Annotated in this window: 424 protein-coding genes and 22 tRNA genes (2 of these 446 only partly in view); 192 read left to right on the forward strand and 254 right to left on the reverse strand. The window is 36.9% G+C overall.

The window, feature by feature from the left end; genetic code table 11:
- The 7 genes from JNG87_RS07430 to JNG87_RS07460 all read right to left on the reverse strand — a co-directional run.
- A protein-coding gene (locus JNG87_RS07430) for a hypothetical protein (RefSeq protein WP_202842960.1) crosses the window boundary here: on the reverse strand, positions 1 to 212 show its 5' end (the start). The gene continues 265 nt to the left of window position 1, outside the view; 212 of the gene's 477 nt are visible here — the first part of the coding sequence; the start codon lies at positions 210 to 212; the stop codon falls past the left edge of the window.
- A gap of 52 nt (positions 213 to 264) precedes the next feature.
- Positions 265 to 855 carry an SMI1/KNR4 family protein gene (locus JNG87_RS07435; RefSeq protein ID WP_202842963.1) on the reverse strand — a complete coding sequence of 197 codons (591 nt, stop codon included), beginning with the start codon at positions 853 to 855 and terminating at the stop codon, positions 265 to 267.
- A gap of 17 nt (positions 856 to 872) precedes the next feature.
- Positions 873 to 5,612 carry an RHS repeat-associated core domain-containing protein gene (locus tag JNG87_RS07440; protein WP_238349689.1) on the reverse strand — a complete coding sequence of 1,580 codons (4,740 nt, stop codon included), beginning with the start codon at positions 5,610 to 5,612 and terminating at the stop codon, positions 873 to 875.
- 18 nt (positions 5,613 to 5,630) lie between these two features.
- Positions 5,631 to 6,890, reverse strand: coding sequence for a tetratricopeptide repeat protein (locus JNG87_RS07445; protein ID WP_202842965.1), 1,260 nt, complete (start codon positions 6,888 to 6,890; stop codon positions 5,631 to 5,633).
- A complete protein-coding gene (locus JNG87_RS07450) occupies positions 6,890 to 9,052 on the reverse strand; it encodes a type VI secretion system Vgr family protein (RefSeq protein WP_202842967.1) in 2,163 nt (720 codons plus the stop codon). Before JNG87_RS07450 ends, JNG87_RS07445 begins: the two co-directional genes overlap by 1 nt.
- Before the next feature lie 533 nt (positions 9,053 to 9,585).
- Positions 9,586 to 11,352 (reverse strand): S41 family peptidase, encoded by a 1,767-nt coding sequence (locus JNG87_RS07455; protein WP_202842969.1) that lies wholly within the window; start codon positions 11,350 to 11,352, stop codon positions 9,586 to 9,588.
- Between the two features lie 76 nt (positions 11,353 to 11,428).
- Positions 11,429 to 11,932 (reverse strand): DinB family protein, encoded by a 504-nt coding sequence (locus JNG87_RS07460; protein ID WP_202842970.1) that lies wholly within the window; start codon positions 11,930 to 11,932, stop codon positions 11,429 to 11,431.
- 147 nt (positions 11,933 to 12,079) lie between these two features.
- On the opposite strand from JNG87_RS07460, the gene JNG87_RS07465 reads away from it, so the two are divergent.
- Together JNG87_RS07465 and JNG87_RS07470 are read left to right on the forward strand one after the other, a co-directional pair.
- Positions 12,080 to 13,216 (forward strand): tetratricopeptide repeat protein, encoded by a 1,137-nt coding sequence (locus JNG87_RS07465; RefSeq protein ID WP_202842972.1) that lies wholly within the window; start codon positions 12,080 to 12,082, stop codon positions 13,214 to 13,216.
- A 77-nt stretch (positions 13,217 to 13,293) separates the two neighbouring features.
- Positions 13,294 to 13,632, forward strand: coding sequence for a nuclear transport factor 2 family protein (locus JNG87_RS07470; protein WP_202842974.1), 339 nt, complete (start codon positions 13,294 to 13,296; stop codon positions 13,630 to 13,632).
- Here the strand turns inward: JNG87_RS07470 and JNG87_RS07475 are convergent.
- The 4 genes from JNG87_RS07475 to JNG87_RS07490 form a co-directional block, all read right to left on the reverse strand.
- Positions 13,629 to 14,192 carry a DUF6624 domain-containing protein gene (locus tag JNG87_RS07475; RefSeq protein ID WP_202842976.1) on the reverse strand — a complete coding sequence of 188 codons (564 nt, stop codon included), beginning with the start codon at positions 14,190 to 14,192 and terminating at the stop codon, positions 13,629 to 13,631. The two genes, JNG87_RS07470 and JNG87_RS07475, sit on opposite strands and share 4 nt — an antisense overlap.
- Positions 14,193 to 14,244: 52 nt before the next feature.
- Positions 14,245 to 14,796, reverse strand: a complete 552-nt coding sequence (locus tag JNG87_RS07480) for an AAA family ATPase (RefSeq protein ID WP_202842978.1) — start codon at positions 14,794 to 14,796, stop codon at positions 14,245 to 14,247.
- Positions 14,797 to 14,852: 56 nt separating this feature from the next.
- The gene (locus JNG87_RS07485) at positions 14,853 to 15,848 is read right to left on the reverse strand and encodes an MsnO8 family LLM class oxidoreductase (protein WP_202842980.1); all 996 of its coding nucleotides are present in this window, start codon (positions 15,846 to 15,848) and stop codon (positions 14,853 to 14,855) included.
- A gap of 65 nt (positions 15,849 to 15,913) precedes the next feature.
- Positions 15,914 to 16,270, reverse strand: a complete 357-nt coding sequence (locus tag JNG87_RS07490; RefSeq protein ID WP_110009755.1) for a winged helix-turn-helix transcriptional regulator — start codon at positions 16,268 to 16,270, stop codon at positions 15,914 to 15,916.
- A gap of 108 nt (positions 16,271 to 16,378) precedes the next feature.
- Here JNG87_RS07490 and JNG87_RS07495 point away from each other — a divergent pair, with 108 nt between their 5' ends.
- Entirely contained in the window at positions 16,379 to 17,512 is a 1,134-nt protein-coding gene (locus JNG87_RS07495) for an MFS transporter (RefSeq protein ID WP_238349690.1), read from the forward strand.
- A 56-nt stretch (positions 17,513 to 17,568) separates the two neighbouring features.
- On the opposite strand, the gene JNG87_RS07500 is transcribed toward JNG87_RS07495, so the two are convergent.
- The 3 genes from JNG87_RS07500 to JNG87_RS07510 all read right to left on the reverse strand — a co-directional run bounded on the left by JNG87_RS07500 (position 17,569) and on the right by JNG87_RS07510 (position 20,974).
- Positions 17,569 to 17,733 carry a bacteriocin-like protein gene (locus JNG87_RS07500; protein ID WP_202842984.1) on the reverse strand — a complete coding sequence of 55 codons (165 nt, stop codon included), beginning with the start codon at positions 17,731 to 17,733 and terminating at the stop codon, positions 17,569 to 17,571.
- A gap of 194 nt (positions 17,734 to 17,927) precedes the next feature.
- Entirely contained in the window at positions 17,928 to 19,424 is a 1,497-nt protein-coding gene (gene putP, locus JNG87_RS07505; protein WP_202842987.1) for a sodium/proline symporter PutP, read from the reverse strand.
- 254 nt (positions 19,425 to 19,678) lie between these two features.
- Positions 19,679 to 20,974: an Ig-like domain-containing protein gene (locus JNG87_RS07510; protein ID WP_202842989.1), complete on the reverse strand. Its 1,296-nt coding sequence runs from the start codon at positions 20,972 to 20,974 to the stop codon at positions 19,679 to 19,681.
- 234 nt (positions 20,975 to 21,208) lie between these two features.
- Here JNG87_RS07510 and JNG87_RS07515 point away from each other — a divergent pair, with 234 nt between their 5' ends.
- The 8 genes from JNG87_RS07515 (at position 21,209) to JNG87_RS07550 (ending at position 29,736) form a co-directional block, all read left to right on the forward strand.
- Positions 21,209 to 22,090, forward strand: a complete 882-nt coding sequence (locus JNG87_RS07515) for a cupin-like domain-containing protein (protein ID WP_202842991.1) — start codon at positions 21,209 to 21,211, stop codon at positions 22,088 to 22,090.
- A 112-nt stretch (positions 22,091 to 22,202) separates the two neighbouring features.
- Positions 22,203 to 22,916, forward strand: a complete 714-nt coding sequence (locus JNG87_RS07520; RefSeq protein WP_202842993.1) for a hypothetical protein — start codon at positions 22,203 to 22,205, stop codon at positions 22,914 to 22,916.
- A gap of 64 nt (positions 22,917 to 22,980) precedes the next feature.
- The gene (locus JNG87_RS07525; protein WP_202842995.1) at positions 22,981 to 23,517 is read left to right on the forward strand and encodes a TetR/AcrR family transcriptional regulator; all 537 of its coding nucleotides are present in this window, start codon (positions 22,981 to 22,983) and stop codon (positions 23,515 to 23,517) included.
- A gap of 10 nt (positions 23,518 to 23,527) precedes the next feature.
- Positions 23,528 to 24,061 (forward strand): Crp/Fnr family transcriptional regulator, encoded by a 534-nt coding sequence (locus tag JNG87_RS07530; RefSeq protein ID WP_202842997.1) that lies wholly within the window; start codon positions 23,528 to 23,530, stop codon positions 24,059 to 24,061.
- 67 nt (positions 24,062 to 24,128) lie between these two features.
- Positions 24,129 to 24,512 carry a hypothetical protein gene (locus JNG87_RS07535; RefSeq protein WP_202842999.1) on the forward strand — a complete coding sequence of 128 codons (384 nt, stop codon included), beginning with the start codon at positions 24,129 to 24,131 and terminating at the stop codon, positions 24,510 to 24,512.
- A gap of 93 nt (positions 24,513 to 24,605) precedes the next feature.
- Complete coding sequence (locus JNG87_RS07540; protein WP_202843001.1) at positions 24,606 to 25,742, forward strand: DUF4236 domain-containing protein; 1,137 nt, start codon at positions 24,606 to 24,608, stop codon at positions 25,740 to 25,742.
- A gap of 141 nt (positions 25,743 to 25,883) precedes the next feature.
- Positions 25,884 to 28,694, forward strand: a complete 2,811-nt coding sequence (locus tag JNG87_RS07545; RefSeq protein ID WP_202843002.1) for a TonB-dependent receptor — start codon at positions 25,884 to 25,886, stop codon at positions 28,692 to 28,694.
- Between the two features lie 7 nt (positions 28,695 to 28,701).
- Complete coding sequence (locus tag JNG87_RS07550) at positions 28,702 to 29,736, forward strand: phytase (RefSeq protein ID WP_202843008.1); 1,035 nt, start codon at positions 28,702 to 28,704, stop codon at positions 29,734 to 29,736.
- A 123-nt stretch (positions 29,737 to 29,859) separates the two neighbouring features.
- Here JNG87_RS07550 and JNG87_RS07555 read toward each other — a convergent pair whose 3' ends face one another.
- Positions 29,860 to 32,109 (reverse strand): ATP-binding cassette domain-containing protein, encoded by a 2,250-nt coding sequence (locus tag JNG87_RS07555; protein WP_202843010.1) that lies wholly within the window; start codon positions 32,107 to 32,109, stop codon positions 29,860 to 29,862.
- A gap of 51 nt (positions 32,110 to 32,160) precedes the next feature.
- Between JNG87_RS07555 and JNG87_RS07560 the strand changes: the two genes are divergently transcribed.
- A complete protein-coding gene (locus JNG87_RS07560) occupies positions 32,161 to 32,583 on the forward strand; it encodes a MarR family winged helix-turn-helix transcriptional regulator (RefSeq protein WP_062670438.1) in 423 nt (140 codons plus the stop codon).
- Positions 32,584 to 32,592: 9 nt separating this feature from the next.
- Here JNG87_RS07560 and JNG87_RS07565 read toward each other — a convergent pair whose 3' ends face one another.
- The 9 genes from JNG87_RS07565 to JNG87_RS07605 all read right to left on the reverse strand — a co-directional run bounded on the left by JNG87_RS07565 (position 32,593) and on the right by JNG87_RS07605 (position 42,900).
- Positions 32,593 to 33,387, reverse strand: a complete 795-nt coding sequence (locus JNG87_RS07565) for a sterol desaturase family protein (protein ID WP_238349691.1) — start codon at positions 33,385 to 33,387, stop codon at positions 32,593 to 32,595.
- An 8-nt stretch (positions 33,388 to 33,395) separates the two neighbouring features.
- Entirely contained in the window at positions 33,396 to 33,665 is a 270-nt protein-coding gene (locus tag JNG87_RS07570; protein ID WP_202843012.1) for a hypothetical protein, read from the reverse strand.
- 81 nt (positions 33,666 to 33,746) lie between these two features.
- The gene (locus JNG87_RS07575; protein WP_202843014.1) at positions 33,747 to 35,087 is read right to left on the reverse strand and encodes a S41 family peptidase; all 1,341 of its coding nucleotides are present in this window, start codon (positions 35,085 to 35,087) and stop codon (positions 33,747 to 33,749) included.
- A 7-nt stretch (positions 35,088 to 35,094) separates the two neighbouring features.
- On the reverse strand, positions 35,095 to 35,838 hold the full coding sequence (locus tag JNG87_RS07580) for a hypothetical protein (RefSeq protein WP_238349692.1): 744 nt from the start codon (positions 35,836 to 35,838) through the stop codon (positions 35,095 to 35,097).
- 176 nt (positions 35,839 to 36,014) lie between these two features.
- The gene (locus tag JNG87_RS07585) at positions 36,015 to 36,938 is read right to left on the reverse strand and encodes a T9SS-dependent choice-of-anchor J family protein (RefSeq protein WP_202843016.1); all 924 of its coding nucleotides are present in this window, start codon (positions 36,936 to 36,938) and stop codon (positions 36,015 to 36,017) included.
- Between the two features lie 75 nt (positions 36,939 to 37,013).
- Positions 37,014 to 38,306 carry a hypothetical protein gene (locus tag JNG87_RS07590; RefSeq protein ID WP_202843018.1) on the reverse strand — a complete coding sequence of 431 codons (1,293 nt, stop codon included), beginning with the start codon at positions 38,304 to 38,306 and terminating at the stop codon, positions 37,014 to 37,016.
- A gap of 53 nt (positions 38,307 to 38,359) precedes the next feature.
- The gene (locus tag JNG87_RS07595) at positions 38,360 to 38,518 is read right to left on the reverse strand and encodes a hypothetical protein (protein ID WP_202843020.1); all 159 of its coding nucleotides are present in this window, start codon (positions 38,516 to 38,518) and stop codon (positions 38,360 to 38,362) included.
- A gap of 90 nt (positions 38,519 to 38,608) precedes the next feature.
- Positions 38,609 to 41,896 carry a TonB-dependent receptor gene (locus JNG87_RS07600; RefSeq protein ID WP_202843026.1) on the reverse strand — a complete coding sequence of 1,096 codons (3,288 nt, stop codon included), beginning with the start codon at positions 41,894 to 41,896 and terminating at the stop codon, positions 38,609 to 38,611.
- A 47-nt stretch (positions 41,897 to 41,943) separates the two neighbouring features.
- Positions 41,944 to 42,900 carry a FecR family protein gene (locus JNG87_RS07605; protein ID WP_202843028.1) on the reverse strand — a complete coding sequence of 319 codons (957 nt, stop codon included), beginning with the start codon at positions 42,898 to 42,900 and terminating at the stop codon, positions 41,944 to 41,946.
- A gap of 241 nt (positions 42,901 to 43,141) precedes the next feature.
- Here JNG87_RS07605 and JNG87_RS07610 point away from each other — a divergent pair, with 241 nt between their 5' ends.
- Positions 43,142 to 43,768: an RNA polymerase sigma factor gene (locus JNG87_RS07610; protein ID WP_202843030.1), complete on the forward strand. Its 627-nt coding sequence runs from the start codon at positions 43,142 to 43,144 to the stop codon at positions 43,766 to 43,768.
- Positions 43,769 to 43,904: 136 nt separating this feature from the next.
- Here JNG87_RS07610 and hxpB read toward each other — a convergent pair whose 3' ends face one another.
- Together hxpB and JNG87_RS07620 are read right to left on the reverse strand one after the other, a co-directional pair.
- Positions 43,905 to 44,552, reverse strand: coding sequence for a hexitol phosphatase HxpB (gene hxpB / locus JNG87_RS07615; RefSeq protein ID WP_202843036.1), 648 nt, complete (start codon positions 44,550 to 44,552; stop codon positions 43,905 to 43,907).
- Positions 44,553 to 44,586: 34 nt separating this feature from the next.
- A complete protein-coding gene (locus tag JNG87_RS07620) occupies positions 44,587 to 45,207 on the reverse strand; it encodes a helix-turn-helix transcriptional regulator (RefSeq protein ID WP_202843038.1) in 621 nt (206 codons plus the stop codon).
- Between the two features lie 195 nt (positions 45,208 to 45,402).
- Between JNG87_RS07620 and JNG87_RS07625 the strand changes: the two genes are divergently transcribed.
- From JNG87_RS07625 to JNG87_RS07640, 4 genes are all read left to right on the forward strand, one after another.
- Positions 45,403 to 46,029 carry a superoxide dismutase gene (locus JNG87_RS07625; protein WP_202843040.1) on the forward strand — a complete coding sequence of 209 codons (627 nt, stop codon included), beginning with the start codon at positions 45,403 to 45,405 and terminating at the stop codon, positions 46,027 to 46,029.
- A gap of 23 nt (positions 46,030 to 46,052) precedes the next feature.
- Positions 46,053 to 46,553, forward strand: coding sequence for a DUF2480 family protein (locus tag JNG87_RS07630; RefSeq protein WP_202843042.1), 501 nt, complete (start codon positions 46,053 to 46,055; stop codon positions 46,551 to 46,553).
- Positions 46,554 to 46,557: 4 nt separating this feature from the next.
- The gene (locus tag JNG87_RS07635; protein ID WP_202843044.1) at positions 46,558 to 47,115 is read left to right on the forward strand and encodes an NADPH-dependent FMN reductase; all 558 of its coding nucleotides are present in this window, start codon (positions 46,558 to 46,560) and stop codon (positions 47,113 to 47,115) included.
- A 170-nt stretch (positions 47,116 to 47,285) separates the two neighbouring features.
- Complete coding sequence (locus JNG87_RS07640; RefSeq protein ID WP_202843045.1) at positions 47,286 to 47,636, forward strand: 4Fe-4S dicluster domain-containing protein; 351 nt, start codon at positions 47,286 to 47,288, stop codon at positions 47,634 to 47,636.
- A gap of 123 nt (positions 47,637 to 47,759) precedes the next feature.
- On the opposite strand, the gene JNG87_RS07645 is transcribed toward JNG87_RS07640, so the two are convergent.
- Complete coding sequence (locus tag JNG87_RS07645) at positions 47,760 to 48,713, reverse strand: ketopantoate reductase family protein (RefSeq protein ID WP_202843051.1); 954 nt, start codon at positions 48,711 to 48,713, stop codon at positions 47,760 to 47,762.
- A gap of 64 nt (positions 48,714 to 48,777) precedes the next feature.
- Positions 48,778 to 49,359, reverse strand: coding sequence for a Crp/Fnr family transcriptional regulator (locus JNG87_RS07650; protein ID WP_202843053.1), 582 nt, complete (start codon positions 49,357 to 49,359; stop codon positions 48,778 to 48,780).
- Between the two features lie 142 nt (positions 49,360 to 49,501).
- Between JNG87_RS07650 and JNG87_RS07655 the strand changes: the two genes are divergently transcribed.
- A complete protein-coding gene (locus tag JNG87_RS07655) occupies positions 49,502 to 50,257 on the forward strand; it encodes a helix-turn-helix domain-containing protein (RefSeq protein ID WP_202843055.1) in 756 nt (251 codons plus the stop codon).
- Between the two features lie 27 nt (positions 50,258 to 50,284).
- A complete protein-coding gene (locus tag JNG87_RS07660) occupies positions 50,285 to 51,448 on the forward strand; it encodes an FAD-dependent oxidoreductase (protein ID WP_202843058.1) in 1,164 nt (387 codons plus the stop codon).
- Positions 51,449 to 51,547: 99 nt separating this feature from the next.
- On the opposite strand, the gene JNG87_RS07665 is transcribed toward JNG87_RS07660, so the two are convergent.
- The 3 genes from JNG87_RS07665 to JNG87_RS07675 all read right to left on the reverse strand — a co-directional run bounded on the left by JNG87_RS07665 (position 51,548) and on the right by JNG87_RS07675 (position 58,286).
- A complete protein-coding gene (locus JNG87_RS07665) occupies positions 51,548 to 54,550 on the reverse strand; it encodes a reprolysin-like metallopeptidase (protein ID WP_202843064.1) in 3,003 nt (1,000 codons plus the stop codon).
- A 646-nt stretch (positions 54,551 to 55,196) separates the two neighbouring features.
- Entirely contained in the window at positions 55,197 to 56,621 is a 1,425-nt protein-coding gene (locus JNG87_RS07670) for a tetratricopeptide repeat protein (RefSeq protein ID WP_202843066.1), read from the reverse strand.
- A 171-nt stretch (positions 56,622 to 56,792) separates the two neighbouring features.
- Positions 56,793 to 58,286, reverse strand: coding sequence for a tetratricopeptide repeat protein (locus JNG87_RS07675; RefSeq protein WP_202843068.1), 1,494 nt, complete (start codon positions 58,284 to 58,286; stop codon positions 56,793 to 56,795).
- Between the two features lie 378 nt (positions 58,287 to 58,664).
- Between JNG87_RS07675 and JNG87_RS07680 the strand changes: the two genes are divergently transcribed.
- Positions 58,665 to 59,171, forward strand: a complete 507-nt coding sequence (locus JNG87_RS07680; protein WP_238349693.1) for a GNAT family N-acetyltransferase — start codon at positions 58,665 to 58,667, stop codon at positions 59,169 to 59,171.
- A 151-nt stretch (positions 59,172 to 59,322) separates the two neighbouring features.
- A complete protein-coding gene (locus tag JNG87_RS07685; protein WP_202843070.1) occupies positions 59,323 to 60,189 on the forward strand; it encodes an alpha/beta fold hydrolase in 867 nt (288 codons plus the stop codon).
- A gap of 5 nt (positions 60,190 to 60,194) precedes the next feature.
- Here the strand turns inward: JNG87_RS07685 and JNG87_RS07690 are convergent, their stop codons facing one another.
- The 3 genes from JNG87_RS07690 to JNG87_RS07700 form a co-directional block, all read right to left on the reverse strand.
- Positions 60,195 to 60,881 (reverse strand): MBL fold metallo-hydrolase, encoded by a 687-nt coding sequence (locus JNG87_RS07690; RefSeq protein WP_202843072.1) that lies wholly within the window; start codon positions 60,879 to 60,881, stop codon positions 60,195 to 60,197.
- A 54-nt stretch (positions 60,882 to 60,935) separates the two neighbouring features.
- Entirely contained in the window at positions 60,936 to 61,523 is a 588-nt protein-coding gene (locus JNG87_RS07695; RefSeq protein ID WP_202843074.1) for a Crp/Fnr family transcriptional regulator, read from the reverse strand.
- Between the two features lie 108 nt (positions 61,524 to 61,631).
- Positions 61,632 to 62,309 (reverse strand): MarR family winged helix-turn-helix transcriptional regulator, encoded by a 678-nt coding sequence (locus JNG87_RS07700; RefSeq protein ID WP_202843076.1) that lies wholly within the window; start codon positions 62,307 to 62,309, stop codon positions 61,632 to 61,634.
- A gap of 261 nt (positions 62,310 to 62,570) precedes the next feature.
- Between JNG87_RS07700 and JNG87_RS07705 the strand changes: the two genes are divergently transcribed.
- Positions 62,571 to 62,858, forward strand: a complete 288-nt coding sequence (locus tag JNG87_RS07705; RefSeq protein WP_202843078.1) for a hypothetical protein — start codon at positions 62,571 to 62,573, stop codon at positions 62,856 to 62,858.
- A gap of 50 nt (positions 62,859 to 62,908) precedes the next feature.
- On the opposite strand, the gene JNG87_RS07710 is transcribed toward JNG87_RS07705, so the two are convergent.
- The 6 genes from JNG87_RS07710 to JNG87_RS07735 are packed head-to-tail and all read right to left on the reverse strand — an operon-like array spanning position 62,909 to position 70,182.
- Positions 62,909 to 63,280 carry a PleD family two-component system response regulator gene (locus JNG87_RS07710; protein WP_202843080.1) on the reverse strand — a complete coding sequence of 124 codons (372 nt, stop codon included), beginning with the start codon at positions 63,278 to 63,280 and terminating at the stop codon, positions 62,909 to 62,911.
- A 28-nt stretch (positions 63,281 to 63,308) separates the two neighbouring features.
- Positions 63,309 to 63,887, reverse strand: coding sequence for a chemotaxis protein CheB (locus tag JNG87_RS07715; RefSeq protein ID WP_202843082.1), 579 nt, complete (start codon positions 63,885 to 63,887; stop codon positions 63,309 to 63,311).
- Between the two features lie 2 nt (positions 63,888 to 63,889).
- On the reverse strand, positions 63,890 to 64,720 hold the full coding sequence (locus JNG87_RS07720) for a CheR family methyltransferase (protein WP_110009717.1): 831 nt from the start codon (positions 64,718 to 64,720) through the stop codon (positions 63,890 to 63,892).
- A complete protein-coding gene (locus JNG87_RS07725; RefSeq protein ID WP_202843084.1) occupies positions 64,721 to 65,086 on the reverse strand; it encodes a response regulator in 366 nt (121 codons plus the stop codon).
- 15 nt (positions 65,087 to 65,101) lie between these two features.
- Positions 65,102 to 68,704, reverse strand: coding sequence for a response regulator (locus JNG87_RS07730; RefSeq protein WP_202843086.1), 3,603 nt, complete (start codon positions 68,702 to 68,704; stop codon positions 65,102 to 65,104).
- Positions 68,705 to 68,709: 5 nt separating this feature from the next.
- The gene (locus JNG87_RS07735) at positions 68,710 to 70,182 is read right to left on the reverse strand and encodes a response regulator (RefSeq protein ID WP_202843091.1); all 1,473 of its coding nucleotides are present in this window, start codon (positions 70,180 to 70,182) and stop codon (positions 68,710 to 68,712) included.
- Positions 70,183 to 70,380: 198 nt separating this feature from the next.
- Here JNG87_RS07735 and JNG87_RS07740 point away from each other — a divergent pair, with 198 nt between their 5' ends.
- Complete coding sequence (locus JNG87_RS07740) at positions 70,381 to 70,998, forward strand: Crp/Fnr family transcriptional regulator (protein WP_228406490.1); 618 nt, start codon at positions 70,381 to 70,383, stop codon at positions 70,996 to 70,998.
- A 122-nt stretch (positions 70,999 to 71,120) separates the two neighbouring features.
- Here JNG87_RS07740 and JNG87_RS07745 read toward each other — a convergent pair whose 3' ends face one another.
- From JNG87_RS07745 to JNG87_RS07790, 10 genes are all read right to left on the reverse strand, one after another.
- The gene (locus JNG87_RS07745) at positions 71,121 to 71,420 is read right to left on the reverse strand and encodes a hypothetical protein (protein ID WP_202843093.1); all 300 of its coding nucleotides are present in this window, start codon (positions 71,418 to 71,420) and stop codon (positions 71,121 to 71,123) included.
- A gap of 82 nt (positions 71,421 to 71,502) precedes the next feature.
- A complete protein-coding gene (locus tag JNG87_RS07750; RefSeq protein WP_202843095.1) occupies positions 71,503 to 72,942 on the reverse strand; it encodes an SDR family oxidoreductase in 1,440 nt (479 codons plus the stop codon).
- A 48-nt stretch (positions 72,943 to 72,990) separates the two neighbouring features.
- Entirely contained in the window at positions 72,991 to 73,581 is a 591-nt protein-coding gene (gene ribA, locus JNG87_RS07755; protein ID WP_202843097.1) for a GTP cyclohydrolase II, read from the reverse strand.
- Positions 73,582 to 73,610: 29 nt separating this feature from the next.
- Positions 73,611 to 74,159, reverse strand: a complete 549-nt coding sequence (locus JNG87_RS07760; protein WP_202843099.1) for a lipocalin family protein — start codon at positions 74,157 to 74,159, stop codon at positions 73,611 to 73,613.
- Positions 74,149 to 74,838: a lycopene cyclase domain-containing protein gene (locus JNG87_RS07765; protein ID WP_202843101.1), complete on the reverse strand. Its 690-nt coding sequence runs from the start codon at positions 74,836 to 74,838 to the stop codon at positions 74,149 to 74,151. Before JNG87_RS07765 ends, JNG87_RS07760 begins: the two co-directional genes overlap by 11 nt.
- Positions 74,835 to 75,287 (reverse strand): sterol desaturase family protein, encoded by a 453-nt coding sequence (locus tag JNG87_RS07770; protein ID WP_202843109.1) that lies wholly within the window; start codon positions 75,285 to 75,287, stop codon positions 74,835 to 74,837. The genes JNG87_RS07765 and JNG87_RS07770 overlap by 4 nt, the downstream gene beginning before the upstream one ends.
- Position 75,288: 1 nt before the next feature.
- Complete coding sequence (locus JNG87_RS07775; RefSeq protein WP_202843111.1) at positions 75,289 to 75,753, reverse strand: SRPBCC family protein; 465 nt, start codon at positions 75,751 to 75,753, stop codon at positions 75,289 to 75,291.
- Positions 75,754 to 75,808: 55 nt separating this feature from the next.
- Positions 75,809 to 76,645: a phytoene/squalene synthase family protein gene (locus JNG87_RS07780; RefSeq protein WP_202843113.1), complete on the reverse strand. Its 837-nt coding sequence runs from the start codon at positions 76,643 to 76,645 to the stop codon at positions 75,809 to 75,811.
- A 6-nt stretch (positions 76,646 to 76,651) separates the two neighbouring features.
- Positions 76,652 to 78,136: a phytoene desaturase family protein gene (locus JNG87_RS07785; RefSeq protein ID WP_202843115.1), complete on the reverse strand. Its 1,485-nt coding sequence runs from the start codon at positions 78,134 to 78,136 to the stop codon at positions 76,652 to 76,654.
- A 44-nt stretch (positions 78,137 to 78,180) separates the two neighbouring features.
- Positions 78,181 to 78,834: a MarR family winged helix-turn-helix transcriptional regulator gene (locus JNG87_RS07790; RefSeq protein WP_202843117.1), complete on the reverse strand. Its 654-nt coding sequence runs from the start codon at positions 78,832 to 78,834 to the stop codon at positions 78,181 to 78,183.
- A gap of 219 nt (positions 78,835 to 79,053) precedes the next feature.
- On the opposite strand from JNG87_RS07790, the gene JNG87_RS07795 reads away from it, so the two are divergent.
- Positions 79,054 to 79,365: a hypothetical protein gene (locus JNG87_RS07795; RefSeq protein WP_202843118.1), complete on the forward strand. Its 312-nt coding sequence runs from the start codon at positions 79,054 to 79,056 to the stop codon at positions 79,363 to 79,365.
- A 205-nt stretch (positions 79,366 to 79,570) separates the two neighbouring features.
- On the opposite strand, the gene JNG87_RS07800 is transcribed toward JNG87_RS07795, so the two are convergent.
- Positions 79,571 to 79,643: transfer RNA gene (locus JNG87_RS07800), tRNA-Lys, on the reverse strand.
- Positions 79,644 to 79,970: 327 nt separating this feature from the next.
- Here JNG87_RS07800 and JNG87_RS07805 point away from each other — a divergent pair.
- Positions 79,971 to 80,132, forward strand: coding sequence for a hypothetical protein (locus JNG87_RS07805; protein ID WP_171006229.1), 162 nt, complete (start codon positions 79,971 to 79,973; stop codon positions 80,130 to 80,132).
- Between the two features lie 180 nt (positions 80,133 to 80,312).
- On the opposite strand, the gene JNG87_RS07810 is transcribed toward JNG87_RS07805, so the two are convergent.
- Positions 80,313 to 80,385: transfer RNA gene (locus JNG87_RS07810), tRNA-Lys, on the reverse strand.
- Positions 80,386 to 80,668: 283 nt separating this feature from the next.
- On the opposite strand from JNG87_RS07810, the gene JNG87_RS07815 reads away from it, so the two are divergent.
- Together JNG87_RS07815 and JNG87_RS07820 are read left to right on the forward strand one after the other, a co-directional pair.
- Positions 80,669 to 81,124, forward strand: coding sequence for a MarR family winged helix-turn-helix transcriptional regulator (locus JNG87_RS07815; RefSeq protein WP_202843120.1), 456 nt, complete (start codon positions 80,669 to 80,671; stop codon positions 81,122 to 81,124).
- Between the two features lie 14 nt (positions 81,125 to 81,138).
- Complete coding sequence (locus tag JNG87_RS07820; protein WP_202843122.1) at positions 81,139 to 81,642, forward strand: transposase; 504 nt, start codon at positions 81,139 to 81,141, stop codon at positions 81,640 to 81,642.
- 68 nt (positions 81,643 to 81,710) lie between these two features.
- Here the strand turns inward: JNG87_RS07820 and JNG87_RS07825 are convergent, their stop codons facing one another.
- The 5 genes from JNG87_RS07825 to JNG87_RS07845 form a co-directional block, all read right to left on the reverse strand.
- Positions 81,711 to 82,349 (reverse strand): DJ-1/PfpI family protein, encoded by a 639-nt coding sequence (locus JNG87_RS07825; RefSeq protein WP_202843123.1) that lies wholly within the window; start codon positions 82,347 to 82,349, stop codon positions 81,711 to 81,713.
- Between the two features lie 102 nt (positions 82,350 to 82,451).
- The gene (locus tag JNG87_RS07830) at positions 82,452 to 83,450 is read right to left on the reverse strand and encodes a GlxA family transcriptional regulator (RefSeq protein ID WP_202843125.1); all 999 of its coding nucleotides are present in this window, start codon (positions 83,448 to 83,450) and stop codon (positions 82,452 to 82,454) included.
- Positions 83,451 to 83,644: 194 nt separating this feature from the next.
- Complete coding sequence (locus JNG87_RS07835) at positions 83,645 to 85,237, reverse strand: beta-carotene 15,15'-monooxygenase (RefSeq protein WP_238349694.1); 1,593 nt, start codon at positions 85,235 to 85,237, stop codon at positions 83,645 to 83,647.
- Positions 85,230 to 86,294, reverse strand: a complete 1,065-nt coding sequence (locus JNG87_RS07840) for an HlyD family secretion protein (protein WP_202843129.1) — start codon at positions 86,292 to 86,294, stop codon at positions 85,230 to 85,232. Before JNG87_RS07840 ends, JNG87_RS07835 begins: the two co-directional genes overlap by 8 nt.
- 4 nt (positions 86,295 to 86,298) lie before the next feature.
- Positions 86,299 to 87,621, reverse strand: a complete 1,323-nt coding sequence (locus JNG87_RS07845; protein WP_202843131.1) for a TolC family protein — start codon at positions 87,619 to 87,621, stop codon at positions 86,299 to 86,301.
- A gap of 130 nt (positions 87,622 to 87,751) precedes the next feature.
- Between JNG87_RS07845 and JNG87_RS07850 the strand changes: the two genes are divergently transcribed.
- Positions 87,752 to 88,564 (forward strand): helix-turn-helix transcriptional regulator, encoded by an 813-nt coding sequence (locus JNG87_RS07850; protein WP_202843134.1) that lies wholly within the window; start codon positions 87,752 to 87,754, stop codon positions 88,562 to 88,564.
- Positions 88,565 to 88,626: 62 nt separating this feature from the next.
- On the opposite strand, the gene JNG87_RS07855 is transcribed toward JNG87_RS07850, so the two are convergent.
- The 7 genes from JNG87_RS07855 to JNG87_RS07885 form a co-directional block, all read right to left on the reverse strand.
- On the reverse strand, positions 88,627 to 92,112 hold the full coding sequence (locus JNG87_RS07855; protein ID WP_202843135.1) for a DUF2723 domain-containing protein: 3,486 nt from the start codon (positions 92,110 to 92,112) through the stop codon (positions 88,627 to 88,629).
- A gap of 276 nt (positions 92,113 to 92,388) precedes the next feature.
- Positions 92,389 to 93,177, reverse strand: coding sequence for an SDR family oxidoreductase (locus JNG87_RS07860; RefSeq protein ID WP_202843137.1), 789 nt, complete (start codon positions 93,175 to 93,177; stop codon positions 92,389 to 92,391).
- A 93-nt stretch (positions 93,178 to 93,270) separates the two neighbouring features.
- Entirely contained in the window at positions 93,271 to 93,660 is a 390-nt protein-coding gene (locus JNG87_RS07865) for a RidA family protein (RefSeq protein WP_110009693.1), read from the reverse strand.
- Positions 93,661 to 93,760: 100 nt separating this feature from the next.
- Positions 93,761 to 94,324, reverse strand: a complete 564-nt coding sequence (locus JNG87_RS07870) for a Crp/Fnr family transcriptional regulator (protein ID WP_110009809.1) — start codon at positions 94,322 to 94,324, stop codon at positions 93,761 to 93,763.
- A gap of 71 nt (positions 94,325 to 94,395) precedes the next feature.
- Positions 94,396 to 94,887, reverse strand: coding sequence for an SMI1/KNR4 family protein (locus JNG87_RS07875; protein WP_202843139.1), 492 nt, complete (start codon positions 94,885 to 94,887; stop codon positions 94,396 to 94,398).
- Positions 94,888 to 94,896: 9 nt separating this feature from the next.
- A complete protein-coding gene (locus tag JNG87_RS07880) occupies positions 94,897 to 95,499 on the reverse strand; it encodes a TlpA family protein disulfide reductase (RefSeq protein ID WP_202843141.1) in 603 nt (200 codons plus the stop codon).
- 157 nt (positions 95,500 to 95,656) lie between these two features.
- Positions 95,657 to 96,376 (reverse strand): DUF6796 family protein, encoded by a 720-nt coding sequence (locus JNG87_RS07885; RefSeq protein WP_202843143.1) that lies wholly within the window; start codon positions 96,374 to 96,376, stop codon positions 95,657 to 95,659.
- Positions 96,377 to 96,572: 196 nt separating this feature from the next.
- Between JNG87_RS07885 and JNG87_RS07890 the strand changes: the two genes are divergently transcribed.
- The 3 genes from JNG87_RS07890 to JNG87_RS07900 all read left to right on the forward strand — a co-directional run bounded on the left by JNG87_RS07890 (position 96,573) and on the right by JNG87_RS07900 (position 101,029).
- The gene (locus JNG87_RS07890) at positions 96,573 to 97,556 is read left to right on the forward strand and encodes a helix-turn-helix transcriptional regulator (protein ID WP_202843145.1); all 984 of its coding nucleotides are present in this window, start codon (positions 96,573 to 96,575) and stop codon (positions 97,554 to 97,556) included.
- A 323-nt stretch (positions 97,557 to 97,879) separates the two neighbouring features.
- Positions 97,880 to 100,210, forward strand: a complete 2,331-nt coding sequence (locus JNG87_RS07895; RefSeq protein WP_202843147.1) for a TonB-dependent receptor — start codon at positions 97,880 to 97,882, stop codon at positions 100,208 to 100,210.
- Positions 100,211 to 100,213: 3 nt separating this feature from the next.
- Positions 100,214 to 101,029, forward strand: coding sequence for a DUF4249 domain-containing protein (locus tag JNG87_RS07900; RefSeq protein WP_202843149.1), 816 nt, complete (start codon positions 100,214 to 100,216; stop codon positions 101,027 to 101,029).
- A 49-nt stretch (positions 101,030 to 101,078) separates the two neighbouring features.
- Here JNG87_RS07900 and JNG87_RS07905 read toward each other — a convergent pair whose 3' ends face one another.
- Entirely contained in the window at positions 101,079 to 101,804 is a 726-nt protein-coding gene (locus JNG87_RS07905) for a YoaK family protein (RefSeq protein ID WP_202843151.1), read from the reverse strand.
- 365 nt (positions 101,805 to 102,169) lie between these two features.
- Between JNG87_RS07905 and JNG87_RS07910 the strand changes: the two genes are divergently transcribed.
- Together JNG87_RS07910 and JNG87_RS07915 are read left to right on the forward strand one after the other, a co-directional pair.
- Complete coding sequence (locus JNG87_RS07910) at positions 102,170 to 102,856, forward strand: Crp/Fnr family transcriptional regulator (protein WP_202843153.1); 687 nt, start codon at positions 102,170 to 102,172, stop codon at positions 102,854 to 102,856.
- A gap of 98 nt (positions 102,857 to 102,954) precedes the next feature.
- Complete coding sequence (locus JNG87_RS07915; RefSeq protein WP_202843155.1) at positions 102,955 to 103,350, forward strand: VOC family protein; 396 nt, start codon at positions 102,955 to 102,957, stop codon at positions 103,348 to 103,350.
- A 72-nt stretch (positions 103,351 to 103,422) separates the two neighbouring features.
- On the opposite strand, the gene JNG87_RS07920 is transcribed toward JNG87_RS07915, so the two are convergent.
- The 4 genes from JNG87_RS07920 to JNG87_RS07935 form a co-directional block, all read right to left on the reverse strand.
- A complete protein-coding gene (locus JNG87_RS07920; protein ID WP_202843162.1) occupies positions 103,423 to 104,370 on the reverse strand; it encodes an alpha/beta fold hydrolase in 948 nt (315 codons plus the stop codon).
- A 141-nt stretch (positions 104,371 to 104,511) separates the two neighbouring features.
- Entirely contained in the window at positions 104,512 to 104,919 is a 408-nt protein-coding gene (locus tag JNG87_RS07925; RefSeq protein ID WP_202843164.1) for an ACT domain-containing protein, read from the reverse strand.
- Positions 104,920 to 105,392: 473 nt separating this feature from the next.
- Positions 105,393 to 106,046: a response regulator transcription factor gene (locus tag JNG87_RS07930; RefSeq protein WP_202843166.1), complete on the reverse strand. Its 654-nt coding sequence runs from the start codon at positions 106,044 to 106,046 to the stop codon at positions 105,393 to 105,395.
- Entirely contained in the window at positions 106,024 to 107,757 is a 1,734-nt protein-coding gene (locus JNG87_RS07935; protein ID WP_202843168.1) for a sensor histidine kinase, read from the reverse strand. The genes JNG87_RS07930 and JNG87_RS07935 overlap by 23 nt, the downstream gene beginning before the upstream one ends.
- 575 nt (positions 107,758 to 108,332) lie before the next feature.
- On the opposite strand from JNG87_RS07935, the gene JNG87_RS07940 reads away from it, so the two are divergent.
- From JNG87_RS07940 to JNG87_RS07950, 3 genes are all read left to right on the forward strand, one after another.
- A complete protein-coding gene (locus JNG87_RS07940) occupies positions 108,333 to 109,472 on the forward strand; it encodes a vWA domain-containing protein (RefSeq protein ID WP_202843170.1) in 1,140 nt (379 codons plus the stop codon).
- Positions 109,473 to 109,531: 59 nt separating this feature from the next.
- Positions 109,532 to 110,986, forward strand: coding sequence for a sigma 54-interacting transcriptional regulator (locus tag JNG87_RS07945; RefSeq protein WP_202843175.1), 1,455 nt, complete (start codon positions 109,532 to 109,534; stop codon positions 110,984 to 110,986).
- 989 nt (positions 110,987 to 111,975) lie between these two features.
- A complete protein-coding gene (locus JNG87_RS07950; RefSeq protein WP_202843177.1) occupies positions 111,976 to 114,843 on the forward strand; it encodes a M16 family metallopeptidase in 2,868 nt (955 codons plus the stop codon).
- 115 nt (positions 114,844 to 114,958) lie between these two features.
- Here the strand turns inward: JNG87_RS07950 and JNG87_RS07955 are convergent, their stop codons facing one another.
- The 3 genes from JNG87_RS07955 to JNG87_RS07965 form a co-directional block, all read right to left on the reverse strand.
- Positions 114,959 to 116,035, reverse strand: a complete 1,077-nt coding sequence (locus JNG87_RS07955; protein WP_202843179.1) for a GNAT family N-acetyltransferase — start codon at positions 116,033 to 116,035, stop codon at positions 114,959 to 114,961.
- Entirely contained in the window at positions 116,032 to 117,030 is a 999-nt protein-coding gene (locus JNG87_RS07960; protein WP_202843184.1) for a polysaccharide deacetylase family protein, read from the reverse strand. The genes JNG87_RS07955 and JNG87_RS07960 overlap by 4 nt, the downstream gene beginning before the upstream one ends.
- Before the next feature lie 70 nt (positions 117,031 to 117,100).
- Positions 117,101 to 119,239: a S46 family peptidase gene (locus JNG87_RS07965; protein WP_202843186.1), complete on the reverse strand. Its 2,139-nt coding sequence runs from the start codon at positions 119,237 to 119,239 to the stop codon at positions 117,101 to 117,103.
- A gap of 293 nt (positions 119,240 to 119,532) precedes the next feature.
- Between JNG87_RS07965 and JNG87_RS07970 the strand changes: the two genes are divergently transcribed.
- Positions 119,533 to 120,018, forward strand: a complete 486-nt coding sequence (locus JNG87_RS07970) for a copper resistance protein NlpE (protein ID WP_238349695.1) — start codon at positions 119,533 to 119,535, stop codon at positions 120,016 to 120,018.
- 41 nt (positions 120,019 to 120,059) lie between these two features.
- On the opposite strand, the gene JNG87_RS07975 is transcribed toward JNG87_RS07970, so the two are convergent.
- Positions 120,060 to 120,707: an MgtC/SapB family protein gene (locus tag JNG87_RS07975; protein WP_202843188.1), complete on the reverse strand. Its 648-nt coding sequence runs from the start codon at positions 120,705 to 120,707 to the stop codon at positions 120,060 to 120,062.
- Between the two features lie 220 nt (positions 120,708 to 120,927).
- Between JNG87_RS07975 and JNG87_RS07980 the strand changes: the two genes are divergently transcribed.
- The 4 genes from JNG87_RS07980 to JNG87_RS07995 all read left to right on the forward strand — a co-directional run bounded on the left by JNG87_RS07980 (position 120,928) and on the right by JNG87_RS07995 (position 123,394).
- Positions 120,928 to 121,326, forward strand: coding sequence for an immunity 22 family protein (locus JNG87_RS07980; protein WP_202843190.1), 399 nt, complete (start codon positions 120,928 to 120,930; stop codon positions 121,324 to 121,326).
- 137 nt (positions 121,327 to 121,463) lie between these two features.
- A complete protein-coding gene (locus tag JNG87_RS07985) occupies positions 121,464 to 122,198 on the forward strand; it encodes a protein phosphatase 2C domain-containing protein (RefSeq protein WP_202843192.1) in 735 nt (244 codons plus the stop codon).
- A gap of 18 nt (positions 122,199 to 122,216) precedes the next feature.
- Positions 122,217 to 122,672, forward strand: coding sequence for a hypothetical protein (locus JNG87_RS07990; RefSeq protein ID WP_202843194.1), 456 nt, complete (start codon positions 122,217 to 122,219; stop codon positions 122,670 to 122,672).
- Positions 122,673 to 122,683: 11 nt separating this feature from the next.
- The gene (locus JNG87_RS07995; protein ID WP_202843196.1) at positions 122,684 to 123,394 is read left to right on the forward strand and encodes a hypothetical protein; all 711 of its coding nucleotides are present in this window, start codon (positions 122,684 to 122,686) and stop codon (positions 123,392 to 123,394) included.
- Positions 123,395 to 123,472: 78 nt separating this feature from the next.
- Here the strand turns inward: JNG87_RS07995 and polA are convergent, their stop codons facing one another.
- From polA to tssO, 21 genes are all read right to left on the reverse strand, one after another.
- Positions 123,473 to 126,307: a DNA polymerase I gene (gene polA / locus JNG87_RS08000; protein ID WP_202843198.1), complete on the reverse strand. Its 2,835-nt coding sequence runs from the start codon at positions 126,305 to 126,307 to the stop codon at positions 123,473 to 123,475.
- Positions 126,308 to 126,465: 158 nt separating this feature from the next.
- Positions 126,466 to 126,879 carry a type VI secretion system tube protein TssD gene (gene tssD / locus JNG87_RS08005; protein WP_062675327.1) on the reverse strand — a complete coding sequence of 138 codons (414 nt, stop codon included), beginning with the start codon at positions 126,877 to 126,879 and terminating at the stop codon, positions 126,466 to 126,468.
- A gap of 365 nt (positions 126,880 to 127,244) precedes the next feature.
- Positions 127,245 to 127,658 carry a type VI secretion system tube protein TssD gene (gene tssD, locus JNG87_RS08010; protein ID WP_053328223.1) on the reverse strand — a complete coding sequence of 138 codons (414 nt, stop codon included), beginning with the start codon at positions 127,656 to 127,658 and terminating at the stop codon, positions 127,245 to 127,247.
- 272 nt (positions 127,659 to 127,930) lie between these two features.
- Positions 127,931 to 128,848 carry an ankyrin repeat domain-containing protein gene (locus JNG87_RS08015; RefSeq protein ID WP_227943607.1) on the reverse strand — a complete coding sequence of 306 codons (918 nt, stop codon included), beginning with the start codon at positions 128,846 to 128,848 and terminating at the stop codon, positions 127,931 to 127,933.
- A gap of 1 nt (position 128,849) precedes the next feature.
- Positions 128,850 to 130,100, reverse strand: coding sequence for a PAAR-like protein (locus JNG87_RS08020; RefSeq protein ID WP_202843200.1), 1,251 nt, complete (start codon positions 130,098 to 130,100; stop codon positions 128,850 to 128,852).
- Between the two features lie 17 nt (positions 130,101 to 130,117).
- Positions 130,118 to 130,975 (reverse strand): hypothetical protein, encoded by an 858-nt coding sequence (locus tag JNG87_RS08025; protein WP_202843202.1) that lies wholly within the window; start codon positions 130,973 to 130,975, stop codon positions 130,118 to 130,120.
- A gap of 32 nt (positions 130,976 to 131,007) precedes the next feature.
- The gene (locus tag JNG87_RS08030) at positions 131,008 to 133,194 is read right to left on the reverse strand and encodes a type VI secretion system Vgr family protein (protein WP_202843208.1); all 2,187 of its coding nucleotides are present in this window, start codon (positions 133,192 to 133,194) and stop codon (positions 131,008 to 131,010) included.
- A gap of 193 nt (positions 133,195 to 133,387) precedes the next feature.
- Complete coding sequence (tssD, locus tag JNG87_RS08035; RefSeq protein ID WP_053328223.1) at positions 133,388 to 133,801, reverse strand: type VI secretion system tube protein TssD; 414 nt, start codon at positions 133,799 to 133,801, stop codon at positions 133,388 to 133,390.
- A 343-nt stretch (positions 133,802 to 134,144) separates the two neighbouring features.
- Positions 134,145 to 135,008 carry a lytic transglycosylase domain-containing protein gene (locus JNG87_RS08040; RefSeq protein WP_110011671.1) on the reverse strand — a complete coding sequence of 288 codons (864 nt, stop codon included), beginning with the start codon at positions 135,006 to 135,008 and terminating at the stop codon, positions 134,145 to 134,147.
- Positions 135,009 to 135,068: 60 nt separating this feature from the next.
- Positions 135,069 to 137,567 carry an ATP-dependent Clp protease ATP-binding subunit gene (locus JNG87_RS08045; RefSeq protein WP_202843210.1) on the reverse strand — a complete coding sequence of 833 codons (2,499 nt, stop codon included), beginning with the start codon at positions 137,565 to 137,567 and terminating at the stop codon, positions 135,069 to 135,071.
- 265 nt (positions 137,568 to 137,832) lie between these two features.
- A complete protein-coding gene (locus JNG87_RS08050; RefSeq protein ID WP_202843212.1) occupies positions 137,833 to 138,234 on the reverse strand; it encodes a hypothetical protein in 402 nt (133 codons plus the stop codon).
- Positions 138,235 to 138,577: 343 nt separating this feature from the next.
- Positions 138,578 to 139,213 (reverse strand): PepSY domain-containing protein, encoded by a 636-nt coding sequence (locus JNG87_RS08055; RefSeq protein ID WP_202843214.1) that lies wholly within the window; start codon positions 139,211 to 139,213, stop codon positions 138,578 to 138,580.
- A gap of 88 nt (positions 139,214 to 139,301) precedes the next feature.
- A complete protein-coding gene (locus JNG87_RS08060; RefSeq protein ID WP_123278824.1) occupies positions 139,302 to 139,838 on the reverse strand; it encodes a hypothetical protein in 537 nt (178 codons plus the stop codon).
- A 119-nt stretch (positions 139,839 to 139,957) separates the two neighbouring features.
- Entirely contained in the window at positions 139,958 to 140,566 is a 609-nt protein-coding gene (locus JNG87_RS08065; RefSeq protein WP_238349696.1) for a hypothetical protein, read from the reverse strand.
- 6 nt (positions 140,567 to 140,572) lie between these two features.
- On the reverse strand, positions 140,573 to 141,901 hold the full coding sequence (locus JNG87_RS08070) for a hypothetical protein (protein WP_238349697.1): 1,329 nt from the start codon (positions 141,899 to 141,901) through the stop codon (positions 140,573 to 140,575).
- A gap of 62 nt (positions 141,902 to 141,963) precedes the next feature.
- On the reverse strand, positions 141,964 to 143,895 hold the full coding sequence (locus JNG87_RS08075; RefSeq protein WP_202843219.1) for a type VI secretion system Vgr family protein: 1,932 nt from the start codon (positions 143,893 to 143,895) through the stop codon (positions 141,964 to 141,966).
- 174 nt (positions 143,896 to 144,069) lie between these two features.
- On the reverse strand, positions 144,070 to 144,477 hold the full coding sequence (gene tssD, locus JNG87_RS08080; RefSeq protein ID WP_062675339.1) for a type VI secretion system tube protein TssD: 408 nt from the start codon (positions 144,475 to 144,477) through the stop codon (positions 144,070 to 144,072).
- Positions 144,478 to 144,834: 357 nt separating this feature from the next.
- Entirely contained in the window at positions 144,835 to 147,240 is a 2,406-nt protein-coding gene (gene tssR, locus JNG87_RS08085) for a type VI secretion system protein TssR domain-containing protein (protein ID WP_202843221.1), read from the reverse strand.
- 47 nt (positions 147,241 to 147,287) lie between these two features.
- The gene (locus tag JNG87_RS08090) at positions 147,288 to 148,199 is read right to left on the reverse strand and encodes a PKD domain-containing protein (RefSeq protein ID WP_110011661.1); all 912 of its coding nucleotides are present in this window, start codon (positions 148,197 to 148,199) and stop codon (positions 147,288 to 147,290) included.
- Positions 148,200 to 148,247: 48 nt separating this feature from the next.
- The gene (locus JNG87_RS08095) at positions 148,248 to 148,772 is read right to left on the reverse strand and encodes a type VI secretion system transmembrane protein TssO (protein WP_110011660.1); all 525 of its coding nucleotides are present in this window, start codon (positions 148,770 to 148,772) and stop codon (positions 148,248 to 148,250) included.
- An 11-nt stretch (positions 148,773 to 148,783) separates the two neighbouring features.
- Positions 148,784 to 149,320, reverse strand: coding sequence for a type VI secretion system TssO (gene tssO, locus JNG87_RS08100; protein WP_202843222.1), 537 nt, complete (start codon positions 149,318 to 149,320; stop codon positions 148,784 to 148,786).
- 179 nt (positions 149,321 to 149,499) lie between these two features.
- On the opposite strand from tssO, the gene JNG87_RS08105 reads away from it, so the two are divergent.
- The 8 genes from JNG87_RS08105 to JNG87_RS08140 all read left to right on the forward strand — a co-directional run bounded on the left by JNG87_RS08105 (position 149,500) and on the right by JNG87_RS08140 (position 156,721).
- The gene (locus tag JNG87_RS08105; RefSeq protein ID WP_047429454.1) at positions 149,500 to 150,171 is read left to right on the forward strand and encodes a response regulator transcription factor; all 672 of its coding nucleotides are present in this window, start codon (positions 149,500 to 149,502) and stop codon (positions 150,169 to 150,171) included.
- A gap of 318 nt (positions 150,172 to 150,489) precedes the next feature.
- Positions 150,490 to 150,780, forward strand: coding sequence for an HU family DNA-binding protein (locus JNG87_RS08110; protein WP_002984212.1), 291 nt, complete (start codon positions 150,490 to 150,492; stop codon positions 150,778 to 150,780).
- Between the two features lie 368 nt (positions 150,781 to 151,148).
- Positions 151,149 to 152,708 carry a ribonuclease E/G gene (locus JNG87_RS08115; protein WP_110011658.1) on the forward strand — a complete coding sequence of 520 codons (1,560 nt, stop codon included), beginning with the start codon at positions 151,149 to 151,151 and terminating at the stop codon, positions 152,706 to 152,708.
- 179 nt (positions 152,709 to 152,887) lie between these two features.
- Complete coding sequence (locus JNG87_RS08120; protein ID WP_202843224.1) at positions 152,888 to 153,355, forward strand: OsmC family protein; 468 nt, start codon at positions 152,888 to 152,890, stop codon at positions 153,353 to 153,355.
- 104 nt (positions 153,356 to 153,459) lie between these two features.
- Positions 153,460 to 154,089: an NUDIX hydrolase gene (locus JNG87_RS08125; RefSeq protein ID WP_110011656.1), complete on the forward strand. Its 630-nt coding sequence runs from the start codon at positions 153,460 to 153,462 to the stop codon at positions 154,087 to 154,089.
- Positions 154,090 to 154,116: 27 nt separating this feature from the next.
- Complete coding sequence (locus JNG87_RS08130) at positions 154,117 to 154,923, forward strand: lysophospholipid acyltransferase family protein (RefSeq protein ID WP_062675350.1); 807 nt, start codon at positions 154,117 to 154,119, stop codon at positions 154,921 to 154,923.
- Between the two features lie 16 nt (positions 154,924 to 154,939).
- The gene (locus JNG87_RS08135; RefSeq protein ID WP_202843226.1) at positions 154,940 to 155,377 is read left to right on the forward strand and encodes a hypothetical protein; all 438 of its coding nucleotides are present in this window, start codon (positions 154,940 to 154,942) and stop codon (positions 155,375 to 155,377) included.
- 6 nt (positions 155,378 to 155,383) lie between these two features.
- Positions 155,384 to 156,721, forward strand: a complete 1,338-nt coding sequence (locus JNG87_RS08140) for a UDP-N-acetylmuramate--L-alanine ligase (RefSeq protein ID WP_202843228.1) — start codon at positions 155,384 to 155,386, stop codon at positions 156,719 to 156,721.
- 46 nt (positions 156,722 to 156,767) lie between these two features.
- Here JNG87_RS08140 and JNG87_RS08145 read toward each other — a convergent pair whose 3' ends face one another.
- The 3 genes from JNG87_RS08145 to JNG87_RS08155 all read right to left on the reverse strand — a co-directional run bounded on the left by JNG87_RS08145 (position 156,768) and on the right by JNG87_RS08155 (position 159,560).
- Positions 156,768 to 157,382, reverse strand: coding sequence for a hypothetical protein (locus tag JNG87_RS08145; RefSeq protein WP_202843230.1), 615 nt, complete (start codon positions 157,380 to 157,382; stop codon positions 156,768 to 156,770).
- A 74-nt stretch (positions 157,383 to 157,456) separates the two neighbouring features.
- The gene (locus tag JNG87_RS08150) at positions 157,457 to 158,515 is read right to left on the reverse strand and encodes an NAD(P)H-dependent flavin oxidoreductase (protein ID WP_202843232.1); all 1,059 of its coding nucleotides are present in this window, start codon (positions 158,513 to 158,515) and stop codon (positions 157,457 to 157,459) included.
- A gap of 169 nt (positions 158,516 to 158,684) precedes the next feature.
- Positions 158,685 to 159,560 carry an aldo/keto reductase gene (locus JNG87_RS08155; protein WP_202843234.1) on the reverse strand — a complete coding sequence of 292 codons (876 nt, stop codon included), beginning with the start codon at positions 159,558 to 159,560 and terminating at the stop codon, positions 158,685 to 158,687.
- A gap of 327 nt (positions 159,561 to 159,887) precedes the next feature.
- On the opposite strand from JNG87_RS08155, the gene JNG87_RS08160 reads away from it, so the two are divergent.
- The gene (locus JNG87_RS08160; protein ID WP_202843236.1) at positions 159,888 to 160,322 is read left to right on the forward strand and encodes a GNAT family N-acetyltransferase; all 435 of its coding nucleotides are present in this window, start codon (positions 159,888 to 159,890) and stop codon (positions 160,320 to 160,322) included.
- On the forward strand, positions 160,322 to 160,789 hold the full coding sequence (locus JNG87_RS08165) for a GNAT family N-acetyltransferase (RefSeq protein ID WP_202843238.1): 468 nt from the start codon (positions 160,322 to 160,324) through the stop codon (positions 160,787 to 160,789). The genes JNG87_RS08160 and JNG87_RS08165 overlap by 1 nt, the downstream gene beginning before the upstream one ends.
- On the opposite strand, the gene JNG87_RS08170 is transcribed toward JNG87_RS08165, so the two are convergent.
- Together JNG87_RS08170 and JNG87_RS08175 are read right to left on the reverse strand one after the other, a co-directional pair.
- Positions 160,766 to 161,662: a LysR family transcriptional regulator gene (locus JNG87_RS08170; protein ID WP_202843240.1), complete on the reverse strand. Its 897-nt coding sequence runs from the start codon at positions 161,660 to 161,662 to the stop codon at positions 160,766 to 160,768. The genes JNG87_RS08165 and JNG87_RS08170 overlap by 24 nt on opposite strands.
- Before the next feature lie 40 nt (positions 161,663 to 161,702).
- Positions 161,703 to 162,449, reverse strand: coding sequence for a metallophosphoesterase family protein (locus JNG87_RS08175; protein WP_202843242.1), 747 nt, complete (start codon positions 162,447 to 162,449; stop codon positions 161,703 to 161,705).
- Between the two features lie 370 nt (positions 162,450 to 162,819).
- Between JNG87_RS08175 and JNG87_RS08180 the strand changes: the two genes are divergently transcribed.
- The 6 genes from JNG87_RS08180 (at position 162,820) to JNG87_RS08205 (ending at position 167,738) form a co-directional block, all read left to right on the forward strand.
- Positions 162,820 to 163,437, forward strand: a complete 618-nt coding sequence (locus JNG87_RS08180; RefSeq protein WP_202843244.1) for an NAD(P)H-dependent oxidoreductase — start codon at positions 162,820 to 162,822, stop codon at positions 163,435 to 163,437.
- Complete coding sequence (locus JNG87_RS08185) at positions 163,434 to 164,318, forward strand: NAD-dependent epimerase/dehydratase family protein (RefSeq protein WP_202843246.1); 885 nt, start codon at positions 163,434 to 163,436, stop codon at positions 164,316 to 164,318. Before JNG87_RS08180 ends, JNG87_RS08185 begins: the two co-directional genes overlap by 4 nt.
- Before the next feature lie 2 nt (positions 164,319 to 164,320).
- Positions 164,321 to 164,608, forward strand: coding sequence for a putative quinol monooxygenase (locus JNG87_RS08190; RefSeq protein WP_110010915.1), 288 nt, complete (start codon positions 164,321 to 164,323; stop codon positions 164,606 to 164,608).
- A gap of 2 nt (positions 164,609 to 164,610) precedes the next feature.
- Entirely contained in the window at positions 164,611 to 165,363 is a 753-nt protein-coding gene (locus JNG87_RS08195; RefSeq protein ID WP_202843248.1) for a type 1 glutamine amidotransferase domain-containing protein, read from the forward strand.
- Positions 165,364 to 165,591: 228 nt separating this feature from the next.
- The gene (locus JNG87_RS08200; RefSeq protein WP_202843250.1) at positions 165,592 to 166,575 is read left to right on the forward strand and encodes an aldo/keto reductase; all 984 of its coding nucleotides are present in this window, start codon (positions 165,592 to 165,594) and stop codon (positions 166,573 to 166,575) included.
- A gap of 194 nt (positions 166,576 to 166,769) precedes the next feature.
- Positions 166,770 to 167,738, forward strand: coding sequence for a cyclase family protein (locus tag JNG87_RS08205; RefSeq protein ID WP_202843252.1), 969 nt, complete (start codon positions 166,770 to 166,772; stop codon positions 167,736 to 167,738).
- A 470-nt stretch (positions 167,739 to 168,208) separates the two neighbouring features.
- On the opposite strand, the gene JNG87_RS08210 is transcribed toward JNG87_RS08205, so the two are convergent.
- From JNG87_RS08210 to JNG87_RS08220, 3 genes are all read right to left on the reverse strand, one after another.
- Entirely contained in the window at positions 168,209 to 168,652 is a 444-nt protein-coding gene (locus JNG87_RS08210; RefSeq protein WP_202843254.1) for a carboxymuconolactone decarboxylase family protein, read from the reverse strand.
- Positions 168,653 to 168,660: 8 nt separating this feature from the next.
- Entirely contained in the window at positions 168,661 to 169,092 is a 432-nt protein-coding gene (locus tag JNG87_RS08215; RefSeq protein WP_202843256.1) for a DoxX family protein, read from the reverse strand.
- Between the two features lie 63 nt (positions 169,093 to 169,155).
- Entirely contained in the window at positions 169,156 to 169,728 is a 573-nt protein-coding gene (locus JNG87_RS08220) for a Crp/Fnr family transcriptional regulator (protein ID WP_202843258.1), read from the reverse strand.
- A 65-nt stretch (positions 169,729 to 169,793) separates the two neighbouring features.
- Between JNG87_RS08220 and JNG87_RS08225 the strand changes: the two genes are divergently transcribed.
- The 4 genes from JNG87_RS08225 (at position 169,794) to JNG87_RS08240 (ending at position 173,624) form a co-directional block, all read left to right on the forward strand.
- Entirely contained in the window at positions 169,794 to 170,159 is a 366-nt protein-coding gene (locus JNG87_RS08225) for a DUF1304 domain-containing protein (protein ID WP_047429381.1), read from the forward strand.
- Between the two features lie 529 nt (positions 170,160 to 170,688).
- Positions 170,689 to 171,939: a glycine betaine/L-proline ABC transporter ATP-binding protein gene (locus JNG87_RS08230; protein WP_202843260.1), complete on the forward strand. Its 1,251-nt coding sequence runs from the start codon at positions 170,689 to 170,691 to the stop codon at positions 171,937 to 171,939.
- 1 nt (position 171,940) lies between these two features.
- Entirely contained in the window at positions 171,941 to 172,768 is an 828-nt protein-coding gene (locus tag JNG87_RS08235) for an ABC transporter permease (protein ID WP_202843262.1), read from the forward strand.
- 1 nt (position 172,769) lies between these two features.
- Positions 172,770 to 173,624 (forward strand): glycine betaine ABC transporter substrate-binding protein, encoded by an 855-nt coding sequence (locus tag JNG87_RS08240; RefSeq protein ID WP_202843264.1) that lies wholly within the window; start codon positions 172,770 to 172,772, stop codon positions 173,622 to 173,624.
- Between the two features lie 284 nt (positions 173,625 to 173,908).
- On the opposite strand, the gene JNG87_RS08245 is transcribed toward JNG87_RS08240, so the two are convergent.
- Positions 173,909 to 174,292 (reverse strand): winged helix-turn-helix transcriptional regulator, encoded by a 384-nt coding sequence (locus tag JNG87_RS08245; RefSeq protein ID WP_202843266.1) that lies wholly within the window; start codon positions 174,290 to 174,292, stop codon positions 173,909 to 173,911.
- Between the two features lie 92 nt (positions 174,293 to 174,384).
- On the opposite strand from JNG87_RS08245, the gene JNG87_RS08250 reads away from it, so the two are divergent.
- Both JNG87_RS08250 and JNG87_RS08255 read left to right on the forward strand, forming a co-directional pair.
- A complete protein-coding gene (locus JNG87_RS08250) occupies positions 174,385 to 175,374 on the forward strand; it encodes an NADP-dependent oxidoreductase (RefSeq protein WP_202843268.1) in 990 nt (329 codons plus the stop codon).
- A gap of 3 nt (positions 175,375 to 175,377) precedes the next feature.
- Positions 175,378 to 175,848 carry a cupin domain-containing protein gene (locus tag JNG87_RS08255; protein WP_202843270.1) on the forward strand — a complete coding sequence of 157 codons (471 nt, stop codon included), beginning with the start codon at positions 175,378 to 175,380 and terminating at the stop codon, positions 175,846 to 175,848.
- 202 nt (positions 175,849 to 176,050) lie between these two features.
- Here JNG87_RS08255 and JNG87_RS08260 read toward each other — a convergent pair whose 3' ends face one another.
- Together JNG87_RS08260 and JNG87_RS08265 are read right to left on the reverse strand one after the other, a co-directional pair.
- Positions 176,051 to 176,512, reverse strand: coding sequence for a redoxin domain-containing protein (locus JNG87_RS08260; RefSeq protein ID WP_202843273.1), 462 nt, complete (start codon positions 176,510 to 176,512; stop codon positions 176,051 to 176,053).
- Positions 176,509 to 178,578 carry a TonB-dependent receptor plug domain-containing protein gene (locus JNG87_RS08265; RefSeq protein WP_202843278.1) on the reverse strand — a complete coding sequence of 690 codons (2,070 nt, stop codon included), beginning with the start codon at positions 178,576 to 178,578 and terminating at the stop codon, positions 176,509 to 176,511. The genes JNG87_RS08260 and JNG87_RS08265 overlap by 4 nt, the downstream gene beginning before the upstream one ends.
- A gap of 123 nt (positions 178,579 to 178,701) precedes the next feature.
- Here JNG87_RS08265 and JNG87_RS08270 point away from each other — a divergent pair, with 123 nt between their 5' ends.
- The 9 genes from JNG87_RS08270 to JNG87_RS08310 all read left to right on the forward strand — a co-directional run bounded on the left by JNG87_RS08270 (position 178,702) and on the right by JNG87_RS08310 (position 188,739).
- Positions 178,702 to 179,853, forward strand: a complete 1,152-nt coding sequence (locus tag JNG87_RS08270) for a homogentisate 1,2-dioxygenase (RefSeq protein WP_202843284.1) — start codon at positions 178,702 to 178,704, stop codon at positions 179,851 to 179,853.
- 425 nt (positions 179,854 to 180,278) lie between these two features.
- Positions 180,279 to 181,790: a succinate CoA transferase gene (locus JNG87_RS08275; protein WP_202843290.1), complete on the forward strand. Its 1,512-nt coding sequence runs from the start codon at positions 180,279 to 180,281 to the stop codon at positions 181,788 to 181,790.
- Positions 181,791 to 182,010: 220 nt separating this feature from the next.
- Positions 182,011 to 183,285: an acetyl-CoA hydrolase/transferase family protein gene (locus JNG87_RS08280; RefSeq protein ID WP_202843292.1), complete on the forward strand. Its 1,275-nt coding sequence runs from the start codon at positions 182,011 to 182,013 to the stop codon at positions 183,283 to 183,285.
- Positions 183,286 to 183,422: 137 nt separating this feature from the next.
- Positions 183,423 to 184,214, forward strand: a complete 792-nt coding sequence (locus JNG87_RS08285; RefSeq protein ID WP_202843295.1) for a hypothetical protein — start codon at positions 183,423 to 183,425, stop codon at positions 184,212 to 184,214.
- Between the two features lie 237 nt (positions 184,215 to 184,451).
- Positions 184,452 to 185,582 carry a 4-hydroxyphenylpyruvate dioxygenase gene (hppD, locus tag JNG87_RS08290; RefSeq protein ID WP_202843296.1) on the forward strand — a complete coding sequence of 377 codons (1,131 nt, stop codon included), beginning with the start codon at positions 184,452 to 184,454 and terminating at the stop codon, positions 185,580 to 185,582.
- A 69-nt stretch (positions 185,583 to 185,651) separates the two neighbouring features.
- Positions 185,652 to 186,113 (forward strand): hypothetical protein, encoded by a 462-nt coding sequence (locus JNG87_RS08295; protein WP_202843298.1) that lies wholly within the window; start codon positions 185,652 to 185,654, stop codon positions 186,111 to 186,113.
- Positions 186,114 to 186,165: 52 nt separating this feature from the next.
- Positions 186,166 to 187,413, forward strand: coding sequence for a fumarylacetoacetase (gene fahA / locus JNG87_RS08300; RefSeq protein ID WP_202843300.1), 1,248 nt, complete (start codon positions 186,166 to 186,168; stop codon positions 187,411 to 187,413).
- Between the two features lie 33 nt (positions 187,414 to 187,446).
- A complete protein-coding gene (locus tag JNG87_RS08305; RefSeq protein WP_202843302.1) occupies positions 187,447 to 187,854 on the forward strand; it encodes a GxxExxY protein in 408 nt (135 codons plus the stop codon).
- Between the two features lie 60 nt (positions 187,855 to 187,914).
- A complete protein-coding gene (locus JNG87_RS08310) occupies positions 187,915 to 188,739 on the forward strand; it encodes a flavin reductase family protein (RefSeq protein ID WP_202843304.1) in 825 nt (274 codons plus the stop codon).
- 173 nt (positions 188,740 to 188,912) lie between these two features.
- Here the strand turns inward: JNG87_RS08310 and JNG87_RS08315 are convergent, their stop codons facing one another.
- Together JNG87_RS08315 and JNG87_RS08320 are read right to left on the reverse strand one after the other, a co-directional pair.
- A complete protein-coding gene (locus JNG87_RS08315) occupies positions 188,913 to 189,422 on the reverse strand; it encodes a hypothetical protein (protein WP_202843306.1) in 510 nt (169 codons plus the stop codon).
- A gap of 49 nt (positions 189,423 to 189,471) precedes the next feature.
- Positions 189,472 to 190,314: an alpha/beta hydrolase family protein gene (locus tag JNG87_RS08320; RefSeq protein WP_202843313.1), complete on the reverse strand. Its 843-nt coding sequence runs from the start codon at positions 190,312 to 190,314 to the stop codon at positions 189,472 to 189,474.
- A 61-nt stretch (positions 190,315 to 190,375) separates the two neighbouring features.
- Here JNG87_RS08320 and JNG87_RS08325 point away from each other — a divergent pair, with 61 nt between their 5' ends.
- The 5 genes from JNG87_RS08325 (at position 190,376) to JNG87_RS08345 (ending at position 195,883) form a co-directional block, all read left to right on the forward strand.
- Positions 190,376 to 191,632: a PKD domain-containing protein gene (locus JNG87_RS08325; RefSeq protein WP_202843317.1), complete on the forward strand. Its 1,257-nt coding sequence runs from the start codon at positions 190,376 to 190,378 to the stop codon at positions 191,630 to 191,632.
- A gap of 15 nt (positions 191,633 to 191,647) precedes the next feature.
- Positions 191,648 to 192,421: a HipA family kinase gene (locus JNG87_RS08330; protein WP_202843319.1), complete on the forward strand. Its 774-nt coding sequence runs from the start codon at positions 191,648 to 191,650 to the stop codon at positions 192,419 to 192,421.
- Positions 192,408 to 192,791, forward strand: coding sequence for a DUF3037 domain-containing protein (locus JNG87_RS08335; RefSeq protein WP_202843321.1), 384 nt, complete (start codon positions 192,408 to 192,410; stop codon positions 192,789 to 192,791). The genes JNG87_RS08330 and JNG87_RS08335 overlap by 14 nt, the downstream gene beginning before the upstream one ends.
- A gap of 19 nt (positions 192,792 to 192,810) precedes the next feature.
- Positions 192,811 to 193,845: an alpha/beta hydrolase gene (locus JNG87_RS08340; protein WP_202843323.1), complete on the forward strand. Its 1,035-nt coding sequence runs from the start codon at positions 192,811 to 192,813 to the stop codon at positions 193,843 to 193,845.
- Between the two features lie 196 nt (positions 193,846 to 194,041).
- Complete coding sequence (locus JNG87_RS08345; protein ID WP_202843325.1) at positions 194,042 to 195,883, forward strand: carbon starvation protein A; 1,842 nt, start codon at positions 194,042 to 194,044, stop codon at positions 195,881 to 195,883.
- 73 nt (positions 195,884 to 195,956) lie between these two features.
- On the opposite strand, the gene JNG87_RS08350 is transcribed toward JNG87_RS08345, so the two are convergent.
- Both JNG87_RS08350 and JNG87_RS08355 read right to left on the reverse strand, forming a co-directional pair.
- Complete coding sequence (locus JNG87_RS08350; RefSeq protein ID WP_202843327.1) at positions 195,957 to 198,737, reverse strand: TonB-dependent receptor plug domain-containing protein; 2,781 nt, start codon at positions 198,735 to 198,737, stop codon at positions 195,957 to 195,959.
- A gap of 418 nt (positions 198,738 to 199,155) precedes the next feature.
- The gene (locus tag JNG87_RS08355; protein WP_202843329.1) at positions 199,156 to 201,486 is read right to left on the reverse strand and encodes an ATP-dependent helicase; all 2,331 of its coding nucleotides are present in this window, start codon (positions 201,484 to 201,486) and stop codon (positions 199,156 to 199,158) included.
- A gap of 303 nt (positions 201,487 to 201,789) precedes the next feature.
- Here JNG87_RS08355 and JNG87_RS08360 point away from each other — a divergent pair, with 303 nt between their 5' ends.
- The 3 genes from JNG87_RS08360 (at position 201,790) to secG (ending at position 205,683) form a co-directional block, all read left to right on the forward strand.
- The gene (locus tag JNG87_RS08360) at positions 201,790 to 203,103 is read left to right on the forward strand and encodes a M16 family metallopeptidase (protein ID WP_047429324.1); all 1,314 of its coding nucleotides are present in this window, start codon (positions 201,790 to 201,792) and stop codon (positions 203,101 to 203,103) included.
- Between the two features lie 53 nt (positions 203,104 to 203,156).
- The gene (locus tag JNG87_RS08365) at positions 203,157 to 205,202 is read left to right on the forward strand and encodes a M16 family metallopeptidase (RefSeq protein WP_202843331.1); all 2,046 of its coding nucleotides are present in this window, start codon (positions 203,157 to 203,159) and stop codon (positions 205,200 to 205,202) included.
- Between the two features lie 133 nt (positions 205,203 to 205,335).
- Positions 205,336 to 205,683 carry a preprotein translocase subunit SecG gene (secG, locus tag JNG87_RS08370; protein WP_110010885.1) on the forward strand — a complete coding sequence of 116 codons (348 nt, stop codon included), beginning with the start codon at positions 205,336 to 205,338 and terminating at the stop codon, positions 205,681 to 205,683.
- Positions 205,684 to 205,734: 51 nt separating this feature from the next.
- On the opposite strand, the gene JNG87_RS08375 is transcribed toward secG, so the two are convergent.
- Together JNG87_RS08375 and recR are read right to left on the reverse strand one after the other, a co-directional pair.
- Positions 205,735 to 206,574: a glycosyltransferase family 2 protein gene (locus tag JNG87_RS08375; protein ID WP_202844259.1), complete on the reverse strand. Its 840-nt coding sequence runs from the start codon at positions 206,572 to 206,574 to the stop codon at positions 205,735 to 205,737.
- A complete protein-coding gene (recR, locus tag JNG87_RS08380) occupies positions 206,570 to 207,181 on the reverse strand; it encodes a recombination mediator RecR (protein WP_202843333.1) in 612 nt (203 codons plus the stop codon). The genes JNG87_RS08375 and recR overlap by 5 nt, the downstream gene beginning before the upstream one ends.
- Positions 207,182 to 207,417: 236 nt before the next feature.
- Between recR and JNG87_RS08385 the strand changes: the two genes are divergently transcribed.
- From JNG87_RS08385 to JNG87_RS08410, 6 genes are all read left to right on the forward strand, one after another.
- Positions 207,418 to 208,023 carry a hypothetical protein gene (locus JNG87_RS08385; RefSeq protein ID WP_202843335.1) on the forward strand — a complete coding sequence of 202 codons (606 nt, stop codon included), beginning with the start codon at positions 207,418 to 207,420 and terminating at the stop codon, positions 208,021 to 208,023.
- A 23-nt stretch (positions 208,024 to 208,046) separates the two neighbouring features.
- Positions 208,047 to 208,538 carry a hypothetical protein gene (locus JNG87_RS08390; RefSeq protein ID WP_202843337.1) on the forward strand — a complete coding sequence of 164 codons (492 nt, stop codon included), beginning with the start codon at positions 208,047 to 208,049 and terminating at the stop codon, positions 208,536 to 208,538.
- 80 nt (positions 208,539 to 208,618) lie between these two features.
- Positions 208,619 to 210,061 (forward strand): aminoacyl-histidine dipeptidase, encoded by a 1,443-nt coding sequence (locus JNG87_RS08395; protein WP_202843339.1) that lies wholly within the window; start codon positions 208,619 to 208,621, stop codon positions 210,059 to 210,061.
- A 66-nt stretch (positions 210,062 to 210,127) separates the two neighbouring features.
- Positions 210,128 to 211,096 (forward strand): hypothetical protein, encoded by a 969-nt coding sequence (locus tag JNG87_RS08400; RefSeq protein WP_142018736.1) that lies wholly within the window; start codon positions 210,128 to 210,130, stop codon positions 211,094 to 211,096.
- 1 nt (position 211,097) lies between these two features.
- Positions 211,098 to 211,679 (forward strand): TIGR00730 family Rossman fold protein, encoded by a 582-nt coding sequence (locus tag JNG87_RS08405; RefSeq protein ID WP_202843341.1) that lies wholly within the window; start codon positions 211,098 to 211,100, stop codon positions 211,677 to 211,679.
- Between the two features lie 17 nt (positions 211,680 to 211,696).
- Complete coding sequence (locus tag JNG87_RS08410) at positions 211,697 to 212,065, forward strand: hypothetical protein (RefSeq protein ID WP_202843343.1); 369 nt, start codon at positions 211,697 to 211,699, stop codon at positions 212,063 to 212,065.
- Between the two features lie 64 nt (positions 212,066 to 212,129).
- Here the strand turns inward: JNG87_RS08410 and JNG87_RS08415 are convergent, their stop codons facing one another.
- Together JNG87_RS08415 and JNG87_RS08420 are read right to left on the reverse strand one after the other, a co-directional pair.
- Positions 212,130 to 212,459 carry a 2Fe-2S iron-sulfur cluster-binding protein gene (locus JNG87_RS08415; protein WP_034697026.1) on the reverse strand — a complete coding sequence of 110 codons (330 nt, stop codon included), beginning with the start codon at positions 212,457 to 212,459 and terminating at the stop codon, positions 212,130 to 212,132.
- Positions 212,460 to 212,471: 12 nt separating this feature from the next.
- Complete coding sequence (locus JNG87_RS08420) at positions 212,472 to 213,527, reverse strand: NAD(P)/FAD-dependent oxidoreductase (protein WP_062675398.1); 1,056 nt, start codon at positions 213,525 to 213,527, stop codon at positions 212,472 to 212,474.
- Positions 213,528 to 213,680: 153 nt separating this feature from the next.
- Between JNG87_RS08420 and JNG87_RS08425 the strand changes: the two genes are divergently transcribed.
- Positions 213,681 to 214,451 (forward strand): DUF3108 domain-containing protein, encoded by a 771-nt coding sequence (locus tag JNG87_RS08425; protein ID WP_202843345.1) that lies wholly within the window; start codon positions 213,681 to 213,683, stop codon positions 214,449 to 214,451.
- Between the two features lie 408 nt (positions 214,452 to 214,859).
- On the opposite strand, the gene pheS is transcribed toward JNG87_RS08425, so the two are convergent.
- Both pheS and JNG87_RS08435 read right to left on the reverse strand, forming a co-directional pair.
- Positions 214,860 to 215,870 (reverse strand): phenylalanine--tRNA ligase subunit alpha, encoded by a 1,011-nt coding sequence (gene pheS, locus JNG87_RS08430; protein ID WP_110010876.1) that lies wholly within the window; start codon positions 215,868 to 215,870, stop codon positions 214,860 to 214,862.
- A 126-nt stretch (positions 215,871 to 215,996) separates the two neighbouring features.
- Positions 215,997 to 216,656, reverse strand: a complete 660-nt coding sequence (locus tag JNG87_RS08435) for a YceI family protein (RefSeq protein ID WP_202843347.1) — start codon at positions 216,654 to 216,656, stop codon at positions 215,997 to 215,999.
- Between the two features lie 75 nt (positions 216,657 to 216,731).
- On the opposite strand from JNG87_RS08435, the gene JNG87_RS08440 reads away from it, so the two are divergent.
- The gene (locus JNG87_RS08440) at positions 216,732 to 217,667 is read left to right on the forward strand and encodes a sulfate/molybdate ABC transporter ATP-binding protein (protein ID WP_202843349.1); all 936 of its coding nucleotides are present in this window, start codon (positions 216,732 to 216,734) and stop codon (positions 217,665 to 217,667) included.
- A gap of 303 nt (positions 217,668 to 217,970) precedes the next feature.
- Here JNG87_RS08440 and JNG87_RS08445 read toward each other — a convergent pair whose 3' ends face one another.
- A complete protein-coding gene (locus tag JNG87_RS08445) occupies positions 217,971 to 218,315 on the reverse strand; it encodes a zinc ribbon domain-containing protein YjdM (RefSeq protein WP_062675403.1) in 345 nt (114 codons plus the stop codon).
- 583 nt (positions 218,316 to 218,898) lie between these two features.
- Here JNG87_RS08445 and JNG87_RS08450 point away from each other — a divergent pair.
- From JNG87_RS08450 to JNG87_RS08515, 14 genes are all read left to right on the forward strand, one after another.
- On the forward strand, positions 218,899 to 220,104 hold the full coding sequence (locus tag JNG87_RS08450) for an RsmB/NOP family class I SAM-dependent RNA methyltransferase (protein ID WP_062675404.1): 1,206 nt from the start codon (positions 218,899 to 218,901) through the stop codon (positions 220,102 to 220,104).
- Positions 220,105 to 220,291: 187 nt separating this feature from the next.
- The gene (locus JNG87_RS08455; RefSeq protein WP_202843351.1) at positions 220,292 to 221,959 is read left to right on the forward strand and encodes a GLPGLI family protein; all 1,668 of its coding nucleotides are present in this window, start codon (positions 220,292 to 220,294) and stop codon (positions 221,957 to 221,959) included.
- Between the two features lie 321 nt (positions 221,960 to 222,280).
- Positions 222,281 to 223,948: an asparagine synthase B gene (asnB, locus tag JNG87_RS08460; RefSeq protein ID WP_202843353.1), complete on the forward strand. Its 1,668-nt coding sequence runs from the start codon at positions 222,281 to 222,283 to the stop codon at positions 223,946 to 223,948.
- A 262-nt stretch (positions 223,949 to 224,210) separates the two neighbouring features.
- Positions 224,211 to 225,053: a hypothetical protein gene (locus tag JNG87_RS08465; RefSeq protein ID WP_227944262.1), complete on the forward strand. Its 843-nt coding sequence runs from the start codon at positions 224,211 to 224,213 to the stop codon at positions 225,051 to 225,053.
- A 138-nt stretch (positions 225,054 to 225,191) separates the two neighbouring features.
- Complete coding sequence (locus JNG87_RS08470; RefSeq protein ID WP_202843355.1) at positions 225,192 to 226,595, forward strand: MFS transporter; 1,404 nt, start codon at positions 225,192 to 225,194, stop codon at positions 226,593 to 226,595.
- A gap of 101 nt (positions 226,596 to 226,696) precedes the next feature.
- The gene (locus JNG87_RS08475; protein ID WP_202843357.1) at positions 226,697 to 227,572 is read left to right on the forward strand and encodes a pirin family protein; all 876 of its coding nucleotides are present in this window, start codon (positions 226,697 to 226,699) and stop codon (positions 227,570 to 227,572) included.
- 154 nt (positions 227,573 to 227,726) lie between these two features.
- Positions 227,727 to 228,038: a GNAT family N-acetyltransferase gene (locus tag JNG87_RS08480; RefSeq protein WP_110010867.1), complete on the forward strand. Its 312-nt coding sequence runs from the start codon at positions 227,727 to 227,729 to the stop codon at positions 228,036 to 228,038.
- A 58-nt stretch (positions 228,039 to 228,096) separates the two neighbouring features.
- On the forward strand, positions 228,097 to 228,996 hold the full coding sequence (locus JNG87_RS08485) for a pirin family protein (protein WP_202843359.1): 900 nt from the start codon (positions 228,097 to 228,099) through the stop codon (positions 228,994 to 228,996).
- A 21-nt stretch (positions 228,997 to 229,017) separates the two neighbouring features.
- On the forward strand, positions 229,018 to 229,548 hold the full coding sequence (locus JNG87_RS08490) for an NADPH-dependent FMN reductase (protein WP_202843361.1): 531 nt from the start codon (positions 229,018 to 229,020) through the stop codon (positions 229,546 to 229,548).
- Positions 229,549 to 230,127: a TMEM175 family protein gene (locus tag JNG87_RS08495; RefSeq protein WP_202843363.1), complete on the forward strand. Its 579-nt coding sequence runs from the start codon at positions 229,549 to 229,551 to the stop codon at positions 230,125 to 230,127. It abuts the gene before it with no gap.
- A 1-nt stretch (position 230,128) separates the two neighbouring features.
- The gene (locus JNG87_RS08500; protein ID WP_110010863.1) at positions 230,129 to 230,347 is read left to right on the forward strand and encodes a (4Fe-4S)-binding protein; all 219 of its coding nucleotides are present in this window, start codon (positions 230,129 to 230,131) and stop codon (positions 230,345 to 230,347) included.
- Positions 230,347 to 230,742 (forward strand): OsmC family protein, encoded by a 396-nt coding sequence (locus JNG87_RS08505; RefSeq protein ID WP_202843365.1) that lies wholly within the window; start codon positions 230,347 to 230,349, stop codon positions 230,740 to 230,742. Before JNG87_RS08500 ends, JNG87_RS08505 begins: the two co-directional genes overlap by 1 nt.
- A 1-nt stretch (position 230,743) precedes the next feature.
- Complete coding sequence (locus JNG87_RS08510) at positions 230,744 to 231,031, forward strand: GNAT family N-acetyltransferase (protein ID WP_171006298.1); 288 nt, start codon at positions 230,744 to 230,746, stop codon at positions 231,029 to 231,031.
- 183 nt (positions 231,032 to 231,214) lie between these two features.
- Positions 231,215 to 232,774, forward strand: coding sequence for a sodium:solute symporter (locus JNG87_RS08515; RefSeq protein WP_202843367.1), 1,560 nt, complete (start codon positions 231,215 to 231,217; stop codon positions 232,772 to 232,774).
- A gap of 75 nt (positions 232,775 to 232,849) precedes the next feature.
- Here JNG87_RS08515 and JNG87_RS08520 read toward each other — a convergent pair whose 3' ends face one another.
- Entirely contained in the window at positions 232,850 to 235,084 is a 2,235-nt protein-coding gene (locus JNG87_RS08520; protein WP_202843369.1) for a reprolysin-like metallopeptidase, read from the reverse strand.
- Between the two features lie 322 nt (positions 235,085 to 235,406).
- On the opposite strand from JNG87_RS08520, the gene JNG87_RS08525 reads away from it, so the two are divergent.
- The 3 genes from JNG87_RS08525 to JNG87_RS08535 all read left to right on the forward strand — a co-directional run bounded on the left by JNG87_RS08525 (position 235,407) and on the right by JNG87_RS08535 (position 237,931).
- A complete protein-coding gene (locus JNG87_RS08525) occupies positions 235,407 to 235,925 on the forward strand; it encodes a hypothetical protein (RefSeq protein ID WP_110010859.1) in 519 nt (172 codons plus the stop codon).
- 77 nt (positions 235,926 to 236,002) lie between these two features.
- Entirely contained in the window at positions 236,003 to 236,887 is an 885-nt protein-coding gene (locus tag JNG87_RS08530; protein ID WP_262896835.1) for a transketolase, read from the forward strand.
- A 99-nt stretch (positions 236,888 to 236,986) separates the two neighbouring features.
- The gene (locus JNG87_RS08535) at positions 236,987 to 237,931 is read left to right on the forward strand and encodes a transketolase family protein (protein WP_110010857.1); all 945 of its coding nucleotides are present in this window, start codon (positions 236,987 to 236,989) and stop codon (positions 237,929 to 237,931) included.
- Positions 237,932 to 238,126: 195 nt separating this feature from the next.
- On the opposite strand, the gene JNG87_RS08540 is transcribed toward JNG87_RS08535, so the two are convergent.
- The 4 genes from JNG87_RS08540 to JNG87_RS08555 all read right to left on the reverse strand — a co-directional run bounded on the left by JNG87_RS08540 (position 238,127) and on the right by JNG87_RS08555 (position 240,278).
- On the reverse strand, positions 238,127 to 238,645 hold the full coding sequence (locus JNG87_RS08540) for a hypothetical protein (RefSeq protein WP_238349698.1): 519 nt from the start codon (positions 238,643 to 238,645) through the stop codon (positions 238,127 to 238,129).
- The gene (locus JNG87_RS08545; protein ID WP_202843373.1) at positions 238,623 to 239,102 is read right to left on the reverse strand and encodes a hypothetical protein; all 480 of its coding nucleotides are present in this window, start codon (positions 239,100 to 239,102) and stop codon (positions 238,623 to 238,625) included. The genes JNG87_RS08540 and JNG87_RS08545 overlap by 23 nt, the downstream gene beginning before the upstream one ends.
- A 143-nt stretch (positions 239,103 to 239,245) precedes the next feature.
- A complete protein-coding gene (locus tag JNG87_RS08550; protein WP_202843375.1) occupies positions 239,246 to 239,779 on the reverse strand; it encodes a DUF4303 domain-containing protein in 534 nt (177 codons plus the stop codon).
- Between the two features lie 178 nt (positions 239,780 to 239,957).
- Positions 239,958 to 240,278 (reverse strand): DUF4870 domain-containing protein, encoded by a 321-nt coding sequence (locus JNG87_RS08555; RefSeq protein ID WP_202843377.1) that lies wholly within the window; start codon positions 240,276 to 240,278, stop codon positions 239,958 to 239,960.
- A gap of 238 nt (positions 240,279 to 240,516) precedes the next feature.
- Here JNG87_RS08555 and JNG87_RS08560 point away from each other — a divergent pair, with 238 nt between their 5' ends.
- The 5 genes from JNG87_RS08560 (at position 240,517) to gwsS (ending at position 246,303) form a co-directional block, all read left to right on the forward strand.
- A complete protein-coding gene (locus tag JNG87_RS08560) occupies positions 240,517 to 242,367 on the forward strand; it encodes a helix-turn-helix transcriptional regulator (protein WP_202843379.1) in 1,851 nt (616 codons plus the stop codon).
- 617 nt (positions 242,368 to 242,984) lie between these two features.
- Positions 242,985 to 243,185 (forward strand): TIGR04139 family peptide modification target, encoded by a 201-nt coding sequence (locus tag JNG87_RS08565; RefSeq protein ID WP_202843381.1) that lies wholly within the window; start codon positions 242,985 to 242,987, stop codon positions 243,183 to 243,185.
- A gap of 67 nt (positions 243,186 to 243,252) precedes the next feature.
- The gene (locus JNG87_RS08570) at positions 243,253 to 244,158 is read left to right on the forward strand and encodes a hypothetical protein (RefSeq protein ID WP_202843383.1); all 906 of its coding nucleotides are present in this window, start codon (positions 243,253 to 243,255) and stop codon (positions 244,156 to 244,158) included.
- The gene (gwsG, locus tag JNG87_RS08575; RefSeq protein ID WP_202843388.1) at positions 244,155 to 245,057 is read left to right on the forward strand and encodes a grasp-with-spasm system ATP-grasp peptide maturase; all 903 of its coding nucleotides are present in this window, start codon (positions 244,155 to 244,157) and stop codon (positions 245,055 to 245,057) included. The genes JNG87_RS08570 and gwsG overlap by 4 nt, the downstream gene beginning before the upstream one ends.
- A 175-nt stretch (positions 245,058 to 245,232) precedes the next feature.
- Positions 245,233 to 246,303, forward strand: coding sequence for a grasp-with-spasm system SPASM domain peptide maturase (gwsS, locus tag JNG87_RS08580; protein WP_202843390.1), 1,071 nt, complete (start codon positions 245,233 to 245,235; stop codon positions 246,301 to 246,303).
- Between the two features lie 85 nt (positions 246,304 to 246,388).
- Here the strand turns inward: gwsS and JNG87_RS08585 are convergent, their stop codons facing one another.
- The 3 genes from JNG87_RS08585 to JNG87_RS08595 form a co-directional block, all read right to left on the reverse strand.
- Positions 246,389 to 246,766 carry a hypothetical protein gene (locus tag JNG87_RS08585; protein WP_202843392.1) on the reverse strand — a complete coding sequence of 126 codons (378 nt, stop codon included), beginning with the start codon at positions 246,764 to 246,766 and terminating at the stop codon, positions 246,389 to 246,391.
- A gap of 69 nt (positions 246,767 to 246,835) precedes the next feature.
- Positions 246,836 to 247,306, reverse strand: a complete 471-nt coding sequence (locus JNG87_RS08590; RefSeq protein WP_002984446.1) for an Lrp/AsnC family transcriptional regulator — start codon at positions 247,304 to 247,306, stop codon at positions 246,836 to 246,838.
- A gap of 134 nt (positions 247,307 to 247,440) precedes the next feature.
- Positions 247,441 to 252,231, reverse strand: a complete 4,791-nt coding sequence (locus tag JNG87_RS08595; protein ID WP_202843394.1) for a translocation/assembly module TamB — start codon at positions 252,229 to 252,231, stop codon at positions 247,441 to 247,443.
- A 4-nt stretch (positions 252,232 to 252,235) separates the two neighbouring features.
- On the opposite strand from JNG87_RS08595, the gene tsaD reads away from it, so the two are divergent.
- From tsaD to JNG87_RS08610, 3 genes are read left to right on the forward strand one after another with little or no spacing between them, the layout of a single operon-like run.
- A complete protein-coding gene (gene tsaD / locus JNG87_RS08600; protein ID WP_202843402.1) occupies positions 252,236 to 253,252 on the forward strand; it encodes a tRNA (adenosine(37)-N6)-threonylcarbamoyltransferase complex transferase subunit TsaD in 1,017 nt (338 codons plus the stop codon).
- Positions 253,249 to 253,644, forward strand: coding sequence for a hypothetical protein (locus JNG87_RS08605; RefSeq protein ID WP_110010837.1), 396 nt, complete (start codon positions 253,249 to 253,251; stop codon positions 253,642 to 253,644). Before tsaD ends, JNG87_RS08605 begins: the two co-directional genes overlap by 4 nt.
- The gene (locus JNG87_RS08610) at positions 253,641 to 254,336 is read left to right on the forward strand and encodes an RsmE family RNA methyltransferase (RefSeq protein WP_202843404.1); all 696 of its coding nucleotides are present in this window, start codon (positions 253,641 to 253,643) and stop codon (positions 254,334 to 254,336) included. Before JNG87_RS08605 ends, JNG87_RS08610 begins: the two co-directional genes overlap by 4 nt.
- Positions 254,337 to 254,383: 47 nt before the next feature.
- On the opposite strand, the gene JNG87_RS08615 is transcribed toward JNG87_RS08610, so the two are convergent.
- Positions 254,384 to 255,064, reverse strand: a complete 681-nt coding sequence (locus JNG87_RS08615; RefSeq protein WP_202843407.1) for a TrmH family RNA methyltransferase — start codon at positions 255,062 to 255,064, stop codon at positions 254,384 to 254,386.
- Positions 255,065 to 255,223: 159 nt separating this feature from the next.
- On the opposite strand from JNG87_RS08615, the gene JNG87_RS08620 reads away from it, so the two are divergent.
- The 4 genes from JNG87_RS08620 (at position 255,224) to JNG87_RS08635 (ending at position 258,184) form a co-directional block, all read left to right on the forward strand.
- Complete coding sequence (locus tag JNG87_RS08620; protein ID WP_202843409.1) at positions 255,224 to 256,240, forward strand: asparaginase; 1,017 nt, start codon at positions 255,224 to 255,226, stop codon at positions 256,238 to 256,240.
- A 55-nt stretch (positions 256,241 to 256,295) separates the two neighbouring features.
- Positions 256,296 to 256,382 (forward strand) — tRNA-Ser (locus JNG87_RS08625).
- A 186-nt stretch (positions 256,383 to 256,568) separates the two neighbouring features.
- Positions 256,569 to 256,985, forward strand: a complete 417-nt coding sequence (locus tag JNG87_RS08630; RefSeq protein ID WP_034696971.1) for a hypothetical protein — start codon at positions 256,569 to 256,571, stop codon at positions 256,983 to 256,985.
- A gap of 404 nt (positions 256,986 to 257,389) precedes the next feature.
- Positions 257,390 to 258,184 (forward strand): DUF2490 domain-containing protein, encoded by a 795-nt coding sequence (locus tag JNG87_RS08635; RefSeq protein WP_202843411.1) that lies wholly within the window; start codon positions 257,390 to 257,392, stop codon positions 258,182 to 258,184.
- Between the two features lie 121 nt (positions 258,185 to 258,305).
- Here JNG87_RS08635 and JNG87_RS08640 read toward each other — a convergent pair whose 3' ends face one another.
- From JNG87_RS08640 to JNG87_RS08670, 7 genes are all read right to left on the reverse strand, one after another.
- On the reverse strand, positions 258,306 to 259,001 hold the full coding sequence (locus JNG87_RS08640) for a hypothetical protein (RefSeq protein WP_202843413.1): 696 nt from the start codon (positions 258,999 to 259,001) through the stop codon (positions 258,306 to 258,308).
- Between the two features lie 603 nt (positions 259,002 to 259,604).
- Positions 259,605 to 261,137 carry a M20/M25/M40 family metallo-hydrolase gene (locus tag JNG87_RS08645; protein WP_202843419.1) on the reverse strand — a complete coding sequence of 511 codons (1,533 nt, stop codon included), beginning with the start codon at positions 261,135 to 261,137 and terminating at the stop codon, positions 259,605 to 259,607.
- A 321-nt stretch (positions 261,138 to 261,458) separates the two neighbouring features.
- Positions 261,459 to 262,223 (reverse strand): type I methionyl aminopeptidase, encoded by a 765-nt coding sequence (gene map, locus JNG87_RS08650; protein WP_202843427.1) that lies wholly within the window; start codon positions 262,221 to 262,223, stop codon positions 261,459 to 261,461.
- Positions 262,224 to 262,424: 201 nt separating this feature from the next.
- Entirely contained in the window at positions 262,425 to 263,882 is a 1,458-nt protein-coding gene (locus JNG87_RS08655; RefSeq protein ID WP_202843429.1) for a TolC family protein, read from the reverse strand.
- Complete coding sequence (locus JNG87_RS08660; RefSeq protein ID WP_202843431.1) at positions 263,854 to 267,045, reverse strand: efflux RND transporter permease subunit; 3,192 nt, start codon at positions 267,043 to 267,045, stop codon at positions 263,854 to 263,856. The genes JNG87_RS08655 and JNG87_RS08660 overlap by 29 nt, the downstream gene beginning before the upstream one ends.
- A 21-nt stretch (positions 267,046 to 267,066) precedes the next feature.
- Positions 267,067 to 268,149, reverse strand: a complete 1,083-nt coding sequence (locus tag JNG87_RS08665; protein ID WP_410668096.1) for an efflux RND transporter periplasmic adaptor subunit — start codon at positions 268,147 to 268,149, stop codon at positions 267,067 to 267,069.
- 146 nt (positions 268,150 to 268,295) lie between these two features.
- Positions 268,296 to 268,682 carry a hypothetical protein gene (locus JNG87_RS08670; protein WP_110009503.1) on the reverse strand — a complete coding sequence of 129 codons (387 nt, stop codon included), beginning with the start codon at positions 268,680 to 268,682 and terminating at the stop codon, positions 268,296 to 268,298.
- A 639-nt stretch (positions 268,683 to 269,321) separates the two neighbouring features.
- On the opposite strand from JNG87_RS08670, the gene JNG87_RS08675 reads away from it, so the two are divergent.
- Positions 269,322 to 269,714 carry a multicopper oxidase domain-containing protein gene (locus JNG87_RS08675; protein WP_120233455.1) on the forward strand — a complete coding sequence of 131 codons (393 nt, stop codon included), beginning with the start codon at positions 269,322 to 269,324 and terminating at the stop codon, positions 269,712 to 269,714.
- Positions 269,715 to 269,752: 38 nt separating this feature from the next.
- On the forward strand, positions 269,753 to 270,187 hold the full coding sequence (locus JNG87_RS08680; protein ID WP_202843434.1) for an META domain-containing protein: 435 nt from the start codon (positions 269,753 to 269,755) through the stop codon (positions 270,185 to 270,187).
- 53 nt (positions 270,188 to 270,240) lie between these two features.
- Here the strand turns inward: JNG87_RS08680 and JNG87_RS08685 are convergent, their stop codons facing one another.
- From JNG87_RS08685 to JNG87_RS08725, 9 genes are all read right to left on the reverse strand, one after another.
- Positions 270,241 to 270,501: a SemiSWEET transporter gene (locus tag JNG87_RS08685; RefSeq protein WP_202843436.1), complete on the reverse strand. Its 261-nt coding sequence runs from the start codon at positions 270,499 to 270,501 to the stop codon at positions 270,241 to 270,243.
- A 34-nt stretch (positions 270,502 to 270,535) separates the two neighbouring features.
- Positions 270,536 to 271,570 (reverse strand): NAD(P)/FAD-dependent oxidoreductase, encoded by a 1,035-nt coding sequence (locus JNG87_RS08690; RefSeq protein ID WP_202843438.1) that lies wholly within the window; start codon positions 271,568 to 271,570, stop codon positions 270,536 to 270,538.
- Positions 271,571 to 271,708: 138 nt separating this feature from the next.
- Positions 271,709 to 272,647, reverse strand: coding sequence for a gliding motility protein GldN (gene gldN / locus JNG87_RS08695; RefSeq protein WP_110009508.1), 939 nt, complete (start codon positions 272,645 to 272,647; stop codon positions 271,709 to 271,711).
- Between the two features lie 22 nt (positions 272,648 to 272,669).
- Positions 272,670 to 274,262: a GldM family protein gene (locus tag JNG87_RS08700; protein ID WP_202843440.1), complete on the reverse strand. Its 1,593-nt coding sequence runs from the start codon at positions 274,260 to 274,262 to the stop codon at positions 272,670 to 272,672.
- Between the two features lie 51 nt (positions 274,263 to 274,313).
- The gene (gldL, locus tag JNG87_RS08705; protein ID WP_110009510.1) at positions 274,314 to 275,006 is read right to left on the reverse strand and encodes a gliding motility protein GldL; all 693 of its coding nucleotides are present in this window, start codon (positions 275,004 to 275,006) and stop codon (positions 274,314 to 274,316) included.
- 56 nt (positions 275,007 to 275,062) lie between these two features.
- Positions 275,063 to 276,484, reverse strand: coding sequence for a gliding motility lipoprotein GldK (gene gldK / locus JNG87_RS08710; RefSeq protein WP_110009511.1), 1,422 nt, complete (start codon positions 276,482 to 276,484; stop codon positions 275,063 to 275,065).
- Positions 276,485 to 276,592: 108 nt separating this feature from the next.
- The gene (gene glmS / locus JNG87_RS08715) at positions 276,593 to 278,446 is read right to left on the reverse strand and encodes a glutamine--fructose-6-phosphate transaminase (isomerizing) (protein WP_110009512.1); all 1,854 of its coding nucleotides are present in this window, start codon (positions 278,444 to 278,446) and stop codon (positions 276,593 to 276,595) included.
- A 30-nt stretch (positions 278,447 to 278,476) separates the two neighbouring features.
- Positions 278,477 to 280,126 (reverse strand): DUF4270 family protein, encoded by a 1,650-nt coding sequence (locus tag JNG87_RS08720; RefSeq protein WP_202843442.1) that lies wholly within the window; start codon positions 280,124 to 280,126, stop codon positions 278,477 to 278,479.
- Positions 280,127 to 280,140: 14 nt separating this feature from the next.
- Positions 280,141 to 280,911 (reverse strand): glycogen/starch synthase, encoded by a 771-nt coding sequence (locus JNG87_RS08725; protein ID WP_110009514.1) that lies wholly within the window; start codon positions 280,909 to 280,911, stop codon positions 280,141 to 280,143.
- A 170-nt stretch (positions 280,912 to 281,081) separates the two neighbouring features.
- Between JNG87_RS08725 and panC the strand changes: the two genes are divergently transcribed.
- Entirely contained in the window at positions 281,082 to 281,930 is an 849-nt protein-coding gene (gene panC / locus JNG87_RS08730; RefSeq protein ID WP_202843444.1) for a pantoate--beta-alanine ligase, read from the forward strand.
- A gap of 188 nt (positions 281,931 to 282,118) precedes the next feature.
- Here the strand turns inward: panC and JNG87_RS08735 are convergent.
- The 3 genes from JNG87_RS08735 to JNG87_RS08745 all read right to left on the reverse strand — a co-directional run bounded on the left by JNG87_RS08735 (position 282,119) and on the right by JNG87_RS08745 (position 282,437).
- Positions 282,119 to 282,191, reverse strand: a tRNA-Lys gene (locus tag JNG87_RS08735).
- Positions 282,192 to 282,246: 55 nt separating this feature from the next.
- Positions 282,247 to 282,329, reverse strand: a tRNA-Leu gene (locus JNG87_RS08740).
- A 35-nt stretch (positions 282,330 to 282,364) separates the two neighbouring features.
- Positions 282,365 to 282,437: transfer RNA gene (locus tag JNG87_RS08745), tRNA-Lys, on the reverse strand.
- Positions 282,438 to 282,552: 115 nt separating this feature from the next.
- Here JNG87_RS08745 and JNG87_RS08750 point away from each other — a divergent pair.
- Complete coding sequence (locus JNG87_RS08750) at positions 282,553 to 283,068, forward strand: shikimate kinase (RefSeq protein ID WP_202843446.1); 516 nt, start codon at positions 282,553 to 282,555, stop codon at positions 283,066 to 283,068.
- Positions 283,069 to 283,087: 19 nt separating this feature from the next.
- Here the strand turns inward: JNG87_RS08750 and JNG87_RS08755 are convergent, their stop codons facing one another.
- Complete coding sequence (locus tag JNG87_RS08755) at positions 283,088 to 283,525, reverse strand: RNA-binding S4 domain-containing protein (protein WP_202843448.1); 438 nt, start codon at positions 283,523 to 283,525, stop codon at positions 283,088 to 283,090.
- 55 nt (positions 283,526 to 283,580) lie between these two features.
- On the opposite strand from JNG87_RS08755, the gene JNG87_RS08760 reads away from it, so the two are divergent.
- A complete protein-coding gene (locus JNG87_RS08760) occupies positions 283,581 to 284,348 on the forward strand; it encodes a hypothetical protein (RefSeq protein ID WP_202843451.1) in 768 nt (255 codons plus the stop codon).
- 64 nt (positions 284,349 to 284,412) lie between these two features.
- On the opposite strand, the gene JNG87_RS08765 is transcribed toward JNG87_RS08760, so the two are convergent.
- The 5 genes from JNG87_RS08765 to JNG87_RS08785 all read right to left on the reverse strand — a co-directional run bounded on the left by JNG87_RS08765 (position 284,413) and on the right by JNG87_RS08785 (position 291,166).
- Positions 284,413 to 285,930 (reverse strand): FMN-binding glutamate synthase family protein, encoded by a 1,518-nt coding sequence (locus tag JNG87_RS08765; protein WP_202843453.1) that lies wholly within the window; start codon positions 285,928 to 285,930, stop codon positions 284,413 to 284,415.
- Positions 285,931 to 285,984: 54 nt separating this feature from the next.
- Positions 285,985 to 287,331: a tRNA (N(6)-L-threonylcarbamoyladenosine(37)-C(2))-methylthiotransferase MtaB gene (gene mtaB / locus JNG87_RS08770; protein ID WP_202843462.1), complete on the reverse strand. Its 1,347-nt coding sequence runs from the start codon at positions 287,329 to 287,331 to the stop codon at positions 285,985 to 285,987.
- Between the two features lie 66 nt (positions 287,332 to 287,397).
- Entirely contained in the window at positions 287,398 to 287,988 is a 591-nt protein-coding gene (locus JNG87_RS08775; RefSeq protein WP_202843464.1) for a DUF1572 family protein, read from the reverse strand.
- Between the two features lie 84 nt (positions 287,989 to 288,072).
- Positions 288,073 to 290,175: a T9SS type B sorting domain-containing protein gene (locus JNG87_RS08780; RefSeq protein WP_202843466.1), complete on the reverse strand. Its 2,103-nt coding sequence runs from the start codon at positions 290,173 to 290,175 to the stop codon at positions 288,073 to 288,075.
- A gap of 193 nt (positions 290,176 to 290,368) precedes the next feature.
- A complete protein-coding gene (locus tag JNG87_RS08785) occupies positions 290,369 to 291,166 on the reverse strand; it encodes a hypothetical protein (protein ID WP_202843467.1) in 798 nt (265 codons plus the stop codon).
- A gap of 204 nt (positions 291,167 to 291,370) precedes the next feature.
- Here JNG87_RS08785 and glgP point away from each other — a divergent pair, with 204 nt between their 5' ends.
- Entirely contained in the window at positions 291,371 to 293,035 is a 1,665-nt protein-coding gene (gene glgP, locus JNG87_RS08790; RefSeq protein ID WP_202843469.1) for an alpha-glucan family phosphorylase, read from the forward strand.
- 2 nt (positions 293,036 to 293,037) lie between these two features.
- Here glgP and JNG87_RS08795 read toward each other — a convergent pair whose 3' ends face one another.
- From JNG87_RS08795 to JNG87_RS08815, 5 genes are all read right to left on the reverse strand, one after another.
- Entirely contained in the window at positions 293,038 to 294,135 is a 1,098-nt protein-coding gene (locus tag JNG87_RS08795; protein WP_238349700.1) for a formylglycine-generating enzyme family protein, read from the reverse strand.
- Positions 294,136 to 294,177: 42 nt separating this feature from the next.
- Positions 294,178 to 295,788, reverse strand: a complete 1,611-nt coding sequence (locus JNG87_RS08800; protein ID WP_202843473.1) for a sulfatase — start codon at positions 295,786 to 295,788, stop codon at positions 294,178 to 294,180.
- Between the two features lie 16 nt (positions 295,789 to 295,804).
- A complete protein-coding gene (locus JNG87_RS08805) occupies positions 295,805 to 297,400 on the reverse strand; it encodes a sulfatase (RefSeq protein WP_202843475.1) in 1,596 nt (531 codons plus the stop codon).
- Positions 297,401 to 297,828: 428 nt separating this feature from the next.
- On the reverse strand, positions 297,829 to 298,017 hold the full coding sequence (locus JNG87_RS08810) for a DUF6496 domain-containing protein (RefSeq protein WP_202843477.1): 189 nt from the start codon (positions 298,015 to 298,017) through the stop codon (positions 297,829 to 297,831).
- Positions 298,018 to 298,032: 15 nt separating this feature from the next.
- Positions 298,033 to 298,506, reverse strand: coding sequence for a hypothetical protein (locus JNG87_RS08815; RefSeq protein WP_062675487.1), 474 nt, complete (start codon positions 298,504 to 298,506; stop codon positions 298,033 to 298,035).
- Between the two features lie 120 nt (positions 298,507 to 298,626).
- Between JNG87_RS08815 and JNG87_RS08820 the strand changes: the two genes are divergently transcribed.
- Complete coding sequence (locus tag JNG87_RS08820; RefSeq protein WP_202843484.1) at positions 298,627 to 300,756, forward strand: S9 family peptidase; 2,130 nt, start codon at positions 298,627 to 298,629, stop codon at positions 300,754 to 300,756.
- Between the two features lie 56 nt (positions 300,757 to 300,812).
- Here JNG87_RS08820 and JNG87_RS08825 read toward each other — a convergent pair whose 3' ends face one another.
- The 3 genes from JNG87_RS08825 to JNG87_RS08835 form a co-directional block, all read right to left on the reverse strand.
- On the reverse strand, positions 300,813 to 301,640 hold the full coding sequence (locus JNG87_RS08825) for a GLPGLI family protein (protein ID WP_202843486.1): 828 nt from the start codon (positions 301,638 to 301,640) through the stop codon (positions 300,813 to 300,815).
- A 6-nt stretch (positions 301,641 to 301,646) separates the two neighbouring features.
- Positions 301,647 to 303,206 (reverse strand): vitamin K epoxide reductase family protein, encoded by a 1,560-nt coding sequence (locus JNG87_RS08830; RefSeq protein WP_202843488.1) that lies wholly within the window; start codon positions 303,204 to 303,206, stop codon positions 301,647 to 301,649.
- Positions 303,207 to 303,278: 72 nt separating this feature from the next.
- Positions 303,279 to 303,467, reverse strand: a complete 189-nt coding sequence (locus JNG87_RS08835) for a hypothetical protein (protein WP_120233440.1) — start codon at positions 303,465 to 303,467, stop codon at positions 303,279 to 303,281.
- Between the two features lie 262 nt (positions 303,468 to 303,729).
- Between JNG87_RS08835 and JNG87_RS08840 the strand changes: the two genes are divergently transcribed.
- The 6 genes from JNG87_RS08840 (at position 303,730) to recG (ending at position 312,690) form a co-directional block, all read left to right on the forward strand.
- Positions 303,730 to 305,385 carry a peptide MFS transporter gene (locus JNG87_RS08840; protein WP_202843490.1) on the forward strand — a complete coding sequence of 552 codons (1,656 nt, stop codon included), beginning with the start codon at positions 303,730 to 303,732 and terminating at the stop codon, positions 305,383 to 305,385.
- A 134-nt stretch (positions 305,386 to 305,519) separates the two neighbouring features.
- Positions 305,520 to 307,274, forward strand: coding sequence for a peptide MFS transporter (locus JNG87_RS08845; RefSeq protein WP_202843492.1), 1,755 nt, complete (start codon positions 305,520 to 305,522; stop codon positions 307,272 to 307,274).
- A 58-nt stretch (positions 307,275 to 307,332) separates the two neighbouring features.
- Positions 307,333 to 308,325 carry a YhcG family protein gene (locus JNG87_RS08850; protein WP_202843498.1) on the forward strand — a complete coding sequence of 331 codons (993 nt, stop codon included), beginning with the start codon at positions 307,333 to 307,335 and terminating at the stop codon, positions 308,323 to 308,325.
- Positions 308,326 to 308,348: 23 nt separating this feature from the next.
- On the forward strand, positions 308,349 to 309,860 hold the full coding sequence (locus JNG87_RS08855; protein ID WP_202843500.1) for a peptide MFS transporter: 1,512 nt from the start codon (positions 308,349 to 308,351) through the stop codon (positions 309,858 to 309,860).
- A 41-nt stretch (positions 309,861 to 309,901) separates the two neighbouring features.
- A complete protein-coding gene (locus JNG87_RS08860; protein ID WP_202843502.1) occupies positions 309,902 to 310,435 on the forward strand; it encodes a thioredoxin family protein in 534 nt (177 codons plus the stop codon).
- A 167-nt stretch (positions 310,436 to 310,602) separates the two neighbouring features.
- On the forward strand, positions 310,603 to 312,690 hold the full coding sequence (gene recG / locus JNG87_RS08865) for an ATP-dependent DNA helicase RecG (RefSeq protein WP_202843505.1): 2,088 nt from the start codon (positions 310,603 to 310,605) through the stop codon (positions 312,688 to 312,690).
- Between the two features lie 614 nt (positions 312,691 to 313,304).
- On the opposite strand, the gene JNG87_RS08870 is transcribed toward recG, so the two are convergent.
- The 4 genes from JNG87_RS08870 to dapA all read right to left on the reverse strand — a co-directional run bounded on the left by JNG87_RS08870 (position 313,305) and on the right by dapA (position 316,112).
- On the reverse strand, positions 313,305 to 313,751 hold the full coding sequence (locus tag JNG87_RS08870) for a response regulator (RefSeq protein WP_202843507.1): 447 nt from the start codon (positions 313,749 to 313,751) through the stop codon (positions 313,305 to 313,307).
- Positions 313,744 to 314,325 carry a helix-turn-helix domain-containing protein gene (locus JNG87_RS08875; RefSeq protein ID WP_110009546.1) on the reverse strand — a complete coding sequence of 194 codons (582 nt, stop codon included), beginning with the start codon at positions 314,323 to 314,325 and terminating at the stop codon, positions 313,744 to 313,746. Before JNG87_RS08875 ends, JNG87_RS08870 begins: the two co-directional genes overlap by 8 nt.
- A 293-nt stretch (positions 314,326 to 314,618) precedes the next feature.
- Positions 314,619 to 315,122 carry a GNAT family N-acetyltransferase gene (locus JNG87_RS08880; protein ID WP_110009547.1) on the reverse strand — a complete coding sequence of 168 codons (504 nt, stop codon included), beginning with the start codon at positions 315,120 to 315,122 and terminating at the stop codon, positions 314,619 to 314,621.
- 117 nt (positions 315,123 to 315,239) lie between these two features.
- The gene (gene dapA, locus JNG87_RS08885) at positions 315,240 to 316,112 is read right to left on the reverse strand and encodes a 4-hydroxy-tetrahydrodipicolinate synthase (protein WP_202843509.1); all 873 of its coding nucleotides are present in this window, start codon (positions 316,110 to 316,112) and stop codon (positions 315,240 to 315,242) included.
- Between the two features lie 107 nt (positions 316,113 to 316,219).
- Between dapA and JNG87_RS08890 the strand changes: the two genes are divergently transcribed.
- Genes JNG87_RS08890 through recO form a run of 4 tightly spaced genes read left to right on the forward strand, consistent with a single transcriptional unit; the run spans position 316,220 to position 320,868 of the window.
- A complete protein-coding gene (locus tag JNG87_RS08890; RefSeq protein ID WP_202843511.1) occupies positions 316,220 to 316,975 on the forward strand; it encodes a 5'-nucleotidase C-terminal domain-containing protein in 756 nt (251 codons plus the stop codon).
- A gap of 2 nt (positions 316,976 to 316,977) precedes the next feature.
- Positions 316,978 to 317,928, forward strand: a complete 951-nt coding sequence (locus JNG87_RS08895; RefSeq protein ID WP_202843513.1) for a bifunctional metallophosphatase/5'-nucleotidase — start codon at positions 316,978 to 316,980, stop codon at positions 317,926 to 317,928.
- Between the two features lies 1 nt (position 317,929).
- Positions 317,930 to 320,182, forward strand: coding sequence for a T9SS type A sorting domain-containing protein (locus JNG87_RS08900; RefSeq protein WP_202843518.1), 2,253 nt, complete (start codon positions 317,930 to 317,932; stop codon positions 320,180 to 320,182).
- Positions 320,182 to 320,868 carry a DNA repair protein RecO gene (gene recO, locus JNG87_RS08905; RefSeq protein WP_202843520.1) on the forward strand — a complete coding sequence of 229 codons (687 nt, stop codon included), beginning with the start codon at positions 320,182 to 320,184 and terminating at the stop codon, positions 320,866 to 320,868. Before JNG87_RS08900 ends, recO begins: the two co-directional genes overlap by 1 nt.
- A gap of 6 nt (positions 320,869 to 320,874) precedes the next feature.
- Here the strand turns inward: recO and JNG87_RS08910 are convergent, their stop codons facing one another.
- The 4 genes from JNG87_RS08910 to JNG87_RS08925 form a co-directional block, all read right to left on the reverse strand.
- Positions 320,875 to 323,535, reverse strand: coding sequence for an MGH1-like glycoside hydrolase domain-containing protein (locus tag JNG87_RS08910; protein ID WP_202843522.1), 2,661 nt, complete (start codon positions 323,533 to 323,535; stop codon positions 320,875 to 320,877).
- 120 nt (positions 323,536 to 323,655) lie between these two features.
- The gene (locus JNG87_RS08915; protein WP_202843524.1) at positions 323,656 to 324,465 is read right to left on the reverse strand and encodes a glucose 1-dehydrogenase; all 810 of its coding nucleotides are present in this window, start codon (positions 324,463 to 324,465) and stop codon (positions 323,656 to 323,658) included.
- A 73-nt stretch (positions 324,466 to 324,538) separates the two neighbouring features.
- Positions 324,539 to 325,012, reverse strand: a complete 474-nt coding sequence (locus tag JNG87_RS08920; RefSeq protein ID WP_238349701.1) for a GNAT family N-acetyltransferase — start codon at positions 325,010 to 325,012, stop codon at positions 324,539 to 324,541.
- 4 nt (positions 325,013 to 325,016) lie between these two features.
- A complete protein-coding gene (locus tag JNG87_RS08925; protein ID WP_202843528.1) occupies positions 325,017 to 325,634 on the reverse strand; it encodes a DUF1684 domain-containing protein in 618 nt (205 codons plus the stop codon).
- 130 nt (positions 325,635 to 325,764) lie between these two features.
- Between JNG87_RS08925 and JNG87_RS08930 the strand changes: the two genes are divergently transcribed.
- On the forward strand, positions 325,765 to 327,345 hold the full coding sequence (locus tag JNG87_RS08930; RefSeq protein WP_202843529.1) for a GMC family oxidoreductase N-terminal domain-containing protein: 1,581 nt from the start codon (positions 325,765 to 325,767) through the stop codon (positions 327,343 to 327,345).
- 2 nt (positions 327,346 to 327,347) lie between these two features.
- On the opposite strand, the gene JNG87_RS08935 is transcribed toward JNG87_RS08930, so the two are convergent.
- The 4 genes from JNG87_RS08935 to JNG87_RS08950 all read right to left on the reverse strand — a co-directional run bounded on the left by JNG87_RS08935 (position 327,348) and on the right by JNG87_RS08950 (position 331,488).
- Entirely contained in the window at positions 327,348 to 328,214 is an 867-nt protein-coding gene (locus JNG87_RS08935; RefSeq protein ID WP_202843531.1) for an AadS family aminoglycoside 6-adenylyltransferase, read from the reverse strand.
- Positions 328,215 to 328,220: 6 nt separating this feature from the next.
- Entirely contained in the window at positions 328,221 to 328,622 is a 402-nt protein-coding gene (locus JNG87_RS08940; protein WP_114820683.1) for a hypothetical protein, read from the reverse strand.
- 63 nt (positions 328,623 to 328,685) lie between these two features.
- The gene (gene mqo, locus JNG87_RS08945; protein WP_137904875.1) at positions 328,686 to 330,191 is read right to left on the reverse strand and encodes a malate dehydrogenase (quinone); all 1,506 of its coding nucleotides are present in this window, start codon (positions 330,189 to 330,191) and stop codon (positions 328,686 to 328,688) included.
- A 256-nt stretch (positions 330,192 to 330,447) separates the two neighbouring features.
- Entirely contained in the window at positions 330,448 to 331,488 is a 1,041-nt protein-coding gene (locus JNG87_RS08950; RefSeq protein WP_110009564.1) for an NAD(P)H-dependent glycerol-3-phosphate dehydrogenase, read from the reverse strand.
- 225 nt (positions 331,489 to 331,713) lie between these two features.
- Between JNG87_RS08950 and JNG87_RS08955 the strand changes: the two genes are divergently transcribed.
- A complete protein-coding gene (locus JNG87_RS08955) occupies positions 331,714 to 332,739 on the forward strand; it encodes a M23 family metallopeptidase (RefSeq protein ID WP_202843533.1) in 1,026 nt (341 codons plus the stop codon).
- Positions 332,740 to 333,041: 302 nt separating this feature from the next.
- On the opposite strand, the gene JNG87_RS08960 is transcribed toward JNG87_RS08955, so the two are convergent.
- From JNG87_RS08960 to JNG87_RS08980, 5 genes are all read right to left on the reverse strand, one after another.
- Positions 333,042 to 334,214, reverse strand: coding sequence for an MBL fold metallo-hydrolase (locus tag JNG87_RS08960; RefSeq protein ID WP_202843535.1), 1,173 nt, complete (start codon positions 334,212 to 334,214; stop codon positions 333,042 to 333,044).
- A 17-nt stretch (positions 334,215 to 334,231) separates the two neighbouring features.
- Positions 334,232 to 334,885 (reverse strand): NAD(P)-dependent oxidoreductase, encoded by a 654-nt coding sequence (locus JNG87_RS08965; protein ID WP_202843538.1) that lies wholly within the window; start codon positions 334,883 to 334,885, stop codon positions 334,232 to 334,234.
- Positions 334,886 to 334,944: 59 nt separating this feature from the next.
- Positions 334,945 to 335,355 (reverse strand): Rrf2 family transcriptional regulator, encoded by a 411-nt coding sequence (locus JNG87_RS08970; RefSeq protein ID WP_202843540.1) that lies wholly within the window; start codon positions 335,353 to 335,355, stop codon positions 334,945 to 334,947.
- Positions 335,356 to 335,420: 65 nt separating this feature from the next.
- Positions 335,421 to 336,371 carry a hypothetical protein gene (locus JNG87_RS08975; RefSeq protein WP_202843542.1) on the reverse strand — a complete coding sequence of 317 codons (951 nt, stop codon included), beginning with the start codon at positions 336,369 to 336,371 and terminating at the stop codon, positions 335,421 to 335,423.
- Positions 336,372 to 336,505: 134 nt separating this feature from the next.
- The gene (locus tag JNG87_RS08980) at positions 336,506 to 336,940 is read right to left on the reverse strand and encodes an FKBP-type peptidyl-prolyl cis-trans isomerase (RefSeq protein ID WP_202843544.1); all 435 of its coding nucleotides are present in this window, start codon (positions 336,938 to 336,940) and stop codon (positions 336,506 to 336,508) included.
- Positions 336,941 to 337,236: 296 nt separating this feature from the next.
- On the opposite strand from JNG87_RS08980, the gene JNG87_RS08985 reads away from it, so the two are divergent.
- Positions 337,237 to 338,244, forward strand: a complete 1,008-nt coding sequence (locus tag JNG87_RS08985) for a catalase (protein WP_202843546.1) — start codon at positions 337,237 to 337,239, stop codon at positions 338,242 to 338,244.
- Between the two features lie 99 nt (positions 338,245 to 338,343).
- Here the strand turns inward: JNG87_RS08985 and JNG87_RS08990 are convergent, their stop codons facing one another.
- From JNG87_RS08990 to JNG87_RS09030, 9 genes are all read right to left on the reverse strand, one after another.
- A complete protein-coding gene (locus tag JNG87_RS08990; protein ID WP_202843548.1) occupies positions 338,344 to 338,757 on the reverse strand; it encodes a DUF1348 family protein in 414 nt (137 codons plus the stop codon).
- A gap of 3 nt (positions 338,758 to 338,760) precedes the next feature.
- Positions 338,761 to 339,288 (reverse strand): TetR/AcrR family transcriptional regulator, encoded by a 528-nt coding sequence (locus JNG87_RS08995; protein WP_202843550.1) that lies wholly within the window; start codon positions 339,286 to 339,288, stop codon positions 338,761 to 338,763.
- Between the two features lie 362 nt (positions 339,289 to 339,650).
- Positions 339,651 to 340,691: a TerC/Alx family metal homeostasis membrane protein gene (locus JNG87_RS09000; protein ID WP_202843558.1), complete on the reverse strand. Its 1,041-nt coding sequence runs from the start codon at positions 340,689 to 340,691 to the stop codon at positions 339,651 to 339,653.
- An 85-nt stretch (positions 340,692 to 340,776) separates the two neighbouring features.
- Positions 340,777 to 341,385, reverse strand: coding sequence for a TerD family protein (locus JNG87_RS09005; RefSeq protein WP_047428248.1), 609 nt, complete (start codon positions 341,383 to 341,385; stop codon positions 340,777 to 340,779).
- 69 nt (positions 341,386 to 341,454) lie between these two features.
- Entirely contained in the window at positions 341,455 to 342,402 is a 948-nt protein-coding gene (locus JNG87_RS09010; RefSeq protein WP_202843560.1) for a hypothetical protein, read from the reverse strand.
- A gap of 16 nt (positions 342,403 to 342,418) precedes the next feature.
- Positions 342,419 to 343,594, reverse strand: a complete 1,176-nt coding sequence (locus tag JNG87_RS09015; RefSeq protein WP_202843562.1) for a toxic anion resistance protein — start codon at positions 343,592 to 343,594, stop codon at positions 342,419 to 342,421.
- Positions 343,595 to 343,596: 2 nt separating this feature from the next.
- On the reverse strand, positions 343,597 to 344,154 hold the full coding sequence (locus tag JNG87_RS09020; protein ID WP_202843564.1) for a TerD family protein: 558 nt from the start codon (positions 344,152 to 344,154) through the stop codon (positions 343,597 to 343,599).
- Positions 344,144 to 344,968 carry a phosphoribosyltransferase family protein gene (locus JNG87_RS09025; RefSeq protein ID WP_202843566.1) on the reverse strand — a complete coding sequence of 275 codons (825 nt, stop codon included), beginning with the start codon at positions 344,966 to 344,968 and terminating at the stop codon, positions 344,144 to 344,146. The genes JNG87_RS09020 and JNG87_RS09025 overlap by 11 nt, the downstream gene beginning before the upstream one ends.
- Positions 344,969 to 344,975: 7 nt before the next feature.
- Positions 344,976 to 345,644, reverse strand: coding sequence for an HAD family hydrolase (locus JNG87_RS09030; protein ID WP_202843568.1), 669 nt, complete (start codon positions 345,642 to 345,644; stop codon positions 344,976 to 344,978).
- 615 nt (positions 345,645 to 346,259) lie between these two features.
- Between JNG87_RS09030 and fusA the strand changes: the two genes are divergently transcribed.
- On the forward strand, positions 346,260 to 348,320 hold the full coding sequence (gene fusA / locus JNG87_RS09035) for an elongation factor G (protein ID WP_238349702.1): 2,061 nt from the start codon (positions 346,260 to 346,262) through the stop codon (positions 348,318 to 348,320).
- Positions 348,321 to 348,465: 145 nt separating this feature from the next.
- Here fusA and JNG87_RS09040 read toward each other — a convergent pair whose 3' ends face one another.
- Positions 348,466 to 350,004, reverse strand: a complete 1,539-nt coding sequence (locus tag JNG87_RS09040) for a SulP family inorganic anion transporter (RefSeq protein ID WP_202843572.1) — start codon at positions 350,002 to 350,004, stop codon at positions 348,466 to 348,468.
- A 619-nt stretch (positions 350,005 to 350,623) separates the two neighbouring features.
- Between JNG87_RS09040 and JNG87_RS09045 the strand changes: the two genes are divergently transcribed.
- Positions 350,624 to 351,049, forward strand: a complete 426-nt coding sequence (locus JNG87_RS09045) for a transposase (RefSeq protein ID WP_110009579.1) — start codon at positions 350,624 to 350,626, stop codon at positions 351,047 to 351,049.
- Positions 351,050 to 351,063: 14 nt separating this feature from the next.
- Positions 351,064 to 351,402, forward strand: a complete 339-nt coding sequence (locus JNG87_RS09050) for a hypothetical protein (RefSeq protein ID WP_110009580.1) — start codon at positions 351,064 to 351,066, stop codon at positions 351,400 to 351,402.
- Positions 351,403 to 351,830: 428 nt separating this feature from the next.
- Here the strand turns inward: JNG87_RS09050 and JNG87_RS09055 are convergent, their stop codons facing one another.
- Both JNG87_RS09055 and JNG87_RS09060 read right to left on the reverse strand, forming a co-directional pair.
- Positions 351,831 to 352,670, reverse strand: a complete 840-nt coding sequence (locus JNG87_RS09055; RefSeq protein ID WP_202843575.1) for a hypothetical protein — start codon at positions 352,668 to 352,670, stop codon at positions 351,831 to 351,833.
- A gap of 599 nt (positions 352,671 to 353,269) precedes the next feature.
- Complete coding sequence (locus tag JNG87_RS09060; protein ID WP_202843577.1) at positions 353,270 to 354,787, reverse strand: TROVE domain-containing protein; 1,518 nt, start codon at positions 354,785 to 354,787, stop codon at positions 353,270 to 353,272.
- A gap of 396 nt (positions 354,788 to 355,183) precedes the next feature.
- Here JNG87_RS09060 and JNG87_RS09065 point away from each other — a divergent pair, with 396 nt between their 5' ends.
- Positions 355,184 to 355,636 carry a VOC family protein gene (locus tag JNG87_RS09065; RefSeq protein ID WP_202843579.1) on the forward strand — a complete coding sequence of 151 codons (453 nt, stop codon included), beginning with the start codon at positions 355,184 to 355,186 and terminating at the stop codon, positions 355,634 to 355,636.
- Positions 355,637 to 355,719: 83 nt separating this feature from the next.
- Here JNG87_RS09065 and JNG87_RS09070 read toward each other — a convergent pair whose 3' ends face one another.
- The 3 genes from JNG87_RS09070 to JNG87_RS09080 are packed head-to-tail and all read right to left on the reverse strand — an operon-like array spanning position 355,720 to position 360,089.
- Complete coding sequence (locus JNG87_RS09070) at positions 355,720 to 357,063, reverse strand: SWIM zinc finger family protein (protein WP_202843581.1); 1,344 nt, start codon at positions 357,061 to 357,063, stop codon at positions 355,720 to 355,722.
- A gap of 3 nt (positions 357,064 to 357,066) precedes the next feature.
- The gene (locus JNG87_RS09075) at positions 357,067 to 359,763 is read right to left on the reverse strand and encodes a DUF6493 family protein (protein WP_202843583.1); all 2,697 of its coding nucleotides are present in this window, start codon (positions 359,761 to 359,763) and stop codon (positions 357,067 to 357,069) included.
- Between the two features lie 5 nt (positions 359,764 to 359,768).
- On the reverse strand, positions 359,769 to 360,089 hold the full coding sequence (locus JNG87_RS09080) for a hypothetical protein (protein WP_202843585.1): 321 nt from the start codon (positions 360,087 to 360,089) through the stop codon (positions 359,769 to 359,771).
- A gap of 680 nt (positions 360,090 to 360,769) precedes the next feature.
- Between JNG87_RS09080 and JNG87_RS09085 the strand changes: the two genes are divergently transcribed.
- From JNG87_RS09085 to JNG87_RS09100, 4 genes are read left to right on the forward strand one after another with little or no spacing between them, the layout of a single operon-like run.
- The gene (locus JNG87_RS09085) at positions 360,770 to 361,195 is read left to right on the forward strand and encodes a MarR family winged helix-turn-helix transcriptional regulator (RefSeq protein ID WP_202843587.1); all 426 of its coding nucleotides are present in this window, start codon (positions 360,770 to 360,772) and stop codon (positions 361,193 to 361,195) included.
- A 7-nt stretch (positions 361,196 to 361,202) separates the two neighbouring features.
- Entirely contained in the window at positions 361,203 to 361,541 is a 339-nt protein-coding gene (locus JNG87_RS09090; RefSeq protein WP_202843589.1) for a GIY-YIG nuclease family protein, read from the forward strand.
- A 4-nt stretch (positions 361,542 to 361,545) separates the two neighbouring features.
- Entirely contained in the window at positions 361,546 to 361,983 is a 438-nt protein-coding gene (locus JNG87_RS09095) for a DUF1330 domain-containing protein (RefSeq protein WP_202843591.1), read from the forward strand.
- Positions 361,984 to 362,868, forward strand: coding sequence for an alpha/beta fold hydrolase (locus JNG87_RS09100; protein ID WP_202843593.1), 885 nt, complete (start codon positions 361,984 to 361,986; stop codon positions 362,866 to 362,868).
- 65 nt (positions 362,869 to 362,933) lie between these two features.
- Here the strand turns inward: JNG87_RS09100 and JNG87_RS09105 are convergent, their stop codons facing one another.
- The 31 genes from JNG87_RS09105 to JNG87_RS09255 form a co-directional block, all read right to left on the reverse strand.
- Entirely contained in the window at positions 362,934 to 363,485 is a 552-nt protein-coding gene (locus JNG87_RS09105; protein ID WP_202843595.1) for a 3'-5' exonuclease, read from the reverse strand.
- Positions 363,486 to 363,598: 113 nt separating this feature from the next.
- Positions 363,599 to 364,141 (reverse strand): 3'-5' exonuclease, encoded by a 543-nt coding sequence (locus tag JNG87_RS09110; protein WP_202843597.1) that lies wholly within the window; start codon positions 364,139 to 364,141, stop codon positions 363,599 to 363,601.
- 98 nt (positions 364,142 to 364,239) lie between these two features.
- Entirely contained in the window at positions 364,240 to 364,803 is a 564-nt protein-coding gene (locus JNG87_RS09115; protein ID WP_202843599.1) for a metallophosphoesterase family protein, read from the reverse strand.
- A 192-nt stretch (positions 364,804 to 364,995) separates the two neighbouring features.
- Complete coding sequence (locus JNG87_RS09120; protein ID WP_202843602.1) at positions 364,996 to 366,012, reverse strand: RNA ligase, Rnl2 family; 1,017 nt, start codon at positions 366,010 to 366,012, stop codon at positions 364,996 to 364,998.
- Between the two features lie 6 nt (positions 366,013 to 366,018).
- A complete protein-coding gene (locus tag JNG87_RS09125; RefSeq protein ID WP_202843604.1) occupies positions 366,019 to 366,582 on the reverse strand; it encodes a DinB family protein in 564 nt (187 codons plus the stop codon).
- Positions 366,582 to 366,953: a cyclic-phosphate processing receiver domain-containing protein gene (locus JNG87_RS09130; RefSeq protein WP_120233401.1), complete on the reverse strand. Its 372-nt coding sequence runs from the start codon at positions 366,951 to 366,953 to the stop codon at positions 366,582 to 366,584. Before JNG87_RS09130 ends, JNG87_RS09125 begins: the two co-directional genes overlap by 1 nt.
- A gap of 58 nt (positions 366,954 to 367,011) precedes the next feature.
- On the reverse strand, positions 367,012 to 367,497 hold the full coding sequence (locus JNG87_RS09135; protein WP_202843605.1) for a ribonuclease H-like YkuK family protein: 486 nt from the start codon (positions 367,495 to 367,497) through the stop codon (positions 367,012 to 367,014).
- Positions 367,498 to 367,622: 125 nt separating this feature from the next.
- Positions 367,623 to 367,693 (reverse strand) — tRNA-Trp (locus JNG87_RS09140).
- A gap of 7 nt (positions 367,694 to 367,700) precedes the next feature.
- Positions 367,701 to 367,771: transfer RNA gene (locus JNG87_RS09145), tRNA-Gln, on the reverse strand.
- An 85-nt stretch (positions 367,772 to 367,856) separates the two neighbouring features.
- Positions 367,857 to 367,929, reverse strand: a tRNA-Leu gene (locus JNG87_RS09150).
- Between the two features lie 76 nt (positions 367,930 to 368,005).
- Positions 368,006 to 368,079, reverse strand: a tRNA-Leu gene (locus tag JNG87_RS09155).
- Between the two features lie 359 nt (positions 368,080 to 368,438).
- Positions 368,439 to 368,510: transfer RNA gene (locus JNG87_RS09160), tRNA-Glu, on the reverse strand.
- Positions 368,511 to 368,587: 77 nt separating this feature from the next.
- Positions 368,588 to 368,674, reverse strand: a tRNA-Tyr gene (locus tag JNG87_RS09165).
- 206 nt (positions 368,675 to 368,880) lie between these two features.
- A tRNA-Cys gene (locus JNG87_RS09170) sits at positions 368,881 to 368,962 on the reverse strand.
- A gap of 216 nt (positions 368,963 to 369,178) precedes the next feature.
- Positions 369,179 to 369,250, reverse strand: a tRNA-Asn gene (locus JNG87_RS09175).
- Positions 369,251 to 369,254: 4 nt separating this feature from the next.
- A tRNA-Ile gene (locus JNG87_RS09180) sits at positions 369,255 to 369,328 on the reverse strand.
- A 5-nt stretch (positions 369,329 to 369,333) separates the two neighbouring features.
- Positions 369,334 to 369,405, reverse strand: a tRNA-Glu gene (locus tag JNG87_RS09185).
- A 6-nt stretch (positions 369,406 to 369,411) separates the two neighbouring features.
- Positions 369,412 to 369,483 (reverse strand) — tRNA-Pro (locus tag JNG87_RS09190).
- Between the two features lie 64 nt (positions 369,484 to 369,547).
- A tRNA-Arg gene (locus JNG87_RS09195) sits at positions 369,548 to 369,624 on the reverse strand.
- Positions 369,625 to 369,632: 8 nt separating this feature from the next.
- Positions 369,633 to 369,706: transfer RNA gene (locus JNG87_RS09200), tRNA-Lys, on the reverse strand.
- Between the two features lie 68 nt (positions 369,707 to 369,774).
- Positions 369,775 to 369,848: transfer RNA gene (locus tag JNG87_RS09205), tRNA-Arg, on the reverse strand.
- Between the two features lie 8 nt (positions 369,849 to 369,856).
- Positions 369,857 to 369,924 (reverse strand) — tRNA-His (locus tag JNG87_RS09210).
- A gap of 575 nt (positions 369,925 to 370,499) precedes the next feature.
- The gene (locus tag JNG87_RS09215; protein WP_202843607.1) at positions 370,500 to 370,628 is read right to left on the reverse strand and encodes a penicillin-binding protein; all 129 of its coding nucleotides are present in this window, start codon (positions 370,626 to 370,628) and stop codon (positions 370,500 to 370,502) included.
- Between the two features lie 160 nt (positions 370,629 to 370,788).
- Positions 370,789 to 371,817: a soluble NSF attachment family protein gene (locus JNG87_RS09220; protein ID WP_238349703.1), complete on the reverse strand. Its 1,029-nt coding sequence runs from the start codon at positions 371,815 to 371,817 to the stop codon at positions 370,789 to 370,791.
- On the reverse strand, positions 371,804 to 373,501 hold the full coding sequence (locus tag JNG87_RS09225; protein WP_202843609.1) for an APC family permease: 1,698 nt from the start codon (positions 373,499 to 373,501) through the stop codon (positions 371,804 to 371,806). The genes JNG87_RS09220 and JNG87_RS09225 overlap by 14 nt, the downstream gene beginning before the upstream one ends.
- A complete protein-coding gene (locus tag JNG87_RS09230; protein WP_202843611.1) occupies positions 373,491 to 375,869 on the reverse strand; it encodes a hypothetical protein in 2,379 nt (792 codons plus the stop codon). The genes JNG87_RS09225 and JNG87_RS09230 overlap by 11 nt, the downstream gene beginning before the upstream one ends.
- The gene (locus JNG87_RS09235) at positions 375,860 to 376,600 is read right to left on the reverse strand and encodes a hypothetical protein (RefSeq protein ID WP_202843613.1); all 741 of its coding nucleotides are present in this window, start codon (positions 376,598 to 376,600) and stop codon (positions 375,860 to 375,862) included. Before JNG87_RS09235 ends, JNG87_RS09230 begins: the two co-directional genes overlap by 10 nt.
- Positions 376,573 to 377,706 carry an AAA family ATPase gene (locus tag JNG87_RS09240; RefSeq protein WP_202843620.1) on the reverse strand — a complete coding sequence of 378 codons (1,134 nt, stop codon included), beginning with the start codon at positions 377,704 to 377,706 and terminating at the stop codon, positions 376,573 to 376,575. The genes JNG87_RS09235 and JNG87_RS09240 overlap by 28 nt, the downstream gene beginning before the upstream one ends.
- Before the next feature lie 12 nt (positions 377,707 to 377,718).
- Entirely contained in the window at positions 377,719 to 378,300 is a 582-nt protein-coding gene (locus tag JNG87_RS09245; RefSeq protein WP_202843622.1) for a DUF4919 domain-containing protein, read from the reverse strand.
- The gene (locus tag JNG87_RS09250; protein ID WP_202843624.1) at positions 378,287 to 378,943 is read right to left on the reverse strand and encodes a hypothetical protein; all 657 of its coding nucleotides are present in this window, start codon (positions 378,941 to 378,943) and stop codon (positions 378,287 to 378,289) included. The genes JNG87_RS09245 and JNG87_RS09250 overlap by 14 nt, the downstream gene beginning before the upstream one ends.
- A gap of 242 nt (positions 378,944 to 379,185) precedes the next feature.
- The gene (locus tag JNG87_RS09255; protein ID WP_202843626.1) at positions 379,186 to 379,578 is read right to left on the reverse strand and encodes a VOC family protein; all 393 of its coding nucleotides are present in this window, start codon (positions 379,576 to 379,578) and stop codon (positions 379,186 to 379,188) included.
- Between the two features lie 262 nt (positions 379,579 to 379,840).
- Between JNG87_RS09255 and deoD the strand changes: the two genes are divergently transcribed.
- Entirely contained in the window at positions 379,841 to 380,551 is a 711-nt protein-coding gene (deoD, locus tag JNG87_RS09260; RefSeq protein WP_202843628.1) for a purine-nucleoside phosphorylase, read from the forward strand.
- Positions 380,552 to 380,602: 51 nt separating this feature from the next.
- On the opposite strand, the gene JNG87_RS09265 is transcribed toward deoD, so the two are convergent.
- The 3 genes from JNG87_RS09265 to JNG87_RS09275 all read right to left on the reverse strand — a co-directional run bounded on the left by JNG87_RS09265 (position 380,603) and on the right by JNG87_RS09275 (position 383,016).
- A complete protein-coding gene (locus tag JNG87_RS09265; protein ID WP_202843637.1) occupies positions 380,603 to 381,388 on the reverse strand; it encodes a TatD family hydrolase in 786 nt (261 codons plus the stop codon).
- Between the two features lie 264 nt (positions 381,389 to 381,652).
- Positions 381,653 to 382,300: a hypothetical protein gene (locus JNG87_RS09270; protein WP_202843639.1), complete on the reverse strand. Its 648-nt coding sequence runs from the start codon at positions 382,298 to 382,300 to the stop codon at positions 381,653 to 381,655.
- Positions 382,301 to 382,302: 2 nt separating this feature from the next.
- The gene (locus JNG87_RS09275) at positions 382,303 to 383,016 is read right to left on the reverse strand and encodes a DUF434 domain-containing protein (protein WP_202843641.1); all 714 of its coding nucleotides are present in this window, start codon (positions 383,014 to 383,016) and stop codon (positions 382,303 to 382,305) included.
- A 237-nt stretch (positions 383,017 to 383,253) separates the two neighbouring features.
- Between JNG87_RS09275 and JNG87_RS09280 the strand changes: the two genes are divergently transcribed.
- Positions 383,254 to 384,093, forward strand: a complete 840-nt coding sequence (locus JNG87_RS09280; protein ID WP_202843644.1) for a DUF4822 domain-containing protein — start codon at positions 383,254 to 383,256, stop codon at positions 384,091 to 384,093.
- A gap of 91 nt (positions 384,094 to 384,184) precedes the next feature.
- Here JNG87_RS09280 and JNG87_RS09285 read toward each other — a convergent pair whose 3' ends face one another.
- The 10 genes from JNG87_RS09285 to JNG87_RS09330 form a co-directional block, all read right to left on the reverse strand.
- A complete protein-coding gene (locus JNG87_RS09285; RefSeq protein WP_202843646.1) occupies positions 384,185 to 385,234 on the reverse strand; it encodes an MBL fold metallo-hydrolase in 1,050 nt (349 codons plus the stop codon).
- A gap of 158 nt (positions 385,235 to 385,392) precedes the next feature.
- The gene (locus JNG87_RS09290; protein WP_202843648.1) at positions 385,393 to 386,031 is read right to left on the reverse strand and encodes a hypothetical protein; all 639 of its coding nucleotides are present in this window, start codon (positions 386,029 to 386,031) and stop codon (positions 385,393 to 385,395) included.
- Positions 386,032 to 386,186: 155 nt separating this feature from the next.
- A complete protein-coding gene (locus JNG87_RS09295; protein WP_202843650.1) occupies positions 386,187 to 387,938 on the reverse strand; it encodes an alkaline phosphatase D family protein in 1,752 nt (583 codons plus the stop codon).
- 228 nt (positions 387,939 to 388,166) lie between these two features.
- A complete protein-coding gene (locus JNG87_RS09300; RefSeq protein WP_262896834.1) occupies positions 388,167 to 390,353 on the reverse strand; it encodes a peptidase domain-containing ABC transporter in 2,187 nt (728 codons plus the stop codon).
- Between the two features lie 9 nt (positions 390,354 to 390,362).
- On the reverse strand, positions 390,363 to 391,280 hold the full coding sequence (locus tag JNG87_RS09305) for a hypothetical protein (RefSeq protein WP_202843654.1): 918 nt from the start codon (positions 391,278 to 391,280) through the stop codon (positions 390,363 to 390,365).
- 10 nt (positions 391,281 to 391,290) lie between these two features.
- A complete protein-coding gene (locus JNG87_RS09310) occupies positions 391,291 to 392,646 on the reverse strand; it encodes a radical SAM/SPASM domain-containing protein (protein WP_002983497.1) in 1,356 nt (451 codons plus the stop codon).
- 348 nt (positions 392,647 to 392,994) lie between these two features.
- Positions 392,995 to 393,195: a hypothetical protein gene (locus JNG87_RS09315; protein WP_002983500.1), complete on the reverse strand. Its 201-nt coding sequence runs from the start codon at positions 393,193 to 393,195 to the stop codon at positions 392,995 to 392,997.
- 329 nt (positions 393,196 to 393,524) lie between these two features.
- Positions 393,525 to 393,731, reverse strand: coding sequence for an ecotin (locus JNG87_RS09320; RefSeq protein ID WP_202843656.1), 207 nt, complete (start codon positions 393,729 to 393,731; stop codon positions 393,525 to 393,527).
- Between the two features lie 69 nt (positions 393,732 to 393,800).
- Positions 393,801 to 393,992: an ecotin gene (locus JNG87_RS09325; RefSeq protein WP_202843658.1), complete on the reverse strand. Its 192-nt coding sequence runs from the start codon at positions 393,990 to 393,992 to the stop codon at positions 393,801 to 393,803.
- Between the two features lie 51 nt (positions 393,993 to 394,043).
- Positions 394,044 to 396,170, reverse strand: a complete 2,127-nt coding sequence (locus JNG87_RS09330; protein ID WP_202843660.1) for an outer membrane beta-barrel family protein — start codon at positions 396,168 to 396,170, stop codon at positions 394,044 to 394,046.
- Between the two features lie 210 nt (positions 396,171 to 396,380).
- On the opposite strand from JNG87_RS09330, the gene JNG87_RS09335 reads away from it, so the two are divergent.
- The 5 genes from JNG87_RS09335 to JNG87_RS09355 all read left to right on the forward strand — a co-directional run bounded on the left by JNG87_RS09335 (position 396,381) and on the right by JNG87_RS09355 (position 403,765).
- A complete protein-coding gene (locus JNG87_RS09335; protein ID WP_202843661.1) occupies positions 396,381 to 398,111 on the forward strand; it encodes a helix-turn-helix domain-containing protein in 1,731 nt (576 codons plus the stop codon).
- A gap of 148 nt (positions 398,112 to 398,259) precedes the next feature.
- On the forward strand, positions 398,260 to 398,430 hold the full coding sequence (locus JNG87_RS09340; protein WP_171006273.1) for a hypothetical protein: 171 nt from the start codon (positions 398,260 to 398,262) through the stop codon (positions 398,428 to 398,430).
- Positions 398,431 to 398,487: 57 nt separating this feature from the next.
- Positions 398,488 to 400,713 (forward strand): CocE/NonD family hydrolase, encoded by a 2,226-nt coding sequence (locus JNG87_RS09345; protein WP_202843663.1) that lies wholly within the window; start codon positions 398,488 to 398,490, stop codon positions 400,711 to 400,713.
- Entirely contained in the window at positions 400,713 to 402,908 is a 2,196-nt protein-coding gene (locus JNG87_RS09350) for a lantibiotic dehydratase family protein (RefSeq protein WP_202843665.1), read from the forward strand. Before JNG87_RS09345 ends, JNG87_RS09350 begins: the two co-directional genes overlap by 1 nt.
- A 5-nt stretch (positions 402,909 to 402,913) precedes the next feature.
- Positions 402,914 to 403,765: a thiopeptide-type bacteriocin biosynthesis protein gene (locus JNG87_RS09355; protein WP_202843667.1), complete on the forward strand. Its 852-nt coding sequence runs from the start codon at positions 402,914 to 402,916 to the stop codon at positions 403,763 to 403,765.
- A 58-nt stretch (positions 403,766 to 403,823) separates the two neighbouring features.
- On the opposite strand, the gene JNG87_RS09360 is transcribed toward JNG87_RS09355, so the two are convergent.
- Both JNG87_RS09360 and mce read right to left on the reverse strand, forming a co-directional pair.
- Positions 403,824 to 403,897: transfer RNA gene (locus JNG87_RS09360), tRNA-Ile, on the reverse strand.
- A gap of 62 nt (positions 403,898 to 403,959) precedes the next feature.
- On the reverse strand, positions 403,960 to 404,358 hold the full coding sequence (mce, locus tag JNG87_RS09365; RefSeq protein ID WP_110009625.1) for a methylmalonyl-CoA epimerase: 399 nt from the start codon (positions 404,356 to 404,358) through the stop codon (positions 403,960 to 403,962).
- A gap of 93 nt (positions 404,359 to 404,451) precedes the next feature.
- Between mce and rbfA the strand changes: the two genes are divergently transcribed.
- The 7 genes from rbfA to JNG87_RS09400 all read left to right on the forward strand — a co-directional run bounded on the left by rbfA (position 404,452) and on the right by JNG87_RS09400 (position 412,359).
- Positions 404,452 to 404,811, forward strand: a complete 360-nt coding sequence (rbfA, locus tag JNG87_RS09370; RefSeq protein ID WP_002983518.1) for a 30S ribosome-binding factor RbfA — start codon at positions 404,452 to 404,454, stop codon at positions 404,809 to 404,811.
- Positions 404,812 to 404,814: 3 nt separating this feature from the next.
- Entirely contained in the window at positions 404,815 to 406,020 is a 1,206-nt protein-coding gene (locus JNG87_RS09375) for an ABC transporter permease (RefSeq protein WP_202843668.1), read from the forward strand.
- Positions 406,021 to 406,099: 79 nt separating this feature from the next.
- Complete coding sequence (locus JNG87_RS09380; protein WP_202843671.1) at positions 406,100 to 407,893, forward strand: endonuclease; 1,794 nt, start codon at positions 406,100 to 406,102, stop codon at positions 407,891 to 407,893.
- Positions 407,894 to 407,956: 63 nt separating this feature from the next.
- Positions 407,957 to 408,694 (forward strand): shikimate dehydrogenase family protein, encoded by a 738-nt coding sequence (locus JNG87_RS09385; protein WP_202843673.1) that lies wholly within the window; start codon positions 407,957 to 407,959, stop codon positions 408,692 to 408,694.
- Between the two features lie 74 nt (positions 408,695 to 408,768).
- Positions 408,769 to 410,568 (forward strand): DUF349 domain-containing protein, encoded by a 1,800-nt coding sequence (locus JNG87_RS09390; protein WP_202843675.1) that lies wholly within the window; start codon positions 408,769 to 408,771, stop codon positions 410,566 to 410,568.
- Positions 410,569 to 410,632: 64 nt separating this feature from the next.
- A complete protein-coding gene (gene ribD / locus JNG87_RS09395) occupies positions 410,633 to 411,658 on the forward strand; it encodes a bifunctional diaminohydroxyphosphoribosylaminopyrimidine deaminase/5-amino-6-(5-phosphoribosylamino)uracil reductase RibD (protein WP_202843677.1) in 1,026 nt (341 codons plus the stop codon).
- Between the two features lie 95 nt (positions 411,659 to 411,753).
- Positions 411,754 to 412,359, forward strand: coding sequence for an IMPACT family protein (locus tag JNG87_RS09400; RefSeq protein WP_110009658.1), 606 nt, complete (start codon positions 411,754 to 411,756; stop codon positions 412,357 to 412,359).
- On the opposite strand, the gene JNG87_RS09405 is transcribed toward JNG87_RS09400, so the two are convergent.
- Positions 412,356 to 413,066 (reverse strand): zinc metallopeptidase, encoded by a 711-nt coding sequence (locus tag JNG87_RS09405; RefSeq protein ID WP_171006330.1) that lies wholly within the window; start codon positions 413,064 to 413,066, stop codon positions 412,356 to 412,358. The two genes, JNG87_RS09400 and JNG87_RS09405, sit on opposite strands and share 4 nt — an antisense overlap.
- A 104-nt stretch (positions 413,067 to 413,170) precedes the next feature.
- Between JNG87_RS09405 and JNG87_RS09410 the strand changes: the two genes are divergently transcribed.
- From JNG87_RS09410 to JNG87_RS09490, 17 genes are all read left to right on the forward strand, one after another.
- Positions 413,171 to 414,298 carry a GNAT family N-acetyltransferase gene (locus JNG87_RS09410; protein ID WP_202843679.1) on the forward strand — a complete coding sequence of 376 codons (1,128 nt, stop codon included), beginning with the start codon at positions 413,171 to 413,173 and terminating at the stop codon, positions 414,296 to 414,298.
- 490 nt (positions 414,299 to 414,788) lie between these two features.
- Complete coding sequence (locus tag JNG87_RS09415) at positions 414,789 to 415,160, forward strand: NADH-quinone oxidoreductase subunit A (protein ID WP_034693436.1); 372 nt, start codon at positions 414,789 to 414,791, stop codon at positions 415,158 to 415,160.
- A gap of 94 nt (positions 415,161 to 415,254) precedes the next feature.
- Entirely contained in the window at positions 415,255 to 415,815 is a 561-nt protein-coding gene (locus tag JNG87_RS09420; protein ID WP_002983540.1) for an NADH-quinone oxidoreductase subunit B, read from the forward strand.
- 6 nt (positions 415,816 to 415,821) lie between these two features.
- Positions 415,822 to 416,316, forward strand: a complete 495-nt coding sequence (locus JNG87_RS09425) for an NADH-quinone oxidoreductase subunit C (RefSeq protein WP_110009632.1) — start codon at positions 415,822 to 415,824, stop codon at positions 416,314 to 416,316.
- A gap of 62 nt (positions 416,317 to 416,378) precedes the next feature.
- Positions 416,379 to 417,602 carry an NADH dehydrogenase (quinone) subunit D gene (gene nuoD / locus JNG87_RS09430; protein WP_002983543.1) on the forward strand — a complete coding sequence of 408 codons (1,224 nt, stop codon included), beginning with the start codon at positions 416,379 to 416,381 and terminating at the stop codon, positions 417,600 to 417,602.
- A gap of 104 nt (positions 417,603 to 417,706) precedes the next feature.
- Positions 417,707 to 418,216 (forward strand): complex I 24 kDa subunit family protein, encoded by a 510-nt coding sequence (nuoE, locus tag JNG87_RS09435; RefSeq protein ID WP_062675585.1) that lies wholly within the window; start codon positions 417,707 to 417,709, stop codon positions 418,214 to 418,216.
- 107 nt (positions 418,217 to 418,323) lie between these two features.
- Positions 418,324 to 419,682 carry an NADH-quinone oxidoreductase subunit NuoF gene (nuoF, locus tag JNG87_RS09440; protein ID WP_089697000.1) on the forward strand — a complete coding sequence of 453 codons (1,359 nt, stop codon included), beginning with the start codon at positions 418,324 to 418,326 and terminating at the stop codon, positions 419,680 to 419,682.
- A 7-nt stretch (positions 419,683 to 419,689) separates the two neighbouring features.
- Entirely contained in the window at positions 419,690 to 420,601 is a 912-nt protein-coding gene (locus JNG87_RS09445) for a hypothetical protein (protein ID WP_110009633.1), read from the forward strand.
- Positions 420,602 to 420,642: 41 nt separating this feature from the next.
- Positions 420,643 to 421,641, forward strand: coding sequence for a 2Fe-2S iron-sulfur cluster-binding protein (locus tag JNG87_RS09450; protein WP_062675587.1), 999 nt, complete (start codon positions 420,643 to 420,645; stop codon positions 421,639 to 421,641).
- Between the two features lie 89 nt (positions 421,642 to 421,730).
- A complete protein-coding gene (gene nuoH, locus JNG87_RS09455) occupies positions 421,731 to 422,795 on the forward strand; it encodes an NADH-quinone oxidoreductase subunit NuoH (RefSeq protein ID WP_202843681.1) in 1,065 nt (354 codons plus the stop codon).
- A 124-nt stretch (positions 422,796 to 422,919) separates the two neighbouring features.
- Positions 422,920 to 423,477, forward strand: a complete 558-nt coding sequence (locus JNG87_RS09460) for a NuoI/complex I 23 kDa subunit family protein (protein WP_002983553.1) — start codon at positions 422,920 to 422,922, stop codon at positions 423,475 to 423,477.
- Positions 423,477 to 423,974 carry an NADH-quinone oxidoreductase subunit J gene (locus JNG87_RS09465; RefSeq protein WP_202843683.1) on the forward strand — a complete coding sequence of 166 codons (498 nt, stop codon included), beginning with the start codon at positions 423,477 to 423,479 and terminating at the stop codon, positions 423,972 to 423,974. Before JNG87_RS09460 ends, JNG87_RS09465 begins: the two co-directional genes overlap by 1 nt.
- Before the next feature lie 4 nt (positions 423,975 to 423,978).
- Entirely contained in the window at positions 423,979 to 424,308 is a 330-nt protein-coding gene (gene nuoK, locus JNG87_RS09470; RefSeq protein WP_002983557.1) for an NADH-quinone oxidoreductase subunit NuoK, read from the forward strand.
- 2 nt (positions 424,309 to 424,310) lie between these two features.
- Positions 424,311 to 426,224, forward strand: a complete 1,914-nt coding sequence (gene nuoL, locus JNG87_RS09475) for an NADH-quinone oxidoreductase subunit L (RefSeq protein ID WP_202843685.1) — start codon at positions 424,311 to 424,313, stop codon at positions 426,222 to 426,224.
- Positions 426,225 to 426,226: 2 nt separating this feature from the next.
- Positions 426,227 to 427,720 (forward strand): NuoM family protein, encoded by a 1,494-nt coding sequence (locus JNG87_RS09480; RefSeq protein WP_110009636.1) that lies wholly within the window; start codon positions 426,227 to 426,229, stop codon positions 427,718 to 427,720.
- Between the two features lie 16 nt (positions 427,721 to 427,736).
- Positions 427,737 to 429,116 (forward strand): NADH-quinone oxidoreductase subunit N, encoded by a 1,380-nt coding sequence (locus JNG87_RS09485; protein WP_202843686.1) that lies wholly within the window; start codon positions 427,737 to 427,739, stop codon positions 429,114 to 429,116.
- A 261-nt stretch (positions 429,117 to 429,377) separates the two neighbouring features.
- On the forward strand, positions 429,378 to 431,690 hold the full coding sequence (locus JNG87_RS09490; RefSeq protein ID WP_202843687.1) for a GAF domain-containing protein: 2,313 nt from the start codon (positions 429,378 to 429,380) through the stop codon (positions 431,688 to 431,690).
- A gap of 13 nt (positions 431,691 to 431,703) precedes the next feature.
- On the opposite strand, the gene JNG87_RS09495 is transcribed toward JNG87_RS09490, so the two are convergent.
- Together JNG87_RS09495 and JNG87_RS09500 are read right to left on the reverse strand one after the other, a co-directional pair.
- Entirely contained in the window at positions 431,704 to 432,627 is a 924-nt protein-coding gene (locus JNG87_RS09495) for a bestrophin family protein (protein ID WP_202843689.1), read from the reverse strand.
- A gap of 19 nt (positions 432,628 to 432,646) precedes the next feature.
- A complete protein-coding gene (locus JNG87_RS09500; protein WP_202843691.1) occupies positions 432,647 to 433,822 on the reverse strand; it encodes a Pycsar system effector family protein in 1,176 nt (391 codons plus the stop codon).
- 26 nt (positions 433,823 to 433,848) lie between these two features.
- On the opposite strand from JNG87_RS09500, the gene JNG87_RS09505 reads away from it, so the two are divergent.
- From JNG87_RS09505 to JNG87_RS09515, 3 genes are all read left to right on the forward strand, one after another.
- Positions 433,849 to 437,565: a metallophosphoesterase gene (locus JNG87_RS09505; protein ID WP_202843694.1), complete on the forward strand. Its 3,717-nt coding sequence runs from the start codon at positions 433,849 to 433,851 to the stop codon at positions 437,563 to 437,565.
- Positions 437,566 to 438,049: 484 nt separating this feature from the next.
- Positions 438,050 to 438,763 (forward strand): hypothetical protein, encoded by a 714-nt coding sequence (locus tag JNG87_RS09510; protein WP_202843695.1) that lies wholly within the window; start codon positions 438,050 to 438,052, stop codon positions 438,761 to 438,763.
- Positions 438,764 to 438,812: 49 nt separating this feature from the next.
- Positions 438,813 to 439,526 (forward strand): hypothetical protein, encoded by a 714-nt coding sequence (locus JNG87_RS09515; protein WP_202843697.1) that lies wholly within the window; start codon positions 438,813 to 438,815, stop codon positions 439,524 to 439,526.
- An 82-nt stretch (positions 439,527 to 439,608) separates the two neighbouring features.
- Here the strand turns inward: JNG87_RS09515 and JNG87_RS09520 are convergent, their stop codons facing one another.
- From JNG87_RS09520 to ruvX, 6 genes are all read right to left on the reverse strand, one after another.
- Positions 439,609 to 440,421, reverse strand: a complete 813-nt coding sequence (locus JNG87_RS09520; protein ID WP_202843699.1) for a hypothetical protein — start codon at positions 440,419 to 440,421, stop codon at positions 439,609 to 439,611.
- 29 nt (positions 440,422 to 440,450) lie between these two features.
- On the reverse strand, positions 440,451 to 441,323 hold the full coding sequence (locus JNG87_RS09525; protein WP_202843702.1) for an SdiA-regulated domain-containing protein: 873 nt from the start codon (positions 441,321 to 441,323) through the stop codon (positions 440,451 to 440,453).
- 57 nt (positions 441,324 to 441,380) lie between these two features.
- On the reverse strand, positions 441,381 to 442,148 hold the full coding sequence (mazG, locus tag JNG87_RS09530) for a nucleoside triphosphate pyrophosphohydrolase (RefSeq protein WP_202843707.1): 768 nt from the start codon (positions 442,146 to 442,148) through the stop codon (positions 441,381 to 441,383).
- A gap of 234 nt (positions 442,149 to 442,382) precedes the next feature.
- Entirely contained in the window at positions 442,383 to 442,937 is a 555-nt protein-coding gene (locus JNG87_RS09535) for a DUF5606 domain-containing protein (RefSeq protein ID WP_202843709.1), read from the reverse strand.
- Between the two features lie 75 nt (positions 442,938 to 443,012).
- Positions 443,013 to 443,585, reverse strand: coding sequence for a peptide deformylase (gene def / locus JNG87_RS09540; protein ID WP_110009647.1), 573 nt, complete (start codon positions 443,583 to 443,585; stop codon positions 443,013 to 443,015).
- Positions 443,582 to 443,998, reverse strand: coding sequence for a Holliday junction resolvase RuvX (gene ruvX / locus JNG87_RS09545; RefSeq protein ID WP_202843711.1), 417 nt, complete (start codon positions 443,996 to 443,998; stop codon positions 443,582 to 443,584). The genes def and ruvX overlap by 4 nt, the downstream gene beginning before the upstream one ends.
- A gap of 115 nt (positions 443,999 to 444,113) precedes the next feature.
- Here ruvX and JNG87_RS09550 point away from each other — a divergent pair, with 115 nt between their 5' ends.
- Both JNG87_RS09550 and JNG87_RS09555 read left to right on the forward strand, forming a co-directional pair.
- On the forward strand, positions 444,114 to 444,590 hold the full coding sequence (locus JNG87_RS09550) for a SixA phosphatase family protein (RefSeq protein WP_110009649.1): 477 nt from the start codon (positions 444,114 to 444,116) through the stop codon (positions 444,588 to 444,590).
- A complete protein-coding gene (locus JNG87_RS09555; protein WP_202843713.1) occupies positions 444,571 to 445,464 on the forward strand; it encodes an archaemetzincin in 894 nt (297 codons plus the stop codon). Before JNG87_RS09550 ends, JNG87_RS09555 begins: the two co-directional genes overlap by 20 nt.
- 323 nt (positions 445,465 to 445,787) lie before the next feature.
- Here the strand turns inward: JNG87_RS09555 and JNG87_RS09560 are convergent, their stop codons facing one another.
- Positions 445,788 to 447,332 (reverse strand): serine hydrolase, encoded by a 1,545-nt coding sequence (locus tag JNG87_RS09560; protein WP_202843715.1) that lies wholly within the window; start codon positions 447,330 to 447,332, stop codon positions 445,788 to 445,790.
- An 88-nt stretch (positions 447,333 to 447,420) separates the two neighbouring features.
- Here JNG87_RS09560 and JNG87_RS09565 point away from each other — a divergent pair, with 88 nt between their 5' ends.
- The 5 genes from JNG87_RS09565 to JNG87_RS09585 all read left to right on the forward strand — a co-directional run bounded on the left by JNG87_RS09565 (position 447,421) and on the right by JNG87_RS09585 (position 450,436).
- The gene (locus tag JNG87_RS09565) at positions 447,421 to 447,888 is read left to right on the forward strand and encodes a hypothetical protein (protein WP_202843717.1); all 468 of its coding nucleotides are present in this window, start codon (positions 447,421 to 447,423) and stop codon (positions 447,886 to 447,888) included.
- 58 nt (positions 447,889 to 447,946) lie between these two features.
- The gene (locus JNG87_RS09570; protein WP_202843720.1) at positions 447,947 to 448,444 is read left to right on the forward strand and encodes a metallophosphoesterase family protein; all 498 of its coding nucleotides are present in this window, start codon (positions 447,947 to 447,949) and stop codon (positions 448,442 to 448,444) included.
- A gap of 111 nt (positions 448,445 to 448,555) precedes the next feature.
- Positions 448,556 to 449,050, forward strand: a complete 495-nt coding sequence (locus JNG87_RS09575; protein ID WP_114820933.1) for a Smr/MutS family protein — start codon at positions 448,556 to 448,558, stop codon at positions 449,048 to 449,050.
- A gap of 18 nt (positions 449,051 to 449,068) precedes the next feature.
- Entirely contained in the window at positions 449,069 to 449,785 is a 717-nt protein-coding gene (locus tag JNG87_RS09580; RefSeq protein ID WP_110011729.1) for a DUF3822 family protein, read from the forward strand.
- Between the two features lie 78 nt (positions 449,786 to 449,863).
- Positions 449,864 to 450,436 carry an RsmD family RNA methyltransferase gene (locus JNG87_RS09585; RefSeq protein ID WP_062675611.1) on the forward strand — a complete coding sequence of 191 codons (573 nt, stop codon included), beginning with the start codon at positions 449,864 to 449,866 and terminating at the stop codon, positions 450,434 to 450,436.
- Here JNG87_RS09585 and JNG87_RS09590 read toward each other — a convergent pair.
- On the reverse strand, positions 450,433 to 450,780 hold the full coding sequence (locus tag JNG87_RS09590) for a winged helix-turn-helix transcriptional regulator (RefSeq protein ID WP_034693356.1): 348 nt from the start codon (positions 450,778 to 450,780) through the stop codon (positions 450,433 to 450,435). The genes JNG87_RS09585 and JNG87_RS09590 overlap by 4 nt on opposite strands.
- An 84-nt stretch (positions 450,781 to 450,864) precedes the next feature.
- Here JNG87_RS09590 and JNG87_RS09595 point away from each other — a divergent pair, with 84 nt between their 5' ends.
- Complete coding sequence (locus JNG87_RS09595) at positions 450,865 to 451,464, forward strand: nitroreductase family protein (protein ID WP_202843725.1); 600 nt, start codon at positions 450,865 to 450,867, stop codon at positions 451,462 to 451,464.
- 77 nt (positions 451,465 to 451,541) lie between these two features.
- On the opposite strand, the gene murI is transcribed toward JNG87_RS09595, so the two are convergent.
- From murI to JNG87_RS09620, 5 genes are all read right to left on the reverse strand, one after another.
- Positions 451,542 to 452,372: a glutamate racemase gene (gene murI / locus JNG87_RS09600; protein ID WP_137905466.1), complete on the reverse strand. Its 831-nt coding sequence runs from the start codon at positions 452,370 to 452,372 to the stop codon at positions 451,542 to 451,544.
- 60 nt (positions 452,373 to 452,432) lie between these two features.
- Positions 452,433 to 453,557: a radical SAM family heme chaperone HemW gene (hemW, locus tag JNG87_RS09605; RefSeq protein WP_202843729.1), complete on the reverse strand. Its 1,125-nt coding sequence runs from the start codon at positions 453,555 to 453,557 to the stop codon at positions 452,433 to 452,435.
- Positions 453,558 to 453,608: 51 nt separating this feature from the next.
- The gene (locus tag JNG87_RS09610; protein ID WP_110011724.1) at positions 453,609 to 454,559 is read right to left on the reverse strand and encodes a PorP/SprF family type IX secretion system membrane protein; all 951 of its coding nucleotides are present in this window, start codon (positions 454,557 to 454,559) and stop codon (positions 453,609 to 453,611) included.
- 51 nt (positions 454,560 to 454,610) lie between these two features.
- Positions 454,611 to 455,684 carry an RluA family pseudouridine synthase gene (locus JNG87_RS09615; RefSeq protein ID WP_171006329.1) on the reverse strand — a complete coding sequence of 358 codons (1,074 nt, stop codon included), beginning with the start codon at positions 455,682 to 455,684 and terminating at the stop codon, positions 454,611 to 454,613.
- 73 nt (positions 455,685 to 455,757) lie between these two features.
- On the reverse strand, positions 455,758 to 456,840 hold the full coding sequence (locus JNG87_RS09620; RefSeq protein WP_202843731.1) for a PASTA domain-containing protein: 1,083 nt from the start codon (positions 456,838 to 456,840) through the stop codon (positions 455,758 to 455,760).
- Positions 456,841 to 456,996: 156 nt separating this feature from the next.
- Here JNG87_RS09620 and JNG87_RS09625 point away from each other — a divergent pair, with 156 nt between their 5' ends.
- The 3 genes from JNG87_RS09625 to JNG87_RS09635 all read left to right on the forward strand — a co-directional run bounded on the left by JNG87_RS09625 (position 456,997) and on the right by JNG87_RS09635 (position 459,278).
- Positions 456,997 to 457,980 carry a D-alanine--D-alanine ligase gene (locus JNG87_RS09625; RefSeq protein ID WP_202843732.1) on the forward strand — a complete coding sequence of 328 codons (984 nt, stop codon included), beginning with the start codon at positions 456,997 to 456,999 and terminating at the stop codon, positions 457,978 to 457,980.
- 87 nt (positions 457,981 to 458,067) lie between these two features.
- Complete coding sequence (gene coaD, locus JNG87_RS09630; RefSeq protein ID WP_047428484.1) at positions 458,068 to 458,532, forward strand: pantetheine-phosphate adenylyltransferase; 465 nt, start codon at positions 458,068 to 458,070, stop codon at positions 458,530 to 458,532.
- Between the two features lie 110 nt (positions 458,533 to 458,642).
- On the forward strand, positions 458,643 to 459,278 hold the full coding sequence (locus tag JNG87_RS09635; RefSeq protein WP_047428487.1) for a trimeric intracellular cation channel family protein: 636 nt from the start codon (positions 458,643 to 458,645) through the stop codon (positions 459,276 to 459,278).
- Positions 459,279 to 459,360: 82 nt separating this feature from the next.
- Here the strand turns inward: JNG87_RS09635 and JNG87_RS09640 are convergent, their stop codons facing one another.
- Together JNG87_RS09640 and JNG87_RS09645 are read right to left on the reverse strand one after the other, a co-directional pair.
- Positions 459,361 to 459,930 carry a DUF2892 domain-containing protein gene (locus JNG87_RS09640; protein ID WP_202843733.1) on the reverse strand — a complete coding sequence of 190 codons (570 nt, stop codon included), beginning with the start codon at positions 459,928 to 459,930 and terminating at the stop codon, positions 459,361 to 459,363.
- 148 nt (positions 459,931 to 460,078) lie between these two features.
- Complete coding sequence (locus JNG87_RS09645) at positions 460,079 to 460,576, reverse strand: dihydrofolate reductase (RefSeq protein ID WP_202843734.1); 498 nt, start codon at positions 460,574 to 460,576, stop codon at positions 460,079 to 460,081.
- A 73-nt stretch (positions 460,577 to 460,649) separates the two neighbouring features.
- On the opposite strand from JNG87_RS09645, the gene JNG87_RS09650 reads away from it, so the two are divergent.
- Entirely contained in the window at positions 460,650 to 461,255 is a 606-nt protein-coding gene (locus JNG87_RS09650) for a LemA family protein (protein ID WP_034693337.1), read from the forward strand.
- 2 nt (positions 461,256 to 461,257) lie between these two features.
- Positions 461,258 to 461,373 carry the 5' end (the start) of a TPM domain-containing protein gene (locus JNG87_RS09655; protein ID WP_227942397.1) on the forward strand. It continues 313 nt past the right edge of the window, so only the first 116 of its 429 coding nucleotides appear in the window; it begins with the start codon at positions 461,258 to 461,260; its stop codon lies off the right edge, out of view.

A 461,373-nucleotide genomic window follows, 5' to 3' on the forward strand; every position in this document is an offset into this window, starting at 1 on the left:
GTTTTCGTAATCTTGTCTTTTATATGAATCGGAATTTCAGCAATTTCTAAAATTTTCGATGCTTCAGTACGGGCTAAATCATAATCTTCTTCATCTTGAATAATATGATCCAATAATTCCCATTTGGATGGCTCATCTTCAAATTCAATTTTCTTTAAAAATTCTACCCGATCCCAGTCATGTAAATTGAAGTACTCAGATTTGATTGACATTACTATAGTTTTTATTCAGTTTAATGCTCGATCTCGTTCAGCCTGCTTCACTTTAATCAATAACTTCCTCAAGCCAATCAAGATACCAACGTTCAAAAGATATTGCCAAGCCATCATCATCCAGTAAAGGATTTATGCCTCCATAATCAGCTCTGTCATCAGTCCAAATTTTTCCACGTTCACTTCCGTTTACAACCAAAAGATATGTACATCCATGCCCAATATGACAAATCTGTAAACATCCATTTATATGGCCAGTATCCATATATGGATTTAATTGGTCTTCATTTGGCCGCTCTCCACCATCCCAATCAATATCAAAAATCCAATCTTCATTCCAGCTTTCAGAATAAGGAAAAGGTATTGATAAATCAATCGCAGGTTTTGTTCTGAGCTTAAAGTCAATCATTGATTCCTGTAATGATAAAAGGCCATAATCAGGCCCAATGCAACCATTCCCTATTTTCGTAATAAAATCTCTGTAATCTTCAGGAAACTTAATTTTATTGTTATTTTCAATAGAAAAAACTTCTGATTCGGGGATAACAGGATTAAGAAAAAACTCTTTTGGTACTATTGTATTCAATTTCCCTGGATTGGCTTTAAGAAAATTTAATTTTTCTTTTATGTAATTTATGTTCATTATATACTATATAGTATTTATTTATATCCTTTAAATGTAACTTCACCACCTTCCCATTTATAAGATATATCCATTTCATGTTTATTTGCGAAAGCTTCAAGTCCCTTCAAACATCTATCGCAGGGAGGCAAAGTAGATAGCTGTCCTTTTCCTCCTTTTGTCATTTGTCCCATTGATATAATTTCCAAATTAGTTCCTTTTAAATTCCCTCCTTTAGTGCTTTCCAAATGTTCTAATAATTTTGCCTCACTATGTCCTCTAGCTCCAAAGCCATTAAAAGGAGCTTTTGATGACCCCGGAGTACTATACCATGAATAACCACCTTTAGGAGTTGTTACAGGAACTCCATCAAGGGAACCTATTACTTCATGTAAACCAAAAACATCAATCCAAGCATTTGTATCTTTCACATATCCATATAGTGTAGGATTATTTCCTAAAAGACCTATTGGATCTTTACTTATATAATTTCCGCTTTGAATATCATAGTATCTAAAACGATTATAATAAAGCCCATCTATTTCTACATCTTCATACTGCCCAAGCTGTCTAAAAGGAATAAAATATCTATTTCCTTTTAAGTTTTTAAGGTTTCCATAGGCATCATATTCTGTACTCCATACGGTTTGCTCTCCTTCATCAAAAGCCTGAACAGGTCTGCCTATATAGTCAGAAACAATGCAGTAACTTTCTCCATTGATAATTTTGGCACATGGTATATAGGAATATCGCTCATACACCCAGGTCACCACATTCTCCACAGGTTCTTTTCCAACGCTGACATTTCCGTCATCATCTACAACCGTTACAGGAACTTCTTCTGCATCATAGCTCCATTCATGCAGGAGAACGTTACCATCCCAAATATAACGAGTTATTTTCTTCAGACCAATTTTTGAGGTTCTTCTTCCGAGGGCATCATACTCAAAACTTACTTCTTTCCCGTCGGGGCGCTTTACTTTGGCCAGCATTCCGTTGGCATTCCAGGAATATGCCCAGTCTCCGGCAGACCATTCCGGGCTTTGAATTTCTGTTGGAGAGTCTTCGGTTACATTGGGTAAATCGGCTCCATCCGGCAGTTTCGGGCTATTCAGCCAATCTGAAGCAATGGTTTTATAATAAGGATGTGTATTCTCTTGTTCTTCTTTATGCTCCGGCTTGGCATCGTTGATTGGCCGTTTACTTTTTAACAATAAATTTCCTTCTTCATCGTAATGGTAGAACCAGTTTTTATCACGCATCAGCTTTCCTCCTTTGTCGTAGACGCGGTCAGTCTGCCGGGCGCTTTCATATAAACATCCCGTAGCATCCGGATTTTTGTACTGCACCTCTCCGTTCGAATATTCTGCAGCAACAAGGCTTCCGAAAGCATCGTAATCAAATCTTGTTCTTCCGCCCGTCACCCTGTCCAGGGTATGCAGCAACCGGTTTCCGGCTCCCCAGCTGTAGTCTTTATGGAAGGTAGTATTGGTTTTATTCACTGTTACTTTCTGACTTACCGGCATTCCGATATGGTCAAATTCAAAAATGCTTTCCACCCCGCCGGTCATTTCACGGGAATGCATCTGCCCATTCCGGCTGATCTCAAGATTCATCTGCCAGGGTGCATGCACTTCCGGAGTTGCGGCAGTTACCGTTTTAAGCTGTCCCAGATCATTATAAGAATAGTCTACTTCGGCTCCCAGACTGCTTTTCAAACCGATCAGATTTGCCTGACTGTCATATTCATATTGAATCGTATGCTCACCCTGTTTTTCACTGGTGACCTGTCCTAATTTATTTCTCTGAAAAGCGACACTGCTGTTTTCATTATCTGCTTTAACCAATAATCCTGAAGTGTCATACTGATAGGCTTCCCAGGTTCCGTCGGGATAATGGGTCTGTGTCAATCTTCCGCCCAGATCATATTCATGAAAAATATCTTTTCCCTGAGACGTCCTGGTTTGGGTAACCATTCCGTCTTTATCTCTTACAAAGAACTTTTTCTGGCCGTCAAACCCTATTTCACCAATGATATCATTATTATTATTTCTTTCAAAAGAATAGACTTCTCCTTTCTCATTGGTAATGCTCATTAAATTTTCATAAGCATCATACCCGAAAAACAATGTTTCTTCTTTTTTATGGGAAAGAGCATTCCTGCGGACCTGACGTTTTAGGCTTCCCATCGGCGTATAGCTCATGAGCCATTCTGCACGCCCGTCGGTAGCATACACCGGAAGATCATAGGCATCATAACGGAATTTTAACGGGAATTGCCCCTGCTCGCTCACTTCAACCACTCTTCCCATTTTATCCCTGTTCCAGAGGGTTCTGTTCAAAGGGCCCGGACTGAACACCGTCAGCCTTCCATACTCATCATATTTCCAGTACTGCTCGGCTCCGGCAGTGTTGGTGAGCTGAGTAAGCTGGCCTCTCTGGTTATATTTATAATAAGTAGCAATCTCTTCTCTGCTGCTTCTTTCAGGAATTCTTTCACCGTCTGCATATTCATAGTATACACTTTCTTCAGCAGGGTCGGTATAGCTGATCAGTTTTCCCTCTTCATCATAACTCCACGTTTCCGAAGCTCCCGAAGGAGAGAAACGGGCAATTACCTGTCCGAATTCATTGTATTGATAATGGTATTCTTCTCCATCCGGGGTATGGAAGATTTTAATATTTCCCATTTCATCATAGGTATATCCCTGAACTCTTCCTTCCGGGGACCCCGTCATTTTCAACTCGTTGTGGGCTGTATAATCGTACCAGGTTTCTCCACCTTCTCCATTTACTTTTTTGTAAACCAGAAAGTTTTCATCATAATGATATTCCTCGGTTTTATTGTTTTGCTTTGGATAGATAACTTCTGTGTAACCTTCCTCATCATGGTAATGAAGTCTTCCTTCCATATATCCATCCGTACCTTTGGTATGAACTACTCTTCCGTTTTTATCATATTCCCATTGATAGCTCATCCCGTTCCGGTTGGTTCTTTTCACAACATGGTTTTCTCCATCATAGTCAAACACAATGGCCTTTTTGTGAATATCCCAGACATGGGTAAGGTTGCCACGTTCATCATAGTCGTACCTAACCTGCAGATCTCTCTGGTTTTTATAACAATAGTAAACTTCTGTTACTTTTTTATATGTCGGGTGAATTACAGTTTCTATACTGCAGCCAGTTTTTACATCTTTTATACTTTTCAGTACAATGTTCCTGGCTTCATACTCATATTCCCTGATTGTTCCGTCACCATATTCAATACGGGTTACCTTATAAACAACTCCTTCCGAAATATGATGAAAACGTTTATATGTATAAACATCAGTTCCTTTACGAACAATCCAGATACTGCTATTGGGTCTGTACTGCCATATTTTCTGATCTCTGAAATAAGTCATTTCTTCTCCAATCTCCGGTGCAGGAATCAGCATTGCCATATTTTCGTCCGGATGCATCCAGCCTGCAAACTTATTATCTTCATCAGGAAGAATAAACAGATCATGATTATTGAAAACGCCATTTCCAAGAGGTCCGAAATCATAAGGCCGGTCGCTGTGCCAGATATTTTTCCAGCTTAAAGGTGTACTGCCCTGAATTATAAAATCATCCCATTCAAAAACCATGGCACCGGTTGCAAAATTTACAGGTTCAAGGCCGTAATGACATAATTTTTTGGATAATGCATTGGCTAATTTGAATTTATTGAAAGGTGCCTTTTTAAGAACACTGTTATTTAGCTTTTTTAAACCGTTAGCACCAAGTTTTCCTAATTTCTTGGTTAAACTTCTCATTAAAAACATTCCGGCAAGACGCATCACCATTTCTCCGGGTGTATAAACATGGGGTACAAAAGCGCCTCCTACCAATACAGGTCCACCCGTATTGATCTGAATATACATGCTTGAAAAGTTATTGTAGAAAGCAAAATAGGCCAGCGGATTTTTCTTCGGCTTATCAGGCATTGCGGGCAGCATTGTCATTCCGAAAGGAAATCCCATACAGGTTAATACCTGCTGAGGCTGGTTACCGCTCATTTTACTTCCCTGCGCCAGAACGGTCTGCGAACCGTAATACACTTCTCCTTCGTGTGGAGCTTCCTGAGGAAAAGGAATGATATACACCGGAATAAGCGATGTGACATGTCTGAACGGAATGACCACTCCCATCACACTGGTTGTGGTGGTTGCTTTGTGCCTTCCATGAACATATATAGAGCCACCCAGCAGAATATTTTCCGGAAGAGAAGGCATCAGATTTCTGGCAAATTGCGGAATCGGAATTTTAATGGTTATATAATCCATTATATCAAAAACAATCCCGATAAACGGATGAGGCAGCGGCAATGGAATAAACATGAATGAAGGAGGCGGCGGAATTAGAGTCCAGTGGATATCAATGGCCAGTACAATATCAAAATGTTTACTTGTATGCTGAATGGCTGTGGAAGGCATTGCAGGATTATTAACCTTAATCAGTTTCACTTTGCTTTCCGGAGCGGCCTTTTCTACTGTCACGGCACTGTCGCCACCTCCACCTCCGCCTCCACTGCTTTTTTCCGGCTGTCCGGCATCTCCTCCCACTATAGATTTGGCCATGGAAACGGGATTCAGGGAATCGAAATTATTTTTCATTCCGTTCTTCCATCCCTGTTTGGTTTTATCCCAGCTTACCGAAGTAACATCTGTATTTACCTTCCATGAGCGGTCTGGGTTCATGTCCGGTTTTGCTACTTTAATGGGTTTTACTGTTTTTTTATTCAGATCTGCCATGATTCTTTTAATTTGAGATTACCCTGCTTTTGGTTTTTCCACGCTCACCTTCCAGTCATCACCAAAATAAGTCTTCATTTCACTATCCAGTTTTGTTTTTTTATCAGTATCGCCTTCATATTTGAGAATAAGCATTGAGGCAACAAACCTCAGACTGCTCTGTTCTCTTGCTGAAGGATCCATCAGTTTTGCTATATCCAGACATTTTTCAAAATACCGGATCATTTTATCTTTTGTCAGCACCGTATCATTCAATGTAGCGATGATCCTGTAACACTCAATCGCCATTGCATATTCTCCTATTTTATGAGCCGTCTCTGCGGCTTTTTCAAATGCTTTTTCTGCCCTGGACTTTTTGGAGTTGCCTAATAAATGGCTGCCATAATTCATATACATCTGAACTTCCAGAGGAGTATCAGGTTCTACTTTTTCAAATATTGTCCGATAGGTATCTTCTGCCCTATCCTTCTTCCTGTCCGCTATATATGCCTGGGTAAGCATAAAATAGGCAGAAATTTCGCCCTGTTTATTTTTTTGTTCTCCGGCGAGCTTCACCGCCTTTTTCAATGCGTGCTCTGCTTCTTTGAATCTTTCTTTGCTTAAATGATTACTCGCTATAAGAATCTGCTGCTGGAAGTCTGTATCCGGGCTGTTCTTCTTACGGTTGGTATGAGCGGCAGTATTCTGCATTAACTGATGAATGTCTACCTCTATTCTGAAGCTATGGGCTGAAGAGATACCGGGCAGAGTCCTGTAATGGTGATGTTCCGCCCAAACCAGTTTAATATCTTTATTTCCCGTTGCTTCACAGATCCTGCACCATTCTTTCACCCATAAAGAAAGTTCTTCGGTATCATTAATCCTGAGCGGAGCAATGTAGATATAGATTTTAGAATCCTTAATATTCGGGAAGTTTTTCTTTAGTTCCAGCAAAGGGTAAAAAGCTTTGTAAGCATCTGTTTTAAAACTTTCATCCGGCTTTTCCAGATTCCAATGGGGAATATCTGCCTCGCTTTTCCTCAGCATTTCATAGAACTCAGTCCATTCATCCAATAAGGTTTGTCCGAAGGAGTTCATTCCGTTAAATTCCTGGTAATGGAGTAAAAAAACATCATCTCCTTCTTCATCTTCAGAAAGCTTCGATTTGATAAATCCATCAAAAAGATCGGTTTCATGTTTTTCTCCCAAACAGATCAGCATAGGCTTTTCTTCATTCTTTGAAACCACTTTCTGCCATTGTCTTTTTAATTTTACCAACTCCAAATCTACGGGATTCATTAATTCAGTTTTACAGTTCCACTTACAATATTCGTTTCGCTTCCTCCACCGACATTGATTTTTCCTCCACTGCTGAGATTGGCTTCAGTATCACCTCTCATGGAAAGCGTATTGGTTCCGATATCCAGTGTATCGGATTTGATTCCGACACCTGAAGTAGGTTCACCGTCTTCAGGCCCTACTCCAACTCCGATACTCGTTGTTCCGCCAACACCAATATTAACTCCCTGTATAAATATTTCTTTTCCTTTAATCTGAATATTTCCCTCTTTATCCATATAAATCGAGCTGCTTCCGCAATTCAGTGTAATGGAAATTTTGCTGTCTATGCTTATATTTCCTGCTCCATCCAGAAAAACAGAATTTTGATCTTTATCTTTTACGGTAATTCCACCGGCATCATCCAGACTCATGGTATGTCCGCTTTTACTGCTTAAGCTTTTAATATTATTTCCGGCACCGCCGCCACCGCCAACTCCGCCATGGAACATTCCTCCCATCACAAACGGACGGTCAGGATGCTGGTGTGCAAAATTGACCACTACCTGATCTCCTTCCTCCGGAATCGCCATAAATCCACGATTTTTACTCACTTTTTCGCTGCCTCCGCCATCAGGAGTCATCACTCTGATATATTCTGTTGTAGTAGAGCCATTCTGCCAGTCGAACTGCACTTTCACTCTTCCCTGGTTTAAAGGATCTGCATTGGAAATCACTTTGGCAAACTGGGCATCTGCTTTTGGAGTATGAAACTCCGGGCGGGGAATAAATCCGGTATCAGAAGCTATAGCCTCAAAAGTTCCGGTATAATATCCTCTGGCATCTACCTCATGATACATATCTGTAATCATTAATTTGGTAAAATAGGTTGTTTCGCTGCTTTCGGCTTTTCTCATTTCAATATCAGCGATACAGCCGGGATAAAGGAATGGTACTGTTGTAACTCCTGAAATAACAAAGACTTCAGCAGCTTTACTTCCGGCAGTTCCTTTCTGGGAAGTTTCCACATCCATGAAAGACACCGCTTTTATAGGAGCTACCCTCAGTGATGGAGTGGTAAATGTTTTTTCTGAAATTTCGTAGGCTCTCTTCGCAATATCTGAGGTATGATTAATCTTTGAGCTTCCTGCCGTTAATTTTTCATTTTTACTGCTGTTGTAACCGTAAAATGACGGATTCACGTGCTGTGCCTTCATTTTTATCTTGACATCACTCACACTGCTGCCATAGGTTAGCTTTACAGGTTTTTCCTGAGGTGGAAGTTTCCCGAAATGCAGTACTTCGCCATCGTAATAAAACTGTTCACCGTAGGCTTCCGCAATCCGGGCCAGATAGTTATAATGAGTTTCTTCATATTGTGAGCTGTAAGAAACATTTCCATGGGCCGCGTCTACTCTGAAATCGAACGTATTTTGTCCCAGACCTTCTTTGATCACCTGATCTGCGATACTGTTCAGACTGATTTCCTGGGCTCCGCCAAAACTTTGAATATGGGGTGCTGCATCTAAAAGAACCGTAGGGCTGGATCCTGTAAGAACGATATTTCCCAGGCTTCCTTTTTCCTGGCTGAAACCTACTTCTGTGATGACTCCAACGAAATTTCTTTCCGGCCCGTCTTCAACATCTTTATATCTGAAAATAACAGTAATTCTTTTTCCCAGAAAGTTCTGAGCTTCTTCCAGATTGTGGTTTTCGGAATTCCCCAGACTATCGTGAGCCAGCATCAGATCAAATTCATGATGCTTTACAGCACTTTGTTTTAACTGAAAATGCTTGAAATGTTTAATGACCTTTCCGTCAATTACGATTTCAAGTTTTACCACACGGTTAATTCCGGCTACCTGATTTCCAGGTATCGTACTGGCATTATAAATTCCTGAAGTTGGCTGTTTAGCCCATACTTTATCTTCTACCAGTGTGGGAGGGTTGGATTGTTTAACCTGGTTCATAAACATTTGAGACCCGTTTTGAGCCATCCCTGTATAGGCCTGGGCCTGAGCCATTTTTTCTGAAGCTTTTTTAATGGTTCCACTCGATTTTTCCTGTACTTCCTGAGCAGCTTTATGAACGGCCTCATCCGTCAATGTTTGTTTAACATTCTTTACAGCTGAAATTTTATCTTTGGAAACAGGCAATTTGGGTGAATGATCGTCCTGAAACATAATGGTAATATTTTGATTGATTGGGTGTCAGATTTTTTTAAGCTGAAAGTGATCCGAACCATAAAGTTCAGATCATTTCACTATCCGTGCTTCATCTGTAAAGAGGAATCCGGATATTGAGGTCGTAACAGGGTGTTAAAAGGAAAAGCACAACTATAAGTTTACTTTGTATCCCTGTTGAAATTCAGGATTTCACCTGATTTTATTGTCGTAATATGCAGATTGTAATCATTATTAATTTTTTGTCATTGGATTGGTGGTATTACAAAGATAAAGCGGTAATTGCTATTCAGGAAATTTTCAATGGATAATCTGAAATTTTGTCGTAGTTCTACGACTTTTCATCAATAATTCCAAAATAAATGATTAAAAAAAAGAAATAAATACCTCTATATCAAATAAATATTTAACATTTTTTAATAAATGAAAATGATAAATTTATCACTTAAAATAGAAATAATCTAAAATATTATTATAAAAAACCAGCTGCAAAAAATAAATTTACAGCTGGCTTTATACGTGTGAAAAACTTTTTATTGTTTTCTAAGTTCTGCTACTTTTTTCAGATAAACATCGGTCTGATGAAGAAATTCCTGATCGGTCTGCTGTATTGTCACGTGAGGAATAATCCCCTGCCCTCTCTTCTGATCAGGAAGATTTTGAGCATCCTGAATGACGTGAACAATAGAAAATCCTGTCTGGATTCCGGTATTGGGAAGTTCATACACCAAAGGAAGATGGCCATTATGTTCATAATAGCCTCCTACCGTTTCTTTTCCAATCACAACAGCATTGGTATAGGATTTAATAAGGGAAGCAAGGTGTGAAGCTGCAGAAGCTACCCTTTGATCAACAAGCAGATAAAGCTGTCCTTTAAAAGTTCTTTCATTAGGCAAAACGGATGGATTCTTGTCATCTGCCCAGTAATATTTTCCCTGAATACTTTTAGGGTAAAGCTGTTTCAGATAGGCATTAAGCCCGTGTTTATCCTGTACTCCGTTAGAGAGAAAAAGAGGAGTTATAATGAGTTTTTCCTCCAAAGGAACTTCATTGAATTGGGTGTAAGCATAGTGACTGTCACGGAAAGGTCTTTGTGTAAGATAAGAGAATACTTTTTCATAAAGAGCTCCTGTGCCTCCTGTATTTCCTCTGAGATCAATGATCAGATTCTGTATTTTTTCCTTTTCCAGAGTATCCATCATCTGATCAAGAAAAACACTGAATTTTTTATAGGCCGGATCTTCTTTTCCGGTGGCAAAATCAAATCCTCTCAAAGATAATCTGTAAATTCCTTCTCCTTCTTTGCTGAAGCTATATTTTTCAGACAGCAGTTTTTTGTCAAAGGCAAGCGAATATCTTGATTCCTGAAGTTTTTTGAAACTTTCCAATGGTATTCCTTCCAGAGAAACTTCTTTTACGGCACCATTCCATTTATATCGGATCACATAATTTTTATGGTTTCCGAATTCCATATAAAATTTATCCAGCATTCCTCTTTCAAAACCTGTTGTTTCCTTGTAAGGCATGGAATAGCCATCAGAAAAATAGTATTGAGAGAAACGGCTGATCATTTCTTTTGCAGGAACTCCGTTGATGGAAAGAATTTCGGCACCAAGAGGTATTACTGCCTCTTTTGAATCCTGAAGCAGGCGTCCGTCAATATTCTTCAGAGTGATGGGCAGATATTCAGGTTTCTGGGTGAGATAATAGGAGGCATGATTGGGTAAATCCGTATAATTATGGCAGCTTCCTTCAAATCCGGTAAGTCTGGCAATGATTTTATAGAAATCAAAAATATTTTTACTGTTTCTGGCTTCCGCTTCTGCCTGCTGGTAGATGCTGTCTATCTGCTTTTTACTTCTGTACACATAGAGTCCGGAATTTGCTTTTTCCCTGATCAGGCGGAATGTTCTGAGATCTTCCACAAACTGATCGGAACTGAACTGGCCGTTCAGAACAGGTACGCTTTTAGATTCAGCAATAGATACTTTTACGATTTTACTTTTTTCAAGATAAGATTTAGCCCAGATCTTTACTTCATATTTCTTTCCTTTTTCAGGAGTAAAATACAGGCGCTCGATACTTTTTATTCCTCTGGAATCATCCTGTTCTTTCAGTTTCTTTCCATCCATGAACAAAGCAATTCCCAGATTAGCATCAGCCGACTGTACCGAAATCCATGATGGTTTGTGGGCTTGTTGTGAATATTTCAGGGTGTCTCCCGGTTTAAGCTCCAGATGAGTCTGTGCATATGCACTGTTTAAGAATAGCAAAAGAGGAATGATAAGAGGTCTGGTCATTATTATTTTTTTGAATGGGCTAATATACAAATTAACCTCAACCGATTGAATATTCTTCGGCTATTCCCTTTCAGCACTATAGTTTCACACTCATATCCTGTACTTCTTCTGCAGAAAATCCATAGATCTGTGGTGTTTTTACATCCAGAAGGTTCAGATAGATATATAATTCTGCCCTGTGGTGGATTTCATGTTCTATCATAGCCCGGAGCCATTTCCACACAGAAATTTCATGATTGGCAGGAGTAAGGCATTTCCTGGTAAGATCCTCATCTGAAAGCCCTGTGATGATTTCAAGCGTCTGCCTATGCATTTCGTTAAAAAACTTAACGGTATCCCCATAGCCGTCGGCAAGGTCTTTACCACAACCCGGATAAGCACTTTTCCTTCCTGATATGGTTTCGCCGTACATATACCTTTCGATGGCTGCAATATGTCTTATCTGATCTCCAATGGTAAATTTTCCCGGTTTATAGGAAAAATCAATATGCTCAGGAGGAACAACTTCAATAATGCAGTTGGTTCTCTCTCTTATTTTTTCATAATAATCAATGAATGACTGTACAGTTTTTATTTCCATATCTTTTGCCTGATTTTTATATAAAGTGAATATAAGAAATCTGACTTAGTGTTTCATCATAAACCATTCAGAATAAAAAAATCCCCGATAAGTGAGACTAAAATTTGGATGCCTGGTAAATAACCTATATTTTAGTTAAAAATAACCATGATGAAAAGAGGAATCTGCTTGTGTATTATTCTATTAAGCTTTAAAAATCTTACTGCCCAGTCTGCAAAAATTGATACTGAAAAACTTCTTGAGTATTATGAAACACAACGTTATGCTGATGCAGCTACTTATCTTCAGAGTATATATCCCGGAGATACACAGGATATAAAAGCTCTGTCACAAATAGCCTATTGTAATATGATGGCCGGAAAACTACCGGAAGCAGAAAAAAATTATCTGAAGATCAACACCATTCAACCCGACAGTGTGCCCACCTTATTCAGTTTGGCCAGTATCAATTCCAGACGGGGAAATGTTTCCAATGCCAAAACGTATCTTCAACAAATTATACGGCTGGACAGTCTTAATTTCAGTGCTTATAAACAGCTTGCTGCTTATGCAGAAACTCCTGAATCCAGACTTTCTTACCTCAAAAAAGCCAATACCCTTAATTCTGCAGATCCCGATGTAGCTTATGATCTTTCTGCAACTTACATCAGCCTCAAACAATACCAATCTGCATATGATATATTGAAAACAGCCATTGCAGCCGATACTGAGAACTTTACTTTACTGCAGGCTCTACTGCCGGCTGCCAACCAACTCCACAAATATCCGGAAGTGATTGAAACAGGTGAAAAGCTCCTGAAAAACCATGCTGATGTCAATGTAATGAATGATCTCGGACAGGCCTATTTTTATGTAAAGGATTATCAGAAGTGTATCACGCTTTATAAAATACTGGAAGATATGGGAGTACAAAATGAAGGTACATTATATTTTATGGCCCTGAGCTATCGTGAACTGAAAGATTATAACAATGCTGCCCTCTATGCACAAAAGACTATTGACGAAGCTGTTTCAGACCACACCAACCTTTATTATGCTGCACTGGCAGGCATTTATGAAGCTAAAAACCAGTATAATGATGCTGTGACAGCTTATAAAAGAGGATTAACTTTTGGTACCAGCAATATTATTTATTACCGTTTGGGGCTTCTTTATGATCTCAATCTGAAGCAGTCTAAGAATGCCGCAACATATTATCAGATGTACCTTAAAAACAATCCTGACCAAGACAAGGAAAAAGAGCAGATTGCCTATGCAAAAGGAAGAATTCCTGCTTTAAAATAGATAAGCTTTTGTGATTATAGTCACAAGAAGAATCTCCGGTGATCCGTTAATTTTGTATAGACAATAAACAGAATATTATGGACAATACAACGCAAAACATAGCAGAACGATTTATCCAATATCTAAACGAAGAAAATTTTGATAAGGCAGAAAACTGTCTTGATCCTGATTTTAAATTTATAGGGGTAATGGGAAAGAGAGAAGGAGCCTCTGTTTACATCAAAGATATGAAGCAGATGAAGTTTAAGTATGAGATTCTTAAGACTTTTACTTCCGGTGAAGATGTTTGTTTCTGGTACAATATTGATATGGGAGAAAAAACAATAGAATCTTCGGGATGGTATCACGTAAAGGATGGAAAGATCCGTACTTTAAAAGTTCTGTTTGATCCGAGACCTTTATTAAAAGAGTCTTAAATCCATCCTGTTTTTTTCCTCCAGGCGGTATATTCAGCGTCTTTGCCATCAATTTCCGGAATGTCCTGGACCTCCGGGATTTTATTGATATCTGATTCGGAAAGGACCCGCAGATTTACCTTTTCGCGTTCTGTATTTAAGTTTTCTTTGTTTTCTACGGGATAAATTATTCCTTCAGAGGTCAGCTGGGTACCATACTTTTGAGGTTTACCCTGAAAAACCTGAATCCTGTCGTATAAATAGGCTTTATGGATAGGATTAATATCATTGCAATGCTTTTCCATCATAGCGTAGCTTGTTTTCATAAATTCGGGTTCGCCGATAGCATGCTGGATGATCAGCCATGCTGCATCATTAGCTTCCTCACCTACTTTTGAGATGGTAGGATAACCGATTTCTGCTATAATTTCCCGCAGCCGTTGTGCATTGGCTCTATGAATAGTTTCCATTTCGGGATGATAACCTCCGGAAAGCGCTCCTGATTTCAATAGTTTTTCTCTTATGGACAGGTCTTTGTCAGCAAGTTCAATCAGTTCTTTTTCAAAAGGAAGATGGTTCATACTTGATAATTGATAATCGATGAGTGATAATTAATAGGTGATGAAAAATACTTTATATGAGCCTGTCAAGGATAAAACGGGCTCTGTTTTCTACTGAAATTTTTGGGACTTCTATGATATTGTAACCATATTCCTGATAAATTTCGTTCATACATTCAAAGGTAAGCATAGATTTCTCGAAGGTTTGTTTTCTTTCAGGGTCATTTTCGTAAATCTCTTTCCATGGCGGCAGAATGAAAACATTGTTATGATAAATCATTTCTCTTGCTTTAACCTCCATAGATTCCGGAACAGCAATATTTTCAAGTTTCATATAACCAAGTGTATCCAGTATTCCACGGTCAAAGAAAACAGGTTTTGCAGAAGTTGTCTGACTTATTCCCAGGTAGGTTTTTACGGATTCTTCGAACATCAGTTCTGCAAAAAGTTCTTTGTTAAGCCATGGAAGCCCTTCTCCACCGGAATCCATCTGTTCTTTAATGATTCTCCTTCCTTCTTCAGGTACAGTTATCAGTTCACGGTGGCTTAATTCATCCAGCAACGTTGTTTTTCCTGCTCCCGGACCTCCGGTAATGATATAGAATGTTGAAATATTCTGTTTCATGGGTTTGAATTATAGTATAAAACTCCACCATACAGCAGAATTTCATACTGCGGAGTTTATCTGTTATTTTTAATGATACTTTTATACGTGTTGATGCGGTCTTCTTCCCGGTACATATTACACAATATCAGGAGATCATCGGTATTGTACTTTTGGGCAATTTCATCTAATCTCTGGTTAACAGATCCCGGTGTTTCTATAATAATTCTGTTTAAAACCGTATAGAATTCTTCTTCATCCTTGGTTCCCAGAATCTTCTGTTCCACCACTTCCGGAGAAAGAACCGCATCCGGACTTTCTAATTTCCGGGACTGTAAAAACTGATAGGCCATTCCGTACGCATTCCGTCTGGCATCTTCTATTGTATCTGCTACTGATACCGATACGGCAACCTGCAGAGAAGGCCGGGAAAAATATTGTGTTATGTCAAATTCTCTGAGATAAGTATCTGTATTTTCCTTTCCGTTCTCACTATTCATAAAAGCAGCGAATGAATATCCAACTCCATGCTTTGCAGCTTCCCGGGCGGAGGTCATTCCTGAGCCCAGCCACATAATTTCCGGAATATGCTGTACATGAGTCGGCTGTGCAATAAGTCCATCATAAACTCCTTCTTCGTCCTTTATGAATTGAATGATCTCTTCCAGCTTTGTTTCCATATTGGATAAAACTACCGGTTTATGATTGTTCAGTGCCATGACAGCATCTTTTAAACCTCCGGGAGCTTTTCCCAGGCCGAGAATAAAGCGTTCAGGATATAGTGTTGATAACATTTTAGTCCATTCTGCAATCTTATAGGCAGAATAGTTTCTCATCATGATTCCGGCAGTTCCTATTTTAATCCGGTTTGTTTTGCTGAGAGCAATTGCAGCTAAAAGCTCGGGACTGGAACTTCCATAAGCTTCTACTCCATGATGTTCGGAATACATGATGCTGTGAAACCCTGTTTCTTCAGCCATTACAGCAAGATTAAGACTGTTTTTCAATGCAGATGCCGCACTGCCGCCCATGGTAGCGGGTGACTGATCTAATATCCCTAATTTCAGCTTCATACTGTTGGATCAATTTTATGGTGAAGGTATAAAAAAAGCTTTATGTAACAGAAAATGAAGTGTTATCATTCTTTAGGCGGGAAGACAATTCCCTCATCCTTAATCAGATCGTAACCAAATTTCATGATAGTTTCAATAACCGGAATGGCTTTCTCTCCTTTCTTTGTAAGACTATACTCTACTTTTGGAGGAATTACGGGAAATACTTCCCTGTGAATCATCTCTTTAGCTTCCAGCTCACGCAGCTGACTGGTGAGCATTTTATCTGTAATATGAGGAATATCCTTTTTAAGCTCGCTAAAACGGAGTGGCTTCTCCTGCAGTCTCCACAAAATCGGCATCTTCCATGTTCCGCCGATATGGCTTAACGCAAATTCAATAGGGGTATAATACAGTCTTTTATCATGGAAAAATTCAGGCATAACAACGTTTTTTAGATTTACACTTTCAGAAAGGTAAGTATAGAACTAAAAGGTAAGTATATAGTTTTCTGATAGTCTATTCTGCAAATTTGCAAAAAAATAATGAATATGAACAGAAATCTTTATGTACTGGCACTAGGTGTTTTCGGAATTACCACTACAGAGTTCGGAGTGATTGGAGTATTACCCGAACTTGCTTCCGCATTCCGGGTTTCCATTGAAAAAGCGGGATGGCTGCTGAGTGCATTTGCATTGATCGTTGCTGTTTTCGGGCCGTTCATGCTTCTTATATTGTCTTCTTTCAAAAGGAAAAACTTATTGATTTTTTCTTTATCGGTTTTTGTTGCTGCCAATATCCTGTCTGCATTTATTACCAATTTTTATCTCCTTCTCATCGTTAGAATGATTCCTGCATTTTTTCATCCGTTATACTGGTCCATTGCTTTATCTGTCGCCGGGCAAACCTCAGATCCTGCAGAGAAATCCAGGGCTGTTAGTATTATTTTTTCCGGACTTACACTAGCAACGGTTTTAGGAGTGCCATTGGCAACATTTATGTCTGACCTGCTTTCCTGGCAATCCTCTTTTTTACTTACCGCTTCCATTAATGGAGTTGCTCTGGCGGGAGTATGGTTTTATCTGCCATCCATTCAGAATCCGGAAACATCTTCAGGTAAATTTCCCATTAAAATATTCCGGAATAAACATCTATGGAACGGGCTTTTTCTGGCATTCTTCATCATTGCAGCCATGTATTCAACTTATGGTTATATGGCAGATTTTTTAAAGAATGTCACCCAAATGAACGGGAAACAGATCAGTATACTATTTTTTCTGTTTGGAACCGCAGGAATTGCAGGAAACAGAATTGCAGGAAAATATATGAGCAGGTTTCCGTTTCAGACTACTTTTGTGTTCCTGATTTTATTATCCGGAATTCACCTTCTGGTTGGGCATTACGGAAGTTATTTTACACCGATGATTTTTATTGTAACTTTTTGGGGGCTTATTCATTCCGGAGGTTTTCTGATCAGCAATATCAATGTAACGTCTTCCTCATCAGAGACCTCTGAGTTCATCAACAGTATTTTTACTTCCTGCGGGAATTTTGCGGTTACTGCAGGTACTCTTTTGGGAGGTTTTTGGATTGACCGTTATGGTCTAGAAAATATAATGTGGTCAAGTATTGCCGGTCTTGTTCTTGCCATGATTGTACTGCTTGTTAAAAGGAACAGACATTAAGTTGTAATAAAAAGCAAAGCTTTCCATGAAATGGAAGGCTTTGTTTATAGAAATAATTATGCACATAAAATATTTCCACAGCCGCCACCGCCACCGTTTCCATTAAGATAATAACAGATGGTTGTTGGACAGCCACATGCTATACATTCACTGGCTGCGGCAGGACGGCCACCCGTAATTGTTTTTAAACTTCCTCTCGCGATTTTCTTTAAATTTTTCATAATAAATAAGTTATTGGTTTGAAAGGACAAAATAGTGAAAAAATAGCAAAGCACATTTAGCACAAACTGTTAAATAGTATTAAATTTTATAATGAATAATTTTCCCCCCATAAATCGTCTGAAAAATATTAAAACAATAACCCTCGCTGTTCAGCAAGGGTCTATTATTATTGTATCATTGAAAAGCTTCTATATTACTCCTGCATAATCTTTTGAACTTCATGAAATTCACTTTCAATCACAGGATCAGGGTTATAAGTCAATAAAGAAACGATCACATTAGTTAGTAAAGAAAGTACAAACCCAGGAATGATTTCGTACCAGTCTTTCAGCGGATGTTGCAGATAAACCCAGGCTAACACTGTAATTCCCCCTACCATCATCCCGGCAAAGCCTCCCTGCCATGTTGCCTTTTTCCATAAAAGCGACAGCAGGATCAGGGGCCCGAATGCAGAGCCAAAGCCTGCCCATGCATTTCCCACCAGATTAAGAATACTATCCTTAGGATTAAGAGATAAAAGTACCGCAATGACAGCTACCAGTAAAACAGAAAGCCTGCTTGCTATTAATAATTGCCTTGAAGTTGCTTTTTTATTCAGAAAAGCTTTGTAAATATCTTCTGTTAACGAGCTTGAAGTCACCAATAACTGGGAAGAAATCGTACTCATTACCGCAGCAAGAATGGCTGTAAGTAAAAATCCTGCAATAAACGGGTGGAATAATATACGGGAGAAATAGATGAAAATAGTTTCTGCTTCCGTCTTTGATCCGTCAAACTTCATCATGGTATTCATATCGAACTTTTGCAAATAAGCGATTCCTACCAATCCTATGGCCAGAGCTCCTGCAACAGTAAATATCATCCATGTAATCCCGATGCGTCTTGCTTTGATCAGATCTTTCGGTTTATCAATGGCCATAAAACGTACCAGAATATGCGGCTGGCCGCAGTATCCCAATCCCCATGCCAATAAAGAAACAATACTTACAGTCGTTGTTCCTCTGAACAGATCCAGATATTTTGGATTTTTTGCTTCAATCAGAGAAAACGTCTCTCCCACGCTTCCGATCTGGGTAATGGCTACAATCGGAACGATCACCAATGCAAGCACCATGATGGTGCCCTGCACAAAATCAGTAAGACTTACGGCCAGAAAACCACCTAAAAATGTATACAGCACTACTACCAGACTTGTCAGGAGTAAGCCTGCCGTATAATCCATTCCAAAAGCTGATTCGAATAATTTTCCTCCGGATACCATTCCCGCAGAAGTGTACAGGGTAAAAAATACCAGAATGAAAATAGACGATGTAATTTTCAGGAGCTGATTTTTATTTTTGAACCTGTTTTCAAAAAATACAGGTAACGTAATGGCATTCTGTGCCACCTCGGTATAAATTCTGAGTCTTGGTGCTACAATAATATAATTGAGATAAGCACCAATGGTTAATCCTATGGCAATCCACGAACTTGAAATTCCGGACAGATACATTGCTCCCGGAACCCCCATCAAAAGCCATCCGCTCATATCGGCTGCTCCTGCAGACAATGCTGTTACGGCAGCTCCCATTTTCCGGCCGCCAATTAAAAATTCTTCTGAATTACTTGTTGATTTTCTATAAGAATATATGCCTATACCTATCATTAATAACAGGTACAACCCCACAGAAATCCCTTCATATACTTGCATATCATTATTTTTACGAAGCCGAATATAATGATTTTCTAATGAATGGAATTACGCAAAGCAAACTAAGCTTTTACTATTGCAGCTTTTTTCGAACTCTGCCAAACAACAAATGATAATATAAAACCGAGCCCCATAAACAGAACAGGAATATATTTACCCCAAACTTTCTGTAATACTGAAAGATCCAATAACAATCAAAAAGCAAACTATTGAAACTGTATATAAAAGCTGGTTATCGCTCATTTGTAATCAAACTATTTTTCCCTCGTTTTAAATTTTATAACCAGGTTTTCATCTTTCAGAGGGTATCCTTCTTTAGACCTGAAACTTTTATTGGTAAGTATAAATTCATATTCTTTGCCGGGCTTTACATCTACTCCCAAGACCAACGTTTTATCATTATTTTCCATTCCTTTCACTTTGGTCATCGGCATATATTCTTTTCCTTTATCTGAAAGATTGAAAGAATAGTATCCGGGTACCATTTCCTGTGAAAAAGTAATTTTAAGTTCTTTTATATCAGTACTTACGCTCGCAGAGCCATTTTCAGGATCTATTTTTACAACATATGGCTGTTTCTTACGATATTCTTTCAAAAGATCAGCGGTTTTTTCCTTGAAAAACTTTGATTTGCCCAGGAAATCTTCAACAGCTTTATTATCATCATAATTCAGCTCAATAATATCTTTGATGGCCTGCTTTTTATCTTTTGCATTCTGGTAGTACATTTTACTGATCACATAGCCTACATAATATCCTAAATCCGCACCCTCTCCTTTTTGTCTTCCATTATAAAACCAGTTGGGAAGATTACCGCTAAACATTTCTTTTTTAAACTGAGCTTTAATTTCAGCTTCGTGAGCCATTCCGTATGAAATATATTTCCTTTTCAAAGGTTCATTCATCACAAGTTCGGCAATCAGATCACATGATCCTTCCTTTATAGCCTGGTTTAAAACCCTGTTTTGATTTCCGCTCTGCTGGGTATGGATATATTCATGAATATTCAGGGAAACGATATTATCCGGAGACTGATTGGCAAAAACACCCTTCAGCCATTCATCTTTAAATTCTGAGACCTCTGTTGCTTCTGTTCCGCTGGCAAGTTCTGCACCTACCAATACCATATTTCCGCTCACAGTTCCGCCAGAGTTAAGTGCCCCAATTGTAAAATACATTTCGGCATCTTTAAGTTCAGGATACAATTGCTTCAGCCTGACAACACCAGCTTCCAACTCTTTGGTCTTGGTTTTTATTATTAAGGTATTCGGCCTTACTGAATTCCAGAATTTAGGGTATTTTTCTATGACTTTTACATATACACTATCGTTATAATCTCTGGCATCCATAAAAGCTTTTAACCCTTTTGTTGCTTTATCAGTATAGAGTCGTTTGATAAGATCAAGCTTTCCGGAATAATCATTTGTTTTTTGAATGCTGTCATAAGCCATCCAAAAATTATCAATATCTGAAGTAAAAATCCTTGTTGATTTCTGTGAAAAAGCACTTGCAAATACAAGCAAAAGAAGAATAGTCGAAATACGCTTCATGGCTGTTTTTAATAAAACAATGATACATACAATTATTGTATTCTACAAATATCGTTTATCGTTTGCACACAATAGAATTAAAAGAATAACAGAAACATCCTCATCATAATAACTCCAAAAAAGTAAGGTGTAAATCTGCATTTTACTCTTTATTTATATTAATTCCAAATAATTTTAATTCTTTCCATCTTTTTATCACAAATATTTAATACTTTAGCTTAATAATTTGAACGAATGGGAATAATCCTTAAACCAATTGATATTGTAGATGACATTTCACAGGAAGATTTCCGTGAAAAATATCTAAAGCCATGTAAGCCGGTGGTAATCAGAAATATGGCAAGAAAGTGGCCCGCTTATCAGAAATGGACGATGGATTACATGAAAGAAGTAGTAGGCGATGTTGAAGTTCCCCTTTATGATAGTTCCAAAGCAGATCCTGCCGCTCCTATCAATACTCCGACGACGAAAATGCCTTTTCGTGATTATGTTGACCTTATTCAGAAAGAGCCTACTGATCTGAGAATTTTTTTCTTTGACCCTATAAAATTTGCTCCGAAACTGTTAGACGATTATGTTCCGCCAAAGAATCTTATGGGTGGATTTTTAGATAAATATCCCAGTATGTTTTTCGGAGGCAAAGGGTCTGTGACTTTCCTTCATTACGATATTGATATGCCGCATATTTTCCATACCCATTTCAATGGAAGAAAGCATGTTCTTCTGTTTGAATACAAATGGAAAACACGTCTGTATAAACTTCCTTATGCCACCTATGCACTGGAAGACTATGATATTGCCAATCCTGACTTTGAAAAGTTTCCTGCATTGGATGGTATTGAAGGTATTGAATGTTTTCTGGAACACGGAGATACCTTATTTATGCCAACAGGCTGGTGGCACTGGATGAAATATCTGGACGGATCTTTCTCTATTTCCCTGCGTGCCTGGGATAAAAGCTGGGCGGTAAAAGCACATTCTCTCTGGAATCTTGCTGTTCAGCGTAATTTTGATAACTTTATGAAAGCCCGATACAAAAAAAGGTATATGGACTGGAAAGAAGGAAAAGCAGTAGAAAAAGCTCATATTGCTTTGAAAAAAGGACTGCCAAAATAAAATAAAAGTGGATGATTCTGAACGAATCATCCACTTTTTTTATTCACTTTTGAGGTGTATTGCAAAAAATAATTAAATTGCAAACGTTCCCTAAATACAAAAATACACATACATGTTTGAAAAATTAATCGATAGCTTTGAGAAGCTGTGCCTTCAGATTATTATTGAAATTTTACTGGTTCCTGTAACGATCTTCAAATTGTTTCAGGATCCGCGACGCTGTTATGACCTGTCTGTTCATGAGATGGAAAAAGAAGAGGCTGAACGTTTTCACGACTACCTATCTCCTATCAAACTATCTGTATATACCTCCGTGATTGTCTCTGTAATTTTAATGGATTTTGGTGGTGAGCACAATATTATTTCAAAAATCAAAGGGCTCAGTATGGTAGAAAAAGCGCTCTTTATATTTTTGATGAATAATATTACTGCAGTCATATTCACTGTTGCTTTGTTATGGTACAAAAAAGAAAAAGTGAATACAGTCACCTTCCGGACGTTATTATTTTCTTTTATTTATACAACCGTCTACACCTCTACTCCTTTTTTTATATTAATCACCTCGGCTATGTTTCTGGGACAAACTTTGAATGTAGATGCTTATATACAAAACCTGGACAAGATAAATAATTATGGAACAAGAGAATATTTGTTCTTTCTGGTTTTTCTGGTTTTTATTATCATTGGAATTATCGGGATCTTCAAGCTTTTCAAAGCTTTACACTATATCCTGAAGAATAATTTCAGCTACCATCCTTATATCGTATGGTTTTTCACCGTATTATTCTTCGTTATTCAGCTTTATTATGCCAGAGGTTTTATTTAAAATTAATGCTCTTTTTCAAACATACCGGTCTGTTTATTTTCTACATTTGTAAAAATTTCACATTATGCCTAAACCTCGCGAAAGAATAGTAAGCACTGCTATGGTTCTCTTCCATAGACAAGGTTATAACAATACGGGCATCAATCAAATCATTGAGGAGTCTAAAGTATCCAAGGCAAGCTTTTACCAGCATTTTAAATCTAAAGATGATCTTTGTATAGAATTTCTCAATAAAAGATATGATTACTGGGTGTCCGAACTTGAAAAATTCACATCTGAAGCAGAAACACTGCAGGAAAAATTCCGTAAATCCTTTGATTTTCTGATCCATATGAATGAAAGAGAAGACTTCAGGGGATGCAGCTTTCTGAATATTTTGTCGGAAATTCCTGCAGATAAGGAAGATATCCACAAGGTAATCCGGGATCATAAAATTAAACTGAGAGAATCCTTCAATGAAGATATCCAAAACGATATGATTTCAGCCCATATCTATCTTCTTTTTGAAAGTTCAATACTGACCAGCCAGCTTTACAGATCGAATGAACTGATTGAAAAATCTAAAATAATCGTAGAGGATCTCCTGAACGACTCCCATTAATCCTTCGGCCATGCACATTCCGGATCTTCATTCTTTTTTGAAAGCTGACCTTCATTTATCCACTGAAGTTACTTATCCTGCTAAAACGATCCTGCTTGAAGAAGGAAAAATTTCTGATAAGATGTTCCTGGTAAAAAAAGGAGCATTGAGAGTATTCTTCTATCAGGACGGAAAAGAACTTACCCTGGAATTTATAACAGAAAACCAGGCTGTTTCATCGTTTGACAGCTTCCTGAATAGCAATCCCAGCGATTTTGTTATTGAAACTCTGGAATCAACCACTGTTTATGAATTACACGCTGAAACTTTTCACAGGCTCATGGAAAATGAGGAATTCCAGCACACTTTCCAGCCGCTTTTTTACAAACGTTTCAGTGAAATTAATAAACGGCTGATTTCTTTTATCAGAGATTCACCTCAGGAAAGGTATCAGCAGCTTCTCAAAAACAGACCGGAGCTTCTTCTACGCTTTCCACAGCATTATATTGCCTCTTATCTCGGAATCACAAGTGTTTCATTAAGCAGAATACGCAACCGTAGGTAATTTCTTTACAATTGTTATCGTTCAGTCATGAGTCAGTAAGGTAATTTTGCTTCAAAATAATAAAGTTATGAAGCATTTTATCCGGCAGTTATTCAACGATGTACTAGAAAATCCGGTATTTGACGAATTATTAATTGAGAAATATTTTTCAAAAGAATACATTCAGATTGTTGATCATTCTCAGCTTACTTATGATGAATTTGTTCTTCACATCAGAAAACTGAAAGAAAAAGTGGCTGAACAAAAGCTTGATATCATCAGTCACGCTGAAAATGGGAATATCATATTTACCCACCACATAGCAAAATCCACCCTAAAAGATGGAAGTAAGGTGGTACATAAAGTATTGGCAGAATTTACCATCCGGAACCATCAGATTATACGATGTAATGAATTGACTTTGCTCGTAGAGGGAAATGCTGTTGAGAGGAATTTAGGTTCTGAAAGATAGAGTTTTTAATTGATTATATGCCATTATGGAAAACCGTAAAAAGACTATCGTTTTACTGTTTAATTTTGACATGTAAACAATAAAACAATAATCATGGCTTGGAGCTATAGAAAAAGGATCAAGGTAATTCCCGGAGTACATCTTAATTTTAGTAAAAGAGGTATATCTACTACAATAGGTGTAAAAGGTGCCAGTATTAATTTCAACAAATCCGGTACAACATTAAGTACTTCTATCCTTGGCTTTTCTAGTCGACAAAAATTATCTACTCCTAAGTCAGCATCCAAAAGCAGTTCAAAATCCCAATATCAACCAGTTTCACAGTATCCGGAAAATCCTATCAACAATTTTTATTATGACGAAAATATTTTCAGTGCTGATATTCATGAAATCACAAGTCAGAATATGCAGGGAATTAAAGAATCTATCATTTTAGCTCATCAACAAAAAAAGGAATTAATTACTGATCTTAAAAAAACTTCAAGAACGCTCTTTTTAACAAAGACAAAAAAAATTTTGAGCTTTGTATTTCTTTATGGTTTTGTTAATAAGAATATTCCGCAAAATTCTGATAGAGATATAAAAGCTCAAAAGCAAGCTATTGAACAGATAAAAATGATGATTGAAAAATGTTATGTTAACCTTGAAATTGATTTTGATAATGAAATTAAAAAAAAATTTGAACTGGTGCATGAAGCTTTCAAGAAACTTACAACCTCTCACAAGATATGGGATATTACAAGTTCTCATTACCAAGACAGGGTGGCAATGCGCTCCTCAGCAAGTACAATAGTAAAGAGACGCGAAGTACATTTTGCATTGAAATCAATTCCTTATATCAAGTCAGATTACCAGGCATTATATCTGAAAAATGCAAATGGACCAGACTTTTATATCTATCCAACATTTATTGTTATGTATAACAATGAAAACAATTTTGCAATTATAGGGATTGACGAGCTTAATTTTCATCAAACCTATACGAGATTTACTGAAACATCAACTGTTCCCAGAGACTCCAAAATCATAGGCCAAACCTGGGCAAAAGTTAATAAAAATGGCAGCCGTGATAAAAGATTTAAAAGTAATTATCAAATTCCTGTCGTACGCTATGGAAACATTCGATTTTCCACTCAAACGGGTGTACTTGAAGAATATGAATTAAGCAATTATGAACTAACAGAAGAGTTTGGCAAAACTTTTAGAGAATTTCAAACCCTGTTCAGATAGCATTTTTTAAATTTAATAGATAAAATTTCGGATATCAGGATCTGTATATTAACAATTCTTAAGATATTCTTAATTTTCTCTTCAACGCATTTACCAAACAGGCGTTTAATTTTGCTGTTATTTTTATCTAAAATATTAAAAGTGAAGAAAATTTTTACGTCTGTTTTGTTTTGTGCCTCTATTTTTTTCTATGCACAAAACGGTTCTTTGTCCGGAAATATCAATGATGATTCAAAGATAGCCCTGCCTGGAGCCAAGATCTCACTAAGTCCGGGAAATATATATACCACTTCGGATGAGCACGGAAACTTTGTATTTCTGAATGTTCCTCCGGGAAGTTATACCATGAAAATCGACTACCTGGGTTATGGTGTGCATGAGTATACTGTAACGGTAGAACCTGAAAAAAACACCCGTCAGAATATTATTTTCGACAAGAAAGAGACATCCATTGCAGCCATTGTAGTTTCGGGAGCGACTCTGAAAAATCAGGCAAGAGCCTTGAATAAACAAAGAAATAACGCCAATATTACCAATGTGATTTCTTCTGATCAGATCGGACGTTTTCCGGATGCCAATATCGGAGATGCTTTGAAACGTGTCCCGGGAATTACGATACAAAATGATCAGGGTGAAGCCAGAAATCTTATTATCAGAGGACTTGCTCCCAATCTGAACTCCGTTACGCTGAATGGTGACAGGATTCCGTCTGCTGAAGGAGATAACCGTAATGTACAGATGGATCTGATTCCTTCTGATATGATTTCTACTATAGAAGTTAATAAGACTTTAACTCCGGATATGGATGCCGATGCCATCGGAGGTTCCGTAAACCTGATTACCAGGGCTTCCCCGAACGGACAGAGGATTTCCGCAACCGTTGCCGGAGGATACAATCCCATCCGTGAAAAAGGAAATTACACTGCCGGATTTGTGTACGGAAACCGTTTTCTGGATAAAAAATTAGGCGCGGTATTCAGTTTTTCCTATAACAACAACAATTTTGGTTCGGACAATATAGAACCCGTATGGAGCCAGGCCAATGATCTTGCCCAAACGGTTTATGTAAGCAAAATGGGAGTTCGCTATTATAATGAACACCGTATCAGACATAGTTTTGATCTCAACATGGATTATGAGTTCAATTCCAAAAATAAGATCTATGCTTCTGCGATGTACAACTTCAGGAATGATAAGGAAACCAGATTTGCTTTAGGATATAAAATAAAACCTGTTTATAATGCTGATGAAACTGAGATTACAGACTGGAAAGGAAGTATCACAAGACAAAACAAAGGAGGTGATGCCGATAATGACAATACCCGTCTGGAAAAACAAAAAGTTCAGAACTATGCTTTACGAGGAGAACATTTATTAGGTTCTAAAGTTGACCTCGACTGGGCTGTCAATTACGCCATCGCAAGTGAAGATAAGCCTCATCAGCGTTATATAGAGTTTGAAAACAGCAAAATGAACTTCGCTCCTGACCTTAGCAATCCTGAAAAACCAATGTTCAATCTTCTCGCAGCAGACAATCCGGGAAGCTATAAACTGAGTGATCTTTCGGATGCCAATAACTTTACTCAGGAAAAAGAATTAGGCGCAAAAGTAAATGTACGTTTTCCGTTTTCCGTGATTGATGGTCAGAAAGGAAGACTTCGTACCGGTTTCCGGATGCGTTTGAAGAAAAAGGAAAGAGAGAATGATTTCTACGCTTTTACACCTGTTAACAATATGGGAAGTCTTTTATCGGTGCCAACCATACACCTTAATGGTGAAAACTTCCAGCCGGGAAATTATGTTCCGGGAACATTTGTTGATCCTTCTTTCCTTGGCGGATTGGATTTATTCAATCCAACTTTATTTAACGGTAAGTTGAAACCTGAAAAGTATCTTTCCAGCAATTACAATGCAAAAGAGCAGATTTATGCAGGTTATATCCGCTGGGATCAGGATTTTAATGATAAACTATCGATGATCGTTGGAGCCCGTATTGAAACAACCCAGATTGATTACACCGGAAATTATGTCATGAATGAGAAGGATTTGGTAGGGCAAATCAATAATACCAATACATATACCAATGTCCTTCCGAATATTTCCTTCAAATATGTTCCGGTGCAGGATCTTGTCCTTCGTGCAGCATTTACTACCGCTCTTGCCCGCCCTAACTATTATTCTTTAGTTCCTTACCTGAATGTTATTTCAGAAGATGAAATTGTTGCAGCAGGAAATCCGAATCTGAAGGCAACCTATGCCTACAATTTTGATTTCATGGCAGAGAAATATTTCAAGTCTGTAGGGATTCTTTCCGGAGGTGTTTTCTATAAAAATCTTAACGATTTCATTTATACGTATTCCAAAAGAAATTATACCGCGAACGACTTTGCCAATGATTTTTGGGGACAAACCAACCCAATTCCGGCCGGAGAAAGCAACTGGAAATTTACCCAGCAGCGTAATGGTGACAATGTAGATATTTATGGGTTTGAAGTTGCTTTGCAAAGACAGCTTGATTTCATTCCCGGAGCTTTCTGGAAAGGACTTGGAGTGTATGTCAACTATACTTATACTAAATCCAAAGCAAAAGGAATTACCAATGAAGAAGGCATTGAAAGAACAGATGTAGGGTTTCCGGGATCTGCTCCTCATATGTTCAACGGATCTCTTTCATGGGAAAACAAACGTTTTTCAGCAAGAGTTTCCATGAACTATGCTTCTCATTATATTGATGAGCTTGGTGGCAAGGCATTTGATGACCGTTATTACGACAAACAGTTTTTCCTTGATGCTAATGCTTCCTACAAGATTACGACCCAGCTCAGAGTTTTTGCAGAAGCCAATAATCTGACGAACCAGCCGTTAAGATACTACCAGGGAATCCCAAGCAGAACCGCACAGGCTGAATATTACAGACCAAGGTTTACAATGGGAGTGAAATTTGATTTTTAAAATAAACATGAAAAACCTACATTATATACTGGCTCTTTCAGTTCTTCCTTTTGTGGTCAGCTGTACAGGGCAGAAAGAAGTTATAGAAAAATTAAAACCTACCGTTATTACAGAAACAGTGATTCATGATACAGATGATCCTGCCATATGGATCAATTCTCAGGATCCTTCAAAAAGTATTATCATCGGAACAGATAAAGATACAGATGGAGGTTTGTACGCCTTTGATCTTAACGGAAAAATCATCCATAAAGTATTAGGATTGAAGCGTCCCAACAATGTTGATCTTGAATATGGTTTTATTTTAAATGGAAAGAAAACAGACATCGCTGCCGTAACGGAAAGGGAAACGAACAAAGTAAAATTATATTCGCTTCCTGAACTGAAAGAAGTGGGAGAAATCTCAGTATTTGAAGGAGAAACAGAACGTGGTCCGATGGGAGTTTCCATGTATAAAAATCCGCAGACAGAAGAAATATTTGTCATTGTAGGAAGAAAATCTGGTCCTGCTGACGGCTACCTATGGCAATATAAGCTTACGGAGAAAAATGGCTCTATCACCGGAGAAGTTGTCCGTAAATTCGGAAAATACAGTGGCCTGAAAGAGATTGAAAGCATTGCTGTAGATGACGAAATGGGCTATATCTACTATTCTGATGAGCAGTTTGGAGTTCATAAATACTATGCTGATCCGGAAAAAGGTAATGAGGAATTAGCTGTTTTCGGAAAAGGTGATTTTAAATCTGATGTGGAAGGAATTTCCATCTATCCTACTGATAAAGGGAAAGGTTATATTCTGGTTTCGAATCAGCAGAATGATACCTTTAATGTCTACTTAAGAGAAGACCAATCAAAGGGGAGAATTGCAGAAATTCCGGTTTCTACATTAGAAAGTGATGGTTCTGAAGTGACCCATATTAACTTGGGTCCAAAATTCCCGAAAGGCGTTTTTGTTGCGATGAGCAATGGCAGAGTATTTCATTATTATGACTGGAGAGTGATTGAAAAAGCCATTAAATCAGCGATAAAGGCTGGAAAATAAAAGAATCTTGAACCATTAAGGCTGATAAGGTTTTAGGAGCATTAAGTTGAACTATACTGTCATTGCGAACCATAGGTGAAGCAATCTCATGGTTAAGTTCAACTTAATGCTTTTCTTTTGTTTTTATTGGATATGTTTTCTCAAAAACTCTGCAGTGAATGATTTTTTATTTTTCAAAAGATCCACCGGAGTTCCTTCAAACAATACTTCACCTCCAAATTTCCCTGCGCCCGGTCCCATATCAATAATCCAGTCTGCCTGGGAAATAATATCAAGATTGTGTTCGATAACAATCAGCGTATTATTCTGATCTGCAAGACCATTAAAAAACCTAAGAAGCTTTTGAGTATCACTTGGATGCAGTCCTGTGCTCGGTTCATCAAGAATAATGATCTGATTGGTATTTTTCAGTTCTCTTGTCAGCTTCAGGCGCTGTCTCTCGCCTCCGGAAAAGCTGTCCAGTCTTTGTCCCAATGTCAGATAATCAAGTCCTAATTGTATCAGGAGGTCAAAATTTCTGAGCACCAATTCTTCCTTAAAAAAATCAGAGGCCTCAGAAACTGTCATGCTCATGACTTCTGCAATTGTTTTTCCGCTGTAGGTATATTGCAGTACATCAGGATCAAATCCTGAACCTCCGCAAACCTCGCATGGCTGATCAATATCATCCATAAAAGCCAGGTCAATCTTTTCTATTCCCAAACCTTTACAGTTTTTGCAGGCTCCGTCACTGTTTCTGCTGAAGAGTTTATCTGAAACATGGTTAGATTGTGCAAAAAGCTTACGTACAATATCTGATATTCCGAGATAAGTAAGCAAATTGGAGCGGGCACTTGCAGCAAACAAAGATTGATCAATAATAGTTACATCCGGATAGAGTTCCGGGAGAATACGATTTATCAGGGTACTTTTGCCGGATCCTGCAACACCGGTTACGACTGTAATTACTCCTGTCGGAATATTTACCGTCACATTTTTAAGATTATATCTGTTGGCATTTTTAATTTCCAGATAGCCATCAGGTTTTCTGAATTCTTGTTTGATGGAAGGTTTTGTTGCGAAATAAGAACCTGTTTTACCTGCCGATTTTTTTAAATCTTTAAACGCCCCGTCAAAAATCACTTCTCCTCCGTTTCTTCCTGAACCGGGGCCAATATCAATCACCCTGTCCGCCATTTTGATCAGATCCGGATCATGCTCAACGATTAAAACAGAGTTTCCTTTGTCTCTGATCTGCTGAATGATAGTGATGATATTCTGCAGATCCTTCGGATGAAGTCCAATACTGGGTTCATCAAAAATATACAACAGATCTACCAGGCTGTTTCCCAAACTCCTCACCATTTTTATACGCTGAGATTCTCCTCCAGAAAGCGTGTTGGTACTTCTGTCAAGAGTCAGATACTGCAATCCTATCGTAATGATATTCTGTAGCTTTGCGGAAAGCTCTTTGATGACGACTTCATATGCTTTTGAATCCAGTGAGGTAATAAACTCAAGCAGTTCATCCACTGAAAGGGTCATACAATCTGCAATACTTTTACCTTCGATTTTACAGGACAGTATTTTTTCGTTCAGACGTTTTCCCTGGCAAGACGGACAGGTCTTGGTAATCACAATATTCTTCAGAGCATCTTTTCTTGTAATGTTTTCTTTAGAATCTTTTTTTAAAAATGCTTTTTCAATCCTTGGAACAATTCCTTCATATTTTACCGTTTTTCCCCATTCTTTATCAGGATGTTTCGGTTTGTGTTCCTGTGCATACAACAGGGTTTCCCATTCTTTATCGGTGAAATCCTTCAACTTTTTATCATTATCGAAATAACCGGACAAAGTATATCTTGTTAAACGCCATCCTCCAGGCTGAAATGTAGGGAAGCGAATGGCTCCTTCATGTAAGGATTTTTCACGATCAATCAAGGTATTCACATTCAAAGTTTGTACAAATCCTAATCCCTCACATTCAGGACACATTCCCTGCGGGTGATTGAATGAAAATACATTGGAATATCCTACAAACGGCTCTCCCATTCTGGAAAACAAAAGTCTTAAAGAAGCAGACACGTCCGCTGCCGTTCCTACCGTAGATCTGGCATTTCCGCCCAACCGTTTTTGATTGATAATGATTGGAACATTAAGGTTTTCAATTTTATCTACATCCGGAAGGCCATAATGCTGCAGGCGGTTTCTGATAAAGCTGTTCTGGGTCTCATTAATCTGTCTTTGTGCTTCAGCTCCAATCGTTTCAAAGACCAAAGATGATTTTCCGGATCCCGATACTCCCGTAAAAACCACGATCTTGTACTTTGGAATTTTTATGGAAATATTTTTGAGATTATTCTGACGAGCGTTCGTAATTTCTATATTTTCCATGATAAAAATGTTTAACTTTGTTAATATTTAACTAAGTTAAGCATATTTGTAATGAAACTCATTGAAAAAGAATTTTTTAACACATTTACTGATTTCCAATGTCTTATTCTGGCTCACATGAACCGGGGTGACATTAACGGAGTAACTGCTGCTCATTATAATATTATTGAATTTATTATGAGGAAAGGAACAGCAACAGGAAGGGAAATATCACTGGCTTTCAACATTAGCCAGGCAGCCATTTCAAAACAGCTGAAATTTCTGATCGGTCAAGATTTGATTGTCCGGGAACAAGAGAAAGCAGACCACAGGAAATTCAATCTTTCAGTAACGGATAAAGGAAGGTTTATTGTAGATAATTCTGAAACTTTCCGTAAGGCTATCACTCATCAGACGGCTTCCATACTTACCTCTGAAGAATTAAAAAATTTTAATTATCTGCTGGGTAAAGTTTTGAATAATATAAAACTGTAGTACCCATAGTTACTTATACGTCCCGAATAACCTGTCCCAGATCGAAGTATAAAACCCAAAGTTTTTACTTTCATCCAAATGGTGCTGGTTATGAAACCTCGTTGTTCCTACAAAAAAGCGGTCAAAAGACGCCGGAAAAAACTCTCTGTTCAAGTGTCCTATCGTTCCCCAGATGAGATTAAGCAAAAGATATATTGAAATCGAAATCACAGAAAAATCATGGCCTACAAGTAAAACCAGAATCATCAGTCCGAACCCTATGGTTTCCAAAGGATGCAGAACAAAAAGACTTAAAAAGTTGGTACTGATATGTTCATGGTGTTTTCCGTGTAGAACTTTATAGACCAAAGGTAAATGTGCTGCAAAATGAAATAAATACATCAGAAAATCCATTAAGAGGAGTAAAACAGCTACTTCCGCTATTATTCCAATTACTGATTCTGTCTGCCCCGGCACAATCCATCCTTTTTTCCATAAAAAAGCCCCCAAAAGCATAACAAAACTGTTACATCCTATGGTAAGCAGACTAAGATAAAAGTCAGATCGGGTAACAGGATGATTCTTCTCCTGCAACTGACTTTTACGGCAAGTCTTTTCGATAAAAATATACAACCCTATCGAAAACAGATATAGGAAAATATTAACGATCAGACTGAATATCAACCATTGTGGCCAGGAAAACTGCCAGAATACCTGTAAATAACCGGAAAGTTCTGTTGGGTTAAAATTCATAAGTTTTTCATCCTTCAGCTTAATGGTCATAAAGGTATAAATTTCACCGTAAAACCAACCGATAAAGTACATTCCGGGCTTTATTTCTGTCTATCCTTTCTTCTGAGCTCCCTAAGTCTTGACGTGAGCTTTTTTCTCAAATCGTTATGATAGGCACGGTAGTTTTTGATGCTGTTTTCCAAATTTTTCTTGTTAAGCAGATACTCTTCGTACAGATGTCCCAGTTCTGAAATCTGAGTAATAACCTCTGAAGGCTGGCTTTCAGGATCTTCTGCAGCTTCTATCAGCAGACGGTAATATTCAATACGGCTGGTCAGGTTCATGTGAAGTTTTGGTTCTATTCCCTGCATGATTTTATCATTTTAGTTATTTTGTGAATGGGTAAAGGATAAAGATATTTTTTATATTATTTTTTGTTTTTTGAATCCAGCTTATTTCTCCATCATAACCGGAGGCACGTCACTCTGAAATAAAATTTTGATATTTCCATTCTTTTCGTGGTCTGCTGATTTGAAATAACCTCCGTTAAGTGCAGAAGAAATAAGGGTTTCATTGGGATCTCCTAAAGGTAATAATGGCAGTCCGGCAAATTCATTAACATTGCTCTGCGGGGAAATTCCACTACTGTATTCTCCGGCTCCGCTGGCATTAAAGACTTTATAAATCACAGGATGAATCTGCCAGGAAATTTTTCTGGGTTTACGCTTGTCTTCCACTACAAATCCGGCCATATCTTTCCCCAGCGTAGTATCTCCTATCTGAATCACCTGCATATAAGGTTTGAGATTATTCACAACAATTTCAGCAGCTGATGCCGTACTGTTCGATGTGAGAATACATACTTTCTGTAATCCCAGCGCATTCGCACGCAACGTTGCAAAGTCCAGCGCTTTGGGATCATAGGCAATTTGCTGGGAAAATGTTCTTTTTACTTCACCTCCATTTTTATTTCCTTTAAAAATGATGAACGGCGAGGCGGATGATAGTCCTGAAGGAATCAGTGAACAAAGTGCAGCAGCAGATGACACCGAGCCTCCATAGTTATAACGGAGATCGAGAATCAGCTCCTGTACTCCTGCCATTTTGAATTCTCCAAACTTTTGATACAACGTCTGCGTCATTCCGTCAGGGAAATCATAGATGTACAGATAACCTACTTTTTTACCATTTTTCTCAAAAATTTTCGATAAAACCGGCTGCTCAAAAGAAAAACCATAATAAACGGTAATACTTTTTTCATCAGTTACCGATCCGTTTTGCCACTTTCCAACGGTAAGTTCTACAACGGTCTGATCTTTAATGGATGAAGCCATTGCTTCGGCATTTGCTGCTGTCATTGCTTTTCCATTCACTTTGGTAATGATCATTCCCCTTTCCAGCCCTGCATTGAAAGCCGGGGAATTTTGGAGCACCAGCTTCACTACAGTAACCACTTCATTATTAGCAAGCTGAACAATGGTATAATCAAAACCGTACATATTCCTTATCGAACGTGGATAAGAAGAAGAATCTTCCGTATTCACCATAAAAGAAAACCGATCTTTGGGAGACAGCAGACTTTTGAAAAAATCTTTTACAGGAAGCTGATAATCCGGTTTTGCAGGCATCTCATCTGCCCAGTAATAATACCGTTTCATACTGTCCTGAACCCATAGATTCACAAATTCTGTACTTCCCTCCGGAAAAACGGGTGCGCTTTCGTCATTATTATTGGTACACGAAATAAGAAAGACTGCGGCCGCAATACATTGAAGTTTTAAAAAGCTTTTCATATGCAAATCACAGATACTCTGCTATATCGATATCTCCTTTTACCCCCCATTCTCCATTTTCCATTTTTTCCTGAAGTACAATCATATTAGCGCCCGTATGTTGTTTTAATTTTACCTGAATCATTTTAGATCCCGCATAAGGCTCCGTTGTTCCCGGCTTGTATAATTCAAGATATATGGGAGCTGTTGAGCTGAAAAAACTATAGATTTTCACTGCCGTAAAGTTGTCTTTTCCAATATTATCAAACTCGGCAAGCACCACTCCGTTTTCTCTTTTCAAAATACCTTTTACCTCTTTCAGAGAGGTTCCGGAAAATTCACCCAGGTTGGGAAAAATAAACTCAAAACCTACTTTCCCCAGATTCACCTGGGGTTTTACGGCATAGGTCTGCAGATAGATTCCGGGAAGATTAAAAAAGTAGAGGTTTTTATAATCATTTATATTGTCATAGGTAATATTGTATTTTGCAATTTCAGCGCCTGTTTCATGATTATAGACAGACAATTTATTAGTTTCTTCCTGATCCAGAACAAACTGAAGCTGGGTTTCAATTTTATTGGTGTAAGATGCTTTTCCATCAATAGATACAGGTTGCCCGTTCAACCTCAACTGAAGGACATCAGGTTTGGAAAATCCTTTGATATTTACCTCTCCGGGTTTCTGCACTTTATCATACAGCTCCATCGTATTGCTGTCTGTACATGAAAAAAGTGCAGTGAAAAACAGTAGTAATGCGAAGATTTTATTCATCTTTCTTCAATTATTTCTTGTAAAACTTAAAAATATTGCCCGGCCCGTGGGCCGGGCAATATATAATTATAAAAAAACTAGTTGGATATGTTCCGGATAGCTTTTTCAAAGACTCTCCGTTATTTATTTAAAATTTCATGGTGTTCCTAAAATCAGATTCCAAGGGGATAGAATGATTATTTTTTAATAAACTTCAGCCTTTCCGTAGTCTTTCCATCTGTAATTTCTGCGATATACGCTCCTGATGTAAGCCCTTCTGTGTTGATCGCTTTAGAATACTGAGTGGTAAGAACTTTCTGTCCTGCTGCGCTGTAAATGTTAACTACGGTTGTATTTTCTTTCAACGCCGGATTAAGCTGCAGCTGTAAAGATTCTCTTACCGGATTTTCTGCTATTTGTGTTACAATTTTGTTTCTTTTTACATCCTTAGTTCCCAAAAATGAAGTAGCATAAATTCCGATTTCATCAATATTGATGTTCTGGACATTATTTCCGCTTGTTTTTCTGTTTGACCACATTCCGATATAGATCTTTTTTCCCGCAAAAGCAGAAAGATCTACAAGAGATTCTACAAACTGGGTAAGATCTGCCGGAAAAGGATTGGCTGAGTCACCTACCTGTATTTTATACATACTCTGAACATCATTTCCGTTTGCATCTACAGTCATCGCCTGGAAGTCCGATAATGTAGGAACCTCTTTCTGCGGTGTGCTTACATAGATAAAAAGTTCTCTGGCAACAATCGTGTGAGTAGATCTCTGTCTCCCGATATAGGCGGCCAACGTAATGCTTCCTGCAGTATTGGTAAGGTCAATCTGAGGAGAAATAATCCAGTCATTTTCTGTGGTAAATCCGTTAGCATTTCCATTTGGAACCAAATTGATAGAATGGCGTAGAACACCTGCAGTTCCATAGGCCAAGGTAGTTCCGTTGTGATAGATGTTTTCTCCCTGTACCCATCCGTTTCCATTGCTATTAAGGTCATGAAAAGTCCAGCCCTGAAGATCGGCAGGAGTATCAAACGAATTTCCCCATACCAGAGACTGTGCTGCAGCCAGGTGGGATAAAAACAGAACAGATGATAAAATTATTTTTTTCATAATGCTGATGATTAATGTTTTTGAAGTAAAAGCAAGGAAGCAGCATAAGCTGTTCCCTGCTTTTTAAAGTTTTTATTATTCTACAATAGAGAAATTGTATTTTGTCCAAAGTCCCTGGAAGTTTCCACAGTTTCTTGGAGATACATTCCAACCACCTTCGTTGAAGAAAGGCTGGCTCATACCCCATAGAGATGCAGGAGTACCAGTTAACAGATTAGCTGCAGGGATTCCTGCTGTACCTGTACCTGTAACTGAAGTAGTAAATCCGTGAACCTGGATGGTGCTGTATGCTGAAGCTGAAGAAAGTTCAGAACCTGTACCTTCTACTTTGATTCCAACAGGATATCCTGTAACGACAGCGTTATTTAATGTTAATCTTCCGTGTCTTCTGATGTGGATACCGTTTTCATATAAAGCACCTTTAGTAGAGTTCTTAGAACCAACGATAGTAAGGTTGTTGATCACCGGATGAGTCAACAATGTTGTAGAAGAACCTTCTGCGTTGTTATCAAGCTCGATACCGTTAGAATCCGGGCTTGATCCGCTAAGACTGTGTGTAGAGTTGTAATCTGCCAAAGCTAATGCACAAGTGATTGTTCCTGTATATCCGTTATCGAAGTCGAAGTTATCATCATCTGCAGCAAAAGAAACAAGGTTTGAAGCGTTTACAGTACCTCCGAAGAATTCAAAAGAGTCATCTTTCCCGAAAGAAACCTGAATATGATCCAAAGTAGTTCCGTTTCCTACTCCTCCTAACGTAAGACCGTTGATTTCGTTACCTGAATTCGGAGCTAAAAGATCATATCCTGCAAACTCGATACGAACATATTTTAATGTTCCTCCGTTATGGGAAGCATTGGTACCTCCGTAATAGAAATCAGGACCGGATAATCCTTCAATTGTTTTTGTGAATGGAGTGTTTGTAGGCGCATCACCTAATATAACAACACCTCCGAAGTCACCAGGAGCAGCAGTTGTATCTTCGTTTCCGTCTAACAATTTGTAGCTGGTGAAAATAATAGGCTGAGCCTCTGTACCCGCTGCATTGATTTTTCCTGTTTTAGCAATTACCAAAACTCCGGTAGCTGTATTGTTTGCGCTTGGCTTGGCTTTAATGAATGTACCCGGCTGGATTGTTAATGTAGCCCCATTTTTTACTGTTACAATTCCATCTAATTCAACTACTCCACTCCATGTAGTATTTGAAGTAATAGCACCACTTACGGTAGTTACCGGAAGAGCAGAAGCTGTAAGGTACTCAGCAGAAGTAGATTTCATTTCGAATGGAGAAGATGAATCTGCCAGTTGATCATTTTGACAAGCTGTAAGAGATAATGCTGCCACTGCAATTAGAGTTAGTCTTTTCATTGTTATAATTTTTAATAAATCCGGCTGTATTATTTTTATACCAGATCAGTTTTTTATTCAGGAATATCTTCCTCTCTATTCCTTCGATTTGTTTTTTGGTGTTCATCCCATCGCTGCAGGAGGAACTGCATTGCGGGCGTTCCCATGAGAATCGTTAATGCCTGGGAAAAGCTGTTAACGTCCGGTTTTTTCAGAACTGTACTGCTGTGCACATCATCAGTATTCTTCAGTTTTTGATCAGGTTCCCGAAACCTGTACGCTTCTATATTTAAGATATCTTTCTGTATCGCTGGTATACTTCTTTAAAAAGTATAATTCACACTCAGGCTGAACATTCTTCCACTGTATGCCCTGAACATGATCTTGTCAATATTTTTATCATATCTGTCTGTTGCTCCCGGAAGCAGATCCCAGGCTTCTCTTTCTGTCCCTACATTACTTCCTCCTCCATCTTTTGCAGCCAGATAAGAATTGAAATTGTTATAATATTCTTTTACCCTGTTAAAAATGTTTCTTACATTTAATTTTACTTCCAGATTTCTGTTACGAAGTAATTTATAAGAGATCTGAGCGTCTGCCACTGCATAAGGCCGCTGGATTTCTTCTCCTTTGTACGCATATCCTACTGTGATGTACTGGTCTCCTTTTGCGTTATACAAAAAACTCATCCCTAAACGGTTTCCATCATAGATCAGTCCAAGATTGTAAGCATAAGGAGTCTGTCCGTAAAGCGGGCGTTTCACTTCATAGGTTTCATCATTATCACCTGTTTTGTACAGATCTTTAAAAGCAACTACTTTGGTATGGTTATACGTAAAATTTCCGCTTATGAAAAGCTTTTCCAGAAAAGTTACGTCAGCAATAAAGCCTAAACTTTTTCTTACCTCAGCCTCTACTCCTATCAGTTTTGCATTTTTTGAATTTCCATTATACAGGAAAAGATTTCCCTCGCTGGAAATATGGCCTTCACGTTCGATAGGTCTGTCTATATTTTTATAATACAATCCTGCCGAAAATATTTCTCCCAATCCTGGAAACCATTCAAATTTGAAATCATAATTATTAATGACAGAAGAAGTCATTTCCGTATTGTAAATCAAACCGTTGGCCACCGGATCGAAATAAGGAAGTCCTGTTCTTTCATTGAACTGAGGGCGGATAACAGATCTGTTGTAAGCAAGCCTTAGATTAATTTTATTGGTAGGACTGTAGGTAAAGTTCGCTGAGGGCATCCATTGCCACGGTTTATCTTCAACGGCTGCTCTTTCCACATTCTTTGTATCATTTGGATCTAATTGTTGTGAGATAAGATCATATTTAAAGTACTCTGCACGAAGGCCCCAGACTAACCTTAATTTCTTCCAACGGTTATCAAACATGACAAAAACCGCATGTTGATTAACCTCTCCTTCATACTTGTCATTTTTATACAATGCTTTGGTTTCCCAGCCAATACCACCCGGAACATAATGGGAGCCATTAAACCAGTCAGCAAGTGAACCATACATCGTCAAATAGTTCTTCTCGCTGTTCGGAACGTCACGGTTTTCGTCAACACGAAGAAAAAACTTCTGTTGCTGGTTGGTATTGTTTTTTATAGCACCGGCATATCCTGTTTTAATGGTATTTTTAAAGCTTCCTGCATCCATATCCCACTTAACAGACGCACCGTAATTGTAATCTGTTTCTTTGTTTTCTATATATCCTCTGTAAAAATCGGCTCCGGAATTATAGATCTTATGAAATGTGAGAATTTCATTTCCGATAAAGTCGTACCTGGTAATATACTGTGTGTAGTCTTTAGTATCAGAAGCTACTCCTGTACGGGCCGCAAACCAACTGATCTCTGTATTTCCTATTTTATGGCTTCCTTCCAGTTTATTTTGTAAAAGGGTCTGAAAAATCGGGTAATTGGTATTATCGGTATAAGGCCTGTCTAAGTTTTTGATCTGAGCCGGATCATTATTGGGGATGACACCGTTATAAAAATAATTATAAGCTAATTCTGCATTGGATGCCATTCCACTACCCGTTGAGTATTCGTTCCAGCCTGTTACTCTTGTGAGCGTATTATCAAAAATATGGGTATATGAATTACGGAATGAGATTCTGTTTTTCCCAAGTTGCAATCCAAAATTAAGCATTCCTGCCAGTGTCGAATTGTAATTATAGGAGGCCCCACTGTTTTTGAAATTATAGAATGGAATCTCTCCGTTTGCATCAGGCATTCCAGTAGTATCCAGCCAGTTTCCTCTTCCCGTATGGTCAATATCCAGTTTATTCTGTTCATTTCTGATGACAAATGCTCCGGCAAATCCCCATTTATTATTGTTTTTAAGAGCATATGTCCTTCCTAATGCCAGCTGTATATTAGATCCCATATCACCTCTGGTTGTATAGGTGCTGAAATTGTCATTGGTAAACTGCCTGGACTGTTCAAAAAACCTTGGATCTGTCCAGTTCATCGGCTCCAGTCCTTTGGGAAAATCTCTTGTTCCGTCATCATATCCGAAATAATCGTACTTTCCTCGCTTGCGGGTCAGAAATTCTTTGAAGGCCGACTGATCGTTATATGAAGTTCCTAATGTAACGGTTGTAAAGTTTTCATTGGGAATATCCTTGGTTCTCACTTCTACGTAACCTCCTGCAAAGCTGGCATTCATATCAGGAGTGGCAGATTTGCTTACCACCACACTTTCTACCATTGCCGTAGGAATAATGTCAAATGAAAAGTTCTGATTATACGCTTCCGTGCTTGGCAGGTTAATTCCGTCCATGGCCGCGGTGTTCCAACGTTCTCCCATGGATCTTACCACTACATATTTATTATCAATGGTAGTAATTCCTGTTACCCTTTTCAAAGTTCCTCCTACATCGCTATCCGGTGTTTTGGAAATCTGTTCCGCTGAAATACCATCACTCATCTGGGCTGCTTTCTTCTGCTGGGCAAGAAGTCCCGCCTGAGTATCTGCTTTACGGGCTGCCGTAATCACAACTTCTTTGATATCTGTAATTTTATCAGAAGCTTTGTTTAAAGCAAATGAAACAGAACTGGTTTCGTTATTGATAACAGACAATTTTTCAACTCTCAGCGTATTATATTTAGGAGCTTTTATGGTCAGATTATAAGTTCCGGAAGGAAGATCTATGGTAAAATCTCCGTTATTGTCTGTTACCACAGTTTTCTGAGCAATATTAACTTCTGCTCCGGTAACGGGATTTCCCACCTCATCCACTATTTTACCGGAAATACGTCCCTTTCCCGGTACGGAAATATTTGAACTTTCATATTTTATCGAAATAAGATCACCATGCAGTCGGTATATAACGGGAAGCCCATTGGTAATGTCCTTCAGACAGTTGTTGACAGAAGTATTTTCACATTTCACTCCTTTTACCTTCAGCTCTTTAATGTCTACCTTGGAATATGCCAGTCTCATTCCCGTTTTTCCGGCAAATTCTTCCAAAACTTCAATCAACGGCCTGTTGGCAGGTACAGAAAATGTTACTTTCTGAACCAGCTCCTGAGCTTCTGCGGCTACAGTAAAAAATAAGGCTGCTATGGTAATCCCACATTTCAAACTTTTCATACTTAATAGTGTTCTCTTGATTATGATTATTTATTTTTTATAATGATTTATTTCTTAAGGATATAGGTATTTTCTTTTTTCTGTACTTCCAGTCCCAGGATGAAAGCCAGTGATTCAATATTTTCTCCGACCGTTCCTCCCGTAAAATCAGCAGTAATTTTTTTATCTTCAGCTTCCTTAGGATATTGAACCTTTGTATGATAATTGCTTTCCAGGACCGTCACTACTTCCTTTAAAGGAACATCGTTAAAACTCAGAGACAATATTGACGTAATTCTGCCTGCTGAATTTTTTACAGGTTTCAGGGAAATAACTGCTGTAGTATGAGCAACTCCGAAGTTGGTCCACTTCTGATTAGGCTTAAGGAAAGAAACCGGAACCCCGGGAGTGGATACAGCCACCTTTCCTTCGTAAAGAGCAACCGCTTTTTTCTCACCTGACTGTGAAATCTTAAATACCGTTCCCAATACTTTGGTACTAAAACCATCCGCACGAACGATGAATGGATGTTTTTTAGATTTTGCCACAGAGAATATTGCATCGCCTTTTAAATCCACGACTCTGGTGGACGCAGGAAAAGATTTCTCTACAGTCAGTACAGCGCCTGGTAAAAGAGTAACCACAGATCCGTCTTCAAGACGAACAATACTATTTCCGGATTTTGCAAGATAAACATCTGGCTTAATGAATAAGGAGTAGGTAAAAACTCCGCCCAATGTTAAAAGCAGAATAATAACCGCCGCAATTTTATAAAGATGTGTTCTAAAGCTTTTTGTTGACGGGATAGATACAATATCTTTTTGAGAAAAGTAATTTTCCAGTCCGGACAATACCCTTTCTCTGGATTCTTTAAGATGAACAATGTCCAGATCTTTTTCTGCAAGATTTTTCCACTGTTTTAAAAGTTCATTTTCTTTTTCGGAAATTGAGTCTTCCGAAACTTCCCGTTCCCAAAGTCTGAAAACAAAGGCTTCAATATTTTTATATGGTAAAAGTTTTTTCATAGGGGTCTTTCATGTATTCACAGATACTTCTATCTATAAGACAGTGAAAATGAAAAACTTCCCTGGGGCATTCTTAATGTTATATTCACATTAGAACCAAATTGTTAATAATTTTCGTCATATTTCACATTTACTCAACATTAACGTTCAATTTTCGGCCTGTTTTTCAGAAATATTTAATCTTATCACACCCAAAGTTCACAAAAAGTTAATTTTCCTTTAGGTAATTTTGTATCACAATATGAGCCCAACAGACTATATATTATTAAAGAAAATAAAATCAGGCGACCGCCCTGCATTTATGCTGCTGTATGACCGGTATTGGGATAGTCTGTATCGCTTTGTTTATGTACGGACACGGGATAAGGAAGTTTCTGAAGAAATCCTCCAGAACCTGTGGATGAAGATTCTTGAGAATACGGATGCCATACAAACCGATGATACAGAAAGTGCCAAAGGCTACCTTCTCCGTCATCTTCATTACCGGATTATTGATTTTTATAACAGCTACAAAAAAGCGCCTCCTACGCTGAGTATTGATGAGTTTGATATTGCGAATGAAATAGAAATTGCAGATTCCGAGTATTTCGAAATCCTTGAAGAAAATGAGATCAGTGCTTTATTGACTATGATTGATGAAGTAGTTTCCCAGCTTCCCTCAACGGAACAGCAGGTATACAATATGAGAATCAGGAAAAATATGTCTGTGAATGAAACAGCAGAAGCGCTGGGGCTCAGCAATAAAACAGTAAGTAATAAGCTAAGCAAAGCTTTGGGAGAAATCCGTGAACAGCTTAGTCCGGAGTATAAGTCGTCTAAAAAGCTGGTTTCTATTTTGTTGTTGATGGAGGTGTTGACGAAGTATTGATTTTGGGGTTCGGGATGCGAGATGCGAGGAAATGTCAATGGTCAATTTGCTGCGCAGTCAATAGTCCATTTTGTAACATCATTTAACATTCACAGCGGAGCGGATTCACTATTCACTATTCACTATTCACTATTCACTATTCAACAAATAACGGCAGAAAAACTGTATTAAAATTCAGGATTTTAAAATCGGCAAGGTTTGAATCTATATTTTCGTCATTATTGGTGAAAATTATAGTCTGCATTCCGGCTTCTTTTGCCGCTTTTAATCCTGACTGGCTGTCTTCAATAGCTATACAGTCTTCCGGAGAAACTCCCAAATTTTTTGCAGAAGTAAGATATACGGCAGGATGAGGTTTTCCCTGATTTTCAAACTCTGATGAGTGAATGGTATCAAACAGGTCATGAATCTGAAGCTTTTCAAGCACCGCATGTGCTACACGTAAAGGAGCATTGGTAGCCAGCCCTATTTTGTAGTCCTTGTTCTTAAGATTTTTAATAAACTTCTCTACACCAGACATAGTACAGTTTTCGGTCTGTATCATTTCGATTACTCTTGTAACCACTTTATTTTCCAGATCAGAGGCATCAAAATTTTCCCAGGGAAATCTTTTATACCAGAATTCGGTTACTTCCTGAGTCGTCATATATCTGGTTTGTGCCGCAAGATCATCCGTAACCTGCACTCCATAAGATGAAAATACATCCAGTTCTGCCTGGGTCCAGAATTTTTCTGAGTCTACCAGAACACCGTCCATATCAAATATTACTGCTTTTAAAGCCATTTTGAATGATAAATTATAAGCGATGAATGATTAATTATTGGCTGATTTTATACACACAACGCTGCCCTCCGGAAATAATATGATCTATTCTTTCCACTGTATACTCCTTTCCTATCAGGGATTGGAAATTGGATAGCTCTGCACGGCAGAAACCCTGGCATTCTGTTGCTGCAGCGCATATCGGACAATGATTTTCAATCAGATAATAGTCTTCCCCTTCTTTTTTCCATTCCGCCATATAGCCTTCATCACTACGTACTTTTGAAAGAGATTCGAGGCGCTGTTCCAGTGATTCTGCCTTTGAAAGTACTTTTTCATAACGCTCATGGGTATTTTTCTCCCGGTCGCTGATTAATAAATCCAATGCATTTTCACCCAAAAGATTTTTCACGGATTTCAAAATCTGAACTGTAACATCTGCATGGGTATCCGGAAATTGAGCCAGTCCTTTCTCTGTAAGAGTATAGTATGTAGATGGACGCCCAACCCCTTCGCTCTTCACCGAAGACCGGATCAATCCTTCCTGAGCAAGATTCAGTAAATGCTTTCTTGCCCCTTCTTTGGTGATCGACAATTCTTCAGCAATAAGAAGTGATGTAGCCTCACCTCTCATCTTTAAAAACATCAGAATACGATCCGCAGACGGCTTCTTCATTTGACAATATTTAGGTTGTTTTATTTTTCAACAACAAATATAGTCATTTTCTATAACCATATAAAATCAATGATAAAATAAAGATTTACAACATTTTACTTATATTCATCAGAAAATAAATAAAACAACCATAAAGTTGTTTTATTTAAATATATTTCTACCTTTGTGAGACATTAATCAAAAAAAATAAATACAATGACTCCATTTACATTACCACAGTTACCTTATGCTTACGATGCTTTGGCGCCTTTTATAGATAAAGAAACGATGACCATTCACCATCAGAAACATCATCAGGCTTATGTAGATAATCTGAATGCAGCACTGGCACAAACCAATGAAACCAATCCTGACCTTGATTCATTACTGCAAAGAATAAGTGAATACAGTCCTGCTGTCAGAAATAATGGTGGCGGCCACTATAACCATTCTTTATTCTGGGAAATTATTTCTCCACAACCCAAGCTGAATCCTGAAGGCATGCTTCATGACGATATCACAGCCACTTTCGGAAGCCTCGACAATCTAAAAGCAGAAATGAAGAAGACAGGTTTGTCGCAATTTGGTTCAGGATGGGTATGGCTTTTTGTAAAATTCAACGGCTCACTGGCCATCAGTTCTACTCCTAATCAGGATAATCCGATGATGGATATTCTCTCCACCAACAGAGGTTTTCCGATTCTTGGAATAGATGTCTGGGAACATGCCTATTATCTGAATTATCAAAATAAACGCGCAGATTATTTGGATGCTTTCTGGTCTGTACTGGATTGGTCTGCTGTTGAAAGAAAATATGAAGAAGCTTTGTCAAAAGTAAGATAAATAATACTGAAAGTAAACGAATTATGACTGAGGAAAATTTTATCAATAAAGCAAAGGCTTCAGGTATTATTGCTCTTGACCTTTCAGATTACAAACCGACTACGGAAATTGTAGAACTGGATATCAAAGAACATCTTTTTATGGGAATGATTGTTAAGGAGAAAGAATTTAAAGAATCAATTGCTGCGGTGGATTTTTCTGTTTACAATGAAAAAGCAGTAGCGATCATCTGTTCTACGGATGCTATTATTCCACCCTGGGCTTATATGCTGATTATGGAAAAATTGTCTCCTTACGCTTCTTATGCTGATTTAAACAATGCAGAAACTGTTCTGCTGGATCTATGGAAACGCCGTCTCATCTATGCTGATCTGAAACAGTATAAAAATCAGAAAGTGGTTGTCCGCGCAAGTACTCATCATGATCCTTCATTGTATTTATTAGCAGCAGGATTACTGAAACCGCTGGTGAAAACACTGATGTATGGTGAAATAGGTTTACCTAAAGTAATTTTTAAACAATAAAAAAATGAAAGCTATCATATTCAACGGATCACTGGAAAGAAGAACTTTATCTACTTCCGGACTGATTTCGGATTATTTTTCTGAGCGCCTGAAAATGTTGGGAATTCAGACTGATATTTTTACACTTGCTGACTCCGGCATTCCTCTATTCGATGTCACACTTACCAAAACTCCTTTGGCCGTAGAGCGTATGGCTCAAATGTTTACAGATGCTGATCTGCATATCTGGCTGGCTCCGCTTTACCACGGCAGCATTCCGGGAGTAATGAAAAACTGTCTGGACTGGCTTGAAGTAACCGCCAACTGGTACGAGCCCTATCTCACAGATAAAACTGTAGGGCTGGTATGCTGGGCTGATGGTCTCCAGGCCATGCAGGGAATTAACGCCATGGATTCTATAGCCAAATCATTGCGTGCCTGGCCATTGCCATTCAGTGTTCCGATTGTCAGGTCTTCATTATTTAAGGCAGAACAACCCTCTCAGATTTCGGATCTGTATTCCGGTAAGTTTGATAAGCTTATCAGCATTGCAGCTTCTAAAAAAATAACCATTATTGACTAAGTATCGGCAGAAATTACTGCATATTAATGATTTAAAATAAAAAATAGCACACTTTATGCTGCTTATTTTCAAAGAACAGTGTTGAACTGCTGTAATTAAGTTTAGCGGGGATTTCCGAACTGTTCAACGTTGACGAAATCCCTTTTTTAAACCCTTTAAATTCAAACAATATGGCTATAAAAATAACAGATGCCTGTATCAACTGTGGAGCCTGCGAACCGGAATGTCCCAACTCAGCCATTTACGAAGGTGCTATTGACTGGCGCTGGAAAGACAAAACCAAACTTTCAGGACATATCATATTTCCTGACGGTATGGAAGGTGATGCCGATGCTTATCATCAGGCAGTCTCGGATGAAGTGTATTATATAGTATCCGGAAAATGTACGGAGTGTAAAGGGTTTCATGAGGAGCCTCAATGTAAGGCGGTATGCCCTGTAGACTGCTGTGTAGATGATCCTGAACATCGGGAAACTGAAGAAATATTATTAAACCGGCAAAAATTTATGCACAGTGCCTAAGTACCCGATTGAGTCTTCTGATAAACGCTATGAAGCAAGAAAGCGACTAAAAAAGTTCTATCTTTTATATTTAATTTTCAATGGAGGCGGGCTTTAGCCCGCCTTCTTATATTTTCTTTCCCATCAACTTTCGCCTACACTTATTTTTTCTTTAATCTCGGTGTAAATTTTTTGAGTAAAAGGAGTTTCTACCCCTACTTCAGAACCATATTTCAATACAGCACCTGCAAACAATTCCAGCTCATTATCCTTTTTTCCGGAATTAATATCAAGCTGTAAGGAAGTTGGAGTCTCAAAAGGAAATGTTGAGGCTTTTTCAAATGTTTTAGCAATGATATCTTCCTGAAGATAGATTCCTTTCTTATCAGCGATCTGTTTGATTTCTTTCATAATTTCAGCCGCTTCTTTCTGCTGTTGTTCATCGGTACATACAGTTCCAATAGATGAATTATGCTTTGCTGTTACCAATCCGAAGCTGGCAATAAAAATAAATTTCGTCCAGATATCTGATAATGAATTATCTTTAAAATCAAAGTCGATTTTACTTTCACTCAATAGCTCTGTAATCCATTCTACCGGGGCAGAAAAATGCTCAGGATCTCTTCCCACAATCATTTTCCCGGCTTTTCCTTTATGTTCCACTACTCCTCTTTCTTTAATATGGGAAGCTACGTAGATACAGGTTGGAAGAATAGTGTGTTCCGGAATTATTTTACGGATTCTGTCATAAATATCTGCTCCGTTCATCATCGGAAGCAATACAGTATCTTTATTAATAACTTCCTGCAACTGCTTACAGACATTTTCAAGATCGTACTCTTTTACACAGATCAAAACCAGGTCAGGATTTTTGATCTCACTGATATTCTGCACGATATCATCAGGACGGGTCTGTGAATCAGAATGCTCGGGAGATAATAAAGTCAAGCCGTTTTCTTTCACTTTCTCATACGTTTCTCCACGGGCAACAAAAGAAATGGTATATTTTTCCGTGGTTTCATTATTCTGATTTATTTTAAATCCAAAATAACCGCCTACACCACCTAATCCTACTACAACAATATGTTTTTTGTTCATGAAATTATTTTTAAGCAAAGATGAGCGATGATTCCTGAACTATCACTTGACAAATGAAAAGAAATTACAATTTATAAATATCCCTTCTGATCCTGCTCAGGGAACTGTCCTTGATACCAAGGTAAGAAGCAATCACCTTCAAAGGAACATGTTGAAAAATATCCGGATCTTTTTTCATCAGGTTAAAATATCTCGTGGAAGCCTTCTGACTCGCCATTTCGATGAGCCGGTCATGGATCGTATAATAATTAAGAACAAAAAGAAGCCTGCTGAACTCTCTGAATTCAGGAATATTATGAAAATTATGCTGGACATTTTCCAATCCGGTCTCCCAAAAGACACATTCGGTGATCGTCTGATATATTTCTTTGGTAGGCTGCTGTCTGAAAAAGGACAGAAAATCATTAACGAAGCAGGGAGCTGTATAAATATTGGTGGTAATCTCCTCATTATCTTCATTCAGGATATAAGACCGCACATAGCCTTTTTCCAGGAAGTAGGTTTTGGTACTGATCGTATCTTTATCCAGCAAAACAGTATTTGCTTTTACCTCAAAATGACTGAATTTTTCAGTAATTTTTTCAACTACTTCAGCTTGGATACTGAATAAAGAATGGAAATAGGTGTTAAGTGATGATTTGTCCATAAAGTAAAAGCTGCAGCATATTTGTTTTTAAATCTCTCCTGACAAAAATAGCATTTATAACCTATTAAAATAAACTATATTCTTTTTTAATAGATCAGATGTATTTTGTAATTTTCTTCTTTAAAAAACACAAGGCATTACTATGGAGAATGACTTCACTTACGTTTTCATAGAACCTGATAAAGAGATTGCAGATTTCGTTGAAAATCTGGGCACTTTTCAGAATCTTTCGGATGAAGCTAAAGAGGTTGTGATTATTCCTGACGGAAGAATTGATTTATTTTTCTCACAGTCGGCTTCAGAATCTTTTCATATTACCCTTCTCGGATTGGAAACTTATCCTGAACAAAGATTTATTGCTCCGCATACGAACGCTTTTGTTGTAAGCTTCAAACCTCTTGCAGTTGAATACATTCTGAATACCTCCATTGCTGATTTATTGAATATCGGAAAAGAGCTTTCTCCTGATTTCTGGAATTTTAAAGCTGATGATATAAAGGATTTCAGCCATTGCTGTACGAAAGCAACCCAAAAAATAAAAGAACTGCTCCCACTGAAAGTAGATGAAAGAAAACGGAAACTTTTTGAGCTGGTATATACCTCAAAAGGAGAAATGAGCGTGCAGGAACTTTCTGAAAAAACAGGCTGGAGCAGCAGACAAATTAACCGGTACTTTACCAAACAACTTGGCCTGTCATTAAAAGCCTACTCTACTATTTTGCGTTTCAGAGCATCATTGGAACATATTGCCCAAGGGAGGCTTTTCCCGGAACTCAATTATACAGACCAGAACCATTTCATCAAAGAAGTAAAGAAGTTTTCCGGGGTTGCTCCCAAAGAATTATCCAAAAATGAAAACGACCGATTTGTACTATTATCCGTGTTGAAAGGAAGGTAAATTTGCCTTGTAAAATTTAAATCAACAATGCTGATAGACAATAAATCAATAGCAATCGTTGGTGGCGGTCCGGCAGGACTTACACTGGCAAGACTTTTACAATTGAAAGGCGCAGATGTAAAAGTATATGAAAGAGACTTCAACAAAAATGCACGCGTACAGGGTTCTCCACTCGATATGCATGAAGATTCAGGTTTGGCAGCCATCCGTAAAGCGGAACTTCTGGAAGAGTTTAAACAGGCTTTCCGTCCCGGCGCAGACAGAACGCTGATCATGAATGAAAAGGCAGAAATATTTTTTAATGATCACGAGACGAAACCTGAAGAGGATTTTGGTCATGAACATTTCCGCCCTGAAATAGACCGCGGCCCGTTACGAAATATGCTGTTAGAATCTTTGCATCCTGAAACGGTAATCTGGAACAGTCATTTTCTTTCTATGGAACGCCAGAATGAAGGATGGCTGCTGCATTTTAAAAACGGGAAATCAGTGTATGCTGATATTGTGATTGCTTCAGATGGTGCCAATTCTAAAATCCGTCCGTATCTCCATACCCATAAACCTGTTTACTCCGGAATCATTATGCTGGAAGGAAATGTTTCAAAAGAAAATGCACCTCAGATTGATGCATTGATTAAAGGTGGAAAAATAATGGCATTCGGAAATTCTCAAAATATTTTAATGGGGCAAAAAGGCAATGGGGATCTCGGATTTTATGCAAGCTTTAAAGCTGATGAAAACTGGCCTGCCACCAGCGGTCTTGATTTCTCTGATCAGGCACAGATGCTGAAATGGTTCAAAACAGAATATTCCGAATGGGCTTCTATCTGGGAAGAATTGTTTGAAAATGCAATGACTCCTTTTATTCCACGTCTGATTTACTCTATGCCCCTGGATCAGACCTGGGAAACACAGCCTAACCTGACTCTGATTGGTGACGCAGCACATGTGATGCCTCCTTTTGCAGGAGAAGGTGCCAATATGGCGATGCTGGATGCCCTGGAACTGAGCGAGCATTTAACAGGTAATAATTATACTACTGTAAAGGAAGCTATTTCCGCCTACGAACACCACATGCGTAAGAGAGCTGCCGCTACCACACAGGAATCCCTTGAAAACGGAGAACGGATGCATTCTGAAAAATCATTAACCACCATGCTTGATTTTTTTAACAGTCACCTGGCTTCATAAGTAAAACAAAAGGCTGCTCCAATCCAGAGACAGCCTTTTTAAGTTTAATAAACTCTTTTTCTCTCCGCTTTTAGATCCGGGTGCGGAGGTTCATATGTGTTATTTCTTGATCAATTTGGTATTATAAGTATTTTTATCTTCTTTTATTGTAATCACATACATTCCTTTGACCAGAGAAGCTACATTGATTTTTCCATCAATCTTACCTTCCTGAACCAGTCTTCCATCTGCACTGTAGATTTTATAGTCACCTTTACCTTTAAGGTTTTTCACTTCTACAAATGTATCTGCAGGATTAGGATAAACAGAAACCTCTGATGATTTTGTATCTACCGTTTCTCTCACAGCAAGTGTACTCGCAGTAATTTTCACAGGAAGATCCATAATACCTCCAGCCTGGCTTGCCAACTCACCACATACGCTATTCAAGGCACTCGTTGCGAATTTACCAACGACTCTCATTCTTAATGTCTTATCTCCGGAGTAAGTGGTAGCAGGAACGGTGAAGTTAAAACCTGATAATCCTATATTACCTGCATTTGCTGTCGCTGAAGTCTGTCCTACCCTTTCTGTAGATTCAAATACTCCGTTTCTATTGTAATCAATCCAGGCAGATACATTTACCGGAAGTCCGTTTTGCAACAAATTCCCTATTCTAGGTGTAAGCGTATAGCTACTGCCTTGTGTCAAGTTAACAATTTTAGTAAGATCTTCGCTTAAATCTTTATAGGATTTTGCTGTAAGATCACTATAATCAAGATTCGCAACGGTAACTTTTAAGATGGCTCCTACATAAGGTGAACCTGAATTTAAAAGGCAGTAATCAGCTCCTGTCTTTAATCCTTTTGTTTTAAATGTATAATTATTAGAGAAAGTTCCGGGAACTGAATTTACCACAGCTGCTACCTGAACTTCGTAATTGGTTTCATCTTCTAAATTATTCAGAACTACAGAATTTGCCTGGCTAGCAACATTAGACCAGCTGGCCGTTCCTGCTTTTCTGTAATTAACAGAGTAAGCAGCTCCGGGAACACTATTCCAGGATACCCTTGCTGTTGTTTTGAAAACCTCAGTATCTATCGTGGAAACTCCTGTAGGCGCTGATGCAGTCGAAGTAGGTGCACTTCCCACAGTAACAGCAGGAGACACTGCATAAAAGATATTCCCTATAGCTGACACTCTTAATTTTACTGCTCCGCTTATATTACCCGGCATTTGTACACTATAGCTTCCGATGTTTGGAGTTGAAGCTACAAGATTTGTCCAGGTTGCACCGTTATTTGTAGTATAATCTATTTTCACGCTCGCTGTATTATAAGGGGCTGCATTTGTATTGGCAACCTCCCAATAGATAGTGTTTAGTGCATCATTATACAATACTGAAGATGTGGTCAGTCCGTTGAATTTGAATGGCCCGTCATTCCCTACAGTCACTGTGGTTGTTGAGCTTGAAACCATAGGACGCTGAGCGTTCAGATCCCGTACCGTTACCGCATAGTTCAATGTGCGCGGGATATATGATACTGTTTCCCATCTCTGTTTGTCTGTCAGGATTCCATTCATCACACTTGCAAAGTTGGGAAAATACCTTCTTCCGTTTGCTGTTCCGGGAACTGATCTTGCCAAAGCTCCTTTTGGATTGTATCCCCATCCGCTGTCGCCGGAAATGGTAGAAAATTCATCTGTACTGTCATTCTGTTCCCAGGAATAGTTCACAGAATCATTTTCAGCATCTGTAGCTGAAGCTTCAAGATAATAAGCAGTTCCTTTAGGAATACTATAAGCAGCTAAAGGATTAATGGCTGGAGCAGTATTGTTGATAATATTTTGAGAGGCTCCGCAATTAACTTTACTTTCTAAATTAGTTAATACCTGATCAATGGATTTATAATGGAAGTATCCATCAGCGTTAGCCTGCACATTATCATAGGTAATTCCGGCATAGCCCATAATAGTAGTACCTCCTCCAGGCTCTACATTGGCTCCCTGATTGGCATCTGTGACAGAAGTATTTGAAAATGTGTGATTAGCTCCCAATTGATGTCCCATTTCATGAGCTGCAGTAAAGTCAAAAACTTCACCTACAGGAACAGGTCCCTGGGTATAAGCTGAACCTTTTTTTATTTCAGTATTAGTGGCCGGATCTACACAGACAATTCCGATTCCCCCTGCATTTCCGCTTCTTTCTGCATTTTGATTAAGAACATGCCCGATATCATAATTGGCATTTCCTACTACAGAAGTAAGGGTCTGTTGCAACTGTAAATTTAAATTATTAGAATAAGGATCTGTAGCCGGATCAAGATAGATGATATCCGGAAGATTCTGAACGGTCAGATGAGCTCCGAAATCACGTTCAAAAACTCCGTTTATGCGGGTCATCGTATTATTCATGGCGGCCAGTACAACACCTTTTTTTACGTCGTCGGTCGCATTGGCCGGAGTTCCTGCCGCTGTTAACTGATATTGGCTGTATTCTCCTGTAACGGACAATCCCATTCTAAAATCTCTGTATTTTGTATTGGTAGGTCTGCTGGCAATCCCCACTCCGGAAAGCATTTTTTTACCATTCTCTACCAATTTATTAATACTCTTAAAATCATGTTCTCCTGTATCACATTTAAAGCCGTGTTCTCCTTCATTCTTTGATTTATAGAATACACCGTAAGTCTGTTTATCAGCACTTATTGGTTCTATAAACTGAAATATACCATTTTTAATGATCATAGACTGCATATCATAGGGAGAGGTACTGAATCTCAAATATTTAGACGGATCATCTACGCCCACTCCTACATATGACCCAAGCTGATATCTTTCGGCCAGGGATTTATCAAGTACAGGATTGCTATAAACAGCAAACTTTTCAATCTTTCCTTCAACCGTGGGTAAAGAAATAATAACCGGCGTTGCTCCTTTCCCGGTTTCTTCAGCATTTTTCAGCATTTCGCGAAGAGATTTCAGATCCACTCTATAAGAATGTTGTACTTCTACTCCTTCTCTTATCTGTGAAGTTTTCTGAGAGACAGCTTCCCACCTCTGAGCATTGAAAACTGTAAAACAAGATGCTAATGCACAAACGAATAAAATTCTTTTTTTCATAGATTTATTTAAAATTACTTTGGTTGTATGATTCTAGGTAGCTCATTTTTTATCAAAAGATCATTTTGGATTCTGATAAATCCACTCAAGTATTATCATAAGTTCAACAAAATCAAATCAATGATGAAAAATTCACAACAAATCGCTTCACAAAACTTGTATATTCCCAATAAAAAACAAAAATAAATGATACTACTCGTATACAACAGCATTTACAATTAATTAATTATCAGCCAATTACATTTTACATTCAATTTTATCTTGCTAAATTCTGTTTTTATAAGTAAGGATGAATACAATTCCAAGCTAAAAAACGGATGAAAAAACATATTGAAAATCAACTAAAAAAGAAGAAGTAAAAAAGAGAAATAATCAGAAATACAGTATAAAAAAGGAGAAACGTCCAAAGAACTACTGCTATTTTTCATAAAAGGATTAACAAATTAAGAAAATATCATAATTATTTAAATATCAGATATTTAAAATCAAAATATAACATGTAGTATCCGTGTAGTATCGTATTTTTTCATGTTTCCGTCAAAAATTTTCATATTTGAGCACTGAGACCACTAAAAAAAGACCGGGTGGTGAAAAGAGAATATTTCGAGTACTGTCTGACCTGATGAATCAGACAGTTTTTTTTTGATTATTGTAAGGTGTCAAAGAAATGATAAATATCTGTTTCCCCGGGAATATTCAATTTTTTTCTGATCCTGTATTTTTTCTGCTGAATACTTCTATGCTGAACCATCGTATAGTTTGCTATTTCTTTAGAAGAAAAATGTAATTTAAGCATCGCACAGAAAACCAGTTCGGAATTTTCAAGGTTGGGGTTAATCATAAAAAGCTGAGCGATAAATTCAGGGTAAGTTTCTTTAAAACGATCCAGAAACTCAGGATCATTCTTTTTACCAAGTTCTATAATTTCCTCCTGCTTATTGTCATTCATTCTTATTTTCAGATTTTCAGCTTCCCGGGCAAGAATTTTTTTTCGTTTTCTCAAGGCAATACTAATTCTCCAGGCATATACCCCCAGCAGGCAAAGCCCCAAAAACGACAGGGAAACAATCCAGTATATTTTGCTTTTATGCTGATCCGCATCCTGTTGGCTGACTGTAATAAAAGACTCCATATCCTGATTAATGGTAGCCAGCAAAGAGGTGTTGGTTCTGTCGAAAGCCTCTGTATAGGCTTTCAAATAAAAATAGGCCTTCTCTTTATCTCCGGTACGTTCATATAACATTCTGAGATCGTTATAGATATACTTACCATAATAAACATAGATACGTTTTGTTTTATTATTGATTTTCAATGCTTTAATCAGAGCCTGTTCCGCCTTATCATATTGTTTATCATAAAGAAAATATTCCCCCAAAATGGTATTGGCATAGAGGGCTATTCCATCTTCTTTACCTCTTAGATTGGCTTTATTATAAGCAATGGTTATATACTTATATGCAGAATCTTTGTCTTTATGCATATAGACATAATCGCTTATTGCACAATCTGCAAGACCGGTATCGTCCAGCCGTTTTGCTTTATGGAAATACCCGAGTGCTTTTTGGTATTGCTTTTTTTGAACAAGATAAATAGCCTGTCTGAAATAAATACTGAAAAGGATATCGTCTTTAAGTGGGGAATGATCACTTTTCCTGATAAGACTCATTGCTTCATTATTATACTGAAAAGCTTTATCAAGCCTTCGGAGCTCTACATTGAAGCGGCCATACACGTTGTAAAATCTTGCTTTGTGCAGGTTGTCTTCCGAATCATCCAGAATTTCCTTTGCATTATCAAAAAGAATCTGCGCCTTCTGGAAGTTTTCAAGCGATATATTAAGTTCTGCCAGATTGATATAGCACAGTGCCTTCCCATCCGGATAATTCATTTTATCAGCCTGTTTGTAATATTTTTTATTAAGACTAATGAGTGAATCATATTCTCCACCAAGTCTGAACTTTTCATTCTGTTTCAATAAAGCAACGTCAAATTTCTTTTCAGCCTCTTTCTTTGAATGGGAATGGCACGAAACTAAAACAAAAAGTAACACAAAAAGAAAAATACGCATCATATGTCTCTCTAATTAAGCTAAATTCATGTATATATTATGATTAAATAATGATTTCTCCAGAGAAAAAACAGTCTGTATAATTTTAAAATTCTCAATGGTTATTTCTGCTGAGATCAACAATAAATCTTTTCATAAAACAGAATCATTCTGCTTTTATTGTGATGTATTTCTTTATTCTGCCAGGTTATCAAAAAAATCGTAAATATCTGTTTCTCCGGGAATATTCAGTCTTTTTCTGATCCTGTATTTCTTTTGTTGAACAGATTTATGCTGTACAAAAGTATAATCTGCAATCTCTTTGGATGAAAAACGTAATTTCAGCATTGCACAGAAAGCCAGTTCTGAATTTTCAAGATCCGGATTGATCGCCAGCAGCGATTTAATAAATTCAGGAAAGAGCTCTTTAAATTTCAGCAGGAAAGAAGAATCATTTCTTTTAGCAAGTTCAGTCACCTCCTGAAGCTGTTTTGTCTGAACGTGATTTTTAAGTGCGTCGGTTTGTTCTTTTAAAGTATTCTTCTTCTTTTGTAATCTGTTAATCATTTTCCGTACATATACTCCTGAAACAGTAAGTACTGTGATAGACAATGCAATAAACAACGGAAGATCGTTTTTATGCCAGTCCGATTCCTGCTTCATTTCCGAAATAAAATCTTCGGTAGCTTTATTCATGACGGCAAATCGTTCTGCATCAAATCTTCCCTCCTCCTCCATATATTTCTTCAGATAAAAATAGGCCTTCCCTCCGTCATTTTTTTTCTTATATAATTCTGCAAGTGATTTATAAACTTCTTTGATATGTGAAGAATAGGTCCGTCTTGTCTTAATATTGATTTCCAGTGCTTTTTTTAGTGCTTTTTCAGCCTGTTCGCTATTTTCAATTTCATTATAGTAGTATCCCATTGTATAATACACCCAAAGAGATTCCACATCTGTAGTTTTCTGACTGATCATTTTTTCATCTGCTTTGCTGATGTATATACCGGCAGAATCAGGTTTATGAGTAAATAAATAGTATTGTGCCACCATACAATTGGTGTACGCCGAATTTTCCAACACATTTGCTTTTGTAAAGCATTTCAGAGAAGTTCCCAGCCATCCTTTCCATGCATAATAAATTCCTTTGTTTACATAAAGTCTGGGTAGAAGTTTTTGGCTAAGCTTTGTTTTTCCAGCCTGTTTGAGATAATAAAATGCCTTGTTGTTGCATTCTATAGCCTTATCGTTTAATTTAAGATGAGAATAATAGAGACTGTAATCATCATAGAATACTGCTTTATGGTAAGCATTTCCTGAATTAATCAGATCTTTTTCTGCTTTATTGAAAAAAAAACGGGCTTTTTCATAATTTCCTGCAGAAACATTTACGCCTGCCATATTCAGATAGCAGAGACCTTTTCCTGCTGTATATTTTATTTTTGCCGCTTTCTTCAGGTATTCTTTATTAAGCTTAACAAAAGCCTCATATTCACCAGACAGCTGAAGCTCAGAGCTTTGGGTCAACAGGGATATATCAAAATTTTCCCGGTCTGTATTATCAGTTTCCTTATGACATGAAAACATAACCAGAAGCAGCCCCACGAAGATTGTAAAGGCTATTATCTCTTTGATAGCCTTTGAGCGGATCGTTTTATTTTTAAAAATGATTACATTAATTTTTCCCATCAGCACCACTTTTCCCTGTATATCTACATATCTACCTATTCACTTACTTAAAAATAAGTTGATAATTTTCTATCGTTATTCTAATATTATTCCCCAATCAGTGTTATAAATATACATAAATTATCATGTTCATTGTGAAATAAACAGGTTATTTCGCAAAAATGTAACATTCAGATAAAATATTGTAATATTTCTCATTTAAACAAACACTTTTTACCATTTAAAGACTGCTTTTATGAACTTTCTGTCAAAAAGTATATGCTTTATTTTAATAAGACTACCTGAAACGATATTTGTTACAAGCAGATAAGGTTGTTTTATAATTTTTGATAAATTATTTTGACAAACAAATTATCTCCATATTTGTATATTGATCATATGAAAAATCTTATCAGCATGAATAATATCAGCTATCGCAAACTTCTTCCTGAAGAAAGTAAGGCATATCGGGCAATCCGTCTGGAAAGTCTGGAACAGTTTCCTGGGTCATTTTGCGCAACCTATCAGGAAGCCCGGAAAATTGAAAAATTTCAGATGGAAAACGACATTGAAGAACAGACTTTTGGAAAATTTGTAGTGGGTGCATTCGCAGATGATCTGCTTATAGGAATCTGTGCTTTTGTTAAAAGTAACGAAAACTCAGGTACCCTTTACCAGATGTATGTAAAAAGAGTGTTCCAGGGAAAGAATATTGGTCAGGGATTGATTGAAGCTGTTATTCATGAAGCAGGCAGACAGTTTAATGATATTGAAATTTTCCTGGAAGTTACACCCGGAAATGACAAAGCGTACAATTTATACAGAAAAACAGGATTTTTGGAAGTAAAAAATACCTCTGCCAAAGATCCCAGTAATTATATTGTAATGAAATATACACCTGAATAAAAGCTGGATAACTTTCAAAATCATGATACAGAAACCTGGTACTGCATAGTTAAATATGATAAAGGAATCAGGGGATTTATTAAATTTAACAGAGAAAAGGGATACAGTTTAATTTATAACGTATCATTAATTTTTTAAGTTAAATTGAAACATGAAAACGGAAAATTTTGAAACAGTATGTGAAGACGGTGTAAAGCTTAAAGGCATTCTTCTTATTCCGGAGCATCCGAAGGCAGTGATCCAGTTTAACTGCGGCACCGCAACTAGAAAAGAATTTTATCTGTCTTTCCTCACCTATCTTGCTGAACATGATTTTCTGTGCTGTCTTTGGGACTACAGAGGAAGCGGAGATTCTTCTTCCTGCAATCTGAGATCCTGCGAGTTTACTTTTTCAGATTATGGAGTAAAAGATATGCCCGCCATCAAAAATTTTCTGAATAACAGATTTCCTGATCTTCCGTTTATGATTGTTGGGCACAGTGCCGGCGGACAGCAAATAGGATTTATGAAAAACCTGGAGAATGTAAAAGGAATGGTCAATTTTGCGGTATCAGCAGGTTATTACAGGAATATGCCGCCTTATTACAGGATGAAGGCTTATTTCTATTTTTACATTTTTGCGCCGATAAGTGTTTTCATGACTGGCTATGTGAAAGCCAAAACCTTTGGATTAATGGAAAACCTACCCAGGAATGTAGTGTTTGAATGGCGTACCTGGCTTGAAAAGAAAGATTATTTTTTCGATGCTCAATTTTATGGTACAAGTGTACCTGTAGGGCATTTCAAGAATTATACATTCCCCATTCATTTATTCTGGACTACCGATGATACTATTTCAAGCCAGAAAAACACAGAAACGTACTGGCAGCATATTGACAGTAAAAAAGAGATCACCTTCACAAAATTAGTTCCTTCGGAATTAGGATTGAAAAAAATTGATCATTTCGGTTTTTTCAAAAAAAATATGAAAGACAGGCTTTGGGCTAATGTGGTAGAAAAGTTAAACGGTTTTCTTTAAACCATTTAACCCTGATCATTTTTTAAAGTCTTTACAAATTTCTCAAACTGTCGATCTGTATTTCGTAAGACCGGTCCGTGGCCAAAGCAGATAGTAGCCGGATTCAATTCTGCCAGTTTCTGAAGCGATTTGATATTGCGCTGCTGATCTGTGGTGAACATATTGGGAGGAAGCCGAAGTCCCGGCACTGTCGTAAGCAGGTTCATATTGGTAGCGGCATCCCCAATGATCAGTAATCCATCCTGCTCACGGAACAAGGAAATATGACCTCCCGCATGTCCTGGGGTTTCTATTACCTGAAAATTTCCGATTTTATCGTTTTCAACGATGGTCTGCCCTACTTTATGTCCCTGACCTGCCCAGTATTTTTGCTGAAGCTTTGCCAGCCAATGCTGCGGAGCCGGATAGTCGTTGGTTACGAGACCTGTTTCAGTCCTGAAAACTTCATTGGGATGGCAGAGCAGGGGTATATTGAACTCTGCACATATATGATCACTGCAGCCCTGGTGGTCTGCATGGGCATGGGTTAGTACATGTTGATGGACGGGGAATTTCTGCAGGACTTTCTTTATGGTTGTGTACGAACTTCGTATTCCCGAGTCTACCAGAACACCTTCAATAATATAGCAATTGATACTGTTTCGCGGCATGAGTGGAATATGGAATACTTCAGGAGCAATTTGACGTAGCATAATTTTTTTCTGCAAATCTACATTGCCGATCAGTATGGTATAAGGACATTTGTCCTATAATATGCCGGGTCTGTGGATTTGTCCCTTCGCCCTGGTAAGCGATCGCTGTGTGATTCCAAGATATGAAGCCAGATCCTGTGTCGATATCCGTTTTACGAGCATCGGTTCATCAAATAAGACATGACGGTATTTGTCTACAGCGGATTTATTATTGTAATTCAGAAGATAACGTTCCTTTTGAATATACTCCTGTTCAATCACCGATTTTATAACTCCGTTCAGAGCAGCCACCTTTTCCAGCAGCTGCTGATAGTCTGGATAACTTATTCTATAGATTATGCTGTCTTCTAAAGCCCTGAAGCTTTTTCCGGATTTCTCCTGCGCTATAAACCCGGGAAATGAGGTGACAAATTCATTTTCAAACTTGAAGCAGGTTATATTTTCCTTACCTTCTTGATCGGTAGCATATGCTTTTACAGCGCCACTGGCAATAAATCCGATATAACGGCAGATTTCATCTTCATGAATAAAAAAATCACCTTTTTTTAAGTGAACCGGTTTGAAGAACTGTGAAGAAAAGTTGACTTCATCGGGTGATAACCCTCCTGTTGAGGACAGATAATTTTCAAATATATTAGTCATCCTGCAGTCTGTTTAGTCTTTATTTTCCTGCAAATCACACATCAGATCCGGTAATTTTGAAGGAATTAATTATAAAAATAAGGTTCGGTTAATTATCATTTTTAAATATTAAGAACCCTTAAATACATACTCATCATACACCGTATTGATCAGCTCATCAGGATTGATATTCCGTGAAAAAATAGGATAATGAAAGCGATCCAGTTTATTAAGAATACGGATCAGTTCCATCTTCTCGTAATGGTTGAGATTTCCGGCAACGATATTGGTAGCCTGCCTGATCTTTTCCATCTGGTTTTCCAGAACCTGTAATCCTCTTTCGGTAATACGGATTAATTTACTGCGTTTATCTAAATCAGAATCTGTCTGTTCTATAAGTCCCTGACGCAAAAGTCTTGCGATAATAAGCATTCCCACCGGCTTATCATGGATATTTTTTTTGATAAGCGCCATTTTTGACATTTCCCCAAAAGCTTTAAGATTAATCAGATAAATAAAATCTTCCTGAGTAGAAAATTCAGAATGTGAGATGGCAGACTTTGAATAGGTTTTTGCATACCGGTTAAGATGAACAAGTAATGTACTGATGGCACTCTCCGGCGTTCTTCCATTCTCCTTGCCTTCCCAGTAGGGCTCTTCAGGATGATGTGCTTCAATATTCCCTTTACCAGAAATCCATGCTTTAAAGCCCTGAATAGTCACCGGATAAGACTCCGGGCTATTACTGACTTCTGTTTCAAACTCTTCCAGCAGGTCTATATAATCTTTAATAAGCGTGTAATTCATTTCTATTAAATAGTTTACAAATATACTAAATCTACCTCATACATAAGCAAGATTAAAGCAAATAGAATAGATTCTGTGAACAATGGTGAACGGGTATTTCCTGTATAATACTTTGTTTTTTATCTTCTCCAAATCTGGAATAAAAAGAAATGATAATCTGATCATTTTGGTTATCAAAGTTTTCCAATCAATTGTTGTGTGGTATTACGATATAACACGGTATAATAATTGTTGGAAAATAGACAGGAGTAAAATAAGCGTATGGATCATATAGAAACCGAACCAATAGATTTGGTAAGAGATAAAGATTATGTTGATAAATACTTCAGTTTAACTATAAAAAAGGAATTGAATATAGACATCAATGTGAGCAGTGAGTATATTACTGCACAAAATATTGTTTCCCGAAAATTAATTCTGGTGAAAACATTTTCAGATGCTGTCATGGGAAATCCTGAGCTGTACCTTTTATTGGCTTCTCTCATTCATGATGTCAATACCCACTCTTTAACAAAGGGACAGATCATCAGAGCACTGGAAAAAGAATAAAGATCTCTCAAAAGCCTGAGAGATCTTTTATTTTTTAATGTAACCGGATATTATACCTGTTCTTTCAAATGTTTCGCAACCATTGCTTCCAGATCATCAAGATTAAAAGGTTTTGAAACATAATCATCAGCTTTTGCTTCTGAGGCCAAAGCAACAATATCATTATTGGCTGTAACATAAATGACCGGAATATGTTTAAATTCTTCGGTGCTTTTGAGAAGTTTTGTAGCTTCTACCCCTCCTATTTTAGGAATCCAGTTATCCATGAGAATAACATCCGGCTTGTAGTCTGCCACTTTCTCAAGGATATCGTGTGAAGTTTCTGAGATTCTGACATCATATCCGTTTTCTTCAAATATGATGGTGATCACTTCTAAGATAGTCGCTTCATCATCAAAAATTAAAATCTTCTTTTTACTCATATTATGTAGATTATTCTATTCTGAAATATTATAATTGTTTTATATAATCCGCTAAACCGGCGGGCGTGATAATTAAATCATATTCAATTTCTTCTATGGCATGTTTCGGCATAAATTCCACTTCTGCTGTTTCCGGATCCTGAATCCATACCTGCCCGTTATTTTTTTTAATATAACTTAAGCCTTCTACTCCATCGGCATTAGCTCCCGATAAAAGGATACCGATCAGATTTTCCCCATAAATTTCTGCTGCAGACCTGAAAGTAACATCTATAGAGGGACGGGAATAATTCATTTTTTCCGAGCTGTCCAATGACATCCATTGCATATTCTCAAACAACAAATGATAGTCTGCGGGAACAATATATATGGTGTTACCAGCAACCTCCGTTTTATCTTCAACCTCTATGACAGGTATTCTGGTAAACTGCTGCAGTAAAGTGCGCAGAATATCTCCCGATTGAGCTTTACGATGCATCACCAGTACAATGGGAGCAGGGATGGTATTACCCAGGTTTTTGATCATTTCTATGATGACCTGCAAACTTCCTGCTGATCCGCCGATAACGATTAATTCTGTATTGGTCTGTGATTTCATTCCGCTCATTACTAGTGGTGATCAATTTTTTTCCAGATTTTCTGATCTTCAACCTGATGGTAATTTTTGTCGATAGCAGAAAACCGAAGAGTTTCTTTTGCTCCCAATGCGAGAAAACCTAAATTTTCCAGGCTGTTATCAAAAAGTCTGAATACCCTTTCCTGAAGTTCTCTGTCGAAATAAATCAGTACATTCCTGCACACAATCAGCTGAAAACTATTGAAAGAGCTGTCTGACACAAGGTTATGTGTTGATAAAATCAGTTTTTCCTGTAAGCTTTTATCAAATCTTACACTATCATAATTGGCAGTATAATAATCCGAAAAGTCTTTTAATCCGCCTGAAAGCATGTAGTTTTCCGAATACAGTTTCATCTGCTGCAAAGGGAAAATACCTGCTCTGGCTGTTTCAAGAACAGCGGGGTTCAAATCGGTTCCATAAATCAGAGACTTACTGTAAAGACCGGCTTCTTTCAGCAGAATGGCTATAGAATATGCTTCTTCTCCTGTTGAACATCCTGCAATCCAGACCCTGATGAGCGGATAGGTTCCCAACTGAGGCAATATATTATCCCGCAGTGCTTTAAAAAAGGAAGGATCCCGGAACATTTCCGTAACATTTACTGTAACTTCTTCTACAAAACGTTTTAAATACTCTGTATCATTCATCACAGTGTATCTGAGCTCTGCAAAACTGGTAAACCTGTCTAAAAGACATATACGGTTAACTCTTCTTTTAAATGAAGCCCTGCTATAACCTGAAAAGTCATAGCCATACCTGTCATACACATCTCTGATGAGATATTCTACTTCTTCATCTTTTATGATACTTGGTTCCAGCATCTATGAAAGTTTTTCTATTGCCGTTATTAAAAGATCCACATCAATGGGTTTTGTTACGTAATCATCAGCTCCGGCTTCCAGACATTTCTGGCGATCTTCGGGCATTGCCTGTGCGGTGACAGCAATCACCGGAACATGTTTGATTTCCTGAGTATCCCTTATCATTTTTACAGCTTCATATCCGTCTATGCCAGGCATCATCATGTCCATAAGAACAACGGAAAACAGAGGATCAGACTTCATCATTTCCAGGGCATCCTGTGCCATTGTACATGATTCTACTGTGTATCCACGGGCTTTAAGAGTTAGTTTTAAAGCAAATATATTGCGTGGGTCATCATCCACGATTAAAATTTTCTTATTCATCAGAATTTTATCTGTTTAACTTTCATACAACCAAACACGAAGGAGTGATAATAGCTGATCTATATCGACAGGTTTTGAAATATAGTCTGAAGCTCCTGCTGTAATACATTTCTCCCTTTCTCCAATCATTGATTTAGCGGTAATAGCTATAATAGGCAGTCTTTTAAATGCCGGCATTTTTCTTATTTCCTTAATTGTTTCATAGCCATCCATTTCCGGCATCATCATATCCATCAGAATAACATCTACATCCGGATTGTGGCTGATTTGCTCCAAAGCATGTTTTCCATCCATCGCTACAATGACCTCAACTTTATATTTTTCCAGTGCTTTGGTTAAAGAAAAAATATTGCGGACATCATCATCAGTAATGAGTACTTTTTTACCACTCAGCACTTCTGTTAAAGAACCCAGCATTCTGCCTGTATTACCTTCGGCCGAACTGTTTTTTTCTTCCACCAAATGTAAGAATAAACCAACCTCATCTAAAACTCTTTGATAGGAATGTGCAGTTTTTACAACAATAGAATCTGCATATTGCTTTATTTTCAATTCTTCTTCCTTAGACAAATGATGCTCTGTAAAAATAATGATCGGTAGATTTTCCAGTCCCTCATAGCTTTTGATTGATTCTATGACGTGATAATCATTGGCTTTCGTGCTTCCGATATCCAGAATTACACAGTCGACAAGGTCTGAAGTAAGTGCTTTTACACTATCCTCCACATTATGTTCCACTGATAAGGAAATATTAAAATTACTCAGGAAATAAGACAATGCGCTGGCATGTTTGGCATTTTCTTCAACAATTAAAACTTTTTGAGGCCCTTTTTGTAATGCCTCTTCAATTTTCCTGAATACATCCGTCATTTTATCCAGAGCCACAGGCTTATTGATAAAGTCTACCGCTCCTTTCAACAGGCTTTCTTTTTTCACATGCAGCGCAGACATCATATGTACCGGAATATGTTTTACCTGAGGATCAGACTTCAACTCATCCATGACTTCCCAGCCATCTTTTACAGGAAGCTGAATATCCAGTAAAATGGCGTGAGGATGATATTTCTGAGCCGCCGAAAGACCATAATCTCCTCTTACGACCACTACCCCTTTATAGTTCTGTAAGCGGGCATATTTCAATAGAGCTTTTGCAAAATTGGTATCATCTTCAATGATAAGGATGATTTTGTCCCCTTCCTGAATATTCTCTCTGTCGTCCTCCACATCTTCAGGAATTTCCAATGTGTTCGTTTTAACAGTTTCTCCTTCATCAAGGATATTTTGAATTTCTTCAACATCTTCCCGTATAATTTCCACCAGATCCTGATCCGTTTCGGAATGAACAATTTCAGTTACCTGATGTACAGGAATAATAAAGCTGAATTCACTTCCTTTATTGAGTTCACTTTTCAGAACAAGTTCACCTCCTAAAAGTCTTGCAATTTCACGGCTTATTGAAAGTCCCAGACCTGTACCTCCAAATTTTCTTTTTGTAGATCCGTCAGCCTGCTGAAATGCTTCAAAGATAATTTTCTGCTTATCCTCAGCTATTCCGACACCGGTATCTTTTACTGAAAATATAATAAAATCAGGTTTTTCAGAATGTTTTTTAATCAATAAACTGATGCTTCCTTTTGTTGTAAACTTTAAAGCATTGGACAGCAGGTTCCTTAATACCTGATCTATTCTGAGACGGTCACTTTCAATAACACGCTGTACGTTTGAATCAATTTCTATATTGAAAGGAAGGGCTTTTTCCTGAAATACAGGATTAAACAGGCTCTTCAGATCTTTTACAATTTCTTCAATAACCACTTCCTGATATTCAAGAGTCATTTTACCGGATTCTATTTTGGCCAGGTCAAGAATTTCATCTATTAATGTTAATAAGCTTGTTCCTGAACTTTGAATAACTTTGGCAGATTCCACCTGGTCTTCGTTAAGGTTTTCATCCGGATTTTCAGCCATTAACCGCGATAACAGAAGGATTGAATTAAGCGGTGTACGCAGTTCATGAGACATATTGGCTAAAAACTCAGACTTGTATTTGGTGCTGAGTGCCAGTTCCTCTACTTTTTTCTGAATCTCATTATTACGTTCAGCAATCAAATGATTCTTTTCTTCGAGCAATCGTGAGCGTTCCTCCAATTCGGCATTGGCCTGCATCAGCTCTTCCTGCTGTACCTTCAATTCTTCTTCTGAAGCCTGAAGCTTCTGCGTTTGTGCTTCCAGTTCAGTATTGAGGTTTTCAAGCTCAGAATGCTGTACCTGTAATTCTTCAGACTGTGCCTGGGTTTCTTCCAGCAGCTGCTGTTCTTTTTCTCTTCCTTTTGCCGCATTCAGGGCTATTCCTATATTGATGCAGCACTCTTCAAAATAGCTGATTCTGTCTTCTTCAAAATTAGAGGTAGATCCTAATTCCAGGACTCCTATGGCATGGCCGTCTGAAAAAACAGGTATCAGAATAATGCCATAGATCTTAATGGTACTGCTGGCAAAGGTTACTACAAAATCATCTTCATGAAGATTATTGTACACCTGTGTTTTAGCATTCATAAAAGCCTGCCCCACCATTCCTTCACCCGGCTCAAAAGTCTGTTTCATATTGGCTTCCAGACCAAATGCTTTGTTGAGCTTCAGGACACCTTCGTCAAAAAGATATAATGAACCGTTGATACAGTTTCCGTATTCAATCAACTGATGTAAAGCCCTGCCGGCAACCTCTTTTACTGATTTATTTCCGACAAGGGACTCATTCAGTAAAGCAAGACCTTTCTGGCGCCAGTCGCTTTTATTAATTTTTTCAAAAGATGTTTTAAGAGATTCGGTCATGTGGTTCAATGATTCTACAAGATCTCCGAGATCATCCTCTGCATTATCCACAGCTTTCTCACTGTAATCACCATTGGCTACTCTGTTTGCAATTTTTTGAATGGCACTTACACGGCGCGTCATTTCCTGATCTTTATCCCTCAGCATTTTTTCCAGCTCATCTCTTCTGATGAGATCTGCCCTCATTTTAAAATAGAAAAATGTGGTCACAACTACCGCAGCCAGTGCAGAAAAAACAATAAAAAGAACGGTCGTTTCTGATGAGCGTGTTAAATCTTTGTTTTTGATTTCAACTTGGCTCTCTTCATACTGCACAAAATCTTTTACAATTTTACGGCACTCGTCCATATAAGCTTTACCGGTAACGATTTGCTGCTGGGTCATCACAATACCCTTCCGTCTGTTTTCCACCAGATTTTTCAGGTTATCCATCACCTGGCTCACCGCTACTTTTAATCCGGCAAGTCTTTCCTGTTGGTTTTTATCCTTCAATCCCAATGATTCTGCAAGCACCAGCGCTTTGGAGTATTCTCTTAATCCGCGTTTATAGGGTTCGAGAAAATCTTCTCTTCCGGTCAGCTGATAGCCCCTGTTTCCTGTTTCAGCATCCAGCAAGGCTACCAGAACATCCTTAACAGCTGTTACAGAACGCCTGCTTTTGGAAAGACTCTCACGGTGATTCATTTGATTTTGAATACTCCAGTATGAAGCTATCGAACTGGCTATCAATATCAAAAGCGAAAGACCTATTCCAAACTGGAGATTTCGTATAATTTTTTTCGGCATGAAAATTAATTTAATGGTAAGGTAAAATAAAACGTAGATCCTTCATCTACAATACTGGAAACACCAACACTTCCGTGGTGCTGTTTGATGATTTCAGAGCATATAAACAGACCGATTCCCATTCCCTGGAACTGCAGTGAAGATTCTTCCACACGATAGAACTTCTTGAATACGGCCTCCTGTTTAAAGTCAGGAATTCCGATTCCAAAATCTGTAACATTCACTCTCACCTCCTGAGCTTCTTCATCCACAAAGGTGGTTACAATCACCTGGTTATTATGAGGGGAATATTTGATCGCATTGGTCAGGAAATTAATCAGCACCTGCTCGATACGGATTTCATCCAGGGGAATTAAAATATCAGGTTTTACCCCATGGCGTTCAATTTTCACCTGCCGTTCATGGGTTTGTTTTATGGTTTCAATGGCATTACTGATCACATTTTCCAGATTCACCGGCTTTTTATTGATTTTCAGTTTTCCGTTTTCAATTTTTGAAACATCAAGAAGATCCGTGATGAGTGTATTCAGCTTTTCAATCTGGCTCTGGACTTTTGTAACAAATCCTGCTTCGGAGCTGTCTTTATCTAATTTCAGCTTTCTTTCCAATAGCTGAACATAGGCTTTAATACTGGTTAAAGGGGTTTTTAATTCGTGGCTTGCAATACTTAAGAATTCATCTTTTTCTTTTTCCACTTTTTTCTGATCGTCAATATCGGTAAATGTTCCTACCCAGTTTTTAATACGGTGTTCATCATATACAGGGGTTACCCTAAGCAAATGATAACGGTAATGGCCCGAAATAACATTTTTAATTCTGATCTCCAATTCAAGAGCTTTTCCTTTTTTTCTGCATCTTTCCAGTTCTTCGCTGATCTTATGATCATCAGGGTGTGTTTCCGGAAAATCCTGTTCATTGTCTGAATATTGGTACCACTTACCATTAACAAAATCAACTGCACCTTCTTCATTCAGAGTAAATGCAATCTGTGGAAGAGACTCCAGCATAAGATGAAAATGGTCTATCTGGGATTTCATGGTCACCTGAGATTCCCGTCTTCCTTTTACTTCCAGTTCCAGATTCTGCTGTGTTTTTTTCATAGCAATATTCTGCTCCTGGAGATTATAAAAAGTTTTCACTTTAAGCAGAAGAATTTCAGGATCCACGGGCTTGGTTACGTAATCTTTACCACCAGAAGCGTAACCTTGGGTAATGAATTTTTTATCGGTATTAACAGCGGATAAAAATATAATAGGAACATCTTTGGTTTTACTGTAGTCTGCAAGAGTTTCTGCAACTTCAAAGCCATCCATATCAGGCATCTGAACATCTAAAATAATTAAGGCATAGTCATTTTTCAATGCTTTGCCGAGAGCCTCTTCACCGGAGCTGGCCGTTTCAACCTGGAAATCTTTAGATTCAAGTAATTTTTGAAGCGAATAAAGATTACTTTGGTTGTCATCAACAATTAAAATCATAGAAGTTAAAATCAATAATTAGTTACGGATACTTTAGCTTCAAAAATACTCACAATATTTGAAAAAACAGTAATTTTTAAAGGTTTATGCATAAGGATTTCGTACCACATTTTTTAAGAAAAACAGCAATGGCATAATGATTGAAATTATTTACAATATTTTTAAAGATTCTCTCTAATTTTCAGAAAAACCATAATTATGAAAAAAACAATAAGCTGTATGAATATCGATCAGGAGATCCTTTACTCGTTCGGGGGTGAAAAAGTCATCTATAAGGCTAAAGAGTTTATTTTCAAAGAAGGTGATTATTCACAATATTATTTTCAGATTATCAGCGGAAAAGTAAAGCTGAACACCTTTACTGAAAATGGAAAAGAATTTATTCATAATATATTAGGTAAAAATCAAAGTTTTGGAGATCCGCTTCTTTTTATTGAAAAAGTATATCCTACCAATGCCATCAGCTTACAGATCACAGAAATTATAAGAATGCCTAAAGATAATTTTATGCAAATGCTTAAAAGTAATCCGGATATTTCCCTGGATATGAACATGTGTTTATCACAAAGACTGTATTATAATAATTTAATGGTCCGCAATCTGGCATTAGCAGATCCCATTCAACGGCTGAAAGGTGTAATGGATTATCTGAAAAGCTACCATGACGGAGACTGCCAGCACTGTTTTCCTATAGAACTTACCCGTCAGCAAATTGCTGATCTTACAGGGCTGAGAGTTGAAACCGTCATCAGAACGATAAAAAAAATGGTGAATAATAAAATAATAAAACTTGAGGGGCGCAGGATTTTATACTAACTGTATATTGATTGCATTATCATAAACTCATCTTATTTCTTTAAATATAGATTATAAATAAACCATAAAACAAAACAGATGGCCGGAATTTAAAAATTCTGGCCATCTGTTTTAAACTAACCTTAATTTGTTTTTTTCCTCCATTCTGCCTTCACATCTTCAGCGGCATCCTTCGTGCTTTCCCATGCTTCATCTGCCTTATCCTTGATATCTTCCCACGCATCTGAGACGTTTGATTTTACTCTGTCCAACCAGTCTTCCTGAGTTGCTTCCTGATCATTATTTCTTTTTTCATTGATATAATCTTTAGCTTTATCCGCTAATTCACTGATTTTCCATTTTGCATTATCAGCTGCATTTTTTAAAGAGTTTTCTGTTTGGTCTACTGCATTTTCTGCTTTGTTGTAATCTGAATTATTCATAATATAATATTTAGGTATTTGGTATATAAATAAACAATGTTCATGCCTAAAAAACAGACATTATGTTAAAATATTCTTAAAATTAAGATTTTTTCTTCCCGCTAAGGCTTCTGATCATTCCTTTGAAGATAAATCCATGAAATGGCAGCACCATGAACCAGTACAATCTTCCCCAAAGACCTTTTGGACGAAATACAGCTTTTTGCCAGATCTTATTTCTGTAAATTTTAAACATCAGCCAGGCTTCTCCGGGCAGTTTCATCTCAGCCAATAATATAAGCTTGCCTTCTTTACGGTCAGCATATAAAACCCGCCAGAAGTCTAATGCATCTCCATCTTTAAGGTCTGAAGGATGCCTGCGCCCTCTTCTCAGTCCAGGACCACCAACAAGTTTATCAAAAAGGCCTCTTATTTTCCAAAGATTCTGCCCATACCATCCATGCTCGCCTCCCAACTGAAAGACCCGGCTCATACAGGCTTCCCTGTCATCATACTCTTCACTCCGGAGGTCCGTAAAACAACCGTATTTCGGTACATCCTGGTATTCTTTCAAGGTTGAATCATGACGGCTGCTGATGAAACTGTCTTTCCAGCTGGAAATGATTTCATTGGCCTGAATTTTTGCAAGAGTTCTCTTCAGTGCTGTGTCATATGAAAACGGCTGCACACCGGTAATTAATTTGATCTCAGCAAGACTTTCGGGACGGCAGACCACCTCTACCTTCATGCTTCCAACCAAAGCTTTGGCCAGGTTATAAGAGGTTGAAGTAATAAAATAGAGCCAGTACGAAGACAGTCTGGGCGTCATTACAGGTAGTGTAAAAATCTTTCTTTTAAGGCCTCTTACTTGTGCAAACTGCAACAGCATGTCTTTGTAAGTCAGCACATCATCACATCCAATGTCAAAATTTTTCTGATAAGCAGCTTCTTTAAACAAAACAAAAATCAGGAAATCGAGCACGTTGGCAATTCCTATTGGCTGACATTGTGTATACAGCCATTTGGGAGCCACCATGACAGGCAGTTTTTCAACGAGATCCCTTATAATTTCAAATGATGCACTTCCTGACCCGATGATAATTCCTGCGCGAAGAACTGTCGCGGGAACCCTGCATTCCATCAGAATTTTTTCAACTTCGTACCTTGAATTCAAATGCTTTGACAGTTCTTTTTCATTCACCAGCCCCGAAAGATAGACAATATGTTTACATTGCGTCTTCTCAATATAATCAGAAAAGTTGGCGGCACATTTTTTTTCCGAGTCTTCATAATCAGCAGTATTGCTCATGGAATGCATCAGATAGTAAGCCCCTGCAATATCTTCGGGAATATTTTTAAGTGTTTCCGGCTTTAGAAAATCAACTTCAATAACTTCAATGAGCTGTTCGTCGATATCCATGTCTCTTGTAAAACGACCGGTATCCCTGCAGCAGCAAACGACTTTATATCCCTGCGCAGCAATCACACTGATCATTCTTTTACCGATATAGCCGGTTGCTCCTGTAAGCAGTATTTTTTCCATAATTATTGGATTAAACAGATCAATAAATATCCTGACGTCTGAAATCTATTATATTTTTTCTAAGAAATGGCCAAAATAGTCTTTCTTTTTAATAAGATAACCTGCATTGATCTCATTGGAATCAATTTCCAAAGGAATCCTGCTTTTGAGAATGATTCTGCTGTTCTCAACAGATTTAATCTTGTCAGGATTATTGGTTAACAGATTGATTTCTTTCACATCCAGCAGATTCAGCATTTCCACTGCCATATCAAAATTTCTTCCGTCAGCGGGCAAACCAAGTCTGAGATTAGCTTCAACAGTATCTAATCCTTGTTCCTGAAGTGCATATGCTTTCAGTTTATTGATGATTCCAATATTCCTTCCCTCCTGGCGGAGATAAACGATCATTCCTCCTTTTTCAGACATATATTTCATCGCTGCATCAAGCTGCTGACCGCATTCACATTTTTTAGAATGAAAAACTTCTCCGGTAATGCACTCAGAATGAAAGCGGACATTAACAGTCTTATCATAATCTGTATTTTCTGCTACCAGAACCAAATGCGGGCTCCAGTCTTTTTCATTTTCTGAGAATGCATATATAGTGAATAGTCCGTAATCTGTGGGTATTTTTGATTGCGCCTGTATTGTAAGCATACGTTTCGATTTTAATTAAATTTGAGAATTTATTTATCAAAAGGACTTTTCTTATCCTGCTTCACCCAGATGAGCTTAGAGGTATCATACCCTATTTCCTGCGCCTTGCTGATAAATTTCTGCTTTATATTTTCAGGAATAGTTTTTTCACGGGAAAGAATCCAGAGATAATCCAGATTTTTTCCTGCAATCAGTGCATATTTGTACTCTTCAAGAGCAACTACATTATACCCGGCATAAAAAGGTCCGAAAAAACTCACTTTCAGAGCTGCCACATTTTTTTCTCCTCTGAATTTAGCAGTACCATTGGCGGAAACCCATTTATCCTTTTTAAAATTATATCCGCTGTTGACTACGTTTACATTTCCGTCTTCAGTAAGGCTATACTGGGCGATTGCATTGTCAAGGTCTTTTTCAAAGCGATAATCAAATCTGGCAATCTCGTACCATGTCCCCAAATACCGGTTCACATCAAACTGATCAACAGGCTGCGCTTTTTCGGGCATGGAAGAACAGGAAGTCAAGCTGTTTAACAGCCCTAAGCTTAGTAATAATGTAAGAATGATTCTATTTTTCATTTTTAGTTATTTTTTTAAAGAAGTAAATATTGAGTAAAAACTGACTGTAACCATAGACAGCATCTTCAACAGGAATAGTCCCCATTCTGACGCCTAAAAAGTCACCAGGATTGTAGTTTACAACAGGTGACGGAATAAAAGATCCCGTCAGGATTCCATTCACTGCAAAAAATCCGGGCATCAAAACCAGATATACAAAACTTGCTTTACCGATCCATTCTTTTTTGGCAATAAAATGCAGGTAAGAAAGGGTAAGCACTGTTACAATAACGGTCAGCAAGGTATAGATTCTGTCGTAATAAAGAAGTCCCACAACACTGAGAACAATAACTGAGGTAAAAACAATCAGATTATTAAAGAGGTCTGCCCGATTGAATGTAAAAAATTTTTCCAGACAATAGTACGTAAAGACACAGGCAAAAGGAATACAGTAAAAGAACAGCCATTCTTCCAGGGGAAGGCCTGCCATTTTAAATCCTAATGTGTAACGGTAATCAAACCACCACACTCCTTTTGTGGTGAACCATATATCCCATAGGATAAAAGGAACTGCTACAATAGTGGACGACAGGAAAAACTTCAGGAAAAGCTTATTAAACTGTATCCTACGGTCAAAAGAAGCCAAAAAGCAGATGATGACGGTGAAAAAATTGATCAGTATGTAAGTGTATTGCATCATTTTTTATTGAAATACATTTTAAAATAAATCATAGGAACCCACAAAAATCCGAAGCACTCTCCTTTTTCTTTCCCCAAATGTTTGTGGTGCTGTTTATGGGCACGCCTGATGGCAAGAAAATACGGATTCTTTGTTTTGGTAAAAACTTTTGCTCTCTGATGAATAAAAATATCATGAACAAAGAAATAGGCCATCCCATAAAGGCTTATGCCTAAACCGACAAAAAACAGATAATTGAATTCCTGCCTTACTCCTGCATATAACAAAGCAATAGCAGGGCTGGCAAAAATGAAAAAGAACAGGTCATTTCTTTCAAGTTTCCCTTCGTTGCTATGATCATGATGATCCTTATGCAGATTCCACAGAAAACCGTGCATAATATACCTATGAATAAGCCATGTGGCTCCTTCCATGGAAATAAAAACGAGTAAAACGATCAGGAAATTCATGTTAATGATGTTTACGGTTAAAAAGATCATTCAGAACGCTGTATCTGAAATCGAAAATGTTTTTGAGCTTTTTTTTAACAAATAAACCATGAGCAGCCCTTCCAAGAACCCCCAACGGAAGTTCATAAAATACAGTATCTTTCATTAATACCCCGTTCTGATCAGGAATGAACTCATGAAAATGGTTCCAATGCTTATAAGGTCCTTCTTTCTGATAATCTGTAAAGCTTCTGCCTTCTTTTACCTGGCTGATAATCGTTTTCCATTTCATCGGGATTCCCAATACCGGAGAGACGGTATAATCTATTTCCATTCCTTCAAAAATAGATTCGTCCTGTATATCTGAAAGCACCACAAAATTCATGCTTTTTGGTGTTATTTCAGATAAATTATGAGGAGAGGAAAAGAATTTCCATGCGGTCTCGATATCACAATTCAAATGTTGTTCTCTATATAATCTGTACATCGTTATTTTTTTATTGATTTATAAATTCTAAAGAATCTTCCAAACAAATGAGTGATCAGAAATAAGCAGATTTATATCTTATATAGCTTTTAAATGCTACCAATAATTTCTGTGAATTAGCAATCCTGATTCTTTGCTGCAAAATATGCTGCGAACTTGTTTTCTTGATCTTTTCAAATAATGACAGATAGTACCTGTATGCGAGATACACTCCAAACTTAGAAGAACCCGGAAGTTTCCTGATACCCTGCAATGCTTCTTTAAATTCTTCTTCAATTTCTTTTTCGATCTGAGCTTTAACGGTATTATCAAAGACAGACATATTCAATGATGGAAAATAAGTTCTGCCCAAAATCTGGTAATCATCTTTCAGATCACGTAAAAAATTAACCTTTTGAAAAGCGGAACCCAGTTTCATAGCGAATGGTTTAAGTTTTTCAAATTGCTGCTTATCACCTCCTGTAAATATCTGCAGACACATGAGTCCCACTACTTCAGCAGAGCCGTAGATATATTCATTATAGAGATCTGAATTGTAGTCTATTTTCTGCAGATCCATTTCCATGCTGTGCAGGAACTGATCGATCAATTGAATATTGATATCATACTGACGCACGGTTTCCTGAAAAGAATGTAAAATAGGATTGAGTGATATTCCCTGCTGTAATGCATCATACGTTTCTGCTTTTAATCTTTTCAATAGCTTTTCTTTATCATATCCATGAAAGCTATCAACAATTTCATCCGCAAGGCGTACATACCCATAAACAGCATAAATGGCAGGTCTTATAGAAGGCTTCAGAGCCAATATCCCTAATGAAAAACTGGTACTGTATTTTTGAGTAGTGCACTTACTGACCTTGTAAGACAATTCATCAAACAACTTTTTCATATTATTTTATTTTAGTTTATTAACCTCTTGCGCTACTATCTTCCCGGAGATAACGGATGGAGGAACTCCGGGCCCCGGAACCGTTAACTGCCCGGTATAAAAAAGATTGCTTACCTTTTTGTTTCTTATTTTAGGTTTCAGAACAGCAGTCTGCGATAAAGTATTGGACAGTCCGTAGGCATTCCCCTGATAAGCATTATAATCCGAAATAAAATCACTCACACAGTAGCTTCTTTTGTATTCAATCCTGGAAATAAGGTCGGTTTCTCCTGTATGTTTTTCGATTCTTTCAAGCATTTCCTTCAGGTATTTTTCTCTTATAGCCTCTTCATCATGTATTCCAGGTGCAAGCGGCAGCAGTAAAAAGAGATTTTCACAGCCTTCCGGAGCTACATCGGGATCTGTTTTTGAAGGACAGCATGCATAAAAAAGAGGTCTGGAAGGCCATTTTTTATTAACATAAATACAGTCTATATGGTTATCAAGCTCATTTTCAAAGAATAGCGTATGGTGTTTTAAATGAGAGATTTTTCCTTTGATGCCGAGGTAATAAATCAGACATGAAGGTGCAAAGGTTTTTGTCTTCCAGTAGGCATCATTATAGTTTCTCAGAGATTTAGGAATTAATGTTTCCGTATGATGGTAATCTGATGAAGCAATAACTGCATCAAATTCATAGTCTTTATCCCCTACTGTTAAAGACATCACTTTCCCGTCTTCTGTATTCAGCTTCTGAACATCATGATTAAAATGAAAGGTCACTCCCTGCTTTTCGGCTACGTCCTTCATAGCCATAACAAGCTGATAAAAACCTCCCATAGGATATTTTGTTCCCAATACATATCCTCCATAATTCATAAGGCTGTAAAGTGCCGGAATATTACGGGGTGAAGCGCCCAGAAATATCACCGGAAATTCCATCAGCGATCTGAGTTTTGGATCAGAAAAATATCCTGAAACATATTTCCTGAAATTACTTAAAAGATCAAGCTTCAATGCACTGCCCGCTATTTTTAAAGAAGCAAATTCCAGCCAGCTGTAACAGGGTTTTGTCACAAAGTCTTTCATCCCGACCTCATACTTAAACTGAGCAGACTGCATAAATTGATCATACTTTTTACCTGATCCGGCCTCTGTATTTTCAAATAACTCACGGATGTCTTCATTTTTTTCAGGAACTGAAATCTTTTCTTCTGAAAAAACCATTTCAAACTGAGGGTCTAAGGATACCAGTTTAAAATAATCAGCTGCTTTACAGTCAAAATCATTGAAAAATCTTTCAATGATATCAGGCATCCAATACCAGCTCGGCCCCATATCAAACACATAGCCTTCTTCCGTTTTAAATTGCCTTGCACGTCCTCCCGGTTGATTATGTTTTTCAAAAACATGTACTTCATTTCCGGCCTTTGCCGCATAAGCAGCCGCAGAGAGCCCGGAGAACCCTGAACCTATTACCGCTATTCTCTTTCTTGAATTTTCAGTACTCATCGTCATTTTTTTAACAGTTGTTTAAAGACATTTTCACTACGCAATCAGTTTAACTTTTTATATACGGTGTTCAGCAGATCCCTTGTTTCCAGATTCATACGGTAAAAAGAATCATGAAATTCATCCAATTTGGAAAGCACTGCAATGAGGAGCATTTGTTCAGCATGGGTAAGATTTCCTACGACAGCCCTGGAAGCCCTGCGGATTTCCTCCATATGTTCATCCAGTATCGCCAGCCCTTTCTCTGTTATCTGTATATTTTTTATTCTTTTATCTTTTGGGGAAACTGCCTGTTCAATCCAGCCATTATGGAGCAGCCGGTTAATAATAAGTATACCTGAAGATTTCTCATGTACATTATGTTTTATCAGCTCCATTTTTGACATCGCTCCCATGTTCTTCAAACTGATAAGATAAATGAAGTCATCCTGGCTGGAAAAAACCGAACTGCCTACTGCTGATCTTGAATAAGACTTTGCATATCTGTTCATTCTGATCAGCAAAGTATTTATAATACTGTCTGAGCTTCTTCCTGATTCCTTCCCTATCCAGTCAGGATTTCCAAGATCCTGCTGATGAGCAGCATTGATCCATTCTGTAAAACCATGAAGATCATTGCTATATAGAGCCTTACCTTCATTTTGTTCCATAAATTGCTGAACGAGTTCTACCACTGATTTTATAAGTTCAAAATTCATATCAAACAAATTAGTACACAAATATACTTATATAAGTTTACAAATAAACTATTTTTTGTTTTTTATTTTAATTTTTACATTTTGAACAGCATTTAACGGTAATAAAAAACGACATTATTTCAGTAATACACCTTTAGATCTCCATTATGATTCTGCTCATATCACTGTCAGGGTTAAATACCGAAATTTGGCTTCACTCTATACACAAAACAAAATCCTATGAAAAAATTAGTTTTATCAATAGCAGCAGCCAGTTTTATGATTTTGGCCTGTAAAAAGAAGGACACAACAAGTAGTACCCCCGTTGCCGATTCAGTCAACATGCAAAGAAATTATTCTGATACAGCAGCATCTGCGGTCAGGGATACTCAAGACAATACAACAGGTAATGACAGTATTAATACAAAAAATCACGTTGGGGGAAGAAAAACGAGCAATAATAATACGGGTAATGGCACAGCCAATATCAATGCAGCAGTTTCAGACAGTGCGCACAATACGCAGGGAAGATCCGGCAATGTAAAAAAGTAGTTATTGGACCACAATAGCATTACAATATACAACCGATATAAAAACAAAAATTGCTATTTATATCTGTTGTATGATGTTCGTTATGGATGCTTTTATTATTAAAATATCGTGGAATAGCTTCGAATTGCAACATACATTTGGCAGACAACAAATAACGAAAAATAAAAAGGACAAACCATTCATAAAAATGATTTGTCCTGTTATGTGACCCGGCTGGGATTCGAACCCAGGACCCATACATTAAAAGTGTATTGCTCTACCAGCTGAGCTACCGAGTCGGCCCTTACTTTTTCAAGTAAATCCCTTTCTGTAAGGGACTGCAAAGATAGAAACTTTTTCTTTATTTACAATACTTTCCGGACATTTTATGCCTATGATTCCGCTAACTTTTACAATATCAGACACAAAAATTTCACACGCCTGAGGAGGTTCTGAATGTAAATTTCAAAAATGGACCAAAAAGGCTTCAATAAAAAATTGAGAAATGCAGTGAATCCCTTTGTTTCTCGTGGTCCGATTAACAAAACAATCTTATTTTCATAAAATTTGAAACAACTTTACTATCAATAATTTGTTTTTTTCAAATAAATTCACTATATTGATATATGAAAAAAAATGAACGTCAGGACAATATAACACACGCTGGCAAAGTTAACGAAAGAACAAAAGCATTGGAAGTCCTTGAAAAAGCAAAAAAAGTACAAGGAAAAATTACATTTCTCCGCCAGGGAGTCGGGAGAAATTTTAAACCCAAAAATGAAGAGTAAAGATATTGCTGACTTCAATGGCAATAGAACGAGAACAATCAAACGGATCAGTTAATTCAAATTTATAATAACCGGCCATTTGAAACATTATAGCAAAAACTATAAATAAAAAAACCTGCAAAAATAATTTGCAGGTTTTTTTGTATTTTTCTGATGCTTTATTTTTGCATCTTAATATTGTGACCCGGCTGGGATTCGAACCCAGGACCCATACATTAAAAGTGTATTGCTCTACCAGCTGAGCTACCGAGTCGGCTACTTACTTTTTCAAGTAAATCCCTTTGTTTAAGGGACTGCAAAGATAGGAAAACCCTCATTAAATCCAAATTATTTGAAGCTTTTTTATCATAAAATTTGCAACAAAAAAGTCAAACACCTGTTTATAAATTAATTACGCTGTTATTTTTTTTAATTCAAATTCCCAGCATTAATAGTAGCTGACGGATAATATCATTTTTTGAGCAAAAAATTTATTTTGATAAATCAAAAAACAATAATATCTTAGCAACTAAGATAATTATAAAATAATTTAATTAATGACTAAAAATAATATACAAAATTTCCGTGAAGCCAGCAGAGCCTATTCTGACGCTTCAATCTTTATGCATGAGGCCATTGCCAGAAAAGCAGGGCTTTCCAGCACAGATCATAAATATCTGGGACTTATTCTGCAGTACGAATCCATAACAGCAGGTGAAATATCTAAGCTGACAGGTCTTACAACCGGCGCTGTTACGGGTTTAATTGACCGGCTGGAGAAAAAAGAACTTCTTAAAAGACAGTTTATTAAAGAAGACCGCAGAAAAGTAATGATCATCCCGAATACAGAAAACAGCATGAAATTACTCGGTCCTATTTTTGAAGAGCTGCAGCAAAAAACCATGAAACTCGTTTCCACTTTTTCTAAAAAGGAAATAGAAACTATTGAACGTTATTTCAGGGAAGCCACAGTTCTTATGAAAGAAACAACATACCATTTAAATAACCCATAAATCAATACAATACCATGGAAAGTTTAACAGCAACCTATATAACCCGCGCAGAAATCTGGCTTTGCATCACAACATTACTTTATTTTCTTATGAACGGGGCACAGATTTTCGAAACCCTCCTCTTTGTACCAAAATGGGCTTCTTCCCCACCCGATACATTGAAGCTGCTTCAGGACGGAAATGGAGTAAGCCTGAAGTTTTTTTGGATCATCCTTCACTCTTTGCATGAAATAACCTTTATCCTTGCGATTGCTTTTTGCTGGAAAATTGATCCGGTAAGGAACTGGCTTTTGATTTTACTCATTATTCACGCAGCTGTAAGATTCTGGACATTAGCTTTTTTTGCTCCGAACATTATACAGTTTCAGAACCTAGCATCCGCCTCTTCTGTTTCACAGGAAATCATAAACAGAATTTCACTTTGGAAAACCCTTAACTATATTCGGGTTGCTGTTTATATTGCGGTATCAATTGGTTTCATTCCTCTTTGTATTAAAGTACTCAGTTTTCGTCAGTAGACCACAATCTAAAATATAAATTTCGCCGATCTCTGATCGGCGAAATTTGCAAATCAACAGATTCTCTTTTACGCTAAGTTTCCAGATTTTACATTCTGATATTCAAAAATCTCTATAATGGTGTTCATTGTTTTCTGTCCGAGATGTTTTCCAACCAGATAAAGAGCGGCATCTATCCCGGCTGTGATACCTGCCGTGGTTATCAGGCTGCCCTGGTCAATATATCGTATATTCCTGATTACATTGGTTTCCGGATTATGCTGTTCAAGGGCATCCAGTAACATATGATGCGTAGTAACATCATAATCAGCAAGCATTTCTGTCCCTGACAGAAGCATACTTCCGGTACATACTGTAAATACTATTGTTCCTGCATCATAATGATTTTCAACCCATTTCAGAACAGTTTCCCGAAAATCCCCGTCCTCAATATATTTCATAATGTATTCAGGATTTGCTCCCGGAACGACAATCATATCCGGTTGAGGGCATGTATGGATATCGTAGATAGGAATAAGAGCCATTGTGTCCGCCTCCATATTTACCGGATCTTTTGTTTTCCCTACTGTAAAGCAATTGTAGCTGCCGGGTTCCAGAACATTCGCTTTAACAAAAACATCTAAAGGGCCATTTAAATCAAGTGCTTCCACCTGATCATAGATTAAAAATGCAACATTCATTGTCTTGCTGTTTGGTACGTGATTCATAATTTTATTATTTAAGATTATTATTTTCAGATCATGGCACAGGTCTTCCCTGCTGACAATTGATGATTGCCAGTTTTATGTAAAATCAATAAGAAAAAGCTATTATCCTGTAGTCTTGAATGCCTTCCTGTACTGTGCCGGAGAGAGGGAAATGTTTTTAAGAAATAAGCGGCTGAGAGAAACAGCATTACTAAATCCGCATTTATCAGCTATCATATCGATGCTCATATCAGTATATTCCAGCATATTTTTAGCCTGATCCAGCCTCATTTTTTCGAGAAATCTGCCGGGAGTCATTCCTGACTCTTTTACAAATACCCTGGAAAAGTTACGGACACTCATGTTCAGGAACTCTGCCATATACTCCACCGTAATAGCTTCTCCAAGCTTATCTTTCAATAAATCACGGATTTGTTTTGTAAAAGGAGACATTATTTCATATTCCGGCAATGCATTTCCAAACTGAGACTGTGCTCCGGATCTTTTTAAATACAGGACGAGATGACGGGCAACTTCGGCCGCCAAAGGTTTTCCAAAGTCTTCTTCCAATAGAGCCAATGCAAGATCCATCCCTGAAGAAACACCTCCTGAAGTATAAATTGGCCTGTCACGGATAAAAAAAGGATTAATATTCACATCCAATTTTGGATAAGATTTCTGTAAAGTATCTGCGAACTTCCAGTGAGTCGTTACCTGTTTGCCATCCAACAGACCCGCTTTGGCAAGGATGAACGCTCCTACACAGACAGATCCCATTCGTCTCACGCCGGGAGCTATATTTTGAAGGTAGTGATAAATGTCCGGATTGACCTCATCCAGTACATTCAACGTGGTACCTGCCACCAGTAAAGTGTCTACAGGAAAATCAATATCATATATAGTATGGCTGCATGATAAAGGCATTCCTGAACCTGAATATATTATTTTTTCTGAAGTTCCTGATACCAGATACACATGATAACCGGAATCCTGTTTATCATTTAAAAAACGGTTTGCTGATGTAAAAACATCCCATGGTCCGGCAATATCAAGCAGCTGTACCTCCGGCAATGCTAAAAGCACTATATTTTTAATTCCTGTTTTTCGCCTTTCTTTCTTCATATCTCGTTCTGTATGAGTACAAATGTAGAAAGAAAGGATTTTGTCTGCAATGACAAAAAACATACAATTCCGGCCAGAAGTAATTACTATTCTTTATCAAAATAAAAGAGACTGCCTTATCAGACAGTCTCAGCACTCTACTATAAAATTAGCTACAAGCTATACTTTTTCGATGATTAGCATTAAAATTCTCTTTACGCAGGAGATAATCTGCGTGATTTTAAATAAAGAGCAGTGCGGTTAAGATATGGGAAAAGGAAAATCAATAACAGTGAGGCGGCAAGAAGCCATACCATCATTTCATAATAATCCATCGCAAAACGGACATGATCCTGAACATTCATTCTGCCAATCAATAGCTTATTGGCAGCTTTAACAGCCTTATCTTCCGGCATTCCGCGAGCAATAAGCTTAGCAGTCTGCTGATGGAGAAAGCTTTTAACTTCCGGATCGACAGCACTTAAATGATCCTGAAAGGCATTATAATGACGGCTTTTCTCAAACAGTTCAAAAAAATTGATCAGGGCAATACTGATACAAAATCCAAGATACCGTATTGCTAATGCTGTTGCCGCAGCAGAAGGGCCAATGGCTGCAGGAACTGACGAAATAATAAAGATAATCGTCGGAACCATAATCAATCCCACACCCAATCCCTGAATAAATAACGGGATATAATAATTAAACTCATCAGCCTGAACATCAAAGGAATAATACATGACCGCATGAAAAATGAGCAGCATTAAAAAACCCGGTCCCCAGATATACCGTATATTTTTCTTCTGCAAAACCATACAGCAGGCAATAATGACTCCCATAACCAACCCTGTAAGATTGAAAATATTAATATAGGAAATATGAAATGGGTCCAGATGCAGCTCCGATGCAAAATAGGTATTGACAATTCCTGAAGCAAAACGGCATATATACATCACAAAAAGAATCAGCAGACCTACTTTAAAATTCCGGTATCTGAAAACACGCAGATCAATATAAGGCCTTTTAATAGCCTGCTGGCGAAATACTGATATTCCACCCAGGACAATAATTCCAATGACACTTCCCAAAATCCTGTTATCCTCCAGCCAATAATATTCCTGCCCGAAAATGGTTATATATCCTATGAGCACCAGCATCGTACTGAACAGTCCAAAACTCTGCCAGTCGAGTTTATAGAGATGAAATCTTGCATGGGTTCTGTAATTGCTCATCGCCAGGGTGAGGAAAATAAGTCCCGGAAGATAGGAGAAGATGGCTGTTTTATAGACAATATTAAAATTATACGAATCTATGAGGTCGGCGGTTATAAGGTTATTAAATGGCAAAGCACAAATTAAGATCCCGAAAAACACTGAAAAGCTGATCTCCCGGCCCCTTTCACTGCTCAGCCGGGTGAAAATAAGGGTTAGTGACAGGTTTACATTCCCGGCAAACAACATTCCCTGCATAAAACGCACCGGAAACAGGATATAAATTTCACGGGTAGAATAGCATAGCAGACAGGCCAGAATTTGCAGTGTGGTAAAAAGAAGAAAATATTCTTTTGCAGCCAGAAAACTGAAAAATCGTCTTTCCAGGCTATAAAAACCTACATACCCGGCATAAAATAATGCTACCGAAAACTGAATGTCTGCCGGCTCACTTCCGTAATATCCTGCTGCTGCATTTATATTGGCTAAAGGGAGAAAAAAGATAATAATTCCAGGAAGTGTCATTGAAAAAAGAATGATTTTCACCAACCATTCCGGAGCCCATTTTTTGAAATAGGGCATTTGTCTTTTAGCCATTGGAATGCTTTTTATTAGCATAAACATTTACATTCATTCCCACTTTCAGAACATCAATCTGGCTTCTTTGCCCATCCAGTCTTATTCTCACAGGAATACGCTGTACAATCTTGACATAATTCCCGGTAGAGTTATCCGGTGGAAGCAAAGAAAAACTTGAACCTGTTGCAGGAGAAAGGGAAATAATCGTTCCCTGGAATTCTTTGTCCGGATAAGAATCAGCAACAATTTTCACATGATCGCCGATATGCATATCCCTGATCTGGGTTTCTTTATAATTAGCCACTACCCATTTATCAGTTTCATTATTGACAATGAATGCCAGCGTTTCTCCGGCATCAATCATCTGCCCTACTTCTACGGTTCGTCGTCCCATTCTTCCATCATAAGCAGCAGTAACAGCGGTATAGCTTACGTCTAGTTTGTGACGGTCCAGCAATGCTTCCAGTCTTGCAATTTCTGCCAGAACAACGGCTTTTTCTGCCCTTATATCATTAATCTTGGATACAGAAGCTGCATAATTATCCTGCGAAGATTTATAATCACTTTCGTTGACATCCAGTGTTGCTTTCACATCTTCAAGTCGCTGTCTGGTAGCAGATTCTTCATCATACAGCTTTTTATACCTGTTATAATCAAGCTGCTGTTTCCAGACTTTTGCTTTATTGGCATCCACCTGGGCCATCGCTGCGGCAGCTTCCTTTTCTGTAGTTCCTGTAGTACTTTCCAATACTCTCAGCTGGGCACGGGCTTTCTGAAGGGCTGCCTGAGTCTGTTTTTCCTGAAGGACATATTCACGGTTATCAATAATTAAAAGAGTATCGCCCTTTTTTACTTCCTGATTTTCTTCAAATTTCACGGCAACAATAAATCCTCCGGCTCTTGAAATAATAGGATTTACATATTCCTGAACCTGTGCATCATTGGTCTGCTCATAGGCATAATAATTTTTTAGGGTAAACCCGCCCCACACTGCAAGTGCAGCAACGATTACAACTGAAATCCATCCTGTGATCTTCGTGATCATTCTATCGGTGGGAGTGTATTTTTTTTTCATTGTTTTATAAAACGCCTGTAATATTTTGTAATAAATAATAATTGTTCTGTGCCATAATTTTAGCCGCTTCCAGTTCAAATTTTGTCTGAAGCAGCTGTATATCTGCATCCAGCAATTCTGTAATAAGAGAAGTCTGGCTGAAGTAAGTATTTTTGATAATACGTGCATTTTCCTTTGCCTGAGCTACATTGGCTTCTGCCACTTTTATCTGTTCCAAAGCTTCCTGATAACGCAGATAAGCTTCTTTCACCTGTTGTCTTACTTTATCTTCAGTATCCCTGTGCACTTCCTCTTCTTTTTCAAACTCCAACTGGGCGGCCTTTACTTTATGGGTGTTATGGTAAAGGGAAGAGATGGAAAATGATGCTTTAATTCCAACGATTCCCAGCGAATACCAATAAGGATTATAGGGATAAAGGAAAATCTGCGGATTGGCGTAATAAAATTCGCCATACATCCCTACCTTAGGTCTTACATTCGCTTTTACCTGTTTCAGTTTGATAATACTCAGCGCTGTCTGCTGTTCAGAAACATGGTAATCAAAAGAATGATCCAGTGCCAGTTTCAGGTATTCGTTGTACGTTGTATTCTCATTCCACTGATTAAACGGCGCTTCAGGAATAACAACCTGTTCATCCGGAATTCCAAGAATAATATTCAGTTTCTGCATGGCGATGAGGATATCATTTTCTATGGTCACCAGTGCCATTTTTCGTTTTGAAAGTTCAAGTTCAATCCTTAAAACATCACTTTTTAAAACCACTCCGTTTTTATAAAGAGTCTGTATTTCTTTTAATTGTGTTTTCTGATCATCAATATCCTGCTTGATAAGATCTCTGAAAATTAAGGTTTTCTGTAATTCCAGATAAAGTGATGCTGTTTTGTAGTGAATATCTGAAACGGACTGTTCTTTCCGGATATCCTTAATTTTCTGAAGCGTTTGATTTTCCTTAATCTTAAGATTCAGTTTGTTTCCGTTATAAATATTCAGATAAAAATCTGCTCCGGCTCTGTAAAGCGTATGGATAACTTCATGCTGGGTTGGTTTGGAAAAGATTCCGTTTTCATAGATAGGAATGTTGGAAGCTTTTTCTGCAGAACCTTTAATTTCTATTTCCGGGAGTCGCTCTCTTTTAGCGTCTTTTACTTCGGCTTCGGCAATGTCTACGTTGATTGTATTGATTCTGATATGGCGGCTGTTTTCCTCCGCTTTCTGCCATGCTTCCTTCAGGGAGAGTCGTATGGTATCCTTTGCTGGACTGCCGGTCTGCGCTGATACGATGGAGAAAACTCCAAACATCAGCAATCCGGCGACATAAATTTTCATTTGAATTTTTGAATTATTGCACTGCAAATTTATTGGCAATCCGGAAATTTTATTTATCTAAAATAGTCAACTTTTACATGATTCCGGCCAAATGATTATATTTGTATTCTTATTGGTATTTTAAATTTTTATGGGATTAATTGCTGCGCTTCCTGATATTGATAAAGACGATAAAAGTGTATTTGTCATGCACGAAAAATCTGAAAAACTGATTCCTTTTCACAAGCATACAAAAGGACAGCTGAGCTATGTGGAAGGCGGCATCGCCTATATAACGATTGATAACAGAACCTATGTGGTACCGGCAAGACACTTTTTCTGGATTCCGCAGGGAATGGAGCACATTTTAGAGATCGGACATACAGCCACAGTCCTGCGTTCCCTTTATTTTTATGCCCACGATGATTTTTCAGATCCTTTTTATAACAGATTAGGAATATACCCTGCATCCGAACTGCTGATTCAGATGATCAAATATTCTGAAATATGGGATGAAAAGCATGTAACTGCAAAAGATGAAAACTTTGAATTTCTGGTAGCATTAAAAAAGATCCTTCCCAAAACCCATCAACAGCCATTACCTATTATTCTTCCTGCCACTCATAACAAACAGATGATGAAAATCGTATCTTATCTGGAATGGAATATCGGAGAAAAACTGACTCTGGTTAATGTAAGCAGTAAATTTGGTTTGAGTGAACGCTCTTTGTCGCGTCTTTTCAAAGCGGATATGGACATTTCTTTTCTGCAGTACCTGAAAACATTAAGAATCATTAAAGCCATTGAACTGCTTTTAAATACCGATAAGCCTATCAATGAAATAGCGGATGACGTTGGATACAGCTCTATCAGTGCCTTTAGCGACACCTTCCATGAGTTTACCCAATCCAGACCTTCTGATTTAAGGAAGAGCAATAAAGCCATTCAGAATTTTACAGATTAAATTGGACCCTGAATTAAATAAAAGCCTTTAAACATTATGCTTAAAGGCTTTATCACTGATTATTACTGTGTCACTTTCATCATCACATTGGTAATCTCAATTTCTTTTTTCCTGGAATAGGTGGAATCAAAGGGCTCCATAACATTGAATAAATACTGATAAAAGGGAGCGATCTGGCGTATATTTTCAGCTTCTTTCCCTGCTCTTTCTTTGTCCATCTGCTGCAGACCTTTTATGAAGATATTGAATTTTTTGTCGATAGGCTCCATTGCTTTTAAAAGATACGCATGTGCTTTTTCATTTTGCCCAAGCTTTTTGTAGCCTTCAGTAACAGCAGAAACCACCAATGCATATTCCATCGGCTTGGACCTCATCTGTCTTTTCGCCATTGCTTTAAATGAAGGAGAAAGATTCTGGTAATAATCATATTCTTCAAATATTCCTTTTTTGAGCATTTCTGCAAGCTGAAGACCTTTTTGCTCCTGCCCTGCAACAATATATCCGGTAACCATGGCGCTCAGTGAACGTGGATCGTTGTATTTTTCAGCAGGAATTTCTTTTGCAGCAAGTTCCAGTAACTCGAGTGCTTTCGCTTTCTGCCCGCTTGCCACAAGTGCAGATACAGCTCTGCTCACCGACATTCTGTAGCCCAAAATATTTGACGTAGCTGTTTCATCATAATAAATACTCAGATCTTTAAAATTTCCCCATCTGAAATTTTTCACCAACTGATAAAGAGATTGGGCATCTACCCTTCCTTTATCTCCATCAGGTCCCTGAGGCGTATGAATGGGAACCAATCTGTAGCTGAAACCGTCAAACTGCAGATATTCATCCAGATAAAAAATATTTTCGCTTTCATACATTCCGCCTGAAGAGAAACTGATCGGGCGCTTCCAGTCGAAATTGGCCAGCATATCCAGCACTATCAGATTGCTTTTGTAAAGGGTATTCGCTTCATAATTGATCATGATCTGATCTACAGCATCCGGAAGATCGGACTGATTAATAATTCCTGCTTTTACGGCATTTTCTTTGTTGACGGGAAGGATAAATTTACTGACTGGAATAATATTGTATTTTTCATATTGTTTTTCGCCGAAGTACATTTTCAGCAGTTCATCTTTTTCAGACGATTGTAATTTCAGAAATTTTATAGCATCCTTCAGGATCATTGAATCCTGAGTCAGATATTTTCTGAACTCCTGGAAAGCCGTTTCCGGCGCTCCCTGTTCTTTCAGCATCTGGAAAAGTCCTTCCCAATCTTCTTTTTTCATCAGATACACCTGATCATTGACACCGTCTCTATATTCTTCATGGGTCAGCTCACCCGGAATTCCCATGGCATTGTAGGTTCTTCTTTTCACCTGATCAATATTCCATGGAGTGGCTAAAAGGGTAAAATTGACCGTTTTCACATCATCCCTGAATCTTTCTGTTTCCTGAATAGCCCACACCGGAAAAGTATCATTATCACCATAAATAAAAATGATATCATCTTTAGGCAATGACCGTAAAAATGAATAGGCATAATCGCGGGCTGCAGTTTTTTTGCTTCTGTCATGGGAAGTATAATTCTGGAATCCCATCATAAAAGGGATTCCCAGCAATACAACTCCCAGTATAATGTTGGCTGCATTGGATTTAATCTTGGACTGAATCAGCCAAAGGATGGCTCCGGCTCCCAGACCAATCCACACGGCAAAGGCATAGAATGAACCTACCATGGCATAGTCTCTTTCCCGCACTTCAAACGGTTTTACTCCGGTATAGAAAACAATTCCCACACTGGTCAGAATAAACAGTGAAAGTATGGCATAAAATCTTCCAAAATCTCTGTTCAGCTGGAAAAAGAAACCAATCAAACCCAGAATCAATGGTAAAAAGAAAAACTTTACGGTACTTTCATTTTTAAATTGAGCAGGCATATGATCCTGATCACCCAACAGAGCATTATCAATAAAAGAAAATCCTGAAATCCAGTTCCCGTTGGTATTTTCCATATGTCCCTGAAGATCGTTCTGTCTTCCAACAAAATTCCACATCAGGTATCGCACAAAATAATATCCGTTCTGGAAAGAAATAAAATAATCCATATTCTGAGCAAATGAAGGGCGCTGTACCTTAATCAGATCATAAGGTTTTACTTTCAGATAATCTTCTGCAGTGATAGAATCTCCTTCATATTTTGCTCTCAGTTCTTCAAAAATACGTTTAGCCTCAGGATTGTCTGCCACATCTTCATTATCGTAATTGAAGGTAAAATCAGGAGCTCCATACAATGAGATATAATTAGCCATCACTTCTTTATCTTCATTGAACATCCTTGGCATAAAACTTATGTGAGATTTATTAAAAACATAGTTGAATCTTTCTCCGGTTTTTCTGTAAGTTCCGGTTTTTTCATCTTTTTCATAAATATCTCCGGTGATGTCTCTTTTATAACTTCCGTCTTCCTCTTTTTCCAGCCCGTTTTTGTCGAGAAAAGCGGTATAATTCTGCCCGTAAATCGTAGGCCAGTCACCATATTGAACCCTGTTATAATAATCTCTCATTCCGATCGCGGTATCCGGATCATTAAGATTCATCGGTGGATTCGCATTGGCTCTGATGGGAATCACCAGCCAGCAGGAGAAACCAATGATCATGTAAACAAGGGATAAAACCACAGTCTGGTATACCTTCTTTTTTGTTTTTCCAGCATACTTAATTAAGAAATAACTTATTGCGGCCATAAAAACAAACGCCGCAATTGTCCCTGAATGGAAAGGAAGCCCTAAACCGTTCACAAAGAAAATTTCAAGCTGTCCAAAGAGGGTCATAATCAAGGGGAAAATAATCTTGAACACGAAGGCAAGAATTCCCAAAGTAACAAGATTCGCTATGATAAAACTTTTCCACGAAAAGGTATAATTCCGGGCGTAAAACACCAGACATATGGCCGGAAGAGCCAGCATACACATCATATGTACTCCTACGGAAAGACCTGTGATAAAGAAAATAAGGATGATCCATCTCTCACTGTCAATCGCTTTATATTCGTTTTCCCATTTTGTAATGAGCCATACCAGCAACGCAATAAACAGCGAAGCCATTGCATACACCTCACCTTCTACAGCCGAAAACCAAAAGGTATCTGAAAAGGTAAAGCATAAGGCCCCGATAGCTCCTGCAAAAAGGATAGAGATTTCCTGATGTTTTGTAATCTCTTCAAAGTCTCTATGCAAAAGCCGTCTTAAAAAATGGGTGATCGTCCAGAACAGCAACAGAATGGTAAATGCACTGAATAACGCTGACATGGCATTGATCACCACAGAATAATTTTCAGTATTTCCCAATGCAAAAATACTCGCTGCCGCTCCCACGATCTGGAATAAAGCGGCTCCCGGAGCATGAGTTACCTCCAGCTTTACAGCTGAAGAAATATATTCCCCGCAGTCCCAGAAACTCAAAGAATGTTCTATCGTTGAAAGATAAGTAATAAGCGCAATAGCGAAAAGGAACCATCCCAGTACGGTGTTCCATTTTTTAAAAGACCAGTTTTTCATATCATATTTTCCAATATGTATATGACAACTGGGGGAAAGGGTTTATTACATTTACCTTATTTTATTCTCAAACCACAAAAGTCATAAAAGTCTTAGCGTAGTTTAATTAAGTTAAAAAACAATGCTGCAAAAAGTTCATATAAGAAGAAGTAAAGCAAAGATTTCAAATAACTTAAGTGTACTTTAACACTCAAAATAGAAAGCTTAGAAACAAATTCAAAAACTTTTGTGACTTTTGCGGTTTAAAAGAATTTATATTTCCTAAATGGTAAAGTTTTAATACGTATTATTCAATCCTCCATCCAAAGGAATACTTGTTCCGGTAAGATAATTTGAATATTCAGAAGCCAGAAAAGCCACGAGATGTCCATATTCCTCAGGCTGTCCGAATCTTTTCATCGGAATCTTATTTTCCCTCGCCTTTTTTATTTCTTCTTCAGCATTGCCACTTTGCTGAGCTTCATGAGCTACCAGTTTCTGAATTCTTTCAGTATCAAAGTATCCTGTTAAGACATTATTTATCGTGATATTGTGTTGTGCAATTTCGTTGGAAAGCGTTTTGGCCCAAGCAATTACTGCTGAACGGATAGAATTGGACAAGGCCAGATTTCCGATCGGTTCTTTTACTGAAAGTGATGAAACATTAATAATACGCCCTTTTTTCTGTTGGATCATGTGAGGCAAAGCCAATAATGTTGTTTCGCAAACAGTTTTAAACAGCAAATCAAATGCTTTCTGATAATCATCGGCATTTTTATCCAGTGCTAAACCAGGTTCAGGACCATTGGTATTATTCACCAGAATATCTATCGAATGATCATAAAAAAATCCTCCTATAATTTTCTTATAACTTTCAAAATCTGAAAAATCTGCTACCAGATACCCATGTTTCTGATCAGTATTGATAACCGGCAGAGATGAAACAAAGTCTTTAAGTTTGGCTTCATTACGGGCCATAACGGTAACATTAGCACCGCATTTTGCCAGTTCAACAGCTATTCCGGCACCGATTCCCTGGGTTGCCCCTCCTACTAAAGCATTTTTTGAAAAAAGTTGGATATTCATAAGATTTTTGGATATTGTAATTGGTATAGATAAATGTAAGAAAAAACCTTCAGATTATATTTTGAAGGTTTAATTTTTAAGTTCAATGATCATTTATTTTACGACGGTAGCTTCAAGCTCCACTTTTAAAGTTTCAAACAAACCTTTCACTTCAAGCATCGTTACAGCCTGCTGAATTGCATGTGTGGCAATCCACTCCTGAAGAATAGGAAAATGTGGCCAAAGCTCTTCCGTAGAAGTTGTATAAATATTTAATCTTACAATACCGCCACATTCATATCCTGCAGTACTGATTACTTCTTCCAGATTGGCAATAGCCTGTTCCAGCTGCGATTTCATATCCTTATTACTGGATGTTCCATCGGGGTCAATAGCTGCCTGTCCCGAGCAATATAAAGTACTTTGCACATTTTTTACCTCTACCGCCTGTGAATAGCTTCTTTCATCCTGCCATTTCCAAGGATTAACCGTTTTTTTTTCCATTGTCTTGAATTTGTTATTTGTTACTGTACAAAATTGCAGAACAAATACAGCAAATTCCTGTGATACGGATCACGATTATAGTGTGAGTTTGATCACAGCGTTACAGAGGCAGACGGCTTAAGGTTTCTCTGGACACCCCTAAATAAGCAGCCAAAAGAGATTTCGGAACACGCTGAACAAGAGAAGGATATTTTTCCAAAAGCTGCTCATAGCGTTCTTTTATTCCTGTTGTCATCATGGAAATGGTACGCTGTTGAGCCGTAATAAATCCCATATATGCTTTTTCAAGGAAGAAATGCTCCAGCTTTGGAAGTTGAGCGCAAAGTTTTCTGTAATCGTCCAGCTTAATACACAGTACTTCCGTATCTTCAATACATTCCAGAGACATTGTTGCTGCCGTTTGCTGATAATAAGCGGGAAAATCTGTTTCCCACCAGTCTTCCATGGCAAATCCAACAATATGTTCTTTTCCGGTTTCGTCAGAATAAACCAGCTTCAGCAAGCCTTTCAGGACAAAATAATTATAGGGAACCGTTTCCCCTTCCTGTACCAGAAACTGATGTTTCTTATATTTTTTATAAGTAAAGCAGGATGATATGAATTCAAATTCATCATCATTAAGAGGAATTATTTTTTCAATATGGGTTCTTAGCTGATGCAGCATATTCTGTTTCTTATGGTAAAAGTATTCTTTTTTCACTTAGACATTTACATTCATTGCTGATAAAACCAGCGTTACAATGTAAACGGATACACATCACTTAATGTGGGATGAATCGTATTCAGGGTTTTATAGAACTCCAGACGAACCGGCTCAGTGATATGGTCATATTGATCAAAACATTGATCCAACTGACGGATAATGATTGCCATTTGCAGCCATTCTTCAAAATTAATATGCATCGGCTTCAGCTTCCCGTCATCATCATGATCATAGAAAAAAACCTTCTGATCCCTATCCAGAAACCATCGGTCACCTTGTCCGTTGCCAGCAAAACACCAGTACTCCGGCAAGTTAAATTCTTTATTTTCATTGACTGCATCCACTGAATTGTACAGAATGGTCTCAGAAGAGATTTCTGTTGTTTTTATTTGAGTAACCAGCGTTTTATAGCTTTCAGAGAAAGGAAATACTATAACCTTTGGAAAATTCTGCACGGTGCTTTTTTCTTTAAGGATTTCAGTTTCTATTTCTGCAAGAACAGGCAGTATAAAGAGAATCATCATTATTAAAAATTATGGCTTTTCGTTCAACAGTTCATCAATCTGTTTATAAAAGGAATCTTTGCTATAATCTGCCACTCCTGTATGCTGCATGCGGATTTTTCCTTTTTTATCCAGTACAACAGTGGTTGGTAAAGATCCGCTATACAATATATCAGGAATATTTCCAGCCGGTGTAAGAAAAGGAACCGTAAAGCCTTTCTCTTTTAAATAAGATTTTCCCAGACTGACATTATCATCCAGATTTACTGTAAGAAATACCATATCCGGATTATTTTTATACTGATCATACAGCTTCTGCACAGATGGAAATTCAGCCCTGCAGGGAGGGCACCATGACGCCCAGAAGTTAATAAAGACCACTTTATTCTGTAAAGCAGAAGTATCTACAATCTTTCCTTCTTCATTTTTCAGCATCAGCCCGGTATAGGAAACTTTGGCTGCATTATTCTGTTTTTTTTGTGGTTCTGATATGCTGGAATTGAGAATTCCGGTGGAAGCCACCTGCCTCATCAGCCATGCCTTTGCATCTTTATTCACCAAAACGATAATAAATAATACGGTAAGTACTGCCGTAGAAGCATTTTTTCTTAACCAAATTTTCAGATTTTCCATATTCTTCCGCTTAATTCCCAGCCAATATAAGGTTAATATTCCGATCAATATTCCCAAAAAGATAGTTTTTAATGTAAAAAAGCCTTTAAATTCTAAGATTTAAAAGACTTTCCTCTCCATTTATTTCAAGTTAAGATCATAGTCATATTTTTTATAGCTAAATCCTGTTCAGCAATTTCTTTCTGAAAAAGAAAAGTAGCGAACTGAAAAATGTCAGATAGGCAATATTGAATATGGCACCTCCTACCCATCCTGAAAAAGGAAGCGGTAAAAGATTTTTTATAGGAAAGATAAACAAAGTAAGGGCAAATGGTGTCAGCAGAGCCATCCACCCCGGCAACAGAGTTTTATTGAAAAGAATACAAACAGCAAAGGAAATCCATCCGACTGCCAGTACACCAATAGCTGTTCCCCAGGCAATGTTAAGCATTTTCATAAAACCTCTTCCCGTCTCCAGAAGATAAGGGTGAGAGGCAGAGTCTGTATGATAAACTGCTTTATAAATCTCCCCAACATAGAAGAATCCGGCATGTCCTAAAGGTGATAAAACCGCTCCTGCCAGTAAGACCCAATACACAAAGACTGCATACCATTTTTGAGTATCTTTGAAAAACTGATACACCAGCCACGTAGCAGGAAGCAGTAAAGGCCCCGTAAGAGCACCAATCAAAGCACCAAACATCAATCTCGGAGTGGAACCTTCCAGCATTAAAGTTGCAAATTCCAGATTTACCTGATCTGCATAGGTTTTTGAAAACAAAGGATAATCTGATGGATCCGGATCAAATCCGGCAACGTAAATATCACCAATAATCCAACATATTGACACTGCTATTGCTGCCGCAAAAGACCAGTTTATTTTACCTGAATATTTCATAATTTTTAATAATTAATTTGTATAAGATGCACATCGTTTCATTATTTCTTTCTTTTATTTAAAAGTAATTTAATTATTAAGAATGATTCTAAATAATTATTACCTTTGTGCAAACTTACTCTAAACATTCAACAGAAAGGGTCTGTAAAACGGAATAAAAAGTCCGTAAAAAGGAAATTCAAACAAACAAAAGGAAATGACAGTACGGCTATATGATGAAAACTTTGGAAACATGCTTATGGAGCGGGATTATCCTTCCTCTTATTTCTTAGATGATGGAGGCATCCAGGAATCCATTACCCAGCTGACTCCTCCTTATGGAAATGGTTTTTATCACGAAATAAGCTTTACCCATGTCCACATCAGTTTTGGGAATATTGTATTGAATAAACCGCTTCAATTGTACCTTGAGAGTGATTTTGATTCGGTAGAAATGCATTTTACCCTGAAAGGAAAAAGCAAAGCCATTTCGGGTAACTTTCAAAAAACAATAGTGTTTGATAACTACCAGCACAATATTATTTATGCCCATCATATGGAAGGCAGGATGGAATTCGAAGGTCCGGAAATGTATGTATTCGAAATCAATCTTGCTCCTGAGTTCTTTAAAAAATTTCTACCTGAGTATTCAGGACTGTTTGAAATATTCAGAAATTCGATTGATAAGCAGAATTCATCGCTCATACAGGCCGGGCATAACCGCATTACCCATGATATGTATCAGATTCTGAACGACATCATTCTCTGCAACAGAAAAGGGACTTTCAAACGAATTTATCTTGAAGCTAAAGTAAATGAACTTCTTCTGTTGCAGCTTGAACAGTTTGTTGACAGTGAATCCTCATCTTCTTCTCTCCAGAAAAAAGATATAGAGAAAATGTACGCTGTGAGGGATTATATTGTAAAGAACCTGAATGCAGATAGTTCCCTGAATGATCTTGCCCATCTGGTAGGAACCAACGAATTTACTTTAAAGAAAGGATTCAAAGAGCTCTTCGGGACTACCGTTTTCGGATTCTGGAATGATCTCAAAATGGAGCAGGCCAAAAAAATGCTTCTCGACAGCGACCTGAATATCAGTGAAATTTCTGACCATATCGGCTATAAAAATCCGAGACATTTTTCATCAGCATTTAAACGAAAATTCAATATCCTGCCAAGCCAGCTCAGAAGCAGATAGCATCGTGCAGTTTTATAAAAGCTCATTTGTGTCTTTTTTAATACCGTATAATAATAAAAATTAAATAACGGTCGTTAATAATTTGTTTTTCAATAAAATCTACCAAAAAACAACAATAAATTAATATCCAATGCATAATACTGCTTTTTATCTGACAGTCCTCTTTTATCCTTGCCATTATCATTTCCGGAAGTCTGCTTTTCCCATGGATTTATTTCATAATTAATTTGTTACCTGTAACAAATCCCCTATTCATCCAACTCATTGAACATCATCAAAACATTAACTCATAGACAAGAGATCTACTACTTTAAAATAAACTAATGCAAACATCCTTTCTAAAAATTACCGCTGCCACCGCTGCGCTCTGCTTCAGTACACTGGCAATGGCCCAACAAACGTATTCCGTAAGTGGAACCGTGAAAGACAAAAAAAACGGGGAATTGCTCATCGGAGTCTCTGTAAAAGTAAGCGAAGATCCCACCATCAATGTTGTTGCCAACGAATATGGATTTTATTCCCTTTCATTACCCGAAGGAAATTATACCCTGGTTATTTCCTACCCGGGATATCAGGATTTTGAGCAGAAGATCAATGTAGATCAGAATATAAAACTCGATCTTCCGCTGCTTCCATCAGAATCTGTAGAAAAAGCCATTGATGAGGTGGTGATAACGGGTATCAAAAAGGATAAAAACCTGACCTCAGCTCAAATGGGAGCAGAAACGTTAAGTATTAAAAATATAGAGAAACTTCCTGTACTTTTTGGTGAAAAAGATGTCATGAAAACCATACAGCTTTTACCCGGGATCAAAAGTAACGGTGAAGGAAGCAGCGGGTTCAGTGTAAGAGGAGGTGCTACCGACCAAAACCTGATCCTGCTGGATGAAGCTCCTGTTTATAATGCCTCTCACCTTCTTGGTTTTTTCAGTACATTCAACAGTGACGCCCTGAAAGATGCCAGCATTATCAAAGGAAACAGCCCCGCACAATACGGAGGACGTCTTTCTTCTGTATTGGATGTTAAAATGAAGGACGGAAACAACAAAGATTATAACGTTAACGGAGGAATCGGACTTATCAGCAGCAGGCTGAGTGTGGAAGGGCCTATTCAAAAGGAAAAATCATCATTCATTGTTTCGGGAAGAAGAACGTATGCGGATCTTTTTCTTAAAGCCAATAAAGATTATAAAGACAACAAATTATATTTTTACGATCTGAATCTGAAAGCCAATTATCAGATCAACGAAAATAACCGTATTTACCTGTCCGGGTATTTTGGAAGAGATGTTCTGGGATTGGGAGATACTTTCAATACAGACTGGGGAAATACGACGGCCACTTTGAGATGGAACAGCATCATCAGCAGTAAGCTATTCTCCAATACTTCATTTATTTACAGTAATTATGACTATAAGATCAGTCTGAAAAATGATGATACGGTATTTGATTTAAATTCAAAAATCCGTGACTGGAATCTTAAGCAGGATTTTACCTGGTTTGCCGGAAATAAGCATTCTGTACGTTTCGGTCTGCAGTCTATTTATCATACCCTTACTCCGAGCAGTGCTTCCGGTACCACCGTGAGCAGTTTTGCCAGAAATCCGAGATACTCGTGGGAAAATGCCGTTTACATTAATGATGATTATAAAGCAACGGAAAAACTGACCATCAATTATGGAGCAAGGCTTTCCATGTTCAGTGTACTGGGAGGTGACACATTCAATACTTATGAGAATGGCGTACTAACCGACAGTAAATTTTTAGAGAAAGGAAAATTCGGGAAGACCTATGTGAATATTGAACCGCGTATCAGCGCCAACTACCGCATCAACGAAGTGAGCAGTGTAAAAGCAGGTTATTCCAGGAACACTCAGAATCTTCACCTCTTAAGCAACAGCAACAGTGGAAATCCTACCGATCAGTGGATAGGAAGCAGCTATACGGTAAAACCGGAAATTGCAGATCAGATCAGTTTAGGATACAGCAGAAACTTCAACAACAATAATTACGAATTGAACGCTGAGGTCTATTATAAAGACATGAAAAACCAGATCGATTTCAAAAATGGTGCTCAGATTGGTTTTGACACAGGAGCTGATGTAGAAAGCGAGTTGCTGTTCGGAAAAGGAAGAGCCTACGGTCTGGAACTTATCGCCAAAAAGAAGAGCGGAAAACTGACAGGATGGATCTCCTATACCCTTTCTAAAACAGAAAGAAAGATCAACGGAATCAATAATAATGAATGGTATAACGCCAGAATGGATAAAACCCACGATTTATCCGTCGTTGCAACGTATCAGCTTAATCCGAAATGGAGTTTTTCAGGATTATTTGTATACAGTACCGGAAATGCAGTTACCTTCCCTACCGGAAAATATGAGCTGAACGGACAAACAGTCTTCCAGTACAGCAACAGAAATGCTGACAGAATGCCTGCATACCACAGAATGGATCTGAGCGCTACTTACGAACCAAGTTCCAATAAGCGGTTCCGCGGTTCATGGACCTTTGGTATTTACAACCTGTACGGCAGAGAAAATGCTTATACCATCAATTTTGAAGACAATCCTGACCGCCCGGGAACAACACGTGCCATGCAGACCTCTTTATTCCGATGGGTCCCTAATATCACTTATAATTTCAAATTCTAACTCATGAAAAATACTTTTTATATCATAGTTTCCCTCTTTGCATTAACCTCCTGTGAAAAGGAAATTAACCTGGATCTGAACGATCAGAGCGGGAATATTGTTATTGAAGGCAATGTAACCAATCAATCAGGGCCTTATACTGTAAAAATCACAAAGTCCGTTGGATTTTCAGAACCTAATCAGTATCCGGCAGTAACCGGAGCCCAGGTGGTTTTAAGCGATGATACAGGCCAGACTGAAACGCTTCACTATACAGGAAACGGAATGTATCAGACCACTACTTTTGTAGGTACGCCCGGAAAAACGTATACATTAAAAATACAGGCAGAAGGAAAACAATATACAGCTCAGAGTACAATGCCTGAGGTAGTATATTTTGACGGACTGCAACAGAGTTCTTTTAAATTTGGTGATAAGACCACCTACACTCTTTTACCACTCTTTACAGACCCGATGCCACTAGGAAACCGTTATCTTTTTAGTTTTACGATTAATGATTTGCCTAAAAAATACATGAATACTTTTTCAGACAATGTCAATAACGGCTTACCGAACCAACAGCCTCTGATTCTTCCCAATGACGATAACAAGGGCCGCGACCATGAAGTAGTGCCGGGAGACAAAATCCATGTGGAAATGCAGTCTATCGACACCAATGTGTTCACTTATTACAGTGCATTGCTTCAGATTTCGGGCGGCAACGGCGGAACTGCTACTCCAGCTAATCCTCCGAGTAATATCAGCAACGGAGCATTAGGCTATTTTTCAGCCCACACAACAGATACGGAAACTTTTGTGATCCAGCCTGTAACGCCATAAATTTAAAAAGGATATTCCCAACAACGGAATATCCTTCTTTTATTGTATTCTATCTGAATTTCCTTTTTAAAGCGTAATACCGGTACAGGAACTTATCATACCTGATTACGCCAAAGAGCAATCCCGCAGTTACAAGCAGCGTTTTAAGCTGAATCATGCTGTACACAAAACCGCCAATCATACATCCTGCAAAAAAGCAGGCGATAATCACCAGTTTCAGGGCGATATTTTTTTTAAGCTGCCTCTTTTCGTTTTCCCTTTCCTTAAAAAAAAGTTTTGAAAGCTCTATTCCCAGATCAGTAAATAACCCCGTAAGATGAGTAGTTCTTACCACAGATTGTGATACTCTTGTTACCAGTGAGTTCTGAACCCCCATTGCAAAAAGCAAAAGCCCGGCAATTGCATAATGAGATATTGAGATTTTCAATGTTTGGTCACCTGTTATTCCCACAAAACCTAAAATCAGAATTTCGGTGATCAAAGGAATGAGATGCGGACGGAACATTTTGTGTCCGGACGAAAACTCAACCATAAAACTGGATGAAAATGCTCCTCCCAGAAAACATATAATAAAGATAAAATAAGTGAGTGCCTTGTTGTAATGATCGATAAGAATTTCTTCAGAAAAGAAGGCAAAATGTCCGGTTATATTCGTAGTAAGCACTTTCACAGATAAAACACCTGCAATATTCACTATCCCTGCAACAAATGAAAGTACTGATGCAAGCTTAAGATTGTGAAAATAGGTTCTGTTTTTCCCTCTGTGTCTGAACATTTTAAATTTCTATAGGGGCTTCTCCTTCAGGAAAAGAACAACCGGATAAAATAAATAAGTAAAAAAAATAATTAGAAATGTCAGCGTCAAACTGTGAAAAACATGTCCGCTTAAATATTTATCCAGTGTTCTTTATAGGTCTACTATTTCCCCTTTAACGTAAAATCCTATTTTTTAGTAATAAATAATGATTCTGAAAAGGCTTCAAGGCCTCTGTGAGATCTTCTTTTTCTTATTTCAGAATCAATTTCATTACTTTTGTAAAAGTAATTCGTTCAGGAAAAAAATCTTGTGATTTAGATCGGTTTAAAATGTGATTTAAGTTAAAAACTGAACGTACACCCAATATCCTGTATAGAAAAATTATGATCTCAAAATTTATTTTTAACAATCAGTATCTTTTTGATGAACTCCCTGAGTATGATAAAAATCTTCTTACAGGAGCTATGAAAACCAGGAACTATCGTAAAAATGAACCCATATTTACTGACGGAACGAAACCCAATGGCGTTTACTACCTGAACGAAGGTAAAATAAAGAAATACAAGGTTGATAATGACGGAAGGGAGCAGATTATTTACATTTACAGTTCCGGTGAATTTTTCGGATATTCTGCTATTCTGAGCAATGAATCTTACGGAGATACGACCTCAACCCTTGAAAATTCTGTGATCTCATTTATTTCAAAAGACAGTTTTCTGGATATTCTGAGTCAGTCATCAGTGCTTTCGAGGCTGCTGCTGAAATCTTTAAGCCATGAATTCAGCGTAATGGCGAACCTTATTGCAGTTTTATCCCACCGTACAGTCCGTGAAAGAGCTGCTCTCAGTTTACTGATTCTTCATGATAAGTATACATCAAATGACACACCTGACCATGAAGTATTCATTACCCTTTCCCGTGTGGATCTTGCCAATATGGTGGGAACAGCAAGAGAAACCTTAGCCCGTATCATCAATGATTTCAAGCAGGAAAAACTGATCAGATCTGAAGGACGGAAAATACAAATTACTGATATTAAGCGATTAATTCATATCGCTAATTTTTATTAATCATATTTGAGATTAAAGAGCTCGATTTCTACTGACAAGCTGTTGTCATAAACACCTGTTACCTTTGTTTAAAATTAGTTTAAACAAATAGTATCCTTATGAAACTTACCTCATTAAGAATGATCAGCAAAGACATCAAAGCAACAGTAGCATTTTATGAACAGATTACCGGATTTTCTGCCACATGGTATACAGAAGATTTTGCAGAACTCTCTACTGATTCTATCACAATTGCTATCGGAAGTACCCGGACCATGCAAATGTTCTCAGAAGATCTTACAGATTTCGCAGGAACAAAATCAACTATTATTGAATTTATGGTTAAAAATGTTGACGAAGAATACGAAAGGATTAAAAGTATGACTTCCCGAATTATTCAGGAGCCGACAACGATGCCATGGGGAAACAGATCTTTCCTGTTCTGTGATCCGGATGGCAATATGATTAACTTTTTTACTCCGGTAAGTGAAGAGGCTGTGAAGAAATTCGGCTAAATCCTGATATCAATAAAAAAAGACTCGCTGTTCATCAGCGGGTCTTCTTGTTATAATTTTTTAAGAACATATTTATTTTCCAAGGAATTCTGTAGCTTTCGCAACAAATGTATCGTGATATTGATAAAAAGAAGCGTGTCCTGAATCCGGGAAGATCACCAGTTCTGCATGGTCTAAATGCTGAGCCATATTTTTTGCATTCTGAACAGATACCGGAAGATCATTTTCACCATGCACAATCAGTACGGGATTTTTAATCTTCTCTATTTCTGTAAGCGCATCAGCATCAGGCTGAGCCCAGCTCAATACTGCAGTAAACTGAGCACCGGAGGCAGCATCACTTAACGGAAGATCTCTGTCCGTCGTACGAAGCTGAACTCTTGCAAAAGAAGCTTTTCCTTCCGCAATACTCTGAGCAGATTCTGTAAAACCAAATTTCAGGTATGAAGCTTCAGGACTTAAGCCAGCGGTTCCGGCAATAATATTGGGAAGATTAGACAAGCCTATAGCTCCCTGAGGGCCTGTACCTGTTAAAATCACTTTATTAATCAGTGACGGATTGGTAAGCACTATTCGCTGTGCGACGAATCCTCCCATAGAAAATCCCATGATATTCACTTTGGTCAGGTTCAAAGCCTTAATAAAGTCTACCGCATCGTCGGCCATCGCCTGAACCGTGTTGGGAGTGGTTCCTTTGGAGGAAGAGACTCCTTTGTTATCAAATATAATGACTTTGTAGTTTTTAGCCAGTCCATCCGTCACTGCAGGATCCCAGTCATCCATTGAGCCGCCTAATCCCGGAAGGAGAACCAAAGGAATCCCGTCTTCTTTTCCTAAAACACGGTATGCGATGGCATTTCCTTTAACGGTTATGAATTGGGTTTTGGCAGTCTGGTGGTTTCTGTTTTGTATCTCCTGCGTCGTGGGAGGTTCATTTTCTTCAGTACAGGAAACTGTTACTACAGTAAAAAGAGTTAAACATAATAAGCTTAAGGCTGAGATTTTTCTGATTGTTTTCATTGTTGTTTATTTTTGTATGATTATGGTGCAAACATAAAACACAAAAACAGGCAGAACACTCAATTTCATTATCAAGAGGACATTTTAGCAACTCAAATAGACATTTTAAAAGGTGAAATAAAATTTCTCCAAAAAATTATTTTACAGCTTCTGAGCCGATCTCAATGCATAAAGGGCATCCATCGCTTTTTCAGCATCTTTTCGGGCTACAAATATATGATCATGGAAGTAAGCGGCAACGACATTACAGCTGATATTTTCCTTTTTCAGGGCATTGGCAAAAGCTGCAGTAAGCCCTACGGCTTCAAGAGAAGAGTGAATTGTAAGAGTAATCCATGAAGAAATATAGCTGTAATTCATATTCCATTCATCTGCTACTGCTTTTTCTACCACAATGGTAACGGCTTCATTTTCCCGGAAAAAAAACAGAACCTTTTCGAGGTCCGGTATTGCAGCTAAAGTTTCAACAGTACAAAATACATATTCTCCGGTATTCAATACTGGTTCCATATTCTGAATCAGTATGGCCAAGTCTTTTTCTCCTGACATCTTTTTTGATACAAAAATAAGAGATGGAGAGCCGTATTTTTTTATCATTTGATAAAAAACACAAAAGGAGGCTGTATGCCTCCTTTTTGTGTTTGTACTGTAACCTGTTAACTGAACCTCACTATATGTGTTTGTGTTTTTTTCTGATCATTTGGCTTTTTTAAGAAGTCCGTTTAAGGTTATTCATACACTTCTTTAATTTCATCAGTGTTTTTTAATTTTTCATCATTTGTGTTTCTAATAACCACCATTTATTGAGTTATCATCATTTGTTGTTTTTGCTTGTGAAACTTAAGAAGTTAAAAAACATTTCTCAGTTGTTTTTCATTACTTAAATTTTACACTACAAAGGAACAACATTTCCAAATAAAATTCTCTATAAATCCCATCGATACATGTCGATCGACTTATAGATATTTATCGATGAAATATAATACTCTGACAATAAGAAGTGGAGATCACCTTAAAAAACACTATAGTTTATGGTGGGTTTTGACAAGGTCCACAAGCTCAACCATATTTTCAATCTTGAGTTTTTCAAAGATATTTTTTTTGATTGTGCTTACTGTATTTTGTTTGATATTCAGACTGTTTGAAATTTCCAGGTTTCCATATCCTTCAGCATAAAGTTCTGCAATCTGCATTTCTCTTTTGGTTAAACTGTTGAGCGGGCTTATCAGATCCGGATTGTAAACAAACTGTACCAGCAGGTTTCTCAGAAGATCAGAGAAGTACTCTCCTTTTTCGATGAAGGTTGTAATTGCTTTTCTTACGTCTTCTTCCTCACTCAGTTTACTCAGGTAGCCATCAGCACCGGCTTTAATAAATTTAAGGCCGTGCAGCTCTTCTTCAAGTCCTGTAAAAATCAAAATTTTAATATCAGGATTTACGCTTTTCATCTGTGGCAAAATATGAAGACTGTTTCCGTCCGGGAAATGGGCATCAATAACAGCGATCTCGATTCCTTTCGATTCTATCAGTTCCAATACCTGATGTAAGGATGAAGTTTGATAAACTTTAGCGTTAGGAACAATATCGCTGATAACAATCTCCATTCCCTGGCGTACAATGCTGTGATCGTCTGCCAGAAGGAATATAATCTCTTTATTTTGTATTGGTGTTTCCATTATTATTAATATTTAAATTGATCCTGAATGTCACTTTAGTTCCTTTATGTAATTTGCTTTCAACCGATATATTACCGTCAAAAAGCTCTACAATTTCTTTTACAAGGTTAAGCCCAAGTCCTGCTCCCAGATTATCTACTTCATCAGAAACCATCCCCTGATAATAAGGATCAAAAATTTTACCAAGATCAGATTCTGATATTCCTACTCCCGTATCTGCTACTGTTGTGATCAGGCAAATTTTATTTTCTCCAAGGGATTCTGTAGCCAATACAAGATCAATCTGTCCGTTTTCTGTAAACTTGTTGGCATTCCCCAGAATATTCATAAAAATCTGATTGATTCTGATATTATCCGAATAGACCACCAGATTTTCAGGGATTCTGTCTGTCACAGCAAACCTGTTGTTTCTCGTTTCCAGATAAGGGGTAATGACCTTTACAATAGAGCTGATTTCATCTTTAAGATTGAAGACCGACTGTATAAGCTCTTTTTCAGCATTCTCGTTTTTGGTATATTCCAGAATCTGATTAGACTGCAGAAGCAAGGTACTGTTGGTGAACTTGATGGATTTAAGATAATCCTTTATCGTTTCATCTTCGGTGGTTCTGTGGATTTTGTCAATGAAAATATTGATGATTTTCAAAGGAGACCTCAGGTCATGACTTAACATTCCCAGAATCCTGTTTTTGAAATTAAGATTCTTTTTAATCTCTTTATTGGCAGCATCCAGTTTCTGTTCATAAATAAACGCCATTCTTGTAAAATACATAATCAGAATAGAAACAATAAACATCAGAATCATCAGTCCCAATACCAGATAGGTTCTTATCTTGTTATTATTAGAGCTTTGGTCGTTGTATTCTTTTTCCAGTTCAGATTGAAAATCCTTGATGGCATTTTCGTAAACCTCTATTAAGTTATTACTATATACCAGCAGCTTACTGAAATTGCTGTAAAACTGTAAATTATTCTTCTGACTAATGGCCGCAAGCAGCTGAACCTTTTTTACTTCGGCAGCGTAATGCTTGTCCATAGATTTTAGGGTATTGTCCATTTTGGATTTTACCTGAGAAATATCCAGAGTCTTGTTATTGGTCATTGTGATTACAGTACTCTCCTTCTGAACATCCACTTTCCCTGTTACCGCATCTTTCAGACGCCCGAAAAAGCCTTTCTTTTTAATGGTATCCGCATAAGTACGGGTCTGAATATTGAAATCTTCAAAATCGTTTTTATACTTGGCAGGTTCATATTGTTTGTCCTCAATTTTTGCCGGCGGATTGAGGGATGTCTGGTACACTGAATCTATTAACGTCTTCAGTTTTGCGGTCTTTAAGGTATCCTTACTACGAATAGCCAGATTTTTTTTCAATCTTGGACTTGTATTTTCGTATTCACCAATTTTATCAAAATTAGTTTTAAGTTTTCTCAGCGACTGGAAATAGAGCTGCAGATCATCATTATCCTGAGTAGCCATATATTTCTGAAGATGATCCTGTGCATCCATGAAATCTTTCCTGGAATTATCAGTTAATCCTCCCAGGGCACGGCTTTCTTCAAGCTGATCTTTTATAAACTTCAGCTTTTTCCCGTTGACAAATTCGTTGTAGAAAAATATGGCAATAATCACCTGTATCAGTAAAATACAAAGGATCAAGGAATAATGAACAAGTTTTCTCAATTTAAAATTTAAGAATTTATTTTTCATATTTGTTTATCAGTTAAATTAATTTCCTGACTACATAAGTCCATTAGATATTAGTCTTCAACAATATAGCATTATTTTCAACAATTTCATAATAGCCATATATTACCTAACTGGCAAAGTTAAAGTAATTTTTGTCTTCTTACTAATAATGAATATTTGATAAAACACAGAGAATTTAATTCTTTTTACAATTAAAACGGCTTGTCAACATTCAGTTTTATGTATGTAAATCTATTTTTTTAGATCAATAGCAAAAAAGTTGGCTTCCGGTAAAATGTTCTTTTTCTGTTTATTTCATTCCAAAAAACAATTCAAACATTTGAAAATAAACACATTAGAAACTCACAAAACTTTGATAAAGTTCAGATGTAAAATTCACAGTAAGCAAAAAAGCCCAGAATTATATTTCGATTCCATATTATAATCATTAGTATTTTCTATTTTTCTAAGGGAATCATGAGGTGATATTTTCCTAACTTTTCAGTTTGAAAGGAATTAAAGAATACTTCAGACCATTCACCGAATTCTCTGAAATGTTCAAAAGCAATTAACTGCAAAAACCGCTTTATCATCTTATGACAGATAAAAATTTTAATCCCGGAAAAGGCTTGATATTCAGCAAACATGTGCCGGAGGAATTATCACATTTTGAGCGTGTCTTTGATGTTTTCAAAGATCTGCTTACCCATACCTCCGGAGATATTGAAGAAGCCTTCGACTGGCTGGACATGCTTGATCAGGAATATGATATTTTCAATGATGAGTATACCCTTCAGGATTTTGAAGAGGATTTGAAAAAACGAGGTTATATCAGGGAAGAAGACCCTGAAAAAGGCAATACGGGAAGTGGAAAAGGTAAAAATATATTAACCCCTAAACTGGAAGCTGCCCTTCGTGAATATGCGTTGGATCAGATCTTTGGTAAACTGAAGAAAAACGGAGCCGGAAATCACCGTACCCATAAAACAGGAATCGGAGATGAACGTGATGGCGAAAACCGTTCTTTCCAATACGGGGATGATCTTGCTGCTGTGAACATGACCGAAAGTTTAAAGAATGCACAGATCAACAACGGAATCTCAGACCTTCGTCTCACAGAAGATGATCTGATCGTAGAGGAAACCAAGCATAAGGCACAGATGAGTACTGTTCTGATGATTGATATCAGCCATTCAATGATTTTATATGGTGAAGACAGGATTACTCCGGCCAAAAAAGTAGCCATGGCACTCGTGGAATTGATTAAAAGAAAATATCCTAAAGATTCCATTGATATTATTGTTTTTGGAAACGAGGCATGGCCCATTAAGATCAAAGACCTTCCCTATTTAAAAGTTGGTCCTTATCATACCAATACCGTAGCAGGTCTGGAACTCGCCATGGATATCCTTCGCAGAAAAAGAAATACCAACAAGCAGATTTTTATGATCACCGACGGAAAACCCAGCTGTATTCAGTTGCCCAGCGGTGAGTTTTATATGAATAGCTTTGGGCTGGATGAAAAAATTGTCAACCAGTGTTTCAACAGAGCAGCACAGGCAAGAAAACTGAAAATTCCTATCACGACTTTCATGATTGCCCAGGATCCTTATCTGCGTCAGTTTGTGGAAGAGTTTACAGCCCAGAATAAAGGAAAGGCCTTCCTGACCGGACTATCAGGATTAGGGCAGATGATTTTTGAAGATTACGAAAAAAACAGAATAAGAAGAATATAAAGATCAGATTTAAATGATTTAAAATAAAAACCTGATCTGATAAATAGTATTACAAGACAATGAAAAACGATATTACATTCAAAGAATTAAAAAAATCCGGCTATACTCATAAAACAATTAATGAGGAAATCCAGGCCAATCTGATTGCCAGAATTAAATCTAAAGAACCTGTATTTGAAGGGCTTTGGGGCTATGAAGACACTGTTGTTCCCCAACTGAAAAAGGCAATTCTTGCCGGACACCACATCAATTTACTGGGACTGCGCGGACAGGCAAAAACCAGGATTGCAAGAAGCATGGTAAATCTTCTTGATGAATATATACCTATCGTAAAAGGGTCTGAAATCAATGACAGCCCGTTTCAGCCCATTTCAAAATTTGCCAAAGACCTGATTGCTGAACTGGGTGATGAAACTCCGATTTCATGGGTACACCGTTCTCACCGTTTCTATGAAAAACTGGCCACTCCCGATGTAAATGTGGCTGACTTAATCGGTGACATTGATCCTATTAAAGCAGCAACCCTGAAACTTCCTTATTCCGACGAACGGGTCCTCCATTATGGAATGATTCCGCGTGCCAACCGTTCTATTTTTGTTTTAAATGAATTACCGGATCTGCAGGCAAGAATCCAGGTTTCTTTGTTTAATATTTTACAGGAAGGAGATATTCAGATCCGCGGATTCCAGCTGAGAATGCCGCTTGATATTCAGTTTGTCTTTACCGCCAATCCGGAAGATTATACGAACAGAGGAAGTATTGTAACGCCGCTGAAAGATAGAATAGGATCTCAGATCTTCACCCATTATCCCAAAACAATAGCACTTGCCAGACAGATTACAGAACAGGAAGCATTGATTTCTGCTGAAGATAAAGAACAGATCCTGATTCCTGATCTGGCAAAAGATCTTTTGGAAGAGGTTGCTTTTGCAGCCCGTATCAGCGAATATGTGGATGCAAAAAGCGGTGTCAGTGCCCGTTTGACCATCAGTGCCATGGAAAATTTAGTGGCAGCGGCGAAATTACGTTTAATTGAATCCGGAGCAGAAAGAACCACTGTACGTCTGCTTGATTTTATGTCAATTATACCATCCATCACAGGGAAAATTGAGCTGGTCTATGAAGGAGAACAGGAAGGAGCAGATTATGTGGCCAAAATATTAATTGACAAAGCCGTAATGACACAATTTGAAAGCCTGTTCCCACGTATTTCAAAACTGGAAAAAGAAGGCATCAAAACTCCATACACTGACCTGATCAGATGGTTTAACAAAAATCATTTAGAACTTAACTACAATGATACGGATGAAGAATTTTATGCTAAACTTGACAAGATAGAACCTTTGACAACTGTGGTGGAAGAAAATGCCTCTGAATTGAGCAGAGAAGATCAGAATTTCTGCAAAGAGCTTGTATTATGGGCATTAACCATCAGCAATAAAATTGATAAATCTGAAAATCAGAATGCTTTCACTTTCGATTCTCCCGGAATCGGCCAATTCTTACGCAACTAAAATCAGTAAAATAATATAAAAGTAAAACCTTCAGTTCTTCTGAAGGTTTTTTATTTGTTTGTCTCGTCCTGAAAAAGGTTGACTAAAAAACCATAAAATTAGTCACCCTTATGAATCTAAAAAAAACATCGTCCCCTGTCCAAGAATACAGTGAGGCATTCAAACGACAAGTTGTCTCTGAATGGTATATATTATATAGAGACCAAATTATATAAGAGAGCTGACTTTCTTCGACGAAGACTAAAGAGTATATTTATATATAATATAGAGCAATAAGATTTAACTCCTATACCTGTAATTAATTAAAATGTTTCGGCTCAGCTTAGGATGACATGCCTAATACTAACTGTTAAAAGGCCTTAGACATTATACTGGCATTTCACTTCCTTTCAGACTCTCGTAAAGAAGCTTGGATTCCTGCGGAATGACACAATGAGATAGAGATTTAGACTCACTAACCACCTTTCATAGAAATCAGAAATATTGAAAACGCAATACTAATGTTACTGCTCTACCCGGCAATCCGAAACCCGCGACACAATAACCTCAGCCCCTGTACCCTCTTACCCCAAAACCATCATTCATCATTCATCATTCATCATTAACGACTCCTACCCTAGCCCTGATAGTAATGGTTACCCCGCAGCTTGGGTTAGAGGGTGGGTGGGTTTTAGGTGTGGGGGCCTTCGGCTTCGCTCAGGGTGAGAGCGCTGGAATGCGCGGGCGCGAGGAGTATGAATGGATAGCAGGAAATAGCTCCTAATAAAGTTCGAGAGTTGGAGGGTTGGAGGGTTTGAGAGTGGAAAAGTTTGAGGGTTTGGAATGAAGAATTAAAAAACTTATTTCTTTCTGCATAGCTGATTCTTGCTTATAATTCACTTTTTCAACCGCAGTAATAGATGTAATAATGATAAAAAAGGATCAACATTTTTTTTGAATCCTTACATTTGTAGTCCATTCCGGTTTCTAAGGAATGAAATGAGTTTTATATGACAGACAGAAAATATAAGGAAACGGTACATACAGATAAAAACCAATACGAATATATTACGGTAGCCCATGACGAAAATAACGTCAGAATCTATACTTTGAACAATGGATTAAAGGTTTTTCTTGCTCAGAATTTTGATGCTCCGAGAATACAGACCTTCATTCCGGTAAGAACAGGAAGTAATAATGACCCGGCTGATAATACGGGGCTGGCTCATTATCTTGAGCATATGATGTTTAAAGGGACTTCAAAAATCGGAACTCAGAACTGGGAAAAGGAAAAAGAACTTCTTGATCAGATCTCGGCTTTATATGAAGAACATAAAGCGGAACAGAATCCTGAAAAGAAAAGGGAAATCTACAAGAAGATCGATGAAGTTTCCCAGGAAGCCAGCCAATATGCCATTGCCAATGAATATGATAAAGCGATTTCTTCTCTGGGAGCCAGTGGTACCAATGCGCATACCTGGTTTGATGAAACGGTTTACAAAAACAATATTCCGAATAACGAACTTGAAAAATGGCTGAAAATAGAGAAGGAAAGGTTCTCTGAAATTGTACTTCGCCTTTTCCATACTGAGCTGGAATCGGTGTATGAGGAGTTCAACAGGGCGCAGGACAATGACACAAGACTTGTGAGTTATGAACTTATGGATGCTCTTTTCCCGACTCATCCCAACGGGCAGCAAACCACGCTGGGAAAACCGGAACACCTGAAAAATCCATCGATGAAGGCTATTCACAAGTATTTTGATGAATATTATGTTCCCAATAATTATGCTATGGTATTGGTTGGGGATCTTGATTTCGATGAAACGATCCAATTAATTGATCAGTATTTTGGGACTTTACCTTATAAAGAGCTTCCTGCAAAAACACCCATTACTGAACAGCCTATTACAGAAGTTGTAGCCAGAACAGTAAAAAGCCCTACTACTCCACGTACTCAGCTTGCATGGAGAACAGATAGCTATGGAACAAGAGAAGCAATGCTGGCTGATATAGTTGCCAATATTCTCAGCAACAGAGGAGAAGCCGGATTATTGGATTTACACATTAACCAGACGCAGAAGATGCTTTGGGCTCAAGCCTTTTCTGTAGGACTAAGACAGTATGGATATTTCTCCATTGTTGCGGTTCCTAAGGAAACACAGACTCTGGAGGAAGCAAAGAATATGGTATTGGATGAAATTGAGCTGATCAAGAAAGGAGATTTTCCGGACTGGATGCTGCCAGCCATCATCAATGATTTCAAACTTCAGAGAATGAAAGGTCTTGAAACCGCCGAAGGCCTTGCCACCAATCTTTACGATTCTTATATAAAAGGAAGAACCTGGGAAGAGGAACTGAATGAAATGGATGAGTATGCCTCTTTCACCAAAGATGACGTAGTGAATTTTGCCAATGAGTTTTTCAAGGAAAACTATGTGGTTGTGAATAAAGAAAAAGGGGTAAACGACAAACTGATCAGAGTTGAGAATCCAGGTATCACTCCTGTTAAGATCAACCGTGATACGCAGTCAGAGTTTCTGAAAGAGATTTTAGCGGATAAAACTGAGGATATCAAGCCTGAATTTATTGATTATCAAAAAGAAATCGTTACAGATCAGCTTAACGGAAAGAAATTAAGTTTCGTAAAGAATAAATACAACGATATTGCTCAGGTACATTTCATTTTCTCTTTTGGAAGTGATCATGACAGAGATTTAGGGGTTTCAACTCAGCTTCTTCAGTATTTGGGAACTGATACCCTTTCGCCGGAGGATTTAAAAAAGGAATTTTTCAAAATCGGAATCAGCAATGATTTTAAAACAACGAACAATCAGCTGACCATCTCGCTGAGCGGACTGGAAGAGAATATAGAAAAAGGAATTGCCCTTCTGCAGCATTGGATGCGAGATGTACAGCCTGATCAGGAAATCTATAATCAGTTTGTGGGAACAGTACTGGAAAACCGTCAGGCCATGAAGAAAGATAAAAACCGGATTATAACAGCCCTGAACAATTATACAAAGCTGGGTAGCAACTCACGTTTTACGGATGTTATTTCTAAGGAAGAGCTTGAAAACAGCAGTGCTGAAGTTTTTACAGACAGAATGAAAAAGCTTTTCCAATATCCTTATCAGGTATTTTTCTATGGTAAAAATTTTGAAACCTTTACAAAATACATTGGTGAATACATAGAACCTGAAAGCCTTCAGATACCAGCTGCCAAACTGTATCCGGAACCGGCAACCGGAGGAAACGTGTATTTCATCAACTATGATATGGTTCAGATGGAAATGAGCAAGATTGGTAAAGGAAACAAGGTGAACCCGCTTCATTTTGGAAAAATCAATGTTTTCAATGAATATTTTGGAAGAGGGTTATCTTCCATTGTTTTCCAGGAGATGCGGGAAAGTAAAAGTCTTGCCTACTCTGCTTATGTTTCTTATGCCGCGAACTCGGAACTGAACCATCCCGATTATGTAACGACCTATATCGGAACCCAGCCTGACAAGCTTATGATCGCTGTAGATACCCTGAATGAACTGATGAACGAGCTTCCGGAAGTTCCTATTCAGTTTGAGAATGCCAGAAATGCAGCTTTGAAACAGATTGCTTCAACAAGGGTTACCCGAAACAATATATTCTTCAATACCTTAAGACTGCAGAAATTAAATATCTATCATGATTTCAGAAAAGATATTTATGAACAGATCCAGCACTTGGCATTTGAGGATATCAAGCATTTTTATCAGACAGAAGTCAAATCAATACATTTTAACACCGCTATTATCGGCAAAAAAGAGAATCTTGATATGGAAGCTGTCAACAAAATGGGGATATTTAAAGAAGTAAGTCTGAAAGATATTTTTGGACATTAAAAAACAAACCGCCTGATCATTCTATCGGGCGGTTTGTTTTTTTATAAGTAATGAATGATAATTGATCACGTGTAGCTCATCCTTCATCATTCATCATTCATCATTCATCATTCTATTACGTCATCATGCAATCTCCGTCACCATCCTGATAGTTTGGGTTAAAATGACCGGGAAGCAATTCCAAAAGATTTTTATGAAACAGGTACTCCCTTTTAAAATCACGTTCATAGATAGGGGAAAATACTTTTGACTGTTGTATTTCCCTGTTTAGTACGGTTTGATAAGAAGTAAAGCCTTTTACTTTATGACGCACGATGAAATACTGTAAAAACCGGATAACCTCATCGAAATTACCGTCCGTAAAAAGGTAAGGTATTTTAAGATAGCCATCACGGAGCTGCAGCAGAAAACAGGATGTAATCTTGTTATTTTTATTTAAAATTTTGATCCAGAAATATTTAAAGCTGTCGGCAAAACTTGAAAACAGGTATTTTTCATCTTTTTTGCCTTCCAAAACCCAGGGATTTTCTATAAAAGAATTGATTTCGTCTGCATTGCGCATCCCGGGAAACCTGTTCATAAAATCTGCACTTTCTTTGTCGATATGATCCAGAATTTCATATTTAAAATCTGGTTTTGGTGCGGCCAGGTTCTTTATTGAGATCACTCCATTGGCAGCGGCATCCAGAATTTGAAAAAGAGGTTTCAACGGTTGTGTTCCCGGTTTCTTTTCAGGAATCATTTTAGCGGCATCGGTTCTGAAGTAGTAGCGTTTGCCTTCTTTGGGAAAGACATATTCAAAAACACCCATAATATTGTAGAGTGCTTCTGCTTCTTTGGTAAATTCTGTAATGGCAATCCGGCCTTCGTATTGTTCAAAAACTTTTTTCAGCAATGCTTTCGCCGGTCTTTTTTTTCTGTATTCCGGGTTTACATACAGGGTACTGAGCCAGGCATAGCGGATTTCTTTTCCATCAATGATAAAACAATCCGGAAAACATCCCACATAACCGATCAGTTTATCTTCATAAAAAGCAAGAATAAGAAGTGCATCTTCGTCTGCTGCTTTTGGATTCTGAATATGAGACAGCGCACGGTGTCTGGTAACCGGAAGAAAATCATACTGCCGGAAAGCTCCGGAGGATATAAAATCTTCCAGTTCTTTTCTATTGAATGTTTTCAGCGTTATCATTTTCTCACAATCGTATTTTTATTCATCAGGCTTTTCAATCTGAAGTAAGCTGTTTCTTTTTTCAATATCTGTGCTCCGCTCTCTCCCATTTCCATTGGAATTCTTTGAAAGTTTCTCTTCACACTGTCCAGTTTTATACCGGCACACCCAAAGCTGCAGTAGATCTCTTCATTTTTATAAAGTTCATCAAAAAAATCTTTCTTTACTTCAAAATCGGTAAAAGGGAATGCAAAACTTTCGTACAAAAAACCATTTTCTTTTAAATAGGCAAAGGTTCTGTCGGTTGTTGTCATCTGTTCTTTCAAAGACAGATCGCCATATTTGGGATGATCCCAGCTGTGCGAAGAGATTCCGAAACCTTTACGGGTCAGTTCCTGTAATTCTTCTGTATTTAAGTAAGGTTGATATTCTTTTGAATAGGCTTTAAAATCTACCTCAAGTTTTTCACCAAGCTGATCCAGAATATCTTTTTCCTGATAATTTATGGATAAAATTTTCTTTTGTAAAACCCTTCTATCCATATTTTTCAACGACAGGATAAAATAAATTTCGGGATCTATGGTTTTTATTTTTTCAGCAGCATCGGCAAGAAGGCTCGCTTTGCACCTGAACATCATCTCTTTATTGTCTATGAAAGCCGGATTGATAAAATTACAGGCATATATTCCTTTTCGTTCCAGAATGGGAGCCGCAATATCGTAAAACTCTCTGAAACCATCATCAAAAGTTAAAAGGGCAATTTTTTTTGAAGGTTTAAAACTTCCGGCCCTATAATCCTTAAACTCCTGCCAGTTCACAAACTGAAAATTACTGGCCATGTGATCCAGATCGTCTTCAAACTGCTGAGTTGTTTTATAACGGATCACATGTTTTAAATGAGGAAGTTCTTTGTCGGAAACACTGTGATAAAGTGGCAAACAATAGTCCAGCGGAAATGATTTTCCGATATTCCCAGTTTCAAAAGCTGCCAAAACATTGATGATGCTGTCTTTCATCCTATTGTAAATAAAAAGAATCTATTCAAAATTAAATTCAAATAGATTCTTAAAGGTATAACTTTTAAAATTATTTTATGATCTTCATTTCATCAACAAGCCATCTTGAGTCTGCGAACTTATCAATGATGAAAAGGATATATTTTGTATCTACCATGATGTTTCTGCTGAAACGCGGATCATAGTTGATATCACTCATTGTTCCTTCCCACTGTCTGTCGAAATTCAATCCGACAAGGTTTCCGTTAGCATCAAGAGCCGGGCTTCCTGAGTTTCCTCCGGTTGTATGGTTGGTAGCAGTGAATCCTACAGGAACATCACCTGTTTTATCTTTATAGATTCCGAAATCTTTTTTGTTGTAAAGATCAATCAGTTTCTTTGGAACATCAAATTCGTAATCTCCGGGAACATACTTTTCCATTACTCCTGCAAGGTGAGTCTGGTATCCGTAAGAAACGGCATCTCTAGGAGTGGAACCTTTCACTTTACCGTAAGTTACACGAAGCGTTGAGTTGGCATCCGGGAAGAATTTTCTGTCTTTATCCGTCTTCATCTGCTGCGCCATGAATTTTTTCTGCAAAGCATCAATTTTTGCCTGCATTGAAGTGTATTGCGGATCTGCAGTTTTCATATAGGTTTCTTTCATCGAAACATATAATTGATAAATAGGGTCTTTCTTTAAAGTTCTGATCAGTTTATCCTGATTAGAAAATGCTTTATCAATATCAGCAGTTAAAGTTCCTCCGTTTACAGCAGTTCTTCCTGTAATGACAGAGTTTTTAGACATATCTTCTACAACAGGAATATTAGCGTTCTCATCTTTATATTTGCTGAATCCTGCCGGTAAAAACTGTGGTGCTGTTTTATTAACGTACAAAGCCAATAGTTTTGCAGTTACTTTTGCATCAAGCTCAGCACTGTAATCTTTATAGAAAGAAGTTAATTTCGTTTTCAGCTTTGATAGTTCTTTTTCATCCATTCTTCCTGCTTCTACAGACGCAACGAAATCATAATAATCACCAGCTAATTTCAAAGTCTCCGCATTTTTGATTACTTCTGTATAGTAAGCGTTGTTTAATGCATAAGGAGCCTGATCGTTGTACAGTTTATTCAGCTGATCCAAAGTAGTCTTGATCTCAGGATTTTTAGCGACCAAAGAACCTTCATACATTACTTTCTTTTCTACAGCATTGGATTTTTTCAATCCTTCTACTTCACCGATCCATTTTTTCCAGTAGTTGGCTACTGAAGCATATTTTGAAGCATATTTGATACGGGTTTCATTGTCAACACGCATTTTTTCGTCCAACGTTTTCAGAGCCACATCACGTACCGCAATTCTTGCAGGGTCAATATCTTTCATGATCTTCTCTACAGCGATTGCAGGAAGGTATTCTGTAGTTCTTCCCGGGAATCCGAAAACAAAAGTAAAATCGTTCTCGTTTTTATCTTTGATAGAAACCGGTAAATAGTGCTTTGGAACGTATGGTACATTGTCTTTTGAATATTCTGCAGGTTTGTTGTTCTTGTCTGCATAAATTCTGAACATCGAGAAATCTCCGGTGTGTCTCGGCCAAACCCAGTTGTCTGTGTCGCTTCCGAATTTACCGATGCTTTGAGGAGGAGCTCCTACAAGACGGATATCTTTATACGTTTCGATGGTATAAGCATAGTATTTGTTTCCATAATACATTGGTTTTACCATGATCGACTGGTAAGATTCAATTTTCTGAGAGTTTTTATACACCTCAATATTGTTGTTGATCTTTTTAGTAAGTTCAGGTTCTGTAAGATTGTCCGTACCTTCTAAAATAGGATCAGTAACTTCTTTTATATCTACAATAAAATCTACTTTTACTCCCGGATTAGGAAGTTCACCTTCTGTATTTTTTGCCCAAAATCCGTTTGAAAGAAGATCATTCTGAACGGTAGAGTGTGCCTGAATCTGCCCAAAACCACAGTGATGGTTCGTTAAAAGCAATCCTTTAGGCGAAATAATTTCTGCAGTACATCCGCCGTTAAACTGTACAACCGCATCTTTAATGCTTGGTTTCTGAGGATTGAAAATATCTTTTGCAGAAATCTTCATTCCTAAATCCTTCATTTCCTTTTCATTCAGCTCTGTAGGAATCCACATTCCTCCATATTGTTGCGCAAATGCCATTGCAGCTGGCAAAAGAAATACAGATAAAAGTATCTTTTTTGTCATAATCAAAATTTTGCCCCAATTTACAAAGAAAAATAGGAACAGGCTTTATAAAACGGGTGGAAAAGTTACTAAGAGTTCGTTTTTGGAAAATAGTGATGGTCAATAGTGAATCTTGCTTCACAAGTGAATAGTGAATTTTTATAATCAAACAGTAAGTAAATTCATTAAAAATTGACAAGCGGAGCGAAATTGACTATTCACCATTGCTCAATCTGCTGTTCAATGTTCTTCTGGCTCAATTTTTGTTGATTGGAAGTAACTTTATTATTAAAAACATCCTTAAATTAATTATTATGATGAAAAGTAAAATGCTCATGTTGGGAATGGCATCAGCTCTGTTCCTTGCTTCATGTTCTAAAAAAGAAACCACTGAAACAACAGCGACTACAGATTCTGCTACGGCTGTACAACCTGTTGCTGCAGACAGCATCACTAAAGCTACTCCTACAGCTGCTGGTGATACGTCTGAAAATGCTCTGGACTGGGCCGGAACTTATGAAGCAACAGTTCCTTGTGCAGACTGTCCGGGAATCAAGACTTCTTTAACATTGAATGATGATAAAACATTCAGTATCACGGAGGAATATCTTGAGAGGAATTCAAAAAATCAGGATAAAGGCACTTTTGAATGGGATGCTACAGGAAGCATGATTACTTTAAAAGGGAAAACAGCCCAATATAAATATAAAGTGGGTGAGAATATGTTGATCCAACTGGATATGGAAGGAAAAGAGATCGATGGCCCTAACAAAGATCTTTATGTATTCAAGAAAAAATAAAAATAAAGGCTCCGGCCTTTATTTTTTTGCTCTTTTACGGTCTAAAACTGATACGCTTTAATTTTCGGATCATCCACCAGACTGCTGATGACTTCCTCATGATGGCTATTTTTTCCGGTAAGCCTCCATATAACGGTAAAGCTTTCCTGGGAATATTGCTGTTTGAGCATCTGATATCTTAAATGATTTTCTTTAAATATATTTTCACAATATTTAATATCCTGCGAGTCTGTTACGGCAATTTTGTATTCCCTTACTTTATTATAATTATCAATAAAATTCTGGAGATAAGTCAGGGCACTTAAAATAAGTAATACCAACGTTGTCCCCAACAATGCAATATAAACATAGCCGGAACCTACAGCCATTCCAATAGAAGCAGTTGCCCAGATAGTGGTTGCTGTGGTAATCCCTTCAATTTTATTATCGCCTTTGAAAATGACTCCTGCGCCCAGAAATCCGATTCCTGTAATAATATTGGCGGCAAGACGATCCGGATTTTCCACACCTATTTTTATAGAAAGTATCGTAAAAAGGCAGGCACCGAAGCAAACGAGAATAAAGGTCCTGAGACCGGCCGACTTATTACGGTATTCACGTTCAGCACCAATAAACAGTCCTAGAATAACTGAAATAAGGATCAGCAGCAATTCATTTTTAATAATATAATGGTCCTGAAGAAAATCCATCTTTTATAATTTAAACAGAGAATAAATTTACAATAAATCCTATTAAGGAACTATCTTTGCTGAGGAGATTTTGCGTTGCTGCCCCAAAAATTTGTTTCACGAAAAACTTTTGTAATGTTACATTTTAATTGCGGAAATTTTCTTGTATAAAAGGGATATTCATCAACACGGGAAAATGTCACTTAAAAAAAATCAAAAAAAATAATACTTATATACAATTATGGATAAAGAAATTTCACACTTCTGGTTAGGATATTTCAAGAATGAAGAAGATTTTTATAGCTTCATAGAAGAGGATGAAAACTACTATATAGAGGAAGAAACTGATGATCAGTATGTTTCCAGGTTTGCAGAATCACAGAGCATCAAATGGTTTGATGATGATTTTATAGAATATGGTTTTGAGGATGAAAGCCTTAGTCTTTATGATAAGTTTGCAGAGTATTCTTATGCTGACCAATGGCTTCCGGTTCTGGAAAACAAATTAAACGAACTCAGTCTGGATACGCCCGTAAATGCTATTATTTTTGCGACAAGATTTGTGATTCCTAATCCGGTTTCTGTAGAAAATGATGATTTTTCACTGCATTATGTGGGAGAAATAGAATACGATATTTAATAACCAAAGCAAAACTGCTTTCTCAACACCGGCAACAAGTGATTTCATGAGACGTGTGATCACTTGTTGCTATTTTTATACCTATAATGAGGATGAAATAAGGTTACATTAAAAAAATAAATCTATTTTAGCATGTAATGAATTTATATTCTACTCTACAAATCGGAGATTATCATATTAATCATTGTGAAGATGATCTTCTCATCAAAAAAATCAGTTCTGATAAGATTTTGTGTGCTGTGATGGATGGATGCTCTACAGCTATGGACAGTCATTTTGCGTCAACACTTACTGGAAAGATTTTACGTAAAATCATTATTGAAAACGGTTACAAGGCTTTATATGAAAAAGGCAGCCAGCAGAGTCTGGAAGAAGAGCTCAAAAAAATCATAAAAGGTTTATTCAATGAACTCAAATTTGTAAAAAATCATCTGATGCTGGACGAAAAAGAGTTGTTATCTAGTCTTATAATCCTGGTTTACGACATCACAAAGGACGAAGGATTCATCCTAACCATTGGTGACGGAGTTGTCTGTATCAATGGAAATATCACAGAATTTGACCGTAATAATAGACCGGATTATTTAGCTTATCATCTTTATGAAGACTTTGAAGAATGGTATCCCCGTCAGTCTCAGAAATTATTTTTTGATTGTCTGGATGATGTTTCCATTGCTACTGATGGTATTTTGAGCTTTTCAAAAATTAAAAAAACGAATTCTGAAGAAATGATCAATTTTGCTGAATATTTAATGATAGACCGTCAGAATAGCGAAACTGAAGAAATGCTTAACAGGAAACTAAAGCAGTTGGAACATCAATACGGAGTAAAACCTACAGATGATTTAGCCATGATAAGAATGATAAAATAATCCAGATATTTGAACATCATGAAAGAATTCAAACTTAATCAGTTCTACTCTTTTCTGAAGAGGTGGCTCATTATTACCATCTTTATTTCAGTGGTTACATTCTTACAATTTTACTGGTCAATGGGAACCCTTTCAGAACGTGTTTCAAGCGGCTGTATAGACTGTTCATTTTTTGAAGATGCGGTGTATATATCCCTTATAGCCGGTGGGTTCTTATCAATTGTCTTTTCTCTGCTTTTCTTTGTTAAAAAGATTGTCTTCAAGGCTTCAGTCGAATTCCTGTTCCTGATCTTTGTCTGGTTATTTTGGAACTACACCCTATTTGTAGACAGGGAATCTTCCTGGAGTACTTACGACTTCAATTCAGAAATCCAATATACAGTTTCACTTTCCTTTCTTCCTGTTACCGTACTGGGATGTTTATGTGTCATAATTTTACATTATCAGGAAATAAAAGCTAGATTTGTATCTTAAAAAACAAACCATTGAAAAAAATCTTTTCTACTTTACTTTTTGCTTCTTTAATTGCTTATTCATGTAACAAAACCAAAACACAGACTCCGAAAAACTCTTCGGGCATTATAAAAAAGGATATGGCACCAGTTCAGAAGGAGCAGTTGACAGCAGGAAAACAAGTCTCAGATTTTGTATCCAGTCAATATGAAATTCAATACGAAACCGAAGGTGATCTCAACCAGGACGGACTTCCTGATAAAGCATTGATTCTTAGAAAAAAAGACGACACTTTAGCACAGAGAACCATGATAGTCCTTCTAAAGAATCCTGACAAAACATACCGGTTATTTAAAAGTTCTGAAACCGTTCTTCCCGATGAATACAATGAATCTGGCTATAAAATACACGATCCTGAAGACATCAGTATTGAAAAAGGAACATTGAATATCAATCTCTATGATATCGGACCTTATGGTAATCAGTTCAGTAAATTCAAATATGTGAATGACAACCTGATTCTTACCTATATTGAAACGTATAATATGGGTGCGGGTTCCCACTCTGCCCTCTATTATGAGCCTATGAAAGGTAAAGTAATACTGGAAACGGTAAATACCATGGAACAAGAAATGCCATCAGAAACTAAAAAAGTACAGGTAAAAAAAGAAAGATTTTTATTTGAAAATGTTTCTCCTGATGATGTTGTCACCAATGTTTACAATTCTGTAGAACAAGAGTAAGCTGTCCAGTTCTAACAAAATAAAACTTCCGCCTACAAGACGGAAGTTTTTTATTTAAAGTATGATTTACAGTATTGATTAATGTGCTTCTAACCAGTTATCTCCTACTCCAATTTCTACCAATAGCGGAACCTGTGTTTTTAAGGCACTTTCCATTTCAGTTTTGATTAGTTTTGAGGCTGTATCAATCTCATCTACCGGAGATTCGAACACCAATTCGTCATGTACCTGAAGCAGCATCTTTGTTTTAAGCTGTTGCTCTTCAAGTTCTCTGTCTATTTTAATCATGGCAAGCTTTACAACATCTGCTGCACTTCCCTGAACTGGTGCGTTTACAGCATTTCTTTCCGCATGACCTCTTACCACAAAATTATTGGAATTAATATCTTTCAAATGACGTTTTCTTCCTAAAATAGTTTCAACATATCCTACCTGGCGTGCTTTGTTCACCTGCTCAGCCATGTACTCCTTCAGTTTCGGATAGGTTTCAAAGTAAGCTTCGATCATCTGTTTGGCTTCTGTACGGGATAATCCGGTTTGTTCTGCCAAAGCAAAAGCTCCTTGTCCATAGATAATTCCAAAGTTTACGGTTTTAGCCTGACTTCTCTGAGTTTTGGATACCTCAGCCAAATGAATTTTAAAGAGTTTTGCGGCGGTAGAAGCGTGGATATCTTCTCCATCCTGAAAAGCTTTGATCATATTATCCTCTCCGGAAATCTCAGCAATCAAACGAAGTTCAATCTGTGAATAATCGGCAGAAATAATCTTCTTTCCTTCTCCGGAAACAAATGCTCCACGGATCTGCTGCCCTCTCACCGTTCGGATCGGAATATTCTGCAGGTTAGGGTTTACACTCGCCAAACGGCCTGTAGCAGCTGTAGTCTGTGAGAAGTTGGTATGTACTCTGTTATCTTTTTTCTCAATCTGTGAAGGCAATGCATCCACATAAGTTGATTTTAATTTCTGATAGGTTCTGTATTCCAGGATATGCTTGATAATTTCATGTTTTGAACTTAATTTTTGAAGCACATCTTCTGATGTTGCATATTGCCCTGTTTTTGTTTTCTTCGCTTTTGGATCGAGCTGTAATTTTTCAAACAGAATCTCTCCCAGCTGCTTCGGTGAATTCATATTGAATTCTTCTCCTGAAAGTTCAAAAATCTTTGTTTCAAGCTGTTTCAGATCATTCTCAAGGTCAACACTTTCCTGTGCCAACCATTTTTCATCCAAAGAAATCCCTGAAAGTTCCATTTTTGCAAGTACTTCCATCAGAGGCATTTCAATGTTAAAGAAAAGCTCTTCCAGGTTCTCCTTTTTCAGCTGTGGTGCGAATAGCTCATACAACTGGAAAGTTACATCTGCATCTTCTGCTGCATAATCTGTTTGTGTTCTCAGATCAGCATCTCTGAAATTCCCCTGTTTTTTCCCTTTTTTTCCGATAATGGTTTCAATGGATACCGGTTTATAGTTCAGATATACTTCTGAGAGATAATCCATCCCGTGTCTTCCGTCCGGGTTCAGGAGGTAGTGGGCAATCATGGTATCAAACATGGCGCCTTTCACGGTGATGTCGTATTGTTTTAAAACTTTGTAATCAAATTTAAGGTTGTGCGCTACTTTCAGCAGGTCTTCTTTTTCGAAAAACGGTCTGAAAATCTCCAGGGTCTGCAACACTTCTTCCTTGTTTTCAGAGAACGGAATATAGTAAGCAAGTCCTTTTTTATAAGAGAAGCTCATTCCTACCAGTTCTGCTTCAAGCTCGTTTAATGATGTCGTTTCCGTATCGAAACATACCACTTTCTGCTGCAGCAGATTGTCAACCAGTTTTTTCTGTGCTTTCGGGTTATTGATAAACTGATACAGATGATCATTATTCTCAATCGTAGACTTTGTAGAAGTTGCCTGATCCAGTTCCTCAAAATTGGCAAAAAGATCAAGCTGCATAACCTGTCCTTTTACTTCGGTTCCGGCCGGAGTCTGTTTTACTTCTACTTCACTTACAACCACTGTTTCTACAGCTGCAGGAGCGAAAGCCCTGTAAAGGTTTTCGTATAGTCTTCTGAATTCTATTTCGTCAAAGACCTCTTTTACTTTTTCAAAATCCGGAGTTTCCAGGTCGTATTGTTCCTGATGGAATTCTACAGGAGCATCACAGATGATAGTGGCTAATTTTTTAGACATAATACCACGTTCTGCGGAAGCTTCTACTTTTTCTTTCAGTTTTCCTTTCAGTTTATCCGTATTGGCTAATAAATTTTCAATGCTGCCGAATTCTTTCAGGAATTTCATAGCAGTTTTCTCTCCTACTCCTTCCAATCCAGGAATATTATCTACTGCATCTCCCATCATGGCAAGGAAATCAATCACCTGCTTAGGATCATCAATCTCATATTTTGCCTTTACTTCTTCTACTCCTAAAATTTCAATGTCACCGCCTTTTAAACCTGGCTTATAAATTTTAATTTTATCCGTAACCAGCTGTGCAAAATCTTTATCCGGTGTCACCATGAAGGTGGTGTATCCTTCTTTTTCGGCTTTGCATGCAATAGTCCCAATGACATCATCGGCTTCATATCCTTCTACCCCAAGAATCGGGATATGCATTGCTTCCAGAATTTTGTGGATATATGGAATCGCAATTTTGATTGCTTCGGGAGTTTCGCTTCTGTTGGCTTTATATTCTGAGAAATCATCAGTTCTTACACTGGCCTGTCCAACATCAAAAACTACTGCCAGGTGTGTTGGTTTTTCTCTTCTGATCAATTCGATGAGAGAATTGGTAAAACCGAAGATGGCAGAAGTATCCAGACCTTTGCTGGTGAGTCTCGGATTCCTGATTAATGCGTAATATCCTCTGAAAATCATCGCATAAGCATCGATGAGAAACAGCCTTTTATCTTGTGTTGCGTCCATATTTTGAATAATGAACAAATATAAGAAAATAGGAGTAAAAGTTGATAGTTTGAGGAAGGGTTTCGGGGTATCGGGATGCGAGGTTCGGGATGGGGTTAAAAAAACAAAACAGCATACCCGAAGGTACACTGTTCCTTTTTTTATTTAAGTTTATGGGATTATTTACCTGAAGAAGGCCATAGTCCTGCGTACTGAGAAGTACCGTAATCAATGGTTTCAGCACTTACTACGAAGCTGATCAGCATACTGTTGCTGTCTACTGCATCGAAATCTACTTCGTGCTGGATTACGTATCCGTTCTCCCATTTCAAAGTGATCAGTGTTCCTTCTTCGTGAGATTTGTTGAAAGTGATCTCTCCTACTGTCGGCTTGTATTTACCGTTTAGTAAGCTTTCAAGGATGTCTGACTTTTCAGTAGCTTCTACTGTCACCTTGATTAATGCATTGGAAGGATCTGATGCTACACGTCCTGAAACGTCTGTAGATCTTGATACACTGTAGTTCATTTTTAACAGTTTCTGCCCTTCACCGTTGTTGAATTTTAAGATTCCTCTTGAGTTTCTTTCTGCCATGATTGTAAATTTTAATCGTTAGTAATAAATTGTAATTCAATAATTATATAACAAAGATAAAGCCCCTGGTTTTGAAAAAAAAGCAATTGAAAGGAAATCTGAAAAAGTGTCGTAATTGTACGATTTGATGTCGTAGTTCTACGATTTATTGTCGTAATTCTACGACATTAGATTTAAAAACAGAATATAAATACCTTATAACAAATATATTAAGGGCATAAACAGAAATTTATTATTACACCTTAAAGAGATATATTACTTTGATATGATTTTAAAAATTCTGATCCTGCTAAATAAAAAACAGAACAGCGTCTCTTGTCCGCTGTTCTGTACCAATTTTATTTTTACTAAGATGATGAATAGGCTTATTTACCTGCTGAAGGCCATAGCCCTGCGTACTGGGAAGTACCGTAGTCGATGGTTTCAGCACTTACCACGAAGCTGATCAGCATACTGTTGCTGTCAATAGCATCGAAGTCTACTTCGTGTTGGATTACGTATCCGTTCTCCCATTTCAAAGTGATCAGTGTTCCTTCTTCGTGAGATTTGTTGAAAGTAATTTCTCCTACTGTCGGCTTGTATTTACCGTTCAGTAAGCTTTCAAGGATGTCTGATTTTTCAGTAGCTTCTACTGTAACTTTGATCAAAGCGTTGGAAGGATCTGATGCTACACGTCCTGAAACGTCTGTAGATCTTGATACGCTGTAGTTCATTTTTAACAGCTTCTGTCCTTCTCCGTTGTTGAATTTTAAGATTCCTCTTGAATTTCTTTCGGCCATGATTGTAAATTTTAATCGTTAATATTGTTATTCAGTGATTGTGTTAGCAAATATAGAAGCTCTTTACGGCTTAAAAAAAATTTTGAATATAAAACTGAAAAAGTGTCGTAATTCTACGATTTATTGTCGTAATTCTACGACAATGGATTTAAATACCAAATTAACACACTAGTTATAAACACGTTACATCAAAAACAGAAAATCTTTGAAATTAAAATATTTCATACGTCAAAGACAAAAAATCGTCCGGAATAATCATGTTATAAACACTGTCATTTTCCTTTAACTCTGTTTAAATCTTCCTGATAAAGATTTTCTCCGTAATTTTTTTTGAAATTCACGGATAGCTTATCTTTAGAACTTAAAGATTCATACTGTCTTATTCTAAGTTTTGCTTCTTCTATTGTGTCTTTTTTATACGGGAACGCTACATTATATTGATCAACCAGCTGTTTTTTAATTCCGAATAATTTTTGATAATAAGGAGAGTCTGGCAGATTACGGTCACTTTTCTGCTTTTCCTTATACTGAATATAATCTGCCATTGGGCAAAGGTCTGTTCCTTTTATTTTAGGCAATCCTCCTTTGGACAGAAAGTATTCTGCCATATCCAGATCATCCCTGGCTGCACTTTCCATAATGTTGCTTCCGTTATAAGAAACATTATTGATGTCAGCGCCATTCTGAAGTAAGTAATCAATCATTTTCTTTTCGGTACTTTCCTCACCTCCAAGGGTCATTGCATCAGATAACGGGGAATTCCCTACAGCTGGGTTAGGACTGGCTTTATATTTGAAAAGTAATTGCAGCATTTCGTAATTATTAAGTGCTACAGCATGATTCAGAGGAGACTCAAAACCTTCATGAGGTATTATAATATTGGGATCAGCTCCCAGCTCTAAAAGCTTTTCCATAGCTTTCAAATCTTCAATAATAGAAGCATACATCAGTAAGGTATACCCTGTGTTCTCCTGTAATTTATTGATATCAATATTTTTTTCCTTAATAATTTCTTCCATGCCTTTCAGATCTCCATCAAACATTTTCTGGGCAGCTGATAAACCGTCTCCTGTAAACATTCTTGAAGGAGGATATTGATTTCTATTTTCGTTTTTACGCGACCTAAGATTAAAATCTGAACAGGAAAAAAGTGTCATGATAGAAAGTATTATTAAAATAAATGGTTTCATATTATATATTATTAGCTACAACATCAGTATTTATAGTGGCCAGCATCGCCTGAAACGCATCGTTGTATGCGCTATGTCCGCTTCCAATGGTTTTTAGGCCAAGCCCTTCATTATCCTCAATGTACCCGAAGATTTCATTCTGTTCTCCCAGCGCTCTCGGAACACCTCCTGTAAGACCTCCGAAAATTGCAATTTTGTTGAGCCCCGGAATTCTGGATAAAGCCAATGTAGAGAGCAGACCTTCCCTGTTATTTTGCAGCCCGTTAAGAATATCATTACTTGTACTGTAATTGATAATTCCGGAAGTTGATTTTACGGCTCCTTTTTTATCGAGATAATCGAGTGTATTGCCATGTACTCCTCTTGCATTGAAGGTATATCCCGGAAGTCCTGTGTAATAGGAAGCCATGGCACTGTTTCCTCCTCCTAATGAGTGTCCGGTAAATTTCACTTTTCCTCCGGTCGCATTATCCATTTTTTCCGCAAGCATTCTCGTTTTTTCTATCTGAGGCGTTGCAAAACCAAGAGCCTGTCCTCCATCTTCGATGAACCAGTCATGATAAAACTGCATTCCTTTAGGTTCTGAACCTCTGAATGCCACAAAATAATCTCCTGTTTCTTTATTATAATACAAAGAGGAAAAGAAGCCGTTATCTTTATTGGTATTGAAATCTTTGCTGGTTAACACGCCCGGACCGAACAGCTTGTCCAGCTCAGCCTGATCATCTGTATTGATTCGTGTGTACCCATCAATACTGGTATTCTTCCCGTTATTATCCTCGTAAGAATCCTGGGCCATTCTACTGGCAATAGAGGCTTCCTGCAGCTGGGCAACAGGTAAATGAAAGGTGATTTTACCTCCTATGAAACAGTGTAGACTGGAATTTTGCAACAGAGGTTTTTTATTTTCAATTTTTACTTTTGGATGGGTATTTTGCCAGTCGCTTCCCTTGCATAGAAATGAACAGATATTGAGGCAGTCATCTATGAGGGCACTTCCTGCCCAGGCGGCTGCCGCTAAAACAAAAAGCCCACCGGAGAAAGCTGCCGCTACTGCTACCCCTGTTAATGCTCCTGCCATCATCATTTCAGGACAGATAAAATTGTCTTTAAAACGGTCCTTTTCCGTGGCCATCAGCTTAGCTCCTTTTTTCAATTTTACGGAAGACTGGGAACTGACTCCAATTCCTATAAGTCTTCGGCCTTTACTACAAGTAAGCGGAGTATCCTGTGCGATATATAATTGACTCATAGTGATCGTATTAATTGTTATTTTTCACTTAACCTTATATGGTACCTGCACACATAGATCATCTTTTCATTCAGTTCTTCTTTCACATGAAATATGACCTCTGACAATACAGAATCTTCATTATAAATATACTCTCCCTCAATGGCATACTTATATTCCAGAGCATTTCCGAGCGTTCTCTGATATTTATCTTTATAAATACTTTCAAAGCGGGACTGATTTCCTTTACTTTTTCCATCCAGTTTCACAGTGAAGCCTCCTTCTTTGTTTTTTAAAATTTTATACGAGGAACTATATTCAAGTTCTTCTCCCGGAAAAAGGGTTGACAAAGCTGTTCTTACAGGAATTTCATCTGTAAAACTTCCCCCGCTGAATGCCGGTAAAGGATAAAACATGATCTGATACAAAAAGTTTTGTCTGATATTACGATCTATATTGTTAAATTCTTTATCATAGATCTGAATAAATACCTTATAACTTTCTTTTACCAGCTCAAAAAAATGCAGATCCTTCTTTATCTCTTCCCACCTTCTTACAATTTCACCTTTATTGGTTACTTCGTGGATACTTTTATCCGTATTTAAAGATAATTCAACAACCTCAGTCGCTTTATTTATTTTTTCAAGAATTTCATAAAATGGCTGCATCTGCCCGTCTGCCTGAATATATCGCTGGGTAGAAGACTGTATGGTAATATGATTATATTCTCCCGGTATTACTACCCAGTCTTCTTCTATTTCCGTCTGGTTGGCTTTTCCTGTCCCTAAAGTAAGATAGGATTTTATATTGATATTATATTCTCTTTTTTTGTACCAGGCATATTTGAATCCTGCCAGCTGGTCATTTTTTTCAACTTTATTCGGTTCCAAAGTCATGTTTTAATACGTTTTAGAATATATTCGCGGCATCAGTTGATATCAACATTACTTCCGGTAATAAATATATCTCCTGTAGCATTCATTGAAGTGACTGCTTTACTGTGAATACTCAGGTTATCCTGTGTTACCAGTAATGCATTTTTTAATGAATTCAAATCCAGCATTCCTTCTTTTGCAGATATAGTAATCCCTTCTTTAGTGATTGTGATACTGTTTTCACCAACTCTTAATTCAATTTTTGTTTTTCCTTCCAGAGCAATATTTCCGGCTGCGTCCATTGTCAGGACTGAATTGGCTGCCCCGCCTTCTTTTCCTCCGACATTAATAGAATTTGTACTGCCGGCATTTACCGTATTATTATTTCCTACGTTAACCGTTTTATTGTTATTGGCATTCGTCTGGGCATTTCCAGCCCCGTCAAACTTCATGTTGGCCCCGCCCTGATCCGTCAGAAATACAGAGCCTTCACCATCATTTAATTCTAATTTATTTCCACTTCTGCTGCTCAGGCTTTTGATATTGTTACCGGCTCCGCCACCGCCACCTATTCCCCCATGGAACATTCCTCCCATCACAAACGGACGGTCCGGGTGCTGATGTACAAAATTGACAATAACCTGGTCTCCCACTTCCGGAACAGCCATAAATCCTCTGTTCTTATTTACTTTATCACTGCTTCCTGCATCCGGGGTCATTACGCGGACAAATTCAGTAGTATCAGGTCCGCTTTGCCAATCGAACTGCACACGTACTCTTCCCTGATTTAAAGGATCTGTATTTGAAATCACTTTTCCAAACTGGGCTTCTGCTTTGGGCATCTGAAATTCGGGACGAGGAATAAATCCTGTATCTGCTGCAATTGCTTCAAATTTGCCATCATAATAGCCTCTGGCATCCACTTCGTGAGAAACTTCAATAATCATCAGTTTTGTAAAATAAGAGGTTTCATTACTCTCTGTTTTACGCATTTCGATATCTGCGATACATCCCGGATATAAGAAAGGAACTGTTGTAGTTCCCGAAGTAACGAAAACTTCTGCAGCCTTGCTTCCTGCGGTTCCCTTCTGGGAAGCATTAATATCCATAAAGGAAGATGCTTTAATAGGCGCCACTCTCAAAGAAGGAGTGGTAAAAGTTTTTTCTGATATTTCGTAAGCACGTCTTGCAATATCTGAAGTATGGTTAATTTTCGAACTGCCAGCTGTCAGCTTCTCATTTTTACTGCTGTTATAACCATAAAAAGTAGGACTTACATGCTGGGCCTTCATTTTGATGGCAATATCACTTACACTGCTTCCATAAGTAAGCCTGACAGGTTTCTCCTGTGGCGGCAGCTTTCCAAAGTGCAGAACTTCTCCATCATAATAAAACTGCTCTCCATAAGCTTCTGCCATTCTTGCGAGATAATTATAATGGGTTTCTTCATACTGTGAGCTGTACGATATATTTCCATGCTGGGCATCTACTCTGAAATCAAATTTATGCTGTCCCAGCCCTTCTTTAATTACCTGATCAGCAATACTGTTCAAACTTACAGGCTGGCTTCCTCCAAAGCTCTGAATATGAGGGGCTGCATCCAAAAGTACAGTTGGGCTGTAGCCTTTGATGATAATATTTCCAAGGCTTCCTTTCTCCTGGCTGAAGCCTACTTCTGTAACCACTCCTACAAAATTACGTTCGGCTCCTTTCTCAATATCTTTATATTTGAAAACAACTGTGATTCTTTTTCCTAAAAACTTCTGAGCTTCTTCCAGATTGTGATTTTCCGGTTTACCCAAAGTATCATGAGCCAGTATCAGACTGAACTCATGGTGTCTGGTAGCACTCTGTACCAGCTTAAAATGCTTGAAATGATTAATGATCTCACCTTCTATGATTACATCAAGCTTGATAACCCGGTTGATTCCTGCTATATAGCTCTGAGAAATCGCTTCTACATTATGTATTTTTGAAGTAGGCTGTTTGGCCCATACTTTTGTCTCAACAACGGAAGGGTCGTTAGAAACCAGCGTTTGATTCAGAAACTTTCCTGTTTCCTGTGCTGAATTTAAATGCTGTGCCGCTTCTGCTGTCTTTTTTATTTTATTCCCTGCCTCGTTTACCTTTTCATCTGCTTTCGTAACCGCATTTTCCTGCGCAGTTTTTTTGATCGTCTCTGTATCCTGGCTGATAGATTGCTGAGAATTCTTTACTCTAATTTTATCATCTTGAAACATAGTGTTACGTGTTTTTAAGTTAATAAATGTTGAATTGATGCTGTAGGTATCATTACAGGCTTTGTAAATTCCAGATATTGGTTTCTGTAAGGATTATTTATCTGAAACTTATTGTAAAGCAGAAAACAGAACAGCAAACTTTTACAAGGGCTGTTCTGTACCAATTTTATTTTTACTAAGATGATGAATAGGCTTATTTACCTGCTGAAGGCCATAGTCCTGCGTACTGGGAAGTACCGTAGTCGATGGTTTCAGCGCTTACTACGAAGCTGATCAGCATACTGTTGCTGTCGATAGCATCGAAGTCTACTTCGTGCTGGATTACGTATCCGTTCTCCCATTTCAAAGTGATCAGTGTTCCTTCTTCGTGAGATTTGTTGAAAGTAATTTCTCCTACGGTCGGCTTGTATTTACCGTTCAGTAAGCTTTCAAGGATGTCTGACTTTTCAGTAGCTTCTACTGTAACTTTGATCAAAGCGTTGGAAGGATCTGATGCTACACGTCCTGAAACGTCTGTAGATCTTGATACGCTGTAGTTCATTTTTAACAGCTTTTGTCCTTCTCCGTTGTTGAATTTTAAGATTCCTCTTGAATTTCTTTCGGCCATGATTGTAAATTTTAATCGTTAATATTTTGTGATTCGGTGATTGTGTTAGCAAATATAGAGGCTCTTTTCCGCTAAACAAAGCATTTGAATGGAAATCTGAAAATTTGTAGTAATTCTACGATTTCTTGTCGTAATTCTACGACATTGGATTTAAAAAACCTACCACAAACCCTATTAACAAAGGATTTAACTCATTAAAAAGAAGTATAAAAAATCAATAATTTTCCACATCATTGAGAAATATTAAGATTTCATTAGTAAAAAATTGGTCTGTTTTTAACAGATTGTACAATAAAAAAAGCAATCAGTTTTGCTGATTGCTTTTTTATATCGTTGATATATTTTACTGCTGAATTTTTCCTCCTTCTTTTAGGGAGCGAACCAATATTTTATTTTTCCTTAGCAGAAAGTCCGGCATCAGATCCATCGGAAGATAGAATGGGCTTTCTCCTTTTTTCTGAAGCTCTTCCATAATTCCGGGATTCCAGGCAAGAATTTTATCCACTTCTACATTCAGTTCAGCGGCGACAATATTAAGGTTGAATCCTGCATTGATCTCCGTTTCTGAAAGCGCTGCAGCAGTCTCTTTCCGGTCTCCCTGAAAGAAAATCTTATTGATTCTTGCAGAGTTATAATTATTCAGTACACTCTGAAGTTCTCCTGTGGCATAGCATGCATTAAGATATTTCTTTACATGATTAATGGTTTCCCCCGGAAGGTATTTATAAAATTCATGGTATTGGGTAGAACCTGCAGCTTCCATCGCTTTGGCAATATTCCCTTCTCCGCAGTTGTAAGCAGCGACTACTGTCACCCAGTTATTGTACTTTTTATAAAGATTACTCAGTGAAATAGCAGCTGTTTTGGTACTTTTATAAATATCGGTACGTCCCTGCTCGGTAAGTCCGTATTGGTTGGCATGTGCTGTCATAAACTGCCAGATCCCTACTGCTCCGGCTCCTGAGGTAATATTTCTGTCAAAATGGGATTCAATCAGGGCCAGGTTTCTCAAATGTTTGGGAAGACCTTTCTGAAGGAGTAACTGTTCAATAAATTCTACAAGATCTTTATTGGCATTAATAATACCCTTATACTTCTTCACACTGCTTTCCGAGGTGTCGGAAGCAGCAAGAAACTGTCCGTTGATCATAATCACGGATCCTAATAATAGAAAACCTGTAAAGATATTTCTGACAATTGTTTTCATTTTAATTTTATTTATAAGCAAAAGGGTAAAAGCTGGCTGCAAATACCCTTTGCTTTATACTTAATCTACTTTCCAGCTTAGTTTTTCTTCGTCTTTATTCCAGTCTACATGAATAGTCTGGCCGGATTTTACTTCTTCTCTCACAATCATTTTAGAGATCGGTCTTGCAAGCTGTGCACGGATGACTCCAGAGATCTGTCTTGCTCCATATTTGCTGCTGAATCCTCCTAATGCAAGATTTTTAACCGCTTCATCAGTAATTTTTAAAGCAATTCCCAATCTTGTTAATGAAGTATGAAGTGACTTCAGCTGAATGTTAAAGATTCTTTCTGCAATGGATTCCGTGATCGGTGCAAAAGGAATGATTTCTGTAATTCTTGCCAGAAACTCAGGTCTGAATCGTCCGGAGTTTGACATAATCTGCATCAGTGAAGATGATTCCGGAATTTTTCCTTCTTCGAACTGTTTTACAATTTCTTCACTTCCGATATTAGAGGTAAACAGGATCAGTGCATTGCTGAAATCTCCTTCCTTACCTAATTTATCATGAACTTTTCCTTCATCCATAATCTGAAGGAATACATCAAAAACGGAATGGTGAGCTTTTTCAATCTCGTCAAATAACACAACGGTATAAGGCTGTTGTCTGATTTTGTTTACCAGCATACCACCCTCTTCGTATCCTACGTATCCCGGAGGCGCTCCGTATAGCAAAGCTGCGGAATGCTCTTCTTTAAATTCTGACATATCAAAGCGTACCATGGCTTTCTCGTCATTGAACAGTAATTCTGCCATTGATTTCGCCAGTTCTGTTTTACCGGTTCCGGTAGGTCCCAGAAGGAAGAAGGATCCGATAGGCTGTCCCGGTTTATTCAATCCGCTTCGGTTTTCAACAATAGCGTCGGAAAGGATTTTCAATGCATGGTCCTGTCCTACGACTCTGTTCAACAGAAGAGATTCCATATTCAGGAGTTTTTCTTTTTCCTGAGCCTGGATTTTTCCGATCGGAATATTGGTTTTGGCGGCCATTACAGCAGCAAGCTCCAGTCTGTCTACTTTTTCTCTTTTTTTGGCGGCATGCTGTAAAAGTTCTGCGTAAGTATCTTCAATAATCTTCTGGATCTGATCTACGGGCATAGAGTTGTCGATGGACGGCTGCTCACTCAGTGATCCCCAGAGAATCGGACTTATTTTGTCTCTCAGCAGGTTGTAAGTCCAGATCAGTTCATCCGCTTTATCTTTGCTGTCGGCATATTCTTCTGTTAAAATCGCATCATAACTTTCTTTCCAGCTTTCAAGTTCTTTTTCGGAAAGTTCATCAAGCATTTTGATGGCTGCCATTGTTCTGTCTAATAAGTCAATAGCGGCATCCGGTAATTTTTTACCTTTGGCATATCTTTTTGCCAGACGTACACATTCGGGAAGGGCAGTTTTTTCCACTTCAATACCATGGTGTTTTTTGTAGCCTTCCAATAGGACATCAATCATTTTGACACAGGTCTTCTCATCCGGTTCAAGAACGGTTAACACTTCAAAACGACGGTTGAAAGCCTGTTCCGGCTCTATAATTTTTCTGTATTCTTCCTGCGTTGTAGCTCCGATTACGGTAATTTCACCTCTCGCAAGTTCAGGCTTAAGGAGATTAGCAACATTTCCAATACTTCCTTTCGGGTCTAAAAGGGTGTGGATTTCATCAATAAAGAGAATGGCTTTTTCAATTTTCTTACATTCATTGATTACTTTTTTCAGGCGGTCTTCAATTTCACCTTTATAAGAAGTTCCCGCCAGTAATGCTCCGGTGTCCAGTTCTAAAAGGGTACCGTTTTTAAGCATTTCAGGAACATTTCCTTTAATAATTTCTGTAGCAAAACCTTCTACCAAAGCTGTTTTTCCTACTCCCGGCTCCCCGATGATGATCACATTCGGTTTGCTTCTTCGGCAAAGGATTTCCACCAGCATTCTGAGTTCTTTGTCCCTGCCGATGATATTTTCGATTTCTCCTTTTCTCGCCTGCGCCGTTCTGTCTACACAATAGCTTTTAATGGAAGGAAAGGAAGAGTCTGAATAATCTGCTGAACCATTTGAAAATAATGATGAAAAATCTCCTTCTTCTGAAACAGTAAACGGAGTATCTTTTCTGTACAGATTGAAGATCTCATGTTCTCTCAGCGGAAGTGATTTTAACTGTTGAAGAGAAAATACAACCTGTGGTTTTACAATGGCTGTCAGAATACAGATAGGAGTAATCTCATCCAGTCCAAGCTTTAAACGGATATCATCAGCTTCTTCAATAAGGGTATCTACCGCTTCATCCTGTCCTACTTCATCGGGAAGATGGCTGGTTTTCGGATATTCTTCGATACGAACATCTGCCCATTCATAGAAATAACCCGGATCTTTATCTATACTTTTCAGGAATTCATTAAGGCCGATATCTTTATGCATTAAAGCCTGCAGGATATGCGGGCCTCCATAAGTTCCATTATAGTTTTCCTTCGCTATCGACTGAGCAATATGAAATAGTTGCTTTACTGTTTCGTTGGTTACTAGTACTCCCATTTATAATTTTCTTATATTAATATATTTGCGTTCTGTTTATTATGCAGATTTGATGATTTTGATCTTTATTTTTCATTCATTTTACCAAGACATAAAAAATCGTTCTTTTTGTGATGCTAAAATTAATTATTTTATTCTAAACGATATAAAGATAGTTAATTCTTCAATTAGAGAAGTAACAACGGTGTTTTTTGTTTTAAGACTGATTTTGAAGGTCCATTTTTATGGCAAATTACCCCCCTACTTGAATAGTATGGTTAAGTTTTTATTGAAAATGATAGGATTCACCATTTTCAAGATAAGGTTTGTAAGCTCTTAACCATATTCCAGTTTCCATATATTTTGCAATCCCCGTTTTACTATCAACCCATATTCCACTTGTTGAAGCTTCTGGAACTTTCGGATGAAAATAAGAGGTAAAAACATAATTATTGTCTATTATAAAGAAGCTATAAGATTCAGGTTTCTTATTATTTTTTATAGCAAAAGCTGCTTGAATCTGTTTTGCTTCGTCAGGTTTTATGTTTGCAGTATTAATAAAATCTTCTGCTTCCTTAGTCTCATAAAGAATTACTTTATGATTATCCAAAAATTTTTGCTCTTTACTTTTGCATCCTAACAATGAAAATAAACTACATATTAATGCCATGTAAATTAATTTTTTCATAACTACCTAATTTATAAAAAGAATCTCCATGATAAATACTTATTCTGTATACAGCTTTAGAAGCAGAAAAGATTTCTTTTCTTTCCTATGGAGTTTCAATACATCTGTCATCATCTTTTTCTTAGAATTCTGTATAGTAATCTTTTCAAATTCATTAGTAATTTTTGGAATCATTGTCTTTTGTAATTCCTGCGATTGAAATTGAGTAAAAAAAACTAACCCAGCTAATATTATTATTTTATTCATAATATTCTTTTTGTACATTGATTGTTTTTCAATAATACAGTGTATATGTTAATGACATTCAAAATGTAATTCCCACTGTTAGTTCATAACTAAAAAATCAATTGTTTATAAATTCTGACTCTCTTCTTGAAATTACTTTACCGGAAATACCATCCAAAATTATATTTTCAACACGATTCGACTTCTTTAACCATTCTATTTCCCAAATAGGTTTTTCATTTTCTATTCTTCTTGAAATTATAGTATGAAAACCTGTACTTTGTAATACCGGACCTTTTGTAATGGGAATAGCTTCTTTTTCACAGAATTTTAAAATATCTTCAAATGTATATTTGTAAGGCTTATCATAATCAATCTCTTTAATCAGCTTTCCATTTTCATCAAAACCATACCAAATTCCTTTTTGAAAAGGAGCTCCCCAAGGAACATTAAACATGATACCTTTATCTTTTATATTTCCACTGGTGTAATAAGATTTAGATATCATAAAATAGGAATCTTTATATGATTCGGTATAATATTTACCAGAGTTTGCCATACTCATTTCAATATAGTTTCCATTGGGCAGAAACTCTCTTACAACATCAGTTTCTTTTTTTGTTGATTTACTAAATTTATCTATATCAAACTTTTCAAATTTGTTACTAATTTTAGGGATCATTGTCTTTTGTAATTCCTGAGATTGAAATTGAGTAAAAAGACCCAACCCAACTAATATTATTATTTTATTCACAATATTTTTTATAGGTTATTGTTTTTTTACATTGGGAAAAATAAAAGTATAACAGTAAAAAAAAACTTTTAATTTCATAATTTAAAAGCTACTTAACTTCATCAAAAAAAAGCTGGTTATACTTTTCTATCGTTTTATCATCTGAAATATTATTAGCTTTATAAAAATCGTTTTTTGGCATCAATGTTTTCATAAATCCATGATGCTTAACCACATCTGATTCTCTTCCGATATAAATAACATTTATACTATTATTTTCTTCATTCAAATAAATATGATTAATATGATCATTTGCATTTCTCATTACATTTTCAAATTTCAATATATTAACTAATGAATCTTTATAAGAAACATAAAGTTCATAGGTAGCACCTGCTTCCGTTTCTGCATTTATGTCATATTCTTTTCCTAAAAACAATAATGTATTTTCAGTTTTTGCTCCTCTATCATCTATCTTTATGATATTAATTTTAGTATTCTTCAATATATCTTCTTTTCCAAATACTTTAAATGTTTGTTCATTCATTTTTGTACAAGCTACAGTAGTTATTAATAATAATTGTAAGAAAACCTTAACGATGGTTGTTGAAAATCCCTTGATGTGTTGATTTAATAAGTTTTCCATTTTTATAGCAATTCATATTGTTAACTTTTAAATATCTTACCATACCAGCCGTTCTTTTTTCATCAAGGCTTCTTGCTAAATTAAATGCTCTAGTAATCTGTTCATAAAAGTATTAGCAATTATGGGTTATAAAAAGGTACTGTATTCTTTTGAAGCTCTTTTCCTGTTTTACCATCCAGAATGACTTCTTCTATTTTGTCGCCAGCAATTTGATGAGAAATCCGCCATACTTTTTTGCCTTCCAAATCTCGTTTTAGTACTCTTGTCTGATAACCTGAATCATGATAGCCTTTTGGGAGATTAATTTTATTTTTTTCGCAGTATGAAATAACATTTTCAGGTTTAAAATCGTAACCTTCATCCGTGTTTTCCTTCTTCACAAGTTTACCAGATTCATCATAGTAAAACCATATGCCTATTTCAGTACCATTATTGAACGTAATTCCTTTTTCCTTAATTTTCCCAGTCGGGTAATATAGGACGGTATGACAAAAAATATCATCTTTCTTGTATACCTGTTTTATAAATCCATATGATTGTTTATCCTCTAAGACAGTAGCATTATTAGACTTTAAAATCAAGGTTCCTCTTACAGAATTTTTTTGAAAATTTTCAATATCAAATTTTTCATACTTATTGTCAACAATTGGTATCATATACTTATCTATTTTTTGAGACTGGCATTGTATAAATATACTCAACCACATTAACATTATTATTTTATTCATAACTATCTATTTTATAGATGAATTGGCTTTTTTCCATTGCCAGTAATATAATGAACATCGCTTATTATCATTTCCTCCATGATGCGAATAGTCCAGTAAATTATCTGTCTTTTTATATTCATAAGTATATAACGCATGAGAAGACGCTTCTTTATTGGAAAATGTATGGGCTAAATTCATAGAATGAAGAAACTCATGGGCTGCAGTCTGATCATTTTTGCTTTTAAATACCACTACATAATCCGCTCCATAATTTGAATAGCCAGAGACATGTCCTCCTCCTGCATTGTAACCATGTTCTGCAAAATAAAAAGCTTTGAAATGCTTAGTATATTTCTTGGGATAGACTTTTTCCAATTGAACTTTCAAATAATCCTGCAATTCTTTTCCACTGCTCTTTTTATCAGAATCTACTTCTCCATTGGTTACAAAATCAACAAAATTTTTGTCTGTCGTTAAATCTAATTCAACAATATCAGAGTCATTAGATAACTTGATATATGCTTGCTCGAGATACTGATTAATCCTATTTTTCTCATCATTTATTGAGGGCTTTTCTTCTTTTTTTGAAGATATAGCGGGAGTTTTTATTTCCACAAATACAACATCTTTTTTCTTTTGTTTAGTATTATCATTTGCCCAGACATTTAGTTTTCCTACAATAGCCTCAATGGTTTTCCCATCTTCAGTTTTAAAAGCTTTTAACTCTATAGTTTGGTTACTTGTAAACTCCTTTATGCATTTGATTGTCACTTCATAATCATTCAAAGATATTTTCTTTTTCCCTTTTATCTCTATTTTATTTGGAGTAAAAGTAAAATAATCAGACTTTGTAAATTCCAAATAATCAGCCTCCTGTTGAATTTCTGCAAAAAAAGTGATCTTAACTTCTTTATCTTTTATAATGGACAACCATGGTATAAAATATTCTTCCGGAATATCTTTTCCAGTATTTTTATCTTTTTTCGTTTTCCATAAAATAGAGAAAGGATTATATTCTTTTTTAAGGTTATTAAACATTGTTTCATCAATCTTAAAATATCCCTTATATTTATTACCATCTTTTACTTTCGTAGTAAATTTAGCATCCTCATACTGATAAGCTATAATATCACTAAACTTTTGATCATTAAAAAGACTGGTATCACCTATTCTCATCCAATCAAACCCAAATTCTCCTTTCCATCCCTTATTAGGTCTGAACTGAACAATAAGTTGAATGGGCTGAGGAGCTAATGGAGGAGATTGTGGCGTATTATGACTCACTCCTTTATCATTACCCTTTTCAGAAATCCATTTCATGGCACGTGAAATAATACTCTCCTGAGAATACATATTATGATTTTCATGAGAGATTTTGTTGTAGGTGCCTTTTACAATTCTCGTTCTGCTCATAATTAATAGGCTTTAGATCTTTCTCCGCTGTTGTTTTGTACTTCTTGCTGGGCGTGTTTATTGATGGAAGCATTGGAGGTAATGTTAATTTCTTTTTCAGAAATTTCATTTCTTTCCTTCTTTGTTTCGCTGTATACATCTCCTTCAATAATTTCAGTAAGTTTACCCGTAATGAATGTACTTACATTTCCTATAACCGAAGTAAGTTTCATAGCGCCTACAGTCTCAGTATTATTTAATCCGATACTATCAGACTTATTCATTCCCACCGTCGTCGTCATATTCTCTCCTACATTAATATTCATATTCTTACAGTTCAGGGTCATGGTTTCCGGTGCCGTGATATTGATATTACTGCCCGTCGTATCCAGATGGATCTCATTGCCGCTTTTGTCTGTAATAATGATACTTTCATCTTCTGTGAAAACGATTCTGTGGCCGCTTCTTGTCTGAATAGATTTCACACGGTTTTCAGCTCCTCCACCAAGGCCTATTCCGCCATGAAACATTCCTCCCATTACAAATGGTCTGTCCGGATGACTGTGTACGAAATTAACCATCACCTGATCGCCTACCTCGGGAATAGCTACATAACCACGATTTTGAGTGATCTGATCGGTTCCTCCTGCATCGGGGCTCATTACTCTTACAAAGTGAGTGGTATCATTCATCTGCCAGTCGAATCTTACCTGAACTCTTCCCTGTCCTTCCGGATCAGTATTGGAAATTACCGTTGCAATCTGTGGCTGAGCAGCCGGTACCGTAAATTCCGGTTTGGGCAGAAAACCCGTGTCTGCTGCAATGGATTCGAAAGTTCCTGTGTAATGTCCGATCGTATCAATTTCATGAACGGCTTCTGTCACCATAACCTTCGTAAAATAAGATGTTTCACTGCTGTCCGGTTTTCTCATATGAATATCAGCAATACATCCGGGATGCAAAAAAGGAACGGTTGTAGATCCGGAAACCGAAAATACATTAACCGCTTCACTTCCTGACGCGCTTCTTTGAGAATGCTCCACATCCAGGTGTGTTGTTGCTTTAATAGGTGCAACCTGCAGTGCCGGAGTTTTATATATTTTATTGTTATGGCTATATGCTGTACGGGCCAGATCACTTAAATGGTCAACCGGAGTTTCCCCGGAAGTCAGTTTTTCATGTTTACTGCTGTTATAGCCATAATACTGAGGTTTTGTATGAACCGCTTTTAGTTCTACCCTGATATGATCCGCATTGCTCCCATATAATAATTTTATAGGTTTATTTTGTGGAGGAAGCTTTCCAAAATGCAAAACTTCGCCATCATAGTAAAATTGTTCTCCATAAGCTTCTGCCATTCTCGACAGATAATTATAATGGGTTTCGTTATACTGGCTGCTGTAAATGATCTGGGAATAATCATTGGTATCGACTCTTATATCAAACCGTTCTTTATCTATTCCCTGCTGTATTACTTCTTTGGCTATGATTCCCATATTAACGGGCTGGCTGCCGCCAAAGCTCTGGATATGCGGAGCACCGTCCAGCAGGATCGTCGGGCTGTATCCGGAAAGCACAATATTTCCCAGACTCATTTTTTCCTGACTGAATCCTACTTTGGTAATAACCCCAACAAAATTCCTTTCCGGACTTTTCTCAATATCTTTGTAGGAAATAACAGCTGTAAGACGTTTTCCCAGAAATTTATTGGCTTCCTCAAGGGTATGGCTCTGCCGGTCTCCCAATGCATCGTGAGCGAGAATAAGGTTGAATTCGTGATGGTGACCCGCTTTCTGTTTAAGAGTGAAATGCTTATAGTACTTAATAATTTTACCTTCTACAACCAGTGATAATTTGACCAGCCGGTTGATCCCTGCGTGATGATTCGCGGATATCCCGTCCGCATTCTGAGATGGACGGAAAGAAGATCCTTTGGTCTTTGATTCGGTTTTCATATGCTTTGTGTTTGTGTTTAGTATTAAAGATAACAATATTTTATATAACAGACATTATATAAACACGTTATAAAATAAAATTCTCAGGTTATAATTTTTCTTTCAGGCAAAAAAAGACCGTCTTAAATAGGGACAGTCTTTCTTCTTATGAATGTTGATAATGTGTGTCAGTATTTAGCTGGATGGCCATAGCCCAGCGTATTGAGAAGTACCATAGTCTATTGTTTCAGCACTGATTACGAAGCTGATCAGCATACTGTTGCTGTCGATGGCGTCGAAATCTACCTGATGCTGGATTACATATCCGTTCTGCCATTTCAGTGTAATCAATGTTCCTTCTTCGTGAGATTTGTTAAAAGTAATCTCTCCTACAGTCGGCTTATATTTACCGTTCAGCAAGCTTTCAAGGATATCTGATTTTTCAGTAGCTTCTACTGTAACCTTGATTAATGCGTTGGAAGGATCTGATGCTACACGTCCTGAAACATCTGTAGATCTGGAAACGCTGTAATTCATTTTTAACAGCTTTTGCCCTTCTCCATTATTGAATTTTAAGATTCCTCTTGAATTTCTTTCGGCCATGATTAGTAAATTTAATCGTTAGTAATATTTTGTGATTCGGTGATTGTGTTAGCAAATATAGAGGCTCTTTTCCGCTAAAAAAAACTTTTCCCTATAAATCTGAGATTTTGTAGTAGTTCTACGATTTCTTGTCGTAATTCTACGACAATGGATTTATCAACCTTACGATAACAACCATAAATACAGCGTTTTAAATTATTTCTCTTTTTTTAGATAAAAAATAATTTTACACATCAAAGAGAAATAACAAGGGTTCAAAGTTTAAAAATTTAAGATTTAAGGTTTGTTGATCTGTCTTTATACTACAAAAAAAGCAGAAGTATATACTCCTGCTTTTGATATCATAAAAAAATGTTTTTAATGCTTTGTGTATTCCGGTTGTTCTGTTGGAATTCTGGATGGAGTAAAGTACTCATTAAGCCAGTAGAAAGTTTGTCCGTTCTGCTGAATTTTTACAGCAGGGTTGTTTCTGTTGGCAAGCATTCTGTCCGCTAAGTTTTTATAGTGCTGGAAATAATTTTTTACCGTTTCACTAGGAACGACTTTTGATTTTTTCCAACCTTTCAGCTTATATTTAGCCATCAATTCTTCTTCAGAAAGATCAAATCCGGTACTCATTCCGATCGCATAAGACATTGGCAGCTCATAAAGCGCTCCTTTATCCAAGAATTTTATCGTAGGATTGTACTTCTTCAGTAATTTAACATATTCTTTAATGGCTCTTCCCTGATTAAAATCTGCACGATCTGCCTGAGTATTTCTGTATACTTCCGTGTAGAAAGCTTTTAAGTTATCATATTCCGATTCAGAAATAAGGATTCCCTTTTCTATTGCCGGAGTAAAATCTTTCAGATCTTTTGGAATATATCCTTTTACAAGGAATGGGCTTCCATAGTTGATCAGCTGTGCGGCAATTCCTGCAGAAACCGGATTGGTAAGTCCCGGATACAGGTATTTATATTTTAAATCCACATCTGTTCTACCTGCTCCTACGGATGAATGGAAATATTCATTAAGAGATTTATCAATAGTCTGATTATCCAGAGTAACCTGTGCAATAAGGCTGTCAACAGATTTTTTCAGGAATCCCGGAGTCGTAATGTCTCCTTTCTTAGGGAAAATAACGAATCCCTGAGACATACTCTGTTTAGGGTAAGCTAAAGAGAAGAATCCTGTATCTCCTTCCACAAGGCTGAAATTATTCTTGGTAAGCACATCATTTTGGTTGATGATCTTTTGTTTTTTAAGTTCAGCAATATTTTTGGCTGTATTGGTAACCACATTTTCCGCCATCAATACAAAATCATTGTAGGTATCTGATGATCTTGCACTGGTCTGGAACATGATCAGTCTTGCCTGAGCCTGGGTAAGAGAACTGATTACACTGTACATATTTCCGCTTTGGTTGGCAGAAGTTCCTACAGTAACAACGATATTGGTTTCATCAGGAACATTGGAAAGAAGGTTTCCTGCTGCCGTAAGAGCTTCTCCTACCGGCTGATAGCCGCTATTGCTGGCACAGTTCATTTCATTCGTTTTCTGATCAATAAATGATGAAATCTTACTGTAATCTGTACTTAAGCTGGAGACAGAAACATTATCTCCGCAAGGATTGTTCTTGTATAAAACCGCTCCATATTTAACATTGCTAAAATAAGAAGGTTTTTCAAACCTAAGCTGAAGATCCTGTAATAATGATTTTACAATAGGTGCATAAGGCGCATTACCGGCACTTACATCTAATGCAAAGACAATATTGATGTTTTTATCTTTTTCCGTGATCTCTCTGTAACGGTCGAAATAAATCGGTTCACCCAGTACATTGGATACGAAATTCTTGCTGTAATCTAAAATATTGGTGAAATATTTTGTCTTGGTATCAGGAGTCGGAGCTTCTTCTAAAGGAAGATTTACCGGAAAGATATTTTCCAGCTGTGTTCTCTTATTCACATCGGTAAGAAGAATAGCTGTTTTGTTGGACGCATCCGATGCTGATCCACCCGGATACCCTTCATGAATTCCCAGCGTTGTATCGGTAATTCCTGTTGTATTTTTAAGTCTGATAGCGGAACGTTCTCCCCAGGTGGAGATTACATTGGAGCTTACCCACCCGTAAAGTCCTTTATTGATACTGTCCATATCAACAGACGGTTTTTTACCTACCAGAAAACGTTTGTTATTTTCGGCCATCTTGTACACATATACAATTTGTCCGTTAGGAATTTTTACATTGGCTGTTTCAATAAGGCTTGGTGAGTTGAACACCATAATAGAGTCGTTTTTATAGTATCTTTCAGCATTTCTGATGACTTCGCTGTTATTAGGTACTACTGCCACTCTTACAGGATAACCTGTCTTTTCACTTTTTAAAGCGTTATTCCAGAGAAGGAGATCAGACTCCTGAATCCAGCCATATGTTTTGATCGATTTTGACGAAACTTTCTTCATTAAAGCATCCGGAACATATTCCGCTACTTTTACCATTCCGTCTCTATGTTTTAAAACCATTAAAGGTTCAAGGAATTTTACTTCTTTGTAAGACTTCTCATCATCTTTATCCAGATAAGCCGTATTTCTTGACCGGTCTGAAATAACGATCCATGGCACTGACTTTTTCGGATATCCGTTAACGACAGGGGATGCATCCACCTGCCCATACTGTGAAGGCTCCGGGGTTTTCTTTGACGGCAGTTTTACCTGACAACTCGTCAATAATACTGTTAACCCTATATAATATGCTGCTAGAGGAAATTTATTTTTCATCCTATTTAATCTTTTTATGATTGGTACATCCGTAAGACCGGATGAAATTATTTGCTTTGATTAATATCTACTTTAGTTACACAGTTCTGTGTGTCGTCCAGGTTTACTTTTACCGTCTGAATCACTGTATTCTTGTCAAACTGAAGGCCTGCACAATACATGTAGAAGTTATTCACTTTGCTGTCATTTACTTTTACCACTGTATTTTCATTGTTACACAGATAGGTTTTCAGCAGGTAATTGTAGTGCATATTGAAACTGTTTCCGTTGGCAATCTGCTGCAGGTGATATTTAAAATCATTATCTACTTTGGCATAAGAGTCTTCCACTGAAACTTCATCTTCAGCAAGAGCATCATAAGCAGGAAGAATTTTAATACGGTGATAAATAGGATCCTGGCTTTGTTCTGTGTAAAGAGTCACCAGATACTCTCCAGGTTTTTTATAGGAATAGATGGTAAATTTGTCCTTAGCATCTGTATTTCCGGACTCACCGAATTTCCATGCAAACTGTTTTGCATCAGAAATAGCACGGAAGGTCACATTTTCATTTTGCATTGCCTGACTTACGGCTTCGATAGTTGTTTTTGCCGTTGCAGTATCTTTTGGTTTCTGAACGCTTCTTGCGCTTACCATTACAGGGAAAGATTTCGTGTACTTGTTGTCGACGATCAAAATCACCTGATAATATCCCGGTTTATTATAGAAGTGAATACCACTGTTTTTATCTGAAGTTGTCCCATCTCCGAAATTCCATCTTTTGGTTTTGGCAAACTGGGTTTTATCTTCGAATAAAAGCGTGTCTCCTACCGCCAGTGAAGACGGATAAACCACCCCAACAATATCATCTGCTGAATGTATTACCTTTTTCTGCAGCCACAGAGCAACCAATGCTGCGATCAGCAAAGTTGCAATAACACCGATAATAATGTTTTTCTTGTTCTTTTGAAAATAATTCATAGTTAGTAATTGTGATGTGTTTTATGTATGTTCCTAGTATTTATTTGCTTACTGCATTCTTGCTTTCAGATCCTGCTCGCGCTGATAAAGCTTATTCTGCTTATCTTTAAATCCGATTCTGCATTCATCCACCTGTTTCTGGAAAATTTTAATGTCTTCAGAAGTTGTTGAAATGACTTTTTTGTCATCAAAATACATTTTATAGAATTTCGCGATCTGCGGATAGGCATCTTTACGGATATCCACAACATCGGTACTGTTGAAATAGCTGTTAAGGTCGTTAACGCCCAGCTGGATATTATTTTCGATAAAAGGCTGTGGTCCGTCATCAGTAAGCTTGGTGATCATGGTGTAGGTACTGTCCATGATAGGAAGAACAACTTTCTGGTGTTGTTCAAATTCGGCTTTCTGCTCAAGATTCTGAATACCTCTTACATCTTCATCAGAAAAAGGGGATTCAAATCCTTTCAGAAAGATCACTCCTAAAAATAACATGGCAGTCACCAGCATCAGTATTAAATAAAAAAACTGATAATGCCTCTCTTTCTTCGATAATGTGATTTGTCCTTGCATATCTTTTCTTTTTATCTTCTTCTTCTACTTCCTGTGAAATTTCTCGTAGGGTCTTTCCGAAGTTCGTTGTTGGTTACTTTAATCTTGCCCATGCATTCATCAAGATCCCGTAAAACGGTCTTTTTCTGATACTCTACTTCGATGATCTTTGCTTTTAAAGTCATCATCGGTACAATCTGCTTCATCAGTACGGCATAATGTTTAAAGCTCTGCACACTGTCTTTACCCATAATATTTTTGGCATCTCTCACATTATCCATAATACTGGTTCTCAGAAATACCTCATTCTCCACCTTATTGATGCTAAGCTGGTTCATTTTGTCGTAAATATCATCAATGTGATCCTTAAGCACGTCACTTCGAAGCATCAGTTCTTTATACGCTTCAGCTTCACGGCTGATTCCTTCCCGCTGTATATCATAACTCTTAAAGAAGAGAAATAAGCAAGCAAAAGATACAACCGACAAAACGACAAATGACATAATAAACTTCCAAATGCCCGTTCTGACGTCAGATTTGTTTAATTTTTTTTCCCTGTTAGAAGACATAATTTGCGATTTGTTTGGCCTGTGAAAATATAAAAAAAAAATTTTATGCACAATACGTAATTTCCCCAACCCTGTTTCGTGAAAACCCTGATTAAATTAATATTAATTTTCACTTTGATAAGTTTTTCATAAATTAGACCTCTGAATTTTAAATATCATTCGCCAAATCGATATTAAGAATGAGTAAAATATTATCTAATACCGTACGTTTTTCCATTGCTGACAGTGATTTTTATTTTAAAAAAATAATGATCAAAACACTTATGGAAAATCCTTTCTATATGCTTCTGAATGATTGTAACAATGGGCATGAGCTGGTAAACAGAATCTACAGAAGACAGGAAGATGTGTTCATTATTGAACTCTTTATGCCGGTATTAAGTGGAATTGAAGCTATTAAGTATATCAGAAAAAACAATACTGAAACCCCTATTATTACGTATTCCGGCACTTATCAGGAAGATATGGCGGAAATCCTTTCAAAGATTCCCAATATCTATTACTGTCAGAAAAAAAGCACCATTATAAAGGATATTATTAAAGGAAGTATTGCGTCTGACGACTTCGACTATCAGGCTTATTCCAAAGAATGGGAACAGCAGCCGCTTGCCGTACAGGAATATATGGACAGGCAGAAAAAAGGACAGGAAGAACTTTCCCCATCTGAAATACAGCTCATGAGGTTCTGCTATGAAGGATTCAGCAATAAAGAAATTGCAGAAAAGCTCAATCTCAGTACCAGAACAATCGATACCTATATCAACAGACTTACTGAAAAGCTGGGATTGAAAACCAAACTTCATCTTATCCGCTTCTGCGTAGAAAACGGATATTATAATTCCAGTTTATAAAAAATCTGATTTCAATTGAAAAATTCAATTCCAGGAGGCTCGATAAGGGCAGATAAAGAATCTCAAAAATAGTATACTAAGGACCATAAAGCGCTGCCAGACCTGTTATAACCAGCATTTATTAAATTTTGTTCATCAATTTTTTGTACCTTTATCCGGTTACATTATTTTATTGTTAAATTATCACTATCCTGCCTTAATATAGTGTATACATAAAAAGTCCAACTCTTTGAATAAAAATATTTTGCCACTAATTTGCTAGTATTCAATTTTTTTAACTAAATTTGCACACCTAAAATTTAAAATTAAAATAAGGAAATGACAAAGGCAGAATTGGTAAACACCATCTCAAATAAGTTGGGAACAGAAAAGAATGAAACACAGAAAGTTGTAGAAGCTTTTATGCAGGAGATCAGAACTTCTATGTATAATGGGGATAACGTTTATCTAAGAGGTTTTGGATCTTTTATCATTAAAACAAGAGCTGCTAAAACAGGAAGAAATATTTCTAAAAACACTGCAATTGAGATTCCTGCTCATAACATTCCTGCTTTCAAACCTTCAAAATCTTTTGTTGAGAAAGTAAAAACTAAAGTTGCAGTAAAATAAGAACATTAACTGAATATTAACTAGTTACTAAAAAATTAAAATTATGCCAAGCGGAAAGAAAAGAAAAAGACACAAGGTTGCGACTCACAAAAGAAAGAAAAGGAGAAGAGCAAACAGACATAAGAAAAAATAATCTCTTTTTCTCGAGATTTACAATATAATAATATAGTTGGTGGATTTAAATTTTTAAAGTTCACTAACTATATTTTTGTTTGCAACTATAAGATTCCGCGGAAAACGGAGGGTTTCAAATATTATTTTAATAAAAATATAATGGTTTTCATTCAAAATCCTTATATTTAATAGATGAATTAATCGATAAAAAACATCCACTTCCTATAATCTTAACAATTTTATCTTATTAAAAAATGAAGAAAGAACTAATAGTTTCGCATGAAGATGATCTTACAAAGATTGCGCTGCTGGAAGACGGAAGACTATGTGAACTTCATGAGCAAGAAGACAAAAGCGATTTTATAGTTGGAGATCTGTTTATAGGAAAAGTAAAAAAACTTGCCCCAAACCTGAATGCAGCATTCGTCAATATCGGATATGACAAAGATGCATTTCTGCATTATCAGGATCTGGGACCTCAGTATCTTACGTACAGAAAGTTTTTAAAAGATACTATTTCTAAAAAACAAAGCACTTCGAGCTTAAAAAATTTCGAGATACAACCCGAAATAGACAAAAACGGAACGGTAGACAAAGTAATTGCCAAGGACGATCTTGTTCTGTTACAAATTACCAAAGAACCTATTTCTACCAAAGGTCCAAGAATTTCTACCCAGATTTCATTAACAGGACGTTTCCTGGTTTTAATTCCTTTTGACAATAAAGTTTCTATTTCCAAAAAAATCAGAAGCTCTGAGGAAAAAGAAAGACTGAGAACCCTTATCGACAGTATTAAGCCTGAAGGATTCGGAGTGATCATCAGAACAGTGGCAGAAGGAAAAAAAGTAGCCGACCTGCATAATGACATGAACCAGCTGGTTCAGAAATGGGAAAGTACTTTCAAAAACATCCAGAGAAATAAAGTTCCGTCTAAAGTTTTAAGCGAAGAAGACAAAGCTTCAGCTATTTTAAGAGACAATTTTAATCAGGACTTCGTCAATATCATTTGCGATGATGAGCAAATGGTGAACGAAATGAAAAATTACATTGAAGTAATTGCCCCTGAAAAGAAAAATATTGTCCAGTTTTATGATTCCCATATTCCACTTCTGGAATATTACAATGTTGAAAAACAGCTTAAACAGAGCTTCGGAAAACACGTCAACATTCCGAGTTCCAAAGGAGCCTATCTTGTTATTGAGCACACAGAAGCACTTCACGTAGTGGACGTCAACTCCGGAAACAATATTACAACCGGAGCAGCTGTCAACAAAGAGCATGCACTGAAAGTGAACAAAATGGCTGCTACAGAAATCGCAAGACAACTTCGCCTCCGCGATATGGGAGGGATCATCGTTATCGATTTCATAGATATGCCGAATTCTGATCACAGAAGAGATCTTTACGAGCATCTTAAAGAGGAAATGAAGCGCGACAAAGCACGCCACAAAATCCTTCCTCCAAGTAAATTTGGTCTGATCCAGATCACCAGACAGAGAAACCGTCCGGAAAAACAGATCGACACCAAAGAAGAAAACCCGAACAAAGACGGAGAAATTGTAGCTCCTATTGTTATCGTAGAAAGAATGGGTGAAACCTTAAGAAATATCCTGCAGAAAGAAAAAGGAAAAATCTACCTGCACGTACACCCATTTGTGGAAGCCTACCTTACAAAAGGCATTAAAAGTATCCAGATGAAATGGTTTATCAAATACAAAAAGTGGGTAACCATTGTTCCAAGGGATTCTTTTAAATATTTAGAATACAAAATCTACAATGCCAAAAAAGAAGAATTGATAGAATTCTCTAATTAAAAAATTTAAAACCTTCAGTTTTCTGGAGGTTTTTTTATTACCTTTCTTGCTATAAGTTTCGGCTAAAGCCAATAGATGTTTTTTGTTTATGTAGGCGGGCTAAAGCCCACCCCTATTGAATTTTAACAGCAAGATCTTTTATCTTTTATCTTTTATCTTTTATCTTTTATCTTTAAAATATGAAAAATCACCATTACAAAATTACCATCCAGTGGACGGGAAACCAGGGAACAGGAACCAGCGGTTACAGAGATTACGGGAGAAGCCATACTATTTCAGCAGAGAATAAAGTTGTGATTGAAGGATCATCTGATCCGGCATTCCGTGGCGACCGGACGAAATATAATCCTGAAGAAATGTTTTTATCTTCACTTTCTTCCTGTCACATGCTTTGGTACCTTCATTTCTGTTCTGAAGCAGGCATTATTGTTACAGATTACACTGACGAAGCAACGGGCATCATGGCAGAGACAGCCGGTGGCAGCGGCCACTTCACAGAAGTAACTTTGCATCCTAAGGTAACTGTTGCAGCAGAATCCATGAAAGAAAAAGCAGAACAGCTTCATCATAAAGCCAACGAATATTGTTTCATTGCCAATTCCGTCAATTTTCCGGTACAACATCTCCCTGTTATTTCAGTTAAATAATTACCCTGTCAGATTAAGGGTTTAAAGCTTTAAATCCTGATATTTCACAGGTTAATTAATGTTAAGGCATTTATTTCTTCGAGATATATTGCTAAATTTGAGCTATGGAAAATTTTGGAAAAGATTTATTGAGAAAAATAAAAAGCGTGGAACTTCCCGGTGAACACGCCCATGGAGTATTTTCACCTCCCTACCGCCCCGTTTTTACGTATGATGAAGTATTGTCAAAGAATCCCAAATTTGCGGCGGTTAATATTGTTTTATATCTGAAAGACAACGAGTGGTATTTTCCATTGATCCAAAGGACGATTAATGAACACGACAGACACAGCGGACAGATATCTCTGCCCGGAGGAAAGCGTGAGGAAATGGACAGGGATTTTGCTGAAACGGCAGTTCGGGAAACCTCCGAAGAAATCGGAATAGATAAACATTATGTAAGAATCATCAGGGAAATGTCTCCGATTTATATTCCACCAAGCAATTTTTATGTCTATCCCTATATTTCTTATACAATAAAGAATCCTGCTTTCGTTCTTCAACAGACGGAAGCTGTGGAAACCATAGAATTTCCGATCACTTCCTTTTTAAACCTGTCGGACACCCCGGAAATCATGGCTTTGCCAAGTGCAGGCGGACATGAAGTGCCCGTGATTAATTTCAACGGATACATTATCTGGGGAGCTACAGCGATGATATTAAGTGAATTCAGTCAGTTGCTGAAAAAAATGTAACTTTGCACTACCGTGTTTAATTGAGAGATGGCGAAGAAAAATATTTTCACCGATGCATTCGGAACTCCTTATTTTTTGAAAAGGTTTATTATTTTTATTTTAGGAATTGTATCTTACAGAAGATTCAATGGCTTTAATAAGTTAAAAATAACCGGTACAGAACACCTTGTGGATCTTCCGGACTCTAACGTACTGTTTGTATCCAACCATCAGACCTATTTTGCAGATGTGGCGGCCATGTACCATGCCTTCTGTGCTGTGAACAACGGATATCTCAATACAATAAAAAACCCGATCTATCTTTTGAATCCGAAGATCGATTTTTACTATGTGGCAGCAGAGGAAACCATGAACAAAGGTATTCTTCCCAAAATTTTCAAAATTGCAGGAGCTGTAACGGTAAAAAGAACATGGAGATCTGAAGGGAAAAATGTCAACAGAATGGTAGACATGAGCGAGGTAGATAATATTATGAAAGCATTGGACAATGGCTGGGTAGCTACTTTCCCTCAAGGAACTACATCGGCTTTTGCACAGGGACGAAGAGGAACTGCCAAACTGGTAAAAAATCAGCGTCCTATTGTAATTCCAATCAAAATAAACGGATTCAGAAGAGCTTTTGATAAAAAAGGACTCCGCGTAAAGGTAACCGGTGTAAAACCTACGATGGAATTCAAAGCTCCTTTGGATATTGATTATGATAATGAAAAAGCACCGGAAATTTTATTGAAAATTATGACTGCCATTGAGCAGACAGAAGATTTCAATCTATTACACAGTTATGATGAAGAACTTAAAGCTAAAAAATTAGAACAAAAGGACTCAAATAATTAAAGTAAATAGAAAAATTATGAAAAAAATACTTGGAGTATTATTCGCAATCATAGTATTAGTTTCATGCAACAGCCAGAAAGTATATTCGGATTTTGATATCAGTTATTCGAAAAGCGGAGGCTTTGCTCCTGTATATGAAAATCTTCTGATCAAAGGGAATAATGTACACTACTCTTTTGAAGGCCAGGGAAAAAAATATAAACAGGATTTTAAAATTTCAGATGAAGATTTAAAGAAACTGGATCAGGTTCTTTCTCAGAATAATTTCAGAAGAATACAGGAAGACCGTAAAAAATTGTACGACAATATTTCAACGTCCATCAATGTCAAGAAAGGTCCCAATGAAGGCAGTAAATCGGATGCGAGTATGATCATTCCGAATTATCAGACCAATTGGAACAATATTCTTGAAGCTTTCCAGCAGATCATTAATATTAATGTTAAAAAACAGTAAATACAATTGAAAACCCACTTCATTGCCATTGGCGGAAGCGCCATGCATAATCTCGCCATCGCATTAAAAGACAAAGGATATCAGGTTACAGGTTCTGATGATGCTATTTTTGAGCCTTCAAAAACCCGTTTGGAAAAGAAAGGAATTCTGCCTCAGGAAATGGGCTGGTTCCCGGAAAAGATTACTCCGGATATTGATGCTGTTATTCTCGGGATGCATGCCCACCAGGATAATCCTGAGCTGGCAAGAGCAAAAGAACTGGGCCTGAAAATATATTCTTATCCTGAATTCCTGTACGAACAGTCTAAAAACAAGACAAGAGTTGTTATTGCAGGATCACATGGTAAAACAACCATTACGTCAATGATTCTCCACGTTTTGAATTTCCATCAGAAAGATGTGGACTTCATGGTAGGTGCGCAGCTTGAAGGTTTCGACTGTATGGTAAAACTGACTCAGGATAATGATTTCATGGTACTGGAAGGTGATGAATACCTTTCCTCTCCTATTGATCTACGTTCTAAGTTTTTACTGTATCAGCCGAATATTGCTTTAATGAGCGGCATTGCATGGGATCACATCAATGTATTCAAAACATTTGATGATTATATTGATCAGTTCAGAAAGTTTGTGGCAAGCATTACGGCAGGCGGAGTTCTTGTGTATAATGAAGAAGATCCGGAAGTAGTGAAAGTAGTGGAAAATGCAGAAAATTATTTCAGAAAAATCCCTTACAAAACTCCTGAATACGAAATCAATAATGGTAAAGTATATTTAAAAACTGAAATGGGAGATGTTCCGCTTTCTGTTTTTGGAGCACACAACCTGCTGAACCTTGAAGGAGCAAGACATATCTGCCAGCAGTTGGGAATTATGGATGAAGATTTCTATGAGGCGATCATGAGCTTCAAAGGAGCATCAAAACGTCTTGAAAAAGTGGAAAGAGAAGATAAGGGAATTCTTTACAAAGATTTTGCCCATGCACCAAGTAAGGTAAAGGCTGCGGTAAAAGCCTTTGCCGAGCAATTTAAAAATAATAAGAAATACGGATTCCTGGAGCTTCATACCTATTCCAGCTTAAATCCTGCTTTCCTTGAGCAGTATGACCACGCCATGGATGGTTTGGAGGAAGCCATTGTTTTCTATTCTGAAGATGCTTTGAAGATTAAAAGAATGGAACCTATATCTCCTGAATTCATCAAGCAAAAATTCAGAAATGACAATTTAAAGGTTTTCACCAATGCTGAAGATCTGCATGCTTACTGGAATACATTAGATAAAACAGATGGTGTTTATCTCATGATGAGCTCCGGAAATTTTGGTGGATTAGACTTAACAAAATAAATAAAAAGCTTCAGAAATTCAATCTGAAGCTTTTTTATTACGTATACTAATTATCATTCAATTTTTTGTTATTGGTCAGTTCGATACTTTTTATGGAACCTATCGGAGCTATTTTTATCGTTTTATTTCCTTTAGCAAGATAAATATAATACATACTGTTGGATCCTATCAGATGTACCTGATCAAAGCTTTCATCTCCATAGTTTAATTTATAGTCATATTTAAGCTTATTCTCCTTGATCTTCCTGGTGAGCCCAAGACCTTCCCCCCATCCTATTCCTACAAAGAAAGACAATAACATCATGGCAAGAAATCTCACAAACATATTGGTAAAATGATTCTCAATAGCTTCTTTACTCATGTTTTCATGTTCTTTAAGAGATGCCATTTGTAATGCCCAACGTTTATTTTTATTAGCTTGTTTCGATAAAAAAGAGGGAAAAGCAAATGAAAATACAACAACCCCAATCAGGGCAATCAATATAATAGGATGAGCTGTTAAAGTAGCAATCGGACTTATCAGAATGTCCATGATTGTTGAATACTTGAGAATATTGATATTGATCTGATAGTAGAATACACTTTCTTTTAGTATTCCCATTATGACGAGAAAAAGATATCCGAATGGAAGTGATCTCTGAATTCCTTCTGAATATTTCATGGATATATTGGCTGGTTTTAGTTTTTATATTTCACGAAAATAGAAAATTACCAGCAAATGGAAAACATATGGATCTACATTTCACATTCTTTGATCAGTTTCTTTAAAATTTCCTCTGTAGACTGTTCGCTGTACTGGTGAATAGACTGTCCCACCCAGATTCCTGCAAACTCTGGATTTTGCAGAGCTTTAGCTGCTTTTCGTAAGGCATTGGTCAGTTTGTTCTGATAAGGATATGGTAAAATATATTCTGAATTTTCAACCGTTTCTATAAATTTGTTTTTCACTCCTCTTGCATACCGCCCGGAAAAGCTCTTCGTGAGAACAATTTCTTCTTCTCTTACCCTTTTCAATCTTTCTTTTTCAAAAGGCAATAAAGCGCTTTCCTGAGAAGCCAGCAAAAGATTACCCACCTGAAAACCCTGGGCACCTAAGTCTTTAACGGCTTGTAATGTTTTTGCTCCATAAATTCCTCCCGCATAGATCAAAGGAACATTTACCTGATCGTAGATCTGTGACAATAAAGATAATCCTCCGATCTGAGGAATATTTTCAGATTCAAAACTACCTCTGTGGCCACCAGCTTCTATTCCCTGCACACAAATAATATCAATACCGGATTTTTCAAGCAACAAAGCTTCCTTCACAGAAGTACAGGTACCAATAAGAGTCACTCCGTTTTCATGTAATTTCTGAATACTTTTATCATCAAGATTTCCGAATGTAAAGCTTACAATTTTACATCCTTCTTCAATAATGGCATCAACCTGTTCATGATAGCTGTTGACACTGATTTCTTCGATGTCGGGAAGATTTACTTCTATATTATTTTCTCTGGCCAGCTCTTCAATAAACTGCTTGGTTTTGCTATATTTTTCTTTTAAATCGTCCGTCACTTCAGGAATGTGATGGACAAATATATTGGCAGCAAACGGCTTATCAGTCAGTTCTTTTGTTTCCCTGATCAATTCCACAGAATGATCTGCCGAAAGATCAGCCAGTGCCAGTGATCCCAGACAGCCTGCTTTTGCAGCGGCAACAGCCATTTGTACAGTACTTACCCCAAACATCGGAGCCTGAATGAGAGGATATTGTATTCCTAGTTTTTTACTGATTGTATCGGGCCAGAACATAAAAAATTATTTTAATTAAAAGGTACAAAAAATAAGAGCACCTCATTTTCAACAGGATATGATATTCCTCACCCTGAATGAAAATACAATTCCCACAGATCACACGAATGTCACAGATCGTAATCTGAACTAGTGAAAACTGCGGGAATATTTTGATTCTTTATTTTTATTAAATATCTGCTACAGAATTTAGCATTTTTTGTTCCCATTCAGGATCTTTAGGATCAAAGAACAATCTTTTTCCAGTATCTAAAGAACGGACAACATTCATTTCATCTTCTGTCAGCTCAAAATCAAATACGTTAAAGTTTTCTTCAATTCTTGATGGTGTCACAGATTTTGGAATCACAACGAAACCTTCCTGAAGGTGCCATCTCAAGATTACCTGAGCTACGGTTTTACCATATTTTTCGGCAATAGCTTTCAGTTCAGGATTGCTTAAAAGATTAGCGTTACCATTTCCCAGCGGGCTCCATGGCTGTGTTATGATATTATTTTCTCTGTCATACACCTGCAGTTCTTTCTGCTGAAATACAGGATGCAGCTCAATCTGATTGATAACCGGTAAAACAGTTGAATTTGCTTTTAATTCTTCAAGTTTTTCGACGGTAAAATTACATACTCCAATTGCTTTGATCTTCCCCTCCTGATAAAGCTCTTCCAAAGCTTTCCATGTTCCCAGAAAATCTCCATACGGCCAGTGGATAAGATACATATCAAGATAATCCATCTGTAATCTGTCCAATGTTCTCTGAAAAGCGCTTTTCGCCTTTTCGTATCCATGATCCTGAACCCATACTTTGGAGGTGATAAACAGTTCGTCTCTGTTTACACCACTATTTTTTACGGCTGTACCTACTGCAGTTTCATTCTGATAAATAGCAGCGGTATCGATCATTCTATATCCTGTCTGAATAGCTTTGATTACTGCATTTTCACATTCTTTCAGATCTTCCATCTGCCATACTCCAAATCCTAAGGCCGGAATATCCACACCGTTATTTAATGTTACCACAGGTTGTCCTGTATAGGTTTTCTTTTGCATAAATCTTTATTTTAATGATTAATATAAAGTGATAAACAAATTTGCAATAAAAAATTGAAAATTCTGCCTACCATTTTTACTGTTTCTGTTAAAAAATTCTTATTCATAAGGTTTAAGATGATGTATAAACTACCCGTCTTTTTGCTTCACAAAAATCCACCTCTTCAGAGAAGGGGAATGTCTGTAGTCGATAAAACCTACTATGTTAACTTCTAACTTCTAACTTCTAACTTCTAACTTCTAACTTCCAGCTTCCAGCCTCAAAATTCACCCTTCTCCTGGCATCTCACCTCTATTTTCCCTATTTTTGCTCAAAATTTAAAAATCATGTCACAACATATCAGATTGGCTACAGCAGAGGATTATCCGAGAATTATGGAAATATGGGAATCAGCAGTAAAAGCAACACACGATTTTCTTGCTGAGGAAGATTTCAATTATTTTAAAGAAGTCATTCCAAGAGACTATCTTCCTAATCTGGAAGTGTATTTAATTACTGAAGATCATGAAACTAAAGGATTTGCTTCCGTAGCAGAAGGCAACCTGGAAATGCTTTTCATCCACAACGATACACGTGGAAAAGGCTATGGTAAAACACTTTATCAGTTTATGAAAGAAAAAACCGGACTGACCAAAGTAGATGTCAATGAACAAAACCCTCAGGCTATCGGTTTTTATGAAAAAATGGGTTTCAAAAAAGTCGGAAGATCTGAAAAAGATGGTTCAGGAAAAGATTATCCACTTATTCATATGAGTCTGTAATGGAAGATTTCACTTTTCATCAATTAAATTCCGATTCGGAAATTCCCTATCATCTCCTGTTATTGGCTGATGAAACCAAGGAAGCGATTAATCAATATATTTTCAATTCCGATATTTATCTTTTGCATAACGGTACTGAAAACATTGCAGTGATGGCATTGTACAGAAAAAGTGATACTGAACTGGAAATTAAAAATGTTGCCGTCATTGAAAGCTACCGTAGCAAAGGAATCGGAAGTATCCTGATGAACAAGGCTAAAGAAATTGCCAAAGAAAACCACTATAAAATACTGACTGTCGGAACCTCGGATACGGGATTCCAACAGATCAGATTTTATGAGAAAAACGGATTCATCAGAAGTGGAATTCTGAAAGACTTTTTTATTAAAAATTATCCTGATCCAATCTATGAAAACGGTTTACAGATGCGCGATATGGTTGTCTTAAGCCATCACCTGGCGGAATAAACCTTTAATGTGTTCTATTTCAGCCTGGTAATTGGTTTTCTTACGACATCCGAAATACAGTGTGTTTTCCAGTTTCTTTTTTCCTTCCCAGATCAGCTGTACTTCACCGCTTTCGATATCATTCCTGCAAAGAAAATCAGGTACAACAGCTAATCCTGTTCCTCCCTTCAGACAGCGGATAATTGAATTCAGGTTGGGAACGATATAATTGGGGCGGAAATTCGGTTTATGACCAAAATTTAAGGTCCAGAACTGGAAAAGGTGTTCCATATCTCCGGTGGTTCCATACCATTTTTCATTCTTCAGCCACTCTTCAATCTGCTCTGCATCTTTTGTTTTCAACACTTTATTGAAAGCTGCTTTATCTACATCTTTCCCCCCAACCAGAATAATTTGTTCCGAAGAGAAGGCTTCATGCTCGATATTGGGTGAAGACCCTTTTTTAGGAGTGATGATCAGATCGAGAATTCCCTTATCCAATTGATCCAGCATTTCGGGGTATTCTCCAAAACTGATGATCAGATTAAAAGGTAATGAAGAAACATATTGCTCCAGAGTAGTCTGAAAAGTCTCAAAACACATCCCTACACTGATGGTAGGCGTATGTTTCTCTGTAGATTTCTGAAAATTCTTTTCTACATCTTCCAGCTTAGTGAGCGGTTCAGCAACTGCATTAAACAATACTTTACCACGCTCTGTCGGAATCATTTTCCTACCGGTCCTGTCAAACAGCTTGTAACCCACATAAGCTTCCAGAGAACTTAAGTGAAGGCTTACTCCCGGCTGTGATATGAATAAGGCATCAGCTGCACCTGTCAATGTCCCGGTTTTATAGATCGCCTTAAAAGTACGATACCATTCTAAATTAACCATGACTTAATTATTAATATTATAATGCAAAGTTACAAAATAATTATAATATTAATACATTTTCATTCTTCAGAAACGAAGCATAATAATCCGGAATCCCGCTTTCATGTATCTGGCGGATAGTTTCATCAATCGGATAAGATAACTGTACAATTTCAGGGGTGATTTTTTCTTCATCCAAAGTCAGTACCAGATAAGAAGCCAGTCTGTTTTCTTCTTTGGAGCGGCCTACAGAACCGCAATTAACGGCCCATGTATTATTTCCGAACTGTTTTTTAAATGATAAATGGGTATGTCCCATTACGATCAGATCGGCTTTTGCCCATTCCAGCATAGATGTAAAAACCTCATCATTTTCTGATTCATACAAATAAGTATCATTGCTTTCAAGACTGGAATGAACCAGCTGGATGTTCCAGTGCTTTTTACCTGTTTTGTAATTTAACTTTAAGTGAAAAGGCAACCCGGAAAGAAACTTTTTATTCGGTTCTGTAATATATTTTTTAGAATGATCTATAGCAATAAAGCGGGCAGTAGTTTCTTCTTCTGAATGCTTAGGCAAAGGAACAACAGGAATATCAAAAGCAATTCTTTCATCGTGATTTCCCATCAGACATGGAATGTTCAGACTCCTTATTTTTTCTATTACTTCATTTCCCCAGGGTGCAAAATCTACCAGATCTCCCAGGCAGAACTTCTGGCTTATTCCTCTCTGCTCAATATCCTTCAACACCACTTCCAGTGCAGGAAGATTTCCATGCACATCACTAAAAACAGCTATCTGTATCATTGTCCTTCAATTTGTTAGGCAAATTTACCTGTCGGAAAATAATTCCGGTTCAGGGATTATATGATATTTTACCATGAAAGGGGAAATTGTCAATCGTCAATTTTTGCTTCGCAAAGTCAATAGTGAATGATTAACTGCTGATTAGAAATACCTGTATATACAAACAAATCGGCTGCACTTAATCCAGGACCACGTACCCCAAAACTCGTAAAAAATTCACAAGCGAAGCGTATTGACCATTGACCATTCACATATATAACCTTACCTCCAAACTATAATTTAAATAATAATTCCCTATAATTTATATTATTTTTATTATACAATAATCTGATCTAACTTTGCAGAGTAAAATTTAAACAATCATAAAAAAATGAAAAAAGTACTAATCATCAACGGAGGACAGAATTTCGGACATTCCGGAGGAAAATATAATCAGACTATCGCAGACAATACATTAGCCGTTCTTAAAGAATTTGAAAATGTAGAAGTAAAGATAACGAATGTAAGTGAAAATTATGACAAACATGAAGAAGTGCAGAAGTTTGTCTGGGCAGATTACATCATTTACCACACTCCTATCTGGTGGTTCCAGCTTCCGAACGGATTGAAAAAATATATTGACGAAGTCTTCACGGCAGGTCATGCAAAAGGAATTTATATGAGCGACGGAAGAAAGGCTGAGAGTCCTGAAATCAACTATGGTACAGGAGGAATGCTTGGCGGGAGAAAATATATGTTAACAACAAGCTGGAATGCTCCTGCAACTGCTTTCACACTTCCCGGAGAATTCTTTAATGAAAAAAGCGTGGACGAAGGTCCTTTATTTGGATTCCACAGAATGAATGCCTTTGTTTCAATGGAAAAAATGGAAAGCTTCCACTTCCACGATGTGGAGAAAAACGCCAATATAGAACGCGATATGAAGCTTTACAAAGAACATGTGAGAAATGTTTTTGAAAAAGAATTAAGATCTGAACTGGTATCATGAAAAAAATACTGATCACAGGTATTACCGGCTATATAGGCGGAACTATCGCAAAAAAACTCCTCGACAGGAATTATGAAGTGACAGGACTAGTTCGTAATGAAACCCATGTGCAGGAACTGGAATCATTAGGAATCAAAACCATTGTGGGAAATATTCATGAGGAAGACCTCATCAGAACAGCGGTTTCTGATATTGATGCTGTGATCCATAATGCAGATTCAGCAGATGATGCGTATGCAGCAGATAACTTTATCAAAGCTCTGGAAGGAAGTCAGAAAACCTTTATATTCACTTCAGGCTCTGCCATTTTTGGTGGAAAAGAGAATGGTAAAAAAAGTGACTTTATATTCAGAGAAGATTTCCCTTTGCAGCCAAGACTGGAAATGGCATCAAGAGTATTGATCAACAATTACGTCCTGCAATCTGCCAGCAAAGGCATACGAAGTATTGTTATTGTTCCTACCATGGTTTACGGAGAAGGTTTAGGAATTAAAAAAGACAGCATTCAGATTCCGGCTCTTATCAACTTTTCTAAGGAGAAAGGGCATGGAGTTTATTTTGGTGAAGGTGAAAATATCTGGTCCAACTTACATATTGAAGATCTCGCAGATCTGTATGTACTCGCATTGGAAAAAGCAAAAGGAGGCTCTATCTATTATGCAGAAAACGGTTCATCTTCTCTGAAAAACATTGCAGAAAAGATCAGTAAAAAATATAACTTACAATCAGCTAAATCATTAAGCATACAGGATGCGGTTGACAAATTTGGTCCTGCAGGAGGTTATTTCGGTTTTGCATCCAACAGCAGATGCAGTTCAGATAAAGCTAAAGCAGAACTGGATTGGAAACCTATCTATAACTCTATTGAAAATTTTATTTAATTATGAAAATTCATCTTACAGCCATTATAAAATCCAAGGAAGAACATCAGGCAGAAGTACTGGAAGTTCTTCAGAATATGGTAAAAGAAACAAGAAAAGAAGAAGCTTGCGAGCTTTACAGCCTTCACCAGGGAATTGAAGACAAAAATGAATTTGTTTTCTACGAAATCTGGAAAAGTAAAGAAGGACTGGATCAGCACAATCAGCAGCCTTATATCCAGGCTTTCGGAGCTTTGGTTGAGGAGAAACTTCAGGAAAAACCACAGATTTATACCACCAATCTTATTTAACAATGAAAAAATTAGTGTTTTTAATGCTTGCGGTCTTTACGATAGGATTCGTACAGGCACAAACCAAAAAATCAAAGAATATGAAAAAGAAAATATTATTCGTCGTAACCAGTCATGACAAAAAAGGCAGTACAGGTGAAGATACAGGATATTATCTGGGTGAAGTTTCTCATCCGTGGGAAGTTCTTCACAAGGCAGGATATGAAATAGACTTTGTAAGTCCGAAAGGCGGAACTCCTCCGGTAGACGGCTTCGATTTGAAAGATCCTGTCAACAAAGAATTCTGGGAGAACAAGGAATATAAAAACAAAATTGATCACTCAATGACTCCGTCACAGGTCGATCCTAAAGAATATTCAACCATCTTTTATGCAGGAGGACACGGAGCAATGTGGGATTTTGCAGACAATAAGGAACTTTCAGATATCGCTTCCAAAATTTATGAAAACGGAGGTATTGTTGCCGGAGTATGTCATGGTCCCGCAGGTTTGGTGAATATCAAACTGAATAACGGGAAATATCTTGTAGACGGTAAAAAAATCAATGCTTTTACCAATGAAGAGGAATCTGAAGTAAAATTAACAAACGTTGTTCCATTCTTACTGGAAGATAAACTGAAAGAAAGAGGAGCAAAATTTGAAAAATCCGGGCTTTGGCAGAATCATGTGGTAACCGATCAGAGAGTGATCACAGGACAGAATCCACAGTCAGCAAAAAGCGTTGGAGAAGCTATCGTAAAGGAATTAAATAAGTAACAAACAATTTTTAACCACAAAAGTCACAACAGTTTTCAGTCACTTAAGTAAAAAAAGATGCTATTCAGAATACAGAGAAGAACACTTAAGTTCTTTTTAAATCCGAAAAGTTCTTAGAAGTGTCACTATTGAAACAGCGAGAATTCCCCTCCTCCGGAGGGGTGGCGAAAATTCAAAGAATTTTTGACGGGGTGGTTTAACACAACAACAATTTTTAAACAAACAAAAATGGAATATAGAAAATTAGGAAACACCGATTTAGAATTATCAGCAATCACACACGGAGCTTTTGCCATCGGTGGAAACATGTGGGGCGGTAATGAAAAACAGGATTCTATCAATTCTATTCACGCATCATTAGATCATGGTGTAACTTCTATCGACACGGCTCCATTCTATGGTTTCGGACTGAGTGAAGAAATGATCGGTGAAGCTATCAAAGGAAAAGACCGTTCAAAAATTCAGCTTTTAACAAAATTTGGATTGGTATGGGACGGAAGCAACAACGGAAAAGGAGAATTTTTCTTTGATGCAGAAGATGAAGGAAAAACACTTCCGGTTTATAAGCTGGCTTCAAAAGAAAACATCATCAAAGAAGTTGAAGAGAGTTTAAAAAGATTAGGTACAGATTATATTGACCTTTTACAGCTTCACTGGCCTGACAGCACAACGCCTATCTCTGAAACTATGGAAGCAATGGAACTATTGATCCAGCAGGGAAAAATCCGTGCTGCTGGAGTAAGCAACTACAGCGTGGCTCAGATGGAAGAAGCTAACAGGACTTTAAACCTTGCCAGCAACCAGGTTTCTTACAGTATGCTAAACCGTGCAATCGAAAATGATCTTGTTCCGTATTCTCTGGAAAACAATTCTGGAATTATCGTGTACAGCCCGATGGAAAGAGGTCTTTTAACCGGTAAATATTTCAAGGAAACCCAATTGAAAGATAACGACCACAGAAACGGATATTTCTCTCAGTTTGATCTGAATAAGGTAAAAACTTTCTTAGAAAAAATTGAGCCTATTGCACAGGAAAAAGGAGCCAGCCTTTCTCAACTGGTATTAAGATGGACTACGTTACAACCAGCTATTACAGTTGTATTGGCAGGAGCAAGAAATGCACACCAAGCCATCGAAAACGCAAAGGCAATGTCTATCGACCTTTCACAGGAAGAATTGAGCTACATCAATTCAGCTTTAAGCGAAATTTAATGTAAAGGCAGGAAGATGGAGGATGGAAGCTGGAAGCTATATTAGGTTTCTATTGCACTATTTTGCAGGTAACAAAAGAGATTCCTCCTAAGTCGGAATGACGATTGAAGTTAAATTGCATTGATTATCCGACGTCAATAACTTCCCTCTTCCAGCTTCCAGCTTCCTTTCTTTTAACCTCAATCCTTATAAAAATGAAAAATAATCTGATCAGAATGTTCGGGTTAGCTACACTATTGACTATCAACAGCATTAATTTAAAAGCTCAGACACTCGTCAATCCTGAAGATAAATCATGGTATCCTTCGGCTTACGGTACGAAAGATGAGATTGGAGCAGCCAATCTGTTAACACCGGAAGTTGTAAAACAAGCACTAGGACTGGTAAAACAAGGTAAAACGTTAGCACTTGCCGTTCCTATTGATAAAAACCTGCCTGCTTTCAGACACAGAAGTTTTAATTTATACAATATCCAACCCGGAGAACAGGGCGGAAAAAGCATAGGTCCTAATAAATTCACCTTCAATGATGAATTAGTAAACGGATGGACCGGAGTTGGAACACAACTGAACGGTATCGGACACATTGGTATTGACAACACTTACTATAACGGGAACAAGGCAACAGATTTCGTAACCGTAGAAGGCGTAAAAAAACTGGGTGTTGAAAAAGTACCTCCTTTCGTTACCCGAGGTGTAGTGCTTGATATGACTGCTCATTATGGAAAATCAATTGTGCCGGGAGGAACAGAATTTACGGTTGAAGACATTAAATCCGTTTTAAAGAAACAAGGACTTACTCTGCGAAAAGGTGATATCGTTCTTTTCAACACCGGATGGCTTGAATTGATCGGTAAAAACAACCAGCAATTTCTGGAAACAGAACCCGGAATAGGAATGGATGCCGCAAAATGGCTTGCCGACCAGGGAATCGTAGCTTTTGGTGGCGACACCTGGGCTTCTGAAGTCTATCCTAACCCAAAAAGTAAGGAAGAATTTCCCATCAATCAGTTTATGCTGGCTAAAAAAGGAATTTATAACCTGGAGCTGATAGACAGCCGTCCTTTGGTAAAACAAAAAGTCTGGGAATTTCTATTTGTGCTGGGACAGCCTTTGTATGTAGGTTCTACTCAGGTGAATGTAAATCCTGTGGCGATTTATTAATTTAAATGCTTACAGTAGGTTGTTTAAAATTTTATATTTATTATTTTAACCACAAAAGGCACAAAAGTTTTTTCAGAACCAAGCCTCATACGTAATAAGTACACCTTAGTTTTGTGAAAATCTCTGATTTTCATCTTGTGTGAACTTTTCTGCAGTATCATTTCAAACTTACTTAAGTGAACTCAAGTGTTTTAAAATGAACCCTTTTGTGACTTTTGTGGTTTGGTAAAATTCAAACAACTTTTATATCCGAGAAACGAAGAGACAATGTAGTTCTGTTTAAAAAAATAAAATTAACCTTAGAATTTATTTTTAGAATTAATACCCAAACTGTGTTACATTGTCAATTTGAATTTTACATTAAAACGGCCTTTCAAAAATTTGAAAGGCCGTTTTGATAAAAAGTAAACATCCGTAATTACGCAGACTTCATCAACTTCCATCTTCCATCACCCAACTTCCTGACTCCGTTATTTTGCAATCGGAATATGCGTGCTCACTGCAATTCTGTTCCAGGCATTGATGGTAATAATCGCCATAATAATCTGAGCGATCTGGTGATCATCAAAGAATTTTTTAGCCTTCTGGAAAGTTTCTTCTGATAATCCGTTTTGACTGATCAGTGTAATTTCCTCTGTCATTGCCAAAAGTACCTGCTCTTCTTCAGTGAAAAATTCTTTCGCTTCTGTCCATCCGTTCAGAATAAAGATTCTTTGAGGATTTTCACCGTATTTGATGGCATCTTTGGTGTGCATATCAAGGCAGAACGCACATTTATTGATCTGTGAAGCCCTGATTTTAATTAATTCCTTCTGAATATGGGTTAAAGAAGTGGTCTGTAAGTATGCTTCTAATCCCATCATTGCTTTGTAAGCTGCTGAATCTACTGTTGCAATATTTAATCTTGCGCTCATAATATGTATTATTTTTTGGTTAATTGATCTATACTTAAAGAATAATGCTGCTGTACCGCCAGTAAAAGAGCGGCTGCACTTCCCACCCATACAGAATAGTTTAGTGGGGCTTTGGAACCTGATGCAATGGTCATAGAGATGGCAAAAACGAGTAGCAGTGCACTGCTTCCATAGGCTGCAAACTTTGTTTTAAATCCAAAAATAAGCATCAAAGGAAAAAGAATTTCTAAAAAGGTTGCGGTATACGCTGAAACCGTACTCAAAGCTTCCGGAAGAAAAAAGGTAAGCTGTCTTGTGTATTCTTTAAAACGCTCCATGTTTCCCCATGAAGAATTTTCTTTGCTCCATAATCCGAACCTGTCTGCTACTGCAGAAAGCATCGTAACGGCGAGAGCCAGTCTTAAAAAAAGTTGCGGAAATTGATATTTTTGATCTGTCATTGCATTAACTTTTAATCACATGACAAATTTCCGTCTTCTGATCCGTAAAAAACTTAAACTGGTTTAAGATCGTAATTTTGCTCTGATTTCACTCAGATATTCCGGAGTAAGATTCAAAAAAGAAGCTATAAGATATTGAGGAATCCTTTGAATAAACCACGGATACAATGTACTGAAATGCATATAAAGTTCTTCTCTGGACATTTCATACAAATAACGGATCCTGCGTTCCGCAGCAGCATATGCCCGCTGGTAGATCATGCGGAAATACCTTTCCATAACAGGATGCTTTTGTAATAATTCTTCCTGACGGTCCAGATCAATCATCAAAACAGAAGAATGTTCCACCGCCTGTATCGAAAAGTTAGTTTGTATCTGCCTTTCGTAAGCAAACGTATCTGTAATCCACCAGTTTTCAATGGCAAATTCCGTTGTCTGCTCTACCCCTTTTTCATTGATAAAAAACTTTCTCAGACATCCTTTCACTACAAAATACATGGTCCGGCAGACTTCACCTTCCAGCACCAGATTTTGCTTCTTTTTCACATCCATTACCTCGAAAAATGATACAATAGAAGTATATTCCTCGTCAGTTACCGTAATAAATTTGTTTAAATGTGATTTGAATAAGTCCATGGTAAGAATTAATACTCAAACTTAACTTTATTTTTTTAGTTTTACAATGAGAAAAATATTGAATCATGGAAATCGTTGCTAAAATTCTGATCGCTGTCGTTGCACTGGAACACCTTTATATTCTTTGGATGGAAATGTTCGCATGGGAAACCAAAGGAAAAGAAGTTTTTAAAGCAGCTCTGCCTGCAGAAATGTTTAAACCAACGAAAGGACTTGCTGCCAACCAGGGACTTTACAATGGTTTCCTGGCTGCCGGACTGATCTGGTCATTCCTGATTAAAGATCCGCAATGGCAGACCAATGTGGCATTATTCTTTTTAGGATGTGTAGCCGTTGCAGGAATCTATGGAGCAATCTCTGCCACTAAAAAAATATTCTTCGTACAGGCACTGCCTGCCATTCTTGCTATTATTGCCGTTTTATTGAAATAATCTTACAGGTTATCTTTTAAAATAATTACCATATCCATCTGCTCTTACCTTTAATGATAAGAGAAAAATTCGTCATGAAATCACCTCTTTAAAACTATATTGAAAATCAACAATTTACATAAGTAAAAATCCATTTAATATAAAATTCGTAAATTTGCACCGTCATAAAAAATTGATATACAGTTTTTTGATGCTGGCAAGCATTTTGATGAAATGTAGCCATTCAAGTTGTTCAGTATACATATCTTTAATTACCTCATCAGTAATTTAATTGTAGAATCTATGTAAAAGATCAGTTTCTTTTTACATAATACACTCTTTTTCTAGAGTATAATCTATTGAAATATTTAAAATAAACATAAGGCCAGCAGGTCTTTATGCTATTATTTTTTTGTTTAAAGCTTTTATCACCAAAGGCTTGGCAATTTATTTTATCCTATTGCCAACAGCAGAACAACGAAAGCTAAATATATATAATGAATTGGTGTACAATTTTTTATATCAAATTATTAATTGAAAAATTCTGAATATGGAAAAAAATGAAAACACTCGAAAAGTAAAACTTAAAGTGGAAGACCTGACGATTATCTTTGGTAAAAACAAAGAAAAGGCACAGGAACTTCTGGACAAAGGTTTTTCCAAAAAGGAAATTCTTGAAAAAACAGGCTGCACCATAGGAATCAACAAAGCCAGTTTTGAAATCTATGAAGGAGAATTCTTTGTGATCATGGGACTTTCAGGAAGTGGAAAATCAACTTTACTGCGCTGTTTGAACAGACTGAATGAACCCACGTCAGGAAAAGTATTCATCAATGACGATGATATTACCGGGAAAAACAACAAAGAACTGCTGGAAGTAAGAAGAACAGAAATGAGTATGGTATTTCAGAAATTCGGATTACTGCCTCATCATACAATTCTCGACAATGCTGGTTTCGGGCTGGAAATAAGAGGAGAAGACAAAGCTTCACGCGATAAAAAAGCACAGAAAGCGCTGGATATCGTTGGATTAACTGGTTTTGAAAATCAATATCCTTCACAGCTTTCCGGAGGAATGCAGCAGAGAGTAGGATTGGCAAGAGCGTTGGCCAATGATCCTGAAGTTTTGCTTATGGATGAAGCATTCTCTGCACTGGATCCGCTGATAAAATCTGAAATGCAGGATCAGATGCTTGAACTGCAGAATACCTTACAAAAAACCATTGTCTTTATTACGCACGATCTGGATGAAGCCATTAAAATCGGAGACCGCATCGTCATCATGAAAGATGGTGTCATAGAACAGATAGGAACTGCTGAAGATATTCTAACCAATCCGGCAAGTGATTATGTAAAAGCGTTCGTAGAGAAAGTAGACCGTAAAACGATTATTACCGCCAGATCTTTAATGTTTGACAAAGCGACAGTTGTACGTTTCAGAAAAGACGGTCCTGAAGGAGCTTTAAGAAAAATGAGAGCTACGGGGCTGGAAAACTTACCTGTAGTAGATTTTCAAAATAAATTTCTGGGTTTTGTAACCCTTAATGATGTTGTCCGCATTGCCAAAAAGAAAGAACCTACGGTAGAATCCATTATCAACAGTAATGTTCCTTCGGTTTATCCTGAAGTAACGGTAGAGGAAATGCTGCCGCTGATCTCAGAAAATAAATCGTCCATTGCTGTTATTGATGAAGACAATAAATTTTTAGGTCTTGTCACCCAGTTATCTCTGGTCATAGAAGCGACCAAATTTAACGAAGAAGAGATTATTGAATTAAAAGAAATCGCAAACAACCAATAAGATGAATAAAACTATAGATATAGGTCAATATGTAGAAACTGCAATCAATTGGCTCACAGAAAACGGAAAACCTGTATTCGATGTTATAAAACACTTAGGAAATGCCTCTATTATGGGGATTGAATGGGTTTTAACAAACACACCTTTTTATGTAATCATTCTCTTTTTTACCCTGCTGGCGTTATGGAAAGCCGGAAAAGGCATTGCTGTAGTAACGGCTACCGGATTAAGTTTAATATTTTTAATGGGTCTATGGAAAGAAACCATGGAAACGCTGGCACTTATCTTTGTATCCACCATTACCGCTCTTATTCTTTCTATTCCTTTGGGAATTTTAGCAGCTAAAAGCAAAATAGCCGACAAAATCATTCGTCCTTTACTGGATCTGATGCAGACCATGCCCGCTTTTGTCTACCTGATCCCGGCTGTACTGTTTTTCAGTATCGGTAAAGTACCGGGTGCTTTTGCAACCATCATTTTCGCCATGCCGCCAGCAGTTCGATTAACGACATTGGGAATTGAAGCCGTTCCCAAAGATATTGTGGAAGCTGCCAGAGCTTTTGGAGCCACCAACCGTCAGATCCTGTTCAAAGTAGAGCTTCCTTTAGCGATGAAAACGATTTTAACGGGAATCAATCAGACAATCTTGTTATCATTATCCATGGTCGTTATTGCAGGAATGATTGCTGCAGGCGGTTTAGGAGAGAAAGTACTGGAGGGAATTAATAATCTGGATATCGGATTAGGATTTGAAAGTGGTTTATCCGTAGTGATATTGGCCATTATCCTCGACCGTATTACCCAGGGATTTGTAAAGAAAAAGCAATAAGATGAAACAATTTAAATATCTGTTTTTGCCCGTTTTAATGTTACTATTTACAGCATTAAGTTCGTGTGAAAACATAAAAAACTCAAAATACATTACCATAGGAATGGTAGATGGCTGGGCAGAAGATGTTGCGATGACGCATGTTGCAAAAGCCATTCTGGACGAGCAGGGATACCACGTTATTATTCAAAAAGCTTCTACGGATATGATCCTGGCTTCGATGAATAATGAAGATACAGACCTTTTCATGGGAGTCTGGCTTCCTTATACTCATGCTAAAAAACTGGCTAAATTTCCGGAATTAGTTCGTCTGGGAACCAATTACGACAATGGACGTATAGGACTGGTGGTTCCTGATTACGTTCCTGTTAACTCCATTGAGGAGCTCAATCAATATAAAAAACAGTTCAATCACAGAATTATTGGGATTGAAAAAGGAGCCGGGCTAACCACCGGAACGGATAAAGCTATTGTTGACTATAAACTGGATTACCAACAGATCAATTCCTCTACGATTGCCATGATCACCGAATTACAGAATGCTATTCAACGTAAAGAATGGATTGTGGTAACCGGATGGCAGCCTCACTGGATGTTTGGAAAAATGAAGCTTAAGTTTCTTGACGATCCCAAAAAGATATTTGGTGAAGCAGAACAGATTAAAACTTACTCCAGAAAAAGCTTTGCAAAAGATCATCCTGAGCTGGCCAAATTCTTTTCAAAACTCCATTTTGATGATGAAAATATGTCTGATCTTTTAATGAAAATGGAACAGAGTAAAAATAAAGAAGCCACCGCCAAAGAATGGGTGAAAGATCACCCGGAACTGGTACAGTCCTGGCTAGATAAAAATTAATAAACAGTTTGGTATTATTTAAAAATCCTCAACTCAACATGGGCTGAGGATTTTTTATCGACATAGATTAGTTGATTTTTTCTCTATGAAGCCATATTATTAGTAATCGCAAAGACGCAAAGAAATTTAATAACATACTGCTTTAAGGCGCAAGAAAATCAAAGATTTTCAGCAAGTTTGTTTCAGTTAAAATTCAACAGAATTAAATTTTATCAAAGATAAAATCCTTGCGCCTTAAGGCATATTTAAAAGAAAATTGTTGCGTCTTTGCGTTTTTCAATATCTCATAACGATCCCATTGATTCTTTGATTTTCTCACGATGAAGGATCCCCCAATTCACCAATGTTTCTGTGACCGGAAATACAGATTTCCCGTATTCGGTCACCGCATACGTTACCGTAATCGGCTTTGTATCCTGAATGGTTCTGGTGATCAGGAGATTCGTTTCCAGTTCTTTTAATTCTTTGCTTAACATTTTCGCAGAGATACCTTCTATACTGCGTTCCAACTTTTTAAAATGAATCATCTGATCCGGTCTGTTCGTCAGATACCGTAAAATCATCAGTTTCCATTTTCCTCCCAAAACGTCCAGACTGTCGCGCATCGCGAACAATTCCTCTGTGCAGCTGGCCTCTCTTTCAATGCCGTTTTCAATGATTTTTGCCATAATAGTTTCATGAAGGTAACTAGTTACCATTGGTTAACTAGTAGCAAATATAAACTATTCCCGCTTTACATTTGTGTATCAAATTTTAAAGTATGAAAACAGTTATTTTAAATAAAAACGGAAAGTTGGAAGACGGATTTGCAGAACAGCCAAAACCCAAAGGCAATGAAGTTTTAATTCAGATTAAAGCAAGTGGTTTCAACCCCATCGATTATCAGATGCTGGAAAATGAATTGGAACGGAAACTGATCAGTTCCCCGATATTAGGAAGAGAACTATCCGGAATTGTAGTGGATAAAGGTTCAGGAGTTAAAGAATTCAATATTGGAGATGAAGTCTATTGTGGCAGCGGTTCCATGGGAAGCAACGGCACTTACGCTGAATATATTGCAGTTCCTGAAGCCATTGTTTCCTTTAAACCAAAAAATATTTCTTTTGAACAGGCGGCTGCCATTCCTTCAGCAGGGCTTACTTCTTTACAAATTTTTAATCGTCTGAAATTAAACCCCGAAAATACAGTTTTGGTAACAGGAGCAACCGGAGGAGTCGGTTCATTTCTGATCAAACTTTTATTAGCACATAATATCCGACAGATCACAACCACAGTGGGCAGTGAAGAAAACAGACAGATCCTTCTCAATCTGGGATTGAAAAATCATCAGATCATCAACTATAAAGAAGAAAATCTTATCAGTAATATTCTAAAAGCCAATAATGATCAACCTTTCGAATATGGAATTGATCTGGTGGGAAACTATATGTCTGAAATCACCGCAGAAGTTTTAAAAATCAACGGAACGTATGTGGATGTGACAGCCTTGGTCACTAGAGATGCTCATGAAACCCTTTTCAACAAAGGAACTATGATTATGAATATCTCCAATTATATGTATGGAATGGTAAAAAAATACGAGTATTATAAAAACAGTTTGCTTACCATCAAAACACTTATTGAAAACGGAATGATTCTCCCTCCACAATATAGAACCGTTGGAAATCTTTCTTTGGATACAGTTCTACAGGCACATTCTATTCTAAAAAATAATCAGACTCAAGGTCATAAACTTATTATGAAACATTAATCTATGAATAAAATACCAAGACGAATCGTAACAGGAATAAAAGACGGAAAATCCGTTATTACTGAAGATCAACAAGTAGAAAACGCTGTGGAACACTTCCCGGGGCTCATCATTTCAGATGTATGGAATACCCATACAATGCCGGCCAGCCTGGACTTTGAAACCCAAATTCCCAATACCGGATTTCCACAAACTCCTAAAAATGGTACTTACTTCCGATATGTAGTAGTTCCTCCTGATAAAGATTTAGGTATAGAATGGAAAAAGAACGAACCTCATCCGATGATGCATCAAACCCCAACACTGGATTATATCATTATTCTTTCCGGCGAACTTTACCTTATCTTGGAAGAAGAAGAAACGCTTCTGAAGCCAGGCGACATCGTCATTCAAAGAGGAACAAATCATGCTTGGAGCAACCGGTCTAATGAACCTTGCATTCAGCTAGCTGTTTTGATTGATGCAGAAATTTAATTTGTTGGAAAAACGCAAAGACGCAAGGATAAATAAATAATGTATTGTTTTTAAGGCGCAAGAAAATCAAAGATTTTCAGCAAGGATTAATGCATATAGTATTAGAATTAGACAATTTTATCGCAGATAAAATCCTTGCGCCTTACAGCATAATAATAGAAAATACTTTGCGCCCCTGCGCTTTCCAATAAAAACTCCCAATTTACAAAGCAGAAATCTCCAACAGTTTCTGCTTCATTTTTTCAGTCGTCATCTGCCCTTCCTGATAATACACCAGATTCTGATGCTTATCCAGGAATATCCACAAAGGATAAACAGGCTGATTTTTATTTTTAGACAATGCCAGCGCCAGCTCATGAATTCCCGAATTTCCATTCTGCAGATATTCAAAATCCTGGTTCTGAAAATGAATGGTCTCCTTCGTTTTCTCTGCCTCAAAGTTGATAAAATAAAAGTGATCATTGACCATATTCACCAACTCCTGATCTTTATTCATACGGAAAGACTCAATCTTACAGACCGCACACCAATCTGTATATAGATGGATCACAACCGGTTTAGGATTTTCTTTCTGCTGAACCTCAAGATCAGAAAAAGTGCCTGTCTTCATCTGAGACAGATAAAAACAGGGCACTAACATTAAAAATAAAGCTATTTTTTTCATTTCAAAGTATATTTTACACCCAGAAATCCTCTGATTCCCTGCATCGGGGCGTAACCGTATGCCGTATCAAAAGTATAGTGATTAGGATTGTTGACAGGATCATCAACATATTTATCAAACGGGTCAAACGGTCTCATCAAAGGATCTTTAGGTCTGAAATTGAATAGGTTTTTTATTCCGCAATACACTTCAAATCCGGATTTAAAGCTCTTAGACACCTGAATATTGGCCAGAGAATAAAACGGTGAATATTCAGGGCGGTAGTCGTTTACCAGAACAGGAAGCCTCATGGGCCCGTAGAATTGTCCTGTAAAATCGATGGTCAGATTATTGGCGAACTTATATGTCAGATTATAAGTACCACTCCATTTCGGAGCATGCAATTGCTGTGTTTTTTGATTTTCATTATCAAATTTCTGATAGACATCCAGATACGTCACTCCCAGATTGACACTAAGAGGGAATTGAAAACTAAAATCCACATTCAGGGAAGCTCCCCGTGAAATTCCGTACCCATGAAGATTGTCATAAATAATTTTATCAGGGTCCGAATCAAAATCTCCCACGATTTTATTACTGAAATACGTATAAAATGCCGACGCATCAAGATTCACCATTCGGTTTCCTACAGGAATTTTCCAGATATAATTCAAGTTTCCGTTGATCGATCTTTCGGGCTTCAGGTCAGATTTTACCACCACTTCCCTTGAACCTGTCAAAGCAGCATGATCTTCCGTAAACAAATTCACTACTCGGAAGCCTGTTCCAAAGTTAAAACGTAAGGTATGGTATGGATTAGGATTAAATTTCCATGCAAACCTCGGTGAATGTACGGAATGATGCACTTTATCATAATCATATCTGTATCCAATCAGCAAAGTATTTTTATCATTGATTTCCCACTGATCCTGGATAAAAGCTCCCCAGATCGGTGATTTCATCGGCGCATTAGTGATACCATCCGCAGCTAATGTTCCCGGAGTATTATCATCGTAAAAAGTTCTTTTGAAAGTAAGTCCGGCCGTGATATCATGTTTCCCGAAACTTCTGTCCCAATACGTCTGTATGAAAGCTACTTTCTGTGTCGCATTGAATGGATTGGAGCCATAAAATGAATTCTGGTCATGGTAATTATAAGAAAACTGAGTTACAATATGTTCTTTCATCGGCCATTCGTACAATCCGAAAACCTCTGCTCTGTTCGTATAAATACTTTCTCCGTATACTTCATCACTGCCACGGAAAGATTTATTCCACTGCATTTCACCGCCAAAGCGGTCTTCATACAGATATCTCATGGCAAAACTTGCCTGTCTGTTTTCCTTTCTTTTAAAATTCCACTTATTGAAAACCGAAATTCTGCTTTGTAAAGTAGCATCGGTGAAATTATCTTTATTCTGATCTATTCTTTCCTGAAAACTGAAATAATTTAAACTTAATAAAGAAGCAGCTTTCTTTCCTACGTTGAATTTGGTGGAAAGATCCAGATTATTTTCAAACCAGCTCGATGTCATCAGGTCAACACTTAATTTAGGAGCAGTCAGTGCATTTTTGGTGATAATATTAATGACCCCTCCCATGGCTTCAGAACCATAAATAGAAGATGCAGGACCTTTTACAACTTCAATTCTGTCTACCAGACTATTGGGGATTCCGCTTAATCCATATACGGTGGAAAGCGAACTTACAATCGGCATTCCGTCAATCAGAATCATGGTATATGGCCCTTCCAATCCATTAATATGGATATCTCCCGTATTGCACACAGAACAGTTCAGCTGAGGTTTTACTCCATTCACCATGGCAATGGCCTCAAAAATACTGGGAGTAGGATTTTTCTGGAAAAATTTCTGACTATAAATCTCTACAGCGACAGGACTTTTCGACCTGCTCATCGGTTTTATGGTTCCGGTAACTACTACATCTTCAATGTTACTGGTCTTGAATTCCCTCTTCATAACTTTTGCAGAATCCTGCCTTTTAGACTGCTGTAAACTCAAACTGTCCGTCTCCTGCGCAAAGCAATAGCTAGATAAAAAAGTAATAGAAAATAATATTCGCTTCATGAAATTAAAATTGTTAGACAAATCTAACAATTATTTTTCAAATACAAAACTTCTTCAAAAAAATATAGATGGATTGAATTCATGAAAAATGATTAAATTTGAGAAACTACATATGAAAGTAAAATGAGATATCATCAATTGGGAAATATCCCACAAAAAAGGCATACGATCTTTAAGTCTCCGGAAGATAAATTTTACTATGAACAGCTTTTCGGTACAGAAGGCTTCCATGGTATTTCTTCTCTGTTATATCATATCCACCGCCCTACACAAATCAAATCTATCGGTGAACCGAAAGATGTTACTCCAAAAATCGCTGTGGAAAAAAATGTGGCTCCGAGAATGTTTAAAGGAATGAACGTCACTCCTGAAGATGATTTTATGGACAGCCGAAAGATCCTTTTGATGAATAATGACCTGAAAATGGGACTGGCCAAGCCAAGAAAATCGATGGATTACTTCTACAAAAATGCAGAATGTGATGAACTTTTATATGTTCACCAAGGAAACGGAATCTTAAAAACATTTGTAGGTGATCTTGAATTCGTAACCGGAGATTATCTTATTATTCCGCGAGGAACTATCTATCAGGTAGAACTAAAGTCTGATGACATTGTGTTTTTCGTATTGGAAAGCCACTCTCCTATTTACACTCCGAAAAGATACAGAAACGAATTCGGGCAGCTTTTGGAACATTCTCCATTCTGCGAAAGAGATATAATTGCTCCTACTTACAGAGAACCCATCGATGAAAAGGGAGAATTCTTAATTAAAGTAAAAAAAGAAAACCAGATTACCGATTTCATCTACGCGACTCACCCGTTTGATGTAGTAGGCTGGGACGGATATTTTTATCCTTATAAATTCAACATTAAAAACTTCGAACCGATTACCGGAAGAATTCACCAACCACCACCTGTTCACCAGAATTTTGAGGGACACAATTTTGTAGTCTGCTCATTCTGTGCAAGAATGTATGATTATCACCCACAGGCGATTCCGGCACCTTACAACCACTCCAATATTGACTCTGATGAGGTATTATTCTATACGGAAGGAGACTTCATGAGCCGTAATCATATTGATTTGATGGACTTCACCCTTCACCCGGGAGGAATTGTACACGGACCTCATCCAGGTGCTATGGAAAGAAGTATCGGAAAAAAATTCACAGAAGAATATGCCGTAATGGTAGACCCTTTCCGCCCTTTGAAAATTACTGAAGAAGCTTTAAAAGTGGAAGATCCTTCCTATAAAACTTCATGGCTGGAATAGTCTACAAAGAATTAAAACAGTTTTAAACTTTACTATCAACCACAAAAGTCACAAAAGATATAAACACTAAAGGTTTATAGGTGAATCTTTATTAATTATAAAGAACACAAAAGTCTTGAAAATCGAAGATTTTCCTCTAATGTAAACTTTATGCAGTATTAATATTGGCTTTTTCATTAAACAAGAGTATTTAACCAAGCTTTGTGACTTTTGTGGTTGAAAATTCAAATAGATTTATCTAATATTAAAAAAGTCTATTAAGTTCATATTAAAAAGTATTACTGAATACATACAAAAGACGCTTTAAATCCTTTATTTAAAGCGTCTTTTTTTGTAAATTTGTGAGGTATGGTTACCATATTGGCCATCATTATTTTTCATGACGCATCCTAAGTAATGGTGGTTTAAAACAAAATCAATATTACATGTTAGAAAGAATCAGATTAGAAAGTCTACGCGAAAAAGTAACTACCGCTGAAAACGCAGTAAAAATCATTAAAGACGGTATGACCATCGGGTCCAGCGGCTTTACGAAAGCAGGTGACAGCAAAGCCATTTTGCCGGCACTGGCAGAAAGAGGAAAAACCGAAGACCTTAAAGTCACTTTAATGACGGGAGCTTCACTAGGCCACGGTACCGATGGAAAGCTGGCTGAAGCCAATGTTCTGAAGAAAAGGATGCCTTTCCAGGTAGATCCTGTTTTAAGAAATAAAATTAACAATGGCGAAATTCTATTCATCGACCAGCATTTAAGTGAAAGTGCCGAACTCCTTCACACCAAAAATCTTCAGAGTATTGACGTAGCTATTATTGAAGCGGCCTATATTGAAAGAGACGGAAGTATTGTTCCTACCACTTCTGTAGGAAATTCGGTGACATTTGCTGCTTTGGCTAAAAAAGTGATTATTGAAATCAATACCGAAGTTCCAGAAGAAGTTTACGGAATCCACGATATTTACCAGGCTGAAGATTATCCTTACAGAAATGTTATTCCAATCGTAGCGCCATGGAATAAAATCGGGAGAAAAAGCATTCCTGTAGATCCTGAAAAGATTGAAGCTATTGTATTTACCAACCGTAAAGACAGTCCGGCAGATATTGCAGAACCTGACGAAAAAACAACAGCAATCGCCAAACATCTTCTTGCGTTCTTTGAAAATGAAGTTCTTTTGGGACGACTTACCGACAGACTACTTCCTCTTCAGGCAGGTATTGGTAAAGTAGCCAACGCTGTTCTGACAGGTTTCAAAGACAGTAATTTTTATGATCTGACAATGTTTTCCGAAGTACTTCAGGACAGTACCTTCGATCTGATCGATTCCGGTAAGCTAAGCTTTGCCTCAGCATCTTCCATTACCGTTTCTCAGGAATGCTACGAAAGAGTATTAGGAAATCTTTCAAAATATAAAGACAAATTCGTTTTAAGACCTCAGAATATTTCCAATACACCGGGACTGATCCGAAGATTGGGAGTGATTGCCATCAATACCGCCATTGAATTTGATATCTATGGAAATGTAAACTCCACTCATATCGGAGGAACCAAAATCATGAACGGAATCGGAGGTTCCGGAGACTTCGCGAGAAATGCTTATTTAAGTATTTTCGTAACTCAGGCTGCTTCAAAAGGCAACAATATTTCTCACGTCCTTCCAATGGTTTCTCATACCGACCATACGGAACATGATGTTGATATTCTGGTAACAGATGTCGGATTGGCTGATTTAAGAGGTTTAGCTCCCAGAGAAAGGGCACAGAAAATCATTGACAACTGTGTTCACCCGGATTATAAAGAAGAATTACAATCTTATTTCGACAGAGCCTGCGAAAAAGGAGGTCATACTCCTCATTTATTACAGGAAGCCTTCAGCTGGCATTTACGATTTGCAGAAACCGGAAGTATGAAACAGAAAACAGCTGTAGAAGCCGCTAATTAAGATTTTCATCAAAGATCAAATAAAACAAAAAGGACTGAATGCCAATGCATTTGGTCCTTGTTATTTTAAATCAAAATTGGTTTATTCATATGACAAAAATCTGTTCAATATCCTTAAAAAATTTATATGAACATAAAATTATAAAGATTATCTTTGAAAGAAGAGCGGTATTTTTATGAGATTTAAAATACGTTGAGCACCCTTTTAAAAAAGACAAAATATGAATAATTACATCAGCGCAGAAGAAGCAATATATACAATAAAAAGCGGAAACCGTGTGTTCTTTCATGGCAGTGCGTGTACCCCGAATTATCTGATTGACGAGTTGGCAAGACAGTCCGGCCGGCTGCAAAATGTGGAAATGGTTTCCATTACCCAACAGGGAAATGTGGAAATTGCAAAACCACAATACAAAGACAGCTTTTTCATCAATTCTTTATTTGTTTCAACGCCTGTGCGTGATGCTGTGAATTCTGACCGCGGAGACTTTGTTCCCGTTTTCTTAAGTGAAATTCCTATTTTATTCAGAAAAAACATCCTGCCACTGGATGTGGCGATCGTCACCGTTTCTCCACCAGATCAACACGGTTTTTGTACGTTGGGAACTTCAGTCGATATTGCGAGAGCTGCTGTAGATACGGCAAAAATCATTGTAGCCATCGTTAACCCAAGAATGCCAAGAACCCATGGAGACGGGATGATCCACATCAGCAGAATTCACAAGCTGGTATGGCATGAAGAGGAACTCCCAACAGTAGATTACGGTTCCAAAGTAGGCCCCGAAGAAATGCTGGTAGGAAAAAATGTTGCGGAGCTTATTGAAGACAGATCGACCCTTCAGATGGGTATCGGAACCATTCCTGATGCAGTTCTGAAATGCCTTACCAATCACAAAGATCTGGGAATTCACACAGAAATGCTGAGCGACGGTGTTATCGATCTGATTCAGAATGATGTGATCAATAATAAATACAAAGGCTACAACGATAACAAAACCATCACAAGTTTCTGTTTCGGAACCCGGAAACTCTATGATTATGTGGATGATAACACCGTTTTTGCTTTCAGGGATGTAAGCGAGGTTAATTTTCCTATCAATATCATGAGAAACAAAAAGATGGTTGCCATCAATTCTGCCATTGAAATAGACCTCACAGGACAGGTATGTGCCGACTCTATCGGAACGCTCCAGTACAGTGGAATCGGAGGACAAATGGATTTTATGCGCGGTGCTGCTTTAAGTGACGACGGGAAACCTATCATAGCCATTACCGCAAGAACAAAAAAAGGAGTTTCCAGAATTGTTCCCTTTCTTAAGCAGGGTGCTGGTGTAGTTACTACAAGAGGGCATATTCATTATGTAGTAACTGAATACGGAACAGCTTATCTGTACGGAAAAAACCTTCGCCAGAGAGCACAGGAACTTATCAGCATTGCCCATCCGGATGACAGAGAAATGCTGGAAAGAGCTGCTTTTGAAAGATTTAAACATTGATAATCAAACCATAAAGTTTTCAAAACTTTTTTTGCTATAAAAATTAAAACAAATTTTGAATTTAACATCATAGAATCATATGAAAATATTAATTTTTTGGCAGTATATTTGATAAAATTCATTCAAAAACAAGGAAATTGAAAACTATATATAATTCGATACGAGACGAAATTGTAAAACATTCCAAGGTAAGGAATTCTGTTTTGGGGAATGTGAATGAATGGAAGAGAAGCCACTATATTATTCTTTCCGAAATCATCAAAGATGAACTCTCTGAGGCTGAAGAACTGAAGGGAGGAAAAAAATTTGAAATCGGAAATACCATTTCCCATGTTACCCTTCAACGATTTTTTGAAAACGATTATCAGGATAAAACCCACAGTGATCTCAGATTTTTAAAAACACTGGATAAAATCTGTATCTTTTTAGGATATAAAGATCTTAATGATTACATCCTTACGGTAAGGTACAGAAAAGAGAATGATGAGGGAACAGATGACCAATCCTATCTTACACAGATGGTATATGATTACTGTGCTGCCGTTTTTGAATTTTATAAGCTGTTTCCGACTCACAATACCGAACTTTTAAAAGGTCTGGTATTTGACAACTCTCCTTTTCTGGAAAGAGCTTCACAGTTTAGTAAAGAGTTGTGTGATAAAGATTTTCACCTGGTTACAAAAAACAACAGATCCAATTATGAAGTATTTGATATTCACGTTGTCACAGACGAACCGGACAAAAAAATACTGGAGTCTCAGGAATTCTGGAATCTTCTGTTCAAAGTGGGAGAAACCGGCGAAGAACATTTCGTGAATCAACTCAGTACCCAGATCTATTTTATCCGAAAAATAAATGATACCTGGAAGATATGGGATAATTATAATCCCGACGCAGGAATGCTCAACCGAAAAATTGAAACAATCTAAAATAAAAAGCCGCAGAGAAATCTACGGCTTTCATGTTTCGAAATATTTTTTTTTCACTTGTCTTTTTGTATAACAAATGTAGGCAGACGATTTTAAACTTATGAAACTTAAATATACTTAAGTAAACTCTTCTTTAACGTTATGTTAAATATATTCAATGAATCCGGGGGAATATTTTCGCAATGTCTAAGAATTTTGTAATTTGCATACCAATAAAATAAAAGTAAAAGAGAAAATATGTCAACACTTACATTTGCCGAAAAAATAGCTCAAGCAGAAAATTTCTTACCAATTAATGGTACAGATTATATTGAGTTTTATGTAGGAAATGCAAAACAGGCTGCCCATTATTACAAAACCGCTTTCGGTTTTCAGTCTGTAGCTTATGCGGGTCCTGAAACAGGAGTAAGAGACCGTGCATCTTATGTGCTTCAACAAGGAAAAATCAGATTGGTATTAACAACAGGACTTAAATCTGACTCTCCTATCAGTGAGCACGTAAAAAAACATGGTGACGGAGTAAAAATTTTGGCACTTTGGGTAGATGACGCTTATGCAGCTTTCGAAGAAACAACTAAAAGAGGAGGAAAACCTTATTTAGAGCCTGTAACGTTAACTGATGAGCAGGGTGAGGTAAGAATGTCCGGTATCTACACCTATGGAGAAACCGTTCACATGTTTGTGGAAAGAAAAAATTATAACGGAGCTTTCATGCCTGGTTACGAAAAGTGGGAAAGTGATTATAAGCCTGAAGAAGCAGGTTTATTATACGTAGACCACTGTGTAGGAAATGTTGACTGGAACAGAATGATCCCAACCGTAGAATGGTATGAAAAAGTAATGGGATTTGTAAACATCCTTTCTTTTGATGATAAGCAGATCAACACAGAATATTCTGCACTGATGTCTAAAGTAATGTCAAACGGAAACGGATATGCAAAATTCCCGATCAACGAACCTGCAGAAGGGAAAAAGAAATCTCAGGTAGAAGAATATCTTGATTTCTATGAAGGAGAAGGGGTACAGCACATTGCTGTAGCGACGAAAGATATTATCCATACCGTAACTGAATTGAAGAAGCGTGGTGTTGAATTCCTTTCTGCTCCACCGGAAGCTTATTACGACATGGTTCCTGAAAGAGTAGGTCATATTGATGAAGATCTTAAAAAACTTCAGGAGTTAGGTATACTTATTGATCATGATGAAGAAGGGTATTTATTACAGATCTTTACGAAGCCTGTAGAAGACCGCCCTACTCTATTCTTCGAAATTATTGAAAGACACGGTGCACAAAGTTTTGGTGCCGGAAATTTCAAGGCGTTATTCGAAGCATTAGAAAGAGAACAGGAAAGAAGAGGTAATCTTTAATTTTACAATAAAATATAAGTTTTGTCAGAATACTGTATTCTGGCAAAACTTTTTTATAAAACACAGTATATGAGAAAACTTTTTATCGGGATTTTCCTTCTGGGAACCTTAGGGCTTAAAGCCCAATATGGAACTTTGAATGAAATCCTTAACCGACTTGAACAAAGAAAAGGTATCAATCAGCATCTTGAAAATGTAAATATTGATAACAAAAAGTTTGTTTTCATCAAAGATGAAGCCGATCATACGGAACGGGACTTTATTATCATCAAAGGGAATAATGCCACGTATGTAGAAGTTTTCGATGATAAAGCAACAGGAGAAAGCAGTTCCAATGTTTTCACCGGTGATATCATCAGGAAAAAAAATATTATTTCTTTACGGGCAGACATGCTTGAAAACAAAAAAATCCCAATGCCTGTCACGAAGACTTTACTGCTGACACAACAGGACAATATTTTATACCTCATCGATGTCAATACCAGAGACAGATGGATAGATGAAGCATCTTACTCAAAAAAGGCCAAATAAATGTTCCGGGGAATTCTCCGGATGATATTGAATCTAACTAAAATCTAAACTTATGAAATCATTTGTAGACTATTCCTCAAATTCGGATTTTTCTATACACAATATTCCTTTCGGAGTCGCAGTTTTTAACAAAGAATATATCGGATGCTGTACAAGAATCGGAGATCAGGTCATTGACCTTGCTACATTGTACGATCTTGGGTATTTTGAAGATATTGAAGGATTAGACGACAATGTTTTTGAAGCGTATACCATCAACGAATTTATCGAGCTGGGTAAACCTGTTACCAATGCTGTTCGTATTAAAATCCAAACCTTATTACAGGAAGGATCCACTTTATCAAAAGATCAGAAAACTATTGAAGAGGCTTTCTATGACCTGGATAAAGTAAAAATGATGATGCCTGTTCACATCCCGAATTATACAGACTTCTATAGCAGCATCGAACATGCTACCAATGTTGGAAAAATGTTCCGTGATCCTGCAAACGCATTATTACCCAACTGGAAACACTTACCGGTAGGTTACCACGGAAGAGCATCCTCTATTGTAGTTTCCGGAACGGAGATCAACCGTCCGAAAGGTCAGACAAAGCCTGCCGATGCAGATAAACCGTTTTTCGGACCATCTAAACAACTGGATTTCGAACTGGAAATGGCTTTCATCATCAATAAAAATACAGAGATGGGAGAAAGTATTTCTACTAAAGACGCTGAAGATGCCATCTTTGGAATGGTCGTTTTCAACGACTGGTCTGCAAGAGATATCCAATCCTGGGAATATGTTCCGTTAGGGCCTTTCCTTGCGAAAAACTTCGGTTCATCCATTTCTCCATGGGTAGTTACCCTTGAAGCTTTGGAGCCGTTCAGAACCGCTTCCCCGGTGCAGGATCCTGAGGTTTTAGACTATTTAAAATTTGAAGGTGATAAAAATTACGATATCAACCTTGAAGTATATATCCAACCTGAAAACGGAGATCAAAATCTGATCTGTGAAAGCAACTACAAACACATGTACTGGAATATGACCCAGCAACTGGCACACCACACCGTAAACGGTTGCAACGTAGAAGTTGGTGATATGTACGCCAGTGGAACCATTTCCGGAAGTGACCCGAAATCTTTCGGTTCTATGCTTGAACTTACATGGAGAGGACAAAATCCTTTGTCATTAAGCAACGGAGAAGAAAGAAAATTCATTGAAGATAATGATACGGTTACCATGAAGGCCTGGGCTGAAAAAGACGGTGTGAGAGTAGGTTTCGGTGAAGTTTCAGGTAAAATCATTCCAGCACTTTAACTTTTTTTTACCACAATAGTCACAAAAGAATTTATGATTACGCAATCATTTTTAACAGATCTTACCTATAAAATAAATGGTGCTTGTATAGAAGTTCACAAAATTTTAGGGCCTGGTTTATTGGAAAGCGTATATCATAAATGTCTGGAAGAAGAATTTAGATTAAGAAATATTAATTTTAAATCTGAATTGAAAGTTCCTGTACATTACAAAGGAAAAGAAATTAACTGTGATTTCTTTTGTGACTTTTTAATTGAAGACCTAATTGTGGTAGAATTAAAGTCAGTTGCGAAGCTTAATGATATTCATAGAGCTCAACTTCTTAACTATATTAACTTAATGAAGAAACCCAAAGGCATTTTAGTCAATTTTAATGTAAAAAACCTATATCACGAAGGGCAAGAAACCTTTGTAAATCAATATTACGATATGCTTTTTTAAACTTTAATGATTAAAAGTATTTTACTTAAAACTTTTGTGCCTTTTGTGGTTAAATAGAATATGAAAACAGTAATCCCCTCCGAGATAACCTCCGTACAACTACAGACCATTATGCAGACCGCCGTTTCACCACGACCGATTGCACTGGCATCTACTGTAGATAAAGACGGTAATAATAACTTATCTCCTTTCAGTTTTTTTAATATGTTCAGTACGGTTCCTCCGATTTTGATTTTTTCACCATCGAGAAGAGTTCGTGATAATACCACCAAGCATACGCTGGAAAATGTTCTTGAAGTACCGGAAGTAGTCATCGGAACAGTAAACTTTCCGATTGTACAACAGATCTCTTTAGCCTCTACAGAATATGAAACCGGAGTGAATGAGTTTATCAAATCCGGTCTTACCATGAAAGAGGCAGATCTTGTACAACCTAAGCTGATTGAAGAATGCCCTGTTAACTTTGAATGCAAAGTTTTAGAAGTAAAATCATTGGGTGATCAGGGCGGTGCAGGAAATCTGGTGATCTGTGAAGTTCAGAAAATTCATATCAGGGAAGAATATCTGAATGAAGCAGGAAATCTGGATCAGAAAAAACTGGATATGGTAGCCCGTTTAGGCAGCAACTGGTATTCCAGAAGCAATGAAAACAGTCTTTTTGAAGTACCTAAACCTTTGGTAACAAAAGGAATCGGTTTTGATCTGCTGCCGGATTCTATCAAATATAGTAAAGTATTTACAGGAAATGACCTTGGAATGCTTGCCAATACGGAAGTATTGCCTGAAGGTGACTTTCATGCTGGTGAAAATATTCATCTCGACGCACAGAAATTACTTCTGGAAAGCAAAGTGGAAGAAGCGTGGGTTTTGCTCACTATTAAATAAAAAAATAAGCCTGAAATTTCAGGCTTATTTTTTTATGCTGGAAGTAAGAAGCTGGAAGTATATAAGGTCTTATGAATAGATTTTTGTCCAAATTAATACCCTTTGGAAAATAGTTCCATTTTGATTTCAATAGATACTGAATACTATTATCTTCCAGCTTCTTGTTTACTTTCTTATTTTGCTTTCAGTGATTCTGAGACCGTAATTTTCCCTTTTTCAGCAAATTCTGTTATCTTGCCGTTTTTATCTATGGAAACATTCAGATTATCATTTTTAGCATCGTAATAAATGCTTGTCGCGTATCCCGGACAATCGTGCTGTTTACATCCTGTCAGTTTGTAGATTCCATTTTCTGATACAACAGGACTTTCCACATTGAAATTCTTTACCATCTCATCATACTGAGCACCAGTAAGTTTTTTAAGTCTTTCTGAAATACCTTTATCTTCAAAGAATTTAATATCATGAGGATATTTCCCAACGTTTTTGGTAATAACATTATCCGGAGCAGGAGCAGAAGGAGCTGCAGTTGCTGCTGAATCTGTTTTTGGAGTTGTTGCGGAATCCTTAGGCATTACCGTTGCCAAAGTATCACTGCTTACAGAAGATTCTGTTTTTGTTTCTTTTTTACATGAAACAACACATAATGAAAGCGCAAATGCGCCTGCAATAATTTTTTTCATAAATATATTTTTATGGTGGTTACCATATAATAACGTAGTTTTAAACGTTTTATTTCAATTTTTCATTGATAAAATCAATGCATTTTTCAGTTACAGTATGGAGATCTTTTGGTAGATCATTTTCTTCCCATGGTTCTTTTGCCCCGAAAGTATGGTTGGCATTTTCAATAAGAAACAATTCAGAATTGGGGTGGAGAATATGAAGATGTTCAGCCTGTTTTACTTCTACCGCTTCATCTTCTGTTCCATGAATAATCAGCATATGAGCTTTAGCCATTTCTGTAGCTCGTTCTACATCAAAACGGTGAATATCCTTTTCATAGTCTTCATAAAACTGATAATAATGAGGCATTTCTTGTTTTGTACGGCCGTTCAGCGCATAATACACTCCATTATTTTTCCAGTTCTCAAAGGCTTCTCCTTTTGGAAAACGATCTAAAGTATCCACACTGGCCACCGTAATCAACCCGTTAATCCTTTCATCTTCAAAAGTTTTAACAATAGAAATTCCTCCTCCTCTGCTGTGCCCGATCAGCACAATCTTTTCATCATCCACATGGGGATCTTTACTAAAGTGATCAATCACTACGCCAAGATCTGAAAGTTCTTTAGAATAATTATTATTTCCAAAAGCTTCAAGATCTCCGAAGTTGAGCGGATCATCGGTTGTTGTCCCGTTATGTGAAAAATTAAACTTGACAAAGAAAAAGCCAGCTTCCGCAAACTTTTCAGCCATCAGATTCCAGGCTCCCCAATCTTTATACCCTTTATATCCGTGAACAAATATGATCAGGGGAAGTTTTTTTTGACTGTCTTTATAAAAAGCATCAGCAAGAAAACCTTTTGTTTCTTTATTTTCTAAGTATATATTCTTTTCTATAATCAAATTCATAAAACAAATGGGTTTTACTTAATATTATTTATATTTATAGGATGAATTCAAACTGAAATTTATGAAAAAAACTCTACTTTTTTTATCTTTAATTACATTTTCTTTCATCCTGAGCCAGACGACCAAAAGGGTATTCTTTATTGGAAACAGTTATACTTATGTTAACAATTTACCTGGCCTTATTCAAAGCATTGCTGCATCTAATGGTGATGTATTCGAGCATCACAGCCAGACTCCGGGAGGTGCTACCCTGCAGGATCATGCCAACAATCCGAATGTCACTACAGACATTAATCAGGGAAACTGGGATTACGTGGTATTGCAGGAACAGAGCCAGCTTCCTTCGTTTCCTGATTCGCAGGTACAAAACCAGGTGTATCCTTATGCGCTTCAGCTTTCCAATTTAATTAAAACAGCCAATCCTTGTGGAAATGTTATTTTCTATATGACCTGGGGCCGTAAAAACGGAGATGCTACGAACTGTCCCGGGCTTCCGGCTGTCTGTACCTATCAGGGAATGGACATGCAAATTTATAACCGATACATGGAAATGGCTATGAACAATGAAGGCATTGTCTCTCCTGTAGGTAAAGTCTGGAGAACAATCAGAGAACAAAACCCGGCCATTGAATTGTATGATCAGGACGAATCGCACCCGAGCTACATTGGTTCTATGGCGGCTGCGTATACATTTTATACTATTATTTTCAAAAAAGATCCGACCCAGATTCCTTTTAATGGAAATCTTACTCCGGCACAGGCTCAGTTGATCAAAGAAATTGTGAAAACAGAGGTCTATAACCAGCCTGGTCAATGGTATGTAACCAACAATGATGTTCACAGCAGATTCACTTATCAGCTTACCGGAGCAGGAACCGTTCAGTTTACTAATACAACACAGAATGCAGCTTCTTATTTATGGGATTTTGGTGATGGTACAACATCTACTTTGGAAAATCCGACGCATACCTATACTGCAGTAGGAAATTATAATGTTAAACTGACAACCGATGCCTGCGGAGCAACAACTACCAAAACAAAACTGGTGGTTATAAATACATTAAATACTGCGGAAACAACTATAGAAAACGGAATTCAAATCTATCCAAATCCTGTTCAAAACCTTATTAACATTGTTTCTAAAAAGAAATTTGAAGTAATTTCCCTTACAGAAGCTTCAGGAAAAATCATTCCTTATCATTTGAATAAAACAGAGACTGGCTACAGTATTTCACTTCAGCATCTGACCAGCGGAGTTTATTTCCTGCAATATAAAACAGGTGAAAAGGAATTCACTAAAAAAATTATTAAAAAATAAGCTTATTTTTGCTGCATGCAGAATTTAAGAACTGTAACCGTGATGCGTTACATTCTGCCCCTGAGAGAAGGAGGATCTCTTCCGGCTCTGGCAGAAGCTGATGATGATTTCAAATATGTATTAAAATTCCGTGGTGCAGGCCATGGGGTAAAAATGCTGATCTCCGAACTTTTGGGCGGGAAAATTACCGAAGCTTTGGGACTTAAAATTCCTGAACTTGTTTTCGTTAATCTTGACGCCGATTTCGGAAGAACGGAAGCCGATGAGGAAATACAGGATCTTCTTAAGTTTTCCGAAGGACTGAATCTTGGGCTGCATTATCTTTCCGGTTCTATCACCTATGACCCGGGAGTAAGTGTTGACCCGCTTCTGGCGTCAAAAATAGTATGGCTGGATGCATTCATTACCAACATCGACCGTACTTTTAAAAATACGAATATGCTGATGTGGCATAAAGAACTTTGGATCATCGATAATGGTGCTTCGTTCTACTTCCACCACTCCTGGCAGAATTTTGATGCAGCGGCTAAAACGCCTTTCAAATATGTGAAAGATCATGTGCTTCTTCCTAAGGCCAAAATGCTTGACGAAGCGGATAAATTTGCTCATGAAGTTTTGAATGATACTCTTTTCAGAGACATTGTGAATATGATTCCTGGAGACTGGCTGCACTGGAATGATGCCGACGAAACACCGGAAGAAATCCGTGAGATCTATTTTCAGTTTATGAAAACCAGATTAGAAAATTCTCAAATCTTTGTAAACGAAGCGAAAAATGCAAGAGGATAAAATATATGAATATGCGGTAATACGCCTGGTACCTAAAGTTGAAAGAGAAGAATTTTTCAATATCGGGCTGGTGATGTTTTCCAAAAAGGAAAAATTCATCAGAGTGGAATTCTATTTGTGTCCGGACAAATTCAAACTGATGCATAGCAAACTGGATTACAATGATATCATCCACAATCTTGAAAGCTTTCAAAAAATTGCTAACGGTGAGAAAGATGGCGGTCCTATTGCTTTTCTTGATATTCCGGAACGTTTCCGATGGCTGACAGCGGTAAGAAGTTCTGTAGTCCAGACCTCAAGACCTCATCCGGGAAAATCAAAGGATCTGAATGCCACTTTTGGTAAGCTTTTTGAGGAGTTAGTAAAATAACACTCCTTAAAAATTTATTATGAAATTACACATCAACAACATATCAACATACAGGTTTTTCACAAACCTGTTTTTTATTTTATTTTTAAGCTTTACAAATTTATTTTTTTCACAAGACCTACCATTAAGACCAAACAAACCTTCTGCTGTAAAAAGTACATTACTTCCTGAAATTGCAACAGTTTCCGAAGATATCGTGTACAAAACAAACAGAAAGGGCAAACCTCTCGCTCTTGATCTCTATACACCCAAGAATGCCACCACTGAAAAACTTCCGGTATTGATCTACGTTCATGGAGGCGGATGGGTAGAAGGTGACAAAGTGGTAAATGCAGATAATTATCTTGAAACAACTGTAAAAAAACTAATAGACAAACAGTATGCGGTGATCAGTATCAATTATACGCTTTTAAGTGACAGCATTCATTTTCCTCTGCCGTTGGAAGATACCAAAGATGCCATAAGATGGGTAAGAAAAAATGCTGAAAAATATAACCTTGACACCAACAATATCGGACTTTTCGGGGCTTCAGCCGGAGCCCATCTTTCTCTGATGGCAGCCTATACACCAGACAATACTTATCTTGGTAATCCTGAACTTTCCTCTTATTCGGCTAAAGTGAATTATGTGATTGATCATTATGGCCCTGCAGACCTCAACAAACTTTTCCATACAAGATTAGGAACAATTCCGGTGGGAATGATAGGATTAATGTCTAAAAAAATTGTCGGTTTACAGGAAAATCTTGTCAAAGGAATTTCCGGATATAATATCAGAAAAGATCAGGACAGCGCTATTGACTATCTTAAAACGATTTCCCCTGTCTATTTTGTTTCCGGAGGAGTTCCAACTTTAATTGTCCAGGGGAATAATGATAAAATTGTTCCTTTAAGCCAGTCTAAAAAGCTCCACCGAAAATTAAACAGAGCCAAAATACAGAACTCCCTGATCGTCGTTGATGGCGGAGTGCATGGCTTTGGCACTACTGATAAAGCTTATCTGGACCAACTTACAGATAAGATGGTAGATTTTGTTCTTTCACAAAAGAAATAAGATATATATTTATCTATCAGAGTACAATACAAAATCCTATAAATCAAATTAATAACATAAAGAACAAATACAAATTTGCTAGATTGATATACATATTATTACTTTTTCATTGAGAATTAATTACCTTGGCTATTGTTTAAATTATTAACAACAAAAACACCAATAGTTTAATTTTTTATCAACAAAAATAAGCAGTATGGAATCTTTAAACAATATCAATGCACTTACACTCATCTTTGTATCTGTTCTTCTTTTTGCGATAGCTTACCGTTTTTACGGTATTTTCATTGCCAATAAAGTTCTCCGGCTTAATGACGGGAATACAACACCTGCTGTAGAATTTGCAGATGGTAAAGATTATGTGGCTACCAATAAAAATGTACTTTTCGGGCATCATTTTGCAGCTATTGCAGCTGCGGGACCTTTGGTAGGCCCTGTTTTGGCGGCACAATTCGGGTATCTTCCCGGCGCATTATGGATATTGATAGGATGCGTACTGGGAGGCGGAGTGCATGACATGATCGTTCTTTTTGCTTCAGTGAGGCATAAAGGGCAAAGTCTAGCCACGATTGCTTCCAAAGAAATCGGGAAAGCAACGGGTACGGTAGCAGGTTTTGCGATCCTCTTCATTTTGATTCTTACACTGGCAGGTCTATCTTTAGCTTGCATCAACGCGATGCATGAAGCTTCATGGTCTCTTTTTACCGTTGTGATTACGATGCCTATTGCGATCATTATGGGTCTGATTATGCGTTATAAAAAGAATAGTGTCCTGTTTGCAAGTATTTTGGGAGGTATTCTTTTGGTTGCAGGAATTATCGGAGGACATACCCTCATGCAGAATCCTACGATGAATGGTTTATTTTCCTGGGATATTAAAACCATTTCTATTGCCATTCCTCTGTATGGTTTTATTGCTTCGGTATTACCCGTATGGCTTCTTTTGGTTCCCAGGGATTATCTATCGACTTATTTAAAGATCGGAACGATTATCATGCTGGCTATAGGGGTAATCGTTATCCATCCAACGATACAGATGCCGGCTATCACAGCATTTGTTAATGGCGGCGGCCCTATTATTGGCGGTCCGGTACTTCCTTTTATCTTCATTGTAATTGCCTGCGGAGCGATTTCCGGGTTCCATGCGGTGATTGCTACGGGAACCACTCCGAAAATGCTTAATAAAGAAAGAGAAATTCTTTTTGTTGGTTACGGAGCCATGCTGGTAGAAGGTTTTGTCGCATTAATGGCGCTTATCGCAGCCTGTACACTGATGCCGGGTGATTATTTTGCCATCAACACGCCCAAAGAAGCCTATGATTCATTTCTGGCAGCGCATCCTTCTTTGCACGGAGTGGATATTGATTATTACTCCCAGAAAATAGGTATTGATCTGTATGGCAGAACCGGAGGTGCAGTATCTCTGGCCGTGGGAATGGCCCATATCTTTAATAAAATCCCGTATATGGATCAGCTTACCGCGTATTGGTATAATTTCGCGATTATGTTTGAAGCGGTATTTATTCTTACAGCCATTGATGCAGGAACAAGAGTCGGACGCTTCTTCTTACAGGAAATGCTGGGGTCCGTAGTTCCAAAGTTTAATGATAAAAACTGGATTCCGGGAATCATTATCAGCAGTCTTCTTTTCACTTTTGCCTGGGGATATCTGGTATATACAGGAAATGTAAACAGTATCTGGCCGTTATTCGGAATCAGTAACCAATTGCTGGCAGCCTGCGGGCTTATTGTCTGTACAACGATGCTGATCAGAATGAACAGGGGAAAATATGCTTTATGCTCGGCTATTCCGGGTGTATTCATGGCTGGAATTACCTTCTGGGCGGGTTATATTCAGGTGACCGCCATTTACATTCCTAAAGGGCAGTATTTGCTGGCTGCTTTAGCGGTGACAGCCATGGTTCTGATGCTTATTGTATTTGCAGGAGCTTTCAGAAAGTGGTATCAGCTGCTTCAAATCAAAACAACTGAAATTGACCATTATGGTGAACCAGTGAAAGAACTGGTAGAAAGATAAAATTCAAATTTTATACAGAAAAAACAGTTCAGGATTTCTGAACTGTTTTTTTAAGCATTATCTTTTGTTTTATTTAAAAATTGAAATTCAATCTTGCAAAAACATATCTTCCATTCTGCCCAAACTGTGAAGTAGATCTTGAATAGATGAATTGGTCATTATTGGTAGAAGCGGTAAGGTTTTTCGTTGGATAGATATCAAACAAATTGTTTACTCCTAAAGTCAGTCCTACATTTTTAGTAAACTGATAAGCAGCAGATAAATCCGTAATGATCTTATCTCCGATCTGCTGATGTTCGTTAAAATCAATGATTCCGTCTCCGTTTACATCAATAATATCAGCGCCTGTTACTTTTCCGAAATAGGTATTTCTGAGATATAAACTTGCATTCTTCCATGAAAGCGTATGAGAAAGACTGGCTTTCACTCTAGGTACCGCTTCTTCCAGATACACTCTTGATTTTTCAGAAAAATAAATCTTTTCAAGCGAAGGAGACTGCAGCAGCCCGGCCGAATGAATTTCTCCTACCTGTTTGGTTTGGTTCAGATTAATCGCAAAGTTATTGTCCAGTTTTATTCCTGAAAATCTCACATTATGGGAAATTACCACATCTAAACCTTTTGTTTCTGTATCGATAGCATTTGTGAAGAACTGGGCACCATTCACATTTAATTTATCATATTCTTTTTGTGCATCTGAAGGTACATCTTTTCTTAAAAACTGATCAGTAAGAATGATACGGTTATCAATTCTCGTAAAATATCCGTCCGCGGTAAAGCTAAGCCCGGCCGAAGGAATTCTGTAAGTAAATCCTACACTTGCTGATTTGGAAGTTTCCTGCTTCAGTTTTGGCATACCCAGCAGTCCTGCCAGCTGAGAATCATTACTGAAAGTTCCTACTTCCAACAGTTGATTATTGGTGAACAACGTAGAGGTTACATTATAATAGATCTGGTGGATAGATGGTGCTCTGAATCCTGTAGATCCCGCAAATCTTACATTGAAATTAGGAGCTACTTTGATTCTTGAAGCCAGTTTATAATTGAATGTAGATCCAAAATCTGAATAGTTTTCATATCTCGCTGCTGCATCTACCAATAACCAATTGGTAAAGTTGAATTCAACATCTGCATACGCTGCTACCGACTGTCTGTTTTTATCGACTGCATTTCCAGGCCTGAATCCGTTGAATACCTGAGAACCTCCCGGCAAGGGTTGTCCAAAAAAGTCTGTGGCTCTCTGGCTTGGATCTCCGTTCCAGATATTTCCAAACTGGTCATATGTCTGATAGGAAGCTTCTTCTCCTTGGGTAATTTTAAAATTCTCATAACGGTGCTCACCTCCAAAGGCTACATTAATTCCTTCCCATACATCATATTTCTTAGAAAAATCTAAATTGATCGTATTTTGAGAAAATCTTAAACCACCTGCATTAAACTCCCTTGGTGAAGCAAAACGCAAAGAGGTATTTCCTGTATTCTGAATATTATAGGTAAATGAATTCTGTCCGTACGTATTACTGAAATCAATATTCCAGCCTTCCCATTTTCCTTTGATTCCCGCTGCCAATGAGATATCCTGAATATCTGTTCCGATCTGTGGAAGATAACCGTTAGGATACAATCCCGTAAACGTTCTGCTTTCTCTCGGTCTTCTGTAAAATCCTCCGGAAGTTCCATGTCTTAAACTGTATCCTCCAAAAGTATATACTTTCCAGTTATCACTTACAGGAATTTCAGCATTCACAAAAAGCTGGTGATTGTTAAGTTTAGACTGTCCTACCTGCATATTAAAATCCTTTCTGACCTGTCCTCTGTAAGCCAGTTCCTGATCTGTCACATCGGCACTCAATAAAGACCAAAGTCCTTTCTGAAGAACATTTCCTGAAGCATCCGTAATGTCTTTAAATGTATTTGCATTTTGTATGTCAGAGAGCTGAGTTGCACTAAAATAGTTCACTCCCTGAGCATACTGATGTACATAATCAATAATCTGCTGTGAATTGGGAGTATTATTTATATTGGTAAAAAGAGAAGAAAGATTGACTCCGTCATTCAAGGCACGTTGTTCTATCGCATTATAAGCATTGTAGATTTTTCCACTTTCAGTACCGGCGCGGTAGGTAGGATTTCTGAATTGTGAAGACCAGGTAATATTAAAGAACCCTCCTTTGGTTCCGATTTTATTTCCATAGTTCAAATCCAGCTGAATATTCTGACCGTCAAAATCTCCGGTATGATCATTAGCCGTTGGCGTAAGGTTTCCTCCATAGCTTATCTGTCCTGCCAGTTTTCCTGTATCTCTTTTCAGGTCAAGGTTGATAACACCGGCAATGGCATCAGATCCGTATTGTGCGGCAGCTCCGTCTCTTAATACTTCAATCCTGTTCAAAGCGAAAGATGGAATGGCATTCAAATCGGTTCCTACGGTACCTCTTCCAGGTGTTCCGTTGACGTTCACCAATGCTGAAGTATGTCTTCTTTTTCCATTCACCAAAACCAAAACCTGGTCTGGCCCCAAGCCTCTCAGCTGTGCAGGATCCAGGTGATCTGTTCCATCTGAATTCGTTTGAATGGTAGAAGTAAATGAAGGAGCAACCGCATTCAGAATCTGCCCGATATTGGTTTGCGGGAGTATAACTGAAGATTCTTTAACATTAAATACATCTACAGGAACCGGACTATCTGTTTTGGATCTCGCCCCGGCTCTGGAACCCAGTACGACTACTTCTTCTACATTATTGGTTTTTATGGTGTCTTTATTTGCTTTTATGCTGTCTTTTTCCTGTCCATAAGTAAATACACCGAGGAAAAATAAAACAGAGGCCGAAAGAATAGTTTTCTTATTTTTCATAGTTTAGAATTTTGATAACATTTATGTTTTTACAGGGTGCAAATGTAAAATTTATTTATTAGTCTACAAAACAGATAGACTTTGTTTTTATAAAAAATAGTTATCGTTTCTTTCTATCCCTTATTTAAAGTTATGATAATTTAAGAACATTTCAATAAAAAAACATTGTTTTATAGAAGGTTAACAGTAAAATAAATTTTGAAAAAACGCTATGTGCGCTAAGAAATTCTTACTTAGTGATTATTTTTACGATCGCAACGGCATCTCCGTTCAGCAATAAAAATCATCTCTGCTAAGTGAAACGCCCTTGCGAAAAAAAAAAATAGCAGATCCAGATAATCACATTGCGAACTTTGTATTTAAAAATAAAAACGGATCCAAAAATTGAATCCGTTTCTTTGTATCTTTATTTTTAAATTTAAATCTTAGTCAGTTTAGCATATTTCAGAATCAGATTTTTTTCTCCTTCATGCATGAAAACTACTTTTGCTTTGATATTCTGAGGATCTGTTCCATCCAGGAAAGTCACTTCTCCAATTCCGAAACGATCGTGTCTCACTTTATCACCCACTTCAATATCCTGAGAAGAAGCTCCGCTTGGATTGATAATTTTAGCCGTACTTACCGGTTTCAGTTTTCTGACTTCAGGAGCAGGTTTGGAAGTATCTCCTCTGTCGATGGTCTTTTTCTCAACCTTTTTGAAAGATCTCATTTCAGATGGATGCTCATCAAAGATATTGGATTTCACTCCTGAATTATTGATAAACCTTTTTTCCAAAGCCGGATTAAGGAATTCAATATATTCATCATCAATTTCGCTTAAGAATCTTGAAGGTTCAGCATCTGTAATTTTTCCCCATTGAAAACGGGAAACCGCATAAGAAAAGAAGGCTTGTTTTTCCGCTCTTGTCAATGCCACATAGAATAATCTTCTCTCCTCTTCCAGGTCTTCTCTGGTTGCAGAGCTCATAAAGCTAGGGAAAAGGTTTTCTTCAAGTCCTACCAGGTGAACCACCGGGAACTCCAGCCCTTTTGAAAGGTGAATCGTCATTAAAGAAACCATGTCATCTTCCAGATCTTTATCCTGAGTATCTGCAGAAAGGGCAATATTTTCAAGGAAGTTGGAAAGACTAGGATCTCCGTCCTCAAGCTGCATCTGTTCTTCAATGAAACCCTGCATGGAGTTCATCAATTCCTGAACGTTTTCTACTCTGGAAATTCCTTCCGGAGTCTGATCATCTTTTAAAAACTTGATTAAACCGCTTCGCTTTGCCACTTCCATAGCCACGCTGTAAGCTGTTTCTGTTTTCAGCAATACCTGAAAAGCTTTGATCATGGACCAGAAGTCATTCAGTTTGTTTAAAACTCCATTATTCAAACCTAGCTGCGGTGCATACATCGGAAGGTTCTCCAATACCTTTGAAACAGCAATATTGTGGGCATCAGCAAAAACGATCAGTTTATTCTGAGTCGTTTCTCCAATTCCTCTTGCAGGATAATTGATAATCCTCATCAATGCTTCAGAATCATTTTCATTGATCAGCAGACGAAGGTATCCAATAAGATCTTTTACTTCTTTTCTTTGGTAGAAAGAAAGTCCTCCATACACTTTGTACGGAATATTTTTACGTCTCAGCGCATCTTCAAAAGCACGTGTCTGAGAGTTGGTTCTGTATAAAATAGCAAAATCGCTGTATTTTCTCTGGTCACGGTTACGAAGTTCCCAGATATTTCCTGCCACAAAATTCGCTTCATCAGCATCGGAAAGGGAACGGTATATTTTGATCTTGTCTCCTTCTTCATTATCACTGAAAACATTTTTCTTAAACTGCTGAAGGTTTTTAGCAATAACAACATTAGCCGCATTTACAATATTCTGGGTGGAACGGTAATTCTGCTCCAGAGATACCGTTATAGCATCCGGATAATCTTTTTTAAAGTTTAAGATATTGTAGATATTCGCTCCACGGAAAGAGTAAATAGACTGTGCGTCGTCTCCTACCACACAGATATTTTCAAATTTCGAAGCCAGAGCTTTTACGATAAGATACTGAGAGTGGTTGGTATCCTGATACTCATCTACCATGATGTATCTGAATCTGTCCTGATATTTTGCCAGTACTTCCGGGAAACGGGTCAATAGTTCATTGGTTTTCAATAAAAGATCATCAAAATCCATAGATCCGTTTCTGAAACACTGATCTACGTATTTCTGATAAATCTGCCCGATGAATTTCATATTCGCTTTTTCATCCGCTTCCATCAGTTCCGGATTGTTGAAATAAGCTTTTACTGTAATCAGATTATTTTTGTATGTTGAAATTCTTGCCTGAACTTTTTTAGGTTTATAAAGATCAGCATCAATATTCATATCCTTCAGTACTTTTTTAATCACATTCAGGGCATCCTGCTGATCATAAATGGTAAAATTGGAAGGATACCCAAGATAATGGGCTTCAATTCTTAAAATTCTTGCAAAAACCGAGTGAAAGGTTCCCATCCAAAGGCTTCTTGCATTGCTGTCCCCTACTACTTTGGCGATACGTTCTTTCATCTCACGTGCTGCTTTATTGGTAAAGGTAAGAGCCAGAATATTGAAAGGGTCTATTCCGTTGTGTATCAAATGGGCAATACGCATGGTCAATACACGCGTTTTACCGGAACCTGCTCCGGCAAGCACCATCAAAGGTCCCTGTAAAGAGGTAACAGCTTCATATTGTGATTCGTTGAGTCCTTTCAAATAGTCCATACAGCAAAAAAATTTGGGAACACAAAATTAAGGTATTCAGAGGAGAATTCAAACTTTCATAGAGAAGTTAGGGATATGAAGCATTAAGACTGTATTGATAGCATTTGTCAATGGTCAATTTTGCTTCGCAAGTAAATCGTAAATGGTTATTCTTAATCTCAAATCCCGCAACCCGAATCACGTAACCTCATTGATAAGCGAAGCGAATTCACCATTCACTACTCACATTTACCTATCTATTTTATACATTCTGTAACATTTAATTCACTTTTCATACTAATTGGTAAACAATTTCTAAATTTTATGAAAAAGCGACTTCTTTCTGCTGCTGCCGTAGCTTTCTTCGGGCTCATGCTGAATGCACAGCAAATCAAATTCGAAGAGTATGACCTTCCCAATGGTCTGCATGTAATTCTTCATCAGGATAATTCGGCACCGGTGGTAACGACAGGTGTAATGTATCATGTAGGTGCAAAAGATGAAGTAAAAGGCAGAACAGGTTTTGCTCACTTCTTTGAACACCTTTTATTCGAAGGAACTCCTAACATCAAGAGAGGAGACTGGTTTAAAATCGTTTCTTCAAACGGAGGGCAGAACAACGCCAACACGACCAATGACAGAACGTATTACTATGAAACATTCCCTTCCAACAATGAACAGCTTGGTCTTTGGATGGAGGCAGAAAGAATGCGTCACGCTGTTATCAACCAAATTGGTGTAGATACCCAGAGAGAGGTTGTAAAAGAAGAGAAAAGATTAAGAATGGATAACCAGCCTTATGGGAATCTTTTCACGACTATTCAGAAAAATTTATTCACAAACCACCCATACAACTGGCCGACAATCGGTTCAATGGAAGATTTAAACTCTGCTAAACTAGAGGAATTCCAGGCGTTTTATAAAAAATATTACGTTCCGAATAATGCTACTTTAGTGGTTGCAGGAGATATCAAACCCGAGCAGACAAAAAAATGGATCGAAACCTACTATGGAGGCATTCCAAAAGGAACCCTTTATCCAAAAGATTTCCCGAAAGAAACACCTATCACTCAGGAAAAAGAAGTAACTGCTACAGATCCCAACATCCAGCTTCCGGCTTATGTGTTCGCATATAGAACTCCGGCTAACAAAGAGAAAGATGCTTATGTTTTAGATATGCTTTCTTCTTATTTAAGCAGCGGTAAATCTTCGGTTTTATATAAAAAATTAGTAGACCAGGACAAAAAAGCACTTCAGGTGGCTGCTTTCAACCAGGGACTTGAAGATTACAGTATTTTTGCCTTCTTCGCAATTCCAATGGGACAAACTACAAAACAGGCTTTACAGACTGACATTGATGCTGAAATCAAAAAGCTTCAGACTACTTTAATTTCTGAAGAGGATTATCAAAAACTTCAAAACCAGTACGAAAACCAGTTTGTAAATGCCAATTCAAGCATTCAGGGAATTGCCGCTTCATTGGCAACCAACCACGTATTGATGGGTGATACGAATCTGATCAACAAAGAAATCGACATTTACAGATCTATCACAAGACAGGATCTTCAAAATGCTGCTAAAAAGTATCTTAATTCCAACCAAAGAATAATCATCAATTACGTACCTGAGAAAAAGTAATCATGTTCAACTTTCAGGTTACCTTATGATTATTAAAAATTAAATTTTTACAAATGAAAAAGCAATTAACATATATAGCTGCAGCATTTTTCTTTACAGGAATGGTTTCAGCACAAAAAATAGATCTTAATGCAATGCCAAAACCAGGACCTACTCCTGCGATTAACATTGCGAAGCCAAAAACTTTCCAGCTAAGCAACGGCCTTACGGTAATGGTGGTTGAGAACAACAAATTACCAAGAGTAAGTGCCAGCCTTTCTATGGACAGACCTCCATACAACGAAGGAGCAGTAACCGGAGTAAGCGAAATTATGGCTGAGCAGTTCGAAAACGGAACTACCAATATCAGCAAAGATGACTTCAACAAAAAAGTGGATTATCTTGGAGCAAACCTTAATTTCTCTTCGGGAGGTGCTTCTGCCAATTCACTTTCAAAATATTTCCCTGAAGTTTTAGGTTTAATGGCTGATGCCATCATTAATCCTAAATTCTCTGCTGAAGAAATTCAAAACTCTAAGGAGAGAACGATTGAAGGATTAAAAGCTGACGAAAAAAATGCTTCTTCTATTGCTGAAAGAGTATCCAACGCTTTGATGTATGGAAAAAATACTTCAAGAGGTGAGTTTGAAACGGTTGAATCTATCAACAAAATCCAGCTTGCTGACGTACAAAATGTTTATAAAAAATACTACGCTCCGGATAATGCTTATTTAGTAATTGTAGGAGACGTAAAGTTTGACCAGGTAAAACCTTTGATCGAAAAAGCTTTCAGTGGCTGGAAAAAAGCAAACACTCCTATTACACCATTGGAACCTGCTTCTAACGTTGCCAAAACGGAGATCAATGTAGTAGACGTTCCTTCGGCTGTACAGTCTGTTGTTTCTTTAAACAACCTGAACACCCTGAAAATGAAAGACGCCAACTACTTCCCTGCTACAATCGCCAATTACATCCTTGGTGGTGGCGGTGAAGCCAGACTTTTCATGAACCTTCGTGAGAAAAACGGATTTACCTATGGGGCTTACTCAGAAATGGTGGCCAGCAAGTATTCTCCACAATTCTCTGCGAGTGCAAGTGTAAGAAATGAGGTTACAGACAAAGCCGTTAAGGAATTCATGAATGAACTTAATGCGATTTCTACCATAAAACCAGAAGAATTAGCGAACGCTAAAGCTAAATTAAAAGGAGCTTTCATTCTTGCCCTGGAACAACCTGCCAATATCGCAAGATTTGCTTTAAACCTGAAGGTTCAGGATTTACCTGCTGATTTTTATACCAATTACTTAAAATCTATTGATAAGGTAACTGCAGCAGATGTTTCCAATGCTGTAAAAGCTACAATTTTGCCCAACCAGAGCAGAATTTTCATCGCTGGTAAGGCATCTGATATTTCTGAAGGATTGGAAAAACTGGGTTATCCTGTAAAATATTTCGATAAAGAAGCCAACCCCGTTGCAAAACCAACTGTACAAAAAGTGGATGCCAATGTAACCGTTGCATCTGTTGTTGACAAATACATCAATGCTATCGGAGGAAAAGCTAATCTGGCGAAAATCACTTCTTATACAACCAACGCCTCAATGTCTATGCAAGGACAAAACATCGATTTTAAAATCGTTAAAGCACAGGGCGGAAAAGAGCTTACCACGGTAACGGCAATGGGACAGGTTGTTCAGAAGCAGGTATTCGACGGGAAAACCGGCTATTCTATGCAAATGGGACAAAAGGTTGACATCACACCGGAGGAAATTGCCGAAAAACAAAAAAATCCTGAGATTTTCGAAGAATTGGGATTTGCAAAATCTCCCGATTATAAATTAGGAGGAATTGAGAAAATCGGCGGGGAAGATTCTTATGCTATTAAAGGTGGAAATACAACCTATTACTACAGTGTGGCAACGGGATTAAAAACCGGAGAAACTAAAAAAATAAAAGCTAAAGGTCAGGAAATGACCATTCCGACAACCTACTCTAATTATAAAGATGTAGAAGGCGTAAAAATGCCTTTCACGATCTCTGTAAGCCAGATGGGAATGGATATGACCATGAATGTAAAGTCTTATGAGATCAATAAGGCTACAGATGCTGATTTTAAATAATAACATCCTATTTTTATAGAAAAAACGGCAACAAATGTTGCCGTTTTTATTTTTATCAACATTTGGCGATATCTTTTTTTGTAATTCAGTAAAAAAAGATTAAATTTGCCCATTCAAAAAGATATCAGAATTAATGGATACTATATTTACACTATTGATGGTTCTTATTATGATTGCCAGTGTCTTATTGGTAATTATTGTTATGGCACAAAATCCAAAAGGAGGAGGCCTTTCCAGTACATTCGGAGGTGCATCATCTGCACAGTTCGGGGTACAGAGAACCAATGATTTCATGGAAAAGGCAACATGGACTCTGGGCGGAACTATCATCGTTCTTATCCTTTTAAGCGTTGTTATTACAGGTAAGCCTTCTCAGGCACTTCCTACACAACAGCCTGCTAAGAAAGAAGCTCCGGCAAAACAGTCAGCTCCTGCTTCTTCCACAACTACTCCGGCACAGACTCCTGCACCGGCAAAATAAGAAGAATATCATCTTACATACAACAAAAGCAACTCAGATTGAGTTGCTTTTTTATTTTAACCTGATCTTTTCAATCTGATGCCGAAGCTTTAATCCTGCCTTTAAAAATGAATACTGTACAGGCTTCGATTCTTTATAGTATTTATCAATAAAGATCTGCATGGCTCCGTAAAATCTGTTGAGGTATACTTCATCTTTAATGGTACTTTCCCCTTTGTGATGAAGAATTGAAACTTTCCCGTAATAGAAGTTTTGATATCCGTTTCTTAAAAAGGTATAACAAAGATCAATATCTTCTCCATACATAAAATAAGCTTCATCCAATCCTCCTATTCTCTCGTAAACGTCTTTTTTAGCCAATAAAAATGCTCCGGTGATTACTTCCACTTCAGCAATAGCATTTTCTTCTATATCGTTTCTGTAATAGGATTTCGAGTTGTTCTTTTTAAAATTGGTAAACAGCTTTTCAAATGAATTGAACATATCCGGAACCGATCGCTTGCTTTCAGGAAGGAAATTTCCTCCGGCATCATGCATTCTCACCCCCAGACATCCGAATGAAGGCTGTGCATCTGCAAAATCCAGCAGTTCTTTCATATAAAACCCTTCAAATTCAGTATCAGGATTCAAAAGCAAAATATATTCTCCTTTTGCCTTCCGGACAGCCTGATTATTCGCTTTTGAAAACCCGCCATTTGTTGCAGAAGATATAAAATGTACGTTGGGAAATTCAGAAATAAGATCTCGCCATGAGCTATCTGCAGAAGCATTATCAATGACAATCACCTCATAATCTATATCCTGTATATACTTCCGGAGCGACAGGAGGCAGCTTCTGAGCAATTGGGTAACATTGTAATTAACTATAATAACAGATAACTTCATATTAATCCTTTTCGTTGTAAGGCAGTCTGTTGATAATAGATCTTCCTAAAGAAATTTCATCTGCATATTCCAGTTCATCTCCTACAGAAATTCCTCTTGCAATGCTGGAAAAATTCACATTGAAATTTTTAAATTTTTTGTAAATATAATAGGCGGTGGTATCTCCTTCCATCGTAGCACTCAGTGCGAAAATAAATTCCTTTACCTGTCCGTCATTCAGTTTCTTTTCTATGCTTGGAATATTCAGCTGGCCTGGCCCTACTCCTTCCATGGGAGAAATTTTCCCACCGAGAATCAGATATTTTCCTGTATACTTTCCTGTATTTTCGATCGCAATCACATCCCTTACATCTTCAACGATACAAATCAGTTCGCCATTTCTCTTTTCATTGCTGCATATTTCACAGATGTCAAAATCTGAAAAATTATGACATTCTTTACAATATTTTATTTCATTGACAAGATTAATCAGGGAGTTGCCAAGGCTTACAGCTCTTGAATTGGGCTGCTTCAGCAAATGTAATGCTAATCTCAGAGCCGTTTTCCTGCCAATCCCAGGCAATCCCGAAATCTCATCTACTGCTTTTGCCAATACTTTACTAGGGTAATCCATAAGTACAAAAATAAGGATTAAAGTTGATAATTGATAGTGAATCGTGAATGGTCAATTCACTTCGTTTGTGAATTTGTATAAAGTGATTATTGACTATTGACTTTGCGCAGTAAAATTGACAATTGACCATGAAATTAATGTCCCATTATGATATTTTATATTTCCCGTGTATCTGAGAACACTAAAAAAACCTTTATATTTGCGGCTTAAATTAAATATGAAAAAAATAAACTGATATGGTACTTAACAATCTTAATTATCCTCTGGATTTCAAATTCAAAATCACTACTTTAGCAAGTGACTTCAACATTACTGACAAAAACGGAAATTATGTGGCATATGTCCGTCAGAAAATGTTCAAGTTAAAAGAAGATGTTATTGTTTTTAATGATGAAAGCAAGTCTAAGGAACTTTTCAGAATTAAAGCTAACCAATGGATTGATTTCAACGCTTCTTATTCTTTGAACGACCTCATCGACAACAAAAACTTCGGCAGGCTGGCAAGAAAAGGAATGCGTTCTCTGTGGAAAGCAAGTTATGATATCCTGGATGCACATGATCAGCCTAAGTTTAAAATTCAGGAAGATAGTGCATGGGTAAGATTCTGGGACAGCTTTGTAGGAGAACTTCCTATCATCGGGATGTTTACAGGATATTTCCTTAATCCGTCCTATACTGTGACAGGGATTGATGGAAAGGCTTATTTTAAGCTAAAAAAAATGCCTTCATTCTTCGGAAGAAGATTTCAGCTGGACAGACTGATCGATATTGATGATGAGGAAGAAAGCCTGGTAATCCTTTCTTTATTGATGATGACACTTCTTGAAAGAGCAAGAGGATAAACAAATAATAAAACCACAAAGACATGAAATATGTAATCATTGTATTTTCCGCATTTCTACTGGTAGCCTGTAAAAAGCAAAAAGAAACTGTGTCAGGTTCTGCTCCTGCTGATTCTTTACATATCACTAAAGATACTGCTTCTATCGGACCTTCTTCAGGAAATATTCTGGTGGGAACCATTCCGTTTCCAAAAGAAATCAAAGAATGTTCCTGCTATTTTGCAGCCAGCAAATCTGATTTTGAAAATGAAAGATATATCTATGCGGATGATGCCGGAAAAACAGCATACATGATGCTTGACGGTAAAAGACTGGCGATGAACCTCATTTCATCAAGTGACATGGAAGTAGATGAATTGCTGACCAAGGAAATAGAAAATGATGATTATAAAATTTCTGTAAAAGGTAAAAAAATAAAGGGCGAAGAAGCTTTGCTGTTTGAAGGAACTCTGACTATAGAGAAACCGGACGGAACTACATTTACCACTCCGATCTATGGAGAATGCGGATGTTAATAAAGCTAAATCCTACAAAAATGCTTCTGTATCTCACGGAAGCATTTTTTATTTCGTAAATTTGAGAAAAATAAATTTCAATGGAATTATCTAATATAGAACCGCAGATTATATGGAAAAATTTCTCCAGATTAAATGCTGTTCCGAGACCTTCAAAAAAGGAGGAAAAAGTAATAGCTTTTATCAAAGGATTTGGTGAAAATTTAGGACTGGAAACTACGGTAGATGAAGTAGGAAACGTTATTATCAAGAAACCAGCCACGGCAGGAATGGAAAACCGTAAATCGATCGTGCTTCAATCGCACCTTGATATGGTTTGCCAGAAAAACAATGATGTGAATTTCGATTTTGAAACGGAAGGAATCAAAATGGAAATTGATGGTGACTGGGTTAAGGCTAAAGGAACTACTTTGGGCGCTGATAATGGTTTAGGAGTAGCAACCATCATGTCTATCCTTGAGAGTTCTGATATTCCACACCCTGCATTGGAAGCTCTTTTCACGATTGATGAAGAGACCGGAATGACAGGTGCTTTAGGATTAAAACCAGGACAATTGACAGGACAAATCCTATTGAATCTTGATACGGAAGAGGATGATGAAATTGATATCGGCTGTGCAGGAGGTGTAGACGTGACAATCACTCAAACCTATGCTGCAGAAGCTTCAAAAGGACAAATTGTAAGACTTGAAGTAAAAGGTCTTCAGGGAGGACACTCCGGAATGGATATCCATAAAGGTTTCGGAAATGCCAATATCATTCTGGGAAGACTTCTTTACAGCGGATTGGACAACCAAAATATTGAACTGGTTTCTATCGACAGCGGAGGTTTGAGAAACGCTATTCCAAGAGAAGGAGTTGCTATAATCTCAGTGAGAAATGCTCAGGAGTTTATTGAAAATGTAACGGTTCTTAAAAAAGAGATCTTAGAAGAATTTGCTGCTGTAGAACCGGGAATCCAGATCAATATTGAAAACTCTACGTCTTCCGACAAAGCTATTTCAGAAGCAGATTCCAGAAAAGTGATCCTTACTTTAAAGGCTCTTCACAACGGAGTTTACAGAATGAGCCCGGACGTAAAAGATCTTGTAGAAGCGTCCAACAATGTAGCAAGAGTAGAACTGAAAGGTGGAGAACTTAAGATCTTAAACCTTACGAGATCTTCTGTAGATTCTTCCAAATATTCAGTGGCAGAACAATTGAAATCGGTAGCAGAGCTTGCTGGAATGAATGTTGAATTCAGCGGTTCATATCCTGGATGGAAGCCAAAACCTGGTTCAGAGATTGTACAGCTGATGGAGAAACTTTATATTGAAAAGTTCACTGAAAAACCTCATGTAGTAGCATGCCACGCAGGTCTTGAATGTGGTATCATCGGTGCCAACTATCCTGAAATGGAAATGGTAAGCTTCGGACCTACTATCAGAGGCGCACACTCTCCTGATGAAAGAGCGAATATTCCTTCAACTCAGAAATTCTGGAGCTTCCTGAAAGATATTTTAGCGAATATTCCTCAGAAATAGAACATTAAAATTGCTATATTCAATATCCAAAGTCTTATGATTTTGGATATTTTAATTTTTTTAAAGATGAAAATAAAATTACTCTTATTACTTTATTTGATCGTTTGTATTAAAACTTATTCTCAGTCACAGAGATTAATGGGCGAATGGATTTTAGATAAAATTGTACAACCTGATGGGAAAAATTTAGAAATAAATAATCCCAAGTATTCCTTCAGTCTTTTTTACAAAATTAATCAAGATGAATTTGTAATTTCTAAGCAAAAATTCAAAGCGAAGTTTTATACTGACAAGATTATTCTTGAAAATCGTACTTTCAAATACTGGTTTGAAGATAATTATCTAGTCCTACAAGAAGGAAATGAAATATCTTTATTATTAAAGGAAGGAGATTTTATAAAAAAGTTTCCGGAATTTAAACCCAAAATCGAAGTAAGAAACAACGATAGCTTATTGATTGCTAATCAGGTAATTCGTCCAATATTTAATCATGAAAAAAGTTTTGATGACTTCATAATACCCTTAATGAAACAAGAAAACTCAAAAGATATGGATGACTTATATTTTAAAATTGAATATATTTTAACAAAAGATAATAAGATTACTAGTATTAAAATACTTGACAAGCGTACCCCTCAATATGATACACAATTTGTGCAAGCATTAATGCAGGCAGAAAAATATTTTAAAAATCCTTATGGAATAAATATGTTAGTAACTGAAGAAAACTATTTTTTAAAATGGTATCAGGATTTGAGCGATAAATCAGAGAAAGATTTATATCATATTATTGGGAATGGTTTTGAATACTATAATAACAATCAATTTGATAAAGCGATTGAAAACCTCAGTAAGTTGGACAAATTACAAATTAAAGATAATCGCTTCATCTCGAGATTTCGTGAGGGCTATATTAAACTAGGAATATCATATCTTGCAGTTGGAAAAATTGAACAGGCATGTACAAACTTCAAAAAAGCTGGAGGTTTAACAGATTTTGAAGTTAGAAACTATTTAATTGATTTTTGCAAATAATATGAAAAGTATCACCATATTCTGCGGCTCAAGCTTCGGCACAGATAAAATATATGAAGAGCAAGCATTTCTGCTGGGGCAAACCTTAGCAAAACAAAATATACAACTGGTTTATGGTGGTTCGGAAACTGGTTTAATGGGAACAATTGCTAACGGTGCTTTAAGTGAAAAAAGTAAAGTAACAGGAGTCTTACCCCAGTTTTTACAGTCTAAAGAAATTGCTCACAAAAACCTGACAGAGCTTATCATCGTGGAAACCATGCACGAAAGAAAAACCAAAATGAATGACCTTTGTGATGGGGTTATCGTTCTTCCCGGCGGATATGGTACATTAGAAGAATTCTTTGAGATGATCACGTGGGCACAGCTCGGGCTTCACAAAAAACCGATTGGGATTTTGAATATTGACGGATTTTATGATGATCTGATCAAACTGGTTCAGACGATGGTCGATAAAGGATTTTTAAAGCAAATAAACAGAGATATGCTGCTGATCAGCAATACCATTGACGACCTGCTGGAAAAGATGAGAAATTATCAGGCTCCTACGGTTGGAAAATGGATTTCTAAGGAAGAAATTTAAGTTTTATAGTCTTTCACATGAATAACTACAACGTTAATAAAGAAATGCTCGGAGTTGCCACAGCATTTGTAACTATATTCGTTATTGTTCCTGCTCTTTCTTCTTATTTTATGGAAGATTGTAAGACTGCGATGGAAAGAGTTAAGAAGCAAAAATGTAAAATTAGAGTCGAAAGTATTGAAGGTATAAAATCTCTTAAATTAAAGGGAACTATTCCTGAAAGCATTCAACCTTGTGAATGTTATGAAAACGGCCAATGGTGGGTTTCCTATAAAGATGAAATAGAACCGGGAGATTACTTTATAAAGAATGAAGGTGAAAGTTACTTAGAAATCATTAAAGAAGACACTCTAATCAGACACGAGTATATATGTTCTCAGAAATAAATATAAAAACAAAACCCGTCCGAAAAATCCGGACGGGTTTCTTATTAAGATTAAAAAATATTTTCTAAGGATAAGGAGCAATTTCCACTTCGAGCCCTTCCATAGCATCGGCAATATGTAACTGGCATCCCAATCTGCTGTTGTCTTTCACATGGAAAGCTTCAGCCAGCATGGCATCTTCTTCATCTCCCATCGGTTCCAGACCCGGATCATTGATTACATATACCTGGCATGAAGCGCACATCGCCATTCCTCCGCATACCCCAATAGTACCTTCTTCTGCCAATTCATAGGAACGGATAATTTCCATTAAATTCATGGACATATCCGTAGGCGCTACGACATCATGGGTTACCCCTTCTCTGTCGGTGATTTTAATATTAACGTCTGACATAATTCTGCAAAATTAGTCAATTTTTTTCACAACTGCCTTCTCAGCTTCTTTACGGCTTCCGTCAAATCCGTCTACACCACTTACCGTTGTATATTTTAATACGAATTTTTTACCAGGATTTAGTCTGTTGTACACACTCTGACACATTAAAGTAGCTTCGTGGAAACCACAAAGGATCAACTTCAGTTTTCCGGGGTATGTATTGATATCTCCGATAGCGTAGATCCCATCAATGTTAGTTTGATAATCAAGAGCATTGTTTACAACGATTGCATTTTTTTCGATATTTAATCCCCAGTTTCCGATCTCACCCAATTTTGGTGTCAATCCGAATAAAGGAATGAAATAATCTGTTTCAATATCGTAAGCTTCCTGGCCTTCTACTTCTACAGTAATCGCTTCTACTTTTCCGTCACCTTTAATACCGGTAACTTCAGCAGGCGTAATTAGTTTGATTTTCCCCTGGTTTTTCAGATCCTGAACTTTCTCTACAGAATCCAAAGCTCCTCTGAACTCGTTTCTTCTGTGGATCAAAGTTACTTCACTGGCAACATTGGAAAGGAAGATACTCCAGTCTAACGCGGAGTCACCTCCACCAGCAATCACCACTTTTTTATTTCTGAAGTGTTCAGGTTCTTTAACGAAATATTCAAGACCTTTTTCTTCATAGTCAGCGATATTTTCAAACGTAGGTTTTCTTGGCTCAAAAGTCCCTAAACCTCCTGCGATGGCAATCGCTTTACATCTGTGAACGGTTCCTTTGTTGGTAATCACCTCAAACCATTCATCATCTATTTTTGTATAAGAAACAGCGGTTTCCCCTAAGGTAAATCCAGGCTGGAACTGCTTGATCTGCTCCATCAGATTATCCACCAATTCTCCTGCATTCACAGAAGGATAACCAGGGATATCGAAAATAGGTTTTTTAGGATAAAGTTCAGCCAATTGCCCTCCCGGCTGAGGAAGCGCATCAATAATATGGCACTTCATTTTTAATAAACCAGCTTCAAAAACTGCAAAAAGTCCTGTAGGTCCCGCACCTATGATCAATATATCAGTGGTTATCATAATCTTTAAGATAATTTAATTATACATGTAACTGCAAATTTACTAATTTTAATGCGAAGCATATTTAATTGATTCTAAATAAAAACCTGAGATTTGTCAAATATCTATCTTTTAAGATTTTAAATTTGGCAATATTTTTGTAAATGTCTTGTTATGAATAAACTTTTGAACCTTTTTGCTGTATTTATATTCTTTTTAGGCTCTGCCCAGATTGATAATATCGCAGATGGCGAATCTATTACTCTTAGAATCCACTATGGTTTCCTTAATGCAGGAACTGCCAATCTTACGACCAAACAAACTACCTACAAAGGAGTTCCTCATCTTTATGTAAAAGGGACAGGACAAACTACAGGTGCCGTAAAAGCATTCTTCAAAGTAGAAGATTTATATGAAAGTTTCATCAATACACAGACGGGATTACCAAGCTTTTATGTCAGAAATGTACGTGAAGGAAGTTACCGCCAGCATTTTGAAACCGTTTTTAATCACGATAACAACACTTTAATTTTAACAGATAAAAAGACACCAGCCAATGGTTCTAAAGTTCTGAAATCAGTAAAAGGTGTTCAGGATATGCTTTCCTGCTTTTATTATTTAAGAAGTAAAAGCCCGGATGAACTGAAAGTGGGAACTGTTATTAATATGAATGTATGGATTGATGATGAAATGTTTCCTTTTCAGCTGAAAGTAACAGGAACAGAAAATTTAAAAACCAAATTTGGAACTATTAACTGTTTAAAAATTATTCCGTCTGTAAAAAGCGGAAGAGTGTTTAAGGAAAAAGAAGGCGTAACCATGTGGGTTTCCAATGATTCCAACCACATTCCTATGCTGTTGAAGGCTGAGCTTGCAGTAGGATCACTGAAAGCCAGTATTGATGATTATAAAAATGTGAAGTATCCTTTAAAGTTTAGTAAATAACAATCCACAGTTGTAAAGATAAAACCTGTCTCAAAAGTCAAATAATTTGATTTTTGTCATTGACTACGTCGAATCTTCGATTTCTGACGAAGGAAGAATCTCATCGATAATTAATAACCTGAGATTCTTCACTCCATTCCATTTCGTTCAGAATGACACTTTTGAGACAGGCTTTTTTATTTTCAATGTAATATATTCCTGCTACAGATTGTCTTTATAATAGAGGCAGACAAAGAGCTGCAGCATGTCAATACTTCATTTGAGGTACCTGGCGGTTCCGAACCGAAGTATGGGCATAAGAAACAGACACGTGTAAATTTTTCAATAAGATCAGTTTTTAATTACGTTTTGTTTCTTAGGTCAGTAATTAAAAACAAAAAACCTCCGGAGCTCCGGAGGTTTGATTTTTTATAGCGTTTTGAATTGTTCAAGTGTTCTGATATCATTTTCGAAGAACATTCTGATGTCACTCATCTGGTAAAGAAGCATCGTGATTCTTTCAATACCCATTCCGAATGCATATCCTGAATATTTCTCAGCATCGATATTCACATTTTTCAGTACGGCAGGGTCTACCATTCCGCATCCCATAATTTCCAGCCATCCTGTACCTTTTGTGATTCTGTAATCTGTTTCTGAGTTTAATCCCCAATACACATCAATTTCAGCACTTGGCTCTGTGAAAGGGAAGAAAGAAGGTCTCATTCTGATTTTGGATTTTCCGAAAAGTTCAGTGGTAAAGAACTGAATGGTTTGCTTCAGATCAGCAAAGCTCACATTTTCGTCAATATATAATCCTTCAATCTGATGGAAAATACAGTGAGAACGTGAAGAAATAGCTTCATTTCTGAACACTCTTCCCGGAGATAAAATTCTGATAGGCGGCTGGTTTTCTTCCATATAACGTGTTTGTACGGAAGAAGTATGCGTTCTTAAAAGAATATCCGGATTCTGTTCAATGAAGAATGTATCCTGCATATCTCTTGCCGGGTGATATTCCGGAAGGTTTAGCGCGGTAAAGTTATGCCAGTCATCTTCAATCTCTGGTCCGTCTGCTACTGCAAAACCAATAGATTTGAAGATTTCAATAATTCTGTTTTTTACCAGGTTGATCGGATGTCTTGAACCCAATTCCAATGGAAAAGCAGGTCTTGTAAGATCTTCTTTTTCAATCACAACAGAAGATGCGGAAGCATTTTTCAAATCCTCCAGTTTTACAGCAACTGCCTGCTTCAAAGTGTTGATCTTCTGTCCGAATTCTTTCTTTTGATCGTTAGGAACTTCTTTAAATTTTTCAAAAAAATCATTCAGAACCCCTTTTTTACCATTGTATTTGATTCGGAAGTTTTCGATCTCTTCCTTAGAGGTAGCATTGAAGCCATTTACTTCGACCAGTAATTCTTCTATCTTTTCTATCATTGTTTTACCCTTTCAAAATGTTTTGCAAAAATACGATTTTAAGTTGAATAATAAGTCCGTCAAAAAAAAATCTGCCTCTTTTTCGGGAGGCAGACTTCAATCACTTATTTCACTTAAATAAAAAAATTATTTCTTTTCTAAAGCTTTAACGCTGATCTGAAGAGTTACTTCGTCTTTAATCACGCCGTTTTCAGCAGGAGCCTGAAACTTTACTCCAAACTCTTCTCTCTTTATATCTTTTGGCTCAGTAGCTACACTTACTTCTCCATCTTTCACAGAAACATTAGCTTTAAACTGAACAGGTTTTGTAATTCCTTTAATGGTTAAATTACCATCCAAAAGAGTATTATAATCACCTTCTGCAGCAGGAGTTACCTTTGTAATTTCATAAGAAGCTGTCGGGAATTTTTCAACTTCAAAGAAATCACCACTTTTCAGGTGGCCATTTAATTTTCCTAAATCTTCCGGGCTGTCTTTCAGGTCCACAGAAGTTAAAGAGTTCATATCAGCAACGAATTTTCCGCTTTCCAGTTTTCCGTCTTTCACCGTCACATCTCCGCTTTCAAACCTGATGGTTCCAAAATGGCTTGTATTCTCAGATTTAAATACTTTATATCCCTTCCATTCAACCTTACTGTTTAGCGTATCCAGAGTGAACTGGCTACCTTCTTTAGTAGTCGTCACCTCATTACTTTCACTCGTAAGTGGTTTGTCTTTTTTACAAGAAACCACTACAGCAGCAATAAATAATGCAGGAATAGCTAACGAAAACAGTTTTTTTCTCATTTTTGATTTATTTTTATTAGTTCCGCTAATATAATAAAAAAAATTATGTTTTCATAAAAACCTTACATTTGTAATATGCTATTAGAAATAAACAATTTATTTTTCTCTCATAACAAAGAAAATCCCCTGTTTCAGAACCTTAATCTAAGGTTTGAAGAAAACAGAATTATAGCGCTGGCCGGTGAAAGCGGATGTGGAAAATCTACTCTTCTCAACCTGATTTATGGTCTTTTGGATTGGGAAAGCGGAGAGATTATTTTTAACGGAACAAAGCTTTTGGGACCGAAAGGAAATCTTGTTCCAGGAGAACCGGAAATGAAATTCGTAGCGCAGAATTTTGATCTTATGCCCTACGCTACAGTGGCTGAAAACGTAGGAAAATTTATTTCTAATATCAATTTAAAACAAAAAAAAGAAACTGTAACGGAGCTTCTTGAGGTGGTAGGGCTTCAGGAATTTGCGAATGTACTTCCAAAATACTTAAGCGGCGGACAACAGCAAAGAGTGGCTATTGCCAGAGCATTGTCTGTACTTCCCAAGCTTCTTATTTTAGATGAACCCTTCAGTAATCTTGATTTTCCGAGAAAAATTGAACTGAGGGAAAGACTTTTCAGATATGTAAAACAACATGGCGTTTCTCTGATTATTTCCACTCATGAACTTCAGGATATCATGCCATGGCTGGACCAGATTGTTATTCTGCAGGATGGAAGACTGATTCAGAATGACAGCCCGGAAGAAACCTACAGAAATCCTTACAACTCTTATGTTGCTAAGCTATTTGGGGAAGTGAATATTTTCAGTGAAGCAGAAGCTGAAGATTTCCAGCTTACCAAATTCTCTTATTATCCCAAAGAAATCAGAATTACAGAAACTGGTCTCGAAGCCGAAGTTTTTGAAAGCAGATTTGCAGGAAATTATTATTGGAATAAATTAAAGACAAAAGGAAAGGAACTCATTGTGTATACGGATGAGAAAATTTCAGGAACCATAAATGTTTCGTTTATTTAAGCGAAAAGACTTAACAGAAAAAGAGAAACACTCCATTCTCTATGAGCCCGTTTTAACTTTCAATATTCGCTGCATAACTCATACATTTACTTACACTTATCAATAAAAAAATACAAACATAAGAATCTGTATATGAAACTTTTTCTTACATTTGTATTTCTAAAGTATAAGGAAATTTTTGGTTAATTCTCTTTCTGCCTTCCAGACGGACATTAGCAATCTTGCAATTAAGTCTGTTGAAAGATTACACTGTCCAATTTTTTCCTTTTCTTTATTTTCAGGGCATAGAAAAACAAAGTTTTCTTATGCTTTCTTTACAAATTCTGACTTAAGAGCCATTGCTCCGAAACCATCAATTTTACAGTCAATATTGTGATCACTTCCCGGTCTCAAACGGATATTTTTCACTTTAGTTCCGGCTTTTACCGGTTTTGGTGCTCCCTTTACAGGTAAATCTTTTATTACCACTACAGAATCACCATCCTGAAGTTCATTTCCGTTGGAATCCAGGATTTTTCCTTCATTTGCGGCTTCAGCAGCGGCTTCTGCCGGATCCCATTCGTAGAAACACTGGGAACATACCATCATATTATCGCTCGGGTATGTAAACTCAGAGCTGCATTTTGGACAAATTACTGTGTCACTCATATTTTTATTTTTTGCAAAGGTAGAACTTTTTAGAGGTTGAAGTCAATAGATAAAGCTCAGTATAGTAGATCATAAGCTCCTGTTAATTTTACACATATAGGTGAATTAACACAAATTAAATAAACTTGCTGCAAAGAAAATAAAGTATAGTAATAAACAGTGTATATTTTGTCAGCAAATATTTTTCATTAAGCAAAAAACACAGGTTTATCTGTCTTAGAGAAAAGGCTATCGTCAACAAATAAAAAATATAAATAATCGGAAAATCTTTACAATTCAGCATTAAAATTTATTTCTACCATGTAAAAAATTAATAAACATACAGGCCATTCACTACTGAATCTCAGATTGTCAATAGTCAGTTTTTGCTTTGCAAAGTGAATCGTGAATGCGCAACCTTCCATTAGAAAACTGATCTGTACAATATATAATTACTCAAACCTCTCAACCGGAAACCGAAAATTCACAAGCGAAGCGAATTGATCATTCACAATTCACAACCCTTCATCAACTCTCCCACCCCAAATTCCAAACTCTCAATTAAAAGTCGTATTTTTGCAGATTCAAACAGCGAAGCAAATTTATGGAACTTATTCACAGAAACTTGGCAATCGGAATTCACGATGCCTTACAGGAGACATTTTTTGAGAAAAACAAATATGCCGATAAAGTTATTGAAAGACTTTTGAAAGCAAACAGAAAATGGGGAAGCCAGGACAGAGCTGTTGTTTCTGAAATTTTTTACAATATTATCCGTTGGAAGAAACGCCTTGAATACTATATGGGTGAAGGTGTAAAACCCAACAATATCTACAAACTGATTATTGCGTATTTACTCTGGAGTAAAACCAATTATAAAAAATTCGAAGAATTTGACGGAATCAAAATCGCCGATATTCTTACCAAACTTAAAAAGAATACTGTTCCTACAAAAGCAATAGAACACTCTATTCCTGAATGGCTGGCTGAAACTCTTGAAAAAGAACTTGGTGCCAGCTGGGAAAGAGAAATGATTGCCTTAAACGAGCAGGCTCCTACGGTTTTACGAGCAAACTCTTTAAGAACAACCACTAAAGAACTTATCTCTGATCTTTCAGATGAGGGTGTTGTTTCTTATCCTGTTAAAGGTTATCCTGATGCTGTTCAGCTGGAAGAAAAGAAAAATGTTTTCCTTACTACCGCTTTCAAAGAAGGATTATTTGAAGTTCAGGATGCTTCTTCTCAGAAAATCGGGTATTTTCTTGATGTAAAAGAAGGACAAAGAGTAGTAGACGCATGTGCAGGTGCAGGAGGAAAAACATTGCACTTAGCCGCATTAATGAAAAACAAAGGTCAGATCGTAGCATTAGACATCTTTGAATGGAAGCTTGCAGAACTGAAGCGTCGTGCCAAAAGAGCCGGAGCACACAACATTGAAACCCGTATGATTTCCGATAACAAGGTGATCAAACGACTTCATGAAAAGGCTGACAGACTTCTGATTGATGCACCATGTTCAGGTCTTGGTGTTTTGAAAAGAAACCCGGACAGCAAGTGGAAAATTGATCAGGACTTTATTGACAGAATTAAAAAGGAACAACAACAAATTCTTCAGGACTATTCTAAAATGCTTAAAAAAGGAGGAAAAATGGTATACGCTACCTGTTCTATCCTTCCATCTGAAAACAATCTTCAGGTAGATGAGTTCATCAAAAACAATCCTGGATTCAAGATGATTAAAGATGAAAAAGTAATGCCTAGCGAAGGGTATGACGGATTCTATATGGCTTTGATTGAGAGAATTTCTTAATTTAAATCCTCTAAACGATATTTAAACTACTCTATTTTCTGGAGTAGTTTTTTTTTATTTAAATCTTTCAAAAAAAAATGTAACATTTTTTGTAACATTTACAGTACGTTTTCTACTAACTGTATAGATTAAACCGGTTTGACGCTGTGAGAAGTTAAGAGTAACTTTGCAGTAAACTCATTTATTTATGCATACAAGACTTGTCTTCAATTTTCTGGCTGTTTTTTTATATTGTCTGTTTTCTGCACAGACCTATGAAATTCAGTACTCCAGTTCTTATAACGGAAAAGCATTAACAGATCAGCCTTCTACAATTATCTGGGTCAATGAAAAAGAAAACTTCATTCTTAACAGCACGATCAAAGAACAAAAAAGCAGCTATCCTTATGAAATCACTAAGGTGGAAAAGCCATCCAATACTATAGTTTCTTATGCCTTTTTAAAACCCGGCTCAATCATCTCAACCTCAGATGCTGAATCTGTAGGAAAACAGGATTTTGAACTGACTAATGAAACGAAAAAGATCTTAGGGTACAACTGTAAAAAAGCCTTTACGAAAATCAATTCAAATACCATTGAAGTCTGGTATACGAATGATCTGAAACTAAAAGGCGGCCCATCTGTATTGGGGCAGAATTTAGGATTAGTTCTGGAAGTGGAAAGAAATAAGAACTCTTTAACGACTGCCGCTTCAATCAAAAAAATAAAGAACACAGGGATTGAAAACATATTGAAAGGAAACATACAAATAACCGATCAGCTGGGATATAAAGATCTCCTGTGGAAAAGCAGATTTACCACGCTGAATGTTTTTGAAAACGAAATCATCAATTTCTCTGATGCCTCAAAATCTGACGGCCAAATAAAAAGATACGCCAAGGGAACTATTATCCTAAAAAAAGTAAAATTTCCTGCTATTACAGAAGGAGAGACTATTTTTGCAGAACTAAAACAGCAATCAAATGGTGATGCCTATGACAGAACCGGAACTGTATTTTTCATTCCGCAGGATAAAGAAAAGTCTTTTTTTGACGGCCTGGAAAAGGGGGCAAAAACACTTCCTCTTTACGAAAACGGAAATGGAAAACAATATTACGGGGTAACGGCTACCGGCAGCTACAGCCCTGCCATGGAAATGATGCGGTTCTTTACCGCTTTTGGCATTCAGAAATTTAATCATATTCAGCTTAAGGGAAAAGACTGGCAGACCATCAGCCCTTACCGGCAGGATATTACAGAATTGAAGCCTGCTCTATCCGGAAAAGAGCTTTGGATAGGAACTTTTATTGGAAATTATGATAAAGGAGGACACAAAGTAAGTCTTGATATTACGATTCATAAAAGCGATCAAAACGTTAATAAAAATAATGTAGCCATCCCGTTATTCAACACTTTAAACATTATGGAAATGGCCGGACAGGACTATTCTACTATGTTCAGTCAGGATAAAGGCCTTCTTGTTGATTTCACTTTGGATAAAGATCTGAAAAACGCTCAGCTAAGATATACCACAACAGGACATGGCGGTTGGGAAAATGGTGATGAATTTGTTCCAAAAACCAATTCTATATTGGTGGATGGAAAACCCGTTTTTTCATTTGTACCCTGGAGAACAGACTGTGGTTCATACCGTTTATACAATCCGGCCTCCGGAAATTTCCAGGATGGTCTTTCGTCATCAGACCTCAGCAGATCAAACTGGTGCCCGGGAACGGTTACCAATCCTGATTTCATTCCTCTTGGGGATCTGAAAGCAGGAAAGCATACGATTCAGGTAAAAATTCCGCAAGGTCCTACTGAAGGAACAAGCTTCAGTTCATGGAATGTTTCCGGAGTATTACTGGGGGTTCAATAAAAACAAAACCTTCTTGCATGAGAATTGCAAGAAGGTAAAAACACAAATGATGAAAAAAAATTATTTCGAGCCACAAAGTAAGGGGTAAAATTCATATAATTACTTACCATAGATTAATAAATATGTCATTTTTATTTCGTATGGAGATTATGCAATTTTAGTCGCGACGAAAAAAATTAATCAAAAACATCATAATTCAAATAAATAGTTAAAATTTTTAACTTCAAAACATAAATTGATTAAAAATTTTCTCATTTAAACATTTTTAATTGTTATTTATAAACATCACTTCTACTTTTGTCTCATAAATAATAAAAAATTATGTGTGGAATTGTATGTTTATTTGACGCCAAGCAAAAAACTGAAGTATTAAGACCTCAGGTATTGGAAATGTCAAAAAAAATCCGTCACAGAGGACCGGATTGGAGTGGAGTTTTCCAGGATGAGAAAGTCATTTTTTCTCATGAAAGACTTGCCATTGTAGATCCAACTTCTGGGAAACAACCTTTATTTACGAAAGACGGAAAAGTAGTATTAGCCGTAAACGGTGAAATCTACAACCATAGAGAATTAAAAGTAGAATTTCCTGATTATGAGTTTCAGACTCAGTCGGACTGTGAGGTGATCCTTGCACTATACAGAAAATATGGAAAAGATTTCGTAGAGAAACTCAACGGAATTTTTGCCTTCGCTTTATATGATACTGAAAATGATGTTTATCTTATTGCCCGCGATCATATGGGAATCTGCCCGCTTTATCAGGGTTGGGACAAAAACGGAAACTATTATGTCGCTTCAGAATTAAAAGCTCTTGAAGGGGTATGTAAAAAAATAGAAACATTCCTGCCCGGTCATTTCGTTTACAGCAAAGATGGCGCTGAGCTTCAGCAATGGTACACAAGAGACTGGGACAGCTTTGATCATGTAAAAGACAATGAAACTGATATTTCAAAACTGAGAAAAGGTCTAGAAGATGCCGTTCACAGACAACTGATGAGTGATGTTCCTTATGGAGTACTTCTTTCGGGAGGTTTAGATTCATCGGTCATTTCCGCTATTACTGCAAAATTTGCCCGCCAGAGAATTGAAAGCGGCGATACACAGGAAGCGTGGTATCCGAGACTTCACAGTTTCGCCGTAGGATTGGTTGGTTCTCCCGATCTGGCAGCAGCTCAGAAAGCTGCAGAACACATCGGATCTGTACACCATGAGGTTAACTTTACCGTACAGGAAGGACTGGACGCTGTACGTGACGTTATTTACCACCTTGAAACCTATGATGTTACCACCATCAGAGCATCCACCCCAATGTACCTTTTAGCAAGAGTGATCAAATCTATGGGGATTAAAATGGTTCTTTCAGGAGAAGGTTCTGATGAATTGTTCGGCGGCTATTTGTATTTCCATAAGGCGCCTGATGCAAAAGAATTCCACGATGAAACAGTGAGAAAACTGGGCAAACTTCACCTTTATGACTGTTTAAGAGCCAACAAAGCGTTGATGAGCTGGGGAATTGAAGGAAGAGTTCCTTTCCTTGACAAAGAATTCATGGATATTGCAATGACGATTAACCCTCAGGATAAAATGATCAGTACTGCTGAAGGAAAAATTGAAAAATGGGTATTGAGAAAAGCTTTTGAAGACCTTCTTCCAGATTCTATTGTCTGGAGACAGAAAGAACAGTTCTCGGATGGTGTGGGATATTCATGGATAGATACCTTAAAAGAGGTAGCTGAAAGAGAAGTAACAGACGAAATGATGGCGAATGCAAGATTCAGATTCCCGCTAAACACACCTCAGAACAAAGAAGAATACCGATACAGAACTATTTTTGAAGAACATTTCCCGAGTGAAACTGCAGCTGCTACCGTTCCATCAGTTCCTTCTGTTGCATGCTCCACTCCTATTGCTCTGGAATGGGATGAAGCGTTCAAAAAAATGAATGATCCAAGTGGAAGAGCGGTGAAGGTACATGAAACTTCATATTAGGAAGGGATGATGAATAGTCAATCGTCAATTCGCTTCGCTTGTCAATTTGTTGCGGGATTCGGGTTACGGGATTACAGGTTTATTATTCACTTGCAAAGCAAAATTCACTAATGACATGTATATTTTTCACATTCAAACGTATAACTCCTTCTGTTATAATTTATCAATCCTGTAGCAATACAGGATTTTTTCTTGAATTAACAATAACAATATGGCATAATTTAACTCACAATCCAAAATAATATCTAATAAATAATTATATTTGGAAAACGAAAATATCAATTATAAAAAAATGAGAAGAAACCTTACTGTTTTATTTGCCTTATTAGCGATTAGTTTTGCTTTTGGACAAGGGAAATATGGCAAATATCTGAATTCAAAGAAGCTTGCTTTGGCTTATAAGAGTGTGAAAGACCAGGATAAGGATGACTACTATCAACAATTCTACTGGCTGGTAAAAGCAGAGCAACTGAAAACTTATCCTCACCTTAAAGATATAAAACCTGTCGTTTTATATGAATTTGTAAAATACGTAAACCCTCAGAATCCGACCAAAAAACTGGATGCAAGAGGCAAAGAACTGAGAGCAACTGCAGAATTATCATTAAATCAATATTTTAAAAATAAAAAATTTGAAAACAATTCTGTATTAATGTACAATCTTGAAACGTATGTAGATCCTTCAAAAGGGCAATATTATACTAAGGTTGATCCGGAAAAAATCAAAGAGCTTGTACCAAAGGAATTATTTGCTTTCAACTCGTTCAACAGAAATATAGGAGAAGAAAAAACCTATTATCTCTGGATTGACAAGAAAAAAGATGATCTTAATATTGTAGATATCATTCCTAGCGAAAAAGAAGACAAAGCTTTTTATACCAGATTAAGACAATATCTTCCAAGCTATAAATTCTCAAAATATGTTCCTACTGTAAAAAAAGGGAACAAGTCTGACAAAACGGATATCGAATATTATTATATCATGCCTTTTGAACAGAATACCGATAACATCGAATACAAAACAAAGGATTTCAAAACTTTCACTTTAAGCCAGTACAGAAAAGCCGGTGATGAATGGAAAGGAGTAGAAAAGCCTAGAAAATAAATCAAAAAGTCCTGTGAAATTTCACAGGACTTTTTTAATTTTATATAGATTTCTTTATCTAAGAATCAAAACGCTTAGAGTAAGCGGTTCTTCAAATCAAATAAGTCTGGGGATTTTTTATAACCCAGCCGGTACAAAATGACAGAAGCAAATACACAACAGACCTCCGTAAAAAAAATACTTCCCTTAATTCTGGCCACTGCTATTTTCATGCAAATGCTGGATTCCACGATTCTGAATACTTCCCTGCCTGCTATTGCAAAAGATCTGAATGAATCTCCCCTCAATATGCAGAACGCTATCATCAGTTATGTTCTGACCCTTGCTGTTTTTATGCCCGCCAGCGGATTTCTTGCCGACCGGTTTGGAACAAAAAAAATATTTATATTTTCTCTGGTATTATTCAGTCTGGGCTCGCTATTTTGTTCTTTGTCTCAAAACCTCACCCATCTTGTTATTTCAAGGGTCGTTCAGGGAGTTGGAGGAAGCCTGATGACTCCTGTCGGAAAACTGGCACTCATTAAAACATTTGATAAAAACGAACTGCTCAAAGCCATGAACTTTGCCATCATTCCTGCTCTTATCGGACCTGTATTGGGACCATTGGTCGGAGGTTATATGGTAGATTATCTTTCATGGCACTGGATATTCCTGATCAATATTCCGATTGGAGTTCTGGGAATTCTTTTAGGATTAAAATTCATGCCCAATTATAAATCCGATGATGTTGATTTTGATTTAAAGGGTTTCCTGATTTTTGCCGCAGCCTCTCTCCTGCTTTCTGTTTCACTGGAACTTTTCGGAGACATTCAGAATATCACACCTGTCTTATTGGTATTTATCATGGGATTTTTGTTCCTGTACTATTATTATAAACATGCAAAAAGAGGCGGAAATCCTATTTTCCCATTAAATCTGTTTCAGGTAAGAACTTTCCGTGTGGGTATTGTGGGCAATCTGGCGACCAGATTGGGAATCAGCTCCGTTCCGTTATTACTTCCGCTAATGATTCAGATTGCCTATAAACAGTCTGCAGTCACTTCGGGCTGGATCATTGCTCCTATGGCTTTGACGGCTATCTTCGGAAAATCATATGTTATTAAAATTTTAGATAAATATGGCTACCGCCAGACTTTGATGATTAATACATTCATCATCGGAACGCTGATATGCCTGCTTGCCATACCTGATATACACACATCTTTGTACTGGTTTGTTCCGATCATCGCAATATTAGGTTTTTTCAACTCTATACAGTTCACTTCCATGAATACTATTTCTATTGCCGATCTTCGTAACTTTCAGACCAGCAGCGGAAACTCTTTACTCTCAGTCAATCAACAGCTGGCGATAGGCTTCGGAATTGCCTTCGGACTGATTGTTTTAAAGTTATTTGAAAATACAGATCTTATTAATGGTGAAATCCATAATGCCTTCCGGTTAACCTTTCTCACGGTAGGAATATTAACAATTCTATCAGGATTGGTGTTCAGAAGACTCCATATTTCGGATGGAAAGAATATGAAGTCCAAGGAAGATTAAACAGATCTGATCGCAGCTTCATCCTTTTCCACGAACTTAACACAGATCAATGCTTTTCGCATATAACAATGGTAATTTTGTTTACATAAATCAACAATGTGATGGCAACTAAAAAAATAGAAATCGTAGTATCTCCAAAACCTGCGCACTTTGTAGGCGATGGGTTCAGGGTTCACAATTTCATTCCGGGAGTTCCTGGATTGGATATGAAAAGAATGGATCCGTTCATTATGCTTGATTATAATTCAAAATTTCATTTCAATGGTTCAGACAGACCAAGAGGTGTAGGAGTACATCCGCACAGAGGTTTTGAAACAGTAACGATAGCGTATAGCGGAAAAGTAGAACACCATGACAGCGCTGGCGGCGGCGGTGTGATCGGAGAAGGTGATGTTCAGTGGATGACTGCAGCCAAAGGAGTTCTTCACAAGGAATATCATGAAACAGAATGGGCAAAAGAAGGAGGAATTTTTCAGATGGTTCAGCTTTGGGTGAATCTTCCGGCAAAAGATAAAATGAGCTGCCCAAAATACCAGGCTATTGAAAACTCCAAAATGGAAAGAGTTGATCTCGGTGATAATGGTTTTATTGAAGTAATTGCCGGAGACTATGATGGTCATAAAGGACCTGCAAGCACTTTCACTCCGGTTCACATGATGAACGCAAAACTTAAAGCAGGAGGAAAAGCAGAATTTAGTTTCCCTGCTCATTTCAATACCGCGGCTTTGGTGATTGAGGGAAGTATTATTATTAATGGAGAAGAGAATGTTAAATCCGATCATTTTGTATTGTTTAAAAATGAAGGCGAAACATTTACCATCGAAGCAAAGGAAGATGCTGTTGTTTTAATCATCAGTGGTGAGCCTATCAATGAACCTATTTACCCTCATGGTCCTTTTGTGATGAATTCCAGAGAAGAAATTATGCAGGCTTTTGAGGATTTTAATACCGGAAAATTCGGATACCTGGAAGATTAAAAGATTTAAATTTATCTTAATCTTTGATTATTCCTTTTTTATTAACTTTATATAATGGCAAACCTTATAGGTTTTATGAACCTATAAGGTTTAATTGTCTTAACAAGCAATTTCCTGCATTTATAGGAAATGCAGCACCCTTAGTACAAATATTATGAAACCAGAATTTGAAAATATACCTCTTGTAAAAGCCGAAAAAAGATTTGAAATAGAATTCAACGGACATTATGCATTCATCGATTACCGTGAAACCATGCACCAGATTTCTTTGATACATACAGAGGCAGAACCGGAACTGGCAGGAACCGGCGCAGCAGCTGCGGTAGTAGAAAAAACTTTGAATTTTATTGAGGAAAGCGGAAAAAAACTTCTTCCCTTCTGTCCTTATGTTTTCGCCTTTATTAAGAAACACCCTGAATGGAAACGTATCGTGGATGAGAGATTTGAAGGCTACGACAAACTTTAAACCTTCATCAGAACTCATCAATTTATTTAAATAACATTTTAAAAAGTATCACATCATTATGTCAAATATTGGACTTATTATTGAAGAAAAAGCAGCAGATATCGGAAATTTCCTGGTAGGAAGACTTCTTCCTTTCCGTGAGAAAAGAGCCGTTGGACCTTTTGTTTTTATCGACCACATGGGGCCTTCAGAATTAAAAGATTATCAGAATCTTGATGTTCCGCCACATCCGCATATCGGATTATCTACCTTAACTTACCTGTTGGAAGGGTCTATCTTTCACAGAGACAGCATTGGAAGTGCTATAGAAATAAAACCGGGTGCCGTCAACTGGATGACTGCCGGAAAAGGAGTGGTACATTCAGAAAGAACGCCTGAATATTTAAGACACAGTGATAAAAGGCTTCACGGATTTCAGATCTGGGTGGGTCTTCCAAAGCATCTTGAGCAGTCTGAGCCTACTTTTCATCATATTGAAGCGGATGAAATTCCGGTCTGGGAAGAAGATGGTATTCAGTATAAATTAATTGCCGGTGAAGCATTCGGAAGAACATCTGCAGTTCCGGTACACAGCAAATTATTTTTCCTTGAAATTAAAACAAAAGAAGCAAGAAAAATCAGCATTGGAAAAGATCTTTATGGAGAAGCAGCCATGTATGTTCTGGATGGAACTGTAACCACCGATGGAAACTCTTATGGTTCCAAACAGCTGATGATTGCCAAAGATACCAAGCTTTGCGAATTTGAAATGAGCGAAAACGGAACGGTTTATCTTTTTGGTGGTGAGCCATTCGATGAAGAGCGTTTTATATTCTGGAATTTTGTTAACTCTGACAAAGAATTAATTGAACAGGCAAAGGTAAACTGGAATGATCAGAATCACGAAGCATTTCCTCTGGTTCCAGGTGACGAAAATGAATATGTGCCGCTTCCTAAGGCTATTTTAAACAGAAAATAACTTCAGTTCAGATTATTAACTATGAAAATATTAGCATTTGCCGGAAGTACATCTTCCACGTCTATCAACAGGGAACTGGTAAAATTTGTTCTGAAAGATTTTCAGGATGAGGAAATCAATCTGATTGACCTCAACGATTTTACGATGCCCGTATTCTCTGTAGACCTTGAAAAGAAAGGTTTTCCGGATGAAGCGCATCAGTTTTTAAAAGCGATTGAGGAATGTGATGTGATCATCTGCTCTCTTGCTGAGCACAACCGTTCTTACAGTGCAGCTTTTAAAAATGTTTTTGACTGGGCTTCAAGAATTAACGTAAAAGTATTTCAGAATAAACCCATGCTTCTGATGAGCACTTCTCCAGGAGGCTATGGCGGCGGAAATGTGATGAATACGGCAAAAACATTTTTCCCACAGTTTGCGGCAGACATTAAGGATACTTTTTCATTGCCAAAATTCTATGAAAATTTTGATCTGGAAAGCGGGGTCATCAATCCGGATATGCTGAATGATCTGAAAGGTAAAATACAAAACTTTAAAAATCAGATAAAGTAAATGAACAAAGGAAGACTGGAGGCGTTCAGTGATGGTGTCCTTGCTATTATTATCACCATTATGGTACTTGAACTGAAAGTACCTGAAGGAAATAGCTGGGCCAGTGTCAAACCTCTTCTTCCTAAGTTTCTGGCTTATATTTTCAGTTTTATATATGTAGGAATCTACTGGAACAATCATCATCATTTGTTCCAGACAGTAAAGAAAGTAAATGGCAGCATTCTCTGGGCCAATCTTCACCTTCTGTTCTGGCTTTCTCTGATGCCTGTTGCTACGGAATGGATCGGGACAACAAATTTTGCAAAAAATCCCGTTGCAGTCTATGGTATCGGGCTCATTATGTCGGCTATTGCCTATACTATTCTGGAACATGTTATTATCCGTTGTGAAGGGGAAGATTCAAAACTGAAAGAAGCCATCCATTCGAAATATAAAGAGTATATCTCAATTGTATTTTATGTCCTGGGAATCGCTACTTCATTTTTTTATCCTTATATTGCCATAGGTTTTTATTATATCGTGGCTCTTATATGGCTGATTCCAGACAGAAGAATCGAAAAAACATTAAAAGAAAATTGATATGGAAACACACGAATATCCTAATGGAAACATTACTGTCATCTGGCAGCCTAAGAAATGCATCCACTCTGCCATATGTGTAAAAACACTTCCAAAAGTCTATAATCCTAAAGAAAGACCGTGGATAAAAGCAGAAAACGCAAGTCCTGAAGAACTCAAAAATCAAATAGACTTATGCCCTTCAGGTGCATTAAGTTATAAATTCAATACAGAAAAATAATGGCGGTAACGGTAAAAGCAAGTTTAGGAAAAACAAAATATTATACAGAAGTAACAGCCGGCGAAAACACAATCATTACGGATGAACCGATTGATAAAGGCGGACAGAACAAGGGTTTCAATCCGCTGGAAATTTTGGCTACGTCATTGGCAAGCTGTACCGCAGCTACATTGAGAATGTATATTGAAAGAAAAGAATGGGATGTGGAAAACATCAATGTAGAAGTAGAGCTTGAAAATTTCCCATTAACAAAAAGAGCTGTTTTCAAAAGAGATATCAGCTTTGAAGGTATTCTGGATGATGAGCAGCGTAAAAGGCTGCACACTATTGCAGACGCATGCCCTGTTCACAAAATATTAACCAACGACATAGAAATACTAACTAAATTCTCATAATATGATCGAAGTAAAACAAAACAACGACGAAAAACACGGAAGTTTTGAAGCTTTCATAGATGGAAGACGCGCAGGAATGATGACGTATACCTGGGCCGGAGAAGAAAGATTTATTATAGACCACACCGAGGTGGAAGAAGCTTACAACGGAAAAGGCGTAGGCAAGGAAATGCTTCTGGCAGCCGTAGATTTTGCCAGAAAAAATGACAAGAAGATTATTCCCCTCTGCCCTTTCGCTAAGGCAAGTTTCCAGAAAAGTGAGGAACTTCAGGATGTTTTAGTGAATTAGTCACTGTATTACCCTTACGATACAACCCTTCCGGACAGTCTCTGGAAGGGTTTTTATTTTTAATGAAAAACATTGGCTGAAAGTAAATTAACAATTGTAATCTGCCAGGAAATGAACAGGTTTTTAAATTCATGATTCACGACTGATCTTTTTTATATATTTGCTAAAATTTAAAAATCAAGAATGAATCCAGGAACTATCCTTTTGTTATTTGTTTTCGTCTATTTTATCGGTCTTTTGGTGATTTCTTATTTCACCAGCCGGAATTCTGACAACCAGTCTTTTTTTATCGGTAACAAAAAGAGTAAATGGTGGCTCGTAGCATTCGGAATGATAGGAACCAGCTTAAGCGGGGTTACTTTTATTTCAGTTCCGGGAACCGTCGGAAAAATGACCGGCTCCGAATATATTTACGGAGGTTTTGAGTACTATATGATGGTGATCGGTTTCTTCATCGGATATTTTATTGTAGCAGCGATACTTTTACCGCTTTATTACAAGATGAATCTAACCTCTATTTATACGTATCTGGGGAAAAGATTCAATGTGGAGGCGCATAAAATCGGTTCTATCTTTTTTATTATTTCAAGAGCAATTGGAGCTACCGCAAGATTATACCTGGTAGTGAATGTTTTACAGATATTTTTACTTGAAGGATTGGGAGTTCCGTTTTGGGTAACTTCCCTTGTACTTCTGCTGATGGTACTTCTGTACACTTTTGAAGGCGGTGTAAAAACGATTGTTATTACAGATACCCTGCAGACTTCATTTATGATCATCAGCCTTGTAGCATGTATCGTTTATATTTTATCTAATCTGAATTTATCATTCGGTGAAGCTTATACGATTCTGGAACAGAAAAACTATACGCATTTCATCAATTTTGATCCTAATTCCAAAACCTTTTTCCTGAAAACCATTCTGGGAGGAATTTTCATTACCATTGCTATGACGGGACTGGATCAGGAAATGATGCAGAAAAATATATCAGTAGACAATCTTAAGAATTCAAAGAAAAATATGCTGACCTTCGCCGGAACACTTCTTATCGTGAACCTTGCATTCCTATTCCTGGGAGGGTTGCTATACCTTTTTGCGCTGCAGCATGGAGCGGAATATGGGACTATAAACGGTGAAACAGTAACAAATATTTTCGGATTTAAAGACCCTTCAGGAAACATTAAAAATGTAATGGGAGACGATCTTTTCCCGGCTTTATCGCTTCAGGGATATTTTCCTATGGCTATTTCCGTTATTTTCATCATCGGATTAATTTCAGCCTTATTTCCTTCTGCAGACGGTGCTTTAACAGCTGTAACAAGCTCATATTGTGTAGATTTATTAAACCTTAATGAGGATAAAACCAAAACTGAAAAAGAGAAGAAACGTCTTCGTATGAAAGTGCATTTAACTTTCACTGTCGTTTTCTTTATTCTGATCATGGTTTTCAAGGCATTAAATGATAAATCCATTGTGTACCTGATCATGGAAATTGCAGGATATACCTATGGACCGCTTTTAGGACTTTTCGCCTTTGGAATTTTCACCAGGTTCCAGATTTCAAGAAAATATTCAATTCTTGCGGTAACTATTTTTGCCCCTATCCTGACCTATTTAATCAATCTTGCTGTTACCACGTATACAGATTACAGAATCGGTGTAGAACTGATTGTTCTTAACGGATTGCTGACCTTCATTGGTCTGTGGCTGGTAAAAAACAAGCAGCACTTAAAAGTCGTTTAACACTTATAAAAACATAAAAAAGGCTGTTTTCAATGAAGACAGCCTTTTTCTTTTTATTGGAATCAATGAAATAGATTATTCTTTAATCCACTTAATTGTTCTCTCCAGATTCTTAGATTTAACTTTAATCAGATAATCTCCCTGGACAAGGTGTGACAAGTCAAAAGTACCTGTTTTATCATGATTCAATTTGTTAGCAGCCTGCGTGAACACTAATTTTCCGCTTACATCGTATACAGTAATATCATATACTTCATTTGAATTGGTAAATTTCACATTCAGTAATCCTTTACTTGGATTAGGATATACGACAAATACGTCTTTATTGGCAGCAGTCTCGTTCACACCTAATGTCTGGGTAATGGTGAAGTTGACAGGGTTAATGTTGTAGAATACGTTCGTTTCTGCAGCCACCATAATTCTTGCCTGTGTTGTATTTACGTTAGGAATAGTAACAGCTTCAGAACCATCATTCGGAGTAGAAGCCAGGATCAGTGTAGGATAGGTAAGACCGCCGTCTGTTGAAAGATAAATATTCACAGTAGCAGCATTCACAGGAAATGCCGTTGTATTGGCGACATCCCATGTTACCGTCTGAGTGGAATTACCAGCCCAGCTTACCGCTGTAGCAGGTGCAGTTACATTGAAAGGTCCGGAATTTCCATCAACGGTAATAACAGCATCATCATTGGCTACCCCGGCGCAACCCGCATTATTATCTCTTACGGTCAGTCTGAACTCCATCGTTCTTGCATAAGATGGTCTAACTTCTCCTTTGGAAATCGTACCATTGATTACATCTGTAAGTTTTGGGAAATATCTGTAAGGAACGGTTACAGGTACATATGATCTGAACAGAGGTGCATTTCCGGTAGGAGCATTCCAGTCGCCTGCCGGGCCTACATCATTCTGCTCCCAGCTGTACGTAAGCGGATTATTATCAATATCTGTCGCAGAACCTTCCAATCTGAATGGTGTACTCTTCGGGATGGTATAATCACCTCCAGCGTTTACTGTTGGAGCAAAATTATTAACAGGAAGCGTAACCTGACATGTTGTTGACTGAACTTTTGTTGTGATAGACTGATATGATTTGGTATGGAAAGTCGGAATACTGTTAGGAGCCAGGTTATTGGTACTTCCACAAATTCCGGCGTAAGCCATTATGGTAATTCCGCTTCCAGGTTCTACGGCATTAGATGCACTACGGTTACCATTACAACTCCCTGTAATGGCATTAAATGTATGCGGACCACCAAACTGATGCCCTACTTCATGGGCTACATAATCAATATCATAAGGATCTCCAACAGGATTAGGTGAACCGGTAATCCCTCTACCTTTATTGGTTGCATTACAGATTACTCCCAATCCGGCTAATCCTCCGCCACCCGTACTGAAGGTGTGTCCGATATCATAATTTGCATTTCCTATCAATAAATCAATCTGAGTCTGGCTCTCATTAATTAACGTGCTGGCATTGTTATTTCCGTTAAACGGATCTGTAGCGGCATTTGTAAAGACCACATTGGCTTCATTATCCACCAGTACCAATCTTGAAGCAACTTCCTGTTCGTAGACTCCATTCACCCTGTTTACGGAGGTTACTATGGCTGAAAGTGTCTGTGCTACAGTAGGTGTAGCGGTACCCGTTGCTGCTACAGCATATTCTCCTGTACAAGCCACCGCAAGTCTGAAAACTCTAATCTGATTTCCTACGCTTGGTGCTACGGTCTTTTGAGCGTTTTTTTTTCCCAGTGGAGAGTCGTCCTCATCCTTTACTCCACAAGACCTTGGGTTTTTATCAATCAAATCACTTTTTTTATAAATGATATAATTGCTGATATCCTGTTTTGCATAGGGGTCAATATAAGAATCTCCGGCTACTATAGATTTTATCTGTGCATGGAATCCAAGCTCTGTAAAATCCAGTTTTATGGTGGCGTACTTGTCGTCAATTCCCTGTCCTGTAAAAGTAACAATCTGAGGAAACTGGCTGGCTAACCCGGGAGCCATCACTGAAGATTTCCAGATTCTGAATTTTGCTTTGGTGCCGTCAGGCATTGGCAGAACAATAATAGGAGCATTGTCTTTACGATCGCTGTCTTTTAACTCCGGAACGGAATTAAAATAACTTTTCATTCCGGCTACATCCAGTGTGTACGTTAGTGCCTTTTCCGGTTGTACTGTTCTGTTTTTAGGGTCTGCTTTAATGGATCTTTCACTAATTACTGTAAAAAAATCCTGTGCTTTCCCGGAGGAAACGGATATTATAAATATCCCCAGATAAAATAATTGTTTAATTTTCATATATAATGGTTTGTAATTTTTATTCATTCAAATAATAAGGCCAAAGCTAAAAGATAATTAACCAAGGAATAATAATTCAAATAATCTGGAATTATAAAATTAATTAAATTAATCAGATTATTACATACAAAAAGTAAAAATTTAAATATAAACCTATAGAAAATGTAAAAATTCGCCTGTATAAAGGCATTAAGCTAAAACAAATTAATTATAATTTTTTCTTTTATTTACACAGATACTTTTACGATTTTAATATCTTTGAAATGTATAAAATAAACAGAATTAAAAATTAATCAAAATAAAAAATACAAACCTAAAAACCATGAAAAAAATTATCTCATTTTTCGCTTTCCTATTAACATTCAGTTTTATGAGCGCTCAGGACAATTTTGAACTATCAACATTAAGAATCGGGCCGTTTAAAGTCTTTATGCCGAAGGCTGAAGCCGAAAAAATTGCAGGAACAAAGCTGGTTAACACGGGTGGAGAGAAAAAAAACATGGTAAAGTATAATGGAGAAACCATACAGATTGATCTTTTTGATAATTACATTAATGAGGCCAATCCAAGTGTTCCTTCAATTACCTATATGACAACAACTAGTAAAAAGTTTAAAACCAAAAGCGGAATCGGAGTTGGAAGCACCCGCGACGACCTGATCAATGCCTACAGAAATTACCCCAACTTTAGTGTACGCCCGGATTGGGACTCTAATGGCAAACCGATTAAAGACACCGGTTATTTTAATCTTGAAGACAGCCAGGCAGGAACGCTGTTAAGCTTTAAATTTGTTAATAATATAGTCACCGAAATCTCCGTTTACCTTAATGAAGGTTGTTAAAAGCAGAAAAATATTAAAATCATACAAAAATCCGAGTTTTATCTCCGGGCTTTTGCATTTCCGTAAGCCGGTAAAAAATTGTAAATTCGCATACAAATAAATCAGATATAATGAGTAAAAGTATTGAGGAGTTAAAGACTCTTACTACGCAGATCAGAAGAGACATTTTAAGAATGGTTCACGCTGTTAATTCAGGACACCCGGGTGGAAGCTTAGGTTGTACAGAATTCTTTACAGCCCTTTATGGTAAAGTGATGAACTATAAGCTTCCTTTCACAATGGAAGGCAAAAATGAAGATCATTTTTATCTATCAAACGGACATATTTCTCCGGTATTCTATTCTACTTTAGCAAGATTTGGTTTCTTCCCTGTTGAAGAACTGAGCACTTTCAGAAAATTAGATTCAAGATTACAGGGACACCCAACTACACATGAAGGACTTCCGGGAGTCAGAATCGCTTCAGGTTCTCTTGGACAAGGGCTTTCTGTTGCACTTGGAGTAGCTCAGGGTAAAAAATTAGATGGTGATCAGTCTCTTGTTTACTCTCTTCACGGAGATGGTGAGCTTCAGGAAGGTCAGATCTGGGAGGCATTGATGTATGCTTCTGCTAAAAAAGTAGATAACATCATTTCTACTATTGATTACAACGGACGCCAGATTGACGGAGATACCGATGATGTATTAAGCTTAGGAAATCTTCATGCAAAACTGGAAGCATTCGGATGGACTGTTTTGGAAGAAAAAAACGGTAATGATCTTGAAGCGGTCATTGCAATTCTTGAGAAAGCAAAAACAGAAACCGGAAAAGGAAAACCTGTTGCCATCCTTCTTCATACAGAAATGGGGTACGGAATTGATTATATGATGGGATCTCATGCGTGGCATGGTAAAGCTCCTAATGATGAGCAGTTAGACACGGCATTCAAGCAATTGTACCTGGAAGCTCCGGCTGATTATTAATTATAAATGATAAATTATTATTGATAAATGATACTCCTGGAACTTTATAATATGATTAATCACTCATCATTTATCAATGATCAAAAACTTTAGTAAAAAATGAAATATACATATACAGAAAAAAAGGACACTCGTTCAGGATTCGGAGCAGGATTAGCAGAATTAGCGGACAAAAATCCTAATGTAGTAGCACTTTGTGCAGACCTTATCGGTTCTTTGAAGATGGAGAAATTCATTGAAAAGGCTCCTGAAAGATTCTTTCAGATCGGTATTGCAGAAGCGAACATGATGGGAATTGCTGCAGGTCTTAGTATTACAGGAAAAATTCCTTTTACAGGAACTTTCGCGAACTTCTCTACTTCAAGAGTATATGATCAGATCCGTCAGTCTATTGCTTATTCTGACAAAAATGTAAAAATCTGTGCATCTCACGCAGGTCTTACTTTAGGAGAAGATGGGGCTACTCACCAGGTTCTTGAAGATATCGGTATGATGAAAATGCTTCCCGGAATGACCGTGATCAACACTTGTGATTACAACCAGACTAAAGCTGCTACCCTGGCGATTGCAGATTTTGAAGGTCCTGTATATTTAAGATTCGGAAGACCTGTGGTTCCTGTATTCATCCCTGAAGATATGCCTTTCGAAATCGGAAAAGGAATCATGCTTCAGGAAGGTACTGATGTAACGATTGTTGCAACAGGACATCTTGTATGGGAATCTCTTGTAGCGGCTGATGAACTTGAGAAAGAAGGTATTTCTTGTGAGGTGATCAACATTCACACGATCAAGCCTCTTGATGAAGAGATCATTTTAAAATCTGTAGAAAAAACAGGTAAAATTGTAACCGCTGAAGAGCACAACTATCTTGGCGGTTTAGGAGAATCTGTTGCAGGTATGCTTGCAAGAAGAAGACCTACAAAACAGGAATTTGTGGCGGTAAACGATACTTTCGGAGAGTCTGCAACACCAGCAGAATTGATGAAAAAGTATCAAATTGACGCGGCTGCAGTAAAAGAAGCTGTAAAGAGAATTTTAGCTTAAAATAAGGTATTATATAGACAAACTCCGGCGGTTTCTTCGAAACCGCCGGAGTTTTTTGCTGGCAGATTTGTGAAAATCTGTTTTTTGTGATGTATCAACCACCCCGTAAAAAATTCTTTGAATTTTTGCCACCCTTCCGGAGGAGGTGAATGGTTATACACCCATTCTTCATTGTATTAGTTTTTACCCTGATTATTATTGTTCCGGTTGATTCAAAGGAATTCCAACAGCGATGAGAACGGGAGATAAAATTTCTTTGATGTATTCATCTTCTCTTCTTTCGGAAGCTTTAGATCCGGAAAAGTAATTGCTGATTCTGTAGTTTTTCACAAACTGATTTCTTTTCTTCCCGATGGAATAGTAATACCCACCTCTTTCATCATTAATAAAATAGGTCATTTCATCAAAGTTCATCAGCTTTTTGGAAAGTAACAGTTTTCTGTAAATACACTTTTCTGATTTATCAAAAATATATTTCACAGGAATTATGAAAAGAAGGTCAAACAGGAAATAAATCATATAAACAGCCCATAAGCCCATTGCTATTTTAAACTGGTCGCCAGACATCTTATCCATAAAATAATACACAATAACAGGAAGTGCAATCACTCCCAGTCCCAGCCACCATACCAGAGTGCGTAGGAAACTGTAATTCGGCATAAAGCTTATTTCACTTCCGTTTTCTTCAAATCTATAACGGTCTCTGATATCCATTCTCAGGACTATTAAGGTTCATTATATCTTCCGTCTCATTGACCATTTTCTGAATTCCTTTCTGAGTAAGTGCCTGGCCTATGGTAAGTTGCTTTTCTTTTCCATCTACTTCAAAATACATAGACAACATTACATTTGTGGTGATAAAACCCATGTATTTTGTAGCCAAAACATGAAAATTTCTGAAATTTTCTATGGGATAGGTCTTTACCGGAACAAAAATGGAGTGTTTTCCCGTAACTGTTTTACGGTCCATATCAATAATGAATTTCTTGGTAAAAAAATTGATCATAATAAGTACTACTGTAGCAATAATAACATAACTGAAAGTTCTTAGGCTATTAAAGAGTAATGCTGCTACAATCAGGAAAATAATACAAAGCACGGATACAAATACCGGCTGATTTTTAAAAATATATTGGTTTCCTTCCTGTTTATAAAATTGGTAGTTGTTCATAATGAATGTAATTGTTCTTTATATTTTGGTTGGTGGTTGAGTCTAATGCTTAAGAGATTGCAATGTATAAGAGGCTTCTGAGACAATTATTTTATCGGGCTTCATATGTATATATTTAAAGTGTTTTTTTATGCGTCATATTTTTAATTGCCCCAGGCAGCCATCCAGTTCAGATATTCACTTTTGTATTTATTATCGTTAAGTCTGACGATAAGATCTTTTAGCTCTTCCTTCTCAAACTCATAGTCTGAGACCGTGAAAATCAGGAAAATATCTTTGCCTGTGATCTTTGTGAAAAAGTTTTCATTTTTAAGTTTCTCCAGCACTTCAATACAGGTGGAATACAACTTCGTCTGAAAACCTTCAAACCAATGACCATCGTCGTCATGTTTAGTAAGCTCTGCTCTCAATTGGGTACAGATCTCATCAAATTCTTTATCGGCTCCTTCCATTTCGTAGGTCCATTCTGCCGGTTCATATTTATAATAAAGAGCATCTTCGTCATCTGTATTCTCCATTGCTTTCAATGTATTGGCAGCAGGGCAAACCGTCATTGCTCCCTCATCGCTGTACAAAGCAAAACTGTAAATACCTTCTGCTCCATGCTTTTCATACACTTCTAAAAAAGCTTTCCTTGCAGCGTCTTCAATTTGCTGTTTCAAAATTTCAAAATCCATACTTCTTTTCTTTTTTAAAATGGGCGTTAAAATTACCTTTATCCTGTCAAATCAGCGCATTATATTCTTTATAAGATCAGCCAGTTTCATGATTATAGCTATTCTATTTTATCATTTTTTTAGCGTTCTGATTTTATTATCGTCAAAATGGTCTTTTGTACCTGTTAATCATCAGATATTATCTAATGAAAGAAAACTTATCTTCAAACATTTTTCCGATCAACGGTAAAGGTTTTTCAACATTGTTGGCTGCATTAATAATCCCGATAATCATCAACACCAAAGGAATCAAACCCAATATTCCCAGAATTCCGATTTTAGTAACCATCAATACAATATTGAGAATGATAGATAAAAAAATAGAAAAAAGAATTAATCCCAATGATTGTTTCAGATGGTATTTTAAAAGGCTGTTCGACTTTTCTTTTCCGATAAAGAAGGATATCAGCCATCCGAAAAGCGTAATGTAAGAAACAATTGATAAGGTTTTGTTGTCCATAGCTGTAAAATTTTTAATTAATATTCTTTGATTTTTTCCGGTCCAAAATTGCAGAAGAAAAAGATCCCAGTCTTCTTTTATGCAACTACAAAACATCTTCAATTCAGATTACGGATGACTACAAAATGTCTACAAAAACAATTAAAAATCTAATATTCAACAAATTACAAACAATACATAGTTCTACTTTTTCAGACAGGAAATTGACAGGTGTCTACAATTTTTGTACTTTCACCTTATGAAATTAAAGTACTTACTTTTATACTGTATACTTTTTATCTGCCCATTATATCCCGCACAGAATACATTTATTGATGGTCTTAAGAACCAGTTGAATGAAGATCATATTTCTACTGCAGAAAAATTCAGAATTTACAATGAACTTACCGAATATTACAGAGTCAGCGATCAATATTCTACAGCTGAAAAATATGTTCAGCAGCAACTTGATCTTGCTAAAAAAGAAAATGATTATGCTGAAGAAGTAAAAGCTCTCAGTCAAAAAGGAGTCATTAAGCTTAATCAGTCTGAATATGATAAGATTCCTCCTATTCTGGATGCTGCGAATGCAATTGTTCAAAAGAGTCAAAATAAAACTGCGGAACTATATGCCACTTATCTGAATATCTACTACAGAAATGCACTTGGCGAACTTGAAAATACAATCAGGCTTGTTCAGAAAGTTCTTCCCACCGTTGAAAAACAACCTTCTGAAATCTTATTAAACGCAAAGCTCAATTATCTTCTCTATGGAATCTATACAGAATGGAACGATGCTGACAATGCCACCAGATATGCCAAGAAATCCATAGAGCTTGCTGAAAAGGCGGGAAACAAAAATTTACTCAGCTCTACCTATTCGGCGCTGGCTGTCTGCTACTCCTTTCAATATGAGAAAAGCGGGAACTCAAAAGATCTGAAACCCGTCATTGAGATGTGTAAGAAAGCTGTTGGCCTGTACCATCAATTTCCCGGTCATGTCTCAGCCCATGTACATGCAATGGCCTTACTGAATCTTACAAACTATTATCTGAGCTATCCGGTTATGACTCCCGAAATCCGTGAGGAAATTCAGAATAACGCCCACGAAATCCTGACCCTTACCCAGCATACGACTCTTAATCAGAGTATGCAGGCAGGTGCACTTGGTGTTTTGAGCAATCTTGCATCACGGGATCAGAATGATGCTTTATCAGAGCAGTATCTTCTGAAAGCTGAACAGATTCTGCTTACCCAGCAGCCGGTTTATTATCACGTGATGATCAATGTGGTAAAAAATCTTGCAGAGCTTTATGCAAAACAGAAAAATTACCGGAAAGCTTATGAGTACGAGACAAAAGTAACAGAATACAGCAATCTTCTCTTTGATGAAGGCCAGGCTGAAACTGCAAAAAGGTTGGAAGCTCAGTATCAATCGCAGAAAAAAGAATCTGAACTCAGATCTCTCACCGAAAAAACGGCCAGTCTGAAAAAGGAAAAACTTCTTTATATTATACTGGGAATCATAGGATTGATTGGAGCCTTCTTTATGTTCCGTTCTTATCATTTTAAACTGCGGTATTCTATAGAAAGGGAAAATAAGCTTGATACAGAAAAGCATGAAGCAGAAATGCAGGTCAAACTTCAGGAGGAAGAGCAGGCCCGATTAAGGGCAGAACAGGAACTACTTACCCTTCAGCAGCAAAAACTTCAAAGTGAGGTACTGGCGAGCCAGCTTCATATTCAGCATAAGAATGAGGTTCTGCAGCAGCTTCAGACCCAGCTTTCCGATACGGATATTAATATTCATCAGGTGGTAAAAGGAGAAAATCGGGTTGACAATGATTTTGAAAAAATCAGATTCACCATTCAGGAACTGCATCCTGATTTCTTCAAAAATATCAATGAAAAAGCTAAACAAAAGCTTACTGCTCTGGATTTGAAATACTGTGCTTACCTCTATCTGGGAATGGACACCAAACAAATTGCCAACCTCCTCAATGTAGAACCCAAAAGTGTAAGAATGACCAAATACCGGTTGAAGAAAAAGTTCGGACTCGACGAGAATACTGCTTTAGAATCTTTTTTCCAGGGGGTGTTTTCTGAGTAACAATATATATTTTATTTTTATACTCAATTGAAAGCTTTTCATCTTAAGATTGAAAAGCTTTTTTTATACTTAAAATTCATTTGTTAATATCCAAAGTTTTAAAATCAGAGGTTTTTTTATAAAAACTGAGGGGATACTTACGTGGTTTTTGGTGCTAAAAAAGTTGATTTTAAATAAAACAAATCATAAGAAGCATACAAATAGTACCCAAAACAAGTTATTCAACATCTTATTTCCAGGCTTACATCACTTATTTTCCGGTATTGTACAATAGAAAATATTACCGTACAAACTATTGTTAAAGTCAGTAGCTTTCTTTTTATAGCCGGTATGTAATTTATACTTTTTCGAATTTCAAATATTTCACCAAAGCCCAGCTCCTATTCAGAGTAAAATTTGCATTTGTACACAAAGCAAAATACAAATCATTTACACATTTTATCCCTATAAAGTGATCTAAATATTTATAGTTTTATCCCATCAACGTTGACAAAATGTATTCTTCAAATTTAAAATGCAAGTGTACAGTGTATAATAAATAGGAAGAATTATTCACCCAAAGTCAAGGGTTAATTTGACACAAATGATTTATATAAAAACAATTAAAAATTACACACATGAAAAAATTAAATGGAATGAAGAGTGGCTTCTCTTCTACAGAAAACAAGAAATTACAAAGAAAGGATCTAAAATCTATTTTAGGTGGAGATGGTTATAAATATGTAGAAACAGATTGTGGTTCTACATGTTATGATAAAGAAACATGGAAAGATGGGACTCTTATCAGTACTTTAAAAATAGATACCAGCCTTAATTAGTATTATCACAGATAGAGGGTTATCCCTCTATCTCTTTTATCATCACACCATATTCGTTAGAGAATTTATGAAAAAGGATATTTGGAACTATGCTTCATATGGTTTAATAGCTATAATTTTCACTCTCATAGCTTGCAAGAGCAGAAATTTGAACTATATAACCTATTATAATAGAATCAATGAAATCGACAGTATATTTCGTTTACAAAAGGATACAATATTTACAATTAAGCAGTACAAAAAAATATTCAGCCAATATCCTCCCAAAAACCAGGAACGGAGGGAGGAATATGAAAATTACATAAAGCTTGCAGATCAACATCACAAAAATTTCGGAGGGAAAAAAAGTCTTTACAAGCTTATTCCGTTAGTTGCACATAATTGGAAATATAAAAAGCAAGACTCCAGCTTCATACAGCTCTATCAAAAATATGGTATTGGCAGGCAGGAAATGGAATTGAAAGTTGAGGAATGGAAAAGAGGACTTAATCAAAAACTTGTAGATTCTTTTACAGTCGCGTTTAAACGTGATCAAGACAGCCGTATTGATTCAAATTATGCAGATATCAATAAAAATGATAAAAAGAATGCTGAACTTCTGAGGTGGATGTTTGAGAATTATGGTTTCCCAAGTCTGCAAAAAATTGGTTTATCAAATGGTGATTTCTTTATGCCATCAGGACCTATATTACTACACATGGCAGATTATGAAGAGTATTACCCATATTTGAAAATAAAGCTATTAGAGTATGTAAAATCTGGTGAATGTCCCCCAAGAGACTACGCAGCTATGGTAGATAGAAATAATTTACACCATAAAGTACCTTATACTTATGGCGTTTATCAAGGATATGAAAATATAAAAGACTCCGCAACCGTCAATCGTAATCGCAAAAACATAGGGCTGCCAAGCTTAAAGCATGCTCAGTTGATTACAAAAGATTTTTTCAAAAAAATAAAAAAGAAAAATTGATACTGATCATTTCTCAAAATAACGAGATAACCACTACAGAAGTCATTAAATGGCTACAAAAATTGGATAAAAGCTTTATCCGGGTGCATGAAGATGAAATTTTTGATATTAAAATCCAAGAAAAACGGATTTATCTAGAAAGCCCGAGAAATTGTTTTTTTATTGATGAAATTAGCAGTGTATGGTATAGAAGAGGTAGACTGAAGTTTAACCGCCTGTACTATAAAAATGAAGCGATTAACCTCCATATGAATGAATATCAACACTGGCTGGAAGATTATGTAATAAAGGTTTTAGAGTCAAAAAAACATATTAATAAACAAAGCAATTGTGATATCAATAAACTTCTTGTGCTTGAAGAGGCCCAAAAGGCTGGATTAGATGTTCCGTCTTATTTTCTGGCTGACAACACAGATCATGTTACTTTAAATAAAACAATCATCAAAACCATTGGTGGCAACCCAAGAATGGAAAGCATACTCAAGGATTCCAGTGGGATGATGTATACAACAGTTGTTCAAGAAAATGAAAATAAAAATTTTTTAATCACTTTTTTTCAGGAAAAAATCGAAAAAAACTTCGAGATCAGAAGCTTTTATCTAAATGGTAAAGTTTGGTCTACAGCCATCTTTTCGCAAAATGATAACCAAACTAAAATTGACTTTAGGAAATACAATGATGAAAAACCCAATAGAAAAGTACCTTATAATCTTCCGAAAAATATTGAGCAAAAAATACATCTGTTAATGCAGTCATTAGATCTTAATTCCGGTTCTCTTGATTTCATCAAAAATGATGGTAAATACTATTTTTTAGAAGTCAATCCAGTAGGCCAGTTTTTGGGAATATCAGTAATATGTAATTATTTATTGGAAAAAGAAATAGCTGATTATTTATGAAAAGAGATTTTACTAACAAAGAAAAACATAAACTTCCCCTCACCTTTAAATATATTGACGTTGTAAAAAACAAAATTCGTGAGAAAAAACATTTTAGCATCACCATTCCATGCGAAAAATACTATACTGATTCTTACGCAAAACTTAATCCTTATAAATTTCTGACGAGATTATTATGAACTATTTCAGCCTATTTGCCAACATCCTTATCACCAAAGGAGCCACCAGAATTCTCATTTCAGATCTACAGAGAAATATATCAGAACTGTATCCGTTGGAGTTGTATGAAATTATAGAAGAGCTGAAAAACAAATCCGTTGAAGATACAATGACAAGTTATGATGAAGAATCCAAAGTAATTATTCAGGAATACATCCATCTTCTGTTGGAAAAAGAATATGGATTTATTACAGAGAATGACTGGGATAGAAATTTTCCTCCCCTTTCTTTTGAACATCATGAGCCCAGCGCTATCACCAATCTCTTTATTGAAATGGACGATATCGGGATCATAAAGAAGATATTTCCGTCAATAGAAAACCTTGGGATTAAGCATTTGGTTATTTACAGCTCAAAACCTTTACCCTTAAAAGATTGTATAGAAATTGATGAAATTTTTAAAACCTCAGTGTTATCAGGAATAGAAATTTTCTCACCGTTTCACCAGGAAGTCAACCTCTCTTTTATACAGGCTCTTCAAAAAAATACGGTCAGAATATACAGTCTTATTTTTTACAATTGTCCGGAGTCTCCTTTCAAAGCTAAAGATGAATATAGATTCTCACTGAATTTGCTGAAAGATGATCTGAAAATATCTGCCTGTGGAAAAGTGGAACTGAAATACTTCAACACGAATATTACTAAAGTTATAGAAGCAGTGAACCACAATTCCTGCCTGCATAAAAAGATAGGCATTGATAGAAAAGGTAATATTAAAAACTGTCCACTGATGAATGAAAGCTTTGGAAACATCCATAAATACAGTCTTGAAGAAGCTATCAATCAACCTGATTTCAGAAAATACTGGGATCTTACTAAAGACCAAATTGAAATATGCAAAGACTGTGAGTTCCGTTATGTCTGCACAGACTGCAGGGCATATACGGAAAACACATTAAAAAACAAAAAAGGCCTGAATATATCAAAACCTCTGAAATGCGGCTATAATCCTTATACGGGCGTTTGGGATGACTGGTCAAAAAACCCTTTAAAACAAGAAATTTTTAATTCCCTGGTACTCAGATAATTTTTTTTCATAATCCCTGTTAATTGAAAACCGCTTTTAAATTAGATTTAAAAGCGGTTTATTATCTTATCGTATTGATTACATTTTATTTAAAAAACTTCCATTTTGGGATAATGGCAAGCATTCCAAATCCTGTAAACAGGAAGAGATTGGTTACATCCGTATACAAAAATGTAGACAGGTAGTAATTGTGCATAAAGAAATGCAGCACCAGTAAAGCCGGAAACATAAAGATTCCTGCCTTTTTGTAGAAGAACATCAGCACAAGCCCTATCATCATCAGTATGTCAATAGAAAAAATCACATAGAAGTACCACCTCGGAATCTGAAGGTATTCATGCTGCAGATATTCATCCACATCGATACCAAGTCCCATAATAGTAAACAACATCAAGGCTGCAAACGCCAAAATAAATCCCCATCCTTTCTTTGGGTCTTCGTCAAAATAGCTGTATTCTTCCATACCTACAAAAATAAAGAACTTATGAGAGATTTCATAAGTTCTTTTATAATTATTCGTTTAAAATTTGACTTACACAGAGATTGCGTTGATCAGTCTGTTTTTGTCACTTAAGAATTCCTCCATAGAGATCATACTTTCAGTTCTCATTACATCCTGAATGTCGTCGATCTGGTAAATAATTCTTTTGGCATCATCAGTATTCTTAGCTCTTACTTTACAGAAAATATTATATTTTCCTGAAATAACGCTAGCCTCGATTACGTTAGGAATAGTTGACAATTCTTTCAATACTTCCTGAGTACGGTTTGATTTTGTCAAAAGGATACCTATGAAAGCTGTAAAGTGATAATCCAGCTTACCATAATCGATGTTAAGAGATGATCCCAAAATAATACCTGCATCTTCCATCTTTTTCACTCTTACGTGAATTGTTCCAGCAGAAACATCCATCTGCTTTGCAATTTCAGTAAAAGGCATTCTTGTGTTTTCTACTAAGAAATCAAGAATCTTCTTGTCTATTTCGTCCAGTTGATAGTTCATATTAGTTAAATTACAATTTCTTTAAAAAATCTATGTATTTTTTGCAAATTTACGAAAAATAATTTAACTAAAAAATATATATCAAATATTAACAATAATTAACACAGATGATAAAAATCATTAAAATATTCTAATTATTTACCATTCGATTTTATAGAATCTGTTTTTATTTCACCTTTTGCGTCTGAAGTTTTTTTGTCTTTTTTCTTCTTTTTAAACAAAGAATTGAAGCTTTTACTCCACACTACCCCTCCGCCATAAGCTTGATTAGCAGAACCGTTTGTACTCACCATTCCGATGTTTGTAGGCTTGGAATACGCACGTATCACCAATGAGCCATCATTCTTTTTAGACAGATCATATTCTACAGATCCTTCCGTGGAAAGATAATTGTTTTGTGCACCATCCGTTTTTGATAAAGGAATACCTAAACCGGTCTTGATATTGACTCTCGGGGAAAGGGCTACACTTACTCCCGCATTGGCTCTGTCTCCATAATTTGAGTTCTGATCTCCTTTCACATAATTAAGGTCAATCTGAAATTCGTTACTCATCGTATTAAGAACAGATCCCAACTGCTTCAGAAGTATATTATATCCTGAGGATTCCGCTACATTTCCTACATTTACATCGAATCCACCTGTATTGGATACGTTAAAGGTACTCAATAGCAATACAGATCCGAACTGGAGAACCTTCTCTCCTTCCTGGCTCATTTTCGCAGCTAGTGTTTCTCTTACCTGGCTGGATACATCCATTGCCGTCACATTAAGATCAATCTGGGGGTCTACCAACGACTGGGTGATATGGGCCTGCAGCAGAATACTGATAGGCTGCAGTTTCCCCATACTAAGATATTCTCCCGCATTGGAAACCATTCTGATGTAGTTGGCATTAATATCCAGCATTGGTTTCATCGCATCACCATCCCACCTTATACTGCTGTTTCTTTCGATCTGGAATGTTTTATTAAGAATGGCCTTAGAGACAAATGTTCCGTTATCTACTTTATAGGTACCGCTCATCGCAATATTCCCCTGTCTGTTCATATGGAACCTCAACGGATCAGCTGATCCTTTTACCGTAATATTTCCCACATCGTCTCCTACCAGTACATTTACGGTGGTTCCTTTATCTACCGCCAGATTGAAGTCAATATTCATATTGGCTCCTGTTTTCTTCTTTTCTTCAAGTGTAATCAGACCATCTTTTCCTTCTTTCAGGAACCTCAGCATTTTAAATTCTTCTACATTGGACGTTGAGCTGGAATTAAAGGTAAAGGTACTTCCGTTAAGCGCCTTCATATTAGGAGTGGTTATACTTAATCCTGATACAGGTCCGTCCACGTACAGATCTCCCTGTCCGTAAACTCTTCCCCAGAAAAGGTCAAAATCTTTTTGCGTGGTATTCAGCATCAACAGGTTGTCTGCTCTCATTACAAGAGATACCCCCATGGAAGAAAGGGTTTCAAACTGAATCGCTCCGGAGATATTCCCTTTGGAATTGGTTCTTCCGTCGTGTACTTCAATATTATTGAGGATAGCAAGTCCTTTGGAAAGCTGAATCACAGTATCATCAAAAGAATAATCTACCCCGGTAAACAATAGTTTTAATCCAAAATCTTTTAATGCAATATCTCCGCTATAATCAAGATTGTTAAGCTTTCCATTGATTTTAAGATCCCCTGTTGCCTTTCCGCGAAGGTTTCCGAAAATAGTCTGCACAAACTGCTGCGTAAATGCCAGGTCAAAATCACGCATTTCCGCAGTAAGATCAATAATCGGAGAAGAAGTATTATTATTAACCGTTCCTGTAAGGTTAAGGCTGTTGTTTCCAAGTACGCCGGCAGAGTGAACTTTCACATCAATATCATACACATTCAGCGAGAATCCATTGGTGGCAGAAATAGAGATATCCCCCATATCATCACCATTCATCTTAATATCATCAATGTTAAGATCTACCAGCGGCTGAAGTGTACTTTTATCCATTTTGATCTTAACGCTTCCGTTGGCAAGACCTTTAATATCCATAGTATTTCCTCCGGACTGCATTTCAAGAAGCTTCTCTACCGCAAAATCGTTGATGTCTGCATCTACGTAAAAGTCTTTTGCTGACTTAAACTGGGCTTCCTTAATAAACAAAGCACTTTTATCGGAATATACCCTCAGATTCCTGATATCAAAATCTCCGGTTTTCTTTCTGTAGGTAATAGAGTGATTCAGTTCAGGACTTGTATCTATAGCCCAGGTAACTTCATTGAATTTTACCTCGGTAGGTTCAAACCTGAATACATAATCACCAGCTGCATCCGTGGACTGATCTACATTGATTGCATATTCCTTAAGCTTTTCGTTAAGCTCATCATCAGGACTTCCATGCTTGAACACGGTTGCTAAATGAAGTGTATTTCCATTTTCATTATTCCCTTTAAGCTCAAAATCTTTAATTACATTTTTATTATAAATGACCCTGTTGATCTTAGCATACAATTGCTGGTTAAGGTCACCTGTGTTAATTCTCACTTTAACACTATCCACCATTGCACTGTCTCTGCTGAGATTTTTTCGGTCATTAATTTTATAATCAGGATTTGAAGATGCCAGCGCCTGATCAGCATCTGTAATCTCCTCTTCCTTGGTCATTATATATTTTAAAGATGCCGCATCAAGATTCAGGATCAGGTTGTTGGAATTCCCATCATATTCCCCTTCTACAAGAGCTCCCTGTGGTAATCTCAATTCGGGTAAGAAATAATTAACAAGGCCCTGCTGGACATCAAACTTCAACGCAAAATTCTGTCCACGGTATAATTTTCTTGGCGGCGGTCCCACCAATATTTTCCCTACTCCATTTTCTACCATTCCTGCAAGATCTGCAAGGTTATATTTTCCTGAGATTTTACCTGTCGCTGCTCCCGGAGCATCTACATCAATGACACGACCTCCTGCTTCAACAAACGTTTTTAACCTGGCATTCGGAATATTATATTTTTGAGTAGCTGAAGCAAAGTGAAGGTTATTGGCATTCACATCTAAAGTAAGATCGTTGATAGAAGACATGGCCATTTTCCCTTCAACCTGACCACTTACCACCTGAGTGCCGGGCTTGTTGGTAAAGTAATTCATGTTCAGGTAAGTAACGTCTGCATTAACGTCCATAGCGATTCTTGAAGTACTGAAATCGATCAATCCTTTGACCGTAGCTTTAGCCTGCTCATCATTAACAGTGATGAGTCCGTTATATTTTTTATGATCCAATAAACCATCCAGATACAGATTATTGATCGTTTTATCCATAATTTCAATACTGGCAATCTGAGATTTCGTAGTCAGACGCATGGTATTGACGTCAAAACTTTGTCCGTTAAGATCAAATTTACCGGAAATTAAGCCTACCGATTTATTCTTAGTGATGACTGAGGTATTGAGATCTTTTACATCAAGATAACCGGAATATTTTGGCATTGCAGTGCTGTAGCCTGTCAGAGTAAGTTTCGAAATTTTCGCCTGCCCGATTCCTGTCATTAAATTACCATTATCCACATAAATTTGCTCAGGATTCACTTTTGCGGTTCCGTTATATTTCAGTTTTCCGAAATCATCTGCAAAGTTCTTCATCTTTTTGGAGATGAATGAAGGCATCATGGCTTTTAAATCCTTGTACGTAAAATCTGTTGAAAGATCTTTTGTTTCAATAGCAAAATTTCCTTTCAGCAGATTGTCAACCTTCATCGTTTTGGTAGCAATATTGACGTCAGGATTTCTGATCAGAAAGTTCTCCAGGTGGAATTTATTCAATGGCCCTGTCATTACCCCGGAAAGATTGAAGGGTTTGATATTATCCCAGTTGGTTACAAAATAACTGATATCATATCCGCTTAGCTGGCTTCCCTGTTTAATATTCATATCCCAGCGTACTTTGTCTGCAAAATCTGCCCAGGATCCGTCGTGAAGATTAAATTTGATATCTCCCTGAAGTAAGGTATGATCCGTATTCAGGGTAAGGTCTTTTAACGACAAAAACTGCTTCGTTAGAGAAAGTTCTGTTGAAAAGGTATCCACAAAGTGAGATTTTCCCCACCTTGAAGTTACAAATGACATATTATTAATCAACGCCGAAACATTCGGTCCGTTGACTTTTACGTTCGGTGCTTTTAAATTGAATTTTGTTGCGGTAAGCCATTTTCCCTGTTCTCCGGGAGAATTTTCATTAACGATGGAAACCTTAGAATCAATAATCTGAATTCTGGAATTCAGTTGAAAAGGAGGTTTCTTGGGATCTCTTTTCTTACCATTGTCAAAGAGTTCTACAAACCTTACAAAATTGGATATACTGTCTCCTTTATAAGTAATCACCTTTACATCGGCATTCACAAGAGCCAGAGAGTTAAAACTTAGAGAATTGCTGCTTCCTGAGATGGCATTTACTGCCAGAGATATCCAGTCTGAATCTGCGCGAAACTCACGGGCTGTAATAAAATCAAAACCTTTATAATCTTTTACTTTTAAGCCTTTAATGGTTACATCACCGAAGTAATTTACATCTACACTTTCTGTAGAAAAATCAGATTTAAAATCGTTATTAACAAGCTTCAGAGCCTGATCAGCAGCCCATCTTTTTGTTACCGGAAGGTTGATGGCAATAAGGACTCCACCTACAAGGAAAATACCCAGCCAAAAGAGAATCAGGAGCAGTTTTGCCCACCAGGTATAGCTGGTAACATCCTTTACAGCCTGTTTCCCAAATTCTTCAGCTGTTTCTACAGGATGATGTATCGCATCCGAAGCAAGCTCAGAGGCTTCTTTTACTGTTTCCCTTACTTTTCCCTCTACATTTTCAACAGTTTTCTGTACCTGATCCCCTAGGTTTTCAGCTACTGATTTTTTATTCTCATTCTCGTTATTATTCTCTAACTTTGCCATTATTATGAGCGACTCTATAATTTTAGGTATTGAATCGTCCTGTGACGACACCTCAGCAGCTATCATCAAGGGAAATTCTATTCTTTCAAACATTGCCGCGAACCAGGCCATCCACAAAGAATATGGCGGCGTTGTCCCTGAATTGGCTTCACGAGCCCATCAGCAAAATATTATCCCCGTTGTTGAAAAATCTTTTTCTAAAGCAAATATACAACAAAATGCTATCTCTGCTATAGGATTTACTCGCGGACCGGGACTTTTAGGATCTCTTCTTGTAGGAACATCATTTGCTAAGTCTTTGGCGATGAGCCTGAATGTACCTTTGATTGAAGTAAATCACCTTCAAGCCCACATTCTGGCCCATTTCATCGAGGATGCAAATCCTGTGCCGCCTACCTTTCCTTTTTTATGCCTTACCGTAAGCGGCGGACATACCATGATTGTATTGGTAAAAGACTATTTTGATATGGAAATCATCGGCAAAACCATTGATGATGCAGCAGGAGAAGCTTTTGATAAAATCGGAAAGATTTTTGACCTTGATTACCCTGCAGGCCCCATCATCGACAGATTGGCTAAGGAAGGAAATCCCGATGCTTTTACATTCAACAAACCGAAACTGGAAAACTACGATTATTCTTTCAGCGGTATTAAAACTTCCGTGCTGTATTTCATTCAGAAAGAAGTCAGAAAAAACCCGGAATTCATCAAGGAAAATCTTAATGATCTATGTGCATCTGTACAGAAATCCATCATTGAAATCCTGATGAATAAACTTGAAAAAGCAGCCAAAGATCTCGATGTAAATCAGGTCGCTATTGCAGGAGGTGTATCTGCCAATTCCGCACTTAGAAAAGCAATGGAAGACAACAAAGAAAGACTGGGATGGAGTATTTATATTCCAAAATTCGAATATACTACAGATAATGCAGCCATGATTGCCATGGTAGCAAAACTGAAGTTTGAACGTGGAGAATTTACCGATCTGAGAACTTCCGCAACGGCAAAATACGATTTATGAAAATACTCTTAGAAGAAAAAGTACTGGGAACACATTCTAAAAAGAACTCAAAATATTACTGGGTATTGGAAACTATCACAGGAAGACATGAGGGCTCAGAAACTTTTTCAGAGTTTAACGGAGAAAGTTCTGAGACTGGATATATTCAGGATATCAAAGAAGAAGTTTTAAAATTAATTAATTCTGAACATCTTTTTAGTTTTCCCTATATTCCAAAAGAAGGAGATTATTTATCCATCAAAAATAATTTGAGAAAACAGGAATATTTAAATCTGATTTTCATTAATAATGTATGGATAGAAGAAATATACATGTGTTCTTACCGGGAATGTGATACAGATATATATACAACCATCAAAACAGGAGTAGCATTTATAAACCAGGATATATGAAACTATTCTACGGAGACATCAACAGAAATAAAGTTATAATCAACGACGAAGAACAGCAGCATATTGTAAAAGTTCTTCGCATGAGAGATGGTGAAACGATTCACGTGACGGATGGAAAGGGAAAACTGGCTTCCGGAAAACTGATTATAGAAGGCAAGAAAGCGGGGATTGAAGTTTCTGAGATCAAAGAAAATCTGCCGGAATTCAATCCTCAACTTCATATTGCGATTGCTCCCACCAAGAATATTGACAGAATTGAATTTTTTGTGGAAAAAGCGGTGGAAATGGGGATTTCAGAAATAAGCATTATTATCACTGAAAAAACGGAGCGTAAAAACATCAACATCGATAAAATCAGGAAACAGGCTGTTGCAGCATCCAAGCAGAGCCTGAGATTTCATTTTCCGGTGATCAATGATGCTGTAAAACTGACGGATTTTCTGAAAAATATTGATCCGGAGCATACCTTTGTAGCGCATTGCCATCAGAATCTGGAAAGAATTGATCTTAAAAATATTCCTCAGCTGAAGCAGCTTACTTTTTTAATAGGCCCCGAAGGTGATTTTTCTGAAAAGGAGATTGCATTTCTGGCAGAAAACAAAGTAAGAGCGGTTTCTCTAGGAAGTCAAAGACTGAGAACGGAAACGGCGGGAGTTTTTGTGGCCGCATGGAATTATTACAATATGATATAAATACAAAACGAGAAGGCACAAAACCTTCTCATTTTTATTTCAGATTACTATTTCCAGTCAATATTATTTTCTCTCAGATATTTTTCAAAAATCTGCTGTCCGCTTCTGATTGAATTGACAGCCCAAAGGATTTGCATCCTTAAAAGTTTTTCTTCATTCAGTTTATAATCAATCCCAGACTTTATCAGCTTTTGTTTCAGTTCGTACATACAAATGGAAGCCGCTACAGAAACATTGAAGCTTCTTGTAAAGCCATACATTGGGATGGCCAGTGTTTCATCAGCAAAATCTAAAATCTCCTGGGAAACGCCCTCCATTTCAGTTCCAAAAACCAAAGCAATGGGTTCTGTTATTTCATATTCAGGTAACATTTTAGCGTTCTTTTCCAGCGAAACAACCACTATTTTATATCCGCGGTCTTTAATATTCTGGAAAGATTCCATATTTCGGGGAAGTTTTTCTACCTCAACCCAGGTATCAGCTCCTTTTGTTACACGAAGATTGGGTTCAAAACTGTATTCTTCCTGCAAAGCCACTACTTTATGGAAACCACAGGCTTCCACAGAACGTACAATGGCTGCTGCATTTCTAAACTGATAGATATCTTCCACCACCGGAAGGACAAAGTCTGAACTTTCCTGAGAAAAATGTTCAATTTTCTCGAGCCTTTCTTCGGTTAAAAACTGTTTTAAATATTCAAAGGTTTGCGCTAAATCTTTCATCCGCATTTAGTTATTTTTTCAATAGCCTTATGAAACATCAGTCATTTTCATTTTATTTTTATAAAATTTCATGATAAGCGTTTCATTCATTTTCAAATCTTTGCAAATTAACGTAATTTTGACCTATGAACCCTAATCGGGGGCCAATTCTTAATAAATTAGTACATGAAGCGAAAAGTCCTGCTCATCTATACCGGTGGAACCATCGGAATGGAAAAAGATTATGAAACCGGAAGTCTCCGTGCCTTTGATTTTGGAAATATATTCGAAAAGATGCCTGAAATGAGGCTTATGGAATGCGAAGTCTTTGTACATCCTTTCGCCAAACCGCTGGACTCTTCGGATATGGGACCTGAAGAATGGAGAGTGATCGCTAATTATATTCACAAAAATTATAACGACTACGATGGCTTCCTGATTCTTCACGGAACGGATACCATGTCTTATACGGCATCAGCATTAAGTTTCATGCTGAAGGGATTAAGAAAGCCTGTCATCATGACCGGCTCCCAGCTTCCGATTGGAGACCTGAGGACGGATGCCAAGGAAAATCTTCTGACCAGCCTTTATTATGCCAGCCTTTATGAAAATGACGAAGCAGTCATTCAGGAGGTTGCCATTTATTTTGAGTACAAATTATTAAGAGGAAACAGAACGTTGAAATATTCCGCAGAATATTTTGATGCTTACGCAAGCCCGAATTACCCTATTCTAGGACAGTCCGGAGTTCATCTGAATATTATTAAAGATAACCTTTTCCGCTGTGACCCGACAGTAGAATTTCATGTGGATGAACATATTTCCGAAGATATTTTATTTTGGAGGATTTTTCCGGGAATGCATCTGAGCCACTTCAGGGAAATTCCTAAAATGAAGGTTCTTATTCTTCAGGTGTTTGGCTCGGGAACCATTTTCAGCAGCGCCAAAACGCAGGAAACACTTCAGGAAATCCGGGATAACGGGACTGAAATTGTAGTGGTAAGTCAATGTATTTCAGGAGGCATCTCATTCGGAAAGTATGAAAACAGTAATATTTTCTCCAGAATCGGAGCGATCAGCGGAAGAGACATGACAGCGGAAACAGCGATTACCAAAGCCATGCACTTAATTGATAATCCAAGTTACTCCGGAAGCTTTGCCGATAACTTCACCAGAAGTCTTTGTGGAGAAATTACAGATTAATTTGTAAGAATAATTTGGATATTCCAGAAAATACACTATTTTTGCAATCTCAAAAAGAAAGGTGTCCGAGTGGTTGAAGGAGCTACCCTGGAAAGGTAGTATACGGGTAACTGTATCGAGGGTTCGAATCCCTTCCTTTCTGCAAGAAAGTAAAGCCTGTGCTATTAAATAGTACAGGCTTTTTTATGATCAAGATTCTTGATTATTTTACATTCGTTCCTATAAGTATTTATACTCAGTTTAATAATTGGTCATTTATACGCTACTGCAGGTGCCTTGTTCTTCGTTACTTTGATACACAATCTAACAAACTAAAAACCAAACCAAAATGACATCAACAAGTGTAAATGCAAATTCTTCAGGTCAGTTAGTACTTGGAAACGGAGCACAATTCTGGGTGTATCTTTCCCCACAAAACGATACCTCTAAAATGATTTCTACATGGCGTGTAACTTTTTCACAAGGAGACTGGAGCGACTTCATCTCAAGTGAAAATCCTACCAAACAGATTCAAACGCCCAATCTTTCGGGAATCTTCGAAATTAAAGTAGAATTATTAAGCGGTTCAACAGGTACATGGCGCCAGATTCCACCTCAGGCTGGAAGTCATAATGAAATAGGCTGTAATTCCAACTGTGCTTCTATGGTAGGAATTGTTGCAGACAGTACAAATCCTCCTATCGGAGCTATTAATGCCCATTTCTGGACAACATGGGATGCTATGTGCGGAGTAAGACAGAATTAATAGTAAATAAACCAGTCCATAAACCAAATTGCCACAGTATTTATATTGTGGCAATTTACTTTATATACCATACAAAATCAAATAATTACACAGTAAACCAATAAATACATAGTGCTTTTCCACAAACTACTAACAAGTTACTCACATTTTATCCACAATTAAAATATTATTACAACATTAAGTTTTCCATTAGAATCTTATTCCTAATTCTATCCTAAATCAGGCCTTTACTTTGTCTTGTTTTTAAACAGTATTAAAAGATTTTGAATAAACATTCTATGAACAAAGCCTCTAATTTTGCTATTATAAAGTATTCTCTCTGCGTATCAACAGTATTCTTATCCGTCTCATGGTTTCGCAGCTATTTAAGATTAACAGTAAAACAGTTATCCATACTATTGAGCATGAAGAAATTTTTTGCAGGATTATTTTTATTGGGATGTATAGGAACATCGATCAAAGCGCAGATCAGTCCACCTGGACTGGGAGATGCCAACAATGCATTCTGGGGAGCCTTCGGAGTGAAGCGACAACTCGACTCTTTGGGTAAAAAACAGGCTTTGAGCTACGTAGCCATCGGGAGAAAAAGCAGTCCGGATGATCATAATCTGTTTTCGAAGCAGGCGATCATTGTTTTAAATCATGAAGTTTATCATTCATTTGCGCCACACCAGCAATATAGTTATGCATTAAGTTATCGGCGTCAGCCACAGTATGAAAGTACAGCTCCTTATGATAAAGAAAGTACGGAACAGGAATTCAGAATTTACGGAAGATATGCCTATACTTTTGATCTCGGCAGGAAATGGAAACTTAAAAGTACCATACGCCAGGAATTCAGGAAGTTTTTCGATGCAGACTTTCATAAAGTCGAAGAGGATTTTCAGTTGAGAACACGGATCAAGAATCAGCTCATCTATAATTTATCTCCAAAAAACAATCAGAAACTGGCCTTGAGTGCAGAAGCCCTGTTTTCTATAAGCCATCTCAATGAGCCGGATTCTGAATGGAATTCGTTTGGATATCGTGAAATGCGTATTGCGGCGTACTATATGTTTACAATTCCGAACTCTCCTTTTACTGTAGACATAGGATATATGGACGATCTGATCAGAGACAGCAGAAGTATTCATCATGGTGGCGTTCATTATCTGGCAGCCGACCTGGTATGGAATATTCCTTATAAAAAAAACAAGTAATACACATAAGCAAGTATTCATACAATTGCAATACAAAATCCCGATCATTACTGACCGGGATTTTTGGTTGAAAACATAAGTTTTCCGCAATATAATTAAGTATGAATGTTTGGTGTAAAATTTAGTTGCACAAAGTCAGAAACTGACGGCTCAACTGCACATTGAATTTGGCTTCCGCTCTTGAGCGTGCATAAATAGTCTGTTTAAAAGCATGCACAGTTTTTAATTTCTGGTCTATAAACTCTGCAATTTGAACAACAGAAAAAAGAAAATCCCTGTATACTGCCATATTAACGGTCTGTCCATAATAGGGAAGATAAGCTTTTAAAAATGGAATGGCTTTCTGATGACGGTTGTAGCTGATACAATACCCTACTCCTTCCATTGAAGTAATAATACTGTAATTATTAATATAGTCCTGAATATTTTTACTGCCATCAAGAGCATGAGCATTTTTTGAACAAAACTTATTGATCTTATCCAGAATATGCTGGGCATACTCCATCATGGAGATATTTTTAAATTCAAATACCTGATTCATTCCATTGGATGGAGAAGTTTCACTATCACAATCAATACAGAAAGAGATTCCGATTTTTTCATGATAAGGAAAAAAGCAGTCTTTCACTTCAATGGAAGCATCGGGCTTTAGCATGTCATCTGCAAAGTTATAATACACATAGGGGCGATAAAGCTCTGCAAGCGCTTTCAGGTAATCTGTTTCGCTGGTATTATGATATTCTTCAAACCATTTTTCAAGGTTATCGTAATAATTACTTTCAAAGTCGTTAAAGTTTAAGTAAAATGGCAATTCCATAGCTCTGTAATTTTGATATGACAAAGCTATAGCCGTAATGCGACAAAACTTGACGTAATATATTTTTTTGTAAAAAGATTTTTGTCAATGGTCAATTTTTGCTTCGCAAAGTCAATCGTCAATCATAATTAAAGCTAAAGTTCGCAAGGTCTATTAATATACAGAATTTATCAGTTCACAAAGGCACTCCGTTCAGCCAAGACATTAGTGTGTACATTGCTGAGTGAAACGCCTTCGCGATCGTTTTTTATAATAAAATATCGTAGCGGACTTTGTGTTAAAATCTATGTAAGTGTATCAAAAACTTGACGCAATATATTTTTTGTGAAAAAGATTTTTGTCAATGGTCAATTTTTGCTTCACAAAGTCAATCGTCAATCATAATTAAAGCTAAAATTCCCAAGGTTTATTAATATACAGAATTTATCAGTTCGCAAAGGGCACTCCGTTCAGCCAAAGACCTTAGTGTGTACATTGCTGAATGAAACGCCTCTGCGGTCGAAAAAAAGTAAACATCATAAAAACTTTGCGAACACCACGTTCAATTATATACGAGCTTATAAAATTCACAAGCGCAGCGATTTGACCATTCACCATTGACACTTATTTATCATAATTCTTCATAATGTACTCAAAGTAGTGGATCATTTTCAGATAGTTTTCAATACTAAGATATTCATTGGTACTGTGAATACTCTGCTGCTCGGCACTGTTGATCTTAATCGGCATGAACCTGTAGACGTTTTTGCTTACAATTTCATATTTACCGGCATCGGTTCCAGCCATAGTAAGATAAGGGGTAACAATGGCTCCTGGATGAATTTCTTTCACTCCGGCTTCTATCATTTTAAAAGCTCTTGTATTGGTTGGGGAAATAGCAGAAGCTTCCCTTGTATTATCAATTTCTTCTACCTCAACATCAAAACCTTCAGTCGATTTAGCAATATGATCTCTTACATCTTTCACCGAATTTCCGGGAAGTAATCTGAAATTAACCACAAATTCCACTTCTGGAGAAAGGACGTTAGTTCCATCACTTCCTTTCATCATCGTTAAAGCTGTTGTGGTTCTCACCAAAGCATTGGTTGTATTATTTTTGGTAAGCTGGGAAATCAGTACCGGTTTTAAAAGCCATTGATTCGCCAGTGCCATTCTTGTGGCAAAAGGCATTTCACCTCCGATATTCGTAAAAAATTCTTGGATTAAAGGGGTAATAACAGGTTTCATCTGGTGATCTTCCAGACGCTGCATGATAACAGCAGCTTTTCCGATTGCGCTTTCCATAGGAGGCATAGAAGAATGTCCGCCCAGCCCTTTTACTTTGATTTTTGCAGAAAGAAAACCTTTTTCAGCACATCCTACTACGGCAACGTCTGTATCAATTCCGGCTACATTTCCTTTTCTCATAATCAATCCTCCTTCGTCATAAACAGCATCGAATTTCAATCCCTTTTTCTTAAAATAATCGGCAATCTGAATCGCTCCTTTCTTTCCGCCTACTTCTTCATCAAAACCGAAAGCCAGATAAATATCACGCTGTGGAATCTGTTTGTTTTTAATCATAGAATTCATGGATTCCATCAAGGAAAAAAGCATTCCCTTCATATCTATGGCACCTCTTCCGTAGATCCTTCCGTTGGCAACAGCTCCTGAAAAGGGGGCAAATTCCCAATCTTCTGCGACTTTTGAAACGGGTTCTAAAGGTTTATCATCCGGACGGAATACATTTGGATCATTATTCTTTATATCAGCATCTCCGGGAGGAACTACGTCCATATGGGAAAGAAATAAAATGGGTTCCAGAGCAGGATTGCTTCCTTTAAGCCTGAACACCAGTCCATATTGGTTCACCTCAACATTTTCCGTATTTTGATAGACCAATGGATAGGATGTTTTCAGATAGGTTTTAAACTGATCAAACGGAGCATAGTCGAATTCACCCAAACTCCCTGTAGAAACGGTGGGTACTTTTATTCCTCCTGAAAGTCTCATGACTGCAGAATCATTTTTTACCGGTTTCCAGCCCTCGCCTGCCCCGATATTATTTTTTTTAAATGGATAGGTGTAGGTTTTGATTAATACGACAGCAGCCAGAATGACAACGATTCCCAAAAGGATTAAAAGAAATTTTTTCATAGTGAATAGTTTGTGAGGTGATTTTATTCTATAAATATAACAAAGTATTTTATGCCCAACAATTTAAAGCCTGGTTTTTTCATCAATGGAACATTTACAACAGATTCTTTTGGGTATAAGATGACGGATCGTTTTTATAGTAAACGTAAAGTTTTATATTCCTAAAACTGAATATAAGAGAGCTAAGCAGTAATCAACAAGTTGATTCGATGAAGCTTTGAGTCTTTCTAGTACTTTGTGTTTTTTCTTTAACGCAAGGACACAAAGTTTTTTATTACTGATATATTTAAGGCAATCGTTTTCACACCGTTGCGGTTTCTTTTAATCCAGGATTTCGTTCATTTCGGTTAAAATGATAGGTTTTCCATCAGTAATTACAATGGTATGCTCATGCTGGGCCATGTAACCGCCTTTATTACCTACCATAGTCCATCCGTCTTTTAATTCTACAGCAATATTGGAATCGGTGGAGATAAATGTTTCAATAGCCACGACAGAGTTTTTCTTAAAACGTCTGAAATCATAACGGTTTCTGTAGTTCAGCAATTCGTCAGGCTGTTCGTGTAAGCTTCTCCCTACTCCGTGGCCTGCAAGATTCTTAATAACTTTAAGACCTCTTTTCTTCGCTTCTGTTTCCATTAAATGCCCTATGTCTGCTATTTTGACACCACCTTTGATATTGTCGATAGCTTTTCTCAGGATATCCTTGGAAGCTTCCACCAGTTTCTGATGTCCGTGAATATCTTTTCCGATCACAAAAGAACCTCCATTATCTGCCCAATATCCGTCCAGTTCTGCTGAAACATCAATATTGATCAGATCGCCTTCTTTCAAAATCCTTTGATCTGTTGGAATCCCATGGCAGAATTCATCATCCACGCTGATACACGTCCAGCCTGGAAATCCATACGTCAGATAAGGTGCTGATTTTGCTCCGAAACCTTCCAGTATTTGGGCTCCATATTCGTCCAGATCTTTTGTGGTCATGCCGGGTTCAGCATAATCCATCATTTTCTTCAATGTATAGGCAACAGCTTCACTTACTTTTTGCATTCCCAGCATCTGATCTTCGTTGGTGATTGACATAGTTTTGTTTTGATTGTTATTGAGAACTACAAAGTTAGGAAATTAAAACGTTCTGAGATGACCTGTTTCCATTTAACACGATCCTCCAACTGGCGCGGCCGCAACGACAAAAACATGTTGCTTAAAAATAAAAAAGGGCCAACTCAAAAGAATTGACCCTTCCAAAAAACATTAACTGTTTATTGATAGAATTATGATGTTTTATTTCCAGCCTCCACCTAAACTTTTATAGATGTCAACTACTGTGCTGAGCTGTTTCTGTTTTGCCTCAATAAGTTCCATTTTAGCATCCAAAGCATCTCTTTGGTTCAAAAGAACCTCAAGATAATCTGCTCTTGAATTTCGGAATAACTGATTGGCAATATCAATAGACTGATCCAGGGCTTTCGTTTCCTGAGATTTCAGTTGATAATACTGATCTATATTTTTAACCTTTGACATCAGATTGGCAACGTCCAGATAAGCATTCAAAATCGTTTTGTCATATTCGTACAATGCCTGAACCTGTTTTGCATCTGCTGTCTGAAAATTCGCTTTTATGGCACTTTTGTTAATTAATGGTCCTGCTAATTCACCCACAAGATTGTAAGCTATTGATTCCGGCATTTTAACAAGGTATGAAGGTTTGAAAGCCTCCAGGCCTAATGTTGCCGAGATTTCCAGGGAAGGATAAAACTCTTTTCTTGCCGCTTCCACATCCAGTTTTGAAGCTTTTAATTCCAGCTCGGCCTGTTTGATATCAGGACGGTTGGCTAATAACTGAGATGGTATTCCGGTATAAACCGTCGGAGGAATGGTAGACATAAAGTTTTCCTTCGTTCTCACAATCGGCTGTGGATATCTTCCCAGCAAAGCATTGATTTCATTTTCTTTCTCAGTAATCTGCTGGCGGATGGTATATTCTGCCGCTTTGGATTTTGCCAGTTCTGCTTCAAATTTCTTCACCGCCAATTCTGTTGCAGCAGCGGCTTCTTTCTGAATTTTAGAAATTTCCAGTGCTTTTTGCTGAAGCTTGATATACTGCTGTATAATATCCAATTGATTATCCAGCGCCAGCAATTCATAATAATTATCGGCAACTTCTTCAATAAGATTAGATAAAACAAAGTTTTTCCCTTCTACTGTAGAAAGATAATGGGCTACGGCAGATTCTTTTTCCGTTCTGAGCTTTTTCCAGATGTCAATCTCCCAGCTGGCATTTAATCCTGCTTCAAAATTTCCAAGCGGATCTGGCATTTCCTTTCCCGGTTCAATTTCTGTGGTAGCATCACCTGCTCCTTCGCTGGTATAGCGTCCGGATTTTTTCAGTCCTGCTCCTACTCCTGCAGACACCGTTGGGGTTAATCTTCCTTTTTTAGCTAAAACACCACTTTTAGCAATCTCAATCTCCTGAAGAGTAATCAGCAGCTCCTGATTATTTTTTAAAGCCGTTTCAATAAGAGTTACCAGGTTTGGATCCGTAAAGAACTGTCTCCAGGGTGTGGTTCCGCTGTTATTGTTGGCATCCTGCTGCTCTTCCTGATTAAAGTTCTGAGGAATATTTTCTTTTACCTCATCTTTTATAACAGTCGCCATCGGCGCCTTACAACTTGCAAGTACAAGTGATAAGGTAATGGCTGTGATTATATTTTTAGTCTTCGAATTTTCCATCATGTTCATAAGGTTCAGTTTGTTCTGTTAAAGGATTCTCTTCTTCATATCTTGCCAATCGTGACTTATCAGCAATGGTTCCGAAGATATAATACAATCCGGGGATAATCATCAATCCGAAAATGGTTCCGATTAGCATTCCTCCTGCTGCTGCTGTACCAATGGTTCTGTTACCAATTGCTCCCGGCCCCGTTGCAATCACCAATGGAATTAATCCGGCAATGAAGGCAAATGAAGTCATCAAAATCGGACGGAAACGGATGGCAGCACCTTCAATAGCAGCTTTTGCCACTGGGATTCCTTCTTCGGCTTTCTTCTGTACGGCAAATTCAACGATCAACACTGCATTTTTACCCAAAAGTCCGATCAGCATGACCATCGCCACCTGTGCATAAATGTTATTCTCCAGTCCTAAGAGTTTTAAGCATAAAAAGGCTCCAAAAATACCTGTAGGCAGAGATAAAATAACCGGAAGCGGAAGGATGAAACTTTCATACTGTGCAGAAAGAATGAGATAAACAAATCCTAAACAAACCAGGAAGATAAATATGGCTTCATTACCACGGCTTACTTCGTCTTTAGAGATACCCGCCCAGTCGATACCAAAACCTCTTGGAAGTGTTTTATCTGCAACTTCCTGAATCGCTTTGATTGCCTGGCCACTACTGTATCCGGGAGCAGGCGTTCCACTTACTTCTGCAGAGTTATACATATTGTGTCTTGTAATCTCCGATAGTCCGTATACTTTTTCAAGCCTCATAAAATCTGAGTAGGGAACCATCTGGTCTTTATCATTTTTAACATACAGCTTCAACAGGTCGGTTGGGAGTGCACGATATTGAGGGCCAGCCTGAACAATGACCTTATACGGCCTGTCAAAGCGGATGAAACTCGTTTCATAGTTGGAACCAATCAATGTAGATAGATTATCCATTGCTTTTTCAATGGTTACTCCTTTTTGCTCTGCAAGATCATTGTCTATCCTAAGCATATATTGCGGGAAACTCGCAGAATAGAATGTAAATGCCGAACCAAGTTCCGGGCGTTTTTTAAGCTCCTTCACAAAGTCATTACTTACCTGTTCCATTTTATGATAATCTCCACTTCCTGCTTTATCCAGCAGACGAAGCTCGAAACCTCCTGCAGCTCCATATCCCGGAACGGAAGGCGGTTGGAAGAATTCAATATTGGCTCCCGGAATATTTTTGGCTTTTTCCTCAAGCTTTTCAATAATTTCTGCAGCTGATTCTTTACGTTCTTCCCAGCTTTTAAGGTTGATCAGACAGGTTCCTGAATTGGATCCGGTACCTTCAGTCAAAATCTCATATCCTGCAAGAGAAGAAACGGATTGTACTCCATCAATATCTTCAGATTCTCTCAAAAGCTCTCTGGCGATCTGATTGGTCCTTTCCAATGTAGAACCCGGAGGCGTCTGAATAATGGCATAGATCATCCCCTGATCCTCGGCCGGAATAAATCCTGAAGGTAAAGAATTGCTCAGGAAGAATGTGCAGGCACAAAATGCCAATAACAATGGTAGTGTTATTGTCTTTTTTGTCACTGTTTTATTCAGAAGCTTCTCATATCTTCCGGCTCCTTTTGTAAACAGGTTATTGAATTTATCAAGGAAAATAGTAATTGGAGTTTTCTTTTTAGCTTTTCCATGATTATTTCTTAAAATCAAAGCACATAAAGCCGGTGTCAAAGTAAGTGCCACTACCCCTGATAAAATAATGGATGAAGCCATTGTAATAGAGAACTGGCGGTAGAATACCCCAACCGGGCCGGACATAAATGCAATCGGGATAAATACCGATGCCATTACAAGTGTAATTGCGATAATTGCTCCACTGATCTCATGCATGGCCTCCTCTGTGGCTTTTAATGGTGAAAGATGTTTTTCTTCCATCTTGGCGTGAACAGCTTCAATAACTACAATCGCATCATCTACCACAACCCCGATGGCCATTACCAGGGCAAATAGAGAAATCATATTCAGGGTAATTCCGAAGGCGGACATGACGGCAAATGTTCCTACTAATGAAACCGGAACGGCTAAAGCAGGAATCAAGGTTGAACGCCAGTCTCCAAGGAACAGGAATACTACGATAGCAACCAGGATGAAGGCCTCAAACAATGTGTGGATAACTTTTTCCATGGAGGCATCCAGGAATCTTGATACGTCATAACTGATATCGTAATGCATTCCTTTCGGGAAGTTATTTTTTTCAAGATCCTTCATCAATGCTTTTACATTTTTGATAACGTCACTTGCATTGGATCCGTAGGATTGTTTTACGGTGATCGCTGCGGAAGGTTTTCCGTTCAATGTAGAATAAATGTCATACATGGAACTTCCGAATTCTATATCCGCTACATCTTTTAATCTTACAGATTCTCCGTTTGGTTTTGCTTTTAAAATAATGTTTCCATAATCTTTTTCGTTATTAAAACGTCCGGGATATTTTAATACATATTCGAAAGACTGTGAACGTTTTCCGGAGCTTTCCCCTGTTTTTCCGGGAGAAGCTTCCAAACTCTGCTCATTCAGAGATTCCATTACTTCATCTGCTGAGATGTTATAGGCGGTTAATCTATCCGGTTTAAGCCAGATACGCATGGCATATTCACGGGTTCCCAGGATATCTGCAAAACCTACACCGCTTACCCTTCTCAATTCAGACATTACGTTGATATCTGCATAGTTGAAAAGGAATTTCTGGTCAGCTTTAGGATCATCACTGTACAGGTTAATATACATCAACATGTTAGGTTCTTCACGCGTGATCTTTACTCCTTCACGTACTACCAAAGGCGGAAGTTTATTGACCACCGAAGATACACGGTTCTGCACGTTTACTGCAGCTACATTGGGATCCGTTCCCAGATCAAATACAATCTGAATGGAAGCTTCCCCGTCATTTCCGGCATCTGAAGTCATGTATTTCATACCGGGAACTCCATTTAATCCTCTTTCTAAGGGGATTACTACGGATTTAATCAACAGTTCGTTGTTGGCTCCGGGATATTCTGCGGTGATATTTACTTTAGGCGGAGAAATGGAGGGAAACTGTGTCACCGGAAGTTTTACCAATGACAATATTCCCATAAATACAATAATCAATGAGATTACTATGGACAGAACTGGTCTGCGAATGAATTTCTTAAACATACTGTTTCGTTTTAGAGACCACTACTCTGCTTTTAGTTTCAATGATTGAAGAACTTTCTTAGGATCCTGGAATTTTGTTTTCACTTTCTGATCATCCTTTACTTTCTGAACTCCTTCCAAAAGAATCTGATCTCCTTTTGAAATTCCTGATGCCACTACATACAAGTCCGGAAGTTCATAGGCTACTTTGATATTTCTGGATTTTGCTACTCCATTTTTATCAATCACGAATACATATTTCTGATCCTGGATTTCATAGGTTGCTTTCTGTGGAATGATCAATGCATTATGAACCGGCATTGACATCTGTACTTTCCCGGTTTCTCCGTTTCTCAGAAGTTTATCAGGATTAGGGAATTTCGCTCGGAAAGCAATATTTCCTGTTTCATTATCAAATTCTCCTTCAATCGTCTGAATTTCTCCTTTTTGTGTATACATTTCTCCATTGGCTGTAATCAGAGAAACCTGATTGCTTCCACGATCTGCAGCATGAGTCTGATAGCTCAGATATTCAGGTTCAGAAACATTGAAATAGGTATAGATACTTGTATTGTCTGACAATGAAGTCAGCAGATCACCTTCATCTACAAGACTTCCCAGCTTCAAAGGAATTCTGTTGATAATACCGGAAAACGGTGCTTTGATGTCAGTAAAGGAAAGATGGATCTGAGCTAGCTTCATTTCTGCATTGGCAGCATCCAGCTTGGCTTTTGCCATTGCTCTTTCATTTTTAGAAACGATATTGTTTCCTGCTAATGTACTTGCGTTTTTCAGCTCAATGGAAGCCTGTTCCACTTCTGCTTTTGCTTTTAATAATTCTGCCTGATACAATTTAGGCATGATCCGGAACAATGTTTGTCCGGCCTGTACGTACTGGCCTTCATCTACAAAGATTTTTTCCAGGAAACCTTTTTCCTGAGCTCTCACTTCAATGTTTTTTACAGATTGAATCTGGGCTACATATTCTTTATTGATTACGGTATCCATTACCACAGGAGATGTCACCGGATATACGGTAACTTCTTCTTTTTCTTCTTTTTTCTTATTGCAGCCAACTGCCAACAGAAGGACACTCAGCGCAATTCCCGAAACAACTCTCTTTATCATAATTCTAGAGTTTATATAAATCGTTAATGTTTTGATAGAATAAAACGGTAATAAAAGCGGTACGATGTGATGATTACCGGCATACACAGCGTAAAGTATTTCTACCTGGAATCAGGCAGAAAATCAATAAAAACGGGGAATTCTTAAATTCTAATGGAACGGATAAGAATGAATCTTTTGGTAGATAGGCCAAGAACAAAACCATGAATATCCGGTTTTGACCGCTTACAACTTTTCAATCCAAAAATATAAACAAGACTGAAAACTCCGGCAAAAACAACAATAGCCTGCCATACATCAGACAGCTGGAAATCGTTTTCGGTAAGTTCTAAAGTGGAATTGTCTACATTGTCTGCCATTTGCTGAATAGAGAGCTTTTCAAAAGTCTGATTCAGGCGGTTGGCTCTTTTGGGCATATGATGAGAAACATGACCGGAATAGTCATTTCGAAGCGTTTTAACGTTGAGTCTGCTTTCCACTACAAAGAGCAGAAAAAGACCGGTTAAAAAGTATACTATAAAGTTTCTCATTTTGAAGTTGCAAATGTACACCCAGATTATGATACTATCATAGCAGATTAACAAAATTTAACTCTCCTTTAAAATACCTGAAAATAAAAGAATGAAAAGTATTTAACATTTCCTTTATTTAAGCATAATTCAAGCAATCCTAATCTTTCATCTGTGCCCATTTAAATTTTCAAATATTAAGCCACTTTTTTGGATTTAAGGAAATTTTAATTTTAATGCTGTTGCTTTTTTGAACATTTCCAAGTGTCCCGGTATTCTATTCTGCCCCCTCCCTTATCCAAAACTAAACTTCATCATAATTTCAGATTATTAACATTAACTTATTGTTCTTCTCTTCTTTTTGAGTTATTTTTGCCAAAAATTTACACAACAAATGAAAAATGAAGAAAAACTACTTTATCCTTCTGGAAAAAAATCCTTTTAAAAATCCTGAATTAACAAGGTTTATCCTAAATTTTCCACAATAATTATTACTTTCTGTTTCGTGAATTCTGTTTCAAAAAACTGTGAGTTAAATGAGCTAATATTTTAATTATCTGTTAGTTTATGAAAAATTAACACATATTTATTAAAAATATTTGTAAATTTATATAGCATTAATATCATAATTCATGAAACACTTTAAAATCACTTATCACTATGAAAAATTTATTAGTACCAATCCTTTTCGGATTGACCCTTATTTCCCTAACAGCGTGTAAGCATCCCGGAAAAGAAGCTGAAACCATTACCGCTGCTGCCCCAGAAAATACAGATGACATTTCAAAAAATGTGTATGTTGACAGTTATGGAGAAAAAATAGAAGTGACCATCAACAATACCAAAAATACAGCAACAATACATTTAAACGGTAAAACTTTTGACCTTAAAAAAAGTGATGCCTTACCTGAATATACAGCCTCTAATGAAGAGTATCAATATTCTGATATTAAAGGCAATATCACTTTCCTGAAAAAGAATGTAGATATGGTTCTGTTTCATCTTAAACAGGCAAAAAAAGAGTCTGGTCCTGCAAAAATGGCATCGTATTAGCATAGGGATTAGCAATTCTAATTAAAAAAATAAACATTATGAAAAGTTTATATTATTATTTTTCGGCACTTGTTATCGCAACATTTTTAGTTGTTTCGTGTAAAACACAAAATGCTCAAAAAGCGACAACTGATATTACAGGAAAAACGTGGAAACTTACAGAGCTTAACGGGAAACCGATTGAACTGAAGAATCCTAAAAACAATCCTTATTTCAAACTTGAAATGGATGGAATGAGATATCAGGGACATGCCGGATGTAATGGCTTGGGAGGAACATTTGAGATCAAACCTGAGGTAATGAGAATTAAGTTCAATCAGGGAATGTCTACCATGATGGCTTGTGAAGATCTTGATATTGAAAATCAATTTACGAAAGCAATCCTGGCAGCAGATAATTACTCTGTAAACGGAAATACCCTTACTTTAAACAAAGCAAGAATGGCCCCTTTAGCTAAATTTGTTCTTCAATAATTAAATTTCACTTACATAAAAAAATACGCTTCATCATGATGAGGCGTATTTTTTTATTTTTTTTTATTGTACATCATATAGCATATCAGAAGACTGATATTGACCAGAACAGCAAATGCATTGGACAAAATAATGGGAAGCTCGTCTTTTTCAAAGCCATACCACACCCATAAAGAGAGTCCTGAAATAAGAACCAGGAGCATAAGTAAGGAAATATCTTCCACATTTTTTTCTCTGATTACTTTGACAAGCTGTGGAATCATCGAAATAGAAGTAAGAACGCCGGCAACGATACCTAATATATTTTCATCCATAGATTTTCAGTTTGGAAATTAACACTAAGATACACTATTGAAATCTTTTCAATGAAACTTCTTCATGCAATGGAATATCCTGTTCAATAAAACGGAATAAATCTCTTGCAAAATAGCAGCCGTTGAGGATACCACGGGCACCAAGCCCGTTAAAAACGTAAAGATTACCGAATGTTTCATGTCTTCCAATGATGGGTCTTCTGTCTTTTACTGTGGGGCGGAATCCAAAATGTACTTCTTCCACTTCAAAATCATAAGGATAAAATTCTGAAAGTCCCTTCACCAATTGGTCAACTGCTGATTCATCAATGTGATGGTGAAGCTGCTCTCTGTCATAAGTGCCTCCGTAAAAATACAGTCCGTTTCCGGTTGGAAATAAAAAGTGTTTTTTCTTAATGGTTATGTTTTCAGGAATTGGCTGGGAAAGTTTCACCCTGATGTGGTGGCCTTTGTTAGGATTCACGGTGATCTCTGAAAAATAGGGATTGTCTTTCACACCCATTCCTTCACAGAAAATAATATTTTTGAAGGTATAATCTTTATAAGTGGATTCAGATGGATTTAATTTTGAATAATCAAATTTTTCCTTTACCAATTGATCATTTTTTTCAAAATAATCGAATAAACCGCTAAAAAATCCATTAACATTCAATCTAGCAGATTGATTCACCTTTCCTGTAAGAAAGTCGTTTTTTACTACCTCTAAACGATCAAAATTCTGATCAAGAAAATTCGACAATTCTTCATTTGCGGATTTTTTCAGCCATAAATTCTGTTCATTCTCATCATGAAAAATTCTGTGAATAGGAGCATTGATCAGATAATTTTCCCCTGTATATGATTCTATTTCTTTAAGACTGTCTTTAAGAAAATCTATTTGTTCCTGCGCTTTCCAGAATGTGGTAAACTTCTTCAGGACCACAGGATTGATAATTCCTGCTGAGACCTGGGAAGCACTTTTTCGTCCTTCAGTAAAAATGACGAAAGATTTATCATTTTTAATTAGCTGATGGGCCACAAAAAGCCCTGCATATCCGTCTCCTACAATAATATAATCTACATGCTTCATATGAGAAATTTCATTTGTTTAAAGGTCATATGTGATCGCCTGTGTCATTGGTTATTGTTCGGTATAAACAAAGGGCGATTTTATCATAAAAAAACCTGAGTAAAAATACTCAGGTTTTCTATAAATATCAAGTGAAATTTAGTAATTCCACATATCATTTTCCATGTCAAGAATCTGTGCTTTGATTCTGTCGCTTTCTTCCAGCTGCTCTTCAGCATTTCTAGGAATATAGTCTTTGATAGTACCATCTCCTAAACCGCTTGAAGATTTGTAGATAATAGAAGAGAACCTTCTTGCATTGATGACATCATCGAAAGATAAGTCAGCAGAAGAATTTTTTCTATTGAAAACATAGTTGTTTGCTAAAATATCACGAGCACTTGGATAGTAAATCCAGAACAAATCGATCAGTTCATCAGCACCAGCTAAAGGTTGACCATCAGGACCAATTCTTCCAACAGATGTCGGATCCGGACCCATAGCTGCGATACCAAGCGGTCTGTATTTCATCTGACCATCTCTTTTATCGATAAACCACATACCCATCACTTTAAGAACTTTTACTTTATCAGTAGTTGTTCTGATGATATCTGTTAATCTTTTCTTCTCGTCTTCTGTAAGTGTTCTTCCAGAGTTAAGGATATCGATAGCTTCTTCGTCAAGTCTTACACTTTCCAATCTTTTCTGAATGGCTTCCGGTGAAAGTCTGGTAACGAAGTTTTCGTCATCATAAACTTCTTTGATGTCACCTTTAAGGGCTCCATCAAGTAATAATTGATATAATGATCTTGTAGAGCTGGAAAGAAGACCATCCGGATTGTCATAATAAAACGGCTGGTTGATCTTATCATTCATATCAATGATTTCCCAAACAAACATACTTTTGTAAATATCCTTGTCATCAACGAAACCATATTCAAGAGGCTTTACTTTATTGCTGATAACAGTATCCCCTGCTTTTCTCATTGATTCAGCTCTCATTTGTCTGAATTCCTCAGGAGAAGCAGCATTCAGAATAGTCTGGGAAAAAGCGAATCCCGAAACTAAAACTAAAAGGGTGCTAATATATTTTTTCATAATATGATTTTACAAATTAACCTTATTGAACATTAATAATTACAGGTGAAATTTCCTTAAGTCTCTGGTTACCCAATCCTGTAGCCGTAGCCTGAATATCATAAATCTGAACTACATCACCAGGTCTAAGGTTTCTAAGCATACCTTCTGCTCCTGATAGTGAGCTACCTTGAATCAGAGTACCTGCTTTTCCTGGAAGCTTAATAATAAAGCTATTAACAGTGAATGAAACAGGGAAGTCAAAGTCTGGTAAAGTAGCAGAAACAATCTGGTTAGGAATAGAACCTACCGGCATAAAGTTTACAGCTTTACCTCTGATCTGACCTTGTGGTCTAGGGATATTCTTAATTCTATATTCAAATACCTGAGAAACTGTTTTACCATATGGATCTGTTCCTGATAATGTTAACTTCACTACATTTCCTGTTGTAGGAGTAACATTCCATTTACCCTGACCTGTACTCTTCACAGTAGCTCCTGCTGCAGATAATGAAAGTTTAGAATTGTCAGCACCTAAGATTGATCCTGAAACAGGGTTCTCAAGTCCTCTATACATTACATTCATCTTATCGGCAGAAAGTAATAATCCTTTTTCAAGTTTTACTTCTCTTGGTCCTGCAATTACATTATAAGTATGTGTCCAAGGGAAAGACTGAGGTTTCCCTGAAGCATCTGTTAATGTAATCGTACCTCCTAATTTATGTTCGCCAATTCCAGAACCTGAAATTTGCATAACACCTTTACCGTTTTCTACTCTGCTTACTCCAGAGATGCTGATCTTGTTACTGTTAGAATAAGTTCCCAGCATTACTTTTACTTCAGCCTGTTTTCCTGCCTGGATATCTACCGGACCTGAAACAATAGGCTCATAGCTTGAGAATTTGATATTCGCATCTACTTTTTCCTGAAGTAATAGTGCCAATGCATCAGACTGAACGTTTCTGGCATCATTTTGGATAATTTCCAAATTAGATATCGCAGCGATTAGCGGCTGATGGTAAAATTTATTCTGAAACCAGGTCTTTTCATTGGGAGATGTTCCTTTAGGATACTCCGCAATAAGAGACTTATTGGCTCTTGCTACTAAATCCTGTAACTGGGCATTGCTTCCGAAAGTAGCATTGATGTAGTTTCTTACATCATCAATTTTAGCTTTCAGATCCAGTGCATTCTTTGATGGAGTATTTTCATCTCCTTCCTTAAAGAAATATTCAGTAGTCGCTTCATTATTGTTCAATGCAGCAAAGTTTTCACTTACATCAATATCTTTTCCTGTTTTAGGATCCTTATCGTGAAACTCAGATTGTTTTTTCAATAGATCTTTAACATCCTGAGCAGATTTCACCAACGCATCAATTTTGGTTTTCAATACTTTGTACTGAGCCCAAGGCTGTGCGTAAGTATCAGGAACTTGCTGAGCTTTAGCTTCCAACGTTCTCTCAAAGATCTTCTCGTTCTTTCTTTCTGTTAAAGTTCTGGTTTCATTTAATGCTCTGGTAGAGTCATAGTATGATCTGATGATTTCTGCATCAATATTTAGGGCCATCATCGCGATGAACACCAAATACATCAGGTTGATCATCTTCTGACGAGGGGTCTGTTTTCCTTGTGCCATTCTCTTTTCTTTGTTTTTTGATTAAGTAGTTAATTTAGAAATGGTTAGGAATTAAGACTTCATAGCAGTTAGCATACCACCATAAACTCTATTTAAGTTATTAAGATTAGATGTTAAACCTTGTAGCTCTTGGTTGAATTTCTCAGATTGCTCTGCAGATTTCTGCATATCAGCAACATACTTGTTAGCAAATTCAGATTGTCTCTTACCGCTTTCAAGCTGCATTGCATAAAGTGCATTCATACTTTCCATATGCTGAGCTGCTTTATTCAACTGGTCGTTATATTTATGAGTAGAAGCAGATACGTCAACAGTCTGATTAATCTGATCAACAGAGTTTGAGAATTTATCAATTCCTGTTCTTAATCTTTCAAATAATTGAACGTCTAATCTGGCATCTTCAAGCATTTTATCCAATTTGCTGGAAAGAGAGTTTTCCAATTCAGCAAATTGAGCGCTTGTATTTTTAGTTGTTACATTAGAATGTAAAGGGTTTGGATTCGCATGTTTATCTAATAACTCAGGATAAACATTTTCCCAGGCATAAGACTCTTCAGTTTTTGGAGGGTCAAATGCAAAGATGATAAAGATAATAGCCTCAGTAATAAGTCCTACAGTAAGCGCGATGTTACCATTAATAGGTCCTAAGGTAATGTGAGTAATTTTAAGCCAAGCTCCAAGAATTACAATTGCAGCACCGAATGAATAAAAGAAATTCATCCAAGCATCTTTAGTCTTAAACATATTGAGTTAGTTTTTTTAATGTTAAATAAAATTGTTATTGAAAATTGTCTGATTAGTTATCTGTTAACTCTTCTTGGTTTAACGGCTGCTTCAGGAATGTCCTGTACAGTTCTGAATCCGATATAGCTTCTTGCGGAATCTTTTCTTTCCCAATCTCTCGCACCTGTCATCAGTGCATATCCTATATCTTTCCAAGATCCACCTCTTACGGATTTCTTCGTATCCTTTTTATCCTTAGTAGAAGGATTTAATGTAGAAGTGAATCCAGCTGAAGAGTTGTTAAAAGAAGATAATGTCCATTCAGAAACGTTTCCAGCCATATCAAATAACCCAAACCCATTTTTCTTAAATTTCTTAACTGGAGCTGTATATGTATAAGTACCTTTTTTCTCGTCTTCCATGTAGTTACCTCTCTTAGGCTTGAAGTTGGCAAGGTAGCAACCTCTGTCATCCATTAAATATGGACCACCCCAAGGGTAAGTAGCATTTTGCATACCACCTCTGGCAGCATATTCCCATTCAGTTTCTGTTGGAAGACGAAATACTAATGGTTTTTGTTTTTTTCTTTTTAAACTTTCGTTGTAATCTGATTTCAATTTAGATCTGAAGTTACAATAAGCCCTTGCCTGATCCCAGGTAACCCCGACAACAGGATAGTCTTTATAAGCCTTGTGCCAGAAATACTGTTCAAACAATGGCTCATTGTAAGCAAAGTGGAAATCTTTTACCCAAACTGTAGTATCAGGATAGATCGCGATACTTTCACTTTTCAGGTAGTTAGCTCCTCTTTCGTTATCTGCAACAGCAGCGTCCATATCTCCCCAACGGTAAGTATATTTCAGCTTACTTACATCTAAAATTCTTTCGTTTCCAATTCTTGAAGAAGAAGGCAGATACATAGATTCTAAAACTTCTGCGTATTCTACATCCGGATATTTTGATGTACTCCAGTGTAAAGGGATTTTCCAATCTAATCTTTTGCTGGCATCATAGCTTCCGTCTTCACGGCCGCCCTGGCCTTCCATATATTCTTGATAAGGTGTTAAATTTTCTTCTTTTTTAGCAAGGTATGCGTAATCTCCTATGCTTGCTCCTTTACGTCCACCTTCGTCACCACCTTCTCCGGCAGCTTCAGCTAGTAAAGTTCTTGCGATAGAGTCTCTTACATAATTGATAAATACTCTGTACTCCGCATTGGTAGTTTCTGCTTCATCCATGAAGAAAGAAGAAACAGTAACTGTCTTCAATGATGCTTTTTCAGGTGTATTCGTCGGATCCTGGTCTGCTAAACCAGCAACAAACGAACCTGCAGGAATTGCGACCATTCCGTATGGTCTTTCCGCAACAAATGATTTAGTTTTTTCTCTTGGTATCAATTCTCCTTTTGTTCCTGGCTTCCCTACAGAAGAGCTGCCACCACCTGAACAAGATACCGATGCTACCGACGCAGACAATAATAAAAGAAATATCCTTTTCATGTTAATTTTTATAATTAAGCCGTAAATATATAATTTTTTTAAGAAACTTTTAAGATTTTTTTTGAAATAACGGAAGAAATCTAAATTTATTTTATTTACAACAACTTTTTATTCCACGGTAACAGATTTTGCAAGGTTTCTCGGTTGATCTACGTTGGCTCCTCTATATACTGCAATATAATAAGCAAGCAGTTGAAGAGGTACGGAAGCAACGATTGGAGAGAAACATTCTGAAGTTTCAGGGATTTCGATAACATAATCTGCCATTTCGCTCACCTGACGGTCTCCTTTATTTACTACAGCGATAATTTTTCCTTTTCTCGCTTTAATTTCCTGAACGTTACTCACAATTTTATCATAGTGGCCTTTTCTAGGTGCTATAATTACAATCGGCATGTTTTCGTCGATCAGGGCAATCGGACCGTGCTTCATTTCTGCAGCCGGGTATCCTTCTGCATGGATATAAGAAATTTCTTTTAATTTTAAGGCTCCTTCCAGGGCTGCAGGATAATTGTATCCTCTTCCCAGGTAAAGGAAATTGGTAGCTTTCACAAAATCTTTTGCAATATTCTGCGTAAGCTCATGAGTGGTATTTAACACATCTTCAATTTTCTTAGGAATAGCATCAAGCTCAGCAATTAAGCTCATAAATTCAGCGTTTCCTAAGTTTCCGTTGTGCTTTCCTAATTTAAAGGCAATTAAAGTAAGAATGGTAAGCTGTGCTGTAAATGCTTTGGTAGAAGCAACCCCGATTTCCGGGCCAGCATGGGTATAAGAACCTGCATCTGTGATTCTTGCAATGGAAGAATCTACAACATTACATATACCATATATAAATGCACCTTTTTCTTTTGCTAATTTTAAAGCAGCCATTGTATCAGCCGTTTCTCCGGACTGAGAAATAGCAATTACCACATCTTTATCAGTAATAATCGGGTTTCTGTATCTGAACTCTGACGCATATTCTACTTCAACAGGGATTCTTGCATATTCTTCAATCAGATATTCTCCGATAAGACCTGCATGCCATGAAGTACCGCAGGCAATGATAATAATCCTGTTGGCATTTTTGAATTTCTCAACATGATCCCAGATTCCAGCCATTTTAATAACTCCTTCATCTACAAGAAGTCTACCTCTCATTGTATCGTGTACAGATTTAGGCTGCTCGAAGATTTCTTTAAGCATGAAATGCTCGTAACCCCCTTTTTCAATCTGTTCAAGACTTAATTTAAGCTCCTGAATTTCAGGCTCAATTTTAGAGTTTTCATTGATGGTTCTGATATCTACTCCGTTTTCAAGAGAGATCGTTGCCATATGTCCTTCTTCAAGATAAATAGCTTCTTTTGTAAATTCCACGAATGGAGAAGCATCAGAAGCGATAAAATATTCTTTATCACCGATTCCGATTGCAAGAGGAGAACCTAATCTTCCTACGACCAATACCCCTGGATAATCTTCATGAAGTACAGTGATGGCATATGCTCCATATACTTCATTCAATGCATATCTCACTGCTGTAGGGAAATCAATTTCAGGATTAAGATCCATAAAATACTGGATAAGGTTTACCAATACTTCAGTATCTGTCTCTGATTTGAAAGTGAATCCTTTTTCAGTAAGCATTGTTTTAATAGTATCATAGTTTTCAATAATACCATTGTGTACAATTGCAATTTTACCGTTGTTTGACAAGTGCGGATGGGAGTTTCTGTCACTTGGAACTCCATGGGTTGCCCAACGGGTGTGTCCCATTCCAATTTTAGACTTTCCTTTTAGCTCTTTGGAAATATTCACCAAATCCTCCACTTTACCTTTTGTTTTTTCTACTTCCAGCTTGTTATCTGAACCTTCTAAAACAATTCCGGCACTGTCATACCCTCTATATTCCAATCTTCTAAGACCATTAATTACAATTTCATAAGCGTCTTGAAATCCTGTATATCCTACTATTCCGCACATATTTTATTTTGTATAGTGTTGTTTGTTGTTCTATTTTTTCGTTCCGTAAGTCACCAATAACTGGATTCTCTTCGGATTCGTATTGGTTTTATCTACTCCTGTAAGAATAATTCTGTTCATATCAAATGCTCTTGTTGTATTACGAACTCCTAAAAGGGTTCCTGTAGCATTGGCAGCAAATGTTCCTGCACTGATTATTAAAGGTTTATTAACAACCAGCTGTTCAACTCCATCTACTGTTTCTTTCTTCCCTTCTACAAGATCCTTAACTGTTTTTGTTACGACAAAATCATAATAACCTGGTTCAGGTTTATCTTTAAAATAATATAATCCAAGCCCGTTGGTAAGATCTGAAGTAAACGCCAGTTTTTTGTAGTCAATTTTACCACCAGCATCTAATGTATTGGTTAAAAGTGAAAATCTGCGGTCTTCAGTAGAACCTGTATTTTTCCACGTTGCAGCATCAAGATAGATTCTGATTTTAGCACTTACAATACCTGCTTTATCTTTAACAAAAATATCCTTAAGCTTTGCAATCGTCTCATCTTTAATCTTAACTACCACAGATGGTCCTCCCATTCCCTGAACAAAAAGTCTTTCATCTCCTTCACTAGGGTTACTTGCAGCCAATGCAGCCGCAACAGATGATCCGGATCTGCTGTATTCATACAGCCCGAGATGCGCATTAGAACCTCCTAAGTTGAAATTAAGGGTTGTCTGCGGTCTTGTTGTTGTTCCGTTCTCTGTTTTATCATATTTATAATACATGATAAGCTGCAAATCATTAGGAGAGAACTGGTAAAGATATTTATCCGTTTCATCTACAGAAATTTTTATTCCTTTAAAATATCTGATGAAGTTGGAAGCATCCTGAAGCTCAGGTTTTCCTTTTTTATCAAGAATATGAGTCTGGAAAAAGTCTGTATTACTCAACTTCATTCTGAATCCTAAGTTTCCGGTAAATACAACTGAGTTGTCAGATTTTTTAGTGATAGATGTAGAACTGATAGTACCGTCAAATACTCCTGATCCCAGCAGTTCACCAGTACTTATTGTTTTATTGGAACGTTTGAAACTGTCATCATTTGCATCTATGAACGTGGTTACTTCATGTACATTGATTTTCATTGATTTTGAACCTGCTGTTTTACCGTATTTACGAACAGGGTACATTTTCTTTTCAATGGAAACCGCTGTAGCAACTCCATCTACCGGGAAATCAGTTTTCTCAAATGTTTTTGTTTTTAATGAATCGCCTTCAAAAAAGTAGGTATTCGCGGCAGTATTTGCAGGTGGTCTCACTACAAGAACTACAGAATCTACTTTTGGATTCGCTCCGTTAAAATCATAATTATCTACCGGCATTCTCAGCTGAGTAACATAAGAAGCTCTCTGCATTCCAAACTGGTTTTCAGTAAATGCTCCAAGAACACCTACATAGGAAGCCGAACCAGATTCGCTCACCCCACTGATCAGTCTGGCAGCATCACTTCTGATTGAATCGTTGTTACTGTAATTGTATGCGATAACGGGATATGCAATTTCATTACCTTGTGCTGCATCATCATTAAACAACTGCTCGCCAAGAGAATCCGGATCCGGTTCGCAGTTATGAAGGAATGTACTTCCGAAAAACGCCATCAAAAGTATGGCGAAGGTCCTTTTAAGATTATAAGTCATTAAAAATGTGTTTTTTAATAAAGTTGATTTATTGAATCTATGTCCAGATACTCTGATTTTTGGGTAGCAGTTTCATTGAAAGCTTTATCCAGATCTTCATCCAGAAACTCGTCACCTTTCACAACGGCATCTACATAGTTCATACTTTCGATAACAAAACTTTTAATCGTTGGGTTATCTAACGCTTTTAATCCTGAAATATTATCAAACTGCAGTTTTTCGTCAATCTTTTTATCCAGGTCAGCATCTTTCTCATTGTAAAGAGAAAGTATAATTTTCGCGTCTTTGAAATAAGTATCTGATTCGTAGTACGTTTTAAGATAAATTGGAACAAAAGAAGACATCCATCCATTTAAATGGATAACATCCGGCACCCAGTTTAGTTTCTTAATGGTTTCAATAACTCCTCTTGCAAAGAAAATAGCTCTTTCGTCATTGTCTTCAAAAGGGTTTCCTTCATCGTCGAAATAATATTGTTTTCTTTTGAAGTATTCTTCATTGTCAATAAAGTAAACCTGAAGTCTTTCCCCCGGAAGAGACGCTACTTTAATGATCAGAGGCTGGTCCAGATCATTGATAATAATATTCATCCCTGAAAGACGGATTACTTCATGAAGCTGGAATTTTCTCTCACTTATTTGTCCAAATCTTGGCATAAAAACTCTTACATCATTGCCTTCTTGGTGCATCTTAAGTGCCATTTTGTTTACCACTGCAGCCATATTTGTATCTTCCTGATATGGATACATCTCTGTAGTAATGTACAGTATTTTTTGATTCGGCATAAACTTTCTATCTAATTTTTGTAAAAATGCTTTAATGTGCAAAATTACAAAAAAACATCCAACATTATTTTAATTAACATTTTTTTACGAAAATTCCCTTTTCAAATTATTAAAACCACATATTATTATGCGATATTTTTAGTATTTTTGAAATAGTATTAAAATAAACTATGGAAGTTCTAAAAAACAGAAAAGTCCTTCAGGATTTCATTGAAAGACAGAAAGAAATGGGAAAAAGAATTGGCTTTGCCCCTACCATGGGTGCCCTGCACAAAGGCCATCTTTCTCTGTATGAAGAGGCAAGAAAGGAAAATGATCTTGTTATTTCTTCAATTTTTGTAAATCCAACTCAATTTAACAATCCTGAAGATCTTGAAAAATATCCAAGAGATGTCAACAGAGATATATTGATTCTTCAGAATTCTGGTCTTGTAGATGCAGTTTATATTCCGGAGGTAGCAGATATTTACCCTGAGAAAGCCGAAAGCCTGCGATATGATTTTGACGGACTGGAAAATGAGATGGAAGGAAAATCAAGACCGGGTCATTTTGATGGTGTAGGAACTGTTGTAGAAGAACTTTTCAGACAGGTAAAGCCTGATAATGCTTATTTTGGTGAAAAAGATTTCCAGCAGCTTGCTATTATTAAAAAAATGGTAGAGAAAAAGCATCTTCCCGTTAAAATAACCGGAGTTCCTATTTACAGGGCAGAAAACGGATTGGCGCTAAGCTCAAGAAATCAAAGACTTCATGAAGACCGGAGAGAAGCCTCTAAAGTAATTTATGAGACTTTAAAAAAAGTAAACGACTGGTTCAGAACTGTTACCATTCCGGAAATCAAGGAAAGAGTAGCTGATATTTTTGATGACCAGCAGGGAATGAAACTGGAATATTTCCTGATTGCTGATGAAAAAACATTACAGGAGACTGATTTTTTCTATAAAGACAGAAGCTTCAGAGCATTTATTGTAGTGGTAGTAGATGGTGTAAGATTAATTGACAATATGCATCTGGATTAATCTTTCCAGATTTAAATATCAGATCCCTGACTTAGGTCGGGGATTTTTTTATTGATATTGAATAAAGTAAGGCTAACACCATTCACAACCTTGATTCATACAAAAATCAAAGGCCTCCTGAAGGAAGCCTTTGAAACACCAAATCACAAAATATTAATATGAAAAAAATTTACTTTTCAGTAAACTTGTGACCCGGCTGGGATTCGAACCCAGGACCCATACATTAAAAGTGTATTGCTCTACCAGCTGAGCTACCGAGTCGGCCACAATTAAAATGAAATAAATTTCAATATTAATTATAAAATTTTCTTTGCAGTGCCTGCGACTGGACTCGAACCAGCACATCCTTAGGAAACCACCCCCTCAAGATGGCGTGTCTACCAATTTCACCACGCAGGCAATAAAATCACAAATTAAGTAATTATTATTGCTAGTGACCCGGCTGGGATTCGAACCCAGGACCCATACATTAAAAGTGTATTGCTCTACCAGCTGAGCTACCGAGTCGGCCACTTGTGCAACAAGTTTTCATTTAAGTAATGTCCCTTGTTTTAAGTGGTGCAAAGATATGACTTTTTTCTTTATCTCAAAACTTTTTCGCAAATTTGTTTAAAAAAAATTCATGGTAATTTCATTGATCGGATACATGGGAAGTGGCAAATCGCACATTTCCAAAATATTAAGCGAAAAAATCGATTTTAAATTAATTGACCTCGATAAAGAGATTTCCAGAAGAAATAAATTAACCATCCCTGAAATTTTCGAGAAAAAGGGAGAGATTTACTTTAGAAAACTGGAAAGGGAGGCACTTGAAGAGATATTGGCTTCTGAAGAAAATGTAGTTTTAAGTCTTGGCGGAGGAACCCCGGTGTATTATAATAATATGGAGATCATTAATCACAACTCCAAGAGCGTTTTTTTAAGAACCGGAGTGGGAACACTGGTGGAAAGACTTTCAAAGCAGAAAGAAAAAAGGCCACTGATTGCCAATATATCAGATGAAGACCTGCCGGAATTTATTGCCAAACATTTATTTGAAAGAAATCAGTTTTACAGCAAAGCACAATTCACTGTCGGGACAGATTCCAGAGAACCGGAAGACATCGTTAACGAAATAGTAGAAAAGCTCTATCTCTAGAGCTTTTTTACTTTTTATATTAATCTTCATCCTCACCTTCACCGCCAGTCTCTCCGAAGAAATCATCCCAGTCTGTAAAATCGGAGTCGATATCGTTGCCTACATATTCATCCATTTCTCTTCTGTCTTTTTTGGTAGGTCTTCCCTCTCCTTTGTTTCTGTAATAGTCCTGTGACATTTTACGAAGTTTCAGTAATTCGTATTGCTCTTTATCTGTGACGTCCTGAATGTGAAGAGGCACCAGCTTTGCTCCAATTCTGCTTTTAGGAATCTGAATTACCTTTATTTTATAATCAATCTGATTCTTACGGATTTTGATCGTATCTCCTTCTTTTACTTCTTTAGACGACTTTACGGCAGACGTTCCTATAGAAACTCTGTTCTTTTTAATCTCCTCTGCTGCAATACTTCTCGTCTTATAAAAACGAATGCTCCATAAAAATTTATCTATTCTCATATTTTTTTATACTTTTGCCGTTATATTATTTGTAAAGTAATTAAAGTTTTTTGAAATGAAAAAAATATTTTTATATATCCTTGCAGGATCTTTGTGTTTTTCTGCTTGTAAGAAAGATGATGATGTATCAACCTATGTAGAGCCGGAAGATGTTGCTACGCAAAACACGTATGATGATCAGGCCATTAAGAAGTTCATGGATGAGAATTATCTGGATGCACAGGGTAATATAAAAGCTTTCAGTTCTACAGATACTGCGGATGATACTGAAAAGAAGCTGTCTGAACTGAGTCCCATAACACTACCTTCGGGAACTATCTACATTATGAGAGACGGAGCTCAGCCACCCGCTGCCTCTGCAAAAACCATTGGAGATACTGATATTATTAAAATCATGGGAAGAGCATACTCTTACCTGGCAGTTAATTCTGACGGAAACACTTCATTTACATCAAAAACCGCTTTTTTAAATACTATTGATGGAACAGGTGTTCCTGTTATTGATCCTACGTATTATTATGTAAAAAAATCAATACTGGAAGCTGGTACAACTGATGCTGCAAAAAAAGCAAAATATTATCAAATCCCTGGGTTCAGAGAAGCTTTACAGAAGTTCAAAGCATACAATAATCTTTCCAGCGAGGCACCTTACAACCTACAGGGAGTAATCATTGTTCCTTCCAGAGCTGCTTTTGCAAGAAACCCTCATTATCCATATTTAAACATGTCTTACAGAAACAGGACTTTTGTATTCAACTTTCAGATTTATGGAAGAGAGGACAGACCTGATAGTGATAAACAGACAACAGAACAACAACAATAAAAAATATTCATACAATAAAAAAACACCGCATAAATGGCGGTGTTTTTGTTATATGTAATGTTGATTACGATCTTGCTTTCTGTTTTACATTTCCTAAAATATCCGGGAAATAAAGATCTGCAAGGTGGTCAAACTCATCTCCTCTCATAAACATGGTGGCGTCTACTTCTTCATAAGAACTTCTTCCTGCAGCCGCAATGAGTTCATTGCAGGTGTGAAGTGTATTTTTATGGAAGTGATACACTCTTTCTGCCTTATCTGTTACATCGAGTCCTTTAATAAGCATTTTATCCTGTGTAGCAACTCCTGTAGGACAATTGTTGGAGTTACATCTCAGGGCCTGGATACATCCCAAAGAGAACATAAATCCTCTGGCATTGTTACACATATCGGCTCCCATGGCAATGGCTCTCAGAATATCAAGACTGGTAAGAACTTTACCACTGGCAATCACTCTTAATTTACTTCTCAGGTTATAGTTATTAAGCGTTCTGTTCACAAAGATCAAAGCAGGTTCCAACGGCATCCCTACTCCATCTGAAAACTCCGGTGGTGCAGCTCCTGTTCCTCCTTCTGCACCATCTATGGTAATGAAATCAGGATAAATTTTCAATACATTCATCTGTACACAGATATCTTCAAATTCTTTGGTATCACCGATACAAAGTTTAAAACCAATTGGCTTTCCTCCTGAAAGTTCTCTTAACTGCTGTACAAACCTCAGCAATCCGCCAGCATCAGAAAAAGCGCTATGGGATGGTGGTGAAATAACAGTCATTCCCGGTGTGACATGACGAATCGCTGCAATTTCCGGTGTATTTTTTACTCCCGGAAGCACTCCTCCGTGTCCTGGTTTTGCTCCCTGTGATAATTTGATTTCAATCATTTTAACATTAGGAAGCGTGGAATATTTTGTAAATAATTCAGGGTTGAATTTCCCTTCCTCGTCACGGCATCCGAAATATCCTGTTCCGATCTGCCAGCAAAGATCTCCTCCTTCCAGGTGATAAGGTGAAATTCCTCCTTCCCCTGTATTATGATAGAAGTTTCCTTTTTTGGCTCCTCTGTTCAGTGAGATCTGTGCTCTGTCACTCAAGGCCCCGAAACTCATTGCTGAGATGTTAAATAAAGAAGCATGATAAGGCTGTGTACATTGTTCTCCTCCAACCCATACTCTCGGAAGTTCTTCTGATGGTGATTTTGCATAAATAGAATGCTTGATCCCTTCATACTTTCTGTGATTTACTTCCAGCTGCGTACCAAAAGCTACCGTATCACTTAAATTTTTTGCACGTCTGTATACTGCAGAACGCTGGTTTCTTGGAAATGGTTTCCCATCTGTTTCCCTTTCAATAAAGTATTGTTGCATTTCGGGTGAAATACTTTCGAAAAAATACCTGAAGTATCCCAATACAGGAAAGTTCCTCAAAATAGCATGTTTCGATTGGTAAGCATTGTAAACACCCAATGCATAAATTGCGGATAACAGCGTAGGTATCCAATAATGCGCTCTGATCAGTATTGCTACAATCCATGTAGCAGCTACTAATACAATTCCCCAAGATAAAAACTTATCTCTCATGAATGTAGTATTTAAAAGTTTAAAAATAAATTTAGTAGAATTTTTGCAAAGAGCCTATGCTTTTGCTAAAAAATTTTGGTAAGAAGATTGCACAGAAACCGTGCCATCTGACAGGATTTTTTCTAAATTTAGAAATTCAATTTGATTGATGGATGCAGGATCAAAGTCTTTCTGGACTCTCACATAGTTTTCTGTGAAGCCGAACATTTTCCCGTCTTTATTTTCGTGCTCCCAAAGAACAGGCAGCGTTTTTCCCAATTGGGTCTGATAAAATGCCATTTTCTTCTTTTCAGAAAGAATTCTCAGCATTTTATTACGTTTTTTTCTTTCTGCTACGGGAACTACTCCGTCCATAGCTGCAGCTTCCGTATTTTCTCTTTCAGAATAGGTAAATACGTGAAGGTAAGTGATAGGAAGTTCATTAAGGAAATTATAGGTTTCCATAAATCTTTCTTCTGTTTCTCCCGGGAATCCTACAATAACATCTACTCCGATAGCCGCATCAGGCATTACCTCGCGGATCTTGTTCACTCTGTCATTATACAGTTTGGTCAGGTAACGACGTTTCATCCTTTTCAAAAGATCATCGCTTCCGGATTGTAACGGGATGTGAAAATGCGGAACAAAGCTTTTGCTTTTAGAAACCAGTTCAATACTTTCATCTTTCAAAAGATTGGGTTCAATAGAAGAGATACGGATTCTTTCTATTCCTTCTACCTTATCCAGTTCTGAAATAAGATCAAGGAAAGTATGCTCGTGTTTTTTATTTCCAAATTCTCCTTTACCATAATCACCGATATTCACCCCTGTAAGAACAATTTCTTTGATATCTTTCGCAGCGATCTCCGTGGCATTTCTAAGAACATTTTCGATGGTATCAGAACGTGAAATTCCTCTTGCTAACGGAATGGTACAGTAGGTACATTTATAATCACAGCCGTCTTGTACTTTCAGGAAAGCTCTGGTTCTGTCCCCAATAGAATAACTTCCGATAAAGAAATCGGTTTCTTCAATTTCACATGAATGCACTACGCCTTCATTCTCAGATTTCTCCAAATCATCAAGGTAGCTCAGAATATTGAATTTTTCTTTTGCTCCTAAAACCAGGTCCACTCCTTCAATCTGTGAAATTTCTTCAGGTTTTAGCTGTGCATAGCATCCTACAATAACGACCAGTCCTTCCGGATTGGCTTTCATTGCTCTTTTCACGTGAAGTTTACATTCACGGTCAGCATTTTCTGTCACGGAACATGTATTGATAACATACACATTCGCTTTTTCATCAAAGCTTACCTTATCATAACCTGCATCTGTTAATTGACGGGCAATAGTAGATGTTTCTGCAAAGTTTAATTTGCAGCCCAGTGTATGAAACGCGGCAGTTCTGTGAAAAGTAGACATTTGTTACTCCTGAATTTTATGGGTGCAAAGATAGTAATTTTAATAAGAACTCAAGATTGATTCAATCTATTGTTTATATTCATCTCTTACATCGGGGCTGTTTTGAAAGCAGACGGGCGACGAATTGGAAGCTGTATCCTGACCTGAAAATTTGGTTTTCATTTCTGTATTAAATTCCTGAGATCGGTTTCTGGCAATTGAAAGTGTACTCCAGTCTTCATTTTTTATCATTTTAGCAATATAAACAATCTGTCCGATGTGGTAAGGATAGTGAGCCAATTGACGAAGAACGGCATCAATAACAGGATGTGCTTCTCCTCTGATGTACGTTGTGGAATAGAGATTCTCCTCGTTTATTTTATCAAGAGCATCAAAAAAGCATTCCCAACCCTGTTCCCAAAAATCAAGAACCTGTTGTTTAGTAGTAAATGTATTGACAAATTCTCCGTCACGGTTACGCCAGGATTTCTCACCATCTTCGGTAAGGAAATTAGTCCATCGTGAAAGCATATTTCCTGCAAGATGTTTCACAATCACAGCAATAGAATTACTTTCTTCATTATACTGCCAGAACATCTGGTCATCTGTTAACTGTTCAAAGGTTTTATCACCAAGAGATTTATAGTATTCAAAACGTTTTACAAACAGGTCTTTCATTCTTTCTATTTTATTTCCTAATTTAATAATTTTTAAAACTAAAAACCACCTCAATTGAAGTGGTTTTTTCTATCTGTTTTATTATTATTCTCTGTTTTTCACCAGAACCCAGCCTGTATATTTAATGGCCGTATTCTTTTTATCATTTTCATTCCATGTGATAGAATACCAGTATGTCCCTGTAGGTACTCTTCTTCCACCCTGGGTTCCATCCCATTTGTAGCCGTTGGATCGGTCTGCCTGGAAAATTTTATTTCCATAACGATCGAAAACATTCATGATCAGATTTTGTTTGTTGGCAAGGGCTGAATAGTCGATCACATCATTTATTCCATCTGCATTAGGGGTTATCACATTAATCAAATTAGGTACAACGATTCCAATTTCTATCGGATCACAATCATAGGCATCTTTTACATATACTTTATGATCTCCTCTGGAAAGGTTATTGAAAACATTGGAATCCTGCCAGATGATATTATCTATTGAATATTTATAAGCCGGAGTTCCACCTATTACGGATACTGTGATTGTATTGTTCGAAATATCAATCCCGGAAACAACCGGCTGCTCGGAAGGAAGCACTTTTACCGTTTGTGTCGTCACACATTCTCCTGTTTTAAGTTTTACCCAATATACTCCTATTCCTGCTTTAATGCTTTGCGTAGTAGCTCCTGTACTCCACTCGTAGCTTTTAAATCCGGGTCCTGCATCCAGCGTAGTCTGGTCTTCTGCACAAATTGTCACATCTTTGAGCTTATCAGAATATACAGGCGGAATAACGATTAAAGTAACTTTAGCCACATTATAACAACCCTGAGCATTAGAAACTCTTATATACACAAAGCCATTAGGTGCAATGTAGTTATTGGGATTCAGGATTTCATTGGTCTGGTTAACAGCATCTGTCAATGAAGGATAATATTTTTTTGTCGGATTAGTTTGACCAGTTACTGAAGCATTGACAAGATTGAAAGAAGCGGTGGCTGGACTGGATTCGATGAAGCATGATCTCAAAGTCGTTTCATTTACGACTACAACGGGATAAAATTTCAACGTAATCTGTGCCACTGCAGTACAGCCAAATTCTGATATTACCTTTACGTAAATAACTCCTTCTGCAGAGACAAATGCCATTGGGTTGGTAATCTCATTGGTTCCGGCATTGAGATCCGCCATTGTAGGATAATATTTCTTAGTAACATTAGGGTTTGCAATAACATCTGCTGTGGTTAAATCAAATAAAGCTGTCCCTGCATTATTATTGTTACACTGGGTCAAAGTTGCGTTTGTTGCTGTGATAGAACCATTTTTAAATTTAAATGTTCCAACCTGCTTACATTTGTTGAGCGGATTAGATGCATTGGCCGGATCGGTATAATTGATACTGTAATAATAGACCGTTGTTGTATTGACTGTAATAGGAACTGTAATATGGTTATTCCCCGTTAAGGCATCATTCTGGCTCAGATGATAACTTACCCCAAAGTTTTGATTTCCATTAAGAATTCCTGAGGATAATGTAGAAAAATCAAATAAAGCTGTTGCAGAACATATGACAACTTCTCTTGGGTCAGCAGGATTGGCAGCCGGAATTCCGGGAGGATTAAATGGCTGGGTCTGAATAGCCGGATCAGTAAATGGTGAAGCCAGTGTTGCAGTTCCTCCCCACGTTAAAGAAAACGGTGCTGTAGTGGAACTGGTACTGCTCACCCAGTTGTCAATAAACAAGTAATAGGTTTGCCCTGGTAAAACATCAAGATATCTGCAATAAGGAGTCAGAGAGCCTCCTGCAGCGCTTAAAAGTGTGCTTGTCATATTCAATCCTGTAGCAGGACCTGGTCCGATAACTGTTGCAGCATTACAACGGATTGGTGATCCTAAACTTCCACAGGTTACATTAGGACCAAAAATCGCCCAGTCATAATCGGCATCCGGATTATTCGGGACAAGGTCGAAGGTAAGTGTACCTCCTGTAGCGATTGTAATTTTATACCAGATTGAGTTGTGTTCTCCCGTAAAATCTATACAGCTCCCGGAATTGACCAGTTCCTTTATGTTGCCATATCCGGTAGGACTATACGTGATATTTGAATTTCCGCAAACGGAAAGTGCAGTAGCACAGTCAGCCTGGGCATAGAAAGTATGAGAGAGACAAAGAAGTATGAAAAGTAAAAGTTTCCTCATAGATTTAATGTTTTTATGGTTATATCAGTTACACATTGCATTGATAATCAACACACATCAAATATAACCTTATTTTAATTAAAAACAATAAAATCTAAACAATTTTAAACTATTACAAATTAAAACATAGAATAATTTAAAATAATCTACATTATATCAAATTATACAGCAAATAATCAAATACACATCCTATTTATTTTATACTTGTAATATTTCCACAAAGATTTTCCAGGTGAAATATTTTATGGAAAGGGCTTTTTACTTCTTTCAAATGTTCCTTATCCTGAATGAAGGTATATCTTGAGGCAATAGAATTCATATCGGAAACAATCACCAGCCAGCATTCATCTACTGACGTATCATAATAAGGGAATTTTTCGTTCTTCTTTTCAATAAGTTCCAGAATCTTTTCGGAGCACAGTTCATCAAACAGATTCATGCTGTACTCATGGGTTATGAATACATTTCTGCGATGGAAAGATTTTCTCAGACTTTTTACACAGCCTACAGCCTTATTTTTTTTAATGCTTTTATAAATACTGATAACGTTTTCCTGTTGTATTTCCAGATTATCAAATTTGGTTGCCGGGTGGAATTCTAAAAAATAAACACCACGATATTTCGTAGTGTCTTCCTGTTCTAATAATATTTCTGCCTGACGGAACATCTTGTTTAAAGTGCTTTCCACTTTTTTCATTTCCAGATGGTTGATTACTTCGGTCAGTTCTATTCCGATTTTTTTGTCGTTCAGTTTGGCGATAAAGTCCGGACTCTCGCAGGTAAGGTTTTCAAATTTCACTTCGGGAAAATGATGCATAAAAGAGTTGAGAAGAAGAATCTCGGATTTCTTTCTGTATTTTTCACGGTCGTGCAGCGGAGATTCGTCTATGGTACGGTGATACTTCTCTATGGGCTTTTTTTTCAAATGCCTGTTCAGGTAATATAAACTCAGATTCTTGATCAGATCTTCATCAGAAAATGTCTTTTTCATGTGTGATTTTTTTATTTAAATTAAAGAACACATGCAGCCATTGGCTTTCATCATTAAAAGTTTTTGATAATCAAAAATTTACACTCTTAAAGATAAGTAAAAAAACAATTCAACACTTAGTTTTTAATTAATTTATCGATTAATTAATGTAAAGTTTATTTTCATAATTAATACCTTTGCCTTTTTAAACACAAACCCACATTTATGGATTTCAGGAATTTCAGAATACCTTACACGATTAATCCTCAATATTCAAAAAAAGCCGTTTATTTCTCAATGGAATTTGCTCTTGAGCAGGTACTTAAAATATATTCGGGAGGACTTGGCTTTCTGGCAGGCTCTCATATGAGAAGTGCCTATAACCTTAAGCAGGATCTTATTGGAATCGGTATCCTATGGAAATTTGGTTATTATGACCAGGCAAGAAACCACGATCAGACTTTACAACCTGTATGGACGAGAAAAATGTACAGTTTTCTTGAGGACACAGGAATAAAATTTCAAATCGAAATCCACAGTGCTCCGGTTTGGGTAAAAGTATGGTATCTTGATCCTGAAATCTTCAATACGGCACCCATGTTTTTCCTTTCTACAGATGTTCCGGAAAATGATCACGTTTCAAAAACAATCTGTCACAAGCTGTATGATGCGAATGAATCTACAAAACTTGCTCAATATATTTTATTGGGAAAAGGAGGAGCCAAGCTATTGGATGAAATGAACATTGAGAGAGAAGTTTACCATCTTAACGAAGCCCATGGGCTTCCGGCAGCTTTTTATCTCCTGAGAAAATATAACGGAGATCTGAATAAAGTTAAAGAAAAACTGGTTTTCACCACTCACACTCCTGAAGAAGCTGGTAATGAAAAGCACAGCTTCAGATTATGTTATGACATGTCCTATTTTTCAGGATACAGCATGGAAGAAGTGAAAAAGATTGAAGGATCTGATGATGACCGTTTCAATCATTCTCTTTGTGCATTGAGAATGGCAAGAATGGCCAATGGAGTTTCCCAGCTTCATGGGGTTGTTTCCAGAGCCATGTGGAATAAATATCCGGGAATCTGTGAAATCACATCTATCACCAATGCTCAGGAATTTAAATACTGGTCTGATAAACCTTTATACAATGCAAAAGATGAAAACGACGCAACTGTTTTTGATTTCCGTAAGAAATATCTGAAGAAAAAACTGTTCAGCATTGTTGCAGATCAGACAGGAAATTTATTTAACCCTAATGTCTTTACCATGGTCTGGGCAAGAAGATTTGCCGGCTACAAAAGAGCAGAACTTCTTCTCCATGACAAAGAAAGATTCTACAGACTTCTGAACAATCCAAAATATCCGGTACAGATTATCTGGGCAGGAAAACCTTACCCAATGGACTACTCTGCTATTTCTACATTCAATACCCTGGTAGAAGAAAGTAAAAATCATAAAAATATGGCTGTTCTTACGGGTTATGAGCTTTCTTTAAGCAAGTCTTTAAAACAGGGCTCTGATGTATGGCTTAATAACCCAAGGGTTCCAAGGGAAGCTTCAGGAACTTCCGGTATGACGGCTGCCATGAACGGATCTGTCAATTTATCTACAGATGACGGCTGGATCCCGGAATTTGCAAAACATGGAGACAACTCTTTCGTAGTTCCCAAAGCAGATTATCTGAATATGAGTATTTACGAACAGGATAATTATGATTTAAATAAGTTGTATGAAATTCTTGAAAATGAAATTCTTCCCACCTATTACGACCGCCCTGATGAATGGAGAAAAATCCAGCACAATGCAATGGATGATGTGAAAGATCATTTCAACAGTGACAGAATGGCGGATGAATACTACAGAATCCTCTATAATAATCAAAAATAGAATTAATGAGCAATGTCTTGAACACACCTGAATCCGGTATGTTCAAGACTTGTATCAGGACTGCTTTTCATACGTCTGGCCACCCTGTATCCACTGCAGTAACTATCATTGCATAAAAAGCTTCCTCCCCGAAGACTGCGTTTAACACTATACGGTTCCTGAGGGTCATAAGATCTGTCAGCGCCCTGAGGATTTAAAACCAGTCTGCCTTCCAGTTTTTTATAGTAATCATAATTGTATAAATCGCTGCACCATTCCCAAACGTTTCCAGCCATATCATACAATCCATATCCGTTGGCTTTAAATGATTGTACAGGGGCAAGGGTACCATAGCCGTCTTTCTTTTCATTGAGGTACGGAAACTTTCCTTCCCAGCTGTTTGCTTTAGGAATTCCTTCATTGATGGGTTCATTGCCCCACGGATAGATATTATTTTTTAATCCGCCCCGTGCTGCAAATTCCCATTCTGCTTCTGTGGGCAAACGTTTACCGGACCATTTACAATATGCCTGTGCATCATCCCAGCTTATATGTACTACGGGATAATTGTCTTTCCCTTCAATATTGCTTGCCGGCCCCTGGGGATGTTTCCAGCTCGCACCTTTTACCCATTTCCACCATTGGCTGAAATCATTCAGATTCACAGGCTTGGTTGTTGGTTTAAACACCAATGAAGCAGCTACCAACAAACTATCCGGAGGTTTTGGAGTACCCTTAGGAAGGTTTTTCTTTAATTCGTCCCAATCGGGTTTACGTTCTGCCGTTGTGATATAGCCTGTAGCATTTACAAATTTATTGAACTGTGCATTCGTCACTTCTGTTATATCCATATAAAACGGAGAAACCTTCACTCTATGTTTAGGGTATTCATCTGGATCAGCCTGACTATTATCGCCTCCCATATCAAACTCTCCTCCGGGGATTAGCACCATTGCTTCCAGAGAAGTTTTTCCATTAAAACTGATATGAGAAGAATCTGTTGTCCCTAATCTCTTCGGAATAGTCATGCAGGTATGCCCGGGTTTATTTCCCACAGGTTCTACGGCTTTATTTTTATTACAGGAACATACCAAACTTAATACTCCTGTACAAATTATCATTTTTATGGAAAACATCATCTTTATCTGAATATTTACAGTTTTTTATGATTTCGGTTTACTGTATCTCCATCCTTTTTTCAACTGAAGTGAAAGCTGATTGACTATTTTTTTAGAAGGAACTTCTTCAGCAATATTTATATTTTCGTCAGGATCATTTTTATGATCATAGAGCTCTCGGGCCAGATAAGCTCCGGGCTTTTCAGTCTCTTTATTCCATTCGAACCATTCTACATATCGATACCTGTCGGTACGGATGGCATATCCCATTCTTTCTACATTTTGTCCCCCTTTGGCTTTTACCCCGTATCTTCCCAATAAAAACTGACTGTAGGCTGCTGTTTTCCATTTACGGTCAGAATCCGAAAGCAGAGGTTTCATACTCGTTCCCTGAAGATAATCTGGAATTTTTATTCCGCTCATATCACATAAAGTAGGATAAATATCAACAAACTCTGTAAGTGCATTGCTGGATTTTCCTTTTGCTTTCACTCCTGCCCCACTGATAATAAGCGGTACTCTGGTATCAATCTCATAGTTGCTCTGTTTGCACCAGCTGTTATGCTCTCCCAGTTTCCAGCCATGATCTCCCCACAATACAATAATGGTATTTTCACTCAGTCCTAATTCATCCAAGGCTTTTAAAAGCCTGCCTATCTGAGCATCTGTATAAGAGACAGAGGCATAGTAGGCATGGAGAATTTCCTTTTGCTTTTCCAGATCATATGGCTTTTCCGATGGTAAAGGCAGGTCTGATCTGTCCGTATACCCTCTCAGTTCAGCATCACCATGTACGGCAAATTCCGGAGCATTTTCAGGTATGAATTGATTTTTCGCAAGAGGTATGTCGTTTCTGTTATACAAGTCCCAGTATTTTTTAGGAGCGTTAAATGGTAAATGCGGACGGTAATAACCTACTGAAAAAAAGAAAGGCTTATCTTTTCCTTTTAATTCTTTCAACTTTTGAATGGCCATGGTTGTTTGCGCTCCATCATAATAGGCATCATCATCAACGTCTGCCATTTCAACAGAATTAGCCTTTGTATAGATAAATCCATAAGCATCCGGTTTTCCTTTTCCTATTTTCTCAAGGGCAAGCTCCTTTTCTTTCTGAATCAGTTTGTTTTTCTCCAGCTGATATACTGCGTCCGGATCAAAAGGGTATCCATTTACATGAAGTTCTTCATTCCAGGACTTATCATCAGGTAAAGTATTATGAAAGGTTTTTCCGATTCCTACCGTATAATACCCGTTATTCTTGAATACCTGCGGAAGAGTGATTACATCCGGCAGGTTTTTCCTGAAATCTGTCTGAAGATCCCATACACGAACAGAATCTGGTCTCAAACCTGTAAGGAGGCTTGCCCGTGAGGGGTTGCATACAGCCTGCTGGCAATAGGCTCTATTAAAAACAACTCCTCTTGCTGCAAGTTTGTCCATATTAGGAGTTTTTATAACAGTGTTTCCATAGCAGCCCATTTCAGGTCTTAAATCATCAATAGGAATAAACAGGATATTGGGTCTTGTTTGCTTGATAGCGGATCTTACACTTTTTTTAGGTTTGGGATTATCCTTATTAAAGCTTACACCTCCCACCGCTATGCAATTACAAATCAATATAATGAATACTATTTTTAAAAAGTTGAAATTCTTCATGAGGTATAATTTTCTTTTATTGATAAGACTTATTTGTTATCAGCTTATTTCTCACTTCCTTCCATCCTTTTTTACGTTGTTCAGAAAGCTTGTCAAGGATGTCTTTATTTTCGGGATACACTGCAATATTGAAATTTTCTTTCGGATCTGAGGTAAGATTATAAAGTTCCCGTGCCACAAGTTCTCCCGGCTTTTGGGTTACTTTATCCCAGTAGTACCACTCTATCAGGTGATAATTTTTAGTCACCATTGAATATCCCATATAATTTTTTTTGTTAAGGTCTATCCCTTCTCCTGCCGGACGCAGAAACTGGCTGAATACGGCTCCTTTCCATTCCACGCTGTTTTCATTCAGAAGTTTTTTAAAGCTCGTTCCTTGCAGATAAGCAGGAGTTTCTATTCCTGCAAGATCACAAAGGGTTGGATAAAGATCTACCATCTCTACCAGTTCATTGCTCTTACTTCCCGGATTTTTCATTCCAGGTGCATATACAATAAGAGGAACCCGGGTATCATTTACATAATTAGTCTGCTTACCCCATGCATTATGTTCTCCTAATTTCCAGCCGTGGTCTCCCCATAAAACAATAATAGTATTATCTATTAATTTTTGTTTTTCAAGCTCATCTACGAGTCGTCCAATACAGGCATCAACATAGCTTACAGAAGCATAATACCCATGTTTCAGAATTCTGGCTTCTTTTTCCGGCATTCTGAAGTAGGCAGGATGTTTTACATATTCAAGATCATAACAAGCAGTCATCTCCCTTTGGTTATACATGGCCATGCTTGGTGCATTAAACGGAATAAAGCTGTTATCTGCCATTGGTATTTCCATAGGGTCATAAAGATCCCAGTACTTTTTGGGAGCTACAAAAGGTAAATGCGGCCTGAAATACCCCAGTGCCATGAAGAAGGGTTTCTTTTTATTTTTAATACGGTTGATGGTCTGAATAGCAAGTGATGTCTGAGCTCCGTCATACAGCGAATCATCAGGACAGTCTGCAACTTCTACAGAACGTCCGTATGCCCAGCCATTCCCATATTTTTTAGGATCTTTGGCTAATCTTTCCAATCTTTTGGCAGCAAGCTCAGCTTTAAGTTCACCACTGAAATAAAAAGATTCGGGATCTCTGTCTCTCATATTTTTAACGGCATATCCTTCAGGGCGAAGATCCGGCTCGCGGAAAGAGATAGAATCAGGCATGTGATTATGAAAAATCTTTCCGATGGATACTGTATGATAATTGAATTTTTCGAACTGCTGTGGAATCGTTACCACATCAGGATGTATTTTACGAAATTCTTCTCCCAGCACCCACACTTTGGTGGAATCCGGCCGCAAACCTGTTAAAGCACTGGCTCTGGAAGGAGCACAAACAGCTACCTGGCAATATGCGTTTGTAAAAGTTGTACCTCTTCTTGCCAGCTTATCAATATTGGGTGTTTTAATGATGGAATTACCATAAATCCCCAGTTCCGGCCTCAGGTCATCAACGACAATAAAAATTACATTGGGTTTGGACTTTTTTTGTGCTTGTCCTGCAATTATTGTAAATGATAAAATCAATAGAAGAATATAAACTGATTTTAAAGTTGAAACACTGAACATATCAATTAGTTTTAAAACCAGCCTTGTAAGAATGTGAGTTGCATTGCAGCAGTAAAGAAAAGATCTCCAAGGCTGTTATTGATTAATATTGAAAAAATAAAACTTTAAACATCCACAAAACATTAAGAATTCTTTTTCATCATTTGTGTTTTGTATTGAAATAAGATATAATGAGTTATGGATGTGATGCGAATTTGCAACAAAAAAGAATAAACTCTTGCAAAGTAAACTACATCACATATACATCAATAACACAAGATTCACATTTACAGTATTTTATAAATCACAAAATGATCAAAACATAGAAAAAATTATAGTTTAGGAAAACAAATCAGCTGATTTTCCATGTACTCCATTTATCTCACTTCATCTCGAAATTTCGAATTAGATAAAAAAAATCCGGAAAGTTGAGCTTTCCGGATGATGAATTACATATTTTTCTTTTTTGATGGTACTTTCATACCTTTTTCCCGCGCTTCAGAAATACCGATGGCTACGGCTTGTTTTCTGCTTGTCACTTTCTTTCCGGAAGAAGACTTTAATTTTCCTTCCTTGAATTCGTGCATTACCTTTCCTACTTTGTCCTGAGCTTTTTCTGAATATTTAGTCTTGCTCATGATCAGATTTTTTTTTTAAGATTTTGGCAGGGATACCCCTAATTCATAAACACAGGCATGTTTCAAATATTTTGAACGCTCTCTCGATGTTACCGATTCAAAATGATCGTTTTTGATCACAATAATCGGGTCTTCCGCATTTTCAATCTCAAAATTGGCTAAATATCTTTCATCCGGTGGAGATTGTTGCAGTTTTGCTTTTATTTTCTGCAGCTCATCTGCATATTTTCTAAATCCCGGATCTGAGGAATGGATAAATTTATACTCATCGCCTGCATACACATAGTAATGAATTTTTTTCTCTATCAACCCCGCCTCATCAGTAATTTCGGGATTATCATTTCCGTCTCTAAAAACTACTTCCACTAATGTTCCTCCTTTTTTATGAGCACATTCTTCAGCGTCTTTAAAACTGGAAAAACCTGTATAAACAATCTGATCGTTTAATACATAACGGTTCAGTTTCTGGTTGTATGCATTCGTTTCCATAATTATTATTTGATTTGATTATAAGGTATGATATTCAATTTTTTTGCCAAAAAGCTTATTTGAAAAGCTTTTTTATACATTTAATAAAATTATTATCTTTGAAATCCATTACTATTAGAAATGAAAAAATTACTCTTAACTCTTACTGTTGCGGCGGTATTCCAAAATGTGTCGGCACAGGAAATCACTTTAGATAAAATATACTCAGGATATTACCGTGGAAAAGGGATCGCAGGGATCACTTCAATGAAAAACGGAGAAAATTATCTGATCATTGAACCGTCAGGAATTGCAAAATATTCTTACAAAACTTCACAAAAAGAAGGGAATCTTGTAGATGGAAAATTTGAAAGCTATATTTTTTCTGATGATGAATCTAAAATTCTTTTACAGGTTGAAAGCCAGCCTATTTACAGACATTCTTTTCTGGGGAAATTTGATGTAAAAGATTTAAAATCCGGGAAAGTAATCAGCCTGAATGAAGGGAAACCTGTTCAGGAGCCTGCGTTTTCACCGGATGCTACGAAAGTGGCCTTTATTTCTGACAATAATCTTTTTTATCAGGACCTTAATTCAGGAAAAATCACACAGATTACAACGGATGGTAAAAAGAATTCAATCCTGAATGGTTTGGCAGACTGGGTATATGAGGAAGAATTCGGGCATGCAAAACAATATGAATGGACAAAAAATTCTGATGCCATCGTATTTGTGAAGTCTGATGAAAGCCAGGTTCCGGAAATCTATATTCCTATCTATGGAAAAACGCTTTATCCTACAGAAATGCGTTATAAATATCCAAAAGCAGGTGAGAAAAACTCTGTAGTTTCAGCACAGCTATACCGTCTTGATAACGGGAAAACAATGCAGTTGAACCTGGGTTCTTTCAAAAATTATTACATCCCGAATGTATTTCAGACTGCAAAGCCGGACGAAATGGTTCTGATCACTTCTGAAAGGATACAAAATGCTTCTGATATTTTAAAAGTGAACACAAAAACCGGAGCAGTTCAGAAGTTATTTACAGAAACAGATGAAAAATGGGTAGATACAGACAGCCCTACTCTTGAATTCCTTGAAGATGACTCCTTCCTTTGGGCTTCTGAGAGAGACGGGAACCGTCACCTGTACTGGTATGACAAAGATGGTAAGTTGAAAAAACAGATAACAAAAGGAAACTGGGAGGTAACCGATTATTATGGGTTTAATCCAAAGTCCAAAGAAATTTATGTTCAGACTACTGAAAAAGGAAGTATCAATAAAGTCATTTCCAAAGTCAATATTGAAAACGGAAAGACCCAGCTGATCTCTAATGCAGAAGGAAACAACTCCGCAAACTTCAGTAAAAACTATAATTATTTCATTGAAACATCTTCTACAGCAGCTAAACCTTATACCTATGTTTTAAAAGACGGTAATGGAAAAGCAGTAAAAGAGCTTCAGAACAACAATGACCAGTTACAGAAACTAAAAGCTGATAATTTTGTTGAAAAAGAATTCATTACGATTCCAAACGCTGTAGGTGATCAGATGAATGCCTGGATTATGAAGCCTAAAAATTTCGATCCTAATAAAAAATATCCGCTGTTTATGTTCCAGTATTCAGGCCCGGGATCTCAGCAGGTAGCCAACTCATGGGATAACGGAAATGCTATTTGGTTCAATCATCTTGTACAAAAAGGATATATTGTTGCTTGTGTAGACGGCCGTGGAACAGGCTATAAAGGAGCAAAATATAAGAAAGTAACTTATATGAATTTAGGAAAATATGAGATTGAAGATCAGATCACAGCAGCCAAGTGGTTCGGAAGCCAATCTTATATTGATAAAAGCAGAATCGGAATGTTCGGATGGAGCTTCGGTGGTTATATGACCAGTTTAGCCATGACGAAAGGAGCTGATGTCTTCAAAGTAGGAATTGCTGTAGCACCGGTAACCAACTGGAGATATTACGACTCTGTATACACAGAAAGATTTATGAGAACACCTCAGGAAAACCCGGATGGATATGATAAAAATTCTCCTACGGAATATGCTAATCTGTTGAAGGGGAAATTCCTTCTGATTCACGGAACGGCTGATGATAACGTTCACTTCCAGAATTCTATGGAGTTCTCTGAAGCTTTGATTCAAAACAAAAAACAGTTTGATTTCATGGCTTATCCTGATAAAAACCACGGAATTTACGGTGGACAAACAAGACCTCAGTTATACCAGAAAATGACGGATTTCATCCTGAATAATCTATAATATTAAATTTATAACTCATAAAAAATCCCTTTCAGAAATTCTGAAAGGGATTTTTATTATTTAGGGTATTTCACCGCTTTATCCAGTTCTATAGGATTATTAAAGGCTTTTAACTTTTTTCTTTCGTTGGCTTCTGCGGGTTTCAGCTGTTCTTTGGAGAGAATTGTACCATCATCAAGCTGCAATTTTTGTCCTTCGCGCATGGTCAGATTTCCATTCAAGACATATTTAAAGGGATTGGAATAGAGGTCCAGCCTTAGTTTATTTAAATCTTTCTGAGTAACGGGAATTGCTCTGGATATAGAGGCATTTAATGAATTACGTTGATATTCATCCGGAATCTTTTCACTCTTAATTACATTAAAATAATAATTCTTTTTTGTATCATACAATTCCATAATCAATCCCGGTAATCCGTTAAACTTATAAGGTCCGTAGGGCATTGGGATATCTTTAGTAAACCATGCGATCCAGTTTCTTCCTCCGAACTGTGTAGTAGCTTTTTGAAGTTGGAAATTACTGAAAATCTTTATACTGTCTGTAATATTCCAATGTTGCTTCGTTTCTTCAGACAGTCTATAAAAATTCACATCTCCAATATATTCATAGTTTTGGTATATATTATCATCCTTCTTTTTTATTAAAAAAGAAGTCAATCTATTACCTTTAAATCCATAGTGCCCGGTAGCAGTAAATACTGAATCATTAATATAATTCAGTCTGTTGTAATACGCTATATCCTCTTTTGTGATATCCAGATAATAATTTTCCCTGGTAATATCTTTTGAGGTTGAATCTTTCTTGTATTTCACCTCATAGATGAACCTGTTGTTCTGGGAAAAAAACATTACAGTTCCCAGCAATATAAATAATAAGCTTTTCATAACAATTTAATTTTCGGATAATAATTCCGGGATAAAGAATTCCAGATCTGCTCTTTCATACTGAACCGGGTATTCCGTGTCATTGATAAAGATATTGGGTGTAAAATGCACCCCATTGCTGCTTACCCATTCTTCATGTCCTTTTAATAATGCAAGTGCATTCTCTGAACTTCCAAAATATTTAGAATACTTATGATACCAGCCACTTTTGTCTTCATTATAGCCCTGAACATCATACCAGCTGCTCAACGCTTCCAGAAATTCTATTTTATTTTCACTATTGATATAAATATTGGTAAGGTTGACATGAACCGTTCTATTATCAAGATCATCCCTGCTAAGATCTATATCAAAGAAAATATTGATTCTCAAATCATTAGAATACTTTTTTACCAGCTTTAGAAAAACAGGATAAAATTCTTTGCAATGTTTACAAAAAGGATTGGTAATAAAGGTTAAAGTTTGATCTGCTTTTTCATTTCCAAACACAAAAGCGTTCGAAAAATCTTTATTCTCAACTTTTTTCTGTAAAGACAAATTATTTTTGAAAAACTGATAGTTTCTCCTGAATTTCAGATTTCTTTTTAGGGTATTTTCATCTTTCTGTCCCTTCTTATTTTTTATCCTAAAATTCATCAAAACAATGAGCGAACCTAAACTTCCTATTAGAAACAGAACAACAGTTATGTCCGGTTTTTTACTGGTAAATGAGATAAGATTGGCAGCCACCAGCTGAATACATACTGAGGTTATGATTACCATGCAGACAGGACAATACTTTTTAACAACAAATACCTGATAGAATAAGGATAAGAAAGCAACGGGTATGAATGCAAATAATCCATATTGATAGATCTCAAAAAAGAATTCAATATTTTTTATCAGACTCAATAAAATAAAACACACGATCTGACTGGTAAAAAACAGCAGTGAAATCTCAGATAAATCTATTTTATTAAAAATCTTCCATTTTTTCGAATTAAAAACCAGGTCACAATCCGTATTCAGATAATTGCTTTTACATACTCCAACCGGTATGAATGTTCCTTTCCCATGCGTTTTTTTGTAGGCTTCACGGGCAAATATGAATCCGATAAGTCCTGTAGCCGCAAAGATCAGTTTCAAAACCAGATTGGAATCATCATAAACGAAAAGGAACAGAAACAGCAGCGTTACAATTCCCCAGTTAATGTATGTATAATCTAGTTTTGATTTTGTATTGAACTGCTCCTCAGGCTTTTCTATAATAAGTATTATATTTTCCCATTCTGAAAAAAAATCTTCCGTTTGAGAACCATTGACTGTTATTTTATCACCTATATTATTCACCACTGCCAATTCTCCTTTTACTAAAGCCAGAAAATCCTCAGGTAAAATATCTTTTTCATCATTATCAATTCTGTAACTGTAATTTTCAATATTGAAAAAATGTAAAGCATCAGAAAATGCCAGAAGGCTTGGAAAATTGGGATGCCCTTCCAATTGAAGTTCAAACTCATCCTTATCAATATGTATTTTATTATCATCCAGGTAATTGATAACAGCAGTATAGCTTTTGCGTGTCATTTTACTATAACTTTTTGTATTTAAAAAAAATAGCAACAGTTTCCTGTTGCCATTTTAAAAGATTTACTTTAATTACCCACAACAAAAAGTACCGTTGCAATACGAATCACCATTCCCATTATGAGTATTTGCACATGCTGCATTGGTACATGCACATCCTGCATCCGAAATAGGATCTTCCTCTCTTAATCCCCCTTTAATGGTTTTCAACTCATTTCGGGATAAACTTCCTTTCATCTTTTTTAAATTGATCTTTTTCATAATAAATGTTTTTTTAATTACGTGTCACTATTGACATAGGCGAAAATAGAAAACAAATATCACTCACAAAGGAAATACATATGCATATTTTATGTTTATTCATTGTATTTTAATTTGTGAAATATGTACAAGTTTTTAAATAAAGAAAACCTGTCTGCACATTCATTTTTCTTATTTATTTCATTAATCATTTACGCAGCTATTATTTATTTTATCAATTAAAATTAAAAAGCTATTTTTGGGAAATTTGAAAATTGATTATATGAAGACTAAACATCCTAAAGGGCTGCCCTATCTATTCTTTACAGAAATGTGGGAGCGTTTCGGGTATTACCTGATTCTTGGAATCTTTGTTCTATATGTTATTGAGCCTACGGGCATGAAAGGCGGACTTGGACTTCCGGATAAAACTGCTGATGACATTTTCGGAACTTATATTGCTTTAACTTATCTGACTCCCTTTATTGGAGGATTCCTGGCAGACAGAGTGTTAGGATATATCAAATCTATTTATCTTGGAGGTTTTTTAATGGCTGCAGGATATATAGGTATGGGAGTTTTTAAAGATTTACCCCTGTTTTATACCTCTCTGGCATTAATTATTATTGGAAACGGTTTCTTTAAGCCTACTATTTCCACATTATTAGGAAACCTTTATTCAGAAGAACCTTATAAAGCTAATAAAGACTCTGGGTATAATATTTTCTATATGGGAATCAATATCGGGGCATTTATCTGTAATATTATTGCCGCTTTCATGCGTAATAAATTCGGTTGGGGTGAAGCTTTTATCACTGCGGGTGTAGGAATGCTTATCGGAATGGTTATTTTTACCATCGGAAGAAAGCATTACATTCATGCTGCACAGATGAAACCTGTACAGGAAGGTGATACAAAACTTTCAGAGATTCTGATCAAAGTATTTGTTCCTGCTATCGTTGCCGGAGCAATAGGTTGGTTTATCCCTGATAATATTTTTGGAAGTGACAGTACGGATGCCTTTATTTTTGCGTGTGTACCTGTTATTTATTTCTATGCATCCCTTTACTTTAAGGCTAAACCTGATGAAAAAGCCTCTATCGGAGCATTACTTTCTGTATTCCTGATCAGTATGTTCTTCTGGGCGGTTTTCAAACAAAACGGTACAGCATTGACAAGATGGGCTAATTATTACACGGACAGAAGTGTTCCTGCTTCTCTTGAAAAGCCATTGGAAGGTATCTATATGGTAGATGGGAAGAGCTATGAAGACAAAGAAACTCCTGTCTATGATAATCAGTTCCGTTCTCAGAAAGATGATAATGGGGAGACTAAAAAAGAAATGGGAAAAGATGTATACTTTAAAAACATATCCCCAGAGCAGCGTGCGACTCTTGAGAAAAACCCTGAAAACAAAGTTTATCTGTACAATACAGAACTGTTTCAGTCTATCAATCCGTTCTGGGTTATTGCGCTAACTCCGGTTATTGTAGGATTCTGGGCATTGTTGAGAAGAAAAGGAAAAGAACCATTAACGCCTACCAAGATCGTTTTAGGTTTATTTATTTCAGGACTTTCCTGCCTTGTCATGGTGTTAGCCGTAATGGCCGGAGACAATGGCGCTGTAAAAGTATCTCCTCTATGGCTGGTTGCCAGCTACGGAGTCATTACTATCGGTGAGCTGTGCCTGTCTCCAATGGGGCTTTCTTTTGTTTCCAAACTTTCTCCTGCAAGGATTACAGCATTGATGATGGGAGGATTTTTCCTGGCCAACTCTGTGGGAAATAAGCTTTCAGGAATCCTGGCAAGTACATGGTACAATTATGAAAACAAAACGAATTATTTCCTTGTTAATTTCGCTTTGTTAATATTTGCTACACTTTTAGGTCTTTCTATGTTAAAAAGGCTGAATAAGATTATGACAGAAAAAGGGCATTAAAATGCTCAATATGATAAAGATAACTAAGCTGCGGAATAGTCCCGCAGCTTTTTTATTTAAAAATAAAATTAAAACCTTGCCAAAAACCCAAAATAAACTATATTTGTCAGTCTTAACAAAAATTAACAATAGAAATGGATAATATTGAAGCATTGAGTCCGAAACCGGATGAATTTGTAGAGAATAAGAATTCCAGGCATCCTAAAGGATTATGGGTTCTTTTCGGAACAGAAATGTGGGAGCGTTTCAACTTTTATGGAATGAGAGCTCTTTTGACGCTCTTCATGGTAAATTCCTTATTGATAAAAGAAGCTGATGCAGCGATCATCTATGGTGGATTTCTAGCTTTATGTTATTTAACACCTCTTTTGGGAGGATTTATTGCTGATAAATATATCGGAAACAGATATGCGATCATCATTGGTGGATCGTTAATGGCTATTGGCCAGTTCTTATTATTCATCAGTGCCTCAACTTTTTCAGCGGATATTGGTAGTGCCAAACTTATCATGTGGCTGGCATTATTCGTGATCATTTTTGGTAACGGATTCTTCAAACCGAATATTTCTTCAATGGTGGGAAGCCTTTATCCAAAACAGGAAAAGTCTAAACTGGATTCTGCCTTCACTATTTTCTACATGGGGATCAACATCGGGGCTTTCCTTGGTCAGTTCATCTGTCCATACGTAGGAGACGTAAAAGATGCAGCAACAGGAGTAAGAGATATCTTCGCTTTCAAATGGGGATTCCTGGCAGCTTCTATTGCCATGGTAATCGGAACGGTAACATTCTTTATCCTTAAAAACAAATATGTAGTAACTCCGGAAGGAAGACCTATCGGAGGATTACCGAAAAACAATACAAGTGCTGACTTTGAAGAAGGAGAAACGCAGACTGCTAAATTCTCTGGCCAGGCTTTAGGAATCACTGGTGGAATATTTGTAGTTTTATTCTTCCTTTTCAGATATCTTCTTGTAGGTGAGTTTGGATTCAATTCTTTAGAAATGGGGCAATTGATTAAAGGAATCATTTATCCATTCATCTATTCAGCTGGTATTTCTCTTGCCTTCTTAATTATGTCTTCTGCTGAAAATAAAGTTGAAAGACAGAGAATCTGGGTAATTTATATCGTATCATTCTTTATTATTTTCTTCTGGGCTGCGTTCGAACAGGCAGGATCTTCATTAACATTTATTGCAGATAACCAAACAGACAGAAACATTTTAGGATGGAATATGCCGCCTTCAATGGTTCAGATCTTCAACGGAATCTTCGTTGTTATTCTGGCAGTTCCTTTCAGTTTAATCTGGGATAAATTAAGAGCTAAAGGAAAAGAACCGGTATCTCCGTTCAAACAGGCAATGGGATTAGCTTTGATCGCTCTTTCTTATTTCATCATTGCACACAATGTAAAAGATCTTGGAAACTCAGGTTTATTAGCCATCAAATGGTTAATGCTACTATACTTCATCCAGACATGTGGTGAGCTTTGTCTTTCTCCAATTGGTTTATCATTGGTTGGTAAGCTGGCTCCGAAAAGATTTGCTTCATTACTATATGGTGTTTTCTTTATTTCTAACGCTGCCGGTTATGCATTAGCCGGTTCATTGGGAGCACTTATCCCTGCAACAGGTGATAAATTCAAGAAAGCTGAAGAAATGGGTGTTAATCTACAGGATGTTTTGGATAAAAAAGTAACCCTGACAGCGGATCAGGTAGCTGCTTTTGATAAAGCTCAGTTACCATTACACAACCCTACTTTTGTAGGATTCGAAATCCATAACTTATTTGAATTCTTCATGGTATTCGTAGTACTTTGTGGGATTGCTGCTGTAATTTTAGGATTAATTTCACCTATCTTAAAGAAAATGATGCATGGTGTAAACTAATTGTATCAACAAAATATCATAAAACCTCTGCCAAGTCAGAGGTTTTTTTTATTTTCGTATGATGGAAATTTCCGAAGATTCTTTATTCCAATCCGTAAAGGAAATCATTAGGCAGTCGCGCGAAAAAGTGTTTCGTATAGCGAATTCTACTCTACTGCTCACTTACTGGCAGATTGGAAAATTGATTGTTGAAGATGAACAACAAGGAAAAGAACGCGCAGAATACGGAAAATATACGCTGAAAAAACTTTCTCAGAAACTTACCTTAGAATTTGGAAAAGGATTTGATGAAAGTAACTTAAGAAACATGCGCTCTTTTTATCATGCATTTCCAATATGTGACGCATTGCGTCACGAATTGAGCTGGACCCATTACAGATTACTGATAAGGCTTGACAATGCTGATAAAATGAATTACTATATCAATGAATCCGTTCAAAATAACTGGAATTACAGAGATCTTAAAAGACAAATCAATTCCCTTGCTTATGAACGCGTTTTAGAACATAAAAAATCTTCTCCGGAAACTATTCACAGTGTTTTAAAAGATCCTTATATTTTTGAGTTTCTCGGTCTAAAAGCTGATGAACAATTTTCTGAAAAAGAAATTGAAACAGCCATTATTGACCATATTCAAAAGTTTTTGCTTGAATTTGGGAAAGGATTCGCTTTTGTAGCCAGACAACAACATATTTCAACAGATACATCGGATTTTTATATCGACCTTGTCTTCTATAATTACATTTTAAAATGCTTTGTCATCATTGACTTGAAAACCGGCGAACTCTCTCATCAGGATATCGGACAGATTGATATGTATGTAAGAATGTATGATGATCTGAAACGCGGTGAAGGTGATAATCCGACCATCGGAATTTTATTATGTTCAGAAAAAGATGAGACCATTGTAAAATACTCCGTTTTGAATGATAAAAACAATTTATTTGCCAGCAAATACCTGCTGTACCTCCCAAAAGAAGAAGAATTAAAACAAATTATTGACCAGGACAGAATCCGTTTTGAACTGGATCAGGAAAATAAAAACCCTTAATTAGAACTTAATCATATATCATTATGAGCTTAACTTTAGATGAAATACAAAATTTCAAAGGAAAATATCCCAGACAAATCTGGAGCCTGTTTTTCTCTGAAATGTGGGAACGTTTCTGTTTCTACGGAATGCGTGGAATGCTGGTCTTCTTCATGATCTCACAGCTTAATTTCCATGAAAAAGAAGCCAACCTTCAATACGGTGCCACTCAGGCCTTTGTATATGCCTTTACCTTTGTGGGAGGTCTTTTTGCTGATAAAATTTTAGGATTCCGAAAATCCCTGTTCTGGGGCGGGCTGCTAATGATCGTAGGAAGTTTAATCCTGGCTACCGATCCCCATAAATTCTTTTTCTTAGGAATAGCTTTCACTGTCGTAGGAACAGGTTTCTTCAAACCTAATATTTCATCTATGGTAGGACAGCTTTACAAACCTAATGATTCAAGAGCAGATGCCGGATTCTCACTTTTTTATGCAGGAATTAATCTCGGAGCATTGCTAGGCGGTTATTTATGTATTGCCATTGGTAAAGGAGAATTCTTAAGCAACATTATTGCAGAAGAAATGAGGTGGCATATTGCTTTTGGTCTTGCTGCAATAGTAATGGTTGTAAGCTTAATTAATTTTGTATTTACACAGAGAACACTAGGAACTATCGGTTTACAGCCGGGACACTCTTTAGCAGAGGTAAAAGCAGCTCCAATTCCAAAATGGAAAGAATACGGAGTATATGTTTTGTCATTGGTTTTTGTACCCATCATCATGACCATGGTAGCCAAGACTGAGTATACAGATTATTTTATGTGGACCATCGGACCTTTAACTTTAATCTATCTGTTCTATGAAATGTCTAAAGTAACGGCATCTGAACGTAAAAAACTTTGGGCAGCTTTGGTTTTCATTATATTTTCAATCATATTCTGGGGAATCTATGAGCAAAGCGGAGGTTCTTTGAGCATTTTCGCAGCTAAAAACCTGAATAAAGATCTTTTTGGATTAGACCCAAATGGAGTGAATAACTCAGGAGGAGCTTTCTTCATTATTTTTCTTGCCCCATTGATCGGACTTCTATGGATCTGGCTGAACAAAAGAAAAATTGAACCCAACACGATTATCAAATTCGGATTAGGATTTATTTTCTTAGGATTAGGATATTATGTTTTATTTGCAACGCGCCTCTTCGCAGACCTTCAGGGAATCACTTCACTGAACTTCTTCACACTGGCATTGCTTATCATTACCCTTGGGGAATTATGCCTTTCTCCTATCGGTTTATCCATCATGACCAAGCTTTCTACCAAGAATCTTCAGGGAATGATGATGGGAATGTGGTTTCTTGCATCAGCGTATGGGCAGTATGTTGCAGGAATTATTGGGGCCAGTCTTGCCACAGCCAAAGAAGGTTCTACCAACTATGATGAATTGATCACTTATACCGATGGATATAAACAATTAGGATTATATGCGGTAATTGCCGGAGTGGTATTAATTTTGATATCTCCGTACGTGAAAAAATTAATGCAAGATGTAAAATAAAAAATAAGTAATCATGCTTATTTTTATCCAAATATCACAATATGAAGAAAATTTTAAGCATAACACTCTTATTTTTATTAAATTTTAGTTTTGCACAAGTAAAGTGGATGACCATTGAAGAAGCTTTAAAAGCCCAAAAGGAAAGTCCCAAAAAAATATTAATTGATTTCTACGCAGACTGGTGTGGTCCATGCAAAATCATGGATAAAAAAACGTACGGCCACCCTGTACTGGCTCAGATATTAAATGAGAATTATTATCCTGTAAAGTTTAATGCAGAAGAAAAAAAGAGCATTGAAATTTTCGGAAGAACATTTTCCAATCCCAATACTGAACATAGAAAGGGAAAAAATTCTCTGCATGAGTTTACCCAGTATATGAATGTAGGAGCCGTTCCAAGTACAGTATTTCTGGATGAGCATGGCGATCCCATCACCATTCTTCAGGGAGAATTGTCTGCCAAAGAACTGGAACCTTATCTGGAACTGATTTCCAAAGATCTGTTTAAAAAGATTAAGACCAGAGAACAATGGGAGGATTACCAGAAAAAATTCAAATCTAAAATCAAAAATTAATTCAGAACTTTGAAACACCGATTTTCTGTTTCAATGCTAAAAAATTCATTATAGAGACTTCCAATTTTTTTGGAAGTCTTTTTTATTTTACCGAAATTCGGACCTTTATTTTTATTATCCGAAATAAGAATCAAAAAGTTCGAAAAACAGTATCCTGAAACCTGACAATGAATCTCGAAACCTCCATAGAATATGTAAAAGGAATAGGTCCGGAAAGAGCCAAACTCATCAAAAGTGTGTTGGGCTTATCTACTGTGGAAGATATGTTGAATTTCTACCCTATCCGTTATCTGGACAAAAGTAAAATCTATACTGTTTCTCAGCTTAGAGAAGAGACCAGTCAGGAAATACAGCTGAAGGGTAGAATTACTCAGGTACAGGAAATTCAGACCGGTAAAACCAAGCGATTATCTGCAAAGTTCAATGATGAAACAGGTAGTATAGATCTGGTTTGGTTTCAATATTCCAAGTGGTTGAAAGAACAGCTTCCCATCAACAGGGAAGTTTATATCTTCGGAAAGATTAATGTTTTCAACCGCCAGTTTTCCATGCCGCATCCGGAAATTGAAGCGGAAGAAAAAAAAGAGGGTGACACCCGCCTTAAACCTATTTATCCAAGTTCTGAAAAACTAACCAAAAGAGGATTAAACCAACGATTTTTCCAGAATGTTTTAAGAAATATCTGCAGAGAGATTCCGAGTCTTATTGAAGAAAATTTTCCGGAATATCTGATGAAAACCTTTAAATTCATGTCCAGGCAGCATGCTTTTCTGAATGTACATTTTCCAAAAGATCAGGAGCATTTTGATAAAGCAGATTACAGACTGAAATTTGAAGAATCATTTTTCTTTCAGTTAGGATACGGTTTAAAGAAGCTTCATCATAAAACACAATCCCACGGTAATCCTTTCCCTATTATTGGAGATCACTTCAATGATTTTTATGAAAACCATCTTCCTTTTGAGCTTACCAATGCACAAAAAAGAGTTTTAAAGGAAATTCGTATGGATATGAAAAGGCCGATTCAGATGAACAGGCTTTTACAGGGAGATGTAGGATCAGGAAAAACAATGGTTGCCCTTCTTACCATGCTTATCGCAATGGACAATGGGTTTCAGAGCTGCCTGATGGCTCCAACGGAGATTCTTGCCCAGCAGCATTACAATGGTATCAAAGAGCTGTTGGAAAAAACAGGAATCAATATCCGCCTCCTCACAGGTTCTACCAAAGCAGCAGAAAGAAGAATTATCCATGAAGAACTGGAAAGTGGTACACTTTCTATTTTGGTAGGAACTCATGCCGTTTTAGAAGATAAAGTTAAATTTAAAAATCTGGGATTAGCCATTATTGATGAGCAGCATAGATTCGGAGTTGCTCAAAGGGCTAAACTCTGGGCTAAAAATAAGATTCCGCCTCATATTCTGGTGATGACCGCCACACCAATTCCAAGAACTCTGGCCATGAGTTTTTATTCTGATCTGGATGTTTCGGTAATTGATGAAATGCCTGTGGGAAGAAAGCCTATTATTACAGCCCACCGCCGGGAAAAAGACAGACTGTATGTATATAACTTTTGTAAAGATGAAATAAAAAAAGGAAGACAGGTTTATTTCGTATATCCTCTCATCGAAGAATCAGAAACGCTGGATTATAAAAACCTTATGGAAGGTTTGGAGCATGTGATGGATTATTTTTCAGAATATAATGTCACTATGCTTCACGGGAAAATGAAACCGGATGAAAAAGATGCTGCCATGGCTTATTTTGCTTCAGGAAAAGCTGAAATAATGGTTGCAACCACAGTAATTGAAGTTGGGGTAAATGTTCCGAATGCTTCGGTAATGGTGATTGAAAGTTCTGAAAGGTTCGGACTATCACAGCTTCACCAGCTCAGAGGACGTGTAGGAAGAGGTGCTGAACAAAGTTACTGTATCCTGATGACTTCCGATAAATTATCAAAAGAAAGCCGAACACGTATTAAAACAATGACTGAAACCAATGATGGTTTTAAAATTTCTGAGGTAGATATGCAGCTTCGCGGGCCCGGAGATATACTGGGAACCCAGCAAAGTGGTGTGGTAGATTTTAAAAGACTGGATCTTATTAATGACTCGGCGATCATCAAAACAACAAAAAATACGGTAGAAAGAATACTGGAAGCTGATCCTATGCTTTCAAGACCTGACAATCTGATCATCAAAAATTATTATATCAGATACTACAAAGGAAAAAATAAGTGGAGTAAAATATCATAAAAAAACCGCAGAAAAAAACTTCCTGCGGCCCCCTTATAAAACTGTTATTTAGAAGAAATTACTTTTTGGTATGTCCAAAAAAATTTATTTTAATAGTTCAGGTTTAATATTTTGTGATGTGGTGTGAAAATATTTATATAACAATATAATAATGAGCTAAAACCATTACTATTAAAATAAATTATAAAAAAACAAAATGAATTATTTTTTCCAACTTGCTTATTATAAAAACTAACTGTGTTTCGATGGAGATGAGGGAATGAAACGAATAAAAATACCTCCAACTACTTATTGAGTTTTCATGATTGTACCGTTTTGTTTAAAGATCTTCTGTGCTTTAAAATTGGAAAATTAGTATAATTCATTTTGTTTAACTAACATCGTGATTTATATAATTTTTTTATTTTTAGAAACAATTACTTCTCATTCATCTGTATCTTGTACTATATAATAAATTTGTGTCTGAGTTTACTTTTACAAATGTCCGTATATTAATTCAGATGCCTTTTATATTATTTTAATGATTAGTTATAAAATTTTCACCTATTTGTGAATAGTATGCAATAAATACGATTTTTAAATTATTAACATTAAATTAATAAATCCTTTATTCATCATACTTTCAGGATTAAATTATCTTTATTCAAACCCGACGTGTGATACTGCCAGTTGATGGTAATAACTTCTGTAAGAACCTTTCTGAGTTTATCAAAACAGTCCGGTTTTTTCATAAAAATGTGAGCACCTTTCACAAAAATTTCTTCTACTTCATTTTCCGGAATCGGATCAGAAAAAATGGCTGTCACCATGTTGTTGAATTTTGCATTCGAACTGATATCTTCCAGACATTCCATGCTCTCTTTTCCGGGAATCATATAATTTATAAAAACAAGTTCCGGAACTACGGCATCATCATTATTCAGGTATTCCATCAGGCTGTTCCCGTTACTGAAACATTGAACTTTTATAGAGATTTTCAACTCTTTCAGAATTTTTTTAAAAAAAATCAAGATGTTTTCATCGTTATCTGCTACTATTACGTTCAGAAATTCTTTATTCATACTGCATTTTAGGGTTTATTACCGTGCTTTGTACTCTTCTTCGCCTGCCAATAATTTTTTGAAACTGGGATGGAGTAATTCCTGTTGTATTTTTAAATTGGGTACTTAAATGCGCCACACTGGAATAGTTCAGCTTATGGGCAATTTCTGTAAGGCTTTGTTTGTTTCTTATGATAAGAGCCTTCGCATGCTCTATCTTCTGCAGAATAATAAAATTCTCAATAGAGGTAAAAGCAACTTCTGAAAACAGATTGGAAAGGTATCCATAGCTGTGATTAAGTTTTTCAGAAATATAGATAGATGCTTTTACAGGTATAATTTCATCAGAAAAGACAAGCTCTACAATAGCATCTTTGATTTTCTGTACCAACGCGTTTTTTTGGCTTTCTATGATCTCGATACCATAATCTTCAAGATTTTTCTTAAAAAGATTGTGCTGTTCCTGAGTAAGGGGCTCATAGAATTCCACCTCACCGAAGTTCAGTAACCTGTACTTCAGCCCGTGTTCTTTAAGTTTCTCGTCCAATACCTTTTTACAAAGAGCATTGAAATCAAATTTAACATACATTTTCATCCTAGTATATATAAGCCAATTTATGGAGTAAATATAATAATTTATTTCAAGTAAATGTGAAATAGGTATATATTTTTAATATTTTACTATAAATACGAAAAAACTCCTGTATTTTAGAATACAGGAATTTAAACACTAAGGATGAAAAAAATATACTGATAAAAAGCTTTTCAGCTCAAAACCAAGCATATGAATGTATTGTATAAGTGATTTGGTTCTGAAGCAAAGATGAATCAAAAAAAGAAATCACTTGTTATAGAATTACAGGATAAAGTTACAAAATTTTAAGTCATTTATCTGTGAATTAGATATTCCATAAGAAAATCATCCATCACAAAACCGTTACCAATATCAAAGACACCTTCGTCATACACTCTATATCCCTGGGATTCGTAGAAGTTTCTGGCTGAATTGTATTTATTGACATTCAGGATAATTCTGTTGTTTCCGTTTTCAGAAACTTTCTCATTCAGAAACTGAAGTGCTCCTTTCCCAAATCCTTTTCCTTTACTCTCAGGAACCAGATAAATCCTGTGTAACTTTGTGGTTTCCTCTTCATAGTTGTGCTCATATCCGATAAAGCCTTCACAAGTATTATTATTTTCATCCTGAATAAGATAATAATGATAATTCGGATTTTGGAAATGATGTAAAATTTCATTTTCAGAATACATTTCTGAGAGCATAAACTCCATTTGTTCTTTGGAAAGAATGTCTGCATAGGCATTTTCCCATGATCGTCTTGCAAGATCCTGAATCAACGGGATGTCTGCAGCTGTTGCCTGTTGTAATTTCATGATTGGTTATATTATGATGATTAAAAAAAGTGAAAAGCCTAAACTTTTCACTCTTTATATTGTTCAATGATATTGATGAGTTTTAACATGATTAAAATTCATTTTGTCAGATCATTATTAAATCTTAGCCATTTCAGCTTTAATTTTTGCATGAAGACCTTCAGAAGCTTTTACCAAAGGAAGTCTAAGATAATTTTTGATGATTCCTTTTTCAGCCAATATTACCTTAATACCACAAGGATTACCTTCAGCAAAAATCAGGCGGGTAATATCTACCAGTTTGTTGTGAATTTCATAAGCTTCCTTTACTTTACCTTCGAAAGCCAGCTGTACCATTGTTGAAAATTCTTTAGGATACGCCTGTCCGATTACGGAAATTACACCATCTCCACCGGCTAATGTTACAGGTAATGTATATTCATCATCTCCTGAAACTAAAGAAAATCCTTCAGGTTTCTTTCTCAGAATATCAAAATACTGAAGAATGTTAGGAGAAGCTTCTTTAATCAAAAACAAATTCGGGAATTCCTTTGCAAGACGAAGTGTAGTATCAGCTTCTACATTTTGCCCTGTTCTTGACGGAACATTATAAATGATAATATTTTTTCCTGTGGAAGCTAATGCCTTATAATGCTGATAAAGCCCTTCCTGGTTCGGTTTATTATAATATGGAGATACTGAAAGTACTGCTTCAAATGCAGAAAGATCAGCTTCTTCAATCTGTTTCTTGACTTCAAGAGTATTGTTGCCGCCAATTCCCAAAACCAATGGAAGACGTTTATTATTCACCTTAATGATATGCTCAATTACCTGTTTCTTCTCCTCTGCAGAAAGCGTTGCGGCTTCTGCCGTTGTTCCCAATACTACCAAATAATTGGTTCCGTTTTCGATATTGTACTCCACAAGTTTTGTTAAACTGTCGAAGTCTACGGATAAATCTTCATTAAAGGGCGTTACCAATGCAACACCTACTCCTTTTAAAATGCTCATCTGTTAGAATTATTTTTGCCAAATTTAATCATTTACGGTAAGAATTTGTAATAAATAATAATGTTTTATTATACATATAGTTATATTTGCATATACTAAAAGAGATTATGAAAAATAAATTCTTGTTATTAGGAATTGCTCTGGTGTCGCTTACTGCATGCAAAACGGCTTCTGTGCCGCAGCTTGTGAATGTAAAGACCCAGAAAAATATTTCTATTAATAATGAGCTAAAGAATGATGAGGAGTTTGTAAAATTGATCGAACCTTATAAGCAGAAACTGGATCAAGAAATGAACCAGAAGATTTCACATACCAATGTGGATCTTACCAAACAGGGCGATAACAGCAATCTGGGTAATCTTTTAGCTGACTATACGTTTGAAGGAGGTAATGAGTGGATCAAAACTCATCTTAAGCAAAATGTAGACGCTGCACTGATCAATATCGGAGGGATCCGTACCACTATCGGAAAAGGAGATATTTTACTTAAAAATGTATTTGAGGTAATGCCTTTCGAAAATGAAGTAGTGATTGTGAAAATGAAGGGAGCAGATTTACAGGGTCTTTTTGAGTATTATGCAAAAACGCAGGTCAACAATCCTGTTTCTCATTTATACATTGAAACAAAAAACGGACAGGTAACCAAAGCCTTAATCAACGGCAACACAGTAGATCCGGCTAAAGATTATTATATTGCCACTTCAGACTATCTTGCCCTGGGCGGAGACAATATGAAATTCTTTGCTAAAGGAGAAACCATTGCAACAGGGATTAAAATGAGAGATATGTTTATCGATTATTTTAAAAAATCACCTGAAGTGGTGGTTAATTCGGATGTTCGTTTAAATTTTATCGGGAAGTAATAATGGATAGAAAAAGTTTTTTAAAAGCAATAGGAGGCGGATCTTTAGCAATGGCTTTAGCTCCCAATATGATGATGGCGGAGGAATTAAAAATTCTTAATTTAAAATCTGCAAATAAACTGACTATTCTTCATACCAATGACCAACATAGCAGAATAGAGCCTTTTGACGCGAGCTATACCAAAAATCCCAATCAGGGAGGTTTTGCAAGAAGGGCAAGCTTAATCCAACAGATCAGAAACCAGGAAAGCAATGTTCTTCTTCTTGATTCAGGGGATATTTTTCAGGGAACACCTTATTTTAATTTCTTTGGAGGTGAGCTGGAATTCAAATTAATGTCTATGATGAAATATGACGCCTCTACCATGGGAAATCATGATTTCGACAATGGACTTGATGGATTTTTAAAGGTGCTTCCAAATGCGAAGTTTCCATTTATCTGTTCCAACTATGACTTTAAAAATACCATTCTTGACGGGAAAACCTCTCCTTATCAGATATTCAACAAAAATGGAATCAAAGTAGGGATTTTCGGGGTGGGAATCCAGCTGGATGGTCTTGTAGGTAAAAAACAGTACGGGGAAACTGTTTATTCCAACCCGATTGATGTAGCACAGCATTATTCAAATTTTCTGAAAAAAGATCAGAAATGTGATCTGGTGATTTGTCTTTCGCACATCGGATACGACTACAGAGACGAACCGGATAAAATAAGTGATAAAATTTTAGCGGCCAATACAGAAAATATTGATATTATCTTAGGAGGCCATACTCATACATTCTTACCGGAACCACAATCCTTTACCAACAGACAAGGCAAAAATGTTCTTGTCAATCAGGTGGGATGGGCTGGTCTTCTTTTAGGTAGGATAGATTTTTATTTTGATACAAACAAAAACGTACAGCATATTTCCTGGAACAATCAGGTGATAGATAGCAGCATAACCGCATAATATGAAAAAACTTTCTCTAATTTCTCTTGGTATTTTAGCATCCCTGCAGCTGACAAAAGCACAGGTTATTTCATCAAAAAAATGGGCAGATCTGTTTTCCTATAATAATGTCTTAGCCATGAAAGAAGACAATGGAAAAATCATTGCAGCCACCCAAAACGGAATATTCTATTATACAATATCAACCGGAGAAATTACGAAGTTATCTAAAGCCAACGGGCTGCATAATATCGGAATCACAGCTTTTGATTATAATCCACAGACTAAAACAGGACTTATCGGTTATGAAAACGGTTCTATGGATGTTATTACGCCTCAGGAGATCAAATATATTGTTGATATTCCCATTGCTACAGGATATAATGGGGACAAAAAGATCAACCACATTTCCATAACCGGAGATCAGGCTGTCATTTCTGTTGGGTATGGAGTTTCCATCTTTAACCTTCAGAATAAAGAATTTGGTGATTCTGCATTTTTCCTGACCGGTGGGATTTATCAGGCAAGTAATGAAGCCACCATATTTGGGAATAAAGTATATTCTGTAACGGATACAGGTTTGAAAAGCCATCAAATGAATACTACATTTCCTGTATTTTCTACATGGACAACGGAAGCTCCCGGAGCTTTCAAACATATAGATTCAGAATCAGAACTGGTTTTCTCAACGGCTACAGCAGCTTATATTTATAATAACGGTACCCCGACACAACTTCCTACTACTTTTGAAAAAATCAGGGATGTTGTTATTACCTCCAATAGCATTGTCGTTACAGATAACAGAGTATATACTTATGGAATCAATGGAGTATCACAAAATGCGGTAAGTCTTGGTGAAGAATGCAATACTGCATTAACAGCTGGCGGAAAGATTTTAGGAGGAACGGTATTATCGGGAATTAAGGATGAAAGTAACAATACTTTTAAACCTTCCGGACCTTACTTCAATTTTGCTTATAATATCAATCTTTTTGATAATAACCAACTTCTGGTTTCTACCGGAGCAAGAGCGAATAACTATAACGAACCGGTTAGTAATCCTAAAAAACCTGGATTTTACTATTTTACTGGTACAGAATGGGTGTATCCTTCTTTTTTTGTTAATAACCCACAGTCTATCAATGTACTGGATGCTACATTAAGTCCTTTTAGTAATAATGAAGTATTTTTCACCAATTATACGATGTTTGATAATGGGGTCTACAAAATGAAGTACAATGCTACCAGCAAGGATTTTGAACTGGTAAAGTATTATAATCTTGGAGCACAGCCTTATTACAGACGCCCTGTAGGTTTTGCCACAGACTCTCAGAGTAATCTTTTTGTATCTTTTGGTTTCAATGATGGGAATCCATCTATAGGAATTTACGATAAAGCAGCAGATGATTTTGTTATTAAGAAAATAGTTCTGGCCAGTGATGGTACTCAAAAACCGGTTTTCCACGAAAATATGTTGTGGACTCCGCTGCCAAGATCCAATAACTTCTGGGTATATGATTATAAAAATGCTCTTAACCTTTCCGATGATTCAGATTATATTCTGGGAACATCTAATGGATTTAACAGTTCAGGAGGAATTTTATCTGTAGCCTTTGATAAGGCTGGTGATGCATGGATTGGTACGGACGGAGGTCTGAGGATCATGTCAAACTCAGCATCAGAAATAAAAAGTGCCCAGCCTAAAGTAGAACCTATAGTGATAGAGCAGAATGGTTTGGGTGAAGAGCTTTTCAGAGAATCAGCAATTCTTCAGATTGCAGTAGATGGAGGTGATTATAAATGGGTATCCGTTGACGGCGGCGGTGTTTACTATCTGTCTTCAGACGGTCAGAGAACCATAAAACATTTTACAAAGGAAAATTCACCTCTTCCTACCAATAGTGTTACTGATATCAAAATTGATAAAAAAACAGGCAAGGTGTATTTTGTAACGTATAATGGTATTGTAACCTATCAGGGCGATGTTGCTGATGTAACATCCAATTTCGGTGATGTTGTAGTATATCCTAATCCTGTTGTTTATTCAAACTTTAAAGGAAAAGTAACGATAAAAGGTCTTGCAGAAAAAACCAATATAAGAATCGTGGATGCTGCAGGAAATGTAGTACACTCTGCCGTTGCACGTGGAGGTTATTATGAATGGGATCTCAATAATCAGAAAGGAACAAGAGTAGCTTCAGGGATTTATTTTGTCCTGATGACGAACGAAGACGGATCTGATAAAGCTACCGCCAAAATAGGAGTGGTTAATTAATGAATTCACAAAACGGTTTTTTACTTTCATTTATCAAATACGGGGAAAATGATGCGGTATTGCATTGTTTTACAGAAGAAGAGGGTTTTCAAAGCTATTTTCTGAAAGGAATTTATTCCAAAAAGAACAAAAAGAAAGCCCTGCTTCAGCCGCTGAGCCATCTCAATTTTTCCATTAATCCAGCACGGGGCAACGGAATCCCGACTGTTTCAAAATTTGAATTGGTAAAAAACAATGACATTTATACAGATATAAAGGTCAATACTGTCATTTTCTTTATCTCGGATTTTCTGAGTCATATTCTTAAGCATGAGAATAAAAATATTCCCGTCTATTCCGGTATTGATCATCTTATCACTGAGCTGAACAATAGAAATTATCAGGCACATCTTCTGTTTTTACTGGCTTTTTTAAAAATTCAGGGTGTAGCTCCATTATTGAGTGAAGGTAATTTCTTAGATCCGGAAACCGGCACTTTTTCTCCGGGAATAAGTCATCAGCTTTTTAATGAAGAGATTTCAATGATATGGAAAGAAGCTCTTTGTGCAGAAGATTTTTATGCCACAAAAATCCGTTCTTCTTTGAGAAAAGATTTCCTTGACAGTCTTTTGGTGTACTATCATTATCATATCACGGACTTCAAAACTCCGGCCTCACTTGAAATTATACAGCAGATATTTGAATAAACCAACTTATTGTTTTTCTGCATTATCCGGCATTTCAGTTTCGGATTCTGCCATTTCTTTTTTGGAAAATCTGGGCTGAAGAATCTTAGCAATAAGTCCCGTCCAGCCTGTCTGATGGGAAGCTCCTACTCCACGGCCGTTGTCTCCATGGAAATATTCATAGAAAAGGATATAATCTTTAAAATCCGGATCGGTCTGAAATCTTTCATACTGTCCATGAACCGGGCGTTTACCATTTTCATCCTTTAAAAATATTTTCGCGAGTCTCTTATTTAAGGCATCTGCAATCTGATCAAGGTCTGAATAATTACCGCTGCCCGTAGGATATTCTACCAAAAAATCCGGACTGTAATAGAAGAAAAAACGCTGAAGACTGTCAATAATAAGAAAATTGATCGGAAACCATACGGGGCCGCGCCAGTTGCTGTTTCCACCAAACAAGCCGCTGTCACTTTCAGCAGGGGTATATTTAACAGTAAAATCCGTTTCATTCAGAGTTAAAGTATAAGGATTTCTTTCATACTCTTTGGATAAAGCTCTTACTCCGTAATCACTTAGAAACTCATCCGGATTCAACATCCGGTTTAACAACCTTTTCAGACGATGTCCCCGAAGCAGAGATAAAAGATGTTTTGAATCCTGTCCTTTCACTTCCCATCTTGAAACCAGAGAAGCCAGTTCAGGTTTATTATCCAGTACCCATTTCATTCTTTTTTTGAAATTGGGAAGGTTTTCAATCATTTCATCATCAATAACCTCAACAGCAAACATCGGGATCAACCCAACGATGGTTCTTAATTTCAAATACATATGAGTTCCGTCACTGGAAGTAATTGCATCATAGAAAAATTCATCCTGCTCATCCCAAAGACTGAAATTCTCATCCCCCATATTATCCAATGAATGGGCAATCGACAGGAAATGTTCAAAGAATTTCATCGCCATCTCCTCATACACCTTATTGTAAAGGGCCAGTTCCAGGGCAATTCTCATCATATTGAGGGCAAACATAGCCATCCAGCTCGTTCCGTCCGACTGTTCCAGCTGTTCTCCGTTGGGTAAAACAGAATTCCTGTCAAAAACACCGATATTATCAAGCCCCAGGAATCCTCCTTCAAAGATATTATTACCGTTAAGGTCTTTTTTGTTAACCCACCAGGTAAAATTCATGAGCAGTTTTTGGAAAGCACTTTCCAGAAATTCCAGGTCCGGTTTGTCTTTTAAATATTCATCAATTTTAAATACCCTGAAAACCGCCCAGGCATGTACAGGAGGATTCACATCACTCAGGTTCCATTCGTAGGCAGGAAGCTGTCCGTTGGGATGCATATACCATTCAAACAGGAAAAGCTTTAACTGATGTTTGGCAAAATCCGGATCTATCAGTGAAAAGCTGATGGTGTGAAATGCAAGATCCCACGTTGCATACCATGGATATTCCCATTTATCAGGCATTGAAATGATATGCTCATTGTTCAGATGTTTCCAGTCGTAGTTTCTTATCGTTTCCCGGGATTTTGGCGGAGGCATTTCGGAAGGATCACCTTTCAGCCATTTTTCTACATTGTAATGGTAAAACATTTTATTCCAAAGCATTCCTGCAAAAGCCTGTCTCTGAACCAGTTTTTCATCTTCCGAAGCAATTCCTTTCTGGATTTCTGCATAAAACTCGTCTGCTTCTTTTTGTCTTTGTTTAAAAAGAATATCGAAATCTTTAAAAGGTTCTCTTATATCTTTATCTGAAAGCATGAATTCAAATATTTTTGATTCTCCCGCTTTAAAATCTTCATCAATAAAGAAAGAAGCTTTGGTTCCTGCATTTTGTGGATTTACAGACTGGGAATTTCCCGTCATCACAAAATTATTTATTCCATCTTTACAGTATTTTGAATCATTAGAACATTGATAAAGCTTTTCATTATTGGTTTCATTATTACAAAACAAGGTCTTTAAGGACTGTTTTGCATACACATTTTTAATCTCAATATCCTGATGATTGACTTTAATATGGTCAGCATCTTCCGCAGACAATTGGGGTTTATAATCATCATATCCCCATTTCCAGGTATTTCTGAACCAAACTGTCGGCAAAATGACCAGAGATGCTTCTTTTTCAGATTTATTGATAATTGTTAATCTTACTAGAATATCATTCTGACTTTCCTTTGCATATTCTATAAAAATATCAAAATAGTCATTCTGATCAAAAATTCCTGTATCAATCAGCTCATATTCCGGATCCTCTTTTCCTCTTTCAGCATTTATTTTTACAAGCTGCTCATAAGGAAATGCATTCTGAGGGTACTTATACAGCATCTTCATATAAGAATGTGTAGGAGTAGAATCAAGATAATAGAAATATTCCTTTACATCTTCACCATGATTTCCTTGTCCGTTGGTGAGTCCAAAGAACCGCTCTTTCACCATTTTATCCTTTTTATTCCAGAAACCTACAGAGAATACAAGTTTCTGAAGATCGTCACAGATTCCGCATATCCCTTCTTCACCCCAACGGTATGTTTTGGCTTCTGCCGTATCGTGGCCTGTGTAATTCCAGGCATCTCCGTCTTCACTGTAGTCTTCACGAACAAGTCCCCATTCACGGTTACTGACATAGGGGCCCCATTTTTTCCATGAAACATCTGAAATTCTCTGTTTTTCCGTCATAAGCAATAATTATGAGTAATGAATACTAAGTAATGAGTAATATTTTAATTCCGTTTCAAACTCTAAGAACAACTTCAAAACTTTAAACCTTGAACATTAAACTTTGAACTTCGAATTCCTTTATCCTCCGGTAGAAAAACTCTCAAACGTAGTCATTCCACCATCCACGAAAATGCTTGTTCCTGTGATATAATCTGCAAGGTCACTGGCAAGGAACGCAGCTAAGTTTCCGATATCCTGCGGTTGTCCGATTCTGTTATAAGGAATAAGGCTGAGAAGAGAATTAAGAGCTTCCGGAGTATCCCATGCATTCTGGTTAATCGGCGTCTGAATCGCTCCCGGACAAATGGAATTGACACGGATTTTGTCCGCACCATATTCCTGAGCAAGCGTTTGCATCAACATTCTGATTGCCCCTTTACTGGAAGCGTAATTAGCATGCCCGGCCCATGGAATAATTTCATGCACTGAACTGATATGAATAATTTTCCCACATGCAACAGAGCGGGAAGTGTCGATTCCTCTTCGCAGAAATTCTTTAATGGCTTCTTTGGCGCATAGAAATTGTCCCGTCAGATTAACTCCTATGACCGCATTCCATTGGTCAAGAGTCATTTCAGTAAATTTCGCGTCTTTCTGAATCCCTGCATTATTGATCAGAATATCTACAGTCTGGTACTCAGCAATGACATCCTGAAACATTCTGATGACCTGATCTTCTTTGGAAACATCACATTGGTAGGTCATTCCTTTCCCTCCGGCATCCGTTATTTCCTTTAAAACAGCTTTGGCTTCATCTGTAGATCTTTCTGAGGAATGGTTGACAATGACCGTTGCTCCTGCTCCGGCCAATGATTTTGCAATTCCTGAACCGATTCCACTGGAAGCTCCTGTGACTACAGCCACCTGATTCTGAAGTGATATTTCCATGTTTTGTAATTTGATGTTACTCAAAGTTATGGAAAGATATCAGCAGATAAAAAATTATGATTTTAAAATTTTATTAAAGTTTTTTGTACATCAGATATTGAGGTCGGCTTCTTCCGATTCTGGTCTTACCGTCGTAAATGTATCCTGCCTTAAGGTAAATATGGTAAGCAGAATCGTTTTTCTGATTGACGGCCAATACAATTTCATCGCAGGTTTTAAAGTGGTTTCTGACAAAATCACTTAGTTCAAGCATCGCCGCTTTTCCAATTCCTTTGCCCTGCATCCCGGGATTCACAGATAAAGATCGTAACAACGTTGAGTTTTCATTATCAGTAATTTCCAGTTTATCTTTCCCGAAATCAAGGACAAAAAAGCCTGCAGGCAGATCGTTGTAAAATATAGTCACGGGAAATGCATCGTTATCATCCCGCTCACTGATGCTTTGCAAAGCCTGTTGAGCAGTCGCTGTAAATCTCATCTGATTTTCATCCAAAGCATAGCTGACCCCGGAAAGATCTTCTGGTTTAAAGAATTCTAAATGTATCATAGTATTAGTGATGGTAAATATCTTCATACATTACCCCTGCACGGATTTCCACGGGAAGCTTATTTTCCTCCGGAACAATCGGGCAGTTGTAATCATAAGCATTATAAGCACAGAACGGATGGTAAGATTGATTAAAATCAAGCACAATGGTATTTCCTTTCGGAATCTTGAGATCCATATATTTTCCTCCTCCATACGTTTCTTTTTCATTGGTTGCATCACGGAACGGAAGGAAAAGATAGTCTTTGTATTTTTCCTGTTTGATAAGATCCAGGCTTTGGTATAACGTTACAGTATACGGCTTACCATCCAATGTAAAGGTTGCTTTTCCATATTCCCGATACGTTTTTGTTTTCCCTGAAGACGTAGGAAGTTCAAAGGGTTTTGTATCTTCTGATTTTACAAATTGTGCAGTAACTCTGTATTTAGCATCAAAAGGAAAGAAAGGATGTCCTTTAAAATTTTTAAAATTATCACCTCTTAATGGAGTTTCCTTTGGGTTAAGATATTCTGCATTGAGTTCTTTCTGAAACTTCTGTACCTCTTTCTCTTCCTTTGATATCTTTTTCTGAGAAAAAACCCATAGAGGAAGCAGTAAAAAGAGTATGATATATTTTTTCATGAATTTAAAATTATAAGTAAAGCTATGAATTTTCATTCCAACAAAAGTTAAAATTGTAATAAAAAATATAATCTGTTTTAAATAAAATTCACCTCTGATAATCTAGCATACTTTTTGAAAAACAAAGCTCATGGACAGAAAAAGCTTCATAAAGACCAGTGTTCTGGCAATATCAGGATTTTATTTTCTTCAATCCGAATTATTTCATGCAGCGGAACGAAGAAACAATCAGATCGTGGAAAACAATGATGTTCCCATTGTTATTATTGGCAGTGGATATGGCGGAGCGGTTTCAGCTCTGCGTCTTTGTGAAGCCGGAAAAAAAGTAGTGCTGCTGGAGATGGGTCTTAACTGGGAAAAAGCAGGAATTCCGTTTTCCAATTTGCTGAAACCCGGGAAAAGCTCTGCATGGCTGAAAAACAAAAGCATTGCTCCCTTTATGAATATTTTTTCTCTGACTCCTTTTACCGGAACTCTGGACCGTCTGGATTTTGATCATATTAAAATCTGGGTAGGAAGAGGGGTTGGCGGAGGTTCTCTGGTGAATGGCGGAATGGCTGTCACTCCCAAAGAAAGCTATTTCAGAGAGGTTTTCCCTGATCTTGATGCTGAAAAGTTTTATAATCATTATTTTCCTCTGGTACGGGAAGAACTCAGGGTAAATGTTATTGATGAACAGTTTCTGAAAGACTGTCCTTACTATAAATTCACCCGGATAGGTGAAGCAGAAGCTCACAAAGCTGGCTTTAAAACCATTCGGGTTCCCAATGTGTATGATTTTAAATATATGGAAAAAGAGTTCAGAAATGAAGTTCCCCGCTCTGCTCTCAATACTGAAGTGATTTATGGAAATAACCACGGAAAAAACAGTTTAGATAAAACCTATCTCAAAAAAGCACTGGAAACAGGAAATTTAGAAATCCTTGACCTCCATCGGGTCCAGACTATTCAACTGAATGATGACAAAAGCTATACATTGAATGTCCGGCAGACGGATACTTCCGGAGCTATGATTGCGGACAAAGTTTTCCACTGCAAAAAGCTGATTCTTTCCGCAGGAACAATGGGTACTTTGCAGCTTCTGTTACAGTCTCATGCAGAGAACGGATTTCCCATCCATGAAAAGATTGGTAAAAACTGGGGAAACAATGGAAATTTCATGACCGGAAGAAACTGGGTTAAGCCATTGTCTGGCGGCACCGGAGCTAAGCAATCCACTATTCCGGTAGGAGGAATTGATAACTGGGATGATCCGGAACATCCGTTTTTCACAGAAATTGCTCCTCTGCCCATGGGAATGGATGTGGCTACTTCTTTATATCTGCTCATCAACAGGGTTGATAAAAAGGGAGAAGTTGCCTATCATAAAGCCAGCCAATCCCTGACATTAAACTGGGATGAAAGCAATACCGCTAAAATGAGAGAAAATGCCCAATATTTTATCCGTAAAATGAATAAGGCTAATGGCGGTACAAGAAGCCATTTACTTTTTAATAATGGGTTTGGGGCAGATATCTGTTATCATCCGCTTGGAGGGTGTGTTCTTGGTGAAGCTACCAACGAATATGGAAAGCTAAAAGATCACGAGAATCTGTTTGTGCTGGATGGTTCTTTAATTCCGGGAACCATTGGTGTTAATCCGTTTGTTACGATTACTGCGATTGCTGAATATTGTATTGAAAATCTTATTAAACAGAATGAATTTGCCTGAAATTAAGGCATCTTCCTTACTTCATTAAGATAGTTCCTGATATCATACTCCAACTTTGAAGGGTACATACAATGAAGCTTTTCTGCCAGTGAAGTTCCCAGCTCATGAACCACATCTGCATAGGCAAACAATGCATTCCAGTTTTCTTCAATATCGCTGCCGGAGAAAGTTTTTTCCACTTTATTCCATAAATCAGATGAGAGATATTTTTTGAAGAGTCTTCCGTGTTTATTGGTTGTGATATTATTCCAGTCATGATTTTCGGCAATATACCATTCAATCAAAGGGACAAGATAATCTGTACGCAGGATATTTTCAGACATAAATTTGGCGTAAAAAATGTCTCCGCGTTTCAGGCATTTTGCAACATAAGTTGTATCCCACCAGAAGTCATTCATCCGCTGCTGAAATTCTTTTTCTGTCGGCTGCTGAATCATTATTGACTGATAGGTAGGCGGTTTCATACTATTGGTCAGGTTATCTTTATCTATTAAAACCTTGTATCCTACATCCCAGTCTTCGGGAAGGTTTTCCTGATTGATTTCTTCAATAAATTCCGATACCTGATACAGCTTAAAATCCACTTTTACATGATCTTTATATAAGACCATTTTCATAGCATGCTTTCCGTCAAAAACACGATCATCTTCTTCAATCATGGAAATAGGATCACCAAAAAGGCTGATCCATTTATTTTCCGACTCATAGGATGATCTGTTACCAAAAACAAGCTCCACATCAAGATCACTGAAATCATCTACCGGAGCATAAGGGTTTACCAATGAACTGGTCAGGAGAACAGCACGGATATCAGGATTGTTTTCAGCCCATTGAATAATCTGTTTCAGTTTTTCTTCCCTTGCGCTCATACTTACTTAATAAGACTCTGATATTTTGACGCGATACACATCAGAAGAGTTTCTTTTAATTGATTCTACAAAGAATCCTCCTTCCTCAGGAATAACTTCTTTCAGATCAAAACTTTTGCAGTCTTTTGGCAGCCCGGAAAAGATCAGGGTAAACCAAAAGTCCTTCATAAAGGGAACCGGTGTCCAGTATGGAGAAATTGAAATGTTTTCCGCATGAATCATTTTGCTTCTATGCTCAGACTGATTGTCAAAAAGATAGGTTGAATGCCAGATTCTGATCAGGTTTCCTAAGAATGGAGATGCCGGAAAGCAACAGTGTACAATAACCTGCCTCTCCTCTTCTGTTTTCGCCTGAAGAGATTCAAGGAGTTCCTTGGCAATGACTGGTTTTACAATTACTTCTTCCACCTTTTTATAAGTAATAAGTAATGAGCAATAAATAATAAGATTACTTATTGCTCATTATGGATGTTAATATTCTAATTCTAATTTTTCTTTGGTGTAATTTCTTACTTCCTGGGTCAGTTCAGGGTTATCAGCCAGTTTTTGACCATAGGAAGGAACCATTTCAAGCAGCTTTGCTTTCCATTCTCCATGCAGTTTTTCAGGGAAGCATTTTTCCAGCACATTCAGCATGGCATATACTGCTGTGGATGCACCCGGTGAAGCTCCCAACAGAGAAGCAATCGTTCCGCTCTTGTTTACGACCACCTCAGTTCCGAATTCCAGTTTACCACCTTCTTTTTCATCTTTTTTGATGATCTGAACTCTCTGTCCTGCTACTTTCAGTTCCCAGTCTTCTTCTTTAGCATCTTTGATAAATTCTCTCAAATGCTGCATTCTCTGAGACTTTGTCATGGCAACCTGCTGAATCAGATATTTTGTAAGCGGAATATTATGCCACCATGCCCCGAAAAGTGACCTTAAATTCTTCGTATTTACACTTTCAGGAAGGTCAAGATAACTTCCTTCTCTTAGAAATTTGGTTGAGAATCCTGCAAAAGGCCCGAAAAGAAGCGCTTTTTTTCCATCAATAATCCTAAGATCAAGGTGTGGAACAGACATTGGCGGAGCATCTACCGTAGCCTGAGTATATACTTTAGCATGGTGCTTTTCCACCAGTTCCTGATTATGACTTACCAGCCACTGCCCTGAAACCGGGAAGCCTCCGTATCCTTCACTTTCTTTAATATCTGAGCTGTCCAGTAGCGGAAGCGCGTATCCTCCCGCACCGATAAATACAAAATCTGCTACCACTTCCTGTTTGTGGCTATGGATTCTGTCTTTCACTTTCATTTCCCATGTACCGTTTTCTCTAGGGCTGATATCTTTCACCTCGTGGTATAAGAAAACCTCAACATTAGAATCTTCCAGAAGATGTCTTCCCATTTTTCTCGTCAATGTTCCGAAGTTTACATCTGTTCCCATATCCATCTTCGTTGCAGCCATTACTTCAGACTGGTTTCTTTTACTCATCACCAGAGGAATCCATTCTTTCAGTTTTTCGTGATCTGTAGAAAATTCCATTCCTGAAAAAAGAACAGATTCTGCCATTTTATCGTGGCGTTTTTTAAGGTATTCAGCATCTTTTTCTCCGAATACAAGACTCATATGAGCACAGGAATTGATAAATTCTTTAGGTTCACGGATATATCCTTTGGTAATCAGATAAGACCAGAATTGTTTTGAAATTTCAAACTGCTCTGCAATGCTTTCGGCTTTGGTAATATCAATAGATCCGTCCGGTTTTTCAGGGGTATAGTTGAGCTCACAAAAAGCGGAGTGGCCTGTTCCGGCGTTGTTCCATGCAGCTGTACTTTCTTTGGCAAACCTTCCGAGTCTTTCGAAGATAGCGATTTCAAGATTTGGATCAAATTCATGAAGCAGCGTTGCTAAAGTGGCGCTCATGATTCCGCCGCCTATCAGTACAACGTCGTATTTAGGTTTCGGTGTTCTGCTTGTAAGCGATTGTGACATAATTTTAAAATTTTACTTCAAATTTCGGGAAAAGTTTTAAAAATCAGCACGATTTAATCCGTTATTTTTTTGCTCAGAGGACTTCTTGAGTACACAACAAAAAACCATGGAAAATTTCAATAAAGTACCATTGAAATGATTGATAATATAAAATAGCAGTACGGGTCGCTGCCAGGATTAGTCAATAAAAAAACTTAAGCATTTACTGCCTAAGTTTTTCTATGTATGTTTAACGGGCTTTTATTCCAGCTCCATTTTAATTCAATTTTGCGGTCAGTTTTTTAAACTGCTTTTCAGCATTTTTACCTTCATACAAAATAGCATATACCGTATCAATAATCGGGAGTTTAAGGTTTTTCTGTTTCGCTGTCTTATAAATGGAATCTGCTGCGTAATATCCTTCTGCTACCATGTTCATGGACTGAATGGCAGACTTCACGGTATATCCTTTTCCGATCAGGTTTCCAAGGTTTCTGTTTCTTGAGAAAAGTGAATACGCCGTTACCAAAAGGTCACCCAGATAGGCACTTTCGTTCACATCTCTTGGTGCTTCATAAATCGCTTCCAGGAAAGTTTCCATTTCACGGATTGCGTTGGAAACAAATACTGCCGTAAAGTTATCTCCATATCCTAATCCACTGGCAATTCCTGCTCCTATGGCAAAAATGTTCTTAAGGATCGCACTGTACTCATTTCCTAAAATATCTTTGCTTGTATGCACTTTGATAAAATCTGAACTGAATATTCCTTCAAGTTTTTCAGCGGTTTCATCTTCTACTGCTGCAATCGTAAGATAAGAAAGTCTTTCCATGGCAACCTCTTCGGCATGACAAGGTCCTGCAATAACAGCCTGGTTTCTGAAACCAATTTTAAATTCATCACGAAGATAATGCGCCACCACATCATTTACTTTTGGAATAATTCCTTTAATTGCAGAGATAAAGATCTTGTCTGAATAATCGCACGTCATTTTATCCAGTGTATCAGACAGGTAAATAGACGGCGTTGCCAGCACAATAACATCACAGGCAGATACCAGTTCGTTAATATCTGTTGTCAGTTTTAAACTTTTAAGATTAAAATGTGCCGCCGTAAGATAGGTTGGGTTATGCCCACGAAGCTCAATAGCCCCTTTTACAAATTCATTTCTTACGCACCAGTGTACAACTTTGCAGTTTTCAACAAGCATTTTTACGATAGCGGTTGCAAAACTTCCGCTTCCTACAACTCCTACAGAAATATCCTTTTTATTCTTTTTTGGATTCGAAGATTCTGAAATAATTTTCTTTTTAGCCATAATTGGAATGTGAACTGCAAAGATATTAAAACAAAGACGTAACGCGGGCTTTGAAACTATGATAAAAGCCATTTTCTGAAAAAATTAACACTTCAACACAATTAAATAGTTAATTAGCCGTTAAATACAGAAAAAACTGAATTTTAAATAAAAATAACTCACAAAACTTATTTTTATTTAAATTTGCAGCTTCAAAACCGTTTTAAATTGACTAAGAGAAGAAATATGAAAAAATTTCTAAGCAGCAAGAAGAACGTAAACATTCTCCTGGGAGGACTTTTACTAGTAGTTTTTGCACAGGGTGTCTTCATTGCCAAGCTCTTTTCTGAAAGAGATGACAAAACCTACGAAGTGAACCTTGTAAAAATAAACACTGAAAAAGACAGTGTAGATTATCTAAAAATGAAAACTGATCTTACTCTTGTAGATCAGACTGTTGCCCAGCTCAACTCTTTCCTGAAGTCCAAAGACATTACCAACGAAAAGCTGATGATGCTCAACCAGGACAGTATTTCAAATTCTATTTATCTTTCCAAGCAGGCTAACCGATACAGCCAGTATCTGATGGATCTTCAGAAAAAACTGATGCAGGTTCCTCTAGGAATGCCTACTGACGGCTATATTTCGTCCAATTTCGGGATAAGAAAAAATCCTATCCCGTTCAAAACTGTTTTTGCTTCGGTAAAATCTGGTGCAGCGACTGAGACAAAGCCAGCTGCCGTTGCAGCTGCAAAACCAGAAGTAAAAGCCGAACCCGTTGAGAAAATTGTAGAGCTTACTGACAGCTATGGAAATAAAAGAGAAGTAAAGGTGATGGTTACTCCGAAAGCAAGTCCTGTGGCTGCTGCTCCAGCTCCTTCTACAACGAAAACCGTTGCGGGTATTGCTGCAAAAACTACCATTGCTGAAAAAAACAATCCACCTGCTGAAGCTGATCAGATGCAGTTTCATAAAGGACTGGATATTGCTGTGGCCTATGGTTCCGATGTAAGAGCCGCCGCTGCCGGAACAGTCATTTTCTCCGGACAAAAAGGAGGCTATGGAAACTGTGTAATTGTTTCTCACGGAAACGGACTGGCCACACTATACGGACATTTATCTGAACTTGTTGCTAAGGTGAATGATAAAGTAAAAGTAGGCCAGGTCATTGCGAAATCCGGAAATTCAGGGCGTTCTACAGGACCTCATCTGCATTATGAAGTACACAAAAACAATACTCCGATTAACCCGAAATTGTTTATGAATCTATAAAAAGAAAACTGTCTTATGAGAGGCAGTTTTTTGGTTTTAAAAATTAAAGTATTCATTTAGAGGTCTTTTTTAAACACGAAGAGCACGAATATAACGAATCACGAATATAATTCTCATGATCATAGATCTTCAAAATCTATAAAATCTGCGAGAGAATATTTTAATTCAAAGTTTTTAATTTGCTTTCTTTTGATTCTAAGGAGGCAAAGTTGGAATCAGCAAGCTGATTTAATGAAGCTTAAGGATATTTTCATTGTTAATTCTTATGATATAAAAAAACAGCTGCATTGGCAGCTGTTTTTTTACTTTAAGATTTTAAGCGTTCCTTTCGGATGGGTGAATGTACCGTCCGGACCTGCAATATTTGAATACACGATATTTTTATTATAATCCTGAATATGGGTTACATTGAAACCAAGGTGCGGCTCATGCCAGTATACCATAAAAACATTTTTTGCTACTTCTACTGCAGTATATTCTACAGTGTCCGTACTGTTTTTTGAACTTCCTTCTGTTCCTGTAAACGTCATGGTTTTGTTATCTTTAAAATCAAGAATGAATTTAACTTCTCCAAAGTCCACTTCCACTTTACTTCCGATTACCGGATAGGGTGATTTAAGATCCCAGTCCATTTCTTTAAGATAAACCTTTACTCCCATTTCAAGTTCTTCTTTTCCTGGCAGATCAGGGTATTTTTTTACCATAAAATCTACAATTGCAGATGTAGTTTTGTTCTCTGTTACTGCCTGTTTATAATTTTCCAGATAGTTTTTCACAAAATCAAGAGATTGTGGTGATGTGGAAAGTTCTGCAAAATGAGAAGGAATAACTTTTTCCGGTTTCAAACCTTTCATAGCATCAATCTGCCCTATCCATTGATCAATGGCTTTTACATTCTGAGTGTCTGCCATCCAGAGATGTGAGCCAACAGAAACTGAAATCCCGCCGGCAATGGTTTTAATGGAAGGAATCCACAGAAAACTGTGTGCCGGATCTTCCGGGTTTTGTCTGATTTCAATTTTATTTCCTTCAAGATCAGGAATTGAAGTAACTGCTTCAGGAATTATAATTTCCGATGGTGCATCTGCCTTCAACTGTGGTTTCCACACTCCCATTTTATCATCTTTTGAAGCTGATATAAGATAAGCAGTCTGTGCCGTTGAGATAATTTTAGCATTAGGAAAAGCTTTTCTAATCACATCCAATCCAAAATAAAAATCCGGATCACTGTGAGAAATAAAAACGGTTTTCAGGTTCTTTCCTGTTGCTTTTATTTCTTTTACCAGCTGTTCTGCATACTGTTTCTGAAACTGAGCATCTACAAGTATCGCATCTTTATCTCCATAAATAATGGTAGACGTAATAGGAAAAATAGCTTTGGCTCCCGGATTATAAACTTTCACTTTGAGATTCCCTGCAAATATGCTGATAAATCCCAATAGTGCTAATAACGACCATAATTTTTTTTGTATCATTTCTGTTCTTTTATTGATTAGTAAGCTGCTGTAAAACGTTCACGGATATGGTTGTTCTGCTCCAATTCATCTACCAGAACTACTGCTACATCTTCTACAGAAAGACGGCTTCTTCCGTTTTCATCAAATACCGGAGTTTCCAGTGAAGTCCTGTATTTTCCTGTTCTTTCTCCTACATTAGCCTGATTCATTTCGATAGCAGGGCTGAAGAATGTCCAATCCAACGTATTATTCTCTTTGATCTTGTTTAAATAATCTCTTGCCGCTGTTGCCCCTGGTTTGTAAGCTTCCGGGAAATCAGGAGTATCTACAATCTGTACGTTATCCGGTGTGTAAAGGCTTCCTGCTCCACCTACTACAATCAGTCTTTTTACTCCCGACTGTTCTACAGCTTTTTCAATGTTCTCGGAACCGTTTAAAAAATCGTTGTAAAGGTTAGGGTTGGTCCATCCTGCATTGAATGTACTGATTACGGCATCGCTTCCTTTCAATGTCTCAGCCAGTTCGTTTACATTGTTTACATCAACACTTTTTGCAGTTACATTTTCCTGTGTTTTCACTTTTGATGCATCTCTTACCAATGCTTCTACAGCATATCCTCTGTCTGCTAATTCTGATACTACGTGTGCTCCTACAAATCCTGTTGCACCGATTACTGCTACTTTTTTCATAATGTTTTATTTTTAATTAAATTGTAATAAATTTTGTTACATTTAAGGTTAAAAAATTTTTATTCAAACTGGTCAGTGAATTCCTGTAATGACTTGTCTCCTAAAAAGTTTACCACCAATTGATCTGTTTCTTCAAATAATGTATTTAAATGATTGTTGATCTCTTTTCCAACACTGCATGCCGGATTGGGATTCTGATTTTTTTTACCTAATACTTCTGTATTTTTTACTGCTTTATAGATCTCGGAAATAGTGATCGTTTCAGCATTCTTTGCAAGCTGGCTTCCTCCCTCTTTTCCCTGTCTGCTGATAATAAGGCCTGCTTCTCTCAATACGCTGATCTCCTTTCGGATAATCACCGGATTCACATTGATACTACCGGCCATCCAGTCAGAAGTAAGCCACTCCTGAGGACTTTTCGCCAATAATGTCATAATATGTACTGCCGTAGCAAATCTTGTATTGTTCATTGTAATTACAGGGCAAAGATACACATTTTTTAAATGTAACAAAATTTATTACAGTTAAATTTTTCTTAAAGGATCAGTTTATCCAGATCCAGTAACAGATAATTGATATTCTGATTAATGGTACGGGTTGCCGACTGCATCTGATTCAGCATAGCAGCGCGGTTATGAAGATCATCAGCCCTGTAAAACCCGCCATCACTGAAAATCACAGATTTATCCGCCGCTTCCTTACTATCATCAAACTGGTAATGCAGCCACCTCTGTTTCATATTCCCTATAATGGAATGCTCTTCTTTATTGGAAAACTTTTTCTCTGTGTACATATACCAGATAAAAGGGGGAAAATTCGGAGACTCTAATTTTTCTTTCCAGATATCTCTCAAAAGGTTTCTCTGGTGAATAAACTCTACCTTTTTCCCTTTTGGATTAAGGGTTGCCAGTCCAAAACCTGCTCCCAGAACCCCTCCGCCAATATCGATGGCATTACTCCAGCCTTGATCATGTACAATTCCTCCTGCTATTGAAGCTGCTGCTCCTGCAACAATTGAATATAAAATAAGCTTATTATTTCTTGATGAATTTAAGTTATCCACATAATTTCCAATCTGGGCTACTCTTTCTCCTTCACAGTCGAACTCTGCGGCTACTGCATCCAGTTCCGTAAGAGCAATCGTTATTTTGCTGTTTATTTTTGTCTTCAACTGTAAAACTTTAACCTGGGAAGCAAGGGATGAATCTTTTTTAAGATCAATAATCTGATGAACTTCATCCAGATTATCCAGTGCGTTTAAGATAAGAATACTCTGATCAGAAAATACTTCTTTTAATTCTTTATTGGCTGCCAATATAGAATCTGAATTATAAGACGGAAGTTTGTTGCTGTAGTTATATTTGAACGGCGCTTTACAGTAGCTGTCTTTCAGGGTGAGAATATTCTGCTGAATAGCCTGATTCTTCCTGGAAACACAGGAAGTAAGAAGCCCGAAAACAATCAATAGGTAAAAAAGTTTTTTCATTCAGTGATTTTTTGTGTTATCAGGTATATTGCAAAATAAATTTCTCCATTTTCCCAATTCTCCTATACGAATATAATACAAATAAAAAAATTTACCTGAAATCAGGTAAATTTTTAATCTATTTTTAAGAAGGATTATTTAATATCCAGCAGTTCAACTTCAAAAACAAGCGTACTGTTAGGCCCGATTTCTTTGCTGATTTCCTGATCGCCATACGCTAAGTGTGGAGGAATGATTAATCTCCATTTGCTGCCAACAGTCATTAACTGAAGTGCTTCCGTCCATCCTGAAATCACTCTGTTCAAAGGGAAAGATGCAGGTGTACCTCTTTTTACAGAACTGTCGAATACTTTCCCGGAAATAGTAGTTCCGTGGTAGTGGCATTTTACAGTAGATTTGGGTCCTGGTTTCGGGCCGTCGCCTTCTGTAATGATTTCATACTGTAAGCCGCTTGGTAACTGCACAACGCTTTCTCTTTTACCATACTCTTCCATATATTCTTTACCGTCTTTCAGGTTTTTTTCTGCTAATTCTTTTTTACGTTTAAATAACATATCTGCTACTCCCATATTATAATTTTTTACAAAGATAAGGCTTTTTGGGTTTGGAAGATGGGAGCACGATAAGCGAAGTTTAAAAGCCTGAAGAATTTTCCTCTCAAACAAAGTGACTTTAATTCATTCTCATTAAAAATAAATAAACACTAATAATCAACAAGTTAAAAAGATTATTTTTCAATATTCATTAATCATATAGTCTTACATTTTTGATTTTCAAAGAGCTTTTCCACAAAATTCAAATATTTGTAATACTTATTTAACACAGATTTCGAAACTTGGCGTTATAATTGGATTTTAAAAACTAAATGCCAAATCCACTAAAATATAATAAGAAGTTTGATGAACTGAATGAAGAGGAAAAAAAGCTTCTGGAAATCAATAAAAAAACAATAGCAGATTTTGTTGAACAATCCTCTTCCATCAGCGATGTCAACTATGCTACCAGAAATGCCCATGCCAAAACGTATGCGGTAGCAAAAGGTACATTCAGGATAGAATCTGATATTCCGGAATCACTGCAGCCTTTTTTTGATAAGGAAAAATTTGATCTTACTATACGGTTTTCCAATGCTCAGCTGAAAATTAAGAATACAAGAAAGGATATTCCTGCCTACGGCTTTGCAGTGCAGATCAAGAATGAAAACGGTGGGCTTCTTGCCAATTATCCATTGGTGAATTTTCCCCTGTTTCCTATAAATTCTGTTTCAAATTTTTTGAAACTGTTTACGGCGGTCAACAGATTTTACACCAAAAAATGGAGCAGTTTGTTTACCCTGCTGCTTCAGATGATTAAAATGACTCCTTCCCTGCTAACAGCTGATATGGTTCGTAATATGATTCAACTTCTTCGTAAAAGAAATGATTTTATTCTTTCCTTCGACTATCATTCTATAGGAGCTTACCGGCTTGGAGATCATATCATCAAAATAAAACTGTCTCCTCAATCTGTGGATAAGAACATTGGAAAAAAACAAAAGGTCAAGGATTCTTTAAAAAACTATCTGCAAACCCATGATTTTAAAGCCGATGTTTTAGTGCAGATCTGTTATGACCTGAAAGATCAGCCGATCAACAGACTGAATGTTGAGTGGAGAAATTCTCCTTTTATTAAAATCGGTGAGGTCAGAATCAATAAAAATTCTTTGCTGGATGCGCGGGACTGTACCAATGAATTGCTTTCATTCAATCCTTTTGAAAGTAAAATATTTTTTCAGCCTATAGGAAAAATACAAAAGCTGCGTGATGAAGCTTATAAAGTTTCTGTGCAGACCAGAAGGAAAATTAATAAGTTACTGCATGGGAAAAACAGTTAAAATAATGATGAGTTATGAATGATGAATTTTTGCATGTGATGTGAAAAAGATTGATCCAACTAAAAAATAAAAGACTGTTGTGACAACAGTCTTTACATCTTATTTAAACTTTCGTTCTTCTTCTTTGATAGCCAGATCATTGATACTGGCATATCTTTTTGCCATGAGCCCGTTCTCATCGAACTCCCAGTTTTCATTCCCATAAGCCCTGAACCATTTCCCTTCCTTGGTTTGGTACTCATATTCAAAACGAACGGCAATACGATTGTCGGTGTGTGCCCAATATTCCTTTTTAAGCTTATAATGAAGCTCTTTTTCCCATTTTTTCTGCAGAAATACTACAATCTCTTCTCTCCCATTCACAAAGGTATCTCTGTTTCTCCATTCGCTGTCGATGGTATATGCTTTGGAAACCTTTTCAGGATCCTGACTGTTCCAGGCATCTTCTGCGAGTTGAATTTTTTCCAGGGCCGTTTCAAGAGTGAAAGGCGGAAGCGGATGTTTCTGTTCCATAACTTATTGTATTAAATTGGTCACTATTTTTTTTGATTTTTCAATGAGTTCATTGGATTTGAAAAGCTGGCTTTCTATGATACTGCTTTCAAAAAGCATGTAGACATGATCCGAAAATTCATTATCATCGAGCAATTCTAAAAAAAAATTTCTCAGATCTGCTTTATGAGACTGAATAACGCTCAGTATTTTAGTATTATCCATGGGGATCTCCGACAGAATATTCAGAAAGCTGCAACCTCTGAAATTTTCCTTTTCGTTCATATACACGAGGAAATCGAAAGCATTGATGATCTTGGATTTTAAGCTTTTTTCTTTTGCTATAAAGTGATTGAGCTCACCAAACCAATATTCATGTCTTACCTTCAGAAATTCTACACACAGATCTTCTTTGGATTTAAAATGCTGATAAAAGCTTGCCTTGGCAACTTCAGCTTCGGAAATAATCTGATTGATTCCGGTAGAATTATACCCTTGTTTTGCAAACAATTCGAAGGTTATTTCTACTATTCTTTCTCTTGGAGATTTCATATGCTTTTCTTTTCTGGAACAAATGTATGAAAAAAAATTACATACAGACCAGTCTGTCTGTTTTTATTTTTAATTTTTTTTTTGAGAATTTTTGAAAGCGCAAAGGCGCTAAATTTTTATAGATTTAACATATTTAAGGCGCAAAGATTTTATCTCCGATAAAACTTAATAATGCTAAGAAAGGCTTTGAATGAAACCGGTAATTGCGCAGTAATCTTGCTGAAAATCTTCGATTTTCTTGTGTCTTAAAAGCAGCATAATTTTTATCTTCTTTGCGCCTTTGCGTTGTCCAACTAAGAATATGAATAGAAAAAGCCTCCAGAAATAGATTCCAGAGGCTTGATAGTATATTTTAAATAGGATTACTCTTCCAGTTCTTCTTTCTTCTCTTCTTCTTTTTCAGGGAAGATAACGGATAAAAGAACAGAGATCACCAATACACCTCCTACGATTCCTAATGAAACCGGAGACGGAATATGGATCCATGGCGCAATAAGCATCTTAACTCCAATGAAGGACAGGATAATCGCCAATCCATATGGAAGTTTGCTGAACATATGAATAAAGTTCGCTAACAGGAAATATAATGATCTTAATCCTAAAATAGCAAAGATATTTGATGTATAAAGGATAAACGGGTCATTTGAGATTGCAAAGATCGCCGGGATGGAGTCTACAGCGAAAAGAACGTCCGTAAATTCAATAACACCCACTACTACTAAAAGAGGAGTTGCCATTTTAATTCCGTTTTGGATGGTGAAGAACTTATCTCCATCGTAGTTATCTGAAACTTTCCAGAAACTCTTGATCAGTTTTGCTCCTGCTGTATTACTGTAATCTTCATCGTCACCATCATCACCGTCACCCCATGATTTGATCCCTGCATAGACAAGGAATAATCCGAATAAGGTCATGACTACGTTGATTTTCACTGCTTCACCGAAGATATTCATTTCAGGAAGATAGGTAAGATTAATCAGTCCTACTCCTGCAAAAATGAATATAGCTCTGAAGATCAGCGCTCCGATAATCCCCCAGAAAAGGACTTTGTGATGAAGATATTTCGGAACTTTAAAGAACCCGAAAACGAGGATAAATACAAATAAATTATCCACAGACAAGGCTTTTTCAATCCAATAAGCAGCCTGATACTGTGTAAATTTCTCTACTGCCAAAGCATGGCTTTCAGGGCTTCCGTCGGTATTGAATACCCAATATACCACCCCTGAAAAAACCATGGAAAGCGAAATCCATACGATAGACCAGATGGTAGCTTCTTTGGAAGAGACTTCATGACTTTTTTTATTAAATACCCCTAAGTCCAGGAGCAGCATGATAACAACCGTTACTGCGAATCCCCACACCAGACCAGGGTGCAGTTCTAAAATACTTTGATGTTCCACTTGAGTTATGTTATTATATGATAAAAGCAATAGATGCACAGAGTACAAATATTGCTATTTTATTTATCTTTTGATTGACAATTGATTATAAGTAATTCATCTGCACTGTCTGGATCGTCTGCTCCAGCTTTTTATCTGCTGTAGGATCTCCGATCGCATTGAATTTCCATTCTCCGTTTCTCTTGTAGAAAACCCCCATTACCATGGCAACATGTCCGCTGAAAGAAGCATCATTCGCAATATCATATTTTGCAAAAACTTCTCTCACATTGGTAGGTGATCCTTCATAAATACGGATAGAAGCAAAAGGAATAGTTCCGAAATCCTGGCCTCTGTAGCTGTTCAAAACCATTGCCACATGCTCAACATTCGGTTCCAGCTGGCTGAAATCTACCGTGATTACTTCATTATCCAATCCGTCATCTCCGTTTACGTCACCGGTAAGGTCGTCTCCACTGTGTCTTACAGATCCGTTTCTTGATTTAAGATTTCCGAAATAGATTACTTCTGTAACGTTTTTGTTTGAATCATATAAAATACAGCTTCCGTCCAAGTCTACTGCTTCTTTCTTTGTTCCGAAAAATCCTTTCTTTTCGATTGCTCCCCAGTTGATTCCTACACAAGCCTGGGAAAGCTCAGCTCCATTTTCTTTTTTAAGGTTAATTCTCTGACCTTTTTGTAAGTTGATAGCCATCTTTCTATGTTTAGTTGTTATTTACTTTTTTGCAAAAAAGATAATCTTCTTTGCTTTTCAAATTTCGTTCTAATTATTATTCAAATTCAAATTAAGCATTGCCCGCAGAATATTCGTTTCTTCGTCGAAGTCAAAGATTTTACTCATAATATCCATATTTTCCAGGTTTTTAATATAATCTTTCAGAACGCCTTCCACTTCAGCTGGCAAAGTACGCTTTCTTTCGTTCATACTATGTTCCAGCTGCTCATTTTTACTTCTCAGCTGATCAATAATGGAACTCTGATTAGACTGATTCTCGGAAATATCCAGCTTATCCAGTTCTTTGTCGAAAAGATACAATTTCTTTTCGTCTACACTGAAAATAAAATAATCATCAGACTGAAAGATTTTAAAAAGTTCATAATCGTGGGTTCCGATAAGGTAACCACATACGAAACGGACTTTAAACCCCTGTATATTAAGCCTTCCCAACAGTTTCCTTTCAATGGAATATTCTTTATACTGATAGGAAGGAAAAGAATCAGTTTTCAGCAGTGTTTCATCTGCCTCCGATCTGTAAAATTCCTGGGCATATTTTTTATGAAAGTACAGTACATTGTCCCAATTGGCCGTAAAACGATCTTCCGTCAGGTCTTTATACACTGTTTTTAAGTGTTGGGAAAAGACACCGCTATACATTTTTCTGTCGGTCTCAAAACTATCTACCTTTCTTTCTTCAAAACCTGAAATATATTTACTGTTGATGTTAATTTCATTGATGACCGCCAGCATGTCATTTTCCTTCTGCTTTTTAATTTTAGTCAGAAGTTCTATAAGGCTGTCGGTATACTGCAGGTGGAAAAGTTCCAGTTTATTATAATCTAAAGCCGTATTTTCCTGGAACAGATTGTGGATAATATCCGTTTTGATGTAAATAGATATAATATCAATATGTTCAAAAAAATTAGCGAGAAGCTTAAGCTTTGTTAACCTTCTTTTGCTTTGCGACAATATGGTTGCGGCATCATCCCCCACCTTGGTATCCTATAAATTAACCTCTGACATTTGCTTTTAGTTCGTGCTCCAATGTCTGAAGATCCTGATCCAGTTTTCTTCTGTTGTCAGCTCCTTGTTTCTGGATTTGTTTCACTTCATTCAATGTATTGATCAGCATTGATGTTGTTTCTCTCAATGTTTCCACCGATACGATAGTCTGCTCATTGGCTCTGGCAACGTTCACTGAATTCTGGCCAAGACGCTCTGCATTCTTTCTTAAAATCTCTTCTGTAGTAGAAGATACTTTTTGCTGGATTTCAATATTCTGCTGCTGTCTGTACATCGCTACCGCAAGGGAAAGCTGGTTTTTCCAAACCGGAAGTGTAGTGGTAAGAATCGTCTGTGCCTTTTCAGCAATAGAAACGTTGTTGTTCTGTACGAGTCTGATCTGAGGAAGTGACTGCATCATAATCACACGCACCACTTTAAGATCAGCCATTCTCCTGTCTAGCCTCGCAATGAAATCTCTTTTATCTGCAATCTGATAATCCTGATAAATCTGCGGATTCGCTTCCATCTGAGCAAGCTCGCCTGCAGCTCTTTCCATTCTGATATTACCTGCAATGACAAGCTCTTCAATCTGCTTGATAGAATTCACATTACTTTCAAAAATAGTCTGAAGTACAGCGTTATCTTTTGTAGAGGTGATAATTCCCGCATTTACTTTATAAGAAATCTGCTCGATATTATTGATGATCTTATCGTATTTTGCAAAAAGATTTTCCACCTGAGTCATTACCTTTTTCATGAATGGCAATTTGCTCAGGAAGCTTTTCACTTTATTTCCGTTAAGTTCTTCTACATCTACATAGTTAAGCTCTACCAAAAGGTCGTTGATAAGCCCACCAACTTCTCCTGAGTTTGATCTTCTTACATTTCCTAAGAAGCTGTCACTCTGGTTGGTTAATGTTTTCTGAAGCTCTGCCCCGAAATTAACGATTGAACCAGGGTTGGTCTCGTCAATAGAGTTCGCAAGAACTTCATATTTCTGACGTTCTTCTGACTGCAGCTGTGTCAGATTTACATTTCCCTCTCTATCCACAAGAACAGCCGGCGCCGCATTCTGAGCGGGCTGAGCCGGAGTAGGAGGAGCCATTGGAGTCGGCTCAAAAGTTTTAAGGGGTTCTATTGATCCCAGCGGATCTATGGGTTGATTTTCCTGATTGTCCATGATTACTTTTGATAAATTGATACAAATTTCTCAAGGCCGTCTCTCTGTCCTGCACCTACAGCCTCAAATTTCCATTCTCCGTTTCTGTTGTAGATTCTTCCGAATTCTACAGCGGTTTCGATTGAGAAATCTTCGTCTAATTCGTATTTTAAGATCTCTTCATTCGTATCTGTATTGAAAATTCTGATGAAAGAATTTCTTACCTGTCCAAAGTTTTGCTTTCTTGAATCAGCCTCGTGAATCGTTACGACTACTGTAATTTCTTTGATAGCACTGTCAATTTTAGTAAGATCAATTTTGATCTGCTCATCGTCACCTGCTCCTTCCCCGGTAAGGTTATCTCCTGTGTGGATCACAGATTTGTCCGGAGACTCAAGGTTGTTATAGAAAATAAAGTGATTATCTGAAACTAATTTTTTGTCGTCTCCTAGCAAAAACAAAGAGGCATCAAGGTCGAAAGCGGTTCCTGTAGAAGTATTATTGATATCCCATCCTAAACCTACAGTAAATTTAGGTGCGTTAATGTTTTCTCTTTGTCCTTTTTGTAAGTTAATAGCCATAATATAATTCCGTTTGTGTTAAAGTATTGATGTTATTTTCGTATTCTTTTATTAAATGATAATTGTTACTGATCGCCAACTCCAAAAGCAGGTCCATCTGTTCCTTTTTTACTTGAGACGTAAGATAGTCAAAATTACTTGATTCCAGGCCTAAAATATATTTTACAATCCTTGTATTGAACTGAAAACTTTCTTTATTCATCACTTCTGCAACATGTTTTACATTTTTTACGGCATAGTAGTTGAAAAAGTTTTCAATTTTCGGGTCAAGGTCAAAATTCATCAGTTCTGCATAATACAGGAACATAAAGTCAGCCTCCACGTTATATTCATTCAGGATTCTGTTGACAGTATATTCATGACTTCCCGTGATTTTTATATCGTCTATAAAAATACAAAGTTTTCCTCTCAAAAAGTCCTTATCGATATAATAAGTGTCATTGGCGATCAGATTTTTGCGGTCTTCAAAATTGAGATTCCCGTAATCTGTGATATAGGTATGATTACGATTGATTTTCGACAGAATACTTGACTTTTTTCCTTTTTGAAACAGATAAAAATCCAGGTGTTTTTTAAAGTAAAAACATAAAAAGTTGGATGCAGTAGGAATCGCCATATAGGGGCTTGGAAGCACTACAATCTCTTTATCTGTATTTAAAAGCTCTTCATTTGCGGAAATAAATCCGTCGAATAATTCTCTTGCAAATTTTTCAGCATACGACTTATCGCCATACTTGAAATAACTGTATTCCGCAGGTGAGAACGTAAACTCATCTGCCGAATGAATGTGGTGTAAGCTGTATCTTTTATTCATGTTTATTTTAGTGTTTAAGTAAATGGGCACTGAAGCCAAAGTTCTTTGCTCCCTGATAATCTGCCACCGGATTATCTCCGATATGCAGGATCTGATTCATAGCCAAATTCTGATCTTTAATCTTATTCTTCACTTCCTGAAAAATAAGCGGATTCGGTTTGGAACAGTTGATTTCATCAGAATAGATATGGAAATCTATGTACTGATCCAGGTTTTCATGAATCAGGAATTTCCTCATTGTTTTTCCTTTGATAAATCCAGTGTTGCTTAGAATATTTATGGTCTTTCCCTGATTTTTAATATCCTCAAAAAAATCGTGAATATTTTCAAAAATCACCACCGGCTTGTATTCCAGAAACAATTCTTCACTCTTGTTGTAAAACTCATTGAGATTTTCTTTATTCAATTGTTTTACATCCACATCCAGCGAACCGAGAATCATCAGATAGATCTCAAAAGTATCGATATTACCACCTGTTACTTCATTAATGGTATTGCAAAGATCATCATAATACTTTACGGTTTTCGCAACCTGTTCTATAGGCTTATCTACGTTAAAAAATGAGGAGAACAGCTCAACTCTTTTTGCTTTAAATTCAGGATGAGATTTGATTAAAGTGAGCCACAGGTCAAAGGAAAAATGACTGTGGTTATGGATGTCGATATCTGTTTTCAATAGGTTTTAAGTTAAAAGTTTTTATCTAGCTTCTTGAAAAAGATTTAAAATTTTTTAATCATCAAAAAGTGTTCACGATACTATTCTTCCCAAAGATAAAATATTTATCATAAAAGCATTACGTTCAAGATCTGTTTTAAGATATTTTTATGAAAATCCAAGGTTTTGAAAGGTTCACAGAAGATGATTGATGAAGCGTTTAAAAAAAATATTTTCAAAAATTCTTTGGAAATCAAAAAAAAATTATAATTTCGCAACCGATTAACAATCAACAATGTCAACAAAAATGATAAATATTATAACGTTAAGCAATCCTGTCAGAGCTGTGTTCTTTGGCAGCACTGAATATTTATCTGAATAGTTCTATAGATCTTTTATACCCAAAAATATATTGAAGACCTGTCTATTCGGATAGGTCTTTTTTGCTGCCCTATTTTCAGACTTTAACAAATCCAAAAACTTCTGTTGTTTGTTAAGATCTCTGAAATTTTCCTTTGATACGAAATACGAAAAATGTTTTACCGGCTTTATAAGACCGGAGTGTATTTTGTGCTTATTTTTTTCAGAACCTTTTCCAAAAACAGATCTAAAAATCAACAATTTAAATTAAAAAAAATGAAATACAACACACGAAATATAGGGATTATAGCACACGTAGATGCAGGAAAAACAACGTTATCAGAAAGACTTTTGTATTACACAGGACTTATTCATAAAATCGGTAATGTAGATGATGGAAATACCACCATGGATAAAGACATCCAGGAAAGAAACAGAGGAATTACCATTTCATCGGCTGCAGTTTCCACACAATGGAAAAAAGATAACAATGTTTATAATATCAACATTATTGATACGCCGGGACACATTGATTTTGCAGTAGAAGTAGAACGCTCTCTAAGAGTTCTGGACAGTGTAATCGCAGTTTTCTGTGCTTCATCAGGAGTTCAGCCACAGACTGAAAACGTTTGGTTCCAGGCTGAAAAACACGGCACATCCAAAATCTGTTTCATCAATAAAATGGACAGAATGGGTGCAGACTTCTTTGCTGTTCTTAATGAAATAAAAACCAAGCTGAATGCTGTTCCATTGGCCATTCAGATTCCGATTGGAGCTGAAAACGATTTTGAAGGCGTTATTGATCTTATCAAAATGAAAGCCTTATACTGGACAGATGAAAATGGAGAAACCATTATGGAAAAGAAAATTCCTGCTGCTTCTATGACAGAAGCCCATGAATACAGAGTTAAATTAATGGAAACTCTGGCAGAGAATGATGAGATGTTCTTTGAAGTTTTTATGGATACTGAACAGATTGCCACTGTTGAAATGATTTCAGAAGCTATACAAAGAGTCTGCAGATCCGGATCAGCTGTTCCTGTTTTATGTGGTTCAGCCTTTAAAAATAAGGGAATCCAGCCTCTTCTTGATGCTGTCGTAACGTATCTTCCGGCACCGGATCAGCTTGCTGACCTCCAGGGAAGAGATCCTCAAACGGAAGAAACGGTAACACTGGAAAGAAATGAGGAAGCTGCTTTTTCAGGACTTGTTTTCAAAGTGATAATTGATAAACATATGGGAAGACTGGCTATGCTTCGTGTCTATTCCGGAAAAATCAAATCCGGAGATACGATACTGAATGTAAGAACGGGTGAAAGCTTCAGGATTTCGAGAATTTTACAGATGCAGTCTGATAAAACATTATCAATGGATGAAGCTAAAGCAGGAGATATTGTTGCTTTGACAGGAATAAAAGATGCCAAGACCGGTGATTCTCTATCTTCTCTTGAAAAGCCGATATTACTGGAAGCCATTACCATTCCAACTCCTGTGATCAGAGTTGCTATCGAGCCGAAAACCAATGGTGATGAGAAGTCTTTCGGTTTGGTATTGGCCAAAATACAGGAAGAAGATCCTTCTTTGGTGGTTGAAAGAGACCCGCAGACCGGAGAAACTTTATTAAGCGGCTTGGGAGAACTTCATTTGGAGGTTACATTGGAAAAAATCCGTCTGAATCATGGTATTGAAATCAATCAGGGGAAACCTAAAGTTTCTTATCGTGAGATTTTAACGGAAACCAAAGTTCACCGAGAAAAACTTTCCAAACAAAACGGAGGAAGCGGCCAGTTCGCTGATATCACGTTTGAGATTGGCCCGGGAAATGACAATGGATTGGAATTTATCAATATGATCAAAGGTGGAGTTATTCCGACTGAATTTATTCCTTCTGTTGAAAAAGGATTCAGAGAAGCTATGGAGTATGGACCTTTGAACGGATATCCTCTGGAAAACATGAAGATCACTCTTCTTGACGGTTCCTTCCACGCTCAGGATTCTGCAGCATTCGATTTTGAGATTGCAGCAAGAGAAGGATTCAAAACTGCAGCAAAAGGATGTAGCCCTAAGCTGATGGAGCCTGTCATGCAGATAGAAATTCAAAGTATTGAAGAATACACGGGTGCTGTCACAGCAGATATCAACAGAAGAAGAGGAATGATCACTTCTATTGATGAAAAATCCGGAAGAAAGATTTTTGCAGCGGAAGTTCCGTTAGCTTCAACGTTCGGATACATTTCGGATCTGAGAACACTGACAAGCGGAAGAGCTTCCATCAGCATGAAATTATCACACTATGCTTTAGTGCCTGATTTTATCGCCAATACATTAATAACCTAAACAAGGGAGGACTGTAGATTTTTTTCTTACAGTCCTTGTCTTATTTGTGAATGGTCAATTGTCAATTCGCTGCGCTTGTCAATTTTTTTTACTATAAAAATTCACCATTCACTTGCGAAGCAAAATTCATTCATTGACTCCTTTCCTATTTTTCCGGCATCACCTTATAGGTAGGATCTTCCTGGATATTAACTTCCACTACTGCTTCTGCATTTCTTAATATTTTTCTGCAATCTTCGCTGAGATGGCGCAGATATACCGTTTTATTCTGCTGCTTATAACGTTTGGACAATTTGTCCAAAGCATCTATGGCACTCATATCTACAATACGGCTTTCTTTAAAATCAATAACCACCTGATCCGGGTCATTCACAGGATCGAATTTATCCGTAAATGCTGTTACTGAACCGAAAAACAAAGGCCCATATATTTCATAGTATTTCACACCGTTTTCATCCACATGTTTTCTCGCTCTGATTCTTTTAGCATTATCCCAGGCAAAAACCAATGCTGAAATGATCACTCCAACCAATACTGCTAAAGCAAGATTGTGTAAAATAACAGTAATCAGCGCTACAGTAACGCCTACAAAAATGTCCGATTTCGGCATTTTATTCACAATCCTGATCGATACCCACTGGAAAGTGCTGATAGCAACCATCATCATCACTCCGACTAAAGCAGCCATGGGAATTTTCTCTATGACAGGTGCACCAACCAGAATAATTATCAAAATAAGCAGTGATGCTACAATCCCTGATAGTCTTGCTCTGGAGCCTGCATTAAGATTTACCAATGTCTGTGCTACCATTGCACATCCACCCATTCCACCAAAAAAGCCGTTGGTAATATTAGCCAATCCCTGAGCGACAGACTCTTTATTGGCACTTCCCTTGGTATTCGTGATTTCATCTACCATGGATAATGTCAGAAGAGATTCAATAAGACCTACTCCGGCCATAATTAAAGCATATGGAAAAATAATCTGTAAAGTTTCCAGAGAAAAAGGGACCTTCGGAATATGAAAACCCGGAAGGTTTCCACTGATATGAGCAATATCTGCAACCGTTTTTGTTGGAATATTAAATCCGAGAACTACTGCAAATAAGATGATAATAGCTACCAGAGAGGCAGGAACCACTTTTGTGATTTTTGGAAAAAAGTAAACGATAGCAATTGTAAGGGCAGTTAAGCCAGCCATGATGTATAGAGGCATTCCCTGCAGCCAACTTACTCCTCCATTACTGTCTGTGATTTTGAACTGTTCAACCTGTGCCATGAAAATAATAATAGCCAATCCATTCAGAAATCCGTACATAACAGGTTGCGGAATCAGTCTTACAAATTTTCCAAGTTTAAAGATTCCTACCATCATCTGAAAGATTCCGGCAAGTGCTACAGTAGCAAACAGATATTCTGTTCCATGAGAATGTATCAAAGCAATCAGTACAACGATGGTTGCTCCTGCTCCTCCGGAAACCATACCAGGACGTCCTCCTAAAACTGCGGTTACAAGTCCCATCATAAATGCAGCATACAGTCCTGTAAGCGGAGACAAACCAGCCAGAATAGCGAATGAAAGGGATTCAGGAATCATAGTCATTGCTACCGTAAAGCCAGCCAGCAGTTCGTTCTTATAGTTGATTTTCTTCGAAAAGTCGAATAAGCTTATAGTATTTTTCATTGATATGCAAATGTATGGACTGTGCAAATGGTATACAATTTTTTCTTTTTATGATTTTTCATGATTACGGTGATCGCTTTAAACAATTTACATATCGACTTTTATAATATGTTAATTTTACTTAAAATAAACAGATAAAGTATGATTTTTACATTTCTAACTGTTTTTACTTCTTATTTTTGTTTACATTTGAAAACGAATAAGCGATTATTTGGTACTAATTAAAAGATTCGATGCGCAAAAAGCTGTTTATCAACACATCAACAGCCCCAGCTCACAGAATTCTATAAAAACCTTAATAGGTTATATATTATTTTACACAAATGGCAGGAAGAGAGTTTGAAAGAGAAGAAGAAAAGACCCCATTGAAAATAAAGAATATATCCAAATTATATTAAGGTGATCCCTACCCGCCTGTTTTACAATATTTGGTAAGTTACAATGCGTTTCTAAGATAGAGTCTTACGAAAGGTATTTTTTGATATTTTTCAATCATAATCCATTTTCTTCACCAATTTCAAGCTATCATCAGCTATTTAACACCTCACAAAATAATACACATCACCTATTATTCGTTTTTTATATATAAGTTTAAACAAAAGAATAATATTCAGTAAAAATGTTATATAAAGAAATCCATATTGGGAAATTTATTAAGGAGAGAGTTGATGAAAACGAAATAACAGTAGAGAGAATATGCAAATTTTTAGGCAAAGATGAGGAAACTGTTGAGATGATGTACGACAGCAGCTCAATGGATACTGATCTTCTTTTAAGATGGAGCAAATTACTGGAATATGATTTTTTCAGACTCTACAGTTCACATTTAATTTTATACGCACCGCCTTCTGCAATTAACAAAAACAGCCAAAAGTCTGAAAAGACGCCTTATTTCAGGAAAAATATTTACACTCAGGAAATCAAAGATTTTATTATGAAAAGGATTATTTCCGGTGAAATGACCCAAAGCGAAGTTATCAAGGAATATTCAATTCCGAAAAGTACGCTTCACAGATGGCTTCAGAAGAGCGATAATGCCAACTGATAAAGAGATAAAACATGCGCCCAAATTACAAAAGAATTTATCAGGATATGCTAAAGATGGAATATCCTGAAAAGCTGAAAGATCCGAAAATCAAAGAACTTCTTGAAAAGCTTCACACCAGTGATGATGTACTTAAGTTCAATGAAAAGCTGTTCAAGCAGTCCAGAGAAAATCAGAAACTGAAAACCTATGACAGGCAGACGATGTTAAAACTGCTTCAGTATCAGAAAAAACATGGCCACTCAACAAGCTATATGTCAAGGAAATATAAAATAAGCCGGACTACTCTTTCAAAATGGAAAGGAATGTTTGAAAAAGAGCTTGAAGATACAATGAAAAGTGCCGGTACATAATCTACCGGCATTTTTTAAAGGTAATAATAAGGAAAAAACCGGGCTGTCGTTTGCCGGAGTCGAACCGGATAACCTTGCCGGAGTAACCGGCTTCGCTATTCCTCCCGTCATTATAGTGCGATGTATTTTTTCCTGACGACACTTCAGATGGTCATATAAAGAAGCTGGAAGTGGAAAGAAGAAAGATGGCAAGCCTGAGATTCCTCCGGCTTTATAGAAAATTACGATACAAAGATCTTTCAACGTCCCACTTCCGACTCCTCATATGATGAAATCAAGACAATAAGCGAAAAATGCAGTCGTGCTCTAACCAGCTGAGCTACTCTTCCTATATAAACTGTGTTTTTTGTTGTGGAAGAGACGGGACTCGAACCCGTGACCCCGTCGTGATGAGCGAAGTAACATTTTTCTACGGCACTTGTTTGTTTTTATTTTCCTTCTTCAGCAATATATGTTTTGACAATAGGATGAATGCTGGCATTCTCTGAATAATAATTTAAACCGAAACTCCTCCATCCACAAGACCAATAGAGAATCCTTTCTTTCAGATAAGGAATATCTTTGGTTTCATCATACTTAAAATTTTCATCAAATATATACTTTACCTCATCAATAAGTTGCGGATAAAACATTTGGTCTTCTTCATCAAAGACCTCAATATGGATATTAAGATGGTTACCTATTTCATTTAATAAATAAGTTCTAAAATCCCAACCCATAACAATAATATCGGAAGATCCCATAGAAATAATCGGTTTCCATTTAAGATTCTCATCACTTACAATATATCGGAGACCAGTTAATGGTAAAAGAGCTGGAACATGAGAAAACCATTCTTCAAAAACTTCTATTCTCTTTTCCAAAGATGCAGATTTTATTCCCCATGAATTAAGCCACACCTGGCTCTTCTCATTCACATCGTGCTTCATCCAATTATAAGAACCTTTTATTATTTCCTCAACTTCCTTTTCATCAGCAAGCCAATTATAAAAAAAATCACGTTCTTCAGTAATTAATTCTCCATCATATTCATATTCAACAATTTCTTTTTTATCAATCGCATGAAGAATCTTTAAAAATTCTTTATGCTCAGGAATAAAACTGATCTTATATTTTTTCTCAACCTGATCAATCTGTTCTTCAGAAAGCCCTTGCCATTTGGCTCCGTAAAATCCTTTAGGACAATTTTCATCATCCACAGACCACAGTTTTTCTGTGCGTTCTTTGACCCAGTATAAAAATTCAGTCAGATTACTTGGTATATGCATGGTTATTAAATTTTAAAATAAAAAGAGGCAGGATTCGAAAAGACTTGTACAAGATCACTTTCATGACCTTCTGGAGTCGAACCAAATCAAACCGAAGCAGGTCTTTTCTACGGCACTCTTTTACAAATCAAGGTAATATTTTTCAGAATCTTCCGTGCATTTGCTCTACCTGCTGAGCTACCTCTCCTTTTCGGGGGAGAAGGCAGGATTCGAACCTGCGACCCAATGCTTACTCAATCTCGAAGTATGATTCTAAGACGACACTTGATTTTAATTATTCATGGTTATTAGTTTTCTTTTTACAAAATCATACTGCTACTACGTAATCTATTTACGTAGTATAATTTTATTTAAATTTTGTTCGTTTTGCCTTGAAGCAAAAGAACCAAAAGTTCAAGACCTGGAAACTCCGACTAAAAATAATCTACACTCACTAAAAATTCTAAAACTTGCGCGAATGTAATGTGACTTCTTCGTTTCAATTTCTGTGTCGCGCTTCAAACAATAGAATTTTCTTAACGTTCGCATAGCTTATTTTCTTAACGCCTCCGTTTCCTATGTCACATTTCCATAGGTTTTATTTTTAAAAGCAGTGCCTGTTACAGCACTACTTTCTGAATCATTTTTACTGCAGACTTTTTGTCTTCCAACGCGTTCAGTACATCGAAAATTTTGTCTGACCAACCAGCAATAAGATGTACATCATCCTTCCTGATATCAAGCGGCTGTGTACCATAACCTGCAAGGTCAAAAATATACAGCTTTGCATGAGGCGCGATGGCTTTGTACTTTTTCCACACGTCTTCGAAAGAGTTTCTGTTTCCTGTGCTATCCCACATCTGGGTATCAGTGAAAAGCATTACTTTATCCACCTGCTCTTTTCTTTTGATAAGGTCTTCCATCACCAGATAACCGTTGGTGGAATATCCTACTTCACCTTCACGTTTGTAGAAGGCATCTACATTCCTTAAAATACCATTTTTCGGCATTGGAACTCTTAGCCAACGGTCACCGAAGATACCCGTTACCACGTTTTTACACTGTGACTGGAGGATCATAGACATCAGCAAACCGATATCATACAGCAAAATTTTACTTTTGCTGGAAACTGCTTTCTGCATAGAACCTGACACGTCGGCAGCGATCACCACTGATGTCTCAAAACCAAAACCTTTGATGTTTCTGGCACTTACCAAAACAGCACTTTCCAGAGCTTCCACTACGGAGGACAGATAAGGAGAATCAAAGTTTTTTAATTCTCTGTAAGCCGCCAGGAATCGGAATGGGAGCTGTTTTGAATTGGTTACAGCTCTTTCATCGGAAAGGTATCTGCACACTTTGTTCATCGCATCAGACGATACATTAGCTTCCAGAATATTCCTCAGGTTTCTCATGGTTGCCATATAACCCAGTTTGTTGCTGAAGATCAGCTCTTCCCATTTGTTTTTGAAAGCCAGTTTTCTTTCTGCATCATTAGCAAACTTTGTCTGGCCTAGAACGGAAAGTTCCACTTCCCACGTATAAGGAGTTTCCAGTGTATTGTTGGCAATTTTGTTGAAAACTGCTTGTTGGTTTTCATCCTTAGCTTTCGGGTGAACCAGAAATAATGCATCTTTCAGCGTTACTTCTGCTTTTCTGTTGTATTTGGCAAACTGATATTCATCAAATTTATTGAATGATTTTACCAGTCCTTTCTGAATCTGCTTGGATAGTTTGTTCAGCTTCTTTGTATCGGTTCTTTTATTGGCAAGCTGGTAGTACGCCAGCAATTCTGTGATTTCATCCGCTCTCTGCACGACTCCATCTACTGTTTTGCTTACAAGGTCTGTACCGGAAATCTGCTTTGCCAGTTCAGTTGTCAAAACCAATGGAATAGACCTTAAGTACATATCTTTTCTTGCATATACGGCCAGCTTTGCCACAAATTCAGGATCATTTTTTTTGATCAGAGACTGGATTCTTCCTAATCTGTCATTTCCTTTTTCGTAGTTGGCATCTGACAGTCCTGTTGTAACAACAGCACTATACAGTTCTTCTGCAGGTGTCATGGCATATGCTTTTGTACCTTCGTAGTTTGGTACTACTTTAGTTTCTTTTTTTAAAAAATTAAATTTCATGGTTACTGTTTTTATTGTTAAACATGGGAAGAATTGATACTTCCTCTCTGATTTCTGATGCAAAGTAAAAACAGTATTACGTAATCTTTTTGCGCAGGAAATTTTTCTTTGATTTTTTTATTTTTAATCTGATTCTCGCAGATTTTAAGTTTTGGTTAAAGCCGACTGAAAGGTGCTATATTTGAAAGGCGGGCTAAAACCAACTCTATTGTGTACTATATTGAAATTATTATAACACAGAAAACACAGATGCTGTAGGAATAAAATTGAATTCTTCATTCATCATTTATAATTCATCATTATAAAATCCTTCTATTATTCATTTTAATTAAAGAAATCGTCTATGCGGAATTTTCAGATAAGAGTTTTCTAGCTTTGTTTTATTAAAATTAAGCTATGATTAAAGGAATATACGAGACTCATATTCAGGTGAGCAATCTGGAAAATGCAATACAGTTTTACACGGAAGTATTAGGATTAAAACTGGCTCACAAAGATGAAACCAGACCTATTGCTTTTCTATGGGCGGGAGAAGGAAAACAATTTATGCTGGGGCTTTGGGAGCAAAAGGAGAATCTTCAGACCAGACATTTTGCTTTTTCCAGCAGTAAAGAAGATATTTTGAATTATTCTGTAGAATTTCTTGAAAAAAAGGATTTAAAACCTTACAATTTTCTAAAAAACGGAACTGTAGAGCCTATGGTATTTGCATGGATGCCTGCATTGGCAATTTACTTTAATGATCCAGATGGAAATCAGCTTGAATTTATTTCTATTCTGGAGGGTGAAGGCAGACCGGAACTGGGAGTACTGAGCTATGAGGAATGGATGAAGCAGACTGGTAATTAATAAGACACTACTACAACACAGTGGCGCAAGATGTTGCGCCTTTGTGCTGCTCAACAAAATGATAAGATGAGCATCAGCAGTATTTAAACATTAACCAGTTTTTTCACTGCCAATACATGTTTACAGGGACCTCTTTCCCCCTGATATTTACTGAACCACTCACAGGTACAGCGTTCTTTTTCTTCCTGAATGATTACTGTATGATGTACACCGGTTCCTCTTACTCTGGCTTCTGTTCTTTCTTTATTATTATTCAAGATTTCTACTTTTCCGTCTTCAATCAATTTTTCCGCATTTTTTATGCGGGGATTAAGCCCGATAATCCGGCTTAATTTAAATGGAAGTCTGCGATAGAAAAATTCCCTGTCATCAAGATCGTAACCGAGTAATCCCATTGCAGCAAGCCTGCCGGTACTATTTTCAACTTTGTCAAAACTGATATTCTCTTCCAGAGCAAGCGTGGCAGGATTAAAGGACTGGTTGGCATAGGCATATTTATCCAAGGCGTCAATCCATTCGTCGGGAACATCCGAAATCAGGCTATCTAACACTGCGCCTTCCCCTGAGAAACCTCTCCAGCATTCTCTAGATAAAGAAAAACTGAAACGGATATTCCCCATACTGAGCTGCCATGTTACGGACTGCATGTTGGCATGTGCAAATACCTGCATAGAATCAATATAAGGAAGAAGAGGCTCTAAAAGACGAAGCCTGTGAATTCCTCCTATGCAAACAGAATCTGTAGATTGTACCGGAGAAAAGATGGGTTTATTTCCGCGTACAATTAAGTAATAATCTGACTTTACCACTCCTTTCGGCATTCCTCTAAACAATTGCTGCGTCTGGATTCTATTGAAGGTGTAGCGTTTCACTGATTCTGATAAATAGACCTGAACGGTCCCCAATCCTTTGATCCATTTTACAGGCAATGGGACTTTTCTTTCTATTATTTTATTTTCTTCCTGATAAATCCCAACTTCTTTTTGCCCTACAGAAAGCATAATTTTTCCATTCGGACGGATACTTCCCAAAGCATTTATCATAGGCTGATTGAAATCCACATTTGTTGTTCCGTTTTCAAGAAACTCTCCATCCAATCCATCAGGCAGTACATCTACTCTTGCATACACTCCTGCACAATGAGAAAAGCCTTCAAATCGTACTCTCCCATTTCCTGCTGTCACTATAGGATCTTTAAGGTGTGCCATCTGAAGCGGCGACAGATTAAAACTGGATTTCACAATGTTGGAAAGTGTGATCAGACATCGGGCCAAAATAAAGGGCTGCCCTACATTTCCCCAAAAGAAACAGGGCGCATCAGTATTTTTATATACCTCATTGTATTTGGCGAGGAACAACTCTTCAAGCGCACCTGTCCTAACTAAAGAGGATGCTCCTGAATAGTTGTAAATAAGCGTATCTTCCATGATCTATTTTTTCAGGAGTAGATTACAGATTTTTTTAAGGCTAGAGTTTTCTTTCCAGTGGTTTAATTTTTCAAGTACTTCTTTAGGAACCAATGAATGATTCAATGCCAATACTTCATGGTAAATTTCCAGAATTCTTTTCAGATTGGTAACCGGTTCTTCCATTTGAAGTACAATATTGGTAATCAATTCCTCGAGAGCAGTATTATGATTTTTGCTTACATTCAGCATGTGATGCTGCATAAGATCTGTCAATCTTTTCACCGGCGCCCACTCCAGTTTTTCGTGCAGACCAATCACTCTTCCCAGCCTTGCGTTATCCATCATCTGACAGGAAACATGTTCAAGCCAGATTTCAGCAGCAGTTCCTCGGATGGTTTTATCACCATCCAGGAAAATAGTCCCAAGAAACAGATAACCAATTTCATCCAGAGGTTTCTTGATCTGATACAGTGTATTGGCAGTATTCAAAACAAGGTTTCTTTCAAAAACTTCTGCAATTCCTGAATAGAAAAGACAGTACTTGATAACTTTCGCCAGAGCATTGGCAGGCGTATTGGGAAAGCACAGCATCAGTGCAGGAATTTCATTAAGCTCTTTCTGCTCTGCTACAAAATATTCCAGGAACAAAGGTTCTTTTCTTTTTTCGAGATGATATTTTGGAATCGTAATATTCAGCTCTACCGGATAGTATGAGTTTTTCTTATTGTCAATGGTCTTCCATTGGTAAGCCCCTGAAAAGAATTCCACAGGAATATTTTCATATCCGAAACTTCTGAATTCTTCAAAAACAGTGTCAGGTGAACGTGTAATTCCGGCTGTCATCCACCATGAAGGATGTATAAACTTGCCTTCCGGTTTTTCATTTTTACCAAAGAAGAAAAGCAACAATTCTCTATATTCACCCTTTAGTCTTTTCTCTGTTTCTGCAACAGCTTCTGAAGTATCATCCAAAGCACAGCGCTGCAGGGCCAGCTGAATATCCAGATGATGAGGCTCTGTATTACTATTCTGATAATTCTCTAATCTCTCAACGAGAGTCACAGGGGAAATCCAGCATGGCGCGTGGGTGATAGGAAATAACAAAGGCAGTTTATCCCCGGATTTTATTTTTTCAACAGCATATACAGCGATCTCTTTAAAAGCCTGTCTTGCAGGACAATCTGCTCCAACATCTTCTATCGGGCCCAGTTTCTTCTGATAATTGGAATAAGACTCTCTTGTTATTTCTTCCTCCCTTGTTTTCTGATATATTTTTTCCAGATTCTTTAACTGAACCGGATATTTTTCCATTAATACCAGCCCATAATTGATAATAGCATTGCACAGCAAAACATTCAGATAAGGAACTTCCCATTTTGCAATGGTTTTACAGGCCTTTAAAAATACAGGTTCCATCAGTTTCACAGAATCTTCATCCACATCTCCGGCAAACCTGATAAATCCAGTCAAAGCAATATCACAATGATAGCTATACGGATCGTCCATTGCCAAAGGCAGATAGAACATCAGATCTTCAAAATTCTGAAGTACCTGCACTGCATTTTCATCTGTAGCCAGCAATCGTTTTTCCGAAGCTATAGCTTCCAGTTCCGGCTGTTTTTCTTCAATATATTTTACTAAAAGCGGACGTACATTCGTCAATATATTATCTGAATAGTGAGAAAGTGCCTCAATCATATTTTCTGAAGCCGGTATGTATTTAAGAATGATCTTTGCTGCTTTTGACTGTATGCCATCATCTTTACTAACAAACGCTGTACTTAAAGCCACTCCGAGCATATCCGGATCTACCTTCTTTCTCTGAAATATTTTTTCAGTAAGTCCCAGGCTGGAAACCACCACTGTTTTTACTTCTGAACTCAGCAAATTCGGAAGGTAATGCGAAAATTCTTCATTTTTAAATTCAGCAGCCCCAACAATTTTTTTCAGGTGGGATAATATTGTATTCACGGCTTTTGACTGTGAAGAAACAAGGCCTGCAAGCAGTTCATCCTGCAGATCAGATAATTCTTCTTCTGTTGGTTTTAATGATGTAAAAGCATCCATAAACCAGCCCGTGACATTTTTATTAAAGTTTCTGTTGGAAGCCAGAAGGCATTCTTTCAGGAATCTTTTCCTTTCAATTTTCTTCTCAGCAATGAGCTTTTGAACAATGGGAAACCATTCTTTACGGAAGGGTAAAGATTTGGAAGGAAATTCACATAAATACCAGAAATGTGTATTCAGTGTTTCAGGATAACGGTCAAGATCAGCTGGATAATTACTCAGGTGATGTCCCAATAATTCAGGTTTGGGCTGTACATATCCTTTCTCTGACCATCCTAAAATATCTTTATAATTGAAGGCTGTAAATTCTGCTTCAACCGATTCATTGATAAAGTCTGAAAACCAGTCCGGGCATCCCCATTCCAATATCTGCTCGGTCTGTTCTGCATTGCGGAAAAGGCTCCAGTAATTTTTACCAAAATTCTTTTTGTCCATACATACAAAAGAAGCTATATCTATAATGGAATGCTGGTTCACAGATCCTGCCGTGTGGTAGGAGTTTTTAGTCATTACAATTTTACTGATCTCACGGTCCATTTTCTTGATAGAGGGTATCAGTGTTTTCCTTTCTTCAATGCTAAGCTCTTTTAGAAAGGGAATAATCTCATGTACTTTTTCCTCATTAAGGATCTCATAAAGTCTTTCTTTCATGGGCTTTAATTTGATGTATAAATTTGTTTCAGGTTATTCGTTTTATTCCATTCTTCAGGCAGTTTGATAAGAGCTTTCTCTGGTTCAAACCCATTATACTTTAACAGTTCATGATAGAGCCCGTACTTTTTGTTATTAAAAACCGTTTTCCCAGCTGCTGAAAGAATGGAGGTCAGCAGTTTTCCTTTATATTTTTTAAAATTGTTTGAAGACCGCTTGTTAAAAAGGGTCTCAAAAGCCGTAACACAGGGAGTTTCATATTTATTAAACAGTCCCGGAGACAGAAATAAATAAGGCCTCTCCATGAAAAGTAAATTCATCTTCATTTCAACATTTAAAACTATTTCAAATCCTTCACTACAACATTAATACACAGTATTTTATAACAGCAGTTTTTTCCTGTGAAAACAAAGTCTTTAAAACAGGAAGTCCTATATAAAATTGTCATCAGTCCATCATCTTAAAGATCCGGACAAAAATTGAATAAATTATTTAATAAAAAATGTTTTCAGGGGTGTAACTTTTAAAGAATCCGATGGCAAAATCAAATGATATCTTGTCTATCCGGATTTTTCTTTGTACTCATGACCTGCTTTGCAGCCAATAACAGTTTAAATATTTTACCTTAAAACTTTCATTACTAAACATCCATTTATTCTCATTGGCTAAAATAAAAAAAAATGACTGACAGACAGTAAATTATCCCATAAAAGTGATTTTTTTAACAAATATTAAGTTAATAAAACAATAGTTGATAACGCTCTCAGTACAATAAAAATAATTCCCTGTTTAAAGATATAAAATTAAAAAAAATAGCTAAAAGCTCTATATTGTGATATTTACACAACATTTGGTGTCTTATTTTTAGTATTGATGATGGCTTACAACAAAATTATCTTACCGTACCGATACGTTAATTTTATTTAAAATAATAAATAGAGGATAGCCATTCAATAAATTTTATATATTTGCAAAACAAAATACTTGACAACTCAAACACTTTTCAATGATAAGCACAGAATTATTACTTTTAATAAACATCAATAAACTACAGTCCGTAATTGCCAGAAAATTTGACTCTCTGAGTGTTCATGGTCTGGGATTCAATGACTTTGTTATTCTTTATGTGCTCTATTCTTCCTCTGAGAGCAGAATGAGGAGAATAGATCTTGCTGAAAGAATAGGTCTTACGGCATCGGGAGTCACCCGGTTATTGAATCCATTGGAAAAAATCGGACTGGTATCCAGAGAAAGCAACGAAAGAGATGCCCGCGTAAGTTATGTGGTCATCACTCCTAATGGTAAAAAGATATTTGAAGAAGCTAAGCTAAGCGCAGAAAATATTACTAAAGAAATTCTTTCTTCCAAAAAAGGTAAATCTCTACGCATGGTCAATGAGCTTTTATTTGATTTGGGAGGAAATATCCAATAATGAAAAGATGAAAAATGCATTAAAAAAACAACTAAGAGAAAAAGCAAAAGACCATACAACAACAATGGGAGTTCTTGCTGTTACCAACAAATTAAATGGTAAACAATATGTTCAGGCTTCTTTACATCTGGAAGCGCTGGTGAATAAGATGAAATTTCTGCTAAACGGAGGCATGTTTACAAATCCTCAGTTACAGAAGGAATGGACAGAATCGGGAAGTGATTCTTTTACCTTTGAGTTTGCAGTTGTTGTTCCGGATCAGAACAATGAATTTATCAACTACCGAAAAGAGGTTCAAAAGGCTGAACAGTCTTATATTTCCGGACTCACTACAGGATTATATTAAAGTGATGTCAAAAAAATATCTATCTCCAACTTTTGAGGCAGGTAAACATCTGTTTACTAAAAATATAGAAGGAGCCATTATTAACCTCAATCTGATCAGATTAAAAAAAGAAGCAGATTATTCAGACTATCCGGATCTGAAGCCCAATGAAAAATCAAGCGGTTTGGATGCCTATCTTACCTATATCAGGGAAACCGAACCTTATTTAAAGGAAAGCGGCGGAGAAATTTTGTTTATTGGAAAAGGAGATCAGTTTCTGATAGGTCCTGAAAGTGAATATTGGGATCTGTGCCTCTTAATCAAACAAAAAAGTGTTAATGATTTTTTCGGTTTCGAAAAAAATGAAGCTTATATGAAAATAATGGGTCACAGAATGGCTGCAGTAGAGGATTCAAGGCTTTTACCATTGGAAGAAATAGTATTAAATACACAAAGGGATTAAATGAAAACAGTCAAAATGAATGAGGTGGAATTATGCTATGAGGTATTGGGTGAGAAAAATCCTGATACCATTGTATTAATTTCCGGATTGGGAAGTCAGATGATCCGTTGGGATCATACATTCTGTGATCTTTTGGTTGAAAAAGGATTCAGGGTTATCCGGTTTGATAACAGAGATTCGGGGAGTTCTGTTTTTAATACAAAAAGGGAAATACCTTCTGATAAAAGCATTGAAGAGATTTTTGCGATGCTCAGTAAAGAAGGGATTCCTTATTCTTTAATGAATATGGCGGATGATGTTATCGGTCTTCTTAATCATTTAAATATTGAAAAAGCTCATATTGCAGGACGTTCCATGGGAGGAATTATTGCACAGCTTTTAGGTTCCTATTATCCTGAAAGAGTTTTATCATTGACGATCATCATGTCTACTTCTATGAATCCTTCCCTTCCCAAACCTGATCCGGAAGTGATGGCTATGATGACACAGGTGTCTGCTGATCCTGTTCTTCAGAAAGAAGAGTATCTAAGAGAAAAGATCCGTTTTGCAAAAAAAATATCGGGTTCGGGATATATTTTTGATTCGAATCAGGAAAAAGCTTTGCTTGAAGAGGAACTTATACGTTCCAGAACCAAAAACGGAATTATCCGGCAGCTTTTAGCAATGGGTTCCTTTCAGTATAATCCTGAAGTGCCAAAGAAAATAACTGCTCCAACTTTAATCATTCATGGAACAGACGATCTGATCTTTCATCCTGATTGCGGAAAAGATATTGCGGATTCTATTCCGGGTGCCGAATGGCTTCTTATTGAAGGGATGGGACATTCTATTCCGAGGGAGCTTTATGTCTTCATCATTGAAAGAATCTTTGATTTAACAAAATAAAAAAAGACTGCCTCATCATTTTGAGACAGTCTTCATTTTTAAATATCTGTTTCTATTTTCATTATTTAATAATTCTTCAGGCACCAATGCAGAATCTTTGCAATGTTTTTGGCATCGTCTACACCTCTGTGGTGGGTACCTTCTAAAGTCATACCCAATTCGCCCAAAGCTCTGTTCATTCCGACACTTTTCCTGATCGTAGGATGAATTTCACCAAATAATGTCTTCACATTGATGTGATCATCACTCATTGGATAATCTGTGTAGAATCTTCTTGCCTGGTTTTGAAGCATATTCAGATCATAGTTTCCGTAGCTTGCCCATGTCAGTTCTTCGGAATCATATTCTGCCCTCAGGATATCAAAAGCATCATCCAGCATAATGCCTTCATGATCCAGCATATTTTGGGTAATTGTAGTCAATTCCGTACAGAATGGACTCACTTTTGAATGCTGGGGTTTGATTAAAATCCCTTCATTTTTAGAGATCTTACCCGTTTTTGCATTCATGATGCATACTCCGATTTCAATGATCTCACTTTCCTGACCTCTTGGCGGCCGGTTTTCCCAACATGTTGCTTCAAGGTCTACTATTAATATATTTTCTGTTGTTTTCACTTGTTTAAAATTTAATTGTTAAAGATTGGAAGAGAGATGCAGAAAGAGGAAAGTTTTAATAGTATCTCATTTACTTTCAGCCTCCAGCCTCTGTCCTCCAGCTTATTGACTATTTACAGAATCTTACTTAAAATTCTGGCTGTATTATAAGCATCGTCTGCTCCGCTGTGATGGGTGCCTTCAAAACTCATATTCAAATAACTTAAAGCTCTTTTAAGCCCTATTTGTTTATGTAATTTGAAATGTCTTTTAAATTCATGCATCACATTCATATAATTTTCTGAAAAAGGATTGGTTATCCCGAGCCAGTCACATTGTTCTATGATCTGCTCTCCGTCGAAGTTTCCATAACCTGCCCAGGTAAGCAGTACAGAATGGTATTGATCTCTGATTATTTCACAGGCTTCTTCGAAATAGATTCCTTTTTCTTCTATCAGTTGTGGCGTAATTCCTGTCAATTGTGTACAGAATCTGTTGATCTCTGACCGCTCCGGAATGACATAGATGCTTTGTTTCTGCGAAATCGCTTTTGATGTTAAGTTTAATTTGCAAATTCCTATTTCTATAATATCGACCTGCTGCCCAATGGGAATTCTGTCGTTTTCCCAGCATGTAGCTTCCAGATCGATAATGATTATCTCATTGGTTGTTTTCATGATTTTATTCTTAGAAATTAGAAGTTAGAGGTTAGAGGTTAGAATTTAGTTTGGTTTATACTTCTCATATCCTCAAGCTTCATTTTCATTGTTAATTGTTAATTCCTGGGAGCAAATGGAGGCGTCCATTTTTTTCTCTTCATTATTTCTTTAACTTCTTCGTAGGAAACCGGATAAAAATTGTGACAGTCTACCCCAACGTCAAAACTGAGTGCCATTTCATCATCCGGCAATGTTCCGTGCGAGTGACCGTATAATTGCCAGACCCCACGGTGGGAGCCATTCCAGGTACGCATGGCGTAATGGAAAAGAATGATTTTCTGTTTGCCATTATTTTGATCCGGTTCATCAATTCTCAGTTCGTGGTAATCTCTGATGGAAGCAAATCGTTTGGGATACGTTAAAGCAGCTCCTTCATGATTGCCTTTGATCAGATGGATATTACCATGTAAGTGATCTAGAATTTCTTTTGTAAAATCCGGTTTTCCTAAACTCATATCTCCTAAGTGGTATACCGTATCACCGGGCTCAATTTTCTCATTCCATCTTTTAATGAGTTCTTCATTCATATGGTCCAGAGATTCAAAAGGCCGCTCTGAAAATTTTATAATATTCTCATGACCAAAATGATGGTCTGCTGTAAAAAATATATTGGGTTTCATTTTTTTAATTGTTTTTTCTTTTTTAAACCACCCCGTCAAAAATTCTAAATTTTCGCCACCCCTCCAAATGATGGGAATTGCCACACTTTTATGAGCCCTGTTTCCTCTTTAATACAATGAAGTGTTTTTGTTCTTCTGACTTTGATGGTTGCTTATTATACATAAAAAAGTTTCGGTAAAAAATTACCGAAACTATACTTTGAGAGTCATCAACTCTTCTTTTATAAAATCAATGACTAAAGAATTCAACTTTTTATTGATCCTTTTCTGCTCTTCTTTTTCAATAGTGGCAAAAGCTGCCGGGAAGTCTTTCTGGAAATCCTCTAAAATATCCTGTGAAAAAAGACCAATTACCTTACCTATCATTTTAGGTTCGAATTCACCGATTTTGCTCACCACATTATTCAGTCTGTTGGCTGTAGCATATTTTTGGATTTCCTCCCAGATCTCCAGAGCTTTTTCACTGAAATGAACTTGTTTCTGAACAGTTTTCGCTTGTTTTTTAACCATTTTCGCTTTTTCGACCCATTTTTCATTCTTGTTTTTCAGAATGATTCTTGCGCCGTTCCCAAAGTATTTGGTCTTCAAAGTTTTTACAATAGTTCCTTCACACCTATTGTTCTCTAATTCAGGTAATCCAAGCCAGGCTGGAATGTATGAATTGAAAACATTGGGGAATCTCAAAGCGTCTTCCAGAGTTCCCTGAAACAAGATTCTAGCATAGAAAAATCCTGTCTCTTCAAAAATCTGATTGACAACGTCTGTATCCAGATAGGTGATTCCATTCAGTTTAATATCGAAAGCGTAAAATTCATTGTGAGGGGCATATTCAATACCTTTCTGTACTTTCACAGCATCTTTTACGGATTCTACTTCTTTATGCTGGTAACCGCCACCGAACAATTCACCGTAGATCACTACAGTTTCAACATCCGGGTGGATGGTCTTTACTTTCTGAAACACTTCTATTACATTATTTCTGTAGCGTTCCAAAACCTGATGGGCATTGAAAAATTTTTCATCTTTTTCGATGAAAGCAGTTCTCTTCGCTATTTTAATTTCCTTTCCGTCGGTAAAGAAAGAGAAATTAGCGCCGTGAACTTTTTCCTGTACGATGAAAACCTCATCCCCAAAACCCTGCATTCTGATCTGTTCGATCACGCGGGCCTGGTAAGCATTTTCTATAGCGTTATATGTTTTGAAAATCATTTTGTTTTAGTTTTTAATCGTTTCTGATTCGTTTTTTTCCATCTGGGTAATGTGTCTTTGGGCATGGAGTGAAAGAAAATAAATATATTCATATACATTGATTTTCCCCAGTTCATTCACTGTCATTGTAGTTTTATACAAAACGCCTTCGCCATTTTTCATTACCTCAAGATAGTTTAAGCATTGAAGAAATTGTTGGCCTATTAAGCTTCGGATTTCATCTAAGCTTAATTCTCCTTTCGGCTCCATATGTTCTGGTCTTATCCATTCAAAAGCACCATATTCACCTACTTTGTCAAAATTTTCTTTATTGAAACTGTAGTTTTTTATTTCAGATTCCAGATCAAGTTCTAAAGAATTCTTCATTGCTTTTTTGGACCCTTTTTCGATAAGGATGAGCAGATAAAAATTCGTAAGATAAATGTGCTCTAAAATCTGCTGAATCGTCCAGCCTCCGTTTGAAGGCTGATGATTCAACGTTTTTTTATCTTTTTGAAACCATCCGTCTACATTATCAAATGTGAGCTTCAGATGTGCTTTTATATCTTCAATAAATCTAAAAATGTCCATTACAATTCTTTAAAGTTTTGCAGCAGGTTTAGGATATTTTCCTTTCCTACCGGATTCATGGAGTGGCAATAGAATTTCGGAAGATCCAGATAATGATCCATACAATATTCTACCAGCCATTTGGCGCAGTCGTATCCTGTTTTCTCAACAAATTCCTGAGAATTCTGTTTCAAATAGTGTTCGTCTGCAAGATCATGGTCAAAAGATATCATTTCCGGGAGTCCTTTTTCCAAGATCCTGTTGACAAACTGTTCGTAATTCCGAACAATGTGCCAGTCACTTCTGAGGAAAATATCCTGTTGGGTATAATGATAAGCCTCGATCGGATATCTTATATCATCCAGAAATAATAATCTTTTTGTTTTTTCCATTGTTAATTTTTTTAAATTCTTTAAACTTCCAGCTCCCAACATCCCTCTTCCATCTTTCTTACACCATCATATCAGCACAATTGGAACTTGCGAAAGCGTAAGGCTTTGCTTTAAACACATATCCCATTCCCAGAATATATCCCATAGCATCTTTTAATGCTACATTGGATTTAAAATCCGGGTCGGTATTAATGTCTGCGTGTACCTCCATTTCCACACCATAAGCATCCAGCACAGAACAGATCGCGTATGCAATTTCAACGGATTTATTGACTTCATTCAGCATTCGCTCCTTGATACTGATACTCTGTATTTCTCTTTCTTTTCTGATAAAGGTAAACGCTCCTTTTCCCTCACGAATAAACACTACTGCCGTGGCATAACTGATGGCATCTCCGTATACGTGGGAGTCTGATCCCACACATACTTTCAAACGGTGTCCGTTGGCCTGTTCGCGAATGATGGCTTCTTCTACCAGCTGTGTGATAGAGTGCTGGAAAATTTTTCCACTCATATTCTGCCATATTTGTTGTTGCGTTTCCATTTTTTCTACATGTTTTAAATTTTGTTTTAAATTAATTTGTGAATTGTGAATCGTCAATTAGTTTTCACTGTCAATATTTTTAAATTCATTTGCAAAGCAAAATTCACTATTGACTATTCACTTTGCACTCCGAACCGGACTTGAACCGATACCATCAGTTTTGGAGACTGAGATGCTATCATTACACCATCAGAGTAAAATTGTTGATTCATTAGGACTCGAACCTAAACTCCAAGAATCAAAATCTTGTGTGCTGCCATTACACTATGAATCAATTTTATAATTGATAAATGTTGATTGATAATTGATGAAGTGCTCAGCAATCATTGATCATTAATCTCTTATCATTTATGTTTTTGTACGGGAAGAGGGACTCGAACCCCCAAAAGCTTGATCCTAAATCAAGAGTGTCTGCCATTCCACCATTCCCGCAGGTTTTTATAAGTAATGAGTAATATTTTCTATTTTTATTATTACTCATTGCTCATTACTTATTATTCATATCCTGTACCTCTCCCCAGATTCGAACTGGGACTTTACGGGGTTTAAAGCCGTTTTCTCTGCCAATTGGAATAGAGAGGCGTTATTTTTATGAGTAATGAGTAATTGGTAATACTTTCTATTTTCATTATTACTCATTGCTCATTACTTATTACTCATATTATGTCTAGGTTTGAGAAAGCTCTGTCTGTTTATAAATTATGCCTGCTAGTATTTGTAAAGATCTTCTGCTCTCGACAAACCTTTCTCATTTCCTAATGTATTTTGTTTAAAAAAGTAAAAGGCTGTCTGTTTTTATTGACTAAAGATCTTCTGCGCTCGACAGTCCTTTTTTCTCTTTTCTTCTTTTTTGTGTGAATGATAACTGGCCAATTTTTAAAAACAATCTGAACTTTCATGGTATTAAATCAATTCAATATTGACCAGTTATTCACATCCAGTACTCTATAAGGGAATCGAACCCTTGTTTTCTGCTCGAAAGGCAGGCGTCCTCACCGTTAGACGAATAGAGCGTTAATCCACAAACCAGGAATCGAACCTGGACAACAAGAGTACATTTCCTGCATGCTGCCATTACATTATCTGTGGTTGGTGGAAGTAGTAGGATTCGAACCTACTCAGCAATGAAGCAACAGATTTACAGTCTGCCCCGACTCTCCAACTTCGGCGTACTTCCCTGTTTTATGAGCAATTAGTAATTCATAAGTAATTCCTCATTTTTCCTTTTTGAAAAGAAAAGGTCTGTCTTTATATTGAATGTTTGGTTAAAGATCTTCTGCGCTCGACAGCCTTTTTCTTTTATTAATAAAGGATATTCTTTGTTATAGATGATAAAAGATCATTGATAAATGATTCTTTATATCTCCTATAATTTTTACATTGAGATGGCTATGGGATTCAAACCCACTCAGTTGACACAACGGTTTTGCAGACCGCCCCGACTCTTCTACTTCGGCGAACCATCAGATTAAAAAATAAAGTCTGTCTTCATTTATTTGATAAAGAACTTCTGCGCCTGACAAACTTTATTTTACCTAAAAATTTATAAATGATATTCTTTAACTTTTAATTCATCCGGAGAGAAGAAAAGCCTGTCTGTATTTTTCGTGTTTGGCGTAAGATCTTCTGCTCTCGACAAACTTTACTTTTTCTCCTGAAACAATTAACAATTAGTTACCTGCGATTCTGGAAAGACTCGAACTTTCAACTTCCGGCTTAACAGACCGGTGCTCTGCCATTGAGCTACAAAATCATTGTAATTCCGGAAGGACTCGAACCTTCAACCTCCGGTGTATCAGACCGACACTCTAACCACTTGAGCTACGAAATCATTTGTATTCCATAAGGGGATCGAACCCTTGTCGTCCGGTAGAAAGCCGGATGCACTTGCCACTATGCTAATGGAACCAATTGTCTGGAAAGCAAGATTCGAACTTGCGACCTCCCGCGTCCAAGACGGGTAAACAACCACCGTTATCTTTCCAGCTTTGGGGTTCACTTCTGTTTCTTTTCCGGGAGACAGCCGGATAGGAAATTTTCCATGAACCTTTGGTGATTCCGAGAGGACTCGAACCTCTAACCCTGGGTTTAGAAAACCCATGCTCTGTCCAGTTGAGCTACGGAACCGTTTTTTGTAATCCCAGAAAGATTTGAACTTTCAACCCCCGGTTTAAAAGACCGGTGCTCTAACCGATTGAGCTATGAGATTATTTTAAAGTCGTGAATAGTCAATAAGCAATTCGCTTCGCTTGTCAATTTTAAAATTCACATTCTTTGTAATCTCAGAAGGACTCGAACCTTCAACCTTCGGTGCCGTAAACCGACGCTCTATCCAATTGAGCCATGAGATTTTCTCCTTTGGGTATCTCCGGGAATCGAACCCTGTTCTCCGGTTCCACAGACCGGCGCTTTACCAAATAAGCTAAAGAAACCATAAAAAAAGCGCCTCTTTTCGGGAGGCGCTTCATATATTTAAACGTAAGAGATCATTAGCTGACCCACGTATATAAGCACCTTTTATCCACAATTTCACTTTCAAGAATACATGCAACACCTGTCGGCTTCTGTCCGAATAGTCTTGAATATTGATTGAATATGTTGTGTAACTGTTTCATTTTATTTTTGTTTGTTTCTAAATTATTTTTAACTGAATCCTGAAAACCTGTTGCTTTCAATTTTCGGTTGCAAAGTAAATATGAATTTTTGGAATCCGCAAATAAATTTTCAAATTAAAATACTGATAATCAATTTGTTATGCGCTATTTTTAGCATAGAGAATTTCTGTCCGCAATATTTTGCAGATATCTTAATTACCTAAATGACTGTCTCTCACCGGGTTGCTTATCACTCTATTTTATCGTATTAAAGTTTCATTGTTAATTAAAAATTTTTCATGTTTATGGTTATTTTTTTTCATTCTAAATAATTTCTGACCTAAAAAACAAAAAACGCCTCGGTTTTCCGAGGCGTTTCTGTTGTATTTTGATTAATTTTTTACGGGTTTACAGTAAATAATTTCCAAAGTCAGCACATTTCGCCTCATTCCATATCACCTCATCATATCCGAATAATCCTTTGTTAGAAGGACTTTCGCATAGTTCTACATTGATATGTGCTCTTTGTATTGTCATAATTTTCTGGTGCAAAGATAAATCTTTTTTGATATTATTTTATAATATTCACAATTTCGGGAAAGTTTTAGATAAGCAAAGGGATGTAAAGGAATCAATTAAAAATTGATTTGATAAAGCTGAATTTTCTTTAATTTTTAAATTCCTGAATCTTTAAAATTTAATTCCTGAACATTTTATTTCTTGCTGTTTTGAATCTCGAAATGTCCTTTAGAATTACGTCATCACCGGGATTAAAATATTTCAGTTCATTGACAATTTCTGAGCGTGTATCTACTTTTTCCGCGATAATTTCATAGGCTATATTTCTGATTGCAGCCTGCAATTCCGGATCTTTTTTGAATTCATACTTCATGGATTCCAGGTAAGTGATCTTTTTATGATCCGGAGTTTTCTCATACAAATCTTTTATTTCTGATTCCAGCTTTTTAACATCAAAAATATTGGCAAAATAGTTATTCAGACAGTTGAAGGCATCTTTATCCTCTTCCCATCCCTTCAACAATATTTTCTGCGCTTCCTCCGGCTTTTCCATTTTCTTACGGTATACCAAAGAAGCTTTCACCATCTGATTATTTCCGGTATAATCATCTGCAACGATCTGATAATAATAATGGGCATTTTTAAGATCGTTTATTTCTTTGTAAAGATCGCCCACTTTTTCTTTCTGCTCCATTTCTTTATAAAGCTCAATAGCTTTTTTATGCTGCTTTGCCTTTTCATAGCAAACCGCGGCATCGGATTTATTATTCAGTTTTTTAAGATATACTACCGCTGCTTCATTATAAAGCCCTCCATTTTCCAGTGTTTTTGCACCTCTGTAATTATCCTGCAGCAGGTTCATATAGACTCTTGCTGCCTTTTTGTAATCTTTTTCGGCAATGTATTTTTCGGCAAGCTCTTCATATTTACTGCGAATTCTGTCGAAAAGTGAATTTTCCAGATAGAAACTGCCGCTTCTGCTTCCTTTTCTTCCTGCGGAATTTCTGTTGTTCTGCTCTTTATCTTTTAAAGAAGTGATCACCAGAAGAATAATGAAGGCAACCACCAGGAAAATGGCTAATGTACCCATCACACTCCAGAAGCTTTCATGGAATAACTGGGCAACAATTCCGACAACCTTAAACATCGCCAGCAGTACGAATGCTGCTATAAATTTGTCTATAAATTTCTGTCTATTCATCATCATCGGATTTTAAAATGGTTTTATCTTCCCTGAAAAGACGATAAAGGAGCAACAACACACAAATTACCAGAACCCACACAAACCAGTTGTATCCAAACATTTTGACCAGCGGATAAAATAAGTACACAAGCATGGCTACAAGGATAGCAATTAAAATAACCTTCACCCAGACAGGGACATTATCACCACCCACATTCAAAGATTTATTTTTAAACAGGAAAGAATACAATCCTACTCCCGCAATCATCAGAATCACCATATACAGGATGTCCGAGACAGGAGCCTTTTTTTCCAATGGTGTACCTTCCGTACCTATTGCCTTTACTTTAGCTTTGTCAATGGACGCCGAAGACGGATCCATCATATCTAACGTCCCGTAAAGTTTCCCTAATGAATCAGCCATTAACGCCTTTCTCTTTTTCAGAAGATATTTTACAACATCACCATTCACAGGCTTTCCTTTGGTGTATTGCTTTAAAGAATCTGAAATTTTACGTTTCAGGTTTTCTGTTTTCTGTTCTAAGTGTTTTGTAATTTTTTTGGTGTAAATGATTTTAAGAGAATCTCTGCTCTGTTTTTCTTTATTGACAAGCTTTTCAATATCCTTTCCTATTTCGCCGACCTCTCTGCCGCCAGCTTTTTTATAATTCTCCTTGTCTTTTTTTGTTTTGGATTCTATGATTCCGGCGTGAATAAGTTCCTGGGATAATCCTTTTCTCTCCCGATGATACATAGAATCTATCTTCAGATCAATTTCAGAGGTTCCGGACTGGAAAGCAATCATATCTGAGGGAGCTTTTACCGCATTGCCAGCTATTTTTCCTGAAGAAGGCATGTTTTCTTCCTGTACAGAATTACTTTTATCAGAGGGTAAGGCAACCCTTAACACAATCGCTGCAATAATGAGTGCCCAGAATACCCTGCGGAAATTTTTTGTTCCTGCACTTTCATTTTTTCCATTGGCGCCCCGACCAAATAATACTTCCAGCCATGTAAATTTAGCAAAACCATCTCCCCGGGAAGTTCCCATAACATCAAGAGAAACGCCTAGTTCTACTGCGCGTTCGGGATACTTTTCAATATACTGTAAATATTTTTCTATTTCTTTTTTGTTCCCTGCCATTACTTTTTTAAGGTCAAACGGCAGATTGTTCATCCATTCTTCTTCGGTTTGTTTGGGCTGTAATGTTTCCATAACCTGTTCATCATCCACTTCAACCGTATAGCTTTCTATTTTTTGAGGAATTGAAACACCATTCAATGGTTTTCTAATGGTTTCTTTGATCATTTCCGGTTGTTGAATCAGAGAAAGCCAATCAATTTCTTCAGACAGTTTTACCAGTCCGAATTCAGGATGCATAATCAGAAAACGGGAATCAAGCTGAGCCCAGTCTTCGGTGTTTATTTTAGGATAAAAGATGGTATTTTCCGGGAGGAAAAGTCTGTCGTCCACACTTTGAAAGTACGCGTTTCTGCCTATTTCCTGTGGAGCATGATCTTTAAAAACAAGAAAACACCCATACAGCACATTGGGACGATCAGCCGGAATCGCAAAAGACTGTACCTGATTTAAATGAATTCCCAGCGTTTCCATTTCCTGAAGCCACACCACAGGCGAAGAACCTCTGATCAAAAGTCCTTTTTTAGGATAGCTGTTTTTCGGGAAAGGTTTTATTCTAAGCTCCATAATCCACAATCTGTTCTATAAACGGTTTTAAAAACCTGTCACACATATCATCCATTGTTCTTACTTTCAACAGGGCATGTTCCGGAAGATAATATTCTGATCCTCCAAATTCCGTATAGGTAGCCAGCGAGAGAAATCCTCCCAATGTAGAAGGAATGAAGAATTCTTCAATACTCTTGTTACTGCTTCGGAAAGTCAGCATTCCCCGTGAATCGGTTATAACTTCGCTTCCATCAGGAAATGTAAATTTATTTTTATTCTGCTCTGCAAAGATTCTTACATCATATTTATTCTTAGAAAAGTTCAGCGTATTTTCAGAAGCACTGTATAATTCATTTCCGGAAACGACCAGATTTTCATGCTGATTAATTCCGATTTTATTGAAATTATTGATGATCTTCAATCCGCTTCCTTTAAGCTTGGCGACTTCGGCTTCGGCTTTTATATTATTTTTTTCAAATTCTTTCTCTTTTCCGGTAATAGGTTCTACGGAAATATTTCCATCAATATTAATTTTGTAATGGGTAACATTATCAGGATGATGGAGATAAAAATTCCGTCCGAAATAAATCAGCTGAAAATATTCCGGAATATTCAGTCCTGTAAGGTTTTGGTCGGAATACTCTCCTGTATTAAGATTTAGCTTTGAAATCAGTTTCTGATCAGACTGATACTGACATAAAATAAAGTGCTGCTGCCTGTTTTTTGACAAGGCAAACTGTCCTTTGGGTTTTATGGAAATTTTATCAAACAACACTTCACAGCCATGATGGGTTTTATAATAATCATAGGAATGTCTGTCATAATAGTTATCGGAAAGATAAGTCTTCAGCAATTGTTTTTTTGAACTCAGAATGAAAAACTCTCCATCATACAGAAACTTAGCAATTTTATTAACAGGTGTAGGGAACAAGATCGGATAGTTTTGCGGAAGATCTGTTTTCTTTCCGTTAAAGTTTTGAACGGATTGTTTTTGCTGTGGCGGATTGGCCCACAGTTCCTGCAATGGAAGTTTTATTTTCTGGATATGCTTTCTTGCTCCTTTGTGATGTTTGTAAAAATTGATTTCACCATCCGAGGCTGTCGTTACCAAAAACTTCAGCTGGTCCCTGTTCTGATGTACAACCCGCTGAATCTTCTCATCAGCCATGTTATCCTGATGGGTAATGAAAAAAACTTCAATATCCTTTTCTGAGTGATTTTCATTAAAAAACTTCTCCAGTGCTTCTGAAACTTCCAGAACAGCACTTACCTGATTAAGATTTTCCACTACTTCTTCCACTTTGTTCAGCGCAATGGGAGTAGCAGCCTGTCCTAAAGCGAAGATTTTACATTCAGAATGGGCTTTTGGGTGTTTGACAACCGCTATTGCTGAGGCATAGGCCAGTACTTTGGGAGTTCCCCAGTTTCTGAGAGAAGTGTCAATCAGGATAATTCTTTCAAAAATATTTTGTTCAGGCGGAATTTCTCTTTGCATATACAATGCCTCGTTATTCGCAACACGATTCATAAAGACATCGTCTTCGTTGGCAAATTCGGAAAGAAGCATCTGGTGAAAATCACCTTTGTTGGTCATATCAGAAATTCCTCCGATAGGCTGTTCACCGGGAGAAAGATGGCGCATTGGAATTTTCAGCCCGCTCCATATTCTTTTGATCAGGCTTCCTATCTGAAAGGTCTTTGGCTCATCAGTCAATTCTTTGATAAAATCTTTATCCGTATCTGCTGTTGTCTCTTCTTGTACTACCTCATCATCCAGTTCCGGCTCATCAACCAGGCCTTTCATGGCGTCAATGACAGACTGTACTGTAGGAAATTTTTCATTCAGATTCAAAGCACTCAGATCTTTGTTTAAAGCTATTGAACCTTCGTCTTGTTTTTCTGCACTGATCTCTAGTTCCTGCGGTCGTTTATAATAGATCTTTAAATAAATATCCGCATGAAGAGAGGCCACCCTGTTATGGCTATTGCTGAACAAAGTCTGGAGCAATACAATTCTGTTCTGTTTCTCCTTATAAACTTTGGGTAGTGATTTTATTTTTTCAAGGAATTCAATTGGCTTTTCCGCGTTGAACTCAAAATCTTCACCGCTATAAAACTCAGCTGTACGTCTTAGCGGGCCTGCAAAGTCCGTATATCCATCCTGCATCGCATACAAAACCATAAGCAATGCCCCGAACGCAGGCCATCCCTGCGGCTGAAGCTCTTTCAGTATCTCCATTAGATAAGGCCTGTAAGCTATGGCTCCTACTCCGGGAATGGAGAGGAGATTGTTTTCATGATAACCGGAATCACCGGGAACATCTTCATCAGTTTTCCATTCCCAAAAATAATTTTCATAGGACTGGAAATAAGCCTTTAATTCCATTCTCTTGATTTTTCAGTAAGGCGGAATGAGCTTACGGATAATGGACGGAAGTCTGTTTCTTTTATTGAAAGATAATTCCCATTTCCATCCCACAGCAGCCATCCTTCCTCTTGATTATATTTTTGCTGCAACAGTGTGCTCAAATTTTTAAATTCAAAATCCAGACCTGCAGGCAATAAATGTCTGTCCTTTGTCCAGTAGGTCTTTCCGGGAAAGCTCAATAATGGAGTTCCCATAAACAGGGCTTTATCGCCCAGAATTGTCCATTTTATTTTTTTAAGCTTAAACTTCGGTAATGCAGCGATACTGTTTCTAATATCGGCAATATTACTCAGCAGAGCGATAACCGACTGTTCTTCATTGCTTTCTTTTAAGTTCACCTTAACCTGTTCGTGAATTCCAAAATAGTTTTGGTTTGAAGGTGGAAAACTAAGCTGCAATGCTTTGTCTATGGGAATCCAGAGCAAAGCTGTCCGCATTTTTTTGCTTGGAACCAAAGCATCTTTTCTGAATAAAAGCCCATCACGAAGTTCATACAGAATAAAGTCCGGCAATTGTTGTATTTCCGGAGCTGCCGCCTGTTCCTCGGTAAAGCCTTTCAGCCAGACCGTATCGTCATCGATGGCCATCTGAATATTTTTCCAGTCTCTGATCGAGCCCAGAAAATCTTCATCTGCCCGGGGAATTTCTGCCCGGAATTCTTTTAAACGCTTTGAAGAATCTTCTGCCATAAGCTTTCAATTTCCTGCTGAATATATTGTTTCTGTTCCGCATTTCTGATCCAGTCGCAACGGGTCTGCAGATATCTCAGTTTATCTTTAATCACATTTTGCTCTTCAAAGCTCAGCATTCCGCCATCCCATTTCTCCACCAGAATTTTTACGTCTTTCATGACTTCTTCAGGGTTGGGAGTTTTGTTCTGCATAGCCTGAGGATGAGAATCCGGATGATTATCTTTCTCAATCGTTCTGTTGATAATTCCTTCCAGAATTTCAATCTGTTCTTCTGTATCCCAGATATGTTTCAAAACCCACAGATCGGAAAGTACAGCTTCTTTTCTTCCGCAGATCAGTGCACTTGCAGCAATCAGATTCTGAAGCTTCACCGCTCTACGATCGGAAATGGCAATACCTGTATTTCTAAGGTTCATAATGGTATTCAGATAGACTTCATAGATGGGTTTCAGATCTATTGTTTTGCACAGCTTCTGAAGTTGTCTGATCTCATCAGCATGAATTTCCGGAATTTCCGTTTCTTCTTCATTTTCCAGCTTTCTCCCTGCCAGAAGAACTTGCTGTAAAAGTTCAGGATTCACATAGTCTACATTGATTCTTACCAGAAAACGGTCAAATAATGCATTCAATGCTTCATCTTCCGGAAGAACGTTACTTGCTCCCACAAACATCAGTGCAGGTAAGTGCTTTGTTTCTTTTCCTCTTTTAAAAATCTTCTCATTGAGCGCCATCAAAAGGGAGTTCAGAATAGCAGAATTGGCATTGAAAATCTCATCCAGAAAAACCATGGAAGCCTCAGGCATCATTCCTTCCGTATTGGTAAGAAGTTCCCCTTCTTTCAATTTTCTGATATCAAAAGGTCCGAAAATCTCGTTCGGTTCTGTAAAACGGGTTAGTAAATATTCAAAGTTTTTTCCGTCTTTCACGGTTTTTGCCAGGGTTCTGACAATGGCTGATTTTGCAGTACCCGGAGGACCATATAAAAAGGCATTTTCTCTTGCCAAAAGGCAGATCCCCAACAGATCTACGACATCATTTTTGCCTACAAAAGTTTCTTTTACGTAGTTTAGAACTGTATTAAGCTGATTTATATTCTGGTTCATTGACTTAAAAAATTAAAATTTCCACCATTTTTTCTTTTGGGGTTTCTGTTCTTCTTTACTTTCTGCCTGTTCATTTCTTTTGCTGAATGAAAAGGCCATTCTCTTATAAGGATCTTTGATATCAAAGTACAATTGAGATCCGTCATCAAGAGTAAGTGCATCCATGATCTTATTTCCATCCCTGACCAGACTTTGTGAAATATCCTGTTTATTGAAATGATGTCTGATCAGATCTCTTTCGTCGGAAATTCTTGTAATAATATAGGGAGAATCCCTGGTTCCGTCTCCTGTTTTTTCAAGGCATTCAAAAATAAGCTGTGCTATTGTCATTTCAATACTTCGTCCTTTATCTTCGCCCAGTTCTTTGTACGCAAAATATTTATAAATATGGGCTCTCGGACTCAGCAAAATATTGACGTTTACATATTGTATAACCTCTTCAAACTTTCCTTCATTGAGTAGATCCTGCATGTTTTCAATATCTTCCGAATAGGGATCATATTCAGGATCATTGATTACTAACTCACGGCATTTCAGGAACGTTTCTTTGGTGGGGTCCGCTAAAAATTCAAATACTTTCTCATACGTTTTCATTATTATCTTCGGTTATAGTTTTTAATTCTCGCCAGAATGCGTCTTTGTGCATTCCGAATTCGGCAATCAGTTGTTTATTGATAAACGGAATTTCTGCCAGTTTATCATCTTTTTTTTCAACAATTCTTTCCAGATATAGCTTTCTGTAGGTACTGTCTTTCAGTTCTTCAGGCCAATTTACGTTTTTCAGATCAAGATCATATCCTATTCCGGAATAGTGAAACTGTGTCAGAATATTTTCCAGCATGGGGATTAAAGCATCTTCGGGATCCACAGTATGTAAAGCAGTCATTACCTGTGGCAAAAATCTGAGTGACATATCTGCGGATAAGATGGAAGGAATATCCCGTGTTCCTTTGAATCCGGGAATAAGATTTTCAATATCCTTTTCTGTATTTTCTCTAATGAGATAAAGCTGTGCACTGTGATAGAGAATCTTGGCGGCCCATACGGCTGTCTGTTTGTTACAGATTAACCGGTCTGATAAAAATTCAAGTCTTTCTTTTTCGAATTCTGTTTCAAAATAATCTCCTGCTTCCGCCTCTTCCTGAGGGGAGATTTGCTGTAAGCTTGAAAAAAGAGTGATACATTCTTCCTTACGAAGCAAAAAGATCGTGTCTAAAAACGGTGACTTGGTTTCCATGATCTAACAAAAATAAAATTATTTCGGTGAGAATAAAACTTTTGTGAGGAAGATTCTTCTTAAATATGGAATTAAAGTGTTGGAAAACGCAAAGATGCAAAGGTTATAAGCATTATGCCGTTTTTAAGGTGCAAGAAAATCTTACAATCTAAACCTTATAGGTTTTAAAAACCTATAAGGTTTGAAATTACGTATTCATTACTACTAAAGATTGCTTCGGCGCTAAAGCTCCTCGCAATGACTTACTGTGATACAATTTCGATAATATTATTTTCAGGATCAAGGATGACGCTTTCATAATAGCCGTCCCCGGTGGTACGCGGTTCTCCAGCCACTTTATATCCATCTTTTCTCAGTATTTCTGTAAGTTCGTCTACTTTTTGTTTATTGTCTACAGAAAATGCGAGATGGATAATCCCGTACTGTTGAGATTCGTAAGAGTTTTCAGTTTCTCTGATATCCGGTCTGGTCATAATTTCAAGGCGACAGCCGTTCTCAAAACTTAAAAAATAGGATTGAAAATTTTTAACAGGATTGTGATACTTTTCATTGGAAACGGCTCCGAAATATTTCTGATAAAATGCTCTGGATCTTTCAAGATCTTTCACCCAAATAGCGATATGTTCAATTGTCATAGTTTCAATTTTTACGGTTTGACTGTTGCAAAAGTAGCCGCTGGCCTTTAACGATACCCGCTCCACATTATTCTTTTATTGTTCTGTATTTACCAGGTGACATTTTGAATTATACAAAAGACTTTAATTAAAATCTTATTTAAAGCATTTATTGATAAGATCTTATACTGTCTGTAAATGAGAGAAGGCTTCATTGTTTCCATTTTCGTAATGGCTGAAACAAACTAAAAGTTATTATCTTTGTCCCATTCAAAATAACATTATGAGTATTCACATCAGTGCAAAAAAAGGAGAAATTGCTAAAGTAGTATTGCAGCCGGGGGATCCACTTCGTGCACAGTATATTGCTGAAAATTATTTAGAAAATGCTAAACTGGTAAGTAAAACCAGAGGAATTTTTTATTATACAGGTCTTTATAAAGGGAAGAAAATCACTGTAGGAGCAAGTGGAATGGGTTTTCCAAGTATCGGAATCTATTCTTTTGAACTGTTCACAGAGTATGAAGTAGACACGATCATCAGAATCGGGACTTGTGGTGCTTACAATACTGATCTTCAACTTTTTGATATTTTAAATATTGATAAAGCGGCCAGCGAAAGTACGTACGCCAAATATGCATGGGGAATTGAAGAAGAAATCCTTTCTCACCAGGGGAATATCTTTAATACCATCAACGAAACGGCTAAAGATTTATCATTGAATGCTAAAGCCATCAATATCCACAGTAGTGATATTTTCTACAGAAAAGATCCTGCTACTCCTGAAATTGCAACAAAATACAACTGTCCTGCGGTAGAAATGGAAGCTTTTGGTTTATTTGCCAATGCTCAGCATTTAGGAAAAAATGCAGCGACTATTCTTACGGTAACTGACATTATCCCAACCCACGAAAAAATCTCTGCTGATGAAAGAGAAACAGCTTTGAATCCAATGATGGAGCTGGCTTTGGAATCGGCGATAAAGAGTTTATAAGAGCCAATACATTATAAGAAAAGAGCTTTACTTCATCAGTAGAGCTCTTTTTTATAGTCTGAAAAAATTTCTGGCCGTTTCTGTGATCTCGTCTGCGACTTCGGAAATGCTGATCTTCTTCAGGTGGGCAATCGTTTGTGCTACATAAGGTAAAAACGAAGGTTCATTTCTTCTGTTCTGCATTCCGGGCATATTTTTCGGAAGCATAAAGGGAGCATCGGTTTCAATCATCATTCTATCAAGAGGTACATATTGTATGACGTCTTCCAGATGTTTAAATCTTTTGTCATCACTTATGGCTCCGGTAAATCCTAAATAAAATCCTTTATCCAGATATGTTTTTGCTTCCTCCAATGTTCCGGTAAAGCAATGTACAACGGCTTCGGGTAATCGGGTAAGGTATTCATCCGTGATGTCATTAAACTTTTTAAATGCAGCTCTTTCATGAAGGAAAAGTGGTTTATTAACTTCTATCGCAAGCTCCAGCTGTGCTTTATAACATTTTTCCTGGATCGTTCTCGGAGAGAAATCACGGTCAAAATCCAGCCCGCATTCGCCTACTGAAACCACATGATCCTGCTTTAATAGTTTTCTGAGCTCATCAATACTTTGTCCATTAAAAGATTTGGCATCATGGGGATGAATTCCGGCTGTTGAAAATAAAATTTCGGGATATTCTTCGGCAATTTCAGAAGATTCTTTACTTCCTCTTACGCTGGTTCCGGTGAGAATCATATGCTCAACTCCGTGATCCAAGGCACGGTTGATAATTTCTTCGTGTTCATTATAGAACTGTTTATTGGTCAGATTAATGCCAATATCAATATAAGTGTTCATATATTTTTTACTTTTTATTCGATGTTAATTTCTAAATATAAAATGGAAACTGGTAGAATTCTGTTAGAAAAACTTTTGTTCTCATTGATTCGTAGCTTATGTTTTATATCTACAAAACTAGAAGTATGGTACGCAATGTTTTTACGCAGTTAAAAAGAAGAAAAGTAAAAAGACAAAATACTTTACGATTAAAAAATCTTCTTGTCTGCGGGAGTTTTTATTTTCCCACCGATTTCACAGATGGTGCAGATGTTTGTGGATACTCTATTCGTTGATAAATTTTTCGAGAAAGCCGATCAGTTTTATTCCGCCGTGGCTCCAGCGGATTCCGTGACCTTCTTTTTCCCGGACTTCAAAGACCAGCTCATGTTTATAATGAAAGAAGACATTCCACCAGGTTTTATTGTCAAGAATTTCATAGATTTTTGCCATGACCTTCTCCTGTTTCTGCTGATTGTTCCCTTTTATTTCGCCCCAGAAATCATCCATTCTTCCAATGTGTTTTTCCCAGGCTCTTTGTGCAATGGTAATTTCGTTATTGAAAGGTTCCTGACAGGCATTGAGCAGCATGGTTTTCAACGGTGGAATGCCATTTTCATCGCGGATGCTTGCAGAGGTTAATCTTTGTCCTAAAATATTCAGCCAGTGTTCAAAAGGAATTGCTTCCAGCGATGCTGCTTTTACCTCATCAGAATCGTTACTTTCCAGAATGGGAATGAATTTTCCAAAGCTTTCCTGCCTGTCAATAATTATTTCTTCATTAAAATAAGGCAGCTGCAATTCTAAAGTATTCTGCTTAAACCTATGAATATTTTCCTCCAGAGTTTCCAGGTGTTCTTCTGCTAAAAGGGCTTTGTATTTACCCTTCCATACTTCTGAAAACAGTGGAATATAAGGTTCAAACATATTCATACTTACTTTGTTTTGATAAGATTAACAGAAAGATTTTCTTCACTGATCAGATAACCAATAAGATTGAACCATTCTTTGCAGTGATCGAGAATCCAGGCATCAGAAGAAATAATGATTCCCGAACTTTCTGCCAGAAATTTATCAGGATTAAACTGAAGATCAGCTTCCCAGTTGAGTCGATTCTGCTCAGCATATTCAAGAACAAGCTGTTTGATTCTTCCACTGTTGGAAACCGGTTGATCAAAAATCCATACAAGTTTCTGAATATGATTTTTCCGGTAAAAAGAAGCAATCAATTCAACTGCTCTTAAGGTTTGATTAACTCTTTTATAAGTTCCATGCACTCCTGAAAGGTCACGGATACAGCCATCCAATCCTTCAAAAACATAAGCTTCAGAAAGCAGACTTTCCAATAAAATAATAACATTGAAACCATCAAGATATATTGTTTTCTCTTTTAAATCTGAAATATCAACATGCTTCAACTGTCTGTTATGAAGCTGTACATCGGATGCCGACATTCCTCTCAAAGCTTGTATCTGACGGGTTTTCAGACGGTACCTGTTACCAACGAGATCCGAAGTCGCTTTTTCCGGATAATCTCTGCTCAGCAGGTACTGCATGTCTTCAACGGCCAGTTTTAGCTTACTGACCTGTTTCTCTGAACCGAATAAAGTATCATCGCCGGTATTTTTTCCACGGTTTCTGTTATTCATATTCAAAAATAAAGTTTTTGGTGGATGTTAGAAACCACCCCGTCAAAAATTCTTTGAATTTTTGACACCCCTCCAAAGGATGGGAATTTCACACCTTTGATTGTTAAATTTGTCAATGATATCATTTTTCTCATTCTGAATTGGGATCTGTTATGTTTTTTACAACAAAAGAGATATTTTGTACAACGCCGTGATATTTATTAGAAATAAGTTTGCAAAGACTTAAAAAATACTTTTATGAATACACTGAAAAAATTATGTTATCTTTCTGCAGCGGTGCTGTTATCAGCGTCTTTCGTTTCATGCTCGAGTGATGACAATGAAATCATTATTGAACAGCAGACTCCCTCACAAGTACTGTCTTCTACGCCATGGGAAACTACCGGAGCTAAAGATAAAAACGGAAATAATGTTGCCCTTACTGATGCCAGTGTAGCCGGATATGTAGGGTTTGCTTATTTCAAGGCAGACGGAAAGTTTGCGATCTACAACCTTACAGATGTATTGAGATCTATGGGAACATGGTCTGTAGATGCTCAGGGTAAAACAAGAACTATTGCTGCATTAAACCCGGATGGAACCACTATTTTCACCCGTGATGTTGAAATTCTTGTGTTGAACAGAAATGAATTCACCTACAGAATCCGTCCTAATTCCAGTGATCCGTCTGTGTATTATGATATTATCCATACGAAAACTTCTCACGCTGAGCCAACGAACGGGCAGCTTACTTTAGCTTCTACTCCATGGGAAACAACAGGTGCCAGGGATAAAAGCGGAAATAATGTTGCTCTTACTGATACCAGTGTAGCCGGATATGTAGGATATTCTTACTTCAAAGCTAACGGAACTTTTAAAATTTTCGGTTTAAATGATATACTGCGATCTGAAGGAACATGGTCTATTTCTCCTGATGGAAAGAAGAGAACGCTTACGACTCCAACTTTTACGCGTGTTGTGGATATTCTGCTTCTGAACGAAACAACATTTACTTACAGAATTACTCCAGATGCGGCTAACCCAGCTGTATTTTACGATATTATCCATACAAAAGTCAACCATAAGGAGCCTTTGTAATGATTATTTTTTTTATAATAAGGAAGAACCTGCTCAGTAACGGGCAGGTTTTTATATGTTTTAATTAAAGGAATGTTCCGTTAGTAACTTATCATTTGTATTCTTCCCACCATTTTTTCCAGTTTACTTTTCCCAGCTGATCCAGATTTACTTTTTCCCCGATCATCGGAAGGGTAACCGGGATATTGTTTTCTTCAGCATGTTTTGAAGCCAGCTCTAAAGGTTCGTACCAGATATGCTGTGCAAGCTTGAATTTGGAATTGTGTACCGGGATAAAGTTTTGGGCTTTTAATTCTTTTATTTCTTTCATCAGCTGGTCCGGCAATGTATGGATATAAGGCCACTTTTCGTTATACTGTCCATTTTCCATTACTGCCAGATCAAATGGCCCGAATTTCTCTCCGATTTCTGTAAAATGATTCCCATAACCGCTATCTCCTCCTAAAAACAGATTTTTGGAAGGTGTTTTTAAAACGAAGGAGGTCCAGAGCGAGATATTACGGTTCAATAATCTTCCTGAAAAGTGTCTTGCCGGAGTAAGCGTGATTCTGAAGCCTTCTGCAATATCTATACTTTCCCACCAGTTCTTTTCAATAATTGTATCAAATGTCCAGCCCCAGTATTCAAAATGCTGTCCGGTCCCTAGCCCGCAAATAACTTTTCCTACTTTATCTTTTAATTGCTGAACGGTTTTATAATCCAGATGATCCCAATGGTCATGTGAAATAAGAAGGAAGTCAATCTCTGGCATATGTTCCGGTTTGTAATAATCGGATCCCTGAAAAGCTTTTATTGAACCCGGCATCGGAGAGGCATTTCCACTGAAAACTGGATCTATTAAGAATGTCTTTCCATCAACTTGTATGAAATAAGAACTATGCCCAAACCATATCAGCACATTTTCATCCGGTTGAAGATTTTTAAGATCAGTCTCTACAAAAGGGAGCGTTGTTTTGGGTGATGTGTTTTCTATTTTGCATAGGCTTTGAAGGAGTAATTTAGTCATACTCTCTCCTTCTAACAGTGCCGGGGTTGTCAATATATTCTGAAACCGGCCGTTCAGATAATTGGGCAGTGTACTGAAATATTCTTTTCTTTTTTCATCGGGAAACTGTCCCAGCTGCTTTTTTAAACTTTTCATTTATTTTATTTTAAATCCATCCCGGTTTCTAAAGAAATGCTCTTTATCTTATTGGGGTGTGAAACTTTACTATAAAATAAATATAAGCATAAGATTCTGAGATGTGAAAATAAAGGATGTTGAAATTTTAATTCTTTATGATTTAATGAAAACTATTCTTAAAAAATCCATTTAACCAGTCCAAGTACAAAGATTCCTAACACTATGCAACCTATTATCATTAAAGCAAAAGTCTGCGCAAATTCTGTCCAATACTTTTTTTTATCGAAAGTAAAATCACTGTGGTTGATATAATAGACGTCATATACCAAAGGATCTATGCGCAAATCCGGCCGAAAATGTACAATTCCCTGGATATATCTTCTTCGTAGAGCTTTTAAATTTCCGATATAGTAGCTGTAACCGGCATCAGTTCCGTCAAAATCTACATCTGCTGCCGAACCATTGTGCTTTACATTCAATACATAAATCTTGTTTCGTGGGCTGATACTTACATCATATACATCCGGAAGGTTATATTTTTCCAGATCATGATAAAGAATTTGATCTATTGTTCCATCGGCTCTTTCGTAATGAATTCCTTTATCATCAACCTGTATCTTTCGGACTACTCTTTTTCTGATTCTCTTCTGATACCTGAAGAAACGGTATAAACCAAAAGCAAGAGCCGGATAGTATAATATTGCCACAATAATAAATATGAACAGTTTATCACTCACCACAACGGGTAATCCCAATACCAGCAGAAATGCCGTCAACAATAAAAGCACTCCAAAAGTCCTGGTTATCCAGGTCATGAAGCACCATGTTTCAGATGTTAATGGCAAAAAATCTTTTCTTGAATCCTCTTGCATCTGTTTAATATACGAAAAAAGTAAATAATACAAAAGAGTCACAGCGGCACCATGACTCTTTTTTATCAAATTGAAAATAAGATATAATTAAATTGAAACTATGAAATCGTATAGGTCTTTTCTGTAGTGGTATTGTAGGTATCGGAAACCACATTGTCTACAAACCTCCACTCTGCAGTAGAACTTCCGGTGGTAAATTTCACATGCAGATATCCTCTTTTATAAAGATTGGCATATTCCAGGTCATCAATCAATAATGAAAATGCCTGAGCCAGTTCTATCGCTTTGGCAGGATCCGAAGTGATTCCCAGATATCCTTCAAGGCCGGGAGAAGAAACGGAACTGCAGGCAAGTTCTGTCCCGATAAATTTACCCTGTGCATCAGTCAGTTTTCCTAACCATGCATTGTGGGTGTCTCCTGCCAGTACCACTACATTTTTTCCTGCAAGAACAGAATAAAGCTGTTCTCTTTCTATGAAATATCCATCCCATGCATCCAGATTGTATGGTAAAGTCGTTGTGATTCTTGCAATTTCCTGCGGTGTCAATGTAGGATCCTGTTGTTGATGTCTTGTTTTAAGAATAATCAACTGAGTGATGGTATTCTGAAACACCTGCATAGTAGCCGGCTGTGCACTTCCATACTGTTTAATTTCCGCAAGAATCTGATTCAGCAGCATCAAAAGCTCTGCAGGAACCATCATTTTCGTCATTAAAATCTGTTGTCCAAGCACTTTCCATTTGGCTGTATCACCATTGATCTGGGCATTCAGCCATGACATCTGCTCGTTTCCGATCAGTTTTCTGCTGGTGCTTAAGAAATCTGTTTTAAACTGTGTCTGATTAAAACTTCCTGTATTATCAAGATAATCCGAATATTCCATTTGTTTATCCCTTGCAATCACCCTTGTATCCATCATGTAAAGGGAAACGATATTCCCGAAGCTGAAACTTCTGTAAATTCTCATATCTTTCCCTGTTTTAAGAGGAATATATTCGCTGTATGCCTGAAATGCAGCCATTTTTCTTGCCTGAAAATCTCCTTCGTTCGGCTGATGGTTTTCTGCTCCTGTTTTATAGGTATCATTGGCAAACTCATGATCATCCCAGACACAGATGAAAGGCTTTTTCTGGTGAAGAAGCTGAAGATTTTTATCTCCTCTGTACTGCCTGTATCGTTCCCTGTAATCATTGAGGGTAAGGATTTCCTTTGCCGGCTGATGCGCTCTTCCCAGCTGATTGGTGTAGGGGTTTGTTCCATATTGTCCGGGAGCATATTCATAAATATAGTCTCCAAGGTGTACGACAACATCTGCTTCAGATTTTGCAATCGCACCATACACATTGAAAAGTCCTGCAGGAAAGTTGGAACAAGATACGACAGCCATTTTTACTTCACTTACAGCATCAGATTTTGAAGGTAAAGTAAGGGTTTCTCCTGTTACGCTGACTTCCTTAGTTGTATTGTTATAGAATCTGTAATAATATTTTGTATTGGAAGAGATATTCTGTACATCTACCGCTATAGTAAAATCATTTACCAGTGCAGCATTTGCCTGACCTCTTCTTACTACTTCTGAAAAATTGCTGTTTTTACTGATTTCCCATGTAATCTCTGCATCTGTTCCTTTTGAATACCGGGTCCAGATAATAATTCCTGTTGCGCTGGGATCAAAACTTGCTACCCCGGATTCAAAACCTCCGTTTTGGAGATTATCGGGGGCATTTCCATTTTCAGTAAAATCGTCGCTGCAGCTTTCAATTAAAGGAGCTAAGAAAATTCCTCCGGCAGCCAATAGTGAATTTTTAAGAAACCTTCTTCTGTTGAGTGGATTGTTGTTTTCCATCATTACTTTTTTTGCAAAGCAACGGTATCCGGAGAAGACGGCTGTTAACTGTGTTTTAAATATATTTTATGATTTTTTAAACAAATGTTTAATGTTATGCATAAGAAATTAAATCATGACACATATTGCTGTAATGGGCAAACACAAAAGGAAACCTTTCCGGCTTCCTTTTTTAACAAGCTCCATAGAAGAAACTTTGTTTTCATCAAATATATTATTTAAGGTCTTCTTTTATTCTCCCAATTCCAGCTGGTTTCTGACCAAATTAAAATATTCTCCTTTTTTGGATACTAATTCCTGGTGGTTACCCTGCTCTACAACTTCGCCCTTTTTCAAAACAATAATATTGTCTGCACTTTTTACTGTGGATAAACGGTGTGCAATGATAACAACAGTTCTTCCCTTAAAAAACTCCTGTAAATTATCATGTATAATTTTTTCATTTTCTGCATCCAGTGCAGAAGTAGCTTCATCAAAGAAAATAAAATCCGGATTTTTATATACAGCCCTTGCAATAAGAATACGTTGTTTCTGTCCTCCGCTTAAATCATCTCCTGCGGCTCCTATTTTGGTATCAAATCCTAAAGGAAGACTTTGAATCATTTCGTATATATTGGCTAATTTACAGGCACTGATCAATAATTTTTCATCTGCGTCTTCCTGCATGGCAATATTCTCCCTTATGGTTCCGCTGAATATGTATGAGTCCTGAAGAACAACTCCACAATTGCTTCTCCACCAATCATGATTGATCTGAAACAGCCCTTCCTGCCCGATGTTCAGATCTCCTTCTGAAGAGGGATAAAATCCCAGAAGAAGTTTGGATAATGTGGTTTTCCCACTTCCGCTTTCTCCAACTATGGCAAGAACTTTCCCGTTAGGAATTTTAAAATTGATATTTTTTAAAACATAGGGCTGATGTCCCCCCGGATATTTGAACCATACATTATTTAAACTAATATCCTTACTCAGCAGAGCCTGATTTCCCTCTTTTAAATTAAGGTTTTCATCGGTTTGCTGTAGAATTTCCTGAACTCTTTTATACACTAAACTTGAATCCTGAAATGAGCGGAAAAACGCGACCAGATTTTCTATGGGTGCGGAAGCAATACCTATAATATATCCTATACTCAGCATCTCACCAACCGTCATTTTCCCAAGTGATACCCAATACACGCAAAAAAAGGTAGTTGAAAATATAAATAACTGTTTAATAATGCTGGTAACATTGGTTTGATAAATATCCAGGATAAGACTTTTTACTTTGGTCTTATATATTTTTTTCTGCAGCTCTTCCCACTTTGATATCCTTGAAATATGAGCATTACTAATTTTAACAGAAACCATCCCGGTAATCATCTCAACAAGATGATTTTTGCTTTCTGAATTTAATTTAAAGGCATAATAATCTATAATCCTTCTTTTATTATGAAACAAGTAAATCCATACAGTGGAAAAAACGGCAATTCCCAGAAACCCCAATGCTATATACTGGTTATATATTAAAAGCCTTATTATAAGTACAATCAGTAAAAAAACTGATAAAATATTCGATAACAATTGTCTGGTTAATAACTGTTCTATTTTTGACTGTTCTTCTATTTTCTGTAATAGGTCTGTATATAATCTGTTTTCAAAAAAAGAGACGGGAAGTCTGACTGTTTTCTGCAGCAAGTCATTCAGCATTTTAATGCTTACCTGTGAGCTAAAGTGTACTCCTACAAAATTCTGAAGGATATTGATGAGTATCTGCCCTCCATACAAAAGCATCTGAAATCCAAAAATTCCAATGATCACTTTTCCTTCTTTCGACTTCATTCCTTCGTCAAACATTTTCTGAATCAGCTGAGGAAAGATATAGGAAATAACAGAACTTATGGTAATTAAAAAAATCAGCAGTCCAATTTTGAAATTTTGTTTTTCTAAAACTGAACGAATATAGCTTTTGAAAATTTTTAAATCCTGCTGTTCAAAAGGAGGTTTAAACTCAACAAACTCTTCTTTCGGGATTAATTGTAATCCAATCCCTTCGTTATCTGCGGACGAAATCCAAAGCTTTACAAACTGCTCTTTTTTAAGCTTTAGTCTGCCATATTTGGGATCTGAGATATAATAAAAATTATTTTTGATTTTATAGAGTACAACAAAATGCTCCTGCTCCCAATGTAAAATGCAGGGTAAATGAACATCCTCGTTCAGTGTAGACAAAGGAACCTTAAAGGGAGTTGTATGAAAATACAGCTTTTTACCGGCATCATTAATATCTGCCAGAGTAACCCCGGAGCGGGTAACTTCAGTAAGGTTTCTCAGATATACCAGGTCACAATCTTTACCGTAATATTTTAGAATAATCTTAAGGCAAACCGGACCGCAATCCATCTGTTCTATTTGGGAATAAAAGGGAAATTTGTTGAACACAATAATAAGTTAAATTGTTATGCCTAGTGTTTTTAGCTTTTTAGTAAATTCTTCATCATTTACTAATTGCTGGTTATTGGATATTTTATCTAAATAATTTTCTATTATAATTTTCACTAATTTTTGCGGAGAACTTTTGATATGAGAAAAATTCTCGTTCAGATAATCTAAAAAATCTTCATCTTCAATTTTGTCGATACAACGCATGGTTATCAGTAAATTTTCCTGATCGCCTGAAAATTCATTTTGCTTTAGCAGAGCATTAAAGATCTGCTGAAATATCAGTCTTGTTTTTTTCTCATCCTGCGAAGATTTAAGAATGGCGATATAAGAGTTGTTTATAATATGTTTTATCATCCCCTGCTTATCAATAAGGGGAAGATCTTCAGCCAGGTTTTTGCAGCTCTCGTTTTCATGTTGGTTAAACATGAAAAAAGCCAATATCTTCATGACTTCTGTCTTATACCGCTCTTCATTTTGAGTACGTGCAAAAATTCTGATTTTATTAAGTGATTGTTCTCCAATAATTATGGCAAAATAAGGAAACGTGTTACTCTGAACTAAAGCACTTTCAATAGCCCTGTCAATATTTTCCTCTGCCAGTACAAAATCATTTTCCACATAATTTTTATACGCAAGCAAAGCATAGTCTAAGCTTATCATCCCCTGATGAATAGGCTCAATGAAATAGGTATTCATACTTTGCATTTTTGAATAAAGGTAATTTCCTAAGGTGGTATTCCCTGTACGAAAAGCAGAAAGTGATTTTTCAGACAGGTTCATATAGTAAAACAACCCTGCCTGGATATCTTCCGGAATATCTTTTCTAAATTCTTCAATCAGATTTTCGAAAATATGTCTTGGTTTTTTCACCTCATATTCCCGGAATTCTACTGTTTTTATTTTGTCTAAAATTATTGTTTCCATACATCATCTATTAAGAAAGCACAGCTTGTTCATTAATATATCTCTGAAGAAGAATTCTGTCGTCAATATTAAATTTGAAGGAAGGACACGCCGGGATATTATCATACCAGTTTTTCGGACATGCTCCACCACACAGAGGAAGGAATTTACAGCTTTTGCACCATGAGTTATTGTCCGGTATTTCATTAAACCAGTTTCTCATGACAACATTTTTGCTGTCTACATCTTTATCTTTCACAATGTTTCCGGCATAAAACTCAGAGTTATCATATTTTGGAGTGTATGGAATTTCCCAACATGTGGAGACATTTCCAAAAGCGTCAAATACTTCTGAGGTCTGGCTTACTACCATACAAGGTTTAGTAACTCTTTCAGGAATAATCTGTGTTTTAAATTTTGCTTTTGATTGCAGAAGCTTCATATAAACTTCTATTTCAAGCTCAGCAAATTCTTCTTTTGACACGCCTTTAATAGTAGCTTTGTTATCACCCCAATCGTGGATAGGAGCAAGATAGAAACTTACATGCTGAAGGATTCCTTCTGCTTCCAGATAATCAATAAAATCTATCACATTGTAGCTGTTCTCTTTATCCACATTACATCTGATATTGAAACTTGCTTCTTTTTGATATAATTCGGAATTAACAATTTCTTTGATATTTTTAATGATAATATCAAAACTGTTAGAACCATTTTTCAGATATCTTCTCTTATCATGGAATTCCTGAGTTCCGTCAATTGTGATCTGATATTCTGTAACCCTGTAATTTTTTACCAGTTTTTCAAAAAGAGAATATTTAAGACTTAAAGCATTTGTAATAATTCTTGAAGAATATTTTAAATTTTTCTCTTCACAAAGGCTGATTAAACGGGTAGATAAATTAGAGATAGCCGAAAGACCTGTTAACGGCTCTCCTCCATACCATGTAATACTCAAATGCTCCAGGTCGTTTGACAAACTTTCCATTTTAGTAATGATTCTGTCATAGGTAAGATCTAAAACTTCTTTTGACATACTTTTGTTAGTATGCAGCTGGCCGCAATAGTGACATCCCAGCTGGCAGTTTCCTGAAGGCTGAATCACATAAGAAAGTGTTTTCAGATCCTGATGATCTACAGACATAATGTTGTCTGAAAGGATTTCTCTTAACTCATCTTCAAACTCAGGTACATAAAATTCATTTTTTATCAGGTTGATAAAAATTTCTTCGGGAATCTGAGTGGTTTCAAGATTACATATTTTTTCATATAACCCTTTTTTCACTTCAATGGAGGTTCCGGAACGGGTAGAAAAAAGAATGACATGATCATCTAAAATTTCTTCGTTTTCTATGGTATGGATATATCTTGATAATTTGTATTTCATAATTATTTTATTTTAATATTAAATAGAGTAGCACGAATGCTACTCTACTTTTTACTTTAGTTGTAACTCCAACATTCGTTACCACTGCAAGTTTGTGTACCTCCGAATCCCCAGCAGTCATTCTGACTTGTGCACGTTGCCGCTAGCTCTAAAGGTAACTTACCTCCTTTGATTGTCTTTACTGAACTTTCGCTCATTCCCTGTAGCTTGTTTTCAGTGATTTTTTTAGACAATTCAAACAATTTTTTGTTTTTCATCACAATAAATCTTAGGTTAATTTTTTCTCTTGTAAAGTTTTAATTCCACACAAGACCCTGCAGAACATAAATTTGTGGAATCAGAGTTCTATTAGTTATAACTCCAGCAGCTGTTACCACTGCAAGTAGCTGTACCTCCGAATCCCCAGCAGCTGTTCTGACTTGTACAGTCTGCTGCTAATTCCAAAGGAAGTCTACCTCCTTTGATTGTCTTTACTGAATTCTCGCTCATTCCCTGTAGCTTGTTTTCAGTAATTTTTTTAGACAATTCAAACAATTTTTTGTTTTTCATGACAATAAATTTTCATGGTTAATAATTCTCCTGAACAGTTTTAATTCCACACAGGACTATACAGAATACAAATTTCTTTATGAAAAGCTCCAGCAATTAGGATCTACGTGCAGATCCGGCCTGCACCAACTACAGGTACATTGGCTACAATGGTAAGCGAGTAAGCCACCGGTAATAAATACAAGGCCCTCTTTTTGCAGTTTTTTCATTTTGACATTTGTGATTTTCTGAGAAATCATTTTAAGCTTTTTGTTTTTCATAGAAGTAAGTTTTTTATGTTTATTACGAATCTTAACTCTATAAAAATTAATCAAGCCTATGTGGGCGAATTATTGGTCAAAATAAGCCCAACAACTGTTTGATGCACATGGGCTGGTTCCATAACCCCAACATGCATTTGCACCGAAACATGCACAGTCTGATATAATCTCTTTTTGTATTCCTCCCTTAATAACTTCAACTGATTCTCTTTTCATTCCTGGGATTTTGTTCTCAGTAATTTTTTTAGACAATTCAAACAGCTTTTTGTTTTTCATCACAATAAGTTTTCATGGTTAATAGTTTGCTGAAAAGTTCCGGCTTCAGAGAAGGTTCAGTAAAAATTTTTATGAAAAGCTCCAACAATCATTCGTCGAGCAGATAAACGGACCACAGTATGTATTACAATCAGGATGTCCATAGCAATCTCCAGTAATATTCTTTCCTGCGTAGATTGTTAAAACTTCTTGTTTTTCTAATTTTTTGATCTTACCGAGGGTTATCTTTTTGGATAACTCCACAAGTTTTTTGTTTTTCATGGTTATTAGTTTTATTCTTAGTGTATTAGTTTTGCAGTAAAAAAAACAGGATTACAGCCGGGGGTTTTCATTTTGAGTTCTCCCCTTGTCTATATCTCCGGTATTCACCTTTTTTACTTTGTTGTTTCCAAATGTTTTGGATATGCTGAGTGATATGGATCTTAAATTTGATTGCGAAAGAGTTTCAATATATCCGTCATTATTATATAGTGTATTGCGGGAGTTTGAAAGATTCAGCAGATCTTTTACAGAAAGCTTGAACTTAAAATCTTTATAACTCTTTGAAACCTCAAGCTGATTATTGATAAAATAACCGTTTTTCTTATTAACTAATGTATATGGAGAGGTGTAACCAAAGTTATAGCTTATGTTCCAGCCTTTATTCCAAAGATTATTTCCACTAATTGTAACGGAAGAGTTATTATACCAAGAACTAGGATGAACATCATAGATATCTGCATTATTGATATAATACATTCCTGTTGAAAGATTAAACATCCATTTGTTTTCAAACAATGGTTTATTATAGTTCAATCCCACATAAAGACGCTTTACATTACCTTCAAAGTTTTTGGGTCTTGTAATGGAAACATTATCTACAACCTCTGTATAAGGAAGAATAGGATTTTTTACAATTCCGAAATTACTTACAAACACCCAGGTTCTTTTTATGCTGTAGCTCGCATTAAATAAATACATCTTTGCCACATTAAGGTCAGGATTTCCGGTTTCCCACCAGGTTTCATTGTTTTTATAAATAAATGGGTTTAAATCATCTACATAAGGTCTCCATAATGCAGTTCTGTATCCTAGAGAAACTCTGTTGTTCTTATTGATCATATAAGAAAGGTTGATGCTGGGTACAATATTGTTGTAACTTCTGGAAAAGTTCTCACTAACCGTATTTTGTTTTGCGTTGATATTTGTGTTTTCATAACGCACCCCTAAGTTGACGTCCAGCACAGAAAAGATTTTTTTCTTAATATTAGTATATAACGCGTTTATATTTTCATGATACGTGAAATTATTAGAAAATAGGGTATTCAATGTACCGTCTGCGTTGTAATAAGCATAAGGGTTATCCGTAGAAAGCCAATTAAGTTTTCCTCCTGCTTCGAAACTAAGTTTTAATTTTTCGAAAGTCTTGGAATAATCTACTCTTACCGTATAATTGTCCTTCTTATAATCATTATATATTAAGTTTGAATATGGGCTGGTCAAATTGAAAAACTCTGTCGTATTATCTCTGTGATGGGTGTAATAATCAAAGTTGATATCCAATCGCTTGGATTTTTTATCATCATTAAAGCTGTAATAAACATTTCCTCCGAAAAGGTTCAGCTTATCATTTTGTGTATTTACCGTTCTGTTTTCAAAAATTCCTCCTGTAGTATCATAGTATATATTCCTGTTTTCAAGTGAAGATTCAGGTGTTTTGTGATAATATTCCAGAATACCTCCTATGCTGCTTCTTTCATTAAGCTCGTAATCAAAACCTGTATTTCCTCCAAAGTTGGTTTCTTTAATCAGCGTACTTCCTATAATCTGATTTCTGCTGAATTTTGAGCTATAGTTATCAATACTGTTTCTTTGCAGGTCATTATTATTTTCAAAAAACAACATGGTATTATTTGAAAATCTGTTTTTATGATAATTTAAGGCAATATTTGCCTGCTGGCTGTTTTTTCTGTTTTGCTTATCTGTAATGGTAAAACTTCCTTTCAGTCCATCTGTTTCCAGTTTCTTCAGCTTCAGATTAATAATCATTGCATCCTCCAGATCATATTTTGAGGAAGGATTGGTAACCAGCTCTATCTTTACCAGATTAGAAGCCGGCATAGCATTAAGATATTGTATTAAATCTTTGCCTTTAAGAACTGATTTTCTGTCATTGATGTAAACAGAGGCGTTCGTTCCCAGAAGAGTTATTTTATTATCATCTAATTTTAATAATGGTGTTTGAGAGAGAACTTCGGATATGTGATTTCCTACAACCAAATCGCTATTTTCAACATTAAAAACAAAACGGTCATCCTTTTGTTCAAAAAAAGGTTTTTTACCATTCACTTTTATTTCTGCAATTTGTTTTTCTATAACTGTTTTAATGGAATCTTTCTTCTCTTGAGAGAAACCCAACAAGGGAAGCACAACACTTACACATATTAATATTTTCCTCATTTACTTTCAATATTTCTGATGCAAACATCATGATTATACTCAAAGTCTACAAGATTAGTAATCCAAAATTGATCAATACCGGTATATCCTTTTCCAAAAATTTACAAATTCCCGACTCATAGAGATCAATATACAACTGATAAACAAATACTTATATTTCATTGATAAAAATTCGATGATAATTCATAAATTTGCAGTGTATTTAGAAATATGAAGAAGTTTCATTTAATTATTTTAACTGTTTTCCCTGTTTTTTTCTTTTCTCAAAGCATAAAGGGACTAAAAATTCCAGACTCGTTAAAGAATAAAAGTTATAAGTATATTAATGATGCTTACAATAAAGTATTCCAGGTTGACAACGATAAAGCTGAGCTTTTAGCCAATTACATTCTATTAAAAGGAAAGAAAGAAAATAATAGGGACATCCTGTTTGATGGATATTATAATATAGCACGGGTAAAAAATCTGAAGAATGAAAACGGGCATCCCTTTGCAGATTCACTCATCTCTGCCTCAAAAAACGTTAATAACTACGATTACCCGGCAAAATCTTATATATTAAAGGGTATTTTATTCAACAATGAAGGGAAATACAAAGAGGCTTTAGATGAATATACTATAGCTATTAATCACAACAAAGCTGAAAATAAAGAACAGTTTTTTTATATAAACAAGCTCATTGCTATCCTAAAAACAGCCACAGAAGAATATCAGGAAGCACTTCCTCTCTTTTTGAAATACTATAAGTATGAAAAAGATAAAATAAAAGACAACAATGTAGATGCTAAAAACTATATTGCTTCTATTTTTTCTTTAGCTAATATTTATACCAAATGTAAGGACTATAAAAAAGGTATTGAATTTGCAGATCTGGGGCTTACAGAATGTAAGAAATACAATAATTATTCTTATTACAGCTATCTGCTTATGATAAAAGGGATTAGCCTCTTTTATGTAAAAGATTATTCGCTGTCTTATAAAATCCTGCTGGAAGTACAAAAAGGATTGATAACAAATAAAGATTATAGTAATCTAGGAGTTTTATATTACTATCTGGGAAAAATAAAATATGCAACCCGCAGTGAAAACGAAGCTATAGAATTTTTTAAAAAGGCAGATTCAATTTCTTTTACTTTCAACAGTTTTGAACCTATAAAAAGAGAGGGATATGAAATTCTGATAGACTTTTATAAAAAGAAAGGCGATTTAAAAAAACAACTAAAATACATTGACAACCTGATGTATAGTGACAGTATAATAGCTGTGAACCGAAAAAATCTTTCAAAAGAAATTCTGAAAAAATATGACACCCCTTTGCTTATGAAAGAAAAGGTAAGTGTAATTGAAAGACTGAACCATCAGAATGCCTGGCTGATAGCGTGTTTGCTTATGATTACTTTAGCTTTCATATTTGTAATCAGGAAAAACAGGAAGAAAATAAAAGAATACGAAAAGCAGGCAAAAGTATTATCAGAAAAACCTTTGAGCACCCCTGTGCTGGAAAAAGAGCAAAAGAATGAAACTCCCATTACAAATGATCCTTCCATTATCATTGAAAGAAAGGAAAAAGCTACGAAAAGTGACCTTTCTTCTAATCCAAAATTTAAAATACTCATTGATAAAATAGAACAGTTTGAAAAGACTAATAGTTTTCTCAATAAAAATATTACTTTAGATTCTCTGTCAAAAGAATTTGATACAAACAGAGATTATCTCTCAAAGCTAGTCAATGAATTAAAGGGTAAAAACTTTTCCCAATATCTGAACGAGCTTAGGATCAACTATATTGTTGAAGAATTAAAATCTAACGAAAAAATAAGAAAGCATACCATTGCTGCTATTGCTGATGATATTGGCTACAACAATGCTGAGTCTTTCACGAATGCCTTCAAAAAAATAACAGGAACACTTCCTTCTTATTATATAAAAGCACTCAATTAAAACAAAATTATAAACTGCTAAAAATTAATATTTTACATGTAAATCTCACCGAAATTTATCAATTTCGGTATATATAAATTCTTTATTTACAGGAATAGAATTTCCTTTGTACTTCAATTTATTTAAAAATCTTAAAATTACTTCAGCAGTGAAAAAAATTAAAAAAACAGAAAAAAGATTATCCCTAAACAAAGTTCAAATGTCTAAAATAAAAGGAGGGATTAGCTCCGGAGGAGGTGATCAAATGCTTTTGAATGGTGGTAATGATACGGTCTTAGACAAAACATTAGATACTCTAGATGTGACAGTAAAAAATTAATGACAATTTTAACATTTTATCAGTAATTTTGAGAAAAATTACTGATTTTTTATTTTTATGAAGTACCTGTTAGCCCTATCTTTTTTCATTACATTCAATATTTCTTTTTCTCAGAAAATAAGTATTAAACATTTTAATGAATACAATATTGAAAAACTGCAGCCTTTAATTTCTTATTTAAATTCTGAAATACAAAAGAATTATAAAGAAAAAGACAAGGCGGTAAAGTATGATAATCTTTTCAGAGTAAGTATGGCAGCACAAAACTATGATACTGCTTTAAGTCAGCTAGATTCAGTACGCAGTGTTTACAGAAAAAGTAATCCCATTATTTCTTACGCCATGGGAACACAGTATGAAATTTACATAAATGCTCAAAAAAATAAAAATTCGCACAAAAATTTTCAGGAAAAATATAAAGAAGAATTTCTCAAAAAATATGAAAGTCTGGCTATAAAAACACAGATCATACTTCCCCGCTATTTCAATGGTGATACCGAGAAAACAAAAAAGGAAATTCTGGCTACTCTTAAAAATGATTTTGAGAACAAAGACAGCGTAGATCTGAAAAAAGCTTTACAACTATGCAGAAGTTATAACTCATATATAACAGGACCTACATTTGATATTGCTAAAAATTATTTAAAAGAACTCGACTCCAGGAACTTTGAGGTAAAAGACAGTTTATTAATCAATAATGAAATTAGTATAAGGGTTGTTTTAAATAAAAAAATAGCTAGTCCGGAATCTACCATCCTGGTCAATTCCATCTATCCTGATGCAGAAGATGCGAATGATCAAAAAGTACAGGCAAGCTATGGTTATCATTCTGTTTACATATATCCCAGAGGAAAATATACGAGTAACGCTGCCATAGAACCTTTTGAGCATGAGCAGGAAGATATTAATAAGGTCATTGACTGGATTACAAAACAGCCCTGGAGCAATGGCAAAGTAGGAATGATCGGAGGCAGTTATCTGGGATTCAGCCAATGGGCAGCAGCTAAAAATGTTCATCCGGCTCTAAAAACTATTATTCCACAGGCCTCTGTAGGAATTGGCGTAGTAGATTTCCCCATGAATAATAACATCTTTGCCTCCTATTCTCTTCGTTGGATTAACTATGTTACCAATAATAAAATGCTTGATGCGGGATTCAAAGATGAGGATCATTGGAATTCTGTTTTTAAAAAATGGTATGAAGGTGGTGAGGCATTTAACAAGTTGGATTCTATTGCCGGTAAAAAAAATATCATATTTCAGCGCTGGTTAAAGCATCCGGCATTTGACAGCTATTGGCAGAAAATGATTCCTTACAAAAAGGAATATTCTAATATCAACATCCCGGTTTTAACCATTACGGGATATTATGATTCTGATCAGCTGGGAGCGTTATACTATTTCAGAAATCACTATAAATACAACAAAAACGCTAATCATTATTTGATTATCGGGCCCTATGATCATTCGGGAGCTCAGGGTTATATCAAAAATAATCTAAAAGGATATACTATTGATTCTGAAGCCAATATGGATATCGCAAATATAACAATGGAATGGTTTGATTATATTCTGAAGGGTAAATTAAAACCAGCTTTCTTAAAAGATAAAATTAATTATCAGGTAATGGGAACCAATGAATGGAAAAGTACCTCCGGCATTGATGATTTTGATAAAAATAAATTAAAATTCTATATCACAAACCAACATCAGCTTTCTCTAGCAAAAGATAAAGATAAAGACTTCACACCACTTACGGTAGATTTAAAAGATCGTACCAATGCAGATGAGCTTTTTAAGCAAAAAGATAATGTGCTGGATAGTAAAATTTACAGTCCAGACGCCGTTGTATTTTCATCAGGGCCATTTGAAAAACCGGTGGAATTTACAGGAAATTTTGTGGGTAATCTGAAATTATCTGTTAATAAAAAGGATGTTGATGTATATATGAAACTTTATGAAAAGACCAAAGAAGATAAATATTTTCTGTTATCCACCTATTATGGAAGAGCAAGCTATGCTAAAAGCTCAGAGAAAAGAAAATTGCTGTGTGAGAACAAAGAAACAAGTATAACTGTTACCAACAATGAATTTGTAAGTAAAAAAATGGAAAAAGGAAGTAAACTGGTTTTAGTATTAGGAGCTATAAAAAATCCACTTATGCAGATAAATTATGGAACAGGAAAAGATGTAAGCGAAGAAACCATCAAGGATGCTGCAGTTCCTATGGAAATAAAATTTTACAATAACAGCTTTATAGAAATCCCTATTTCACTTAATTAATGCCACGTTTTCCATTTCAGTTTTTTGATACATTTGTTGTCAGATCACCTATTTTTTCATACAAAGAATTTCAGGATAATTTCTCTGGTGAAAACTTCGCCAAGGGATCTTTAGAAAAATATTGCAACCATACAATTTTTAGAGAAGCTATTTATTTAGCTTCTCTTTCCTTATATGATGAGATAGAGAAATTGATGGATCGTGAACATACAACGTCTAATTTGCCAAATGAAAAAACAAAGATTTCATTATTAAAATATTATAACCGCTCAAGTACCCGCTGTACCCCATTTGGTTTATTTTCAGGAGTAAGTACTGGAAAATTTGAAAAAGAGACTCTATTTCCGATATTCTCAGAGCCTACAAAAGTAAGAGATACAAAGCTGGATATGCATTTTTTAGTAGCGCTATCAGAGCAGCTTCTTTTAATTCCGTCCATTAAAAATAGTATCTCTTTTTTTCCTAACAACAGTATTCATAGGGTTGGAAATAAAATTCGCTTTGTAGAATATGAAAATACAGGAGGAAAAAGAGATTACATCATTTCTTCCGCTCCCATTTCCAAAGAGTTAGAACTTATACTACAGTTTTCAGAAACGGGTAAAACAATTGACCAGCTTGCCACCTCTCTTGTTCATGAAGATATATCCTTTGAAGAAGCCCGGGAATTTATTGATGAGCTTATCGGAAATCAGGTTTTAATAAGTGAAATTAATCCAACAGTTTCGGGAGGAGATTTTCTGGAACGATTAATTTATATGCTAAACAAAATTGGCAGGCATCAGGAAAAAGATATTTTGGTGGCTATTAAAAACAAGATCAGTGAACTTGATTTACATTTTGGAAATACGGCAGAAGCATATTCTGAAATTGAGGAACTCATCAAAAAGCTGAATGTACAATATGAAAAGAAATATCTTTTTCAGACAGATCTTTATTTTGAAGATGAAACAAATTTATCCTATCAATGGAAAAAAGAACTGAAGAAAGGAATCTCTTTTCTGAATAAAATTGCTATTCCTTACAAAGAATCTGCCTTAGAAAAATTCAAAAAAGCCTTTTATGAAAGATTTGATAATGAAGAAGTTCCATTATCTTATGCTTTAGATCCGGAAATAGGAATTGGCTATTTACAAGATATTCCGGCCAAAGGAGTTCATCCTTATATTGAAGATTTAATCCTGCCCTATTCTAATCAGAAACAAGAAATTCAGGTAAATCTTAATCCAGTACAAATTATTCTCAATCGTAAATTACAAAAAGCTTATTGGAATAAAGATCATGTAATACATTTAACTGATGATGATTTTAATGGTTTTGAGGAACAGTGGAATCAACTGCCAGATACATTGTCCGTTATGGCCGAAATCATTTCAGAAAATCAGCAGGAAAAATTATTTTTAAAATCTGCCGGTGGAAATGCCGGAAAATTATTGGGCAGATTCTGTTCAGAAAAATCATCTATAAAAGATTTGGTGAAAGCCATTGCTGAAAAAGAACAGGAACTTAATCCGGACAAAATTTTAGCAGAAATTGTACACTTACCCGAATCCAGAATTGGAAATGTGATCAGAAGACCTTCTATAAGAGAATATGAAATTCCTTATCTGGCGAGCTCTGCATTAGAAGAAGACAATCAAATTTTTGTGGAAGACTTATACCTGTCCATAAAGAATAACCAGTTATTCCTAAGGTCAAAGAAGCACAATAAAGAAATTATTCCTCATCTTACGAATGCCCATAATTATTTAAAGAACTCTTTACCTGTCTACCATTTTTTATGCGATTATAATAATCAGAATGTAAAACCTTACTTATCATTTAACTGGGGGGGATTATCCCAAATTTATGACTTCCTTCCAAGAGTTGAATATCAAAATATAATTCTGTCTAAAGCACAGTGGAAAATTGATCCTGAACAAATTCATTATTTTGATTCTATTCTTCAATCTGGTAAAAGAGATCTTCTGTTTCAAAATATTGAAGAGTGGAGAAAATTAAAACAAATTCCACAATGGATACAGTGGGTAAAAGGAGATAATACACTGACGGTCAATCTGAAAAATTACGATTTAATTCAAATGTTTTTATTATCCGTAAAAAATGAGAAACTAATTTTTATTGAGGAGTTCCTGTATAATGATCAGTCAGATTATATTCATCAATTCGTTTTCTCTCTTTATAAAGATCTATAAATAAGATGATAACCAGAAAATTTCATCCGGGAAGTGAATGGCTTTATTTCAAAGTTTACACCGGGATCAAAACTTCAGATACTATTTTACAGGAAGTTATAGAACCATTAGTTGAGCAATTACAAATTCAAAACCTTATTGATCAATGGTTTTTTATACGATATAACGATCCTAAACCCCACCTGAGAATAAGATTAAACCTTAAAAATATAACTGCCTGTAGTATGATCCTGGGAATGATCAATTCCTTATTTAAGGACTATCTTGAATCGGGAGAAGTCGCTTCTATCATTATGGATACCTACTCAAGAGAACTTGAACGTTACGGTGAAAACACGATAGAATACGCGGAAGACTTCTTTTTTAAAAGCAGTCAATTGATTTTAAACTTTCTGGAATACAGTGATGAAGAAAAGATCATTACTTCTTTATTTTATATAGATCAAATTTTATCAGCATTCAACCTACCTCCTGAAAAGAAAATAGAGTTTGCGAAGCGTTCTGAAAATGCTTTCAAATCAGAATTCAATGCAGATAAGAACTTAAATAATCAGTTAAAGAAAAAGTATAATGAGTTTTATCCTCATTACTTTGAATTTATTACCTCTGAGGAATATGAAGAAATCAGAAATTTAATAAAAAGTAATATCACTGAAATTGCATTAAAGCCTGAAGAACTTTCAAAATTGGAAAATGACAATGTATTAAAAATAAAACCAAAAGATTTCTTCAAAAGTATTTTTCATATGCATATTAACCGATTGTTTATTTCCCATCAAAGATTATTCGAGATGGTGGTTTATGATCACTTATTCCGTCTTTATAAAACAAACAGAGCCTATTCTCTGAAAAAATAAATTTGAATTTTGTAAAAAATAAACAACCGCTCACATGATGTAAGCGGTTGTTTTTCTGTGGTCCCACCTGGGCTCGAACCAGGGACCACCTGATTATGAGTCAGGTGCTCTAACCAACTGAGCTATAGGACCTCAAAACTTGGTTAAATTTTGTGTTTGCAAAAATAGTAAAATTTCTTTCACTACAAAATTTTTTATTGCTTTTCTTGGCAAAGTTCTACCAGCACGCCGTTGGTAGACTTCGGATGAAGGAATACAACTAATTTGTTATCAGCACCTTCTTTCGGTTCTTCGGAGATAAACTGAAATCCTTCTTTTTTTAACCTTTTTACTTCCTCAAGAATATTTTCAACCCCAAATGCGAGATGATGGATGCCCTCTCCCTTTTTATCAATAAATTTAGAGATCGGGCTTTCAGGATTACTGGCTTCCAGAAGTTCAATTTTACTTTCTCCTGTTTCGTAAAAAGAAGTCACCACACCTTCTCTTTCAACCGTTTCTTTTTTATAGGATTCTTTTCCTAATAGTTTTGCAAAAAGTTCATCAGAAACGCCTAAAGATTTTACGGCAATACCAATATGTTCTAGCTTCATAAATAGTAATCAATATAATTAAATCGTAAATTTGATACTACAGTTGAATTTCAAAGTATCAATTCAAACAAAAGTACTAAATTTGCAGAAATTATGGAAAGTAACAGACAAAGAAAAGTAGCACAGATCATTCAGGAAGACTTCGCGGAGCTTTTCCGCAAACAGGCTGCAGAAAGCAAACAGAGCATATTGGTATCTGTTTCAGATGTAAAAGTAACTGCCGACTTAGGAATTGCCAAAATTTATTTAAGCATTTTTCCACAGGAATTCCGTACCGCTGTGATGAAGGAAATTGAAGAAAACAAACCTCAATACAGAAATTTCATTGGCCAGAAAATGGCAAAGCAGGTGCGTATTATTCCACAACTTAACTTTTACCTGGATACCGCTCTTGATGATGTTGAAAGACTGGAAAGAGAATTAAGAGGCGAAGGCGACAATCCTGTTTTATAGATCTTGAAGAATATTGCATTTTACATAGCATCCAGATACCTTTTGGCTAAAAAAGGAAGTACTGCCGTTACGTTCATTACGTGGCTGGCCGTAGGTGCCATGACGGTTGCTGTGGCTGCAATGTTCGTCATTATTTCGGTATTTTCAGGACTTGAAGACCTGAATAAAGACCTCATTTCCAATCTTCATGCTGATCTTACTTTAAAAAGCACTTCCGGAAAAACAATTAAAAATCTGGATAATGTCACAAAAACTCTCATCAGCAACAAAGAAATCAGCAGTTTCTCCCGTGTTATTGAAGAAAAAGTTTACATCAGCTTCAATGGAAAGGGTGACATTGCCTATTTAAGGGGGGTAGATTCTGCCTATGTAAAGGTAAATCCTATCAATAAAGAGGTATTCTACGGAACCTATCCAAGTTTCAGATACTCCAATGAGGTATTGATGGAGAACAGTCTGGATAACAGACTTTCAATTCCTGTAGATTCTTCCAATCATTATGCAACAGTCTTCATGCCCAAACCGGGAACAGGGATTATTACCAAAGAAGAAGACATCTATAATAAAAGAGATATTCTGGTAACGGGTGTTTTCCCCGGAAAAGATCAGCTGGACAATTATATCGTTTCTCCAATTGAGCTTACGGAAGAATTACTTAGTCTTCCTAAAAATTCGGCTTACCAGATTGTTATTAAATTGAAAAATCCGGAAAATGCAGATGCAGTAAAACAAAGTCTGCTTTCTTCACTGGGAAAAAATATTGAGATCAAAACCAAGGAAGAAGAGAATGCTGCTTTCTGGAAAATGATCAACACTGAAAAGCTTTTTATTTACCTGATCTTTGCATTGGTTATCTTTATTACCACCTTTAATCTTGCCGGAGCCATTATCATCCTTCAGCTTGATAAAAAAGAGCAGGCAAAATCATTGATATCACTCGGCTTTCCTTTAAGCCATTTAAGAATGACCTATTTCTACACCGGACTCCTGATTGTTATTTCCGGAGTAATTACCGGATTAATTTTTGGAACAGCACTTTGCTATTTCCAGCTTTACACAGAATTCTTCAGAGCCAATGAGGTTCTGCCATTCCCGGTAAAAATTGTAGGAAAGAACTATCTTATTGTAGCCCTTACGGCTTCCTTATTTGGAATCACTATTTCTTGGTTCTTTTCAAAAATCAGCAAAGAATATATTACTAAAAACTAATATTTTAAGTTTATATATTACACACAATTAATATACTTGGGCTTCATTTTTTCGTACCTTTACGCCCCAATTTTAAAAAATGAAACAAATTTTATCTTTTTTTCTTTTAAGCGTTGCATTTATGAGCGCTTTGGCACAGGCTCCGGCTGGATATTATAACCAATCGCCAACCTTAACAGGTGCAGCTCTGAAAACAGCTCTGAAAACTATTATCAGCAACGGACATATAGACAATGGCTATGGAGGTTTATGGACTGGCTATGCCACTACTGACCGTGATTATTTTTATGAAAATGACGGAACAATTCTGGATATTTATTCTGAAAACCCCAATGGAACGGATCAGTATAATTTCACCCTGGGAACCAGTCAGTGCGGATCTGCCGGATATTCTAATGAAGGTGACTGCTACAACAGAGAGCACGTTGTTCCTCAAAGTTTGTTCAACAATGCTTCCCCAATGGTCGCTGACATTCATTTTATTCGTGCTACAGACGGAAAAGTAAACGGAATGAGATCCAACTATCCTTTCGGAATTGTAGGAACCCCTTCTTTTACTTCGAAAAACGGATCAAAATTAGGAAATTCTGTATCAGCAGGATATGCAGGTACCGTATTTGAACCCATTGATGCTTTCAAAGGAGACATCGCAAGAATGATTCTTTATTTTGTAACAAGATATGAGGATAAACTTCCTAACTTCACTTCCGGTGATATGCTTGGCAACACAGCATTTCCGGGATTACAGCCCTGGGCACTTAATCAGTATTTAGCGTGGAATGCAATGGATCCGGTATCGCCGGAAGAAATTGCCAGAAACAATGCTTCTTATACTTACCAGGGAAACAGAAACCCTTTCATTGATCACCCTGAATATGTTACCCAGATCTGGGGAGCTCCGGTTATTGACAGCCAGGCTCCTACAGCAGCAACCAACCTTGTTGCCAGCAATCCAACTTCAAACTCTATTGCTTTAAGCTGGACAGCTGCAACAGATAACGTGGGAGTAACTTCTTACCAGATTTACGCCAACGGAACATTAAAAGCTACTGTTTCAGGGACAACTACATCTACTATTGTTTCAGGATTATCTCCGCTTACTCAATATACATTCTATATCATTGCTAAAGATGCTTTCTCAAACTCTTCTCCACAAAGCACAACCGCTACAGAAACTACTCTTGATACACCTGCCGGAGGAGGAAGCTGCGGAACTGAAAATTTTGAAATGATCACCGGCCCTGTAAATACATACATGACAGTAAACTGGACCAACAATGGAATTTCATGGACTGCTACAGACGCAAGAGTTGACCAGACCATCAATAATAAAGCTATTACCATAAAAAATGGAACTTTAACAAGTTCAACTTTCTCAGGTGGAGTTCAGAGTTTAACATTAACAACTCAATTGAAATTCTCCGGAAGCGCAGGATACTTCAATGTTCTTGTAAACGACGTCAATGTAGGAACTATTCCTTACAGTAATGTTGTTACTACAACTACCATTAATAATATAAATGTAAGCGGAAATGCTGTCATTAAACTGACAAATTCTTCTCTTACCAACAGAGTGGCTCTGGATGACCTAAGCTGGACATGTTTCGGAACTACTTTGGCTACTGCTGAAAACCAAAAGGACAAATCAGACTTCACTATCTACCCTAACCCGGTAAGAAATAATGAATTATTTGTAAAAGGAGAAAACCTTAGCAAAATTTCAAAAGCTGATATCTATGATCTTTCCGGAAAATTAATTGAAACGATCGCCAACCCTTTCAGACATTCAAATAGGATCAGCCTTAAAGGTTTGCTTAAAGGAACTTACATTCTGAAAACAGATAATTTCTCTACTAAATTTATCGTAGATTAATTATTAAAAAATATTTCAAATTAAAAGACTGGATTTATCCGGTCTTTTTTTTACTTTTGATAGATGGATTCCAATAAAAAATTAGGATTGATAGGACGAAACATTTCCTATTCTTTTTCTAAAAAATTCTTCGAAAACAAGTTCCAAAAGCTCATGCTGAAGAACTTCTCCTACGATATTTTTGATCTGAACGAAATTAATGAAGTAGAAAACCTTTTTGCTTCTCCGGACCTTTTAGGTTTCAATGTAACGATTCCTTACAAAGAAAAAATAATAGATTATCTGGATGAATTAAGTGATGAAGCGGAGAAAATAGGCGCCGTAAACTGCGTTCTTATTCAGGATGGTAAGAAAACCGGCTATAATACAGATGCATTCGGTTTTGAAAAGACGCTTCTTTTGCACAGAAAACCTTCACAGGATAAAGCTTTGATTTTAGGAAACGGAGGAGCTGCAAAAGCCGTAAAATATGCATTGGACAAACACAGTATTCCTTCAGTCACCATTTCCAGAAGTACGGAAATCAATTTTGAAAATCTTGATCAGGAAACTGTTGCTGAACATAAAATTATCATTCAGTGTACGCCGGTAGGTACTTTTCCCAATGTGAAAGACTGTCTTAATTTTCCTTTTGACGGGCTTTCTTCAGATCATCTGGTTATCGACCTGATTTACAATCCCAATTACACCCAATTCATTATCAATGCCTCTGAAAAAGGAGCAAAAACTGTGAATGGCTATTATATGCTTGAACAGCAAGCAGAAAAAGCCTGGGAAATTTGGAATTTTCAAAAAAAATAACATAAATTAGTACTTTAATTGGCCTTACAGCTATATTTAAAGGATATTAATGCCACTCACATAAAAGATTTGCTATGACTACAGAAAACAATCTTTCTGAAAACGAAGAAAAGAAAAATCCTAACGAAGTATCTCAGGACACATCAGAAAACACGGTTTCTCATGATGCAAACCACCATGACGATGATACAGAACATCTGGATGAACATGAAGAAGAAATTTCCCTTGCCGATGCTTTAAAGGAAATGGAAAAAATCATCAACACTCCCAACGCCGGTGAGAATTTCAAAAGATTCAATCAGCTGAAGGAAAAAGCAAGTCATTATATCCATGATGAAGTGGAAGATAAAAAGCATGAATATGTAGAAGCCGGAAATCCTGCTGAAAATTTCAGCTATGAACATCCATCTCAGGCAAAATATTCTGCATTGGTTAATATCTTCAAGGAAAAACATGATGACTTCCAGAAAGGACAGGAAGAAGAACAAAAGAAGAATCTGGACCACCGCCAAAGTATTATCGAAAGACTTAAAAATCTATACACAAGCTCTGAACCGGGAATCAATCTTTTCAAATCTATTCGCGAGATTAAAGAAGACTGGTCAAAAGCCGGACAGGTTGCCAAGTCTGAATTCAAAATTCTTAATAATAATTATTTCCACCATCTGAATCAGTTTTATCAGATGCTGGATCTGAATAAAGAATTTCTGGAACAGGAATACAGCCACAACCTGGAAAAGAGAGAGCATATCATTGCCCGTGCCAAAGAGCTTGAAAATGAGCCTGTAATTCAGAAAGCGTTAAACGAGCTTCAATATCTTCATAAACTCTGGAAAGAAGAAGCAGAGCCTGTTGCTGAAGAGTTCCGCGAAAAAACATGGGAGGAATTCAAAGAAATTTCCAACAAAATTCACGAAAGGAAGTCTGAACTTTCCGCATCCATTGAAAAAGAACAGACTGTAAACCTTGAAAAGAAGAATGAGATCATCGCTGAGATCAAGAAACTGTCTGAACCTTCGGAAACGCCCAACCACAACTACTGGCAGAATGCCATCAAAAGAGTGGAAGATCTGCGTTCTGAATTCTTAAAAACAGGAAGCGTTCCAAGAAAACTTTCCAATCAAAACTGGAATGATTTCAAAACGACACTAAGAGGCTTTAATACAACGAAAAATAATTACTACAAATCGTTGAAAGGTTCTCAACAGGCGAATCTTGAAGAAAAATTAAAACTGATCCAGACTGCACAGGACAATATGAATAACGAGGAATGGGATATCGCCGTTCCGTTATTCAAAAAACTTCAGGAAGACTGGAAAAAAATCGGCCACGTTCCAAAGAGCATGACAAATAAGATATGGGATGAATTCCGTGACGCCTGTAATGCATTCTTCAACAATTACAGAGAGAAGAGCAATACTTCTACCGACAACTGGAAGGAAAACTATAAAAACAAGAAAGCACTTCTTGATGAACTGAAAGAAGTTTCCAATGAAGAAGGAAGCATCGAAAGAATTGAGCAGATCAAAACTTCATGGAATAACATCGGAAAAGTTCCGAGAGACAAAATTTCAATCAACTCTGAATTCAACAAAACATTAAGAGAGAAACTGAAAATAAATAAAATCAACGAGCTTGAACTGAAAGAAGAAGGTTTATCTGAAAATCAGCTTACCGATAAAGCAAGAAAGATCAAAAATCAAATCTCTGACCTTGAGGCAGAAATCGTTAAACTGGAAAACAACCTTTCTTTCTTCAACAAACCTTCGAGAGAAAACCCTCTGTTGAAAGATACTTACAACACGATTGATGAGAAAAAGGCTCATCTTGAAACATTAAAACAAAATCTCCACAGCATTATCAGCGGAGAATAATACATAACAAAATGAATAAAGGCGGAGCAAAGCAATTTGTCTTCGCTTTTTCTTTTTATAAAACATGAACAACGACGAATTTTATATTAAAAGATGTATCGAGCTGGCTCAAAAAGCTCTTGGCAACACGTATCCCAATCCTCTTGTAGGAAGCGTCATAGTGTATAATGGGGAAATTATAGGTGAAGGATATCATCATAAGGCGGGAGAAAACCACGCAGAAATCAATGCCATCAATTCCGTTAAAAATAAAGATCTGATCCCGGAATCAACGATCTATGTATCTCTCGAACCGTGCGCCCATTATGGCAAGACACCGCCTTGTGCTTTAAAGATTAAAGAACTGGGCTTTAAAAAAGTGGTGATTGGTGCTATGGATTCCCATGACAAAGTGAACGGCAAGGGAAAAAAAATCATTCAGGATGCTGGAATTGAAGCCGTATCAGGAATTCTTGAAAAAGAATGCATTGAACTGAACAAAAGATTTTTCACCTACCACGAAAAGAAAAGACCCTATATCATTTTAAAATGGGCAGAATCCGGTGATGGTTTTCTTGATAAAGATTTTAAACCGACTGCTGTTTCAAACTCGTTAGTGAATCAGTTTGTTCACCAGTTAAGAGCTGACGAGCATGCCATTTTAGTAGGAACTCAAACTGCATTAAATGACAATCCAAGCCTTACCGTAAGAAATGCAGAAGGAGTAAACCCTGTCCGGATTTTAATTGATTTTGATCTAAAAGTTCCTGCCAGCTTCAATATTTATAACAATGAAGCAAGAACATTGGTTTTAAATTCTGTGAAAGAAGGTTCTGAAGGACATATTCAATTCATTAAAATCAACAAGGCTGATTTTCTGGCTGAACTCACCGAGGTATTGTATAAAGAACAGATACAGTCAGTTATTATCGAGGGCGGCCGTTTTACGCTGCAGGAATTTATTAATGCAGGTCTCTGGGATGAAGCAATAGTGATAAAAAATAAAAATCTTATCCTTGAAAATGGTACAAAAGCCCCCGAATTCAATTATACACCTACTAAAGTTGAAAACTTCAGAGATAATACGATCTCATTTTTCAAACAAAAATAAAAGAAAAGCCGTCTAAACTGACGGCTTAATTTATGATCATGGTGCAGAATCGTAAAGCATTTAATATTTTTGCATCAACAAAGCAGGAACCTCCAATGACGTTTGAATATAAAACCATAGAAAAACCCATAGAAAATACTCTTTTAAAAGAAAAAGGGAGCAAATTCATCGGATTTGCTTTCCCGGTAACCAATGAAAAAGAATTAAAGAGTGCGCTGGAAAAGATCAGAGAAGAACATCCGAAAGCTACTCATCACTGCTATGCCTTCAGAATGGGATTAAATGGTGAAAATTACCGTGCCAATGATGATGGTGAGCCTTCCGGAAGTGCAGGTTTGCCAATTTACAACCAGCTTCTGGCTAATGAAATCACGAATGTGCTTGTCATTGTTGTCCGTTATTACGGGGGAACCAAATTAGGGGTTTCAGGATTGGTAAAAACCTATAAAGAATCGGCAAAGATCACATTGGAAGAAGCCAGCATCATTACCAGAGAACTGGAAATAGAAGTAGAGATCAGGTTCAACTTCAATCAGCAGAATACGATTTTCACCTTGCTTTCAAAATTTGATGCTAAAGTTTTGAACTTCGATGCGAATGAAAACTGTATTCTTACCGCTTCACTGAAACTGGCACAAAAAGAAAGCATCTCAGAAAAGCTTTCCGAGATGCAATATGTTTCATTTGAATTTAATGATTAATCCCTTCTTCCTCCAAGAAGCAAAGATGCCCAGTAAAGAAGCTGTGCCAGAGAGCCTAAGGCTGCCACCACGTAAGTTCTTGCTGCCCATTTCAAACTATCCTGTACTCCAACAAATTCTTCTGCAGTTACAGTTCCCGTGTCTTTAAGCCACTTCATTGCCCTGTTACTCGCATCGTATTCTACAGGAAGCGTTACAAAAGCAAAAAGAGTGGTCATCGCAAACATTGCTACTCCGATGGCAAGAACAGTCGTATTTCCATTTGGGTTTTCAATTGTTCTTGATGCCGCCATTACTGCGATACCCGCAATAAGAACAAACTGCATCAGATTAGAACTAATATTTACAATCGGAACCAGTTTTGAACGTAAATTCAGCATAGAATATCCTACCGCATGCTGCACTGCATGTCCGCACTCGTGAGCTGCTACTGCCGCTGCCGCTGCATTTCTCTGCATATAAACTCCTTCCGAAAGGTTCACTGTTTTATCTGCCGGATTATAGTGGTCCGTCAACTGCCCGGGTACTGATATTACCTGAACATCATTTATCCCGTTATCTCTCAACATCTTTTCCGCTACTTCTTTGCCTGAAAGGCCATTTCGAAGGTGTACATTGGAATAATATTCAAATTTCGATTTCAATCTGGACGAAACCCACCAGCTCACCAACATTGAAATACCAATAATGATATAATAACCCACCATTTTATATAAATTTTGTGTTTAATTTTACCCATAATCATATAAAAACTGTGCCAAAGTATACGATATTATTATTTATATTTGTCCTTTAATTCCTCTCAAAAAACATGTCTACAGTTTCAATTATTGAAGTAAAAACAGCGGGTCAGCTCAAGCAATTCGTAAAGTTTCCGATGGATTTGTATAAAAACAATCCCTACTATGTTCCGTCTTTTATCAATGACGAAATCAACATCTGGAATGCTGATGAAAATCCTGCGCTTCAATATTCTGAGGCAAAACAGTATCTTGCCTATAAGAATGACAGGATTGTAGGAAGAATTGCCGTTCTGATCAATCATAAGGAAGAGAGAGAATTAGGAATTAAAAAAGTTCGTTTCGGATGGATTGACTTTATTGATGATGCTGAAGTTTCAAAGGCATTAATTCAAAAAGCAGTTGATTACGCTAAAGAAAAAAGTATTGACAAAATTGAAGGGCCTATGGGCTTCACCAATCTTGATAAAGCTGGAATGCTGGTAAAAGGTTTCGACCAGCTTGCAACCATGATTGGAATTTACAACCATGCTTATTATCCTCAGCATCTTGAAAACCTGGGGTTAATCAAAGAAAAAGAATGGGTGGAGTTTGAAATCATTTTCCCTGAAACCTTGCCTGAAAAAATCCACAAGTTCAATCAGCTTATTTCTGAAAAGTACAAACTGAGAGTTTTAAAATTCAAAACGAAAGAAGAGATTATTCAGTATGTAGATCCTATGTTTGATCTTCTGGATGAGACTTACAAACATCTTTCTACTTACACTCCGATTTCTGATGAACAGCGTAAAACCTATAAAGAGAAATATTTCAAACTTATTGATAAAGATTTCATTGTTTGTATTGCTGATGAACACAATAATCTGATCTCCTTTGCTATTACAATGCCTTCTTATTCCAAAGCTCTGCAGAAGTCCGGTGGAAAACTACTTCCTTTTGGCTGGTGGCATTTCTTACAAGCAGGAAAGAAAAATGACAGAGCGAACTTCTACCTGATCGGAATTCATCCGGATTATCAGAGAAGAGGAGTAACTTCTATTATTTTTAAAGAAATCTGGGATATTTTCAGAAAAAAAGGAGTAAAGTACCTTGAAACCAACCCGGAACTCGAAGAAAACAAAAGTATTCAGCTGTTGTGGCAGGATTACAATCCGGTAAATCATAAAAGAAGAAGAACGTATTCAATGAAACTCAAGTAAGTGATAATCTATCTTATATAACACCTAAACTTTGAATTTTATGAAACCACAGCTCATTATATTTGCTATTTTAATTGCTGGATTTATCAGTTATAATATCTTTTTCCAGTCACCTGATGACAAAACAAACACCGTAATCAATATTCTTTTTGCTAGTATTCTTTTTGGATATATTTCCTTTATGGCCTATACTCTTTTGAAAAAAATGAAAAAATAGACGATAACCATAGCCCAATAGGTCATTTAATCACTTGTTTTTATTCCTCAATAAATAAATTCAAAATATCCACGATATACATGATGGGATGCAATTTTTCCAGAGTTACTACAAAAAAAGGGGAAAAACACCACAAAAAAATAATCATAAAAAGCTAATTTTTATTGATTCTAAATTACCGGTTTAGCTCATTTTAATCCGACTTTTAAGCTGATAAATTTCATGCTTTCTTGTTTATTCGCTAAATTTGCAAATTGAGATAATAATGCAAAAATGAATTTACCTGAAAGTTATATTCCAATCCTTATCCAGGCTGGTGTAGCAGTAGGATTTGTAGCGGTTTCTTTGCTTGGAGCACATTTCTTAGGTCCACAGCAGAAAAAAGGAAACTCTGTAAAAAACCAAAGCTGGGAATGTGGGGTTCCTGTAGAAGGAAACGCCAGAACACCGTTTTCTATCAAGTACTTCCTGACTGCGGTATTGTTCGTACTATTCGATATTGAAATCGTATTCTTTTATCCTTACGCTGTAAACTTCAGAGAATTCGGTATGGAAGGTTTCCTTGCCGTGCTTACATTCGTTGCGATCTTCTTCGTAGCGTTTTTCTATGTCTGGAAACGAGGCGCACTGGATTGGGATAAATAAATTTTAACATTAAAAGATTGAATAATTTAATCATTTAAAAACAGAGATGATTAAATTTATAAAAGTTTTAATCTTTAAATATCAACAAAAGAAAATGTCAGATAAAAAACCAGTAATAAGAACAGATGCACCTGCTCCCGAAGGCTATGAAGGAGAAGGGTTTTTCGCAACAAAACTGAGCAGTGTAATCGGGATGGCAAGAAAGTTTTCACTTTGGCCGTTACCCTTTGCAACCTCTTGTTGTGGTATCGAGTTTATGGCTACCCTGAACCCGACATATGATGCTTCAAGATTTGGTATGGAAAGAAACTCTTTCTCTCCAAGACAGGCAGATATGCTGATGGTTTGCGGAACTATATCAAAGAAATTAGGACCTGTCCTGAAAGAAGTGTACACTCAGATGGCTGAGCCGAAATGGGTGGTAGCAGTTGGAGCTTGTGCTTCCAGCGGTGGTATTTTTGATACGTATTCTGTACTTCAGGGAATTGACAAGATTATTCCGGTAGACGTTTACGTTCCCGGATGTCCTCCAAGACCTGAACAGATCATTGAAGGTGTAATGCAGGTACAGGCTCTTGCAGAAAGCGAAAGCATCAGAAGAAGAGACATGCCTGAATATCAGAAATTATTAGATTCTTACAACATAAGCAACTAAACGGAAATGACAAACGAATTTGTATTAGAAGCAATCACAAGAGAATTTCCGGAATCTGTTATTTCAAGTTCAGAACCTTATGGAATGTTGACTATTGAAGTGAAGAAAGAAGATATTAAGAAAATCATTCACTATCTGAAAGATTCATCACTGGAATTTAATTTCCTTACGGATATCTGCGGTATTCACTATCCTGAATTCCCTGAAAAGGAAATTGGTGTTGTATATCATTTGCATAATATGATGGCCAATTTCAGATTACGTCTGAAAATCTTTATGTCCAGAGAAAATATTGAAGTAGACTCTCTTGTAGATCTGTATGTAGGAGCTAACTGGATGGAAAGAGAAACGTTTGATTTTTATGGGATTAAATTTAAAGGACACCCGGATCTGAGACCTATCCTGAATATGGAAGACCTGGGATACCACCCAATGTTGAAGGAATATCGCCTTGAAGACGGTACAAGAACCGACAAGAACGATAGTATGTTCGGAAGATAAAAAAGCGAATGGCCAATGGCAGCTAGCCAATAGCCAGAAGCAAATAGCTAAAAGCAATCATTATGAAAGATAACTCATTATCTAATATACTAAACCAGTACGAAAGTAAGGAACAGATTGACGGACAATTATACACCCTGAATCTGGGACCTACCCACCCTGCTACTCACGGGATTTTCCAGAATATCTTAACGATGGACGGAGAAAGAATCCTTCACGCAGAGCAAACCGTAGGATATATCCACAGAGCATTTGAGAAAATTTCTGAAAGAAGAAACTATTCTCAGATCACTACCCTTACGGACCGTATGAATTACTGTTCTGCACCCATCAATAACTTAGGCTGGCACATGACAGTAGAAAAACTGATTGGCGTAGAAGTTCCAAAACGCGTAGACTATATGCGCGTTATCCTGATGGAGCTTGCCAGAATCGGTGACCACCTGATCTGTAACGGGGTAACCGGAATGGACTCAGGAGCTATTACAGGTCTTACTTATATGTTCATCGAAAGAGAACGTATTTATGATATGTATGAGCAAATCTGCGGAGCCAGAATGACAACCAATATGGGAAGAATCGGAGGTTTTGAAAGAGATTTCACTCCTAAATTCCATGAGCTGATCAAGGATTTCTTAAAAACTTTCCCACCAAGATTCAAAGAATTCTGTACTTTATTAGAAAGAAACAGAATTTTCATGGACAGAACCATCGGTACAGGAGCTATTTCTGCCGAAAGAGCTTTAAGCTACGGTTTCACAGGTCCTAACTTACGTGCAGCAGGGGTAGATTACGATGTACGAGTTGCGCAGCCTTATTCTTCATATCAGGATTTCGACTTCATTATTCCGGTAGGAACTTCAGGAGATACTTACGACCGTTTCATGGTTCGTCAGCAGGAAGTCTGGGAATCAATCAAAATTATCAAACAAGCATACGAAAATCTTCCGGAAGGACCATTCCATGCGGATGTCCCTGATTTCTATCTTCCTGAAAAGGCAGATGTATACCAGAAAATGGAAGCATTGATCTACCATTTCAAAATCGTAATGGGAGAAACCGATGTACCGAAAGGAGAAGTTTACCATGCTGTAGAAGGTGGAAACGGAGAATTAGGTTTCTATCTTGTGAGTGACGGAGGAAGAAGCCCTTACAGACTTCACTTCAGAAGACCATGCTTCATCTACTATCAAGCATACCCTGAAATGATTACAGGTTCTGTAATTTCAGATGCCATTGTAACGATGTGTAGTATGAATATTATTGCAGGAGAATTAGACGCATAAAAAGAAGATGTCAGACATCAGATTTCAGATGTTAGACTCTTCGCTTTATATATAAATTTAAAATCTGATGTCTGAAATCTGGCATCTGAAATCTTAGATAAAAAATGAGCGAAACAATAGCTTTTAAACCGGAAAGTTTAGCACAGGTACACAAAATTATCGCAAGATATCCTGAAGGAAGACAAAAATCTGCTCTTCTTCCTGTACTTCACTTGGCACAGAAAGAATTCGGAGGATGGTTAGATGTTCCTGTGATGGATTATGTTGCCGGACTATTAAGTATCCAACCGATCGAAGTATATGAAGTGGCTACTTTCTATACGATGTTCAATATGAAGCCGGTAGGTAAATATGTACTGGAAGTTTGCAGAACAGGACCTTGTATGGTTTGTGGAAGCGAAAAAATTCTGGATCATATCAGAACCAAACTGAACATTAAGGATGGAGAAACTACTGAAGATGGTATGTTTACTTTAAAACCAGCTGAATGTCTTGGAGCATGCGGATACGCACCCATGATGCAGCTAGGGAAATTCTTTCATGAAAATTTAACGATAGAAAAAGTAGATGAAATCCTTGATCTTTGCAGACAGGGACAAGTTGCTTTAGACTAATAGAAATTTTAAATTCTACATTTTAGATTTTAAATTATTCAGTTATTTTCTTTAATAATTATAAAAAGCTAGAAGCCAATGGCCAATAGCGAAAAGCATAATAAACAATGAGTAAAAAACTTTTACTTAAAGACGCACATATAGAAGGTATCCGCTACTTTGAGACTTACCGTAAACAGGGAGGTTATACAGCAGCTGAAAAAGCCTTGAAGATGACTCCGGACGAAATTCTTGAAGAAGTAAAAGCTTCAGGACTGAGAGGTCGTGGTGGAGCTGGATTCCCAACAGGAATGAAATGGAGCTTTCTGGCCAAACCTGAAGGTGTTCCAAGACACCTTGTTGTGAATGCGGATGAATCTGAACCTGGAACATTCAAGGACAGATATCTGATGGAGTTCCTTCCTCATTTATTGATTGAGGGAATGCTAATTTCTTCTTACTGTTTAGGATCCAATACTTCTTATATCTACATCCGTGGAGAATATTCGTGGATTCCGGATATCCTTGAAGAAGCTATTGAAGAAGCTAAAGCAGCAGGATTTTTAGGTAAAAATATTTTAGGAACCGGTTTCGATCTTGAAATCTATGTACAGAGAGGTGGTGGAGCATACATCTGCGGTGAAGAAACGGCATTGCTTGAGTCCCTTGAAGGAAAAAGAGGTAACCCGAGATTAAAACCACCATTCCCGGCTGTAAAAGGTCTTTGGGAAAGACCAACAGTGGTAAACAACGTTGAATCCATTGCGGCAGTAGTTCCGATCATTGATATTACAGGTGCTGAGTATGCTAAAATCGGAGTGGGAAGATCTACAGGTACGAAATTGATTTCTGCTTGTGGGAACATCAACAAACCGGGTGTATACGAAATCGATATGACGATCACTGTAGAGGAATTCATTTATTCTGATGAATATTGCGGTGGTATTAAGGATGGTAAAAAATTAAAGGCTTGTATTCCTGGAGGAAGTTCTGTTCCGATTGTTCCAGCAAATCTATTGCTAAGAACCGTGAACGGAGAGCCAAGATATATGAATTATGAATCATTGGCAGATGGTGGTTTTGCTACCGGAACCATGATGGGTTCAGGAGGTTTCATCGTTTTGGATGAAGACCAGTGTATTGTAGAACACACCATGACATTGGCGAGATTCTACAATCACGAAAGCTGCGGACAATGTACACCTTGCCGTGAAGGAACGGGATGGATGTACAAGATTTTAAAGAAAATCGAGAAAGGAGAAGGAAAAATGGAAGATATCGATCTGCTTTGGGATATCCAGAGAAAAATCGAAGGAAATACGATTTGTCCGTTGGGTGATGCAGCAGCTTGGCCGGTTGCAGCAGCGATCCGTCACTTCAGAGATGAATTTGAGTGGCACGTAAAAAACCCAGAGTTGTCTCAGACACAAAATTATGGATTGGCACATTATGCTGACCCTATCCCGGCTGTTGAAAAGAACGCATAAGTAAAAGATGAAAAAATTATTGGTGGTCGGCTTAATGATGTCGAATTTTGTATTTGCACAGAATAAAAAAACTGATACTGCAAATTATAACAGATCCATTGAAGAGGATTTATCATATTTAGTAAGTGAGAAAGAGCAGATTAAAGCTGAGAGAAAAGAAAAGCCTTTACCATTAAGCAAAAAAGGTCAGGTTTTCGTATTTTACGGTTGGAACAGAGCCGCTTACAGCAATTCTGACATCCACTTTACTGGAAACGGATACGATTTTCAGCTGAATAATGTAAAGGCACAGGACAGACCTACAAAATTTGGAATTGTCTATTTTGATCCGAGCTGGTTTACTGTAACACAGTATAACTTCAGAATAGGATATTTTATTAAAGACAATTTAGCATTGGTACTTGGGATAGACCACATGAAATATGTAATGGATCAGAACCAGACTGTAGGTTTCAAAGGTCATATTTCAGATCCTGAGTATGCAGCAATGGTTCAGAACGGGCAGGTTAATCTTGCAGATGAGAAGTTCCTTACTTTCGAACATACAGACGGGCTTAATTATGAAAACTTAGGTCTAGAGAAATACAAAAATCTTGTTCATAAGAAAAATATAGATTTAGTATGGTCTTATGGAGCCGGAATCGGATTTATGTTTCCGAAAAGTAATGTAAAACTTTTTGGTAACGAAAGAAGTGACCGTTTCCACGTTGCAGGTATGGGAACCGATATCAGATCCAGTCTTAACCTTGTATTCTGGAAAAACTGGATGCTGAGATTAGAAGGAAAAGCCGGTTATATCAATATGTGGGATATTAAAACTACATTAAATAACAAACCGGACAAAGCACGTCAGGATTTTGTTTTCGGACAGGTTCTTGGAGGAATTGGATATACATTTAATACAAAGAAATATAAATAACAAAGCCTATTGCTTAACGCATAAAGCTTAAAGCATATCATATGAGCGAAGAAGTTAAAAAATTCAAAATAACTATAGACGGACAGACTACCGAAGTTTTGCCTGGTACTTCTATTCTGGAAGCTGCAAGACAAATTGGTGGTAAATCTGTGCCTCCTGCAATGTGCTACTACAGCAAGTTGGAAACCAGTGGAGGGAGATGTAGAACTTGTCTGGTAGAAGTTTCTAAAGGATCTGAAGCAGATCCTCGTCCTATGCCAAAATTAGTAGCAAGCTGCAGAACTAATGTAATGGACGGTATGGAAGTAAAAAATCTTACTTCTGAGAAAGCTCAGGAAGGAAGAAAAGCCGTTACCGAATTCCTATTGGTAAACCACCCGCTTGACTGCCCTATCTGTGACCAGGCAGGAGAATGTCATCTTCAGGACTTAGGATATGAGCATGGTGTTGAAAATACAAGAACAGAATTCGAAAGAAATACTTACGAAGCTGATGATCTTGGACCGAACATCAAATTAAATATGAACCGTTGTATTCTTTGCGCAAGATGTGTACTGACAGCCAACCAGCTTACAGAAACAAGAGAACACGGTATCCTTTTCAGAGGAGATCACGCTGAAATTTCAACGTATTTAAATAAAGCTTTAGACAATGACTTCATCGGAAACGTTATCGATGTTTGTCCTGTAGGAGCATTAACAGACAGAACAGCCCGTTTTGCCAGCAGAGTTTGGTTTACAAAACCAATGAACGCTTCTTGTAAATGTGATAAGTGTTCAGGAAAAGCTGTAGTATGGATGAAAGGTGACGAAATTGTAAGAGTTACTGCCAGAAAAGACCAGTGGGGAGAAGTGGAAGAATTCATCTGCGATACATGCCGTTTCGAAAGAAAATCTTTATCAGACTGGAATATCGAAGGTCCTAGACATATCGACAGACATTCTGTAATTTCATTGAACCACTACGAAAAGCCAAAAGACGAACTAAGAGTTTTAGACAATCCGATGGCTAAAGAAATCAGTGAAAAAGACGAAAAATAATTAATAAGACATCAGATTTCAGATACCAGACTTCAGACAGCAAATTAAATCTGACATCTAGCATCTGACATCTTAATATCTAAATAAAAATGGATTTACTTACATTTAAACTTATACTTGTACTAGCACTTTTTCTGCTGTCACTTACGATTGCAGCCTACTCTACCTGGGCAGAAAGAAAAGTTGCCTCTATTATGCAGGATAGAATTGGTCCCAACAGAGCCGGACCTTTCGGATTGCTGCAGCCTCTTGCTGACGGTGGAAAGTTTTTCTTCAAAGAAGACTTTACACCTGCCAATGCAGAAAAATTCCTTTTCGTATTAGGACCAGCGCTGGTAATGTTTATTTCATTGATTACAGGAGCTGTTATTCCTTGGGGTAAAAGTTTAAATATTGCAGGTACTTCTTTTGATCTTCAGGTAGCAAACATCGATGTTGGTGTACTTTTCATCATCGGTATGGCTTCCATCGGGGTTTACGGAATTATGATCGGAGGTTGGGCTTCGAACAACAAATATTCATTACTAGGTGCTATCCGTGCTTCTTCTCAGATGATTTCTTATGAATTGGCGATGGGATTAGCACTTCTTTCTATCATTATGATGTCTGGAAGTTTGGATTTAAAAGAAATCACTGAAAGTCAGACTACAGGAAAATTATGGGGAGTTATTCCATGGGTTTCAGGATTGAACTGGAACATTTTCTACCAGCCGATTGCATTCCTTGTTTTCTTTGTAGCTGCTTTGGCAGAAACCAACAGACACCCGTTCGATTTACCTGAGTGTGAATCTGAATTGGTAACAGGATACTCTACAGAGTACTCTTCCATGAAGTTAGGTTTATATATGTTCGGAGAATATGTGAACATGTTTATTTCCAATGCGTTCATGGTAGTTCTTTTCTTCGGAGGATATAACTATCCTGGTATTGAATGGGTAACTCAGAACTGGGGTGAAAATGCTGCAGGAATCTTAAGTATCGTAGCATTCCTTACGAAAACAGTAATCGGAATTCTGATCTTCATGTGGATCAGATGGACACTTCCAAGATTCAGATATGACCAGCTAATGCACTTAGGATGGAAAACACTAATCCCTATGGCATTGGTAAACCTATTAATTACAGGAGCTGTAATTTTAGCGTTTGGAAATTAAATTATCTAAACCTAACAGGTTTTTGAAACCTGTTAGGTTTGTGTGAATATTGAATATTAAAAATTAAGATAACAGACAAGATTAGTCTAAAATCTGGTGTCTAACATCTAATATCTATAATTAAATGAAACTTACAAACAGATCAAAAGTTGTTTCCAATAAAGAAATGACCCTTGCTGAAAAAATCTACCTTCCTGCGATCTTTACAGGAATGGGGATTACATTTAAGCATGCTGTAAGAACCGTGATAAAGGGTGCTCCCGCAGTATATTCGTATCCGGAAGTACAGAAGCCAAGAACCACCATCTGGAGAGGCCAGCACGTTTTGAAAAGAGACGAAGAAGGCAGAGAAAGATGTACAGCTTGCGGACTTTGTGCGGTAGCTTGTCCTGCAGAAGCCATTACAATGACTGCTGCTGAAAGAACTAAAGAGGAAAAACATCTTTACAGAGAAGAGAAATACGCTTCAGTATATGAAATCAATATGCTAAGATGTATTTTCTGCGGTATGTGTGAAGAAGCTTGTCCTAAATCTGCCATCTATCTTACCGACAGGTTGGTAGACGTAGAAACCAACAGAGGTTCTTTCATTTACGGAAAAGATAAATTAGTTGAAAAAATAAATGAAAGGATTGATATCACCACAAGACAATCCGAGAAACAAAAAAATGCGGTAAAATAATGGATCAGTTTTTATTTTTCTTGGTGGCGTTTTTAGCTGTGGCAAGTGCAGTTTATTTTGTATTTGCAAGAAATCCTCTATATGCTATTTTGTCATTAATTGTTACGATGTTTTCAATTGCCGGAATGTACATTCTTCTCAATGCACAGTTCCTGGCAATCATCCAGATTATTGTTTACGCAGGTGCCATCATGGTACTTTTCCTTTACATCTTAATGATGCTTAACCTTAATAAACAAGACGAAAGTAAGAAGAACAATACTTTAAAATTTGTTGGAGTTTTTACTGCATGTCTTTTATTAATTGGAGTTTTAGGGGTATTCAGAGGAATTCAGGACCACCACATTGTTGTTGAAAATGTAGACAGAGGGGTAGGTCTTACGAAAAATCTGGGTAGACTTTTGTTTAATGAATATGTTTTACCGTTTGAGCTTGCTTCCATCCTAATTCTGGCAGGTATTGTAGGCGCGGTATTAATCGGTAAAAAAGATTTATAAAATTATGGGAGAAGTAAATACATTTATACAAAGCATCCCTTTGGACTACTTCATCATTCTTTCATCAGTATTATTCTGTTTGGGAGTAATGGGAGTATTGCTTAGAAAAAATGCTATTGTGATTCTGGGCTGTGTAGAGCTTATGCTGAATTCTGTAAACCTTTTATTGGCAGCTTTTTCAGCGTATAAAGGCAACGGCGACGGACAACTTTTAGTTTTCTTCATTATGGTGGTAGCAGCGGCTGAAGTAGCAGTAGGTCTGGCAATTATTGCTATGCTATATAGAAACACCCGTTCTGTAGATGTGAGTATATTTAATAAATTAAGAGGATAAGAATGGAGAATCTAGTATATGCAATAGTACTTTTACCACTTTTAGGGTTTCTTATTAACGGGCTGTTCGGGAAAAATCTTCCAAAAATATTGGTAGGATCTCTGGCTACTGCTGTAGTTTTCGGATCTTTCTGTATTGCAGTAAGCCTTTTCATGAATTTCAATTCTGAAAGCCAGCCTGTCATTGTAAAAGCTTTTGAATGGTTTAGAGTCAACGGAGTTCAGATTAATTTTGGATTCCAGATTGATCAGCTTTCTTTAATGATGGTAATGATCATTACGGGTATCGGTTCACTGATCCACTTATACTCTATCGGATATATGAGTCATGATAAAGGATTCTACAAGTTTTTTACTTACCTGAATCTTTTCATCTTCTCGATGTTACTTTTAGTAATGGGAAGCAACTACCTTATCCTGTTCATTGGATGGGAAGGTGTAGGTCTTTGTTCTTACCTGTTGATCGGATTCTGGTATACCAACGAAGAATATGGTAAAGCAGCAAGAAAAGCTTTCATCATGAACAGAATTGGTGACCTTGCGTTATTGATCGGTATCTTCATGATCGCTTCTCAAACCAATGCTGTAGATTATCTTTCTGTAGCAGAAAACGCTTCAAAATTTGAATTAGACGGAACAGTGATTATCTTTATCACAGCGAGTTTATTCATCGGTGCTACCGGTAAATCTGCTCAGGTTCCATTATATACATGGTTACCGGATGCGATGGCGGGACCAACTCCTGTATCAGCGTTGATCCACGCGGCAACGATGGTAACAGCAGGTATCTATTTGGTAGTAAGATCCAATTTCTTATTTACTTTAGCACCAACTGTACAGGGAGGAATTTTATTCATCGGCTTCTTAACCGCTGCTTTGGCAGGGTTCTATGCACTTCGTCAAAACGATATCAAAAAAGTGTTGGCTTATTCTACTGTTTCACAGCTTGGATTTATGTTCATCGCTTTAGGTCTTGGTGCCTATACAACAGCAATGTTCCACGTAATGACACACGCATTCTTTAAAGCGTTATTATTCTTAGGTGCAGGTTCTGTAATCCATGCTATGAGCAACGAACAGGATATGCGTTTCATGGGAGGCCTTAAAAAATATATTCCTCTTACCCACGCTACATTCCTTATCGGAACATTAGCCATCTCAGGTTTCCCTTTATTATCGGGTATGATCTCTAAAGACGAAATTTTAGTAGCAGCTTTCGCTAAAAACCCGATTTACTGGGTAATCTTATTTGTTTTAGCGGCAATGACTGCAACGTATATGTTCAGACTATACTACCTGACATTCCATGGAGAATTCAGAGGTACTGAAGAACAGAAACACCACTTACATGAAAGTCCGTCAAATATGACATTACCATTGATCGTATTGGCAATTCTTTCTGTAATCGGAGGTTTTATCAACCTGCCACACTTCATCGGTCACGGGCATTATGCCAAACTGATGGAATGGTTAAAGCCGGTTCTTACGGAACAAAGCTACAGCCAGATGGAAGCTACTCTTTCAGGAGTACCTTTCAATACTGAAATGATCTTATTAGCAGCTACAGTCTTGATGTTTTTCACTGTATGGTTCATCGTTAGAAATACTTATGTAAGTAAGAAAAAGATGGCTGTTGCAGAGGAAAACTATACCGGATGGGAAAAGCTTTCTGCTAAGAAATTATACGTTGACGAACTTTACAACGCATTGATTGTAAAAACTGTTGAAGGATTAGGACGCGGAGGAAAAATGTTTGATAAGGGTATCTTAGACCGTTTTGTAAACTTTGTAGGTGATGGTGCTGAAGACAGCGGAAAAGCTATGAAGCGTTTACAGAACGGAAATGTAGAGACATATATCCTTATCATGTCTTTAGCGGTGGGAATTATATTAATTGTTAACTTTTTATTACAATAATAATGTCTTGTTTGTTATTAACATTATTACTATTACCTCTAGTAGGTTCGGGATTAGTTTTTGCCTGGAAGAATAATTCCAGCAAATATTTGGCGCTTGGAATTGCATTGGTACAAATGCTCCTTACGTTCTACGTACTTTCGGATTTTGATTTTACTCCGACAGTAGACAGCGTATTGCAGCATGAGATCAATTATCCATGGTCACAATTTATGAAGAGCTCTCTTCACTTCGGTATCGATGGAATGAGCATGCTTCTTTTATTACTGACCAATATTCTGGCTCCAATCATTATTTTATCATCTTTCAACGAAAATCTAAACTATAGAAATACATTCTACGGACTGATTCTATTGATGCAGTTTGGTCTTGTAGGAGTATTCACTTCTTTAGACGGATTGTTATTCTACATTTTCTGGGAAGTAACTTTGATTCCAATTTGGTTCATTGCCGGACTTTGGGGACAAGAGAATAAAAGGTTTGAGTTCACTACGAAATTCTTCGTATATACATTCGTGGGATCATTATTTATGTTAGCCGGATTGATCTATGTGTACAACCACTCTGCATCATTCGCTTTAACTGATCTATACAATGCACAGCTTAACGAAGTACAGCAGACTGTGGTATTCTGGTTTATTTTCTTTGCTTTTGCAGTGAAATTACCGGTATTCCCTTTCCATACATGGCAGCCTGACACCTATACCTACTCTCCTACTCAGGGATCCATGTTATTATCAGGGATCATGCTGAAGATGGCAGTATATGGTGTAATGCGTTATTTACTTCCAATCACTCCGCTTCCGATTGCCGGAATTTCCGGACAGATCGTAATTATTCTTGCTATTGTAGGAATTGTTCACGGAGCTTTGATCGCTATTATCCAGACGGATATGAAGAGAATCATTGCATACTCTTCCTTCTCTCACGTAGGATTGATGGTAGCAGGGATCTTCGCTTCAGCAGTAGTTACTTTAAGAGGAACTTTCAATGTAGAAGGTGCTGAAGGAGCTTTGGTACAGACATTTGCTCACGGTATCAACGTGGTAGGATTATTCTACTGTTGTGATATTTTATATAAGAGATTTAAATCAAGAGACATCAGACAAATGGGTGGTCTAGCTAAAGTAGCACCTAAGTTTGCGGTGTTGTTCCTGATCATTATATTAGGTTCAATGGGAGTTCCATTAACCAATGGATTCATCGGGGAATTTATTTTGTTGAAATCGGTTTATGATTTTAACGGAACAGCAGCAGTAATTGCTGGTCTTACGGTAATTCTTTGTGCGGTATATTTATTAAGATTCTACGGAAAAGCAATGTTTGGAGAAGGAGATGAAGCCGTTTTAAGTACAGCAAAAGATTTATCAGGCGTAGAATTTTCTGTATTGGCAAGTTTAGCGGTTTTTGTGATTTTACTAGGTATTTTCCCACAACCGGTAATCGACATGGTGAGTAGTTCGGTGAAGTTTATCTACCAATCAATGGTAAGTTAATTTGATATTTTAAGAAATGAGTGTTTTAATTATTGTTTTCCTAACGGCAGTTATTGCGTTATTTTCAGGAGTTTTTGAACAAGGAAAATTCGCAAGATACATTGGGATTTTGGGATTAATCATCGCATTGTACGTAAGTTTTATGCCGGAATGTTCGTTTTTCGACCATTACAAGCATATGTATGAGTACAGTGACAATACCGCATTATTCACTAAAATATCAATCGTAACAACATTATTGTTATTCTTCCTGGGCGGTTTTGCTTTCAGCAACCACAGAAGCCACCAGTCAGAATTATATGCATTGATGCTATTCGCATTATGTGGAGGGATCATCCTTTTCGGATACCAGAACCTGGTGACGATGTTCTTAGGAGTTGAGATCCTTTCTATTCCATTATATGTAATGGCTGGAGCTAACAAAACGGATTTAAGATCCAACGAAGCTTCTATTAAATATTTCCTTATGGGTGCATTCGCAACAGGTTTCTTACTGTTCGGGATTGCGTTCATCTATGGAAGTGCAGGAAGTTTTGATCTGTACAAAATCCACGATTTCGGGGTAGCCAATTCAGGGAATGTAATGTTCATCTTAGGAGTATTACTAATTCTTTGCGCATTGGCATTCAAGGTAGCTTTAGCACCTTTCCATATGTGGAGCCCTGATGTATATGCAGGTTCTCCTTCATTAATCACAGCTTTCATGGCGAGTGTAGTAAAGATCTCAGGATTCTTTGCCCTGTTCAGATTGATGACGCTTGGTTTCGCTGGGGTAACTCACGAGTGGATTAATGTTTTAGGTGTATTCTTAATCATTACATTACTTTTGGCAAACGTTATGGGTCTTGCTCAGACGAATGCAAAAAGAATGCTGGCATACTCTTCAGTATCTCACGCAGGATATATCGGATTGGTATTCTTCGGAATGACAAGCCTTTCTACTTATAACCTTGCCTTCTATCTGTTTGCTTACTCTTTATCTACAGTAGGAGTTTTCATGTGTCTGATCTGGGTAGAGAAATTAAAGAGAGAAACGTCTTTCGGAGCTTTCAAAGGATTGGCGAAAACTGAACCTTTATTAGCAACAGCTGCAACAATCTCTATGCTTTCAATGGCAGGAGTTCCGTTAACAGCTGGTTTCATGGGGAAATTTGCTTTATTCTCCCAGGCTATGAACGGTGCAGCTTTCTTAGTATTGGTAGCAGTATTAGGTTCTGCCCTGTCTATTGCTTACTATTTAAGACTGATCATTGCGATGTTCTTCTTTAAAGAATCAACATTCAAATCATCAGAAAAAGTAACTCTTACATACAATATCATTGCAGTAATTGTTATTGCTCTGATCATCATCCTAGGAATTTTCCCGGATTTATTTGCAAGAATGTTTGAATTGTAAAATCTGAATTTTAAAATATAAAAAGCACAACTCTTCGGTTGTGCTTTTTTATTATCCTTCAAATAATGAACATCTCATCCCAAAAACTTTAATTTTTATTTATCAATAAATCTATAATCTGTCTGTATAAAAAACAGTAAAGAATTATAAAATACCTTGCAGAGTTTCCCAAAGCACCTGCAAATTATGTACAATAAAATAAAAATTACACACGATCAATATTCTGCTTTTTTCATAACTTTACTTTAAATTTTTCAGCTCTTGGCTAATCTCTATAAAAAAGACTCTCCCTTTCAGGTTTATATATCATTCAAAAAATATTTGGATGTTCTGGAACATATCCGGTATAATGACAGACTGGAATACAGGGTCAATTATGCAGAGTCATTACTAGAGAGCACCAGAAATTTTAAAGACCTTAGAGAAGGCTTTCAGGATACAGCCCTTCTTGAAAAATACGAAGACCTCATCAGGCTGCTTCTTGCAGACCTTTTCCCGACAGGCCTCACCAGAAACGAAATAAAAGCGGCAAGTATTCCGCTTTCCAACATTACCTTTAACTATACCGAAAGATTTAAAGATATTCTGAAAGATGCAGGAAAAGATTTCGAAATAGAACTCAGGAATATTTCAGATAACGAATTCTATGTATTTTGCTGCTGTCTGATTCTTCAGAGCTATTTCAAAAAAGATATTAAAAGTACAATTCCGTTTTATTATGACATCCCGAATAAGCAGGGAATCATGAAGCATTATAAAATTACGGTCAATTCAGATTTTACGGAAATTACTCCTACAGAAGATGCCAAAATTCCATCTGATGATATTCTGGATATGCTTTTGGAAAATCTTGATGATTTTAAACTCTGGAAAAAGTATTTCCCTTCACAATCGTGGATACTGAAAGGATTTACCATCATTTCACTGGTAGACTGTACCTCTGAAGTGGCCCTTTCCGATCTGAAATCCAGCATGATTGAAATTGATCCGGAAAATATGAATCCCAATGAAAATCTGACTGAAATTTTCAAATCCTATTTTGATGTTCCGGAACTCAACTTCGGGTTGATGACGTTCAACAAAAAGGAACAGAAACTTGATAAACTTCCGATTTACGAAAGTCTTCTCACAAATCACATCCTTGATTTCTGGATCAATGCATTTGATGAAGAAACCCGTAAGAGTACCTTCAATAATTTAAATCATAATTCAAAGCCTGTAGTTGTTTCCAATGTAAACAACCTGGAAGAGAATGTCAAGCTGCTTCCTTCCTTCAGTATTTTAAAAGACAATAATGTCAACAGTTTCATGGTAATTCCTATCATGAAAGATGGAGAACTCCTTGCGATCATGGAATTCACCTCTCCGATTGCCGGAAGTTTCAATGGCTTAAAACTTAAAAAACTGGAGTTTTTCACTGATATGGTTCTCTTCTCTCTGAACAGGTTTTACTTTGAGAAAAACTATCAGATAGAAGCCATTATTCAGCGTGAGTATACAACCATCCACGACAGTGTGGTCTGGAAGTTCAGAAATGAAGCTGAGAAATATTTTACGGCATCGCTCGGAAAAAAAATATATACTTTAAAACAGATTGCATTCAAAAATCTTACCCCGTTGTTTGGGGTTTCGGATATCCGTTCTTCTTCTGAAAAGCGTTTTAATCTGATGCTGCAGGATCTCAACCAGCAGATTGAATGGCTGAACGAAATTCTGACACTCACCAACTCGGATTCCGAAAAATTTATACTTGCACTGGATGTTTTTGAAAATGAGATCAACAATGAGATCAAAGCGGATACGGAACAACGTTTTCAGAGATTATTAAGGGAAGAAATTCATCCTTTTTTACAGGGAAAACTGGAAGTAAGAACCTCCAGAGAAATAAAAACAAAAATTAAAGACTACTTTTCACATATCTTTACTTCTACGGATCTGTTTTATCACCACAGAAAAAACCTTGATGATTCTATTACGCTTGTTAACCGGAAACTGGCAGATATGCTGGATGAAAGCCAGGTAAAAGCACAGGAAATTTTTCCGCATTATTATGAAAGGTTTAAATCTGACGGTGTGGAACATAATCTGTATATTGGTTCTACCATCGCTCCTGAGCTGCACTATACTTCAAAAGTAGTCCACAAACTGAGATACTGGCAATTGAAAACCATCTGTAAAATGGAACTTGAATTTCAGTCGTTCAAAAAGTATCTTCCGGTACCACTTGATATTGCTTCACTGATTTTCGTCTATAATGAAAAAATAGACATCCGTTTCAGAATGGATGAAAAACGTTTTGATGTAGACGGAGCCTACAATTCCTATTACGAGATTATTAAAAAACGTCTGGATAAAGCCCATGTGAAAGATTCTTCCGAGCGTATCACCGCTCCCGGAAAAATCACCATTGTCTATTTCGGAATGGAAAATCAGAAGGAATATTTAGATTATATTTCGAAACTCCAGAAAAAAGAGGTTTTGCAGCATGACGTAGAATTTTTAAGAGTAGAGGATCTTCAGGGAATCACTGGATTGCTGGCGTTAAGGGTTTCTTTTACACTTCCGCAGGAATAAAAATGATGCTTCTTTAATCCACAAAATAAGTATCCGGCTTCTTCAATTCCCCTTGAGGAATTCCTGCCTGCTCAAAAATAGAAAACTCAATCGTACGGCAGATGCTGTTCAGGGCAAGGTCATTTTCCTCTTCACCAAAAGGTTCACCAATCTCCTGAATAATGGCATCAAGAGCAATAAAGGTATAGCTGATCAGCAGAACGATCAATGGCATCATCCATCCCAACGTATCTACCAGCCCGAAAGGAAGCCAGAAACAATATAAATAAACGGTACGATGCAGCAAAACACTGTAAGCAAAGGGTAATGGTGTATTGTAAATCCTCTCACACCCACCGGAAATATTGGAAAACTGGTTCAGCTGATGATCCATGGAAGTCATGACAATGGTATCTATATTTCCTTTTTTATTCTGTTCGCTAAGCCAGTCTGCAATAAAACCAAGAATACTGTTGGGAATGAATTTTTTGTTCTTTACTTTTTCCAATTGTTCTGATGAAAGCAGTCTCTCAAGATGTTCTGTACCAGATTTATCTCTCAGCTGAAAGTTCAGTGACCATGCAAATGCAGAGATCAGCTTGATGATTTTCTCTTTTTCCTCTTTAGCTTCAGGCGAAGAATCCTTTACCAGCGATAGGATCTGTCTTGTAAGGGATCTGGTTTCAATGACCAGTAATCCCCAGAGTTTCCGCCCTTCCCAGAAACGGTCATAGCTTGCAGAATTACAGAATCCCATAAAAATGGCAAGTGCCAGTCCTATCAATGTAAAAATGGTAGGATTAAGATGCACTTTATAGTCAAAGATTTTTCCTTTGAAAAAGTAAATAGCCAGGGAAAACAGCGTGATAATGGTAAGCTGAACAACAATTTTCTTTAATACGGATCCTCTCCATATAAATAACATTTTCAGCCAATTCGTACGCTCTCTGACGATCATTTGTGTGGATGTTTATTAATTAAAGACTAAGAAAAGCCACCCCGAAAGATAAAACGGAAATAATAATTCCAGCCATAAAAATCTTGTAGGTAATGGATAAAAGCCTGTACTTCCTGTTAAGAACTTTCCCGAGAAAATACAAATCCTTCACCATTGAGTCATAAATATAATCTCGGTCTTTAATAAGGTCTTTCATCGCATTATTATAATCGTCAAACAACATCTGATGAAAGTTTCCAAAGAACAGCAGGTTTACTTTTCTGTTGGCAATATCCTGAGAAGTAAATGTTGATTTTGTTACATTCGGTTTCGTAGACAAAATCGCAAATATGATCGTCAGTACACTTGACAGCAATAGTATGAAACTTGGAAGAATCAGATGTGAATTTTTAGGAGCATCCAGCTTCGGCACAAGCACGGAAAGACACACTGAAATAATAATGGCATTTACCGATAAAAGAATATTGGCTTTGCTGTCTGCAATGTCACTTAGTCTCGTATGATTGTTCAGTGTCACCCTGAATAAGGTATCTACACTTCTGTCCGATTTTTCTTTTTCTTTTTTACCTTCCGAAGCCTCCTTTTTGTTTTCTTTTTTCTCTTCTTCTTTTTCCAGCTTCTTTTCGATTTTTTTAATATTTTTCTTTTTCAGGGGTTCCCAGTTTTCTTTAGCATAATCCGTATAAAAAGTATGCTTATTTTTTAACATATCCAGATTTCCAGCATTCCATTCTTCATTGGAAAAACATCTTACATTCGTTAGTTCCCATTCTTTTCTCAAAGCATCAGAAATATCACTATAATCATGACCTGCAAAATGGCTGAAGTCAGCATCTTTTACAATTTTTTCCAGTAAATTCTGGGGTTCGTAATGAATTTTCGTAGCCAGAATCAGTTTTTCAACATCTGCAATATAGTTTTCAGGATAATTTTCCTGATGTAAAAAGGCTTTCATCACCTCCACACTTCTTTCTTCATGGTTCAGGGCACATTCTATATACCCTGTATCATGAAACCATAATGCAACAAGAACCTTTTCCTGATCCTCTTCAGAAACAGGAGTATTTTTCATGATTTCCTCAGCCTTATTAACGGTATAGGCAGTATGGATAAAATTATGATAAAAATATACTGAAGATAACTTATCTTTGAATAAGATTTCAACATAATTTTTAGCTTTTTGTAAAATGCTCATCCCTGAAATTTTGTTAATGTAAATTTATGAATTTATCCTTTAAAACTCATCTAAAAAATACTTCTATTGTTCTTCGAACGGTAATGTCCGCAGGAGCTCTTTATTCCTGTGCTACATATAACGTACAAAAGGGCAAAAACTTATTTGAAGTAAAAGATTCCGAAATAAAATCTGAAAGTGATTTTAAACTTTTTCTGATTGGAGATGCAGGAAATGCAGATGAACCTCAGGCACAAAAAACACTGAATTTACTGAAAAGTAAGCTGGATTCTGCCGACAGCAATTCTATGCTGATCTTTTTGGGCGATAATATCTACCCTAATGGTATGCCCAAAGAAACAGATAAAGATTATGCCCTGGCAAAACAAAAACTGGAAAATCAGCTAGCTATCACCAAAAATTTCAAGGGAAAAACATTAGTAATTCCCGGGAATCATGACTGGTACAATGGACTGGAAGGATTGAATACCCAGGAAGGACTGGTTAAAAAATATCTTGATGATAAAAAAGCTTTCCTTCCGAAAAATGGCTGCCCTATTGATGATATCAATGTTTCTAAAGATATAAAGCTTATTGCCATTGATACAAAATGGGTGATAGCAAACTGGGATAATTATCCTGGAATCAACAAAAACTGTAACATCAAAACCCGTGAAGATTTTTTCACCGAGTTTAAAGACCTGATCATTAAAAATCAGGGCAAAAAAATAATTGTTGCTTTACACCATCCTATCATCAGCAGCGGAACACATGCAGGTTTTAATTCTGCAAGATCTCATCTTTTTCCTTTAAAGAGTAAAATTCCTGTACCTGTAGTGGCCAGTGTCATCAATATATTAAGGAGTTCCTCAGGAGCCAGCCCCGAAGATATCAATAATCAACATTATTCAGATCTGGCCAACCGACTGAAAAGTATTGTTCAGGATAAGGAAAACATTATTTTCGTATCCGGTCATGATCATAATCTGCAATATCACGAAGATGGAAATTTAAGACAGATTATTAGTGGCGCAGGCTCTAAAACAGACCCGTCTACCATTGTAGAAAAAACAGACTTTTCCTACGGAGGAAGTGGTTTTGCGGTTTTAAATTTCAGAAAAGATGAAAGTACAGATGTTGAGTATTTTTCAACCAAAGATGCCCAACTTCAAAAGCTCACTCATATTTCCGTGATTTCCAAACCGGATGTATTCGTCAATAATTTCCCTAATTCTTTTCCTGCCACATTTTCTTCCACCATTTACCCGGTACAGCTAACTGAAAAAAGAAAGTTTTACCGCTGGCTTTGGGGCGATCATTACAGAAGATTCTACGGAATTCCTATTGAAGCACCAACCGCCAATCTTTCGGAATTGAACGGAGGGTATATTCCTTTCAGGGAAGGTGGAGGAAATCAATCCAACAGTTTACGACTGAAGTCTGCAGATGGACAGGAGTTTGTAATGCGCGGTGTGAAAAAAAGTGCGATCCGCTTTCTTAACAATATGGCTTTTCAGAAAAGTACATTAGGAGAAGAACTTGCAGATACATTTCCTGAGAAATTCCTGCTGGATTTTTACACAACCAATCATCCGTTTACCCCTTTTACGATTGGAAACATGTCGGAAAAGCTGGGTATTTTCCATAGTAATCCAAAGCTGTATTATATTCCTAAGCAGCAAGCTTTGGGAAGGTATAATGAAAACTACGGGGACGAAATGTACATGATTGAAGAGCGTTTTTCTTCAGATCCTAAAACATTGGCTTATCTGGATCATGCAAAAGATATCGTTTCTACAGATGATGTACTAAAAAATCTTAACAAAAGCGATAAATATTCTGTTGACAGAGAATCTTATATCAGAGCAAGGTTGTTTGATATGCTTATTGGTGACTGGGACAGACATTCGGACCAGTGGAAATGGGCAGAATATGAAGCGGGTGATAAAGTAATCTATAAACCTATTCCTAAAGACAGGGATCAGGCATTCAGTAAATATGATGGTGCAGCCTTCAAAATCATTATGAATGTTCCTGCCATTCGTCACATGAAAACCTTTACAGAAGATATCAGCAGTGTAAAATGGCTCGCTATGGAACCTTATCCGATGGATCTTGTGTTCTTAAAAGGGGCAGACCAGAATGAATGGGAAACCCAGGCAAAATATATTCAGGAGCATCTGACTGATGCGGATATTGATGAAGCTTTCCACAATCTTCCGAAAGAAGTGCAGGATGAAACCATCGATGAAATTCAGAGAAAACTGAAAATAAGAAAGACAAAACTACAGAGCTATGCCGCTCAGTATTATGATGTACTGCAGAAAAAAGTTCCTTTGGCAGGAACGGTAAATCCTGATAAGTTTGTCATCACCAAAAACGGACATTCCGTCCTTGTGCAGCAATATAAGCTGGGTAAGAATAAAGATCAGAATGAACTTGTTTTTGAAAAAACCTATCATGATTCAAAAACAAAGGAATTATGGATTTACGGACTGGAAGATGATGATACCTATGTAGTAACCGGAAGCGGAAATCCTAAAATGACGATCCGGCTGATTGGTGGATATAATCATGATACCTATAACGTTGCTGATGGAAGAAAAGTGAAGATTTATGATTTTAAATCTCAGAAAAACACCTATAATGCCGGTAATGCAACCAAGAATATTACAGATGATTATGACATTAACAGCTATAATTATAAGCATCCTAAATATAATTCCGTTGCAGGATATCCAAACCTGGATTACAACCCGGATGACGGTGTGATCGTAGGCGTCCTGGCCAATTACACAGTAAATAATTTTATCCGCGACCCATTTACTCAGAGGCACAGTTTAAAAGCTAATTTTTATACAGCTACAGCAGGATTTAGCCTTACCTACAAAGGAGTATTTAAAAAAGCCATCTCAGGCTGGGATATTAACCTTGATGCATTTTATACGACTCCAAGGTTCTCTCAAAACTTCTTTGGACTTTCCAATGAAAGTGAGTATGATAAGGAAGAAACAGAAAGAGAATATAACAGAGCCAGAATTTCCAAGTTCAACTTTGCTCCATCCATCTCTCAAAAGAGCTGGATGAATCTCAGCCACCAGTTTCAATTGACTTTTGAAGATAATAAAGTACAAAGAAAAGCTGGCCGTTTCATCAACCAGTCTCCGGACGTGAGACCCGGAGTATTCAACAGCCAGCAGTTTGTTGGAGCCAATTATACTTTTGGTTATAAAAATGCTGATAATACGGCCTTCCCTACTCTGGGACTGGAATTTATGCTGAATGCAGACTGGAAAGCAACTCTTTCTGATTTTAATAAGAATTTCGTAACGGTAAAAGGAAAACTGGCCATTGACCACAGGATTGATAAAAAAGGAAAATTTGTATTCGCCAATTCCAGCAATGTAATGTGGATCAATAACAATAATTTTGAATTTTATCAGGCTGCGGCTATCGGAGGTAATAATGGAATGAGAGCCTTCAGAAACGAAAGATTCTCAGGAAGATCCTATTTTACCAATAACTCAGAAATCCGATGGGATTTTGGAAGGGTAAGAAATAATATTGCTCCTGCCAACATGGGTATTCTTATCGGATATGATATCGGCCGTGTATGGAATGACCATGAAAATTCCAGAAAATGGCATCAGTCTGCCGGAGCTGGAGTATGGCTGAGTATTGTAGAAATGATGTCTGCAAGATTAAATTATTTCTATGGTTCAGATGGTGGAAGGATTTCTGCCGGAGTAGGAATGAAATTTTAAGTTTTACACATGAAATAGTTAATGATGAGCTTTATAGCCTCAAATCAGTTTTAATAAAATTTAATCATTCAAATTTTGACTCATATTTTTTACCGATAAAACAAATATGGCTTTTATTGAAAAGCCATATTTTTCATTTATATAGGTACTATTTACATTTCTTATTCTCCTGAAAACTTCATACTGATACATTAAATGTATAAGAGTTTCTAGGTAATATAATTTGATGATTTTAACATTGATTAAAAAAAGGAATAGATACCAATCTGTTTATAATTGCAAATTGGGTAGATAAATATCTACAAAAAAATATAAAAATCACAAAATAGTGATATTTAAAAAAAATAATTAAGTTGCATAATTATTTCAAGCCTTTTTGATACATGTAAATCATCCTATCACTCAATTCTATTCACTTCTTTGCAAATCACGGATTATAAAAAAAAAATAATTTTGTTCTCTATAATCACAAAATATACATCCGATGATCAAAAGATTATTTCTTACATTGTTTCTAATCACAGCATTTTCTGCCAATGCACAGATCGGGATCTTGACATCTACTCCACAGAGAACACTGCATGTCAACGGTTCGTTACAGCTGGTAAAAGAATTAAATGTAGGAGGTTCTGAAAATGTACAGGGTACTGCAGGAAAGGAGGGAGAGTTTTTAAGTTCTAATGGAGCCGGTACATCACCAACCTGGCGAACGATAGAATCCCAAAGTTTTTTAAAGATTGTTTTTACGGGGCAAAAAACAAATATCTCACCTGGTACCGGTAGTTATACAGGAAGCAGCAGCGCAACAAACTATGAAGCACCATCCAGGAACTATATCTATAATATCGTCAATAAAATAGATAATAATTATATATCGTATGATGCCAATACAGGGATATTTACTGTTAGCAGAGCCGGATATTATAACATTTCAACTTATTTATCATATAACCTGAGTTTAAACGGAACCAATCAGACAGCAGGAACGGCAATATCCAGACTTGAGAGAAGTTCAGATACGAGTGATTATATTTCAGCAATGTCGACAGGACATGGAGAAAGAACAGAAAGTATATATCATCAACTGACAGGTATCAAGTTTCTTAATTCCGGAGAAACCTTTTCTCTCAGATGTGTTTATACCCAGAACTTCAGATTAGCATCAGGAAATATCAGCATTTCTTATCTGCTGCCTTAAAATTGAAAACACAAATATTTAGCACTACCAACAACAAATACTCAATCCAATGAAAAAAAATTTATTACTGACATTGTTTTTAGTCATGTCATTTTTAGCCAATGCACAAGTTGGGATATTAACACCAACTCCCCAGAGAACATTGCATGTCAACGGCTCACTGCAGCTGGTAAAAGAATTGAACGTAGGAGGCTCTGAAAATATACAGGGTACCGCAGGTAGAGAAGGCGAATTTTTAAGTTCAAATGGTGCAGGAACAGCTCCTACCTGGCGAACTATAGAATCTCAGAATTTTTTAAAAGTAGTCTTTGTAGCCAATAAGGACGATATATCACCAAATACAGGAAGCTATGCAGGAAGCCATTTAACCGGAACCTTTGAAAACTTTGCTCAAAATTTTATTTATAATATCGTTAACAAAATAGATAATAATTTTATTGCCTACGATGCAAACACCGGGATATTTACTGTCAAGAAAGCAGGTTTCTACAATGTAGCAACCTATTTTACATATGATTTAAACCTCAACGGAACTAATCAGACAGCAGGAACTGCAACGTCACAACTACAGAGAGAGGCTGATACCCAAAACTTAGTTTCAGCAGTATCAACAGGACATGGAGAGAGGACAACACAAGTATATCATCAGCTTGCGGGCATACAGCCTTTTGCTGCCGGAGAAACTTTCAGGCTAAGATGTAAATATACCCAGGATTTTAGATTATCAAAAGGTAATATCAGTATCTCCTATCTTACTCAGTAAACAATAGAACATCAATTACTTCCATAACATTCATTTATTTTAAAAACCCTTCAGATTTCTCTGTAGGGTTTTACTTGGTGTGTTATGGAAACGGAAAGTATAATAATACCTGGCCATTCTGATCATAATTATAAGTCCATTTTGATTTGGATATTTCCGGCTGCGGAGGTATACCGGTATCAGGATAATCAGCATATTCAGTCACTGATTCCTTAGCTCTAAAATTATTTTTTGATAAACTCTTTTCATAAAAATCATCATTAATCAAAAATAATTTTTTAAATGGATTTTTAGCATTGTCAAAATCTGAATATACAGTAGTTGTGAACTGTTTATCCTTACCAGTATCCTTTTCTAATGTTTCACTTTTAGAAAGGTTACTATTTCCATCAAAATAATATGTTGTAAAAAACTCCTGATAACCACGCTTAGTATATACACTTATTGTATTGGATCCATACGTATAGGTCCTTGTCATCTCCAGTTCGGCAAAACTTCCATTCTTATAATACTTTTCAGCCTTAACAGGTCTGTTATTTTCCGTCAGATAAGAAGTTGTTCTATACCCGGAAGTCGTTTCCGATTCAAAATAATCTACCTGTATCTTATTGTTTGTATAAGTTAACTGAGTAACTATATCAGGATAAAAAACTTGGGTATTTGCTGTTACAAAATAGTTCCTTCCGCGCATTTTCTGTAAACGTCCGTTTTCATAGAAAAACTGATAATATTTTTCCGGACTGCGTAGTGTTGTGCGCTGATCCATCTCAAAAATGTATCCTTTATCAGGTTGTAAATCTTCAGTTTGATTTTCATTTACAGTTATAGATTCATCATTAGTACTACTGCAAGAGGAAAAACCAAGTACCAACAGGATATACAATATTTTTTTCATAGTTATTTAATCGGCTGTAAAGATAAGGCTTATAATGAAAAACTGTACACATTTCCTCCTTCATCTTTCCCTTTCTCATCTGCGATCATTAATGTTTTATCATCAAAGAATACAATAGCTTCCTTCTGGGAATTATGGTTCAAAGGAATTTTTTGAATTTTAGCAGAATTAAAATCGTTAGCAGTAAATCCGGTAAGAACGTGAACATTTTTATGGGTAAGCAAGACAATTTTATCTTTTGTACTGTTGATACTGGCAGAGGTAATAGCTGCATCATTATATCCTCCATCAAGCTTTAATTTTCCTATTAGCTTAGCTTCAAAATCCCCCTCTTTGTTAGGTATCTGGAATATAAGAAAGGTTCCATCAAAACCTTTGCTTCTGTTTTTGGTGAATAAGTAAAAATTCCCGTCCATTTCAACAAAACCTTCACAGTCGTACAACAGGTTCGACTTTTTCGGAGGAAATTCTGTCTGCCCCTGATAATGAAATTTTGTAGTCTGAACAACTTTGGTAACAATTTGTTTGCTGTCTTTCAAATCTGTTTTTAAGATCGCCAGATCCTGTCGGTTATTATCATTATTACCAAAATCTCCGATATAAATATTTCCCTGAGAATCGGATATAATGTCTTCCCAGTCGGTGTTTTCAGCATTTTCCACCGGTATTTTTGCCAGCATGTCACCTTTATCACTCAGACCATATATTGCATTTTTATTTCCTTTGTCTTCTATCGCCCAGATGGTTTTCTTATCTTTTGACAAAGTAATTCCGGAAACTTCCTTCAACTTTTTAGGTAAGGTAAACTGGACTTTCAGTTCATCCTCCTTAGTAGGGGAATTCTGAGCTTTTGGATTGCAGCTCAATAAAAGCAAAGCAGGTAAAATAAGAAAACGTAACATATTTATTTTTTATTTTTTTAACTGAATATAAGAAGCATTAATTGTTCCAATCGGGAACTATGAAAGTTTTTTTGCTTTTTCCCAGAGAACATCCATTTCTTCCAGTGACAGATCTGCCAGTTTCAGATCCTGTTCTTCAGCAAGACCTTCCATTTTCTGAAATCTTGAAATAAATTTTAGATTGGTTCTTTCCAATGCAGAATCCGGATTGATTCCTGAAGTTCTGGCATAGTTGATCAGAGAGAAGAAAACATCACCCAGCTCCTGTTCTTTCTTATCCAAATCTGTTTCAGCATGGAACTCCTGAATCTCCTCATCTACTTTTTTCCATGCGTCTTCTGCATCATGAAATTCAAAACCTATCCCTTTTACCTTATCCTGAATTCTATACGCTTTTACCAAACTTGGCAGACTTTTAGGAACTCCGCCTAAAATAGACTTATTACCTTCTTTTAACTTTAATTTCTCCCAGTTCTGCTTCACTTCTTCTTCATCCTTCACTTCAGTATCTCCATAGATATGAGGATGGCGGAAAATCAGTTTTTCATTCAGGGAATTGATAACATCTGCAATGTCAAAACTTCCTTTTTCAGAACCTATTTTAGCATAAAAAACAAGGTGAAGCAGGACATCGCCCAGCTCTTTCTTTATTTCCTGTAAATCATTTTGCAAAATAGCATCTGAAAGTTCATACGTCTCTTCAAGGGTAAGATGACGAAGGGACTCTAACGTCTGTTTCTGATCCCATGGGCATTTTTCACGCAAATCATCCATAATATCCAGTAATCTTCCGAAGGCCTCCAGTTTCTCTTGTTTCGTATTCATAAATAATGGGAAATTCAATCTTATACAAATGTAAGGGTTATTCGGGCATCATTACAAACGTTGGGAACAAAAGTTGCAGAGTGCAGAATTCCGGATAGATTTGATATGTAAACCAAACAGGTTTCGAAAACCTGTTTGGTTTTGGGATATTAACACCAAATTATTTACTGCCTGAAAACAAAAAACCTTGTCCGGAATTCCCAGACAAGGTTTTATATTTTTAATTCAAATGAATTATCCCTGTTTTCTGTGTGTACTCTTTGGAGCTGATTTTGCTGCTGAAGTCGCTTTTACTTTCGGAGCAGCAGGTTTCTCTGCTTTTGGAGCTTTTTTAGCTTCTTTTTCAATGCTTACTTCCTCAGCTGGCTCACCATCTAAAGTTTCAGGTTCTGCTTTCACAAAGCTTTCAGGCGTAATATATCCTGCCTTTTGAAGGATGTTGTACCACTGAGCCAATTTCTTGATATCAGAAGAATATACTCTTTCTGTGTCATAGTTTGGAAGAGAAGCCAGCATAAAATCTTTCAGATCTGCATCAGAAGATTTGTGAGAGATTGTTTCCTTATAATCGTTGTTTTTAGCAATATTTTCAAATACTTCAAACAAAGGAACTTCTTTCTCAAATGTAAACATGGCGATATTGTCCAATAAACTTACCTGGCTTGAGTTTCCAATGCTTACTTTTTTCTTTGAGGTAACATCTTCAATGATGAATCCGTTTCTTAATTGAGAAACTAATTTGAAAAGTCCTGGTTTTCCAGAAATTGAAATTATTTTTTCTAACAGCATAATTTTATTTTTTGTAAATTCTGCAATCAGCACTAGCTTTTTGCTTTTTATTATTTCTTTTTAATCCTTGTTTAATTATTTTGGAAATCTCATTTTGTAACCGATGTTTACGTCACCCTGAGAGATTTTCGTCAGCTTACCTTTTACCAGTTTCTTCTTCAGAGCACTCAGGTGGTCGGTAAATAAAATCCCTTCAATGTGGTCATATTCATGCTGAATTACGCGGGCTCTAATATCGGAAAAAGTTTCTGTATGTTTCACAAAATTTTCGTCATAATACTCAATAACGATTGTTCCTTTTCTTTTCACATCTTCTCTTACATCCGGAATAGAAAGGCAGCCCTCATTGAACTTCCATTCTTCACCTGATTCTTCAAGAATCTGAGCGTTGATAAATACTTTTTTGAACTCTGCCAACTCATCTTTAATATCTTCATAATCCTCATCTTCTGCAAGAGGCGTCACATCTATTACAAACAGACGGATGTCCAAACCAATCTGTGGCGCTGCAAGACCTATGCCATTTGCGCTGTACATGGTTTCGAACATGTTATCTATCAGTTCCTGTAATTCGGGATAGTCTTTGTCTATATCTTTTCCTACTTTTCTCAAAACAGGATCCCCAAAAGCTCTTATCGGTAATATCATCTTAATCTTTGTTCTAAAAAATTTTGCAATATAATTGTTGCGCTTACTTTATCTATTAATCCTTTTTCCTGCCTCTTTTTCTTGTTTTTTCCACTTTGGGAAATAAAAAAAGAAGCCATTTTGGATGTAAATCTTTCATCGAAACGGTGAACTGCAATATCCGAAAATTCTTTTTTAAACTCTTCTATAAATTTTAAAATATCGGTTTCCACTTCCGAAACATTTCCTTTCAAATCTATGGGAAGTCCAATCACTACTTCATCTACCTTATTTTCACTGAAATATTTTTTCAAAAATTCCATTAAAAAACGGTTCTCTACAGTCTCCAGTCCACTGGCTATAATCTGCATATCATCGGTTGCAGCGATACCACAACGAGCCTTTCCGTAGTCTATTGCAAGGATTTGTCCCATAAGTCTGCAAATTTAGTAAAATTTACTGATTTTATTCATAACGCAGTTTTTTTATATAAATCATGTTTTATTCCATTATTTTTTTTATAATTTTAATCTTCCAAAAAACAATTATATGAAGAAACTCATCCTCGTAAGACATGCGAAAAGCGACTGGCCGGAGGAAACGGAGGACTTTGACAGACCTTTGGCAGACAAAGGTTTGGAGGATGCTATGCACATGTCCAGATTCCTGAAAAGCAATAATATTTCTATTGATCATTTTGTGTCCAGCCCTGCGGTACGTGCACTGAATACCTGTAAAATTTTCAATCAGGCCTATCAACTGAACTGTGCTACTGATGAAAAATTGTATAATCCTTCTGAAAGAAGCTTTGAATCTGTAATTTATGATCTGGATGACAACCTGAATTCGGTTGCATTCTTCTCTCACAATAATGGAATTTCCAATTTTGCCAATTCTATTTCTGAGGATATTTTCCATTTTCCCACCTGCGGAGTGGCGGGTTTTGAGGTAGACTGTGATTCCTGGTCAGAGTTCGACGGTGCCAAAAAGAAACTGCTATTCTTTTATGAGCCCGGGAAAATATAACTTTACTTCTTTACTTTTTTATGTCTCAATATTGATCCTTCTTTTCTCATGTCAGAAACAGAAGAAAACCTACTATGAATCTATTGCACTGAATGATATAAAACTTTCCTCTTCTCCAAAACCCGGAAGCTGGCGGTATAATCATGAGGAACATTTCCAGACATTTGCAGATTTTCAGAAATTAAAAAAGATAAAACCTGCACCTGGAAAGAACACCATTTATCTTCAGCCCATTGGGAAGTTTGATGAACTTCAGAAAAAAGAAATAGCACTTACCCAACACTATTTAAAAATCTATTTTCAGCTGGAAACAAAGGTTCTTCCTGTTTTGCCCAATACTATTTTCCCTGAAAAAGTTAAAAGAATTTCAAAGGAAGGACATGAACAGGTTCTTGCAGGATATGTACTGGACAGTATTCTGATCAAAAGAAAACCTAAAGATGCTATTGTATTAATGGGTATTACGGAGAAAGACCTTTTTCCATTACCGGAATGGAATTACGTATTCGGACTGGCTTCATATGAGGATGGTGTAGGAGTAACCTCTATATACCGATTTGCAGACGGACAATTAACAGATTCTAATTTTAATAAAAGTCTTTTAAGATTAATAAAAATCAGTTCGCACGAGATCGGGCATATGTTTGGAATCAGCCATTGCCTGAATGCAAATTGTGTGATGAACGGAACCAATTCATTAACGGAAACGGATTATCATCTTGCCAGAGCATGCTCACTCTGCCAGAGAAAACTCAATTCAAGTATCCATTATGACAACAAAAAAAGACTTCTTGAGCTGAAAAATTTCTTTGAAAAGCAACATCTTAACACAGAACTTACGTTAGCAAATCAGGATCTGAATCTTGTACAATAAACCAGCATTCCTATTACCGACTGCCTATTCCCCTCCACCGGAGGGGTGGCGAAAATTCAAAGAATTTTTGACGGGGTGGTCTTTCGGCTAAAGCCACTATCGTTGTAAACATGAAAAACGGGCTTCCTTCTTGAACTGGTGTTCGTAACCTTTCAGCTTATGCTCAGGATGATAGCCCTTTCCTATTGAATCATTTCAGTTCTCATTTTCAATAATCATTAAATTAGTGGTATCTGCGAATAAATTAGTGGCATTCGTGGTTAACAAACAAAAAAAGAACGGACCCAGGCCCGTTCTCCATAGAATATTTTATAATCTCTATTTTATTTCTTCTTCAAATCCAGATCATCAAAATCAAAACTGAAATCTGTTACATCAGAAATCGCCTTCAATTTTGCAGATTCTGCTTTTCCGTTTTCATCATAGCTGAAAATAATATAGGCATCCGCATCATAGCTTCTGTCGTCCCATTTGATAATGAAAGAATTATTGGAATAAGGAAGCAGCTCTCCTTTTAATCTTGGAGAGTTTTTGCACGAAATTCTGTAGGTATTTCCCTGTTGTGTAATTTCTACATCACCAAACCATACATCATTGTAAGTTCCTGTAAACTGTTCTGCTTTTGGCTGTAGAGATTTTTCTTTTTTGAAGGCTTCAGATTTTGCAAAAGCAACTTTCTTTTGTTTGCTGAATTCGGCTTCCATTTTAGACATTCTTTCACTATAGGTTTTCAGCCAGTTTCTGTCTGCTACCCCAAGATAAGAATCTTTCACGGTATTGGTAATTGTGTTGAAAGCGGCTCCCGACTGTTGGTTCGTCAATACTACAATTCCCAGTTTCATATCCGGAATTAATGTAAACTGTGTTACCGTTCCGATCAATCCACCGGTATGTTGTACCTGTTTATGTCCTTTCACATCACTCAGAAACCATCCTAAACCGTATCCATAGAAACTTGTATCATAAGGATTTTTCGCAGCCACCCTATCCGGAATCTGAAGGCTCCAAAGTTGTTGAACATTCTTATCCGAAACCAGTTTTTTACCATCTTTTGTGGTGAAATTATTTAGGAGACATTCCGCCCACGTGGTCATGTCTTTAATGTTACTCATAATTCCGCCTGCAGCATTGCCCGTTTCGTTCCAGTCGTGGGGAACAGCAATTGCTTTTCCGTCTACCGGAGCATGTGCATCAATTTTATTGGCAACAGCCTTTGCTCTGCTGTAGCTTCCGAAACTTGAAGTCATTCCTACAGGTTTCATAATTCGCTGTTCAATAAATTCCGCCCAGCTTAATCCGGAAATTCTGTGGATAACTTCTCCGGCTACAATAAACATGATATTGTTATAATCCAGTTTTGTTCTGAAAGGATTTTCCGGTTTCAGATACCTCACATTATGCACAATATCATTAACGGTTAAATTTCCTCCTTCCGGAAAAAACATAAGATCTCCCTGTCCAAGTCCTAATCCGGCTCTGTGGGTAACAAGATCCTTGATCGTTATATTTTGAGAAACATAAGGATCATACATTTGAAACTCAGGAATATATTTTGAAACTTTATCATCCCAGTTCAGTTTTCCTTCATCTGCTAAGATGGCTAATGCTGTACAGGTAAAGCCTTTTGAGTTGGAAGCAATCCCTACCAGCGTATTGTCATCCATTGGCTGCTTTGTTGTAAGAGAACGTACCCCAAACCCTTTGGAATAGATCATTTTGCCATCTTTCACAATGCCTACCGACATTCCCGGTACATCAAAGGTTTTCAGGGTATTTTGGATCAGTTCGTCCAGTTTTTTTTCTTCAACCTGCGCATTGGCTAATCCTACGGTTAAAAGAAAAATGAAAAAAGAAAGTTTCTGTTTCATTGTTTATTTTAATTTTCCCAAATTTACTAAATATTAAGAGATGCTAATTTTAGCGTTGTTAAAACTTTACAATAAATCAGTTGTATTCATGAAAAAGCCTATTTGTATCTGTATTTTCTTTCTTTTCACAGTCAGCGGTATCAAAGCCCAGGACAGAACTGCCAATCCTTTGCTTTTGCAAACCTGGAATCTCAGTAAAATGGATACTTATATTTATACTTATGAAAAACAGGATGGTTTTGAATCGAGAAGAGAAGGAATCAGATTTCAGAAAAACGGAAAAATTACAGGAAATCTGATTAAATCAACCTTAAGATATGATACGCTGGAAGAGCCTGTTACCAAAAAAAATGAAAAGCCGGACCGTTACATCGGAAGCTGGAAAAAAGCTTCAGACTCTACAGTAACGTTAGTTTTTCCTTCTAATACTAATATGACCGGCACTTTTGTTATTTCAAAGCTTACGGAGAATCAACTGAAACTGAAAAAGGTTTTCAGTGCGGATATAGAAAAGAAACTGGATTCCATCAGGAAAACAAGAAATATTACCGATTAGGATCTCCTATAAATTGATAAAAGCTTCTTTATATTTGCACTCTTAAAAATGGCAGTACATGACAAAAATTCTTCTTCTTTCCGATTCCCATTCTTATATTGATGACCGTATCCTGGAATATGCTTCTCAGGCTGACGAAGTATGGCATTGCGGAGATTTCGGAAGTCTGGATGTCATTGAACAGCTGGAAAAAATAAAACCTCTGAAGGGCGTTTACGGAAACATTGATAATGCCAAAATCCAGGCTGAATTTCCGGAAGTGAACCGTTTCTTTTGTGAAAAGCTGGAAGTTCTGATGATTCACATCGGAGGGTATCCGGGAAAATATACACCACTTACTAAAAAAGAAATGGCAGAAAAGGCTCCGAAATTATTTATTTCCGGTCATTCTCATATTTTGAAAGCGATGTATGATGAAAAAAATGAGCTCCTCCATCTGAATCCCGGAGCCTGTGGAAAACAAGGCTGGCATAAAGTGAGAACAATGATGCGCTTTGTGGTGGATGGTGAAGAAATCAGAGATCTTGAAGTGATTGAACTGGGACCGAGAGTGTGACAGACGAAAGGGTTTGAGAGTTTGAGGGTTTAAAGGTAAAGGAGTTTGTGTTCATCCATTTTACTTTCTACCTTTGCACAAATATTGGTTCATACAAACCTTTAAAAAATTATGAAGATCGGTGATAAGGTTTCGGTAGTAGACGAGGATTTAAGCGGGGTAATTACTTCCGTGAAGGGTAATATTGTCGTTTTTAAAGATGAATATGGCTTTACCCATCAATATCCCAAAGAAAAACTGGTTCCGAAAGATGCTGATCTGTATGAAAATATAAGAGTTGTAAGAAAAGCAGAACCTAAAAAAATCATTTCCAAGAAACATCAGAAAAATCATTTGGTTTTAGACCTGCATTTTCATAATTTGGTAAAGAATCCCAATGACTATGACAGCTTTGAAAGATTGTTTATACAAAAGGAAAAACTGATTGAAGTGATTGAGTTTTGCAGAAAAAACAACCTGAAGAGACTGGAAATTGTTCACGGTATTGGTGACGGTACTTTACAGAGGATGGTTCGGGATGTATTGGAAAGCCAGGTTAATATTGATTTTTATAATAAGGAAATACTTCACCATCAATCGGGTGCGGTAATGGTAGAATTTCACTAAATTTGCAGGAATTGAAATATGAACGTACTTAATTTACTTTTTACCAAAGACGGATTGATCTGCCAGATTGTTAAAAACAAAAACATTCTGGAGGAAAAGTCTTATTTCGTTACTGAAGAGACACCAGCCAATCTTATTGACCAAAAGCTGGACGAAGTTCTTATTAAGCAGCGCTACGACGAGATCCATGTGATTTCAGCATTGAATCATTTTACCCTGATGCCGGAAGGCTTCTCTGAGCATGAGGCAGGATTTGATCTGATTGCTTTCAACGCTCCGACTGACAGAGAAAAAGAAGAGCTGATGCTTTCGATCAACAAAAAATTCAATATTCAGTTTTATTATACTTTCCCGAAAAACTATTATAAGAAAATAAAAGAGCTGGCATTACCGGTTCATTTTAATTTCTCCGGGGAAAAGTTTCTAAGTTCGATCAATAATAAAACCAGTAAGGAAATTCATATTAATCTGTACCATAACCAGTGTGAATTTTTTGCGATCGATAATAAGAAAATTATTCTTTATAATAACCTGGATGTCAATTCTGAAGTAGATTTCCTTTACTTCATTATGTTTACATTGAGCAAGATAGGTTTCGGAATCAATGAAACCAGTTTTTATGCTTATGGAGAAACTACGGAAAATGAAACGTTTATTTCCGAACTTCAGAAATTTGTTAAAAACCTGAAAATTGTTTTTGACAATATTCCCAACAAAAATTTTATACTTAATTAGGTTACAGGCTGCAGGTAACAGCAATTAAAACACATTCACCTGCCTCCTATAATCTACTACCTAAACCCTAACAACAATATGTTCAGAATCATATCAGGCAAATGGAAAGCCAAAAAAATTGCCGCTCCTAAAAACTTTGAAGTAAGACCTACCACCGATTTTGCGAAAGAGGCTTTATTCAGCATTCTGGAAAATAAATACGATATGCAGTCGATTTCCGTACTTGATCTTTTTGCAGGAATTGGCTCTATCACCTTTGAATTTGCTTCCAGAGGATGTCAAAATGTAACGTCTGTAGAATTGAATCCGAAGCATACCGCCTTTATAAACACCACTGCATCTGAGCTTGACATGGCACTTCAGATCAATGTACAGCGAGGAGATGTTTTCGACTGGCTAAAAAAATTCAGAAATAAAAAATCTTTTGAGATTGTTTTTTCTGATGCTCCTTTTGAAATGGAAGAGAAAAAATACCACGAGCTGATTTCTCTTGTTTTAAACAATAAATACCTTAAGGAAAACGGAGTTCTTATTGTAGAGCACCAAAGTCGTATGAAACTTGACCATCCCAATTTAATAGATACCCGAAAATACGGAAATGTAAGTTTCAGTTTTTTTGAACCCAATAAAGAAGATAATCAGGAACTTTAATTCCTGATTATTTTTTTTGAGATGACCGGAGATTCTTCGCCCCATTTTGTTATAGCTTCCAAAACAGGTAAAAGCGTCTTTCCAAAGTCCGTTAATTCATATTCTACCACTAAAGGAGGTTTTTCTGTAAAAACTTTTCTGTCAACAATTCCATCTTCCTCCAATTGCTTTAGCTGCAAACTCAATGTTCTTTCCGTAATAGTAGGAATGGATTTTCTTATTTCATTATAACGCTTCGCTCCTCCAATAAGGTGGTGTAAAATTACTGCTTTCCATTTCCCTCCGATAAATTTCATCGTAACGCTGGTACAGCAGGGATAGGATTTATTATCTATTGTATACATTTTTATACTATCATTTTTTACCGTTATTGCAAAGTTAGGAAACTTAAATTAATTTTGTAACTATAAAAATGATAGTATAAAATTATGAACTTTTTAGACCAAATGAAAAACAGGTATACTGTAAAAAAGTATAATCCACAGGGAAAAATCAGTGAAGAACAAATTGCAATGCTTCAGGAGATTTTAAACTTAAGTCCTTCCTCCATTAACAGCCAGCCATGGAATTTTATTTTCGTTAATGATCCGCAACTGAAAAAGGAATTGGGTGACAAGTCTTATTTTAATAAAGAAAAAGTACTGGATAGTAGTCATGTAATTGTTTTTCAAGTGATCAGAAATATAGAAAACTTTGAAAAGCAAATTGAAGAAAACCTTCCTGAAGGTTCTGTTAATTATTACCGAACGATGGTAAAACCTAAGGGAGAAGAAGCAATAAAATCATGGCTTGGTCATCAGGTATATTTATCATTAGGAGTTCTTTTGTCTGCATGCGCAGCAATGGGAATAGATTCTACTCCAATGGAAGGAATTGAACCGGAGGGTTATGATGCTGTTCTGAATAATGAAAAATATGAAACCTTATTTGCCGTAGCCATCGGACAGAGAGATGAAGCAGATGCTAATCAGCCGAAATTCAATCCGAAGAAAAGGCTGAATGCTGAAAAAGTAATTATAGAGGCGTAACATAAACACAAATTTCACAATCTCTTTCACAAAGGCCTAATAAAAAAGTCTGCTTCAATATGAGGCAGACTTTTTATTTATAATACTTTCAATTCTAAGTCAATGGATTTTCCGAAGAACTTCTTTGAAATTTTCTCAAAATTCTTGGTAATATCCGAAAGATAGAAATGATAATTAGGCTTTGAGTTATGATCATGTAAAAGATTATACTTATCAAGAATGATCTTCAGATGATTGGCTACAATATTCGGAGAGTCAATAACACGGACTCTGTTTCCATAATACTGTTTAATCTCATCAATTAAAAGAGGATAATGCGTACAGCCAAGAATCAGAGTTTCAATATTTTTTAATTTATTATTACTTAAATAATTATAAATAATAGCATGGGTGATGGGATGGTTTTTAAACCCTTCTTCAATAGCAGGAACCAATAATGGTGTTGCCAGTTCGTCTACTTTGATCCATTTATTATGCTTTCGGATACTCTTTTTGTAGAGCCCTGAATTTACGGTTGCTTTGGTAGCAATTACGCCTACATTATTATGGATTTCATATGATACTTTTTCGGCCACAGGATTAATAACGTCTATGACAGGAACTCTTCCTGCAACGGACTGCATCACTTCATTCAAAGCATTTGCCGTTGCCGTATTACAGGCAATTACAATCGCTTTACAGTTCTGCTCAAGCAGGAAATTGGTGATCTTTGTAGAATATTCAATAATCGCATCTTTGGATTTTTCTCCATAAGGAAGGTGCTTTGTATCTCCAAAATAGATCAGATCTTCGTTAGGAAGAAGTCTCTTGATTTCTTTGGCAACGGTAAGACCTCCTACTCCGCTGTCGAAAATTCCGATAGGCTGGTTGGGTGAAAGATGTGAATAATCTTGTTTTTTTGTTTTCAAATGAGTTGAAATTTTATGCAAAAATAGTGAATTTTATGGCATGCTGTATACATACAAACATTATACAATAAACAAATCCGAAGCAATTCCGTCTGCCATAAACCAATGTTTTTCAGGAATTTTTAAATGTTCATTCTCAATGATTAAAATACCTTCCTCCATTTTAGCTTTGATTTCTCTATGAAAATGTTCTAACAATCTCTCTGAAAATTTATTTTTTAAACTTTCCAGATCTACACCCCAGATGGTTCGTAAGCCTATCATAATCATTTCATTAAACTGATCTTCCTGGGAAAGAATTTCTTCTTCTTTGGCAAGAAGTTTATCATTCAGTTTTTTGATGTACTGCTGATTATTGGCGACATTCCAGCTTCGGACATCAAATCCGTTATAGGAATGTGCTGACGGTCCTATTCCAAGATATTCATTGTATTTCCAGTAAGCAGAATTGTGGCGTGAGTAAAAGCCAGGTTTGGCAAAATTGGAAACTTCATAATGTTCAAAACCATGATCTTTTAAAAAGTCGGATAGATAATAGAATTCCCTGTTTTGCTCTTCTTCCCGGGGACTTTTTATTTTCCCTTTGGAGATCCAGTTTTCTAAAGCTGTTTTAGGCTCAACAGTTAATGCATAAGATGAAATATGAGGAACTTCTAAAGCAATTGTCTTATTCAGGTTTTCTTTCCAGATTTCAAGATTGGATGTGGGTGAACCATAGATCAGATCAATACTCAGATTTTCAAAGCCGGAATCCTGTGCCCGCTTGATGGAACTTTCTGCTTCAGAAGCACTGTGAGCTCTGTTCATCAGTTTCAGATCTTCTTCAAAAAAGCTTTGTGTGCCAATGGACAATCTGTTTACAGGTGTTCCGGCAAGCTGTTTTAAAAAGGTTTTATCCAGATCATCGGGATTAGCTTCCAGAGTAACTTCTATATCTTTTTCAAAACTGAAGTACTTCAGAACATCATCTATTAAAGAACTGATCTCATCCACAGAAAGAATAGAAGGAGTTCCTCCTCCGAAATACAGGGATTTCAGGTTTTTGTTCTGCAATTCATCTTTTCTCAGCAGTATTTCAGTTTTCATGGCACGAAGCATTTCATCCTTGAAATTCAGGGATGTTGAAAAATGAAAGTTACAATAGCTGCATTTTTGTTTACAGAACGGAATGTGAATATATATCATAAAAAAAGCTCTGAAAAATTTCAGAGCTCAAATTTATTTAAATTAAATTAATTAGTATCTAAATCCTCTAGCATTAATAAAGTTGTCGAAGTTATATCCAAGACCGATCATGAAGCTGTTTCCTCCATAGCTCTGGATATCAGATAATCCAAGGTTATAAGTAGCTCCGATCATGAATTTGTTGAATCTTACCTTTACAATTGGAGAGATACTCAGGTCCTGATTGTCAAATCTGTTCTGAACCGTTCTGTAGCTTACCCCGAAAGAGAATGCGTTGATATCGTTAGAGAATGTCGCCATCAGGTTCCAGTCGATCATTCTTGTTGAATTTGTGTTAAGGTTGATCAATGCTGACGGTGCAATGGTAATATTATCAGCAATGTTCCAGTTGTATCCTAAATTTAAGAAGAATTTAATTGGAGAAGGCTCGTAGTTGTTTACGATAGAGGCATCATTACTTAATGCGATATCATTTACGGAAACACCCCCGAATAATCCTCTGTAGGTAGCGGCCAAACCGAAGTTGGCATACACCATGAAGATGTTACTTTCTTCACCTCTCAATAATGGGTCTCCTCCTTCTTCAGTATTGATTTTTGAATAATCAAAATTCATGTTATAGAAGTTAACACTTGTACCGAAAGAGAACTGGTCTTTTCTGTCTCCTTCACTACTTAGCGGAATAAAATATGAAGCACCAGCCGTGATACCACCCGCAGAGATCGGTCCGTTACTGTCTCTGAACACGGAAATACCAGCACCTACTCTATCAAAGATATTCGCATTGATCCCGATTGACTGCACATTCGGAGAATTACTGAATTTTGAAAATTGTTGTTGATAATTGGCGTTGAGCTGTACGTAATCTGTTTTTCCGTATTGAGCTGGGTTGAACAGGAACTCACCATCCAAAAGATATTGCTGATAGTATGGTAGTGATTCTTGTGCTTTGTATGCATTTGACAAAAGAGCTAAACATACGATAGCATATAGTTTTCTCATAACAAATCTTGATTTCAATTCAACAAATATAAAAAAAATCTCAATATATTTTTAGTTTTCCAAATAATTTCTCCATTTTTTTACAGCATCCGCCATATCTTTGGGCATTGGGCTCTCAAAATACAATTCCTTCTTTGTTGTTGGGTGTATAAATCCAAGGGTATGGGCATGAAGGGCATGTCTTGGCAAAATTTCAAAAACATTTTTAATAAATTGCTTGTATTTGGGAAGATTTACCCCTCTCAAAGGTGTATGTCCCTCATATCTTTCATCATTAAACAAAGTATGGCCAATATGTCTGAAATGCGCTCTGATCTGATGGGTTCTCCCCGTTTCCAGCTTACATTCTACCCAGGTCATATATTTGAATCTCTCAAGGACTTTATAATGGGTCACAGCGTGTTTCCCCTGGCTGCCGTCTTCATAAACGGACATCTGCATTCTGTTTTTAGGATGTCTTCCGATGTGGCCTCTGATGGTCCCCTCATCATCCTGCATATTTCCCCACACAAAAGCCCAGTACAGTCTCTTTGTAGTTCTGTTAAAGAACTGTTTGGCAAGGAAGCTCAATGCATATTCATTCTTGGCAATCACCAACAGTCCTGATGTATCTTTATCAATCCTGTGTACAAGCCCTACTCTGTCAAGATCGGATTTCTCTCCGTTCTTTTCAAAATGGAAAGCAAGCGCATTCACCAATGTTCCGTCCCAGTTTCCGAATCCGGGGTGTACTACCATTCCTGCTTCTTTATCTACTACTACAAGATCATCATCTTCATAAACAATATTCACCGGAATATCCTGTGGAATAATGACATTTTCTCTTGGAGGGTGCGTAAGCAAAACTGAAATCTGATCTCCCGGTTTCACACGGTAATTCTGTTTCACCGCAGTTCCGTTCACGATAACATTTCCGGCTCTGCAGGTCTGTGAAATTTTATTCCTTGAAGAATTCTGTCTGTATATTAAAAGGAACTTATCAATTCTTAATGGTTCCTGTTTACTGTCAACAGTGATATTAAGATGTTCATATAAACCTTTATTTTCCTCATCAATATCGATGTTTTCGATACTGTTGGAATCTAATAATTCTTCATCTAAAAAATCTTCGTTATCTTCTGACATTGTTTTATATTTTTTACACAAAAGGCCTCAACATTTTGCAGTTGAAGCCTGTATTTTTGATATTAATCTGATTTTATTCTACGACAACCTTCTTAGCTTTTGGCTTTTGAGCAGGCTGTTGTGTTGTTGTTGCAGCCGGCTTGGCTGTACTTCCTGCTGCAGAGGTAGTGGTGGAAGTTTTAGGCTTCTCTGTACTTTGGGCTGCAGGTTTAGAAGTGGTAGTCTGAGGTTTTGGAGTCTCAGTTTTCGGTACTTCAGGTTTTGGAGTTTCTCTTCTAGGAGCTGGTACTACCGGAGCTTCATAATTTGGCTCACTATGTACTTCTTCATATCGTACCGGAGGAAGTGAAGTATCTACTTTCATACGATAGATAGAATTCAGCTGCTCTACTTTAGCTCTTAATTCGGCAGGAGTCCTCTTACTTGCCCAAAGATCGATCTGCATTCCCTGATCACGAACATCACCGGAAGCAGGATCCTGATAATAGATAATATCAGACTCATCTTTACCTCCATCTTCATGCTCTACCAATCCTACTTCAAACATACTTTTGGTAATGACAGCTCTTGCTTCTTTTACTGTAAGTCCTACAACATTAGGAATCGAGATATTTCTCATCGGCCCGGATCCTACTACCACATCAATAGTAGAGAATCTTGGTAAACGGGTACCCGGATTTACCGCATTTCCTTTATATAATATTCTTAAAAGAGCATCTTTCTGAATACTAGGCTCATAAATCGTATCTCCGATTTTAAGGCCTACCTGATCCAATCTCTGGAATGCCAGTCCTGAATATTTATTGATCACATTCGGCACCGCAATAGGAGCCCATGTTCTCGGATTTACTTTTAGCGTTACCGTTCTTCCGTCTTTTACACGGGAACCTGGCGCAGGATATACCTGCAATACCTGGAATGGTCTGTATTTAGGATCATAATTGGCACTGTCTACTTCATATTCCAGCCCCGTATCATCTAATATTTTAACGGCATCATGCACCGATTTATTTACAACATTGGGAACAGGAATTTCCTGACCGTGATTAGTATGGTACTCTAACCAGCGAAATGTAAGCCATACAAGCCCCACGAAAACACCGATGGCTACTACTAAATTCAGTAAAACTTTCCAATTGAAAAGTGATTTAAGCATACTTAAAAATACTTTAATTATAACCGCAAATATAGCTAATAATTTTAGAATGGACTTTTTATTTAACACAATTCATTTTTGATTTTAAAATTTGCCGATTTCCCATATTGCATTGCATAAAATGATTAAATTTGCCTTAATTGATACTATATGGTTATGAATAAAAAAAGTGTTGCCGTAGTAATGGGAGGCTATTCCGATGAATATGTTGTTTCCTTAAAAAGCGGACAATTGATTTATGATTCTCTGGACAGAAATCTCTATGATGTATATAAGGTAGTAGTCCTTAAAGATGAATGGTATTTTTTAGGGGAAAATGACACAAAATATGCCATCAACAGAGGAGATTTTTCTGTGACTTTAGATAATGGTGAAAACTTAAAATTTGATGTTTGTTTCAATATCATCCACGGAACCCCGGGAGAAAACGGAATTCTTCAGGCATATTGGGATGCTATTGGACAAAAATATACAGGCTGCGATTTTTATCAGAGTGCTCTTACTTTCAATAAAAAAGACACTCTTGCCGTATTATCAAAATACGGAATTCCTTCTGCTAAAAGTATTTATTTAAGAAAAGGGGAAGACATCAATGTGGATAAAATTGTAGCAGAATTGAATCTCCCACTATTTGTAAAACCTAACCAGTCCGGTTCTTCTCTGGGAATTTCAAAAGTAAAAGAAAAATCAGAACTTATTGCTGCCACTGAAATTGCATTCAAGGAAGATGACGAAATCCTGATCGAAAGTTTCCTGGATGGAATGGAAGTCTCCGTAGGCGTTATTGATTTTAAAGGAGAAACCATTGTTTTGGGAATCACAGAAATTGTTCCTACCAATGAGTTTTTTGATTACGAGGCAAAATATGAAGGTGCTTCTGAAGAAATTACACCGGCAAGAATTGACGAGGAAACCACAAAAAGAGTGGAAGAAATCGCTAAAAGAGCTTATAATTCATTAGGAATGAGTGGTTTTTCGAGAAGTGAATACATTCTGATGAACGGAATTCCTTATATGCTTGAAATGAATACCAACCCAGGATTCTCTCCTGCAAGTATTCTCCCTCAACAGGCAAGACATTATGGAATTTCCATCATGGATCTTTGTGGAAATGAAGTTGAAAAAGCACTTAATAAATAAATAGAAGTTAGAAATTAGAGGTTAGAAGTTAGAGATTGAATACACTTTTAACAAATAATCACTACTCAAAATCATAACTCGTACAACATGAAAATTGCTGTTTTCCCTGGGTCTTTTGACCCGATTACACTAGGACATTACGACATTATAGAAAGAGCGGCACCACTATTTGATAAATTAATCATTGCTATAGGGCAAAACTCTCAGAAAAAATATATGTTCCCTCTTGAAAAAAGAATGGAATTTATCCAGAACTCTGTAGCAGAATTCCCCAATGTGGAAGTAGATTATTTTGAAGGACTTACCGTTGATTACTGTTTTGAAAAAAACGCACAATACATTATCAGAGGTCTGAGAAACCCGGCTGATTTCGAGTTTGAAAAAGCAATTGCCCATACCAACAGAACTTTAGCCCACAAAAAACTGGAAACAGTATTCTTACTGACCTCTTCAGGAAAATCTTTCATCAGCAGCAGTATTGTAAGAGAGATCCTTAACCATGGAGGGGAATACGAACTATTGGTTCCTGAATCCGTGAGAGTAGAGCGATAAAAAAATATAATTGATGAGCGATAAATGATAATTGATATAATGGCCAAGAATTTGCTTAAGCAGAAATCATTCATCAATTATCATTTATCAACAATCATTTATAATTATATATGCACGAACAGTTCAATTTTGCAATAGAAGTCCTTGGGACCATTGCCTTTTCCATGTCCGGAAGTTTTGCAGCAATGCAGAAACGGCTGGATCCGTTCGGGGTGCTTATTATTGCATTTGTAACTTCTGTAGGAGGAGGAACTGTAAGAGACCTGCTGCTTGATATCCCTGTTTTCTGGATGCATGATATTCTGATGTGTACCCTGATTCTGGTGACCAGTATTTTTTCAATGATCTTCAAATCTCTTGAGAAAAACTTTAAAGTCACTTTATTTATCTTCGACAGCTTCGGGCTCGGATTATTTACCATAATTGGTGTACAAAAAGGTTTAAATGCAGGAATTCACCCCATGATCTGTATTGCATTAGGAACCATAACCGGCTGTTTTGGCGGTATCATCCGGGATATATTGCTCAACAGGATTCCTTTGATTTTCAGAAAGGAAATTTATGCTACAGCATGTATTGTGGGAGGAGCTGTATTTCTGTTGATGACCAAATATTCTGTACTTTCCTATACTTTTGTACAAATTCTCACCATTCTCCTTATTGTTGCCATACGGACACTTGCTGTAAAATACCACTGGCAGATGCCTAAATTTTACGGCTATGATCATAATAATTCGGAAATGTAATTTAAAAAGACACTTTTTATCTCCACTATAAAAAACAAAAAGTCCTGAAAAATTCAGGACTTTTATAGTATATGTTAGGAGACTAGAAGAATTTTCCTCTGTTTCTCATATTCGGGTTATGCATATGCTTCTGCATGGTTGGCATTTTCAGCTGCTCTTTCATCATTTTAATCTGATCCGTCATCATTCCCGCGCTGTCTAGTCTTTTTGCTTCCTCTAGGAGCTTCTGCCCCTCCTGCTTTCTTCCTTTAGAAATAGCTGCTGCCGCCAGATTCAAAGTAGCCATTGCTCTGTCGTGTTTCATATTCAAACCATATTCCAAAGCTTTCTTCATGAAAGGTTCTACTTTTGCAGGATGATCCTGAGCTTGTGTCAACCCTGATAAATAGTGGAAATATCCGTATTGAGTCTTATGAAGCTGTGTTTTATAGTCTGTAATTTTTGATAACCATTCTCCGGCTTTCTCCATATTCTGCTTTCTTAATTGCCAGAATGCCAAAAGGATATATTCATTTTTAAAGAATAGCAAGATGGGAAATGCAGCCAAAAGAAAAACAACAATACCCCATCCCAGATTTCTTGTGAAAATCATCATATAAAGTCCTAACAGGATAAGAAGTACTGCTACTGCAATTTTTATGTATTTATTCATTATTAAATTTTAGAAGTGCAAAGATAATAAATTTAAGGCTTAAAGTTCAAAAAGTCAATGGTGAATGGTCAATTCGCTGTGCCTGTTAATTTTTATAGCTGTGAGAAATTCACGTTTCACTTTGCAAAGCAAAAATTGACTATTGGCTCTACGCTTCGCTTTTTATTTTTTCAAACGTCTGGAAACAGAAATCATAACCGTTCTTTTCATCTTTCTCATGGCAGATTTCGTTGGTCATTTTCCAGATTTTCGGATCTATTTTCGGAAAGAATGTATCAGCCTGAAGATCTGCTTTCACCAAAGTAACTTCAAGTTTGTCCACTACATCCATAGTCTGCTCATAGATATTTCCGCCACCAATAACAAAAACTTCTTCATCAATCTTCCTGGCAAATTTCAATGCTTCTTTGATGCTTCCTACAATAAGGATTCCTTCTTCAAACCAGTCTTTCTTTCTTGACACAACAATGTTGGTACGGTTTGGAAGGGCTTTCCCAATACTTTCGTATGTTTTTCTTCCCATAATAACCGGATGCCCTGAAGTAATCTCTTTAAAATGTTTCAAATCTTTGGGAAGATGCCAAAGCAACTGGTTTTCAAAACCAATTTCATTTTTCTCTCCCATTGCCACCACTATTGTTGTCATTCAAATAATTTTTTACAAAATTAGCACATAATTTGTATATTTGGTTAGCACAAAAAATTTAAAAAAATAAACTATGAAAAATAAAGGATGTCTGGGCGCAGGAACCATTGGTATTGCCCTTCTTATTATTGTTGCAATTCTATTCTTCTGGGGAAAAAGCGGATATAACAGTTTTGTTAACAAAGAACAGACAGTAAATGCAAAATGGTCTAATGTAGAGACTGTTTATCAGAAAAGAGCCAACCTTATTCCTAACCTGGAAAGAACCGTAAAATCGTATTCAAAATTTGAGCAGGAAACTTTAACTCAAGTTGTGGAAGCCCGTTCCAAAGCGACTTCTATCAATATTGATCCTACGAATATGACCGAAGCTGATCTGGCTAAATTCCAGGCAGCACAAGGAGAATTATCGGGTGCATTAAGCAGATTGATGGCCGTGGTGGAATCTTATCCTAACCTGAAAGCAGACCAGCAGTATATCAACTTCCAGAGAGAATACACTGCTATTGAAAATAGTATCAGAACTGAAACGGTTTACTATAATGATGCTGCAAAGGATTATAATACTTCCATCAAGACTTTCCCGAATAATATTCTGGCGAATTTCACCAACTTCAAAGAAAAACCTTATTTCAAAGCTGACGCAGGCGCTCAAAAAGCTCCTGAAGTATTCAAATAATAATGGGTAATTTCCTAACAAATCAACAGATCGCTTCCCTTGTGGAAGCGATTCAGTCTGCGGAAGATCATTCTACGGGAGAGATCAGAGTGCATATTGATTCCAATACGGAAAACCG

Source organism: Chryseobacterium cucumeris (genome assembly GCF_016775705.1).
GTDB classification, from domain to species: domain Bacteria; phylum Bacteroidota; class Bacteroidia; order Flavobacteriales; family Weeksellaceae; genus Chryseobacterium; species Chryseobacterium cupriresistens.

Coding starts and splice junctions, on each gene's coding strand:
- JNG87_RS09650 (WP_034693337.1), top strand. CDS start 460,650: ATGAAAAATAAAGGATGTCTGGGCGCAGGAACCATTGGTATTGCCCTT.
- mtaB (WP_202843462.1), bottom strand. CDS start 287,331: ATGTCTACTTTTCACAGAACTGCCGCGTTTCATACACTGGGCTGCAAA.
- JNG87_RS08930 (WP_202843529.1), top strand. CDS start 325,765: ATGGACAGAAAAAGCTTCATAAAGACCAGTGTTCTGGCAATATCAGGA.
- JNG87_RS07680 (WP_238349693.1), top strand. CDS start 58,665: ATGAAAAATCTTATCAGCATGAATAATATCAGCTATCGCAAACTTCTT.
- JNG87_RS07830 (WP_202843125.1), bottom strand. CDS start 83,450: ATGAAGAAAGAAAGGCGAAAAACAGGAATTAAAAATATAGTGCTTTTA.
- JNG87_RS08795 (WP_238349700.1), bottom strand. CDS start 294,135: ATGATAATTTGTACAGGAGTATTAAGTTTGGTATGTTCCTGTAATAAA.
- JNG87_RS08910 (WP_202843522.1), bottom strand. CDS start 323,535: ATGACGGAAAAACAGAGAATTTCAGATGTTTCATGGAAAAAATGGGGC.
- JNG87_RS07700 (WP_202843076.1), bottom strand. CDS start 62,309: ATGAATTACACGCTTATTAAAGATTATATAGACCTGCTGGAAGAGTTT.
- mce (WP_110009625.1), bottom strand. CDS start 404,358: ATGAAGCTAGAACATATTGGTATTGCCGTAAAATCTTTAGGCGTTTCT.
- JNG87_RS08890 (WP_202843511.1), top strand. CDS start 316,220: ATGAAAAATAAATTCTTGTTATTAGGAATTGCTCTGGTGTCGCTTACT.
- JNG87_RS07915 (WP_202843155.1), top strand. CDS start 102,955: ATGAAACTTACCTCATTAAGAATGATCAGCAAAGACATCAAAGCAACA.
- JNG87_RS08150 (WP_202843232.1), bottom strand. CDS start 158,515: ATGTTCTGGCCCGATACAATCAGTAAAAAACTAGGAATACAATATCCT.
- JNG87_RS07970 (WP_238349695.1), top strand. CDS start 119,533: ATGATGAAAAGTAAAATGCTCATGTTGGGAATGGCATCAGCTCTGTTC.
- JNG87_RS08920 (WP_238349701.1), bottom strand. CDS start 325,012: ATGATACATTTAGAATTCTTTAAACCAGAAGATCTTTCCGGGGTCAGC.
- ribA (WP_202843097.1), bottom strand. CDS start 73,581: ATGCTTACAATACAGGCGCAATCAAAAATACCCACAGATTACGGACTA.
- JNG87_RS07520 (WP_202842993.1), top strand. CDS start 22,203: ATGTTTGAAAAATTAATCGATAGCTTTGAGAAGCTGTGCCTTCAGATT.
- JNG87_RS08095 (WP_110011660.1), bottom strand. CDS start 148,772: ATGCAAGGACAAATCACATTATCGAAGAAAGAGAGGCATTATCAGTTT.
- JNG87_RS08515 (WP_202843367.1), top strand. CDS start 231,215: ATGAATCCAGGAACTATCCTTTTGTTATTTGTTTTCGTCTATTTTATC.
- JNG87_RS09495 (WP_202843689.1), bottom strand. CDS start 432,627: ATGATCGTCAGAGAGCGTACGAATTGGCTGAAAATGTTATTTATATGG.
- JNG87_RS09230 (WP_202843611.1), bottom strand. CDS start 375,869: ATGGAATTAAAGGCTTATTTCCAGTCCTATGAAAATTATTTTTGGGAA.
- JNG87_RS09235 (WP_202843613.1), bottom strand. CDS start 376,600: ATGGCAGAAGATTCTTCAAAGCGTTTAAAAGAATTCCGGGCAGAAATT.
- JNG87_RS09325 (WP_202843658.1), bottom strand. CDS start 393,992: ATGAAAAACAAAAAACTTGTGGAGTTATCCAAAAAGATAACCCTCGGT.
- JNG87_RS08590 (WP_002984446.1), bottom strand. CDS start 247,306: ATGAACTATCAACTGGACGAAATAGACAAGAAGATTCTTGATTTCTTA.
- JNG87_RS09500 (WP_202843691.1), bottom strand. CDS start 433,822: ATGAGCATTTTACAAAAAGCTAAAAATTATGTTGAAATCTTATTCAAA.
- JNG87_RS08385 (WP_202843335.1), top strand. CDS start 207,418: ATGGTACTTAACAATCTTAATTATCCTCTGGATTTCAAATTCAAAATC.
- JNG87_RS08455 (WP_202843351.1), top strand. CDS start 220,292: ATGCATACAAGACTTGTCTTCAATTTTCTGGCTGTTTTTTTATATTGT.
- JNG87_RS09640 (WP_202843733.1), bottom strand. CDS start 459,930: ATGAATAAATACATAAAAATTGCAGTAGCAGTACTTCTTATCCTGTTA.
- coaD (WP_047428484.1), top strand. CDS start 458,068: ATGAAAATTGCTGTTTTCCCTGGGTCTTTTGACCCGATTACACTAGGA.
- JNG87_RS07575 (WP_202843014.1), bottom strand. CDS start 35,087: ATGAAAAGCTTTTTAAAACTTCAATGTATTGCGGCCGCAGTCTTTCTT.
- JNG87_RS09050 (WP_110009580.1), top strand. CDS start 351,064: ATGCGCCCAAATTACAAAAGAATTTATCAGGATATGCTAAAGATGGAA.
- JNG87_RS07880 (WP_202843141.1), bottom strand. CDS start 95,499: ATGGAAAATCTGAAAATTTGGTTAAGAAAAAATGCTTCTACGGCAGTA.
- JNG87_RS07685 (WP_202843070.1), top strand. CDS start 59,323: ATGAAAACGGAAAATTTTGAAACAGTATGTGAAGACGGTGTAAAGCTT.
- JNG87_RS08990 (WP_202843548.1), bottom strand. CDS start 338,757: ATGGAACAGAAACATCCGCTTCCGCCTTTCACTCTTGAAACGGCCCTG.
- JNG87_RS09410 (WP_202843679.1), top strand. CDS start 413,171: ATGTCTACAGTTTCAATTATTGAAGTAAAAACAGCGGGTCAGCTCAAG.
- JNG87_RS08495 (WP_202843363.1), top strand. CDS start 229,549: ATGAACAAAGGAAGACTGGAGGCGTTCAGTGATGGTGTCCTTGCTATT.
- JNG87_RS08235 (WP_202843262.1), top strand. CDS start 171,941: ATGAATAAAACTATAGATATAGGTCAATATGTAGAAACTGCAATCAAT.
- JNG87_RS08565 (WP_202843381.1), top strand. CDS start 242,985: ATGAAAAAATTAAATGGAATGAAGAGTGGCTTCTCTTCTACAGAAAAC.
- JNG87_RS09615 (WP_171006329.1), bottom strand. CDS start 455,684: ATGTCAGAAGATAACGAAGATTTTTTAGATGAAGAATTATTAGATTCC.
- JNG87_RS07775 (WP_202843111.1), bottom strand. CDS start 75,753: ATGTACAGATTATATAGAGAACAACATTTGAATTGTGATATCGAGACC.
- JNG87_RS08200 (WP_202843250.1), top strand. CDS start 165,592: ATGGAATATAGAAAATTAGGAAACACCGATTTAGAATTATCAGCAATC.
- asnB (WP_202843353.1), top strand. CDS start 222,281: ATGTGTGGAATTGTATGTTTATTTGACGCCAAGCAAAAAACTGAAGTA.
- JNG87_RS08210 (WP_202843254.1), bottom strand. CDS start 168,652: ATGAGCGCAAGATTAAATATTGCAACAGTAGATTCAGCAGCTTACAAA.
- JNG87_RS09345 (WP_202843663.1), top strand. CDS start 398,488: ATGAAGTACCTGTTAGCCCTATCTTTTTTCATTACATTCAATATTTCT.
- JNG87_RS07620 (WP_202843038.1), bottom strand. CDS start 45,207: ATGAAGAAGCCGTCTGCGGATCGTATTCTGATGTTTTTAAAGATGAGA.
- JNG87_RS07765 (WP_202843101.1), bottom strand. CDS start 74,838: ATGATGCAATACACTTACATACTGATCAATTTTTTCACCGTCATCATC.
- JNG87_RS07590 (WP_202843018.1), bottom strand. CDS start 38,306: ATGAAAAGACTAACTCTAATTGCAGTGGCAGCATTATCTCTTACAGCT.
- rbfA (WP_002983518.1), top strand. CDS start 404,452: ATGGAAAGTAACAGACAAAGAAAAGTAGCACAGATCATTCAGGAAGAC.
- JNG87_RS08130 (WP_062675350.1), top strand. CDS start 154,117: ATGGCGAAGAAAAATATTTTCACCGATGCATTCGGAACTCCTTATTTT.
- JNG87_RS07855 (WP_202843135.1), bottom strand. CDS start 92,112: ATGAAAAACTGGTCTTTTAAAAAATGGAACACCGTACTGGGATGGTTC.
- JNG87_RS08870 (WP_202843507.1), bottom strand. CDS start 313,751: ATGAATAAAGAATTTCTGAACGTAATAGTAGCAGATAACGATGAAAAC.
- JNG87_RS08535 (WP_110010857.1), top strand. CDS start 236,987: ATGAAATATACATATACAGAAAAAAAGGACACTCGTTCAGGATTCGGA.
- JNG87_RS07910 (WP_202843153.1), top strand. CDS start 102,170: ATGATCTCAAAATTTATTTTTAACAATCAGTATCTTTTTGATGAACTC.
- JNG87_RS09385 (WP_202843673.1), top strand. CDS start 407,957: ATGGATTCCAATAAAAAATTAGGATTGATAGGACGAAACATTTCCTAT.
- JNG87_RS08750 (WP_202843446.1), top strand. CDS start 282,553: ATGGTAATTTCATTGATCGGATACATGGGAAGTGGCAAATCGCACATT.
- JNG87_RS08880 (WP_110009547.1), bottom strand. CDS start 315,122: ATGAAATTACAACAGGCAACAGCTGCAGACATCCCGTTGATTCAGGAT.
- JNG87_RS07790 (WP_202843117.1), bottom strand. CDS start 78,834: ATGAATTTTGAACTTATAAAATCAGTGGTAGAACTCGTTCAGCAATTT.
- JNG87_RS08360 (WP_047429324.1), top strand. CDS start 201,790: ATGAAAAAGCGACTTCTTTCTGCTGCTGCCGTAGCTTTCTTCGGGCTC.
- JNG87_RS09100 (WP_202843593.1), top strand. CDS start 361,984: ATGAAAACAGTCAAAATGAATGAGGTGGAATTATGCTATGAGGTATTG.
- JNG87_RS08020 (WP_202843200.1), bottom strand. CDS start 130,100: ATGAGTCAATTATATATCGCACAGGATACTCCGCTTACTTGTAGTAAA.
- JNG87_RS09550 (WP_110009649.1), top strand. CDS start 444,114: ATGAAGAAACTCATCCTCGTAAGACATGCGAAAAGCGACTGGCCGGAG.
- JNG87_RS08270 (WP_202843284.1), top strand. CDS start 178,702: ATGAGATATCATCAATTGGGAAATATCCCACAAAAAAGGCATACGATC.
- nuoD (WP_002983543.1), top strand. CDS start 416,379: ATGAAAGATAACTCATTATCTAATATACTAAACCAGTACGAAAGTAAG.
- JNG87_RS08105 (WP_047429454.1), top strand. CDS start 149,500: ATGAGTAAAATATTATCTAATACCGTACGTTTTTCCATTGCTGACAGT.
- tssD (WP_053328223.1), bottom strand. CDS start 127,658: ATGGCCGAAAGAAATTCAAGAGGAATCTTAAAATTCAACAACGGAGAA.
- JNG87_RS07645 (WP_202843051.1), bottom strand. CDS start 48,713: ATGAACAAAAAACATATTGTTGTAGTAGGATTAGGTGGTGTAGGCGGT.
- panC (WP_202843444.1), top strand. CDS start 281,082: ATGGAAGTTCTAAAAAACAGAAAAGTCCTTCAGGATTTCATTGAAAGA.
- JNG87_RS08525 (WP_110010859.1), top strand. CDS start 235,407: ATGAAAAAAATTATCTCATTTTTCGCTTTCCTATTAACATTCAGTTTT.
- JNG87_RS07445 (WP_202842965.1), bottom strand. CDS start 6,890: ATGAATCCCGTAGATTTGGAGTTGGTAAAATTAAAAAGACAATGGCAG.
- JNG87_RS08725 (WP_110009514.1), bottom strand. CDS start 280,911: ATGCCGAATCAAAAAATACTGTACATTACTACAGAGATGTATCCATAT.
- JNG87_RS09595 (WP_202843725.1), top strand. CDS start 450,865: ATGAACTTTTTAGACCAAATGAAAAACAGGTATACTGTAAAAAAGTAT.
- JNG87_RS08315 (WP_202843306.1), bottom strand. CDS start 189,422: ATGAAAAAAATTATTGCAGGCGCATTTGCGCTTTCATTATGTGTTGTT.
- nuoH (WP_202843681.1), top strand. CDS start 421,731: ATGGATTTACTTACATTTAAACTTATACTTGTACTAGCACTTTTTCTG.
- JNG87_RS08810 (WP_202843477.1), bottom strand. CDS start 298,017: ATGAGCAAGACTAAATATTCAGAAAAAGCTCAGGACAAAGTAGGAAAG.
- JNG87_RS08645 (WP_202843419.1), bottom strand. CDS start 261,137: ATGAAAAAATTTCTTTTAATCCTTTTGGGAATCGTTGTCATTCTGGCT.
- JNG87_RS08405 (WP_202843341.1), top strand. CDS start 211,098: ATGAAAAGTATCACCATATTCTGCGGCTCAAGCTTCGGCACAGATAAA.
- JNG87_RS09250 (WP_202843624.1), bottom strand. CDS start 378,943: ATGGAAACCAAGTCACCGTTTTTAGACACGATCTTTTTGCTTCGTAAG.
- JNG87_RS08145 (WP_202843230.1), bottom strand. CDS start 157,382: ATGAAATATTCAGAAGGAATTCAGAGATCACTTCCATTCGGATATCTT.
- JNG87_RS07890 (WP_202843145.1), top strand. CDS start 96,573: ATGACAGTACGGCTATATGATGAAAACTTTGGAAACATGCTTATGGAG.
- gldL (WP_110009510.1), bottom strand. CDS start 275,006: ATGTTTAAGACTAAAGATGCTTGGATGAATTTCTTTTATTCATTCGGT.
- JNG87_RS07475 (WP_202842976.1), bottom strand. CDS start 14,192: ATGAACCATCTTCCTTTTGAAAAAGAACTGATTGAACTTGCTGACAAA.
- JNG87_RS07875 (WP_202843139.1), bottom strand. CDS start 94,887: ATGATGATTCTCTTTATACTGCCTGTTCTTGCAGAAATAGAAACTGAA.
- recR (WP_202843333.1), bottom strand. CDS start 207,181: ATGGATTACCCTAGTAAAGTATTGGCAAAAGCAGTAGATGAGATTTCG.
- JNG87_RS08155 (WP_202843234.1), bottom strand. CDS start 159,560: ATGCAAAAGAAAACCTATACAGGACAACCTGTGGTAACATTAAATAAC.
- JNG87_RS08605 (WP_110010837.1), top strand. CDS start 253,249: ATGAAAATACTCTTAGAAGAAAAAGTACTGGGAACACATTCTAAAAAG.
- ruvX (WP_202843711.1), bottom strand. CDS start 443,998: ATGGGACAAATCCTTGCAATAGACTACGGAAAGGCTCGTTGTGGTATC.
- JNG87_RS09525 (WP_202843702.1), bottom strand. CDS start 441,323: ATGTTACGTTTTCTTATTTTACCTGCTTTGCTTTTATTGAGCTGCAAT.
- tsaD (WP_202843402.1), top strand. CDS start 252,236: ATGAGCGACTCTATAATTTTAGGTATTGAATCGTCCTGTGACGACACC.
- JNG87_RS07940 (WP_202843170.1), top strand. CDS start 108,333: ATGACAGATAAAAATTTTAATCCCGGAAAAGGCTTGATATTCAGCAAA.
- deoD (WP_202843628.1), top strand. CDS start 379,841: ATGAGTATTCACATCAGTGCAAAAAAAGGAGAAATTGCTAAAGTAGTA.
- hppD (WP_202843296.1), top strand. CDS start 184,452: ATGTCAACACTTACATTTGCCGAAAAAATAGCTCAAGCAGAAAATTTC.
- JNG87_RS08630 (WP_034696971.1), top strand. CDS start 256,569: ATGACATCAACAAGTGTAAATGCAAATTCTTCAGGTCAGTTAGTACTT.
- JNG87_RS08755 (WP_202843448.1), bottom strand. CDS start 283,525: ATGAGAATAGATAAATTTTTATGGAGCATTCGTTTTTATAAGACGAGA.
- JNG87_RS08960 (WP_202843535.1), bottom strand. CDS start 334,214: ATGATACAAAAAAAATTATGGTCGTTATTAGCACTATTGGGATTTATC.
- JNG87_RS08060 (WP_123278824.1), bottom strand. CDS start 139,838: ATGGAAAACTTATTAAATCAACACATCAAGGGATTTTCAACAACCATC.
- hemW (WP_202843729.1), bottom strand. CDS start 453,557: ATGATATATATTCACATTCCGTTCTGTAAACAAAAATGCAGCTATTGT.
- gwsS (WP_202843390.1), top strand. CDS start 245,233: ATGAACTATTTCAGCCTATTTGCCAACATCCTTATCACCAAAGGAGCC.
- JNG87_RS07635 (WP_202843044.1), top strand. CDS start 46,558: ATGAAAGCTATCATATTCAACGGATCACTGGAAAGAAGAACTTTATCT.
- JNG87_RS08985 (WP_202843546.1), top strand. CDS start 337,237: ATGCCAAATCCACTAAAATATAATAAGAAGTTTGATGAACTGAATGAA.
- JNG87_RS07770 (WP_202843109.1), bottom strand. CDS start 75,287: ATGAATTTCCTGATCGTTTTACTCGTTTTTATTTCCATGGAAGGAGCC.
- JNG87_RS07455 (WP_202842969.1), bottom strand. CDS start 11,352: ATGACCAGACCTCTTATCATTCCTCTTTTGCTATTCTTAAACAGTGCA.
- JNG87_RS09285 (WP_202843646.1), bottom strand. CDS start 385,234: ATGAAAAGTTTAAAAAAGCAGCTGGGACAGTTTCCCGATGAAAAAAGA.
- JNG87_RS08585 (WP_202843392.1), bottom strand. CDS start 246,766: ATGGAAGAATACAGCTATTTTGACGAAGACCCAAAGAAAGGATGGGGA.
- JNG87_RS09330 (WP_202843660.1), bottom strand. CDS start 396,170: ATGAGGAAAATATTAATATGTGTAAGTGTTGTGCTTCCCTTGTTGGGT.
- JNG87_RS08025 (WP_202843202.1), bottom strand. CDS start 130,975: ATGACTTTGGAACCGAATAAAGTTGAAAAAAATGACCAGCTGGCAGGA.
- JNG87_RS09305 (WP_202843654.1), bottom strand. CDS start 391,280: ATGGAAACAATAATTTTAGACAAAATAAAAACAGTAGAATTCCGGGAA.
- JNG87_RS07925 (WP_202843164.1), bottom strand. CDS start 104,919: ATGTCAGGAGAAAAAGACTTGGCCATACTGATTCAGAATATGGAACCA.
- JNG87_RS09265 (WP_202843637.1), bottom strand. CDS start 381,388: ATGAACACTTATATTGATATTGGCATTAATCTGACCAATAAACAGTTC.
- JNG87_RS09295 (WP_202843650.1), bottom strand. CDS start 387,938: ATGATGGAAAACAACAATCCACTCAACAGAAGAAGGTTTCTTAAAAAT.
- JNG87_RS07660 (WP_202843058.1), top strand. CDS start 50,285: ATGCTGATAGACAATAAATCAATAGCAATCGTTGGTGGCGGTCCGGCA.
- nuoL (WP_202843685.1), top strand. CDS start 424,311: ATGGAGAATCTAGTATATGCAATAGTACTTTTACCACTTTTAGGGTTT.
- recO (WP_202843520.1), top strand. CDS start 320,182: ATGAATTCACAAAACGGTTTTTTACTTTCATTTATCAAATACGGGGAA.
- JNG87_RS08800 (WP_202843473.1), bottom strand. CDS start 295,788: ATGAAGAATTTCAACTTTTTAAAAATAGTATTCATTATATTGATTTGT.
- JNG87_RS08550 (WP_202843375.1), bottom strand. CDS start 239,779: ATGGATTTTGAAATTTTGAAACAGCAAATTGAAGACGCTGCAAGGAAA.
- JNG87_RS07955 (WP_202843179.1), bottom strand. CDS start 116,035: ATGATAACGCTGAAAACATTCAATAGAAAAGAACTGGAAGATTTTATA.
- JNG87_RS07440 (WP_238349689.1), bottom strand. CDS start 5,612: ATGGCAGATCTGAATAAAAAAACAGTAAAACCCATTAAAGTAGCAAAA.
- ribD (WP_202843677.1), top strand. CDS start 410,633: ATGAACAACGACGAATTTTATATTAAAAGATGTATCGAGCTGGCTCAA.
- JNG87_RS07485 (WP_202842980.1), bottom strand. CDS start 15,848: ATGAAGCTGAAATTAGGGATATTAGATCAGTCACCCGCTACCATGGGC.
- JNG87_RS08950 (WP_110009564.1), bottom strand. CDS start 331,488: ATGGCTAAAAAGAAAATTATTTCAGAATCTTCGAATCCAAAAAAGAAT.
- JNG87_RS09290 (WP_202843648.1), bottom strand. CDS start 386,031: ATGACCTGGATAACCAGGACTTTTGGAGTGCTTTTATTGTTGACGGCA.
- JNG87_RS07735 (WP_202843091.1), bottom strand. CDS start 70,182: ATGATTTTAATTGTTGATGACAACCAAAGTAATCTTTATTCGCTTCAA.
- JNG87_RS07690 (WP_202843072.1), bottom strand. CDS start 60,881: ATGCTACGTCAAATTGCTCCTGAAGTATTCCATATTCCACTCATGCCG.
- JNG87_RS07450 (WP_202842967.1), bottom strand. CDS start 9,052: ATGTTTCAGGACGATCATTCACCCAAATTGCCTGTTTCCAAAGATAAA.
- JNG87_RS09120 (WP_202843602.1), bottom strand. CDS start 366,012: ATGATTTTCAAAACATATAACGCTATAGAAAATGCTTACCAGGCCCGC.
- fahA (WP_202843300.1), top strand. CDS start 186,166: ATGAAATCATTTGTAGACTATTCCTCAAATTCGGATTTTTCTATACAC.
- JNG87_RS09445 (WP_110009633.1), top strand. CDS start 419,690: ATGAAAAAATTATTGGTGGTCGGCTTAATGATGTCGAATTTTGTATTT.
- JNG87_RS08670 (WP_110009503.1), bottom strand. CDS start 268,682: ATGAGAAACTTTATAGTATACTTTTTAACCGGTCTTTTTCTGCTCTTT.
- JNG87_RS09580 (WP_110011729.1), top strand. CDS start 449,069: ATGAACGTACTTAATTTACTTTTTACCAAAGACGGATTGATCTGCCAG.
- JNG87_RS07860 (WP_202843137.1), bottom strand. CDS start 93,177: ATGAATATCCAACTTTTTTCAAAAAATGCTTTAGTAGGAGGGGCAACC.
- JNG87_RS08835 (WP_120233440.1), bottom strand. CDS start 303,467: ATGAAAAAGATCAATTTAAAAAAGATGAAAGGAAGTTTATCCCGAAAT.
- JNG87_RS09380 (WP_202843671.1), top strand. CDS start 406,100: ATGAAACAAATTTTATCTTTTTTTCTTTTAAGCGTTGCATTTATGAGC.
- JNG87_RS09405 (WP_171006330.1), bottom strand. CDS start 413,066: ATGGTGGGTTATTATATCATTATTGGTATTTCAATGTTGGTGAGCTGG.
- JNG87_RS08480 (WP_110010867.1), top strand. CDS start 227,727: ATGAAACCAGAATTTGAAAATATACCTCTTGTAAAAGCCGAAAAAAGA.
- JNG87_RS08170 (WP_202843240.1), bottom strand. CDS start 161,662: ATGGTTAATTTAGAATGGTATCGTACTTTTAAGGCGATCTATAAAACC.
- JNG87_RS07945 (WP_202843175.1), top strand. CDS start 109,532: ATGAAAAACGATATTACATTCAAAGAATTAAAAAAATCCGGCTATACT.
- JNG87_RS07865 (WP_110009693.1), bottom strand. CDS start 93,660: ATGGAAAAAAAAACGGTTAATCCTTGGAAATGGCAGGATGAAAGAAGC.
- JNG87_RS09090 (WP_202843589.1), top strand. CDS start 361,203: ATGAAAAATGCATTAAAAAAACAACTAAGAGAAAAAGCAAAAGACCAT.
- JNG87_RS08970 (WP_202843540.1), bottom strand. CDS start 335,355: ATGAACAATACAAGATTTGCTACGGCAGTACATATTATGACATTATTG.
- JNG87_RS09425 (WP_110009632.1), top strand. CDS start 415,822: ATGACAAACGAATTTGTATTAGAAGCAATCACAAGAGAATTTCCGGAA.
- JNG87_RS08570 (WP_202843383.1), top strand. CDS start 243,253: ATGAAAAAGGATATTTGGAACTATGCTTCATATGGTTTAATAGCTATA.
- JNG87_RS08470 (WP_202843355.1), top strand. CDS start 225,192: ATGACAGAAGCAAATACACAACAGACCTCCGTAAAAAAAATACTTCCC.
- JNG87_RS08400 (WP_142018736.1), top strand. CDS start 210,128: ATGAAAATAAAATTACTCTTATTACTTTATTTGATCGTTTGTATTAAA.
- JNG87_RS07530 (WP_202842997.1), top strand. CDS start 23,528: ATGCACATTCCGGATCTTCATTCTTTTTTGAAAGCTGACCTTCATTTA.
- JNG87_RS07495 (WP_238349690.1), top strand. CDS start 16,379: ATGAACAGAAATCTTTATGTACTGGCACTAGGTGTTTTCGGAATTACC.
- JNG87_RS08220 (WP_202843258.1), bottom strand. CDS start 169,728: ATGGACTTATTCAAATCACATTTAAACAAATTTATTACGGTAACTGAC.
- JNG87_RS07950 (WP_202843177.1), top strand. CDS start 111,976: ATGACAGACAGAAAATATAAGGAAACGGTACATACAGATAAAAACCAA.
- JNG87_RS08050 (WP_202843212.1), bottom strand. CDS start 138,234: ATGAAAAAATTAATTTACATGGCATTAATATGTAGTTTATTTTCATTG.
- JNG87_RS08765 (WP_202843453.1), bottom strand. CDS start 285,930: ATGAGAGATAAGTTTTTATCTTGGGGAATTGTATTAGTAGCTGCTACA.
- JNG87_RS08260 (WP_202843273.1), bottom strand. CDS start 176,512: ATGAAAAAAATAGCTTTATTTTTAATGTTAGTGCCCTGTTTTTATCTG.
- JNG87_RS09040 (WP_202843572.1), bottom strand. CDS start 350,004: ATGAAAAATACTATAAGCTTATTCGACTTTTCGAAGAAAATCAACTAT.
- JNG87_RS08065 (WP_238349696.1), bottom strand. CDS start 140,566: ATGAATAAAATAATAATGTTAATGTGGTTGAGTATATTTATACAATGC.
- JNG87_RS09065 (WP_202843579.1), top strand. CDS start 355,184: ATGATTAAAGGAATATACGAGACTCATATTCAGGTGAGCAATCTGGAA.
- JNG87_RS09635 (WP_047428487.1), top strand. CDS start 458,643: ATGCACGAACAGTTCAATTTTGCAATAGAAGTCCTTGGGACCATTGCC.
- JNG87_RS08280 (WP_202843292.1), top strand. CDS start 182,011: ATGAATAATTACATCAGCGCAGAAGAAGCAATATATACAATAAAAAGC.
- nuoF (WP_089697000.1), top strand. CDS start 418,324: ATGAGTAAAAAACTTTTACTTAAAGACGCACATATAGAAGGTATCCGC.
- JNG87_RS08205 (WP_202843252.1), top strand. CDS start 166,770: ATGAAAAATAATCTGATCAGAATGTTCGGGTTAGCTACACTATTGACT.
- tssR (WP_202843221.1), bottom strand. CDS start 147,240: ATGAAAAATAAATTTCCTCTAGCAGCATATTATATAGGGTTAACAGTA.
- JNG87_RS09465 (WP_202843683.1), top strand. CDS start 423,477: ATGGATCAGTTTTTATTTTTCTTGGTGGCGTTTTTAGCTGTGGCAAGT.
- JNG87_RS08555 (WP_202843377.1), bottom strand. CDS start 240,278: ATGGACAACAAAACCTTATCAATTGTTTCTTACATTACGCTTTTCGGA.
- JNG87_RS08240 (WP_202843264.1), top strand. CDS start 172,770: ATGAAACAATTTAAATATCTGTTTTTGCCCGTTTTAATGTTACTATTT.
- glmS (WP_110009512.1), bottom strand. CDS start 278,446: ATGTGCGGAATAGTAGGATATACAGGATTTCAAGACGCTTATGAAATT.
- JNG87_RS08925 (WP_202843528.1), bottom strand. CDS start 325,634: ATGAAAAAATATATCATACTCTTTTTACTGCTTCCTCTATGGGTTTTT.
- JNG87_RS08775 (WP_202843464.1), bottom strand. CDS start 287,988: ATGAAAGACCTGTTTGTAAAACGTTTTGAATACTATAAATCTCTTGGT.
- JNG87_RS09225 (WP_202843609.1), bottom strand. CDS start 373,501: ATGGAGCTTAGAATAAAACCTTTCCCGAAAAACAGCTATCCTAAAAAA.
- JNG87_RS08185 (WP_202843246.1), top strand. CDS start 163,434: ATGAAAAAAATACTGATCACAGGTATTACCGGCTATATAGGCGGAACT.
- JNG87_RS08390 (WP_202843337.1), top strand. CDS start 208,047: ATGAAATATGTAATCATTGTATTTTCCGCATTTCTACTGGTAGCCTGT.
- JNG87_RS09135 (WP_202843605.1), bottom strand. CDS start 367,497: ATGGAAACGCAACAACAAATATGGCAGAATATGAGTGGAAAAATTTTC.
- JNG87_RS09570 (WP_202843720.1), top strand. CDS start 447,947: ATGACAAAAATTCTTCTTCTTTCCGATTCCCATTCTTATATTGATGAC.
- JNG87_RS08325 (WP_202843317.1), top strand. CDS start 190,376: ATGAAAAAAACTCTACTTTTTTTATCTTTAATTACATTTTCTTTCATC.
- JNG87_RS07805 (WP_171006229.1), top strand. CDS start 79,971: ATGAAAAAAAATGAACGTCAGGACAATATAACACACGCTGGCAAAGTT.
- JNG87_RS08420 (WP_062675398.1), bottom strand. CDS start 213,527: ATGATAACCACTGATATATTGATCATAGGTGCGGGACCTACAGGACTT.
- JNG87_RS07725 (WP_202843084.1), bottom strand. CDS start 65,086: ATGAATAAGAAAATTTTAATCGTGGATGATGACCCACGCAATATATTT.
- JNG87_RS09625 (WP_202843732.1), top strand. CDS start 456,997: ATGAATAAAAAAAGTGTTGCCGTAGTAATGGGAGGCTATTCCGATGAA.
- JNG87_RS09055 (WP_202843575.1), bottom strand. CDS start 352,670: ATGCATATACCAAGTAATCTGACTGAATTTTTATACTGGGTCAAAGAA.
- recG (WP_202843505.1), top strand. CDS start 310,603: ATGAATCTCGAAACCTCCATAGAATATGTAAAAGGAATAGGTCCGGAA.
- JNG87_RS09115 (WP_202843599.1), bottom strand. CDS start 364,803: ATGAAACCCAATATATTTTTTACAGCAGACCATCATTTTGGTCATGAG.
- JNG87_RS09515 (WP_202843697.1), top strand. CDS start 438,813: ATGAAAAAAAATTTATTACTGACATTGTTTTTAGTCATGTCATTTTTA.
- JNG87_RS08165 (WP_202843238.1), top strand. CDS start 160,322: ATGGAAGATTTCACTTTTCATCAATTAAATTCCGATTCGGAAATTCCC.
- JNG87_RS07905 (WP_202843151.1), bottom strand. CDS start 101,804: ATGTTCAGACACAGAGGGAAAAACAGAACCTATTTTCACAATCTTAAG.
- nuoE (WP_062675585.1), top strand. CDS start 417,707: ATGAGCGAAACAATAGCTTTTAAACCGGAAAGTTTAGCACAGGTACAC.
- JNG87_RS09510 (WP_202843695.1), top strand. CDS start 438,050: ATGATCAAAAGATTATTTCTTACATTGTTTCTAATCACAGCATTTTCT.
- JNG87_RS07740 (WP_228406490.1), top strand. CDS start 70,381: ATGAAAAAAACAATAAGCTGTATGAATATCGATCAGGAGATCCTTTAC.
- JNG87_RS08510 (WP_171006298.1), top strand. CDS start 230,744: ATGATCGAAGTAAAACAAAACAACGACGAAAAACACGGAAGTTTTGAA.
- JNG87_RS07630 (WP_202843042.1), top strand. CDS start 46,053: ATGACTGAGGAAAATTTTATCAATAAAGCAAAGGCTTCAGGTATTATT.
- JNG87_RS09025 (WP_202843566.1), bottom strand. CDS start 344,968: ATGAATAAAAGATACAGCTTACACCACATTCATTCGGCAGATGAGTTT.
- JNG87_RS09415 (WP_034693436.1), top strand. CDS start 414,789: ATGAATTTACCTGAAAGTTATATTCCAATCCTTATCCAGGCTGGTGTA.
- nuoK (WP_002983557.1), top strand. CDS start 423,979: ATGGGAGAAGTAAATACATTTATACAAAGCATCCCTTTGGACTACTTC.
- JNG87_RS08595 (WP_202843394.1), bottom strand. CDS start 252,231: ATGGCAAAGTTAGAGAATAATAACGAGAATGAGAATAAAAAATCAGTA.
- JNG87_RS08415 (WP_034697026.1), bottom strand. CDS start 212,459: ATGTCAGACGTTAATATTAAAATCACCGACAGAGAAGGGGTAACCCAT.
- JNG87_RS07435 (WP_202842963.1), bottom strand. CDS start 855: ATGAACATAAATTACATAAAAGAAAAATTAAATTTTCTTAAAGCCAAT.
- JNG87_RS07820 (WP_202843122.1), top strand. CDS start 81,139: ATGGAAAGTTTAACAGCAACCTATATAACCCGCGCAGAAATCTGGCTT.
- JNG87_RS08195 (WP_202843248.1), top strand. CDS start 164,611: ATGAAAAAATTAGTGTTTTTAATGCTTGCGGTCTTTACGATAGGATTC.
- JNG87_RS09575 (WP_114820933.1), top strand. CDS start 448,556: ATGAAGATCGGTGATAAGGTTTCGGTAGTAGACGAGGATTTAAGCGGG.
- JNG87_RS08175 (WP_202843242.1), bottom strand. CDS start 162,449: ATGATACAGATAGCTGTTTTTAGTGATGTGCATGGAAATCTTCCTGCA.
- JNG87_RS08265 (WP_202843278.1), bottom strand. CDS start 178,578: ATGAAGCGAATATTATTTTCTATTACTTTTTTATCTAGCTATTGCTTT.
- JNG87_RS09270 (WP_202843639.1), bottom strand. CDS start 382,300: ATGAATATGTTTGAACCTTATATTCCACTGTTTTCAGAAGTATGGAAG.
- JNG87_RS07600 (WP_202843026.1), bottom strand. CDS start 41,896: ATGAAAAGTTTGAAATGTGGGATTACCATAGCAGCCTTATTTTTTACT.
- JNG87_RS07570 (WP_202843012.1), bottom strand. CDS start 33,665: ATGCAGGGAATAGAACCAAAACTTCACATGAACCTGACCAGCCGTATT.
- JNG87_RS08690 (WP_202843438.1), bottom strand. CDS start 271,570: ATGAAGCATGTAGATTATATTATTGTAGGAGACGGATATGCAGGGCTT.
- JNG87_RS09310 (WP_002983497.1), bottom strand. CDS start 392,646: ATGAAATACAAATTATCAAGATATATCCATACCATAGAAAACGAAGAA.
- JNG87_RS08450 (WP_062675404.1), top strand. CDS start 218,899: ATGGAACTTATTCACAGAAACTTGGCAATCGGAATTCACGATGCCTTA.
- JNG87_RS07515 (WP_202842991.1), top strand. CDS start 21,209: ATGGGAATAATCCTTAAACCAATTGATATTGTAGATGACATTTCACAG.
- JNG87_RS07990 (WP_202843194.1), top strand. CDS start 122,217: ATGAAAGAATTCAAACTTAATCAGTTCTACTCTTTTCTGAAGAGGTGG.
- JNG87_RS08340 (WP_202843323.1), top strand. CDS start 192,811: ATGAAATTACACATCAACAACATATCAACATACAGGTTTTTCACAAAC.
- JNG87_RS07720 (WP_110009717.1), bottom strand. CDS start 64,720: ATGCTGGAACCAAGTATCATAAAAGATGAAGAAGTAGAATATCTCATC.
- JNG87_RS09585 (WP_062675611.1), top strand. CDS start 449,864: ATGTTCAGAATCATATCAGGCAAATGGAAAGCCAAAAAAATTGCCGCT.
- JNG87_RS07705 (WP_202843078.1), top strand. CDS start 62,571: ATGGATCATATAGAAACCGAACCAATAGATTTGGTAAGAGATAAAGAT.
- JNG87_RS08120 (WP_202843224.1), top strand. CDS start 152,888: ATGAAAAATCACCATTACAAAATTACCATCCAGTGGACGGGAAACCAG.
- map (WP_202843427.1), bottom strand. CDS start 262,223: ATGTCAATCACCAACGAAGATCAGATGCTGGGAATGCAAAAAGTAAGT.
- mazG (WP_202843707.1), bottom strand. CDS start 442,148: ATGAATACGAAACAAGAGAAACTGGAGGCCTTCGGAAGATTACTGGAT.
- def (WP_110009647.1), bottom strand. CDS start 443,585: ATGATATTACCGATAAGAGCTTTTGGGGATCCTGTTTTGAGAAAAGTA.
- JNG87_RS08915 (WP_202843524.1), bottom strand. CDS start 324,465: ATGGAAATATCACTTCAGAATCAGGTGGCTGTAGTCACAGGAGCTTCC.
- JNG87_RS07745 (WP_202843093.1), bottom strand. CDS start 71,420: ATGAATAATTCAGATTACAACAAAGCAGAAAATGCAGTAGACCAAACA.
- JNG87_RS09400 (WP_110009658.1), top strand. CDS start 411,754: ATGACGTTTGAATATAAAACCATAGAAAAACCCATAGAAAATACTCTT.
- JNG87_RS07850 (WP_202843134.1), top strand. CDS start 87,752: ATGGGATTAATTGCTGCGCTTCCTGATATTGATAAAGACGATAAAAGT.
- JNG87_RS08805 (WP_202843475.1), bottom strand. CDS start 297,400: ATGTTCAGTGTTTCAACTTTAAAATCAGTTTATATTCTTCTATTGATT.
- JNG87_RS08395 (WP_202843339.1), top strand. CDS start 208,619: ATGGAATTATCTAATATAGAACCGCAGATTATATGGAAAAATTTCTCC.
- JNG87_RS09075 (WP_202843583.1), bottom strand. CDS start 359,763: ATGAAAGAAAGACTTTATGAGATCCTTAATGAGGAAAAAGTACATGAG.
- JNG87_RS08345 (WP_202843325.1), top strand. CDS start 194,042: ATGGAATCTTTAAACAATATCAATGCACTTACACTCATCTTTGTATCT.
- tssO (WP_202843222.1), bottom strand. CDS start 149,320: ATGTCTTCTAACAGGGAAAAAAAATTAAACAAATCTGACGTCAGAACG.
- JNG87_RS09060 (WP_202843577.1), bottom strand. CDS start 354,787: ATGAAATTTAATTTTTTAAAAAAAGAAACTAAAGTAGTACCAAACTAC.
- JNG87_RS07795 (WP_202843118.1), top strand. CDS start 79,054: ATGAAAAAATTAGTTTTATCAATAGCAGCAGCCAGTTTTATGATTTTG.
- JNG87_RS07465 (WP_202842972.1), top strand. CDS start 12,080: ATGATGAAAAGAGGAATCTGCTTGTGTATTATTCTATTAAGCTTTAAA.
- JNG87_RS07900 (WP_202843149.1), top strand. CDS start 100,214: ATGAAAAATACTTTTTATATCATAGTTTCCCTCTTTGCATTAACCTCC.
- glgP (WP_202843469.1), top strand. CDS start 291,371: ATGGATTTCAGGAATTTCAGAATACCTTACACGATTAATCCTCAATAT.
- JNG87_RS07585 (WP_202843016.1), bottom strand. CDS start 36,938: ATGAAAAAAATAATTTTATCATCTGTTCTGTTTTTATCCCACCTGGCT.
- JNG87_RS09610 (WP_110011724.1), bottom strand. CDS start 454,559: ATGAGAAAACTATATGCTATCGTATGTTTAGCTCTTTTGTCAAATGCA.
- JNG87_RS08045 (WP_202843210.1), bottom strand. CDS start 137,567: ATGGGAGTACTAGTAACCAACGAAACAGTAAAGCAACTATTTCATATT.
- JNG87_RS09335 (WP_202843661.1), top strand. CDS start 396,381: ATGAAGAAGTTTCATTTAATTATTTTAACTGTTTTCCCTGTTTTTTTC.
- JNG87_RS07780 (WP_202843113.1), bottom strand. CDS start 76,645: ATGAAAAAGTTGTTTGATGAATTGTCTTACAAGGTCAGTAAGTGCACT.
- JNG87_RS09390 (WP_202843675.1), top strand. CDS start 408,769: ATGACTACAGAAAACAATCTTTCTGAAAACGAAGAAAAGAAAAATCCT.
- JNG87_RS09350 (WP_202843665.1), top strand. CDS start 400,713: ATGCCACGTTTTCCATTTCAGTTTTTTGATACATTTGTTGTCAGATCA.
- gldK (WP_110009511.1), bottom strand. CDS start 276,484: ATGAAAAGGATATTTCTTTTATTATTGTCTGCGTCGGTAGCATCGGTA.
- JNG87_RS09215 (WP_202843607.1), bottom strand. CDS start 370,628: ATGACAATACAAAGAGCACATATCAATGTAGAACTATGCGAAAGTCCT.
- JNG87_RS08965 (WP_202843538.1), bottom strand. CDS start 334,885: ATGAAAAAAGTAGCAGTAATCGGTGCAACAGGATTTGTAGGAGCACAC.
- JNG87_RS08335 (WP_202843321.1), top strand. CDS start 192,408: ATGCAAGAGGATAAAATATATGAATATGCGGTAATACGCCTGGTACCT.
- JNG87_RS07920 (WP_202843162.1), bottom strand. CDS start 104,370: ATGAAAACAATCAGAAAAATCTCAGCCTTAAGCTTATTATGTTTAACT.
- JNG87_RS09125 (WP_202843604.1), bottom strand. CDS start 366,582: ATGGACATTTTTAGATTTATTGAAGATATAAAAGCACATCTGAAGCTC.
- mqo (WP_137904875.1), bottom strand. CDS start 330,191: ATGTCACAATCGCTTACAAGCAGAACACCGAAACCTAAATACGACGTT.
- JNG87_RS08040 (WP_110011671.1), bottom strand. CDS start 135,008: ATGAAAACAATTGTCAGAAATATCTTTACAGGTTTTCTATTATTAGGA.
- JNG87_RS07560 (WP_062670438.1), top strand. CDS start 32,161: ATGAAACTCATTGAAAAAGAATTTTTTAACACATTTACTGATTTCCAA.
- JNG87_RS07785 (WP_202843115.1), bottom strand. CDS start 78,136: ATGAGTACTGAAAATTCAAGAAAGAGAATAGCGGTAATAGGTTCAGGG.
- JNG87_RS09240 (WP_202843620.1), bottom strand. CDS start 377,706: ATGAACCAGAATATAAATCAGCTTAATACAGTTCTAAACTACGTAAAA.
- JNG87_RS08230 (WP_202843260.1), top strand. CDS start 170,689: ATGGAAAAAAATGAAAACACTCGAAAAGTAAAACTTAAAGTGGAAGAC.
- JNG87_RS09590 (WP_034693356.1), bottom strand. CDS start 450,780: ATGTATACAATAGATAATAAATCCTATCCCTGCTGTACCAGCGTTACG.
- JNG87_RS07565 (WP_238349691.1), bottom strand. CDS start 33,387: ATGTACTTTATCGGTTGGTTTTACGGTGAAATTTATACCTTTATGACC.
- JNG87_RS08190 (WP_110010915.1), top strand. CDS start 164,321: ATGAAAATTCATCTTACAGCCATTATAAAATCCAAGGAAGAACATCAG.
- JNG87_RS07960 (WP_202843184.1), bottom strand. CDS start 117,030: ATGAAAGACAGCATCATCAATGTTTTGGCAGCTTTTGAAACTGGGAAT.
- JNG87_RS07580 (WP_238349692.1), bottom strand. CDS start 35,838: ATGAATAAAATCTTCGCATTACTACTGTTTTTCACTGCACTTTTTTCA.
- gldN (WP_110009508.1), bottom strand. CDS start 272,647: ATGAAAAAATATATTAGCACCCTTTTAGTTTTAGTTTCGGGATTCGCT.
- JNG87_RS08180 (WP_202843244.1), top strand. CDS start 162,820: ATGAAAAAAGTACTAATCATCAACGGAGGACAGAATTTCGGACATTCC.
- JNG87_RS08820 (WP_202843484.1), top strand. CDS start 298,627: ATGAAAAAATTACTCTTAACTCTTACTGTTGCGGCGGTATTCCAAAAT.
- JNG87_RS08825 (WP_202843486.1), bottom strand. CDS start 301,640: ATGAAAAGCTTATTATTTATATTGCTGGGAACTGTAATGTTTTTTTCC.
- JNG87_RS08090 (WP_110011661.1), bottom strand. CDS start 148,199: ATGAATTATTTTCAAAAGAACAAGAAAAACATTATTATCGGTGTTATT.
- JNG87_RS08785 (WP_202843467.1), bottom strand. CDS start 291,166: ATGAAAAAGACATTTTCTGATGAAGATCTGATCAAGAATCTGAGTTTA.
- tssD (WP_053328223.1), bottom strand. CDS start 133,801: ATGGCCGAAAGAAATTCAAGAGGAATCTTAAAATTCAACAACGGAGAA.
- JNG87_RS08980 (WP_202843544.1), bottom strand. CDS start 336,940: ATGGGAGTAGCAGATATGTTATTTAAACGTAAAAAAGAATTAGCAGAA.
- JNG87_RS08115 (WP_110011658.1), top strand. CDS start 151,149: ATGAAGAAAGAACTAATAGTTTCGCATGAAGATGATCTTACAAAGATT.
- JNG87_RS08500 (WP_110010863.1), top strand. CDS start 230,129: ATGGAAACACACGAATATCCTAATGGAAACATTACTGTCATCTGGCAG.
- JNG87_RS09220 (WP_238349703.1), bottom strand. CDS start 371,817: ATGATGATGAATAGACAGAAATTTATAGACAAATTTATAGCAGCATTC.
- JNG87_RS08955 (WP_202843533.1), top strand. CDS start 331,714: ATGAAAAAATTTCTAAGCAGCAAGAAGAACGTAAACATTCTCCTGGGA.
- JNG87_RS09450 (WP_062675587.1), top strand. CDS start 420,643: ATGAGCGAAGAAGTTAAAAAATTCAAAATAACTATAGACGGACAGACT.
- JNG87_RS09085 (WP_202843587.1), top strand. CDS start 360,770: ATGATAAGCACAGAATTATTACTTTTAATAAACATCAATAAACTACAG.
- JNG87_RS09320 (WP_202843656.1), bottom strand. CDS start 393,731: ATGAAAAACAAAAAGCTGTTTGAATTGTCTAAAAAAATTACTGAGAAC.
- JNG87_RS08320 (WP_202843313.1), bottom strand. CDS start 190,314: ATGAATTTGATTATAGAAAAGAATATATACTTAGAAAATAAAGAAACA.
- JNG87_RS07535 (WP_202842999.1), top strand. CDS start 24,129: ATGAAGCATTTTATCCGGCAGTTATTCAACGATGTACTAGAAAATCCG.
- putP (WP_202842987.1), bottom strand. CDS start 19,424: ATGCAAGTATATGAAGGGATTTCTGTGGGGTTGTACCTGTTATTAATG.
- JNG87_RS07460 (WP_202842970.1), bottom strand. CDS start 11,932: ATGGAAATAAAAACTGTACAGTCATTCATTGATTATTATGAAAAAATA.
- JNG87_RS07480 (WP_202842978.1), bottom strand. CDS start 14,796: ATGAAACAGAATATTTCAACATTCTATATCATTACCGGAGGTCCGGGA.
- JNG87_RS08700 (WP_202843440.1), bottom strand. CDS start 274,262: ATGGCACAAGGAAAACAGACCCCTCGTCAGAAGATGATCAACCTGATG.
- JNG87_RS09020 (WP_202843564.1), bottom strand. CDS start 344,154: ATGGCTATTAACTTACAAAAAGGACAAAGAGAAAACATTAACGCACCT.
- JNG87_RS08615 (WP_202843407.1), bottom strand. CDS start 255,064: ATGCGGATGAAAGATTTAGCGCAAACCTTTGAATATTTAAAACAGTTT.
- JNG87_RS08365 (WP_202843331.1), top strand. CDS start 203,157: ATGAAAAAGCAATTAACATATATAGCTGCAGCATTTTTCTTTACAGGA.
- JNG87_RS08720 (WP_202843442.1), bottom strand. CDS start 280,126: ATGACTTATAATCTTAAAAGGACCTTCGCCATACTTTTGATGGCGTTT.
- JNG87_RS08995 (WP_202843550.1), bottom strand. CDS start 339,288: ATGAAATCTCCAAGAGAAAGAATAGTAGAAATAACCTTCGAATTGTTT.
- JNG87_RS07825 (WP_202843123.1), bottom strand. CDS start 82,349: ATGAATCACGTACCAAACAGCAAGACAATGAATGTTGCATTTTTAATC.
- JNG87_RS08135 (WP_202843226.1), top strand. CDS start 154,940: ATGAAAAAAATACTTGGAGTATTATTCGCAATCATAGTATTAGTTTCA.
- JNG87_RS08850 (WP_202843498.1), top strand. CDS start 307,333: ATGATGGAAATTTCCGAAGATTCTTTATTCCAATCCGTAAAGGAAATC.
- JNG87_RS09130 (WP_120233401.1), bottom strand. CDS start 366,953: ATGGAAAAAACAAAAAGATTATTATTTCTGGATGATATAAGATATCCG.
- JNG87_RS09255 (WP_202843626.1), bottom strand. CDS start 379,578: ATGACAATTGAACATATCGCTATTTGGGTGAAAGATCTTGAAAGATCC.
- JNG87_RS08485 (WP_202843359.1), top strand. CDS start 228,097: ATGTCAAATATTGGACTTATTATTGAAGAAAAAGCAGCAGATATCGGA.
- tssD (WP_062675339.1), bottom strand. CDS start 144,477: ATGGCCGAAAGAAATTCAAGAGGAATCTTAAAATTCAATAATGGAGAA.
- JNG87_RS07500 (WP_202842984.1), bottom strand. CDS start 17,733: ATGAAAAATTTAAAGAAAATCGCGAGAGGAAGTTTAAAAACAATTACG.
- JNG87_RS09460 (WP_002983553.1), top strand. CDS start 422,920: ATGAAACTTACAAACAGATCAAAAGTTGTTTCCAATAAAGAAATGACC.
- JNG87_RS08355 (WP_202843329.1), bottom strand. CDS start 201,486: ATGGACTATTTGAAAGGACTCAACGAATCACAATATGAAGCTGTTACC.
- JNG87_RS08545 (WP_202843373.1), bottom strand. CDS start 239,102: ATGAACAACTACCAATTTTATAAACAGGAAGGAAACCAATATATTTTT.
- JNG87_RS09505 (WP_202843694.1), top strand. CDS start 433,849: ATGAATTTATCCTTTAAAACTCATCTAAAAAATACTTCTATTGTTCTT.
- JNG87_RS08445 (WP_062675403.1), bottom strand. CDS start 218,315: ATGAGTGACACAGTAATTTGTCCAAAATGCAGCTCTGAGTTTACATAC.
- JNG87_RS09355 (WP_202843667.1), top strand. CDS start 402,914: ATGATAACCAGAAAATTTCATCCGGGAAGTGAATGGCTTTATTTCAAA.
- JNG87_RS07665 (WP_202843064.1), bottom strand. CDS start 54,550: ATGAAAAAAAGAATTTTATTCGTTTGTGCATTAGCATCTTGTTTTACA.
- JNG87_RS09560 (WP_202843715.1), bottom strand. CDS start 447,332: ATGAAACAGAAACTTTCTTTTTTCATTTTTCTTTTAACCGTAGGATTA.
- JNG87_RS08295 (WP_202843298.1), top strand. CDS start 185,652: ATGAGAAAACTTTTTATCGGGATTTTCCTTCTGGGAACCTTAGGGCTT.
- JNG87_RS08610 (WP_202843404.1), top strand. CDS start 253,641: ATGAAACTATTCTACGGAGACATCAACAGAAATAAAGTTATAATCAAC.
- JNG87_RS07610 (WP_202843030.1), top strand. CDS start 43,142: ATGAGCCCAACAGACTATATATTATTAAAGAAAATAAAATCAGGCGAC.
- JNG87_RS08830 (WP_202843488.1), bottom strand. CDS start 303,206: ATGACACGCAAAAGCTATACTGCTGTTATCAATTACCTGGATGATAAT.
- JNG87_RS07985 (WP_202843192.1), top strand. CDS start 121,464: ATGAATTTATATTCTACTCTACAAATCGGAGATTATCATATTAATCAT.
- JNG87_RS08490 (WP_202843361.1), top strand. CDS start 229,018: ATGAAAATATTAGCATTTGCCGGAAGTACATCTTCCACGTCTATCAAC.
- JNG87_RS08840 (WP_202843490.1), top strand. CDS start 303,730: ATGAAGACTAAACATCCTAAAGGGCTGCCCTATCTATTCTTTACAGAA.
- JNG87_RS08640 (WP_202843413.1), bottom strand. CDS start 259,001: ATGGAATTGCCATTTTACTTAAACTTTAACGACTTTGAAAGTAATTAT.
- JNG87_RS09555 (WP_202843713.1), top strand. CDS start 444,571: ATGAGCCCGGGAAAATATAACTTTACTTCTTTACTTTTTTATGTCTCA.
- JNG87_RS08440 (WP_202843349.1), top strand. CDS start 216,732: ATGCTATTAGAAATAAACAATTTATTTTTCTCTCATAACAAAGAAAAT.
- JNG87_RS07975 (WP_202843188.1), bottom strand. CDS start 120,707: ATGGATTTTCTTCAGGACCATTATATTATTAAAAATGAATTGCTGCTG.
- JNG87_RS09315 (WP_002983500.1), bottom strand. CDS start 393,195: ATGAAAAACAAAAAATTGTTTGAATTGTCTAAAAAAATTACTGAAAAC.
- JNG87_RS07715 (WP_202843082.1), bottom strand. CDS start 63,887: ATGAGCGGAATGAAATCACAGACCAATACAGAATTAATCGTTATCGGC.
- JNG87_RS08245 (WP_202843266.1), bottom strand. CDS start 174,292: ATGGCAAAAATCATTGAAAACGGCATTGAAAGAGAGGCCAGCTGCACA.
- JNG87_RS07550 (WP_202843008.1), top strand. CDS start 28,702: ATGAAAAACCTACATTATATACTGGCTCTTTCAGTTCTTCCTTTTGTG.
- secG (WP_110010885.1), top strand. CDS start 205,336: ATGGATACTATATTTACACTATTGATGGTTCTTATTATGATTGCCAGT.
- JNG87_RS07555 (WP_202843010.1), bottom strand. CDS start 32,109: ATGGAAAATATAGAAATTACGAACGCTCGTCAGAATAATCTCAAAAAT.
- JNG87_RS08030 (WP_202843208.1), bottom strand. CDS start 133,194: ATGTTTCAAGATGATAAAATTAGAGTAAAGAATTCTCAGCAATCTATC.
- JNG87_RS08875 (WP_110009546.1), bottom strand. CDS start 314,325: ATGAAAATGTATGTTAAATTTGATTTCAATGCTCTTTGTAAAAAGGTA.
- JNG87_RS09485 (WP_202843686.1), top strand. CDS start 427,737: ATGAGTGTTTTAATTATTGTTTTCCTAACGGCAGTTATTGCGTTATTT.
- JNG87_RS08310 (WP_202843304.1), top strand. CDS start 187,915: ATGAAAACAGTAATCCCCTCCGAGATAACCTCCGTACAACTACAGACC.
- JNG87_RS08435 (WP_202843347.1), bottom strand. CDS start 216,656: ATGAGAAAAAAACTGTTTTCGTTAGCTATTCCTGCATTATTTATTGCT.
- JNG87_RS07835 (WP_238349694.1), bottom strand. CDS start 85,237: ATGGCTAAAAGACAAATGCCCTATTTCAAAAAATGGGCTCCGGAATGG.
- JNG87_RS09005 (WP_047428248.1), bottom strand. CDS start 341,385: ATGGCTATCAACTTACAAAAAGGTCAGAGAATTAACCTTAAAAAAGAA.
- JNG87_RS09420 (WP_002983540.1), top strand. CDS start 415,255: ATGTCAGATAAAAAACCAGTAATAAGAACAGATGCACCTGCTCCCGAA.
- JNG87_RS09280 (WP_202843644.1), top strand. CDS start 383,254: ATGAATACACTGAAAAAATTATGTTATCTTTCTGCAGCGGTGCTGTTA.
- JNG87_RS07845 (WP_202843131.1), bottom strand. CDS start 87,621: ATGAAAATTTATGTCGCCGGATTGCTGATGTTTGGAGTTTTCTCCATC.
- JNG87_RS07980 (WP_202843190.1), top strand. CDS start 120,928: ATGGATAAAGAAATTTCACACTTCTGGTTAGGATATTTCAAGAATGAA.
- JNG87_RS07540 (WP_202843001.1), top strand. CDS start 24,606: ATGGCTTGGAGCTATAGAAAAAGGATCAAGGTAATTCCCGGAGTACAT.
- JNG87_RS08815 (WP_062675487.1), bottom strand. CDS start 298,506: ATGGAAACGAATGCATACAACCAGAAACTGAACCGTTATGTATTAAAC.
- JNG87_RS07650 (WP_202843053.1), bottom strand. CDS start 49,359: ATGGACAAATCATCACTTAACACCTATTTCCATTCTTTATTCAGTATC.
- JNG87_RS08505 (WP_202843365.1), top strand. CDS start 230,347: ATGGCGGTAACGGTAAAAGCAAGTTTAGGAAAAACAAAATATTATACA.
- dapA (WP_202843509.1), bottom strand. CDS start 316,112: ATGAGCATTTTAAAAGGAGTAGGTGTTGCATTGGTAACGCCCTTTAAT.
- JNG87_RS09535 (WP_202843709.1), bottom strand. CDS start 442,937: ATGCTGTTAGAAAAAATAATTTCAATTTCTGGAAAACCAGGACTTTTC.
- JNG87_RS08760 (WP_202843451.1), top strand. CDS start 283,581: ATGAAAAAAATATTTTTATATATCCTTGCAGGATCTTTGTGTTTTTCT.
- JNG87_RS07815 (WP_202843120.1), top strand. CDS start 80,669: ATGACTAAAAATAATATACAAAATTTCCGTGAAGCCAGCAGAGCCTAT.
- JNG87_RS09015 (WP_202843562.1), bottom strand. CDS start 343,594: ATGGACAATCAGGAAAATCAACCCATAGATCCGCTGGGATCAATAGAA.
- JNG87_RS07750 (WP_202843095.1), bottom strand. CDS start 72,942: ATGGAAAAAATACTGCTTACAGGAGCAACCGGCTATATCGGTAAAAGA.
- JNG87_RS07840 (WP_202843129.1), bottom strand. CDS start 86,294: ATGAAAAAAAAATACACTCCCACCGATAGAATGATCACGAAGATCACA.
- JNG87_RS09070 (WP_202843581.1), bottom strand. CDS start 357,063: ATGGAAGATACGCTTATTTACAACTATTCAGGAGCATCCTCTTTAGTT.
- JNG87_RS08250 (WP_202843268.1), top strand. CDS start 174,385: ATGAAAACAGTTATTTTAAATAAAAACGGAAAGTTGGAAGACGGATTT.
- JNG87_RS07760 (WP_202843099.1), bottom strand. CDS start 74,159: ATGAAAAATAGAATCATTCTTACATTATTACTAAGCTTAGGGCTGTTA.
- JNG87_RS07670 (WP_202843066.1), bottom strand. CDS start 56,621: ATGATGCGTATTTTTCTTTTTGTGTTACTTTTTGTTTTAGTTTCGTGC.
- JNG87_RS07470 (WP_202842974.1), top strand. CDS start 13,294: ATGGACAATACAACGCAAAACATAGCAGAACGATTTATCCAATATCTA.
- JNG87_RS08330 (WP_202843319.1), top strand. CDS start 191,648: ATGCAGAATTTAAGAACTGTAACCGTGATGCGTTACATTCTGCCCCTG.
- JNG87_RS07655 (WP_202843055.1), top strand. CDS start 49,502: ATGGAGAATGACTTCACTTACGTTTTCATAGAACCTGATAAAGAGATT.
- JNG87_RS07710 (WP_202843080.1), bottom strand. CDS start 63,280: ATGAGTAAAAAGAAGATTTTAATTTTTGATGATGAAGCGACTATCTTA.
- JNG87_RS07870 (WP_110009809.1), bottom strand. CDS start 94,324: ATGCTGCATCAGCTAAGAACCCATATTGAAAAAATAATTCCTCTTAAT.
- JNG87_RS07695 (WP_202843074.1), bottom strand. CDS start 61,523: ATGACTAATATATTTGAAAATTATCTGTCCTCAACAGGAGGGTTATCA.
- JNG87_RS08275 (WP_202843290.1), top strand. CDS start 180,279: ATGTTAGAAAGAATCAGATTAGAAAGTCTACGCGAAAAAGTAACTACC.
- JNG87_RS08685 (WP_202843436.1), bottom strand. CDS start 270,501: ATGGATGAAAATATATTAGGTATCGTTGCCGGCGTTCTTACTTCTATT.
- JNG87_RS07625 (WP_202843040.1), top strand. CDS start 45,403: ATGACTCCATTTACATTACCACAGTTACCTTATGCTTACGATGCTTTG.
- JNG87_RS08675 (WP_120233455.1), top strand. CDS start 269,322: ATGAAAAATTTATTAGTACCAATCCTTTTCGGATTGACCCTTATTTCC.
- hxpB (WP_202843036.1), bottom strand. CDS start 44,552: ATGGCTTTAAAAGCAGTAATATTTGATATGGACGGTGTTCTGGTAGAC.
- JNG87_RS09045 (WP_110009579.1), top strand. CDS start 350,624: ATGTTATATAAAGAAATCCATATTGGGAAATTTATTAAGGAGAGAGTT.
- polA (WP_202843198.1), bottom strand. CDS start 126,307: ATGGACGCAACACAAGATAAAAGGCTGTTTCTCATCGATGCTTATGCG.
- JNG87_RS08620 (WP_202843409.1), top strand. CDS start 255,224: ATGAAGCGAAAAGTCCTGCTCATCTATACCGGTGGAACCATCGGAATG.
- JNG87_RS07730 (WP_202843086.1), bottom strand. CDS start 68,704: ATGCCGAAAAAAATTATACGAAATCTCCAGTTTGGAATAGGTCTTTCG.
- JNG87_RS08655 (WP_202843429.1), bottom strand. CDS start 263,882: ATGAACATGATGGAAAATTCGAAGACTAAAAATATAATCACAGCCATT.
- JNG87_RS08635 (WP_202843411.1), top strand. CDS start 257,390: ATGAAGAAATTTTTTGCAGGATTATTTTTATTGGGATGTATAGGAACA.
- JNG87_RS08660 (WP_202843431.1), bottom strand. CDS start 267,045: ATGTTTAAGAAATTCATTCGCAGACCAGTTCTGTCCATAGTAATCTCA.
- JNG87_RS09645 (WP_202843734.1), bottom strand. CDS start 460,576: ATGACAACAATAGTGGTGGCAATGGGAGAGAAAAATGAAATTGGTTTT.
- JNG87_RS09520 (WP_202843699.1), bottom strand. CDS start 440,421: ATGAAAAAAATATTGTATATCCTGTTGGTACTTGGTTTTTCCTCTTGC.
- JNG87_RS09080 (WP_202843585.1), bottom strand. CDS start 360,089: ATGAAGATGAATTTACTTTTCATGGAGAGGCCTTATTTATTTCTGTCT.
- JNG87_RS08475 (WP_202843357.1), top strand. CDS start 226,697: ATGGCAACTAAAAAAATAGAAATCGTAGTATCTCCAAAACCTGCGCAC.
- JNG87_RS08425 (WP_202843345.1), top strand. CDS start 213,681: ATGAATAAACTTTTGAACCTTTTTGCTGTATTTATATTCTTTTTAGGC.
- JNG87_RS09620 (WP_202843731.1), bottom strand. CDS start 456,840: ATGCTTAAATCACTTTTCAATTGGAAAGTTTTACTGAATTTAGTAGTA.
- JNG87_RS08855 (WP_202843500.1), top strand. CDS start 308,349: ATGAGCTTAACTTTAGATGAAATACAAAATTTCAAAGGAAAATATCCC.
- JNG87_RS08255 (WP_202843270.1), top strand. CDS start 175,378: ATGAATAAAATACCAAGACGAATCGTAACAGGAATAAAAGACGGAAAA.
- JNG87_RS09275 (WP_202843641.1), bottom strand. CDS start 383,016: ATGAATAACAGAAACCGTGGAAAAAATACCGGCGATGATACTTTATTC.
- JNG87_RS09095 (WP_202843591.1), top strand. CDS start 361,546: ATGTCAAAAAAATATCTATCTCCAACTTTTGAGGCAGGTAAACATCTG.
- JNG87_RS07965 (WP_202843186.1), bottom strand. CDS start 119,239: ATGACAAAAAAGATACTTTTATCTGTATTTCTTTTGCCAGCTGCAATG.
- JNG87_RS08160 (WP_202843236.1), top strand. CDS start 159,888: ATGTCACAACATATCAGATTGGCTACAGCAGAGGATTATCCGAGAATT.
- JNG87_RS07510 (WP_202842989.1), bottom strand. CDS start 20,974: ATGAAGCGTATTTCGACTATTCTTCTTTTGCTTGTATTTGCAAGTGCT.
- JNG87_RS08410 (WP_202843343.1), top strand. CDS start 211,697: ATGAATAACTACAACGTTAATAAAGAAATGCTCGGAGTTGCCACAGCA.
- JNG87_RS08845 (WP_202843492.1), top strand. CDS start 305,520: ATGGATAATATTGAAGCATTGAGTCCGAAACCGGATGAATTTGTAGAG.
- JNG87_RS07895 (WP_202843147.1), top strand. CDS start 97,880: ATGCAAACATCCTTTCTAAAAATTACCGCTGCCACCGCTGCGCTCTGC.
- JNG87_RS07605 (WP_202843028.1), bottom strand. CDS start 42,900: ATGAAAAAACTTTTACCATATAAAAATATTGAAGCCTTTGTTTTCAGA.
- JNG87_RS07490 (WP_110009755.1), bottom strand. CDS start 16,270: ATGCCTGAATTTTTCCATGATAAAAGACTGTATTATACCCCTATTGAA.
- JNG87_RS07640 (WP_202843045.1), top strand. CDS start 47,286: ATGGCTATAAAAATAACAGATGCCTGTATCAACTGTGGAGCCTGCGAA.
- JNG87_RS08110 (WP_002984212.1), top strand. CDS start 150,490: ATGACAAAGGCAGAATTGGTAAACACCATCTCAAATAAGTTGGGAACA.
- JNG87_RS08780 (WP_202843466.1), bottom strand. CDS start 290,175: ATGAGGAAACTTTTACTTTTCATACTTCTTTGTCTCTCTCATACTTTC.
- JNG87_RS08075 (WP_202843219.1), bottom strand. CDS start 143,895: ATGAAAACCGAATCAAAGACCAAAGGATCTTCTTTCCGTCCATCTCAG.
- JNG87_RS07935 (WP_202843168.1), bottom strand. CDS start 107,757: ATGAAAAATAAATTCTTAAATTTTAAATTGAGAAAACTTGTTCATTAT.
- JNG87_RS09245 (WP_202843622.1), bottom strand. CDS start 378,300: ATGAAAACGTATGAGAAAGTATTTGAATTTTTAGCGGACCCCACCAAA.
- JNG87_RS08015 (WP_227943607.1), bottom strand. CDS start 128,848: ATGAAACCATTTATTTTAATAATACTTTCTATCATGACACTTTTTTCC.
- JNG87_RS08560 (WP_202843379.1), top strand. CDS start 240,517: ATGAAATTAAAGTACTTACTTTTATACTGTATACTTTTTATCTGCCCA.
- JNG87_RS09110 (WP_202843597.1), bottom strand. CDS start 364,141: ATGAAAACAACCAATGAGATAATCATTATCGATCTGGAAGCTACATGC.
- JNG87_RS09565 (WP_202843717.1), top strand. CDS start 447,421: ATGAAAAAGCCTATTTGTATCTGTATTTTCTTTCTTTTCACAGTCAGC.
- JNG87_RS08520 (WP_202843369.1), bottom strand. CDS start 235,084: ATGAAAATTAAACAATTATTTTATCTGGGGATATTTATAATATCCGTT.
- JNG87_RS09480 (WP_110009636.1), top strand. CDS start 426,227: ATGTCTTGTTTGTTATTAACATTATTACTATTACCTCTAGTAGGTTCG.
- JNG87_RS08900 (WP_202843518.1), top strand. CDS start 317,930: ATGAAAAAACTTTCTCTAATTTCTCTTGGTATTTTAGCATCCCTGCAG.
- fusA (WP_238349702.1), top strand. CDS start 346,260: ATGAAATACAACACACGAAATATAGGGATTATAGCACACGTAGATGCA.
- JNG87_RS08975 (WP_202843542.1), bottom strand. CDS start 336,371: ATGAAAAAACTTTTTTACCTATTGATTGTTTTCGGGCTTCTTACTTCC.
- JNG87_RS08125 (WP_110011656.1), top strand. CDS start 153,460: ATGGAAAATTTTGGAAAAGATTTATTGAGAAAAATAAAAAGCGTGGAA.
- JNG87_RS08305 (WP_202843302.1), top strand. CDS start 187,447: ATGATTACGCAATCATTTTTAACAGATCTTACCTATAAAATAAATGGT.
- JNG87_RS08935 (WP_202843531.1), bottom strand. CDS start 328,214: ATGAGCGCAAGGGAAGAAAAACTGAAACAGATTATTCAATGGGCTGAA.
- JNG87_RS07525 (WP_202842995.1), top strand. CDS start 22,981: ATGCCTAAACCTCGCGAAAGAATAGTAAGCACTGCTATGGTTCTCTTC.
- JNG87_RS08350 (WP_202843327.1), bottom strand. CDS start 198,737: ATGAAAAATAAGAAAACTATTCTTTCGGCCTCTGTTTTATTTTTCCTC.
- JNG87_RS08070 (WP_238349697.1), bottom strand. CDS start 141,901: ATGTATTCTCAGGAGAGTATTATTTCACGTGCCATGAAATGGATTTCT.
- JNG87_RS08860 (WP_202843502.1), top strand. CDS start 309,902: ATGAAGAAAATTTTAAGCATAACACTCTTATTTTTATTAAATTTTAGT.
- JNG87_RS08225 (WP_047429381.1), top strand. CDS start 169,794: ATGGAAATCGTTGCTAAAATTCTGATCGCTGTCGTTGCACTGGAACAC.
- tssD (WP_062675327.1), bottom strand. CDS start 126,879: ATGGCAGAAAGAAACTCAAGAGGAATCTTAAAATTCAACAACGGTGAA.
- pheS (WP_110010876.1), bottom strand. CDS start 215,870: ATGATAGAAAAGATAGAAGAATTACTGGTCGAAGTAAATGGCTTCAAT.
- JNG87_RS08215 (WP_202843256.1), bottom strand. CDS start 169,092: ATGACAGATCAAAAATATCAATTTCCGCAACTTTTTTTAAGACTGGCT.
- JNG87_RS08895 (WP_202843513.1), top strand. CDS start 316,978: ATGGATAGAAAAAGTTTTTTAAAAGCAATAGGAGGCGGATCTTTAGCA.
- JNG87_RS08680 (WP_202843434.1), top strand. CDS start 269,753: ATGAAAAGTTTATATTATTATTTTTCGGCACTTGTTATCGCAACATTT.
- JNG87_RS07885 (WP_202843143.1), bottom strand. CDS start 96,376: ATGAAATATTCAGGTAAAATAAACTGGTCTTTTGCGGCAGCAATAGCA.
- JNG87_RS07930 (WP_202843166.1), bottom strand. CDS start 106,046: ATGGAAACACCAATACAAAATAAAGAGATTATATTCCTTCTGGCAGAC.
- JNG87_RS08540 (WP_238349698.1), bottom strand. CDS start 238,645: ATGGATATCAGAGACCGTTATAGATTTGAAGAAAACGGAAGTGAAATA.
- JNG87_RS07675 (WP_202843068.1), bottom strand. CDS start 58,286: ATGGGAAAAATTAATGTAATCATTTTTAAAAATAAAACGATCCGCTCA.